The sequence below is a fragment of the Gracilibacillus sp. Marseille-QA3620 genome (assembly GCF_054950035.1).
In genome coordinates, this window is sequence record NZ_CM143102.1 from 317793 (window position 1) to 732500 (window position 414708).

General features: G+C 43.1%; 371 protein-coding genes, 9 rRNA genes, 7 pseudogenes, 5 riboswitches and 1 other annotated feature (2 of these 393 running past the window's edge). Of the genes and pseudogenes, 276 read left to right on the forward strand and 111 right to left on the reverse strand.

The features are described 5' to 3' along the window. The 3 genes from ACY8DX_RS01750 to ACY8DX_RS01760 form a co-directional block, all read left to right on the forward strand. Window positions 1–220 carry the 3' portion of a GNAT family N-acetyltransferase gene (locus tag ACY8DX_RS01750; RefSeq protein WP_462406103.1) on the forward strand. The gene continues 50 nt to the left of window position 1, outside the view, so 220 of the gene's 270 nt are visible here — the last part of the coding sequence; its start codon lies beyond the left edge, outside the window; the stop codon is at window positions 218–220. Then, entirely contained in the window at window positions 189–449 is a 261-nt protein-coding gene (locus tag ACY8DX_RS01755; RefSeq protein WP_462406104.1) for a GNAT family N-acetyltransferase, read from the forward strand. Before ACY8DX_RS01750 ends, ACY8DX_RS01755 begins: the two co-directional genes overlap by 32 nt. Window positions 450–621: 172 nt before the next feature. Continuing rightward, window positions 622–1131 (forward strand): helix-turn-helix domain-containing protein, encoded by a 510-nt coding sequence (locus ACY8DX_RS01760; RefSeq protein ID WP_049672369.1) that lies wholly within the window; start codon window positions 622–624, stop codon window positions 1129–1131. Between the two features lie 272 nt (window positions 1132–1403). Here the strand turns inward: ACY8DX_RS01760 and ACY8DX_RS01765 are convergent, their stop codons facing one another. Both ACY8DX_RS01765 and ACY8DX_RS01770 read right to left on the reverse strand, forming a co-directional pair. Further along, window positions 1404–2135 (reverse strand): ABC transporter permease, encoded by a 732-nt coding sequence (locus tag ACY8DX_RS01765; RefSeq protein WP_439803202.1) that lies wholly within the window; start codon window positions 2133–2135, stop codon window positions 1404–1406. Continuing rightward, window positions 2128–3051 carry an ABC transporter ATP-binding protein gene (locus ACY8DX_RS01770; RefSeq protein ID WP_462406105.1) on the reverse strand — a complete coding sequence of 308 codons (924 nt, stop codon included), beginning with the start codon at window positions 3049–3051 and terminating at the stop codon, window positions 2128–2130. Before ACY8DX_RS01770 ends, ACY8DX_RS01765 begins: the two co-directional genes overlap by 8 nt. A gap of 213 nt (window positions 3052–3264) precedes the next feature. Continuing rightward, window positions 3265–3366: riboswitch (purine riboswitch) on the forward strand. A 131-nt stretch (window positions 3367–3497) separates the two neighbouring features. Between ACY8DX_RS01770 and ACY8DX_RS01775 the strand changes: the two genes are divergently transcribed. From ACY8DX_RS01775 to rrf (ACY8DX_RS01795), 5 genes are all read left to right on the forward strand, one after another. Then, window positions 3498–4835, forward strand: a complete 1338-nt coding sequence (locus ACY8DX_RS01775) for an NCS2 family permease (protein ID WP_439803204.1) — start codon at window positions 3498–3500, stop codon at window positions 4833–4835. Window positions 4836–5040: 205 nt separating this feature from the next. Next, entirely contained in the window at window positions 5041–7125 is a 2085-nt protein-coding gene (gene ptsG / locus ACY8DX_RS01780) for a glucose-specific PTS transporter subunit IIBC (RefSeq protein WP_462406106.1), read from the forward strand. A gap of 518 nt (window positions 7126–7643) precedes the next feature. Beyond that, window positions 7644–9199 (forward strand): 16S ribosomal RNA (locus ACY8DX_RS01785). 148 nt (window positions 9200–9347) lie between these two features. Next, window positions 9348–12283 (forward strand): 23S ribosomal RNA (locus tag ACY8DX_RS01790). A gap of 67 nt (window positions 12284–12350) precedes the next feature. After that, window positions 12351–12467, forward strand: a 5S ribosomal RNA gene (gene rrf / locus ACY8DX_RS01795). Together the 16S, 23S and 5S rRNA genes form the textbook arrangement of a ribosomal RNA operon. Before the next feature lie 834 nt (window positions 12468–13301). On the opposite strand, the gene ACY8DX_RS01800 is transcribed toward rrf (ACY8DX_RS01795), so the two are convergent. Next, window positions 13302–14468, reverse strand: a complete 1167-nt coding sequence (locus tag ACY8DX_RS01800) for an IS256 family transposase (protein WP_462405874.1) — start codon at window positions 14466–14468, stop codon at window positions 13302–13304. A gap of 335 nt (window positions 14469–14803) precedes the next feature. Between ACY8DX_RS01800 and ACY8DX_RS01805 the strand changes: the two genes are divergently transcribed. From ACY8DX_RS01805 to ACY8DX_RS01815, 3 genes are all read left to right on the forward strand, one after another. Further along, entirely contained in the window at window positions 14804–15268 is a 465-nt protein-coding gene (locus ACY8DX_RS01805; protein ID WP_462406107.1) for a GNAT family N-acetyltransferase, read from the forward strand. Further along, window positions 15265–15735, forward strand: a complete 471-nt coding sequence (locus tag ACY8DX_RS01810) for a GNAT family N-acetyltransferase (RefSeq protein ID WP_462406108.1) — start codon at window positions 15265–15267, stop codon at window positions 15733–15735. Before ACY8DX_RS01805 ends, ACY8DX_RS01810 begins: the two co-directional genes overlap by 4 nt. Window positions 15736–15951: 216 nt before the next feature. Continuing rightward, window positions 15952–16701: an aminoglycoside phosphotransferase family protein gene (locus ACY8DX_RS01815; protein WP_462406109.1), complete on the forward strand. Its 750-nt coding sequence runs from the start codon at window positions 15952–15954 to the stop codon at window positions 16699–16701. A gap of 69 nt (window positions 16702–16770) precedes the next feature. Here ACY8DX_RS01815 and ACY8DX_RS01820 read toward each other — a convergent pair whose 3' ends face one another. Continuing rightward, a complete protein-coding gene (locus ACY8DX_RS01820; RefSeq protein ID WP_462406110.1) occupies window positions 16771–18444 on the reverse strand; it encodes an FAD-dependent oxidoreductase in 1674 nt (557 codons plus the stop codon). A gap of 412 nt (window positions 18445–18856) precedes the next feature. Between ACY8DX_RS01820 and ACY8DX_RS01825 the strand changes: the two genes are divergently transcribed. The 3 genes from ACY8DX_RS01825 to rrf (ACY8DX_RS01835) all read left to right on the forward strand — a co-directional run bounded on the left by ACY8DX_RS01825 (window position 18857) and on the right by rrf (ACY8DX_RS01835) (window position 23747). Further along, window positions 18857–20412 (forward strand): 16S ribosomal RNA (locus tag ACY8DX_RS01825). A 214-nt stretch (window positions 20413–20626) separates the two neighbouring features. Continuing rightward, window positions 20627–23562 (forward strand): 23S ribosomal RNA (locus ACY8DX_RS01830). A gap of 68 nt (window positions 23563–23630) precedes the next feature. After that, window positions 23631–23747, forward strand: a 5S ribosomal RNA gene (gene rrf / locus ACY8DX_RS01835). 749 nt (window positions 23748–24496) lie between these two features. Here rrf (ACY8DX_RS01835) and ACY8DX_RS01840 read toward each other — a convergent pair. Next, the gene (locus ACY8DX_RS01840) at window positions 24497–25210 is read right to left on the reverse strand and encodes a GNAT family N-acetyltransferase (RefSeq protein ID WP_462406111.1); all 714 of its coding nucleotides are present in this window, start codon (window positions 25208–25210) and stop codon (window positions 24497–24499) included. Then, a complete protein-coding gene (locus ACY8DX_RS01845; RefSeq protein WP_331456719.1) occupies window positions 25200–26411 on the reverse strand; it encodes an MFS transporter in 1212 nt (403 codons plus the stop codon). The genes ACY8DX_RS01840 and ACY8DX_RS01845 overlap by 11 nt, the downstream gene beginning before the upstream one ends. A gap of 228 nt (window positions 26412–26639) precedes the next feature. Between ACY8DX_RS01845 and ACY8DX_RS01850 the strand changes: the two genes are divergently transcribed. The 27 genes and pseudogenes from ACY8DX_RS01850 (at window position 26640) to pruA (ending at window position 59496) form a co-directional block, all read left to right on the forward strand. Further along, window positions 26640–27095: a GNAT family N-acetyltransferase gene (locus ACY8DX_RS01850; protein ID WP_462406112.1), complete on the forward strand. Its 456-nt coding sequence runs from the start codon at window positions 26640–26642 to the stop codon at window positions 27093–27095. Window positions 27096–27432: 337 nt separating this feature from the next. Beyond that, window positions 27433–28988, forward strand: a 16S ribosomal RNA gene (locus tag ACY8DX_RS01855). Between the two features lie 148 nt (window positions 28989–29136). Next, a 23S ribosomal RNA gene (locus ACY8DX_RS01860) occupies window positions 29137–32072 on the forward strand. 68 nt (window positions 32073–32140) lie between these two features. Next, window positions 32141–32257: ribosomal RNA gene (gene rrf / locus ACY8DX_RS01865) — 5S ribosomal RNA — on the forward strand. A 441-nt stretch (window positions 32258–32698) separates the two neighbouring features. Beyond that, window positions 32699–33513 (forward strand): annotated as a pseudogene (locus ACY8DX_RS01870) (alpha/beta fold hydrolase). Between the two features lie 4 nt (window positions 33514–33517). Beyond that, window positions 33518–34351, forward strand: coding sequence for a GrpB family protein (locus ACY8DX_RS01875; RefSeq protein WP_462406113.1), 834 nt, complete (start codon window positions 33518–33520; stop codon window positions 34349–34351). A gap of 197 nt (window positions 34352–34548) precedes the next feature. Further along, complete coding sequence (locus ACY8DX_RS01880; RefSeq protein WP_462406114.1) at window positions 34549–34785, forward strand: NETI motif-containing protein; 237 nt, start codon at window positions 34549–34551, stop codon at window positions 34783–34785. A gap of 99 nt (window positions 34786–34884) precedes the next feature. Then, window positions 34885–34988, forward strand: a riboswitch (purine riboswitch). Between the two features lie 131 nt (window positions 34989–35119). Further along, complete coding sequence (purE, locus tag ACY8DX_RS01885; protein WP_462406115.1) at window positions 35120–35608, forward strand: 5-(carboxyamino)imidazole ribonucleotide mutase; 489 nt, start codon at window positions 35120–35122, stop codon at window positions 35606–35608. Between the two features lie 4 nt (window positions 35609–35612). Further along, window positions 35613–36749 carry a 5-(carboxyamino)imidazole ribonucleotide synthase gene (gene purK, locus ACY8DX_RS01890; RefSeq protein ID WP_462406116.1) on the forward strand — a complete coding sequence of 379 codons (1137 nt, stop codon included), beginning with the start codon at window positions 35613–35615 and terminating at the stop codon, window positions 36747–36749. Window positions 36750–36767: 18 nt separating this feature from the next. Then, the gene (purB, locus tag ACY8DX_RS01895) at window positions 36768–38060 is read left to right on the forward strand and encodes an adenylosuccinate lyase (protein WP_049672357.1); all 1293 of its coding nucleotides are present in this window, start codon (window positions 36768–36770) and stop codon (window positions 38058–38060) included. Between the two features lie 93 nt (window positions 38061–38153). Continuing rightward, entirely contained in the window at window positions 38154–38873 is a 720-nt protein-coding gene (gene purC / locus ACY8DX_RS01900) for a phosphoribosylaminoimidazolesuccinocarboxamide synthase (protein WP_049672356.1), read from the forward strand. Then, window positions 38866–39120 carry a phosphoribosylformylglycinamidine synthase subunit PurS gene (purS, locus tag ACY8DX_RS01905; protein WP_049672355.1) on the forward strand — a complete coding sequence of 85 codons (255 nt, stop codon included), beginning with the start codon at window positions 38866–38868 and terminating at the stop codon, window positions 39118–39120. The genes purC and purS overlap by 8 nt, the downstream gene beginning before the upstream one ends. Next, the gene (gene purQ / locus ACY8DX_RS01910) at window positions 39117–39800 is read left to right on the forward strand and encodes a phosphoribosylformylglycinamidine synthase subunit PurQ (protein WP_049672354.1); all 684 of its coding nucleotides are present in this window, start codon (window positions 39117–39119) and stop codon (window positions 39798–39800) included. The genes purS and purQ overlap by 4 nt, the downstream gene beginning before the upstream one ends. Next, a complete protein-coding gene (gene purL / locus ACY8DX_RS01915) occupies window positions 39784–42018 on the forward strand; it encodes a phosphoribosylformylglycinamidine synthase subunit PurL (RefSeq protein WP_462406117.1) in 2235 nt (744 codons plus the stop codon). The genes purQ and purL overlap by 17 nt, the downstream gene beginning before the upstream one ends. Continuing rightward, entirely contained in the window at window positions 41994–43415 is a 1422-nt protein-coding gene (purF, locus tag ACY8DX_RS01920; protein WP_462406118.1) for an amidophosphoribosyltransferase, read from the forward strand. Before purL ends, purF begins: the two co-directional genes overlap by 25 nt. A gap of 33 nt (window positions 43416–43448) precedes the next feature. Further along, on the forward strand, window positions 43449–44483 hold the full coding sequence (gene purM / locus ACY8DX_RS01925) for a phosphoribosylformylglycinamidine cyclo-ligase (protein WP_462406119.1): 1035 nt from the start codon (window positions 43449–43451) through the stop codon (window positions 44481–44483). A 16-nt stretch (window positions 44484–44499) separates the two neighbouring features. Continuing rightward, window positions 44500–45063 carry a phosphoribosylglycinamide formyltransferase gene (purN, locus tag ACY8DX_RS01930; protein ID WP_462406880.1) on the forward strand — a complete coding sequence of 188 codons (564 nt, stop codon included), beginning with the start codon at window positions 44500–44502 and terminating at the stop codon, window positions 45061–45063. Window positions 45064–45077: 14 nt separating this feature from the next. Further along, window positions 45078–46613 (forward strand): bifunctional phosphoribosylaminoimidazolecarboxamide formyltransferase/IMP cyclohydrolase, encoded by a 1536-nt coding sequence (gene purH / locus ACY8DX_RS01935; RefSeq protein ID WP_462406120.1) that lies wholly within the window; start codon window positions 45078–45080, stop codon window positions 46611–46613. A gap of 20 nt (window positions 46614–46633) precedes the next feature. Then, window positions 46634–47911 carry a phosphoribosylamine--glycine ligase gene (purD, locus tag ACY8DX_RS01940; RefSeq protein WP_049672349.1) on the forward strand — a complete coding sequence of 426 codons (1278 nt, stop codon included), beginning with the start codon at window positions 46634–46636 and terminating at the stop codon, window positions 47909–47911. 368 nt (window positions 47912–48279) lie between these two features. After that, window positions 48280–50025, forward strand: coding sequence for an adenine deaminase C-terminal domain-containing protein (locus tag ACY8DX_RS01945; RefSeq protein WP_049672348.1), 1746 nt, complete (start codon window positions 48280–48282; stop codon window positions 50023–50025). Between the two features lie 56 nt (window positions 50026–50081). Then, a complete protein-coding gene (locus ACY8DX_RS01950; protein WP_462406121.1) occupies window positions 50082–51074 on the forward strand; it encodes a DUF3048 domain-containing protein in 993 nt (330 codons plus the stop codon). 20 nt (window positions 51075–51094) lie between these two features. Next, entirely contained in the window at window positions 51095–51394 is a 300-nt protein-coding gene (locus ACY8DX_RS01955) for a YerC/YecD family TrpR-related protein (RefSeq protein ID WP_049672346.1), read from the forward strand. Window positions 51395–51523: 129 nt separating this feature from the next. After that, window positions 51524–52213 (forward strand): heptaprenylglyceryl phosphate synthase, encoded by a 690-nt coding sequence (gene pcrB, locus ACY8DX_RS01960; protein ID WP_049672345.1) that lies wholly within the window; start codon window positions 51524–51526, stop codon window positions 52211–52213. Window positions 52214–52284: 71 nt separating this feature from the next. Further along, window positions 52285–54549 (forward strand): DNA helicase PcrA, encoded by a 2265-nt coding sequence (gene pcrA, locus ACY8DX_RS01965; RefSeq protein ID WP_462406122.1) that lies wholly within the window; start codon window positions 52285–52287, stop codon window positions 54547–54549. Window positions 54550–54585: 36 nt separating this feature from the next. Further along, the gene (ligA, locus tag ACY8DX_RS01970) at window positions 54586–56601 is read left to right on the forward strand and encodes an NAD-dependent DNA ligase LigA (RefSeq protein WP_439803248.1); all 2016 of its coding nucleotides are present in this window, start codon (window positions 54586–54588) and stop codon (window positions 56599–56601) included. Between the two features lie 10 nt (window positions 56602–56611). Then, window positions 56612–57790, forward strand: a complete 1179-nt coding sequence (locus ACY8DX_RS01975) for a CamS family sex pheromone protein (protein WP_439803249.1) — start codon at window positions 56612–56614, stop codon at window positions 57788–57790. Between the two features lie 158 nt (window positions 57791–57948). Then, the gene (gene pruA / locus ACY8DX_RS01980) at window positions 57949–59496 is read left to right on the forward strand and encodes an L-glutamate gamma-semialdehyde dehydrogenase (RefSeq protein WP_462406123.1); all 1548 of its coding nucleotides are present in this window, start codon (window positions 57949–57951) and stop codon (window positions 59494–59496) included. A 41-nt stretch (window positions 59497–59537) separates the two neighbouring features. Here the strand turns inward: pruA and ACY8DX_RS01985 are convergent, their stop codons facing one another. Further along, window positions 59538–59951, reverse strand: a complete 414-nt coding sequence (locus tag ACY8DX_RS01985; protein ID WP_462406124.1) for an NUDIX hydrolase — start codon at window positions 59949–59951, stop codon at window positions 59538–59540. Between the two features lie 399 nt (window positions 59952–60350). On the opposite strand from ACY8DX_RS01985, the gene aceB reads away from it, so the two are divergent. From aceB to gatB, 11 genes are all read left to right on the forward strand, one after another. Further along, window positions 60351–61940 (forward strand): malate synthase A, encoded by a 1590-nt coding sequence (gene aceB, locus ACY8DX_RS01990; RefSeq protein WP_049672339.1) that lies wholly within the window; start codon window positions 60351–60353, stop codon window positions 61938–61940. 31 nt (window positions 61941–61971) lie between these two features. Then, on the forward strand, window positions 61972–63249 hold the full coding sequence (aceA, locus tag ACY8DX_RS01995; RefSeq protein WP_049672338.1) for an isocitrate lyase: 1278 nt from the start codon (window positions 61972–61974) through the stop codon (window positions 63247–63249). A 1193-nt stretch (window positions 63250–64442) separates the two neighbouring features. Beyond that, a complete protein-coding gene (locus tag ACY8DX_RS02000) occupies window positions 64443–64754 on the forward strand; it encodes a PTS sugar transporter subunit IIB (RefSeq protein ID WP_049672334.1) in 312 nt (103 codons plus the stop codon). Further along, the gene (locus ACY8DX_RS02005; protein ID WP_049672333.1) at window positions 64754–65086 is read left to right on the forward strand and encodes a PTS sugar transporter subunit IIA; all 333 of its coding nucleotides are present in this window, start codon (window positions 64754–64756) and stop codon (window positions 65084–65086) included. The genes ACY8DX_RS02000 and ACY8DX_RS02005 overlap by 1 nt, the downstream gene beginning before the upstream one ends. 75 nt (window positions 65087–65161) lie before the next feature. After that, on the forward strand, window positions 65162–66484 hold the full coding sequence (gene celB, locus ACY8DX_RS02010; protein WP_049672332.1) for a PTS cellobiose transporter subunit IIC: 1323 nt from the start codon (window positions 65162–65164) through the stop codon (window positions 66482–66484). Between the two features lie 102 nt (window positions 66485–66586). Beyond that, entirely contained in the window at window positions 66587–67972 is a 1386-nt protein-coding gene (locus ACY8DX_RS02015) for a glycoside hydrolase family 1 protein (protein WP_439802328.1), read from the forward strand. Window positions 67973–68160: 188 nt separating this feature from the next. After that, entirely contained in the window at window positions 68161–68871 is a 711-nt protein-coding gene (locus tag ACY8DX_RS02020; RefSeq protein ID WP_049672330.1) for a GntR family transcriptional regulator, read from the forward strand. A gap of 24 nt (window positions 68872–68895) precedes the next feature. Continuing rightward, window positions 68896–69771, forward strand: coding sequence for an ROK family protein (locus ACY8DX_RS02025; protein WP_462406125.1), 876 nt, complete (start codon window positions 68896–68898; stop codon window positions 69769–69771). Between the two features lie 226 nt (window positions 69772–69997). Further along, window positions 69998–70288, forward strand: coding sequence for an Asp-tRNA(Asn)/Glu-tRNA(Gln) amidotransferase subunit GatC (gene gatC / locus ACY8DX_RS02030; RefSeq protein WP_049672328.1), 291 nt, complete (start codon window positions 69998–70000; stop codon window positions 70286–70288). Between the two features lie 18 nt (window positions 70289–70306). Further along, window positions 70307–71776, forward strand: a complete 1470-nt coding sequence (gene gatA, locus ACY8DX_RS02035; RefSeq protein ID WP_462406126.1) for an Asp-tRNA(Asn)/Glu-tRNA(Gln) amidotransferase subunit GatA — start codon at window positions 70307–70309, stop codon at window positions 71774–71776. Further along, window positions 71777–73207, forward strand: coding sequence for an Asp-tRNA(Asn)/Glu-tRNA(Gln) amidotransferase subunit GatB (gene gatB / locus ACY8DX_RS02040; protein WP_049672326.1), 1431 nt, complete (start codon window positions 71777–71779; stop codon window positions 73205–73207). It abuts the gene before it with no gap. Window positions 73208–73249: 42 nt separating this feature from the next. Here the strand turns inward: gatB and ACY8DX_RS02045 are convergent, their stop codons facing one another. Beyond that, window positions 73250–73765, reverse strand: a complete 516-nt coding sequence (locus tag ACY8DX_RS02045) for a DUF3231 family protein (RefSeq protein WP_049672325.1) — start codon at window positions 73763–73765, stop codon at window positions 73250–73252. A gap of 257 nt (window positions 73766–74022) precedes the next feature. Between ACY8DX_RS02045 and ACY8DX_RS02050 the strand changes: the two genes are divergently transcribed. Together ACY8DX_RS02050 and ACY8DX_RS02055 are read left to right on the forward strand one after the other, a co-directional pair. Continuing rightward, window positions 74023–74301 (forward strand): hypothetical protein, encoded by a 279-nt coding sequence (locus ACY8DX_RS02050; protein ID WP_049672324.1) that lies wholly within the window; start codon window positions 74023–74025, stop codon window positions 74299–74301. Next, window positions 74283–74798 (forward strand): GNAT family N-acetyltransferase, encoded by a 516-nt coding sequence (locus ACY8DX_RS02055; RefSeq protein ID WP_231589555.1) that lies wholly within the window; start codon window positions 74283–74285, stop codon window positions 74796–74798. Before ACY8DX_RS02050 ends, ACY8DX_RS02055 begins: the two co-directional genes overlap by 19 nt. A 9-nt stretch (window positions 74799–74807) precedes the next feature. Here ACY8DX_RS02055 and ACY8DX_RS02060 read toward each other — a convergent pair whose 3' ends face one another. Continuing rightward, window positions 74808–75089, reverse strand: a complete 282-nt coding sequence (locus tag ACY8DX_RS02060; protein WP_462406127.1) for a Parvovirus coat protein VP1-like protein — start codon at window positions 75087–75089, stop codon at window positions 74808–74810. Between the two features lie 551 nt (window positions 75090–75640). Between ACY8DX_RS02060 and ACY8DX_RS02065 the strand changes: the two genes are divergently transcribed. The 10 genes from ACY8DX_RS02065 (at window position 75641) to ACY8DX_RS02110 (ending at window position 86660) form a co-directional block, all read left to right on the forward strand. Further along, a complete protein-coding gene (locus tag ACY8DX_RS02065) occupies window positions 75641–76024 on the forward strand; it encodes a DUF4181 domain-containing protein (protein ID WP_049672322.1) in 384 nt (127 codons plus the stop codon). A 121-nt stretch (window positions 76025–76145) separates the two neighbouring features. Next, window positions 76146–76346 carry a helix-turn-helix transcriptional regulator gene (locus ACY8DX_RS02070; RefSeq protein WP_049673068.1) on the forward strand — a complete coding sequence of 67 codons (201 nt, stop codon included), beginning with the start codon at window positions 76146–76148 and terminating at the stop codon, window positions 76344–76346. Continuing rightward, entirely contained in the window at window positions 76343–77065 is a 723-nt protein-coding gene (locus ACY8DX_RS02075) for a DUF3169 family protein (protein ID WP_082197209.1), read from the forward strand. Before ACY8DX_RS02070 ends, ACY8DX_RS02075 begins: the two co-directional genes overlap by 4 nt. Before the next feature lie 169 nt (window positions 77066–77234). Continuing rightward, window positions 77235–77786: a histidine phosphatase family protein gene (locus tag ACY8DX_RS02080; RefSeq protein WP_049673067.1), complete on the forward strand. Its 552-nt coding sequence runs from the start codon at window positions 77235–77237 to the stop codon at window positions 77784–77786. A gap of 87 nt (window positions 77787–77873) precedes the next feature. Further along, window positions 77874–80009: a GDYXXLXY domain-containing protein gene (locus tag ACY8DX_RS02085; RefSeq protein WP_462406128.1), complete on the forward strand. Its 2136-nt coding sequence runs from the start codon at window positions 77874–77876 to the stop codon at window positions 80007–80009. A gap of 112 nt (window positions 80010–80121) precedes the next feature. Continuing rightward, window positions 80122–81105: a diacylglycerol kinase gene (locus ACY8DX_RS02090; RefSeq protein ID WP_049672319.1), complete on the forward strand. Its 984-nt coding sequence runs from the start codon at window positions 80122–80124 to the stop codon at window positions 81103–81105. Between the two features lie 98 nt (window positions 81106–81203). Next, window positions 81204–82580 carry a 23S rRNA (uracil(1939)-C(5))-methyltransferase RlmD gene (gene rlmD / locus ACY8DX_RS02095; RefSeq protein WP_462406129.1) on the forward strand — a complete coding sequence of 459 codons (1377 nt, stop codon included), beginning with the start codon at window positions 81204–81206 and terminating at the stop codon, window positions 82578–82580. A 575-nt stretch (window positions 82581–83155) separates the two neighbouring features. Next, window positions 83156–84019, forward strand: a complete 864-nt coding sequence (locus ACY8DX_RS02100) for a C40 family peptidase (protein ID WP_049672317.1) — start codon at window positions 83156–83158, stop codon at window positions 84017–84019. Between the two features lie 9 nt (window positions 84020–84028). After that, the gene (locus tag ACY8DX_RS02105; protein ID WP_049672316.1) at window positions 84029–85207 is read left to right on the forward strand and encodes a hypothetical protein; all 1179 of its coding nucleotides are present in this window, start codon (window positions 84029–84031) and stop codon (window positions 85205–85207) included. Between the two features lie 613 nt (window positions 85208–85820). After that, entirely contained in the window at window positions 85821–86660 is an 840-nt protein-coding gene (locus tag ACY8DX_RS02110; protein WP_049672315.1) for a tyrosine-type recombinase/integrase, read from the forward strand. A gap of 122 nt (window positions 86661–86782) precedes the next feature. Here ACY8DX_RS02110 and ACY8DX_RS02115 read toward each other — a convergent pair whose 3' ends face one another. Further along, window positions 86783–87016 (reverse strand): DUF6429 family protein, encoded by a 234-nt coding sequence (locus ACY8DX_RS02115; RefSeq protein WP_049672314.1) that lies wholly within the window; start codon window positions 87014–87016, stop codon window positions 86783–86785. Between the two features lie 934 nt (window positions 87017–87950). On the opposite strand from ACY8DX_RS02115, the gene ltrA (ACY8DX_RS02120) reads away from it, so the two are divergent. Together ltrA (ACY8DX_RS02120) and ACY8DX_RS02125 are read left to right on the forward strand one after the other, a co-directional pair. Further along, window positions 87951–89279 (forward strand): group II intron reverse transcriptase/maturase, encoded by a 1329-nt coding sequence (gene ltrA / locus ACY8DX_RS02120; protein WP_462405230.1) that lies wholly within the window; start codon window positions 87951–87953, stop codon window positions 89277–89279. 161 nt (window positions 89280–89440) lie between these two features. After that, a complete protein-coding gene (locus ACY8DX_RS02125; RefSeq protein WP_049672229.1) occupies window positions 89441–89791 on the forward strand; it encodes a hypothetical protein in 351 nt (116 codons plus the stop codon). Between the two features lie 61 nt (window positions 89792–89852). Here ACY8DX_RS02125 and ACY8DX_RS02130 read toward each other — a convergent pair. Then, window positions 89853–91183, reverse strand: a protein-coding gene (locus ACY8DX_RS02130; protein WP_462405542.1) for an IS3 family transposase whose coding sequence is annotated in 2 segments (ribosomal slippage) — window positions 89853–90805 and window positions 90805–91183 — 1332 coding nt in all. Because the reading frame shifts where the segments join, the coding sequence is not laid out codon by codon here. A 1112-nt stretch (window positions 91184–92295) separates the two neighbouring features. On the opposite strand from ACY8DX_RS02130, the gene ltrA (ACY8DX_RS02135) reads away from it, so the two are divergent. The 7 genes from ltrA (ACY8DX_RS02135) (at window position 92296) to ACY8DX_RS02165 (ending at window position 102233) form a co-directional block, all read left to right on the forward strand. Continuing rightward, entirely contained in the window at window positions 92296–94059 is a 1764-nt protein-coding gene (ltrA, locus tag ACY8DX_RS02135; protein ID WP_225231404.1) for a group II intron reverse transcriptase/maturase, read from the forward strand. A 354-nt stretch (window positions 94060–94413) separates the two neighbouring features. Beyond that, window positions 94414–94920, forward strand: a complete 507-nt coding sequence (locus ACY8DX_RS02140; RefSeq protein WP_049672232.1) for an SMI1/KNR4 family protein — start codon at window positions 94414–94416, stop codon at window positions 94918–94920. Window positions 94921–95432: 512 nt separating this feature from the next. Then, entirely contained in the window at window positions 95433–96119 is a 687-nt protein-coding gene (locus ACY8DX_RS02145; protein ID WP_049672233.1) for a YqeB family protein, read from the forward strand. Window positions 96120–97076: 957 nt separating this feature from the next. After that, window positions 97077–98840 carry a group II intron reverse transcriptase/maturase gene (ltrA, locus tag ACY8DX_RS02150; RefSeq protein ID WP_225231404.1) on the forward strand — a complete coding sequence of 588 codons (1764 nt, stop codon included), beginning with the start codon at window positions 97077–97079 and terminating at the stop codon, window positions 98838–98840. A gap of 651 nt (window positions 98841–99491) precedes the next feature. After that, the gene (gene ltrA / locus ACY8DX_RS02155) at window positions 99492–100820 is read left to right on the forward strand and encodes a group II intron reverse transcriptase/maturase (protein ID WP_462406007.1); all 1329 of its coding nucleotides are present in this window, start codon (window positions 99492–99494) and stop codon (window positions 100818–100820) included. A gap of 180 nt (window positions 100821–101000) precedes the next feature. Then, window positions 101001–101543, forward strand: coding sequence for an HAD-IIIA family hydrolase (locus ACY8DX_RS02160; RefSeq protein ID WP_462406130.1), 543 nt, complete (start codon window positions 101001–101003; stop codon window positions 101541–101543). Between the two features lie 135 nt (window positions 101544–101678). Next, on the forward strand, window positions 101679–102233 hold the full coding sequence (locus tag ACY8DX_RS02165; protein ID WP_462406131.1) for a hypothetical protein: 555 nt from the start codon (window positions 101679–101681) through the stop codon (window positions 102231–102233). Between the two features lie 309 nt (window positions 102234–102542). Here ACY8DX_RS02165 and ACY8DX_RS02170 read toward each other — a convergent pair. Further along, window positions 102543–103448, reverse strand: a pseudogene (locus ACY8DX_RS02170) (IS3 family transposase); the annotation flags it as partial. A 41-nt stretch (window positions 103449–103489) separates the two neighbouring features. Here ACY8DX_RS02170 and istA point away from each other — a divergent pair. Together istA and istB are read left to right on the forward strand one after the other, a co-directional pair. Next, complete coding sequence (istA, locus tag ACY8DX_RS02175) at window positions 103490–105097, forward strand: IS21 family transposase (protein ID WP_462406132.1); 1608 nt, start codon at window positions 103490–103492, stop codon at window positions 105095–105097. A gap of 17 nt (window positions 105098–105114) precedes the next feature. After that, on the forward strand, window positions 105115–105837 hold the full coding sequence (istB, locus tag ACY8DX_RS02180) for an IS21-like element helper ATPase IstB (protein WP_462405992.1): 723 nt from the start codon (window positions 105115–105117) through the stop codon (window positions 105835–105837). A 58-nt stretch (window positions 105838–105895) separates the two neighbouring features. On the opposite strand, the pseudogene ACY8DX_RS02185 reads toward istB, so the two are convergent. Together ACY8DX_RS02185 and ACY8DX_RS02190 are read right to left on the reverse strand one after the other, a co-directional pair. Next, window positions 105896–106305 (reverse strand): annotated as a pseudogene (locus tag ACY8DX_RS02185) (transposase); the annotation flags it as partial. A gap of 114 nt (window positions 106306–106419) precedes the next feature. Then, a complete protein-coding gene (locus ACY8DX_RS02190; RefSeq protein ID WP_462406133.1) occupies window positions 106420–106641 on the reverse strand; it encodes a hypothetical protein in 222 nt (73 codons plus the stop codon). A gap of 517 nt (window positions 106642–107158) precedes the next feature. On the opposite strand from ACY8DX_RS02190, the gene ACY8DX_RS02195 reads away from it, so the two are divergent. The 8 genes from ACY8DX_RS02195 to ACY8DX_RS02230 all read left to right on the forward strand — a co-directional run bounded on the left by ACY8DX_RS02195 (window position 107159) and on the right by ACY8DX_RS02230 (window position 116776). Continuing rightward, a complete protein-coding gene (locus tag ACY8DX_RS02195) occupies window positions 107159–108205 on the forward strand; it encodes an ABC transporter permease (protein WP_462406134.1) in 1047 nt (348 codons plus the stop codon). Between the two features lies 1 nt (window position 108206). After that, window positions 108207–108887, forward strand: coding sequence for an ABC transporter ATP-binding protein (locus ACY8DX_RS02200; protein ID WP_462406135.1), 681 nt, complete (start codon window positions 108207–108209; stop codon window positions 108885–108887). Window positions 108888–108979: 92 nt separating this feature from the next. Next, on the forward strand, window positions 108980–109660 hold the full coding sequence (locus tag ACY8DX_RS02205) for a response regulator transcription factor (protein WP_462406136.1): 681 nt from the start codon (window positions 108980–108982) through the stop codon (window positions 109658–109660). Continuing rightward, on the forward strand, window positions 109657–111036 hold the full coding sequence (locus ACY8DX_RS02210; RefSeq protein WP_462406137.1) for a HAMP domain-containing sensor histidine kinase: 1380 nt from the start codon (window positions 109657–109659) through the stop codon (window positions 111034–111036). Before ACY8DX_RS02205 ends, ACY8DX_RS02210 begins: the two co-directional genes overlap by 4 nt. An 834-nt stretch (window positions 111037–111870) precedes the next feature. Next, window positions 111871–113013, forward strand: a complete 1143-nt coding sequence (locus tag ACY8DX_RS02215; protein WP_439802695.1) for a BMP family lipoprotein — start codon at window positions 111871–111873, stop codon at window positions 113011–113013. 127 nt (window positions 113014–113140) lie between these two features. Further along, entirely contained in the window at window positions 113141–114673 is a 1533-nt protein-coding gene (locus ACY8DX_RS02220) for an ABC transporter ATP-binding protein (RefSeq protein ID WP_439802696.1), read from the forward strand. After that, a complete protein-coding gene (locus ACY8DX_RS02225; protein WP_049672300.1) occupies window positions 114666–115817 on the forward strand; it encodes an ABC transporter permease in 1152 nt (383 codons plus the stop codon). The genes ACY8DX_RS02220 and ACY8DX_RS02225 overlap by 8 nt, the downstream gene beginning before the upstream one ends. Then, window positions 115817–116776 carry an ABC transporter permease gene (locus ACY8DX_RS02230; RefSeq protein ID WP_049672299.1) on the forward strand — a complete coding sequence of 320 codons (960 nt, stop codon included), beginning with the start codon at window positions 115817–115819 and terminating at the stop codon, window positions 116774–116776. The genes ACY8DX_RS02225 and ACY8DX_RS02230 overlap by 1 nt, the downstream gene beginning before the upstream one ends. A gap of 255 nt (window positions 116777–117031) precedes the next feature. Here ACY8DX_RS02230 and ACY8DX_RS02235 read toward each other — a convergent pair whose 3' ends face one another. Beyond that, on the reverse strand, window positions 117032–119410 hold the full coding sequence (locus tag ACY8DX_RS02235) for a penicillin acylase family protein (RefSeq protein WP_462406881.1): 2379 nt from the start codon (window positions 119408–119410) through the stop codon (window positions 117032–117034). A gap of 88 nt (window positions 119411–119498) precedes the next feature. After that, the gene (locus ACY8DX_RS02240) at window positions 119499–120353 is read right to left on the reverse strand and encodes a DegV family protein (protein ID WP_049672298.1); all 855 of its coding nucleotides are present in this window, start codon (window positions 120351–120353) and stop codon (window positions 119499–119501) included. Between the two features lie 148 nt (window positions 120354–120501). Here ACY8DX_RS02240 and ACY8DX_RS02245 point away from each other — a divergent pair, with 148 nt between their 5' ends. Next, complete coding sequence (locus ACY8DX_RS02245) at window positions 120502–121065, forward strand: TetR/AcrR family transcriptional regulator (RefSeq protein ID WP_049672297.1); 564 nt, start codon at window positions 120502–120504, stop codon at window positions 121063–121065. A 446-nt stretch (window positions 121066–121511) separates the two neighbouring features. On the opposite strand, the gene ACY8DX_RS02250 is transcribed toward ACY8DX_RS02245, so the two are convergent. Both ACY8DX_RS02250 and ACY8DX_RS02255 read right to left on the reverse strand, forming a co-directional pair. Continuing rightward, window positions 121512–121721 carry a hypothetical protein gene (locus ACY8DX_RS02250; protein WP_049672296.1) on the reverse strand — a complete coding sequence of 70 codons (210 nt, stop codon included), beginning with the start codon at window positions 121719–121721 and terminating at the stop codon, window positions 121512–121514. Then, window positions 121675–121830, reverse strand: a complete 156-nt coding sequence (locus ACY8DX_RS02255; protein WP_231589554.1) for a helix-turn-helix transcriptional regulator — start codon at window positions 121828–121830, stop codon at window positions 121675–121677. The genes ACY8DX_RS02250 and ACY8DX_RS02255 overlap by 47 nt, the downstream gene beginning before the upstream one ends. 292 nt (window positions 121831–122122) lie before the next feature. On the opposite strand from ACY8DX_RS02255, the gene ACY8DX_RS02260 reads away from it, so the two are divergent. The 5 genes from ACY8DX_RS02260 (at window position 122123) to ACY8DX_RS02280 (ending at window position 126255) form a co-directional block, all read left to right on the forward strand. Further along, on the forward strand, window positions 122123–122890 hold the full coding sequence (locus ACY8DX_RS02260) for an alpha/beta fold hydrolase (RefSeq protein ID WP_049672295.1): 768 nt from the start codon (window positions 122123–122125) through the stop codon (window positions 122888–122890). Window positions 122891–123031: 141 nt separating this feature from the next. Beyond that, window positions 123032–123616, forward strand: a complete 585-nt coding sequence (locus ACY8DX_RS02265; RefSeq protein WP_049672294.1) for a helix-turn-helix domain-containing protein — start codon at window positions 123032–123034, stop codon at window positions 123614–123616. Window positions 123617–123766: 150 nt separating this feature from the next. Further along, a complete protein-coding gene (locus ACY8DX_RS02270; RefSeq protein ID WP_462406138.1) occupies window positions 123767–124096 on the forward strand; it encodes a thioredoxin family protein in 330 nt (109 codons plus the stop codon). A 274-nt stretch (window positions 124097–124370) separates the two neighbouring features. Next, window positions 124371–125231, forward strand: coding sequence for a DegV family protein (locus ACY8DX_RS02275; RefSeq protein WP_049672292.1), 861 nt, complete (start codon window positions 124371–124373; stop codon window positions 125229–125231). A 103-nt stretch (window positions 125232–125334) separates the two neighbouring features. After that, complete coding sequence (locus ACY8DX_RS02280; protein WP_049672291.1) at window positions 125335–126255, forward strand: ketopantoate reductase family protein; 921 nt, start codon at window positions 125335–125337, stop codon at window positions 126253–126255. Between the two features lie 57 nt (window positions 126256–126312). On the opposite strand, the gene ACY8DX_RS02285 is transcribed toward ACY8DX_RS02280, so the two are convergent. Beyond that, window positions 126313–127482, reverse strand: a complete 1170-nt coding sequence (locus ACY8DX_RS02285) for a hypothetical protein (protein ID WP_049672290.1) — start codon at window positions 127480–127482, stop codon at window positions 126313–126315. A gap of 227 nt (window positions 127483–127709) precedes the next feature. Between ACY8DX_RS02285 and ACY8DX_RS02290 the strand changes: the two genes are divergently transcribed. Continuing rightward, window positions 127710–129371 (forward strand): M4 family metallopeptidase, encoded by a 1662-nt coding sequence (locus tag ACY8DX_RS02290; RefSeq protein WP_049672289.1) that lies wholly within the window; start codon window positions 127710–127712, stop codon window positions 129369–129371. A gap of 223 nt (window positions 129372–129594) precedes the next feature. On the opposite strand, the gene ACY8DX_RS02295 is transcribed toward ACY8DX_RS02290, so the two are convergent. Next, window positions 129595–131355: a glycoside hydrolase family 3 protein gene (locus ACY8DX_RS02295; protein ID WP_462406139.1), complete on the reverse strand. Its 1761-nt coding sequence runs from the start codon at window positions 131353–131355 to the stop codon at window positions 129595–129597. 568 nt (window positions 131356–131923) lie between these two features. On the opposite strand from ACY8DX_RS02295, the gene ACY8DX_RS02300 reads away from it, so the two are divergent. From ACY8DX_RS02300 to ACY8DX_RS02315, 4 genes are all read left to right on the forward strand, one after another. Continuing rightward, window positions 131924–133447 (forward strand): glycosyltransferase, encoded by a 1524-nt coding sequence (locus tag ACY8DX_RS02300; RefSeq protein ID WP_462406140.1) that lies wholly within the window; start codon window positions 131924–131926, stop codon window positions 133445–133447. Between the two features lie 159 nt (window positions 133448–133606). Then, entirely contained in the window at window positions 133607–133924 is a 318-nt protein-coding gene (locus ACY8DX_RS02305) for a nucleotide pyrophosphohydrolase (RefSeq protein ID WP_049672286.1), read from the forward strand. Between the two features lie 26 nt (window positions 133925–133950). Continuing rightward, on the forward strand, window positions 133951–135582 hold the full coding sequence (locus tag ACY8DX_RS02310; protein WP_049672285.1) for a DUF2075 domain-containing protein: 1632 nt from the start codon (window positions 133951–133953) through the stop codon (window positions 135580–135582). 227 nt (window positions 135583–135809) lie between these two features. After that, entirely contained in the window at window positions 135810–137492 is a 1683-nt protein-coding gene (locus tag ACY8DX_RS02315; protein WP_049672283.1) for an SWIM zinc finger family protein, read from the forward strand. Window positions 137493–137747: 255 nt separating this feature from the next. Here ACY8DX_RS02315 and ACY8DX_RS02320 read toward each other — a convergent pair whose 3' ends face one another. Further along, window positions 137748–138062: a DMT family transporter gene (locus tag ACY8DX_RS02320; protein ID WP_049672282.1), complete on the reverse strand. Its 315-nt coding sequence runs from the start codon at window positions 138060–138062 to the stop codon at window positions 137748–137750. Beyond that, window positions 138062–138403: a DMT family transporter gene (locus ACY8DX_RS02325; RefSeq protein WP_049672281.1), complete on the reverse strand. Its 342-nt coding sequence runs from the start codon at window positions 138401–138403 to the stop codon at window positions 138062–138064. Before ACY8DX_RS02325 ends, ACY8DX_RS02320 begins: the two co-directional genes overlap by 1 nt. 53 nt (window positions 138404–138456) lie before the next feature. After that, window positions 138457–138556, reverse strand: a riboswitch (guanidine-I (ykkC/yxkD leader). 202 nt (window positions 138557–138758) lie between these two features. Between ACY8DX_RS02325 and ACY8DX_RS02330 the strand changes: the two genes are divergently transcribed. The 3 genes from ACY8DX_RS02330 to ACY8DX_RS02340 all read left to right on the forward strand — a co-directional run bounded on the left by ACY8DX_RS02330 (window position 138759) and on the right by ACY8DX_RS02340 (window position 142309). Then, a complete protein-coding gene (locus ACY8DX_RS02330) occupies window positions 138759–139676 on the forward strand; it encodes a LysR family transcriptional regulator (protein WP_462406141.1) in 918 nt (305 codons plus the stop codon). 99 nt (window positions 139677–139775) lie between these two features. Continuing rightward, a complete protein-coding gene (locus tag ACY8DX_RS02335) occupies window positions 139776–140894 on the forward strand; it encodes a 5-methyltetrahydropteroyltriglutamate--homocysteine S-methyltransferase (protein ID WP_049672279.1) in 1119 nt (372 codons plus the stop codon). A 149-nt stretch (window positions 140895–141043) separates the two neighbouring features. Then, entirely contained in the window at window positions 141044–142309 is a 1266-nt protein-coding gene (locus ACY8DX_RS02340; protein WP_462406142.1) for an MFS transporter, read from the forward strand. 184 nt (window positions 142310–142493) lie between these two features. Here the strand turns inward: ACY8DX_RS02340 and ACY8DX_RS02345 are convergent, their stop codons facing one another. Next, a complete protein-coding gene (locus ACY8DX_RS02345) occupies window positions 142494–143012 on the reverse strand; it encodes a DUF1003 domain-containing protein (RefSeq protein WP_049672278.1) in 519 nt (172 codons plus the stop codon). A gap of 138 nt (window positions 143013–143150) precedes the next feature. Here ACY8DX_RS02345 and ACY8DX_RS02350 point away from each other — a divergent pair, with 138 nt between their 5' ends. Both ACY8DX_RS02350 and ACY8DX_RS02355 read left to right on the forward strand, forming a co-directional pair. Continuing rightward, window positions 143151–144050 (forward strand): M23 family metallopeptidase, encoded by a 900-nt coding sequence (locus tag ACY8DX_RS02350; RefSeq protein ID WP_462406143.1) that lies wholly within the window; start codon window positions 143151–143153, stop codon window positions 144048–144050. Window positions 144051–144065: 15 nt separating this feature from the next. Beyond that, on the forward strand, window positions 144066–144563 hold the full coding sequence (locus ACY8DX_RS02355; protein WP_462406144.1) for an HIT family protein: 498 nt from the start codon (window positions 144066–144068) through the stop codon (window positions 144561–144563). Window positions 144564–144583: 20 nt separating this feature from the next. Here ACY8DX_RS02355 and ACY8DX_RS02360 read toward each other — a convergent pair. Together ACY8DX_RS02360 and ACY8DX_RS02365 are read right to left on the reverse strand one after the other, a co-directional pair. Beyond that, window positions 144584–144988: pseudogene (locus ACY8DX_RS02360) on the reverse strand (LLM class flavin-dependent oxidoreductase); the annotation flags it as partial. 756 nt (window positions 144989–145744) lie between these two features. Then, on the reverse strand, window positions 145745–147109 hold the full coding sequence (locus ACY8DX_RS02365; protein WP_439802730.1) for an amino acid permease: 1365 nt from the start codon (window positions 147107–147109) through the stop codon (window positions 145745–145747). A 122-nt stretch (window positions 147110–147231) separates the two neighbouring features. Then, a riboswitch (glycine riboswitch) is annotated at window positions 147232–147314 on the reverse strand. 314 nt (window positions 147315–147628) lie between these two features. On the opposite strand from ACY8DX_RS02365, the gene ACY8DX_RS02370 reads away from it, so the two are divergent. Continuing rightward, entirely contained in the window at window positions 147629–148099 is a 471-nt protein-coding gene (locus ACY8DX_RS02370) for a nucleoside deaminase (RefSeq protein WP_462406145.1), read from the forward strand. Window positions 148100–148247: 148 nt separating this feature from the next. After that, entirely contained in the window at window positions 148248–148391 is a 144-nt protein-coding gene (locus tag ACY8DX_RS02375) for a hypothetical protein (protein ID WP_462406146.1), read from the forward strand. A gap of 48 nt (window positions 148392–148439) precedes the next feature. Here ACY8DX_RS02375 and ACY8DX_RS02380 read toward each other — a convergent pair whose 3' ends face one another. Then, window positions 148440–148916 (reverse strand): flavodoxin domain-containing protein, encoded by a 477-nt coding sequence (locus ACY8DX_RS02380; protein ID WP_049672272.1) that lies wholly within the window; start codon window positions 148914–148916, stop codon window positions 148440–148442. A 115-nt stretch (window positions 148917–149031) separates the two neighbouring features. Between ACY8DX_RS02380 and ACY8DX_RS02385 the strand changes: the two genes are divergently transcribed. Then, on the forward strand, window positions 149032–149847 hold the full coding sequence (locus ACY8DX_RS02385) for an alpha/beta fold hydrolase (RefSeq protein WP_462406147.1): 816 nt from the start codon (window positions 149032–149034) through the stop codon (window positions 149845–149847). A 42-nt stretch (window positions 149848–149889) separates the two neighbouring features. Here the strand turns inward: ACY8DX_RS02385 and ACY8DX_RS02390 are convergent, their stop codons facing one another. Together ACY8DX_RS02390 and ACY8DX_RS02395 are read right to left on the reverse strand one after the other, a co-directional pair. Next, window positions 149890–151521, reverse strand: coding sequence for a Na/Pi cotransporter family protein (locus tag ACY8DX_RS02390; protein WP_439802732.1), 1632 nt, complete (start codon window positions 151519–151521; stop codon window positions 149890–149892). A gap of 679 nt (window positions 151522–152200) precedes the next feature. Continuing rightward, a complete protein-coding gene (locus ACY8DX_RS02395) occupies window positions 152201–153835 on the reverse strand; it encodes a Na/Pi cotransporter family protein (RefSeq protein ID WP_049672270.1) in 1635 nt (544 codons plus the stop codon). Between the two features lie 260 nt (window positions 153836–154095). Here ACY8DX_RS02395 and ACY8DX_RS02400 point away from each other — a divergent pair, with 260 nt between their 5' ends. The 3 genes from ACY8DX_RS02400 to ACY8DX_RS02410 all read left to right on the forward strand — a co-directional run bounded on the left by ACY8DX_RS02400 (window position 154096) and on the right by ACY8DX_RS02410 (window position 157427). Then, window positions 154096–154740: a LytTR family DNA-binding domain-containing protein gene (locus ACY8DX_RS02400; RefSeq protein WP_439802733.1), complete on the forward strand. Its 645-nt coding sequence runs from the start codon at window positions 154096–154098 to the stop codon at window positions 154738–154740. Window positions 154741–154863: 123 nt separating this feature from the next. Continuing rightward, complete coding sequence (locus ACY8DX_RS02405) at window positions 154864–156390, forward strand: succinyl-CoA:acetate CoA-transferase ScpC (protein ID WP_462406148.1); 1527 nt, start codon at window positions 154864–154866, stop codon at window positions 156388–156390. Window positions 156391–157196: 806 nt separating this feature from the next. Further along, the gene (locus tag ACY8DX_RS02410) at window positions 157197–157427 is read left to right on the forward strand and encodes an excisionase family DNA-binding protein (RefSeq protein ID WP_049672267.1); all 231 of its coding nucleotides are present in this window, start codon (window positions 157197–157199) and stop codon (window positions 157425–157427) included. A gap of 52 nt (window positions 157428–157479) precedes the next feature. Here the strand turns inward: ACY8DX_RS02410 and ACY8DX_RS02415 are convergent, their stop codons facing one another. Next, the gene (locus ACY8DX_RS02415) at window positions 157480–157683 is read right to left on the reverse strand and encodes a YbdD/YjiX family protein (protein WP_049672266.1); all 204 of its coding nucleotides are present in this window, start codon (window positions 157681–157683) and stop codon (window positions 157480–157482) included. 18 nt (window positions 157684–157701) lie between these two features. After that, complete coding sequence (locus tag ACY8DX_RS02420; RefSeq protein WP_049672265.1) at window positions 157702–159756, reverse strand: carbon starvation CstA family protein; 2055 nt, start codon at window positions 159754–159756, stop codon at window positions 157702–157704. Between the two features lie 147 nt (window positions 159757–159903). Here ACY8DX_RS02420 and ACY8DX_RS02425 point away from each other — a divergent pair, with 147 nt between their 5' ends. From ACY8DX_RS02425 to ACY8DX_RS02475, 11 genes are all read left to right on the forward strand, one after another. After that, entirely contained in the window at window positions 159904–161001 is a 1098-nt protein-coding gene (locus ACY8DX_RS02425) for a carbohydrate kinase (protein WP_462406149.1), read from the forward strand. A 16-nt stretch (window positions 161002–161017) separates the two neighbouring features. Further along, window positions 161018–161935: a pseudouridine-5'-phosphate glycosidase gene (locus ACY8DX_RS02430; protein WP_049672263.1), complete on the forward strand. Its 918-nt coding sequence runs from the start codon at window positions 161018–161020 to the stop codon at window positions 161933–161935. Window positions 161936–162059: 124 nt separating this feature from the next. Further along, window positions 162060–163046: a Gfo/Idh/MocA family protein gene (locus ACY8DX_RS02435; protein WP_049672262.1), complete on the forward strand. Its 987-nt coding sequence runs from the start codon at window positions 162060–162062 to the stop codon at window positions 163044–163046. 157 nt (window positions 163047–163203) lie between these two features. Beyond that, window positions 163204–163506: a phasin family protein gene (locus ACY8DX_RS02440; protein ID WP_439802443.1), complete on the forward strand. Its 303-nt coding sequence runs from the start codon at window positions 163204–163206 to the stop codon at window positions 163504–163506. Window positions 163507–163538: 32 nt separating this feature from the next. Next, window positions 163539–165221, forward strand: coding sequence for an ABC1 kinase family protein (locus ACY8DX_RS02445; RefSeq protein ID WP_231589552.1), 1683 nt, complete (start codon window positions 163539–163541; stop codon window positions 165219–165221). 14 nt (window positions 165222–165235) lie between these two features. After that, window positions 165236–165718 carry a Cys-tRNA(Pro) deacylase gene (gene ybaK / locus ACY8DX_RS02450; protein WP_462406150.1) on the forward strand — a complete coding sequence of 161 codons (483 nt, stop codon included), beginning with the start codon at window positions 165236–165238 and terminating at the stop codon, window positions 165716–165718. 124 nt (window positions 165719–165842) lie between these two features. Beyond that, window positions 165843–167027 carry a methionine gamma-lyase gene (megL, locus tag ACY8DX_RS02455; RefSeq protein WP_049672258.1) on the forward strand — a complete coding sequence of 395 codons (1185 nt, stop codon included), beginning with the start codon at window positions 165843–165845 and terminating at the stop codon, window positions 167025–167027. 358 nt (window positions 167028–167385) lie between these two features. Next, on the forward strand, window positions 167386–168414 hold the full coding sequence (locus ACY8DX_RS02460; RefSeq protein ID WP_049672257.1) for a LacI family DNA-binding transcriptional regulator: 1029 nt from the start codon (window positions 167386–167388) through the stop codon (window positions 168412–168414). Window positions 168415–168619: 205 nt separating this feature from the next. After that, the gene (locus tag ACY8DX_RS02465; RefSeq protein ID WP_049672256.1) at window positions 168620–169858 is read left to right on the forward strand and encodes an MFS transporter; all 1239 of its coding nucleotides are present in this window, start codon (window positions 168620–168622) and stop codon (window positions 169856–169858) included. Between the two features lie 44 nt (window positions 169859–169902). Further along, entirely contained in the window at window positions 169903–171381 is a 1479-nt protein-coding gene (locus ACY8DX_RS02470) for a glycoside hydrolase family 32 protein (protein WP_462406151.1), read from the forward strand. An 89-nt stretch (window positions 171382–171470) separates the two neighbouring features. Next, window positions 171471–172433, forward strand: coding sequence for a carbohydrate kinase family protein (locus tag ACY8DX_RS02475; protein ID WP_049672255.1), 963 nt, complete (start codon window positions 171471–171473; stop codon window positions 172431–172433). A 622-nt stretch (window positions 172434–173055) separates the two neighbouring features. On the opposite strand, the gene ACY8DX_RS02480 is transcribed toward ACY8DX_RS02475, so the two are convergent. After that, a complete protein-coding gene (locus tag ACY8DX_RS02480; protein WP_462406882.1) occupies window positions 173056–174186 on the reverse strand; it encodes an amidohydrolase in 1131 nt (376 codons plus the stop codon). A 155-nt stretch (window positions 174187–174341) separates the two neighbouring features. Between ACY8DX_RS02480 and ACY8DX_RS02485 the strand changes: the two genes are divergently transcribed. Continuing rightward, on the forward strand, window positions 174342–174917 hold the full coding sequence (locus tag ACY8DX_RS02485; protein WP_049672253.1) for a beta-class carbonic anhydrase: 576 nt from the start codon (window positions 174342–174344) through the stop codon (window positions 174915–174917). Between the two features lie 42 nt (window positions 174918–174959). On the opposite strand, the gene ACY8DX_RS02490 is transcribed toward ACY8DX_RS02485, so the two are convergent. Continuing rightward, entirely contained in the window at window positions 174960–175187 is a 228-nt protein-coding gene (locus tag ACY8DX_RS02490; RefSeq protein WP_049672252.1) for a hypothetical protein, read from the reverse strand. A 54-nt stretch (window positions 175188–175241) separates the two neighbouring features. Beyond that, entirely contained in the window at window positions 175242–176351 is a 1110-nt protein-coding gene (gene menC / locus ACY8DX_RS02495; protein ID WP_462406152.1) for an o-succinylbenzoate synthase, read from the reverse strand. A 135-nt stretch (window positions 176352–176486) separates the two neighbouring features. Here menC and ACY8DX_RS02500 point away from each other — a divergent pair, with 135 nt between their 5' ends. The 5 genes from ACY8DX_RS02500 to ACY8DX_RS02520 all read left to right on the forward strand — a co-directional run bounded on the left by ACY8DX_RS02500 (window position 176487) and on the right by ACY8DX_RS02520 (window position 182082). Further along, a complete protein-coding gene (locus ACY8DX_RS02500; RefSeq protein ID WP_462406153.1) occupies window positions 176487–178130 on the forward strand; it encodes a M20/M25/M40 family metallo-hydrolase in 1644 nt (547 codons plus the stop codon). Window positions 178131–178183: 53 nt separating this feature from the next. Next, window positions 178184–178345: a hypothetical protein gene (locus tag ACY8DX_RS02505; protein ID WP_439803464.1), complete on the forward strand. Its 162-nt coding sequence runs from the start codon at window positions 178184–178186 to the stop codon at window positions 178343–178345. Between the two features lie 302 nt (window positions 178346–178647). Beyond that, on the forward strand, window positions 178648–180900 hold the full coding sequence (gene pflB / locus ACY8DX_RS02510; RefSeq protein WP_439803463.1) for a formate C-acetyltransferase: 2253 nt from the start codon (window positions 178648–178650) through the stop codon (window positions 180898–180900). Between the two features lie 110 nt (window positions 180901–181010). After that, the gene (gene pflA / locus ACY8DX_RS02515) at window positions 181011–181766 is read left to right on the forward strand and encodes a pyruvate formate-lyase-activating protein (protein ID WP_049672248.1); all 756 of its coding nucleotides are present in this window, start codon (window positions 181011–181013) and stop codon (window positions 181764–181766) included. 67 nt (window positions 181767–181833) lie between these two features. After that, complete coding sequence (locus tag ACY8DX_RS02520; RefSeq protein WP_049672247.1) at window positions 181834–182082, forward strand: DUF2164 domain-containing protein; 249 nt, start codon at window positions 181834–181836, stop codon at window positions 182080–182082. A gap of 57 nt (window positions 182083–182139) precedes the next feature. On the opposite strand, the gene ACY8DX_RS02525 is transcribed toward ACY8DX_RS02520, so the two are convergent. Beyond that, entirely contained in the window at window positions 182140–182598 is a 459-nt protein-coding gene (locus tag ACY8DX_RS02525) for a C40 family peptidase (RefSeq protein WP_439803462.1), read from the reverse strand. A 438-nt stretch (window positions 182599–183036) separates the two neighbouring features. Here ACY8DX_RS02525 and motA point away from each other — a divergent pair, with 438 nt between their 5' ends. The 3 genes from motA to ACY8DX_RS02540 all read left to right on the forward strand — a co-directional run bounded on the left by motA (window position 183037) and on the right by ACY8DX_RS02540 (window position 185248). Beyond that, window positions 183037–183855 carry a flagellar motor stator protein MotA gene (gene motA, locus ACY8DX_RS02530; protein WP_439803461.1) on the forward strand — a complete coding sequence of 273 codons (819 nt, stop codon included), beginning with the start codon at window positions 183037–183039 and terminating at the stop codon, window positions 183853–183855. Next, window positions 183821–184606 (forward strand): flagellar motor protein MotB, encoded by a 786-nt coding sequence (gene motB / locus ACY8DX_RS02535; RefSeq protein ID WP_439803460.1) that lies wholly within the window; start codon window positions 183821–183823, stop codon window positions 184604–184606. The genes motA and motB overlap by 35 nt, the downstream gene beginning before the upstream one ends. A 123-nt stretch (window positions 184607–184729) precedes the next feature. Further along, window positions 184730–185248 carry a type 1 glutamine amidotransferase domain-containing protein gene (locus ACY8DX_RS02540; RefSeq protein WP_439803459.1) on the forward strand — a complete coding sequence of 173 codons (519 nt, stop codon included), beginning with the start codon at window positions 184730–184732 and terminating at the stop codon, window positions 185246–185248. A 44-nt stretch (window positions 185249–185292) separates the two neighbouring features. Here ACY8DX_RS02540 and ACY8DX_RS02545 read toward each other — a convergent pair whose 3' ends face one another. Beyond that, complete coding sequence (locus ACY8DX_RS02545) at window positions 185293–185514, reverse strand: DUF1128 domain-containing protein (RefSeq protein WP_049672242.1); 222 nt, start codon at window positions 185512–185514, stop codon at window positions 185293–185295. 204 nt (window positions 185515–185718) lie between these two features. Between ACY8DX_RS02545 and ACY8DX_RS02550 the strand changes: the two genes are divergently transcribed. Further along, window positions 185719–186114: a YtxH domain-containing protein gene (locus tag ACY8DX_RS02550; protein ID WP_049672241.1), complete on the forward strand. Its 396-nt coding sequence runs from the start codon at window positions 185719–185721 to the stop codon at window positions 186112–186114. A 22-nt stretch (window positions 186115–186136) separates the two neighbouring features. After that, window positions 186137–186979: a YihY/virulence factor BrkB family protein gene (locus ACY8DX_RS02555; protein ID WP_082197204.1), complete on the forward strand. Its 843-nt coding sequence runs from the start codon at window positions 186137–186139 to the stop codon at window positions 186977–186979. A gap of 386 nt (window positions 186980–187365) precedes the next feature. Here ACY8DX_RS02555 and ACY8DX_RS02560 read toward each other — a convergent pair whose 3' ends face one another. Further along, window positions 187366–189297 (reverse strand): heavy metal translocating P-type ATPase, encoded by a 1932-nt coding sequence (locus tag ACY8DX_RS02560; protein WP_049672240.1) that lies wholly within the window; start codon window positions 189295–189297, stop codon window positions 187366–187368. Window positions 189298–189557: 260 nt separating this feature from the next. Here ACY8DX_RS02560 and ACY8DX_RS02565 point away from each other — a divergent pair, with 260 nt between their 5' ends. Next, window positions 189558–190475 carry a DMT family transporter gene (locus ACY8DX_RS02565; protein ID WP_156185661.1) on the forward strand — a complete coding sequence of 306 codons (918 nt, stop codon included), beginning with the start codon at window positions 189558–189560 and terminating at the stop codon, window positions 190473–190475. 47 nt (window positions 190476–190522) lie between these two features. On the opposite strand, the gene ACY8DX_RS02570 is transcribed toward ACY8DX_RS02565, so the two are convergent. After that, a complete protein-coding gene (locus ACY8DX_RS02570) occupies window positions 190523–191713 on the reverse strand; it encodes an MFS transporter (protein ID WP_049672239.1) in 1191 nt (396 codons plus the stop codon). A gap of 113 nt (window positions 191714–191826) precedes the next feature. Here ACY8DX_RS02570 and cax point away from each other — a divergent pair, with 113 nt between their 5' ends. The 9 genes from cax to ACY8DX_RS02615 all read left to right on the forward strand — a co-directional run bounded on the left by cax (window position 191827) and on the right by ACY8DX_RS02615 (window position 200856). After that, on the forward strand, window positions 191827–192891 hold the full coding sequence (cax, locus tag ACY8DX_RS02575; protein ID WP_049672238.1) for a calcium/proton exchanger: 1065 nt from the start codon (window positions 191827–191829) through the stop codon (window positions 192889–192891). A 527-nt stretch (window positions 192892–193418) separates the two neighbouring features. Then, complete coding sequence (locus tag ACY8DX_RS02580) at window positions 193419–194237, forward strand: YfkD family protein (protein WP_462406154.1); 819 nt, start codon at window positions 193419–193421, stop codon at window positions 194235–194237. Beyond that, window positions 194237–194407: a hypothetical protein gene (locus ACY8DX_RS02585; protein WP_462406155.1), complete on the forward strand. Its 171-nt coding sequence runs from the start codon at window positions 194237–194239 to the stop codon at window positions 194405–194407. Before ACY8DX_RS02580 ends, ACY8DX_RS02585 begins: the two co-directional genes overlap by 1 nt. 13 nt (window positions 194408–194420) lie before the next feature. Next, window positions 194421–194660 carry an SE1561 family protein gene (locus ACY8DX_RS02590; protein WP_049672236.1) on the forward strand — a complete coding sequence of 80 codons (240 nt, stop codon included), beginning with the start codon at window positions 194421–194423 and terminating at the stop codon, window positions 194658–194660. A gap of 85 nt (window positions 194661–194745) precedes the next feature. Beyond that, the gene (gene pdaA, locus ACY8DX_RS02595) at window positions 194746–195555 is read left to right on the forward strand and encodes a delta-lactam-biosynthetic de-N-acetylase (RefSeq protein WP_439803457.1); all 810 of its coding nucleotides are present in this window, start codon (window positions 194746–194748) and stop codon (window positions 195553–195555) included. 259 nt (window positions 195556–195814) lie between these two features. After that, window positions 195815–196849: an oxidoreductase gene (locus ACY8DX_RS02600; protein ID WP_049672235.1), complete on the forward strand. Its 1035-nt coding sequence runs from the start codon at window positions 195815–195817 to the stop codon at window positions 196847–196849. 674 nt (window positions 196850–197523) lie between these two features. After that, complete coding sequence (locus ACY8DX_RS02605) at window positions 197524–197826, forward strand: CPBP family intramembrane glutamic endopeptidase (protein WP_462406883.1); 303 nt, start codon at window positions 197524–197526, stop codon at window positions 197824–197826. A gap of 291 nt (window positions 197827–198117) precedes the next feature. Then, the gene (locus ACY8DX_RS02610; RefSeq protein WP_049672226.1) at window positions 198118–198927 is read left to right on the forward strand and encodes a zinc ribbon domain-containing protein; all 810 of its coding nucleotides are present in this window, start codon (window positions 198118–198120) and stop codon (window positions 198925–198927) included. A 75-nt stretch (window positions 198928–199002) separates the two neighbouring features. Next, window positions 199003–200856: a zinc ribbon domain-containing protein gene (locus tag ACY8DX_RS02615; RefSeq protein ID WP_462406156.1), complete on the forward strand. Its 1854-nt coding sequence runs from the start codon at window positions 199003–199005 to the stop codon at window positions 200854–200856. Between the two features lie 91 nt (window positions 200857–200947). On the opposite strand, the gene ACY8DX_RS02620 is transcribed toward ACY8DX_RS02615, so the two are convergent. Beyond that, on the reverse strand, window positions 200948–201373 hold the full coding sequence (locus ACY8DX_RS02620; protein WP_049672224.1) for a hypothetical protein: 426 nt from the start codon (window positions 201371–201373) through the stop codon (window positions 200948–200950). Window positions 201374–201752: 379 nt separating this feature from the next. On the opposite strand from ACY8DX_RS02620, the gene recQ reads away from it, so the two are divergent. The 3 genes from recQ to rlmD (ACY8DX_RS02635) all read left to right on the forward strand — a co-directional run bounded on the left by recQ (window position 201753) and on the right by rlmD (ACY8DX_RS02635) (window position 206222). Continuing rightward, window positions 201753–203891, forward strand: coding sequence for a DNA helicase RecQ (gene recQ, locus ACY8DX_RS02625; protein ID WP_049672223.1), 2139 nt, complete (start codon window positions 201753–201755; stop codon window positions 203889–203891). A gap of 73 nt (window positions 203892–203964) precedes the next feature. Continuing rightward, window positions 203965–204837 carry a DNA-3-methyladenine glycosylase family protein gene (locus tag ACY8DX_RS02630; RefSeq protein ID WP_049672222.1) on the forward strand — a complete coding sequence of 291 codons (873 nt, stop codon included), beginning with the start codon at window positions 203965–203967 and terminating at the stop codon, window positions 204835–204837. Next, window positions 204807–206222: a 23S rRNA (uracil(1939)-C(5))-methyltransferase RlmD gene (rlmD, locus tag ACY8DX_RS02635; protein ID WP_462406157.1), complete on the forward strand. Its 1416-nt coding sequence runs from the start codon at window positions 204807–204809 to the stop codon at window positions 206220–206222. Before ACY8DX_RS02630 ends, rlmD (ACY8DX_RS02635) begins: the two co-directional genes overlap by 31 nt. A 979-nt stretch (window positions 206223–207201) precedes the next feature. On the opposite strand, the gene ACY8DX_RS02640 is transcribed toward rlmD (ACY8DX_RS02635), so the two are convergent. From ACY8DX_RS02640 to ACY8DX_RS02650, 3 genes are all read right to left on the reverse strand, one after another. After that, window positions 207202–207327: a hypothetical protein gene (locus ACY8DX_RS02640; protein ID WP_462406158.1), complete on the reverse strand. Its 126-nt coding sequence runs from the start codon at window positions 207325–207327 to the stop codon at window positions 207202–207204. A 258-nt stretch (window positions 207328–207585) separates the two neighbouring features. Further along, complete coding sequence (locus ACY8DX_RS02645; RefSeq protein WP_439803170.1) at window positions 207586–208797, reverse strand: hypothetical protein; 1212 nt, start codon at window positions 208795–208797, stop codon at window positions 207586–207588. 81 nt (window positions 208798–208878) lie between these two features. After that, window positions 208879–209595, reverse strand: coding sequence for a C39 family peptidase (locus tag ACY8DX_RS02650; protein WP_439803169.1), 717 nt, complete (start codon window positions 209593–209595; stop codon window positions 208879–208881). Between the two features lie 529 nt (window positions 209596–210124). Between ACY8DX_RS02650 and ACY8DX_RS02655 the strand changes: the two genes are divergently transcribed. Both ACY8DX_RS02655 and ACY8DX_RS02660 read left to right on the forward strand, forming a co-directional pair. Further along, window positions 210125–210421, forward strand: coding sequence for a hypothetical protein (locus ACY8DX_RS02655; protein ID WP_462406159.1), 297 nt, complete (start codon window positions 210125–210127; stop codon window positions 210419–210421). 256 nt (window positions 210422–210677) lie between these two features. Then, complete coding sequence (locus ACY8DX_RS02660) at window positions 210678–210878, forward strand: hypothetical protein (RefSeq protein ID WP_439803171.1); 201 nt, start codon at window positions 210678–210680, stop codon at window positions 210876–210878. Here ACY8DX_RS02660 and ACY8DX_RS02665 read toward each other — a convergent pair. The 6 genes and pseudogenes from ACY8DX_RS02665 to ACY8DX_RS02690 form a co-directional block, all read right to left on the reverse strand. Next, a pseudogene (locus tag ACY8DX_RS02665) lies at window positions 210869–211045 on the reverse strand (IS3 family transposase); the annotation flags it as partial. The gene ACY8DX_RS02660 and the pseudogene ACY8DX_RS02665 overlap by 10 nt on opposite strands. A 342-nt stretch (window positions 211046–211387) precedes the next feature. Next, window positions 211388–211546 (reverse strand): IS3 family transposase, encoded by a 159-nt coding sequence (locus tag ACY8DX_RS02670; protein WP_439803168.1) that lies wholly within the window; start codon window positions 211544–211546, stop codon window positions 211388–211390. A gap of 41 nt (window positions 211547–211587) precedes the next feature. After that, window positions 211588–212139, reverse strand: a complete 552-nt coding sequence (locus ACY8DX_RS02675) for a helix-turn-helix domain-containing protein (protein ID WP_439803167.1) — start codon at window positions 212137–212139, stop codon at window positions 211588–211590. A gap of 76 nt (window positions 212140–212215) precedes the next feature. Then, a complete protein-coding gene (locus ACY8DX_RS02680; protein WP_462406160.1) occupies window positions 212216–213049 on the reverse strand; it encodes a hypothetical protein in 834 nt (277 codons plus the stop codon). 18 nt (window positions 213050–213067) lie between these two features. Next, complete coding sequence (locus ACY8DX_RS02685; protein ID WP_462406161.1) at window positions 213068–213562, reverse strand: hypothetical protein; 495 nt, start codon at window positions 213560–213562, stop codon at window positions 213068–213070. Window positions 213563–213580: 18 nt separating this feature from the next. After that, window positions 213581–214081 carry a carbohydrate-binding protein gene (locus tag ACY8DX_RS02690; RefSeq protein ID WP_462406162.1) on the reverse strand — a complete coding sequence of 167 codons (501 nt, stop codon included), beginning with the start codon at window positions 214079–214081 and terminating at the stop codon, window positions 213581–213583. Window positions 214082–214369: 288 nt separating this feature from the next. Here ACY8DX_RS02690 and ACY8DX_RS02695 point away from each other — a divergent pair, with 288 nt between their 5' ends. From ACY8DX_RS02695 to ACY8DX_RS02710, 4 genes are all read left to right on the forward strand, one after another. Further along, window positions 214370–215260 (forward strand): hypothetical protein, encoded by an 891-nt coding sequence (locus tag ACY8DX_RS02695; RefSeq protein ID WP_439802281.1) that lies wholly within the window; start codon window positions 214370–214372, stop codon window positions 215258–215260. 1231 nt (window positions 215261–216491) lie between these two features. Next, window positions 216492–217052 carry a hypothetical protein gene (locus ACY8DX_RS02700; RefSeq protein WP_462406163.1) on the forward strand — a complete coding sequence of 187 codons (561 nt, stop codon included), beginning with the start codon at window positions 216492–216494 and terminating at the stop codon, window positions 217050–217052. Window positions 217053–217064: 12 nt separating this feature from the next. After that, the gene (locus tag ACY8DX_RS02705; RefSeq protein WP_439802683.1) at window positions 217065–217949 is read left to right on the forward strand and encodes a hypothetical protein; all 885 of its coding nucleotides are present in this window, start codon (window positions 217065–217067) and stop codon (window positions 217947–217949) included. Continuing rightward, window positions 217949–218380, forward strand: a complete 432-nt coding sequence (locus ACY8DX_RS02710) for a hypothetical protein (protein ID WP_439802684.1) — start codon at window positions 217949–217951, stop codon at window positions 218378–218380. Before ACY8DX_RS02705 ends, ACY8DX_RS02710 begins: the two co-directional genes overlap by 1 nt. 953 nt (window positions 218381–219333) lie before the next feature. On the opposite strand, the gene ACY8DX_RS02715 is transcribed toward ACY8DX_RS02710, so the two are convergent. Next, window positions 219334–219705: a helix-turn-helix domain-containing protein gene (locus tag ACY8DX_RS02715; RefSeq protein ID WP_462406164.1), complete on the reverse strand. Its 372-nt coding sequence runs from the start codon at window positions 219703–219705 to the stop codon at window positions 219334–219336. Between the two features lie 441 nt (window positions 219706–220146). Between ACY8DX_RS02715 and ACY8DX_RS02720 the strand changes: the two genes are divergently transcribed. The 16 genes from ACY8DX_RS02720 (at window position 220147) to ACY8DX_RS02795 (ending at window position 236648) form a co-directional block, all read left to right on the forward strand. After that, window positions 220147–220305, forward strand: a complete 159-nt coding sequence (locus tag ACY8DX_RS02720; protein ID WP_156185659.1) for a hypothetical protein — start codon at window positions 220147–220149, stop codon at window positions 220303–220305. A gap of 274 nt (window positions 220306–220579) precedes the next feature. Next, window positions 220580–220951, forward strand: a complete 372-nt coding sequence (locus ACY8DX_RS02725; protein ID WP_049672219.1) for a DUF956 family protein — start codon at window positions 220580–220582, stop codon at window positions 220949–220951. Between the two features lie 539 nt (window positions 220952–221490). After that, on the forward strand, window positions 221491–222462 hold the full coding sequence (locus ACY8DX_RS02730) for a mannose/fructose/sorbose PTS transporter subunit IIA (protein WP_049672218.1): 972 nt from the start codon (window positions 221491–221493) through the stop codon (window positions 222460–222462). 37 nt (window positions 222463–222499) lie between these two features. Further along, on the forward strand, window positions 222500–223300 hold the full coding sequence (locus ACY8DX_RS02735; RefSeq protein ID WP_331456724.1) for a PTS mannose/fructose/sorbose transporter subunit IIC: 801 nt from the start codon (window positions 222500–222502) through the stop codon (window positions 223298–223300). 19 nt (window positions 223301–223319) lie between these two features. Further along, entirely contained in the window at window positions 223320–224231 is a 912-nt protein-coding gene (locus tag ACY8DX_RS02740; protein WP_049672216.1) for a PTS system mannose/fructose/sorbose family transporter subunit IID, read from the forward strand. Between the two features lie 386 nt (window positions 224232–224617). After that, window positions 224618–226042, forward strand: a complete 1425-nt coding sequence (locus tag ACY8DX_RS02745; protein WP_049672215.1) for a TcaA 3rd/4th domain-containing protein — start codon at window positions 224618–224620, stop codon at window positions 226040–226042. Window positions 226043–226080: 38 nt separating this feature from the next. Beyond that, complete coding sequence (locus ACY8DX_RS02750; RefSeq protein ID WP_462406165.1) at window positions 226081–227352, forward strand: glycoside hydrolase family 3 protein; 1272 nt, start codon at window positions 226081–226083, stop codon at window positions 227350–227352. Window positions 227353–227475: 123 nt separating this feature from the next. Next, window positions 227476–228159 (forward strand): DNA alkylation repair protein, encoded by a 684-nt coding sequence (locus tag ACY8DX_RS02755; RefSeq protein WP_049672214.1) that lies wholly within the window; start codon window positions 227476–227478, stop codon window positions 228157–228159. Window positions 228160–228418: 259 nt separating this feature from the next. Beyond that, on the forward strand, window positions 228419–230053 hold the full coding sequence (locus ACY8DX_RS02760; protein ID WP_462406166.1) for a putative polysaccharide biosynthesis protein: 1635 nt from the start codon (window positions 228419–228421) through the stop codon (window positions 230051–230053). An 871-nt stretch (window positions 230054–230924) separates the two neighbouring features. Then, a complete protein-coding gene (locus tag ACY8DX_RS02765; protein ID WP_462406167.1) occupies window positions 230925–231200 on the forward strand; it encodes a hypothetical protein in 276 nt (91 codons plus the stop codon). A gap of 336 nt (window positions 231201–231536) precedes the next feature. Next, complete coding sequence (locus ACY8DX_RS02770) at window positions 231537–231833, forward strand: hypothetical protein (protein ID WP_049672211.1); 297 nt, start codon at window positions 231537–231539, stop codon at window positions 231831–231833. A gap of 756 nt (window positions 231834–232589) precedes the next feature. Then, the gene (locus ACY8DX_RS02775) at window positions 232590–233147 is read left to right on the forward strand and encodes a DUF4256 domain-containing protein (RefSeq protein WP_049672209.1); all 558 of its coding nucleotides are present in this window, start codon (window positions 232590–232592) and stop codon (window positions 233145–233147) included. 172 nt (window positions 233148–233319) lie between these two features. Continuing rightward, entirely contained in the window at window positions 233320–234852 is a 1533-nt protein-coding gene (locus ACY8DX_RS02780; RefSeq protein WP_462406884.1) for a glycine betaine uptake BCCT transporter, read from the forward strand. 224 nt (window positions 234853–235076) lie between these two features. Then, window positions 235077–235247, forward strand: coding sequence for a hypothetical protein (locus ACY8DX_RS02785; RefSeq protein WP_197089954.1), 171 nt, complete (start codon window positions 235077–235079; stop codon window positions 235245–235247). Between the two features lie 57 nt (window positions 235248–235304). Then, on the forward strand, window positions 235305–236165 hold the full coding sequence (locus ACY8DX_RS02790) for an alpha/beta fold hydrolase (protein ID WP_462406168.1): 861 nt from the start codon (window positions 235305–235307) through the stop codon (window positions 236163–236165). Between the two features lie 27 nt (window positions 236166–236192). After that, window positions 236193–236648 carry a GNAT family N-acetyltransferase gene (locus ACY8DX_RS02795; RefSeq protein WP_462406169.1) on the forward strand — a complete coding sequence of 152 codons (456 nt, stop codon included), beginning with the start codon at window positions 236193–236195 and terminating at the stop codon, window positions 236646–236648. An 82-nt stretch (window positions 236649–236730) separates the two neighbouring features. Here ACY8DX_RS02795 and ACY8DX_RS02800 read toward each other — a convergent pair whose 3' ends face one another. Both ACY8DX_RS02800 and ACY8DX_RS02805 read right to left on the reverse strand, forming a co-directional pair. After that, window positions 236731–237297, reverse strand: coding sequence for an NADPH-dependent FMN reductase (locus ACY8DX_RS02800; protein WP_439803129.1), 567 nt, complete (start codon window positions 237295–237297; stop codon window positions 236731–236733). Window positions 237298–237309: 12 nt separating this feature from the next. Then, window positions 237310–238368 (reverse strand): LLM class flavin-dependent oxidoreductase, encoded by a 1059-nt coding sequence (locus ACY8DX_RS02805; RefSeq protein WP_049672206.1) that lies wholly within the window; start codon window positions 238366–238368, stop codon window positions 237310–237312. Between the two features lie 143 nt (window positions 238369–238511). Between ACY8DX_RS02805 and ACY8DX_RS02810 the strand changes: the two genes are divergently transcribed. The 5 genes from ACY8DX_RS02810 (at window position 238512) to ACY8DX_RS02830 (ending at window position 241482) form a co-directional block, all read left to right on the forward strand. Then, entirely contained in the window at window positions 238512–238871 is a 360-nt protein-coding gene (locus ACY8DX_RS02810; protein ID WP_049672205.1) for a winged helix-turn-helix transcriptional regulator, read from the forward strand. A gap of 239 nt (window positions 238872–239110) precedes the next feature. Continuing rightward, a complete protein-coding gene (locus tag ACY8DX_RS02815) occupies window positions 239111–239563 on the forward strand; it encodes a MarR family winged helix-turn-helix transcriptional regulator (protein ID WP_049672204.1) in 453 nt (150 codons plus the stop codon). Window positions 239564–239582: 19 nt separating this feature from the next. Continuing rightward, window positions 239583–240101: a spermidine/spermine N(1)-acetyltransferase gene (locus ACY8DX_RS02820; RefSeq protein ID WP_049672203.1), complete on the forward strand. Its 519-nt coding sequence runs from the start codon at window positions 239583–239585 to the stop codon at window positions 240099–240101. Window positions 240102–240124: 23 nt separating this feature from the next. Further along, window positions 240125–240736: an FMN-binding negative transcriptional regulator gene (locus ACY8DX_RS02825; RefSeq protein WP_049672202.1), complete on the forward strand. Its 612-nt coding sequence runs from the start codon at window positions 240125–240127 to the stop codon at window positions 240734–240736. Window positions 240737–240999: 263 nt separating this feature from the next. Beyond that, the gene (locus ACY8DX_RS02830; protein ID WP_439803127.1) at window positions 241000–241482 is read left to right on the forward strand and encodes a stage III sporulation protein AH; all 483 of its coding nucleotides are present in this window, start codon (window positions 241000–241002) and stop codon (window positions 241480–241482) included. Between the two features lie 91 nt (window positions 241483–241573). On the opposite strand, the gene ACY8DX_RS02835 is transcribed toward ACY8DX_RS02830, so the two are convergent. After that, window positions 241574–245947, reverse strand: a complete 4374-nt coding sequence (locus ACY8DX_RS02835) for a S8 family serine peptidase (RefSeq protein WP_049672200.1) — start codon at window positions 245945–245947, stop codon at window positions 241574–241576. A gap of 573 nt (window positions 245948–246520) precedes the next feature. Here ACY8DX_RS02835 and ACY8DX_RS02840 point away from each other — a divergent pair. Together ACY8DX_RS02840 and ACY8DX_RS02845 are read left to right on the forward strand one after the other, a co-directional pair. Next, a complete protein-coding gene (locus tag ACY8DX_RS02840; RefSeq protein ID WP_049672199.1) occupies window positions 246521–247711 on the forward strand; it encodes a M20 metallopeptidase family protein in 1191 nt (396 codons plus the stop codon). 73 nt (window positions 247712–247784) lie between these two features. Then, window positions 247785–248117 carry an HIRAN domain-containing protein gene (locus ACY8DX_RS02845; protein ID WP_049672198.1) on the forward strand — a complete coding sequence of 111 codons (333 nt, stop codon included), beginning with the start codon at window positions 247785–247787 and terminating at the stop codon, window positions 248115–248117. A gap of 25 nt (window positions 248118–248142) precedes the next feature. On the opposite strand, the gene ACY8DX_RS02850 is transcribed toward ACY8DX_RS02845, so the two are convergent. Then, window positions 248143–248580, reverse strand: coding sequence for a MarR family winged helix-turn-helix transcriptional regulator (locus ACY8DX_RS02850; RefSeq protein WP_049672197.1), 438 nt, complete (start codon window positions 248578–248580; stop codon window positions 248143–248145). Window positions 248581–248589: 9 nt separating this feature from the next. Next, entirely contained in the window at window positions 248590–249081 is a 492-nt protein-coding gene (locus ACY8DX_RS02855) for a glutathione peroxidase (protein ID WP_439803125.1), read from the reverse strand. Window positions 249082–249484: 403 nt separating this feature from the next. Here ACY8DX_RS02855 and ACY8DX_RS02860 point away from each other — a divergent pair, with 403 nt between their 5' ends. After that, window positions 249485–250651 (forward strand): IS256 family transposase, encoded by a 1167-nt coding sequence (locus ACY8DX_RS02860; RefSeq protein ID WP_462405874.1) that lies wholly within the window; start codon window positions 249485–249487, stop codon window positions 250649–250651. 322 nt (window positions 250652–250973) lie between these two features. On the opposite strand, the gene tyrS is transcribed toward ACY8DX_RS02860, so the two are convergent. From tyrS to ACY8DX_RS02890, 6 genes are all read right to left on the reverse strand, one after another. Next, entirely contained in the window at window positions 250974–252188 is a 1215-nt protein-coding gene (gene tyrS, locus ACY8DX_RS02865) for a tyrosine--tRNA ligase (protein WP_462406170.1), read from the reverse strand. 86 nt (window positions 252189–252274) lie between these two features. After that, window positions 252275–252519 (reverse strand) — a binding site (T-box leader). A gap of 17 nt (window positions 252520–252536) precedes the next feature. After that, window positions 252537–253571: a FecCD family ABC transporter permease gene (locus ACY8DX_RS02870; RefSeq protein WP_462406885.1), complete on the reverse strand. Its 1035-nt coding sequence runs from the start codon at window positions 253569–253571 to the stop codon at window positions 252537–252539. 31 nt (window positions 253572–253602) lie between these two features. After that, window positions 253603–254604: a FecCD family ABC transporter permease gene (locus ACY8DX_RS02875; protein WP_049672194.1), complete on the reverse strand. Its 1002-nt coding sequence runs from the start codon at window positions 254602–254604 to the stop codon at window positions 253603–253605. 8 nt (window positions 254605–254612) lie between these two features. Then, a complete protein-coding gene (locus ACY8DX_RS02880; protein ID WP_049672193.1) occupies window positions 254613–255539 on the reverse strand; it encodes an iron-hydroxamate ABC transporter substrate-binding protein in 927 nt (308 codons plus the stop codon). 38 nt (window positions 255540–255577) lie between these two features. Next, window positions 255578–256489, reverse strand: coding sequence for an ABC transporter substrate-binding protein (locus tag ACY8DX_RS02885; RefSeq protein WP_049672192.1), 912 nt, complete (start codon window positions 256487–256489; stop codon window positions 255578–255580). Window positions 256490–256500: 11 nt separating this feature from the next. Beyond that, window positions 256501–257283 carry an ABC transporter ATP-binding protein gene (locus tag ACY8DX_RS02890; RefSeq protein WP_049672191.1) on the reverse strand — a complete coding sequence of 261 codons (783 nt, stop codon included), beginning with the start codon at window positions 257281–257283 and terminating at the stop codon, window positions 256501–256503. 257 nt (window positions 257284–257540) lie between these two features. Between ACY8DX_RS02890 and ACY8DX_RS02895 the strand changes: the two genes are divergently transcribed. Further along, the gene (locus ACY8DX_RS02895) at window positions 257541–257900 is read left to right on the forward strand and encodes a hypothetical protein (RefSeq protein WP_049672190.1); all 360 of its coding nucleotides are present in this window, start codon (window positions 257541–257543) and stop codon (window positions 257898–257900) included. A gap of 34 nt (window positions 257901–257934) precedes the next feature. Here ACY8DX_RS02895 and dhaK read toward each other — a convergent pair whose 3' ends face one another. Continuing rightward, window positions 257935–259689 carry a dihydroxyacetone kinase subunit DhaK gene (dhaK, locus tag ACY8DX_RS02900; RefSeq protein WP_082197200.1) on the reverse strand — a complete coding sequence of 585 codons (1755 nt, stop codon included), beginning with the start codon at window positions 259687–259689 and terminating at the stop codon, window positions 257935–257937. A 177-nt stretch (window positions 259690–259866) separates the two neighbouring features. On the opposite strand from dhaK, the gene dhaS reads away from it, so the two are divergent. Further along, window positions 259867–260448, forward strand: a complete 582-nt coding sequence (dhaS, locus tag ACY8DX_RS02905) for a dihydroxyacetone kinase transcriptional activator DhaS (protein ID WP_049672189.1) — start codon at window positions 259867–259869, stop codon at window positions 260446–260448. Next, window positions 260429–261427 (forward strand): DhaKLM operon coactivator DhaQ, encoded by a 999-nt coding sequence (dhaQ, locus tag ACY8DX_RS02910; protein WP_049672188.1) that lies wholly within the window; start codon window positions 260429–260431, stop codon window positions 261425–261427. The genes dhaS and dhaQ overlap by 20 nt, the downstream gene beginning before the upstream one ends. Window positions 261428–261657: 230 nt before the next feature. Here the strand turns inward: dhaQ and ACY8DX_RS02915 are convergent, their stop codons facing one another. The 5 genes from ACY8DX_RS02915 to ACY8DX_RS02935 form a co-directional block, all read right to left on the reverse strand. After that, complete coding sequence (locus ACY8DX_RS02915; protein ID WP_439803124.1) at window positions 261658–262041, reverse strand: VOC family protein; 384 nt, start codon at window positions 262039–262041, stop codon at window positions 261658–261660. A gap of 102 nt (window positions 262042–262143) precedes the next feature. Further along, complete coding sequence (locus ACY8DX_RS02920; protein ID WP_049672186.1) at window positions 262144–263151, reverse strand: SDR family oxidoreductase; 1008 nt, start codon at window positions 263149–263151, stop codon at window positions 262144–262146. Then, window positions 263148–264083, reverse strand: coding sequence for a bile acid:sodium symporter family protein (locus ACY8DX_RS02925; protein ID WP_049672185.1), 936 nt, complete (start codon window positions 264081–264083; stop codon window positions 263148–263150). Before ACY8DX_RS02925 ends, ACY8DX_RS02920 begins: the two co-directional genes overlap by 4 nt. Before the next feature lies 1 nt (window position 264084). After that, window positions 264085–265833 (reverse strand): thiamine pyrophosphate-binding protein, encoded by a 1749-nt coding sequence (locus ACY8DX_RS02930; protein ID WP_462406171.1) that lies wholly within the window; start codon window positions 265831–265833, stop codon window positions 264085–264087. A 29-nt stretch (window positions 265834–265862) separates the two neighbouring features. Then, window positions 265863–267008 (reverse strand): iron-containing alcohol dehydrogenase, encoded by a 1146-nt coding sequence (locus ACY8DX_RS02935; protein ID WP_462406172.1) that lies wholly within the window; start codon window positions 267006–267008, stop codon window positions 265863–265865. A gap of 344 nt (window positions 267009–267352) precedes the next feature. Between ACY8DX_RS02935 and ACY8DX_RS02940 the strand changes: the two genes are divergently transcribed. Then, the gene (locus tag ACY8DX_RS02940) at window positions 267353–267970 is read left to right on the forward strand and encodes a YesL family protein (RefSeq protein ID WP_462406173.1); all 618 of its coding nucleotides are present in this window, start codon (window positions 267353–267355) and stop codon (window positions 267968–267970) included. Window positions 267971–268024: 54 nt separating this feature from the next. Here the strand turns inward: ACY8DX_RS02940 and ACY8DX_RS02945 are convergent, their stop codons facing one another. From ACY8DX_RS02945 to ACY8DX_RS02955, 3 genes are all read right to left on the reverse strand, one after another. After that, a complete protein-coding gene (locus ACY8DX_RS02945; protein ID WP_049672182.1) occupies window positions 268025–268846 on the reverse strand; it encodes a carbohydrate ABC transporter permease in 822 nt (273 codons plus the stop codon). Between the two features lie 15 nt (window positions 268847–268861). Then, window positions 268862–269740, reverse strand: coding sequence for a carbohydrate ABC transporter permease (locus tag ACY8DX_RS02950; RefSeq protein ID WP_439803123.1), 879 nt, complete (start codon window positions 269738–269740; stop codon window positions 268862–268864). 79 nt (window positions 269741–269819) lie between these two features. Continuing rightward, complete coding sequence (locus tag ACY8DX_RS02955; protein WP_462406174.1) at window positions 269820–271109, reverse strand: extracellular solute-binding protein; 1290 nt, start codon at window positions 271107–271109, stop codon at window positions 269820–269822. 250 nt (window positions 271110–271359) lie between these two features. Here ACY8DX_RS02955 and ACY8DX_RS02960 point away from each other — a divergent pair, with 250 nt between their 5' ends. The 11 genes from ACY8DX_RS02960 (at window position 271360) to ACY8DX_RS03010 (ending at window position 288072) form a co-directional block, all read left to right on the forward strand. Continuing rightward, entirely contained in the window at window positions 271360–272970 is a 1611-nt protein-coding gene (locus tag ACY8DX_RS02960; protein ID WP_462406175.1) for a glycoside hydrolase family 43 protein, read from the forward strand. Between the two features lie 200 nt (window positions 272971–273170). Beyond that, window positions 273171–274475 carry a DUF7281 domain-containing protein gene (locus ACY8DX_RS02965; RefSeq protein WP_049672179.1) on the forward strand — a complete coding sequence of 435 codons (1305 nt, stop codon included), beginning with the start codon at window positions 273171–273173 and terminating at the stop codon, window positions 274473–274475. Then, on the forward strand, window positions 274460–275875 hold the full coding sequence (locus ACY8DX_RS02970) for a hypothetical protein (RefSeq protein WP_049672178.1): 1416 nt from the start codon (window positions 274460–274462) through the stop codon (window positions 275873–275875). The genes ACY8DX_RS02965 and ACY8DX_RS02970 overlap by 16 nt, the downstream gene beginning before the upstream one ends. Further along, on the forward strand, window positions 275856–276548 hold the full coding sequence (locus tag ACY8DX_RS02975) for a hypothetical protein (protein WP_049673051.1): 693 nt from the start codon (window positions 275856–275858) through the stop codon (window positions 276546–276548). Before ACY8DX_RS02970 ends, ACY8DX_RS02975 begins: the two co-directional genes overlap by 20 nt. Next, the gene (locus ACY8DX_RS02980; RefSeq protein ID WP_462406176.1) at window positions 276545–279760 is read left to right on the forward strand and encodes a chromosome segregation protein SMC; all 3216 of its coding nucleotides are present in this window, start codon (window positions 276545–276547) and stop codon (window positions 279758–279760) included. Before ACY8DX_RS02975 ends, ACY8DX_RS02980 begins: the two co-directional genes overlap by 4 nt. A 257-nt stretch (window positions 279761–280017) precedes the next feature. Continuing rightward, window positions 280018–280893: a hypothetical protein gene (locus tag ACY8DX_RS02985; protein ID WP_462406177.1), complete on the forward strand. Its 876-nt coding sequence runs from the start codon at window positions 280018–280020 to the stop codon at window positions 280891–280893. 236 nt (window positions 280894–281129) lie between these two features. After that, window positions 281130–282806, forward strand: a complete 1677-nt coding sequence (locus tag ACY8DX_RS02990; RefSeq protein WP_049672175.1) for a long-chain fatty acid--CoA ligase — start codon at window positions 281130–281132, stop codon at window positions 282804–282806. Window positions 282807–282980: 174 nt separating this feature from the next. Further along, window positions 282981–283277: a hypothetical protein gene (locus tag ACY8DX_RS02995; RefSeq protein ID WP_049672174.1), complete on the forward strand. Its 297-nt coding sequence runs from the start codon at window positions 282981–282983 to the stop codon at window positions 283275–283277. A 416-nt stretch (window positions 283278–283693) separates the two neighbouring features. Beyond that, on the forward strand, window positions 283694–284266 hold the full coding sequence (locus ACY8DX_RS03000) for an HD domain-containing protein (protein WP_049673050.1): 573 nt from the start codon (window positions 283694–283696) through the stop codon (window positions 284264–284266). Window positions 284267–284362: 96 nt separating this feature from the next. Next, window positions 284363–286723 carry a polyprenyl synthetase family protein gene (locus ACY8DX_RS03005; protein ID WP_462406178.1) on the forward strand — a complete coding sequence of 787 codons (2361 nt, stop codon included), beginning with the start codon at window positions 284363–284365 and terminating at the stop codon, window positions 286721–286723. 500 nt (window positions 286724–287223) lie between these two features. Next, on the forward strand, window positions 287224–288072 hold the full coding sequence (locus ACY8DX_RS03010; protein ID WP_439803116.1) for an undecaprenyl-diphosphate phosphatase: 849 nt from the start codon (window positions 287224–287226) through the stop codon (window positions 288070–288072). Between the two features lie 47 nt (window positions 288073–288119). On the opposite strand, the gene ACY8DX_RS03015 is transcribed toward ACY8DX_RS03010, so the two are convergent. The 3 genes from ACY8DX_RS03015 to ACY8DX_RS03025 all read right to left on the reverse strand — a co-directional run bounded on the left by ACY8DX_RS03015 (window position 288120) and on the right by ACY8DX_RS03025 (window position 290647). Next, complete coding sequence (locus ACY8DX_RS03015) at window positions 288120–288458, reverse strand: DUF779 domain-containing protein (protein ID WP_049672172.1); 339 nt, start codon at window positions 288456–288458, stop codon at window positions 288120–288122. Window positions 288459–288476: 18 nt separating this feature from the next. After that, on the reverse strand, window positions 288477–289997 hold the full coding sequence (gene exaC, locus ACY8DX_RS03020) for an acetaldehyde dehydrogenase ExaC (RefSeq protein ID WP_462406179.1): 1521 nt from the start codon (window positions 289995–289997) through the stop codon (window positions 288477–288479). A gap of 158 nt (window positions 289998–290155) precedes the next feature. Further along, window positions 290156–290647, reverse strand: coding sequence for a hypothetical protein (locus ACY8DX_RS03025; RefSeq protein WP_049672170.1), 492 nt, complete (start codon window positions 290645–290647; stop codon window positions 290156–290158). Between the two features lie 94 nt (window positions 290648–290741). Between ACY8DX_RS03025 and ACY8DX_RS03030 the strand changes: the two genes are divergently transcribed. The 3 genes from ACY8DX_RS03030 (at window position 290742) to ACY8DX_RS03040 (ending at window position 292881) form a co-directional block, all read left to right on the forward strand. Then, the gene (locus ACY8DX_RS03030) at window positions 290742–291329 is read left to right on the forward strand and encodes a vWA domain-containing protein (protein WP_439803115.1); all 588 of its coding nucleotides are present in this window, start codon (window positions 290742–290744) and stop codon (window positions 291327–291329) included. A 123-nt stretch (window positions 291330–291452) separates the two neighbouring features. Next, window positions 291453–291800, forward strand: coding sequence for a hypothetical protein (locus ACY8DX_RS03035; protein ID WP_049672169.1), 348 nt, complete (start codon window positions 291453–291455; stop codon window positions 291798–291800). Window positions 291801–291816: 16 nt separating this feature from the next. Beyond that, window positions 291817–292881: a 50S ribosomal protein L11 methyltransferase gene (locus ACY8DX_RS03040; RefSeq protein ID WP_082197197.1), complete on the forward strand. Its 1065-nt coding sequence runs from the start codon at window positions 291817–291819 to the stop codon at window positions 292879–292881. A 12-nt stretch (window positions 292882–292893) separates the two neighbouring features. On the opposite strand, the gene ACY8DX_RS03045 is transcribed toward ACY8DX_RS03040, so the two are convergent. Continuing rightward, complete coding sequence (locus ACY8DX_RS03045) at window positions 292894–293103, reverse strand: hypothetical protein (protein WP_049672167.1); 210 nt, start codon at window positions 293101–293103, stop codon at window positions 292894–292896. A gap of 259 nt (window positions 293104–293362) precedes the next feature. On the opposite strand from ACY8DX_RS03045, the gene ACY8DX_RS03050 reads away from it, so the two are divergent. The 12 genes from ACY8DX_RS03050 to ACY8DX_RS03105 all read left to right on the forward strand — a co-directional run bounded on the left by ACY8DX_RS03050 (window position 293363) and on the right by ACY8DX_RS03105 (window position 307658). Beyond that, window positions 293363–294757: a LysM peptidoglycan-binding domain-containing protein gene (locus ACY8DX_RS03050; RefSeq protein WP_462406180.1), complete on the forward strand. Its 1395-nt coding sequence runs from the start codon at window positions 293363–293365 to the stop codon at window positions 294755–294757. A 105-nt stretch (window positions 294758–294862) separates the two neighbouring features. Next, window positions 294863–295360, forward strand: coding sequence for a DUF421 domain-containing protein (locus ACY8DX_RS03055; RefSeq protein WP_462406181.1), 498 nt, complete (start codon window positions 294863–294865; stop codon window positions 295358–295360). Between the two features lie 52 nt (window positions 295361–295412). After that, window positions 295413–296498 carry a metallophosphoesterase gene (locus ACY8DX_RS03060; protein WP_462406182.1) on the forward strand — a complete coding sequence of 362 codons (1086 nt, stop codon included), beginning with the start codon at window positions 295413–295415 and terminating at the stop codon, window positions 296496–296498. A gap of 88 nt (window positions 296499–296586) precedes the next feature. After that, window positions 296587–297711, forward strand: coding sequence for a DNA polymerase III subunit beta (gene dnaN, locus ACY8DX_RS03065; RefSeq protein WP_462406183.1), 1125 nt, complete (start codon window positions 296587–296589; stop codon window positions 297709–297711). A 241-nt stretch (window positions 297712–297952) separates the two neighbouring features. Continuing rightward, complete coding sequence (locus ACY8DX_RS03070) at window positions 297953–298153, forward strand: hypothetical protein (RefSeq protein WP_462406184.1); 201 nt, start codon at window positions 297953–297955, stop codon at window positions 298151–298153. A 141-nt stretch (window positions 298154–298294) separates the two neighbouring features. Then, a complete protein-coding gene (locus tag ACY8DX_RS03075) occupies window positions 298295–300076 on the forward strand; it encodes a LytS/YhcK type 5TM receptor domain-containing protein (RefSeq protein WP_462406185.1) in 1782 nt (593 codons plus the stop codon). After that, window positions 300054–300791: a LytR/AlgR family response regulator transcription factor gene (locus tag ACY8DX_RS03080; protein WP_462406186.1), complete on the forward strand. Its 738-nt coding sequence runs from the start codon at window positions 300054–300056 to the stop codon at window positions 300789–300791. Before ACY8DX_RS03075 ends, ACY8DX_RS03080 begins: the two co-directional genes overlap by 23 nt. Before the next feature lie 128 nt (window positions 300792–300919). Then, on the forward strand, window positions 300920–302725 hold the full coding sequence (locus tag ACY8DX_RS03085) for a carbon starvation CstA family protein (RefSeq protein ID WP_049672161.1): 1806 nt from the start codon (window positions 300920–300922) through the stop codon (window positions 302723–302725). A 253-nt stretch (window positions 302726–302978) separates the two neighbouring features. Beyond that, the gene (locus tag ACY8DX_RS03090) at window positions 302979–304025 is read left to right on the forward strand and encodes an ABC transporter substrate-binding protein (RefSeq protein WP_462406187.1); all 1047 of its coding nucleotides are present in this window, start codon (window positions 302979–302981) and stop codon (window positions 304023–304025) included. Then, window positions 303985–305172, forward strand: coding sequence for an ABC transporter ATP-binding protein (locus tag ACY8DX_RS03095; protein WP_231589549.1), 1188 nt, complete (start codon window positions 303985–303987; stop codon window positions 305170–305172). The genes ACY8DX_RS03090 and ACY8DX_RS03095 overlap by 41 nt, the downstream gene beginning before the upstream one ends. Continuing rightward, entirely contained in the window at window positions 305169–306866 is a 1698-nt protein-coding gene (locus ACY8DX_RS03100) for an ABC transporter permease (protein ID WP_439803110.1), read from the forward strand. Before ACY8DX_RS03095 ends, ACY8DX_RS03100 begins: the two co-directional genes overlap by 4 nt. A gap of 18 nt (window positions 306867–306884) precedes the next feature. Then, window positions 306885–307658, forward strand: a complete 774-nt coding sequence (locus ACY8DX_RS03105; RefSeq protein WP_049672159.1) for an HAD-IIA family hydrolase — start codon at window positions 306885–306887, stop codon at window positions 307656–307658. On the opposite strand, the gene ACY8DX_RS03110 is transcribed toward ACY8DX_RS03105, so the two are convergent. Next, complete coding sequence (locus ACY8DX_RS03110; protein WP_462406188.1) at window positions 307653–308216, reverse strand: glycerol-3-phosphate responsive antiterminator; 564 nt, start codon at window positions 308214–308216, stop codon at window positions 307653–307655. The genes ACY8DX_RS03105 and ACY8DX_RS03110 overlap by 6 nt on opposite strands. A 170-nt stretch (window positions 308217–308386) precedes the next feature. On the opposite strand from ACY8DX_RS03110, the gene ACY8DX_RS03115 reads away from it, so the two are divergent. Both ACY8DX_RS03115 and ACY8DX_RS03120 read left to right on the forward strand, forming a co-directional pair. Continuing rightward, on the forward strand, window positions 308387–309355 hold the full coding sequence (locus ACY8DX_RS03115) for a TRM11 family SAM-dependent methyltransferase (RefSeq protein WP_439803132.1): 969 nt from the start codon (window positions 308387–308389) through the stop codon (window positions 309353–309355). A gap of 30 nt (window positions 309356–309385) precedes the next feature. Next, window positions 309386–310201 (forward strand): uroporphyrinogen-III synthase, encoded by an 816-nt coding sequence (locus ACY8DX_RS03120; protein ID WP_049673043.1) that lies wholly within the window; start codon window positions 309386–309388, stop codon window positions 310199–310201. A gap of 30 nt (window positions 310202–310231) precedes the next feature. Here the strand turns inward: ACY8DX_RS03120 and qoxD (ACY8DX_RS03125) are convergent, their stop codons facing one another. Genes qoxD (ACY8DX_RS03125) through qoxA (ACY8DX_RS03140) form a run of 4 tightly spaced genes read right to left on the reverse strand, consistent with a single transcriptional unit; the run spans window position 310232 to window position 314002 of the window. Next, complete coding sequence (gene qoxD / locus ACY8DX_RS03125; RefSeq protein ID WP_049672156.1) at window positions 310232–310513, reverse strand: cytochrome aa3 quinol oxidase subunit IV; 282 nt, start codon at window positions 310511–310513, stop codon at window positions 310232–310234. A 1-nt stretch (window position 310514) separates the two neighbouring features. After that, on the reverse strand, window positions 310515–311111 hold the full coding sequence (gene qoxC / locus ACY8DX_RS03130; protein ID WP_049672155.1) for a cytochrome aa3 quinol oxidase subunit III: 597 nt from the start codon (window positions 311109–311111) through the stop codon (window positions 310515–310517). After that, a complete protein-coding gene (gene qoxB, locus ACY8DX_RS03135; RefSeq protein WP_049672154.1) occupies window positions 311108–313054 on the reverse strand; it encodes a cytochrome aa3 quinol oxidase subunit I in 1947 nt (648 codons plus the stop codon). Before qoxB (ACY8DX_RS03135) ends, qoxC (ACY8DX_RS03130) begins: the two co-directional genes overlap by 4 nt. A gap of 27 nt (window positions 313055–313081) precedes the next feature. Then, entirely contained in the window at window positions 313082–314002 is a 921-nt protein-coding gene (qoxA, locus tag ACY8DX_RS03140) for a cytochrome aa3 quinol oxidase subunit II (protein ID WP_049672153.1), read from the reverse strand. A 593-nt stretch (window positions 314003–314595) separates the two neighbouring features. On the opposite strand from qoxA (ACY8DX_RS03140), the gene ACY8DX_RS03145 reads away from it, so the two are divergent. From ACY8DX_RS03145 to ACY8DX_RS03155, 3 genes and pseudogenes are all read left to right on the forward strand, one after another. Beyond that, window positions 314596–315462: a glycerophosphodiester phosphodiesterase gene (locus tag ACY8DX_RS03145; protein WP_439803105.1), complete on the forward strand. Its 867-nt coding sequence runs from the start codon at window positions 314596–314598 to the stop codon at window positions 315460–315462. 304 nt (window positions 315463–315766) lie between these two features. Beyond that, window positions 315767–316001: pseudogene (locus ACY8DX_RS03150) on the forward strand (transposase); the annotation flags it as partial. A 276-nt stretch (window positions 316002–316277) separates the two neighbouring features. After that, window positions 316278–316880 (forward strand): class I SAM-dependent methyltransferase, encoded by a 603-nt coding sequence (locus ACY8DX_RS03155; protein ID WP_049672150.1) that lies wholly within the window; start codon window positions 316278–316280, stop codon window positions 316878–316880. Between the two features lie 74 nt (window positions 316881–316954). Here ACY8DX_RS03155 and ACY8DX_RS03160 read toward each other — a convergent pair whose 3' ends face one another. Continuing rightward, the gene (locus ACY8DX_RS03160) at window positions 316955–317836 is read right to left on the reverse strand and encodes a cation diffusion facilitator family transporter (protein ID WP_049672149.1); all 882 of its coding nucleotides are present in this window, start codon (window positions 317834–317836) and stop codon (window positions 316955–316957) included. A 254-nt stretch (window positions 317837–318090) separates the two neighbouring features. On the opposite strand from ACY8DX_RS03160, the gene ACY8DX_RS03165 reads away from it, so the two are divergent. The 11 genes from ACY8DX_RS03165 (at window position 318091) to ACY8DX_RS03215 (ending at window position 327622) form a co-directional block, all read left to right on the forward strand. Beyond that, window positions 318091–318228 (forward strand): YezD family protein, encoded by a 138-nt coding sequence (locus ACY8DX_RS03165; protein WP_082197193.1) that lies wholly within the window; start codon window positions 318091–318093, stop codon window positions 318226–318228. Window positions 318229–318341: 113 nt separating this feature from the next. After that, entirely contained in the window at window positions 318342–319049 is a 708-nt protein-coding gene (locus ACY8DX_RS03170) for a phosphoadenylyl-sulfate reductase (protein ID WP_049672148.1), read from the forward strand. A 13-nt stretch (window positions 319050–319062) separates the two neighbouring features. After that, complete coding sequence (locus tag ACY8DX_RS03175; RefSeq protein WP_439802699.1) at window positions 319063–320133, forward strand: sulfate permease; 1071 nt, start codon at window positions 319063–319065, stop codon at window positions 320131–320133. A gap of 20 nt (window positions 320134–320153) precedes the next feature. Continuing rightward, on the forward strand, window positions 320154–321299 hold the full coding sequence (gene sat / locus ACY8DX_RS03180) for a sulfate adenylyltransferase (RefSeq protein WP_462406189.1): 1146 nt from the start codon (window positions 320154–320156) through the stop codon (window positions 321297–321299). Between the two features lie 13 nt (window positions 321300–321312). Then, window positions 321313–321912 carry an adenylyl-sulfate kinase gene (gene cysC, locus ACY8DX_RS03185; RefSeq protein WP_462406190.1) on the forward strand — a complete coding sequence of 200 codons (600 nt, stop codon included), beginning with the start codon at window positions 321313–321315 and terminating at the stop codon, window positions 321910–321912. A 12-nt stretch (window positions 321913–321924) separates the two neighbouring features. Next, window positions 321925–323556 carry a nitrite/sulfite reductase gene (locus tag ACY8DX_RS03190; protein ID WP_462406191.1) on the forward strand — a complete coding sequence of 544 codons (1632 nt, stop codon included), beginning with the start codon at window positions 321925–321927 and terminating at the stop codon, window positions 323554–323556. Further along, complete coding sequence (locus ACY8DX_RS03195) at window positions 323540–323758, forward strand: DUF3906 family protein (protein WP_462406192.1); 219 nt, start codon at window positions 323540–323542, stop codon at window positions 323756–323758. The genes ACY8DX_RS03190 and ACY8DX_RS03195 overlap by 17 nt, the downstream gene beginning before the upstream one ends. A 2-nt stretch (window positions 323759–323760) precedes the next feature. After that, window positions 323761–324537: a uroporphyrinogen-III C-methyltransferase gene (gene cobA, locus ACY8DX_RS03200; RefSeq protein ID WP_462406193.1), complete on the forward strand. Its 777-nt coding sequence runs from the start codon at window positions 323761–323763 to the stop codon at window positions 324535–324537. 19 nt (window positions 324538–324556) lie between these two features. After that, window positions 324557–325303: a sirohydrochlorin chelatase gene (locus tag ACY8DX_RS03205; RefSeq protein WP_462406194.1), complete on the forward strand. Its 747-nt coding sequence runs from the start codon at window positions 324557–324559 to the stop codon at window positions 325301–325303. Continuing rightward, a complete protein-coding gene (locus tag ACY8DX_RS03210; RefSeq protein WP_462406195.1) occupies window positions 325291–325887 on the forward strand; it encodes a precorrin-2 dehydrogenase/sirohydrochlorin ferrochelatase family protein in 597 nt (198 codons plus the stop codon). Before ACY8DX_RS03205 ends, ACY8DX_RS03210 begins: the two co-directional genes overlap by 13 nt. Window positions 325888–326134: 247 nt before the next feature. Continuing rightward, entirely contained in the window at window positions 326135–327622 is a 1488-nt protein-coding gene (locus tag ACY8DX_RS03215) for an ABC transporter substrate-binding protein (protein WP_462406196.1), read from the forward strand. 62 nt (window positions 327623–327684) lie between these two features. Here ACY8DX_RS03215 and ACY8DX_RS03220 read toward each other — a convergent pair whose 3' ends face one another. Beyond that, complete coding sequence (locus ACY8DX_RS03220) at window positions 327685–329217, reverse strand: DHA2 family efflux MFS transporter permease subunit (RefSeq protein ID WP_462406197.1); 1533 nt, start codon at window positions 329215–329217, stop codon at window positions 327685–327687. 190 nt (window positions 329218–329407) lie between these two features. Here ACY8DX_RS03220 and ACY8DX_RS03225 point away from each other — a divergent pair, with 190 nt between their 5' ends. Continuing rightward, entirely contained in the window at window positions 329408–330307 is a 900-nt protein-coding gene (locus ACY8DX_RS03225; RefSeq protein WP_462406198.1) for a TetR/AcrR family transcriptional regulator, read from the forward strand. Window positions 330308–330406: 99 nt separating this feature from the next. Continuing rightward, complete coding sequence (locus tag ACY8DX_RS03230) at window positions 330407–331195, forward strand: DUF1186 domain-containing protein (RefSeq protein ID WP_462406199.1); 789 nt, start codon at window positions 330407–330409, stop codon at window positions 331193–331195. 62 nt (window positions 331196–331257) lie between these two features. On the opposite strand, the gene ACY8DX_RS03235 is transcribed toward ACY8DX_RS03230, so the two are convergent. Continuing rightward, a complete protein-coding gene (locus tag ACY8DX_RS03235) occupies window positions 331258–332103 on the reverse strand; it encodes a DUF6612 family protein (RefSeq protein WP_462406886.1) in 846 nt (281 codons plus the stop codon). A 228-nt stretch (window positions 332104–332331) separates the two neighbouring features. Between ACY8DX_RS03235 and ACY8DX_RS03240 the strand changes: the two genes are divergently transcribed. The 10 genes from ACY8DX_RS03240 to ACY8DX_RS03285 all read left to right on the forward strand — a co-directional run bounded on the left by ACY8DX_RS03240 (window position 332332) and on the right by ACY8DX_RS03285 (window position 342430). Then, a complete protein-coding gene (locus ACY8DX_RS03240; RefSeq protein WP_462406200.1) occupies window positions 332332–333363 on the forward strand; it encodes a S66 family peptidase in 1032 nt (343 codons plus the stop codon). A gap of 36 nt (window positions 333364–333399) precedes the next feature. Beyond that, entirely contained in the window at window positions 333400–333975 is a 576-nt protein-coding gene (locus tag ACY8DX_RS03245; protein ID WP_462406201.1) for an anthranilate synthase component II, read from the forward strand. Further along, the gene (gene pabB, locus ACY8DX_RS03250; RefSeq protein ID WP_462406202.1) at window positions 333969–335699 is read left to right on the forward strand and encodes an aminodeoxychorismate synthase component I; all 1731 of its coding nucleotides are present in this window, start codon (window positions 333969–333971) and stop codon (window positions 335697–335699) included. The genes ACY8DX_RS03245 and pabB overlap by 7 nt, the downstream gene beginning before the upstream one ends. Before the next feature lie 173 nt (window positions 335700–335872). Beyond that, complete coding sequence (locus tag ACY8DX_RS03255; RefSeq protein ID WP_439803282.1) at window positions 335873–336313, forward strand: helix-hairpin-helix domain-containing protein; 441 nt, start codon at window positions 335873–335875, stop codon at window positions 336311–336313. Window positions 336314–336347: 34 nt separating this feature from the next. After that, window positions 336348–337445, forward strand: a complete 1098-nt coding sequence (locus tag ACY8DX_RS03260; protein WP_439803289.1) for a PQQ-dependent sugar dehydrogenase — start codon at window positions 336348–336350, stop codon at window positions 337443–337445. A gap of 112 nt (window positions 337446–337557) precedes the next feature. Further along, complete coding sequence (locus ACY8DX_RS03265) at window positions 337558–337938, forward strand: hypothetical protein (RefSeq protein WP_049672131.1); 381 nt, start codon at window positions 337558–337560, stop codon at window positions 337936–337938. A gap of 227 nt (window positions 337939–338165) precedes the next feature. Next, window positions 338166–339059 (forward strand): ABC transporter ATP-binding protein, encoded by an 894-nt coding sequence (locus ACY8DX_RS03270; protein ID WP_049672130.1) that lies wholly within the window; start codon window positions 338166–338168, stop codon window positions 339057–339059. After that, window positions 339056–339853, forward strand: a complete 798-nt coding sequence (locus ACY8DX_RS03275) for an ABC transporter permease subunit (protein WP_439803281.1) — start codon at window positions 339056–339058, stop codon at window positions 339851–339853. The genes ACY8DX_RS03270 and ACY8DX_RS03275 overlap by 4 nt, the downstream gene beginning before the upstream one ends. A 15-nt stretch (window positions 339854–339868) precedes the next feature. After that, window positions 339869–340660, forward strand: coding sequence for an ABC transporter permease subunit (locus ACY8DX_RS03280; protein WP_439803280.1), 792 nt, complete (start codon window positions 339869–339871; stop codon window positions 340658–340660). Window positions 340661–340786: 126 nt separating this feature from the next. Further along, a complete protein-coding gene (locus ACY8DX_RS03285) occupies window positions 340787–342430 on the forward strand; it encodes a SulP family inorganic anion transporter (RefSeq protein ID WP_439803279.1) in 1644 nt (547 codons plus the stop codon). A gap of 42 nt (window positions 342431–342472) precedes the next feature. On the opposite strand, the gene ACY8DX_RS03290 is transcribed toward ACY8DX_RS03285, so the two are convergent. The 7 genes from ACY8DX_RS03290 to ACY8DX_RS03320 form a co-directional block, all read right to left on the reverse strand. Further along, on the reverse strand, window positions 342473–343045 hold the full coding sequence (locus tag ACY8DX_RS03290; protein WP_462406203.1) for a GNAT family N-acetyltransferase: 573 nt from the start codon (window positions 343043–343045) through the stop codon (window positions 342473–342475). A 20-nt stretch (window positions 343046–343065) separates the two neighbouring features. After that, on the reverse strand, window positions 343066–343620 hold the full coding sequence (locus ACY8DX_RS03295; RefSeq protein ID WP_439803277.1) for a GNAT family N-acetyltransferase: 555 nt from the start codon (window positions 343618–343620) through the stop codon (window positions 343066–343068). Window positions 343621–343625: 5 nt separating this feature from the next. Beyond that, complete coding sequence (locus ACY8DX_RS03300) at window positions 343626–344561, reverse strand: aldo/keto reductase (RefSeq protein ID WP_439803276.1); 936 nt, start codon at window positions 344559–344561, stop codon at window positions 343626–343628. A gap of 244 nt (window positions 344562–344805) precedes the next feature. Beyond that, complete coding sequence (locus ACY8DX_RS03305) at window positions 344806–344931, reverse strand: hypothetical protein (protein ID WP_269431795.1); 126 nt, start codon at window positions 344929–344931, stop codon at window positions 344806–344808. Window positions 344932–345101: 170 nt separating this feature from the next. Then, window positions 345102–346085, reverse strand: a complete 984-nt coding sequence (locus ACY8DX_RS03310) for a bile acid:sodium symporter family protein (RefSeq protein WP_049672123.1) — start codon at window positions 346083–346085, stop codon at window positions 345102–345104. Window positions 346086–346099: 14 nt separating this feature from the next. Beyond that, on the reverse strand, window positions 346100–347464 hold the full coding sequence (locus ACY8DX_RS03315; protein ID WP_049672122.1) for an FAD-binding oxidoreductase: 1365 nt from the start codon (window positions 347462–347464) through the stop codon (window positions 346100–346102). A gap of 149 nt (window positions 347465–347613) precedes the next feature. Beyond that, complete coding sequence (locus ACY8DX_RS03320) at window positions 347614–348366, reverse strand: DUF975 family protein (protein ID WP_462406204.1); 753 nt, start codon at window positions 348364–348366, stop codon at window positions 347614–347616. Between the two features lie 180 nt (window positions 348367–348546). Here ACY8DX_RS03320 and ACY8DX_RS03325 point away from each other — a divergent pair, with 180 nt between their 5' ends. From ACY8DX_RS03325 to ACY8DX_RS03380, 12 genes are all read left to right on the forward strand, one after another. Further along, window positions 348547–349776, forward strand: a complete 1230-nt coding sequence (locus ACY8DX_RS03325) for an acyl-CoA dehydrogenase family protein (RefSeq protein ID WP_049672120.1) — start codon at window positions 348547–348549, stop codon at window positions 349774–349776. Beyond that, window positions 349773–350549 carry an SDR family oxidoreductase gene (locus ACY8DX_RS03330; protein WP_049672119.1) on the forward strand — a complete coding sequence of 259 codons (777 nt, stop codon included), beginning with the start codon at window positions 349773–349775 and terminating at the stop codon, window positions 350547–350549. Before ACY8DX_RS03325 ends, ACY8DX_RS03330 begins: the two co-directional genes overlap by 4 nt. 26 nt (window positions 350550–350575) lie before the next feature. Next, window positions 350576–352186: a long-chain-fatty-acid--CoA ligase gene (locus ACY8DX_RS03335; protein WP_049672118.1), complete on the forward strand. Its 1611-nt coding sequence runs from the start codon at window positions 350576–350578 to the stop codon at window positions 352184–352186. A gap of 51 nt (window positions 352187–352237) precedes the next feature. Further along, complete coding sequence (locus ACY8DX_RS03340; protein ID WP_049672117.1) at window positions 352238–352804, forward strand: TetR/AcrR family transcriptional regulator; 567 nt, start codon at window positions 352238–352240, stop codon at window positions 352802–352804. Window positions 352805–352818: 14 nt separating this feature from the next. After that, entirely contained in the window at window positions 352819–353721 is a 903-nt protein-coding gene (locus ACY8DX_RS03345) for a 3-hydroxyacyl-CoA dehydrogenase family protein (protein ID WP_082197189.1), read from the forward strand. After that, a complete protein-coding gene (locus ACY8DX_RS03350) occupies window positions 353718–354116 on the forward strand; it encodes an acyl-CoA thioesterase (RefSeq protein WP_049672115.1) in 399 nt (132 codons plus the stop codon). The genes ACY8DX_RS03345 and ACY8DX_RS03350 overlap by 4 nt, the downstream gene beginning before the upstream one ends. A gap of 19 nt (window positions 354117–354135) precedes the next feature. Next, window positions 354136–355203, forward strand: a complete 1068-nt coding sequence (locus tag ACY8DX_RS03355) for a phosphotransferase family protein (protein ID WP_049672114.1) — start codon at window positions 354136–354138, stop codon at window positions 355201–355203. A gap of 1 nt (window position 355204) precedes the next feature. Then, a complete protein-coding gene (locus ACY8DX_RS03360) occupies window positions 355205–355957 on the forward strand; it encodes a 2-phosphosulfolactate phosphatase (RefSeq protein WP_049672113.1) in 753 nt (250 codons plus the stop codon). Further along, window positions 355954–356721: an SDR family NAD(P)-dependent oxidoreductase gene (locus ACY8DX_RS03365; protein WP_049672112.1), complete on the forward strand. Its 768-nt coding sequence runs from the start codon at window positions 355954–355956 to the stop codon at window positions 356719–356721. Before ACY8DX_RS03360 ends, ACY8DX_RS03365 begins: the two co-directional genes overlap by 4 nt. Before the next feature lie 21 nt (window positions 356722–356742). Beyond that, window positions 356743–357516 (forward strand): enoyl-CoA hydratase/isomerase family protein, encoded by a 774-nt coding sequence (locus tag ACY8DX_RS03370; protein WP_049672111.1) that lies wholly within the window; start codon window positions 356743–356745, stop codon window positions 357514–357516. Window positions 357517–357534: 18 nt separating this feature from the next. Beyond that, a complete protein-coding gene (locus tag ACY8DX_RS03375; protein ID WP_439803274.1) occupies window positions 357535–358521 on the forward strand; it encodes a quinone oxidoreductase family protein in 987 nt (328 codons plus the stop codon). Window positions 358522–358646: 125 nt separating this feature from the next. Continuing rightward, window positions 358647–359471 (forward strand): DUF368 domain-containing protein, encoded by an 825-nt coding sequence (locus ACY8DX_RS03380; protein WP_049673040.1) that lies wholly within the window; start codon window positions 358647–358649, stop codon window positions 359469–359471. A gap of 75 nt (window positions 359472–359546) precedes the next feature. Here the strand turns inward: ACY8DX_RS03380 and ACY8DX_RS03385 are convergent, their stop codons facing one another. After that, window positions 359547–359981: a ferritin-like domain-containing protein gene (locus ACY8DX_RS03385; RefSeq protein WP_049672109.1), complete on the reverse strand. Its 435-nt coding sequence runs from the start codon at window positions 359979–359981 to the stop codon at window positions 359547–359549. 281 nt (window positions 359982–360262) lie between these two features. After that, the gene (locus tag ACY8DX_RS03390) at window positions 360263–360748 is read right to left on the reverse strand and encodes a QueT transporter family protein (protein WP_049672108.1); all 486 of its coding nucleotides are present in this window, start codon (window positions 360746–360748) and stop codon (window positions 360263–360265) included. A gap of 8 nt (window positions 360749–360756) precedes the next feature. Beyond that, a riboswitch (PreQ1 riboswitch) is annotated at window positions 360757–360801 on the reverse strand. A gap of 175 nt (window positions 360802–360976) precedes the next feature. Between ACY8DX_RS03390 and ACY8DX_RS03395 the strand changes: the two genes are divergently transcribed. Next, window positions 360977–361363: a DUF302 domain-containing protein gene (locus ACY8DX_RS03395; RefSeq protein WP_049672107.1), complete on the forward strand. Its 387-nt coding sequence runs from the start codon at window positions 360977–360979 to the stop codon at window positions 361361–361363. A 165-nt stretch (window positions 361364–361528) separates the two neighbouring features. Here the strand turns inward: ACY8DX_RS03395 and ACY8DX_RS03400 are convergent, their stop codons facing one another. The 3 genes from ACY8DX_RS03400 to ACY8DX_RS03410 form a co-directional block, all read right to left on the reverse strand. Further along, window positions 361529–362344 carry a ZIP family metal transporter gene (locus ACY8DX_RS03400; protein ID WP_049672106.1) on the reverse strand — a complete coding sequence of 272 codons (816 nt, stop codon included), beginning with the start codon at window positions 362342–362344 and terminating at the stop codon, window positions 361529–361531. A gap of 160 nt (window positions 362345–362504) precedes the next feature. Then, on the reverse strand, window positions 362505–363032 hold the full coding sequence (locus ACY8DX_RS03405; protein WP_049672105.1) for a DoxX family membrane protein: 528 nt from the start codon (window positions 363030–363032) through the stop codon (window positions 362505–362507). Window positions 363033–363266: 234 nt separating this feature from the next. After that, on the reverse strand, window positions 363267–364025 hold the full coding sequence (locus tag ACY8DX_RS03410; RefSeq protein WP_049672104.1) for a hypothetical protein: 759 nt from the start codon (window positions 364023–364025) through the stop codon (window positions 363267–363269). Between the two features lie 199 nt (window positions 364026–364224). Between ACY8DX_RS03410 and nadE the strand changes: the two genes are divergently transcribed. Next, on the forward strand, window positions 364225–365043 hold the full coding sequence (gene nadE, locus ACY8DX_RS03415) for an ammonia-dependent NAD(+) synthetase (protein WP_049672103.1): 819 nt from the start codon (window positions 364225–364227) through the stop codon (window positions 365041–365043). A gap of 322 nt (window positions 365044–365365) precedes the next feature. After that, the gene (locus ACY8DX_RS03420) at window positions 365366–368119 is read left to right on the forward strand and encodes a dynamin family protein (RefSeq protein ID WP_049672102.1); all 2754 of its coding nucleotides are present in this window, start codon (window positions 365366–365368) and stop codon (window positions 368117–368119) included. A gap of 134 nt (window positions 368120–368253) precedes the next feature. Here the strand turns inward: ACY8DX_RS03420 and ACY8DX_RS03425 are convergent, their stop codons facing one another. Beyond that, on the reverse strand, window positions 368254–369327 hold the full coding sequence (locus ACY8DX_RS03425) for an AI-2E family transporter (RefSeq protein WP_462406205.1): 1074 nt from the start codon (window positions 369325–369327) through the stop codon (window positions 368254–368256). 215 nt (window positions 369328–369542) lie between these two features. Here ACY8DX_RS03425 and ACY8DX_RS03430 point away from each other — a divergent pair, with 215 nt between their 5' ends. The 3 genes from ACY8DX_RS03430 (at window position 369543) to ACY8DX_RS03440 (ending at window position 371813) form a co-directional block, all read left to right on the forward strand. Beyond that, window positions 369543–370361: a basic amino acid ABC transporter substrate-binding protein gene (locus ACY8DX_RS03430; protein ID WP_049672100.1), complete on the forward strand. Its 819-nt coding sequence runs from the start codon at window positions 369543–369545 to the stop codon at window positions 370359–370361. Window positions 370362–370437: 76 nt separating this feature from the next. After that, entirely contained in the window at window positions 370438–371094 is a 657-nt protein-coding gene (locus ACY8DX_RS03435) for an amino acid ABC transporter permease (protein ID WP_049672099.1), read from the forward strand. Then, window positions 371091–371813: an amino acid ABC transporter ATP-binding protein gene (locus tag ACY8DX_RS03440; protein WP_049672098.1), complete on the forward strand. Its 723-nt coding sequence runs from the start codon at window positions 371091–371093 to the stop codon at window positions 371811–371813. The genes ACY8DX_RS03435 and ACY8DX_RS03440 overlap by 4 nt, the downstream gene beginning before the upstream one ends. A 42-nt stretch (window positions 371814–371855) precedes the next feature. Here ACY8DX_RS03440 and ACY8DX_RS03445 read toward each other — a convergent pair whose 3' ends face one another. Next, a complete protein-coding gene (locus ACY8DX_RS03445) occupies window positions 371856–372089 on the reverse strand; it encodes a hypothetical protein (protein WP_049672097.1) in 234 nt (77 codons plus the stop codon). A gap of 370 nt (window positions 372090–372459) precedes the next feature. On the opposite strand from ACY8DX_RS03445, the gene cls reads away from it, so the two are divergent. The 4 genes from cls to ACY8DX_RS03465 all read left to right on the forward strand — a co-directional run bounded on the left by cls (window position 372460) and on the right by ACY8DX_RS03465 (window position 378373). Continuing rightward, window positions 372460–373908, forward strand: coding sequence for a cardiolipin synthase (cls, locus tag ACY8DX_RS03450; protein ID WP_049673039.1), 1449 nt, complete (start codon window positions 372460–372462; stop codon window positions 373906–373908). 150 nt (window positions 373909–374058) lie between these two features. Further along, window positions 374059–376860, forward strand: coding sequence for a response regulator (locus tag ACY8DX_RS03455; RefSeq protein WP_053103778.1), 2802 nt, complete (start codon window positions 374059–374061; stop codon window positions 376858–376860). A 22-nt stretch (window positions 376861–376882) separates the two neighbouring features. Beyond that, on the forward strand, window positions 376883–377725 hold the full coding sequence (locus ACY8DX_RS03460) for a CheR family methyltransferase (protein ID WP_049672095.1): 843 nt from the start codon (window positions 376883–376885) through the stop codon (window positions 377723–377725). Window positions 377726–377815: 90 nt separating this feature from the next. Then, window positions 377816–378373 (forward strand): CDP-alcohol phosphatidyltransferase family protein, encoded by a 558-nt coding sequence (locus ACY8DX_RS03465; RefSeq protein WP_082197188.1) that lies wholly within the window; start codon window positions 377816–377818, stop codon window positions 378371–378373. A 90-nt stretch (window positions 378374–378463) separates the two neighbouring features. Here the strand turns inward: ACY8DX_RS03465 and ACY8DX_RS03470 are convergent, their stop codons facing one another. Further along, window positions 378464–379603 (reverse strand): fused response regulator/phosphatase, encoded by a 1140-nt coding sequence (locus tag ACY8DX_RS03470; protein WP_049672093.1) that lies wholly within the window; start codon window positions 379601–379603, stop codon window positions 378464–378466. A 201-nt stretch (window positions 379604–379804) separates the two neighbouring features. Between ACY8DX_RS03470 and ACY8DX_RS03475 the strand changes: the two genes are divergently transcribed. The 4 genes from ACY8DX_RS03475 (at window position 379805) to ACY8DX_RS03490 (ending at window position 381400) form a co-directional block, all read left to right on the forward strand. After that, on the forward strand, window positions 379805–380173 hold the full coding sequence (locus ACY8DX_RS03475) for a VOC family protein (RefSeq protein WP_462406206.1): 369 nt from the start codon (window positions 379805–379807) through the stop codon (window positions 380171–380173). Window positions 380174–380302: 129 nt separating this feature from the next. Further along, window positions 380303–380542 (forward strand): spore coat associated protein CotJA, encoded by a 240-nt coding sequence (locus ACY8DX_RS03480; protein ID WP_049672091.1) that lies wholly within the window; start codon window positions 380303–380305, stop codon window positions 380540–380542. A 6-nt stretch (window positions 380543–380548) separates the two neighbouring features. Then, on the forward strand, window positions 380549–380812 hold the full coding sequence (locus ACY8DX_RS03485) for a spore coat protein CotJB (RefSeq protein ID WP_049672090.1): 264 nt from the start codon (window positions 380549–380551) through the stop codon (window positions 380810–380812). An 18-nt stretch (window positions 380813–380830) separates the two neighbouring features. Beyond that, window positions 380831–381400 (forward strand): manganese catalase family protein, encoded by a 570-nt coding sequence (locus ACY8DX_RS03490; protein WP_049672089.1) that lies wholly within the window; start codon window positions 380831–380833, stop codon window positions 381398–381400. 141 nt (window positions 381401–381541) lie between these two features. Here the strand turns inward: ACY8DX_RS03490 and qoxD (ACY8DX_RS03495) are convergent, their stop codons facing one another. From qoxD (ACY8DX_RS03495) to ACY8DX_RS03515, 5 genes are all read right to left on the reverse strand, one after another. Further along, window positions 381542–381832 (reverse strand): cytochrome aa3 quinol oxidase subunit IV, encoded by a 291-nt coding sequence (gene qoxD / locus ACY8DX_RS03495; RefSeq protein WP_049673037.1) that lies wholly within the window; start codon window positions 381830–381832, stop codon window positions 381542–381544. Between the two features lie 4 nt (window positions 381833–381836). Next, window positions 381837–382433, reverse strand: coding sequence for a cytochrome aa3 quinol oxidase subunit III (qoxC, locus tag ACY8DX_RS03500; protein ID WP_049672088.1), 597 nt, complete (start codon window positions 382431–382433; stop codon window positions 381837–381839). After that, window positions 382430–384373: a cytochrome aa3 quinol oxidase subunit I gene (qoxB, locus tag ACY8DX_RS03505; RefSeq protein ID WP_049672087.1), complete on the reverse strand. Its 1944-nt coding sequence runs from the start codon at window positions 384371–384373 to the stop codon at window positions 382430–382432. Before qoxB (ACY8DX_RS03505) ends, qoxC (ACY8DX_RS03500) begins: the two co-directional genes overlap by 4 nt. Window positions 384374–384397: 24 nt before the next feature. Next, a complete protein-coding gene (gene qoxA / locus ACY8DX_RS03510; protein WP_053103777.1) occupies window positions 384398–385282 on the reverse strand; it encodes a cytochrome aa3 quinol oxidase subunit II in 885 nt (294 codons plus the stop codon). 301 nt (window positions 385283–385583) lie between these two features. Continuing rightward, window positions 385584–385724, reverse strand: coding sequence for a BA3454 family stress response protein (locus tag ACY8DX_RS03515; protein WP_156185654.1), 141 nt, complete (start codon window positions 385722–385724; stop codon window positions 385584–385586). A 305-nt stretch (window positions 385725–386029) separates the two neighbouring features. On the opposite strand from ACY8DX_RS03515, the gene ACY8DX_RS03520 reads away from it, so the two are divergent. Continuing rightward, entirely contained in the window at window positions 386030–386662 is a 633-nt protein-coding gene (locus tag ACY8DX_RS03520; protein WP_049672086.1) for an HAD family hydrolase, read from the forward strand. Between the two features lie 50 nt (window positions 386663–386712). On the opposite strand, the gene ACY8DX_RS03525 is transcribed toward ACY8DX_RS03520, so the two are convergent. Continuing rightward, entirely contained in the window at window positions 386713–387030 is a 318-nt protein-coding gene (locus tag ACY8DX_RS03525) for a DUF948 domain-containing protein (RefSeq protein WP_049672085.1), read from the reverse strand. A gap of 144 nt (window positions 387031–387174) precedes the next feature. On the opposite strand from ACY8DX_RS03525, the gene ACY8DX_RS03530 reads away from it, so the two are divergent. The 4 genes and pseudogenes from ACY8DX_RS03530 (at window position 387175) to ACY8DX_RS03545 (ending at window position 390733) form a co-directional block, all read left to right on the forward strand. Continuing rightward, complete coding sequence (locus ACY8DX_RS03530) at window positions 387175–387735, forward strand: YflT domain-containing protein (RefSeq protein ID WP_049672084.1); 561 nt, start codon at window positions 387175–387177, stop codon at window positions 387733–387735. Window positions 387736–387948: 213 nt separating this feature from the next. Continuing rightward, window positions 387949–388507, forward strand: a pseudogene (locus tag ACY8DX_RS03535) (DEAD/DEAH box helicase family protein). A 498-nt stretch (window positions 388508–389005) separates the two neighbouring features. Then, window positions 389006–389440 (forward strand): ferritin-like domain-containing protein, encoded by a 435-nt coding sequence (locus ACY8DX_RS03540; RefSeq protein WP_049672083.1) that lies wholly within the window; start codon window positions 389006–389008, stop codon window positions 389438–389440. Window positions 389441–389593: 153 nt separating this feature from the next. Then, the gene (locus ACY8DX_RS03545; RefSeq protein ID WP_462406207.1) at window positions 389594–390733 is read left to right on the forward strand and encodes a zinc-dependent alcohol dehydrogenase; all 1140 of its coding nucleotides are present in this window, start codon (window positions 389594–389596) and stop codon (window positions 390731–390733) included. Between the two features lie 47 nt (window positions 390734–390780). On the opposite strand, the gene ACY8DX_RS03550 is transcribed toward ACY8DX_RS03545, so the two are convergent. After that, window positions 390781–392334 carry an ABC-F family ATP-binding cassette domain-containing protein gene (locus ACY8DX_RS03550; protein WP_049672081.1) on the reverse strand — a complete coding sequence of 518 codons (1554 nt, stop codon included), beginning with the start codon at window positions 392332–392334 and terminating at the stop codon, window positions 390781–390783. 206 nt (window positions 392335–392540) lie between these two features. On the opposite strand from ACY8DX_RS03550, the gene ACY8DX_RS03555 reads away from it, so the two are divergent. Further along, window positions 392541–393056: a hypothetical protein gene (locus ACY8DX_RS03555; RefSeq protein ID WP_049672080.1), complete on the forward strand. Its 516-nt coding sequence runs from the start codon at window positions 392541–392543 to the stop codon at window positions 393054–393056. A gap of 39 nt (window positions 393057–393095) precedes the next feature. Here the strand turns inward: ACY8DX_RS03555 and ACY8DX_RS03560 are convergent, their stop codons facing one another. Both ACY8DX_RS03560 and ACY8DX_RS03565 read right to left on the reverse strand, forming a co-directional pair. Beyond that, the gene (locus ACY8DX_RS03560; protein ID WP_049672079.1) at window positions 393096–393278 is read right to left on the reverse strand and encodes a YfhD family protein; all 183 of its coding nucleotides are present in this window, start codon (window positions 393276–393278) and stop codon (window positions 393096–393098) included. A gap of 88 nt (window positions 393279–393366) precedes the next feature. Then, complete coding sequence (locus tag ACY8DX_RS03565; RefSeq protein ID WP_082197186.1) at window positions 393367–393495, reverse strand: YfhE family protein; 129 nt, start codon at window positions 393493–393495, stop codon at window positions 393367–393369. A gap of 130 nt (window positions 393496–393625) precedes the next feature. Here ACY8DX_RS03565 and recX point away from each other — a divergent pair, with 130 nt between their 5' ends. Both recX and ACY8DX_RS03575 read left to right on the forward strand, forming a co-directional pair. Then, window positions 393626–394456: a recombination regulator RecX gene (recX, locus tag ACY8DX_RS03570; protein WP_049672078.1), complete on the forward strand. Its 831-nt coding sequence runs from the start codon at window positions 393626–393628 to the stop codon at window positions 394454–394456. A 15-nt stretch (window positions 394457–394471) separates the two neighbouring features. Continuing rightward, entirely contained in the window at window positions 394472–394789 is a 318-nt protein-coding gene (locus ACY8DX_RS03575) for a YfhH family protein (protein WP_049673035.1), read from the forward strand. Between the two features lie 57 nt (window positions 394790–394846). Here the strand turns inward: ACY8DX_RS03575 and ACY8DX_RS03580 are convergent, their stop codons facing one another. Next, on the reverse strand, window positions 394847–395008 hold the full coding sequence (locus tag ACY8DX_RS03580; protein WP_049673034.1) for a small, acid-soluble spore protein K: 162 nt from the start codon (window positions 395006–395008) through the stop codon (window positions 394847–394849). Window positions 395009–395085: 77 nt separating this feature from the next. Continuing rightward, window positions 395086–396066: a metal-dependent hydrolase gene (locus ACY8DX_RS03585; RefSeq protein ID WP_462406208.1), complete on the reverse strand. Its 981-nt coding sequence runs from the start codon at window positions 396064–396066 to the stop codon at window positions 395086–395088. 184 nt (window positions 396067–396250) lie between these two features. Between ACY8DX_RS03585 and mutY the strand changes: the two genes are divergently transcribed. Continuing rightward, complete coding sequence (gene mutY, locus ACY8DX_RS03590) at window positions 396251–397333, forward strand: A/G-specific adenine glycosylase (protein WP_049672076.1); 1083 nt, start codon at window positions 396251–396253, stop codon at window positions 397331–397333. 28 nt (window positions 397334–397361) lie between these two features. Here mutY and ACY8DX_RS03595 read toward each other — a convergent pair whose 3' ends face one another. Then, window positions 397362–397586, reverse strand: a complete 225-nt coding sequence (locus ACY8DX_RS03595; RefSeq protein ID WP_049672075.1) for a hypothetical protein — start codon at window positions 397584–397586, stop codon at window positions 397362–397364. A 117-nt stretch (window positions 397587–397703) separates the two neighbouring features. Here ACY8DX_RS03595 and ACY8DX_RS03600 point away from each other — a divergent pair, with 117 nt between their 5' ends. The 5 genes from ACY8DX_RS03600 (at window position 397704) to ACY8DX_RS03620 (ending at window position 401620) form a co-directional block, all read left to right on the forward strand. Then, complete coding sequence (locus ACY8DX_RS03600; protein WP_049672074.1) at window positions 397704–397895, forward strand: gamma-type small acid-soluble spore protein; 192 nt, start codon at window positions 397704–397706, stop codon at window positions 397893–397895. A 151-nt stretch (window positions 397896–398046) separates the two neighbouring features. Beyond that, entirely contained in the window at window positions 398047–398313 is a 267-nt protein-coding gene (locus ACY8DX_RS03605) for a YgaB family protein (RefSeq protein WP_049673033.1), read from the forward strand. A 294-nt stretch (window positions 398314–398607) separates the two neighbouring features. After that, a complete protein-coding gene (gene ntdP, locus ACY8DX_RS03610; protein ID WP_049672073.1) occupies window positions 398608–399147 on the forward strand; it encodes a nucleoside tri-diphosphate phosphatase in 540 nt (179 codons plus the stop codon). 50 nt (window positions 399148–399197) lie between these two features. Further along, the gene (locus ACY8DX_RS03615; protein ID WP_049672072.1) at window positions 399198–400946 is read left to right on the forward strand and encodes an ABC transporter ATP-binding protein; all 1749 of its coding nucleotides are present in this window, start codon (window positions 399198–399200) and stop codon (window positions 400944–400946) included. Between the two features lie 221 nt (window positions 400947–401167). Continuing rightward, entirely contained in the window at window positions 401168–401620 is a 453-nt protein-coding gene (locus ACY8DX_RS03620; protein ID WP_462406209.1) for a YybH family protein, read from the forward strand. Window positions 401621–401801: 181 nt separating this feature from the next. Here ACY8DX_RS03620 and ACY8DX_RS03625 read toward each other — a convergent pair whose 3' ends face one another. From ACY8DX_RS03625 to ACY8DX_RS03635, 3 genes are all read right to left on the reverse strand, one after another. Continuing rightward, entirely contained in the window at window positions 401802–402884 is a 1083-nt protein-coding gene (locus ACY8DX_RS03625) for an FUSC family protein (RefSeq protein ID WP_049672070.1), read from the reverse strand. 266 nt (window positions 402885–403150) lie between these two features. Beyond that, window positions 403151–407629, reverse strand: a complete 4479-nt coding sequence (locus tag ACY8DX_RS03630; RefSeq protein ID WP_462406210.1) for a glutamate synthase-related protein — start codon at window positions 407627–407629, stop codon at window positions 403151–403153. Window positions 407630–407946: 317 nt separating this feature from the next. Further along, entirely contained in the window at window positions 407947–409239 is a 1293-nt protein-coding gene (locus tag ACY8DX_RS03635) for a glutamate-1-semialdehyde 2,1-aminomutase (protein WP_462406211.1), read from the reverse strand. Window positions 409240–409414: 175 nt separating this feature from the next. Between ACY8DX_RS03635 and ACY8DX_RS03640 the strand changes: the two genes are divergently transcribed. The 7 genes from ACY8DX_RS03640 to perR all read left to right on the forward strand — a co-directional run bounded on the left by ACY8DX_RS03640 (window position 409415) and on the right by perR (window position 413765). Continuing rightward, window positions 409415–409822 carry a potassium channel family protein gene (locus tag ACY8DX_RS03640; RefSeq protein ID WP_231589611.1) on the forward strand — a complete coding sequence of 136 codons (408 nt, stop codon included), beginning with the start codon at window positions 409415–409417 and terminating at the stop codon, window positions 409820–409822. 40 nt (window positions 409823–409862) lie between these two features. After that, complete coding sequence (gene bcp / locus ACY8DX_RS03645; protein ID WP_049672066.1) at window positions 409863–410333, forward strand: thioredoxin-dependent thiol peroxidase; 471 nt, start codon at window positions 409863–409865, stop codon at window positions 410331–410333. A 26-nt stretch (window positions 410334–410359) separates the two neighbouring features. Then, entirely contained in the window at window positions 410360–411481 is a 1122-nt protein-coding gene (locus ACY8DX_RS03650) for an aminopeptidase (protein ID WP_462406212.1), read from the forward strand. Between the two features lie 202 nt (window positions 411482–411683). Continuing rightward, on the forward strand, window positions 411684–412049 hold the full coding sequence (locus ACY8DX_RS03655) for a Rossmann-fold NAD(P)-binding domain-containing protein (protein ID WP_462406213.1): 366 nt from the start codon (window positions 411684–411686) through the stop codon (window positions 412047–412049). Window positions 412050–412106: 57 nt separating this feature from the next. After that, window positions 412107–412643 carry an NAD(P)-dependent oxidoreductase gene (locus tag ACY8DX_RS03660; protein ID WP_462406214.1) on the forward strand — a complete coding sequence of 179 codons (537 nt, stop codon included), beginning with the start codon at window positions 412107–412109 and terminating at the stop codon, window positions 412641–412643. A 2-nt stretch (window positions 412644–412645) separates the two neighbouring features. Next, the gene (locus tag ACY8DX_RS03665; protein ID WP_049672063.1) at window positions 412646–413194 is read left to right on the forward strand and encodes a cob(I)yrinic acid a,c-diamide adenosyltransferase; all 549 of its coding nucleotides are present in this window, start codon (window positions 412646–412648) and stop codon (window positions 413192–413194) included. Between the two features lie 130 nt (window positions 413195–413324). After that, window positions 413325–413765: a peroxide-responsive transcriptional repressor PerR gene (gene perR, locus ACY8DX_RS03670; protein ID WP_049672062.1), complete on the forward strand. Its 441-nt coding sequence runs from the start codon at window positions 413325–413327 to the stop codon at window positions 413763–413765. Window positions 413766–413837: 72 nt separating this feature from the next. Here the strand turns inward: perR and ACY8DX_RS03675 are convergent, their stop codons facing one another. Then, entirely contained in the window at window positions 413838–414200 is a 363-nt protein-coding gene (locus ACY8DX_RS03675) for a YgzB family protein (RefSeq protein ID WP_049672061.1), read from the reverse strand. A 149-nt stretch (window positions 414201–414349) separates the two neighbouring features. On the opposite strand from ACY8DX_RS03675, the gene ACY8DX_RS03680 reads away from it, so the two are divergent. Continuing rightward, on the forward strand, window positions 414350–414708 hold the beginning of the coding sequence (locus tag ACY8DX_RS03680) for a nucleotidyltransferase-like protein (protein ID WP_049672060.1). It continues 523 nt past the right edge of the window; 359 of the gene's 882 nt are visible here — the first part of the coding sequence; it begins with the start codon at window positions 414350–414352; the stop codon falls past the right edge of the window.

Here is a 414708-nt window from a genome sequence, read left to right on the forward strand (position 1 = left end):
ATTAGTAATAAGATCGATGACCGCAGCAGATGTTCCGGCTTTGAGAGAATGGATGCCTGATAAATCTCTTTACACCTACTGGGGCAAAGGCCCAAGTAAGGCTGAGAAGAATCCGGAGCTTATGTTTGAGAAGGAAGCAAAACCAACTAAGAGTTTTCATTTGGGTATATCTGATAGAGAAGGACCGCATGGCTTCTGTAGGAATCCGTCTTTCGAGTAAGTCGCAGGGTAAAGGTTATGGAACCGAGGCTCTGGCGGCTACAGTTGAATTCTGCTTCACAAAGACAGAGCTTAAGCGACTATGGGCAGAAGTAGATATTCGAAATGTTGCTTCTGTAAGGATACTAGAAAAATGCGGATTCACAAGAGAAGGGATGATTCGGCAAGGAAAAATGGTTAATACATGGTGTGATTATTATATCTATGGCATACTTGATTCTGATATTTAAGAGAATGATCATTATGCATGCAAATAACTCGACAAATCGGAGTTTGTAAGGATGCAATCAATATTTTCATCTTGAAATCCAGTAGATGAAGCCAATGTTAACTTGCGTTGCTTGTAGCAACGGGCAGTTTCCCACACACTAGTGGTAACGGCCGAAAAGGAGGTTATCCCTAATGTTAAACGAAAATATTAAAGCAATCAGAAAATCAAAAGGTCTTTCGCAGGAAGAACTTGCTATCAAGCTGAATGTGGTGCGACAAACAATCTCTAAATGGGAGCAGGGATTGTCAGTTCCTGATTCTGATATGTTGATTTCCATATCAGAGGTGCTTGAAACACCGGTGAGTACGTTGCTTGGAGAAACTGTTACTGAGTCGAAGGTTGATGACGTAAAAGCTATTTCCGAAAAACTGGAGATTATAAACTTGCAGCTCGCACAGAGGAAGATTATGAGAAAAAAGACGTTTCATTGGCTGCTTATCTCATTGTGTGTGGTCATAGTGATTATTTCAGCGGTCTTAATCGTATTGAACAGTCCTTACTTAGAATGGAATTATAGTGACCCTGAAACCGCCGTTGTCGGAGTAACTTTTCACGCATTTGAATGGCTGTTTGTCAGGTTTGCACCGATTATCTTTATTGGGGCAATCATTGGATTCTTTTTGACACGGAAGAAATTATAAAACTGCTCTACTTTTAGGACACAGTCAGACTTCAAAATTTCAGTTTGTAGCATGTAGAAAGCAATGGTCAGCAGAATAGTTGATATCATTTTGATAGGAACCATTTTTGCAAGATATCGATATCAGGTAATCCGTGTGATCCGAATCAAATGACACCATATCACCTAACTAAATTTGCTTAGTAGGGGGTAAAATTTTCGAGTGGGAATAGGATAAAAACCACAAAACTCCCTTTTACCTGTATCGTATTACAGATAAAAGGGAGTTTTTGTTTACTGATCCTGCCGTGAAAAAGCATAAATCGCTAAAAATATGCCGATTACTGCGCAAAGGACAATGGAGATTCCTGAAACAATGAAATAACCATTCGTCATGTCCGGAATCAGACTCGCAATTGAAACGGCTGACCATGGAATGAGGCTTGCGACTAAAATCATATTGCCTGATGCTTGTGAGCCGGCCATCATGATAGCGGTGAATAAAAGCCCCATCAAAACGGATGGATAAAAGGAAGTCCGTTGTTTAATGGCGACCCATAATAGAGGGGTAAATGCCAGGAAACTTAAGGCCCCGCTTTTCGCGAGAAGCTCTATGGTCAGCTTGATGCCTGCTGCCCCGAACTCATCTGGATACAATATTCTATAACCAATACATATTATTATCAAAGCTACTATCCATGTGATTGCATACCAAAGCGCCCAGACGCTTAGTTTACTTATAATAAAAGATGACCTGGAAGGATATGCGGTCAATGTATTGATGATTGTGCGGTCCTGGTATTCTCGCTGTATGAGAAAAGTAATAAATAAACTGCTCATGACGGAGAATATCCATATATAAAGGCTGTTGGTTGTCATGAGCCAGCTGAAATAATCGTCTAAGGACGGAATATATCTTTCTTTTATAATAAGTAGAAGCGGGACGCACAGGGCGATAGCGGAACAGATAAGAGATGTTCTGTCATGCCTTGCCTTTAAAATTTCTGCACGTATTCCGTTACGCATGTTCTCCACTCCCTATCAGGCTGGAGAAATACTTCTCCAGTCCATTCGTTTTTAGCCCGATTGCTGATACATCTACTTCCGCCATGATTAGCGCTCGGTTTATGGCAGATGGGTCATGAGTCAGGTCGAAGATTTCCACTACTCCATTATCCTTTGCTGAATAGTCATCTATATTTAATTGCTGCCTCAATATGGCGCATGCTTTTTTTATGTCAGATGTTTTGACAGATATATAGCTTCCTCGTCTTTTTAGCAAGTCTTCATAATCACATTCTTTTAAGAGCTTGCCATTATGGATAAAACCTACCTGTGTTATCATTTGTTCCATCTCCGTCAGTTGATGGCTTGAGATAAGAATGGTCTTTCCATAATCACGGCTTAGTGACTTAATTAGATTTCTTATATCCGCAATCCCGATCGGATCAAGCCCATTCGCCGGTTCGTCTAATATAAGGATGTCCGGATTGTGCATGATGGCGTTGGCGATGCCCAGCCTTTGTTTCATCCCAAGTGAATATTGGGAGAAATGCTTCTTGTCCTCATAGGGGAGCTCAACGGTATGGAGAGCCTTTCTGATTGATTGGCCATCAATGGTTCCTCTGAGGCTGGCAAATACCTCGAGATTCTCCCGTGCTGTCATATTTGGATAAAAGCCAGGAGTTTCAATGGTGGACCCAATTCGATGATAAACCTCATGCGCATTTCTTTCCGGCGCCTTGCCGAAGATCAAAATCTCCCCATCTGTCTTTTTCGATAGGCCTAAGACCATCTTCATAATGGTTGTTTTCCCTGACCCATTTCGGCCAATCAAGCCGTATATATGTCCGGGCTTCACATGTATATTCACGTCGTTAACTGCTAACTGATTGCCGAATACTTTTGTCAGTTTTCTTGTTGTCAATACGAAATCGTTCATCCTAATCGCCCCCTCTACTTTATACCCCTTTATCTATTTATATAGTAAGATCAAACATGCACATTTTCTGCCAATTCCGGCGGATTCTGCTAGTGGATGGGATAGGGGAGTACTCATTTAATAATAGAGGCGAACAAAGATGTAAAAAATAATACAATCGTTCGTTTTTCTGTTGACCATCAGTCATTATGTTGTTACAATACTAAAGAACTAATCACATAATTTAATAATCTTCGTATAATCATGGGGATATGGCCCATAAGTTTCTACCGAGCTACCGTTAATGGCTTGACTACGAGTAAATGATGATATACCCGGACTATGGGTGTATTCTCTTACCTATTGTCACCCCGAAACGGATATGGTTTCGGGGTGTTTTGTATTCTTGGCGATTACAACGTAGAGATGAACATGATGGTATGAAGAGAAGGGGAGTTACAAGAGAAATGAAAAAATATTTTCAATTTGATGAACTCGGCACAAATTACAAACGAGAGTTTATTGGGGGATTAACAACCTTTCTTGCGATGGCTTATATCCTAGTCGTCAACCCATTGCAGCTGACATTGGCAGATGTCGAGAACTTGCCTGATGCTATGCGTATGGATCACGGAGCTGTATTCGTTGCCACTGCACTTGCAGCAGCAGTTGGCTGCTTCTTCATGGGAATGATCGCGAAATACCCAATTGCGCTTGCACCGGGTATGGGCTTGAACTCATTCTTTGCTTATACAGTCATTCTTACTATGGGAATTCCTTGGCAGACCGCTCTTTCCGGAGTGTTGGCGTCTGGTGTTATCTTTGCCATCTTAACCTTGACGGGTATTCGTGAAAAGATTATTAATGCCATTCCGGCTGAACTGAAATTTGCAGTAGGCGCTGGTATTGGGTTGTTCATTACATTTATTGGTTTGAAAAATGCGGGATTAATTGTCGCTGATCCAAACACATATGTGGCGCTTGGCGATTTAACGGATGGCAATACATTGCTGGCTGTAGCTGGATTATTCATCACAGTTATTTTCATGGTGAAAGGTGTTAGAGGCGGAATCTTCTATGGGATGATCATCACGGCTATTATCGGAATGATCGCAGGGTTGATTGCTGTTCCGAACGCGGTATTCAGTTCAATCCCAAGTGTGGCACCGACATTCGGTGTGGCGCTTGAACCCTACTTAAATCCAGTACAATCTGATATCTTTACGGTTCAATTCTTAATCGTTGTCTTAACATTCTTGTTCGTTGACTTCTTCGATACAGCTGGTACCTTGATGGCTGTAGCGAACCAAGCTGGTTTCGTGAAGGATAACAAGCTTCCGCGTGCTGGCAAGGCATTGTTCGCTGATTCTCTTGCGACGATTACGGGTGCATTATTCGGAACATCAACGACAACTTCTTATATCGAATCAACAGCAGGGGTAGCAACTGGAGCTCGTTCTGGATTTGCCGCAGTTGTTACAGGTGTTCTGTTTATCCTGGCATTATTCTTCTATCCACTGTTATCTGTTATCACATCAGCTGTAACAGCACCGGCATTGATCTTGGTTGGGGTCTTGATGTGCGGATCTCTTAAGAATATTGAATGGAACAAGCTTGAAGTGGCTGTACCGGCATTCTTGACAATCATCATGATGCCATTGACAAACAGTATCGCCACTGGTATTGCTTGTGGATTCATTTTCTATCCAATCACTATGCTGCTTACTGGCAATCAAAAACGAATTCATCCAATTATGTATGGAATGTTCATTATATTTGTTTGCTACTTTATTTTCTTGAAATAAAACGGATTTATATGTGAACCCCTGTATCTGTTATAGATACAGGGGTTTTTATATGTATAGAAAGTGACTTCCTTTTGGTGGAGTTTACCGAGGGAACAGTTGTTGTTCTGTTTTGAACCCTTTGTGATTGATAAAATAAATGGCGGTGAGTTGATTTCCATTCATCCGAATGCTAACAACGAATGAACATAAGGAGGGCGAAAAAATGTTTGAAAGAGTATTTGGTGTTTTGCAGAAGGTGGGGAAAGCATTGATGCTGCCGGTTGCCATCTTGCCTGCGGCAGGGATTCTGCTTGCTTTAGGGAATGCCATTCATAATCAAAATCTGATAGATTTAATTCCCTTTCTCGATATAGGGTGGGTTCAAAAGATTGCAACAGTGATGGAGAATTCAGGACAAGTGGTCTTTGATAATCTGCCATTGCTCTTTGCTGTCGGTGTAGCTGTTGGTCTAGCCGGCGGGGAAGGGGTTGCTGGTCTAGCGGCTATAGTTGGTTATTTAATGATGAATGTAACCATGGGCGTTATGCTGAATGTGACGGATTCCCTGGTTGCGAGTGAACCAGCTTATGCAAATGTCCTTGGGATACCAACCCTGCAAACCGGCGTATTCGGAGGGGTTAATGTCGGCCTTTTAGCTTCCTATTTATACAATAAATATTACACGATTGAGCTTCCGCCATACCTTGGATTCTTTGCGGGGAAACGCTTCGTGCCAATTGTTGCAGCGGCAGCTTCGCTTGTTCTTGGGATTGCGATGGCCTTTATATGGCCGCTGGTCCAGCATGGTTTGAACGTAGTATCTCAAAGCATGCTGGAATCCAATTTGACACTTACTACATTTGTTTTTGGAATCATTGAACGTTCGTTGATTCCATTTGGGCTTCATCATATTTTTTATTCGCCATTCTGGTATGAGTTTGGCCAGTATGTAAATGCTGCAGGAGAAATTGTCCGCGGTGATCAAGCAATCTTCTTTGCCCAATTGAAAGATGGAGCTGAAATCACAGCGGGAACGTTCATGTCAGGGAAATACCCATTTATGATGTTCGGATTGCCGGCAGCTGCTCTGGCCATTTACCATGAAGCGAAGCCTGAGAAAAAGAAGGTGGTCGGCGGTTTGATGGCTTCTGCTGCTTTAACCTCCTTCCTGACGGGTATTACAGAACCTCTCGAATTCTCATTCTTATTCGTGGCACCCGTTTTATTTGGGATCCATGCTGTATTTTCGGGTCTATCCTTCATGACGATGCAACTATTAAATGTGAAAATCGGGATGACCTTTTCTGGAGGAGTTATTGATTATCTCCTATTCGGAATTGTGCCGAATCGAACCGCTTGGTGGCTGGTGATACCAGTTGGGCTTGTCCTTGCCGTGATTTATTATTTTGGCTTCCGTTTTGCTATTCGTAAATGGAACTTGATGACACCAGGGCGGGAGGAAGGAAGCGAGACAGCTGGTGAAGCAGGCAATGTAGGAGAATTGCCATATAACATACTAGAGGCGATGGGCGGAAAAGAGAACATCAAGCATCTTGATGCCTGTATCACGCGCTTGCGTGTAGAAGTACAGGATATTCAGAGTGTGGATAAAGATGAGATTAAAGTGCTTGGCGCTGCAGGTGTATTGATTGTCGGCAATAATATTCAAGCCATCTTTGGGCCGCGTTCTGAAATAATCAAGACACAAATGAGAGATATTATGGAGGACCATAAGCCTCAGCCGGCAAAAGTAAGCATGATTAATATCAATAGCAAGGTTAAGCGGCGAATTGAAGAAGTGAATCCTGCGTGTATACGAACAGAGTTCTCAAAGGAGCGCTTTATCGCACCATTAGCGGGTGAATTAGTTTCAATTACAACGGTGCCAGATCCGGTCTTTTCTGAAAAGATGATGGGAGATGGGTTTGCCATCATTCCTGCTGAAGGAATTGTAGTCTCTCCGACAGATGGCCTGATTATAAATGTGTTCCCAACGAAGCATGCTGTTGGAATCGTATCAGACGAAGGGTATGAGTTTTTGATTCATGTTGGAATTGATACGGTAAAACTTGCCGGTGAAGGCTTTGATGCGAAAATAGCAAAAGGTCAGCGTGTTGAAAAAGGTCAAATACTCATGGAGTTTGATCTAGAGTATATCTCCCTGAATACTACATCCATTATTACGCCTGTAGTGATCACCAACCTGAAGGAAAGAGAAAAGGTTGAGATATTGAAGACGGGATTTGTTGAACTAGGTGAAGATGAAATCATGCATATTACTGAGGCCGATGTTGAAAGAGTTGTATAAAGTTTACCCGCCGCCTGCTGGATGAATGCAGGCGGCGGGCTTATTTATAGGAGGAGTAGTTAAAGTCGATGGCTGTGTCCGTTATGAAAACAGGATTTTGCGAGAGCGGAATACGTTTTATAAACAATATATTAATATATAGATAGAGGGAAAAGGATTTGTAAAATTGAAATTACCTATTATTTGTTGACAGTCCGTGACGAAGCGTGCTACTATTAGTGAACACCGAACAAAAAGAAGAAAACAAATAATAAGTTACAAAAAGTTGTTGACTTCTGATTGGTGAAGGTGGTATGATTTAAAAGTTGCTTCTGAAGCAACAGTGAATAACGAATGTCATCTATTTACATTAAAAGAAATGGTTGACAACAGATTGTTATTCTGATATAGTAGTAAATGTCGTCAAGATACGACAAATTGCTCTTTGAAAACTAAACAAAACGAAACGCTAAGCAAGTCTTAAAACTTGAGAGTTTAACTCTCGTCAATGTTTTATTTTTAATAGCTAGATCAAACATCTTTTGGAGAGTTTGATCCTGGCTCAGGACGAACGCTGGCGGCGTGCCTAATACATGCAAGTCGAGCGAATCAGATGGGAGCTTGCTCCCGGATGATTAGCGGCGGACGGGTGAGTAACACGTGGGCAACCTGCCCGTAAGATTGGGATAACTCCGGGAAACCGGTGCTAATACCGAATAGTTTCTGACACCTCATGGTGTCAGAGGGAAAGTTGGCTTTTAGCTAACACTTACGGATGGGCCCGCGGCGCATTAGCTAGTTGGTGAGGTAACGGCTCACCAAGGCGACGATGCGTAGCCGACCTGAGAGGGTGATCGGCCACACTGGGACTGAGACACGGCCCAGACTCCTACGGGAGGCAGCAGTAGGGAATCTTCCGCAATGGACGAAAGTCTGACGGAGCAACGCCGCGTGAGCGAAGAAGGCCTTCGGGTCGTAAAGCTCTGTTGTCAGGGAAGAACAAGTGCCATTCGAATAGGTTGGCACCTTGACGGTACCTGACCAGAAAGCCACGGCTAACTACGTGCCAGCAGCCGCGGTAATACGTAGGTGGCAAGCGTTGTCCGGAATTATTGGGCGTAAAGCGCGCGCAGGCGGTCCTTTAAGTCTGATGTGAAAGCCCACGGCTCAACCGTGGAGGGTCATTGGAAACTGGAGGACTTGAGTGCAGAAGAGAAGAGTGGAATTCCACGTGTAGCGGTGAAATGCGTAGAGATGTGGAGGAACACCAGTGGCGAAGGCGACTCTTTGGTCTGTAACTGACGCTGAGGCGCGAAAGCGTGGGGAGCAAACAGGATTAGATACCCTGGTAGTCCACGCCGTAAACGATGAGTGCTAAGTGTTAGGGGGTTTCCGCCCCTTAGTGCTGCAGCTAACGCATTAAGCACTCCGCCTGGGGAGTACGGCCGCAAGGCTGAAACTCAAAGGAATTGACGGGGGCCCGCACAAGCGGTGGAGCATGTGGTTTAATTCGAAGCAACGCGAAGAACCTTACCAGGTCTTGACATCCTCTGAAAACCCTAGAGATAGGGCGTTCCCCTTCGGGGGACAGAGTGACAGGTGGTGCATGGTTGTCGTCAGCTCGTGTCGTGAGATGTTGGGTTAAGTCCCGCAACGAGCGCAACCCTTGTCCTTAGTTGCCAGCATTCAGTTGGGCACTCTAGGGAGACTGCCGGTGACAAACCGGAGGAAGGTGGGGATGACGTCAAATCATCATGCCCCTTATGACCTGGGCTACACACGTGCTACAATGGGTGGTACAAAGGGCAGCAAGACCGCGAGGTTAAGCAAATCCCATAAAACCACTCTCAGTTCGGATTGCAGGCTGCAACTCGCCTGCATGAAGCTGGAATCGCTAGTAATCGCGGATCAGCATGCCGCGGTGAATACGTTCCCGGGCCTTGTACACACCGCCCGTCACACCACGAGAGTTTGTAACACCCGAAGTCGGTGGGGTAACCCTTACGGGAGCCAGCCGCCGAAGGTGGGACAGATGATTGGGGTGAAGTCGTAACAAGGTAGCCGTATCGGAAGGTGCGGCTGGATCACCTCCTTTCTAAGGAATATAGACTGCCTCAGCCAAGTAGTTTTGTTTAGTTTTGAAGGAGCAATCCTTCTGAAAATTGTTCTTTGAAAACTGGATAATGTAGTAAGGCAAAGTAATGCGTCATTAATGTATAAAAACCGAGTAAGAGTTTTTTAACGGTTAAGTTAATAAGGGCGCACGGTGGATGCCTTGGCACTAGGAGCCGATGAAGGACGGGACTAACACCGATATGCTTCGGGGAGCTGTAAGTAAGCTTTGATCCGGAGATTTCCGAATGGGGAAACCCACTGTTCGTAATGGAGCAGTATCTTACACTGAATTCATAGGTGTATGAAGGCACACCCGGGGAACTGAAACATCTAAGTACCCGGAGGAAGAGAAAGCAAACGCGATTTCCTGAGTAGCGGCGAGCGAAACGGAACCAGCCCAAACCAGAAGGCTTGCCTTCTGGGGTTGTAGGACACTCATTGTGGAGTTACAAAGGAACGGGGTAGGCGAAGCGACCTGGAAAGGTCCGTCAGAGAAGGTAACAACCCTGTAACCGAAACTTCGTTCCCTCCCGAGTGGATCCTGAGTACGGCGGAACACGAGGAATTCCGTCGGAATCCGGGAGGACCATCTCCCAAGGCTAAATACTCCCTAGTGACCGATAGTGAACCAGTACCGTGAGGGAAAGGTGAAAAGCACCCCGGAAGGGGAGTGAAAGAGATCCTGAAACCGTGTGCCTACAAGTAGTCAGAGCCCGTTAACGGGTGATGGCGTGCCTTTTGTAGAATGAACCGGCGAGTTACGATCCCATGCGAGGTTAAGTTGAAGAGACGGAGCCGCAGCGAAAGCGAGTCTGAATAGGGCGTATGAGTATGTGGTCGTAGACCCGAAACCAGGTGATCTACCCATGTCCAGGATGAAGTCCAGGTAACACTGGATGGAGGTCCGAACCCACGCACGTTGAAAAGTGCGGGGATGAGGTGTGGGTAGCGGAGAAATTCCAATCGAACCTGGAGATAGCTGGTTCTCTCCGAAATAGCTTTAGGGCTAGCCTCGAACTGAGAGTCTTGGAGGTAGAGCACTGTTTGGACTAGGGGCCCTCATCGGGTTACCGAATTCAGACAAACTCCGAATGCCAAAGACTTATGTTCGGGAGTCAGACTGCGAGTGATAAGATCCGTAGTCAAAAGGGAAACAGCCCAGACCGCCAGCTAAGGTCCCAAAGTATACGTTAAGTGGAAAAGGATGTGGAGTTGCCCAGACAACCAGGATGTTGGCTTAGAAGCAGCCACCATTTAAAGAGTGCGTAATAGCTCACTGGTCGAGTGACTCTGCGCCGAAAATGTACCGGGGCTAAACGTATCACCGAAGCTGCGGATGCATACCGTATGGTATGCGTGGTAGGAGAGCGTTCTAAGGGCTGTGAAGCATGACCGGAAGGACATGTGGAGCGCTTAGAAGTGAGAATGCCGGTATGAGTAGCGAAAGAAGGGTGAGAATCCCTTCCACCGAATGCCTAAGGTTTCCTGAGGAAGGCTCGTCCGCTCAGGGTTAGTCAGGACCTAAGCCGAGGCCGAAAGGCGTAGGCGATGGACAACAGGTTGATATTCCTGTACCACCTCTCTTCCATTTGAGTGATGGGGGGACGCAGTAGGATAGGGTAAGCGCGCTGTTGGATATGCGCGTCCAAGCAGTTAGGCCGATGAGTAGGCAAATCCGCTCATCACACAAGGCTGAGCTGTGATGGCGAGGGAACTAGAGTACCGAAGTTCCTGATTCCACACTGCCAAGAAAAGCCTCTAGCGAGGAAGAAGGTGCCTGTACCGCAAACCGACACAGGTAGGCGAGGAGAGAATCCTAAGGTGATCGAGAGAACTCTCGTTAAGGAACTCGGCAAAATGACCCCGTAACTTCGGGAGAAGGGGTGCTCACCAGGGTGTCAAAGCCCAGGTGAGCCGCAGTGAAAAGGCCCAGGCGACTGTTTAGCAAAAACACAGGTCTCTGCGAAGCCGCAAGGCGAAGTATAGGGGCTGACGCCTGCCCGGTGCTGGAAGGTTAAGAGGAGCGCTTAGCATTAGCGAAGGTGCGAATTGAAGCCCCAGTAAACGGCGGCCGTAACTATAACGGTCCTAAGGTAGCGAAATTCCTTGTCGGGTAAGTTCCGACCCGCACGAAAGGCGTAACGATCTGGGCACTGTCTCAACGAGAGACTCGGTGAAATTATAGTACCTGTGAAGATGCAGGTTACCCGCGACAGGACGGAAAGACCCCGTGGAGCTTTACTGCAGCCTGATATTGAATTTTGGTACAGCTTGTACAGGATAGGTAGGAGCCTTTGAAGCCGGAGCGCCAGCTTCGGTGGAGGCGTCGGTGGGATACTACCCCCGCTGTATTGAACTTCTAACCCGCACCCCTGAACCGGGGTGGGAGACAGTGTCAGGTGGGCAGTTTGACTGGGGCGGTCGCCTCCTAAAGAGTAACGGAGGCGCCCAAAGGTTCCCTCAGAATGGTTGGAAATCATTCGCAGAGTGTAAAGGCACAAGGGAGCTTGACTGCGAGACCTACAAGTCGAGCAGGGACGAAAGTCGGGCTTAGTGATCCGGTGGTTCCGCATGGAAGGGCCATCGCTCAACGGATAAAAGCTACCCCGGGGATAACAGGCTTATCTCCCCCAAGAGTCCACATCGACGGGGAGGTTTGGCACCTCGATGTCGGCTCATCGCATCCTGGGGCTGTAGTCGGTCCCAAGGGTTGGGCTGTTCGCCCATTAAAGCGGTACGCGAGCTGGGTTCAGAACGTCGTGAGACAGTTCGGTCCCTATCCGTCGTGGGCGCAGGAAATTTGAGAGGAGCTGTCCTTAGTACGAGAGGACCGGGATGGACGCACCGCTGGTGTACCAGTTGTTCCGCCAGGAGCATAGCTGGGTAGCTACGTGCGGACGGGATAAGTGCTGAAAGCATCTAAGCATGAAGCCCCCCTCGAGATGAGATTTCCCATAGCGCAAGCTAGTAAGAACCCTGAAAGATGATCAGGTAGATAGGTCCGAGGTGGAAGTGTGGCGACACATGGAGCTGACGGATACTAATCGTTCGAGGACTTAACCAAGAACAAACGCATATGCCAAACAAACATTATCCAGTTTTGAAAGAATGATTCAACATTCTTTTATAAGTCCGGTAACGATGGCGAAGAGGCCACACCCGTTCCCATTCCGAACACGGAAGTTAAGCTCTTCAGCGCCGATGGTAGTTGGGGCTCACGCCCCTGTGAGAGTAGGACGTTGCCGGGCAAGCGGAAACCAGTTCAGTATTGAACTGGTTTTTTTGTGTTTTATATTTTCTCGAAAGAGAATATAAAAGTTGATGAAGTCTATCCGAACTGGCAGCAGGCATCCCCGATTGGGGAGAAGCAAGGAGATCCAGAAGGCAAGTGAGAGAAGCCCGGAATGTATGGTGTACGCACTGGACTGAACGAGTGCGGCCGACGCCGAAGTCCACCGCTTATCGCTGATCAGGTTCCGAATACGGAAGTTAAGCTCTTCAGCGCTGATGGTAGTTGGGGCCGCGCGTCCCCTGTGAGAGTAAGACGTTGCCGGGCAAGCGAAAACCAGTTCTAGTTGTGAGCTGGTTTTTTTGTGTTTTCAGGGCATCATGGAGATGCAAGGGAAATGAAAATGGCTTAACAGAGGGTTAGTTTTCAAAGATTTTGAGAAGAAAAAGCAAAATATCTTCTAAAAAACTACGTTATCTAGTCATTTTTGATGGAGAGGAGATAGATGGGTTTATTTTTTTATCTCCTACTTCCGTGATTTTAAGATTTAAGGGCGAATTTCTTCTATTTAAGGGCGGAAATCTGACATATATGGGCGATAAATCTCAGGTAAGGGCGAGCCCAGGTCTCTATGGGCGAATGTCCAAGTCAAGTCCTCAATTTTGTGTAAATTACTAAAACAACTGTTTTCCGCTAACTTAGTTTGATTGGTTTGTTGTTTCCCCCTACATTTTTTTGAGCGAAACTTCCATGGTTCCCTAGCTCACAATCAGTGAAGGTTGTCAAAGACGCCCTTTCCTTTGACTACCTTCACTGATTGTGAAATCATCATGGATGGAAGTTTAAAATAGACCTATTTACCAAGAGATTTTTTCTTGTCATAGCTAGATTCTTGATAATGCATCAAAACAGCTCCCACTAACCGAAACGCAGATTGGGTGTTTGGAAAAATCCGTATGACCTTTTCTCTTCTGCGGACTTCCTGATTTAGTCGTTCCAGTGAGTTTGTACTACGGATATGAGGATGCATCTTCGCGGGATGACTCATGTATTGGATGGTATCTTCATATCCATCATCAAGTATTTCCAGGGCCTTTTCATACTTAGGTTCGTCACTAAATTGCTTCATTAATTCCTCCTTGAAACGCCGGCTATCCTCTATTTTTACAGCTCCGAATACTCGCTTGATCATGCTCCGTATTTCTTCCGAATTCTTTTTGGGAAGCTTCTCGATTATGTTGCGCTTAAAATGGACATTACATCTTTGCCAGCTAGTCCCAATGAACTCACGCTGGATGGCCTTCTGTAAACCCTGATGTGCATCGGAAATCACGAGTTTTGGGGATTGGAGACCACGAGATTTAAGCTGTTGGAAAAATCTCGACCAACTTTCGAAGCTTTCCACATGATCTATGCTCAAGCCGAGGATTTCCCTTTTGTTTTTCTCCGTTATAGCTGTCGCTATATAGACAGCTTTTGATACAACCCGATGGTTTTCCCGCACTTTAATGTACATGGCATCCACGAAAAGATAAGGATAAGTATCCATATTTAATGGTCTATTTGCCCACTCGTTCACAACGGGATCCAACTTTTGAGTAAGAGAAGAAACAAATGATTTAGAGACACTTTCACCGCAAAGCTGTTCGATGATATGTGTTACCTTACGGGTAGAGACTCCATTGATCACCATTTCCAGCATGGATAAGATGAAGGCTTGGTCACAACGAGCATATTTCTCGAAGACCGTAGGGGAGAAGTCACCACTTCGAGTTCTGGGAACCCTCAACTCAAGCTTGCCGATACTCATCGTCAACTCACGATCATAGTAGCCGTTTCGAAAATCACGTCGCTGGTTGGTGCGCTCATAAGCCGAGGCTTGGATGAACTCATCTCTCTCTTTCTCCATGTACTCGTTTAAGACCAATACAACCGCCGATTTAATGACAGTATCTAGATTAGAATTAATAACGGATTCTTTTAAAATGTCCATATCAAGGTTAAACTGTAACTGAGTCATTTATATTCCTCTTTTCCACTAATTTTTCGTAGCTGAAAACAGTGTTGCCAAGAGTGAATAAAATGACTCTCTTTTTTTACACAATTATATGGACTTAATCAATGTCCAATTTTAAAGGAGAAAAACCCAAAGGTTAAGGGAGCAAATAGAGGTTGCCACGAAAACAATGGAATCTAAACGGAGTAACCCGTTTCCTTGAGGAACATAAAATAGAGGCAAGACTGCTATCTCAATCTAGATCCGTAATAACAGCCAATTATCACTCGAATATCAGGTGCTCCATTTTGTAAAATCATGTAAAGTTATGATATAGAGGCATGAGGGGAGATAGGAGAATGGAATACCGAAAGGCGACAAAAAGGGATATTGCCGTAATGATGGAACTGAGGAAACGACAGTTAATAGATGAAGGGATTGAACCATCTAGTAATATGGATGACGAACTGCAATCTTTCTATGAACGAAAGCTTTGTGACGGTACGTTGGTTCAGTGGCTGGTTGAGGACCTAGAAGAGGTTGTAGCTTGCGGGGCTGTGCTGTTTTATGAATTTCCGCCAAGTTATACAAATCCGACAGGAATGAAGGCGTACATCGCTAATATGTTTACGGATGAACGGTATCGGGGCAGAGGGATTGCGAAAAAGCTATTAGAAATGCTTGTGGAGGAAGTGCGGGCAGCAGGCATTACAAAAATTTGGCTGGGCGCTTCGGTGATGGGCAGACCGGTATATAAAAAGATTGGATTTATGGAAAGTAACGAGTATCTAGAGTTGGATTTGGCGAAAGGGGCAAAGCAATGAACATTCGTTTACTAAATGATGATGAACAGCCGCCGATGAATTTGCTTTTATTAGCCGACCCATCAAAGGCTATGATAGGGGAGTATTTACATAGAGGGGAATGTTATTTATCAGAGGAGGATGGGGAGATTATCGGTGTGTATGTCTTGCTTCCTACCAGGCCAGGAACGATAGAGATTGTTAATTTGGCTGTGGAAGAAAAGCGTCAAGGGATGGGTATTGGGAAGGCTTTAGTAATGCATGCAATCCACAGAGCTAGAAGCCAAGGGTATAAAACGCTTGAAATAGGTACAGGAAATTCAAGTATCAGTCAACTTGCGCTGTATCAAAAATGCGGGTTCCGGATAACGGGGATTGATCGTAACTTTTTCATTCGACATTATGAGGAAGATATCTTTGAGAATGGCATACCATGCCTTGATATGGTGAGGCTGACACTAGATGTATTACCGGTCGAACAAGGGTAAAGATCCTTTTTTCTACGAATACATAACGGGTAGAGGGAGGGAGATGTCACTCTCTTTAGTCAAAATAGTAGTCCAAGGAAAGTCTGTGATTGAAAAAAGTAATGGAGAGTGGAACAAGGAAGGGATTTGGCAATAAGGAAGAGCAGGTTTCTGGCCTTTGTTATTCACTTATATCAAGCTAATTTAAGAAATCATTTTGATAAGGGGGAGGGTTGGATGAAGCTCGGAAAACCGCTTGCCATCGGAAACACCGCATCTATCTATCGGAGCCAGGATAAGGTCATTAAATTAATGAAAGAAGGCTTCCCTGCAACAGAGGTGTATTTTGAAGCCAAGAAGCAGGCATTTGCCTATGCTTGCGGTCTAGATGTTCCAAAAATAGTGATGGTAACGGAGATTGAAGGCAGACAGGCTCTTATCATGGAATATATAGAAGGACCAACGATAGGAGAGAGGCTTGTGGAAAATATGGAACAGGTGGAACATTACATGGATATTTGTGTACGTGTTCATCGCACCATCCATCAAGCGATTCCCAAAGTCCCGTCAATTGAACGAATGCCAGATAAGCTGTATCGCCAAATTAATCATAGTGAGCAAATACCAGAAGCTGTGAAGGTTCAATTATTCCAAAGGATGAACAAGATCAAATTTGAACCAAGGCTGTGCCATGGGGATTTTCATCCGTTTAATGTCATCATGAGCAAAGATAGACTGACCATTGTTGATTGGGTAGATGCCAGCATGGGAGACATCAGGGCAGATCTCTATCGAACGTATCTATTGCTTTCCTCTTTTTCGAGAGACATAGCCGAACACTATTTACACAGCTATTGCCAACAAGCAGATTTTTCAAAAGAGGAAGTATTTCAATGGGCCCCAATTATTGCTGGGGCACGATTATCTGAGCAGATTCCTATGGAAGAGAAGGAGCCTCTTATGGGGATTATTACTTCGTCTCTATGAATAATCAAAGGGTTCCGATTGATTCGGAACCCTGTTAAAAATGCAAGAGAGCATTAATCAATCGATTGATTAGTCCATCAAAACCGCGTCATTCCTGCATTCGAGCGCTGCGATATATCCGAATGTCATGGCAGGCCCCAAGGTCGCTCCTGGTCCGGGATAGGATTCTCCCATAATGGAGGCGGAACAATTGCCGGCTGCATATACCCCTTTGATGAACGATCCATCTTCTTTTATGATGCGTGCCTTCTCATCAATTACCACGCCTCCCTTGGTTCCAATATCGCCTGGATAGACACGAAGAGCATAATAGGGACCGTTATTAATGGTATCTAAATTAGGATTCTTTAACGTTGGGTCCCCGTAGTATCGGTCATAAGGAACATCGCCTCTGCCGAAATCCGCATCCTTTCCTCTTTTCGCTAGCTGGTTAAAGCGTTCGATTGTAGCGATGAGTTCGATTTGGTCCATTCCCAAGTTCTCCGCCAATTCGGTAATGGTATCGCCAGTCCTTACAATATCATGATCATAATATTCCTTCGGGAAATCCAGCCCCGGGAATTGACCAGCAATTAGATAGCGCTTCTTGGTTCTTCGGTCGATGATGAACCAAGAGGGGATTGCTTTTCCGTTTGTCCGTTTATTATGCTCATACATCAAGTCTGTGAACTCATGATAAGGGAGCGCTTCATTTAGATAGCGATGTCCATCCTGGTCGGTGATGACCATACTAGGGATACCGCGCTCAGCGACAAGGAAAAACGGTTTCCCATTGTGGTCAATAATAGAAGGGGCTCCCCAAACCTTATCCATTAGGGCGAACTTTGCCCCTAATTTAGCAGCTGGTGAGAGGATGTCGCCCGTCTGGCCCGTGGGGGAGGAGGTCCACTGCATATTAGTAGGCTTGGGCAGATACTTCTCCCGTTTATTCTGATCTCTTGAGAATCCACCAGAACCAAGAATGACTCCCTTTCTTGCTTTAATTGATTGTGCCCTTCCGTCTTTTTTCACTTTGATACCAACAACACGGTCATCATCAATAATGAAGTCCGTAAATGCCGTGTTAAGTGCTAATTTCCCTCCGGCCTCCTTGTAGGAAAGGGCGAAACGAGCAATGAGAGCTTGTCCAAGAGAAGTGAGTTTAGCCCGGGTGATTTTAGATTTGACCATTCTTAAGCCCAGGCGCATAGATCGCATCTTCCCTGCAGTGGTGCGTGTAATCATATTTATCTTATGGAAATCCTGCCCGGTCATCGTAAAGCCCTTTGTGGGGATAGTAGGGCTGATCATTAACTGTCGCCAGCTGCCAAGCTTCCTAGCGTCGATAATCAATGGTTCTATTGACCGTCCGTGAGCTTTACCGCCTGGGTAATGAGCATAATAATCAGCATAGTTTCGTGCATAGGCAAATCTCATATGCTCTGTTTTTTGATAAAAGTAATCAAGCATCTCGATGCCCTTCCGTAAGTAGGTGTCTTTAACAGGTTCGGTGACCCGGTCTCCAACTGTGGCATCTAAGTACCGCTTTGCCTCCTTATGGCTGTCGCTAACTCCCGCTTCTTCTAAATAGCGGTTATTCGGAATCCAGACGCCTCCTCCTGATAGGGCAGAAGCACCGCCATATTTGCTTTCCTTTTCGATTAATAGAGTGTGCATACCTTCAAGCTGAGCAGTCAAAGCGGCTGAGAAACCAGCTGCTCCCGAACCTACTACCAACACATCATATTCCTCATCCCAATTCATCTAATCCCTCCCGCTTGCTATAAAATATGTCCTGAGAAAAAGACATAGAATAGAAAAAGAAGATTTTTAGCGATAAATTCCAGTTTCATTTTAGGCGAAAAGGTGGTATATTAATTGAGCTGCTTCTTTAAGCAGTGCTGATAGAAAATGGATGATAAACTTTTTTAAAAAAAGTATTGCATTCATAAAAAATATCAGGTATTATATAAAAGTTGCTTCCGAAAAACGAGATAAAAACTTTTAAAAAAGTTCTTGCTTTTAAGAAGTAATGAGAGTATAATAAATAAGGTCGCTAAGGCGATTGAAAAAAGATTGTTCTTTGAAAACTAAACAAAACGAAACGCTAAGCAAGTCTTAAATAAGAGAGTTTAACTCTCGTCAATGTTTTATTTTTAATAGCTAGATCAAACATCTTTTGGAGAGTTTGATCCTGGCTCAGGACGAACGCTGGCGGCGTGCCTAATACATGCAAGTCGAGCGAATCAGATGGGAGCTTGCTCCCGGATGATTAGCGGCGGACGGGTGAGTAACACGTGGGCAACCTGCCCGTAAGATTGGGATAACTCCGGGAAACCGGTGCTAATACCGAATAGTTTCTGACACCTCATGGTGTCAGAGGGAAAGTTGGCTTTTAGCTAACACTTACGGATGGGCCCGCGGCGCATTAGCTAGTTGGTGAGGTAACGGCTCACCAAGGCGACGATGCGTAGCCGACCTGAGAGGGTGATCGGCCACACTGGGACTGAGACACGGCCCAGACTCCTACGGGAGGCAGCAGTAGGGAATCTTCCGCAATGGACGAAAGTCTGACGGAGCAACGCCGCGTGAGCGAAGAAGGCCTTCGGGTCGTAAAGCTCTGTTGTCAGGGAAGAACAAGTGCCATTCGAATAGGTTGGCACCTTGACGGTACCTGACCAGAAAGCCACGGCTAACTACGTGCCAGCAGCCGCGGTAATACGTAGGTGGCAAGCGTTGTCCGGAATTATTGGGCGTAAAGCGCGCGCAGGCGGTCCTTTAAGTCTGATGTGAAAGCCCACGGCTCAACCGTGGAGGGTCATTGGAAACTGGAGGACTTGAGTGCAGAAGAGAAGAGTGGAATTCCACGTGTAGCGGTGAAATGCGTAGAGATGTGGAGGAACACCAGTGGCGAAGGCGACTCTTTGGTCTGTAACTGACGCTGAGGCGCGAAAGCGTGGGGAGCAAACAGGATTAGATACCCTGGTAGTCCACGCCGTAAACGATGAGTGCTAAGTGTTAGGGGGTTTCCGCCCCTTAGTGCTGCAGCTAACGCATTAAGCACTCCGCCTGGGGAGTACGGCCGCAAGGCTGAAACTCAAAGGAATTGACGGGGGCCCGCACAAGCGGTGGAGCATGTGGTTTAATTCGAAGCAACGCGAAGAACCTTACCAGGTCTTGACATCCTCTGAAAACCCTAGAGATAGGGCGTTCCCCTTCGGGGGACAGAGTGACAGGTGGTGCATGGTTGTCGTCAGCTCGTGTCGTGAGATGTTGGGTTAAGTCCCGCAACGAGCGCAACCCTTGTCCTTAGTTGCCAGCATTCAGTTGGGCACTCTAGGGAGACTGCCGGTGACAAACCGGAGGAAGGTGGGGATGACGTCAAATCATCATGCCCCTTATGACCTGGGCTACACACGTGCTACAATGGGTGGTACAAAGGGCAGCAAGACCGCGAGGTTAAGCAAATCCCATAAAACCACTCTCAGTTCGGATTGCAGGCTGCAACTCGCCTGCATGAAGCTGGAATCGCTAGTAATCGCGGATCAGCATGCCGCGGTGAATACGTTCCCGGGCCTTGTACACACCGCCCGTCACACCACGAGAGTTTGTAACACCCGAAGTCGGTGGGGTAACCCTTACGGGAGCCAGCCGCCGAAGGTGGGACAGATGATTGGGGTGAAGTCGTAACAAGGTAGCCGTATCGGAAGGTGCGGCTGGATCACCTCCTTTCTAAGGAATATAGACTGCCTCAGCCAAGTAGTTTTGTTTAGTTTTGAAGGAGCAATCCTTCCTTCAGCGGACCTTCTCCTAAAGACCGACACGTCGTGTGTCGAACGGAGAAGTCACAACGTCCTGTTGAAGTTCGTTCTTTGAAAACTGGATAATGTAGTAAGGCAAAGTAATGCGTCATTAATGTATAAAAACCGAGTAAGAGTTTTTTAACGGTTAAGTTAATAAGGGCGCACGGTGGATGCCTTGGCACTAGGAGCCGATGAAGGACGGGACTAACACCGATATGCTTCGGGGAGCTGTAAGTAAGCTTTGATCCGGAGATTTCCGAATGGGGAAACCCACTGTTCGTAATGGAGCAGTATCTTACACTGAATTCATAGGTGTATGAAGGCACACCCGGGGAACTGAAACATCTAAGTACCCGGAGGAAGAGAAAGCAAACGCGATTTCCTGAGTAGCGGCGAGCGAAACGGAACCAGCCCAAACCAGAAGGCTTGCCTTCTGGGGTTGTAGGACACTCATTGTGGAGTTACAAAGGAACGGGGTAGGCGAAGCGACCTGGAAAGGTCCGTCAGAGAAGGTAACAACCCTGTAACCGAAACTTCGTTCCCTCCCGAGTGGATCCTGAGTACGGCGGAACACGAGGAATTCCGTCGGAATCCGGGAGGACCATCTCCCAAGGCTAAATACTCCCTAGTGACCGATAGTGAACCAGTACCGTGAGGGAAAGGTGAAAAGCACCCCGGAAGGGGAGTGAAAGAGATCCTGAAACCGTGTGCCTACAAGTAGTCAGAGCCCGTTAACGGGTGATGGCGTGCCTTTTGTAGAATGAACCGGCGAGTTACGATCCCATGCGAGGTTAAGTTGAAGAGACGGAGCCGCAGCGAAAGCGAGTCTGAATAGGGCGTATGAGTATGTGGTCGTAGACCCGAAACCAGGTGATCTACCCATGTCCAGGATGAAGTCCAGGTAACACTGGATGGAGGTCCGAACCCACGCACGTTGAAAAGTGCGGGGATGAGGTGTGGGTAGCGGAGAAATTCCAATCGAACCTGGAGATAGCTGGTTCTCTCCGAAATAGCTTTAGGGCTAGCCTCGAACTGAGAGTCTTGGAGGTAGAGCACTGTTTGGACTAGGGGCCCTCATCGGGTTACCGAATTCAGACAAACTCCGAATGCCAAAGACTTATGTTCGGGAGTCAGACTGCGAGTGATAAGATCCGTAGTCAAAAGGGAAACAGCCCAGACCGCCAGCTAAGGTCCCAAAGTATACGTTAAGTGGAAAAGGATGTGGAGTTGCCCAGACAACCAGGATGTTGGCTTAGAAGCAGCCACCATTTAAAGAGTGCGTAATAGCTCACTGGTCGAGTGACTCTGCGCCGAAAATGTACCGGGGCTAAACGTATCACCGAAGCTGCGGATGCATACCGTATGGTATGCGTGGTAGGAGAGCGTTCTAAGGGCTGTGAAGCATGACCGGAAGGACATGTGGAGCGCTTAGAAGTGAGAATGCCGGTATGAGTAGCGAAAGAAGGGTGAGAATCCCTTCCACCGAATGCCTAAGGTTTCCTGAGGAAGGCTCGTCCGCTCAGGGTTAGTCAGGACCTAAGCCGAGGCCGAAAGGCGTAGGCGATGGACAACAGGTTGATATTCCTGTACCACCTCTCTTCCATTTGAGTGATGGGGGGACGCAGTAGGATAGGGTAAGCGCGCTGTTGGATATGCGCGTCCAAGCAGTTAGGCCGATGAGTAGGCAAATCCGCTCATCACACAAGGCTGAGCTGTGATGGCGAGGGAACTAGAGTACCGAAGTTCCTGATTCCACACTGCCAAGAAAAGCCTCTAGCGAGGAAGAAGGTGCCTGTACCGCAAACCGACACAGGTAGGCGAGGAGAGAATCCTAAGGTGATCGAGAGAACTCTCGTTAAGGAACTCGGCAAAATGACCCCGTAACTTCGGGAGAAGGGGTGCTCACCAGGGTGTCAAAGCCCAGGTGAGCCGCAGTGAAAAGGCCCAGGCGACTGTTTAGCAAAAACACAGGTCTCTGCGAAGCCGCAAGGCGAAGTATAGGGGCTGACGCCTGCCCGGTGCTGGAAGGTTAAGAGGAGCGCTTAGCATTAGCGAAGGTGCGAATTGAAGCCCCAGTAAACGGCGGCCGTAACTATAACGGTCCTAAGGTAGCGAAATTCCTTGTCGGGTAAGTTCCGACCCGCACGAAAGGCGTAACGATCTGGGCACTGTCTCAACGAGAGACTCGGTGAAATTATAGTACCTGTGAAGATGCAGGTTACCCGCGACAGGACGGAAAGACCCCGTGGAGCTTTACTGCAGCCTGATATTGAATTTTGGTACAGCTTGTACAGGATAGGTAGGAGCCTTTGAAGCCGGAGCGCCAGCTTCGGTGGAGGCGTCGGTGGGATACTACCCCCGCTGTATTGAACTTCTAACCCGCACCCCTGAACCGGGGTGGGAGACAGTGTCAGGTGGGCAGTTTGACTGGGGCGGTCGCCTCCTAAAGAGTAACGGAGGCGCCCAAAGGTTCCCTCAGAATGGTTGGAAATCATTCGCAGAGTGTAAAGGCACAAGGGAGCTTGACTGCGAGACCTACAAGTCGAGCAGGGACGAAAGTCGGGCTTAGTGATCCGGTGGTTCCGCATGGAAGGGCCATCGCTCAACGGATAAAAGCTACCCCGGGGATAACAGGCTTATCTCCCCCAAGAGTCCACATCGACGGGGAGGTTTGGCACCTCGATGTCGGCTCATCGCATCCTGGGGCTGTAGTCGGTCCCAAGGGTTGGGCTGTTCGCCCATTAAAGCGGTACGCGAGCTGGGTTCAGAACGTCGTGAGACAGTTCGGTCCCTATCCGTCGTGGGCGCAGGAAATTTGAGAGGAGCTGTCCTTAGTACGAGAGGACCGGGATGGACGCACCGCTGGTGTACCAGTTGTTCCGCCAGGAGCATAGCTGGGTAGCTACGTGCGGACGGGATAAGTGCTGAAAGCATCTAAGCATGAAGCCCCCCTCGAGATGAGATTTCCCATAGCGCAAGCTAGTAAGAACCCTGAAAGATGATCAGGTAGATAGGTCCGAGGTGGAAGTGTGGCGACACATGGAGCTGACGGATACTAATCGTTCGAGGACTTAACCAAGAACAAAACGCATAGGCCAAACAAACATTATCCAGTTTTGAAAGAATGATTCAACATTCTTTTATAAGTCCGGTAACGATGGCGAAGAGGCCACACCCGTTCCCATTCCGAACACGGAAGTTAAGCTCTTCAGCGCCGATGGTAGTTGGGGCTCACGCCCCTGTGAGAGTAGGACGTTGCCGGGCAAGCGGAAACCAGTTCAGTATTGAACTGGTTTTTTTTGTGTTTTCAGAGCATCGTGAAGATGTGGGGAATATTAAAAAGGGGTAATAGAGGTTTAGTTTTCAAAAATTTTTAGGAAAAATAGCATCTAAAAACACATTAGCTTGTCATTTTTGCCGGTCAGAGGATGGACGGGCTTTCTTTTCTATCTCCCATTCTAAGGGTGAAATCTGGTGTTTATGGGCAAAAATTAAACTTAAGGGCGAAGACTTGTTGGTGAGTATAAGGATTTCTGCAAAATCCCTCTATTGAGTTAAATAAACGATTCAACTCAATAGAGGGATTTTTATCATGATACATAAGTGCCATCTATTCGTTATAGCAGTGATCGTATATCTAATATCTGATTAATTTATAATTGATGTCATGCGTATCTTTGGGTATTATTTTACATATAGTGGGAAATTGTTACAAAATAGATGATAGTATGTTTGATATAGAGAGAGGAATCTGCTGAAGGGGTGAAAGGATGAATAATGTAAAGAAGGCCATATTCTTTAGGTGGTTTTATGCTGTGTTGGCTCCGGTAGTATTGTATTTCGCTACTTGGGGTATACTGCCTCCTTATGTGTATGTCCTCGTAGCTATCATATGTTTGTTATCTACGCTATTCATGACTGGAGTAATGAAGAAGCAATCGGCAAGGGAAGAGTAAATATATGCTGTTGCATAAACAAAGCCAGTTCAAGGGTGAACTGGCTTTTCCCTTTATTTAGTTGACTCTCTTATACACCTTATTCTTCTCCAATTCCATACAGCCATTCTTCTTAAAGACCTGGAGCATGGGTAGATTTTTATGACTCGTACTGCCAATATAATAGGCTGCTCCAAATGTACGCATAAGAAGATTCAATGTATGCTGGTGGATGAGGATACTTTTTCCTTTTCCTCTTTCTTCGGGAATTAGGCCAAAATAAAAGATTCTCCCCTCTTGAGCTGTTCCTTCCTCTATATGAGGGATAGTCACTCCGATTGGTTGGCCTTTTTCATATACCATGATGCAAGACCGGCGGTATTCAGAACCAAGTTCGATTTTAATTGATTCCATTTGTTCCTCCGCATTCATAGAGGGAGGAGCATTTAAAGAAGCGTGCATTACTTGATTCCAGACTGTAGTGAACTCCTTTTCAGATATGGTGTAAAGGTCTATGAAAGTATATGGGCTATGAGCTGGCTCAATATTTAACTCCTTTTGCACAGTGATGATTTCATCATGGAACTGAAAGTCATACTCCTGTAAAAGCCGTTCTATCTCCGGGCTGAATTGGCTGTTCACGAGAATGTTAAGATACCGGATGGCATTAACACAGGGTTGTTCCATTAGATCGATGATGAATTCAGTCAGCTCTTCCTCTGAAAGATATTTCGTATCTTCAATTGAGATGAAATTGGCTCCTTTAACGATTTTGACTTTCTCAATTGTCATATCTTCCCCTCCAGTGCTCCGTAAATAACATTCTATACTTAAACATGAGCAGGCTCGCCACTCCTAGTATAAGGGCAGAAAGAATAAACACAGCTCTCACCCCAAATAGATCAGCGCCTATACCCATTAATAGGGAAGCGAAACCAAATGTCCCAGTAGAGAGGGCGCCGAGTGAGGTATACACAGTTGATAGCTGCTCCTTAGGTACACTCCTTTGAATGACCGTTTGCTGGGGAATGTCTTTTAATTGGGCGAAAAAGCCGATTAATAGGGAAAGAAATACAGCAATGAGCGGTATGCTGTTGAAGCTGAATAGCAGGGTGACAAGGAAGGAAGCTGCTATGCTCCAACACATCACCATCCCTAATCTTCTCTCGATAAAGGAGCTGTACTTAACACAATAGATACTCCCGATAATCAACCCAAAGAAGAATGCCCCATTAATAAATCCCCACCATCTTTCATCACTGTTCAATGTCTCGGTTACAAATACGAGGATGATGGCAGCGACCCAAACGGTACCTGCAATGGTTTCAAGAACATCCATCTTGGTGATTACCCGTAATACAGGAGTAGAAAAGATGGTTCTCCATCCTTTTTTCAATCGATCTTGTTTGGCGGTCTGTTCAATAGGAGCTGAGACAACATCAGCCAGCAGGCAAAGCAAGAGGCTTGCCAGGATGAACAAAACAACGGCAATCCAAATTAGCGCCTTTGAACTGACAAATAATAAAGCGGCGCTGCTGATAAACCACATAGTTGCTTGAATGAGCTGGGTAATGGACTCACCCAATCCATTTGCCTTCAACAGCTGCTCAGGATTCACATAATGAGGAATCAGAGCTTGTCGAATCGGGTTTGCGCAACCGTCAAGGAAGGCAATCAATCCAATAGTTAGGAATACCCATCCATAGGTTGATCCCGACAGCATGGACCAGCTTAAGCCTAATAAGATAAGTGAAAAGGTCTTGCCAATCTGCGAACCTGTCATTAACCATTTCAAACTGACTTTACCGAATAGTAGAGGAGTCAGGAGGCTTGATAAGAACATGGCGGATGTAATCGTAAACGGTACGAAGGAAGCCGCCGCTGCAGAGCCTGTCTGGGTAAAAATCAGATTGATGATACTGACCATATAGAGAACATCGCCGATATTAGCGGCAGACTGTCCCATAATGAGAAGGTTGAAATTTCTGTTCAATTGTCTATCCCCCATTCATTTTATTGCTTTAAATATGAATGGGTTGACTCAAATTGGACTGTTCATTCAGAAGACACCTTTCATAGAAAGATAAATCATTGGGGGATAGATTTATCATAAGATCATCTATATGTATTCCATTTCTTTCAGTATAATCCTTCTTTTTAAAATTGATAAAAGGAATACATCTTCCAGTGAAGAATTAGTAATAACAAGGGGGAGTTAAATATGTATCAATATGTTAATGGGCTTGTTATTCGAGATGGCACGGAGGGAGTCCCGGCTGCGCAGGTCGAAAATCTTTTTAAGGATGCGGGCTGGGCACGGGATATACCATCATGGCAAAAGGAAAAGTACACACTAATATTCCAGAAATCAACCTGGGCTTTTACGGTTTGGGATGTTGATCGAATGGTGGCGATGGTTCGTGTGATCTCAGACAAAATTATGGCGGCTAATATTATGGACCTTGTGGTTTTATCGGAATATAAGGGGAGAGGGATTGGCCGAAGACTAGTTGAGCTCTGTGTCCAGAAGCTGCCTCATGGTGATTGGTTTGCACATACATCAGCAGCTAATTTCAGCTTTTATGAGAAGTGTGGATTTGAGGTAAAGGATTTAAATGAGAATGGAACCTGTGCTTACTATGGGTATATCAAAGCTCGTGAGGAAGGACATAGGTGAATTTATTTCCTCTAAATCCCAGTATATTTTATCGGACAAAGGTGGTATATTTAATGAGCTAATTCATTAAGCAATGGTTTTTGAAAAAAGTTATAAAAAAGTATTGCGTTAATGAAAAATATCAGGTATTATATAAAAGTTGCTTCCGAAAAACGAGATAAAAACTTTTAAAAAAAGTTCTTGCTTTTAAGAAGTAATGAGAGTATAATAAATAAGGTCGCTAAGGCGATTGAAAAAGATTGTTCTTTGAAAACTAAACAAAACGAAACGCTAAGCAAGTCTTAAAAAAGAGAGTTTAACTCTCGTCAATGTTTTAAATTATAGCTAGATCAAACATCTTTTGGAGAGTTTGATCCTGGCTCAGGACGAACGCTGGCGGCGTGCCTAATACATGCAAGTCGAGCGAATCAGATGGGAGCTTGCTCCCGGATGATTAGCGGCGGACGGGTGAGTAACACGTGGGCAACCTGCCCGTAAGATTGGGATAACTCCGGGAAACCGGTGCTAATACCGAATAGTTTCTGACACCTCATGGTGTCAGAGGGAAAGTTGGCTTTTAGCTAACACTTACGGATGGGCCCGCGGCGCATTAGCTAGTTGGTGAGGTAACGGCTCACCAAGGCGACGATGCGTAGCCGACCTGAGAGGGTGATCGGCCACACTGGGACTGAGACACGGCCCAGACTCCTACGGGAGGCAGCAGTAGGGAATCTTCCGCAATGGACGAAAGTCTGACGGAGCAACGCCGCGTGAGCGAAGAAGGCCTTCGGGTCGTAAAGCTCTGTTGTCAGGGAAGAACAAGTGCCATTCGAATAGGTTGGCACCTTGACGGTACCTGACCAGAAAGCCACGGCTAACTACGTGCCAGCAGCCGCGGTAATACGTAGGTGGCAAGCGTTGTCCGGAATTATTGGGCGTAAAGCGCGCGCAGGCGGTCCTTTAAGTCTGATGTGAAAGCCCACGGCTCAACCGTGGAGGGTCATTGGAAACTGGAGGACTTGAGTGCAGAAGAGAAGAGTGGAATTCCACGTGTAGCGGTGAAATGCGTAGAGATGTGGAGGAACACCAGTGGCGAAGGCGACTCTTTGGTCTGTAACTGACGCTGAGGCGCGAAAGCGTGGGGAGCAAACAGGATTAGATACCCTGGTAGTCCACGCCGTAAACGATGAGTGCTAAGTGTTAGGGGGTTTCCGCCCCTTAGTGCTGCAGCTAACGCATTAAGCACTCCGCCTGGGGAGTACGGCCGCAAGGCTGAAACTCAAAGGAATTGACGGGGGCCCGCACAAGCGGTGGAGCATGTGGTTTAATTCGAAGCAACGCGAAGAACCTTACCAGGTCTTGACATCCTCTGAAAACCCTAGAGATAGGGCGTTCCCCTTCGGGGGACAGAGTGACAGGTGGTGCATGGTTGTCGTCAGCTCGTGTCGTGAGATGTTGGGTTAAGTCCCGCAACGAGCGCAACCCTTGTCCTTAGTTGCCAGCATTCAGTTGGGCACTCTAGGGAGACTGCCGGTGACAAACCGGAGGAAGGTGGGGATGACGTCAAATCATCATGCCCCTTATGACCTGGGCTACACACGTGCTACAATGGGTGGTACAAAGGGCAGCAAGACCGCGAGGTTAAGCAAATCCCATAAAACCACTCTCAGTTCGGATTGCAGGCTGCAACTCGCCTGCATGAAGCTGGAATCGCTAGTAATCGCGGATCAGCATGCCGCGGTGAATACGTTCCCGGGCCTTGTACACACCGCCCGTCACACCACGAGAGTTTGTAACACCCGAAGTCGGTGGGGTAACCCTTACGGGAGCCAGCCGCCGAAGGTGGGACAGATGATTGGGGTGAAGTCGTAACAAGGTAGCCGTATCGGAAGGTGCGGCTGGATCACCTCCTTTCTAAGGAATATAGACTGCCTCAGCCAAGTAGTTTTGTTTAGTTTTGAAGGAGCAATCCTTCTGAAAATTGTTCTTTGAAAACTGGATAATGTAGTAAGGCAAAGTAATGCGTCATTAATGTATAAAAACCGAGTAAGAGTTTTTTAACGGTTAAGTTAATAAGGGCGCACGGTGGATGCCTTGGCACTAGGAGCCGATGAAGGACGGGACTAACACCGATATGCTTCGGGGAGCTGTAAGTAAGCTTTGATCCGGAGATTTCCGAATGGGGAAACCCACTGTTCGTAATGGAGCAGTATCTTACACTGAATTCATAGGTGTATGAAGGCACACCCGGGGAACTGAAACATCTAAGTACCCGGAGGAAGAGAAAGCAAACGCGATTTCCTGAGTAGCGGCGAGCGAAACGGAACCAGCCCAAACCAGAAGGCTTGCCTTCTGGGGTTGTAGGACACTCATTGTGGAGTTACAAAGGAACGGGGTAGGCGAAGCGACCTGGAAAGGTCCGTCAGAGAAGGTAACAACCCTGTAACCGAAACTTCGTTCCCTCCCGAGTGGATCCTGAGTACGGCGGAACACGAGGAATTCCGTCGGAATCCGGGAGGACCATCTCCCAAGGCTAAATACTCCCTAGTGACCGATAGTGAACCAGTACCGTGAGGGAAAGGTGAAAAGCACCCCGGAAGGGGAGTGAAAGAGATCCTGAAACCGTGTGCCTACAAGTAGTCAGAGCCCGTTAACGGGTGATGGCGTGCCTTTTGTAGAATGAACCGGCGAGTTACGATCCCATGCGAGGTTAAGTTGAAGAGACGGAGCCGCAGCGAAAGCGAGTCTGAATAGGGCGTATGAGTATGTGGTCGTAGACCCGAAACCAGGTGATCTACCCATGTCCAGGATGAAGTCCAGGTAACACTGGATGGAGGTCCGAACCCACGCACGTTGAAAAGTGCGGGGATGAGGTGTGGGTAGCGGAGAAATTCCAATCGAACCTGGAGATAGCTGGTTCTCTCCGAAATAGCTTTAGGGCTAGCCTCGAACTGAGAGTCTTGGAGGTAGAGCACTGTTTGGACTAGGGGCCCTCATCGGGTTACCGAATTCAGACAAACTCCGAATGCCAAAGACTTATGTTCGGGAGTCAGACTGCGAGTGATAAGATCCGTAGTCAAAAGGGAAACAGCCCAGACCGCCAGCTAAGGTCCCAAAGTATACGTTAAGTGGAAAAGGATGTGGAGTTGCCCAGACAACCAGGATGTTGGCTTAGAAGCAGCCACCATTTAAAGAGTGCGTAATAGCTCACTGGTCGAGTGACTCTGCGCCGAAAATGTACCGGGGCTAAACGTATCACCGAAGCTGCGGATGCATACCGTATGGTATGCGTGGTAGGAGAGCGTTCTAAGGGCTGTGAAGCATGACCGGAAGGACATGTGGAGCGCTTAGAAGTGAGAATGCCGGTATGAGTAGCGAAAGAAGGGTGAGAATCCCTTCCACCGAATGCCTAAGGTTTCCTGAGGAAGGCTCGTCCGCTCAGGGTTAGTCAGGACCTAAGCCGAGGCCGAAAGGCGTAGGCGATGGACAACAGGTTGATATTCCTGTACCACCTCTCTTCCATTTGAGTGATGGGGGGACGCAGTAGGATAGGGTAAGCGCGCTGTTGGATATGCGCGTCCAAGCAGTTAGGCCGATGAGTAGGCAAATCCGCTCATCACACAAGGCTGAGCTGTGATGGCGAGGGAACTAGAGTACCGAAGTTCCTGATTCCACACTGCCAAGAAAAGCCTCTAGCGAGGAAGAAGGTGCCTGTACCGCAAACCGACACAGGTAGGCGAGGAGAGAATCCTAAGGTGATCGAGAGAACTCTCGTTAAGGAACTCGGCAAAATGACCCCGTAACTTCGGGAGAAGGGGTGCTCACCAGGGTGTCAAAGCCCAGGTGAGCCGCAGTGAAAAGGCCCAGGCGACTGTTTAGCAAAAACACAGGTCTCTGCGAAGCCGCAAGGCGAAGTATAGGGGCTGACGCCTGCCCGGTGCTGGAAGGTTAAGAGGAGCGCTTAGCATTAGCGAAGGTGCGAATTGAAGCCCCAGTAAACGGCGGCCGTAACTATAACGGTCCTAAGGTAGCGAAATTCCTTGTCGGGTAAGTTCCGACCCGCACGAAAGGCGTAACGATCTGGGCACTGTCTCAACGAGAGACTCGGTGAAATTATAGTACCTGTGAAGATGCAGGTTACCCGCGACAGGACGGAAAGACCCCGTGGAGCTTTACTGCAGCCTGATATTGAATTTTGGTACAGCTTGTACAGGATAGGTAGGAGCCTTTGAAGCCGGAGCGCCAGCTTCGGTGGAGGCGTCGGTGGGATACTACCCCCGCTGTATTGAACTTCTAACCCGCACCCCTGAACCGGGGTGGGAGACAGTGTCAGGTGGGCAGTTTGACTGGGGCGGTCGCCTCCTAAAGAGTAACGGAGGCGCCCAAAGGTTCCCTCAGAATGGTTGGAAATCATTCGCAGAGTGTAAAGGCACAAGGGAGCTTGACTGCGAGACCTACAAGTCGAGCAGGGACGAAAGTCGGGCTTAGTGATCCGGTGGTTCCGCATGGAAGGGCCATCGCTCAACGGATAAAAGCTACCCCGGGGATAACAGGCTTATCTCCCCCAAGAGTCCACATCGACGGGGAGGTTTGGCACCTCGATGTCGGCTCATCGCATCCTGGGGCTGTAGTCGGTCCCAAGGGTTGGGCTGTTCGCCCATTAAAGCGGTACGCGAGCTGGGTTCAGAACGTCGTGAGACAGTTCGGTCCCTATCCGTCGTGGGCGCAGGAAATTTGAGAGGAGCTGTCCTTAGTACGAGAGGACCGGGATGGACGCACCGCTGGTGTACCAGTTGTTCCGCCAGGAGCATAGCTGGGTAGCTACGTGCGGACGGGATAAGTGCTGAAAGCATCTAAGCATGAAGCCCCCCTCGAGATGAGATTTCCCATAGCGCAAGCTAGTAAGAACCCTGAAAGATGATCAGGTAGATAGGTCCGAGGTGGAAGTGTGGCGACACATGGAGCTGACGGATACTAATCGTTCGAGGACTTAACCAAGAACAAAACGCATAGGCCAAACAAACATTATCCAGTTTTGAAAGAATGATTCAACATTCTTTTATAAGTCCGGTAACGATGGCGAAGAGGCCACACCCGTTCCCATTCCGAACACGGAAGTTAAGCTCTTCAGCGCCGATGGTAGTTGGGGCTCACGCCCCTGTGAGAGTAGGACGTTGCCGGGCAAGCGGAAACCAGTTCAGTATTGAACTGGTTTTTTTGTGTTTTCGGAGCATCGTGAAGATGCAAGGGAAATGAAAATGGCTTAACAGAGGGGTAGTTTTCAAAGATTTTGAGGAGAAAAGTCAAATTAGCTTCTAAAAACACATTAGCTTGTCATTTTTGACGGTCAGAGGATAGATGAGCTTTCTATTTTATCTCCCATTCCCCTGTTTTCAAGATTTAAGGGCGAAACATGCAGCCTATGGGCGATAATAAGGTGGTAAGGGCAAAGTTTACACGTTAAGGGAGAAAATTCTTGATTAAAATTACACCCCAGAGAAACTAAGGTATGCTGCCTATTTTTGAAAGGTTTCCTCCTAATAATCTAGGACAACAAAAAGGAACCTTCTCTACATTGTCGAATTGATAAGTTAGAAAGCCAAATAAGGAGAATGTCTATGCCAATGTGGGAACAACAGATCATCCAGACAGGCAGGGGTTCCTTTGAAATTTTTATCAAGGGGAATGGAAACCCTGTCTGTGGCACGCATGATTACTCAGCTTTTAATCATACAGGTGATTATTTTGCAGATACATTTACGAATCGGAATCAGGTCATCCTAATTAATTTGAAGAATGCTGGCAACTCTGATCGAGCAGAGCATCCGCATGAATTGAGCCTAATAGATTCTGTTTTGGATTTAGAGGAGATTCGAAAGTAGTTGGGATATACAGAGTGGATATATGCGGGGGATTCAACTGGAGGGATGATTGGCATCCTATATGGAATCCATTATTCAATGTCCTTAAAGGCTCTCATTTTGGTGGGAACAGCCGCTAGAGAGTATAGCTCATCAAGTAGGTGCATATATCATGTTCTACATCCTCAATTTAAGAGAATGCAAGAGTTAATGAAACTTTTAAAAGAGCCAGGGCTTGGTGAAGTTGAGAGAGCTAATCTGACGAAGGAACGAACTCAGCTGTCGTTATATCATGCTGAGAAGTATGAGGAGTATTTTTCAAAGGACATCAGGAATTCAGCAGGGAAGCATTAATCTATGATGTGACAAGGCAATTGATTAGGATTCATGCCAGGACGGCTGTTTTATGCGGTCAATATGATGTCCAGTGCCCTGTGGAGTTTTCAATTGAATTGAGTGAAGGGATTCGAGATGCCTATCTGCATGTTTTTCCCTATAGCAATCATTATCCCCATCTAGAGGAAAGACGTGATTTCAAGCGTGTGACGGCTGATTTTCTGAGAGAGATAGAGGGGTGAGTAGATGACAAAGTCAATTGTTGAAATAGAGACTTATGATCCCAGTTGGGAGAATCAATTTGAGAGAGAGAAGCAAGGGATTGAAGAGGTACTCGGACAGTATGCAGTCATGATTGAACATATCGGAAGTACTTCTGTGAGAGGGCTCGCAGCGAAGCCGATTATCGACATAATGGTCGGCACTGTTGATATAGAGGATGCGGCGTTATTTACAGGACCTTTATGTGAAATAGGGTATGAATATGTTCCTAAACCTGCGTTTGAGAGTAAGGGGAGATTTTTCTTTCGCAAAGGTGTGTGGGGCAAAGGAACCTGTCACTTGCATGTATGTAAATGGAATGGCAGTGAATGGAGGGATAAGCTGATGTTTCGCGATTACCTCCGGGCGCATCCAGAAGCAGCTGCCGAATATGCGTCCTTGAAACGGCAGCTTGCCATAAAGCATAAAGATGAACGATCTGCTTATACGAAAGAAAAGGAGCCCTTCATTCAAGCAATCCTTTTGAAGGTCAGAGATCTAAGGAGGCCTAATATGTTTGTGAAAATATACGAATATCACATACAGAAAGAGAAAGAGGCCCTTTTCTTAGACATCCAAGATAAGGTGAGGGCTCTCTATCAGGAGTATGTGAGCTGCGATGTCATGCTCTTGAAAAGCCTGGATGACGAAACGAAGTGGGTAGAGGTTTCGAAATATGACAATGAGGATGCGTATCAGAATGCCATCCAAATAATCAATAAAGAACGAGCTGTCCAAGCTTTGTTTAAGGCATTTGAAGGGTGCTTAGTTGCAGATAAAGCGGAGATTAGCGAACAGAATTATATACGAATGTCTTAACGAGTATGATATAACCAGTTCTGATGAGGGCTGGTTATTATTATGGGCAGAATTTAAACCGTTAGTCGAGCGAAGTGAACGTGTTGTATATCGAGGAACCTTTAGGAATTATATCTGCTTAATTAATTACTGGCTAAAACAGTTCTTAAATTCCTCCCCCTTTTCCCTTTAGCATTCCCGAAAAATAGGATACACTAATGGTGAGTCATTTAAGTAAGAAAGGACGAGTAGTATTGGCGAAGCCGAAGAAGCAGCGTTTTGAGCTGATGGACAACGAGACGATCGATGCGTGTTTGGATCGGATGAAAAGAGAAGGATATTTTCCGGTGAAGCGGGTGGAGAAGCCGATTTTCAAGGAAGTGATTTCTGAAGGGAATACGGAATATGTGCCGGTTTCGAGGCAGATTATCTTTGAAGGAAAGTTAATGGAGTAGAAAAAGCGAACGTTTTTCTAATAAAACTTAAAAACGTTCGAATTTCAGTTGACAGTTAAAAGTTCGGATTGTTAATATGAATACGAACATACAATACAAATTTATACGCAATGTTTCTCTCATATAATAGCGGGGATATGGCCTGCGAGTTTCTACCCAAAAACCGAATAAATTTTTGGACTATGAGGGAAAGCACATTCTCAACGTTTTTTTGAGGTAAGCATTTCCTTCGTTTAGGATGCTTATGGCATGGCTGATGAAGCTGTGTGGGCTGCTTTCTCTTTATGGAAAGTGTGTTCATGCAGCTTTTTTATATGGAGAGGAGATAATAGATATGAACCCTCAGGTTGGAGTCATCATGGGAAGCATCTCAGATTGGGAAACGATGAAATATGCTTGTGAGATCTTGGATATGTTTGAAGTGGAGTATGAGAAGAAGGTTGTTTCGGCGCATCGGACGCCGGATCTCATGTTTGAATACGCAGGCAGTGCCCGTCATAGAGGCTTAAAGGTGATTATTGCCGGTGCGGGCGGTGCAGCTCATTTGCCTGGAATGGTAGCGGCGAAGACGAACTTGCCGATCATTGGTGTACCCGTGCAGTCAAAGGCATTGAATGGCTTGGATTCCTTGCTGTCCATCGTGCAGATGCCAGGAGGGGTTCCGGTAGCGACGGTTTCAATCGGCACGGCAGGTGCGAAAAATGCTGGGCTACTTGCGGTGAAGATCCTTGGCACGTTTGAACAGGGATTAGCCGAGAAGCTTGAGGAGTATACGTTGAAGCTGCAAAAACAATCGATGGAAAGTTGTGATGAACTTGACTGAGCAGATGAGGGTGATTTTGCCGGGACAGACAATTGGAATCATTGGCGGAGGTCAGCTTGGGAGAATGATGGCATTGGCAGCGAAGCAATCAGGCTTTAAGATTGCGGTCCTTGATCCAACGCCGAACAGCCCATGCGGACAGGTGGCCGATGTTGAGATTACCGCAGCCTTTCATGATGCGAATGCATTGGAGCAGCTTGCTGAGATGAGCGATGTCGTCACATTTGAGTTTGAGAATATTGATGCGGATTCCCTTGATGGAATTGCTGAGAAGGTATGGATTCCGCAAGGGACGGATATTTTGCGAATCACGCAGGACCGAATCCTTGAGAAGCGGGCAATTGAGAAATCTGGCGTAAGAGTGGCGCCATTTGCTGAGGTATATGATCGTGAGGATTTAAATCAGGCGCTGCAAGTGATTGGTTTCCCTTCTGTTTTGAAAACGGCTAGAGGCGGTTATGATGGGAAGGGACAGCTTGTTTTATGGAGTGAAGTTGACCTTCAACTGGCAGGGGATATTCTGGCACATGGTCCTTGTGTGCTTGAACAGTTCATTCCTTTCGAGAAGGAGATCTCCGTCATTGTGACGAGGAAAGCGGATGGAGAGTTCAGGGTCTTCCCAGTTGTGGAGAATATTCATGTAAACAATATCCTGCATGAGACGATTGCGCCGGCAAGAATCAGCGAGGCGGCACAGGGAGCTGCGATTGATATGGCGTATCAGCTGGCCGTATCACTTGATTTAGTTGGAACCCTTGCGATTGAAATGTTCTTAGTTAGTGAGGACGAAATACTCATTAATGAGCTTGCTCCTAGGCCGCATAATTCCGGCCATTATTCCATTGAGGCATGTGTTACCTCACAGTTTGAGCAGCATATCCGGGCGGTTTGCAATTGGCCGCTCGGGCAGACAGAGATGCACATGAATGCCGTGATGGTTAATGTGCTTGGGGAGCATGTGGACGGCGTTATCGGTGCAATTGTGGAAAACCCGGAATGGAAGGTCCATTTCTACGGGAAAGAGGAAGCAAAGACCGGCCGGAAAATGGGACATATCACGATTTTAAATCCGGATCCTTCAGAGGTCCTCGAAGAGCTTGAGTTAACAAAGATTTGGACAAATAAAAGCATGATTAAATAGAAAAGGTGGACAACATACATGATTGAACGTTATACAAGACCTGAAATGGGAGCTATTTGGACGGAGGAGAACCGTTTCAAGGCTTGGCTGGAAGTAGAAATCTTAGCGTGTGAGGCATGGGCTGAGCTGGGCGCAATCCCGAAAGAGGACGTCAAGGCACTTCGGGAGAATGCATCCTTTGATGTGAGCCGCATTAAGGAAATTGAAGCGGAAACACGCCATGATGTGGTCGCTTTCACACGTGCGGTTTCTGAAACGCTTGGTGAGGAGCGGAAATGGGTGCATTACGGCCTTACTTCTACCGATGTGGTGGATACGGCGCTATCTTATTTGCTGAAGCAGGCCAATGAAATCTTGCTTGCGGATGTAGAGCGTTTCATCGCTATTCTAGAGGAAAAGGCGAAGGAGCATAAATACACCGTTATGATGGGGCGCACGCATGGAGTACATGCAGAGCCGACGACCTTTGGTTTAAAGCTTGCTCTATGGGTGGAGGAAATGAAACGTAATCAAGAGCGCTTGAAGGCAGCAGCGAAGAATGTAGAGTTCGGAAAAATCTCCGGTGCGGTTGGTACGTATGCGAATATCGACCCGTTTGTTGAACAGTATGTATGCGAAAAGCTTGGCATTTCCGCTTCACCGATTTCCACCCAAACCTTGCAGCGTGACCGCCATGCTCAATATATGTCTACGCTCGCACTTGTGGCGACATCCATTGAGAAGTTCGCGACTGAAATCCGCGGATTGCAAAAGAGTGAGACACGTGAAGTGGAGGAGTTCTTCGCGAAAGGGCAGAAAGGTTCCTCTGCGATGCCGCATAAACGCAATCCAATTGGCTCTGAGAATATGACAGGTCTTGCACGTGTTATTAGGGGCCATATGGTTACAGCCTATGAGAATGTGACACTTTGGCATGAAAGAGATATCTCTCATTCCTCAGCGGAGCGCATTATTCTTCCGGATGCAACAATCCTGTTAAACTATATGCTGAACCGTTTCGGCAATATTGTTAAGAACTTAACGGTATTCCCGGAAAACATGAAACGTAATATGGAGCGCACCTTCGGCTTGATTTACTCCCAGCGTGTCCTTCTAGCGTTGATTGATAAAGGCTTATCCAGAGAGAAGGCGTATGATACTGTACAGCCGAAAGCAATGGAGGCGTGGGAAAAGCAGGTTCAATTCAGACAGCTGCTTGATGAGGATGAAGTCATTACAAGCTACTTGTCCAAAGAGGAATTGGATGATTGCTTTGACTATAACTATCACTTGAAGAATGTGGACTTAATTTTTGACCGATTAGGGCTTTAAGGAATAGAGGGCATCCTTTTCTTGATTAGGAGGCATGCCCTCATTCATTCCCTCATATAGCATTAATGATATTTCCATTTAGGAGGCTATACAGTGATACAAGGTGAACTTCTTTATGAAGGCAAGGCGAAACGTATTTATGCAACAGAAAGCCCAGAGATTGTGCTTGTTCAGTATAAAGATTCAGCAACAGCTTTTAATGGAGAGAAATTCGCAACCATTGATGGCAAGGGCCAGCTGAACAACCAGATTACAAGTCTGCTATTTCAAGAGCTTCGTAAATCAGGAGTCGAGTCTCATTTCGTGGAGCAGATTTCAAAGAATGAACAGCTCGTCAAACGTGTGAGCATTATTCCTCTAGAGGTGGTTGTCCGCAATGTGTCAGCCGGAAGCTTTGCCAAAAGAGTCGGCATGGACGAAGGCATTCCGTTAAAGCGTCCGATTGTGGAGTTTTATTATAAGGATGATGCACTCGGCGACCCGCTGATTACAGAGGATCATATCAATATTCTCGAACTTGCGAGTGAAGCTGATGTGGCTGAATTGAAGGAGAAGGCTTTGCTGATTAATCAGAAGCTTTTAGAGCTGTTTGCCTCTGTGGGAATTAGATTAATTGATTTCAAGCTTGAATTTGGCAAGGATCGTCACGGTCATATCTTATTAGCGGATGAAATTTCACCCGATACGTGCCGCCTATGGGATGAGGTTTCAAACGAGAAATTGGATAAAGATGTGTTCCGCCGGGAATTAGGCAGCCTAACTGATGCATACGAAAAAATACTAGAAAAGCTGGAGGGCCTCCAAAATGTATAAAGTGAAAGTTTATGTGACTTTACGTGAAAGTGTGCTAGATCCTCAAGGTACTGCTGTTCAGAAATCTCTGAATACCATGAATTATCGAGAAGTTAAGGATGTCCGTATCGGCAAATATATGGAGCTCTCTTTGGAGAAATCTGATCGGGATTTGGATGAAGTGATTCAGAGCATGTGTGAAAAATTACTGGTCAATACCGTGATAGAGGATTACCGCTATGAGGTTGAGGAGGTAGCAGTGAAGTGAAATTTGCCGTAATCGTCTTCCCAGGATCGAATTGTGATATTGATATGTATCATGCTGTTGTAGATGAATTGGGTGAAGAGGCTGAGTATGTCTGGCATACGGAAACAAGTCTTGATGGCTTTGATGCGGTCTTGCTTCCAGGCGGATTTTCGTACGGGGATTACCTGCGCTGTGGTGCTATTGCTCGCTTCTCGCCCATTATGGAGGCAGTCAAGAAGGCGGCAGAGGCCGGTAAGCCTATTCTTGGCGTTTGCAATGGGTTCCAGGTGCTTCTTGAGGCGGGTCTTCTCCCGGGTGCGATGCAGCGGAATGCAGGTCTGAAATTTATCTGCCGTCCGCAGGAGCTGGTAGTAGAGCAGACGGATTCACCATTCACTTCCTGCTATGAAGAAGGTGAGATTATCACGATTCCTATCGCCCATGGGGAAGGGAATTATTATTGTGATGATGCGACCTTGCAGCAATTAAAGGACCAAAACCGTATCCTGTTCACTTATAATGGCAATCCGAACGGAAGCCATGAGAATATCGCCGGAATCATGAACGAGAAGAAGAATGTTCTTGGCATGATGCCTCACCCGGAGCGGGCTGTTTCATCCATGCTTGGCAGTGATGACGGGCTGAAGCTATTTAAATCTATTGTCCAATATTGGAGGGAATCCCATGTCGTTAATGCTTGAACCGAATCCATCTCAGATTAAAGAAGAACGCGTGTATGCCACAATGGGGCTGACAGATGAGGAGTTCGCCAGTATTGAGAAGATTTTAGGACGCTTGCCGAACTATACGGAAACAGGGCTATTCTCCGTTATGTGGTCTGAGCACTGCAGCTATAAGAATTCTAAGCCTGTACTGAGGAAGTTCCCGACTGAAGGAGAGCGTGTTCTCCAAGGTCCTGGGGAGGGCGCAGGTATCGTGGATATCGGTGACGGTCAGGCGGTCGTGTTCAAGATTGAAAGCCATAATCACCCTTCTGCTATTGAGCCTTATCAAGGGGCGGCCACAGGGGTCGGCGGAATTATCCGTGATGTCTTCTCGATGGGAGCCCGTCCAATTGCCCTCCTTAATTCTCTTCGCTTTGGCGAGCTGACTACGCCGCGCATGAAGTATTTATTCGAGGAGATTGTGGCTGGAATTGCAGGCTATGGGAACTGTATCGGGATTCCGACAGTCGGCGGTGAAATCCAGTTTGATCCGTCCTATGAGGGAAACCCTTTGGTAAATGCGATGTGTGTCGGACTCATTAACCATGAGGATATTAAGGTTGGTCAGGCCCGCGGTGTTGGCAATACGGTTATGTATGTCGGCGCGAAGACAGGCCGTGATGGAATCCACGGGGCGACATTTGCTTCGGAGGAATTGACAGACGAATCTGATTCCAAGCGTCCGGCGGTACAGGTCGGCGATCCATTCATGGAGAAGCTTCTCCTTGAGGCATGTCTTGAATTGATCCAATCAGATGCCCTTGTCGGCATTCAGGATATGGGAGCAGCTGGGCTGACGAGCTCCTCTGCTGAGATGGCTTCGAAGGCAGGGAGCGGAATTGAAATGAATCTAGACCTCGTTCCACAGCGTGAGACGGGGATGACTCCATATGAAATGATGCTTTCTGAATCACAGGAGCGGATGCTGATTGTCGTGAAGAAAGGCCGTGAAGCCGAGATTGAGGCATTATTCGAGAAATACGGGCTTGAAGCAGTGGCTGTCGGTGTCGTAACAGATGATCGGATGCTTCGTTTGAAGCATCATGGCGATATTGTGGCAGAAGTTCCGGCAGATGCCCTGGCAGAGGATGCACCAGTTTATCATAAGCCTTCCAAAGAGCCAGCTTACATTCGTGAATTCCGTGAAATGGAGACAGAGATTCCAGCGGTAGAGAATTATACGAAAACCCTTCTTGCCTTGTTAGAACAGCCAACGATTGCGAGCAAGGAGTGGGTGTATGATCAATACGATTACATGGTTCGCACGAACACAGTTGTTGCACCGGGCTCTGATGCCGCCGTTGTTCGGATTCGCGGAACGAAGAAGGCACTTGCGATGACAACGGATTGTAACTCCCGTTATTTATATCTGGACCCAGAGGTTGGCGGGCAGATTGCGGTGGCTGAGGCAGCACGTAATATCATCTGTTCCGGCGGTGAGCCGCTTGCTATCACAGATTGCCTGAATTTTGGGAATCCGGAGAAGCCGGAGATCTTCTGGCAGCTGGAGAAGGCAGCAGACGGGATGAGCGAAGGATGCCGTACACTAGGTACGCCGGTGATTGGCGGGAATGTTTCCTTGTATAACGAAACGAATGGAGAAGCCATTTACCCGACTCCTGTTGTGGGCATGGTTGGACTTATACATGATACAGATCATATTACGACCCAGGCTTTTAAAAAAGCAGGAGATTTCATTTATACCATTGGCGAAACGACACCTGAATTCGGAGGAAGCGAGCTGCAAAAGTATACGAACAGCGGACGTATTTATGGCCAAGCGCCTAAATTAGACCTTCAGGTGGAGAAAGGACGCCAGCAAGCCTTGCTTAGAAGCATACAGAAGGGACTTGTCGAATCGGCGCATGATATTTCAGAGGGCGGTTTAGCGGTAGCACTTGCAGAAGGACTGTTCGGTACAGACGGACTTGGACTTGAGGTCGAGATTGAGGGAGATATCGTAACAGCCTTATTCGCTGAAACACAATCACGCTTTATTGTTTCTGTAGAGGCGGCGAATCAAGCAGCTTTTGAAGCGATGATGCCAGAAGCCAAATTAGCTGGAATGGTAACGAATACAGGTCGATATGTCATTCGGATGAAAGATGAGCAGAACATCATAGATATTAAAGCAACGGAGCTATTGAATGCTTGGAAGGGAGCTATACCATGCTTGCTGAAATCCGTGGATTAAATGAAGAGTGTGGATTGTTTGGAATTTGGGGCCATGAAGAGGCCCCTCAGCTCACTTATTATGGACTACACAGCCTTCAGCATAGGGGCCAAGAGGGAGCTGGTATGGTCGTGACGGATGGTGAAGCCCTTCGTGCTCATAAAGCAGAAGGACTTGTGAATGATGTGTTTTCCCAAAAAATCATAGAGGATTTAAAGGGGAAGAGTGCAATCGGCCATGTGCGCTATGCGACAGCAGGCGGAGGCGGTATTGCAAATGTGCAGCCATTCCTTTTCAATTCTCAGACTGTAGGCAGCTTTGCTCTTGCGCATAATGGCAATCTCGTTAACGCGACTAGCCTGAAGAACCAGCTTGAAATGCAGGGAAGTATCTTTCAAACGACCTCTGATACAGAGGTATTAGCCCATTTGATTCGCCGTTCTGGAACAGGAGCCTTCAAGGATCGTGTGAAACAGGCGCTTTCGCTTGTACAAGGCGCTTATGCGTTCCTTGTGATGACTGAGACAGATATGCTTGTTGCGGTTGACCCGCATGGTTTACGCCCTGTTTCCATCGGCCGGCTCGGTAAGGCTTATGTTGTCGCGTCTGAAACATGTGCCTTTGACCTTGTCGGTGCGGAATACATTCGTGATGTGGAGCCGGGGGAGCTCGTCATTATTAATGATGAGGGACTTCACTCCGAACTTTTCGCGGTATCAAGCGGCCGTGCGATGTGCAGTATGGAATATATTTATTTCTCCAGACCGGACAGCAATATCGACGGCATTAATGTTCATACAGCCAGAAAGAGCCTTGGGAAACGATTGGCGATGGAGGCGCAGATTGAAGCAGATGTTGTAACTGGTGTTCCGGATTCAAGCATTTCCGCGGCTATTGGGTTTGCTGAGGCGAGCGGCATCCCTTATGAGATGGGGCTTATCAAGAATCGCTATGTCGGCCGTACATTCATTCAGCCCTCCCAGTCCTTGCGTGAACAAGGAGTCAAGATGAAGCTGGCCCCTGTTCGCGGCGTTGTTGAAGGGAAACGCGTCATTATGGTCGATGATTCCATTGTTCGAGGCACGACGAGCAGACGAATTGTGAACATGCTGAAGGAAGCGGGGGCGAAGGAAGTGCATGTGTGTATCAGTTCGCCCCCAATCAAAAACCCGTGCTTCTACGGAATTGATACATCCTCAAAGGAGGAATTGATTGCGGGCAGGAATTCTGTTGAGGAAATCCGCCAATTGATCGGGGCAGACTCTCTGACATTTTTGAGTGTGGAAGGAACGATTGAAGCCATCGGCCGCCCGTTTGAGGGAGAATACCGCGGACAGTGCATGGCTTGCTTTACCGGCAAGTACCCGACAGAGATCTATACGATGGATGACCATCCGTATGAGAAAATCAAACAATAGCAGAATCCGTACTTGAGGGAGAGGAAGATAACGATGTCGAATGCTTATAAGAACGCGGGTGTAGATATTGAGGCAGGCTATGAAGCTGTGGAACGCATGAAAAAGCATGTCAGCCGCACAAAGCGGCAGGGAGTGCTCGGATCGCTTGGCGGATTCGGCGGGATGTTTGACTTGAGCTCCATAAACGTAAAGGAGCCGGTACTTGTATCCGGTACGGATGGGGTCGGCACAAAGCTTTTGATTGCAATGATGTTGGATGAGCATGACACAATCGGCATAGATTGTGTGGCCATGTGTGTAAATGATGTCGTTGCTCAAGGAGCAGAACCGCTCTTCTTCCTTGATTACATCGCATGCGGAAAGGCTGTACCGGAGAAAATCGAGGCGATCGTAAAGGGCATTTCGGAAGGTTGTGTCCAAGCAGGCTGCGCCCTGATTGGCGGAGAAACGGCTGAAATGCCAGGTTTGTACAGCCCCGAGGAGTATGATTTGGCCGGATTTACAGTTGGTGCTGTAGAAAAGAGACAAATGCTTGATGGCAGCAAGGTAGCAGAAGGGGACGTCCTGATTGGCTTGCCTTCAAGCGGTATCCATAGCAATGGCTACTCACTCGTACGCAAGGTTCTCCTTGAGGATGCGAAGATGGATCTTTCCACGTATGTAGAGGAATTAGGCTGTACATTGGGAGCTGAATTGCTGCGGCCGACGAAGATTTATGTGAAGCCGGTCCTGGCTGCACTTGAGACGGGAGCCGTCCATGGGATTTCGCATATCACCGGCGGCGGTTTTATTGAGAATCTTCCGCGTATGCTGAAAGAAGGCCAAGGCGTAGAGATTGAAGAAGGAACATGGGAGATTCCTGCTATTTATCAGTTGTTAAAGGAGAAGGGCTCTTTAGCAGATGAAGAGATGTATAACGTCTTTAATATGGGAATCGGCATGGTGCTTGCGGTGGAGCCTGGCGAGGTGGAAAAGGTGATTCATGCATTGAAGGAGAGCGGAGAGCTGCCAGTCATGATTGGGCGTGTAACGAGAGTTCCGGGAGTCCAATTCAGTGGAAATGATTAAGATAAAGGGAGACGTCATGACAAAGATTGCGATATTTGCATCAGGGAGCGGAAGTAATTTTCAAGCAATAGTAGAGGCAGTAAATACAGGGAATGTGCACGCATCAATTGAAATGCTGGTATGTGATCAGCCTGAGGCCTATTGTGTGACACGGGCGAAAGAGCTGGGAGTGCCTTCATTGACCTTCAGGCCGAAGGATTACTCCTCAAAGACAGCATATGAAGAGGATGTACTGTCCACTCTGCGTGAAAGGTCTGTGGAGTGGATTATCCTCGCCGGCTATATGCGATTGATTGGACCAGTTCTATTAGAAGCTTATCCGAATAGAATTCTGAACATCCACCCATCTCTACTGCCGGCATTCCCAGGGAAAGACGCAGTTGGGCAAGCCATGGCAGCCGGTGTAAAGGTATCAGGTGTGACAATTCATTATGTAGATGCAGGGATGGATACTGGGCCGATTATTGCTCAGGAGGCCATCATAATTGAAGACGGGGACGATTCGGCTCGGGTCCATGAGAAAATCCAGCAGGTAGAACACCGATTGTATCCAGCCATTATAGAAAAGGTATGTAATTGACAGGAGGAGCGTAAATGGCAGCTAAGCGTGCATTAATCAGCGTATCGGATAAAACAGGAATTGTAGAATTTGCAAAGAAAGTAGCGAATCTTGGATTTGAGATCATCTCAACAGGAGGGACGAAAAAAACGCTGGCCGACAATGGCATCCCGGTAAAAGGGGTCAGTGACGTGACCGGTTTTCCTGAAATAATGGACGGACGTGTGAAAACATTGCACCCAGCCATTCATGGAGGGCTTTTAGGAAAGCAGGACAACGACTCACACATGCAGCAGCTGGCAGAGCAGGGCATCATGCCTATCCAGCTTGTTTGCGTGAACCTTTACCCATTTCAGCAGACGATTGCTAAAGAGGGCGTAACGGTAGAGGATGCAATTGAGAATATTGATATCGGGGGGCCTGCGATGCTTCGTGCCTCAGCGAAGAACCACGAATCTGTCGCCGTTGTTGTAGACCCGGCAGATTATGAAGATGTGTTGAAGGGATTAGAAAATGGTGAGCTTTCTTTACAGGAAAGAAGACGTCTTGCAGCCAAGGTATTCCGCCATACTGCAGCCTATGATGCCATGATCGCAGAATATATGACAAACCTGGCAGAAGAAGAACAGCCGGAGTCCGTTACGGTTACCTATACATTGAAACAGCCGCTTCGTTATGGGGAGAATCCGCACCAAAAGGCAGCCTTCTATAAGAAACCGCTGGGCACAGCCTTCTCAATTGCTAATGCTGAGCAGCTTCATGGGAAGGAGCTTTCCTATAATAATATCAATGATGCAGATGCCGCCCTTCAAATCGTGAAGGAATTTGACCAGCCAGCAGCAGTGGCGGTTAAGCATATGAACCCTTGCGGCGTCGGTACGGGCAAAACGATTTCAGATGCCTTCCAAAAAGCCTACTTTGCTGATTCTACTTCGATTTTCGGCGGAATTGTGGCTTTGAATCGTGAAGTCGATGCTGAGACAGCCGGTGCTTTGCATGAGATATTCTTAGAAATCGTCATTGCTCCATCCTTCTCGGAGGAGGCGCTCCAAATTTTGACCTCGAAGAAGAATATTCGCCTGCTGACTGTTGATTTCAGCTCCAAGGGTGTGATGGAGAAGAAGTTCACCTCTGTTGCCGGCGGGTTGTTAATGCAGGATTTGGACAACGCGACATTGGCTGAAGCCGATATGAAGATCGCGACGAAAAGAGAGCCGACCGAGGAGGAATGGGAAGCGCTCAAGTTTGGCTGGAAGGTTGTAAAGCATGTGAAGTCGAATGCTATTGTCGTTGCAAATCGCCAGATGACGCTTGGAGTCGGTGCCGGCCAAATGAATCGAATTGGAGCGGCGAATATTGCGATAGAGCAAGCATGCGATAAAGCGAAGGGAGCTATTTTAGCTTCCGATGCCTTCTTCCCAATGGATGATACTGTTGAGGCAGCGGCAAAAGCGGGCATTACAGCAATCATTCAGCCAGGCGGGTCGGTTCGTGATGAGGACTCCATCAAGAAGGCAGATGAATATGGAATTGCCATGGTCTTTACAGGCGTGCGTCATTTCAAACATTAATAAGGAGTTGGAGAGGGACGATGAAGATACTGGTTATTGGCCGCGGTGGACGAGAGCATGCGCTTGCACGCAAGTTTGCCGAAAGCAGGCATGTTGACAAGGTGTACGTCGCACCTGGCAATCCTGGAATGGAGGATGTCGCAGAACGCGTTTCCATCAATGAAACAGATCATCAGGCATTGATAGACTTTGCGCATGAGAATGGGATTGGGCTTACCTTTGTCGGCCCGGAGGTACCGTTGATCAACGGAGTGGTCGATGAGTTTGAAAAAGAAGGACTGAAAATTTTTGGTCCGAAAAAAGCAGCGGCTATCATTGAGGGAAGTAAATCCTTCACAAAGGATTTGCTGAAGAAATATGCCATTCCAACGGCAAGATATGAAACCTTCACTGAGCTTGATCAGGCTGTTGCCTATGTGAAGAATCAGGGCGTGCCAATTGTCATCAAGGCAGATGGTCTTGCTGCCGGCAAGGGCGTAGTTGTAGCCATGAGTGAGCGGGAAGCTGTTGATGCCCTTCAAGCAATGCTTCAAGATGCCAAGTTTGGCGAAGCTTCGAACAAGGTCGTCATCGAAGAATTCCTTGAGGGTCAGGAATTTTCCTACATGGCATTCGTAAATGGTGAGAAGGTATATCCAATGGAGATTGCCCAAGACCATAAACGAGCCTTCGATGGAGATAAAGGCCCGAATACAGGCGGGATGGGTGCCTATTCCCCTGTTCCGCAAATTGGGTGTGACCTTGTGCAAAAGGCCCATGATGAAATTCTTCTTCCGGTTGCTAAAGCGATGGTGAAGGAAGACCGGTCTTTCACAGGCATTCTATACGCCGGACTGATTGCGACAGCGGATGGCCCTAAGGTGATCGAGTTCAATGCCCGATTCGGAGATCCAGAGACACAAGTCATTCTTCCAAGGCTTCAATCTGATTTGGTGGAAGTTATTGAGCATGTTCTTGAGGGAAGCGATTGTGAGCTTGAATGGACCGAGGAAAGTGCGATTGGCGTTGTGCTGGCTGCCACTGGCTACCCAGAGGATGGATATGAGAAAGGGGCCGTTATTAGAGGTCTCAGTCATATCGGGGGAGATATGCACATCTACCATGCTGGTACGGCAAAGAATAATCAAGGGGAATTCATCACCAATGGAGGCCGTGTCCTGCTTGTCACGGGACTTGGGCCTTCCTTGGAGGATGCGAAGCAGAACGTGTATCGGGAGCTCGAAACCATTTCCTGCAAAGGCTTATTCTATCGCCATGATATAGGTGAAAAAGCCATTGCTCAAAGTTTGAAAGGCTAGTAAATAAGCAAAACCTGTTATGCCGCTATGGCGTGACAGGTTTTTTATTATATCCGATAATATTTTGTTCATAGCCCTTTTTAATCAGCCTTTGTCTTCTAGTATTTACAATGATATATTTTCAGGCTTTTTTATTTCTCAAAATAATTATTTTATGATTAAAATGTTTTAAAACGGATATGTAAAAACAAAAGGGATACAAGTGCTGGATGACTAAGTAAGTGTATTCCCAAACAGTTTCCTGTTTGGCAGTAACTTTCGTGCGCTAAACCGAAAAAATGTGTTACAATAATGAAAAGGCTTACATTTCCAAATAAATGTTCCGGAGCTGTTGAAGGCATAAGGGTTTGGTTAAGGGGGGATTGTTCATGCTTGAACAACGATATAGATGGAAGAATAAACAGCTTAGAGAACATGTGAGTATAATAGATGGAAAGATTGCGCCCACCATCGTATTGGTGAATGCTGTTTACTTAAATCAAGTATTTGAAGAATGGATGAAAGCGAATATCTGGATCTATAAGGATCGGATTATATATGTAGGGGATAAGATGCCTGATATGCAGGAGGGCTGTGAAATCATTGATTGCAGCGGACAGTATCTGGTACCGGGGTATATTGAGCCGCATGCCCACCCGGCACAGCTGTACAACCCGGAGACTTTGGCGATGCATGCTGCCCAATATGGTACAACAACCTTGATCAATGACAATATGACCTTGTTTACGTTGCTCGAAAAAAGGCAAGCGTTTGCCCTATTGAAGGAGCTTCGCCATCTCCCTTATTCCATGTTTTGGTGGGCAAGGCTGGATTCGCAGACAGAGCTGCGAAATGAGGAGGAAGTGTTTTCTCATGCCAATGTAAAGAGCTGGCTTGAGCATGATGGCGTGCTTCAGGCGGGTGAGCTGACGGGCTGGCCGCGCTTACTTGACGGTGATGATATGATGCTGCACTGGATGCAGGAAGCGAAGAGGATGCGTAAGAAGATTGAGGGGCATTTCCCGGGCTCATCAGAGAAGACTTTGGCGAAATTGATGCTATTAGGGGCTGACTGTGACCATGAGGCCATGACAGGCGAGGAAGTGATTAGAAGGCTTGGACAGGGGTATCATGTGTCCTTGCGCCATTCCTCCATTCGCCCAGACCTGCCGGGTATCTTAGATTATTTGCAGGATTATGGACTGAAGTCATACGATAAATGCTTTTTCAATACAGATGGGTCAAGTCCGGGATTTTACAAGGAAGGGTTTACGGACAGCCTGATCAAAATGGCTATTGACAAGGGTGTGCCGTTAATTGATGCCTATAATATGGCTTCCTTGAATATTGCCCGCTATTATAATATGGAATATTTGCATGGAAATATTGCGACAGGACGTGTAGCCAACATTAACTTCCTTCATGAGAAGGATGAACCAACTCCTCACTCTGTCCTATCGAAGGGACAATGGGTGAAACGGGAAGGTGAGGCATGCGGAGTCAAAGGCTCCTCCATTAACTGGGAGGAATATGGGTTGAGTCCGCTTGAGCTTGATTGGGACTTAACGGATGATGATTTACAATACTCCATGCCATTTGGCATTAATATGGAGAATAGCGTCATTACGAAGCCCTACTCCATCCATATTGATATTTCAAGAGAAGTCTTGGATATGAATCATGATGAATGCTACTTCACCTTTCTCAGAAGGGATGGGCAATCGCGCATTAATACACTCTTAAAGGGCTTTGCGAGAAATCTCCATGGATTTGCCTCCTCTTTCACTAATTCAGGGGATATTATCTTGATTGGCAAGAGCAGGCAGGATATGAAAATTGCCTTCAATCGTATGAAGGAAATCGGTGGAGGAATCGTTATTGCAGAGAAGGGAGAAATCCTGTTTGAAATGCCGCTTGTCCTTCAGGGTGTGATGTCTAAGGCAAATCTGCCGGAGTTAATCGAACAGGAGAGCCGGATGAAGGAAATACTTGTGGAAAAGGGATATCCATTTGAAGACCCGATGTATTCACTTTTATTCTTCACTTCCACTCACCTTCCTTATATTCGCGTGACACAGGCAGGATTATATGAAGTCATGAATAAATCTATACTCTTTCCGACTATAATGCGTTAAAATAATAAAGAAGCGATAAACCACATCATTGTAGCTCATCATGAGGAGGGAGTCATATGTTAAAGAAATTATGTACATTCATGATTATTTTCATTGTTCTCTTAGCAGGCTGTAAGGCTGATGACAATCCCGAGTCTGTCAATGAGAAAGGGAATACCGTATATCCGTTGACAGGGCTGGAGGCTGATAAGGAGGCTGATCACCGGGCCATTGCCGTCATGGTGAATAATCATCCTGCTGCAAGGCCGCAATCAGGACTTTCCAAGGCGGATATTGTGTATGAGATTCTGGCAGAGAGCAATATTACAAGGTTTTTGGCCGTTTATCAAAGTGAATTTCCAGATACGTTCGGACCGGTCAGAAGCGTGAGGGATTACTATATTCGCTTAGCGAAAGGGTATGATAGTTTATTCGTTTTCCATGGCTGGAGTCCAGAGGCGAAAAAACTGATTGAAAGTGATTATATAGACAATTTAAACGGTCTTAAATATGATGGTACTTTATTTGAGCGTGCCTCATTTCGAGAAGCCCCCCATAATTCCTATATTACATATGATCATGTAATGGAGGGAGCGAAGGAGAAGGGGTATGATATGGATATCGGTGCTCCGGCTTATACCTTCATGACTGAAGACGAAGAGAATGAGGTCGAGGGAGACAGCTATTCAAAGGCCTTCATTTCTTATTCTTCTGAGAGCTTTGATGTAACCTATGAATATGACGAGGGCAGCGAAACCTATGCCCGATATACAGCCGGTGTGAGAACAGAGGATTATGGCACGAATGACCCTGTCGAAATTGATAATATTTTGATTATCGAGGCAGAGCATGAAGTCATCGATAAGAAGGGCAGACGTGATATTGATTTGGAAAGCGGTGGAGATGCCTACTTGCTCCAAAAGGGAAAACTCCTTAAAATACAATGGGAATCAAACGATAATCGAATCGTTCCTGTATTAGATGGTAAAGAAGTGAAATTAGTGCCTGGGAAGACTTGGATTAATGTCATTCCAACATCAGGCCTTACGCAGAGTGTAACACTCGAATAAATAGGAGGATTAAGGCACATATGCAAATTGACAAACTGAAAGGCAAAGAATTGGATCAATTATTCAATGCCATTTTATCGTTGAATGACTTGGAGGAGTGCTATCGTTTCTTTGATGACCTCTGTACGGTCAATGAGATCCAGTCTTTAGCGCAGCGCCTCGAAGTGGCACGCATGCTCGAGGAAGGAAAGACCTATCATATGATTGAGAAGGAAACGGGAGCAAGCACCGCAACAATCTCCCGCGTGAAACGCTGCTTGAATTACGGGAATGATGCGTATTCAATGGCGCTCAGCAGACTGAAGGAAAAAGACGCATGAACTAGCAGCCCGAATATGGGCTGCTTTTCTTATGGGTTAGAAGTCTCTCGCAATTTTTTCTAACTCTTTGGTATCCCAAAAAGGAATGCTATAATGATTAAATGGAAATTAGATTAAGGGGTTGTTTCAATGTACGATTTTCGCGAGTGGAAGCATGTGTTTAAACTCGATCCTAATAAGGAAATTTCAGATGATGCTCTCGAGAAGCTTTGTGAATCAGGGACCGATGCCATTATGGTTGGCGGTACGGATGGAGTGACGCTTGAGAATGTGCTTGACCTTATGGCACGCATTCGCCGCTATACGCTCCCATGTGTTCTTGAGGTATCCAATTTAGAATCCATAACCCCGGGATTTGATCTTTATTTTATACCGTCCGTTTTAAACAGCCGGAATCCAGAATGGATTCTGGGTTTGCATAAAGAGGCCATTAAGGAATACGGCCATATGATTAATTGGGAAGAGATGCATGTGGAAGGCTATTGCATCATGAATCCAACATGCAAGGCCGCTCAGCTGACTGACGCTATGACGGATTTATCGGAGGAAGATGCGGCAAGCTATGCCTTGATGGCGGATAAGATGTTCAACCTGCCTATTTTCTACCTTGAATATAGCGGTATATACGGTGACCCTGCGTTGGTCAGGAGCGTGAAGGATGCATTGATGGAGACAAAGCTCTTCTATGGGGGAGGCATCAATAGTCCGGTGAAAGCCGAGGAAATGGCCGGCCTTGCGGATTGTATCATTGTCGGGAATTATGTTTATGAAGATTTAGCCGGCGCATTGAAGACAGTGACTGCCGCAAAAAAGAACTAAACATTTGTTGATTGCACACTAGAATCAAGTATAATAAGAACAAACGTTCGTATCGGGATGGTGTCATATATATGCAGTTCTTAACAGATCGATTATTAACAGGATTAAACAATAAACAAAAAGAAGCTGTACAGGCAACCGACGGTCCTTTGCTGATTATGGCAGGAGCGGGAAGCGGAAAGACGAAGGTTTTGACGCATAGGATTGCCTACTTAATCGTAGAGAAGGAAGTAGCTCCATGGAATATTCTCGCGATTACCTTTACCAATAAGGCGGCAAGGGAGATGAAGGAGCGGATTCAGGGCATTCTTGGAGGAGCAGCGGATGAAATTTGGATTTCTACATTCCACTCCATGTGTGTTCGGATTCTCCGCCGTGATATCGACCGGATTGGAATGAACCGGAATTTCTCGATTCTCGACCCTTCCGACCAGCAAACTGTCATCAAGCAAATCATGAAAGAAAAGAATATTGACACAAAGAAATTCGAGCCAAAATCCATTCTGGGAACCATTTCATCTGCGAAGAATGAATTGATTACTCATGAGGAATTCGCTAATACAGCCGGTAACTTTTATGAGCAGACAGTTGCCGACCTTTACACGGAATATCAAAAGCGTTTAAGAAAGAATCAGGCGCTCGATTTCGATGATTTAATCATGAAGACCTTCGAATTATTCGATAAAGTACCAGAAGTGCTTGAATTCTATCAACGGAAATTTCAGTACATCCATGTCGATGAGTATCAGGATACGAACCGAGCGCAATATATGCTCGTCAAAAAGCTTGCGCAGCGCTTTAAGAACCTTTGTGTTGTCGGGGATTCCGACCAGTCCATCTATCGTTGGCGCGGTGCGGATATCGCTAACATTCTCTCCTTTGAGAAGGATTACCCAAATGCAAATGTTATTCTGCTTGAGCAGAACTACCGCTCAACGAAGCGGATTTTGGCTGCGGCCAATGGAGTGATTGAGAATAACTTGAACCGGAAGCCGAAAAAGCTGTGGACGGAGAACTTAGAGGGTAATAAGATTTCATATTTCCGCGCTGACAGTGAGCAGGGCGAAGCCCAGTTTGTTGCAGGGAAGATCAAGGAAATGGAGAAGCAAGGAAAGCCGCTGTCTGATATTGCGATTCTGTACCGTACGAATGCCCAGTCACGTGTAATGGAGGAAGTCTTGCTTAAATCCAATATCACATACACGATTGTAGGCGGTATTAAGTTCTATGACCGGAAAGAAATCAAGGATATCCTGGCTTATCTGCGCTTAATTGCTAACCCGGATGACGATATTTCCTTGCGCCGGGTCATTAATGTACCGAAACGCGGTGTCGGAGCAAGCTCTGTTGATAAGATTGCCAACTACGCACAGGACCATGATATATCCATGTACCAAGCGATGCTTGAGCTTGAGTTCGTTGGACTTGGGGCGAAGGCGTATAAAGGAGCAAGCGAGTTCCGCGATTTAATCAAGCACTATACGGCGATGCAGGAATACCTATCCGTAACTGAATTAATTGATGAGGTTATTGAGAAATCCGGCTATCGCCAATCGCTTGAAATTGAGAAGACGATTGAAGCTGAAACAAGACTTGAGAATATTGAAGAGTTCCTGTCTGTAACGAAGAACTTTGAGAACAGCAGTGAAGATAAAAGCTTAGTAGCCTTCCTGACAGACTTGGCCCTTGTTGCTGACATCGACCGGATGGATGAGGAAGATGAGGCAGCAGGAGAGGGTGTCGTTCTCATGACTCTCCACTCTGCGAAGGGGCTTGAGTTCCCTGCTGTCTTCCTTCTAGGTCTTGAGGAGGGTGTATTCCCGCATAGCCGTGCGCTTATGGAAGATGAAGAGATGGAAGAGGAACGCCGCCTTGCTTATGTCGGCATTACGCGGGCTGAGCAGGAGCTCTTCATCACCAATGCCCAGATGAGAACCTTGTACGGACGTACGAATATGAATCCGGTATCCCGTTTCATTAAAGAAATTCCGGAAGATTTACTTGAAGACTTGAATCCTCCTGCAGAGAGCAGGTCTTCTTCACGGCCATCCTTTATGCAAGGAAGAGGGACTGTTCGAGGCGGAACAGGCATCAATGGCGGCGGAATCAACAGCGGAGCATCTCCAAAGCCGGTTATGAGACCAGCTATGAACACATCTGGCGGCGAGAAGCTTGATTGGGCTGTCGGTGATAAGGCCGAACATGGCAAATGGGGAGTAGGTACCGTTGTCAGCGTGAAAGGCAGCGGAGACGGGCTTGAGCTCGACATCGCATTCCCATCAATGGGCATTAAGCGCCTTCTGGCGAAATTTGCCCCAATTAAGAAGCAACAATAAACCTGTTGAAACCTTGCAGAGAGGCGGAAGAGAATTATGGAGTTGAAAGAAGCCCAAAAAAGAGCAGCTGAGCTTCATTCTTTATTAAATCAATATGGATATGAATACTACGTTCTTGATGAGCCGAGTGTGCCGGATTCTGTCTATGATGAATTGTACAAGGAGCTAGTGGCAATCGAGCAGGCATTCCCTGAGCTGCAAACAGAGGAATCGCCGACACAGCGTGTCGGCGGACAGGTGTTGGATGCCTTTCAGAAGGTGGAACATATCACCCCGATGCTGAGTCTTGGCAATGCCTTCAATGAACAGGATCTGCGTGATTTTGACCGCCGGGTGAAACAAGGGCTTGGCACGGACAGCTATTCGTATATTTGTGAATTGAAAATTGATGGTCTTGCTGTTTCCCTTCGTTTTGAGGACGGACTATTCGTGAAGGGAGCGACTCGAGGAAATGGTACGATTGGTGAGGATATTACAGCCAATCTGCGTACAATTCGCTCGATTCCTCTCCGCCTCAATCAACCATATACGATGGAGGTGCGCGGTGAAGCCTATATGCCGAAGAAATCCTTTGTTTCGTTGAATCAAAAGAAGGAGGAAAACGGCGAGGAGCCATTCGCAAACCCGCGGAATGCGGCTGCCGGCTCATTAAGGCAGCTTGATCCAAGGATTGCTGCCTCAAGAAATCTGGACATCTTCTTATATGGTATCGGGGATACGGGTGAAACAGGTGTGACCTCCCACAGTGAAGGTCTTGACCTTCTTCATACGCTGGGATTGAAGACAAATCCGCACCGCAGGAGATGCCAGACCATCGAAGAAGTGCTTGCATATATCAGTGAGTGGACAGAGAAACGGCCGACCCTCGATTATGAGATCGATGGAATCGTTGTGAAGGTCGATTCTCTATCCCACCAGGATGAGCTTGGCGTGACAGCGAAAAGTCCACGCTGGGCCATTGCTTACAAATTCCCGGCTGAGGAAGTCGTGACGGTGCTGAAGGGAATCGAGTTGACAGTCGGGCGAACAGGCGTCATTACGCCGACAGCATTGCTTGAGCCTGTACGTGTCGCTGGGACGACTGTGCAAAGAGCCTCCCTTCATAATGAGGACTTGATTCGTGAGAAGGATATCCGCATTGGTGACCATGTCGTCATCAAAAAAGCGGGTGATATTATCCCGGAGGTCGTCAAAGTACAGATTGAACAACGGACTGGGGCTGAGGAAGAATTCCATATGCCGACACATTGCCCAGAGTGCGATAGCGAGCTTGTCCGCCTCGAGGGTGAAGTTGCGCTGCGATGCATTAACCCGAAATGCCCTGCGCAGATTAAGGAAGGGTTAATTCACTTCGTTTCCCGCAATGCGATGAACATTGACGGGCTTGGAGAAAAGGTTATCATTCAATTATTTGATGCGAATTTAATCAAAGATGTCGCTGATATTTATAAATTAACGTATGATCAATTGATTGAGCTGGAGCGAATGGGTGATAAGTCTGTGAAGAAGCTGCTGGCAGCGATTGAAGCTTCTAAAGATAACTCACTTGAACGTCTCTTATTCGGTCTCGGCATTCGACATGTCGGTGCCAAGGCAGCCCGAGTGCTTGCAGAGGAATATGAGGAAATGGACAAACTCATGGCCGCAAGTGCTGGAGAACTCGTTTCCATTAACGAAATCGGTGAGAAGATGGCTGATGCTATCGTGACATATTTCAGCCAGGAAGAGTTCATGCAATTGATCAATGAATTAAAAGCCTATGGTGTCAATATGAGCTATAAGGGCAAAAGAAAAATGGATGCCGCTGAATCAGATTCCTATTTCGCTGGGAAAACCATTGTACTCACTGGTAAAATGGAACAGTACGGGCGAAATGAAGCAAAGGAACTGATAGAAGCCCTTGGAGGAAACGTAACAGGAAGTGTCAGCAAGAAGACAGATTTAGTCATAGCCGGTGAGGATGCCGGTTCTAAGTTAAAGAAAGCCCAGGATCTCGGTATTGAGGTTTGGAATGAGCAACAGCTTCTGGCTGAGCTGGGCAAGCAAGAATAGAGGTGGAATAATGAAGCGCTTTTTGGCAATAACATTGGCGATGATGCTGACAGCAACAGGCTGTGCCCCGAGCTTTGATAAGAGTGAAGTGGTAGAAGATGATACAGATACAGAGAATACCGAGAAGGAATCCATTATTCCTGAGTACCAAATCTCTGATCAATACTACCAAACCTTACTGCCATACGAGACGAGCGATACGCGCGGCCTTGTAACATCAAACATCAACACTCGCCTGGACTTGGAGGAATTTGAAACGGGATTGATGAGGCTTTCGCAAGACCCATTCCCGACTGATGAATATGTGTTCCGTGAGGGGCAGGTCATTTCAAAGGAAACGGTCACAAGCTGGCTGCAGCGTAAATATACGAGTGCACAGCTGAAAGAGAAAAAGATGACAGCCGATGAAAATATGGGGCTGAATCCTGTTGATGACGGTAAAGGAGACATTGAGGAGCGGTATGAGAAAAATCCTGAATACCTTGCCCATATTCTAGAGCATAACTATTTGGTGAAATCCGATAACAATAAGGTAACCCTCGGGGGAATCTCCATCGGACTTGCATTGAACTCTGTCTTCTATTACCAGAAGGAGAAGTATGGCGAAACATATGAAATAAAGATTGATGCCAAAACACTCCAAGAAAAGGGTGAAGAAATTGCGGCGGAAGTCGTCAAACGTGTTCGAGGATTGGAAGGTGCAAAGGATGTGCCTATCCTGATTGCTTTGTTTGAACAAGAAAGCAAGGACTCCGTTGTACCAGGAAACTTCATTTCTTATACAGTTATCAATGCAAACAGCAGCAAAATCTCCAAGTGGAAGAATGTTGATGAGGATTATTTCCTCTTCCCATCTTCAAGCGCTGAAGAGAAGCATCGAGATGACGCCAGCACATTCTCAAATTTCAAGGATGATGTGGAAGAATACTTCCCGAATTACAATGGCGTTATCGGCAAAGCCTTCTATGTGAATGAAGAAATGAAGAAGCTGACGATTTCCATTGATATGCAGTTCTACTCTAAGAGTGAAGTCATTGGGTTTACCCAATATGTCGCAGGACTTGTCATGGATCATTTCCCTGATTACTTAGAGGTTGAGACGAAGATCACCTCATCGAATGGTCAGGAATCTCTAATCGTCAAAGAAGTTGATGATAAAGAGCCATATGTGTATATTTACAATGAATAAAAGAAAAGCAGGGCTAATAGTCCTGCTTTTTTTATAGTTAAATAGTAGAATAATCGGAACATTTTGAGTTGACTTTAAATAAAGTGACGTATAATACTGAATAGTTTAAAATAAAGGATAGGTTACTTTAATTTTATTATACATAGGGAGGTCATCGAATGGTACAAGCGTACAAACATGAGTCACTGACAAACTTCAAGGCTGATGAGAACAAAAAGGCATTTGAGGAAGCACTCGCATTAGTGGATGGTTACCTCGGCCAGGATTACCCGTTGATCATTGGCGGTGAACGCGTGACGACTGAAGAAAAGATTGTCTCTACTAGTCCATCCAATAAAGAAGTAATTATCGGCCGTGTGTCCAAAACGAATAAGGACCTGGCGGAAAAAGCCATGCAGGAAGCCTTAAAGGCCTTTAAGACATGGAGTAAAACAAAGCCTGAGGTTCGGGCAGATGTCCTATTCAAAGCCGCTTCCATCATTCGTCGCAGAAAGCATGAGTTCTCCGCGCTTATGGTTCGTGAAGCAGGCAAGCCATGGGCTGAAGCCGATGCTGATACAGCAGAAGCAATTGATTTCCTTGAGTACTACGGAAGACAAATGCTGAAGCTAAAAGACGGCCAGCCAGTCTTAAGCCGTCCGGATGAATATAACCGATATGACTATATTCCTCTTGGTGTCGGGGTTATTATTTCCCCTTGGAATTTCCCGCTGGCAATCATGGCAGGAACATGTGTCGCAGCAGTTGTATCCGGAAATACCGTTTTATTAAAACCAGCCTCCACAACACCGGTCGTGTCTGCGAAATTTGTAGAAGTCATGATGGAAGCAGGCTTACCTGCCGGCGTAATCAACTATGTGCCGGGCAGCGGCTCTGAGGTTGGCGATTATTTGGTCGACCATCCAAGCACGCGCTTTATTAGCTTTACTGGCTCCCGTGATGTTGGAGTGAGAATTTATGAAAGAGCATCTAAAGTCCACGAAGGCCAAAAATGGCTGAAGCGTGTTATTGCTGAAATGGGCGGAAAAGATACCATCGTCGTTGATTCTGATGCAGACCTAGAGCTGGCAGCTAAATCCATCGTGGCATCTGCCTTCGGTTTCGCCGGGCAAAAATGCTCTGCCTGCTCAAGAGCAGTCATTGTAGAGGATGTCTATGACGAAGTATTGAACCGTGCCGTTGAATTGACGAAAGAACTAACATTTGGTGACACAGGTGACTTTGGCAACTTTATGGGTCCTGTTATTGATGCCGGTGCCTTCAAGAAAATCACAGGCTATATCGAGATCGGCAAGGAAGAAGGACGCATCGTCGCTGGCGGGGGGTCAGATGATTCTAAAGGATACTTCATCGAGCCAACCATCATTGCAGACCTTGCCCCAGATGCACGCATCATGAAGGAAGAAATCTTCGGACCAGTCGTTGCATTCTGCAAGGCGAGCAGCTTTGACGAAGCGATTGAGATTGCTAATAATACAGATTACGGCCTAACTGGAGCAGTGATTACACGTAACCGCGCACACCAAGAAAAAGCGCGTGAAGACTTCCATGTCGGCAATCTGTACTTCAACCGCGGCTGCACAGGAGCCATCGTCGGCTACCAGCCATTCGGCGGATTTAATATGTCCGGTACAGATTCCAAAGCAGGCGGTCCTGACTACTTGCTTCTTCACATGCAAGCAAAAACAACATCTGAAGCATATTAATAGATTGAAAGACCCCACCAATGGTTTTGGAGGGGTCTTTTTTAGCATTCTATGAAAAAGGGCTGGTTGGTTTTATCAAGGCAATGCTCAATCCGCTGCCGAAAATTGTTCCAAGTGACCAGATCCAAGCCCTCCTCCAGCGGAAAGAACCCAACCTCTAAACTCTCAGGAGAGGTCATCAATTGCCCGCCAATGGGCTTCGCTAAGAAAAGAGTGTTACAGATTGACCGCTTCACATTTTGAAATATGCCGCAAAAGGATAGAATTTCTATATCAATTCCTGTTTCCTCCTTCGTCTCCCGAATAGCTGCCTCCTTTAGTGACTCACCCTCCTCAACCTGCCCGCCCGGCATCTCCCAGCCGCGCTTGGGTCCTCTTAGCAATAAAATCTCCTGTTTCTCATTTATAACAATCGTTGCCGCTGACACAATATGCTTAGGCGGTAGACCATTCATAAAATACCCTCCTCATTCTCATAGCATATATAAGAATTTCTGCATGAATGGACTAAAGTCCTTTTAAAGGACAGCATAAACCCAGGCATACCTAAGTTAGTGAACTGTATCGTTGACCTTGAGAAGGTGGTGATACAGCGCTCACCTTACTTCATCTGTGTGTTATAGGACTGTAAGCATTAAGAAGAAAGAATCTAGTCTTTCTAGTAAAGGCTAAGGATACGCTGCTATGCCTTCCTCAACCATATAAAACACGTCGCACAAATACCTAATTTTAGAAAAATACGAAAAAATTCCACGAAACTATTTGCATTTTCTAAATACTGTTATATAATACAAAATATATTAAGTTTTCTGTTTTATAACAAAAGATGCAGGTAAAGGAAGTGAGCTTGTAACATGGCGGTACAGACAAATGGACTGAATATCCATGGAAAGATGGAGCAGGGATTTGAAGAAATCCTCACTCCAGAAGCACTTGAATTTATCGAACAGCTTGAACGGCATTTCGGGCCGAGAAGAAAGGAATTGCTTGAGAAGCGGGCAGAACGGCAAAAGGAGATCGACGAAGGAAAGCTGCCTGATTTCCTGAAGGAAACAGAGCATATTCGAAACGGCGATTGGACGATTGCATCGCTTCCGAAGGACTTAGAAGACCGGCGAGTAGAAATTACCGGGCCGGTTGACCGAAAGATGGTCATTAACGCATTGAACTCAGGCGCCAAATGCTTTATGGCAGACTTTGAGGATGCAAACTCTCCAACCTGGAACAATAATATTGAAGGGCATATAAATCTTCGCGATGCTGTCAATCGAACCATCAGCTTTGTCAATCCGAATGGCAAGCAATACAGCCTAAAAGAAGAAACTGCAACCTTGATTGTGCGCCCAAGAGGTTTCCACCTGGAGGAGAAGAATGTCACGCTTGATGATAAGCCGATATCAGGCGGTTTGATGGATTTTGGCTTGTTCTTTTACCACAATGCCAAGACTCTTCTCGCAAATGGAAGCGGACCATACTTTTATCTGCCGAAGATCGAAAGTCACCACGAAGCGCGTCTTTGGAACGATGTATTCGTCTACGCGCAAAACCACATAGGCATCCCGCATGGCTCCATCAAAGCAACCGTCCTCATCGAAACGATCCTTGCAGCATTTGAAATGGACGAAATTCTGTACGAACTAAAAGACCACTCCGCAGGACTGAATTGCGGCAGATGGGATTATATATTCAGCTACTTAAAGAAATTCAGAAATCATGACTCTATCATTCTACCGGATCGCTCCGTCGTCACGATGGCTGTACCGTTCATGACAGCCTACTCCTTGTTGGCCATTCAGACCTGCCACAAGCGGAATGCACCAGCTATTGGCGGAATGGCTGCCCAGATTCCGGTCAAAAATGACGAAAAGGCGAACGACGAAGCCTTCGCAAAGGTACGAGCTGACAAAGAACGTGAGGCAAGAAACGGCCATGACGGCACATGGGTAGCCCATCCGGCCTTGGTTCCGGTGGCAAAGGAAGTATTTGACGAATTCATGCCGACACCAAACCAAATCCATAAGAAAAGAGAAGACGTCAGCGTCAAAGCTGAGGACCTTCTTGAAGTGCCAGAAGGCGCCATCACCGAACAGGGTGTCCGTACGAACATCAATGTCGGTATTCAATATATCGAATCGTGGCTTAATGGACGAGGAGCTGCCCCAATCTATAACCTGATGGAGGATGCTGCAACCGCTGAAATCTCCAGAGCCCAGGTATGGCAATGGGTGCGCCATCCGAAAGGGGTCCTTGATGATGGCCGTAAAGTAGACATGGCCATGTATGAAACTTTTAAAGAAAAAGAATTACAGCGAATCAAATCCGAGCTAGGCGAGGAACGATTCAATTCCGGCCGATTTGATGAGGCGGCAGAGCTTTTCGACAAACTCATCAAAGAAGATACGTTTTATGACTTCTTGACGTTACCTGCATACGAAATTCTATAAATCTGATATGAACATATAGGAGGAATTAGGAATGAGAGAAGAATTAGTGAAACAAATCGAAGACCAATGGAAAGACGAAAGATGGCAAGGAATTGAACGCCCATACTCTGCTGAGGATGTCCTCAAGCTTCGCGGCTCCGTTCAAATTGAACATACATTAGCAAGAAGAGGCTCTGAAAAACTATGGAACTACCTGAACACAGAGGATTACATCAATGCCCTTGGCGCCCTTACCGGTAACCAAGCTGTCCAGCAAGTAAAAGCGGGCTTGAAAGCCATTTATTTGAGCGGCTGGCAGGTCGCAGCTGATGCCAACCTTTCCGGCAATATGTATCCTGACCAAAGCCTTTACCCAGCAAACAGTGTACCAGCTGTTGTCAAGCGCATTAACCAAGCCCTTCAGCGTGCAGATCAAATTCACTATTCTGAGGGTAAGGAAGACATCGACTGGTTCCAGCCGATTGTAGCGGATGCAGAAGCAGGCTTTGGCGGACAATTGAACTGCTTTGAGCTCATGAAAGGCATGATCGAAGCAGGTGCTGCCGGCGTCCATTTCGAAGACCAGCTTTCTTCTGAAAAGAAATGCGGACACTTAGGCGGAAAAGTATTGCTACCAACACAAACTGCTGTACGTAACCTGATCGCAGCACGATTGGCGGCCGATGTTATGGGCGTACCAACCATCCTGATCGCCCGGACAGATGCTGATGCAGCTGACCTAATCACAAGCGACATCGACCCAGTTGACCATCCATTTATTACGGGAGATCGCACGCCAGAAGGATTCTACCGTACGAAAGCGGGTATCGACCAAGCGATCGCTCGGGGATTATCCTACGCACCATATGCTGATCTAATCTGGTGTGAAACATCCGAGCCAAACCTAGAAGATGCGAAGAAATTCGCAGACGCGATTCACGAAAAATTCCCTGGCAAAATGCTTGCCTATAACTGCTCACCATCCTTCAACTGGAAGAAAAAGCTCGATGATGAAACCATCGCAAACTTCCAAAAAGAAATTGCAAAAATGGGCTACAAATTCCAATTCGTTACCCTTGCCGGCTTCCACGCCCTCAACCACAGCATGTTCGAATTGGCAAGAGGCTACAAAGAGCGCGGCATGGCTGCATACTCCGAGCTTCAACAAGCAGAATTCGCAAGCGAAGCAAACGGCTACACAGCAACCAGGCACCAACGCGAAGTCGGAACAGGCTACTTCGACGAAGTCGCCCAAGTCATCACTGGCGGCACATCCTCCACAACGGCCCTTAAAGGATCCACGGAGGAAGAGCAATTCCAGCAAGCTTAATAGAATGCGAGATGAAGACCGAACCCTTTTGTGGGTTCGGTTTTTTGTTTTTGGTGAGGGGGAGCTGGGGAGTAGGAGTGCCCAGCCTTTGCCCATGCAAAGGGGGCGAAGGGTGGGCAAAGGGTGGGAATCGTCAGAGAAGACCCATCCTAATCCCATGCAAAGGGGGTGAAGGGTGGACAAAGGGTGGGAATCGTCAAAGAAGACCCACCCTAACCCCATGCAAAGGGGGCGAAGGGTGGACAAAGGGTGGGAATCGTCAGAGAAAGCCCACCCTAATCCCATGCAAAGGGAGCGAAGGGTGGACAAAGCCTGGGAGAGAGGAGGGAAAAGCCACGCATCTCCCACCTTTCGCCCACCCAACCGGTATGAAGCCTGGGCATGGCCTGGGAGAGAGGAGGGAAAAGCCACGCATCTCCCACCTTTCGCCCACCTAACCGGTATGAAGCCTGGGCATAGCCTGGGAGAGAGGAGGGAAAAGCCACGCCTATCCCACCTTTCCCCCACCTAACCGGTACGAAGCCTGGGCAAAGCCTGGGAGAGAGAAGGGAAAAGCCACGCCTATCCCACCTTTCGCCCACCCAACCGGTATGAAGCCTGGACAAAGCCTGGGAGAGAGAAGGGAAAAGCCACGCCTACCCCACCTTTCCCCCACCTAACCGGTACGAAGCCTGGGCATGGCCTGGGAGAGAGGAGGGAAAAGCCACGCATCTCCCACCTTTCGCCCACCTAACCGGTATGAAGCCTGGGCAAAGCATGGGAGAGAAATGGGAAAAGCCACGCCTATCCCACCTTTCACCCACCCAACCGGTATGCAGCCTGGGCAAAGCCTGGGAGAGAGGAGGGAAAAGCCACGCCTATCCCACCTTTCGCCCACCTAACCGGTAGGAAGCCTGGACAAAGCCTGGGAGAGAGGAGGGAAAAGCCACGCATCTCCCACCTTTCACCCACCCAACCGGTACAAAGCCCGGTCAAAGCATAGGAGAAAGGTGGGGAGTCTCTCTCAAAAAACCACTCTCGATTATTAAACCATCCACCTATATGCCCACTCACCAATGAAAATACATACCTATGAAAATAAAAATTTATACTTTTAAAGTTAAATGTATAGACATTTAATAAAATATAGTTATAATGGTAAATGTAAGCGGTTAAACCAAATTTTAAAAATCTATCAAAAGAGGTTGATACACATGAAAAAAATTCTCTTAGCTTGTAGTTCTGGCATGTCAACAAGTTTGTTGGTAACAAAGATGGAGGCTCACGCGAAGTCAATTGGTGATGAGGCGAAGATTTGGGCGGTTGGTCAGGATAAGGCGAAGCAGGATATGGCGGAGGCTGATGTTGTGTTGATCGGGCCGCAAATGAGCTTTTTGAAGGGCGATTTACAGAAGGAAGCGGAAAAGTACGGAATCAAGGTTGATGTAATCGATATGATGGCGTATGGCATGGCTGATGGGAAGAAAGCCTATGAGCAAGCTCTTTCTTTAATAGGTGATAAATAATGGAGAAATTACAATTGGATCAACTCACAGATGAACAGATTAGTTTTCAGCTTATTCTTCACAGCGGGAATGCGCGTGCGAAGGTGATTCAAGCTTTGCGTGAGTATAAGGATGGGAATGAGAGCGGTGCGGATGAGCTGATTGCACAGGCAGAAGCGGATCTTAGTGTTGCGCATGATATTCATTTCCAAATGGTGCAGAAGGAAGCTTCAGGCAACCAGATTCCATATTCACTTCTCCTGATGCATTCTGAGGACCATTTGATGTCTACGTTGACGATGAAGGAATTGGTGAAGGAACTATTAGAAGTTTTCAAGTCACAAAATAAATAAGAGTATAGAAGCCTATAAGAGTCCTTCAATAGATTGGGATGGGAGTCTTAGAGTATTCGACTGGGGGAAAAGTTGATGTTTGATAAAATAAGCAGTTTCCTTGTGCCGATTGCAGGAAAGCTTAACAATAACCGGTATTTAGGAGTTTTACGTGACGCATTTATGTTAGCGTTTCCATTGACGGTATTCGGTTCTATGGTTGTTGTGTTGTTAAACCTGCCGTTTTTGAACAAGTTTTTGAGTGATGATACGATTGCGACGCTTTCTAATACATTTGGTGTAGCGCAGAGCGCGACGATGAGTATTCTGACGGTCTTCGTAGTGTTTGGTATCGGGTATTATTTATCGAAGAGTTATAATGTGGAGGCTGTTTTCGGCGGGGTTGTGGCGCTGGCGTCCTTCTTGTTCTTAACGCCTTTTGTGGTAGAAACAGCTAATGGTGAAGTGGTAACCGGCGTACTTTCGTTAGACCGTCTGGGTGCTAAGGGAATGTTCCTTGGGATGATTACGGCATTTGCTGCCGGGGAGATCTACCGTAAGATTGTACAGAAGGATATTACGATTAAGATGCCTGCAGGCGTTCCGCCAGCAGTAGCAAAGTCTTTCGCAGCATTGATCCCAGCATTTATTACATTAACTGTTTTCTTATTCATTAATGCGATTGTTGTACTTGCGTTTGAAACAAACCTGCATGATGTTATTTACAGCTTGCTTCAGAAACCTCTTACTGGTTTGGGAAGCGGATTGATTCCAACGTTGGTTGTCGTGTTCTTGATTCAATTGCTTTGGTTCTTCGGTCTTCATGGACAAATTATTTTGAATTCTGTTATGGATCCAATTTGGCTTTCCTTATCTTTAGAAAACTTGGATGCGTTTAAAGCTGGTGAGCAAGTTCCTCACATAATTTCAAAAACATTTATGGATACATTTACAGTTGGAATGGGCGGTACAGGGATGACTTTGGCAGTCGTTGCGGCAATCCTTGTATTCGTTAAGTCCAAACAAATGAAACAGGTGGCGAAATTAGGCGCTGCTCCAGGAATCTTCAACGTCAATGAACCAATCATCTTCGGTTTGCCAATCGTGATGAACCCATTGATTATGATTCCTTGGATTATCTCTCCAATGGTTGTTGTTATCTTCACCTACTTTATGATGAAAATCGGCTTGGTGCCGGCTCCGACTGGTGTTGTGGTTCCTTGGACAGTACCGATTGGCTTCAGTGGATATTTAGCAACAAATTCAATCAGGGGATCCTTGCTGCAAATTGCTAACTTCTTCATTGTATTCTCCATCTGGCTTCCGTTCTTGAAGGTCATTGACCGCGTTAACTTGAAGAAGGAAGAAGAAGAAGCAAGGGCTGCAGCGGAACAACAATCAAATACAGTCAATATGTAAGTAATACTAGGCTCTGGGCATGATGGATTTTCATACTCAGAGCCTAATACTAACACGTGCAAAGGAGAATTTATCGTGAACAATCTAGAGAGAGAGACTCACATAACATATAAGTTTCCAGACGGGTTTTGGTGGGGCTCTGCTGCCTCTGCAACCCAAACGGAAGGTGCTTCAGACGTAGATGGGAAAGGGAAGAACATTTGGGATCATTGGTATGAGGTAGAACCGAACCGTTTCTTTGACGGAGTGGGACCGGAGAATACATCCCAGTTCTATTATAAATATAAAGAGGATATCGCTTTAATGAAGCAAATTGGCCATAACTCTTTCCGTATGTCCATCTCATGGTCACGCATGTTTCCGGAAGGGACGGGCGACATTAATCCGAAGGCGGTGGAATTCTACCATAATGTGATTGATGAGCTGATTGCGAACGATATTGAACCATTTGTCGGGTTATTCCATTTTGATATGCCATTTGCTATGCAGGAGATTGGCGGCTGGGAGAATCGTGAGGTCGTTGATGCGTATGTGCGCTATGTGAAGGCATGCTTTGAGAACTTTGGCGGCAAGGTGAAGAAGTGGTTTACACATAATGAGCCAATTGTTCCTGTTGAGGGCGGATATTTGTATGATTTCCACTATCCGAACATTGTAGATTTTAAAAAGGCCGTACAGGTTGCGTACCATACAATCCTCTCTAGTGCCAAAGCGGTTGAAGCTTACCGAGCGCTCGGTCAGGATGGTCAGATTGGTATCGTGTTGAATCTGACTCCATCATATCCTCGCAGCCAGAATCCTGCTGATTTGAAGGCAGCCAAGATTTGTGACGCCTTCTTCAATCGTTCATTCCTCGATCCTGCTGTAAAGGGAACATTCCCGGAGGACTTGGTTGAGATTTTACAAGAAAAAGGATTTATGCCTGTTATCGGTGACGGGGATCTTGAGACGATTAAGAATAATACCGTTGATCTTCTCGGTGTGAACTATTATCAGCCAAGACGGGTAAAGGCAAAAGAACATATGCCTCATCCAGACAGTCCGTTCATGCCTGATTATTATTTCGATTATTATGAGATGCCGGGCCGTAAGATGAACCGCCACCGCGGCTGGGAGATTTATGAGAAAGGGATTTATGATATCCTGACTAATTTGAAAGAGAACTATGGCAATATCGAGTGCTTTATTTCCGAGAACGGAATGGGTGTTGAAGGCGAAGAGAAATTCAGAAATGCCGAGGGAATGATTGAGGATGATTACCGCATCGATTTCATTCGTGAGCATCTGAAATGGGTGCATAAGGCAGCAAGCGAAGGTTCCAACGTAAAAGGCTATCATCTTTGGACCTTCATGGACAACTGGTCCTGGTCAAATGCGTATAAGAATCGCTATGGCTTCGTATCTGTCAATCTTGATAAAGATGGAGAGCGTTCCATTAAGAAGAGTGGATACTGGATTCAGCAAGTATCTGAGAATAATGGTTTTTAACCAGCATGTGAAGAAGAGGGCGCCTTTTGTGCCGTCTTCTTTATGCATTTCAATACATTTGCATACAAAACTTTCTTTATATGGAAAAATATGATGTTTTTCTTGTGATTCATTATATTATATAAGTAAGTATACAAAATGGCCGGGAGAGTCACTTTCAGTATTTATAGACAGGGAGTTAGAAGAACATGACCAAATATGAGAGCATCGCTAATGAAATGAGAAGACGAATTAAAGAGGGGTTTTATTCAATCGACCAGCCGATTCCTGATGAGGTTAGTTTGGCTGCGGAATTCGGTTCAAGCCGGATGACGATGCGAAAGGCCTTGGACCTCCTTGTCTCAGAAGGACTCCTCTTCCGTAAGAGGGGCCATGGGACATTTATCATTCAAATGTATAAGAATCAATCCTTGAATGTGATCAGTGATGAGAGCTTAGGACTGTCCAATTTGGTCAAAGACAAGCCTGTATCGAGCAAGATTATCCAGTTTACGATTGAGTTCCCGTCTGAAGAGGTGGCCGGCCATCTGGCAATCGGAACGAAGGAGCCGGTGTATCATATCATTCGTTTGAGGATGGTTGACCATGAGCCGTATGTTATGGAAGAGACCTATATGCCATCCAACTTAATTCCGGGGATCACAGAGGACATTTTACATGCTTCCATCTATAATTATATACAGCAGAGCCTGGACTTGAAGATTGGCGGAGCCCATAGGACGATTATGGCTGATAAATCAAATGAGCTTGACCAAACTTACTTAGAGTGCAAGACAGATGATCCAATTTTGCAGGTTGTGCAGGTTGGCTTCTTGAATAACGGCGTTCCATTTGAATATTCATTTTCAAGACATCGCTATGATAAGTTTGTTTTTACGAGCGTAACAGTGAAGAAATAACAAGATTCGAGAGGAGCGGTTGACATGCTTTTGGGTGCAATTGAAGCAGGGGGTACGAAGTTTGTCTGTGCGGTTGGAAAGGAAGATGGTACGATTGTCGAACGTACGGTTATTCCGACTGATTTGCCTGAGGTGACGATGAAAGAGGTCATCAAATTCTTTCAAAAGCATAAACCCTCAGCGATTGGTATTGGCACATTCGGACCGGCGGATGTTGACCCGGTAAGTGTGACGTTTGGGACGATTACTTCAACACCAAAGCAGGGGTGGAGAAATTATCCGCTTGTGAGTGAACTTAAGAAGAGATTCCCGGTACCAATAGGTTTTAATACGGATGTGAACGCAGCGGCTCTTGGAGAAGCCAGGCTTGGAGCGGCTAAGGGGCTGGACAGCTGTCTATATATTACTGTCGGCACTGGAATCGGAGCTGGGGCATTAATAGGGGGGAAACTTCTTCAGGGTTTATCTCATCCTGAAATGGGCCATATCCTCGTTCGGAGGCATCCGAATGATTCGTATGCTGGGAAATGTCCTTACCATGGGGACTGTCTCGAGGGCTTGGCTGCAGGACCATCCATTGAGGAGCGCTGGGGTGTAAAAGGAGACCAGCTTAAGGAGAGAGCAGAAGTTTGGGAGATGGAAGGCTTCTATTTAGCCCAGGCAATTGCTCAGTACATTCTAGTGCTGTCCCCGAAGAAAATCATCCTTGGCGGGGGCGTGATGAAACAGGCGCAGCTGTTCCCGATTATTGCAAGGAATGTACAGGAAATGTTGAATGGCTATGTCTCATTGCCGAAGATCACGGAGCACATGGAGGATTATCTCGTGCCGCCGGGGCTTGGGGATAATGCCGGAATAACAGGTGCCTTAATGCTCGCATATCAGGCCTATACAGAGTAAGATACATAGGGAAAAAGGGGGATGCTTAAAAGATAAGGGCATCCTTTTATTATTTCCTTCGACAAATCTTTTCCCGGGTAATAAATTCCCCGAAAAAAGGATAATCTTGCATGAACTTGTGGGGATTCCTGTTTTAACCGGGAATCTGATTGCTTTAACGCACGAAAGTTTGGTATTATCATTATAATTGTTGTCTATAGAATGCAGTAATTTGGAGGTGTCATTCATGACGCGGATTTCTAAAGAAGAGGCTAAGCATGTCGCAAATTTGGCGAGATTGGCCATTACGGAAGAAGAAACAGAAATGTTTACGAAGCAGCTCGATTCGATTATCACATTTGCCGAGCAATTAAATGAGCTCGATACAACAAATATTGAACCTACAACACATGTGTTACATATGAAGAATGTCTTACGGGAAGACAAGCCGTCACCTGGATTGCCGAGGGAAGAGGTCTTAAAGAATGCCCCTGACCACCAGGATGGACAAATACGTGTACCAGGAATCATGGAGTAGGCCAGGGAGGGAAATACAATGTCTTTATTTGACCATAAAGTATCGGAGCTGCAGCAAATGCTGCACTCAAAGGAAATCTCCGTCAGCGATCTCGTTTCTGAATCCTATAGCAGAATCAAGGAGGTTGACGGGGAAGTGAAAGCTTTCCTCACACTGAATGAGGAGAATGCCCGAAAGGAAGCGGACGAGCTTGATACGAAGCTAGTACGCGGAGAAGCGAAAGATCCTCTGTTTGGAATGCCAATCGGCATTAAGGATAATATCGTAACAAAAGGCTTGCGCACAACTTGTGCGAGCAAGATTCTTGATAATTTCGACCCAATCTATGATGCAACCGTTATGGAGCGCTTAAAGCAGAACGAAACCATCACAATTGGCAAATTGAACATGGACGAATTCGCGATGGGTTCTTCAACAGAGAACTCTGCCTTCCAGAAAACGGCGAATCCATGGGATTTAAGCACAGTTCCTGGCGGTTCCTCAGGTGGCTCGGCTGCGGCTGTGGCAGCTGGCGAAGTCCCGTTCAGCCTTGGATCTGATACGGGCGGTTCTATCCGTCAGCCGGCATCCTATTGCGGTGTTGTCGGCATGAAGCCAACCTATGGACGCGTGTCTCGCTATGGCCTCGTTGCCTTTGCATCATCACTTGACCAAATCGGTCCAATTACACGCAACGTCGAAGACAATGCCTACTTACTTCAAGCGATTGCAGGAATTGATCCGATGGATGGAACATCTGCTCATATTGAGGTTCCTGATTTCTCGAAAGCTTTAACAGGCGATATTAAGGGTCTAAAGATTGCTGTGCCAAAGGAATACCTTGGTGAAGGCGTCAGCCCGGAGGTACGCCAATCAGTGCTCGATTCCTTGAAGGTGCTTGAAGGCCTTGGGGCAAGCTATGATGAGGTATCCTTGCCGCATTCCAAATATGCGCTATCAACATATTATCTCCTGTCATCCTCTGAGGCGTCTGCGAACCTCTCCCGCTTTGACGGTGTGAGATACGGACACCGCACAGAGAATGCTGAGAATCTCTTAGAAATGTATAAGCAAACAAGAGCAGAAGGATTCGGAGATGAAGTAAAACGACGTATCATGCTCGGTACGTTCGCGCTAAGCTCCGGCTACTATGATGCTTATTATAAAAAAGCTCAAAAAGTACGTACGCTGATTAAAAATGATTTTGAAAGAGTATTTGACCAATATGATGTCATCATTGGACCAACTGCACCAACACCTGCCTTCAAAATGGGCGAGAAAACGAGTGATCCGCTCACAATGTATGCCAATGATATCTTGACCATCCCGGTAAACCTTGCGGGTGTTCCAGGTATCTCTGTGCCAAATGGATTTACAAATGGCCTTCCGCTTGGTCTGCAAATCATCGGTAAGCACTTCGATGAGAGCACGGTCTACAAGGTAGCCCATGCCTTTGAACAAGCGACAGACTTCCATAAACAAAAGCCGTCATTGCAGGGGGTGGAGTAAATGAACTACGAAACAGTCATCGGCTTAGAGGTTCACGTTGAGCTAAAAACAGAATCAAAAATTTTCTCCGCGAGCCCGAACCAATTCGGCGCGGACCCAAACACAAACACAAGTGTCATTGACCTTGGCTATCCGGGGGTATTGCCTGTCTTGAATAAGAAGGCAGTCGAATATGCGATGAAGGCTGCCATGGCCTTGAACTGTGAAGTGGCGACTGATACAAAATTCGACCGTAAAAACTATTTCTATCCGGACAATCCGAAGGCCTACCAAATCTCTCAATTTGATAAGCCAATCGGTGAGCATGGCTGGATTGAAATTGAAGTGAACGGTGAGAAGAAACGCATCGGTATCACTCGTCTTCATCTAGAGGAGGATGCCGGCAAACTGACCCATACAGCAGACGGCTATTCCTTATGTGACTATAACCGCCAAGGAACGCCATTGATTGAAATCGTATCTGAGCCGGATATTCGTACACCGGAAGAAGCCTATGCGTATCTCGAGAAATTGAAATCCATCATTCAGTACACAGGCGTTTCTGACTGTAAGATGGAGGAAGGAAGCCTTCGTTGTGATGCGAATATTTCCCTTCGTCCAGTAGGACAGGAGGAATTCGGCACAAAGACAGAGCTGAAGAATTTAAACTCCTTCAACTTTGTCCGCAAAGGTCTTGAATTTGAACAGGAGCGTCAGGCAAAGGTATTGAATGAAGGTGGTGTTATCCTTCAGGAAACTCGCCGCTTTGATGAAGCAACAGGTGCTACCTTGCTTATGCGTGTGAAGGAAGGGTCTGACGATTATCGTTACTTCCCTGAGCCTGATTTAGTGGAACTCTATATTGACCAGGAATGGAAGGACCGTATTCGTGCGGAAATTCCGGAGCTTCCCGATGAGCGGAAGAAGCGCTATGTGGAAGACTGGGGCTTGCCTAGCTATGACGCAGCAGTCCTGACTGTGACAAAGGAAACAGCTGATTTCTTCGAGGCAACTGTTGCTGCCGGGGCTGAGCCAAAGCAGGCTTCAAACTGGATCATGGGTGAGCTGTCCGCCTACATGAAATCTGCTCAAAAAGAGCTGCATGACACGCCATTATCCCCAGAAAGCCTGGCCGGCTTGATTAAATTGATCGTGAACGGAACAATTTCCTCCAAAATCGCGAAGACCGTCTTCAAGGAATTAGTGGAGAACGGCGGGGATGCAGAGACAATCGTGAAGGAGAAAGGGCTTGTCCAAATCTCTGACGAAGGTGCCCTCCGTAAGATTGTTCTTGAGATTCTTGATAATAACCCTCAATCGATTGAGGACTTCAAGAACGGCAAGCAAAAGGCCGTTGGCTTCCTTGTCGGTCAAATGATGAAAGCGACAAAAGGCCAAGCGAATCCGCAAATGGTTAACCAATTAATTATGGACGAGTTGAAGAAACGATAAGAGTGAAACCCGCCTTCTATGAGGCGGGTTTCCTTTTGCAGGCTATTCCTTGTTTTTTGTCTCCATATGAAGGGGAGGAGGCACGAGCCAGCCTTTATCCTTCATGATTTGCAGCAAGACTGCGCCATCCTTCAATGATTTGGCACTTTGCTGGGTAAGCATCATGGCGATGTCTTCACGGATGCATTGGCTGATCAATCCGCTCATTGCTGTAATGCCAGTTGCGATATCCTTGGCGAGTGCATAGGCAATCTGAGCATCCTGAAATCTTGCACCAACAGGAATCTGCTCAATATCAACCTCAGGTCTTTCAGCTGGTGTCGGCGGTACAACGATATCATTAGCCAATAATAATTCTTCCATTTCCTTGATGGCTGGCTTGATGGTTGTTATAATGACATCTTTAATAAATTCCTTTAAGTCTTTATCACCAACATGATTCGCATAGACCTGATACCCGTCCAAAGCAGCTTTTGCTGCTGCCAGCTGCATATAGACTCCATAGACTTCACCATAATGCATTGGTTCCTTTTGTGGATTGCCGCTTAAAATTCCCATATGATAAGCTCCTTTTTTCCCTTAATTGAAGATGAGATGAGTACCTCACAGGCTTATTATGGATGTATTTTGGGAAAGTATAAGCGGATGCTAGGAAAGGGAAAAGCTAACATCATTATTTCTGCCACGTAACCTGTGAGAGGACGGGACCAGCCTTTTAGTTTACTGCAAGCCACGCCATAAAAGAATGAATTGAGAATGTATATTGCGAATGGATGGAAATGAATGGTAATGTGGATTTAAAAGGAGGATGAACCATGAAATTGTTTAGCATGCTGTCTTTATTATTCATTGCCATTGGAATCATGACATATGGGGTAAGCAGAAATGCCGGAGAGTTAACGGAATTATTCATCCTGTTGGGATTCATCAGTTTATTTATCACAATCATTCTAGGGTTTGTCGCGATGATAAAAAACGAAGCCGGAAAGCTAAAGTACCTATCAATTATGATGGCCTTTCTGATGCTTGGAGTGATCACCTGGGCGGAGCCTTTTCAGATTGTCCGAGTGTTGACATGGCTGAAGAATGCGTAATTGGCAGAAGAGATATGATTGAAACCAATCAATGTACAATGATCCCTTTTCAAAAGACAGATGATGATGAAGTAAAGCAGCTGTATAGGAATCATGATGTGAGACGATATTTGGGCGGTATACGAACCGAGGATGATTTACAATCTATCTTTGATGAGATGCATAGCATGAATGAAGAAGTTAATTGGGTTATTAGGAAGAAAAACACAAAGGAATTTGTCGGGTTAATTTCTCTAGGACTCCATCACGATGGTAACTTCCATGAAGTGTCCTATCAGCTATTGCCGATATGGTGGGGAAAGGGCTATGGAACAGAAGTTGTTTATGCCGTTTTAGACTATGCTTTTCTAACCTTAAATCTGCCAAAAGTCGGAGCGGAGACACAGGCCGCTAATATACCTTCCAGAAGGCTGCTGGAAAAGGTGGGGATGAGGGAGGAAGGAAGAGTCATTCGCTTTGGTGAGGAGCAAGTCATTTATTCAATCACCTATAAGTAAAAAAAGAGGTCACTTGAAAGAACTTCGTAACCTCATAACATTATAGAATAATGCTGCATCCCGGCCCATACCTGTTTGACGGTTGATTTTCGGGCGCAGGCACTCTAAGAATTGATCATCACAATATTTTGATGGACCATATCTTTGATAACACTCATCGTGACGTTTGCAGCAAGAATCGACGGGATTGGTTGGAGATCCTGGACCTGAACATCCAGGTCCGCAATAGCGGTAACCGGGTACGCAGAAACCACGTTTTCTTGGTTGCCTTCTCATGAAATATTCCTCCATTACTCGGACATGCTTCTATAGTTTATGATTTTTTCATGAATGTGGAAGGGCTAAAGGAGTCTAATTGTTTTTTAGATTTATAGGAATCCGTTTTTTGCAATGCTGTATTAAAATGTACCATTTACATAAATGAAGGAGGTATCATATTTGTTAGCTGGAAAATCGATTTCGCGGATGCGTATAGTCATGCTAATCATTTCATTAAGTGCATTTATAGCTTTACTGTTAGTCACTTTTCAGAGCTACTTTCATTCTTCTGAACTGCAATCATTAGTTGAAAAAGCTGAAGAAAATAATCTTGAATATGAAGTAATCATCCATAATCCTCTTACTAACTCTTACAGTTTTAGAATTCTAAATGATTAATGAACAAGTGTTTGATGAAATTAGTAAATTAGTCTAATTTATCTGTTTGACCATGGAATAAGAATCTTCAATTCGAGGACATTTTTTATTATAGTAAATCCTGGATTGGGTAATTTATGGCTTTGGGAGTCAATATTTATATATAAGCAGATGTAGATGTGATTTGGCAGAAGAGGGGGATTGGGATGAACCTTGTAATTTGGATGAGTGTTATTGGGTTAATCACTGCTGCTGTTTACATGTTAAGTAAATGGATCAGCAGGTTATTAGGTGTAGAGGGAGTGGACCTGGAGGAGACCAAGGGAGGAAAGGTATTCAAATGGGGATGCGGTATCCTTTTGGGCATTTATTTCGTTATAATCATTAATTTAGGCATTGTTAACGAGCAAGAAGTACCTGGCAGTTACATTCTGTTAGTTATAGCTGCACTTTGGTTGTATAAGGCACTGCTTGAATGGAAGTATATAAAAGGGTCGAAGCAGTATATCCGAACATTGATTGAACTAATCATTCTTATGACAGCTATACCGCTAGCCCATAAAATCATATCTCATTTTCCAGTGTTCTGAGCCGTTATAGGCTCTTTTTTTATGAGCAGATATTTTTTCTTTGACAAATAAACCTTTCATTTTGACAAAAATATTTGTCAAAATGAAAGGTACAGCATACAATGATAGTAGAGGTGAGGATATGAAAACGAGATTAAAGGAGCTGCGGGCACGTGAAGGGATGAATCAGACGCAGCTGGCGAAGCTTGCGAAAATATCTCGCCAAACGGTGAGCTTGATTGAACGTGAAGAGTTTGTTCCTTCCCTATTGATTGCTGTGCGGATTGCGAGAATATTTGATGAACGGATTGAGAATATCTTTTTATTTGAGGAGGATGAATGATGACGAAAGCGATTGGGAAACTGCTGTTTGGAGCGCTGGCGGGTGCCGTGTTGGGGTATGGGCTGATGTTTACAATAACAAATACAGGCTTGGGGGATGTGGATAGCTCCTGGGCATTCCCTGACCTGAGCTTTGAATGGATGATTGTGTTGATGGTAATTTCCGTCTCTTTGATAATTTTGAGTGTGGTAAAAGGGATGACCATCGTGAAGGAGTCCAAAAGTCAAGTGAGCGGGGATGAGGAGGATGAACTGGCAGAGCTCCAGAACAAACGCTATTATGATGGATCACTGGCGGTGAATACAGCCTTATTTGCCTCTAGTGGAATGCTTGCGCTGGTGGCCATTACGGATCAACCGAATGTATTCATCTTTATTAGCTTAGGCTTGGTCTTGCTAAGTCTTGTGATGTCCTTTATCAATGCGGAGTTAGTTAAATATGCGGATCCTAATCGGGAATATCCATCTGTGAACGATAAGCGGTATGCCGAGAAGCTGATGGAAATGAGCGATGAAGGGGAACGTCACATCATGCTGCAAGGATTATATAGAGCATTTACTAGCATCAATATGCTTCTCTTCTTTGCAGTACTCATGCTCATAGGCTATTCCGTTATCACAGGTTCCTCCCAATTAGCCGGAATACTGATCATCCTCTTTATCCTAATCTACACAAATGCTCAATACATGCTGTCCATACGTAAAAGATCGATACGATGAATACAGTCGGCAAGACTAGCAGACAATGAAACCACCATTACGATATATAGCTCTCTGACCTGCTTTTTTAAAAGGCGGGTTTTCTTAGTTAGTCATTAGTTAGAGGAATATTCTTATGGGTAGAGAATGTTGTTATGGTAAGGAGATAAAAAGGGAAGGAGCAATCCAGTTGCAAACAAATCTCTATTTCGTCAGACATGCGCATTCCACCTATACACCAGATGAATGGGGCAGACCACTATCCAATAAAGGGCAGATGGATGCGGAAAGAATTACGCAAAGGCTGAAGAAGGAAGACATCCAGCATGTCTTATCAAGTCCTTATAAAAGGGCCATGCAAACAGTGCAAGGAATCGCTGACTTGATTGGGAAAGAAGTCATACTTGATCAGGGCTTCCGGGAACGGAAATTAGCTTCAGTGCCAGTAGAGGATTTTAATAAGGCAATTAAGAAGCTTTGGGAGGAACCCTCATTCTCTTATGAAGGAGGGGAGTCCAATATTGACGCGAAGGGGCGTGGAGTGAAAGCGACGTATCGGATATTAGAAAAATATGAGGGAGAGAATGTGGTCATTGGTACCCATGGCAATATCATGGTGCTGATTATGAATTACTTTGATTCCCAATATGATGTTGATTTCTGGCGGTCTCTTGCCATGCCGGATATTTACCGAATGACGTTCGTTGGTCTTAGGCTGAAAGAAATCAACCGTATTGAATAATCATTCATTTGCTAATCTGCTAATTTGATACAATGAGGATAAGGGAGATGAAGTCAGAATATAAATAGGTGTGGAGGTGGAACCAGGATGAAGAGTGTGAAGGCAGTGAAGACGACGTATTTGATTGGCCTGCTATTTTGGTTAAGTGCAATCATTTATTTTTTTGCAGCCAATTGGGGTGGACTAAGCCATGTTTCTCAGGTGACGCTCGCTTGCTTATTGATGGTTTTGTTTTATGGGGTTGGTTATGGGTTCGCAAAATGGAGGCCGGATTTGGCTGATGTGGGGGCCTGGATATTCTGGGGAGGGTCGATTGCCTTCGGGGCAGCGGTAGCGCTTATTGGGCAGATTTATAATTCGCATGCAGATGGTTATACCTTCTTTCTACTATGGCTTATTCCATCGATTCTGCTTGCAATTGTGACGAGATTCTCCGTTTTCTTTGTACAATCATTTATTCTATTCAATATCACAATCTATACATACTTCTATCCTCTCGACAGATGGGTTGAGCGAACGAGTGGAGAGGATACAGCCATCACGATTGGCCTTTTATTAGTCAATGCGGCTATCATGTTTCTGTTTGCTTCAAGGAAGCCGATGCTGGTTGCCTATTTAGCGGCAGTCCTCGTTCAGGGATTCGCAATTGAGGTGACCACAGATTGGTCATGGCGATATCTGTATTCGGATGAGACGTTCTCTATCATCGGCATTCTTGTTTATGTCCTTATTGCATTCTTATATGCAGGTATTTATGTTCAATATCTTGTTAAAACAGAGAATAAGGTGCTCATCGTGCTTGCGTCACTTGGTGCGGCTATCCTTCTTATCAGTCATTTCTTTATGATTGCCTCTTGGATTTCTGGGCTGCTCGTGTATTTGCTCGGCATTTTACTCGGAATCGGCTTGATTGCTGGAGGATCGGTTTGGGTGGCAAGACTGGCGAGGCAATCATCAGATGAGAATCGCTGGCTTCACCAGCTTATCAAGGCTGTGTCGATTTTCTTGGCGGTCCTTTTGATAACGTCCTCCGTGTTGAGTATCTTTTATTTGCTGAATCTGTATGGGGCAGAGTGGATCTTGCTTAGTGCTCTTGTGCTCGTACCGATTGGGAGTCATCTTGAGCGCAGCCATTCCATCCTGCGCTATACGTTGATGCTGTCCGGGTTAGCAATCGCTTCCGCTGTCCTTTGGGATTTCTCCATTCTCGTATTAGCGGTGTATGTCATCCTTGTCAGCTATGTTCTATGGCGTGAGCGGGGGAGGGCCGTTTATCCATTTATGCTTATTGCCTTTCTGTACGGAGCAGGATTGACCATACTGCGATTGCTGCCAGATCTCTCTGCAGACTATATCCTGCTTATCTTAACCGTGCTCGCGCTTGGCCTTTATCTACTCTTGGAAGAACCATTCGCGAAGGGCTGGAATTTAATTGCGGCGCTCACTGTATGGTTTGTACTGACCTTCTTCTCAGAGCATACGGTCCTTTATTACTTATCGAATATCACGTATATCGGCTTTCTGCTCTATAAAACGTATAAAACAGCCGAAAGTCGTAGACACTGGCTGGAATATGCTGTGTTCGCCTTTCTGATTGCTTACTTTGGCTATAAATATTATGACCTGTTCTGGAAGCTGCTTCATAAGTCTGTGACGTTCGCTTTGGCAGGGGCTGTATTCTTCCTCGTCGCGCTCTATTTCGATAAACGCCAATTGAGAATGGATACAGGGGAATCCCGATTTATTCTGGATGGTGTACGGAAATGGGTCCCGATTGTCCTTTTACAGCTACTCATTATTGGTGCGATCATTATGCAAAAGGAAATCATTCTGCGCAATGGAACGGAGATTACCTTAGAGGTGGAACCAGTTGACCCACGCTCTTTGATGCAGGGCGATTATGTTGATTTGGCATATAATATCAGCACGTATGATGCCAATCACAATTATGGGCGTGTTTATGTTCTCCTTGAAAAAGATGAGGCTGGGATTTCTCAAATTAAAAACATTTATGATAATATGGATGAAGCAAGAGAACAATTGAGCGGCAGTAAGGAAGTGATTCTCCAGGGAGAATTGAGCGGAGACCGAATCACGTATGGCATTGAATCCTTCTTCATAGAGGAAGGAACAGGTACATGGCTGGAGGAAAATGCAGCCTATGCCAAGGTAAAGGTCGGCAGTAATGGCGATGCAATTCTGCTGGAACTTACAGGGAAATAAAGCCCCTTCGAAATTGAACGGATATGGTAATTGGCCAATGGTGGCGTTATAATGGTTATGGACTTCTATAGCGCATGAATACTTTGAATTTTATATAGGATGATGAATGAATATGAAAAAAGCAAGAATTATCTATAATCCGACATCAGGCAGGGAAGCGTTCAAGCGCTATTTACCGGAGGTGCTTGAGAAGCTTGAAAAGGCTGGTTATGAGGCCTCCTGCCATGCAACCACAGGTGAGGGCGATGCAACGAGAGCGGCTGAGATCGCGATTGAACGGAAATATGATGTTGTCATCGCAGCTGGCGGGGACGGAACGATTTATGAGGTCGTTAATGGGCTTGCCGGGCATGAATTTCGTCCGAAGCTAGGCATTATCCCAGTCGGTACAACGAACGACTTTGCACGTGCATTAAGAATCTCAACGAAATCGGTCCTTGACGCAGCAGATACAATTGCTCAAGGATTGACGATTCCAATTGATATCGGTCAAATGAATGACCGCTTTTTCATTAATATTGCCGGCGGCGGTCGTCTGACAGAATTGACGTATGAAGTGCCAAGTAAGCTGAAAACCGTGCTTGGCCAGCTCGCCTATTATTTGAAAGGAATTGAGATGCTGCCATCCTTGAAAGCTGTACCTATGCGTATTGAATACGATGGGAAGCTGTTTGAGGGAGAAGCAATGCTCTTCCTTGTGGCTAACACCAATTCTGTCGGCGGATTTGAACGACTTGCACCGGATGCTTCATTGAATGACGGGATGTTTACCCTGCTGATTCTGAAGAAGATCAATCTCGCAGATTTCGTGCGTGTCGTGACCATGGCGATTCGAGGGGATCATATCAAGGATTCATCTGTCGTGTATGCGAAGGCAAACCGAATCAAGGTCAGCTCGCCGGATAAGCTGCAGCTTAATCTGGACGGAGAATTCGGGGGCATGGCACCGGCTGAATTCGTGAACCTCTATCGTCATTTTGAGGTATTTGTACCAGAGAAGGTGCATGAAGAACAGAAAAAAACAGACCGGCACCTTTTAACCATCCAAGAATCGGAACGATTAAAGGATCTTCCAGATATTGACCAACTTCTTTAAGAAGTTGGTTTTTTAATGGATAGAATCGCATATTATCGGTCTATCCTATTTTGTGATACAATCATCATTACGTTAATAAAAAATCGAGGTTACAATGAATGACTGATAAAAAAACCGTTCCAATTCAAAAAAATGATTATATAGATGTTGTATTTGAAGACTTGACACATGAAGGGGCCGGCGTAGCAAAGGTGGACGGCTATCCCATCTTTGTCCCTCATGGTCTTCCTGGTGAGAAGGCGAAAATAAAGGTGACAAAACTCAACAAAGGCTACGGCTTCGGACGCTTGATGGAATTGTATGAGGAGAGCCCAGACCGGGTTGAGGCGCTTTGCCCGATTTATAAGCAATGCGGCGGCTGCCAGCTGCAGCACTTATCGTATGAAGGTCAGCTGAGGGCGAAGGAGAAGATGGTCCGCGAGCTGATGACCCGTATCGGAAAGCTTGAGGATGTGATTGTTCATCCAACACTCGGCATGGAAGAGCCATGGAATTACCGCAATAAGGCTCAGGTGCCTGTTGGAGAGATGGAAGGCGGTCTTGTCGCTGGATTCTATGCGAAACGCTCCCATGAGATCATCAATATGGACGAATGCCTTATCCAGTTCACTGAAAATGATGAGATGATTCGTGTCGTTAAAGGCATCTGTGAGAAATATGGCGTCAGAGCCTATAACGAAAAACAGCATAAAGGCACGCTCCGCCATATCATGGTCCGCACAGGTCAGGTGACAGGCGAAATCATGGTCGTACTGGTAACAAGAACACCTGACATCCCGAACCGCCGGAAAATCGTTGATGAATTGGTTGAGGCCATGCCAAACATCACTTCTATCATCCAGAACGTAAACACCAAAAAGACAAACGTCATCCTTGGCGACCAGACCATTACGCTATGGGGAGCGGATGTCATTGCCGATTACATCGGCGATATCAAATTCGAAATCTCACCAAGATCCTTCTATCAGGTGAACCCTTCCCAAACGAAGGTACTCTATGAAAAAACACTCGAATATGCGAACCTCTCTGGAAATGAAACCGTCATTGATGCGTATTGCGGTATCGGAACGATCTCCTTGTTCCTCGCGAAAAAGGCGAAGAAGGTATACGGAGTGGAAATCGTTCCAGAAGCAATAGAGGATGCCCGCAAAAATGCTGGGTTAAATAACATCACCAATGTGGAATTCGAGGTTGGAGAAGCAGAGACAGTCATCCCAAACTGGTACAAGCAAGGCATCACCGCCGACTGCCTCGTCGTCGACCCGCCGCGTAAAGGCTGCGACGAAAACCTTTTGAAAACCATTGCCGCTATGAAGCCTAAGAAGGTAGTCTATGTATCCTGCAATCCGGCTACATTAGCTCGTGACCTAAGGTACTTAGAGGACAATGGATATAAGACGGTTGAGGTTCAGCCGGTGGATATGTTCCCGCAGACGATGCACGTGGAAAATGTCGCTAAGCTTATATTGAAATAAGGCAGCAGCCCTTTTGGGGCGCTGCCTTTTTTATGTTTCCTGTATTGGATTTATGAACGTGTATTGAATTCGGATATGACCTTCAACTGTACAAGCAATTTTCCCAATTAGTGAGTGAAGCAGTTGAGGAGTCAACTCTTTCAGGTTTAAAGGGCTTTCGGTTGTTGGTAAAAGGGGATAGTCATGTTTGAAATCATACTTGTTTTTGCTACTTGTGTACTTGCTTATGGACGACTGGCGGAAAGATTGATTGTACTTCTTTTTTAGAAGGTTGCTTCTATGTATGCTCTGCTTGTTAGTCCCAAAAAGTAAGCCGGGATACGCCCCCTGGCTTTTTTATTTTGAATAATTATGTTGTCTTCTTACAGGTTTACTAGAGGTTTGAATTGGTTTGTAGATGGAAAAATTCGGGATGACGAATATCGGGGAGTGACCACCAACGGCAAACTCTCAAACTCTAATAAATCACCTTATTATGTCGTTTATAAAAGACACAAATTGGAAAAATATTTAAATTATTGTAATTTTTGTGTTAAGCTAGTTTTGATAAAAATAAATATTAACGAAGTGTAGAGATGTGGGCTAAAAAATTTGTGAGTATGTGTATTTGTACGATGTTTTTGGTTTCCCCGTTAAGTGTTTATGCTGCCGATAGTATTTCATTAAAAGATGAAGTGGAATCTTTTTTGGAGAAGAAAATCAATATTGTTGATGAACTACTTTTGTTGAATGTTGGAAAGGAAATAAGCGAAGATGAATTTTTGGAACAAGTAAACCAGGTTCATATTGATTATGAAGACTATTTGATAACTTTAGAGGATGCTGTTCTATATGAAATAGAGTCTTATGATATCTTAAACGATAAATTGGGTGAGTTGGATCTTAAAGCAGAGTCTTTCTTTTCAGAAGAAGATGAAGAAATGCAAACAACAGCCAAATCCTGGAGATATGGGGATATATTGTATTACGCTGCAGGGAATAAAGTTGGGGTTGGCGAAAAATCATATACTGGTCATACAGCAGTTTTACATACCGTAGATTATCATGTCATTGAAGCATCAAAAACAGTGAAAAATGGCGCTAAAGTCTTTGTCTGGAATAGAAGCAATTTATGGAAAGGGGCAAGCGGGATTAAGCAATATAGAGTTACGACAAAATTAGGAAAGAGTGCTACTGCTGCACAACGTAAAAAGGCTGTAGAGTTTGGGAAAAAACAAGAGGGAGAACCATATAAATTAAGAACCGACATCTGGTCAACAGATGCATGGTATTGTTCTAAATTAACAAATGCTATGTGGAGTCATGCCGGATACGATCTTCGATCTTCTAGGGCATTCAAAATCGATGGTCTATTGGCGGTTATTCCGGCAGATATAGTTGCAGATGCAAATACGAGGTTAAAGAAAAAATGGGGGACAGCGCTTCCTGGGAAAATTTAGAGGGGATATATGAAGAAAATCAACGTCATCTTTTGTTTACTGGCTGTGTTTAGCTTAGCCTTCACATTTATAATATTTACTGAACAGTCAGATGAAGCCGAAAGAATAAAAGTGGAGGGAATTGAGAATTTCCAACCAATTTCTAATGAAGAAGGAAATTACTTATTATTCTATCCTGCTGATATTCGGGTTAATCAAGAGAATTTAATTATAAAAGAAGTTAATAGCACTGGTGAAATCATGCATGAATATGAAGTAATAGACAGTGATTTTAGGAGAATGATTGCTCACCAAAAGCCCAACGACCAGAACAAATTGTATGTTTCACTTTTTGGTGAAGCAACAATTGATAATTATTATTACACCTATGACATAAGTAAGAAGCAATTTGAAAAGATTAATCTATCGTACTTTGATATTGATGTAGGTGTGGACCATATAATGCATTATGGGAATGATATACTATTCCAAACCTTGGTCTCTTACAAAACTGGAGAACAGAATTTAACTGAATCTGGTGAGTTTAACGTATCTATTTCTAATTATACCAATCAAATGAGTTTTGAAACTGAATATGGTCATGTCCCTAAATGGACGCCAATTTTAGAATTCGGTGATAAAATTGTTTATGGAACAAGTGGACAACTGAATGAAAAAGGCAAGTACGAGAATTTTGGAATTGGTGTTCTCTCCATGGAACAACAAACTATTGAGTATAAGACGCCAAAAAAAAATGAAGATCTATCACCGATATATTCAACGGAAAAGAACCTATATATTTTAGATTCACAAGGTAAGATGTATGTATATGATAAAAATTTCAATTATAAAACATATGAGCCATTCTTAAATATCTCTGCAGATTATTATTATAGTGATGATTCGCCTCCTTTGTTTATTGATGAGAACAGAGCGTTAATTTCTATTAGTGATAATGAAACAGGACCTATAATTGGCATGTTGTCATTGGAGCCTACACCCAAATTTAAAAAGCTGGACAAAAATTATATTCAATCAAATAGTATCTACCGCTTTTTATATCAAAATATAAATGAAGAAGAAATATATGTAGTTAAGTCATCTGAAAAGAAAGAAAGCCTATTGGTTTTGGATAACAAAAGTTTCGATTTGATTACAGAGATACCAATAGAAGATGCTCATTTACTTGACTTTGTTGTAAAGAACTAAATAAATCATAATCACTGTAAAAGCAATGGATCTGAGGTACATCGCTTTGTTTTTTAGGGAAGGAGTCTGCTAACAAAAAGCTAACTTTTTTAAAGAGCGCTAATAAATTACTTTAAATTGGAGTTAGGGATGTGACTCTTGAAGTAAACAAAGTGGTGGCTTATATCTATTTCGATATAGTGAAACCTATTACAGTTTGAAACTATCTGGGCGACATGTTATAAAAAATCTAAGTAGTTGCATGATAATTAATTCATAGAAACTCACCATCACCTCATGTGTTGTCAATTACACTCCACGCATGTGGAGTGTGTCGCGAAGCTTATATTGAAATAAGGCAGTCAGCCCTCTAAAGGGGGCACTGCTTTTTTACGTTTCTTGCAACGGATTCACGAAGTCAATACTTAATCCGAATTTCTCCACCAGTGTTACAAGTGATTTTTTCTATTTAACGTGTAGGAACTGTGGAGATAAGTAATAGAAATGCCCTCGTGGTTTTTAAAATCTTATCTTTCATAAAAGAGTTTCATAGAAATCATTAATCAATAGAGTTTAAGTATTACTTCCTTTCTACTTGTCTATACTGATAAAAATAGATTAGGAGAGTAATAGGATGATACTATCTGAAGCGTGGGATTTATATAAAGCTGATAAACAAATCCAAGGATATTCATCTCAGACCTTAAAAGCCTATAATATTCAATTGAATTTGTTAATCCGGAATCTTGGTGATCGATCCCTTGATGAAATAACCACTGATTCATTAAAGCTGTATCTCGGGAATGTTGCTAATCAATTAAAGGCTGCTAGCCTGAGTCATAGGATACGTTTTATAAAATCGCTGTTTAGATGGGCCCAAGATGAAAATGTCCTGAATGGTAACCCAGCCGCAAAAATTAAGGAACCGAAACTAGATATCCGCATACCAAAGTTTTTAACTGAAGTAGAAATTGAGCATTTAAGAGAAGCTTGTCATACAACATTAGAAAATGCATTGTTCGAGTTTATGTATTCAACCGGTTGTCGAATTGGGGAAGCCGTTAATTTGAATCGACAATCCATTGATTTTTCTAATCAGTCCGTAATTGTCTTAGGGAAGGGAAATAAAGAAAGAGAAGTTTACTTTAATACTAGGTGTGATATCTGGTTGAAGAGGTACCTGGATGAGAGAACAGATGATCAAGAAGCTTTATTTGTAACCGTACGTGCTCCCCATCGGATGAGCATATCCCAAATGAGGTATATTATAAAACAGATATCGAAAAAATCCGGCATCAATAAAAGTATTCACCCTCATCAGTTGAGGCATAGTTATGCCACTACTTTATTGAATAATGGGGCTCCTTTAGAAGTCATTCAAAACTTGATGGGACACGAGAAAAGCGAAACAACTAAAATGTACGCTTATTTAAGTGGTACACTGCGACGTGAACTATATAAAAAATTTTTTTGATACGAGGAAGGTTGTCGGATATCGACAACCTTTTGCTTTCTTACAAACAGGAAAAAGAACTATAGTTGTCTTTTTAGCAGAGTGTATGATTGACTAAGGGATTCTCTCTAGAGAAAGCTTGCTTATTTTATATGATATTTCTTTATTAGTTTCTTTGCTTCCTCAATACCATCATCAGTTAGATAAACAGATTTTGAACGCTTACTATCAAGAATGAGATTGTTTTTCGATAATTCATTTAGGGATTCAAAGGGGTATCCCTTCCAGCTTCTTTGAGCTTCACCTAATCCATAATCATCTTTAAAAGAAGTTAAATACAACAATAATAGAGTTAATTCATCAATTTGATCTTTCATATAATTGATTCCTCTCTTTTTTTAGAGTTTATCTTTATATATGAAATATTATAAACCAAAGCTTACTTTTATTTTATATAAAAGAAACGGAGCAGATTAGTTGAACAGGAAACTGTATTTTTATGTTAGAGTATTAATCGGGATGTATTTTTTTGAAAACTCATTCTATTTATTTATCCTTATTGTTATAATGCATTTGATTACTCTTGTAAATATAGTTTTATTTGAGGGAGAATGGAATGGAGTAGCCATACTTCTTTCTAATATTCTGTTTCTAATTGCCTGTGTTTATTTTGGAATAGAACGTCGTGCAAATAAAACAAAGTGACCTTACGAGCATTAGGTCACTTTGTTTTTGTTATAAAAAGAATTAGATACTGTTAATGTACGCTTTTACTGTTGTTCTTCCACTAACGGGCAGGTGTGCGGCCGAGCCTAGGTCGTATCATATAGCGGGTGGGATTCCCGCCGAGTAAGAACTAGCCATTCGCTCGTAGCGAGTCTTGGAGGGCTAAAGGTAACTTTGGTCTTTAAGCGTAGACAGTTAGGTGGCGGGCCGAAAGCCAAATGGTTGAAGGGATTGAGCTCCATAAACGTTAGAAAACTGAGAGGGCTGATGCCTTACCTGCGTGCAGAAAGCAATATTTTGTCTTTTGTTAAAGGCGAGAAAGATAAAACCTCTCTGGAGTCAGAGACCTTGGCACGTCATACATGGATATGATACGGCAACTCGGGAGACCCTACCGGTCTTTTCTGTTTATTAGAAGAGTATGGTGTACAAGCGATAATAAGTAAGGAAGCCAAATGCCGGGTAGGGAGTCGGATAGCAGCGTAGTACCAATGAAGTTGGGTAATGCCGATGGAGGAAAGGCTAGCTACCAGTTATTGCCCTTATTAGGGACACATTTACTACACACAGAGGTAGGGATAATAAATGGAAACAAAACTACTAAGGATAGCAGAATTAGCTAAATCTGACCCTAAGATGAAATTTACATCTCTTGCACATTTATTAAATGTGCAATCACTCATTCAATGTCATCATGAGCTGCCAAACAATAAGGCAACTGGTGTAAACGGTACAACGAAAGAGCAGTACGCCGAAAGTCTCGAAGAAAACATAATGGATTTAACAAGCAGACTTAGAAGTAAAAGTTATCGTCCGATTCCAGTTAGAAGAATGTATATTCCAAAGCTTAACTCTAATAAGAGGAGGCCATTAGGAATACCGGAACATGAGGATAAAATTGTACAAAAAGGTATTGCGAAAGTGCTAAATGCCATTTATGAGAATGACTTTCTAGACTGCTCTTTTGGGTTCCGGCCAAACAGAAACTGTCATGATGCGTTAAAGATACTAAACTTTTATATAGAAAAGAGATTAGTAAGCTATGTAGTAGATGTAGATATCAAAGGCTTCTTCGATAATGTTGACCACAAATGGATGATGGAGTTCTTGAAACATAGAATAACGGATCCTAACCTCCTGAGAATAATCAGTAGGTTCCTTAAAGGTGGTTACATGGAGGAAAGCAGGAGATACAAAACAGATAAGGGGACACCGCAAGGTGGAGTAATATCTCCTATCTTGGCTAATGTGTACCTTCATTATGTACTCGACTTATGGTTTGAGAAAGTGGTTAGGAAACAATGTGAAGGACAGGCATACATGGTAAGATATGCGGATGATTTTGTTTGTTGTTTTCAACACAAAAGGGAAGCTATACAATTCTACGAGTCATTAAAACTGAGATTGAAGAAATTTAACTTGGAAATAGCTGAGGATAAGACCAAGGTTATTCCCTTCGGGAGATTTGCAGAAAATAACGCGAAACGAACAGGGAATGGTAAACCTGCAACCTTCGATTTCCTTGGATTTACTCATTATTGTGGAAAAAGTAAACAAGGAAAATTTCGTGTAAAACGGAAATCGAGCAGAAAGAAAGTCCAAGGCAAGCTTAAAGAATCTAAGGAATGGTTGAAGTCTAATAGAAATAAAAATATCCATTTAATTATGGAGAGATTTAGACGTTCTCTAGTAGGATACTACAACTATTACTGCATTACAGATAATTCTCGAACGGTTAATGACTTTAAAGAGAAAATCGAAATTTTACTATTTAAATGGCTGAATAGAAGGAGCCAAAGAAAGTCCTTTACATGGGATAAATTCAGGCTATTCCTTCAAATGTTCCCACTTCCCAAACCAAGAATTAGGGTCAATATTTATGAATTAAGGAAAGAAATTAGCTATATTCTGTAAATGATAACTAGGAGGAGCCGTGTGCGTTAATAGCGCAAGCACGGTTCTGAGAGGGGGGAGAAGCACAATTTACCGTAAGGTAAAAAGGCTCTCTTCTACTCGACTAGTTGCATAATGGTATACATATAAAAAATGAAAAGTTAAAGGGGAGGAAAAATAATATGAACAATGAAGAGTTTGTTGAGAAATTGTATCAATCAATAATCAAAGAAAATCTTGCTTCGTATCGGGATTTGTTTCATAATACTGATTTGAAAGATGTTACTGATTCTTATTGGAAAGAGTCATTGAATTTTTTCGAGGAGCTTTCGGATGACAACAAAAAGATACTTTTTAAAATCGTTGAACAAGTTCAAGTGGATGCTATTTCAACTATTTTAGGTATTATCGATGGTGTTGTTACCCTACCTGGCAAGCAAGAAGAAATTGAAATGAAGTTTATTGGGACTAAAGAACCGTTAAATGGCGATTTGCAAGATTTATTCTTAGCGTATGATGAAGAAAATAGATGAATGCGAAAAGTGAACTGCACCCTATAAAGTAGACAGTTTAATAAAAAGGGATGTGCCGTGTTTATGCGGCGATGAGATGACTTCGGTAAGCTGCCGGAGTCATCTTTTTTAATGTCCATTGCTTTCTCGTATTGTTATAGTAATCCATATAATCATCAATCATATATTTTAGTTCTGCCAAACTGTTTGCCTCCTTATAAGGAACTTCGTCCTTCATATGTCCAAAGAAGGATTCCATTGGGGCGTTGTCCAGGCAGTTTCCCCTTCGTGACATGGACTGTAAGAGCCCCATCTCTTTCACGCGAGATTGATATTCAGGATGCGTGTAATGAAACCCTTGATCCGAATGAATCATTGCTTCTGGATGTAATTGATTCCCATAACAACTTTCTAACTTGGTTAATGTTCGGTAGACTATCTCCATCCGTAGGCTTGTCGAGAGTTCATAGGCGACGATCTCTCGTGTCGCCACATCTTTCACGCAAGACAAATAAGCCGTCTTCCCACCGCGGATTTGCAGGTAGGTGATGTCGGTCAAGAAGACTTTCCCTGGTTCCTGTTGGTCAAACTGGCGGTTCAAATGGTTGGGTACCTGACGGTGAACCTCTGTTGCCTTGGCCATCGTACGGTATGGGTTCGCTCTCCGTACCTTGGCAAAAAAGTGAAACTTGCGCATCAATCGAAGGATTTTCTTGTGGTTCATTGGCTGACCGGCTTTCTCGGTGACTTCCATATATAAGCCGCGATAACCGATTTTCCCTTGGGCCTCATCATAAATCTCTTTTAGAAAGACATAATCCTGATAATCAGACTCCTCCCGGATAGCTTGTTTTTCCGCATTCTGAAGCCATTTATAATAGCCGCTTGGACTCACTTGGGCCACTTCACATAAATAACGGACCATGTTCTTCAATTGATAAAGCCGAATCGTCTCATTAATGACTTGGTATTTCTCTCGGGCTTTTAACGACGATTCTTCTTCGCCTGCCTTTCCAACTCGTCTAGCTTTTTTAGTAAGGTCAATTCCGCCTCTAAGAGGCGAATGCGGGCTTCTGCTTGGGCCAATTTCTTCTCGGCAGAGGCATTCTCTTTCTTGGGGCGTCCCTTACTCGCTTTTCCTCGGCGTTCCTCTAAAAAGCCATTTTCTCCGTATGTTTGGAAGGTTCTGCGCCAACGAGCCAGGGCGCTTTGGGCTTTTTTAATGCCAATCACCTCTAAATCGAAACCTGCTTCTCGGAATATTTCCGCTGGGCCTTTCCCAGATTGGTTTTGTTTAACCGCCTGCAGTTTGAAGTCAGGGGTATACTGAATCGCGCGGTCTGTCACGGCTTTAACGTTTGGATTAGCTTCTAGTAGTCTTTGTTGGTGTTCATTAAAGATAATCTTACTCATGAAAAATACTCCGTTCTAAAAATCGTAATGTTAGTATAACGGGAGTTTTCCTGAAAGAGAATAGGAAAACCCCGAATAGGGTCCACTTTTTTTAAAGTGTCCACTATTCGGGGTTCAGTTCAAAGAGCACCAATGGTGCTCTTTTCTTTTTGAATTAATGTTATTTTTGGTGCGAATTTTAATGCTGAAAGTGATGAGAAATACTTTGGTGTTTTCACCAATCTCTCCATCAAGAGAACTCGTTAATAAAACACTGGCCTTTTTTTAGATGAAAGCCAAGGATACGTAAATATAATGTGCTTACAGAGGGCTTTGATCCAAGAAGGATTAATGCCTTTTTGTGTTGAATTTCTTACTGTAGAAACGGGGGCAGCGCGACAAGTTTTGTTATAAGCACTCCGGTGCGAAAGACGAGGAATTTCCACAGAAATTCTAACTTTATAACCGAGGATAGGAATGATAAAACCATGTATTTTGAAACTATCCCATTGATACTCCTGCATGCGTCATAATGGACAGATTATGGGGTATGAAGCTCAGGTGAAGTCGGCAGAACAAAGGCTAAAGCCATTCCTTTCAGGATAAAGGTATGCCAATGGATATGCCGGATGGCTGAAAAACTAAATAAGGTGAGAATTTTCTTACACAAAGAACGGACGAACTTCCGAATGTACAGGTCTAGAGTTTCGAACAATAGGAAACTATTGTACCACCCTTACGGTGGTGTGAGTGATGTGGAGTAAAAATTGCCCCTCTGAAACACGTTATATCGAACAATGGCGGTATCCAGCTCACAGGCTTACAGGAAGCACCTACGTTTAGATAGATAGCTAAGTTATAAGGGACTTGGAAAGTAAGGAACGTTGATTCGAGGGCTGTCACCCAAAACGGTTGCTATAAGTAATTGAACGAAATGCACTTGTCCTTATGAGGGTAGGGGTACGACTGATGAAGCTTCTGTAACGGAGGTAGAGGAACAGCCCCAAGTCTAGTGATTGGCAACGATTATTTTTCAATTGTGCATTGCACCGGTCGGGTAAGAACGTGGGAACATCACCTCACAAAGGAATGATGCCACAGTGCAAGCTCTACGATACTGGGATTACTATGATATGACCGACACTTTTACTGACTTGTACCACCGAGCTAAAAATAAAGAAACATTCCATCACTTATATGACGTCATCACGTCGAGGAATAACATTTTATTAGCTTATCGGACTATCAAGTCAAATAAGGGGTCTAAGACCCCCGGTACAGATGGAAAAACCATCATCGACATAGAGAGACTAACAGAAAATGATTTAGTAGAAAAGATACAAAAACAGCTCAAGAATTATCGCCCGAAGAAAGTCAGACGAAAATTAATTGAAAAAGATAATGGTAAAATGCGACCTCTAGGCATTCCATGTATCCTCGATAGAATCATTCAACAGTGTTTCAAGCAAGTATTGGAGCCAATTACGGAAGCGCACTTTTATAATCATAGTTACGGTTTTAGACCTTTACGGTCTACACATCATGCGATGGCAAGAGTTCAATTCCTTGTTAACCATTCTAAACTTCACTATGTTGTTGATGTTGATATCAAAGGCTTCTTTGACAATATCAATCATACATTGCTCATTAAACAGCTGTGGAATTTAGGTATTTATGATAGAAAAGTTTTAGCTTGCATTTCAAAAATGTTAAAAGCTGAAGTTGATGGTGAAGGCATTCCGGAAAAGGGTTCACCGCAAGGTGGACTACTATCCCCGTTATTATCTAATGTGGTTTTGAATGAATTAGATCAATGGATAGCGAATCAGTGGGAACTCTTCCCTCTTGATAAGCCATATACGACACGCGAAGGTGAACGCTATGCAAAGATTCACACAAAGTTAAAAGAAGGTTATATAGTTCGCTATGCCGACGACTTTAAAATCTTATGTCGGGACTGGAAGACAGCCGAAAAATGGTATCATGCCGTTAAGCTTTTTCTGAAAGAGCGTTTAAAACTTGACATTTCACCGGAAAAATCAAAAGTAATTAATCTGCGGAAACATGAATCAGCCTTTCTTGGATTTACGATACGTGCCATTCGCAAAGGTGAAAAACGTGTGGCCCATACTTTTGTGAAAGCCGAAAAGATACAGAAAATAAAAGATGAAGCGAGGAAACGAATTGAGGCACTTCGAGCCTCACCAACGACTCAAAATGCTTTGCGATTTAATAGCTTTGTCTTAGGGCTGCATAATTACTTTAATCGAGCTACACATGTCAACTTAGCCTTCTCACGTCTTGCTTATGATATAGGTGCATCTATGTACAATCGTCTTAAACCAGTCGGGAAATACGCCCATCCAGCGAATCCGCCGCCAACCTATAAGAAGTTATACAGTTTGAGGTTCAAGACATTTGAAATTGCTGGTATTCATCTCTTCCCTCTTGCGAATGTTCAGACAAAGAACACTATTTGTTTCACACAAAGTCTGACACTATTCACAGTTGAAGGCCGAGCGCTAATTCATAAGAATTTGCATAAGAATATCAAGCAAGAAATTGCCTTGCTAATGGAGTCAAATATCCCGACACGAAGTGTCGAATATATGGACAATCGAATCAGTCGATATAGTATGAAACAAGGAAAATGTGAAATTACAGGACAATTTCTACAAGCACGGGATGTACACTGTCATCACTACGTGCCAGTACATCTCGGCGGAAATGACAAGTTCAATAACTTACGCATTCTCTACAAAGAGGTACACAAACTAATCCATATGACAGATACAACTAAGATGAATATACTCATAAAAAGTTTGGATATCACGCCACCGATATTAGAGAAAATCAATAAATATCGGGAAAAGTGCGAGTTAGAACCTATCATATAATCCAAATCAATAAGAGTAACTTGAAACTTATAATCAAAACCATCGCCAGATGGAACGCGGAATGCTTGGAAACTGGCACGTTCCGTGTGGAGCAGGGGAAAAGCCGGAGATAACTTCAAACGCTTACCTATTGCTACGTTTAGTTGAATAACAATTTACCCTTAAAGAAATTGAATGTTATAATTTACCTATAAATCATATTTTTAGAGATAACATTTACTGGTCACTAGCTAAACAGGGTTCTGTGAAGAATTTAAAACAATTGATGGTCACATCCTGTTTATTTCCAACAGTAGAAATAAATAAGTCGTTAAGAACAGCAACCTTTGCTGTATAAAATTTCGAGGTGATTATATGTCGGAAATTATTTTTCAAGAAGCTGAAAACTTCATTGAAAAAGCTAAAAAATTAGGTGAAAAATATTTAGGGAGAACAGCTACAAGAGAAGAAATCCAACTTTTGAATGACAAATTTGGGGATAAGATTCCAAGTTGGTATTGTAAATTAATTTCCGAACTTCCATTAATTCATATGGAAATTGGTTGGCAAGCATATGAACCTGAAGAAGAGTATGATGGGATAGAATATGTAGAAATATATCAGCCGAGTCATATGATAGATGAATCTTTTGAAGCATATCAAGGTATACAAATTCTAGAAAGAGGTTATGTCTGCATAGGTGGAGATCCAACGGGTTCTGGAGACCCCTATTTTATTAACTTTGATTCTGAAAACCCACCTGTATTTCAAATATATCACGATGTAGGAGACAATCCAGATGAAATTCTTAAGCACGGTAAAGCAAAAGTAGCTGACTCTTTTGCGGAGTTCTTTAGAAATGGCATAATCTTGGAATATTAGGAATAGATATACCCAATATCGAGGGCTGTAAGCAGCTCTTTTTTGTTTTGACACAAAAGGGGCCAGGTTTGTTCAAGAAGGTTGTAGGTGATATTAATCACTATGTTTATTATATAAAAGATTATTCTCTGAAGAATAATTCTTCAGAGAATAATCCTGGGCATTGGTCTAGGAAGGATTAATGCCTTTTTGTGTTGAATTCCTTATTGTAGAAACGGGCAGATTAGTTAAATACGGAGTAATAAAGTAATCAAACTTTTAGAGTGGCAATAAAGTAAATCCAACGTATAATGGCGTTAATTGGATTATGAATCATAAAAATTATTAACTAAACATATTATAGAGCTGGGATATTAATATAGCAGAGGCCAGGAGAGGACAATCATCAAGGCGGCAATTGAGATATTAAGAATCTATGTTTACAAAACAAAATTATTTAAATTTATAAGAATGTACTGAGGGTTTGAAAACCCTTATTTTTATATGATAGATAGGATGAAAGGAGAGAAAAAGTGAAAGATAAAGAAATAGTTCTTGGGCTCAGTAGGTTCGAAAAGAAACTATACTTTTGGGTTCCGATGGTGCTAGGAGGAATGCTTGGTTGGTTTATACCAGTAATTTCAGATTTGTTATTAAAACTTCCTGTGGTTCCTTGGGGAGGGATTATTGAATTCATTGCATCATTGAACAGCCTATGGTTCTCCATAGTGGCTTCCATTATAGGGATCATTGTGGGGATAATATGGACTTTGATAATATATAACGAGAGCCTTGAAATTAAAATCAACTTTGAAAATCTGCAATTAAAAATAGATGATAAGATAGACACCATAGATAAGAAGGACATTTCAGCGATTTATATAGATTATAATCAGTTAGTTATTCTTGGTGAAAGCAGTAATCAGTTATATAGAGAGGTTTTGGATGCTAAAAAAGAGACTGCACAGGAGGCTTTTAATCTTTTTCAATATCCTTGGTGTGAAAAAGACCCATATGAAGGTCAATACCAAAGATGGGTATTAGGGCATCCTGACTTTCCAGAAAAAATAAATGCTTTATTATATGCTAGGGAGATTACCTTGAGAGAGGGTAAGAAGAAAGAAGCTAAATATTTGCAAATGGATCTGGCCAAACTTGGGGTAGTTATTAAAGATGAAAATAATGCTCAATATGTGAGGCTTGCTAAAGGGATTAATTAGATCCATTCAGATATAGATATGAAGAGAGAAAAGTTATCCCTATTTTTGTCTAACGGATGCGATTGCGAAATAAGAGCAGTCGCTTTTTTACTAGAGGGGCAGCATTCCTGTAATGAATGAAGTAAGTTAGTGAAGTATTGTACTTAAACTAACGGGGGCGTTGATCAAGGAGGATTAACGCTCTTTTTGTTGAATTCCTTATTGTAGAAACGGGGCAGCGCGACAAGTTTTGTTATAAGCACTCCGGTGCGAAAGACGAGGAATTTCCACAGAAATTCTAACTTTATAACCGAGGATAGGAATGATAAAACCATGTATTTTGAAACTATCCCATTGATACTCCTGCATGCGTCATAATGGACAGATTATGGGGTATGAAGCTCAGGTGAAGTCGGCAGAACAAAGGCTAAAGCCATTCCTTTCAGGATAAAGGTATGCCAATGGATATGCCGGATGGCTGAAAAACTAAATAAGGTGAGAATTTTCTTACACAAAGAACGGACGAACTTCCGAATGTACAGGTCTAGAGTTTCGAACAATAGGAAACTATTGTACCACCCTTACGGTGGTGTGAGTGATGTGGAGTAAAAATTGCCCCTCTGAAACACGTTATATCGAACAATGGCGGTATCCAGCTCACAGGCTTACAGGAAGCACCTACGTTTAGATAGATAGCTAAGTTATAAGGGACTTGGAAAGTAAGGAACGTTGATTCGAGGGCTGTCACCCAAAACGGTTGCTATAAGTAATTGAACGAAATGCACTTGTCCTTATGAGGGTAGGGGTACGACTGATGAAGCTTCTGTAACGGAGGTAGAGGAACAGCCCCAAGTCTAGTGATTGGCAACGATTATTTTTCAATTGTGCATTGCACCGGTCGGGTAAGAACGTGGGAACATCACCTCACAAAGGAATGATGCCACAGTGCAAGCTCTACGATACTGGGATTACTATGATATGACCGACACTTTTACTGACTTGTACCACCGAGCTAAAAATAAAGAAACATTCCATCACTTATATGACGTCATCACGTCGAGGAATAACATTTTATTAGCTTATCGGACTATCAAGTCAAATAAGGGGTCTAAGACCCCCGGTACAGATGGAAAAACCATCATCGACATAGAGAGACTAACAGAAAATGATTTAGTAGAAAAGATACAAAAACAGCTCAAGAATTATCGCCCGAAGAAAGTCAGACGAAAATTAATTGAAAAAGATAATGGTAAAATGCGACCTCTAGGCATTCCATGTATCCTCGATAGAATCATTCAACAGTGTTTCAAGCAAGTATTGGAGCCAATTACGGAAGCGCACTTTTATAATCATAGTTACGGTTTTAGACCTTTACGGTCTACACATCATGCGATGGCAAGAGTTCAATTCCTTGTTAACCATTCTAAACTTCACTATGTTGTTGATGTTGATATCAAAGGCTTCTTTGACAATATCAATCATACATTGCTCATTAAACAGCTGTGGAATTTAGGTATTTATGATAGAAAAGTTTTAGCTTGCATTTCAAAAATGTTAAAAGCTGAAGTTGATGGTGAAGGCATTCCGGAAAAGGGTTCACCGCAAGGTGGACTACTATCCCCGTTATTATCTAATGTGGTTTTGAATGAATTAGATCAATGGATAGCGAATCAGTGGGAACTCTTCCCTCTTGATAAGCCATATACGACACGCGAAGGTGAACGCTATGCAAAGATTCACACAAAGTTAAAAGAAGGTTATATAGTTCGCTATGCCGACGACTTTAAAATCTTATGTCGGGACTGGAAGACAGCCGAAAAATGGTATCATGCCGTTAAGCTTTTTCTGAAAGAGCGTTTAAAACTTGACATTTCACCGGAAAAATCAAAAGTAATTAATCTGCGGAAACATGAATCAGCCTTTCTTGGATTTACGATACGTGCCATTCGCAAAGGTGAAAAACGTGTGGCCCATACTTTTGTGAAAGCCGAAAAGATACAGAAAATAAAAGATGAAGCGAGGAAACGAATTGAGGCACTTCGAGCCTCACCAACGACTCAAAATGCTTTGCGATTTAATAGCTTTGTCTTAGGGCTGCATAATTACTTTAATCGAGCTACACATGTCAACTTAGCCTTCTCACGTCTTGCTTATGATATAGGTGCATCTATGTACAATCGTCTTAAACCAGTCGGGAAATACGCCCATCCAGCGAATCCGCCGCCAACCTATAAGAAGTTATACAGTTTGAGGTTCAAGACATTTGAAATTGCTGGTATTCATCTCTTCCCTCTTGCGAATGTTCAGACAAAGAACACTATTTGTTTCACACAAAGTCTGACACTATTCACAGTTGAAGGCCGAGCGCTAATTCATAAGAATTTGCATAAGAATATCAAGCAAGAAATTGCCTTGCTAATGGAGTCAAATATCCCGACACGAAGTGTCGAATATATGGACAATCGAATCAGTCGATATAGTATGAAACAAGGAAAATGTGAAATTACAGGACAATTTCTACAAGCACGGGATGTACACTGTCATCACTACGTGCCAGTACATCTCGGCGGAAATGACAAGTTCAATAACTTACGCATTCTCTACAAAGAGGTACACAAACTAATCCATATGACAGATACAACTAAGATGAATATACTCATAAAAAGTTTGGATATCACGCCACCGATATTAGAGAAAATCAATAAATATCGGGAAAAGTGCGAGTTAGAACCTATCATATAATCCAAATCAATAAGAGTAACTTGAAACTTATAATCAAAACCATCGCCAGATGGAACGCGGAATGCTTGGAAACTGGCACGTTCCGTGTGGAGCAGGGGAAAAGCCGGAGATAACTTCAAACGCTTACCTATTGCTACGTTGTGCGGCCGAGCCTAGGTCGTATCATATAGCGGGTGGGATTCCCGCCGAGTAAGAACTAGCCATTCGCTCGTAGCGAGTCTTGGAGGGGCAAAGGTAACTTTGGTCTTTAAGCGTAGACAGTTAGGTGGCGGGCCGAAAGCCAAATGGTTGAAGGGATTGAGCTCCATAAACGTTTGTAAACCGAGAGGGCTGATGCCTTAACTGCGTGTAGAAAGCAATATTTTATCTTTTGTTATAGGCGAGAAAGATAAAACCTCTCTGGAGTCAGAGACCTTGGCACGTCATACATAGATATGATACGGCAACTCGGGAGACCCTACCGGTCTCTTCTGTTTATTAGAAGAGTATGGTGTACAAGCGATAACAAGTAAGGAAACCAAATGCCGGGTAGGGAGTCGGATAGCAGCGTAGTACCAATGAAGTTGGGTAATGCCGATGGAGGAAAGGCTAGCTACCAGTTATTTCCCTTATTGGGGACACATTTACTACACACAGAGGTAGGGATAATAAATGGAAACAAAACTACTAAGGATAGCAGAATTAGCCAAATCTGACCCTAAGATGAAATTTACATCTCTTGCACATTTATTAAATGTGCAATCACTCATTCAATGTCATCATGAGCTGCCAAACAATAAGGCAACTGGTGTGAACGGTACAACGAAAGAGCAATATGCTGAAAGTCTTGAAGAAAACATAATGGACTTAACAAACAGACTTAAAAGCAAAAGTTATCGTCCAGTTCCGGTTAGAAGAATGTATATTCCAAAGCTTAACTCTAATAAGAAAAGGCCATTAGGAATACCGGAACATGAGGATAAAATTGTCCAGAAAGGCATTGCAAAAGTGCTAAATGCTATCTATGAGAATGACTTTCTAGACTGCTCTTTTGGGTTTCGACCAAACAGAAACTGTCATGATGCGTTAAAGATACTAAACTTTTATGTAGAAAAAAGATTAGTAAGCTATGTAGTAGATGTAGATATCAAAGGCTTCTTCGATAATGTTGACCACAAATGGATGATGGAGTTCTTGAAACATAGAATAACGGATCCTAGCCTCCTGAGAATAATCAGTAGGTTCCTCAAAGGTGGTTACATGGAGGAAGGCAGGAGATACAAAACAGATAAGGGTACACCGCAAGGTGGAGTAATATCTCCTATCTTGGCTAATGTGTACCTTCATTATGTACTCGACTTATGGTTTGAGAAAGTGGTTAGGAAACAATGTGAAGGACAGGCATACATGGTAAGATATGCGGATGATTTTGTTTGTTGTTTTCAACACAAAAGGGAAGCTATACAATTCTACGAGTCATTAAAACTGAGATTGAAGAAATTTAACTTGGAAATAGCTGAGGATAAGACCAAGGTTATTCCCTTCGGGAGATTTGCAGAAAATAACGCGAAACGAACAGGGAATGGTAAGCCTGCAACCTTCGATTTCCTTGGATTTACGCATTATTGTGGAAAAAGTAAACAAGGAAAATTTCGTGTAAAACGGAAATCGAGCAGAAAGAAAGTCCAAGGCAAGCTGAAAGAATCTAAGGAATGGTTGAAGTCTAATAGAAATAAAAATATCCATTTAATCATGGAGAGATTTAGACGTTCTCTAGTAGGATACTACAACTATTACTGCATCACAGATAATTCTCGAACGGTTAATGACTTTAAAGAGAAAATCGAAATTTTACTATTTAAATGGCTGAATAGAAGGAGCCAAAGAAAGTCCTTTACATGGGATAAATTCAGGCTATTCCTTCAAATGTTCCCACTTCCCAAACCAAGAATTAGGGTCAATATTTATGAATTAAGGAAAGAAATTAGCTATATTCTGTAAATGATAACTAGGAGGAGCCGTGTGCGTTAATAGCGCAAGCACGGTTCTGAGAGGGGGGAGAAGCACAATTTACCGTAAGGTAAAAAGGCTCTCTTCTACTCGACTAGCGGAAGAAGGAAATTACATTAATATAGTCGAAAATATATAGTTGTACATATTCGTGGCGTGTAGGAGGCTATTTTGAATAACAGACGTAAGATAGAAGCAGTATTTATAGATAGAGATGGCACCATCGGTGGAGACAACACTGTACATTATCCTGGGGATTTTAAGTTATTTTCATTCTCGAAAGAGCTGATAAGCAAACTAAAGAGTGATGGAATAAAAGTGTTTTCATTTACTAATCAACCCGGTATCTCAACAGGCAAGGCCACTATTAGTGACTTCATAGTAGAACTAAATGGATTTGGTTTCGATGATATCTTTATTTGTCCGCATAGCTACAGTGAAGGTTGTCATTGTAGAAAACCCAATATCGGAATGTTACGTAATGGTGCAGAAAAGCATAATGTAAGATTAGAAAACTGTATTGTGATAGGTGATAGATGGAGTGATATGCAGGCTGCATCAGCTGCAAACTGCATTAAAATACTTGTGAAAACTGGAGCAGGTTATTCAACGCTAAACGAACACTATGAAAAGATTGCAGATATTGATATTGAATATGTTGCAGAAAATTTAAAAGATGCAATAGAGTGGTTGTATCTTCAATATGAAATTTAAATTATCTGTTTTAATTAAGGAGCTTCCCTGCCGAATCGCTGCGATCAGCTCTTTTCTGTTATTTCACAAACGGGCAGTTTAGCGGAAGTAGGAAAATGATTAAAAGCTTTAATTATATTCATAGGGGGTAAGTTTTTGACAGTTCATCACTATATTGCTTCAAGCAGGGAGATTCCTACTGGCGATTATGGGAGTAAAGCTCAAATAGTACCCATTTCTCATATTTCAGAAATAAAAATTAGAGGTATTAAAACGCCAAAAAAGACTAAGACAAATAAATATAGGAACGACACTAAAATAAATGAACACTATATGGTCGTTTATGAAACAGATGAAGACTTTCTAGGTATATTTGTTGCAGAATTAGATGGTTATGATGAAATAAGAAATCAATTCAGCAATCCTTATGTTTATCATCTTAATTGTTCTGACCATAGAAATGCTTATAGAATGCTGTTTAAATATATAGATGAAAACCTCTTGGAAGGTGAAAGCGTTGAATTATACACTTGTCTGGATGGACACGAATTAAAAGAAAAAATTGATTCACTTAATATTTTCGTTAACTTAACAACAAAGCATTTTCAAAATGATATCGGAAAATTTAAGTTAAACGAAAAATGTTTATTTAATGAATTAAGTGAACGATTTTCGTTTAGAGAAAGGCAGTATGTATTGATAACAAAATAATACAAAAGGAAACTAACTGATTGTGAAGAAATGTACTTCAACAAACGGGGGCGTTTGTTGAAGAGCAAGTATACGCACTTTCTTTCTGAAGGTACCTATTTTCATATCTCGAATAAATATTAGGCAAAAGCAGCAATCCTTACGATAACAGTTAAAGAAGTTGATAAACCCACCAACATCCCGTATGTTGCCACATACAGTCCACACATGTGGAGTGTGTCGCGAAGCTTATATTGAAATAAGGCAGTCAGCCCTCTATGAACTGCACCCTATAAAGTAGACAGTTTAATAAAAAGGGATGTGCCGTGTTTATGCGGCGATGAGATGACTTCGGTAAGCTGCCGGAGTCATCTTTTTTAATGTCCATTGCTTTCTCGTATTGTTATAGTAATCCATATAATCATCAATCATATATTTTAGTTCTGCCAAACTGTTTGCCTCCTTATAAGGAACTTCGTCCTTCATATGTCCAAAGAAGGATTCCATTGGGGCGTTGTCCAGGCAGTTTCCCCTTCGTGACATGGACTGTAAGAGCCCCATCTCTTTCACGCGAGATTGATATTCAGGATGCGTGTAATGAAACCCTTGATCCGAATGAATCATTGCTTCTGGATGTAATTGATTCCCATAACAACTTTCTAACTTGGTTAATGTTCGGTAGACTATCTCCATCCGTAGGCTTGTCGAGAGTTCATAGGCGACGATCTCTCGTGTCGCCACATCTTTCACGCAAGACAAATAAGCCGTCTTCCCACCGCGGATTTGCAGGTAGGTGATGTCGGTCAAGAAGACTTTCCCTGGTTCCTGTTGGTCAAACTGGCGGTTCAAATGGTTGGGTACCTGACGGTGAACCTCTGTTGCCTTGGCCATCGTACGGTATGGGTTCGCTCTCCGTACCTTGGCAAAAAAGTGAAACTTGCGCATCAATCGAAGGATTTTCTTGTGGTTCATTGGCTGACCGGCTTTCTCGGTGACTTCCATATATAAGCCGCGATAACCGATTTTCCCTTGGGCCTCATCATAAATCTCTTTTAGAAAGACATAATCCTGATAATCAGACTCCTCCCGGATAGCTTGTTTTTCCGCATTCTGAAGCCATTTATAATAGCCGCTTGGACTCACTTGGGCCACTTCACATAAATAACGGACCATGTTCTTCAATTGATAAAGCCGAATCGTCTCATTAATGACTTGGTATTTCTCTCGGGCTTTTAACGACGATTCTTCTTCGCCTGCTGTAAACGCTAAAATAAAAGTTGACCACTTTAGTACAATTCGCTAATCAAAAAGTTGACCACACCCAATCCCTTATCATTGAGTTTGTCGAGAACTTTATGATTTGGGAGGAAAAAAGGATGTTAAAGATGGCTAATATAGAGCTTATCAGAAAATTGCACTTTAAAGAAGGTCGATCTATTCGGCAATTATCAAAAGATCTCAATCTCTCCAGGCAAACGATACGAAAAGCCATACAACAGAATGAAATTCCAACCTATCAACGATCAAAGCCGGTTGCCAATCCGGTCATCGACTCCGTTAAATCTACCATTATCCGATGGCTAACGGAGGATGAAACAGCCCCAGTAAAACAGCGTCATAGTGCTGCTCAAATCCACAGACGCTTGGTAAAAGAATACGGCTTTAAAGGCGGAGAATCCACCGTACGCCGTTTTGTACGCCAATACAAGCAGCTCAAAGAAACCCCAAATTCCTCTATACCGTTGGAATTCGATCCTGGCGAACATGCCCAATTTGATTGGGGAGAAGTCATTGTGTGTTTGAATGGGATTGAAAGGAAAGTCATGCTTTTTTGTATGAGACTTTTGTATAGCCGCAAAATATTTGTAAAAGTGTTTCAGCATCAACGTCAAGAGGCATTATTCCAAGGCCACGCAGACGCCTTTGATTACTTTGGTGGTGTTCCGAAAACGATAGTCTATGACAATATGAAAACAGCTGTAAAGAAGGTGTTAGAAGGAACGAAGCGAGAAGAACAGGAAGCTTTTGTCCAGTTTCGCTCCCACTATCTCTTTGATGCCCAATTTTGTGCACCCGCCAAAGGAAATGAAAAGGGACAAGTGGAGAAGCTGGTACAAACAGCCAGAGCTCAATTCCTTGTGCCGGTTCCTCAGGTTAGTGAAATTCTGGAGCTGAATCACTATTTAATGGAACAATGTAATGCCTATGAAGAAACCTTCGTACCCAAAACAAACGAAAAGGTGGGTGAACGATTTCAGGAAGAGCGTGTGCAACTATTGCCGATCATCAGTAAACATCCTTGTGCCAGGAAGGTGAAAGCCAGTGTTAATAGCCTGTCCCTGGTAAACTTTGAAACCAATGCCTACTCCGTCCCAACAAGATATGCAGGACAAAAAGACGCTCACCTATATGCCTATGTCAATCATATTGAGATCTGGCTAGGCGGGCAATGTGTAGCGAAGCATGAACGTTCCTATGAAAGATTTCATGAAGTATTTGAAGTGGATCATTATTTGGATGAACTAGAGAGAAAACCAAGGGCCATTCCGCATGCACGCCCTGTCCGCAGAGCGAACCTTCCTGCCAGTTATCAAGAATTTTATCGTCGTACTCTTTCTAAATATGGGCATGGAAAAGAATTCATTAAACTACTAAAACTCCATCGGGAGTTCTCGATCGAAACGGTCAAACAGGCGGTTGAAAGTAGTGTAAAAGAGCAGCTATATACAGCTGATAGCGTCAAGCATTATCTGTATCTAATGACGAAGCCAGAAATCATGAAGCCATCCCCCATAAACTATAAAATGGACCAATCTGTCGCAGTCAAGGCGCCTACTTTCGATCCATATGATCAATTATTACAGAAAGGAAGGTATCTACACTGAGCACACATCGATATCAAATGGATGAATATCTAAAAAGATTACGATTACCAGCCATACGTGAGCAAGTGGACGCTTATTTGCGTGAAGCAAATGAGCAACAAATCACCTATGAAGACTTTCTTTTTCATTTATTAGCGATTGAAGTAGCTGAGCGAGAAATCAAAAAGAAAGCGACAGCCAGAAAAAAAGCGCAGTTTCCGGTACATAAAGACCTTCTCGCTTTTCAATTTGAAGAGGCCCCTCACGTACCTAAAAGGCGCATGTTGGACATCTTTCAAGGGGAATATATTCAACAGAAAAGGAATGTCATATTCATCGGGAACTCGGGAACAGGGAAAACACATTTATCCATCGCGCTAGGAGAAGAAGCGATTGAACAGGGCTATACTGTACGATACTATACGGCCGCCCGCCTATCCAATGAACTGATGGAAGCTCAGGACGAAAAAAGACTGCTTCAGTTAGAAAAGCAATGGTTGGCCGCAGATGTCACAATTGTCGATGAACTGGGCTATATCCCCTACCACCAGAAAGCAGCAGAATTACTCTTTCAATTTTTCTCGGCACGTTATGAAAGAGGCAGTATGGTTATCACGAGTAATCGGGAATTTAGTCGATGGGTAGAGGTCTTTCACGATGAACAGATGACCGCCGCCTTGTTGGATCGAGTAACCCATAAGGCACACATCATCCCCATGAATGGAGAAAGCTATCGTCTCAAAGAGACTTATTCGAAGTAACAAGAGGGTGGTCAACTTTTGCATGAGCGACATGGTCAACTTTTGGGTTGACGATTACACCTGCCTTTCCAACTCGTCTAGCTTTTTTAGTAAGGTCAATTCCGCCTCTAAGAGGCGAATGCGGGCTTCTGCTTGGGCCAATTTCTTCTCGGCAGAGGCATTCTCTTTCTTGGGGCGTCCCTTACTCGCTTTTCCTCGGCGTTCCTCTAAAAAGCCATTTTCTCCGTATGTTTGGAAGGTTCTGCGCCAACGAGCCAGGGCGCTTTGGGCTTTTTTAATGCCAATCACCTCTAAATCGAAACCTGCTTCTCGGAATATTTCCGCTGGGCCTTTCCCAGATTGGTTTTGTTTAACCGCCTGCAGTTTGAAGTCAGGGGTATACTGAATCGCGCGGTCTGTCACGGCTTTAACGTTTGGATTAGCTTCTAGTAGTCTTTGTTGGTGTTCATTAAAGATAATCTTACTCATGAAAAATACTCCGTTCTAAAAATCGTAATGTTAGTATAACGGGAGTTTTCCTGAAAGAGAATAGGAAAACCCCGAATAGGGTCCACTTTTTTTAAAGTGTCCACTATTCGGGGTTCAGTTCACTAAAGGGGGCACTGCTTTTTTTGTTTCCAACTTTGTTGATAATTTTGCCGCAAAGGATTCATCCTGAAATGATTTGAACAATACTCGCAAGTCCTCTTCAATGATTTCTTTGAGATTGCCTTCACGAATCGGCAGTCTTTTTTTACAGAAATAGTCGCCGTGCTTTATATTGTCTTCGCATCGATATCCTCGCTGATTTGTGCTTTGTACCACACTCCTCATAGAAAACGAGGTTAGTGAACAGATGCTTTTTAGGGGCTGTGGCTGTTCGTGTGCGCCTTGATAACATATCCTGAATTGCATGGAAGTTCTCTTTTGGAATGATTGCTTCATGAGTATCTTCGTGAATGGACATTATATCGCTTTTCACTGCACGTTTTTTGTGGATGTTACAGAGACGGTTTCTGTGCGGTTTTGACGCAGATCATCACAATAATGCCGGTTGCTCAGGAAGTTTTTCTGATACGAACAAGGGCATTGATCCAAGAAGGATTAATGCCTTTTTATATGGAGGTAAAGGCAGGTTAGTTGAATAAGGAAGGTCACATCAATATATAGAAATTAGTGGATTTTCAACATGTTACTTAAAGCTAAAGATTAATGGACAACGACCTAGCCACAATGGGCAAGTAGGTCTTTGTTTATTTGGGGTCATAATTGTAATATTCTGTTCATCTTCTGTTCACATAATGGATTTAAACTAAAGCAATAGGAGATAGGGGGATGTACAATGAATATTGCTTTGAAAGAAATGAAGAAAAATAAAGTCAGGTTTTTCATTTTAGGTTTAATTGTTTTCTTGATTAGCTTTTTAACGTTTATCATATCGGGGATGGCAAACGGATTATCCCAAGATAACGCATCGCTAATAAAGAATTTACCAGATGGCACATTTTATATGGCGGAAGATGCAGAACAAAAATACAACTTTTCTAACATCGATCAAACTACTCAAGAAGACATGTTAGACAAACAAAAAGATGCCGTAGCCTTATCTATTCAGATGGGAACTCTAAACGACATGGAGGACAAGCTGCAAAGTGTGGCTTTCGTTACTACTACTGAATCAAATACTTTCTCACTTTTTCCGCGTGTTGATAAAGGAGAAGTTGTCTTAGACGAATCGATGAAAGAAAAAGGTGTCAAAGTCGGAGACAAATTAACAAATAATCAATATAGTGGGGAATTTGTTGTAAAAGGATTTGTAGATGGCAGTAAATTTAATCATGCCTCAGTTGCTTTCATCAATACAGATGACTACAAAGAGATGTATAGGTTGGATGAATCACAATTGATCTACGTGCCTGATAAGGGGGCGTCACAAGAAATAGCTGCTGATGATTTACAGTCATTCTCAAATACAGAATTTCTTAATACGATTTCTAGTTATTCAACAGAGCAACAAACATTAAATATGATTATTTGGTTTCTAGTAGAAATTAGCGGTATGCTCTTCGCTATCTTCTTCTACATGATGAATGTTCAGAAGATAGGATTGTATGGAATACTGAAAGCCATGGGAACCAAAACAAGTCTTTTATTTAGAATGATGTGGACACAAATGGGCGTTATAACGATTATTGCAATGGGCATAGCTATTGTTGCTAGTAATCTATTGAATGTTTACAACCCGGGAATGCCTTATTATTTATCTGCAGAAAACACTGTATTCTTGTCAGTCATGTTTATCATCATAGGATTCATTGGAACAACGCTCTCTGGTATCCAAATCAAAAAAGTGGAACCATTACAAGCTATACAAAGAGGAGAAGATTGATATGCCCGTATTTGCACTGAACAATATAAAGAAGAGCTTTATAAATGGGGAAGTACAAGAAGAGATTTTAAAAGGGGTTAATCTTACCCTTAAAGAAGGAGAAATAACAGCGCTAAAAGGTGCCTCTGGTTCTGGTAAAAGCACGCTTTTGACGATAGCTGCAGGACTGCAACATGCATCGAGTGGACAAATCCTATTTGAAGGAAAAGATATTGCTAATATAAGCTCGGAACAGATTAGAAAAATAAGAGCAAGTCAATTTGGGTTTGTCTTTCAATTTTCTCATCTTATCCCCTTTTTAACAGTAGAAGAGCAACTAATGCTTATGTTGGATGTATCAGAGTCAAAACTTACAAAAGATCAAAAAAGGGAGGAAGCAACCGCACTATTAAGATTAGTGGAAATGGACCACAGAAGAAACGCCTATCCACCTTCCCTGTCGGGTGGAGAAAAGCAACGTATTGCTGTCGCACGAGCAATTATCCATAAGCCAAGAGTCCTCTTTGCGGATGAACCAACTGCTAGCTTAGACTCCAAAAAATCCAAAGATATTATGAGGATCATTCAGGAGGTTACAAAAAAGTTGAACGTCGCTACCTTACTAGTTACACACGATGAAGATGTTCTTCCGTTTGCAGGCCAGGTTATTGAAATGCGTGACGGACAAATTTTACACGGCTAAAGATAAATAATCGAATACTGTTTTTGTAGGCCTAAGTGTTTAGCTTTAGGTCTACTTGTCTATAAAAAACTATGGACTCAAGGAGACAAAGTATGACTAATATATTAATTGTTGATGATGATATTAATGTTTTAAAACTTGTCGAAATTCACTTATCCCAAGAAGGCTATAATGTGTATTTAGCCAAAGATGGTATGGAAGCATTAGAAATTCTTCAAAATAAACGGTGTCAACTAGCGGTAGTGGATGTAATGATGCCTTATTTGGATGGCTATGAACTTACGAAAGAAATTAGGAAGAAATATGATATTCCTGTCATCATTTTAACTGCGAAAAATCAAATGGAAGATAAGGAGCAAGGCTTTCAAGCAGGGACAGATGATTATTTGGTCAAACCCTTTGAACCCAAGGAATTAACTTTTCGTATAAAGGCGTTGTTGAGAAGATACGATAAGCATCAAGACGACAGTATTATTCAAATTGGAAGCACAATTATTAATAAGAAAAGTTATACTGTTCAAGTAGGAAAACGAACCATTATATTACCGTTGAAGGAATTTGAACTCTTATATTTTTTAATGTCTAATCCTATGCTAGTGCTATCCAGAGAGCAGTTAATAGAAGAAGTCTGGGGTGCTGAATACGAAGGGGATGAACGAACAGTTGACGTCCACATTAAAAGATTGAGAGAAAGATTTTCTAGTTTAACAGATGATTTTCAGATTAAAACAGTCCGTGGAATAGGATATTCACTGGAGGCAAAGCGTGGATGAAATCACTTTATGTAAAATTTGTTGTAATCACTATTGGCATTATGCTTATTAGTAGTGTCGTTGCCTTTATGCTGTCTAATGTCTATTACCATCAAAAATTAAAGCCTGTTAATGATCAAAAAAACACTAAAATCGCACAATCAATTGCTTCATTTATAGATGATAATCCAAATATAGGACTTAACGATTACTTAGAAAACATTTCGGAACTTGGATATCAAATCTACATAGTTGATAGTAGGGGAACTGAGATCTATTATGGGGCTCCTTTCAGAGAAAAAAGCCTATCTGCTATGGAAAAGGAATCTGTGCTAAACGGAAATATATATCATGGTATGCTGTACTTTCCAAATAAAACTTTTGTAACAGGATTTTTTGCAAATGAGTTAAAAAATACTATCGGTGTCCCGCTTAAATATAAAGAAAAAGACTATGCTTTATTTATAAGGCCAGACATAAAATTGCTTTTTAATGAAATGCACTACTTGTTTGCTTGGATTTTATTACTTTCCATTGTCTTAAGTGTTATTTTTGTTTTATTTAGTACCAAGTATTTGATAAAGCCTATTACAAAGTTGACTCAAGCAACCAAATCATTAGCGGTTGGCCAATTTCAAGTGAATCTCACCATGAAGCGAAAAGATGAGTTGGGGGAATTGACAGCTAGTTTTGTAAGTATGGCGAAAAAGCTAGAGCAAATGGAAGACGTAAGAAAAGAATTTATTTCAAATGTATCCCATGATATCCAATCACCATTGTCCAATATTAAAGGATATGCGAATTTGCTTGAAAACAAAGCATTAACAGATGAAGAAAGAACCAAGTATATCTCTATTATAAATGGAGAAATTGAACGGCTGTCTGTCTTAACCAAACAATTACTGTTACTTGCATCGTTGGATAGAGACGAAGATATAATGAAGAAGAAACATTACAACTTAGGAAAACAACTAAAAGAGCTAGTCTCTCACTACCAATGGTTAATAAGTGATAAAGAAATTATGCTTAGCTACTCTATTCCAGATATAGAGATTTACGCTGATCCTTCCTTGCTGAATAATGTGTGGGACAACTTATTATCAAATGCCATAAAATACAATAAGCAAAACGGAAGTATAGATATATCCGCTATAGAGGAGGATGGAGCAGTTACTGTGAAATTCGAAGATACTGGAATAGGGATGAAACAAAGTGAATTAAAAAGAATTTTCGACCGCTTTTACCGAGCGGATATAGCCCGAACAAGAGCAGTTGAGGGGGCAGGTTTAGGTTTATCTATTGTTGATAACATTGTTAAACTACATGGTGGTCATGTAACGGTCAATAGTCAAGAATCAAAAGGTACCACCTTTATTGTAAGGATACCGGTGGCATAGTACATAAAGTTAGATAAGAAATAGTATCGTAACTGTTAACCTAGTGGCTTTATATTAATGATGCTTTTTCATGAGCTTATTCAGTTTTTCTCTTATGCTTAACAATACGATAGATATCATTTGCGAAGTAATTTACTTAAATTATCAGAGGCTTTAGTTGAAGAGTAAGTACACCCACTTTCTTTCTGAAGGTGCTTGTTTCCATACCTCGAATAAATATTAAATAAAAGCAACAATCCTTATGAAAACTAGCTAAAGAAGTTGATAAACCCACCAACATCCTATGTGTTGCCACATACACTCCACACATGTGGAAAGTGTAGCAAAATTGATTTTGAAATAAGGCAGCAGCCCTCATTCTGGGCGCTGCCTTATTTATGTTTCTTTACTTTTACATCCTCAACTTCAGTCAATGAACATTCTGAATTCAATTAACTCATCTTTCGTAATCAAATATATCCGTAAAGAGGTTTACAGAGTGGGCGGCTCTGATTGTATGGGGTTCTCTAAATGTCTCCATGCAATAAAAATAGTAAAGTAAAATGATCGTTCAATTTGATTAAGGGAGTTTACACTGATGTCAGTGGAATGATTATTAGATATTTCGTCTTTTTATTAAGTTTATACATATATAGCTATTTTTCTAGTTGATTTTCAGCTTATTAACGAATATTAATTTATATTAACAAAGAAACATACGGATTTCTTATTGACGGGTGAAATTTCTGATGTTACTATTGGTGAGTAAAAATGAAATTATTTTAATATAACATTATTGGCGTAAAGATTACAAAGATAACACTTTCATAGGAGTAACATAGGAGGATCATTTCGATGAAACAGAGTATGAAAAAAATAGTAATGGTGTTATGCATGGCTTTATTGACAGCTGCCATGGCAGCGTGCGGAAATAGTGAAAATGGAGGACAGTCCGGTACAAATGAAGACGGATTGAAAATTGCGATTGTAACAAGCCTTACTGGTGTTGATGATGGTAACTTCAATGAAAATAACTATAATGGCATTTTGAACTTTATCAACAATCATCCAACAGCGACTGTAAAGGCTATTAAAGAAGAAACTGGCGATCCTGCTGCAGGTGTACAAGCAGTCGCTGATATCGTGGCAGACTATGATGTTATTGTAACACCAGGGTTCCAATTTGCAGGGGTCTCTAGTGTTGCTTTAGAAAATCCTGATAAAACATTTATTTTAATTGATTCTGAGCCTACACCTGTAGGGGATCAAAAGACATTCGATAATATCTATTCCATGAGTTTCGCTGAACAAGAAGGTGGATTTTTCGCAGGAATGGCTGCTGCACTTGAAACGAAATCCAATAAAGTAGCGGTTGTCAATGGGATTGCGTATCCATCCAATGTAAATTATCAATTTGGCTTTGAATCAGGCGTAGAGTTTGTTAATAACACTTTTGATAAAAATGTTGAGGTTGTTGAATTATCCGGTTATGCAGGGACTGATGTCACAGGCACTGATGTCGGCGGTAACTATGCAGGATCTTTTGGTGATGAAGCAACTGGAAAAGTGATCGGAAATGCATTGATCAAAAAAGGTGTAGACCAAATCTTTGTTGCAGCTGGCGGCACAGGCAATGGTGTATTCACGGCCGTTAAGGAAGCAAAAGGAGACGTAAAAGTAATTGGCTGTGATGTTGACCAATATGATGACGGTGTAAATGGTTCTGAAAACATCGTATTAACATCTGCTGCTAAATTTATGGGCATGAACGTTGAAAAGCAATTGAATGCCATTGTTGACGGAAGCTTTAAAAGTGGAAATGTAGTTCTTCATGCAGATACAGATTCTACTGGATTTATTAAAGATGAAGGCCGTCACCAATTATCAGAGGATACACTTAATAAAATGAATGAAGCGTACGAGTTAGTGAAAGATGGCACAATCGTACCTGCGTCTAACTTTAATGGCCATACGCCAGAAAAGTTCCCAGGGTTGTAACATTCAATAGAAACACATTATGGAATGAACCATTAGAAGTTTATCACTTCCTGAATTTTAGCGGGTCAGGAAGATGATAAACTTCTAATTTTTTCCCTTTTAATTATTGTGATAAAGGAGAAGAAAGATGTCTGATTATATTGTAGAGATGAAACATATAACCAAACGCTTTCCTGGAATAGTAGCGAATGATGATGTGTCCATTAGTATAAAAAAAGGAGAAATTTTCGCCTTACTTGGAGAGAATGGTGCGGGTAAATCAACATTGATGAGTATGCTGGGCGGTATGTATGAACCGGATGAAGGGGAAATTTACATCCGGGGTGACAAAGTGGATATCAGTTCGCCTAACCATGCGGCGAAGCTTAATATAGGGATGGTCCATCAGCATTTTAAGTTAGTCTCTGATTATACGATTACAGAGAATATTATTCTAGGAGTTGAGCCGATAAGAAAATTTGCAGGTCTCTTTCCTTACGTTGATATTCGAAATGCTAATCGTAAAATTGAGGAGCTGTCCAAAAGCTTTGGGTTAGAAGTGGATCCTACGAAAAAAATAGCCGATTTGAACGTTTCCATGCAGCAGCGAGTGGAAATTCTAAAGGTGCTTTATCGTGAAGCAGATATCCTTATTTTTGATGAACCGACTGCCGTCTTAACGCCACAAGAAATTGAATTCTTGCTGGGTATTATCAAAGGTCTGCGAGACGGCGGAAAAACCATCATCTTGATTACGCATAAGCTGGAAGAAATCAAGAAAGTGGCAGACCGATGTGCTGTATTGAATAAAGGGAAATTAGTGGATGTATTAGATGTAAAGACGACTTCTGTTAATCATATGGCTCAATTAATGGTTGGCAGAGAGGTAAGCTTTGAAGCTGAGAAGGCGCCTGCTGAGTTTAAAGAGGAAGTATTGAAGGTAGAGCATCTAACGGTAAAAAATGAAGATGGGTTCGAAGTGGTTAAAGATGTTTCGTTTACGATTCGCGGCGGTGAAATATTCGCTATTGCTGGAGTTGCAGATAATGGACAGGTTGAAATAGCGGATGCGATTGCTGGGTTAACAAAGGTCAGCGGCGGAAACATTTTCCTTGGCGGCAAGGATATTACGAATGAAACGATCAGAAACAGAACAGAAGCTGGAATCTCTTATATACCTGAGGACAGGCATAGCTTTGGACTGTTTTTAGATTTTGATTTAGCTACTAATTTAGCCTTAAAGCAGTATTATAAGGAGCCCTACTCTCGTAAGGGAATCCTCAATAAAGAAGAATTTGAGCAATCTGGCAGCAGGCTGATCGATAAATATGATATTAGAAGCGGACAAGGCGTTAAAACGCAAGTTCGTTCGATGAGCGGCGGTAATCAGCAAAAAGCCATCATCGCCAGAGAAATTGAATTGCAATCGCCCCTCATGATTTTTGTTCAGCCAACAAGGGGTGTAGATATTGGTGCAATCGAAAATATCCATAAGATGATCATTAAGGAACGTGACCGTGGAAAAGCGATTCTCCTTATTTCGTTGGAGCTGGATGAAATCATGAATGTAGCGGATACGATAGGAGTTATCTATAATGGCCAGCTTCAAAAGATTGCTAGCAGGGAGTCATTAACGACCAATGAAGTCGGTGAATATATGATGGGGGCAAAGCATGAGTAAAGATAATAAGAATAAAAACTTGCGTAATCGTCTTATTCGGCTAATGAGTAAGGAGAAATGGCAATCAATCTCCATTCCATTAGTCGCCATAATTATGAGTTTTATTGCTGCGGCTATTGTTATCCTTTTAATCGGCAAAAATCCTTTGCAGGCGTTCTGTAACCTATTCCAAGGGGCAGGAATCATGCCGAAGCCATCTTATGCTGGCTATAAAAGCATGCTGACTGATTTCATGAGTTTGTTGAATGCGATGACGCCGCTTTTATTTGCGAGCTTGGCAGTTGCAGTAGCATTTAGAGCGGGTCTATTTAACATTGGGGTTGCCGGCCAAATGCTCGTCTCTGGTTTTTTTGCGACGATTATTGTTGGCTACAGTGGTTTGGATGCGATGATTGCAAAGCCGCTTGTATTACTGATTGGTATCGTCGTCGGTGGACTAATGGGTGGATTAGTAGGCTGGTTAAAATATAAATTCAACATCAATGAAGTCGTATCGACGATTATGTTGAATTATATTGCTCAATATGTCATTAGCTTTTTTATCCAAATGTATTATATTGATCCGGTCTCAAGGCAATCTCAATATATTTCTGAAGCTGCAAGATTAACATTAGTGAATGTCGAAGTAGGGGACCTGAAAATGGATATCCCATTAGGCTTTGGTTTGGCTATCATTACCGCTATTTTAATCAAGTATGTCATGGACAAAACAGTGGTTGGTTTTGATATGAAAGCGGTAGGTTCCAACCGTAATGCTGCCAAATATTCGGGAATCAATGTGGGAAGAAATACAGTCTTAGCCATGGTTATTTCAGGTAGTTTGGCTGGACTTGCAGGTGTTACGTATTATTTAGGTTATTACGCTTCCATACAGCCAAAAGTATTATCAGACATCGGCTTTGATTCCATTGCTGTAGCTCTATTAGGAAATTCTCATCCAATTGGTGTTATTTTTTCTTCATCCCTAATATCAATCATTGATCAGGGTAGCACGTATATGAGTTCACAGGCAGGAATTAGACAAGAAATTTCTTCTGTGATCGTCGGACTGATTCTATTGTTTAGTGCATGTGGTGTATACCTGAAATATAAAATCAGCTGTATGAGTGAAAAAGTAGAGGAACGAAAGGAGCGTAAATCATAATGGATACAGTAATTATTGATGGCTTATCCTTTGCTTTGCCTCTTTTTATGATGGCGATAGGCGGTATATACAGTGAAAAGAGCGGTATTACCAATTTAGCACTTGAAGGCTTTCAAGGGTTTGGGGCATTCATCGGAGCGCTATCAGCTATTTTGATCGCAAATGCGTTTGGTACAGATATTCAAGATTTATTTTATGTGGCATTACTATTTGCCATGGTCGGCGGGATGGTTTTTGCTATTATTCATGCTGTCCTTTGTATTAAGTTTAAGGCCAATCAAGTAATCAGCGGTGTCGTCATTAATATTTTGGCGTTGGCGCTGACTACGTTCTTGACGACACAAATCAATTCGCTTGTCTTTGGAACGGCTTCGGATAAGTTCCAGTTAGGTGTCATGGAGCGGTTTACCATTAGTGGTTTAGCCGATATACCAGTAATAGGTGCGATTTTTACGAATGTGTATCCGTTTGAAGTGATGATCATCGTGATTGCCATTTTTGCTTGGTATCTTTTATACAAAACAAAATTCGGCATACGCTTACGAGCGTGCGGGGAAAATCCTCATTCGGTGGATGCTGCAGGTGTAGATGTAACGAAAATCAGGTTTACAGCCGTTTTGATATCCGGTCTATTATCAGGTCTTGGCGGCATGTGTTTTGCCTATTCCATTTCAGCTAACTTTTCCTCTAGCATTTATATGGGGTATGGATTCTTAGCTATTGCCGCATTGATTTTCGGAAACTGGAAGATTGTCCCGACGCTAGCTGCTTGCCTTTTATTTGGATTTGCGAAATCCGGTGGTGCTTTTATTGCTCAGTCCATGGCATTGCCAAGCAGCTACACTGATCTATTCATGATCCTACCTTATGTAGTAACGTTATTGTTATTAATCTTTTTCTCTAAATCCAACCGTGCTCCGAAAGCATTAGGTGAGATTTATGATAAAGGGAAGAGGTAAATGAAATAAGGCAGCAGTCCCTAGTATGGTATGGGGCTGCTGCCTTATATTTTTTATGTCATATAATAAGCTATCTACCAAGCGCTATCCCAAGGGGATTGCAGCTTGCGCAGTAGGATAATTTGGCCAATATGATATAAATTGTGCATATCGCTGTATCTATCCATTTGGCGCTGGTGATTAGCAAAAGAATTGTTTACTTAATTTTGAGGAAGAAAGGAGTTGCAATCGATGATTGCAGCTCCTCCGCATCCCTTAATTAGGTGACAAGCTTAATGTCTGATCTTCACTGACTGGTTCATTGAGAGTAGTTACATGATAGTCTCCTGTCACCCAATCTTCAAATTGGTTATTATACCATTCGCTTTTGAAATGTCCGGATTGTCCTGGACCAACTATATGATAGGCTTTGCTAAAATCACTTGTGTCAATGACATACCGCCAAGAAGCGCCGTGATTCACTATACCGGTTTCATCATTTCGTCTAGCCGCTTGAACGGTCACGGCACTTCCGCCAACCGGGATGGCATCCCTACTATTGAAAATATGCTGCAGAGGGCTCACTCTTGATAAAGGGTGCGAAAATTGCAGCTTATGCTCATCTCCCCATTGCCATTTGCTCATATCGTCTCCATAACGTTCGGATAATGTGTCGATTGTTTGTTTCAGTGCCTGATGGATGACCTTGGACAAACCGCCGTTATTGTCAATCCAAGGTCCTTCCTCACCTTCATTGGCACGTCGAATGAGCTCGTCAATGACTTGATTTTTGCCTTCAAAGAGGTCCATCATTTCATCTGGAATTTTCTCCCCAAACAAAACATCCGAGATCTCTAGCAGTATGGTCTGGAAGAGCAATGGAGCTGTTTCTGCTTGATCATCTTCAAAATCCCACTTCTTTAGGAGGTTTACGGCCTCTTTTTCTTTTTCACTTAATTTCTGATTTAATAATTGTTCAAGGAAAATTGGAACAAATTCTTCGGCTTGCAGGTTTTTAATATCCATTTGCAAAGCCTTCATATCCTCAACCGTAAATGTTTCTTTCGAGTTCAAAACCTCGAGAATTCGTTGCTGGCGGTAGGGCTGCGCCCATACATTCGAGATATGGTATGGATAGGAATCGTCTACAATCTTATTATTTGCGGTTGCAATAAAACCTTCTTCAGGGTTGATGAGTGTCGGCAATTCATTATGTGGAATATAACCTTCCCACTCATACTCATCATTCCAGCCTGGAACGGGCACTAAGCTTTCGCCCTTTTTTCGAATCGGGATATTCCCTGATGCTTTGTAGGCGATTGTTCCGTCTTTTGCCGCAAATACAAAGTTTGATGAAGGTGCTTTGAAGTGTTCGATTGCTGCATCGAATTCTTCCCAGTTACTTGCCTTATTCATCAAAGGAATGGCTTCTAAATCCTGTGTCGCCTCTAAGGCGGTCCATTTCAAAGAAAGGGCGGTATCGCTTGCGTTATCATGCGCAAATTCTGAAATAACAGGACCATGGCGAGTGACCATTACTTCAAGGTCAATGGCTTTTTGGCCTTTTACTTTTATGGTCTCAGTAATAATCTCTGCGTCTATCCATTCATCATTATATAAATATTGTTCCGGATTATCAGGATTTATTTTTTCTATATACACATCCTGCACATCTGGCCCTACATTTGTAATTCCCCATGCAATATTTTCATTATGTCCGATGATAATGCCTGGAATTCCCGCAAATGTGACACCGCTTATGTTTTGTTCATTTGACTGTAAAGTTGATTGATACCAGATTGATGGCGTCATTAATCCTAGATGCGGGTCATCTGCCAAAAGGGCTGATCCGCTTTCACTTTTCTCTCCACTGATGACCCAGTTATTGCTGCCGTTGAATTCATCGGGAATATGGGCGCTGGCAAAGCTTTGTTCCCAATCAATAGCCCCTTCTTCAATGACAGTCGGTGCTTCCTTTGGATACGCAGGGAATAAATCCATTGCCTCTTCTTCGGTAAAATCGCTTAATAGATAGCTGCGAAAGACTTGGCCTTCCCAATGTCCGCCTAAATCGTAAGCCATGTACTTTACGATTGTTAACGTATCAATGACTGTCCATTCAGAAGGCTCATATCCTAATAAGGTGAACTCAACTGGCAGCTTATTGTCAGAAATGGCTTCTTTCATGAATGTATTCACGCCATCTGCGTAGCTCTGTAGGTACCCCTTCATTTCATCTGAATACCCTTTATAAGAAGCTTCGGCAGCACGCCTTAAGCCAAATGTACGAAAAAATTTATCCTGTTCTACTGAGCTTTCACCGATTACTTCGCTTAATTGCCCTGAGGCCTGCCGTCTGCTTAAATCCATTTGGAAGAGACGGTCCTGTGCCGTTATATAACCTTGTGCCATGTATAAATCATGGTCATTTTTCGCTTTTATATGCGGAACACCTTCTTCATCACGTACAACCGTTACTTTATCTTTTAATCCTTCAAGCTTTATTTCTCCGGAAATTTGCGGCAATGAGCGCTTTGCATACATATTTGCAGCGACAAAAATGACTGAAAGGATAATCACAAGTCCAAGAACAGAAAAACCGATAATCTTTGGCCACCTTCGCTTTTTTCGCGCTGGTTGGCTGGCTATATCCATTTGCATGCAAGTAAGTCCCCCTTAATAAAAATCTATCTTTTTACTATCCAATGTATTAATTCTTAATAGGAGGGAAAATATCCTTCTATCAATTTTTTAGATAAGCAAGTCCTAAGCATCCTGGGCCAGTATGACTGCCAATGGATGGGCCAATCTCCGTGAAGAATACTTGTGAGAAATGCTGGTCCAATTCGAGGTCTGCTTTTAAGGTTAAGGCTCTATCAAGATTATTGGAATGCAAAATACAAATCATTTCCTTTTCTGTTGAGGAGGTCAGAAATCTATCTTTTAATTGCTTGATAGCACCAGAGGTTTTTCTGGCTTTGCAGACAGATTCAATGGTTCCATTGTCTGTAACAGACAGGATTGGCTTAATACCGATGATACCGCCTATTTTGGCGATAGCCGGGTTAAGTCTGCCGCCTCTTGCTAGATAATGCAAATCATTCACATAAAATTCAACGTGGTAGGAATGCTTAGTTTCATTCAGATAATCAACAATCTGGTCGTAGGAATACTTCTCATCTCTCATCATACAAGCCTTGATCACCATCATTCCCATAGCCATAGAAGCGGTTAAGGAATCTATCACGGTAATCCGTTGATCCGGATAGGAATCTAGCAATTCAAGGCATGCCAATCTTATATTATTAAAAGTACAGCTTAATGAACTGGAAAGGGCCACACAAATGACATCATTTCCTTTATCCAGCTCAGCTTTCAGTAAATCCATGGCAGATGAAGGAGAACTGGCGCTTGTTTTAGCAATCTCTCCATTCGCTAATCTTCTATAAAACTCCTCGCTATCCATCATACGTTCTGAGCCATACTCTATGTTATCCTCAAAATGAAAATGAAGAGGGATTAGTTTAATATCATATTTATCGATAACCTCAACAGGGATATCGCAACTTCCATCCGTGATAATTGAAATGTTCTTCATGAAAACCTCCATTAGTTGTTAAACACTGTGTTGTATAAAAGATGTTATCATTGTATAATGAAGCAACCATCACATCAATCAACAATTAACGACAAAATGTAAGTTATTAAACACTATTTCATAACTTGTTTATGAATGGGAGGTAAAAATGGAAGATCGGCGGATAAAATATACTAAAAAAGTAATTAGAGATAAATTTATCGAATTGCTTGAACAAAAACCAATGAATAAGATAACAGTAACCGAGCTATGTTTACAATGTGAAATCAATCGGGCTACATTTTATCGATATTACGATGATGTATATGATTTGATGGAGAAGCTAAAAAGTCAGTATGTTTGTGAACTAAAGGAGGCCATCTCTATTTCAAAAGATGACTATACAATTTCTGGATTTACGAGTGAAATTCTCGAGGTGATTTTGAGGAATAAGGAACTGAGTAGAGTTCTCTTCAGCTTGAAGAACGGGAAAGATTTTTTAAATGATGTCTTGGATATTGCTCATCAGAAATGTGTAGAAAAGTGGAATCGTTATGGGAAAAATGTGCCCCAAGCACAGGTGGGGTATCTATCCACGTTTATTACTGCAGGGACAATAGGGATACTAAATGAATGGATTCAGAATGATTTTAAGGAATCATCTTCTGAGATTGCAAATATGATTGAAGATATCAGTCATTATGGGATTGCAAAAATTATTTATGGAAAGTAATGAAAACAACTATCTTTAGTGACGGTTAGTTGCATAGACTTTTAAACATTGTATGAAATATATGTAGGGAGGATACCCCCAACATCTTATACGTTGCCACATACAATTCACGCACGTTAAGCGTGTAGCATTAATAGAAGAGAAATAGCTTAATTTCAATTGGTTTAGAGAATGTTAAATAAAACGTGAGAATGCTATATCTTCCCTCGAACTAAGGGTTCGGGGTTTTTTTTTATCCCCTAAGTTTTCTAATAGTAAGGGATAACTGCTGACCGATCAGGTTTTTTGGCTACAATAAGATTTTTTGCAGACGGCAACTCTAATCAATAATGAAGGGTAGCTAGGGATGTCAAGAGGGTTATTAAAGATAACCTTAGCTGAATGATTAGTCTATTTATTATTCTGAGATTAAATGGATTTCTCGACCGAGTTCTCTATGATGGAACTCATATCTGCATACCCATAATACTTAACATGCATGACAGCTTTTCCCTTAGAAGCAAATCTTTTAAAACCTTATCCTTATGAACAATCAAGCAATCCAGCTCAGGATGTTCTTCTTCAAAAAAATCTTCTTTCCTCTCTTCATATATACTCGATACGTAGTACTTATTCTCCTTTGAAGGTAATCTGGTATGCTTTCCTTCTGCCATCATCTTGAGCAAGTGTAATAAGACTGTCCTTTTGCATCCTTGATAGTACTCCATAAAGTGTCCTAGGTCCCATATTTACTCTGCCGTTTGAAACCTGTGTAATAGGATGCATGAGTTGATATCCATGGTTTGGACAATTTATGCTAGTAATACCTAATACATTGCTTCAGTCATCGGACTGCCGTTAAATGCCGTCATTTACATTCTTTCATTCGTTTTCAATTTATTATGTAATGCTATATATCGGAAGACAGAATAATGGCGGAAAGAGTTAGGTATGTAAATTTGAAAGAACTAATTGAAAATTTTTATATTGATGGAAACATGTGTAATATATGAAACCAATCCATAGTAGTAATCGTATTAATAGAATAAGATAAAAAACATCAAAGGATGAAACGTACTTGATACATTACAAAATATACAGTCGACAACATAAAGAGTGGGTAGTTCTAGTACATGGAGCTGGCGGGAGTTCAAGTATTTGGTACAAGCAGATTCGTGCTTATCGCAAGCATTTTAATGTGTTGGCGGTGGATTTGAGAGGACACGGTGCTTGTATGATTAAGAATAGCCCGACAAAATATACACTTGATTTAGTTTCTAAAGATATTCTTGATGTGCTAAATTCTCAAGGAATTGAAAAGGCTCATTTTGTTGGAATATCATTAGGGACCATGCTTATTCGCCATTTGGCCGAAACTCATCCTGAGCGTTTCCATTCGATGCTGCTTGCAGGAGCGGTGATTCGAATTACACCGAGATTGCACGTTTTCCTCGGTCTGGCGAATGCATTTAAGAGGATGGTTCCGTTTATATGGTTATATAAAATGTTTGCATGGGTCTTAATGCCACGGAAAACACATCAATCATCGAGGCATCTTTTCATTCAAGAGGCTAAGAAACTCAAGCACAGAGAATTTTTGCGATGGTTAACTTTAACGGCAGGGATTGCAAAGTATTTAGTGAAGATTAATGAAAAGGATACAAGCATTCCGTCTCTATATGTCATGGGAGATGAGGATTATGTCTTTTTAGAGCCAGTCAAGCAGTTAGTGAAAGAACAATCCTCCAGTCAGCTGGTAATCCTCAAAGATAGTGGTCATGTATGTAATGTCGATCAATCTGAGAAATTTAATGAAGTATCGCTGCAATTTTTACGGGCAGTATAACAGTATAAAATGAAGACGAATTCTTGATTATCTGGAATTCGTTTTTTTATGTTTAAAAGATCCTGCATACTGGACTCTACGGAAAGTTTGTTGCGGGAAGATAGCAAGCTCATTATGATGATTATATCTGGAGGTGAATCGATGGATGCCATAAAAATTGGCCAGTTGATTTTGAAACTAAGGAAAGAAAAAGGGATGACGCAAAAGGAGTTGGCAGATCGGATGCACTTATCCGATCGCACCATTTCGAAATGGGAACGCGGTCAAGGCTATCCGGACATATCCTTATTGCCAGAGCTATCGTCTCTCCTTGGTGTAAATATAGAAGATATCCTAGATGGAGATCTTGCTGCGAATGATTTTGTAGGAGGAAATATGAAAAAATCGAATTATCAAGTCTGTCCAACCTGTCATAATATTGTTCTATCAACCGGAAATGCTTCGATATCCTGCTGCGGGAGAAAGCTGGATCCATTAGTACCGAAGAAAGCGACAGAAGAGGAAAAGCTGAAGGTTTCCCAGGTGGAGGATGAATGGTTTATTTCAAGTGATCACCCAATGAAAAAAGACCATTACATTTCCTTTATCGCTTTTGCAACAGGCGACCAGGTGCAGATTATAAAGCAATACCCAGAATGGACTTTGCAAACTCGTCTGCCTAAACGGAAACATGGAACATTACTTTGGTACTGCACTCAGCATGGATTGTTTTATCAATTCATTTAAAGATAGCTGAAAAATCGTTATCAAAGAGATAAATACTAGTCTGCTCCCTTCACCCTCTTGATTCCTTAGGTCTGATGAAAGCATTAAATTTCAAATTCACCTATCGATACCGTTATAATACCGGTAAGGGTATTATAAGGAGCTGAGAGCATGAAGGAAATGAAAGAATTAACATCTCTGAACATGATAGAGGATTTTGTTCAAGAAAATCCGATGAGTTTCTTATATGTGTCAAGGCAGGAGTGCAGTGTCTGTCACGCTGTTTTGCCAAGGGTGAGAGAATTGCTTGATCATTTTCCAGATATTCGTTTAGGGCATATTGATACAAATGCTGTGCCAGAGGTAGCAGCTGCCTATTCCATTTTCACAGTACCAGTGCTTCTGTACTTTATTGAAGGGCAAGAGGTATTGCGGAAAGCGAGATTTATACATTTCGAGGAATTAGCAGAGCAGATAGAAAAAATATATGGTTTGAATTAATAAGAGGCTTGGTTCCTCAAATGAACCCCGGAAAGCAAATGCTTTTCGGGGTTTATGTATTTGCCAGTATATATAAATGCGAAATTTTTGCTATTTTGTCGATATCACACTAATATGTAGGTAAAAATAATAGATTTTTTCTATCTATTTATTGACTATGTTTTATAGTTGTAATACATTTATTATGTAGTAATTGATACTACATGTGTATCTATTTATAGAACTGGTCATACCATTTCACAAATGCCGAATAATTTTAAAGGGGATTAGTCTAATGAATCAAAATCAGCCGAGAATCGCTTGGATTACAGACACAACGTGTACCTTGAGTAAGGAGTATGTTGAGAAACATGAATTAAATATTATTCCGTTGCAAGTGGTTATTGATGGGGTTTCTTATAAAGAAACGATTGATATTACGGATGCGCAATTCTATGAACGAATGGCGACGGAGTCTGTCAGCTTTCAATCATCCCAGCCATCGTTAGGGGAGTTTGTTGAACTATATGAGAAGCTGAAGGAAGAGTATGATTGTGGAATAGCATTCCATTGTTCTAGTAAACTTTCTGGTACGTTTTCCACATCGATGATGGCGGCAGAGCAGGTTGGTTTTAAGCTGTATGCGATTGATACTCGGACTGGATCTTATCCCCATGCGTATTTGCTAATGAAAGGCATTGAGATGTTTAATCAGGGATATGGCCCTGATGAAATCTATCTGAAAATCGAGGAAATGAAAACGAATACACGTCTATTTCTCATTCCAGCTAATCTTAATCAGCTCCACAAAAGCGGACGAGTATCCGGTAGTCAGCGTCTGATAGCGAATCTGCTTAGTATAAAGCCGATTTTATCTGTCGAATATGAGGGTGCAAAGATTAGAGATAAAGTGAGAACGGAAAAGAGGGCTATTAATTATATTTTAGATTTACTGCGAGAAGATATGAAAACCTCTAAGATTAGCAAAATCACAGTGATACATGCTGGTGATGAGGCTAATGCTCGTAAGCTTGAAAACTATATTAAAGAGCAGGAGGAATTCAGTTCCATTCCGACAGACCGAATGATTTTAGTGCCTGTGGCAGGCGTTCATACGGGAGTAGGGACCATCGGAGCCTCCTGGATATGTGAATAAATGAAATTCGTACAAGGCAGCTCTTTAAGGGGCTGTCTTTTTTGTCTGTTGTCAAATATGTTAAAATTTTCTTAAAGTGGAATAAGAGGGAGGCAAGGGAGAAATGGCTATTAAAAAGGTGTCAATCATTGGACTGGGAGCATTAGGGGTTTTATTTGGTCATCATTTATCAAAAAGAATGAGATCAGAGGATTTAAGAATTGTCGCTGATCAGAATCGCATTACGCGGTACGAGAAGGAGAAGGTTTATAGTAATGGGGAGCTTTGTGAATTTCATTACGTGACACCAGAGGAAGAGTGCGGACCAGCAGATCTAGTGATTTTTGCCGTTAAGTTCAATGGGCTGGAAGAAGCAATTCAATCGATGAAAAAGCATGTCGGTGAGGATACAATCATCATCTCATTGCTGAATGGGATTACAAGTGAGTCGATTATTGGCGAAGCATATGGAATGGATAAAGTGCTCTACTGTGTGGCACAAGGGATGGATGCTGTGAAGGTTGGAAATAAGCTGACCTATGACAATATGGGCATGCTCTGCTTTGGCTCGAAGGAACCTGGTGTTATCTCATCTAAAGCGGAGGAACTTGCTGAATTTTTGGAGCAAATGGATGTGGCTTATGAAATAGAGACAGAGATGATGAAAAGACAATGGGGGAAATTCATGCTCAATGTCGGTGTCAACCAAACGGTGGCGGTCTATCAGACGAATTATGGCGGTATCCAACGAGAGGGAGAAGCGAGAGACACGATGATTGCTGCGATGAGAGAGGTCATTGCCTTATCACAGAAGGAAGGCATTGATTTGGCAGAGGAGGACCTTTACTATTGGTTGAACATACTCGGGACATTAGGGCCGAATGGAAAGCCATCAATGGCTCAGGATGCAGAGGCACGTCGGCCTAGCGAGGTAGAATTATTTGCTGGAACTGTCATTGCATTCGGCCGGCAACATCAAATTCCGACACCTGTGAACGAGGAGCTGTATGAGCGAATCAAGGGGATGGAGAAGCAGTATGTATAAACATAAAGAAGGCAGCAAGCCCATATTCATGGGCTGCTGCCTTTTTATTAGCTTTTCTTAAGGGAGTGTCATTTTCTGCTTTCGTGGGTTAGGCTTCATCAGCTCGACCTTAAAAAGCCTCGTAAGCATGACTGCGGCAAAACAGAAAAACCATATACTTTTACTGATTAAAAATGTAATGAAAAGTGTAATAAGCAGATTCTTTCCGTAATCAATGATTGCTAATAAGATGGCTACGTTAATTCCTCTAAAGATGGCGCCAATGAAGGCACCTGCAAAATAGGCGGCTAATAGATATACCCATTGGAGGAGGACCTGCTTCATACTAAATCTTTCCCTGAAATAATAAAAAATGATTAATGGCAACATCAAAGGAATGGGAAAGACAACCATCACATTATTATCGAAATGCTCATTGCTGTTGACAGGCCAGCCGGGTATGAATAGGAGGCTGCATAATAAGCAATAGATCAAGCTCATCCGATAGAAGAAGGCCCCATATTTATCGAGCCGCGCATATCTGCGCTGTCGTTTTTCCCTAATAGCGGCAGGTTCCCATCTACGTCCAGGACTATATTGTCTCTGAAAGGCCGTAAATGGCAGTACGAGCGGATCTCGATTATTCCAATCGTTTAACTCGGTTGTTGAAAAAATCTCATGTAAAACATAGGCATTATATGAAGAAAGGTCGTAATCCGTTGTTTGGATTGGTGTATCCGGAGAGAATTTATCCAGCATTTCTTCAAGCTGCTTTTTCGTTTCTACGCTTATGGATGAGTAGCCCTTCTTCCCATCTTCTGTCCACTCCCATACAAAACGGACTGTTATGTAATAATAGGGTTTACGCGCAATTTTAAAAGCGGAAGGGCCAATAATGATCCGCTCAATTTGATCATAAGAGAGAAAGTGTTCCTTCGTTTCTTGGCGGTCAAAATTGACGAAGTATTGATAAATTCCGTCCTCCTTCATTTCAATGCCATAATCCTCTCTCGGTATACGCGTAACCATTCGTATGAAGAAGATTCCTAGAATGAATAAGATGATTGCTCCAATCGACAGAGCAATCGCCCCTGCCGTAAACTCACTCACATAGGACAGGTAGGCAAACCAAAAAAGGAGGAAGGAGGCTAGAACAACGGTGCTTGTTGCCAAGTACATAACTATTCTTCCGGCCCAGTTCAGCCAAATTCGTCCTTTTTGAGTATGATGGATTTTTTTTAATGCCAAATGAACACAGCCTCCTATTATACTAATTGGCATAATTTTACCACAAAAATGGGGATATCTGGTCTTTTTGCTCTTGGATACTTAAAGCAGGAGGTCATCTATCTAGGCATGAAAACTAGTTATATTTAGCCAGTGGTCACAATTGGTAAATAATTCTAAATATTCATGATATTAATTCTATGTCATTTTATAATGAAAAAAATGCACTTTATTAGGGGGATGAGGGATTGAAGAAGAAATTGATTGTTCCTGTCATATTATCGTCGGCCATGTTGATGAGTTCGCTTCCAGTTGGCAATGTCTTTGCAGCGCCGGTTGATTCGCAGAAGGTGGTCAAGAATTGGAATGAAAAGGCGAGTGTTCCTCTATTCGTGAAAGAGCGTCATGCAGAGAGATTCTCCTCAAGCAATCCTGCCAATGCCCTTAAGTACTTAGAAAAGAACAAAGCAGAGACGGGAATAAGCAATCCGGATAAGAGCTTGAAAGTGAAGGATGTCCAGAAGGATGAGCTTGGGATGACGCATGTTCGATTCAATCAATCAATTAATGGCGTGAATGTTGAAGGGTCTGAAGTGATTGTCCATTTCAATGAGGAGAATGAAGTCGTTTCCGTTAATGGACGGACAAATCAAACACTCGCTACTACCACTGTAGATACGAAAGCCTCCATCAGCAGTGATGCAGCTATTAAGGCTGCCAAGTCTTCTGTAAATGCCTCTAAAGAGCTTACATATGAACCAACCTCAGAGCTCGTTGTTTATCCATTCGAGGGAAAAAACTATACAGCCTATAAGGTCAATGTGAATTTCATGGGAGAAGAGCCTGGCAACTGGTATGTCTTCGTGGATGCGAAATCTGGAGAAATCATTGATCAATATAATGCGTTAATGCATGCGGATGAAAATAAAACGCAGAAAGGTACCGGGCTTGGTGTACATGGGGAACACAGAGAGCTGCACATCACTCGCGTGAAGGAGCCGAATTCCGGAACAAAGTTTGCACTGGCAGATTATGCGCATGCCAATCTGGAGGGTATCGAGACCTATGATGCCAAGAATGATAATACAGCCAGCAATGATACGCTTTATGTCGGAAACTCCGCCTCCTTTAAAAGCGATTATGACCGCGCAGCTGTTGATGCTCATTATAATTCTGAAAAAGTGTACGAGTATTTCTTGAAGGAGCATGGCCGTAATTCTCTTGATGGGGAAGGAATGGCCATTATCTCCAAAGTCCATTATGGCACGAATTACAATAACGCCTCCTGGAACGGGCGCTGGATGACCTATGGCGATGGGGATGGCGAATTCATGATTTCCCTATCAGCAGGACTTGATGTCGCGGCGCATGAGATGACCCACGGTGTCATCAGCCATTCAGCTAACTTGGTGTACCGCAATCAATCTGGCGCACTGAACGAGTCATTTGCAGATGTATTCGGTGCACTCGTGGATGATAGCGATTGGGAAATGGGCGAGGATATTATGGCGCCAGCTGCTAAAGCAGATGGATTTACGGTCCTTCGCAGCCTCCGTGATCCGAACAGCGTCGTTGTCAGCAATGAGCAAAGACGTGCGTACAGCACGAATGGCGGAGTTTATCCAGACCATATGGATGAATTCTATCATATGCCGACATCCGTTGACGGAGGGGGAGTACACGTCAATTCCTCTATCACCAACCATGCCGCATATCTAATCGCGCAAGATATCGGACGTGAGAAGCTAGGGAAAATCTACTACCGTGCATTGACTGTCTACCTAACGCCAAACTCTAATTTCAGCGATGCACGCCAAGCCGTTGTTCAATCAGCGATTGATTTGTATGGAGCGGGAAGTGCGGAAACAGCTGCTGCTAATGCAGGATTTGATTCGGTGGGAATCTATTAATTAATGTTGAACAGGTGGGATGCAGTTTTAGTCCCGCCTGTTTTTTGATTTGAAGTGAGAATGGAACTGAGCTTCTCGGAAAGGTTCGATTGAATAAGGTTTATTGGCGAAAACACGATGGTTATGGGTAAGGGCGAATGCCTAATGATAGGAATAGAATCCGAAACAGAATTCAAAACAAAGAAGCAGGGAATAGGTATCCCTGCTTCTCAATTCTGTGCTATTAAATTCGCGTATCAACAAATCCGCAATAAGCATCAACTGGACTTACCCCTTTAAACTCAGAGCGTCCCATCAATTTCTCGACAAGTACTTCTAATGACTGTCTTCTGCTGTCATACACATTGATGTATGTTTTGACTTGCGGAACATCTGGTAAATGGTACGGATATTGAACAGAAACAAAGATTGTTGGCACTTCATGGATATAGAACGGAATGTCTGGCGTTCCTTTACTTGCAGGCCATACGATTCTTTGAACCGTACCTGGGTTTACATTTGCGATATTGATGATTAGGTCATAATTATCAGTTAGCTCCGTGATTGGTCTCTTTTGAGCATAGACGTTTGCGATAGCTGCTGCTCTTTCCTCTTCTGGAAGCTTCATGATTTTCTCTTCAGTTGATTCCCAAACAGTTACGATGAAACCTTGTGCTTCAAGCAATTCTTTCATCATATCAACCGCTTTTTCTTTACTTCCGATTAGAGCGCCGAATCCGCCCTGAACACCTTTTACGTCAACAAATAGAACGCGTTTGTATTTCTCAGGTGTAACTGGCCAAATATCTTGTTTGTCTTTTACTAGTGTGATGGCTTGATCAGCAACTTCCTTGAACAAGGCTGTGTTTTCTGGAAGTCCAATTTTCGCCATAGCTTCTTCTTTAGGCAGCATAATGTCTGTTTTTGCTTTTTTATGAAGTCCGAGGCTTGCTTTCAAACCAAGAATACGTTCTAGCGCTTCTTGCAAACGTTCTTCTGTGATGATTCCCTTCTTATAGCCGTCCATCATGTAGGCGAAATCTTCATCTGGATCATTGAAGAATAGGAATAAGTCGCAGCCTGCAGCGATGGATGTTGGAAGCAGTTCACTTCTCTTCATAGCGCCAGTTAAGCCGAGCATATGGCTCGCGTCTGTTACGACAACTCCGTTAAATCCTAATTTGCCGCGAAGCAGGTCTGTAGTGATTTCTTTTGATAATGTTGCAGGCATCAAATCTTCATCTTTTTTGCCAGGATTGAAATGTTTCTCATAGGCTGGCAAATGAATATGTCCTGCCATGATGGAAGGCAGACCCGCATCAATTAAGCCTTTGTATACTTTACCGTATGTTGCATCCCATTCTTCTGTAGAGAGGCTGTTTACAGAGAAGGATAAATGCTGGTCGCGCTCATCTACGCCGTCTCCAGGCCAATGTTTTGCTGCTGGAGCAATTCCGCTTTCCTGAATACCCTTCATGTAAGCGAGGCTCATCTCAAGCACTAAATCCGGGTCAGAACCGAATGAACGGCTGGAGATGATTGGGTTACGCCAGTTGTAGTTTATATCTACAATTGGAGCAAAACTCCAGTTACAGCCAATGGCAGATGCTTCAATGCCGGAAACACGTCCCATTTCATATGCCCATTTTGTGTCGTTAGTTGCCCCGATTTTGACTTCTAAACCAACTTCTGTTCCATCCGTACAAGCTCCGTTTCCGCCAGCCTCTGTATTCGCTGCGATTAACAAAGGAATCTTACTTTTCTCTTGCAAGATTTTATTTTGATCATATACTTCTTCCGCTTTTCCAGGGTTATAGCGAACGGCGCCGATATGATATTGATTAACCATGTCTGTTAAATATTCTTCTGTACGGCTAGATCCCATGTTGACAAATAATTGACCGATCTTCTCCTCGATGGTCATAGAGCTGATTGTATCTTGAACCCATTTAATATCATCGTCTGTTAAATTATATGGTTGTGCTTTTAAATTTACTTTACCCATTGATAAAAGCTCCTTTTAAAAAAGTAATGGTTCTTATTGAAACTATACAAGTAACTAGTTTTTAAAGCGCTTTCGTGAGTTATTAATCATGTAACGAAGAGAAAGAGATTAAAACTATGCGAAACTTGTATACTTGTATACTAATATATTAGTCAATTTTTTAACGAAATGCTAGCCTTTTATGCAACATCGGAGAACATTTTGTCATGTCTGTAGTGGCTTAATAGAGAAATGAAAGAGATGAGAGAAAGGTCTGTTCATTCTAAAAGACGTTTCGAAAGACTATTCATTGAGAGATCACAATGAATGATGTGTGGAGCTTGTAAAGTGTTCAAAAAGATAATAGAAGGGTTACTTTAGTGACAAATGGGGAATTCAGATACATAAGGATGATTTAAGTATTTGATATTTCTGAATTACTATTTTGGAAGGGATTCGTATAACGGAAGGGTGCTAAAGATGGTACACCAGTTCAATCTTTCACCTAGAGCATCCATTGGTTAATAGTAATAATTTTCAATATCTATGGTATAAGTATTAGTTCTATCTATGAGGGAGTTGGTAAAAAATGAATGCAACGATGTACTTCTTGATTAATTCTTTGGATGTACAGCGGGGTGGTTTGACAAAAGCGTCTTTAACTCAGGCGAATACATTTGCCAGGATGGGCTTTGATACTCATATACTAACATTTAATTTTGATACGAGATATGATACTATTCGAAAACAATTGATTGATCAAGGTTTATTGAATAAAGAGGTAAAGATACTTAATCTATATGAGGAATTATGTGGGCAAGAAAAACCTCTTAAAAGGGATGAACCTAGTGAAACAGGATATTTAGATCCGCATATTGGACATAATGCTTTCCGTGTTTATGAGAATGGATTGTATGTGAGGTACAAAAAGTACCGCAAAAATGGAAAATTAGATTTCATTGATTATTTTAATGAAGAACGCTATCGAACAAAAAGAGAAATATACGATGAATTTGGCATAATAAGAAAAGTTTCATTCATGGACTACCAGCTAAATAAGCCTCGTCAAATGGTTTTTTACCGAAATAACAACCAAGCCTATTTATCTAAATGGGTCAATCCGGAAAATGGAAAATCTGTTCGCGTCAATGTGTTTAATGAGGATGGCTCCATGTCAGCGATATATAGTAATGATGATGAGTTGAAAACTGCATGGATTGAACAAGTCATTAAGGACAAAGAGAATCCTGTTCTAGTCTCTGATGCTAGGAATACAGACCTGTTAATGATTAAGGTAACAAATAAAAAAGCAGCTAAAATTTGGAGGCTTCACAGCAATCATCTTACGGCGCCTTTTGAGGATGATTCTGAGATTGCCCCGCCTGTTCGGACAGGCTTTGATTATTTGGATAAATTTGATGCTGCGTTAGTTCTAACCAAGCAGCAGAAGGAGGATATTGAGAAGAGATTTGGTCCAAAGGATAATCTATATGTGATGCCAAATATAGTAAAACCTTCTATTGAAAAAAACTGGTTAGGCCGGCCGAAGATTGGTAGAGATGAACGACTTGCGGTAGCGATTGGCAGGTATGCTGCAATTAAGAATTTTGATCACATCATTCAAGCTTTTGAACTAGTCGTCAAGAAGGTTCCTGATGCTAGATTGGAATTATGGGGTGATGGAGCTGAAAAAGAGAATTTGCAGCAAATGATTGAAAAAGCCAATTTGACTAGTCATATAAAAATAAATGGTTATGCACAGAATCCCCCAGAAAAGTATCAAGGTGCATTATTTAGCATTTTAGCCTCTCGAACAGAAGGGTTTCCTCTATCTATATTAGAGAGTATGGCTAATGCTACACCAGTTGTGAGCTATGATATTAATTACGGTCCAAAAGAACTGATTGATGACGGTATTAATGGATTACTTGTACCAAAAAACAGTATTGAACAGCTGGCTGAGTCCATGATTTTCATGTTTACTAATGTTGAATTAGCATTAAAAATGGGAAAGGAAGCCCTTCGAAAAATTGAAAGAGAATTTAGCGAAAAGGATGAAGAGTGGGTTTCCATTGTATCTAAAGCATTAGAAAATCGAAAAATAAGGTCATAATAAGTGAAAAGTCCTTCGTTTGGAAGGGCTTTTTTTATGTTTTATTACTAAGCAGTATAGGGGATTGAGGTTTCAGGGAGGAACTGCTGACTTTTTTGTCTTCTTATTGAAAAATGATAAAGTAGAATAGATAGAACTTAAAGTTGGGTGGGTTGCTAAATGGAGAAAGTCATGAAAAAGGTGCTGGAATTCAGGGATGAGCGAGGCTGGGGCCAATACCATAATGAGAAGGATTTAGCGATATCGATTTCTTTAGAGGCGAATGAACTGCTAGAGAATTTCCAGTGGAAGGACAGTGAAGAGGCTGCACGTGAATCTAGACAGAATATTAAAGAAGAGATGGCTGATGTGTTTATTTATCTTCTGCAGTTAGCCGATAAATTGGATATCGATTTGGAGGAGGAAGCGCTTCGCAAGCTTAAGAAGAATGCGCTTAAGTATCCGGCTCCGCAAAACCATAATGATGCAGGTTTATAATCAGCTATAGATAGGTGGGATGGGGAATGGGACAAGTGGATATAGAGACGATGGCATTTAATAAGGAATCAATTAATCGCATGAACGGCTTTTATATCGACTATCCTGTCGTTTATTTTTTGAATAATGATACGACTGTATACATAGGAGAGACAGTGGCTGTCAAAAATCGAATGAGGGACCATTTGAAGAATCATGAACGGAAATCTTTAAAGAAAATGTCCATTATCAAGCATGAGAAATTCAACCGTTCTGCAACTTATAATATTGAGACGAAGCTGATTAATTATTTCTTGGCAGATGAGCGCTACAAGCTGCAGAATAAGAGTCAGACTGTTAAGAGCGTGATGCATAATTATTATGAGAAAAAGTTCTTTGACGAAGAGGTATTTGATGATATTTGGACAGAGCTCTTAAAGAGGGAGATGGTCGACCATTCCAGGCAGGCGATTGAGAATAAGGATGTTTTTAAGCTTTCTCCATTTAAAGAGATGACGATTGGCCAGCTGGAGTTACAGCAGGAAATCATCGAAGTCTGCGAAAAACATATTAATGATGAGGTCCGATTTGTTTTCATCATTAAAGGGGAAGCCGGTGTCGGAAAGAGTGTAGTCCTCAGCTCTGTTTTCAATAAAATTCAGGAGCTATCAAAGGATAAGGATAGTCCTTTGTATAAGACGGATAACTATCTATTGGTCAATCATTCGGAAATGTTAAAAACGTATAAAAAGATCGCCGGGAATGTGAAGGCACTCTCTAAGAAACATTTCGAGAAACCAACAAGCTTTATTAACAGGCGCAAGAAGCTGGGGCATCGGGCGGATATTGTCTTAGTGGATGAAGCTCATTTACTGCTAACTAAATCCGACAGCTATAATAATTTCACGGAAGAAAATCATCTCGAGGAAATTATCCGACACAGCAAGATTGCGATTGTCGTTTTTGATGATAAGCAAGTCCTGAAGATGAAAAGCTATTGGGATGAGGAGAAGCTGAAACAAGTTACAAAAGGCTGTCAAAAGGGAGACTATGTCCTAAAGAACCAGTTTCGAATACGCGCCTCCGATGCTCTCGTCAATTGGATAGATCAGTTTGTCGAAAAGAAACTTAGCCCGATGCCAATTGAAGACAAGTATGATTTTCGGATTTTTGACTCGGCCGCTGAGATGTATGAGGTCATCCAACAAATGGACCGCAAGCATGGACTGGCTCGAATTGTTTCAACCTTTGACTATGTTCATAAGAAAGATGGAGAAGCCTATTATGTCGAAGAAGGAAACTTCAAGCTTCCCTGGAATAATGATTATGGAAACCGTACATGGGCCGAGGAAGCTGAGACAATCAGGGAAGTCGGCTCCATTTATACGATTCAAGGCTTTGATTTAAACTATGTTGGAGTCATTCTAGGCCCGTCAATAGGCTATGATAAAGATTCTGATACACTGAAAGTTTACCCGGATCAGTATAAGGATATTGAGGCCTTCAGGGGCAGAAGCGACTATGAAAACAGTGAAGAAATCATGGAGAAGATTATCTTGAATTCGCTGAATGTCCTGATGAAGAGGGGAGTTCATGGGTTGTATATATATGCCCATGATTCTAATCTAAGAAAGAGACTATTGGAACTTGAAGCAGAGAGATTCTCATGGAGGAAGTGATATCGACCTAATGAGATAACCGAATGCCTTTGCCAGGAATTCGGTTTTTTGCATTTCCATTATAACCATGATGGTTTTTTTTAAGAAGTAATGTCATAATGTCTAGCTGGATAGGATGCTTGATTCTGGTAATAATAAATAGATAGATGATTACGATAAAAGATTTAATAAGGGTTGCCCATATAGAATCATAATATTCATTTATCATAGACGAGAGGAGAATTAGTGTGAAATTGACTGCTTTTGAGGAGTATGTGCCAAGGAAAATATTGGATCGAGGAAAACGATATTTTGAGGAGAATCACATATTAGGGATGGTTGAAGTTAGTCCACAGCATTTTGTGGCAGAAATCATGGGTTCTAATCATTATACAATTCAAATCAATTTAAATGGAGAGGGAGAAATTGTCCATTCAGCTTGTGATTGTCCGTATGATTGGGGCGATTATTGCAAGCATCAGGTAGCGGCCTTTTATGCACTTCGAGAAAAAATCGGCACGCTATCTGCTCCGGAAAAGAATAAGAAGGTGAAGAACACAAAGAAAAAAGAGGATATTGAAACTATTCTTTCAAGGCTTTCAAAAGCTGAGCTATTGAGTCTGGCAGTACAGCTAGTAAAGGGAAATCCTGAGATTGCAAAAAGAATAGAGTACATGTATGCAACGACTGAGGATGAGGTTGCTTCAAGTAAGGAGTTGATAAATAGCTATATTCGGCAGTATAAACGGAGCGGCTTCATTGCTTGGAGGGATGTAGACCATGCATTAGAAGGGGCAAATATTGTACTAGAAAAAGCACGGCAAAAGGCTGTAGAGGGTCATGCGGAAGAGGCGGTATTGTTATGTATTGCAATCCTTTCGGTGGTGGTTAGAATGCTACAATACAGTGATGACTCAGGCGGAAGTGTTGGCTCTGTCATAAATGAGAGTATTAAAATTACTCAGGAAGCAGTTCGTCAGAATATAGAATCTATGGATGCTAAGCAGAAAAATCATTTATATACAGTGGTGATGAAGGAAGCCATGCATAAACGCTACGATGGGTGGGGTGAGTGGAGTAATGATCTACTGCGAGTATGCATTCCTTTTTGTGCTGATGCAGGGATTAGAAAAAAGTTCGAGAAGCAGTTGAATACTCGCTTGAATGGACTGGATATGACTAGTTGGAGTGCTAAATATGAGCTTGAACGAATTAAACTCATCCAATTAGAATTATGGGAATATCATGACGGTGAAGAGAAAGCCCTCAAATTCATTTATGAAAACATCGCCTATAGTCCTTTTAGAGAAAAGGCGATTCTTCACCTGTTAGAGAACGAGAAATACACGGAAGTAGTTTCACTATGTAAAGAGGGAATCTCTCTTAACAAAGACTATGCGGGTCTTGTTTTGCAATGGAAGAAATATTTATTGCAGGCTTATAAAGGGCTTGGAGATATTCCTAAGCAGCGAGAATTGATGCTTGATTTCATTTATAGGAATTATTTTCAGTATTATTTGGAACTGAAAGAGTTATATACAAAAGAGGAGTGGCCAACTGTTCAACAGGATATTCTTCATACACTCGAGAAAAAAACATACCCAATATCTATCTATGTAGAGATTCTGAAAGAAGAAAAGCTGAATGATAAGTTGTTAGCCTATTGTCGTCGCTATCCATCTGCCATTCAAGAATTGTATCCATACTTGCTTGAAGATTACGCTGCTGATGTAAATAAAATCTTTAAGACATTCATAGAAGCGGAAGCGGCTGAAGCCAATGAACGTAAGAAGTATAAAAAAGTCTGCAAGATCATTAAAGATTATAAGAAAATAGGCGGTAATAGAAATACAGCCCTCTTTATTGAAGAGTTAAAACAGACTTTTAAGAATAGGCCAGCTTTTCTTGATGAGCTTGGGAAAATAGGGTGAGGAAGGGATTTTGCATTAATAAACTGGACAACGGAGCAGAGAGCATTTGATTGTGATTCGGGAGCTGGTAGCTGAGTGGTGAACTCCGGTGAAATATGGCTCTTTCCAAGCTTCCATTTGGCACGAAGGTATAAGTGCAGAGTGCATAAGGGAAAAGGGGAATCATGTAGCTTAAATTACAGATAGGTTCAAGCACACATGGATCATAAGACGAAAAAACACAATACCATTTGCTTAGGGTATTGTGTTTTTTGTCTAGGAAACTAGCTTCAATCCAACAGCCGACCCGAGAATCATGAAGATAAACAAAACCCTGCGCCAGTTCTTTGATTCGCCGTAAATCAGCATTCCGACGATAGCACCTCCAGAGGCACCAATGCCGGTCCAGATGGCATAGGCAGTTCCCATTGGCAATGTCTCCATGGCAAGTGAAAGGAAAAGGAAGCTTGCACCGAATCCGAGAATCAGCAAAAGAATCGACGTCCATTTGCCGTCATTATTCCATTTATTCATCATTGCCACACCAATCATTTCACATACTCCGGCTAAAATTAACGATATCCATGCCATTAGGAAGCCTCTCCTTTCTTAGGCTCATCATCTGTGACAAGCTTCAATCCGATTACGCCGGCCAATAAGATGAGCACGAGAATCACTTTTTCTAATTTAAGCGGCTCTCCAAAGAAGAGAACCTCAGACAGCATGGTACCTGCTGTACCAAGCCCGACGAAGACAGCATAAACGGTTCCGACCGGAAGCTTACGGCTGGCCATGATGAGCCCCGAAAAGCTGATGATAATGGCTGCGACCGTTCCTCCCCAGTCCAACAGGCTGTCTGCGTGCTTCAGGCCAATCACCCAAAGTACCTCAAAGACAGCGGCAATGAATACTTGAATCCAATCCTTGTTCATCTCAATAACCTCCTAAAAAATCAAAAAAGCCAAAGAGATAGCTGCTAAACAGTATCTCCCAGGCTTTTATCCTTCCGTGGCACAGTAATTGCTGTGAGTTTTCTCTCGGACCAGGCCAACCGATATGATTGCGGAACCCTAGAAAACTTTTTGGTTGATTTAATTCCTTTTATTATACAAAATTCCCCCAGGTAATCAAGAAAAGACACTTCGTGGTGGAATTTAATCTTGATATCAAATATGCCTATATATCTGAATTTTCTGGTAAACTATGATTATTTAAAGTATCTTGGTCGAAGCAGACGGTGTCTGCCTGCAGAGGAAATCAACATAATCAGAAAAGAGGCGGTTGTTCATGACGCTGCAACAGTTGAAATATGTAATTGAAGTCGCGAGGAGCCGATCAATCAGTAAGGCTGCGCAAAATCTATTCATCAGTCAGCCGAGTTTATCCAATGCTCTGAAGGAATTAGAGAATGAGCTTAGAATCGTGATGTTCATCCGGACGAATAAAGGAATCACGATGACACCCGAGGGAGTAGAGTTTCTCGGTTATGCGAGGCAGGTGGTCGAACAGGCGGATTTGCTGGAGAACCGCTATGCGGGTGCGCAGTCAACCCAGCAGCATTTCTCGGTCTCCTCCCAGCATTATGCGTTTGCGGTCAGTGCATTTGTACGCCTGTTGAAGAATTATGATCGCGAGGAATATGAGTTCTCGTTACGGGAGACGAAGACGTACGAAATCATTGAGGATGTGAAGAATCTGCATAGCGAGATTGGCATCCTCTACTTGAATGATTTCAACGAGAAGGTGATTTCAAAATTCCTGCGGGAGGGGAATCTCCTCTTTCATGAGCTGTTTACGGCTACACCTCATGTATTCATCAGCTCGGGCAATCCGCTGGCGAAACAGGAATATGTGACCTTAAACGATCTCCTCCCTTATCCATACCTATCGTTTGAGCAAGGGGATTATAATTCCTTTTATTTCTCGGAGGAAATCTTAAGTACAATTTCACGGCCGAAGAATATTCATGTCAGTGACCGTGCCACTTTGTTTAATCTATTGATTGGCCTGAATGGCTATACAATCTCCACAGGTGTCATCAGCCGCGAACTGAATGGATCAGACATTGTGTCTGTACCACTGCGTGTTGATGAAGAAATCAGGGTCGGCTATATTACACATAAAAATGTGAAGAACAGCCCGCTTGCCAATATTTATATCGAGTATTTAAAAGATACAATCGTTGAAGAGCAAGCTTTGCTATAGTTTAAAGCTATAGCTAGAGATACATTTTAAGTGTTATCTGCGAGTGATGCGGTCATGCTACACTTCCTAATAAGACAAAGGAAGAAGGAGATGCATTTCATGACTATCCACATTCAAGAAAGTACAAAAATCACTGCACCATTCCGTTACGATCACGTTGGCAGCTTATTGCGCACGGAGCCTCTTAAACAGGCAAGAGAGGATTATAAAGCTGGTACCATTACATACGAGGAATTGAAGAATGTCGAGAATGCAGAAATCATTCACCTTATCGAAAAGCAAAAGGAAAATGGATTAATTGGGGTAACGGATGGGGAATTCCGCCGAAGCTGGTGGCATTTTGACTTCTTAGGCGGTCTTGATGGCGTTGACTATTATGAAAAGGAGACGGGTCTTAGCTTTCACAAGATGGAGACACGCAAGGAAGGAATTCGTGTTAGTGGCCAGATTGATTTCTCGGACCATCCATTTCTGGAGCATTTCCGATTTGTACAGGAGCATGCGGGTGATGCTGTCGTCAAACAAACTATCCCGAGCCCGAATATGCTTCTCTATCGTGCGGATATAAATGATGATAGATATCAAGACCGGGAGAAGCTTTTGCAAGATACGATTGCCGCTTATCAAAAGGCTATTCAAGCCTTTTATGATGCAGGCTGCCGATACCTGCAGCTGGATGATACAGCATGGTCTGATCTCTTTTCAGAAGAAGGTCACAACAAGCTGCGGGCAAAGGGCTTGGACCCTGCAGAGGAGCTGCTGGTCATGCAGCGGATGATTAACGAGACGATTGCCAATAAACCAGAGGACTTGGCTGTGACGATGCATATTTGCCGCGGGAATTATAAATCGAATTATTTCTCAAGCGGGGGATATGATTATGCCTCTGAGGTAATATTCGGCGGCCTTAATGTTGATGGTTTATTCCTCGAGTTTGATGATGAGCGTTCAGGAAGCTTTGAACCATTGAAATACGTTAATCGCAAGGATTTGAAAATCGTGCTTGGCTTGCTAACATCTAAGAATGGTGAATTGGAGGATAAAGAAGCCATAAAAGCACGGATTGCAGAAGCGGCAAAATATGTTCCGCTTGAGCAGCTGTGCTTAAGCCCCCAATGCGGCTTCTCCTCTACGGAGGAAGGAAATATTCTAACGGAAGAGGAGCAATGGCGCAAGCTTCGTTTTGTGAAAGAAATTGCTGAAGAGGTTTGGCAGTAAACTAGATACAGCCGCCTGTATCCTGTGCAGGCGGCTGTGCATTTCCATAAACCATAAACGATTTGGAGGGCGCCATGGAGAAAGTGAATCCTATTGAACGTATAAATCATAGTAAACTTAGAGGCTTTCATTATATTTTAATTAGTTGTATGTTTTTTATCATGATGTTCGATGGCTATGATGTTGTCATTTATGGTGCAACGATTCCATTTCTAAAAGCGGAATGGGGGATCTCGGACATGATGGCGGGGTCAATCAGCAGCTATACGACAATTGGGACAGCAATTGGTGCAGTAATTTTTGGCCTATATTCAGACCGATTTGGAAGAAGGCGCTTGATTTTATTTACGACTTTCTTGTTTAGCTTCTTTACGTTATTATCTGGTTTTGCGCCGACACCGCTTCTTTTTATTATTTGCCGGGTTATTGCGGGATTAGGTTTTGGAGGGGTAATGCCGAATATTGCGGCGTTAATCTCTGAATATGCTCCTATGAAGCATCGTGCCGCTATCATTTCCCTCATCTTTTGCGGGTACTCCGTTGGGGCGATGCTCGCCTCCTTTAGCGGACAACTATTACTTGAGAGATTCGGGTGGCAGCCTGTCTACTGGGTGGCAGCTTTACCGCTCCTGGCACTGCCCTTCATAATCCGGATTGTCCCGGAGTCCATTCATTCACTTATGAAACAAGAGGATTCACAAGTCCTTCGCACAGTCTTAAAGAAGGTTGATCCAACGCTTCCTGATAATGTTGCTTTTATTGTAGTAGAAGAAGGAGCTGGTCACCAATCCTCTGTTCGCGATCTCTTCAAAAACAAACTTGGCTTAAGTACGGCGATGTTTTGGTTATCCTGCTTCTGTACATTCATCCTCATGTATTCCTTGAACACATGGCTTCCAACATTAATGATGAATGCCGGCTATGATTTGAAGTCCAGTCTGATGTTTATCGTTGTTCTGCAGCTTGGGTCCATTGTTGGCACGATGATATTTGGAAATCTGATTCAATTGCTTGGCTTCAAACGGGTTCTTATCCCGCTGTACTTTGTCGGGGCAGTATCATTGACGCTGATTGGATTCTCGGAAAATATTTATGTTGCCTACGGGCTGATTGCGCTCATTGGTGCAGCTTCTGTCGGTTTGCAAAATATGTCCAATGCGTATGTGGCTCAATATTATTCGGTTGAGGTGCGAGCGGCGGCCCTGGGCAGTACAATGGCATTCGGGAGAATCGGATCGATTGTAGCCCCGACATATGTAGGGATTCTACTGACCTTTGGTTTCTCACCACAGTTTAATTTCTTCGCTATCGGGATAGCAGCAATCTTTGGCGCGATTGCCATGAGCCTGATACGTGAAAGCCAGGCTGATTATGCTGAAGATACACAATCTTCGATGAAAGAGGCGGCCATTTAAAAACTCTCACAAAAAGAAAACCGGAGATTCGGCTGCCTTTACAGGTGATCAAATCTCCGGTTTTTTAGTTGATGACAGCTTTTCTTCATTTCTTGAGCCTTAGATGGAAAGCCCAGCAACAATGAGCATTCTCTAGATTTACATCTATCATTCTCTTACCGGTTTGCAGCATCAGATGAGGGGGTTACAACCTCTCCTGCTTTTTAAGTTTGTTCAATTGTTCTATAATTTCCTTCTGGTTCTTCTCAATCTCGAGCATCTGGTCGTGAAGCTTTTCTAATATTAATTCACTCTTTAAGTCAGTGTGATAATCATATTGGCTTCGGAGCGAGTCTTTCTGGCTTTGCCTGTTTTGACTCATCATGATGATAGGTGCCTGCAGTGCGGCAAGGCAGGATAGCATGAGATTTAACAAAATAAATGGATACGGGTCAGGAGCTCTGTCCGCTAAATAGTAATTCAAGATCATCCAAAAGATAAGGAAAATCGAAAAAAGGATAATAAATCCCCAAGAACCAGCAAGCTCGGTAATCTTATCCGCCATCCGAGCCCCAAAGCTCAAATTTTCTCCGTGTGCCTTGTCCACATCAAAGGCAATAGGCTCATCAATTAATTCTTCCATCAAGTCCACATCGTTCTTTAAAGGATCTGAATCAAGTATCTGTAAGATTAAATCTTCTTTTGTCTTTGTCGTTTTACTCATTATCATCACCTTTATTTATTATACCACAAAATAAAAACTATTCTGAATAGTCATTCGGGTTGTAAAGTCTATCAATATAAGAAACCATTTTCTGGTTAAACCGTATAGACTAGCAAACAAACTAAATGGGGGAATGTCATGCTGTTGATTATGATTCAGGTTGTTTTCTTTCAAGTGGTTTTGCCAGCGGTTTTCATTGTGACTCTTTGGAGAGGGAGTAAGAAGAGTAAGTTGGATTGGCTGGTGCAATCCCTGTTCACGATATTCTATGTAAGCTGGCTGTTTATGACGGCGCCATGGGATTTCCTTACCTATTATCTGAGATATATTTGGGTTCTCTTGTTGATTGTTGCGCTTATCCTGTCCTATTTGAAGGTGAGAAGGAAGCCTTTCAGGGCACCTTTAGAAAAGGGAGAGAAATGGTCATTTGCTCTTTATCTTTTGTTGATAGGGGTATTCGGTCTGTATAATGTGCTGGCTATCAGCGGGCTTTGGACAAATGAGGAGGCCATTGAGCTGGAGTTCCCGTTAAAGGATGGAGTCTATTTTATTGGACAGGGAGGAGCTCATGTTCAGGTCAACTACCATCATGCCTATGAAAGCCAGCAATATGCAGTTGATATCGTAAAGATCGACAAATGGGGAGTGAGAGCCACTGGCATTTATCCAGGTGATAATTCTAAATACAGAATCTATGGCGATGGTATCTACAGTCCATGTACAGGAGAAGTGGTGGAGGCAGAACAGGAACTTCCTGATTTGAATCCGCCGCAAACCAATCCGGAAAAGGCAGCAGGAAACCATGTGGCTCTTCAATGTGATGGTACTGAAGCTCAAGTATGGATTGCCCATATGCAGCAGGACAGTCTGACGGTCAAAGCAGGCGAACAGGTTGAGGCGGGAGAGAAGCTTGGACTTGTCGGCAATTCTGGTAACACGTCAGAGCCTCATGTACATATTCATGCTGAAAAGGATGGAGTGGGGGTTCCCATTGAGTTTAATGACCGATTCCTTGTAAGAAATGATCTTGTTTGGTGAAAGGGCTGGTGATTCATGCGAACTATTACTTTATCAGATGGAAGAACCGCTGAGGTGGAATGCCTGAGCTGTGCGTTAACGAGTGGTCTGGTTGAGCCGGATGGCGGTGTGATTGGGGAGACAGCTCATTTCCATGCTCATCAGGATGCTGCCTATCCAATCAAGGGACTGGTGATTGTCGCATCCAAACGCCATATTATCAGCTTGGATGAATTGACTGATGCGGAGCGGCTGGACTATATCAGCTTTCTAGCGAAAATCAGAAGGGCACAGCGGACCGTCCTTGGAATTGAGCATGTCTATTACTTCTATAATGAGGATACAACCCATCATTTTCACACATGGATGGTACCGCGTTATCAATGGATGGAATCGTTCGGACACTCGATCGAATCTGTGCGTCCTGTTCTACTCCATGCGCGAACAGAGATGAATGATAAGAAAAGCAGGGAAGAGATGTATGACGGTATTCAAAGGCTAACGGCTGAATTAAATAGACACATCGAATGCTAGTGATTCGATGTGTCCTTTTTTTATGATTTAGCAGTATATTTTCGAATGGCAGGAAGGATTTCCGTGCCAATGATTTCAATTTTCTCGATGACTTTTTCGCGCGGCACTCCGCCGAAATCCATCTGGGCAATATAGCGCTGGTGACCAAATTGTTCATGCTGATAAAGGATTTTCTCAATAATCTGCTGTGGACTGCCGACATTCATGACATTATGCGGGTTACTTCCTTGGATGAAAGCAGCATGCGGAAAACCGCGTCCCTTGGTGCGTTCCATTCCTTTATTGATATGAGGGTAGTACTCGTCAAGCGCTTTCTCGGCATCGTCTGCGATAAAGAAGAAGCCAGCCGTTGCGACTGGAAGGGTAGATGGGTCATAGCCGTTTTGTCTGGCTGCTTCCCGGTAAGCGTCAATAGAACGCTTGAATGTCCCCGGTATGCGGATTAGGTAAATGGTCGCCCAATGTATAAATACCAAATTAAAGTCCCTTGCTTGCATCAATACGATACTATTCCATGATAATCCCCCTTATAAATGAAGCTGATTAGGGATAAGTATACTAAAATGCTGGAAAAAGAACCCGGATGATGACTTATGGAGGGGGAGGAATGCATTGAGCTTTTTCACTCGGGAAGATAATGATTCTATGGATTGTTTTAAGTGTAACAAAATTAATTTTGTTCATTTCCTTCTCAATAAAACTTTGTGGTAAAGGCAATAAGGGTATAGATCAAGGATGTGAGAAAAGGAAGGTTTGGATAAAAGAAGAATTCTTTATTTACATTTGGTATATCTGTTTTTATCCCGCGAACCCCTTGTATAGCTTGGTCATAGTATCGAGCTTTAAGCTCTCCGGTTGAAGTGAAAAACCAATTGAATAGGGTGAAGATTACTCCTACAAAAAAAGAATCGTCAAGGAAATTGGAATGATAATGATGTGACAAACTAAAACTTGTACCAATTAATAATAATAAAGTAAGAGTAATGGTTAATATTTTTTTAAACAATATCCTCTTTCCCTTCTGAACAGCTAAGTATTTACTGCCTGCATTTCCTGTTAATAAAGTATATTTGAGGTCTAAAATAGATATCCCTTATATAAACCGCAAAATATTCCATTAATTAAAATTGACCAAGCGTGGGTGTAAAAAAGAACCCGCCTCTCTAGGCGGGTTCCTATGGTTAACACTTATTTTCTACTACTTCAATCTTACTTCGCTGCCGATTATAAAGAAATACTAAAGCGATGAACCAAATTGGTGTCAGTAAGAGTGCGAGTCTCGTTGCCTCAGCAAACAGCATGACAATTAGTACGAGTGCGAATAACGCTAAAACGGCATAGTTGATGAATGGGGCGAATGGTGCCTTGAACGTCGATTTAGCAGCAAGTTCTGGCCGTGTTTTCTTATAACGGATATGGGCAATCAGGATAATGCTCCATACCCAGATGAAACAGATTGCGCTTATGGTCGTCACAATCGTAAATGCCTGTTCAGGAATGACCTTGCTGAGAAGGGCCCCAATTGATACAACAACGGCAGAAAGGAATAGCGCATTGCTTGGCACGGCATTCTTATTCAATTTCCCGATTTTCGCCGGAGCAGAGCCATCCTTACTTAAGGAGTGAAGAATGCGGCTCGTGGAGAAGAGACCACTGTTGCAGGCTGATGCAGCAGATGTCATGACGACGAAATTGATTATGCCGGCTGCCACTGGGATGCCAATAAGCGTAAATACACCGACGAATGGACTGCTGTCTCCGTTCAGCATTGTCCATGGATTGATAGTTAGTATAACGATAATCGCTCCGACATAGAATAATAGAATTCGTACCGGAATCTTATTAATTGCCGAGGGAATGTTCTTTTTAGGATCAGCTGTTTCGGCTGCTGATACACCGACAAGCTCCATGCCGACGAAAGAAAAGACGACAAGCTGGAAGGAGAGCAGGAAGCCTTGGACCCCATTCGGGAACATGCCGCCGTGACTCCATATATTTGATAGGGAAACCGTTCCCGTATTTGTTTGAAAGCCAATGACCAATAATACAATTCCGACCGCAATCAAAGCAATAATCGTGATGACCTTAATGATGGCAAACCAGAACTCAAGCTCGCCAAACAGCTTAACGGATAATAAATTCAATGCTACGAGAATAATTAAGCACGCAAATGCCGGTATCCATTGCGGAATGTCAAACCAATACTGCATGTAGACTCCGACGGCAATGATGTCCGCCATCGCGGTCATGATCCAGCAAAACCAATAGGTCCAGCCTGTCACATATCCAGCCCACGGTCCGATATATTCCGTGGCGAATTCCGTGAAGGAGGTATACCCGGTATTCGATAATAGCAATTCCCCTAAAGCCCTCATCACAAAAAATAACGCAATCCCAATCAGAAGATAGGAAAAGATGATAGATGGACCTGCCAGGGCAATTGATTTACCTGCCCCCAAAAATAACCCGGTTCCAATTGTTCCGCCAATGGCGATTAATTGAACGTGCCGGTTCTTTAAATCTCGTTTTAACTCTTGTTGCCCCATGTTTCTTCGCCTCCGCTTGTATGTCTAGATGAACCGGATAAAGTTCCTCGAGAAAATAAAAAAGAGATTGGAACAGAATCCAATCTCTAAAGGGCATTTTAGAAAAATAACAATGCAATACTTGCTACTCTCCTGTCCTTTTGCCTGAGATTATGAATCCTTCGGCGCTGCACATTTGCTGTACAGTCTCTCCAGAAGCTGCTCCTGCCATAGTTTGATCCACGGCATTCAACGCTTACTAGTATCCAGTTTTCATGGGAAAATGATTCCCATTTATTTTTATAGAATAATGGAAGTCTAACATGAATGCGATAAATTGGTCAATTATTTTAACCGGAAATGACTGGGAAATGTCGAAAAATCATTTGGAAGCTTATCTAACAAACAGACTGACAAGGAGCGTTATTAAGGCATAAGATTTTACTAAAGCATTTGATGTTTATTAGTGCGGGGTAAAGAATAAGAGGAGCATTTGAATGAATAGACTAAGAGAGTGCTTGAGACAAAAGAGGTGTTGAAATGATGAATGATGCGATGAAACGCGGGATAGTAGAAGCAAGAAGAACGATGAACCAAAATGATGGGGGACCGTTTGGGGCTTCCATTATTGATAAGAACGGGACGGTCATTGCGGTTGCATCCAATACCGTGCTGAAGGATCATGATCCGACCGCGCATGCGGAGGTCAATGCGATCCGCAAGGCCGGTGAGGTGCTCGGAACGCATGATTTATCCGGCTGTGTACTGTATGCTACAGGTTTTCCATGTCCGATGTGTCTATCGGCCATTATATGGGCTAATATTCATAAGGTGTACTATGGCTGCACACCGAAGGACGCAGAGGCGATAGGATTCAGGGATGATTTTATTTATCGTTTCATTCAGGATGGTTTCGAGGATTCATCCATTCTTGACCTTGAGGAGCTGGACCGTACCCAATGTATGGAGTTATTCGAGGAGTATGCACAAGCGAATAAAGCCATTTATTAAATAAGGGCCATTCTCTTAATGTGAGAATGGCCCTTATGCCAATGCTCAGGGGGCAGGGGTTATCAAGGAGCTTGTTCAAAAAGGCAGGAAAGGCTTTGTAACCTGTGAGCTGCTCTCCTTGTCAACGGATATTGAATCATACTTCGAGGTGGGTACTGAATGTCAGGAGGTATGTGCGGAGCTTGGAGCAGAGTTTGCCCAAGTTGAATTCCAGAATGACTCCTATGATACGATCATCGCATTAGCGAAGCTTGTAAAGAAGCAGATAGAAGCTGTTCCAGCTTCCCGATAGGCACGAAAAAAGCCCCGATAATATGGGGCTTAGGAATTATTTATCATCTTAACTCATTACCGCATGTGCAAAATGTTCAATCTTATCTTTATGAATGCTGACGGTCTCTCCGTCTGCGAGACTCTTCATAGCCATCTTCCCAACAAGCCGCTCAATAAAGCTGAGTGCATCCAGGCGAATCTCCCCGCCAAAGGATTCATGTGCAAGTGCATGGGCTAGAAGCTCTGGCGGAAAGTTATCGGTGAAATGCTGCTCTGCCTGCTGTTCATTGCCACAGCAAATGAATAAACCAATTTCCTTGTCGAGCAGTTCGCTCTTATGGTTTTGCATAAATTCCTTTACCGCGCTGTGAAGCCTGCCGTATCGAATCGGGCCGCCAATAAGAATAGTGTCATAATCACTGAGATCAGGCTCTTGGCTGACAATATCAATGAGGGTTGTAACTCCGTCAATCTCGTGTGCGAGCATCTCAGCACAGGTCTTGGTGGTGCCGCTTTTTGAAGCATAAACAATCATTGTTTTCATGGTGCTTAATCGCTCCCTTCAAGTGAAATGAATGTTCACCATAAGCATACATGAAATATTGCAAGGAATCGAATGATGTATCTTGAATAAGGATAGGAAGAGGGAGGCGATAAGGATGACAAAAGGTGGGAAGTATGTGGAGCTCTCTGGTGGAGCGGAATTATATGTGCGGGATATCGGACAAGGGGAGCCATTGGTGTTTATTCCCGGCTGGACCTTTACCCTGGAGGTATTTGAAAAGCAAATAGGGCATTTTGCCAAGACACATCGGGTGATTGCCATCGACCCGCGCAGTCATGGACGATCGACAGTTACAGCAGAGGGGAATGAATACATCACCCATGCAAAAGATCTGCAGACAGTACTTCAAGCGTTGGAGGTTCATGAACCAACGCTTATGGGTTGGTCATTTGGCTGTTTGACGATTTGGGAATACGTCAGGCAATTTGGTGTGGACTCCATCAAGTCGTGTATATTGGTCGATATGTCGCCAAAGGCCCTCTCGGTTAATGAAGGAGATTGGACAGAAGGAAGCTTAGATGATATCGCCGCAGCATACACGAATTATTTATGTAATTCAAAGGGGCAGAGATCATTTGTGGAGAATTATGCAAGAAACGTCATGGTACAGCGTGATTTAAACGAGAAGGAGCTGCAGTGGCTGATTGAACAATCCTTGAATACTCCTTATTATATTGCCGCTAATCTTTTTGCAGCGGGCATGTTCTCTGATTACCGCAAGGAAGCAAGACAAGTGAGTGAGGCTGTGCCAACCTTAGCTATTGTTGCCGAGCACTGGCAGGACGCAGCAAAAGGAACGCTTGCACATATTTCACCAGACGTGAAGGTGGAGGTTCTTGGCGGGCATTTGATGTTTTGGGAGTATGATAAAGCGTTTAATGCCATTATCGAGGAGTTTTTGAAAGGGTAAAAATAATCCCCCCTTCATGAAATGAAGGGGGGATTATTATGCTTACTCCTGCTCGCCAATCAGGGTCTCGGCAATATTCTTGGCATGGTCGCCAACTCGCTCAAGATTGCTTAGGATATCAACGAACACTAATCCTGCTTGAGGGCTGCATGCTCCGCTATTCAACCGAAGAACATGCTGCTTGCGTAGTTTGCGCTCCATTTTGTCCAAGGTGCGTTCATGCTCGACAACCTTGTAGGCAGCCTCTTTGTCCATATGCTCAAAAGCATCGAGTGCTTCTTTTGCCGCTCGGATGGCGATATTGAACATTTCATCTAAATCAGACATGGCTTCCTCTGTAATAGAAACCTTGTTGCTAAGCTGGTATTCGACAAGCTCGAGGATATTCTCGAAATGATCCCCAATTCGCTCAAAGTCATTAATCGTATGCATTAGAATGCTATGCTCATCTGATTCATGCTGGGATAAAGAGCTTGCTGATACTTTCACGAGATAATCCGTAATTCGATGGTCAAGATTATTAAGGGCTTCCTCAAGCTGTGTGGCTCTATTGAGTGAAGTTTTATCTTTCGTCATTAAGTAATTCTTGGATTCCTCCAAGCCGTTTACAGCGAATCCGCCCATACGCAGAATTTCCTGCTTTGCCTGTCCAAGCGCAATGGCTGGTGCTTTATCCATCAGGATAGGATCCAAATGCTTGGGCTTGAATTCAATAGCAGCATCCTCACCAGGAATTAGCTTTGTCACAAGCCATGCATAAACTCCGATGAACGGGAACATGATGATTGTGTTCGTCACGTTGAAGGCACCGTGAGCGAAGGCAATTGTCATCTCAGGGTTCAATCCGAGGGTCGTTTGGAACCAAGAAATCAAGGCAGTATAAGGAACAAGGAGTATCATGAAGATAGCAGCACCAATTAAGTTGAAGAGAACATGAACACTTGCAGCTCTTTTCGCCGTGACAGAAGCCCCGATAGAGGCGAGCACAGCTGTAATGGTCGTACCGATATTATCTCCAAATAAGACAGGCAGGGCGCCGTTTAGGTCAATAAGCCCTTCCCCGAATAGTCCTTGCAGAATTCCAATTGTGGCACTGGAGCTCTGAACAATCAACGTAAAGACCGTTCCGACAATCAAACCAAGAATGGAGTTCTCACTCAGATTGACCGTCAAATCAAGGAACCATTCAAACGAGCGCAATGGCTTCATCCCGCTGCTCATTAATTCAAGGCCATAGAATAAGAAACCAAAGCCGAAAATGACTTGCCCGATATTATGAACCTTCTGATTCTTAAAGAAGAATAACAGAATGGCACCAACAAAGATGATAGGGAGAGCATATTCACCAACATCGATCCCAATGATGAAGGCCGTAACGGTTGTTCCGATATTGGCTCCCATGATTACCCCGATTGCCTGGCGAAGGGTCATAAACCCGGCACTGACCAACCCGACTGTAATAACAGTGGTTCCGGAGCTGCTCTGAATCAAGATTGTCACCAAGACCCCTGTCAAAACTCCCATTAATGGGTTTGTCGTATATTTATCTAGCAAATCGCGCAAACGATCTCCGGCAGACTTTTGCAGACCGTCACCCATAAACTTAATGCCGAATAGGAAGACCCCTAATCCGCCGATGAATTGAAATATCATCTCTTGAATATTTATCTCCACAATTTTCCTCCTAGGTATAAATTTTACACTCAATCCTCCAAATTATTATGTAGAAAGTATTTAAAGTAAAGGTATTCTAGGGAATCTTTACAATTATTTAATAATTCATTTACTTTAGTGAAACAAAAATCCGAAATGTGATAATACGCTGCCTTTATGTATTTACGTTCCATTTACAAAATCTTCATAGAGCAGTAATTAAGTGAACAAACTTATTGTTATTGTGAAAACATGGGAGGAATGATGCTTGGCAGGAAAGTATGTACCTATCACTCTAAGAACCTAGCAAAATCAAATGGATATGTATAGGGAGGATTTTGCTTCATTTTGATGAAAATAAAGTAAGACTGCGTATAAAAAAGTGTTTTAACTTGTCTGTTTTGGTCTTCCGGCTGATGGACCTTCCTTATGAAATGAAGGTGATCGATTATTTGGTTTTATATAGGAGAAAGAGGACCAGTTAAGGGAGAAAACGATAGATTTAAGAGTGGGGGCAGAATTTATGGGTGAAATTCTTATGGTGAGTGCGAGGAAGCTCAAGACTAAAAACATGAGGTATGGGCGATTGGATATATGAGTGAATCATAATGTTCCATACACGAGAGATAGAGAATATTAGGATACCGGCTAATTCCTGTCAAAAAAATGCCCCTATCTCAATCGAGATAGGGGGATATCATTAATACTGTTCGCCGATTAATGTTTCGGCAATATTTTTAGAGTGATCTCCGATACGCTCAAGATTGCTGAGGATGTCAACGAACAACAATCCAGCTTGCGGTGTGCAGACACCGTTGTTAAGGCGGAGGATGTGCTGTTTACGTAATTGACGTTCCATTTTGTCTAATTTACGCTCATGATCGACGACCTTATGGGCTAGTTCTTTATCCATTTTCTCAAAGGCTTCCATAGCGCAGGTTGCGGCTTGGATAGCGACGGTGAACATCTCATCAAGATGCTGCATTGCCTCACCTGTGATGGTGATTTTATGATTGATTTGATATTCGGTCAGCTCGAGAATATTATCGAAGTGATCGCCGATTCGTTCAATATCATTAACCATATGCATAAGAATGCTATGCTCATCAGATGCTTGCTGTGAGAGTTCATTTGTTGAAATTTTCACGAGATATTCTGTAATCTTTTGATCAAGATTATTTAGGGCTTCCTCAATTTGATAGCCTTTATTTAAAGAGGCGGCATCCTGACTAAGAAGGTAGTTCTTCGTTTCCTTCAATCCTTTGACTGCGAATCTACCCATGCGCATCGTCTCTTGTCTTGCTTGGGCTAATGCAAAGGCAGGTGCTTGGTCAATCAGAATTGGGTCCAAATGTTTTGGTTTGTATTCGATAATCTCGTCTTCACCTGGAATGATTTTCGTAACGATCCATGCGTATGCACCAATGAACGGAATCATAATCAACGTATTTGTCACGTTAAACGTCCCGTGTGCAAAAGCGATTGTCATCTCAGGGTTCAAGCCTAAAGTGCCCTGGAACCAGTTGATGAGTGCCGTAAATGGTACGAGCAAGATAAGGAAGATCGTTGCGCCGAGAATATTGAATAATACATGAACGCATGCCGCTCTTCTTGCGGTAATGGATGCACCGATGGAGGCAAGAATCGCTGTAATGGTTGTTCCGATATTATCTCCGAATAATACGGGAAGGGCGCCGTTTAAGTCAATCAGACCTTCTCCAAACAGACCTTGCAGGATTCCGATTGTTGCGCTGGAGCTTTGAACAATTAAAGTGAAGATGGTTCCCACTAATACGCCAAGTATGGAGTGTTCACTCAAGCTGACGGTCAAATCAAGGAACCACTCGAAGGAGCGAAGCGGCTTCATTCCGCTGCTCATGAGCTCTAAACCGAAGAATAGGAAGCCAAAGCCGAAAACAACTTGTCCTATATTGTGAATTCGTTGATTTTTAAAGAAGAATAGCATAATTGCACCGACGAAGATAATGGGCAATGCATATTCGCCGACATCAATCCCGATGATGAATGCCGTAATGGTTGTCCCAATATTTGCCCCCATGATAACGCCGATTGCCTGACGTAAGGTCATAAATCCGGCACTGACGAGACCAACGGTTATGACGGTTGTTCCGGAGCTGCTTTGGATGAGGACGGTAACCAAAATACCTGTCAGAATCCCCATAATGGGGTTTGTCGTATATTTATCTAATAAATCTCTAAGCCTGTCCCCGGCAGACTTTTGAAGGCCATCTCCCATAAATTTGATTCCGAAAAGGAAGATACCCAATCCGCCTAGGAATTGAAAGATGATCTCTTGAATATTGATATCCACCATATTCCTCCTGAAAATTATATTGAAATAACTTCCTTCATTATCGAGTAGAACAAATAAATAGTAAATATGTCCCGAAGAATCTTAACATTAACTTTACAATTCAATCGCTTTTGTAAATAATCTCTTGTCATTGCTTATTAGCCTTTACTTTTCCTCAATCAGCTATACATATTGAAAGGTAAGAAGTGTTCCTGTTAGAAACTATAGGTGGAAAATTATACAATAGAGTTAATTACAGCAAAGACAAGGCGGGGGTTCGCATGGAAAAACTTACGACATATTCATTGTTTGACGTGATAGGGGAGCTCTTTTCAGAGGAAATTTCATTTGCAGTAACCAATACGAAGGAATATATTTTCTATCGGTCAAGCAAACGAATCAATTTAAAGATTGCCCCTGGCGATCCTGTAAAGGAAGGGACAATTACGTATAAGGCACTTCATACGGGAGAGAAGGCATCAGAATTTATTAGTCGGGATGTCCTAGGGGTTCCATATCACGGGATAGCGGTTCCTTTTCATGAGGATGGAGAGATTGCCGGCTGTATCACAGCCATATATCCAGCACTAACAGAGGCGAGATCAGTCGTTACCTTGAAAACCCAGGATGGCTGGGTACCGGTCACCTATGAAGATATTTATTATATAGAATCGAAGAATCGGAGAACATATGTCACCTCAAGTACGCATACCGGCACGAATAAGAATACCCTGCAAGAATTTGAATTTACGTTACCGAAGGATAGCTTCATCCGTTGCCATCGCTCCTATATTGTTAATGTGAAGCAAATCAAGGAAATCTATCTTGATACGCATTCCACCTTTGTTCTATCCATGAAGAATGGACAGCTTATTCCGGTGAGTCAATCCTATTCAAGTTATTTTAGAAGAATGCTAGGATTCTAGTAAATGCTGGCTTAACCGTGTAAAATTCTGGTTCGTCGAAAAAATCGGGTGACCTATCGAGATGTGTCTAACCTGTGAAAAATATGAGGTACACTTATCAAAAAACGATGAAAGAGTGATGAGATGCAGCTCAATTTAAATCGTATTCGAAACCATGAGTTACGTAACCGAATCGTTGAACCAGAAGAGGCGGCCACATGGATTAGTGACGGGATGACATTGGGATTAAGCGGGTTTACTCGAGCGGGCGATGTGAAGGCCATTCCTCAAGCCTTAGTGAAGAGAGCAGAAACGGAAAGCTTTAAAGTCAATATCTATACGGGTGCGTCCATGGGGCCTGATGTAGACAAGTATTTCTCTGAAGCAGGAATCATCAACAAGAGGCTTCCATTCCAAGCAGAGCCCATTATGCGTAAACAAATTAACCAAGGCAATATGCATTTCATTGATCAGCACTTATCTCAGACATGTGAATGGGTTCGGGCAGATGTTCTGCCGGCTATTGATTACGCTATTTTGGAAGCGGTTTCTATTACAGAGGAAGGGTACATCATTCCAAGTACCTCTGTTGGAAACTCTCAAATATTTGCCGAAAAAGCAAAAGCAATCATTATTGAAATCAATACGGCACAGCCGGAATGGCTGGAGGGCATTCACGATATTTATGACCCAGGCGAGCAAGGAAGCAGGAAGCCAATTCCGCTTGAACGACCAGATGACCGTATCGGGGAGATTGGGATTAAGGTTGATTTGGACAAAGTGAAGGGGATTGTTTTCTCAAATAAGCTGGACTCTGCTTCCACTATTGTTCCGCCTGATGAAGAAACGGTTATCATGGCCAATCACCTGCTTAATTTCCTTCGTGCGGAAATTAAGGCTGGTCGTTTAACAAAACAGCTGGCACCTCTGCAATCCGGTATCGGAACCGTTGCAAATGCTGTTTTCCATGGATTCCTTCATTCCGAGTTCAATGACCTTGAGGTGTATTCGGAAGTTCTTCAAGATGCTGTATTTGACTTGATGGATGCGGGGAAAATCAAATTCGCATCAGGATGCTCGATTACCCTGTCCGAAAAGGCAATGGATAATCTGCTTGTAAACTTTGAGAACTACGTTGACAAACTTGTCTTGCGTCCGCAGGAAATTTCTAATCATCCTGAAATCATCCGTCGTATGGGCTTGATTTCTATTAACACGGCCCTTGAAATGGACATTTACGGGAATGTAAACTCCACGCATGTATGCGGAACAAATATGATGAACGGCATCGGCGGCTCAGGTGACTTTGCACGAAATGCCCGTTATGGAATCTTTGTAACGAAATCAATTGCCAAGGATGGCAAAATCTCAAGCATTGTTCCATTCGTGTCCCATGTTGATCACACTGAGCATGATGTGGATGTTGTCGTCACTGAGCAAGGATATGCTGACCTTAGAGGATTGGCGCCAAGAGAGCGTGTCGGCGTCATCATTGAGAACTGCGCACATCCAATGTACCGAAAGCAGCTATGGGATTACTATACAGAAGCATTAACACGCGGTGGACAAACTCCGCATATTCTTGAAAAGGCTTTCTCTTGGCACACAAACTATCAAACAAAGGGAACCATGCTGATGGAAGAGAAGGAATATGCTGAGATGAATAACTGAGTTTTGTCATGTGTATTCATTAAGGGGGGAATGCACAGCTTGAAATGCTTTGGGATATTTAGTTGGGGGACTGGATATTCCTTGCTCTGGCTGCAGAGCAAAGAGGTATGGGGGAAATCAAGGGGTATATATGAATAGATAAGATTATTGTTAAGAGGCTGGGACATAAGTATTTCAGCCAATGATAAACCCGAAGGATTAGACGATAAAGGAATGAATCTATCGTCTAATCCTTCGGGTCTTTATTTGTTGTTTTCCATGCATAAGTTGATGGAGGCTTTCTACTATTAGTGACTAGTGGAATGGAGTGAAATGCACTCGATTCCTGCTGGAAGTCGAGGAAAGGCTTGAGACCCCACAGGTGTAAGCGCCTGGGAGGCTCAGTTTCTTCCCTGCGGAAAGCGAGTGTATTTCGCTGAATGGAACGTACTTTTATTTCCTACTGCTATTGAATAGGAAGAATAAGTTATCATCTTTCATTTTTGAGAATCATTTATTTCGCTTTGTCCCAGACTCTTTCTGTGTGAATAAAGATTGAGAGATAAAGGGTTATTGAAACGGGGTTTCTTATGAAGATACTTAAATAGGCAGTATTATTCATATGGGTGGTTGGCTTTACCTATCTCTTTGACCAGGTCATGCTAAAGGGGGACTCTATATTATTGTCGGAATCCCAATGTTTTTTTCGCTTGATGTACCTATCGAAATGGATAGATAAACGATAAGTCTGCTGCTGTGCTCTGAGATGTGTTTCTTCATAAAGTATGCTAGACTGAATGGACTATCGTTAATCAGAGGTGAGAGGTATGTACCTTTCTGTGAAGGAAACAGCGGAATACTTGAATCTGCCGGTCTCCTATTTAGACCAGCTCATTCAGGAGAAGAAAATCCGTGCTGTCTTTGATGGGGAACAATATTTAATCAATCGTGAACAGTTCTCCAATTACCATGAACAGCTCGAAGTATATAAGAGGATGTTTCAGGAATGGCTCCATGAACCCATTCCAGAGGATTGGGATGCAAAGGACGAGGATTAATAGAGGAAGAGAGGGAAGCCCAGCACATTCGGGGCTTCCCTCTTTCTGTTAATTAGCAGCAACGTGAGACTTTCCCATCTTTCGCATTATAGCGGGCTTCCTGTGCCTCGCAGAAAAATTGTTTGCGAGATGGAATCGGTTCGCCTGGATGATGGGTTTTCATGTGTTCCACATAGGTTTCATAGCTTGGCACGCCTACCATTAGACTGATAAATTGTTTTCGGTAGGAGAGTGCATGTCTGATTTTTTTAAACATGAAGTATCTCCTTTCTGATCAGGCATTTCGGCTGATGTATTCTGATTCGTGCATGGTGACAGATTGACCTCTGATTAATTTAATCCAGATGCGAACGGCTGAGATGAGGACGGTGATGACGACGATCATGAAGACTGCCGTTAAACCGGTATTAAGGTAATCATTAAAGATGACTTGCTTCATTTCGCCTAAATCCTTGGCCGGTGCAAGCACTTCTCCATTATCGTAGGCCTCCTTGTACACTTTGGCGTGTGACAAGAAACCGATGGATATCTTCTCATGGAAGATTTTTTGCAGGCCGGCTGTCATGGTGACAATGAGAATCCAGGTGGTCGGAATTAAGGTAACCCAGACATACTTTGTCTTGCCCATCTTAAAGAGGATGGTCGTGCCAAGCAGGAGGGCGATTCCGGCAAGCATTTGATTCGAGATCCCGAATAACGGCCATAATGTGTTGATGCCACCGAGCGGGTCAACAACGCCTTGGTAGAGGAAGTATCCCCAGCCAAGGACACATATGGCGGTCGCAATGATATTTGGAATCCAAGATTCGGTCTTGGCGAATGGTTTGTAGAAGGTGCCGATAAGATCCTGAACCATGAATCGCCCCACCCTAGTTCCGGCATCAATGGTCGTCAGGATGAACAAAGCCTCAAAGAGAATGGCGAAATGGTACCAGAAGGCCATGAGTGCCTTGCCGCCAATCACTTGGGAGAAGATGTGCGCCATTCCAATGGCAAGTGTCGGTGCTCCGCCTGTACGTGAAATGACGGAGGATTCCCCAACATCATCTGCGAGCGTTGTTAAATCATCCGGGGAAACCGTATAGCCCCAGCTGGAGACCGTTGTTGCGACCGCGGCCGGGTCTGTACCGATTGCGGCGGCTGGACTGTTGATGGCGAAATAAATGCCTGGTGTCAGAACGCAGGCGGCAATCATCGCCATAACAGCGACAAAGGATTCTGTCAGCATGGCTCCGTAACCGATTGGACGGGCATGTGACTCACGTTCAATCATCTTCGGCGTTGTGCCGGATGAGATGAGTGAGTGGAAACCAGAGACCGCTCCACAGGCGATAGTAATGAACAGGAATGGGAAGAGATTCCCTGAGAAGACAGGTCCTGTTCCATCAACGAATTGCGTCATGGCCGGCATCTCAAGATTAGGCGCAACAACGAGAATCCCAATTGCAAGACCAACGATGGTGCCAATCTTCAAGAAGGTGCTTAAATAATCACGCGGCGCAAGCAAAAGCCATACAGGGAGAACAGAGGCAACAAAGCCATAAATGATCAGCATAATCGCGATTTGTTCGCCAGTGAAGGTAAACATCTCGGCTAATGTCTCATGCTGTGAAACATATTGGCCGAAATAAATAGAGAGCAATAATAGAATAATACCAATAATAGAGGCTTCCCCAACACGGCCGGGGCGCAAGTATCTCATGTATATTCCCATGAAGAAGGCGATTGGGATGGTGGCGGCAATCGTAAACATTCCCCAAGGGCTGTCGGTAAGCGCTTTCACCACAACCAAAGCCAATACGGCAAGAAGAATAACCATGATGCCGAAAATACCAACCATGGCGATGAACCCGGTCACTGGACCAATCTCTTCCTTAATCATCTCACCGAGTGATTTTCCATTGCGGCGGATAGAGCCGAACAAGATAACGAAATCCTGGACAGCACCGGCTAGGACAACACCGACAATAATCCAGATGGTCCCTGGAAGATAGCCCATTTGTGCAGCGAGAATTGGTCCGACCAGTGGGCCGGCTCCAGCGATGGCAGCGAAATGATGACCGAAGAGTACCCATTTATTTGTCGGGACATAATCCTTCCCGTCATTGTTCAATTCAGCGGGTGTCTTTCGGTTGTCATCCAGATTAAAGACTTTATGAGCAATAAACTTACTATAAAAGCGGTAGGCAACTGCATATGTACAAACAGCGGCGGTTAACAGCCAGATTGAATTGATTGTTTCCCCCTGATTTAATGCAAGTACCCCAAACCCAACTGCCCCGATGGCAGCGATAATCCCCCAAAGAAGGATAGAGCGAATAGCTTTCACGAATCTTTTCATCTCCTTTCTATTTGTAGACTATCATATTACATTATTTTGAATTTTTGAACAATTTTTTCAATTAAATTTCACCTTGTATATCAGTTGGACAATTGTTTATACTATAGACAAATGTTTTCAAAAGGGTTGAATCCTATGAATGAAAAAGAGAGTCAGATTCTACATTTAATAAAAGATAACCCATTCATCACGCAAAATGAGATAGCGGGGAAACTGAATCTTTCAAGAAGTGCCATTGCCGGCTACATCTCTTCTCTGACAAAGCAGGGAAAATTATTGGGACGTGCTTATGTTCTTCCTGAGGGTAAGCGGATTGTCTGTATTGGCGGTGCCAATATGGATCGGAAATCCTCGCTCGAAAAAGCCTTCCGTCTCGAAACCTCTAACCCCGTCCAAACAACTTCAACTCTAGGCGGGGTTGCCCGCAATATTGCGGAGAATCTCGGACGTATTGGAGCAGATGTTCACTTACTGACGGTTGTCGGCGATGATCGAGAAGGAAAGGATGTTCTTGCTAGAACGGGTGAGTACGTGAAGATTCTTCCGTCTCTAGAGATTGCCGGACATACGACAGGCACATACACAGCCATCTTAGATGAGCATGGGAATATGGCAGTTGCGTTTGCTGATATGGGTATCTATGATGCCGTTGATATCCCGTTCATCGAGAAGCGATGGTCACATATCGCCGCAAGCTCCATGGTTCTGCTCGATACGAATTTTCCGAAGGAGATTATCAGCTATATCATTGGGCGCTGTGCAGATGAAGGTATCCCTGTTTCTGTCGTTCCCGTATCTATCCCGAAATTGGACCGTCTTCCGGAAAACTTGAGTGGCCTGGAATGGCTCATCCTGAATCGGGAAGAGGCTGAGGTGCTTTCTGGTTTGACGGTTAATGATGATGAATCCGTCCGGGAGGCTGGTGCCAAAATCCTTGCTCGGGGTGTTCGTCATGTGATTATCACACGTAGTGAAAAAGGATTATATTTCATAAACGATAAGGGGGAAGAAGGCTTCCTTACTGGACAGCCTGCTGATTCTGTCGTAGATGTGACTGGTGCAGGAGATTCACTAGCAGCGGGCATCATGCTCGGTGCCATTGAGGGTCATTCTATCCTTGAATCCTGCCAATACGGTATGTCTAGTGCCTCCATTACGATTCAGTCAAAGGAAACGGTCAGTCCATCCTTGAATCGCCTATCCCTAGAGAAGGAAAAAGAGAGATTATTTTAAAAGGAGATTAAACAACATGAATGAATGGATTAAATTATCAGAAGAAGTGAAAGAAGCGAAGAAAAACGGAACACCAATCGTAGCGTTGGAATCTACAATCATCTCACACGGTATGCCATATCCACAAAACGTGCAAACAGCTCGTGAAGTAGAAGCTATCATCCGCGAAGAGGGAGCTGTTCCGGCAACAATGGCTGTCATTGACGGTGTTATTCGCATCGGCTTAAGCGATGAGGAACTTGAATTCTTCGGGAAAACAAAGGGCATTGCGAAAGCTAGCCGCCGCGATATGCCATACTTGGTAGCAGCGAAGAAGAACGGCGCAACAACGGTTGCGGCAACGATGATCTGCGCAGAGCTTGCTGGCATTAAAACATTCGTGACAGGCGGAATCGGCGGTGTGCACCGTGGAGCTGAGACAACAATGGATATCTCCGCCGACCTTCAGGAATTAGCAAAGACAGATGTAGCGGTCATTTGTGCAGGGGCTAAGTCCATTCTTGACCTAGGCTTAACGATGGAATACCTTGAAACACAAGGGGTGCCAGTTGTTGGTTATCAAACAGATAAATTACCATCCTTCTTCACAAGAACAAGTCCGTTCGATGTGAACTATCGTCTAGATACTCCGACAGAGATTGCGGAAATGATGAAGGCGAAATGGGATATGAATCTTAAAGGCGGAATGGTTATCGGTAACCCAATCCCAGAGGAATTCGCAATGGAAGACAGCTTTATCAACAAGGTAATTGATGATGCGGTTGAAGAGGCAGAATCTCTTGGAATCACTGGTAAGGATGTTACTCCATTCCTACTAGGCAAAATTAAAGACGTAACAGAAGGCAAGAGCCTTGAAGCCAACATCGCATTAGTGAAAAACAATGCAAAAGTCGGCGCTCAAATCGCAGTTGCTTTCGGGAAAATCTCTCAATAATACACAGGCTGCCGGATCATCTCCGGCAGTTTTTTTAGTGGCTTACAGGCGCTTCTTTTTCCTCCTTTTGATACAATAAAAAGATAGGAAATTCATCAAAATTTGCTCTAGGGAGTGTTTTCATATGAAATTTGCAACGATTGGAACGAGCATGATTACTGAACGCTTTATCGAAGCGGCTGCTGAGAGCGGAAAACTCACATTAAAGGCGGTTTATTCAAGAGATTTAGAGAAGGCAACACGCTTTGCGAATCAATATGATGTGAAACTCGTATTTAATCAGCTGGAGCAATTGGCGACCTGTGAGGAAATTGAGGTAGTCTACATAGCCTCTCCAAATTCCATTCATTATGAGCAGGCTATCTTCTTAATGGAGCACGGTAAGCATATTATCTGTGAAAAACCGATGTTTACGAGTATGAAGGAATGGGAGAATGCCTTTGAGACAGCAAGGAAGAATAATGTCTTTTTATTCGAGGCGATGAGAACGATTCATGCGCCGAATTTCAGCGTCTTGAAGAATAATCTAGGACGTGTCGGCCAAATTAGAAGCGTTAACCTGCAATATATGAAGTACTCTTCTCGTTACGATCAATACTTGGAAGGGGAAGTTCCGAATATCTTCTCAGCTAAATACGCAGGGGGAGCGCTGGTCGACTTAGGTATTTACCCGCTCTACATGGCAATCTCTTTATTCGGAGAGCCGGATTCAAGCATTTATGTTCCGGTTATGCTCGATAGCGGGGTTGATGGAGGCGGGACACTTGTCCTCCAATACGTAGATTTTGTCTGTACGATTGTTTGCTCCAAAATCACGGATTCATATGGTTCAAATGAAATTCACGGCGAGAAGGGCAATATCATCTTCCCAGGGTCAGGGACCGTTGAAAAAATTGAGTTCATTGACCGGGAAACAAAGGTATGTGAGCCATTTTCCATCGAACAAACCAATAATGACATGGTGTATGAAATCGAGACATTCACCGATATTATCAAGACAGGCGATGAGGAACGCTATGTAGAACTAGCCAATCTGAGCGGAATTGTCTTAAATATAATGGAACATACAAGGAAGCAGTGCGGCATCATCTTTGGTCCGGACAAGCAATAAAACTAGAATCAGCAAGAGGCGGCCAGTTAGTGCTGTCTCTTTTTGTTTTTGAATCATACACACAATATCCATAAAATTCATGTTTGTTTAAAAGGAAAGGTGGAATGTAAGAAGAGAGGAAGTCTGTTTAAAATTATTCTAAATGAGGTGGATTGAAATGAGTGCAATTCGAGACATGGTCAACAAAGCTTTTTCCTTTGGTTTAGGAGCTGCCATTGTCAGCAAGGAACAGATTGAAAAGTATGTTGATGAAATGGTTAAGCGCGGCGATGTATCTGAACAGGAATCAAAACAAATGGTGAATGATTTAGTGCAGCGCGGTGAGGAGCGCCAGAAAGAGGTCGAACAACAAATCAACATGAAGGTTAAGCTGCGCCTTCAGGAAATGGATATCGCAACGAAAGAGGATATCGCAAGACTTGAGCAAAGAATTGCTGCGTTAGAAGCAAAACAGGATTAAGCGTCATTAGAGGACCAATAGAGTAGGGGTGGATGCAAGTGTTGAATAAAAGGATACGCCATTTTAATCGCTATCAGGATATTATTCGTGCCATGATTCATAACGGTTTTGGCTCTATAGCGGAAGAGCTTGGGCTGGCTGATATGCTTCCTTTTGGCGGCAAGTGGATTTTTGAAGGGAAGGATGTTAAAGAAAAGCCAGCGGGTGAGCGTATCCGGCTGATTTTAGAGGAGCTTGGTCCAACCTATATCAAGCTCGGACAAATGATGAGTACCCGCCCTGATATCGTCCCGGCTGCCATTATCCTTGAGCTTGAGAAGCTTCAGGATAAGGTACGGGAATTTCCCTTCGATGAAGTAAAGGCCATCATTGAGGACGAATTAGAGCTGCCGCTCGAGGAATTGTTTACTGAATTTAATCCAGTTCCAATTGCGGCAGCCTCTATTGGTCAAGTACATAAAGCTATTCTTCCATCAGGTGATATTGTGGCAGTGAAGGTACAGAGACCTAATATCACGAAAACCATTGATACGGATCTTGAAATTCTGCATAACCTCGCCCGTATTGCAGAGAAGCGGTATCATTGGGCGAGAGATTATGGCATTAATGATATCGTCGATGAATTTTCCCTCTCTCTGAATATGGAGCTTGACTACGGGATTGAGGGACGAAATGCCGAGAAGATTGCCGCTCAATTCAAAGATGATGATATGATCCGCATCCCGGAGGTTTATTGGGATTACTCCACAAAAAGAGTTCTTACAATGGAGTTTGTGGAGGGGATTAAAATCAATGATGTGAAAAGCCTTGATGAGATTGGCTTTGACCGCTGTCTGCTGAGCAAGCGTTTCACAGAGGCGATGATGAAACAAATCCTCGACGAAGGCTTGTTTCATGCTGACCCGCATCCCGGAAATGTGTTTGTCCAGCCCGGCGATCGGCTTGTCTTTCTTGACTTTGGCAATATCGGCCGAATTAATGCTGAGATGAAGTATGAATTCGCCTCCCTGCTGATGGCGCTGCGAAAGGGGAATACTGATTTTGTCGTACGCTCCATTTTGAAGATTGGGATTACGCCGGATGACATAAACTACGATCAGCTAAAAGCGGATGTGCAGGAATTCATTGATAATTATTATGGGCAGAATTTAAATAAGATCAGCATCAGCGACGTCATCAATGATTTCTTCACCCTCACCTATCTGCATCATATCCGTATTCCATCAGATTTGACGATGCTTGGCAAAACCTTTTTAGCTGTTGAGGGTGTTGTGGAAACTCTTTATCCGGAATACAATATCCTTGATGTCGTCGAGCCTTTTGGCGACCATTTAGTCAAGGAACGCTTCCAGCCGAAAAATATTGCAGAGATGATCTTTAATAAGGTCGTCGACTATTCTGATTTCTTCTCAGAAATGCCTCGCAGCCTGAAAGATTTGACGAATAAATTAAAAGATGGCAAATTTAGTGTGCAGATTAAAGTACCGCAGCTTGAAACGTTTTTGGCAAAGATGGATAAGATGGCGAACCAACTATCCTATGCAATCATCCTGCTGTCCTTCAGCATTATCATGGCAGGCCTGGTCATTGGCTCCTCAACCAGAGGCGGAACCAACATCCTGTGGCAGATTCCGATTATCGAAATTGGGTTTGTCATTGCGACGGTCATGGTTCTCTATCTCCTCTATTCCATCTTCCGATCTGGGCGTTTTTGAGAGGGAGGGTTAGAATGGCGAAAGGAAAGACAAATGCACTCAGGATACTTGACCAAAGGAAAGTATCCTATGAATTACTTCAATATAATCCTGAGGATGGCAAGATTGATGGGATATCCGTTGCTCTTAAGATTGGCGAGGATGCCCGTTATGTGTTCAAAACATTGGTGACAATCTCCGCAGCCAAAAATCTATACGTATTCGTCATACCAGTTATGGCTGAACTCGATTTAAAGCGGGCAGCACGAGCAGCGGGAGAGAAAAAAATCGACATGCTGTCTGTCGCGGATTTGCAGAAATACACAGGCTATATACGCGGCGGCTGTTCACCGGTCGGGATGAAAAAGCAATATCCAACTTTCATCGATAAGAAGGCAGAGGAGGAAGGAATCATGATCGTTTCTGCCGGCAAGATTGGCATGCAAATGAAGATCCATCTGGATGATTTGTTGAATGTAACCAAAGGGCAAACAGCAGCTGTCATCCATGAAGAATGAAGAAAGGCTTTTAACAAGCCTTTTATTTTTTTGTCTATATTCCCGAATTCCATGATTTACCTATTGGGCATATGATAAAATCAGATGGAAGAATAAGCCTGTTTAATTGGAGGAGAATTGACGGATGAGAAAAGAATACAAGCACTTTGAAACGGCAGCCGTCCATGCCGGATATGATACAAAAAAGCATGTAGGCAGTCTATCCACACCGATTTACCAAACCTCAACATTCACTTTTGATACAGCGGAGCAAGGCGAGGCACGCTTTGCTGGAACAGAAGAAGGCTATATTTACTCCCGCCTCGGAAACCCGACTGTTCAAGCACTTGAAGAAAAGGTGGCTGTCCTAGAAGGAGCTGAAGATTGCGCCGCTTTCGCATCAGGAATGGGAGCGGTTTCAGCCGTTTTAATTGAACTGTCAAAAGCAAATGACCATATCCTCTGCTCCCTTGGTGTGTATGGATGCACCTTTGACTTACTGGTCTTGCTAAAGGATAAATATGCGATTGATTATGATTTCAGCCCGATGGAATCAGAAGAGCAAATTCGAAACAGCATTCGTCCAGAGACGACCTGTATCTTTGTCGAAACACCCATTAACCCAACGATGCGCGTCATTGACCTAGAGATGGTTTCGCGCGTGGCCAAGGAATACGGCATTCCCGTCGTTGTCGACAACACATTTCCATCTCCATATCTCCAATCACCACTTGCACTCGGATGTGATGTTGCTCTCCATAGCGCAACCAAATACATTGGGGGACATGGAGATGTCGTCGCCGGTCTGGTTGCCGGAAAAAAATCCTTTATCACTAATCTCAAAAAGAACAGCCTGAAAGATATCGGCAGCATCATGTCTCCATTTGACGCATGGCTTCTTTTGCGCGGTCTCAAAACCCTGCCCGTCCGCATGGACCGCCACAGTGAAAATGCCATCAAGATCAATGAACAGCTGCTAAATCACCCGCAAGTCGGGCAAGTGTATTTTCCATGGAATAAAGATAATGCCGGACATGAAGCTGCCATTAAACAAATGAAGCAGCCAGGAGGAGTCATCTCCTTCGAACTAAAAGAAGGAGGGAAACGAGAAGCACAAGCTTTCCTTAACAAGCTCCAACTCATCAAAATTGCCGTCAGTTTGGGAGATGTGGAAACACTCATCTCTCATCCAGCCTCCATGACCCATGCTGTCATTCCAGAAAAAGACCGCCTCTCCATGGGCGTCACCGATCAGCTGATCCGTCTCTCTGTCGGTCTTGAATCGTGGGAGGATATTTGGGCAGATATTGAGCAAGCGTTAGAAGGGTAATAGCTTATTAGAGACTTTTTTGAGGAATGCATGATTTTTTATATAGAATTTAACAAGCCGGAGAGTGCTGACAGAACTTCATGCAACGATATTTCTGAAGAGAAGAATAGGCAGCAGGGGCGATGTGTTATACTTTAAGTAGCGTCTATAGCGATATGTATGAGTTTATTTACCTTTATTCAGCAAAGAGCTTACCACTTCGACCGGTGTGGAGATGAATGCCAAATGAGAGTGCAAACTCAGGGCGGAATAAAGGTAAAGTCTTTGGCAGATTACCGAATGGTTGAAAGCCGAATGACTCCGATCTATGTTAATCGGAGGGTATCAATTGATTTAAAGATGAAGTGAGGATTAGACAATGGCTGCGAGAGAGAAGAAAAACAAGACAAGTATAAAAGATGTAGCGGCAATGGCGGAGGTATCTACAGCAACTGTCTCTCATGTAATCAATGGAACTAGATATGTATCTGAAGAAGTAACGACAAAGGTAAAAGAGGCCATGAAGGAATTAAATTATGTTCCTAACCCTGTTGCAAGAACATTAAGGAGCCAGAATTCGCATTTAGTCGGATTAATTGTACCAGTTAAAGAATTTACAGATACAGCTAATGCTTTTTTTATGATTGTCGCTCAAGGTATCGAACAAACATTATCAAAGAACGGGTATAAATTAATTCTATGTAACTCCTACGAAAATCCTGATTTAGAAAAAGAACATATTCAAATGTTCCATAATCAGTTAGTGGACGGAATCATTCTAGTACCAACCGGAAATGATTATTCTTATCTAGCTGACCTGCCGATTAATAATGATTCACCCATTGTCTTCATTGACCGAAAACCCCAGAACTACCAAGGGAATTGTGTGTTAACCGATAATTTTCAAGGTGCGTATGCTGCTGCGAAGCATCTCATCGAAAAGGGGCATAAACATATCGGGTTTATAACGGGGGAATTAGGTTTAACAACAAGTGATAAACGTTTAGAGGGATATAAGCAAGCCCTTGCAGATCATCATTTATCCTTTAATGAGAAGTATGTGAAAATAGGAAATGCTTCTTTAGAAGATGGATACAGAATAGCGAAAGAGTTTATGGAGCAAAAAGAGGTCAGCGCACTCTTTGTTGCAAATAATGTGATGACAATGGGAGCTATTTCATACTTCCAAGAGCATTACATCAAAATTCCTGATGAAATGGCCATCATAGGATTTGATGATTATGAATGGATGAAAATCATTAATCCATCGTTAACAACCGTTAAACAACCAGCTTATGAAATGGGACAGAAAGCTGCTGAGGTCATTTTGGATTGCATCAAAAATAAGCAAGAAAAACCGACAGATTACATGTTAGATACATCCTTGATTATTCGAAGATCTAGTTAAGATCATTATTCAAGACCTATAGATGGACACATATTTAGTGTCGGACCTATAGGTCTTTTTTTATTTTTTTATGCATGGAACAATTTTCTTCTTGCTTAATCATGAAAGCGCTTTTATTATTAAGTTAAGCAATAAAGTAAACGTTTACGTAAACGTTTACGTAATTTGTTGAAAGAGTTATAAACAGAAAGGGAAGTGGTAGGGTATGAAAATAGGAGCAAAACGAAATTATTGGTTATTAAGTGCATTTTTCTTTTTTTACTTCTTTACATGGTCTTCCTGTATGTCTTTATTTTCTATTTGGTTAAGTCAAGATATTCAGTTAAGCGGTGCTAGTACAGGGATTATCTTCTCAGCAAACGCAATCGTAGCATTAATTATGCAACCGCTTTATGGAGTAATCTCTGACAAGATTGGCTTAAAGAAACATATCCTTTGGTTTATTACTGCATTACTTGTTTTATCAGGTCCTTTCTTCATCTATATTTATGGACCATTATTGAAATACAACATTTTATTAGGTGCTATCGTAGGCGGTATGTTCCTAGGTGCTGCCTTCCAAGCAGGCTGTGGAGCAGTAGAATCATATATTGAAAAAATAGGTCGTAAGTGTGACTTTGAATATGGGAAATCAAGAATGTGGGGCTCTTTAGGATGGGCAGCAGCGACTTTCTTCGCAGGACAGCTATTTAACATCAATCCTAATATTAATTTCTGGTTAGCTTCAGGTTCAGCTTTATGTTTAGTATTGATCTTATTAATGACAAAAGTAGATTTAACAGGTTCTTCGGATATTACTACTCAAGAGCCCATTAAGATGAAGGATGTCTTTGGATTGTTAAAACTGAAAAAGTTCTGGTTCTTCGTCATGTATGTATTTGGCGTAGTATGTTTCTATTCGGTGTATGATCAACAATTCCCTACATATTATGCTTCTTTATTCTCTGACATTTCTAAAGGAAACCAATTATACGGTTACTTGAATTCATTCCAAGTATTTTTGGAAGCAGGCATGATGTTCGCTGCACCATTTATTGTAAACAAAATTGGAGCAAAAAAATCGTTGCTCTTAGCTGGCTTTATCATGGCGACACGTATTATTGGTTCAGGTTTGGCCTTTGAACCAATCGGCATATCTTGTATGAAACTGCTTCATGCTCTCGAATTGCCGATTATGTTAATTGCGATTTTTAAATACCTGGCTCAGCATTTTGATAATCGCTTATCTTCAACTCTTTATTTAGTAGGTTTCCAATTCTCAAGTGCGATTGCTGCTGCATTTCTATCACCAGTATTTGGTTCTTTATACGACACAATAGGATTCAGTCATGTGTACTTCATCATTGGTGGAATTGTGCTGACATTTAATATTATTTCCTGCTTTACATTAACCAAGGATGTAAAAGAAGAAGTGCAAATGAATAGACAAGCTAAAGCATCTTAATAGAAAACTTGAAAAGGAACGTGATTTATATGACGACTGTCACAATGGCTAATAATGCAATTAATCAAGCAAATGAGGCTCTTCAAGAAGCCGTAAAAAAAATGAAAAAGGATTGGCGTTTAGGCTATCATATTGCCGCGCCAGCTAACTGGATTAATGATCCAAATGGTCTTGTGTTTTTTAAAGGTGAATACCATGCATTTTATCAGCATTATCCATATGGAGAGAGCTGGGGGCCAATGCATTGGGGCCACGCCAAAAGTAAGGATTTAGTTCACTGGGAGCATCTTCCAGTGGCCTTGGCACCTGACCATGATTATGATCGCGATGGGTGCTTTTCCGGGAGTGCTATTGTAAAGGATGATATGCTCTATTTAATTTATACAGGCCATGTATGGGTTGATCAATCAAAAGATATTGCGATTCAGACACAGTGCATCGCTTCAAGCAAAGATGGCATTCACTTCGAGAAGTATGAAAATAACCCAGTAATTAGAGACATTCTAGAAGACAGTACAGGGCATGTCCGTGATCCGAAAATCTGGGAAAAAGACGGCCTTTACCATATTGTATTGGGCAACAGAACGAAAGATGATATTGGTCGAGTTATTCACTATACTTCAAAGGATTTAATCGATTGGGAGTATGAAGGCGTATTGGCGCAAAATGAAAGTAACTTGGGATATATGTGGGAATGTCCAGATTTCTTTGAGCTAGATGGAAAGGATGTTCTGCTATTCTCTCCTCAAGGAATGAAAGCAGAAGGAGACTCTTACAATAACCTTTTCCAAACAGGGTATTTAATCGGATCTTACAATGAAACCACGAAGAAATTTGAGCATGGTGATTTCCACGAAATCGATCATGGCCATGACTTCTATGCGGTACAGACATTACATGATGATCAAGGTCGTCGAATTGCTATAGGATGGATGGATATGTGGGAATCTGAAATGCCGACTAAAGAGCATGGATGGTGTGGAGCTTTAACACTACCAAGGGAGTTATCTTTATCTGCTGAAGGAAACATAATCATGAAGCCAGTTGCCGAGCTGAAAGGCCTTCGTGAACAGGAACTAGAAGTGAATGTGGCCTCTATTTCAAATGAAGTTATTAAAACACCGATAAACCAAGAACTGCTCGAGCTTAAAGCTGAATTCTCACTAAAAAACCTTACGGCAAAGGAATTCGGAATCAAGGTGAGATGCAGTGAAGATGGAACGGAAGAGACCTCCATTGGCATTGATGTAGAGCATAGTAAGCTTATACTTAATCGCGAGCACTCTGGTGCAGGAGTAAAAGGTATCCGCCAGACGGCTATCAATTTAGAAGGCGATACAGTTATTCTTCACCTCTATCTTGACCGATCATCGATTGAAGTATTTGCAAACGAAGGTACTACCACAATGACAAGTAGAATCTATCCAAAGAAAACAAGTTTAAATGTTCAATTCTACGCTGAAGATGGAAAAGTAAATCTTAAATCTGTGCAGGCTTGGAAACTAGCTGATATCTGGGAATAATCACAAAATATCACAGCCACATTCAATCCTTATGGATGTGGCTGTCATTTATATAGAAAGAACTAAAATACAGAATGTCAGGTGATAACATGTCCAAATTAGTGAGTATCGGTGAAGTGTTAATTGACTTTATCCCTCAAGAAAACGGGGTAGGATTAAAGGACGTCAATCGTTTTGAAAAAGCACCTGGTGGTGCACCAGCAAATGTAGCTGCTGCGGTATCCCGATATGGGCAATCGGCTAAGATGGTTACGAAATTAGGTGAAGATGCATTTGGTGACTTTCTAATTGATACTTTAGAGAATGCTGGGGTCGACACTAAATCGGTATTAAGAACAAGCGAAGCTAATACAGGGTTGGCCTTTGTTTCATTGAACAGTGACGGAGAACGAGATTTTAGCTTCTATCGTAATCCTTCTGCCGATTTATTATTACAAGCAGAAGAAATCGAAGACAATTTAATGGAACAAGGCGATATTCTTCACTTCTGTTCAGTCGATTTAGTAGAATCACCCATGAAATATGCTCATGAAAAGTTAATTAAACAGACTCATAGGAATAAAGGGATTATTAGTTTTGACCCTAATGTCCGTTTACCGCTCTGGAATGACCACGAAAGCTGCAGAAAGACGATATTAGCCTTTCTCCCTCAATCTCATATTGTGAAGGTTTCAGATGAAGAATTGGAATTCATAACAGGAATAAAGGATGAATCTGCGGGCTTACAATCACTATTTACTGGCCATGTTAAGGTCGTAGTATATACAAAAGGGAGCAAAGGCGCCTACATCATCACTAGAAACCATTCAACCTTTAAAGAAGCATATAAAGTTACCGCTGTGGATACAACAGGTGCAGGAGATGCGTTCATTGGAGGATTTTTATCTTGTTTACTACGTGATGGCGTGACAATTAACAATCTAGAGAAATATGCTGAAGAACATAGTAATCATCTTCTAACCTTTTCAAATGCAAGCGGAGCACTTACGACTACTAAAAAAGGCGGAATTAGCGCACTACCAACGCTAGAAGAAATTCTCGCTATGCTATAAAAACCAAATAGACAAAATGATCATGTCCGAGTCAAAATGGCTCGGCTTTCTTGTTTGTAAGGGGTTGAAGAGTGGGGGAGAGGGTGGACAAAGGGGGGGAATCGTCAGAGAAAGCCCACCCAATGCCCGGGCAAGGGGGATGAAGGGTGGACATTGTCAGAGAAAGCCCACCCAACTCCCACGCAAAGGGGGGAAAGGGTGGACAAAGGGTGGACATCGTCAGAGAAAGCCCATCCAATGCCCAGGCAAGGGGGATGAAGGGTGGACAAAGGGTGGGAATCGTCAGAGAAAGCCCACCCAATGCCCATGCAAAGGGGGGAAAGGATGGTCAAAGGGTGGACATCGTCAGAGAAAGCCCACCCAACTCCCAGGCAAAGGGGGGAAAGGATGGTCAAAGGGTGGGCATCGTCAGAGAAAGCCCATACAATGCCCAGGCAAGGGGGATGAAGGGTGGACAAAGGGTGGGAATCGTCAGAGAAAGCCCACCCAATGCCCATGCAAAGGGGGGAAAGGATGGACAAAGGGTGGACATCGTCAGAGAAAGCCCACCCACCCCCCATACAAATGGAGCCAAAGGTGCCTCAGGCATCCTCATCTCCAAACAAAAAAGCCGAATCACCCATTATGATTCAGCCTTCATTGTTTCCATAACAGCCCGCGACATGATTTCTACGCCAATCATCAAACAGGAATGGTCAAAGGTCATGTGCGGATGGTGCAGGCCGGGGGTGAGATCGGCGCCGAGTGCGAGCATGGTTGCTTTGATGCTTGGACGTAATTTTGTGTAGAAGTGAAAATCGTCGCTGCCTGGGGTGACAACGGTTTTGTGTAATCCTTTTCTGCCGAGAGTGTCGATGATGGCGGTTTCCATATGGTTGGCAGCTTCTTTTGAGATGATGGAAGCCGTTGTGTCTGGCTGGTGTTCTTGTTCAATGGTGATTCCGTACCATTCCTCAAGTGCTTGGATGGAGCGCTGGATTTCAACTTTGAGGTGGTTAAGGTCTTCGTTTGATTGAGCCCTGGCGTCAATGCCGAAAATGGCGTTGCCGGGGATGATGTTTAAGTTCTCCCCGCCTGCTTCAAAACGGGTCAGTTTGACGGAGTGCGGGTTCATGGGTGATAGTTTGATTTGGCTGAGCAATTGGTTGAGCATCATGCCGGTTTCGATGGCGCTTGTGCCGAGGTGGGGCCTGGCTCCATGGGCGTCTTCACCGATGATTTTGCCGAGGATGTGATGGCTTGCCCCATGATTGATAGCAGGGGCGGCGGCTCCGAGCGGCAGTTCCTCGATTGGGCGCAGGTGGAGGCCGAATAAATAATCGACATCATCTACGACGCCGAGCTTTGTGACAGCGATAGCTCCCTCGCCTGTTTCCTCGGCAGGCTGAAAGATGAAACGGATGGTGCCTTTCAAGCCGCCGATGCTGTCTTTTAAGAGTGCTGCTGTTCCAAGAACGATGGACATATGGGCATCATGCCCGCAGGAATGGACAGCCTGGAAAGAGCCATCCTTCTCCTGCCAGAGTGCGTCCATATCCGCGCGGATGGCGATGACGGGCCGTCCGGTGCCGATTTCAGCAATTAAGCCAGGGAAGGAGGGAAATGGGGTGCATTTGAGTCCATCTTCGCTTAGTCGCTGAAGGATATATGCGGCAGTTTCTTTCTCGTTCCAGCTTACCTCTGGGTGGGAATGAAGATGGGAGTATGTTGAATGTACGTGCGGTTCGAGATGCTTCAATTTCTTCTTCAAGATTGGGGTATCCTTTCCACTTGTGAATTTTGGTATTAGGATAGTTTACGCAACTACTGCAGGAAGTTTCCGTCTTCTAAAATTTGTATATTATTTTAACTATTTTGCCAACTTATGTACAATAAAAAGATAGACACTCATTTTTAGGGGGCGGAAGAATGAATACATTAGATGAAATAATGGCCTACAATCGTGAATTTGTAGATAAGAAGGAATATACGCCATATAAGACCGATAAGTTTCCTGACAAGAAGATGGTTGTCATTAGCTGTATGGATACGAGGTTGGTGGAGCTGCTGCCGAAGGCGATGAATATTTCCAATGGAGATGTGAAGATCATCAAGACGGCAGGAGCTATTGTGAATCATCCGTTTGGCAGTGTGATGCGTTCTGTGCTTGTGGCCATTCATGCACTTGGTGCGGAGGAAGTGTTTGTCGTTGGACATGAGGATTGCGGGATGTCCACGATTGATCCTGATGTGTTCATTGATAAAATGAAAGACAATGGGGTGCCGGAGGAAACATTCCAGACATTAGAGAATGTAGGCATTAAGGTGAACAGCTGGGTGAAAGGATTCTCTAATGTTCAGGAAAGTGTGAATGAGAGCGTGAATTTGATAAAGAATCATCCCTTAATTCCGGCTCATATTCCTGTGACAGGGATGGTGATTAATCCGGAGACTGGGAAGCTGTCTATTGTGACCGATGGTTATGAAGTTCTTGATGAAAAATAAATAAATTTAACACCCCCGGATGTTTCATCCGGGGGTGTTTGGTTAATCAGTCTTCTGCTTTTCAGGCTTAAATTTCTTCTCGCTTGAGGAGGATTGCTTCGTGTCATGCTTGTGCCGTTCTTCCTTATTCTCCTGACGTAGGTCCTCAATCGGAATCGGGTCTACGTTTTGCTCTTCCTCAAATTTATCTAGTATATGCTCTTTATCTGTGAGTGTATGTTCCGGATTATCCATTTTACCCCTAGATAATTGCTTTTTGTCTTTTGACATAGCGACATCATCTCCCATTTGTGGTTTTCTTTTCTTTACCCTGAATATGGAAGATTATGCATGGAAGCACTCTTTGTGAATCGTGAAGGCTTCAAGCGCTTTGCGGTCAATCTCAAAGCCTGTACCAGGATTTTCTGGTACTACAATATAGCCATTTGATACAACAACCTCTGGAATGGTGATATCCTGATGCCAATAATTTTGGGTGCTGGAGATATCTCCAGGGAGATTGACTGCATTCATGGAAGCAAGGGCAATCGTATGTGCCCGGCTGATTCCCGTCTCGAGCATTCCTCCGCACCAGACGTCAATGCCAGCTTCCTCACATAGCTTGAGAATTTTCAAGGATTCAGATAGTCCGCCGACGCGTCCGATTTTCAGATTGATGACCTGGCAGCTGCCGAATTGGATAGCTTGCAGGGCGTCATGAGCGGATTGGATGCTTTCATCAAGGCAGATTTTTGTGTGTAATTCTTTTTGCAACAGAGCATGCTCGTATAAGTCATTATAGGCAAGCGGCTGTTCAATCATCATTAAATCATATTGGTCAAGCGCGTGTAGTCGTTCTAAGTCTGCCAATGTATAGGCTGAGTTGGCATCTGCCATGATTGGAAGGCTTGGATAGCGAGTGCGGACCTTGCTGATGAGCGATATATCCTGGCCAGGCTTAATCTTTAATTTGATACGCTTATAGCCCTGTTTAAGAGCCTCGTCAATAGTACTGAAAAGCTCCTCATCTGTTTCCTTCAAGCCGATACTAATACCTGCTTCAATTCGTTTCTTCTCTCCGCCTAAAGCCTTTGCCAGTGAAAGGCCGTTCTTCTTCGCATAAAGATCCCAGACAGCTCCTTCCAAAGCGCTTTTCGCCATTGGGTTTCGCCGTACAGGAGCGAAGAGGGCGGTTAGATCATCCGGGTGGCGGATTGGCTTATTCATTACGGAGGGGATGAGTACATCCTTTAATAGGTGCGCACATGTATAAATGGTTTCTTCCGTGTACCAAGGATGTTCGAAGGCAACACATTCTCCCCATCCTGTTAGTCCATCCTCCAGAACGGCTTCAATGATAATAAAGCGCCGATCTTTCACAGTACTGAAGCTATTGGTGAATGGGTTCTTTAGCTTCATCTGTATATGATGAAGATTTATTTCTTTTATTCGCATTTGCTAACACCCCTTAATCTCCTTCAAGTATCCCAAATCCACCTTTGCTTTCGCAACAAATAGAATGAACGGAATATTCTAACTTTAACTGGTATAATGGAAAGAAATGAGTGAGATTTTGAAGTGGGGGTCGCTATGAGTATAGGGCATTGGAATACAAAAGAAGGTATTTTAGACATATTGCTCCGATTGGTGAGAGTTCCAAGTGTGACAGGTACAAGGGGAGAGCTTCGGATGGAGGAGGAGATTGTCTCTATCCTAATGGAATTGCCATATTATCAGCAGCATCCCGAGTATATTTTCAAAAAGGCAATTAAGCATGATGTGCTTGAGCGGAAGGCTGTTGCCTGTTTGTATAAAGGAAATAATGAAGCTAATCGTACGATCATTCTATTAAGCCATTATGACGTGGTTGGGGTAGAGGACTTTGGGCGGCTTACATCATTGGCCTTTTCACCAATTGATTATACAAGAGCATTGGAGCGGGAGGAGCTGCCAGAGGATGCCAAGGAGGATCTCCAGTCAGGTGAATGGATCTTCGGCAGGGGCATCATGGATATGAAAGCCGGACTAGCTGCGCAGATGGCTTTAATATCAGAAGTTTGTCAGAAAGAGGATCTTGGATACAATCTTTTGCTATTGGCAACCCCGGATGAAGAACGTTATTCAGCAGGAATGTTTGCTGGGGTCGAATTATTGGATGAGATTCGCTCGAAATATGGATTGAATTATGAACTGACGATTTGTTCAGAGCCGAGCTTTGGAGCGTATCCTGGTGATCGGTCAAAGTATTTCTATACCGGCTCGGTTGGAAAAATGCTTCCGCTTATCTATTGTATAGGGACGGAAACGCATGTAGGGGAGCCGTTAGAAGGACTGAATGCTGCATGGATGGCGAGTGTGTATGCTGAGAGAACCGAGCTTGCGACAGTCTTTCTTGAACAGGCACAAGGGGAACGGAATCCTCTGCCAACGACTCTAAAGCTGACAGACTTGAAGGAATCCTATGATGTCCAAACACCGACGAGTTCCTATATCCTGCTAAATATCTTGACACTCCTTCAAACCCCGGAGGAAGTGATGGGCAAGCTGAAGAAAATCGGTCAGGACAGCAGTGAGTACATTGGAGAACGATTGGAGAAAACGTATCAAGCATTGGGCTATGAAGATGGAGTCAGTGCACGCAAGATTGTTAAACCACAGGTGTATACGTATTGGGAGTTATATGAAAAGGGGCTAAAGGAGCATGGAAGTGCATTCCGTCAGGCCATTGAAGAGCATGTGAAGAAGCTTGAACAGGATTTAGGAGCCAATATGGGGAAATTGACAGCGGCCATTGCAGGAGTGATTTCTTCCTATTTTAAGTCGTTGGCACCCTTCTACTTAATTATGCTTTCACCTCCTTATTATCCTCATGTGTACTTAAAGGATGGAGAAAGGGATGAGCGTGCTAGAGCAGTAGTTGCTGGCTGCATCGATAAGGCGAAGAAGGATTATAATGAAGAGATTGGAATCATATCTTATTTCCCTGGCCTATCTGATGTAAGTTATTTCCGTCTCCGCGACAGAGATAAGGTTGCTAAGGTGCTGGAGAAGGAGATGCCTTTATATGGTGAGGGTTATGATATACCGCTTGAATTAATTGCCGGTCTTGATGTGCCGACAGTGAATATTGGTCCATATGGCAAGGATGCTCATAAGCGGACAGAGCGATTGCATATTCCATTTTCTACGGAAGTATTGCCAGCTCTTCTCAAACATGCGGTGTACACGTATTAATCATATTTCCTCCTTGATGTGGCACACTAGGAAGCAAAAGGAGGGATGAGATCATGAGCAGAGGCGTCGGCTTTAATCATAAGAAAAAGGGCCATCCAGGCGAGTTTCCGCATGATGCGGAAACAGGCGGTAATCATGAGATTCATGAAACAGAGGAAGAGTACATTGTAACAAAGGAAGCATTTAAGAACCGAGTCAAAGAAAAAGAAAGCTGAAGAAAATGAAAAGGCTGCCATCTGATTGGTAGCCTTTTATAGTACAGTTCTGTTTTTTCGACATTTTTTTATGTAACAGTTTGGCGAAAAATAGCGATTTTAAAAATGGTAAAAATTAATAAACTTCCAAAACCCTTGATATATAAGGAATGTTAACATTTTCACAAGATGTTCAAAAAAATGTTGTTCACAAAATCACATTTTGGGTGTATCATTTGATTATAGATAACTGTTATACAAAAAATAATCATTAACTCAATCATTTGACGCATAAAAAAATGCAGGATAATGGAGGTTTCAAAATGGAACAAGTATTAACGAAAGTACAAGATGCATGGAGAGGATTTGCTGGCGGAGACTGGCAGAAAGAAGTTAACACACGTGACTTCATCATGAAAAACATCACTCCATACACTGGAAATGACGAATTCTTAGCAGGTCCAACAGAAGCAACTAACCAACTATGGGCACAAGTAATGGATCTTACAAAACAAGAACGCGAAGCAGGCGGCGTGCTTGATCTCGATTCTAAAGTAGTATCTACTATTACTTCCCACGGTCCAGGATACTTAAATAAAGAGCTTGAAACGATTGTTGGTTTCCAAACTGACAAACCATTCAAACGCTCACTTCAACCATTCGGCGGAATCCGCATGGCAGTAAATGCTGCTGAATCTTACGGTTTCACAGTTGATGAAGAAGTACAAAAAATCTTTACTGACTACCGCAAAACACATAACCAAGGCGTATTCGATGCTTACACAGACGAAATGAAGCTTGCTCGTAAAGCTGGTATCATCACTGGTCTTCCAGATGCTTACGGACGTGGACGCATCATCGGTGACTACCGTCGTGTAGCTCTATATGGTGTAGACTTCTTGATCTCTGAGCGTAAAACAGAATTGAAAAACTTTGGTGCGAGAACAATGTCTGAGGACGTTATTCGCCAACGTGAAGAATTGAGCGAACAAATTCGCGCATTAAACGAATTAAAACAATTAGCTGAAATCTACGGCTTCGATATCTCTAAACCAGCTACAAATGCGAAAGAAGCTGTTCAATGGTTATACTTCGGTTACCTTGCAGCAATCAAGGAGCAAAATGGTGCGGCAATGTCTCTAGGACGTACATCTTCATTCCTAGATATCTACATTGAGCGTGACCTTCGTGAAGGCACATTAACAGAAGTTGAAGCACAAGAAATCGTTGACCACTTCATCATGAAGCTGCGTCTTGTGAAATTTGCTCGTACTCCTGATTACAACCAATTGTTCAGCGGTGACCCAACATGGGTAACAGAATCAATCGGTGGTATGGCATTAGACGGCAGAACACTTGTTACAAAGAACTCCTTCCGTTTCTTGCACACATTATCTAACCTTGGACCAGCTCCAGAGCCAAACTTGACTGTATTATGGTCTACTAAGCTTCCTGAAGGATTCAAGAAGTTCTGTGCTAAAATGTCTATCGAAACTAGTGCAATTCAGTACGAAAACGATGACATCATGATCAAAGAATATGGTGATGACTACGGTATCGCATGCTGCGTATCTGCTATGCGTATCGGTAAACAAATGCAATTCTTCGGCGCTCGTGCGAACCTAGCGAAAGCATTGCTTTACGCTATCAACGGCGGTGTCGATGAAAAACTTAAAATTCAAGTAGCTCCTAACTTCGCACCAATCACATCTGATGTGCTTGATTTCGATGAAGTAATGGAGAAATTCGATAGCATGATGGAATGGCTTGCAGAGCTTTACATCAACACATTGAATGTTATTCACTACATGCATGATAAATACAGCTACGAGCGCATTGAAATGGCTCTTCACGATGTTGAGATCCTTCGCACAATGGCGGCTGGTATCGCTGGATTGTCTGTAGCGGCTGACTCCTTAAGTGCCATCAAATATGGTAAAGTAGAAGTAATCCGTGACGAAAACGGCCTTGCAGTTGATTTCAAAACAACTGGCGATTTCCCTAAATACGGAAACAACGATGATCGCGTAGACAGCATGGCAGTAGATCTTGTTAAACGCTTCATGATCAAATTGAAAAAACATAAAACTTACCGTAACTCTGTTCACACACAATCTGTTCTTACAATTACTTCCAACGTAGTGTATGGTAAGAAAACAGGTAACACACCAGATGGACGTCGCGCTGGCGAGCCATTCGCTCCTGGTGCAAACCCAATGCACGGACGTGATACAAAAGGTGCTCTTGCTTCCCTATCATCTGTAGCGAAGCTTCCATATGAGTACTCTTTAGATGGTATCTCTAACACATTCTCTATGGTGCCAAAAGCGCTTGGTCGTGATGAAGAACAACGTGTAGCGAACCTCGCAGCAATCCTTGACGGTTATGCAGCAAACACTGGTCACCACCTAAACATCAACGTGTTCAACCGTGATACATTGCTTGATGCGATGGAACACCCAGAAGAGTATCCACAATTGACAATCCGTGTATCCGGATATGCGGTTAACTTCATCAAGTTGACTCGTGAGCAGCAAATCGATGTTATCAACCGTACGTTCCACGAAACAATGTAATAGAATAGAAGATTACTTCTAGAACAAAACAGAGTCTCCCTGTTAAAAGGCAGGGGGACTCTCTTATAAAAACGAACTTACATTTTTTTGCAAAGAAAGGATGGGATCTCATGATATACGGGAATATTCACTCTGTTGAAACTTGCGGAACAGTAGATGGCCCAGGGATCCGATATATAGTATTTACTCAAGGCTGCTTGTTACGCTGCCAATACTGCCATAATGCTGATACATGGAAAATCGGTACTGGTAATAAAATGACACCGGATGAAATCGTGGCAGAGGCCGTTCAATATAAAGCATTTATGGATGCATCTGGCGGCGGTATTACAGTCAGCGGCGGAGAGCCGCTTTTGCAAATACCGTTTCTGATTGAATTGTTCAAGCAATGCAAGGAAAAAGGCATTCATACAACAATTGATACATCAGGCGGATGCTATGCAAACACACCTGAGTTCCATGCGCAGCTTGAAGAGTTGTTGAAATATACGGACTTGATTCTTCTCGATTTGAAGCATATTGACAGCAAACGCCATATTAAACTCACAGGCAAGCCGAATGAAAACATTCTGGAATTTGCCCGTTATCTCTCTGATAAGAAAATGCCAGTTTGGATCAGACACGTGTTAGTGCCGACCATCAATGATCAGGATGAATATTTGGAGCGTTTAGGTGACTTCATCGGTACACTAGAAAATGTTGAGAAGGTAGAAATTCTGCCTTATCACCAGCTTGGTGTCTACAAATGGGAAACCCTCGGTTATAAATATCCGCTATCTGAGATTAGCTCCCCAAGTGATGAATCTGTCGAACATGCATATCAGATGTTAACAAGAAACTTAAAGAAGCCTGTTACTCAAGGCTGATATCGAGTAAGATAGGGTAGAGGAGATGATTCCTCTACCTTTTTCTGTCAAAAAGGAGGAAAGTTTGATGCTAGTCAAATGGAATGCTGAGGAGAGAAAGCAAATCATCAGTGATATTCAATATTTTTTTCACCAGGAACGTGACGAGGAGATTGGTGAACTAGCTGCAGGAAGCATCCTTGACTTCTTTGCTGAACAAATTGGCGCACACTATTACAACGCCGGAGTCAAGGATGCAGTAAAGCAGGCAGAGGCACATGCAAGCCGATTAGAAGAGGATTTATATGCCCTGCTTAGGCAAGGGAATAAACGATAAAGAGAAAGCCCGTATCAGGACATTAATGTCTTAAGATGCGGGCTGTTTATTTTATATTTAGATTCGTTTGGCACCGATGTAGCGTTTCTTCCAATAAGAGTTGCTAAGATTGTCGACTTTGACTCCTTTTGAAGCAGCGTGAATCATCTTATTATTGCCCATATAGATAGCTACATGGGATACACCCTTGCCGGATGTATTGAAGAAGATGAGGTCGCCCTTTTTCAGTTTGGATTTAGAGATTTTCTTGCCTTTTTTGTATAGGGCTGAAGATGTTCGTGGAACAGTCTTGCCGGTAGCTTTCTTGATTGTGTATTTCACAAATCCTGAACAATCAAATCCTCTAGGAGTTGTGCCGCCCCATTTATATGGAGTACCGATATATTTCTTTCCAGTATTAATGATTTTGTTTACGTTCTTTGTTGAAAAGGCAGCGGATGCTTCAGACTGACCCGGTCCAAATGGCACAAGAATAGACGACAATAGAATCGTAGCAGCAATGATAAATTTTTTCACTAGTGACCCCCGGTTTATATATTTGGCAGCTTTGGTAAATCGTACCGCCTTTTCTCTACTTTTCTACTATAACTAAAATACTAGTTTCATGGGTTACAGCCTCATTAGAGTTGTTTGACAAGAATATTACAATAAAACACTACTATCGACATAAATGTTAAAAATAACAAATGAAAATTAGGATGAATTACTCAATTAAAATCCTTTTTACACGTTTTTAGAAGAAAAGATAAATTTACTTATGTGTCAAAAGGTAGAGGGTCGGTAATAGAGAAAAGAAGTTTAGTTATTTCCCAAAAAGATTATTCACTTTTAAATAAATGTCTTTTTACCCATTATGAATACTGATCTATATGGAGAGGGGAAATGTTGTTAAGGAATGAGAGGCAGAGCCGATATTAAGTAAGATAAAAGATTAGTAGAGAACGGGTGAAGAGAATGGATAAGGCATCATTTATTGGTATCATACTGGCAATCATTTCAGTTGGCGCAGGAATGGTTATGAAGGGAGTGGAAATGTCAGTTCTTGTAAATCCGGCTGCTATTTTAATTATATTGATAGGGACAGCCGCCGCTGTGTTTATCGCATTTCCAACAAATGAATTGTTGAAGGTACCGAAGCTAATTAAGATTATTTTTTCGCAGGAAAAGACAATCTCGTATGACGAATTAATATATACATTTTCAGAATGGGCTCAAATTGCCCGTAAGGAAGGCCTTCTTGCATTAGAGAAAATTTCTGAAACGGTGGAGGATACATTCCTGCGTAATGGTCTGAATTTGGCGGTGGAAGGGCAAAGTGCTGAATACATAAGAAATATCCTGTCTGACGAGATTGAGGCAATGGAGGAGCGGCACGCTGTCGGCTCGCAAATATTTACGCAAGCAGGTACTTATGCACCGACATTAGGTGTATTGGGAGCTGTTGTTGGGCTGATTGCTGCATTGGGGAATATGAGTGATACTGAGGTGCTCGGGCATGCCATTAGTGCCGCTTTCGTCGCGACATTGTTAGGGATCTTTACCGGATACTTATTATGGCACCCGTTCGCCAATAAGCTGAAACGGAAGTCCCGAGAGGAAGCTAGGCGTAAAGAAATGATGATTGAAGGGATTCTCTCTATTCTAGATGGGGAGGCACCACGCACAATTGAACAGAAGCTGTCCTCATATTTACCGGCAGCGGAACGGAAAAAATGGTTGGAAGGCGGGATGAGAGACCATGTCCAGGCGACGAAACAAGAAATCTCGGCATGAGGAGCATATGTCCGAATCCTGGCTTCTGCCCTACAGTGACCTTTTAACCCTGTTGCTTGCTCTATTTATCGTTCTATTTGCCATGAGCTCGGTGGATTCGCAAAAGTTTACGGAGCTCTCCCGCGCCTTTAATATGGCGTTTGAGGGCGGGACAGGTGTGCTGGAGAACAATAGCCCGATGCCTGATGGAATGCTGACGGGCATGGAGGGAGAAGAAGGGACAGAAAAGGAGAAGGAAGAGAAAAAAGAAGAAGTCACTGCTGATACAGAAATTGAGAAGCTTTCTTATATCCAGCAAAGGATGAATGCCTATATTGCGGAGAATCATCTTGCTGAAAAGCTGGAAACCTCACTCACGGATGAGGGGCTGCTTTTGACCATTCGCGATAATGTTCTCTTCGATTCTGGTGTCGCTGAGGTGAGGGAGAGAGATAAATATATTGCAAGGGAGATCGCCTCCTTGCTGGTTATGGATCCTCCACGTAATATCATCATCAGCGGGCATACCGATAATGTACCAATCCGTACGGTTGACTATGAATCCAATTGGGAGCTTAGCGTAATGCGTGCGGTGAATTTCATGAAGCTCTTGCAGGAAAATGAGAAATTGAACCCCGCATGGTTCAGTGCTAAAGGGTTTGGTGAGTATAAACCTGTAGCTGAGAATAAGACTGAGGCTGGAAAGGCAAGAAATAGACGGGTGGAAATCTTGATACTTCCCCGCACATCGCTTGATGATAAAATTGATTAAGCAAACAGCATGATCCTAGAATTTGGGACGTGCTTTTTTGAATTGTCTAAATATGGTTTATAAACACCTCTACCGGGAACAGATGGAATGAGAAACATTTCATTACAACGGGAGGAATGGATTATGGGTAAAAAAATTGCATGTGTGATGACAGATTTATTCGAGGATGTTGAATACACCGACCCAGCTAAGTCATTCAAAGAGGCTGGACATGAAGTAATTACCATTGGCTTCGAAAAAGGGAAAACCGTTGAAGGAAAACAGGGACAGGAGCAGGTGGCCATTGACAAAGGAATTGATGAAGTCACACCTGATGAGTATGATGCATTATTCATCCCAGGAGGCTTCTCTCCAGACCAACTTCGCGGTGATGAGCGCTTTGTCGCATTCGCCAAAGCATTTATGGATGAGAAAAAGCCTGTCTTTGCCATTTGCCATGGTCCTCAATTGCTTATTACTGCCAAGGCACTTGAAGGCCGTGATGTAACCGGATATAAATCCATTAAAGTAGATTTGGAATATGCAGGTGCGACATACCATGACCAAGAGGTATTCGTATGCGGCGAACAGCTTGTTACAAGCAGGCAGCCGGATGATATTCCTGCTTTTAACCGTGAGTCTTTGGCATTGCTGAATAAATAAAATAAAAGGGGAAGGACTTATTGAAATGTCCTTCCCCTTTCTGCTTATTTCTTTAGATTGCCTAGTTCTTCCACGATGGCTTGCATTTCGCTTGGACTGAAGCGGTCCTTTGCCATGACCATTTCGTAAATGTCGAGCAGGTCCTCATAGGAACTGTCTGTGAAGCTTTCTGGCTTCATGGCAGCTGCATTGATCATTTGTAATTTTCCTTGTATGGATGAAATGATATGCTCAACGTTCTCCGGGCTTTTCTTAGATAAATCCATCAACTGAATCATCCCTCGCTTTTATGATTGATAGCCTTTATTTTTCCATTTATCTATACGGGTGTCAAACAGTTATTTAGCGTATAGTTAAAGAGAGGATCGAATAAGGGAGCTTTCATTCAAAATTGGGAGATTATGTTTACAACCCCTCTGATATAGGTAAATCTATTGTATGAAACAGAAAAATAAAAGGAGTGGAATAGAATGAGAAACAGAAAAAGCAATAAGCTATGGCTCGGTATTTTAGGCGGCGCAGTCGCAGGAATCGCAATCAGCTTGCTTGACCGCAACACGCGTAATTCTGTGATGAACGGAAGCAAAAGTATGGTGACCAATGTGAAATCAGTGGCGAAGAATCCTGATGATCTTGTTGGAAGTTTGAAGGAAATGAGCGGAAAGCTGCGTACAAGCATTGAGCAAATCAGCGAGGATGTTGCCTTCATCTCAAGCAAGGTCGATGAAATGAAGGAAGTGCCGCCGCAAGTAGCGGGTGTCATCAAAGAAACGAAGGAAGTTGTCGTAGATAAGCATACGAATGATGATGATGTGAATGACCAAGCATCCATGAATAAGAATGCCACTTCTACTTCCATCCAATAATCTACTTTAAGGAGGAACTGATGTGGCGAAAGTTGTGACGGATGTCGATCGGTATAAGAAGAAATCCCTTCTAAAACATCTCTACGAAAAGATCAAGGAAGATGAAATCACTGGGCTTGCAGCCCAGTTGGCCTATTATTTTTTATTATCAATCTTTCCAATGTTAATTTTCACGATTACGCTTTTGCCGTATTTTCCGATATCAACCGAGGATATTATCAGTATGCTTGATGCGTATGTACCAGATGATTCAGTAGATTTACTTGAGTCAAGTCTTGCGACAATCATGGAATCCCGTAATGGCGGCTTGTTGTCCTTCGGGATCTTGGCAACCATTTGGTCCGCATCAAATGGGATTAATGCCATCATTCGGGCACTGAATCATGCGTATGATGTAGAAGAGAACCGTTCCTTTATCGTTAGCAGGGCACTAGCCCTCGTCCTGACGTTGGCTATGATTTTCGTTGTAGTCGTGTCGCTGCTGCTTCCGATTTTCGGAAGAATGATTCTTGAGGTTGTCTTCGATATCCTGGGATTTGAGCCATCCTATGTATACACGTTACTGCGCTGGACCATTTCAATCGCAGTTACTACCTTTGTCTTCACGATGCTCTATTGGCTTGCTCCAAATATCAAGATATCTCTTAAGTCAGCATGGCCTGGAGCGTTGTTCGCAAGTATTGGGTGGGCATTATCCTCGCTGGCCTTCTCTTTCTATGTCAACTCATTTGGCAACTATACATCTACGTATGGAAGTTTAGGCGGATTAATTGTCTTGATGCTCTGGTTCTATCTATCAGGACTGGTCATCATTGTCGGCGGAGAAATAAACGCGGTTTTACGCCATAATCGAGCGAAGAAATAGAGGGGACTTTCCTTTAAGGGAAGTCTTTTTTTGTGATTTAATGGGACCCTTAGTTTACTCGCTGAATGAAAATGGTGTAATCAGAGGAGCTATTATGGATTTAAGAAGAAAAGTACGAGAAATCATGCAAAAAGCCTTTCAGTAATTTCAAGATGAAATTTTTTAGGTGTTCTACAATGAAGGGTGATTTTTAAGGTATGGACGGAAAACCAAGTGTAAGGGCGAGAGTTACAGTGTAAGGGCGAAAAATCCGGCATATGGGCGATAACAACAGCGGTATGTCGCTAACTTCAAAGGGGAGCGGAAACCTCGTCTCCCCAGCAGCACCTTCTCCCAGCAAAAAAAGCCCGCTCCCGAAGAGGAGCGGACTCAATTATACTTATTTCTTAAGATTTAAGCAGGCGCAATCCGTTCAAAATGACGAGGATTGTACTTCCTTCATGTCCGATGACACCGAATGGTAGGTCGAGGACTTGGAAGAAGTTTGAGCAGATGAGCACCATGATAACGGTGATGGAGAAGATGACATTTTGGCGAATGATCCGGTTCATTCTCTTCGATAGTTTAATGGCTTCTGAAATCTTTGGTAAATCATTCTTCATCAAGACGATATCAGCTGTTTCAAGCGCTACATCTGTACCTTCTCCCATGGCGATTCCAATGGATGCACTTGCGAGAGCAGGAGCATCATTAATACCGTCACCAACCATGGCGACTGTTGTGTATTCCTCACGGAGTTTCTTGATTTCCTCCACTTTGCGCTCTGGAAGGCATTCTGCCACATAACCGGCTAAATGGCTTTCTTTGGCGATAGCATGAGCTGTTCTTTCGTTATCACCAGTCAGCATGCATGTGTAGACACCCTGGCTCTTCAAGGCTTCTAACGCACCTCTTGTTTCGCTGCGGACAACATCCTTCAGGGCGATGATTCCAGCTATGCCGTGTTCGTCCTGGACGAATGATAATGTTTTTCCGTCTGCAGCCAATACATCGGCAATCCCGTCTTTAAATGTATTAGCTGCTTCGCGGCCGACAAAATCCTTTTTGCCAATTTTGTAATGGCGGCCTTCTACAGTTCCGGCTACACCAAATCCGGATACCTCTTCAGAGTCAACACGCGGAAGAGATTCTTGATAGGCTTCCTTCACATAGTTGACGATGGATTGGGCAAGCGGGTGATTCGAATTCTGTTCAATAGATGCCACACTTAGCATGAACGCCTTTTGGTCAATATCGTCCCGTGTAATGATATCAGTGACCACAGGCTTTCCTTGTGTAAGGGTACCTGTTTTATCAAAGGCAATGGCTTTGACATTGCCAAGCTGCTCGAGATGGACCCCTCCTTTAAAGAGGATTCCGTTTTTCGCCCCGTTTGAGATAGCAGCCAATGTTGCTGGCATAATAGAGGCGACAAGTGCACATGGAGATGCGACAACTAAAAGCACCATAGCTCTATAGAACGTTTCTGTCCAAGACCAGCCTAGCACGTAATGCGGCAGGAACATCATAACGGCGACGACAACAAGAACGGTTTTCACATACGTATCCTCAAAGCGCTCAATGAATAATTGGGATGGTGATTTTTCACTTTGAGCATTTTGGACGAGCGTGATGATTTTTTGGAACAGGGTTTCGCTATTTGGCTTTGTTACTTCGACTCTAATGGTGCCGGTTGCATTCACTGTGCCGGCGAATACCTCGTAGCCGGGCTTTTTGCTAACAGGGATTGATTCCCCTGTAATGGCAGCCTCGTCAATGGCCGTTTCACCGACTTTAATAATCCCGTCAGATGGTACCCTCTCACCTGGTTTGATCAGGATTAAATCGCCGACCTTTAATTCACTGACAGCGACGATTTCTTCTTTATCACCGACAATTCTTAATGCCTCCTCTGGCTGCAAATTCATCAAGGAGGAGATTTCTTTATGGCTCTTATTCATGGTATAAGTCTCAAGGGCTCCGCTTAAGGAGAAGATGAAGATTAAAACGGCACCTTCTGTCCAGTAGCCAATCATGGCTGAACCGACAGCGGCCAGAATCATCAGGAGCTCAACGTTAAGCTTCTTCTCCTCAATAGTTTGGGTAATGCCTTCCTTCGCTTTCGCGTAGCCGCCAATTACATAGGCAAGTATATACGTAATCGCTGAAGCGGTGGCTAAGTCTTGGTTGGATAAAAACCAACCAAGTAAGATAAGCAAGCCGCTTACCCCAGCTGCGAGTAGTTCCCATAAGGAGCTGAATTTCTCAGAGAAGTTCTTCCATTTATTCGGCTTTTGTGGTGTAGTTTGTGAGCTGCTGCTGTTAATAACAGTATCCATCTTTTTTTCCTCCTTTTGGCCTAATTGAGAATGCTAATCATCTAATTAAGAAAATTTCATTTTAATTGAGAATAATATTCATCATCATTAGGGATATAAAACAGCATTTGCTGCCGCTTTTTACAGCGACAGCAAAGGGTTTGCTTTCTTATTTATAATTATTATTATTTACTTCTCTTTATAATTATTATAACATACCCGCTATCGGTTGTTAAGTGGTATTATTTATATGGTTATTTAATTTACTGGAGGAACTTAGAGTGAGTGCAAAGAAATTTTTTACATATCCGGCAGGTGTACTGGCATCTGCTATGGGAGCGACCTTTTTGTGGGGGAGCGCCATTCCGGTCGTTAAGAAGAGCTATGAGCATTTTGGTATTGCCTCCGGAGAGTTTGGGAAGCAAATGCTGTTTGCTGGCTATCGATTCTTCTTGGCTGGGTTATTATTATGGTTCATCTTTTATCTTTGGAAGGGGATTGCGCTTCCGAAGAGAAAGGATGTTTTTCCACTTATAAAGGTGGGGTTGTTTCAGACATTTCTGCAATATGTGTTCTTTTATATTGGACTTAGTCTCTCCACAGGAGTACAAGGGTCTATTATTGCTGGGACAACGACATTCTTTCAAATCATTTTCGCTCACTTCATTTATGTAGATGATAAACTGAGCATGAGAAAAATCGCCGGCATGATTATTGGGTTTGCGGGTGTTGTGCTTGCCAATACGAATGGCGGTCATGTGGATATTCATTTCAGTACAGGGGAATGGCTGTTGATTGCCGCGATGATGGCAAGTGCTTTTGGAAATATTCAGGCTAAGCAAGCGAGCAGGGAAATACCAGTTGGTGTGCTGACATCGTGGCAAATGATGATGGGCGGGGCTGCCCTTGCTGTAATTGGGGTTAGCTTAGAAGGGCCGATTCCCTTCTATTTTGATTGGATATCTGCTTTGCTGCTCTTGTATTTATCCTTTGTGTCAGCAACGGGATTCTTCATTTGGAATAATGTGATGAAGTACAATCCGGTCGGCAAGGTTTCAATGTACTTATTCCTTGTGCCGGTATTCGGTGTTCTTCTATCTACTATCTTATTAAATGAAACCTTGCAGGCAATGGTGTTAGTCTCCTTATGTTTAGTGGCGGCAGGCATCATTATCGTTAACCGAGAAAAACAGGCTTAAGGCACCAGTTTGCTTTCGTTTTCTGGGGATAGAAAAAGGTATGCACCTCATATAGAGGAGTGCATACCTTTTTTTGTGTCTTCATACTTTGGTTTAAACAGACTGACTGCAGTTAATATTATAATCAGCATAGCACCGAGCACGAGAAGGAAGTTCCCGCCAGGCATGAATTGAATCGCCAGCCCGCCGAAAAAGGGGCCAGCAATGCTTCCGATACTGAAGACAACGCCGAATATAATGTTACCTGCTGGAAGCAGCTGGGGCGGCAGGAGGTCAGTCATATAGCTCATGCCAAGTGAAAAGGTAGATCCGACGAACATACCGGCGATGAAGATGGCCGCAAATAAACCAATTGCCGTCTGCTCAATAAACCCTGCTGTAAGGAACGTGGCTGATCCTCCAAGCAGAATCAGCACTAGTACACGCTTTCTCCCGATTGTATCGCTTAACATCCCAAGCGGAATTTGAGAGACAAGGCTGCCGATGGCAAAGGCAGGCAGGATAAAGGATACTTGCTGAATATCTAAATCAAGCCTTAAAGCATAAACCGGGAAGTTCCCATTTAATGAGGCTTCAAGAAACCCATAGCCAAATGGCGGAAGGAAAGCTACCCATGCGTATTTCGCTACTTTTTTGAAACGGCGGAGCGTGCCAAGGAAATTGGCGCTTTCCATGTCCTCCTCCGGATGCTCGTTCTTAAGCAGGAAAACCGTCAGCCATGCAAGCAGGCTGATGATGGAGGCAGCCATGAAGGGTAGTGAGCGATTGATTTCAATCAGATTGGTTAACATAGGCCCTGCGGCAAAACCGAGGCTGAAGGAAAGTCCGTAAACGGCCAGGTTCCGTCCCCTTTTGTGCATAGGCGTGAAGGCTGTAATCCACGTCTGGGTAGTGAAGTGAAGGGTGTGATCCCCGATTCCAATGATCATTCGCAAAAGGAACCAAAACCAGAAGGAATCCAGGAATGGAAACAAGAGAAACGCACACACTACCGTCATGCCGCCAAACATGATAAGCGGTTTGTAACCAAATTTTCGTAATGGGATCTCCATAAACGGGGAGATTAATAATATGCCTAGGTAGAGACCTGTCGCATTTAAACCATTCATTGAGGAACTAATCCCATCCTGTTCAAAAATGATGGATATAAGCGGAAGCAGCATGCCTTGCGAGAAACCTGATACTCCGACAAGGATGATGAGCGACCAAAACCGTATTCTTTCATATTGTGTATTCATTCTTTTATGCTCCTCGTTCTGTCTGAAATAAATGTTAAGTTTCTTTATGTATTTTGGCAATAGTAATAGTAGCAATTATCAAAAATATTTTTCTTGCTGTAAAGGAGATTGTAATGGGACAAAAAATCTTTTTCATTCTAATTATTATTGGATTGCCGCTTTCAATAGCGGGTTCATTGCTTGGATGGCCAAGCCTGTTGATGTTCGCCGTCTATTGTTTGACGATTATCGCACTTGCGAGTTTCATGGGGAGAGCGACGGAAAGCTTAGCCATTATTGCCGGGCCAAGGATTGGCGGTCTGTTAAATGCGACATTCGGAAATGCGGTTGAGCTGATCATCTCCATCTTCTCCTTAAAAGCGGGACTTATTGGAATCGTACTTGCTTCATTGACAGGGAGTGTCATAGGCAATTTACTACTAGTAACGGGGGCTTCCTTTTTCCTCGGAGGGTTGAAATTTAAACGGCAGAAATTCAATGTGTTTGATGCCCGCCATAATGCAGGGCTAATGACATTTGGTGTTTTGGTTGCCTTCATTATACCTGAGGTGTTTGCTGGAGAGATTGATGCTGACAAACAAATGGTGCTGAGTGCAGGGATTTCGATTATCCTTATTCTTCTCTATATCGCGGCCCTGTACTTCAAGCTCGTCACTCACCGCGGGGTTTATAGCCGTCAAGATGAGGGACAGGCCCTTATAGAGGAAGAGGAGGAGCCGGAGTGGGGAAAGAGAAGGGCAATTATCGTCCTAGCTCTTGCTACACTTGCTGTTGCTTATGTATCGGAGAATTTGGTCCATACATTTGAGGTTGTCGGCGAACAGCTTGGATGGACAGAGCTGTTCATTGGGGTTATTATTGTCGCAATTGTCGGGAATGCGGCTGAGCATGCATCCGCTGTTATCTTTGCGTTCAAAAATAAAATGGACATAGCAGTCGAAATTGCCGTTGGCTCGACGCTTCAGGTGGCTATGTTTGTCGCGCCGGTGCTCGTGCTGGTTTCCTTCCTGTTCGAGGAGCAGATGCCGCTTGTCTTCACGCTGCCGGAGCTAGTAGCTATGGCCCTGTCTGTGCTCTTAATGATTGTTATCACCAATGATGGAGAGTCAAACTGGTTTGAAGGGCTTACCCTGATTGCGGCATATGTGCTGATGGGGCTCGGATTTTATTTAATATAGGAATGTGAAAAAGGACCCTGAATGCGCTATATGCGTGTTCAGGGTCCTTTATAAGTGTTCCTGTACGTTCATAATAAAAGCCAAATGCCATTCAACAAATAGGATAGTCTACTCGAGTTACCTTGCTATTGGTCACCGCCTTTTCATGGATAGTGGTCCGCGGCATTTTGCAAACTGACGAAATCGATAACGTGCTTTTGCTTCGTGAGGATTGTTTCGATAAGCATTCCTCCCAGTGGTTTTTGCTGGTTAGTGATTTCGCCTCCTTTGCTGTTGGTTAGGACTATAATAACATGCATGCAGACTTTTGTAAATATTCTGAAATTTACAAAATTGTTACAAGTGAACCATGGTCGCTTTATTTTTGTGACAATAATATGGAAAAATAAATCAGCTTATTAACTGCATAGATTTCTGCTTGCTGACAGAAAATAACGGCACAAAATTCTTTTAGGCAGACTTTATGAAGGGCAGATCAGAGCGTTCTTTGATAAAGTCTTTTGTTCTCAATGAAAGGAGTTCCATGCATGAAGAAGAGTGCATTTATTTTATTGTCCGCGATGATGCTTTTTCTCGTTCCTGCTGAACATTTTGCTGCTCCTCCCGTTAAGCTTGAACAAAAAAGCACGGAAGCAAAATACAAGATTCCTGATTCTGTTTTATCAATCAATAAAGAGAATACGTACCCGAATGTCAGCCAGGATATTCCAACACTTGAGCCGAGTGAGCTTTCGAAGCAATTGCTTGATTCCAGCAATGTCAAAATTGAGAACCCTGAGCTGATTCATATGCTGAATGAAACAAATATCGGGACAAATCCAGTCGCATTTTGGTATAGAGCAACAATCTATTTAGGGAAATGGGCACTCAATTATGAGTCAATGGAAACTTCGCCAAACTGGGAATACCAGAAGGTTAATACGAACTTCTATGACAATCGCGGCGGCAATGCTAATTTTCAAATTCACTATGTACAAGAGACACAGAAGGTTGTTAAAGGCGGCTTAACAGCAAAGATTCCATCGAGTGGTGATGTTCAGAAAATGATGCTGATGAGGGCTTCCGCAAATTCTAAGCTTCCTCTTGCTTTTGAGACAGTCGTTGGTGCAGGTACGAAGAAGGACCGTATTTATAATATACCGCCAAAACGGCTTGGTTATTTATATACGTATGCTTCTGCCATTAATGAAAAGGGAAAGGTGACATATGGTGAGGTATATCTTGTCCTTAAGGGCAGCAAGCGGGAGATTATTGTGAAGAATGTGACCTCGCAAGGAATAGGAGCATGGATTCCTATCCAAGATCATGCCTCATTTGAATTCAAGGCCGCTGTGCGTCCAAGCTGATGATTGTTACGGCTTCAAAGAAAACAGGCTGGTTGAAGCCTGTTTTTCTGTTGCAGACAGGCGAATTATCGTTTACGATAGGAGTTATCCCGGATAGGAGACTTCCGTCTAAAAAGAAATCATCTGTCCGAAAGCGTCCGATTGATTTAACTAACAATCAGCGAGGATAAAAATCCCCGTTAAATGGAAGGTTCATCTTATGTGAAAGGAGTCGGATTACGCGTGACAACACCGATTTATAATAGAGAAGATCAAGTGAGATATTTAAAGGACCGCCTCGAATTGTTTATTGAGGTATTAAACCAAATGGAGCCTGAGACAACTGACGTGGAAGATATTGACCGTTTAATTGAGATGGTTGATTCTATTGAGGAGAAATTCCAAAGCTTTAAAAACCGTCCGGATGCAGAGCCTGAAGCCTAAGTGCTTTAGGCTTTTTTTATTGTATAATTCCTGTCCTTCAGCAAAAAATATACAGACTAACTTTTTACGATTAGGAGGGACATCGGTGAAAAAGACCATCATTACATGCTTGTCAGTCTTAATGATGTTTGGGCTATGTCTCGGCACCGCGCAGGCTGTCTCAAATGTCCGCTATGATTGGGGATTTAATAAAGGTAAGAACGAGGAGCCGGCAGATGCTGGGCCGAAATACAATGCCATCGTGGAGAAATACGGGGCGATTTATAAGGTTGAAACAACAAAGAAGGAGATCTATCTTACCTTTGATAACGGCTATGAGAATGGGTATACCGAGAAGGTATTGGATGTATTGAAGGAACATAAGGTACCGGCGGCCTTCTTTGTTACAGGGCACTATTTAAAAACAGCTGAGCCGCTTGTGAAGCGGATGGTGAAGGAAGGGCATATTATCGGGAACCATTCCTGGAATCATCCTGACTTCACTCATGTTTCAGATGATAAATTAAAAGAAGAGCTCGATACCGTTAAGCAGAAAACAGCGGAATTGACCGGGCAAAAGGAAATGAAGTATATGCGTCCGCCTCGCGGAATTTTTAGCGAGAGGACTCTCCAGCTATGCAATGACCTAGGATATAAGCATATACTTTGGTCAGTTGCCTTTCTTGATTGGGATGTGAACCGTCAGCAGGGATGGAAATATTCCTATGATAACATCATGGCGCAAGTACACCCTGGGGCGATTATCTTGCTTCACTCTGTATCGCGTGACAATGCCGAGGCACTGGGCAAAGCCATTACCGATTTGAAAAAGCGCGGATACACCTTTAAGAGTCTGGATGAACTGCCTGCTATAAAAGCACCTGAGAAAAAAGAGCCGAATGATTTGAAGAGCTAGAGAGAATGCAGCTAAATCCTTAACGAAGTGAAAGGGTTTAGCTGCTTTTTTTTTGTGAAGGTTAAAGGAATGTACCGCGAATTTCCTGTTATGGAATAAAAATATTCAATAAAGGGTTTTCATACTTCGTTACAATAGAATATATAGACTAAAATAGATGGAGCGGTGTTCACAGCAAAGCTGTTATATGTGGAGTGAATACTCAATAAATGTTTCAATGGATTATTAATAGACTAGAAGAATGAGGAGAGTCACGCAGATGAAACCAATCAAAACAGCTATTATTGGATACGGGCTATCAGGTTCTAAATTCCATGCCCCGTTTATTCAAGATATGAAGGAATTTGAGTTATCCGCAATTGTTGTTCGTAATCCAGAGAAGATTCATGCTGGTGTACAGGATATCCCTGTATATGAATCGATTGAAAAGGTGCTTGAGGAAAAGCCGGAAATTGAATTAGTCATCATCTCAACTCCGACACCAACTCACTATTCTATAGCGAAAACAGCGATTCAAGCTGGTAAGCATTTAATCGTCGAAAAGCCATTTGTGGTAACGATTGAAGAAGGTGAAGAACTGATTGCCTTGGCGAAAGAGCATAACACGGTCTTAAGTGTTTACCAAAACCGCCGCTGGGACGGTGATTATCTGACAGTGAAGGATTTGATTGACTCTGGAAGATTAGGGAATGTACATACGATTGAAATGAACTGGGACCGCTACCGCAAGGAAGTGCGCGACCGATGGAAGGAAAACGATATCCCGGGAAGCGGTGTATTTTATGATATCGCTCCGCATATGCTTGACCAAGCCTTGTGTTTGTGGGGAGAGCCATCTGCGATTTATGGGAATTTGCAAAAGCAGCGAGAAGGAGCGAAGGCAACCGATTACTTCCATGTTGTCCTTGAATATGAGAAGGGAAGTATTCTCATTCGCGGGGGCACATTGGTTGCGGCTCAAACACCGCGATTTGCTATTCATGGATCTGAAGGCTCCTATATTGTTTGCGGTCATGATCCTCAAGAGGCGCAGCTGCAAGCGGGTATCATGCCAAATGACGAAGAGTATGGCAAGCGGGATGAAAACCGCGTCAGTCTTTTGGTGAAACCGGATGGAACGAAAGAAAGAATCGAGGTCGCTATTGGTCATTATGCAGACTATTTCAAACAAGTCGCAGACGCCATCCGCGAAGGAAGTGAAGTCCCAGTAACAGGTGAAGAGGGCTTAGCGGTTATTCGTTTAATTGAAGCCGGCATTGAGAGTGCGAAAGAGAAGAAGATTGTGATTAATTAAGTATAAATACATGAACCATAGGAGGCAGAGGAAGTTCTGTCTCCTATGGTTTTTTTGTTGGATTTAGGTCGAAAGGCATCTAGATAAATGCTAAGCACAGGAAGAGCAGAATGCCCTCGAAGTAGAGGGTTCTGGCTGCATCCGAAGGACTTAATAGAAAGCTGTTTTCGTATGGATTGTTGCTAATGAGCCATAAAAAAAGAGACAGCTTGTTTGCTGTCTCCGTTGTTTAACGAAAGCCCCCTTTACTTTAAGTACATTGTTTCACAAACTTAACTCACAAATTTCATTTTTCCGTTTGCCTAATAAAGAGTTCAACAGAATAAGGTATTATTCTTTCTTGGATTAATGCACCTGTTAACAAAGAATAGAGGATTTAAAATTATATATATAGAATTATTAATCTATAACAAAATCTTAAGCAGGAGGATTTCATATTGGAGATTCAAGTAATTAGTTTAATCCTAACTGTGTTATTTTTATTTATCTTCCCGAAAACTAGAGCCTTTTATATCAAATTGTTGGATTTTAGCGTATTAAAAAGATTAAATACATACGTAATTATTTTTATGGCTTTATTACTCATTTTTATTTCAAATTTATTTATTTTTAATAGGAGCTTATCTGCGACATTCGATTATCTCACTAATTCATATTCAAGAACGGGAACAATGATGTTAGATACATACGAGTTGGTTCTATTTATAATCAATTTGACACTTTTGCTGCCTATCTTTGAAGAATTGGTATTTAGAGCTCCCATCTCCATTTGGGCAAATAAACTTCCTAGTTACCTCATTACCTTATTCATTTCTTCCGTTTTATTTGGTTTTACCCATCCAGAATACCCTCTGTTTGGTTTTATATTAGGTATAGCGTTCGGCTTAGTATTCAGATTTACAAAATCTTTAATTCCAGCACTCCTAACGCATTTCTTATGGAATGTATTTACTTTATTCTATTATAATTACATTTAAGTACATACTATGAGATAACATACCAACTTGAGCTAATCTGCCCTTTAGTTGAAGAAGGTATCTCCATTTATTGGTATCACAGAAATTGATTTTTCTCTTATTATTCAAAAGCAACAATCTATACGAAAACAGCCTAATAGAAAGAGATGAGGAGCGGGAGAGGGATATAGGATGTTAAAAAAAGTAAAATCTTTATGATAAAAGGACTAAATGTGTACTGAATATTATGATATATTAATCTTTGGTTGTGTTATAAAAGTCAATCAAATAAAGAGAAAAGGAGATGCTTTCATGAAATGTCCAAATTGTCAGCATGAGAATGAAGGAGGAAACTTTTGCGAAAATTGTGGGACGCGCTTAGTTGAAGCTTCAAAAAGCAGCGAACAGCAGCCAAATCATCCAGTTAAGGAGGAAGGGACAGCGACTGCCCAAGCAGAGGATTATTTAAAAAAGACGAAAGATCAGTCCAAGCAATATGTAAATTATTTTTTTGATGTGTTTAAGAAACCTTATGCGAGTATTCAGGAACCAATGGATAAACAACAGTTTATACATGCTATTATAACGATCGTTTTATTTAGTTTGTTTATCCCGTTATCAATCTATTTTGGCTTAAGGGGAGTGGTAAGCCGTTTAAATAGTTTAGATACTTATGGATTTGGCGGCAGTACATATATAGACTTGCCTTTCATGGACATCGTGATTAAACCATTCTTTGCCTTCGGTATCTTCATTGTGCTTGTGGCTGCTTTTACCTTCCTTTCCGTTAAATTAGGACGAGTGAATGCGACATTTAAAGAGGTATTTACCAGGTATGGAATCTTACTTATTCCGTTTGTGTTTTTGCTCGCTATTGGTTTACTTCTCTCATTATTGAAGGTTAGCTTGTTTATCCTATTTCTCACATTAGGTTTAGTTGGAGGGGTTTATATCGCCGTACCGATGGTGCTTGCATTTTATAAGAAAGAAGCACCGGAGGACGGGATGGATGCAGTATACGGTACTTTGTTAACGTATATCTTGATTAGTGTGCTTGTATATATCATGGGTGAAATGCTGTTTGATTCATTATTGTCCAATATTGGGTCTTTCCTTTGGTAAGAATGAAAGTCGACAATCCCATATCTAGAGAACATTCATGCAATAGTCTAAGAAGATTTCGATGGAGGAGTTTGAATGAAGTATTGTAAGAATTGCGGTCAAGAATTAAGTTCAAATGCCCAATTTTGTAAAGCATGCGGCACACCTGTCAATCAAGAGAAAAAAGCTGGGACTCACGAGTCAAATAGGCTACCGGAAAGACAGCCGATATCGCCTAAAAAGAAGAAGTGGCTAATTGCGGGGTCAGCTGCGGCAATCATCTTGCTAGCAGTCTATTTGGTTGGGCAGAATCTTCTATCGAAAGACAGGATGATTAATCAATTTGAAGAGGCATTGAACAATCATGATGAAAAAGCAATTGCGAAAATACTCGACACGAATGACAAAAAGCTTGAAATCAATAAAGAGACGGTCGGCGCCTTTGTGAAATACTATCAGGAAAATCCTGAAGAAATCAAAGAAACAGTCGATGCACTAAGGAAACAAGCTGTCGTGATGGATAATGGGAAGAATGTAAATAGGTATGATGATTTATTTGGTTCCTCGGATGACCAAATGGTTCGTCTTGTCCAAGACGGAAAATTCCTTGTTTATGACAAGTATGAACTCATGGTGGATTCTGTCTATCTGACCGTCGAGACGAATTATAAGGATACAGAGCTCACCATTGATGGGAAAACGGTTGGTAAAGCAAATCAAGCAGATTTTGAAAAGACATATGGTCCATATGTTCCGGGCATTCACGAACTACAGGCCAAGCTTAAGACGGATTTTGTTGATCTAGTCGTCGATGAAACCGTAACGGCTTACGGCGGAAGCGAACCAACCGTCAATCTGTACTTAGATGGCAAGGAAGTACAGATTAATACGTCTGTTAATGCGGAGAATCTGAACCTTAAGGGGAAGCTTTATGTAAATGGGAAAGATGTTGGCGTTAATCCATTTAAAAATCCGGTATTTGGACCAGTATTAACAGATGGCAGCATGAAGGTGGCTGTAGAAGCGGAACTTCCATGGGGGAAGGTCAAGACAAAAGAAAAAGAGATTGATCGTCATTATGTCGACATTAATTTCGGCGAAAATGAAGAAACACAGAAGGGTATCATGGATGCGATTGTGAAAAATAATCGTGAAGCGTTGATTGCCTATACAAGTGGATCTACCTCCAAGATGACTCAAGCTACCGATGATTATAAAAAGTCAGTCAAGGAAGATGTTGATGAACTAAAGGTTTTTGAACAATCCTATACAGGAAAATACATGGGCACAGTCTTTGACCTTAATTCATTTACTGTTTCCTACATGGAGAATGCATGGACAGCTGATGTGAGTGCCCTGGTGAGTTATCAAGATGATACCTATTTTAAAGGGGATAGCCCCTCTCTTGAAGATCGGGATGAAACCTATGCCATTTCTCTGATTTACGATGAAAAAGCGAAGAAATGGTTAGTGGATTCTATGGTGTATACTTATTCTTTCGATGATGAAAACACAAAAGAAGTGAAAGAAAAATCGCCAAAGCAATATACGACGGCAGGAGGAAAATCAACAGAGGTCAAACAAGGCTCAGAGAATGATGATGACTTATCTACAGTCGCTGCACAACTGATGGATAGCTATCTGAATGGGCTGATTTCAGCAATCAATCAAAATAATTTCAGCGCTGTATCTCCATATATGAAAGAGAGCAGTGAGCTTTATAAAAGTCAGAAAAGCTTAGTCGGCTCTCTCTATTCAAAAGGAACCAGCGAGGAATTGGTTGAATATGAAGTCACAGATGTCAAAGAGAATCATGGCATAATCACCATATCAACCAATGAAACGATTAAGATAAACTATTCCAGCGGAAAATCAGAAACAAAGGAATATGAATGGACCTATAAGGCCGTTAATGATAATGGGGCATATTTACTGACCTCCATAGAATAGAAGAAACAGACAGGTATTAGTGGGGAGTTACGCCATTTAATACCTGTCTTTCTTTTTTGGAGGATAGGGATTATAGAGAGGAAAGACTTGTTTATTCATCGATTACATCATTTGCCTCAACCTTTAATACTTCGTAGTCTCTGAAGGCATCCTCAGTGTTGACTTTTAATTCTTCTGTTCGATCGGTAAAGGTGAGATAGCTTCCTTCAGGGTTGATGGCTAGGTCAATTAATGGTTTTGCCTCGCTGTAAATCTCATAAGTAAGCTCATAGTTGTCCTGCAATTCCTCAGGCATAGCCTTTAAGTCCTCGATGCCTGTTTCCATTTCTTCGCTGCCGGCAATGAGTTGATCGAGAGTGCCGTCTTCTTCATAACCCGCATACAGAAGGAGGATAGCTTCATCGAAATCAGCTGCATAAGTGCCATTTACAAAAGTGCCGTCATCCCAGATTGCGTCAGACCAAACTGTTGAAGTCTCATCAACCACTTCTTCCGCAAGGGCAACTGTGTCCTCCATTTGCTGTACATATGCATTATTCTGGCTGATGTAATCTCTGACAAGTTGTTCGTGCTGTGCTTGCTGGACACTAGTTGCAATGATTCTTCCCGCGATGATGAGAGCACATAAGGCAGCTATGCCTCCCGAAGATATAGGCTTTTCGATGTGGATGCTGCTTTATTTTTTTTATGAGGTCATCGATATGCTCCTTGAAAGAGTGCCCGGTAGATTCTAAATCGATTGTACTGCTCATTTCCCTCACTCCTTTATAGATTCCTCTACTATGATTTTTCCCAGTTTTCATCTTCCCGTAAACTAGCAGGAGATAGAAGATTTTTAAGAGTGGTTAGGCTATAATGAAAAGATAAATTCACATGCGAACGGAGGAGAGAAGGACATGCTTGAAGAAGCTAGTTCCCTATTAAAGAAGCACTTTGGTTATGAACAATTCCGGGAAGGCCAAAGGAAAATCATTGAACAGGTCTTGAATGGCACCGATACGCTTGGCATCATGCCGACAGGCGGAGGGAAATCCATCTGCTATCAAATTCCTGCCTTGGTTATACCGGGCGTTACCCTCGTAATCTCTCCCTTAATCTCTCTCATGAAGGACCAGGTCGATGCACTTGATCAGGCAGGTATCCCCGCCACTTTTATCAATAGTTCCCTAAGCGCACAAGAAGTGAACGACAGGCTGTCGGATGTTCAATATGGTGCTTATAAGCTGCTTTATCTAGCGCCGGAGCGGCTTGAAAGCCATGCGTTCATGGAGGAAATCCGCCGTTTGCCGGTAGGCCTGATCGCGGTTGATGAAGCGCACTGTATTTCACAATGGGGCCATGACTTCCGTCCAAGTTATTTGCGTATTCAATCGCTTGCTGGCCAGTTGGATTCGAAACCTGTTGTGCTGGCACTTACAGCAACAGCGACACCGCGCGTGCAGGAGGATATCCGCAGGGCACTAGATATATTGAATGAGAATACAGTCTTGACCGGATTTGAACGGAGCAACTTAAGCTTTCAGGTCATCAAGGGGCAGAACAAGCAGAAATTCATTGATGCGTACGTGAAGAAGAATCGGTCTGTCTCAGGAATCATCTATTGCGCGACTCGCAAGACAGTCGATCATTTATATGAGCGGCTCCGACAAAAGGGAATAGCTGTTGGGCGCTATCATGCCGGACTATCAGCGGAGGAAAGGGAGCGTGAGCAGGACCGCTTTCTGCGGGATGAAATCACGGTCATGATTGCGACAAATGCCTTTGGCATGGGGATCGATAAATCCGATGTCCGCTATGTAATTCATGCGCAGATGCCAAAGAATATGGAGGGCTATTATCAGGAAGCGGGCCGTGCCGGTCGTGATGGACTCCCAAGTGATTGCCTGCTCTTGCATTCTGAACAGGACGTGCAGGTGCAGCGGTTCCTGATTGATCAGTCTCAAGGGGATGAGGAACATAAAGAAGCTGAGCTGAAAAAGCTCTACCAAATGCGTGACTACTGCCATACACAAGGCTGTCTGCAGGCATTCATTCTCCATTATTTTGGCGAGGGAGAGGCGCAAAACTGCGGCCGGTGCTCCAATTGCCTTGATGAGCGGAGTTCAGTAGATGTGACGAAGGAAGCGCAAATGGTTCTTTCATGCATGATCCGCATGGGGGAGCGATTCGGGAAAATGATGGTGTCCCAAGTGCTGACCGGTTCTGCGAATAAGAAGGTGCTTGAGCAAGGATTTGACCGTCTGCCTACCTATGGGCTCATGAAACAGCAGTCAGCGAAGGATGTCGGAGATTTGATTGACTTTCTTACCTCTGAGCAATATATCGGCATAACAGGCGGGCAGTTTCCCCTCCTATTTGTTACCCAGTCAGGGAAGGAGGTCCTTCTCGGCAAGAAGAATGTTATGAGGAAGGAAGCGGTTCGCATATCAAGTATTGCACTTGATGACCCGTTATTTGAGGAGCTGCGTGCTTTACGGAAGGAAATTGCCGGAGAGGAGAAGGTGCCTCCATACTTAATCTTCTCAGATCAAGCTTTGCGGGATATGTGTGGCAAACAGCCGGCAACGGTGGATGACTTCCTGGACGTGAAGGGCGTCGGTAAGCAGAAGGCTGAGAAATATGCAGAACGATTTATCGAGGCGATTGCGGCCTTTCTTTCTGAACATGAATATGAGGCGAAGATCGTCACGGAGGAAGAGAAGACGGTGAAGAAGACGAAGGCAGCGGTGAAGAATTCTCATTTGGACACATATGAGCTGTATAAGACGGGCATGAGCGTAAAGGAAATGGCCAAAGAGCGCGACCTTTCTGTGCAGACAATTGAGTCTCATTTATTCCGTTGTCTTGATGAAGGGATGGAGCTTGAATGGTCTTCCTTTTTTACAGCAGAGGAAGAGGAACAAATCATCAAAGCGATGGAAGATGCGGGCAGTGAATTCTTGAAGCCGATCAAGGAGGCTTTGCCTGAGGGAATCAGCTATACAGCCATTAAGGCAGTCCTGAAGAAGCGGCAGATCGAGATGGCAAAAGCTTAAGTTGAACATGTACACATGAGAAGAGAAAACCTGTTATAATAACGGGACGATTCTTGCATAAGGGGAGATGGGGATGTGGAAGGAAAGCATTCAGGTTGAAGGACCGTATAATTTCGACCTTGTCTTAGAGCGGATTAGCCTTGATCCGCTGCATGAAATTGATTTAATCAATCGATTGATTAAGGTACCCTTGCTGATAGAAGGGAAGCCATATGTGTATCAGGTCCAGGCAGCTGGCACCGTCGATGCACCTGCCTTCCTCATTAGCGGCGAAGCCGAACAGGAGAAGGCAATAAGCAGGCTTTCGGATATCTTTCAGTGGAATCTTCCCTTGGCCCAAATTCATGCCCATTTTAGCAAAAGTAGGTTAAAAGACATATTTGAAGTCCACCGGGGAACACCGCTCATTCTGGAGTTTGACCTGTACGGATGCTTGGTGAAAAATATCATTCATCAGCAGTTGAATATGGCATTCGCTCAGAAGCTGACAATGGACTTTGTGCATACATTTGGATTCAAGCAGGATGGAGTCTGGTTTTACCCAGCTCCAGAGCAGGCAGCCGCCTTGAAGGTCGAGGAGTTGCGAGCCTTGAAGTTCAGCTCGCGCAAGGCAGAATATGTGATTGGGCTTTCTGAGAAGGTGGCAAACGGGGATTTGGACCTTGAAGGGATGCGGGACTGGAGTGATGAGGCCATTATTGAGGAACTCATCAAGATTCGCGGCATCGGGCGTTGGACAGCAGAGAACTTCCTGCTCTTCGGGCTAGGGCGACCTAATTTATTCCCAAAAGCCGATATCGGCATCCAAAATGCCATCAAGCTGCTATATAATCTCGAAAAAAAGCCGACAATGGACGAAATGGACCAATTCAGCGAAACATGGCAGCCTTATTTGAGCTATGCCTCGCTTTACTTATGGAGAAGCATCGAAAAACGGAGGAATTAAAGATGAAGCAACAGGCAGCAAACATCCGTGAAGGACAAGAGATATTGCTGACAATAAAACGCCTCGGCATTAATGGGGAGGGAGTAGGCTACTATAAACGACAGGTCGTTTTCGTGCCCGGGGCACTGCCCGAGGAAGTCGTAGAAGTCAAGATTACGAACACCCATCCGAAGTATTCGGAAGGGCTCGTAAAGAAAATCAAAAAAGCGTCCCCGCACCGCGTTAAGCCTCCCTGCCCTGTTTATGATGTATGCGGAGGGTGTCAGCTGCAGCACCTCGAATATGGCCAGCAGCTGCGTGAAAAACGTGATATTGTCATCCAATCGTTAGAGCGCCACAGCCGCTTCAATGCGAGCAATGTAGACATCCGCCCGACGATTGGCATGGAAAACCCATGGAATTATCGCAACAAAAACCAATTCCAGGTCGGCACGAATGACAAACAAGAGCTGATTGCCGGTCTCTATGCAGCGAACAGCCATCATTTGATTGATATTGAAAACTGTATGGTCCAGCATGAGGCGACGAACAAGGTCACTCGGACTGTGCTCGGCATTCTGAAGGAGCTCGGAATCCCTGCTTATGATACGAAGAAAAAAAGCGGTATCGTCAAAACCGTCGTAACCCGCGTCGGCTTTGCCTCCGACCAGGTTCAGGTTGTCATCATCACGATCTCCGAAAAGCTTCCGAAAAAACGTGAAATCATTGAACAAATCAATAAGCGTCTTCCGGAAGTCATCTCTATCGTTCAGAACATTAACAAGGAAAATACGCCGCTCGTATTCGGAGAGAAAACAATTCATCTATGGGGAGAAGAAGCGATTGAGGAGAAGCTAGGGAACTTGAGCTATGAGCTCTCAGCACGGACCTTCTTCCAGCTGAATCCGGTACAAACGGTCAAGCTCTATGATGAAGTCAAAAAAGCGGCCAAGCTCAAAGGATATGAAAAAGTCGTCGATGCCTATTGCGGTGTCGGAACAATCGGCCTTTGGCTAGCCGACAGCTGTAAGGAAATCCGCGGCATGGACGTCATCCCCGAATCGATTGAGGATGCGATTCAAAATGCCGAGCGCCATAACATGGACAATGTGCATTACGAAGTCGGCAAAGCGGAGGACATCATGCCGAAATGGACGAAGGAAGGCTTCCGTCCTGATATTATAGTCGTCGACCCGCCAAGAAGCGGTCTTGATAAGAAGCTGATGGATACCATTCTAAAGACAGCTCCAAAACGAATCGTATACGTAAGCTGTAACCCATCCACTTTGGCGAAGGATCTTGAGTATATGGGCAAGCAATATCGTCCGAAATATATACAGCCAGTGGACATGTTCCCTCAGACAAGCCATATCGAATGTGTTGTGGAGATAGTGAAGCGGATGTAACCATAAAATAAAGTTTTCCTAGACAAAATAAAGTTTTCCGATTTAGACTTGGTTTTCGGTAAAATAAAGTTTTCCGATTTCCGGGTCTTTTTCAATATCCACCCGGGTTCCATCCAATACGAATCCGGGTTTTTTTCTGTTCCCATTCCCCACGATCCAGCAGGAAAGTTCCCGCTCCCATTCTCTAATAATCCCGCTCAAACCCTTGCCAATAAAGGATTTCCCAATAGGTTTATCTGGTCGCTATTCGAAAGTAGACCGTAGGTCTCCCATACTTAATACCATCTCATCCTGGTGCTATTCTGGCCTTCTCAAGCCCCTTTAATATCCATCATATTCTCTCTTATGTTTCGGAAAACTTTATTTTAACTCCCAAAAAACATGAAAAAAACATGGAAAAACAGGCGAAAAAACAGTCATTTTTGAATCGGAAAATGGTCAAAATGGGGGTTCGGTACGAAAACTTTATTTTAACTCGAACGTAGGAATGCGGGTTGGAGGGGTGTGTTTTCGGAAAACTTTATTTTGGTTACACAGAAGGTGTAACCATAAAATAAAGTTTTCCGATTTAGACTCGGTTTTCGGTAAAATAAAGTTTTCCGATTTCCGGGTCTTTTTCAATATCTAGCCGGGTTCCATCCAATACGATTCCGGGCTTTTTTCTGTGCTCATTCCTCATGATCCAGAGGGAAAGTTCCCGCTCACATTAATCTCTTATGCCCCTCTAACCATTGCCACTACAGGCTTTTTCAATAGGTTGCTCAGGCTGCTATTCGATTAACAGTGAAAGAGCGGTCCCTTTCTGTTTTGGTTATAATAATAAAATATTAACTTGACTTCCAACCATTTATCGTAAATACCTTCCTCATATGGTTCGATATACAATGAATGTGTGCTTCTTAATCCACAATTTATCCTCCTTTGCTTTTTGATCTGCTTTTTTTACTTCTGCTCCGGTAAAAATTTCAGATTTTAAAAGTCATTTATTTGCAATATTAACCCCAGGTTCATTTTTTGAATCAGTCAAATCGAGCAATTCTTTTTCTTTATTCTCTATATACTGTATACCTACTAACTCTAATAGTAAGCTAAAAGGAACATCCATGATGACTTTCCGTAAATCATAAGGGATTCATTGAAAAGGAATGAAGTCGATTACTTGAGAAAAGGTCATTAAATCATGTGGTGCTTCGTTGAAAGAAAGTGTGACTATCTAGTTCACAGATAGAGACAAAAAAATCAGTCATTATGACTGTAGAATGACATAAGTAAGGATAGGGAGACTTGCATGATTGTCTTTTCTATACATTATGGCTAACGATACAAGAAAGAGGGATGGATTGTTTGATCCATCCTTCTTTTCTTATTGAATTTTTACCACATAAAAATCTAAATTAACTTGGTCTTCATCGTTCTCAAAAACACTATAAGAAAGTATTTCATTGGTATAAATAGGTTTAGAAGTGCTGATGATTGATTCGGATATCGGACTGGCTATACCTTTTGCAATATTGAGAATATAGATTTGTTCCATGCCTCTACGAAATATAAGGGTATCTTCATTGATGAAAATAGGGGTATCGAGTGTTGTATTGATAGAATCATCTTTGAATATCTTGGCTTGGTTCAGTTTGTTTTTATTATAGATATAAAGGGAAGAACCATTTGTATAGGTGACATAATCGTTAAGATAAGTAAAATCAATAATTCCATCTTCTGTGGCAACCACTTTAGATTTTTCGCCATCTTCATTAAGATTTAAGGTGAATTTCTTTTCCCCATCTTTAAAAACGGATTTATAAAGAAGATAATTCTTAGAATCTAAATTTTCTTGAATAATATGGTAGGAGCCCTTTCGTTCTTGACTTTCATCTAGTTCATCTTTTTCTTTTATAGAGAGTTTCTTCAACTTGGTATCATAAAACATTAATTGAGATTGAATCGTTTTGGTTTTTTCATTTGCTGTGTATTTTACCCAACTAAGTGTACCATCACCGATTCGAACGGCAGGAGTGGGTGTTTCAAAATAGCTTCCGCCTGTATCAATCTCAGAAACTTTCAAATTGGATAAATTTAATGATTTGATTTTCCAGTCCACATCTGTCATTTTCCGGGTATCATATTCAGACCAATATAAAAATCCATCTTCTCCTGTCAAATTCCCAATCCCATCATTTACGTTCGTCTTATAAATAGGCTGACAGGTTCCTTTCTTTCTATCAAATAGCATAATGCGAGTTTGGGTCTCTTGGGAATCAACGAATGCTATCCCGTTATCATCTACATAATCAGGGGCCGTCATGGATTTCACACCACATTTTCCGCCACTGATGGAATATTTCTTGGTTTGAATTTTGTTATCCGTCCAGCTAGACAGATGTTCAATATACGTGCTTTTCGACTCTTCTTTGACTTCATTCGGCTCATTTTGAGGAACGGGTTTCTCCTCTTTCGTCACTTCTTCTTCCTTAACCACTTTTTCTTCCTTTTTGTTCTCATCAATGTCTGTAGAACATCCAGTTATAAAGAATGCCATAGCTAAGACTAAAGATTGATATTTACGCATTTTACTCATAACAGCACTCTCCATAATCAAAAAAATTCCTTGCAATCTAAATGGCCAATCTGAAAAGATCAGCCATTTAGGACTATTTTATTAGTACAGTAATGCTTGTCTGAAATGGGCGTTATTAGCGTTGTAAACACCTTTATGAGGATGCCATACATTACCCAATGTCACTCCTCGACCACCTTGGTCAAATGGGTCGGTTAAACGTACAAGGGCACTTGAGCTCGTTCTTAATGTAGAGTCTACTCCTGACACGTTTAAGATGTGTCCCGCCACACTACTTGTGTATTTTGGCATGTAGCTTGGACTAATCTTCAAATCCAATACCGCAGGATAATTCTTGCTTAAAGCATATTCAATTTTGTTAGACCAGTTAGAATAGGAACCAATAGAAATGTATACATAAGTGTTTTTGGATTGATTTTTATTTAAGATATCGTCTACTTTGGAGAATTCTGTCCCATCGGTTGTGGTTCCTAATTGAGATGCATAGGTAGATTGAGAACTGGAGGAACCTTTAAGGAATCCAACTACTTGCTTAACAGTGGCAGGACCGCACCAATAGTTCTTTTCTTGCTTGTAGGAAGGGACCCCTATTGTTTTATAAACACCATCTGGATCTGCCATAATATTCACCTTGGAGTTGATCTCAGCTTCTTTTTCTGCTGCTGCTTTCACTTGTTCCGCAGACATTTTATCTGGTGTAAAGTTAGGGTTATCTCCTGTACCAGATGCATGTGTGTTGATACTAGAAAAGGCAAATAAAGAACCTGCTAATATTAAACTCATTGATAACTTCTTCATATAATCCTCCCTTTTACTATTAATATAGCGGCCCGCTATAATTAGAAGTTTACAGAATCTGACAAATTATTCCTATGATAAAATCGTCTGATATTTTCGACAATAATTGAGGAACCAACAACATATTTTGACAAGAAAAGCTGCAGCTCAGAATATGTTAATTCCTCCAATCGTGTATGGATATAGAGTCAATGCAACCGAACAGTCATCCCTGCTTATCTAAGAAATGTAAATGAGTTGGAGAAAGAATTAGAGAATCTAAAGCATGTATAGAGTTATGGCCAGAGCGATGGTATATTTCCTGACGAAATACAGAAATACACGAATTGATTGCTGAAATAAAAAACTGTCAAAACTAAATGTTGTAAATTTCAAATATGAAAGAGGAGTCCATGTACCCGTTAGGAATCTATAGAACTGGTAAGAAAGTCTCCCTTTTAATAATAATTTGAAAATTTCGGAAATAATATTATTAATATGATAATAATTAGGTTGAGATTTAGACAATCGAAAAAAAGAAGGGGAGAAAATGGTGGAAAATAGGAAATTAAGATTTTTTACATTTTTTAGCTTGGTGGTACTATTGCTGTACATGGGCGAAATATCTGGAGTAAATGCTGCACCTATTGGAGGAGCAGATAGTTACCGACTGTTCGACAATGATCATGGTGCGAAAGGAAGTTCCAACAATGCCATGGAGGGAACCTGGACATATGGAACTTACGGGAATGATTATAAAGGGGATCATCGAATAGCCAAAAATCGTGGGTCAGTATATGAGTGGAGATTCAAATCGGATTCAGGCAAACGTCAATATTATGCTTAGTTACGTCTCTCTGATTTTGTGAATCCGTCAGCTTCTTACATGGTTTGGACACATAGCCTTACTTCTGAGTTATCTTGGAGCAATGATGTGGGAGATAATAATCAGAATACGGCCTATCCAGGCTGGAATAAAATAGGGAGTAAGAAATCATATGACTCGGATACGAGATTTTTCAGAGTCATGCTTATTAATGGAAGTTATAAAACCGGTGTAGATGCTTCCGAAGTAGATTTCTATAAATAAAAAGGGGGATACTATGAATAAATTAAAGGTTACACTCTTAGCCACATCAATCCTTGTTGGTGGCACAGTAGTTGGGTACGGATTTACGAACCCTGATTCATATGCCAATGCAAGCGTGGAACAGAAAAAACAGGACAGCGTGTTTACCGCTGATGAGTTAAAACTAAGTTCAAAAGAGTACATCCAAAATGTACTGAACCCTATGTTGTTATAGTAAAAAATATAATCAGTAACTGCCTGCTTGAGTTCTTCAAATGAATAATAAACTTTACCATAATACATTTCCTGCTTCATGATTCCGAAGAAGTTCTCCATTGGTGAATTATCCAGACAGTTTCCCTTCCGGGACATACTTTGAAAGATGCCATTATCTTTTAGTTCGATAGGGGCTATCTTTTGTTATTTCAATTACTTCGTCTAAAGCATCCAGGATTGCTTTTGCGTTCGGGCGTTCTGAAAACCGATAAGTTAGAATTTCACCGTTAAACATATCTAGAAATGGATCTAAATAAGCCTTCTTGATGATTAGCTTTCCTTTAGAATCAGTCGAGTAATATTTAAATTCGGATGTATCGGTTGTTAATTTTTGATGTGGGATGCTTGTATGGAATCTGCGATTGACAAGGTTTTTTGAAATCTTGCCTATGGTACCTTTATAAGTGCTGTATTTACGTGATTTACGTGTGTATGAGGTACAAGTAATACCAAGTTTATTAGTAATTCTCAGGATTTTTTGTGATTTACGATATAGCCTCTCTTACGCAATTCCATATCAATTCGACGATAGCCATAATTCCCATTATGTTCGTCTACAATAGACTGGATCACCTTTTCAATCTCTTCATCAGGATTTGAATCATTAAATCGTTTTTGCCAATACATATAGGTTGCCTTTGGAAAACCTGTGGCTTCAAGGATAACGGCTAATTTGAATTCTTTTCTGAGTTCTTGGATGATCCTGGATTCTGTTTTAGCAGTCGGCTCGGAATATTTACCCCTGAAGCTCGGAGCTTTTTTAAATAGGCATTCTCCGCACGCAGTAATTCTATTTCTTTTAAAAGTTGTTCTTCCTTCGTCAATTTCTTTTCATCTATTTTCTTTTTCGGTTTATTGGACATGGATGGACGCCCCCTTGATGTAGAGAGCCCTTTAATACCTTCATTTTGCCATCTTCTCCACCAATTTTGAATCATAGGCGGTTCAGTGATGCCAAATTTTCTAGCAACTTCTGCAAAGGATTCTCCAGTTCTTTCCTTATAGTTTAGAACATCCATTTTAAATTGAACAGGATAATGCGTAGCTGTTTTTCTGGTAACCAAGCCTTGTTTCCCATATTGTTGGAACGCACTAACCCATTTTATTATATTGGTTTTACTTCGGATTCCAAATCTACTAGCCAAGGAACCATATCCACCCTCACCAGCTAAATAAGCGTTCACTACTTTTAGCTTAAAGTCTTCATCATATTTGACCACAAAAAAACACCTCGAAAGTTAGAATTGTTTCGTCTAACTTTCGGGGTGCACATCACGTGTTTGGTCTCTTTTTTATCTACTCTACAGGAAAAGGAGATTTTTTCTTTTTATACTTTGCTGGTACGTTCGCTTTGAAATCAGATGAATGGAAAGAGGAATCTGCTTTAAACTTTGTTGTTTCTAAGCTGGTCATAACCTCGTTATCCTTGCCATACTCCTCTAATTTCAATATGATTCCACGATTCTCATCAACCCACAATTTGAATGTATCTGCCTGATGCTTTTCAGCATAATATTCATTAAATGTTCCGGATATGATGACCGCATTTTGTCCAAGATACTTCATATGTCCACTTATTTCCCACTTTGAATAATCTTCTAAAAATCCTACAGCAATCTCTTGTGGAAATAGGGATACTGAAGCGGCTGACATATAGGTTGGATCCGTTCGATAATTATATACTTTTTCATTTTTCGAATGGTCATATCTTGATTCGATAGATTTGTCCGCCTTGTCCGATTTTACCTGTTCTTCTGTGACCTTTTCATCTATTTTCAATTCTTCGTAGGACTCTTTTTCTGGGAAAGTTTGAACAAGCGTTTGGCCATCATAGACAGTATTAATTTCTTGAACACTATCCTTAATTTTCACATTTGACCGATTTCCATTTCTTGTTTGAACCTTGTAATCTACGGAATGATTAAAACCAGCAGCCTTGCTTTTATAAACAAATGTTCCTTGAGCACTTTTGAAATTATCAATGCTATTCAGCATTTTGGAATGAATTTTGTCTTGATTAAGCGTCACCGTTTCAGCGGCCTTGGCGGTCTCTAATTTTTTATCGATAGAATAAATCCCTACACCTGTTAAAAGAGAAAAGGTAACTGCGATTGGAATCAACTTTTTCATAATAACCCTCCTATATGTTTAATTGTTTACAAATTTTATCCCATCTGCACCTGTTTTAGAACCCGACACTCCCTTTTCAGAGAGCCAAATGCCTGGAGCTGTGCTCACATATCCAAATCCAACATAGTTCCAACCCCCTGGGGCATTATATTGATCAACATATTTTGTTAGAGTGGCGTTGTTAGTTCCGCTAAATTGGTATTGAGCCTTAGTATTGGTGAAGTTTACATTGTTTAAATAAGCATAATAAGAGTGAGATGCTTTACAGGTACCACCAGGGGAAGACCAAAAATATGCCCCATCTCCCGAAGGATTCTTAGACAGTCGATAATCTCCTCTGTAAGAACCTGAGTGTTTTGTGTACGTGCTAAAACCACTTCGGATTGTTAATTGGTTTGGATCATCATTATCTTCGCAATAGGTACCACAAGCCGCTTCAGCAGTCGAGATGTGAATAAAACTGGCTATGATTCCAAAAAGAATAGCTAGGGACAAAACACTGAATCTTTTCATAATAACGCTCCCTTTCGTTTATTTTGTTACGAATTTCACTCCATCTGCACCTGTTTTTCCACTTGTAGCATAAGAACTAAGAGAAAGGTGTGGTTGTCTATCGCTTAATCCAATACCAACATAGTTCCATCCTCCGGGAGCATTGTACTGATCGACATACTTTAATCCGTCACCGCCACTAGATATTTGAAAACTATATCGTGCGTCTTTATTAGTAAAGTTTACATTGTTTAAGTAAGCGTAATAGTAGACATAATCCTTACATGAACCTCCAGGTGACCACCATTGGTAAAATTGATCACTAGCAGATTTCGTGGATAATCGATAATCTCCTCTATAAGAACCTGAGTGCTTTGTGTATGTAGTAAATCCTTGGCGATACGTACCACCATTAGGGTCATCATTATCTTCGTAATAGGTACCACAAGTCGCTTTAGCAGTCGGGATATCGATGAGATTAGCCATTAAGCCAAAAAGGATAGCTAGAGATAGAACACTGAATCTCTTTAAAACGGTCACATTTTATTCCTCCTAAGTAAATATTAAACGTGTAAGTTTATTTCGTGGTGTTAGCGGATGCTTTGTTTCTAGCATGTAAGTAGGAAAATTGAAGTAATCATTGTTGAGGTATTACCATGACAAATTAGTGCGAAAAATAGCACATAAGTCCATTTATCAACCCTTTCTTTTAATTAAATATTTCAAATCGCTAAACTATTTTACCACTTTCTTACAAGTATTTACAAATAAAACCATATATGTATTTTTTATGGTATACTCATTCACATAACGGAAAGGGGGAGAATCATGAATAAAAGAATAGGTATATCGATTATTCTTTTCTTAGCCATACTCTCAACTCTATATTTTGCTTTTTTTGAGAAGGGCTCGACTGAAAAGAAAGAGGAGGCTGCTCAATCAGTACAAAGAAAAGAAGAAAACAGAGTAAAAGAAGTTGAAGTGGTAACGGAAAGTGAGAAACAGAAAGCTTATATTGTTTTTGAAGGATATTATTACATGAAGACTGGTGAAGTGGTACCTGAATCAAGCTCTGTTTGGAAAAAGGTTGGAGAAGTGAAGAGGATAGGAGATTGGAAGATTAAGAAGTCTGGGGATTCAAATGAAGTACCACCGGGGCCTATTTATCAGATGGAGGGGAAAGACAAATCCCTCATCGTAGCCAAAGGTGCTTATTTTGAGGATGGAGTAAATAAAGAAGGCTATTTGTTGTTTAAAAAGGATAAAGAGGTAACTGAAACAAATCCTGATACTATTCAAAGTGCTGTTTCAGACACAGATGAACTATCCATAGCGTTTAACAACGCAAAGAAAAAATTTACTGATTTTTATGCCTTTAAGAACGATGGCCATTATACACTGCAATTGTTAAATTCCTCAGAAAATTATGATGCGATCAAGATGATTTATCTGTTACCTAAAGAAGGGGAAAACATTTTAGTATTAGAGTATAGGGATAAGATGCCTCTCGATTCTGCTTTTCATAAGAAGAGAAAACCCCCAACTGAACAGAATTCATTAGAAATTAACAGAAAAAATTGGACTATATATAAAGATGATGAGGATAATTATGTAGCAGTGACTTCATCCAACCAAACACATTATGAGGTTCAATTTGCTGGAGATGTTGAACTTTCTTTTGTAGAAGAGTCTTTAAATTTATTCGATAAAGTGAATTAACTATTAACATAAAAACCGCCTATCCTCTGAATGAGAATAAGCGGTTTTTATTATCAGTGATTATCGGATTACGCCTTTAGCTTTTAACAAAACTTCCATTTGCTTAACCGTTTCTTTGGAAGTTTCATAAGCATCCATAGCCGCAAGAGTGGTAAGGACTAATGCTTTGATTGCCGATGGTTGAATTGAAAATTCCTCCTATGCTGACTGCTTTAATAAATAACTTTTGTAAATTAGTGATGGCTTTGACTCTCTCTCCTATGTAACCATAAAATAAAGTTTTCCGATTTAGACTCGGTTTTCGGTAAAATAAAGTTTTCCGATTTCCAGGTCTTTTTCAATATCCACCCGGGTTCCATCCAATACGAATCCGGCTTTTTTCTGCACTCATTCTTCATTACCCAGCAGGGAAGTTCCCGCTCCTATTGTTTCGTAATCCGACTCAAACCCTTGTCATTACAGGAATTTCCTGTGTTTTTGTCGCAGTTATTCAAGAATTTTGAACATGGGTGAAAGAATGTTCGAAAAAACCATCATTATTACATTTGCCAATAGAAAAAAACTCTATGGAGGATTTTAGATGGCTATCAATGTTTTTAACCGGTTAAGGTATATTTTGTTAAGCCTTGATAAGCGGTAATTATAATATATTTACGGGTACCGTATGGGAGTTCAATCAATCTGTAAGAACTGGTCAGGTGATACCCAATCGCAATATGAATTTCTGCTAGGAAAACGGAATATAGAAGTAACTTATTGAGAAACGGCTCCCTCTGTGGAGCTTTTTCTCTTAATGTTTGAGATATGAAAAAAGGGAGTGTACAAGATGAAAAGAATACGGAGTCTGTTTAAGAAGAATTCCAAAAGAAAGTGCTCTATCGTCAACAAGTTGCTAAACTTCAATTCTTATACAGCAGATTAATCCCAAGGATTATAAGTTTTGGGAGAGAGAATTAGAGACTCTTAAAACATGTATATAGTTGTGGCCGGAGCAGATGGGACATATCCTCATTATAGAGATATCCTGACGAAATTCAGAAATACCCATTTGATTGCGGAAATAAAAACTGTCAAAAATCAAATGTTGTAAACTTCAGCTATTTAAGAGGAGTGCATGTAGCCGTTAGATATTCAATGAGAGACTGGTAAAAAATATTATTTTTTTAAATATTTTAAAAATTATGGAAAATAAATCCTTAATATAGTAATATTTGGGTCAAGAGTTAGACGAATGAGAGAAGAAGGGGAGAAAATGGTGAAAAATAGCAAATTAGGATTTTTTACAATTTTTAGCTTGATGGTACTATTGTTTTTAATAGGCAATATACCCGGAGCAAATGCAGCACCTATTGGAGGAGCTGATAGTTACCAATTGTTAGATAATGACCATGGTGCGAAGGGAAGTTCCAAAAATGCTATGGAAGGAACCTGGACGTATGGGAATTACGGGAATGATTACAAAGGAGATCATAGAATAGCGAAAAATAGTGGTTCCGCATATGAGTGGAGATTTACAAAAGATTCAGGGAAAAGACAGTATTACGCTTATTTACGTCACCCTGATTTCGTAAATCCATCTGCTTCTTACCTAGTTTGGACACATAGTTTAACCGACAAGCTGTCGTGGAGTAACAGCGTGGGATCCATTAATCAAAATACAGCTTATCCGGGATGGAACAAAATAGGAAGCAAGAAGGCATATGACTCAGATACGAGGTTTTTTCAGGTAATGATTATTAACGGAAGTTATAAAACTGGTGCCGATGGTGCCGAAGTAGATTTCTATAAATAAATGGGGGATACTATGAAAAAGCTAAAAATTACTATGCTGGCCGCATCCATCATTGTTGGTGGTTCAGTAATTGGATATGGATTTAGTAGCCCGAATCTATATGCAAAAGCAGATAATGAGCAGAAAAAACAGGAAAGTGTTAGTGCTAAGGATGAATTAAAACTGGGTAAAAAAGAAATCATCCAAAACAAGATGTATAACTCGATTGATAATTTTAAGAATTTAAAAGGCCGTTTTATCTATGGTAGTGATGCGATAGGTGACAAATTTGTTGTCGATTATCATATCCAAAGAGAAAAAGATGCTTTTACTCATGTGAAGACTTCCTCTTCACAAGGTGTAAGTGAACAATTATATTCAGCTAAGACGAATGAAATTACGAGAATCAATCATGCAGAAAAACTTGCTGTTAACGCCTACGTACCTAAAGCTTCAGAAGAAAACACAACAAATACAAATGAACAGAAAAACCCTCACGATAAAACCTATACGAATGAAGTCGGAGAGAAGGTTTTTGATAGAAGAGAAGATACCACACAATTAGATGGAGTAGCTGCAACTTCGATTTTCCCACAAGATATAGCTGCGTCCTTTTTAGAGGATTATAGTAAGTGGGACATTGTATCAGAAAATGAAAAAGTCAATGGTCTCCAAGCAGTGTTGATTGAAGGAACGTTGAGTGACTATTTCCAAGAAAAACATAGTGCAAAAACGTTTAAACTCTGGGTACATGCTGAAACAGGTATCTTGTTAGCGATGGAAGAAATTGATGAAAAAGGCGAAGTGAAAGAATTTATTGAAACAGAGGATATTCAACTAAGTCCAAGCCAAAGTGTAAATGTCCAAAGTGTTTCAATCCCATCTGATTACAAGAAAATTGGATTTGGTAAGAGGTAATGAACAAAAACAGTCTAACTCTCAAATTTTGTGTGTTGATTATGACAGTTGGTTTTGCAACCGGTTGTTCCCAAACCGAACTCAATAATGCTTCAAAAAGTACAGGGGTTCGGGAAGATGTCCTATCTATGGGTATCACTTTTACGAATGAAATGAAAGACAGCGTTAACAATGGAGATATGGATATTAAGGAAAAAATCGATGATCTGGCTTATGAATTAAAAGTAGTCTGTGTTGAAAAAAATGATTATAAGAACTTTTCAGACAAAGAGATGAAATTTGTTGATACATTGGGTGAAATACGCATAGCCTATGATGGAGTTGTATTTACTCGCAATCCCAAATACAATAAGAGTGAAAAGAAAAGAGAGGCAGCTCTTGATGTCTTTAATCAATTGGTTTCTACTTTTGATAGAAATTATACCAAATGAGCAGACTTTATTTGAGAAAGCGAACCTAAATAAAAACAAAAAGGTGGTAGCTATTATTATCCATAACCGTGACTTTATTTGAACTTTCTCTTGTGGAAGAGTCTCTAAAATTATTCCATAAAGTAAACTAGCCATTAATAAAGAAACCGCTTATCCTCTTGATGAGAACGAGCGGTTTTAACATCAGAGATTAATTGATTATTCCTTTTGCTTTAAACATGGCTTTTGATAAATTAGTGATGGTTGTGGATTTTTCTCCTATGTAACCATAAAATAAAGTTTTCCTAGACAAAATAAAGTTTTCCGATTTAGACTCGGTTTTCAGTAAAATAAAGTTTTCCGATTTCCGGGTCTTTTTCAATATCTAGCCGGGTTCCATCCAATACGATTCCGGGCTTTTTTCTGTGCTCATTCCTCATGATCCATTAGGGAAGTTCCCGCTCCCATTCTCTAATAATCCCGCTCAAACCCTTGCCAATAAAGGATTTCCCAATAGGTTTATCTGGTCGCTATTCGAAAGTAGACCGTAGGTCTCCCATACTTAATACCATCTCATCCTGGTGCTATTCTGGCCTTCTCAAGCCCCTTTAATATCCATCATATTCTCTCTTATGTTTCGGAAAACTTTATTTTAACTCCCAAAAAACATGAAAAAAACATGGAAAAACAGGCGAAAAAACAGTCATTTTTGAATCGGAAAATGGTCAAAATGGGGGTTCGGTACGAAAACTTTATTTTAACTCGAACGTAGGAATGCGGGTTGGAGGGGTGTGTTTTCGGAAAACTTTATTTTGGTTACACAGCGGACGTAATCCCTAAATAAACATTTCTGATTTCTTGTTTTATTTCTATGCAACGCCCATACGAGTTAGGAGAGTCATTCTCCTAACTCGTATGGGCTTTATTAGATTAAGCTTCATTGCTCTTAGCCGTTGATTATGTGTTTGAAGCATTCATTTTTCCGTTCTCATATATATTAAGAATTTTGCATAGGTAATAAGCTGTTCGGCTTCTTCTTCTGTGAGCGCATCACTTCCAAACTCTTTATGCCAGCGTTTGGCCACTCTTATCGTTCGCTCATCAGCTGAGACGAGCACTGTTCTGTCGGTTACCATGCCTGTCAAATCGTCTATACTGACCTCGAAGAACTCTGCAAATTTAACAATTAATTCAAGAGGAACTTTACGAGAACCATTTTCATAATTGACGATAGCTGTTTTACTGATCCCGAATAGTTGAGATAACTCTGCTTGTGTAAGTTTGCGAGATTTTCGTAATTCTTTGATACGAAGTCCGAATTCTTCGTAAATATTGTTTTCTGCCATAATCATTTTCCTCCACGTAACTATTCTTTCTCTAATGATACTATATGAGATCAATGCAATCACAAAAACGGACATATTCTCTTGCATGGGAAAAATGTTCTACAATTTGAAATATTTTAATTGACGTAGATAAATTATGTAAATATAATTTAATTGCGAGCGAGGTCACAAATTGAAATATTTTGATGAAAATGATTACGAAATGGATAATAGCAAATAGAGATTGTTGATAGAGCGTACATAATCGTGATATCCCATACTTATTTATTTGATCTGCCATTTCATTAATTGTTGGAATTTTCGGGTAGGTGAATTGCAAGGTTAATATTATTCAGAAATAGTTATGTCAATCTACAAAGGGTACAGTGAATGATGTGCACAGATAATGAAGGATAAAGCGCGGCTAGCGCTTCAGAGTGAATTAAAACGGGGGGTTAGATCATGACGAAAAAAGAATTTGGAGACCTTTACACCAAAGTACTGGCTAAGAAAATTTTTATGGAGACTGACGGAAGAGATCCAAAAAGGGCAGCAATATTAACTGTTTTTGGGGCCGAATTATTAAGTGAACTAGAAAATCAGTTGTTTAAGAAAGACTAAAACGTAGATACAGCTACTTCTTCTCTCTCGGTAAATATTCGTTTAAGCAAACTTGTCCATTTAATGAAAAAGGACCGTGGAAAATCTTTGCATAATCGACAGCGCTGTAATACAGAGAACGTCTAGAATCCATGTCTCAGGTAGATTTCTGCCGTGGGAATTTTGCTCCTATAGATCGTACTATGACCTAGTCCGATTGTAAAAAAGGTTTTTGCTTAAGAAAAAAATATGCGTATAATAATGAATATTAACAGAGAGAAATGGAGTATATAAAATGGTTCAATCACTCAATACGAAAGTCGATTTAGTTATTGGTGCAACCTCGCATTTGGGTCTTCCTGAATATGGTAAGATTATGATTGGAGACAAAGGATTTGAATTCTATAATGAACGGGATGCTCGTAAATATATTCAAATTCCTTGGGAAGAAGTGGATTATGTGATTGCTTCTATCATGTTTAAAGGGAAGTGGATCCCACGTTATGCCATTCAGACAAAACGGAATGGAACCTATACATTCTCTTCTAAAGATGCAAAAAAAGTCCTGCGGGCCGTTCGTGAATATGTGGATGAAAATCGTTTGATTCGATCGTTGAGTTTCTTTGATGTTGTCAAGCGGGCTATAAGTAGTGTGTTTAAAAAATGATAGGCTAACCTAAAAGACAAGTTGAGCACTTGTCTTTTATTTTTTTGTTAATAGAAAAATTATGGAAAAAACTATATAATGATAGCGTTTTCTTTTTGTTTATTATACAATGTTTATGCAAATTCATATTGCTCAATGTATAAAACGTCAAAAAATTCATCGTGAAAAACACCATAGAAAACCCTGTAGAAACCTTGGTAATATTGAATAGTCAACCGGTGGGAAAAAGTGTAAAATGTATAATAAAATTGTACTTGAAAGCGCATTATTCAGAATGGTATAATCACTATGAAGTTTTTGAAAAATAATTCTTTACTAACCATCATTACGATTTTTAAGTGTTACTGACTCGATCAGGCATGAATAAAAAGATGTGATAGATGAAGAAAAAATGGGGGAGTATATACCTACAACTTCATTTATTTAACTTTTTTCATGCTTTTTTGTTCGAAAAGTGTAATGTCTTAAGATGGTTGAAAAGCACACCATATGGAATAATTAGGTGTGTTTCGCAAAATAATTATATAGGAGGTAGAAAGATGGTAGGGATTATCATTGCTAGTCATGGCGAATTCGCTAGCGGTATCTTGCAATCTGGAGAGATGATCTTTGGAGCACAAGAAAATGTAAAAGCTGTTACATTGATGCCTAGCGAAGGACCAGATGACGTAAAGGCAAAAATGAAAGAAGCAATCGCATCTTTCGATAACCAAGAAGAAGTATTATTCTTAGTCGATCTTTGGGGTGGTACTCCTTTCAACCAAGCCAACAGCTTGTTTGAAGATCACAAAGACAAATGGGCAATTGTTGCCGGCATGAACTTGCCAATGTTGATTGAAGCATTTGCATCTCGTTTCTCAATGAACACTGCGCATGAAATTGCCGCGCATATTCTCGGTTCTGCTAAAGAAGGGGTTAAAGTTAGACCTGAAGCTTTAGAACCAGAAGAAGCAGCAGCTCCTGCAGCGCAGCAAGCAGTTTCAACAGGAGCACCTGGTAAATTCGAATATGTGTTAGCACGTATTGACTCTCGTTTACTTCACGGCCAAGTCGCAACTGGCTGGACAAAAGCTACACAGCCTACACGTATCATCGTTGTATCTGATACTGTTGCTAAGGATGACCTTCGTAAGAAATTAATCCAACAAGCTGCACCACCTGGTGTTAAGGCACACGTTGTCCCTGTCAATAAAATGATTGAGCTTGCAAAAGACGATCAACACTTCGGCGGTCAGCGAGCACTTCTTCTATTTGAAAACCCGCAGGATGCACTTAGAGCTGTTGAAGGCGGCGTACCTTTAGATACAATCAATGTCGGCTCAATGGCACACTCACCTGGTAAAGTTCAACCAAATAAAGTTTTGGCATTCAGTCAAGATGATATTGATACTTTTAAGAAATTAAAAGATCGCGGTTTGAAATTCGATGTCCGTAAAGTTCCGAATGATTCAAAAGGAAATATGGACGAAATTATCAAGAAGGCTCAAGAAGAGTTGAATAAACAACACTAATCAGCAGTAAATAAGGGAGGATGAAATCATCATGGATTTGACTATTATTCAAATAATATTAGTCGTTTTCGTAGCATTTTTAGCTGGTGTTGAAGGTATTCTCGATGAATTCCATTTCCATCAGCCAATCATTGCATGTACGCTAATCGGCTTGGTTACAGGAGAACTCATTCCTTGTCTTATCTTAGGCGGTACACTTCAAATGATCGCTTTAGGTTGGGCAAATATCGGAGCTGCCGTAGCACCAGATGCTGCGTTGGCATCAGTTGCATCTGCTATTATTCTTGTTTTAAGCGGACAAGGTCAAGCCGGTATTTCTTCTGCAATCGCGATTGCTGTACCACTTGCAGTTGCAGGTTTGCTATTAACAATTATCGTTCGTACTATTGCGACAGCATTTGTACACTTTATGGATGCTGCAGCTCAAGAAGGTAACATTAAAGTAGTTGAATTTTGGCACGTCGCTGCGATCTGCTTGCAAGGTTTGCGTATTGCAATCCCAGCTGCATTGATTCTAGCAGTTGGTGCGGCTCCAGTTAGAAGCATGCTTGAATCTATGCCTGCATGGTTGACAGATGGTTTGGCAATCGGCGGTGGCATGGTTGTAGCCGTTGGTTATGCGATGGTTATTAACATGATGGCAACGAAAGAAGTATGGCCATTCTTTGCAATTGGTTTCGTATTAGCGACTGTTTCACAAATCACACTTATCGGATTGGGTGCTATCGGTGTCGCTCTTGCACTCATCTATTTAGCTCTTTCCAAACAAGGCGGTTCAGGTAATGGCGGAGGCGGTAATACCGGAGATCCATTAGGCGCCATTATTGATGATTACTAAGAAGGAGGAGGACAGAAAAATGGAAGAAAAATTGACATTATCAAAACGAGATCGTATTTCTGTTTGGTGGCGTTCAACGTTCATCCAAGGTTCTTGGAACTATGAACGTATGCAAAATGGCGGATGGACATTTGCCATGATCCCAGCTATCAAAAGATTATATAAAACAAAAGAAGATCGTTCTGCAGCACTAAAACGTCACTTAGAGTTCTTTAATACTCACCCATATGTAGCTTCACCAATCCTCGGTGTTACTTTAGCACTTGAAGAAGAGCGTGCAAACGGTGCGCCGGTTGATGATGTAGCAATCCAAGGGGTTAAGGTCGGTATGATGGGACCTCTAGCTGGTATCGGTGACCCAGTATTCTGGTTCACAGTTAAGCCAATCCTTGGTGCGTTAGCGGCTTCCCTTGCAATGACTGGTAATATTCTTGGACCAATTCTTTACTTCGTATTATGGAATCTTATCCGTATGGGATTCATGTGGTATACACAGGAATTTGGCTACAAAGCTGGTTCCAAAATCACAGACGATTTGTCTGGCGGATTGCTTCGTGATATTACAAAAGGTGCTTCGATACTCGGTATGTTCATACTTGGTGCGTTAGTTAACAGATGGGTATCCATCACATTCACACCAATTGTTTCTTCCGTTCAACTGGATGAAGGTGCCTATATCGATTGGGATAAACTCCCTGCTGGATCAGAAGGCATCAAAACAGCGCTTGAACAACAAGCATCTGGTCTTTCATTAACTGATATGAAAGTAACGACTTTACAAGACAACTTAGATAGCTTAATTCCTGGCTTATCTGCATTGTTATTGACACTTCTTTGCATGTGGCTGCTTAACAAAAAAGTATCTCCAATTGTGATGATTCTTGGATTGTTCGTAGTCGGTGTTGTATTCCATGTATTGAACATCATGTAATAAATAAGATTTTTTACAGCTTTTATTGGTATTATAACTGTAGAAAACAAATAGAAAAGCACCTCCTGAAATGAGAATTTTGGGAGGTGCTTTTTTTTATGCGTTTGGGTAACAGATAGTGCTGATAATAGAAGCTACAGATGGCTGTAAGGAATGGGGAAAAGTAATAAATGACAAAATGGCATTGTTTAATCTGATACGGATTTCGTTCAGTCGAAATCCGTTTTGTTTCATTTTTCCTAGCCTATTTTTAAAGTACCCGAGTGAAAAAAGAAGGGAGAAGTAAATAGATGAATAAATTAAATTATACTAAAATAATTTAATATTTGGAATTTAACCTGTATAATTTAAACTACCAGATCTTATACAGCAAGGAAGTGTTAACGATGAATTACTGCAAGAACTGTGGAAACAAGCTCAAGGAGGGTGCCAAATTCTGTGCAAAATGTGGAAGGCCGATTGGTGAACAGACTGAATCCAAATCACGCTCTGGGAAGAAAGAGACTGATGGAAGTCATGAATCAAAGCCATTAAATGAAGGGTCGGCAAAGAGAAGGAAAAAACCAATCATAACCATTATCGCTCTTTTGGCTCTTCTTCTTTTAGGCGGTGGTTATTATTATCTTAAAAACATATATTTATCTCCAGATAAAGTGGTAGAAGGTTTTGCCGCAGCTGTTGAAGGCAAACAAACGAATAAGGTACGAGCTTATATTAATGATGGACAAAGGGAAATGAAAGCAACTGCAGAACAAACTGAGGCGTTCATTACCTATCTTAATGATAATCCTAAAATTTATTCGGAATTATATGAGGATTTAGAAACCGAGGCTAATTATTATAAGGAAGATTTCCATTCTTATGAGGCTGGAGTTGACATGAATAATCTGGCTAATGTAAAGCTGGGCGGGAAAAAATGGGGAATCTTTGATCATTATGTGATTGAGGTACAGCCATGTTATGTGAATATTACCTCCGACTATAACAAAACAGAGATACAAATAGATGGTCAAAAGGCCGGTACAGTCAGTGATGAGGCGGAAGAATTGTTTGGCCCGTATCTTCCTGGAGAGCATACCATTAAGGCTGTGGCAGAAGGGGGTTATGGGAAGGTCACACAAAGTGACAAATTTGATGTTTCTTCACTCGAGGACCGCACGGCATCCAGCCAGTTTTCTTGGGATGATTATTTCTTGAGCATTTATACAAATGAAGACGAGGCCGTATTGTTTGTGAATGGGAAAAGTACGAAAAAGAAATTGAAGGAGATAGATGAAATTGGCCCGCTGCCGATGGATGGATCTGTCAAACTGCATGCTGAATGGAAGATTGGAAAAGAAACATTAAAATCAGATACGGTGACCGTTAAAGAGGGAATGTATAGTGCAGACTTCCTTTTTGATGATGTGGATACATATGATACGGAGGTTTCTTCCGAGGAGGATGAAGACAGCATTGATGAAAGGCTTATACAAGAAGTGATATACACCCATTATCAACATATTACAGATAATCATTTCGAAGCAGCCTATAATTTATTCTCTTCAGAGAAAAGAAGCAGTCTATCCTTAAGTGACTGGTCAAAAGGATTGGAGAATAATCAATCTGATGTCGTCAATTCTGTTAGTGTTAAGGAGATTAATGGTTCAAAGGCTAAAGCTCATATTGTCATGACTTCTTATGATGATCATAAAGGCAATACCACATTAGTTCAGCAATGGGAGGGGGATTGGCACTTAGTTAAGGAAAATGGAAGCTGGTATCTTGATAAAGCTAAATTAACTAAGATAAGTTCCAAGACAGAATCATGAGGCATGGCAGGAGAAAAAAATGGCTGCTGTCTATCTTGTTGTTTATTGGTGTAGGAGTTGTTTTAGCAGCGGGCGGCCTCTTTACCTATTATAAGGATTTTGCGAAGGAGGATACACACTCAGCGCATAGGGCTGAATCTAATCATCACTCCTCTAAAGAGGGAGTCCATTTAAACGCTGATCATCAAAACAGTAGTACAAAAATTGAACCGGTCACCTACTATCAGGATGCTGATTCTGTTGAAGAGAAGGTGAGGCGTGTGCTGGAATCGATGACCCTTGAAGAAAAAATTGGTCAGATGCTGGTGGTCGGCTTTCAATCCACTGAATCAGATGAGCATATTGAACGGATGATTCGTGATTACCATGCAGGCGGTGTAATCTTGTTTGATCGCAATATGGAGAACCCATCTCAAGTGGCCAAATTGACCAATCAATTACAGAAGATAGCCTATTCATCCTCTCTTCAAATTCCTTTAACCTTTAGTGTGGACCAAGAGGGCGGGGCAATTATAAGAATGAAGGAATATTTCTCCTCACTGCCTTCCCAGCAGGCACTTGGAGAGAAAGGCGATAAAAAGGCCATCAGCAAGCTCGCCGTCAGGACAGGCCAACAGCTGGCAGCAATGGGATTTACGATTAATTTTGCGCCAGTCCTTGATTTGTCTGATACGGACAGCCGTTCATTTGGAACAGATCCGCTTCTGACCGGGGAGTATGGCAGTGAGGTGATATCCGGTTTAGTCGCGGGCGGCGTAACCGCTACGGTAAAACATTTTCCGGGTAATGGACGCAGTAATGTCGATCCGCATGAGGATACATCTGCCGTCGATGCTGACCAATTGGATTTGGAGAATAACGATATCTATCCATTTAAAAAGGTGATTCAAGAACTGAATCATGATGATTTCTTCGTGATGGTAACGCATATCAAATACCCAGCCTATGATAAAGAACACCCAGCCAGCATTTCCCCTGTTATTATGCAGGATCTGCTTCGTGACCAATTAGGCTATACGGGGATTGTTGTAACCGATGACTTGGAAATGGGGGCAGTCAATAAATACTTTACCTATGAGGATCTAGGCTGCCAGGCAGTCTCGGCGGGAGCGGATATGTTGCTCGTGTGCCATACAGAAGAGAGCCAAAAGCAAGTGTTCAACGGTATCTTAGAGGGTGTTCAATCTGGAGAAATACCGATATCAAGAGTTGATGAGGCGGTTGAACGTATTCTGTCATATAAATATCAGCATATTACCACGATTGAGGCAGATGAAGAAGAGGCTGCTAAAATAGTCGGTGATAAATAAACGGTTTTTAAGCAGGGAAGACGCATCTCGTATGTGTTTTCCCTTTCGTATGAACGGGGATGAAGCCTGTTATACTTACATTAATAGGTTCTTTATAAAGATGGTGAATTGGAGGGATTTCACATGGATCAAGAAAATGGACGCTCTCATGAAAAATACGAACATTTGCGGCAGATTTTTGAGTTGCATAAAGATGAGGCAAAAGCCGAATCCATGGCCGCCTATATGAAAAATCACTTCTCCTTCTATGGAATCGGTGCGGTGAAGAGAAAGGAAATGACAAAGGAAATCATTAAACAGGAAAAAGCGAAGAAAGAAATTGATTGGTCCTTCTTAAATAGGTGTTATGCAGATAATCACAGAGAAATGCAATACTTTGTCCTTGATTACTTACATGCGCTCGCAAAATATATTCACATCAGTGATCTTAACTCTTTGATTGCTTATGCGAAGGAGAAGCAATGGTGGGATACCATTGATGGGCTCGATAAGCTTATTGGCAATATTGATTTTCCTTGTGAAGAGATTGATGATTTGATGCTGCGGTGGTCGACAGATGAAGATATATGGCTAAGGAGGATTGCGATTGACCATCAGAATGGAAGGAAAGAGAACACGAATGTTCAGTTGTTAGAGACAATCATCCTAAACAATCTCGGACAGAAAGAATTTTTTATCAATAAGGCGATTGGGTGGAGTCTGAGGGAGTACTCGAAGGTCAATCCCGATTGGGTCAGAGGATTTATGGAGACGCATAAGGATCAAATGGCTCCCTTGAGTGTTAGGGAAGGCAGTAAATATATTTAATCGTGAAGGTCTTTCACCGGCTCGTTAGCTGGTTGAAAGGCCTTTTTTCTCCTGACTGATTAAGCCAAAAAAGAGATAAAGGAGGAGACCGCTTGAAAAAGTAGTAGCCTTACGAGTAAGCTTGGCCCATCTAAAAATAATGATAAAAGATTACTCTGTTTAGGTGTTTCCGGAGAAACGTCATAATCTTCAGAACCTGTTTGCCTAAAATATGGTATTGTGTATTAGTAATCATATAACAAGGAAAGAGTTGGGTTCTATGTCTAATAAGCTCATTCAGGGAGCTTTCATCTTAACGGTTGGTTCGGTGCTGTCAAAGATCCTTGGGCTTTTGTATGTAATTCCGTTTGGGAGGCTGATTGGGGAGGCTGGGACGGGGTTGTATACCTTTTCGTATGTTCCTTATTCAATCTTTATCAGCATTTCAACTGCCGGCATCCCGATGGCTTTGTCTAAGAGTATAGCTAAATACAATTCATTGGAAGCGTATGCAGTTAGCCATCAATTGTTCAAGGTCAGTGTGAAATTAATGCTGGTTACGGGTTTCCTCGCTTTTGCAGCCATGTATACTTTGGCACCAGTCCTGGCCAGTGTCGGCAGCTATGGTGGAAAAGGCTATGCTGAAGAAGATATCACAACCGTCATGAGGGCGGTCAGCTTTGCACTCCTAATCATTCCGTGTATGAGCATTTTCAGGGGATATTTCCAAGGACATTCTGATATGAAACCAACGGCTATTTCACAGGTCATCGAGCAAATTGTTCGAATCGGCTTCTTGCTGGCAGGCGCTTATGTGGTTATCAAAGTACTGAACGGGAGCATCGTAACAGCAGTCAGTGCCGCTACCTTTGCTGCAGCAGCTGGGGCTGTCGGCGGATCGTTGATACTATGGTGGTATTGGAGAAGGGATGCGAAGCTCCGTAAAGAACGGTTGGAAAAAGATCGGGGAGAGCATCAGATTCGTACCATACAGTTATTCAAGGAAATCCTATTAAGCTCCTTCCCCTTCGTAATGGTAGGAATCTCGATGTCCATGTTCCAGCTGGTTGATAATCTAACGTTTACGAGGGCAATGATATCCATTGGTTATGATCAAAATATCATCAAGTCGGCCTTTGGAATCTTAAATTTCAATACGCAGAAGCTTGTTCTGATTCCGAACACAATGGCCACCTCGCTGTCGATTGCCTTGATTCCAGCTATAACGAGCGCCTATATGAAGAGGAATTCAAGTGTCTTCCAAAATCAATTGACCCAGTCATTCCAAGTGTTGTTCTTCTTCATGATTCCTGCAGTGATGGGAATGTCCGTGTTGGCAAGTCCGCTTTATACAGCCTTTTATACCTTCAATGAGCTTGGAGGAGAGATACTGGCCATCTATGCACCGGCTGCTATCTTATTCGCCTTGTTCTCAGTGACCGCTGCCGTACTGCAAGGAACAAATTATCAAAAGTATACCGTGCTGAGTCTATTGACAGGCTTCTTATGTAAGCTAGCCTTTAATATCCCGCTCATCCAGCTGTTTGAGACGAAGGGAGCGGTCTATGCCACGACCCTCGGTTATTTGGTGACCTGCCTGATGAACCTCTATTGCATTCATTATTTCACCGGCTATCGCTATCTCCTGCTAATGAAGCGAATCTTATCTATATTCCTGCTTTCTGGCATCATGTGCGGAATTGTCCTAGCCCTTAAAAGCATCTTAGGCACAGTAATTCATTCGCAAGACAGTTTTGGATCCATCATCATAGTGCTGCTTTGCACATTGGCAGGTGTGGGTATTTATGGGTATTTAACCTATCGGACAGGTCTCTTAACGACCATTTTTGACGGGAAGTTGCAAGGGATTATGAGGAGGCTTCAATTATTGAAACGCAGATTTTTATCGGTGTAAACAAATGACGGCAACGCTTTCGTTATTCAACGAATGAGGGTGGTTTGTTGAAATGTACGGGGAAGTAAATCTTGGAGAGTGATTGTAATGAACGTCTCTATAAAAATAAACTGCAATTCAATGGATGGTATAAAGGTAAAGGTACGTTTTCTGAAACAATCACAAGACTGCTGATATGAATTGCCCTTATAGTATTGTTTTTACCTCCGATTTTCCGTTTTCTTGAACATGAAAAGCTTCTAATGCTAAAAGCATGGCTGGCAGCGGAAGAAGGATTTAAGCATATAGAAGAATAACTCAAAAAGAAGCAATGTTAATGTTCGTCAAAGGAGATGAATCATCACACAGGGAGCAGGAGTGATATCGATGTACCCTAACAAGCAAGATAAAAATCAAAAGTTAAGGAAAGTGCAAGGTCTATATAGAAAAAGGAAAAACAAAGGTCGAATAGAGAATGAGGAAAATAGGAGCTGGACGGTATTTATGAATATTTGTTACTGGGCTTTATTTCTTTATATCGTATATAGTTTATTATTTGATATTGGCATACAGCTCCCATCATACTTTGACGAATAAATTTTATTTTATTAGAAGGTATACAGTAGGAGGCATTCATTCAAAAAGGATGAATGTCCTTTTATGTTGAGCGTCCTCCTGGAGTAAGGAAGCTTAATGAAGTAGCATAGACCATCAATTATCGAATATTTATGATAGAAAGCGCTTTGCATGAGCACTCAATAGCAGGGAGAGGGAGGCTGTTATTATTTTAAAAAGAAAACTATTAACGGCTATTCTAAGTAGTTTACTATTTACACTGATTCTTTCAACACCTGATTGGCTTGAAGGGGATCTTTTTTTCAATTTGTATTATTTGAACTTAATGTTTGCTATTACCTACGGAGTTATTGTTTCTATCTTTAGTGATTGGTTTAGTAGGAAACCTTCTAAAAGAGCATATATTCGCGAAATCATTTCTTTCATAATTCATTGCTGTGGAGGAGTGCTGTTCCTTTTTCCAGGTCTTGTTTCTGCTATCTTATTCTTTATTGTGGATCGTTTATTAAAAAAGGTGAAGATTGGATGGCTGACCGTCATTATTGCATCACTAATGGTTGTGCTAGTGTTTGTCATTTTGATTAATAAGTAGCTTAGCTGTTAGAGTTCCAGCGGTGATGCCGGGTCTTAATAAGAAGATAATGATTCAGAGTATACATTAGTAAGGCACATCAAAGCGAATCCTTTCGTATTAGAAGAGCCATCGTTGAAATCTCTTTCTTTTTTGAATGATCATTTTCCAGGTTGAATTTTCAGTATTAGAATCAATCCTCTCTATATAAAGAGGAAGAAGGTCCATTTGATGGAGCATAAGGGAATCGTTTTAATCTAAATTGGTAAAATAGTCAGGAAGAGTTGCAAAGTAAAGCCGATTTAAGATTACTGGTATCACGAAGGTTAATCAGACAGGAGAAAGGAAGATATCGCAATGACTAAAGCAGGGAGAGGCAGGTGTGAACTTTGTTTAAGGGATGATGTGGAGCGTACCATTCACCATTTAACTCCGAGAGAATTTGGGGGAGGCCCTGAAGATACATCACAACTGTGTATTCCTTGCCATAAACAGCTTCACGCCCTTTATTCAAATTCGGAATTGGCTATAAGGCTTAATACAATTGAAAGATTACAGGATGACCCTGAAATGAAAAAATATCTAAATTGGATAAAAAAGCAGCCGGCAGGTAAATTGCCACGTATAAAAAAATCCAGCTATAGGGGACATTAATCCGAGAAGGATTAATGTCTTTTATTGTTGACATCCTGATAATGCGAAGGACAGGTCAGCTGAAAATTCAATGTGGTATAATATGGATAATGTTTTTTTCTGTAAGGGGAATATATGAACGATAGTAAGAAAACTAAACTTTACTTTGCAGGTTTCTTTGTAGCATATCCTATACTGCTCATTATTAGCTCTTTCTTATGGAGAGCATTTATTCTAGATAAAGACATTGGAGTAGTAGCGACTGAGGCATTCTCGATAGTAGGCATATACTATTTGATTATTAGTATACTCTCTGCATTAGTCTATTTGAGAAATATAAAGTTGTCCTAGTAATAGTACAAAGGATTACCTATGTGCTGTATTAGAGGGCGTTCATCCGCCACGGGGCGGGATTGTTACCTAACATGAAGAGTAAACGATAAAAAATCCGGAATATTAAGTAAATAAGGGCGATTACTTAGGTTAATGTAATCAATCGTTCTCAAAACAAGATTTTGAAAGGAAGATATCACATTGTTAGAAGTAAAAAAAGTGTTTAACTGTATGATAGAAACAGAAAGATTAGTAATAAGGCCTAAGCATTCCTTAACAAAAAAGCGGATTAGCGAAAAAAATGAATATCGTGTTTTGTTCCAATGTAGAAGTTCATTAAGGTATGCAGGTTTTGTAAAAGCTTGAATGTAGACATTTGGTCTCTTCAATAAATCGATGGATCTTCATAATTATTTTGTGAATGAATAATGAATTGGAGGGGTAATGATGAGAACCCTATCACCAGAACAAGAGCAAACACTGCTCACCACCCTGCAAGACCGTTTTGAGAAAAATAGACAGCGCCATCCAAATATTGAATGGACACAGATTCAGGAGAAATTGGAGGCCAATCCCGAAAAGCTGTGGTCTCTATATCAAATGGAAGAGACTGGCGGAGAGCCGGATGTAGTGGAGGAAGGTCATCTAGCAGGCGAGTATGTCTTTTATGATTGTTCAGCGGAAAGTCCTAAAGGACGGAGAAGCGTGTGCTATGACCGCGAAGCACTGGAGGCAAGGAAGAAGAATAAACCGAAAACGAGTGCGATGGATATGGCTGCCGATATGGGGATTGAGATTTTAACGGAGGAACAGTACCGGAATCTGCAGAAGTTTGGTGAATTTGATCTAAAGACCTCCAGCTGGGTGCAAACGCCTGCTGCGATTCGTACTCTTGGCGGAGCCATTTTTTGTGACCGACGCTATGACATGGTGTTTATGTATCATAATGGCGCAGATTCATATTATGCTGCCAGAGGCTTTCGCGGCTTGCTGCGGGTCTGATCAACTAACCCTGATTTCACTTTGGAAATCAGGGTCTTTTTTTGTTCCAAATAGGATGGAATCTGATGAAAAGGTTACTATTTACAAAATATTGGGTATGGATAGCATATGAGCTTTTTCCTGCTGATGGAATAAAAGGGGGTTATTAGTTTTTGATAGAAAGGAACATATGATGAAGAAAGTATCGAACGTATTTTGGATTACTGTTGCGATTGTGTTAGCGGCTGTGGTGTTTGGGGTTGCGGCACCAGCAAGCTTTGAGGAAGCTACGGCAAATCTGCAATCTTTTCTCACCACGTCATTCGGTTGGTATTATTTAATTTTAGTGACGATTATCGTCATTTTTTGCGTGTTTCTCATTTTTAGTCCTGTTGGGACGATTCGGCTTGGCAAGGCAGATGATAGACCGGAGTTTTCAAATGCCTCCTGGTTTGCCATGCTCTTTAGTGCCGGCATGGGGATTGGCCTTGTGTTTTGGGGGGCAGCTGAGCCGCTCTCCCATTTCATGACTCCGCCGCTTGCGGATGGGGGAACTCCTGAAGCGCATAAGGAAGCGATGCGCTATACATTCTTCCACTGGGGAATCCATGCATGGGGAATCTATGCAATCATCGCGCTTGCCTTAGCGTATTTTCAATTTCGAAAAAATGAGCCTGGCTTGATATCGGCGACTTTAAAACCTGTGCTAGGTAAAAGGATGGATGGCCCTCTAGGAACCATCGTAGATGTATTGGCTGTTTTTGCGACAGTCATCGGAGTGGCGACCACTTTAGGCTTCGGAGCGGCACAAATAAACGGCGGGTTATCTTTCATGTTTGGCATTCCGAATAGCTTTGGCGTTCAAGCCATCATTATTGCTATCGTAACGGTGCTGTTTATCCTCTCGGCTTGGTCTGGATTAGGGAAGGGCATCAAATATTTGAGCAATGCGAATATGGTATTAGCCAGCCTGCTCTTTCTATTAATGTTCATTGTTGGACCAGCTATTCTCACCTTAAATATGTTTACGGATACACTCGGAGGATATATCCAGAATATCGTTCAAATGAGCTTCCGGATTGCCCCTCTTAATGAGGAGCACCGCTCATGGATTAATGGATGGACAATTTTTTATTGGGCATGGTGGATCTCATGGTCACCCTTCGTTGGGATATTCATCGCACGCGTATCTAAGGGCCGAACCATCCGTCAATTCATGATTGGGGTCTTATTGCTGCCGGCTTTAGTCAGCTTCTTATGGTTCTCTGTTTTTGGCACCTCAGCTATTGAGGTACAAAATGCGGGGAATGTCGATTTAACCAACTTTGCCACAGAAGAGGTCTTGTTTGCGGTGTTAAGTGAATTCCCATGGTCGACAATTCTCTCTATCATTGTGATTATCCTTGTGTCGACCTTTTTCATCACATCTGCGGATTCTGCCACCTTTGTATTGGGTATGCAGACGACCTATGGTTCACTCACACCGGCAAATACGGTGAAAGTAGTTTGGGGCATCGCTCAATCTGCCATCGCCTTGATTCTCTTATATAGCGGTGGATTGCAGGCCCTGCAAAATTCCTTAATTGCAGCTGCTTTCCCATTTTCGCTCATCATTGTGTTAATGATGATATCACTCTACCGATCGCTGTCCCAGGAGAAAAAGGAGCTGGGCTTATACTTTAAACCGAAGCGGCAGGAGGAAGGCGCAAAAGAGGAGCGGGCTTGATGCCCCTCTTTTTTTGCGTTGGCCGTTCCTCTATGATTCTCCCTTTCAGAAAGGTACAGAGGAAGAAAGTTAAACTATGTCGAATATAGTAAAGAAGGAGAATACATGGAATTCATAGACTTTCTGTAGGAAATGGTGAGTTATTTAAGGGAGAGATTAATATAAATCCATTGATTTAAGCTAGTAATCTAGTTGAAAAGGACAGATGAAGGGATATGTGGAAAATGAACAATGCTTTATACATATTGTACGCCATCGTATTGGGAGTCGTATCGATTGTGACCGGTGAGATTGTAACCTTTATCATGCTGGGATTCATACTTTTAAGCTTGAATAATATTCATAAGATTCTTGTGAAGCTTTATCTTCAGAATGAGCGGAATAATAGGGGGTAGGAAAAGAGGAGAGAATGAGAGAGATATTTAAGAATTTCTTTTAAAGGACTGTTAGATATGTGGGAGCAAAAATATATTGAAACGCCAAGAGGTCGCTTTGAACTATTTACATGCGGGAAGGGAGAACCTCTATGTGTCACGCATTTATACAGTGAATTCAATGAACGCGGCTATTATTTTGCGGATGCCTTTGCAGAAAGCTTCAAGGTATATTTGGTTAATTTAAAGGAAGCAGGCCATTCATGTAAGGTCAATCATAATGCCGAATTAAGCATGTCTGAGGCCGCCAACGATTTAGAGGCAATCAGGGAAGCAGTTGGATTGAAGCAATGGGCATTTGCCGGACATTCGACCGGCGGTATGCTCGGTTTGGTTTATGCCATCCTCTTTCCGGGTTCTCTTTCTAAGCTGATGACAGGGGGGGCAGCAGCCAGAAGAGGATATATGGAGCATGGAGGAAGCATGTATTGTCCAAGCAGTCCGCTAAATAAAAGATTGATAGAGATTTTTACAATATTGAAATCTCCAGATGCTGCGATAGAGGAGAAAAGGGCAGCCAGTCGGGATTGGAGCGATATGTCTCTTTATGATCCATCGAAGCGGGATGAATATTTCAGCAAGCCATCAAGCGGCAAGGTTGTGCAAAAAAGATTGGAGTATTTCTCTTTTCGGGAATTGCCGTATTTTGATTTGCTTGGGGAACTCTCGAATATTGTTACACCAACCATCGTGTATGGCGGAAGGCATGATGCGCAGTGTCCCTTTGTATTTTCGAAAGAAATATATGAAGGCATTAGAAATGCTAAACTATTTGTATTTGAAGAAAGCAATCATATGCCTTATTTAGAGGAAAAGGATAAGTTCGCAAAAGTGGTCGAATATTTTCGTTCAACACCGTATTGTTTAGGTGATCAATAGAGGAATTAACAAGTAGGGGGCAGCAAAATGATTGAATTCAAGCCAATCGACCGAACCAATTATAATGAGTGTATAGATCTAAAAGTAACCGAGGCGCAAAAGAACTTTGTCGCGCCCAATTTATTTTCCCTCGTCCAGGCAGCGTATGAACCGGATTTCTATCCATTAGGTATTTATGAGGAAGGGAAAATGGTCGGGTTTATTTTGTATGATTTTGATTATGAGTTAAATGGCTGGTCCATGAGCCGTTTCATGGTTGGTGAGGAATATCAGAGCAAAGGGATTGGGAAGGCGGCTTTGAAGGCTTTCATCGATTTCTTCATCCATAAGCATGGCCGCCTGCCGCTCTATACGAGTGCAGAGGTGGACAATTCTGTTGCGATTGCCTTGTATGAGAAAGGCGGCTTCGAGAAGCAGGAAGTGTTCGAATACGAATCAGGTGGCAGGACGTACAGGGAAATTCGAATGATAGCACAACTATAAGCAGGATAAAGAAGGGGGGCACTCTGTCAGCAAGACCTATTTAACAGAGCGCCCCTTTTTTCATAAAGCCGCACGAATTTGGTCAAAAATCGTATTGAGATTCTTGTTCCTCACGAATCTTTGTGAAGGTTTTTGTCAGGATAATCGTATCTTCCACTAATCGTTTTATCCGAAATAACACATCGTCATTGGTTATTTCCTTTTGATAAAAGTCCTTCTCTTCTATGAACACATATGTCTGCACCATTTGCGCTTTCATATAAGCGAGGATTGGTTTTAGCTGCTGTTCTGCAACAAGATAATGCTTTGGTGAGCCAGCAGTCACAATCATGCTGACTACTTTATCCCGAAAAGCTTGAACGGGCAGCAAGTCAAAGATGTTTTTGAGTGTGGCAGGTAAAGATGCCTGAAAGATTGGTGTGCCAATAATGAGTGCATCTGCGTCCATAATGGTTTTGGTGACAAAGCCTGTGTCACCTTCATAATCTAGGTAATTCCGGCCGTCGCTGAACTGAATGTCGTATTCTGCCAAGTCAATTAATGTTACATCAACATCAGGGTATTGTTTCTTTAACAAGGCTACTGTCGTATTTAATGCTGTTAGCGTTTTTGAACCGATTCGAGAACCGGATAATGCAACTACCTTCATGATCATTCCTCCTTATTTCTGGGCTGTGTATTTCCGGATGGCTGGCAAGATTTTAGAGCCAATCAAGTCAATATTTTTTTTGATTTGATCGAACGGCATTCCCCCAAAGTCAATTTGGGCAATATAGCGTTGATGTCCAAACATTTCATGCTGATAGAGAATTTTCTCAATGATTTCTTCGGGGCTGCCAATATTCATGATATTGTGCGGGTCAATTCCTTGAGCAAATAGCTGCTTCGCAAACCCTCTGCCATTTGTTTTCTTCATTCCTTCGTTAATATGTGGATATAATTCTCTTAAGGCTTGCTGTGATGATTCTGATGCATAAAAGAAACCAGCAGTCGCTACCGGCAGTTCGGCTGGATTGAATCCATTGCTTCTTGCTGCCTCACGATAGGCATCAATGGTATTCTTAAATATAGAAGCGGGTCCCCCTAAATGAGCCATGAACATAGGCACACCCGCATAGCCAGCCTTGATGGCACTCGCCGGTGTACCGCCAACAGCACGCCAAATCGGTATTTTTCCTTCCTTTGGCCGCGGGAGAATTTGTGCATTCTTTAAGGGCGCACGGTAGTTTCCACTCCAATTGAGCACTTCTTCCTTATTGATTTGAAGAAGAAGCTCGAATTTCTCCTCAAATAATTCCTCATAATGCCGGATATCATAACCCAATAAATCGAATAAACCTACCCTAGAGGCGCGACCGGCAACAATTTCTGCCCGCCCGTTGGATATTAAATCAATGGTTGCGAAATCCTCATACACGCGTACAGGGTCAGAGGTACTGATGATTGTTGAGGAACTGGCGATTTTAATATTTTTTGTCGCTTGAGCAATGGCGCCGAGAACAACCGAATGAGCCTGCGTTGCAAAATATTCCTGGTGGCTTTCTCCAACACTGAAGAAATCTATTCCTGCTTCATCGGCCAGTTTGGCATATTCAATGATTTCTTGTACACGTTCTTGTGCAGAAATCCTTTCGCCTGTTAGCGGGTTGGGAAGATGATCGCCCAATGTATAAATGCCAAATTCTAATCCTTTAGACGGATCTATTCTGTATTGTTTCATTTAAATCTCACCTTCTCTTAAATTTTCTGATTTCAATATAACTCTTTTGTATCTTCAGTATGAAGGGTATAGGATAATAATGGAAGTACGCACTTTGAAGTGGTATACTATCAAAAATGATACTAAAGGAGAGGACAGTCTTCATGGAGATTGAACCTAAGTTATGCAAGGTCGAAGATGCGCTTGGAATTCTTGTCGGGAAATGGAAGCCAATCATTCTATTGAACTTAATGAAAGAGGGTACCCAACGATTTAGTGAATTGCAGCGGAATCTCCCGGGTATTACTCAAAAAATGCTCACAAAGCAACTCCGCGAATTGGAGGATGAAGATATCATTAAACGTGTTGTTTATCCGCAGGTTCCGCCGAAGGTAGAATATTCTATCACTGAATATGGGAAAACACTTGAACCAATATTAGCGGACATGCATGAATGGGGAATGAAGCATACGCTTCATAAGCAGCAAAGAGCACAGCAAAAAAACACATCAGTTTCTTCCTGAAATCGAAAAGATAATAGATAAGAGAAAAGGCGTGAATCCAAGAGGGGTTGATGCCTTTTTTATGCTTGTCCTTTCAGTAAAATTGTCCTGCTAGATGGGTGAGGGCTAGTGCCGCTATATCTAGAGGGGACATGTCTAACATTGATTTTCTTTATTTTTTATTGCAAATACAATAAAATTGCGGTAAGTTAACGATAGTGAATTATTGTTGCGTTTGCAATAAAAAGAAGGAGCTTATAATGAAAGAAATTCTACGTGAGATTGGTATGATTGCAAGGGCCTTGGATTCCATTAGCAATATTGAATTCAAGGAATTTGATTTAACGAAGGGACAGTATTTGTATGTCGTCCGCATCTGTGAGAATCCAGGAATCATTCAGGAAAAGCTGGCTGAGATGATCAAGGTGGACCGGACGACGGCAGCCCGGGCGATTAAGAAGCTTGAGATGAATGGTTTCATCGAGAAGAGAGATGATTCTCTCAATAAGAAGATCAAAAAGCTTTATCCGACAGAGAAGGGGAATAAGGTCTATCCATTTATTAAACGGGAGAATGACTATTCCAACCGCGTGGCGCTTGCAGGATTTACGGAAGAGGAGATGGAGACCATCCATGACCTGTTGCAAAGAGTCAGGAAGAATGTCGAAGTGGACTGGGAATATGTGAAGAAGGGTAATAAGCGAGATTACTAAGGAGGAGCAGCCATACTGTATGATGATTACGATCAAAAAGTGTACACTCGACGACCTGGATGACCTTCAAGTCATCAGCTATGACACATTCAATGAAACATTTAAGGAGCAGAATTCAGCGGAGAATATGAAGGCCTATTTGGAGAGGGCCTTTACATTAGAGAAATTGGAGAAGGAATTGTCCCATCCATCCTCCCATTTCTTCTTCATCTATATTCACGGGGAGCTTGCTGGTTACTTGAAGGTCAATATGAATGATGCCCAAACAGAGGAGATGGGTGAAGAAGCATTTGAAATTGAACGGATTTATATTAAGCGAGATTATAAGAAGCAGGGTCTCGGCAAGTACTTGCTGAATCTGGCACACGACATGGCTATTACCCATGGGAAGAAAAGCATCTGGCTCGGAGTATGGGAGAAGAATCATCACGCCCTTGCCTTCTATACGAAAATGGGATTTATCCAAGCGGGAGCTCATTCCTTTTTCATGGGAGATGAAGAACAGATAGATTACATTATGGTGAAAGAGCTTCTTTAAATTGACGTAGGTGGTGAATTAGGATGTATGTACCGAAAATGTTTAAAGTTACAAATCAAGAGGACATTTATGCCTTTATCGAAGCAAATTCCTTTGCGACACTTGTCACGATGGAAAAGGGAAAACCGATTGCTACTCATTTGCCAATGGAATTGAAGAAGCAGGGTGAGGATTATTATCTTACCGGGCATCTTGCGTACGGTAACCGTCAGTGGAAAACCTTTGATGGTGAGGTTCTTGCTATTTTTCAAGGACCGGATGCATACATATCTTCTTCTTGGTATGAGCATGAGGAAGTGCCGACATGGAATTATCAAGCCGTGCATGTGTATGGGCAGGCCGTAATACTCGAGAGGGAAGAATTGATCGAAGAACTCAGCCGGATGCTCAAAAAGTACGAGGGAAACCGGGAGAATCCTGTATTGTGGGAGACTCTCTCCCCGGAACTTCTTGAACAGGAGCTGAAGGGAACAGTTGGCTTCAAGATTAAGATCAGCGACATTCATGCAGCCTATAAATTAAGCCAAAACCGAAATCAAAGAGATTTTCAATCTATTATGGAGCGGCTTCGTCATGAGGGGAATTCGAAATCAGCGGAAATCGCTAAAGAGATGGAAAAGAGAGTAATTGATTAGAAGGAATCAAGAGCTGACCTGTACAGCTCTTTTTTATTCCAATATATGGTTGTTTGCTGTGCTATAATTTAAAGAAAAAGGGTTGGGAGAATTTGAGGTTACTAGATGACATAAAAAATATGTTCCTGGATATCGCGGCTGCTGTCCATGGATTTTTCTATGGGTTCATCGTAATTAGTACGACTTCAGTGGTTATTGGATTGATTGTGTATTTTGGAATCGCAGCATATAAGTTCGTTTTTAGTTAGGACGTGGGAGCATTCATGTACTACAGAATAATAGAGGAACCAAAAGAAGATGTCTATCGGCAATTGATTGACCTGGCATTCAAGGTTTCTGATCGGTTTCAGCTGGTATTGAGGAAAGATATAATGTCGAATGTGAAGAGAGCGATGAAGTCTTATGAGCCTATCTTGAGTATGCTTGAGCCCTCCTTGATTGAAAGGAAAGAGGCATCCGAATGGGCGAGTACCATCTTGCTTCGTTCGGATGCTTTTGTCTATGAATACCGCATAACTGATGAAGCAAGAGAAGTGATGGAGTCCTTGTCTGACTCGTTATATGGCTGGATTCAGCCTGATTTGCCAGAAGACTTAGCCTTCCTTAAAGAAGGAAAGGCATGGCTTACGACATCCTCCCATGAAGGATGGTGTGTAATTAGTCCAGAAAATACGCGCAGCAGTAAATGGTTAGTTGAAAAACTTATGACTATAACAGGGCTTAAACTTGAGAAAGTAGAAGACTAACAAGTGATTGGTGATTTGAATTTTTTCTATAAATGAATTGGAAGTAACAGATAAAGGAGCGGGCATGACATGCCCGCTCCTCTTTACTAGCTTATTTTGCTGCGTTGATGTAAAGCAGACCTTCTGCTCGTTCAACGGACTTATTGCCATAATCATCTGTTGCCGTTACTTGAACTGCTGCACCGTTGGCTTTTACGTTCTTCGTGGCTGTGTAGTAGCCGACATAATGGCCAGGTGATGTTTCACGCATTGGCAGTTCGATGGCATTGGCAGATTGCTTAAGGTTCGTAAGTGGAAGAAGGATAGAGAAGGTTGCGTCAAGTCCTTCTTCACTATCAAATTCCACTTTAATGGAATCTCCGCTTTCAAGCTCTCTATCCGCATCAGGCTTCAGATTTTCAAAGACTGGAGCTGTGTATTTCACATCAAGAGTGACTGTTTTCTTGATGCTGTTTCCAGCTTTGTCTTTTGCCTGAACCGTGATTTGGTTGCTTCCCTCATCGAGAAGGATACGCTTGCTGAATTTTCCATCCTTCACTGTAGCTGTTTGACCGTTGACCTTCACCCAATCTAGGTTCTCGTCAGCGACCGTACCTGTCACAGTGACGGTTTCTTTATTATATTTGGTGCCGTCTGCAGGAGATGTGATCGCAAGCTCAGGCTTAGCTTGGTCGAGGATGATGGTAACCGGCTCTGAAGCATCGGTTGAACCGACATCTGTTTTTGCTTTGGCAGTCAGTTCATTTGCGCCGTTATCAAGCTCGACTTCTGCTTTAAAGACTCCCTCGCCATTTGTTTCCGTTTCGACAGCCTTTTCACCGTTTTTGTACAGCTCAATTGCTGTATCAGGTGAGGAAGTGCCTTCAACGCTTACTTTATTCTTATTTGTGTAAGAACCATCAGCAGGAGAAGTGATGACCGGCACCTCCAGCTCATAATTAACTGTTGCGCGAATCATATAGTTTCCTTCTGCCTCAGGAGTTTTGGACCAGGAGCCACTCACATATTGCCAGCTTCGACCTGCTTTTGGTCCGTTTTCATCTGTGCCAAGTCCAGGTGCGTTTGGATTTGGTAATGTTTGTGTGTACACGATGTAGAAGTCGCCTTCAACCATAATGCCATGCTCGGCAAGGTCGACATGTGTCCAAGTACCGTCACGAAGCGCTGTGTGACTGAAAGGACCACCGAGTTTTTGGCCAGGGGCACCATCTGCACCGCTTGCATCATAGACAGATACGTCAAATGCTGTACCGCCAGGATTTGGCCAAGAAGTATCCCAGAAACGGAGAAGGGCACCTGTGACTAAGGCTTGTTTTTCTCCTTCTTTCAAGGACATCTTCACAGCCCAGCCGTTTCCGGCATCATAGAAGGCTCTTGCGTTTTCGGCTGTTCCATCATCATAGCCGATTTCGCCGGCATATCCAATGAATGGTCGAAGATCGAAGTTCGCGGTTGCTGGTTCGCCTTCTTCAATTGTTACGGTTGTTTCTGCACTATAGTAAGAAGGGGCAGTGATTTTCAATGTGTACGTGCCTTCATAAGCTGTAAGTGTGTATTCCCCGTCCTCATTAGTCATAACAGGAGTAACTGCTGCATCCTCGACTAAGTAGATGGTCGCACCTTCAACCGGTTCGCCTGTGCTGCGGTTTGTGACAACACCGCTGACAGTACCTTTCGGTGTTTCTTGCAGGGTGAAGTTCGCCGTAGCTGTGCCTTCATCCTCTACATTGACTGTTCGTGACTGTGATTGATAACCGTATGCCTCAGCCCGTACCGTATATTCCCCAGTTGCATGAGTTAGTTCATAGGAGCCATCTTGAGGGTTGGTGTATACAGAGCGGCCTGTTTCAAGCACATTCACCTTTGCTTGTAATGGAAGAAGCAATGGTAAAGGTGTTTCTTTATCAGGGTCACTGTCTTTTTTGCTATCTTTTGCTTTTACTGGAGTGATTTTGTTCGGATCAACTTTTGTCTTAGCTGTTGCTTTTGTGGTGTCTTCTGTTGTTTTTGTGATACCAAGATTTGCTTTCTTCGCCGGTGCGATTGGTGTAGCAGAGAGTTTAACATCATCTAAATACCAGCCTGCGCGCTGAACAGATCCATCTGTTGTCACGTTAAAGGCAATATAGACACGCTGTCCGGCATATTCGCTCAAGTCTACTTCCCCGTCCACCCATGCGTTGGATAGATCATTATAGCGAGCAACCTGTGTCCAAGTTGAGCCATCTGTTGAAAGGAAAACATGACCGAAATCATAGTTTCTCTCTAGATTGTACCAATGCTTAAATTGAAGGAAGCTATTGCCCTCTGGAAGGTCGATTGGGGGCATTTGCAAGCTCATATTCGCGCTGTTTGCATAGTTTCCAGCAAGGTTGGTCGCATAAACCTTTTCACCGGAGGCAGCTGCGCCTGGTCCTGAGGTTGGAGCTCCCCATTCCCATGAGTTATTCGTGCCGTAGGATCTCCATCCTGTCGGGTTTTGTTCAAAATCTGTTTCGTAGCCGACAGTTATGCCGTTTAGAAGCTCTACTGTGTATGTGCCGGTTTCTTTCGTGTTTCCGCCAAAGTCATTGGCAATGAATTGATACTGTGTTGATTCACCAGTCAATTCACTTCCAGGAATCGTTGCTTCGTATTCGCCGGATTGGTAATCGCCGCTCACGCGTTCGGCGCTCACTTCAGCCCAGCTTCCATCTGCCTTCTTGTATTTCAGTGTTACGTTTGTAACAGAGATATTATCCGTTGCTGTCGCTTTAAGAGCAAGGTCCATTCCTTTGTAAGAGCTTGTAACAGGCTCTGTTTCAATAGCTGGGGCTTGTGTGTCATCCCCTTCCTTTGTTACAGTTCCTTTAATTTTGCCAAGGCCGCTGACAACGGAGGAAACTGCATCAAAAGCATTGACGAGTCCAGCCCCATAGCCATTGTTAGGAGATACAGGATAGGTACTGTCAGTAAGCGGAGTAGCTGTTGTAGATAAGATTTCCTCAAGCTCATCAACAGTTAAGCTGGCATTTGCCTGCTTCAATAAGGCAACGACCCCAGAAATATGCGGTCCTGCCATGGATGTTCCGTTCCATCCGCCTTCATAGGCGCCTCCTGGAACAGATGAGCGGATATTGACACCAGGTGCAGAGATATCCGGCTTAAGCTCACCATAAGGGGATGGTCCTCTTAATGAGAAGCTCGCTAACGCATTATTGATATCAGTCGCACCAGTAGCGTAAGATTCCGGATAGTTAGCTGGATTGGCAACAGATCCTGGGCCGCCCGGGTTAGTTAAAGTTGTGTTCCCGGCGGAGAACTCTGGGAAGATATCTGCACTTTTCCAAGCCTGGACCATTGGACGGAACCATTCATCAAGGCCGGCACCGCCGCCCCAGGAGTTGGTGACTACGTCAGGTGCCATTTCAGGATGGGGATTACCGGCGGCATCTTTCGGTGCCAATACCCATTCTCCGGCTTCTATCAAGTCAGAATCTGTACCTCCGTTTGCTGTGAAGGCTTTAACGGCAATGAACTTAGCGCCCGGGGCTACACCGATTTGGTTCGTGCCATTTGGCTCGGAACCGACCATCGTTCCAATTGTGTGAGTGCCATGATCTAGATCATCATAAGGGGCATTGCGGTTAGCTGAAGTTGCGTCATACCAGTTATATTCATGGGAAGGCTGGTTCGGATTCGCTGGGTCGTATCCACGATATTTCGTCTTCAGGGATGGATGATCCCATTGAACGCCAGTATCAATGCTGGCAACAACCGTTCCGGCACCATCAATGCCCATTTCCCATACGGCAGGCGCGCTGATTTGAGCGATATTCCACTCAACGGAAGATGTTTCAGCTTTTGTTTCCTTAGCTGATTCCTTCGTTGTAACTTTCTTATTTTCAGTTGTTTTTGCTTTTGTCTCGGCTTTGGCTACTGGCTGTATCAGCTGTCTTGTTTCATTTGGGAGGATTTTGTCTACCTCTGGATAAGCCGCAATTTTCTTCATGACCGATTCTGAAGCCGTGACAGCTATCGCATTCACGATATAGAACGATTGAAGATCCTTCGCTTCGCCTGCCTTCACCTGTTCCTCTAAGAATTTATTGACATTCATTTGAGTTTCTTGGGCGGTGGCACGGAGGTTTGTGACTATGCTTGAGCGCTTGGCCAATGATGCCTTAGAAGATGACAGCTTTTGTTTCTTGGCAGCTGCAGTCGCTTCTTTCGCTACTTTAGCAGTATCGACCTGCTCCTTGAATTTGATGATAAAGGAAACTTTATCCTCTTTTTCAAACTGGGTGGAAAGCTTCTTGGAGATTTTTGTCTTACTCTTTTCGGCAATTGTCGAACTAGCCGATGTATTGACTGATTTTGTGGTTGAAGCATAAGATGCGGTTTGTGCCCCTGATGTGAAGATCAGTGCTGGGATGAGAAGTGAAGATAAAAGAATGCCTTGTACCTTTTTTCTTTTTCTGCTCATTATTTCCCCTCCTACTTTTATTGTCGAACGTTCTTAATAACATTCATCACCTCCTATTCATAAGAATGCTTGTTTGCGCTCGTGGTTGTTATATCAACTTTACCTTAATGATTGGGTCGAAGGTTGTCTGTTTTTATCATAATAAAGAGTTGTTCGTTAAAATGAATCCTTTGGAGGAAAGCCGCATGTATATGGGGTTGTCGAAATCAGTACAAAGTCTATGAGTGTCAGGCTAAAAAGCGGAAGAAGGTCATATACCATATAATGTAAAAACAGGGAGAAGGAGTAAAATGAGTATTCCGGCATGTGAGATGGAAGTAAAAGGATTGATATGTGCGAAATAGAGAACATAGGATGACAGCTAACGAATTAGGAAGCAAGCAAAAACTGGGGGGAATAGATGAATAGGAGAGGCAGATAGGCCCAGTTATGTGAATGGATCAGCTCGTTCGTAACAGATAATCAATCCCTAACCAAGAAAGGGATACGACAAAATTCGCCTAAATATGTGGATAAATGAGAGATGCCCAGTGTAAATTATTATTAGAAAATAAAAAGTACAGGAGGGTCTAAATGAACGACTATTTAGCAAAAGCACAAGCCATGAAAGATGAATTAATCAACTATAGGCGGCATATCCACCAAAACCCTGAAGTGGGGGACCATCTTCCGCAAACAACCGCATACGTGATGGAGCGTTTACGGGAATTCGGATACGATCCTGAGGAGATTTGTGACAGCGGAATTGTTGCCTTGGCCGGTAAAAAGGACGGGGGAAAAACATTCATGCTGAGGGCGGATATGGATGCACTCCCGATTACGGAGGAGACTGATTATTCCTTTAAAGCGACGAATGGAAAGATGCATGCATGCGGACATGATGTTCATACGACTATGCTATTAGGAGCGGCTAAGCTATTAAAAGAGCATGAAAATGAGCTTGAAGGAACGGTTAAGCTTATCTTTCAGCCGAACGAGGAAGGCTTCAAGGGAGCAAAACGGATGATTCAGGCAGGTGTTTTGGAAAACCCTAAGGTGGATGCGGCCATGGCCCTGCATGTTCATTCAGGCACACCGACAAATACGGTCCTGTATGGACATGGAACAAGCATTGCCGGCTGCACAATCTTCCGTATTACGGTCAAAGGGGTCGGATGCCATGGGGCGATGCCGGAAACAGGTGTTGATCCGATTAATATCGCCTCGCATATTTATCTCTCCATGCAAGAAATCATTGCTAGAGAAGTGTCTGCTATCCAATCTGCGGTTATCACAGTCGGAAAGTTCCAGGCAGGGAATACGCATAATGTTATCCCTGACCAAGCGGTATTAGAAGGGACCATCCGTTATTTGGATGTAGACATAGGCGATTTTATTCAAAAAAGACTAGAAGAAATTGTCACCTCTACAGCGAAGCTGTTTAGAGGAGAAGCAAACTTTGAGGTCGTGGCATCTGTTCCTCCTTTGAAGAATGATGATGCGCTCGCCGACCAATTGTCCACTTATGTAAAGGATATTGTTGGAGATCAAGCTGTCATTTCCTTTGAAGGCGGAGGAATGGGCTCTGAAGATTTTGCTTCGTACGGGTATAAGGTGCCGAGTGTCTATTTCCTGCTAGGAGCTGGGTCGAAAGAAGAAAATCCTCACTATGGGTTTCCGATGCATCATCCTCAGGTTGAGTTCAACGAGGATATCTTACCGATAGGTGCAGCCATGCATGCCAATGCAGCGACGATGTGGCTCAAATCGAATAAACCCTCATGAAACATTTTCCAAGGGAGAAACGTATATAAATAGAGGAGAAAGTAACAAAAATATACGGTGGGGGAGAATTGTGATGGCAGAGAAATATATTTCGATTGTAGGGGTCAGCCATTACTTTGGCCCGGAGATTTTTAAGGTGGGACAGAAGGTCATTCTGCGAAAAGACCATGATAATAAGCAGGATGATGAAGCGATTCAAGCGGAGCTTCAGACAATCGGCAAGGTCGGATATGTCGCCAATAATTATCAAACGGTTGCCAAAGGAACGCAAAGTGCCGGACGGATTTATGACTCGTTTGATGAGGTATGCGCAGGAGAAGTGGCGTTTATTGTGAAAGACACCGTTATTGCTAAGGTGCTCCCGGAGGAAAAAGTAATAACAGAAGAGGAAAGTAAAGGAGTCTGAAAATGCCATCAGACTCCTTTTTCAATCAAGAGGTTTGCTTAGTCAGTTTGTTCTTAAGCTGTGCCAGTTGCTGCATAAGACCTTCATATTCAGCAAAATCAATCTCACAATTCCCAAACACAACTTCAATTCTTGAAGTGATAAGCGGCTTTTGGTCCCATGCTTTTTGCTCAAGGGAGATAAACACTTTGCGTTCATCAAGCCTTGAGCGTTCCTTCTTCAGCCATCCGTTTGCTTCCATACGGGAAATCATCGGGGTTAATGTACCTGTCCCAAGATTGACGTGCTCGCCTAATTCCTTCATGGTCACATGGTCTTTTTCCCATAAGCTCAGCAATACTAAGTATTGGGGATAGGTTAAACCAAATTTCTTTAAGGCATTTGTATACAATCGCGTAAATTCGCCTGAGACTTCATAGAGGGAGAAGCATAATTGCTTTCTCAGTGTAAAAAACTCTTCCATATCATTCACCTAACGACTTGCATTCTCGATGACACTTCGGATATCTTCTTCAATCTTTTGGGGTTCAGTTGTGGGAGCATAACGCTCAATGACCTCACCCTTTTCATTAACGAGAAATTTGGTGAAATTCCATTTAATCTGCTTACCGAGCAAACCCTTTTGCTGCTGGGTCAGATATTGAAACAGAGGATCAGCCTCATTCCCATTGACCTTGACTTTCGCGAACATCGGAAAGCTTACCCCATAATTCATCTGACAAAATTGTGTCGTCTCTTCAATATCGTCATATTCTTGATTGTTAAATTGATCGCATGGAAACCCAAGGACCTGGAAGCCGTCTTCTTGAAATTTCTCGTGCAGCTCCTGTAAGCCTTTAAATTGGGGGGCCAAGCCGCATTTGCTGGCCGTATTCACGATTAAAAGCGGCTTTCCTTCATACATATCCAGCGGCTGCATTGATCCGTCTGTTTTCTTCACTTGGAAATCATAGACTGTTTTCATGCAAATCCTCCTCCATATAATTGTATCGTGTACGATTTAATTATACAGAAAATGGTCATTCTTACCAAAGGTTACGGTTTGTGATGATAGGGTTACTAGTTGGTTAGTTTGTTAGTTGCGGCGTAGTGAAACGAATTTCGCTCATACGGCTTGTAGTCTGCCCATAGGCTGGTGAATTCGCCCTTAAAGTCAAATCTTTCGCTCTTAAGCCTTATCATTTCGCCCATAAAACAAGAAATGACAAAGATTTCACGATGAATTTAATGCTAACCAAGCTCCTGTAGTCAAAATCATCAGCTTAGGGATTAAGTCCATATAATTGTGTAAAAAAAGAGAGTCATTTTATTCACTCTTGGCAACACTGTTTTCAGCTACGAAAAATTAGTGGAAAAGAGGAATATAAATGACTCAGTTACAGTTTAACCTTGATATGGACATTTTAAAAGAATCCGTTATTAATTCTAATCTAGATACTGTCATTAAATCGGCGGTTGTATTGGTCTTAAACGAGTACATGGAGAAAGAGAGAGATGAGTTCATCCAAGCCTCGGCTTATGAGCGCACCAACCAGCGACGTGATTTTCGAAACGGCTACTATGATCGTGAGTTGACGATGAGTATCGGCAAGCTTGAGTTGAGGGTTCCCAGAACTCGAAGTGGTGACTTCTCCCCTACGGTCTTCGAGAAATATGCTCGTTGTGACCAAGCCTTCATCTTATCCATGCTGGAAATGGTGATCAATGGAGTCTCTACCCGTAAGGTAACACATATCATCGAACAGCTTTGCGGTGAAAGTGTCTCTAAATCATTTGTTTCTTCTCTTACTCAAAAGTTGGATCCCGTTGTGAACGAGTGGGCAAATAGACCATTAAATATGGATACTTATCCTTATCTTTTCGTGGATGCCATGTACATTAAAGTGCGGGAAAACCATCGGGTTGTATCAAAAGCTGTCTATATAGCGACAGCTATAACGGAGAAAAACAAAAGGGAAATCCTCGGCTTGAGCATAGATCATGTGGAAAGCTTCGAAAGTTGGTCGAGATTTTTCCAACAGCTTAAATCTCGTGGTCTCCAATCCCCAAAACTCGTGATTTCCGATGCACATCAGGGTTTACAGAAGGCCATCCAGCGTGAGTTCATTGGGACTAGCTGGCAAAGATGTAATGTCCATTTTAAGCGCAACATAATCGAGAAGCTTCCCAAAAAGAATTCGGAAGAAATACGGAGCATGATCAAGCGAGTATTCGGAGCTGTAAAAATAGAGGATAGCCGGCGTTTCAAGGAGGAATTAATGAAGCAATTTAGTGACGAACCTAAGTATGAAAAGGCCCTGGAAATACTTGATGATGGATATGAAGATACCATCCAATACATGAGTCATCCCGCGAAGATGCATCCTCATATCCGTAGTACAAACTCACTGGAACGACTAAATCAGGAAGTCCGCAGAAGAGAAAAGGTCATACGGATTTTTCCAAACACCCAATCTGCGTTTCGGTTAGTGGGAGCTGTTTTGATGCATTATCAAGAATCTAGCTATGACAAGAAAAAATCTCTTGGTAAATAGGTCTATTTTAAACTTCCATCCATGATGATTTCACAATCAGTGAAGGTAGTCAAAGGAAAGGGCGTCTTTGACAACCTTCACTGATTGTGAGCTAGGGAACCATGGAAGTTTCGCTCAAAAAAATGTAGGGGGAAACAACAAACCAATCAAACTAAGTTAGCGGAAAACAGTTGTTTTAGTAATTTACACAAAATTGAGGACTTGACTAGCTTAGGCTCATTTATCATAAATAATTCCGGATTTTTTTGATAAATGTCCTTCCTTATGACCATCTAGAGCTATTTATCAAAAAAACAGGCAGAGCTTCTCTGCCTGTAATCGATTATTTAATGACTTTCACGAATCGTTTCTTCCCAATCTGAATGACATCCTCGCTGGCAATGGTCTGATTCAATGTTTCAGATGTCAGCTTTTCCCCATTGAGGGAGACGCCGTTTTGCTTCACTAAGCGGAGGAACTCGCTTTTGCTAGTGACAAGTCCATGCTTGATGAGATTCGGGATAACATCTGTGATGGTTTCTTGAGCGTCCTCCAATTGTATGGTCGGAATGTCATCAGGCAGCTCTCTCTTGCGGAAGACCGTCTCGAAGTACTGTCTTGCCTCCTTCATTGTCTTCTCACCGTGGTACAGGGTGGTGATAATCTGAGCGAGCTCAATTTTGATGTCTCGCGGATTTTCCCCATTTTCTAAGCGAGCTTTGATAGATGCTATTTGTTGTGGATGTTCATCTGTCGCTAATTCGAAGTATTTGATAATCAGTGCATCAGGGATTTCCATTACCTTCTTGAACATCACTTCAGGAGCCTCGTTCACACCGATGTAGTTACCTAAGCTTTTGCTCATTTTCTCCTTGCCGTCCAATCCTTCAAGAAGCGGCATGAAAATGGAGATTTGTTTCTCCTGGCCGAAATGTTTTTGCAGCGTACGCCCCATGAGGATATTGAAGGTTTGATCTGTACCGCCGAGTTCAATATCTGCCTTTAATTCCACGGAATCGTATGCTTGCATGAGCGGGTAGAAAAATTCATGGATGCCGATTGGCACCTGACTTTGGTAGCGTTTTTGGAAATCATCTCTTTCCAAAATACGAGCAACCGATGTGGTGGCCGCTAATTTAATGACATCTTCAAAGGTCAATTTCGACAGCCATTCACTATTAAAGCGGACAGTTGTTTTCTCCTGATCAAGCACTTTGAAGATTTGCTCGCAATATGTTTTTGCATTTTCCTTTACAACTTCATCACTGAGCGCAACACGGCCCTTTGCTTTGCCAGTCGGGTCGCCGATGCGGCCGGTGAAATCACCAATCAGGATGACGGCATGGTGGCCTAGATCCTGCATTTGCTTAATCTTGCGAAGGACAACCGCGTGTCCAAGGTGAATGTCCGGAGCAGATGGGTCAAGACCGAGCTTGATTATCAGGGGCTGATTTTCCTTATATGATCGTTCAAGCTTTACGTGTAATTCCTCTCTGTCAACGATGGTGTCTGCGCCTTTTTGAATGATTTCCAATTGTTTTTCAGGTTTTAAAAACATACGAACATCTCCTTGTAATATTAAAAGAATTAATATAGCAAGCTCTATAAGAGTAAAAAATAAAAAACGCCCTTTAGGCTATATGCCTAAAGGGCGTATTTAAACGCGTTACCACCTTTATTCAAGAGCTGCTCACACAACTCTTCTCACTAGGTACGGCTTTTGAGCGATACCTTTGCCATGATGACGGATGCTTTCCCCGGCGTAGCCTACTGTGAGTTCGGTACGCAGCTCCGAGATGTATTCACTCTAACTTTCCTTTGCGCCTCTCAGCTGCCGGCTGCTTTCTGTAAGTTCCATTAGAGCTACTCGTTCTCTTCAACGCTTTTCCTCTTATACTCCGAAATGTCAGAAACAAATCTTCGTTATGCAGATATTAACCATAATTAAACAGCAGAGGAGGTTATTTGTCAATCCACTCAGGACGTTTTTTTTCAAAAGATATAAGAAATAGGGCGCGCCAATGATGGATACGATAATTCCCGCTGGTATGGTTTGTTCACTGTAAATAATGCGGCCGATGGTATCAGCGGTAATTAAGATAGCTGCACCAATCAAAGGTGACAGGAATAAGAAGCTTTGATGCCTTGCTCCGACCAACCGTTTGGCGATATGTGGAGCAATCAGGCCGATAAAGCTGATATTCCCAACCACCGATACGGAGGATGCTGCCAAGGCTACTGCCACAATCAAAAGGATGACGCGATCACGATTGACATGGACACCAACCCCCTTAGCGACCGTTTCATTCAAGGCGAGCAGGTTCATGGCGCGCTGTTTGAACAATAAAATTGGCACAGAGATTGTCAGCCAGGGCAGGAGTGCAAGAATAAATGGCCAATCTGCCCCCCATATACTGCCCGCCAGCCATCTCGAGATGAATTGAACATCTTCCTGTCTGGCTCCAGAGATAAGAATGACCATCAAGCCAGAAAGGGCTGAGGCGAAGCCGACTCCCATCAGGACCAGCTTGACGGGCTGGATGCCTTTCTGTTTTTCTACAGTCATACCATAAATCAAGACGGCCGTTATAATTGCGCCGGCAAAACCGACAGCCGGCAATTGATACGTATAGTAGTCAAGATTTGCGTCAACGAATAAATAAAAGATGGTGATAGCCATGCCGGTACCAGCATTGATACCAATAATGCCGGGGTCAGCCAAATCATTTTTAGTCAGGCTTTGCAGAATCGCGCCGGAAAGCGCTAAGGCCATACCAGCCAAGGCCAGAATAAACACACGCGGCATCCGGACTGAGAGGAGAATGAACTCCTCCTTAAAGGAACCTTCCCCTATCAGAGTTGGAATGATTTGACTGAGTCCAACAGCAGATGGGCCGAGGCTGATGCCGGCGAGAATGCTCAGAAGCAGCAAGATTAGCATAACTCCATATATGAGGCGGACGTGATTTTGTTTACGCAAATGTTCGTCCCCCTTTCTTGACTAAGAATAGGAAGAATGGGAGTCCAATCACAGCCACCAACGCGACCACAGGAATCTCTAACGGTGCGAAGATCATTCGACTTACAAAGTCTGTCAAAATCATGAAGGTACCGCCAGCAAGAATCGACATCGGGATAATGGCTCGGTAATCTGCTCCGACGATTCTTCGCACAATATGCGGAATAAACAGTCCGACAAAGGATAGATTGCCAATCAGGGCAACGGCGGTTCCTGCCAATATGACAACAATGACCATTAGGATGATCTTTATGAAGGTTGTCTTCTGTCCCAAACTTTTGGCCAGCTCCTCGTTCAGGCTAAGAATGGTCAGCTGTCTGCTGTAAAAGACAGCCCCACCTAGTCCAAGAACAATGAACGGGACGATGATGAGTGAATCCCATGTCGTACTGACCAATCCGCCGGCTGTCCACATGCTTAAATCCTTCGAAACATTAAATAAGATACCGACGCTGCTAGAAATGGCCTGTAAGAAGAGAGAAACGGCTGCGCCGGCTAAAACAAGTTTCAGCGGAGAGAGGCCGTTTTTCGAAGTCATTCCTATTCCAAATACAAGAAGCATTCCGGCTGCGGCACCAATAAAGGAACTGAACATGAGCATGAGGAACGTCAGGGCGGGAAGAAAGGCCATGGTGATCGCAAGGGCTAGATTGGCTCCGGCTGTCAGCCCTAAAAGACCGGGGTCAGCAAGCGGATTTCGAGTCATGCCTTGCATGATGGCCCCTGCAACGGCTAACGCAGCGCCGACAAAGAAAGCCGCAATGACACGCGGAAAGCGGATATCTCTCAAAATATCATAATAAGCTCCACCGCTTCTCCCTGTGATTGCTTCATATATATCGAGCAGGGTGGTCCTCGCAGCCCCAAGACTTAATGCCAGGAAAGTCACCCCGAATAGGAGGAGAACAGCAAGCAGCCATTTACTAATAGTGAGATAGGATGTCTTCATAAGCATTTACTTCCTTACTTTCCTAAGAAATGCTTTTCAAAGAAATCCAATTGATAATTCAATGAATAAGCATCAGCAAAATAGAAGGATGCACCGTTTGCATAAAAGACATTCCCATTCTTGACAGCAGAAATATTCTTATAGGCGTTTGATTCAAGGAAGGAGGTATCCTTCTCTGTTTCAGCTACATTTAAGACAAGGTACTCACCCACATAATCTCCCAGTACTTCTTCAGAGATTCCGAAATAACCCGGTTCAAGTGCCACATCGGCAACAGCCTCAGGCATTTTTAAGCCCATTTCCTTGTACAAAATTTCCGTTCCGCGGCCCCAGCTATCTCCAAATAAGAAGATTTGTTTATCAGCATAGCCAGCGACTGTAACCGTTGCATCTTCGCCAATTTTTGCTTTGATTTCTTTTCCTAAAGAAGCAGAACGCTCTTTGAACTCATCCATCCAAGCCTGCATTTCTTTTTCTTTATTCAGGACTTTTCCAATCTCCATGCGGGTATCCAAGTAATCAAGCTTCCCATATGTAAATAAGACGGTTGGCGCGATTTCTTCAAGCTTTTTGGCATCTTCAACATTGTTGGAGCCAATGATCAAATCTGGCTCAAGCTCAATGATTTTTTCGTAATCTGTGCTTTCGACGATTTCTGCGTCTGGATAAGCTTTTGCGAATTCGGGGTTATCATAGGACCAGGAATCCATGCCGACTACATTGACCCCCATTTCGAGCAGGTCTCCTACATAAAGGGAAAGAACAACAACCCGTTTTGGATCAGCCGGTACTTCAACCGGACCGCTTTCAGACTCATAGGTAATTGTTTCAGTGGTGGTATCCTTCTCCTTTGATTCATCTCCTGAGGAAGCTTCCTCGTTCCCGCACGCTGCGAGAAACATCATCATTGCTGTTAGTAAAAAAATAAGCCGTTTTTTCATGTTACTAATCTCCCATACTTAATATTTCGTATACTCCATTATTTCAAGAAGAACTTTTCAATTGAAGCTAGTTGATATTCAAGGGATAAGGCATCATTGAAGTAGAAGGCAGGCCCATCAGTCAATAATACCTGGCCTCTTTTGACAGCCTCGATATTGTTGTACCATTCTGAATCAGTGAAGGAGGTATCCTGCCAAAGATTAAGCAGGAGGTAATCGCCGACATAGTCATCCAGCACTTCCTGTGAAATGGCGGCATAACCAGGTTTTAAGGCTTGATCAATAACGGATTGAGGCATTTTTAAACCCATCCCCTGATAAAGGATTTCTGTGCCGCGTCCCCATGCATCCCCGAACACATACATTTGTTTTTCATAATTCTCAGCCACAGTTATCGTCGTATCTTCACCGATTTTGGATTTGATGTCTTTTCCAATTTCTTGGGTTCGTTTTTTGAAGTCTTCTGCCCATGCTGCGGCTTTCTCTTCTTGATTCACAACCTTACCAACTTCAATATGCTGCTGCAGATAATCGTATTCGCCGTATGTAAATAGGACAGTTGGTGCGATTTCCTTCAGTTTATCCGCATTATTAACATTGTCGAGTCCAATGATAAGATCTGGTTCAAGCTCGAGAATTTTCTCTAAATCCTCATTCGTAACAATCTCTGCATGAGCCAACCCTTCCTTGAAGTTCGGATTATCCATGGACCAGGAATCAACCCCGACAATATTGACCCCCAGCTTGATTAAATCCCCAGCGTAGGAGGAGAGCACAACTACGCGCTCCGGCTTAGATGGAACCTCGATATCGCCTTTAGAAGATTGATAGATAATCGTATCAGAAGTGTCTTTTGAACTTGCCTTTTCATCCGTAGCAGAATCAGTTTTGCCGCAGGCAGCCAGTACAAGGATTAGTGCGGTGCATATCAATAACATCCATTTTTTCATGGTATTCTCCTCTATTTGATTAGATTGTATGTAGTGCAAATAGGCTTATGAAAGCGTGGGTCCTTATCAATGACTGCATCAATCTGGAAGACCTTTTTCAGCACATCAGGCGTCATCACCTCATCCGGAGTACCGGCTTTGACAATTAAGCCTTTTTCAAGGGCAATCATATAATGAGAGAACCTGGCTGCATGATTAAGATCATGAAGCACCATCACGATGGTTCTATTTTCTTCCTCGTTCAGCTTTTCCAATAGCTCGAGCACCTCTAATTGATGGGCCATATCAAGATAGGTGGTTGGCTCATCGAGGAAGATGATATCCGTGTTTTGAGCGAGTGCCATCGCAATCCAAACCCGCTGCTTTTGTCCGCCGGATAATTCATCAACTGAATGATGGCGAAAAACCAATGTGTTTGTCGCTTCCATCGCCCATTCAATTACCCTTTTATCTTCTTTCTTTAAGGTGCTGAGACCGGACTGATGGGGGAAACGGCCATAGGAGACCAATTCCTCAACCAATAATCCAACGGCACTATCTTGTGTCTGGGGAAGGATGGCAAGCTCGCGGGCCAAGGCTTTTGTTGACTTTTGATGAATGTCTGTCCCGTCAAGGAGAACTTGTCCTTTTTGGTAAGGAATAATACGTGTAATTGCTTTTAATAGAGTTGATTTACCACAGCCATTAGAGCCGATGATTGTGGTAATCTGACCATCCGGAATCCGAATAGTCAAGCCATCAACAATGACTGTGCTGTCATAGCCGACGACGACATCGTTCACTTCTATTCTCATAGTGCTCTCTCCTTGTGGTGAAAATGATAATCATTATCAACCGAATCTTGTGCTTTGATTATCAAATATTTGTTAAAGATTGTCAAGGTAATTATTGGTTAATGATGGGTGCCCGAGGCTAGATTGAATGTGGGGATACAGGGCGTATAGGAAAGAGACAGAAGGGAACGAATCGTTGTTTAACTCATATGAAAATAGTTAATATTATATAAAAATAATAGATACAAAGACTGCACCCTGGGAAGGAGAGAGAAGAGATGCCCGTCCAATTGAATGATAAAGAGTTGCCTTACTTGGATAAAGATAAGATAAACGCTATTTTTGATTGTGTGTACGGAATTGGAGATACCGGAGAGATGACGAAGCAATTATTACAGGAGCCTCAATTTCGTGATACAGTCCATCTGCTATTAGCTATGCAGAAATACAATTATCAGCATCGTTTTTTGGAAACAGCTGAATTATTCGGCACTTTTGAATCTACGGTAGGACCGATGGAAAGAAATTCTGAGGGAACGACGCTGTGGCTGTCATTAGGGCTTGCAATCAAAGAACTGTATGGAATGCGGCTCTCTACCTTGAAGGGGCTGCTTGAGCAGGTGACTATTAGAAAATAGCCAAAAAGACCGCTGATTTCAGCGGTCTTTTCCTTTAGCGCAGGCTTTGGGCAAGCTCTGTGAAAATGATTCCGAGAGCATGTGCACCTGCATCTGGATGGCCGAGACTGCGGTCTCCGACTGTTCCAGCGCGTCCCATGCGGGCAACGATTTCCTTCGTATATTCAGCTCCTGCCACAGCAGCTGCGGCTCCTTTTTCGAAGGCGGTTTTAAAGTCTTCGTTTGCTTTGGCACTCATCATCCAGGAGTCTACACAAGGGGCGAATGCATCCACAAGGGTTTTATCGCCAACAACGGCGCCTCTGCCGAAGGAGCGCTCACCAGTTGCCTGAATGCCTTTTAGGGCAGCCTGCAGCATTTCAGCAAATTCCTCGACAGTTAGCTGCTTCTTGCCAGCTGCTGCTTTCCCGGCAGCGCGGAAGGCAGAACCCCAGATTGGACCAGATGCGCCGCCGCAATATTCCATGATGACCATGGAGGAGGAATCCAAGAAGGATTCGATTGATAACGTCTCTTGTTCGAGGATCGTATTCCATTCGCGTTTAAGCTGCTTGAAGCCTTTGGCTACACTCATCCCAAAGTCTCCGTCACCGGCATGGGAGTCGAGCTCGCAGAATGGAATTTCATTTTTGATAATTACCTCACTCATTTTATCCACGAGATAGATGATATTATCAAGGCTTAATGCCTCATCATTGATTACGGCCTTTTCCTCGCTTGTCTCCACTTCAAAAGAGACGGCCTTTTCCTCGGAGAAATCACTGTTTAAAATGTAATCAACCAGTTCAACTGGACCATCCACCCTGAAGGCAGGGGCTGAACATGGGCTTGATAATAATTGCTTCAGCTCATCATCCAGCTTCATGAATGTCAGGGAGGCTCCTGCCATATCAATGCTTGTCATATAATTGCCTACAAATGTACGGTAGACCTTTATGCCCCGTTGATGAAGCTCACGAATGACAGAATGATTGAGCAAGTATAGCTCCTGGAGAGGAGTCGCGCCAAATCCGTTGACGAGAATAGCCAGCTCCTTCGTATTTTCATCAATGCCAAGGTCTCGTAGTAGGTCACTTGTCATTCTTTCTGCCAATTCATCTGCAGAAATCATCTTTTCGCGCCTAATACCTGGCTCACCGTGGATGCCGACACCATATTCCATCTCATCCTCACCAAGTGTAAAGGTAGGTGTTCCTTTTGCCGGAACCGTACAGGAGGTTAGGGCAAAGCCGATGCTGCGTACATTCGCGGCAGCCTTCTCAGCAGCTTCTTTCACGCTCTGTAAGTCTCTTCCTTCCTCTGCTGCAGCGCCTGCAATCTTATGAACGAGCACAGTACCCGCAACGCCGCGGCGGCCGACAGAATAGAGGCTGTCCTCTACCGCCATATCATCCGCAACCTTCACATATTCAACCTGGATACCATCTTCTTCTGCCAAGGCAGCGCCATTCTTAAAGTTCATCATATCCCCACTGTAATTCTTGATAATCATGAGGACGCCCTTTTGGCCAGCTGCTGCTTTGATCCCTTGATATACTTGGATTTGAGAAGGGGATGCGAAGACATCTCCGCAGATGGCTGCATCGAGCATGCCTTTTCCGACAAAGCCGGCATGTGCAGGTTCATGTCCGCTGCCGCCGCCGCTAATAAGGCTTACTTTGCTTTCATTGATTTGTTTCTTCTTAATGATCTTATCTTTTTTGAGGAATTCCAGCTCTGGATGGGCCAAAGCGAGTCCATAACCCATTTCAATGACGAGGTCCTCTGGTTTATTGATGATCTTTTTCATATCTTACCGCCTCCTGGTATTCATCTAGAACCATAGATTAACTAGATTTCCGTATAATCCCTATCATAGATTGAAAGCGTTTTATCGTAAACGGACAAAAACCTCGATTTGTCAAAATTGGTTGCTTCTATCATATTTTTGTATAATAAAAGGACTATTTGATAGGGATGGTAATCTATGACTTCATCGATCATTACAAAGAAAATCATCGCGAAATCGTTGAAAGACCTGATGGAAACAGAATCCTTCCACAAGATTTCGGTCAGTGATATTATGGGAAACTGCCAAATGCGAAGACAGACCTTTTATTATCATTTTCAAGATAAATATGAATTGCTCGGCTGGATTTATAAGGAGGAGACACAGGAGAATATAACCGATTTCATTGGATATGAAAGGTGGGAGAATATTCTTGAACTGCTGCTGTCATACTTCAGCAGAAACCGGCGCTTCTATCGTAACGCCTTTACGGTGACGGAGCAGAATTCCTTTAATGGCTACTTATTTGAACATACGAAGAATCTCTCTCTTGAGATTATCGATAAAGAAATGATGAAGGAAAAACAGTCCATTGCTGCTGCTGAGAAAGAGCTGTTAGCCTCTTTCTACAGCCATGGATTTGTAGGAATGATTCAAGATTGGATTGAACAAGATTGCCAGACAGACAAGGTCGTTATGTCGGCCCTGATGAAGAATATGATGAATGATATGCTGCAAACAGCGATGAGAGGGAGAGGCCATGAAAAAGATACTCAATGAAGTACAAGGTGCAGTGAATGATATGCTGAACGGCTTTTATTTTGAACAGAGGGGAAGGGTTAGCTATGATCCTGAGCATGAGATTATTTACCGGAGTGACCTCTGGGATCTAGAGGAGGTCATTCTCATCAGCGGGGGCGGGAGCGGCCATGAGCCTGCTCATTTCGGCTATGTAGGGAAAGGAATGCTCTCGATGGCGGTTTGCGGTCAAATCTTCATCCCGCCAACAGCTGAGCAAATTGCAGCTGCCATCCGAATGGTCGATAAACATAAGCCAATCCTCCTTATCATCAAGAATTTTGAGGCAGATCTAGAAAGCTTCCTAAGGGCAGAAGCAATGTCGAAGGAAGAGGGATGGAACATTGATCATATCATCGTGAGTGATGATGTATCAGTAGAGGATGATAATTCCTATGAGAAAAGAAGAAGAGGTGTGGCAGGTACCGTGCTTGTTCATAAGATTCTCGGTGCTGCAGCGGCAGACGGCTGCTCCCTTCCTCAACTTAAGAAGCTTGGAGAAGAAGTGACCAGCAGGCTTCATACATTAGGGGTAGCCCTTTCACCAGCCAATAATCCGGCAAGTGAGGAGACACCTTTTAGACTTTTGGATAACGAAGTATTCTATGGGATTGGGATCCATGGTGAGAGCGGATATCGGAAAGAGCCCTTCCATTCCTCTGAAAAATTGGCTATCGAGCTGATGAACAAGCTTAAAAGCATTTATCGCTGGCAGAAGGGAGACTCCTATGCTGTCCTCGTGAATGGATTAGGAGCTGTGCCGCTAATGGAACAATACGTCTTTGCCAATGACATTCGCCGACTTTGCGAGCTAGAGGGGCTGAACGTCCGTTTTGTGAAGGTCGGGAGTCAGCTTACTTCCTTGGACATGAAGGGAATCTCATTGAGCTTGCTGAAGATAGAAAATCCTTTGTGGGAGGAATGGCTGAGAAGAGAAGTGGAAACGGCGAGCTGGAGGTGAGCCGTTTCGTGAATGGGTGGATAAGGTGCGATCTGCAATTTGATTATTAACAAATAAGAGCAGTAAAAGCTCCATATTCGAATTGTCATTTATGTTTAGCTGTTTCAAAGTTCAATCATATGCAGCGCCATATCGGCTCTTCTCTGATCAGAATGCTGTATATATAGTGCCTTGGAAAAAAGACGAGAGCCACATAGGATTCTCGTCTTTTTGTATGTATAGAAAACAGGTTATTCCACAATCTCAATCTGATTATTCTCCGGGTCCAGGATACAGCTTTCGTAATACCCGTCTCCTGTGGTTCTTGGACCGCTTAGGACTGTATAGCCGTCAGCCTTTAACCGGTTTGTCAGCTCATCCACTTTTTCCTTGCTGCCGGCACTGAAGGCTAAATGGGCAAACCCAAGCTGGATAAGATGTTTTTCGTTTTCCTTCATGTCTGGTCTTTTCATGATTTCAAGTCGCACATCTCCTTCAAAGGACAAGAAATATGTTTCTAAGCCCGTTTTAGGGTTATGGTATTTGTCATTTTCTATAGCGCCGAAATATTTTTTGTAAAATTCCTTCGCACGTTCTAAATCTTCGACAAATACGGCTGCATGATTGATTCTCATTGTTGTTCCTCCTTATTAGTGTGCCACTTCTCCATTGTAGCATGGAGGAGATGGCGACACAGGCGGAAATATTCCCTGATTCCTCATCCTGAGATATCGAGTCTATAAATGAATGGATTCCTCATCAATTCGGTACTGACCGCGATGCTGCTTCATCCGTCCATTGTGCAGCAAATAGTATTCGAAGACTTCCTTGGATGTGTACGTTGGCGTGAATCCAAAGGTGGATTTCAGCTTCGTGTTATCAAGAACAGGGCGGTACCGAAGGAAGTTAACCTGTTCCTCGCCATATTGGGTCAGGGACAATCGCTTCAGGATGAAAAGAGCAGCCTTGACGATGGATGCTGGTATCCGGATGACAGGCTTGTGCAGGATATAGGCGAGCTCATCAATGGTCAGCTTGCCATCTCCGGCAACATTAAAGATTCCTGTTATGTCCCCAAGGACAGCTTGCTTGAGGCAGCTTGCAACATCTTCATCCCAAATGAAAACGAAGGGGCTGTCCGATTGGGAGATGCCGATTAAGGCCTTCTTTTCAAAAAGGGCAGTGATTTGGTTATTAACGGTTTCGCCGAGAATGGTGCCAATACGGAAAATGATTTGCTCGAGTTCAGGATGAGTCTTCCGATATTCGGCTAATAGCTGTTCGACGAGTCTCTTATGATGCGAATAGGCAAATTCCTCGTTTCCTCTGATTTCGGTATCCTCTGTTATCCATTCTGGGTTGTCAGGATGGTAGCCGTAAGCAGCTCCGCTTGATGAAACGATTATGCGTTTGACCCCAGTGTTGACGCATGCCTTAAGAATATTCTCCGTGCCAAGAACATCGACAGAGTACTCGAGCTCGCGATTGCTCTTCTTTCCCGGTGTGACAATGGAGGCAAGATGGACAACGGTATCAACCTGGTATTTGGCCATAACCTCATGAACATGCTCGGAGCGAATATCTAATTGAACAAAATCAATTGGAGTCTCTTTATACAAAAAACTCTGATCATGAATGTCTGTGACGATGATCCGAATGGCTTCGTCGTTTTTTACTGCGCCTGACAGCCTTCGGACGAGGAGGCTTCCTAAGTAGCCCGCCCCGCCTGTTATGAGTACATTCATGTTTTCACACTCCCAACTGGTGCTTGGCTTGTATCAGCCAGAGGAGGTCTTTTTGACCAGTAAGTGGCTATGGTCAGGCCGGAAATGATATGCCAGATCGCCCACCACGCCGCTACGATGGCCATGCCCCCTAATCCATTAAAGAAGTTGAAAATCAAAATCAGCCCTAGTCCGGAGTTCTGGATTCCTACCTCAATGGAGATTGCCCGCCGGTCAGCGACTGGGAGCTGTAAGAGTGAGGAAGTAGTGTAGCCAATCGTGATAGCAATTAGATTATGAAGGAATACAATGAAGGCTACCATGCCGATGAACTCGATGAAGTACGTGAAGTTAGAGGCTAACGAAACAAGGACAAAAAGCAAGAAAAAGGCAATGGATACTTTTTTTGCCCATTTGACGATTTGCTGTGCTCTTACCGGGTATTTATGTCTGACATACATCCCGGCGGCGAGCGGCAGCCCGAGCATGAGGAATATCGTAATCAGCATATCTTGGGGACTTATGGTAAAAGACTGAAGGAGGCTGTTTGTCGGGCCGTACAAGGATCCCCAGAGTAAAGTATTAAACGGTGTCATAAAGATTGCGAGCACGGTAGAAATGGCTGACATGCTGATGGACAAGGGAGTGTTTCCCCTTGCCAAATAAGTCAAGAAGTTAGAAAGATTGCCGCCCGGGCATGCCGCAACCAAGAATAATCCGAGTGCAATACTTGGCCTTGGCTGGATGATGAGTACGAGTAAATAGGTGAAGGCCGGCAGCAGGATGAATTGACAGGTGAGACCAATAAGGGCAGGCTTCGGATTGCTCAGACTGCGTTTAAAGTCGGACAAACGTAAATCGAGTGCGACACCAAACATGATGAATCCGATTAGGATATTCATGATAGTCAAGGAGGCGGCATTAAAGTTTAACTGGATATCATCGATGTTCATCTTATTTACCCCTAGGTTCGGCATGCATTTCTTTGAAATATTTCAATCCTGGCGCCCACATATGTTTGACAGGGTCCACATCCACATGAATAACCGAACAGATTCCACTCCGGATTGAACGTTCAAGCGCCTCGCGGAAGCCGGCTGGGTTATTGGCATATTCCCCATGCGCACCCATGCTCTCAGCAAGCTTATGGAATTCAATCTTTCCAAGGTCGGTATTAATACTTTCCTCCGGACTGAGTGTTTTCTTAATTAAGGTCTTGATAGGCTTCATCGCAATATGTTGATTTATTTTCACCATTCCCCATTGGCGGTCGCAAAGAACGATATAAATGATATGGAGGCCATTGCGTACAGCGGTTTCAATATCCTGCGGATGAAAGCCCATGGCTCCGTCCCCAATGACGCAGCAAACAGGAACATCCGGTCTTGCTGCCGCGGCTCCGAGTGCCTGGCCGACACCTGCGCCAAGCATGCCAAACTTAAAGGTCGAAACGACTGTTCCCGGCTCTCTCACCTTGTAGTAGAAATTCGTCCAAATGGCCGTGTTTCCCCCGTCAATGACGAGAGGAGATTCAGCTGGGAAAATATCATTGCAAATAGCTGGAACATGAGCCGAATTCATCGGTGAGGCAAAATCATTTAAGTGCTCATCCAGTTTATCGCGGTGCTTCTTTTTATCTTCAAGATATTTAGACAAAAGGGCTTCGCGGGAGAGAGGAGATAATTGTTCTTTAAAATGCTGCAACCGCTCATACAGTCTCTCAAGGAAGACTTTCACATCAGACTGAATGGTTAATTCGCATGGCTTATTGGCCCCAAGTATGGATGGGTCTATATCCACTTGAATCATCTTCTGGTTTGGATTCCAGTAAGGCGCCTTTCCCCACCAGTCCGTTTCACCAAGCCTTGAGCCAAGGACTAGCAGGACATCAGCTTCATTGCGTACCTTATTATTCGTTTCGATATGGACCATCGGCAGCATTAAGCGGTTATTCTCTGAAATGGCCCCGCGCCCTGCCCAGCTTGTGGTGATCATTGCTTGGAGGAATTCGGCCACTCTTTCAAGCTCTTTGAAGGCTCGAGCGTGGATGACTCCGCTGCCAGCATGGATGACGGGAAATTGGGCTGAAAGCAATAATTTCACAGTCTGGTCGAGCTGCTGCTCGCTTGGTCCAGGTGGCTCGGTTATGCGGTAGTGGCTGGGCTGCCAAAAGGAAAGGTCACATTTTACTTTTGTATTCAGGATATTCTCCGGAATATCTAGATGGACAACTCCTGGCCGGCCCTCATAGCATTTCCTTAAGGCCGTCCGAAGCATTTCAGGAATCCGCTCGAATGATGGGACGCTCTCGCTCCATTTAGCCATTTGACCGATGACACCTGTCTGGTCAAAGCATTGATACGTGCCGCCGCGATCTGGGTACATGATGCCTGTCCGTCTTGCGCTCGTGATGACAAGCACTCGATTTCCTTCTGCCTGCTCAACGACCAATCCCGGGAGAATATTTGCTACCCCAGGCCCGTTGCTCGCCATGCAGACTCCGAGTTTTCCAGTTAATCTCGCATAAGCACCGGCCATATGGGCAGCGCTTGTCTCATGGCGAGGAGATAGCAGTTCAATGCCATAGTTCTGTAAATTTGAATAGAAGCCAAAATAGGTCCCATCAATAATCCCAAATACTTTCTCAACATTCTCTAGGCTCAGCATCTTGGCAATCACTTCGCCGCCTGTCATTTCAGCCATCGTATTCCTCCTTTAGGGTAGGTGATAGTTTAGTGGATTCCATCAGTGACTAATTCATGAAGCAATTGTTCGAAAAGCCTCTCGATATCCTCACGGGTCGGCTGTTTTCGATTGGTGGCAATGCCATTGCCGAGGAGAGCGAGCTCGGCTAATTCCTGTATGTAAGGAAGCAGCTCGTCCTCTATTTGAATAAATTGTCTGCCGGCTTCCCAAATGTGAAAGCGTCTATTATATTGCCGGACGAGCATAAGGATTCTCTTCGCTAGATCTGCCTTGCTTAAATTCGGACTATGGCCTAAAGCAACGGCGATTTCTGCATATCGTTCCTCGGCCGATTCCAGGCTGTATTCAATGACAAATGGGTGTATAAGAGCAACGCTTAACCCATGGGGAAGCTGATATTTAGCTCCTAAAGCCCTGCCGGCTGCATGAGCTAGATTTGTGGATGAATTTGAAAAAGCAATGCCAGCATATAAGCTGCCAAGGAGCATCTCATCATAGATGTATGGGTTGGTTGTTTTGTTATATACCTCTGGGAGATTGTTCGTGATTTTGATAATAGCTTGAAGGGCATAGAAGTCAGAGAAGTCATTGGCTTTCGTTGATACATAGGCTTCCATCGCATGTGTAAGTGCATCTAATCCAGTATAGGCTGTGATGGCTGGAGATAATTTCTGAGTCCAATAGGGATCCAGTATGGCCGCATCCGGTATAAAGGCTGGATGGGAAGGGTTGAGCTTGATGCCGGTCTCGTTGTCCGTTATGACCATCACGCTTGTCGCCTCTGAGCCTGAGCCCGCTGTTGTTGGAATAGCAATCAGTGGCAGACGTTCAATGTCTGCTTCATGCTGGATTGTCATCAAGCTATGCTGCGGATTGAGAATAAAGACGGACACGGCCTTTGCCAGGTCAATGACACTGCCGCCTCCGATTGCTGCGACTCCGTCACATCCCTTTGCTTCTGCACGACCAATGGCGTTTCTCACCTGCAGGAAGGTTGGCTCACCTGTGTCGCAAATGTAGGTATGAAAGGAAATCTCCTCTTTCTCAAGTGCCGGAAAGATAATGGATTGGGCATCCACCATTAACTTTGAAGATATCATAATGAATGGCTTAGCAATTTGCATGTCCTGAATGGCCTCTATGAGCTGAACGGCGCTTGTCCCGCCTGTCATAATCCTGGAGGGCTTGAGAATGGATTGTATAGGAATCACTCCTTGTTATTATGTATTCGCTTACAAAAGTGAGGGAGTCTGGGTGGTAGAAGTTATTTGGTCCATACTTAATGAACATTATAATGAGCAAGAAAGATAAACGCAATATTATTTCTGAATATTCAAATTATAAGCGGTTAAGGTCTTATCAATCCTTCCAACTGGAGCCTCCTTAATAAATGAACATACTTAGGGTATGTGAAAATCGCCTGGTTTGTCATTTTTATCTTATATTGTTTATTCATTCCTCTCGTATTACAGTATAATATTTAGTAGGGAGAATGGGGATAAGGGGGAATAACTCATTGCAGGAGCTTAGCGGCAAACTTTACATATTACTAGAATGGGTGACACGTTTCGCTTATTTACATATACTTTGGATTTTCTTTACTTTATTTGGAGGAGTAATAGCGGGAATATATCCTTCTACGACAACAGTCTTTGCAATCATGCGGAAATGGTTGAATGGAGAGGAAGATTTGCCAGTATTTAAGACATTTTGGTCTTATTATAAGAGGGATTTTTTAAAGAGTAATCATCTAGGAATCTATATCAGTATTATTTTATTTTTTATCCTGGTTGATTTATTTTATCTATACAGCATAGCGGATAGTGCCATGAACTGGACGGCTGTTCCGTTGTCAGTAGGCGTGCTCTTTCTTTCCTTCTTGCTGCTGTATCTATTTCCTGTGTTTGTTCACTATCATCTGCCTGTCCGCAAGACAGTAAGGACGGCTTTTCTTCTGATGTTGATCAGCCCGGTTCAAATTTTTGTCATGATGATTAGTCTGTTTTCCATTGCGGTTATTCTATGGATATTTCCAGCTATCGGGTTTATCTTTGGAATAAGCCTGTATGCCTTTGTAACTGTATGGGCATCTCGTTATTCGTTTAAACGGCTGGAGCAGAAACAGGTGTCATAAAAAAACCTCCAAATGGAGGTTTTTGTTGTATAAACTTGTATAGCCAGTGAAACCTTACCCTTTCACCGCACTTGATGATAGTCCCTCTATCACTTTATTGCTGAAGAAAATAAAGGCAAGAAGCAAGGGAAGGAAGCTGATAATCAAGGTTGCTCCGATTGCGCCCCAATCGGTCATATATTGACCGATGAAGTTCTGAATTCCAACGGTTAAGGTCTTATATTTATCAGAGCTAATAAAGGTGTTCACAAATACAAATTCATTCCAGTTATAGATCATATTAATAATCACAGTAGTCGACAGAATAGGCATAGACATGGGCAGGACAATCCGGAAAAACATTCGGTGGACGGAGCTGCCATCAATAATCGCGGCTTCTTCAATCTCTCTAGGGAATGTTGTATAAAACCCGAGCAGAATCATCATCGTTATGGGCAGATTATAAGCTGTATAGGTGATCACAATCGACCACGGATTATCAATTAAATTCACATTTAGGAACATATTGAAGAGTGGAATCAGGGCTGAATGAATGGGAATCATTAGTCCAATCATGAATAGGCCTAAAACAAGCTTGCTGTATTTCCATTGCATTCGTGTTATGGCATAGGTCGCCATGCTGGCGAGCAGTACGGTCAGCATGATGGCAATGCCTGTGATCCAAATACTATTAAAGAAGTATAAGCCGATGCCGCCCTCCCATACCTTCAAATAATTCTCCCACCTGAATTCTGCGGGGAGTGCGAAAGGGGAGCCCCCGAATATTTCCTGATTACTCTTTAACGAGAATAGGAAGAGCCAAATGATCGGGAAGATTTGAAAAACAGCGACAACTGCCAGTGAAAGATACAATAGGGATTTTCCTAATCGAGCCATATATTTGTTCCTCCTCTAATATTGGATTTCATCTTTTGATGCCGTCAGTTTATTGATAACCAATGTGACAATCAAGGTAATAATGAGTAAGAGGAATCCAATTGCACTTCCATATCCAAAGTTTGAGGTGGAGAAGGCAAGTTTGTACATATAGGAAGCCATTACTTCACTGGCTCCATTCGGACCGCCGCCTGTCATTACATAAATCAAATCGAAGTATTTCAGAGACCCGACAATCGCCAGCACAACTGTCACTTTCACTACGCCCATAATTAAAGGAAGCTTAATCTTTAGAGCAATTTGTAATGGGGTAGCTCCGTCAATTTTCGCAGCTTCTATAAGGGATTCAGGTATATTTTTTAGTGCGGCATAGTAAATCAATATGTAAAACCCTGCATATTGCCATAAGATTGGAATGAAGATGGCATATAAAACAATTGAAGTATCTGATAGCCATAAGGGCAGGTTTTCGACTCCAAACCAGCCTAAGATTGTGTTTAAAATTCCATTAGACGGATTAAAGACTTTAATCCATAATTGGGCGATTGCTACTGAAGATAGGAGCATAGGAATCAGGTAAATCTTTCGAAGGAGATTGGCTCCTTTAATCTTTGATGCCAGGATAAGGGCAATGGCAAGATAGATAGCCAGGCTGATAGTCGAAAAAACAGCTAATAGAACGGAGTGCCAGGCACTATCCCAAAAGAGCTTATCCTGCAAGGCAGTTAGATAATTCTCTAAACCAATGAACTCCATTGGAGAAATGCCGTCCCAGTCCATCAGACCGTAATAACCAGTCAGTAATAGAGGAATAAAAATTAATACGCTTATTAAAAGCAGGGCTGGAAGCACATAGATTGCTATAATCCACTTATTGGACATTACTTTACTCATACCATTCACCTCATAATGATGTATGTAAGAAAAGGATCCTCCCAAATAGGACAGATCCTTATTCTTGGCTTATTACTACCTATTTCGATAGAGCCTCTTCATGTGTTTTTGCGAAATCCTTAGGTGTTGTTTCCTTGCCGAATAAGGCTTGGATTTGATCTAAATGGACTTGGGCAACATCTGCACTTAACTGTACATCCGCATATAGGGTAATATTGGTTGCCGTGTTCAGCTTCTCTAATACATCCACATACATTTGAGGGAGGTCTAGAGCTTCGCCGTCAACCTTTGTAGCTGGAATGACACCGGCTTCTGTGACCGATTTCTCCCCCCATGCTTGAGTAAAGAAGGAGACAAATTCCTTTGCTTCTTCTTTGACATCTGAATTTTCTGAAACAAATAATCCTACTCCAGGCCCGCCTACATAGCTATTCATGTCACCTTTCCCATCAACAGCAGGGAAATCGAAGAAACCGACTGAGTCTCTGAATTCCTGAGGAACCTCAACATTTGTGGTATAGTTCGGAAGGTCCCAGGTTGCAATGAGGTACATTGCTGCCTGCTCGTTCATGAACATGCTCTTTGCCTCTTCATCAGATAATCCGTTAAAACCGTCTACAAATGCTTTAGCATCTACTAATTCCTGGACTTTTTCAGCAGCAGATACAAGTGCGGGATCTTCAAATGAACCGGAGCGGTCTATCGCACTATTCAAAGCCTTTGTTCCGCCAATGCGGTCAGCTAGATACATATACCATAAGGAGCCGGTCCATTTATCTTTATTACCAAGAGCAATTGGCTCAACGCCGTTCTTATCCAGTGTTTTGGCAGCCTTTATGAGTTCATCAAACGTTTTTGGTGCTTCTAATCCATTTTGTTTAAAGATGGCTTTGTTATAGAAGACGGAGGCAATATTGAGTTCCAGCGGAAGTCCATATGTCTTGCCATCTACCTGGTACGCTTCAGTCGTGCCGGAAACAAATGAATCCTTAAGATCGCCTTCAAGTAAATCATCAAGCGGGGCAAATTTTTCTCCCTTAACATAAGGTTCAAGATAGCCTGCAGACCAAGTCATCCCAACGTCTGGAAGCTCTCCGGAAGCGGATAAGACTTTCATCTTGTCCTTGTACTGCTCATTGCTTAATACTTCAACCTCTACTTTGACATCATCGTGCTCCTTCTCAAAATCAGCGATGATATTTTCAACAATAGCATGATGCTGTTTGGAGCTTCCTTCCGGCCATAGATGCATAAACTTGATTACTTTCTTTCCATCAGAGCTGGCATTATCGGAACCTGAGCAGCCTGACAGCACTAACGCCAGCACAAATAAGCCTGCTAACGCTGAAACCGCTTTCTTTTTTAACATAACTAAACCCCCAAAAAAATAGTTTTTGAGACTTAATTACCAGTAATCTCAAAAAAAGGATAGCACGGAAAACTTTGTTTGTCTACTAGATAAACAAAGTTTTTCGTGTTACGATGAAAAGGTACAGACAATTCTGAAATGAGGATTGGTTGAGTAGGAAACAGGTATAACAAGGAAGAAAGAAGCATTGCCAGTACTTCATGGTGTAGAGAAATGAAAGCGTTTTATTACTTTTGCAGGAGGAAGGAAAATGAAGATTCAAAATCCCATTCTAACAGGTTTTCATCCAGATCCATGTATATGCAGAAGAGGAGAAGATTATTATATTGCCGTTTCCACCTTTGAGTGGTTTCCTGGTGTGGGAATCTATCACTCTAAGGACTTGAAGAATTGGCGTCTCCTATCAAGACCACTGAATCGAATGAGCCAATTAAACATGATGGGAAACCCAGATTCCGGCGGTGTTTGGGCTCCAGCCCTTTCCTATAGTGACGGGAAGTTCTGGCTTATCTATACAGATGTGAAGGTAACAGATGGACAGTGGAAGGATTGTCATAATTATCTGGTTACCTGTGAAGAGCCTGACGGAGAGTGGTCTGAACCTATTCATCTAAATAGCTCGGGATTTGATCCATCCTTATTCCATGATGAGGACGGGAAGAAATATTTCGTGAACATGATGTGGGACCACCGCATTGGCAATCATCCTTTTTACGGGATTGTGCTGCAGGAATACAACGATGCAGCACAAAGGCTGGTTGGAGAGAAGAAAATCATCTTTAAGGGAACAGATATTAAATTAACAGAGGCGCCTCACCTATATAAATGGAACGGCTATTATTATTTGCTCACGGCAGAGGGCGGAACGAAGTACGATCATCAAGCAACCATCGCCCGCTCCAAGACAATAGAAGGGCCATACGAGGTACATCCTGAGAACCCGCTTATTACTTCATTTCCATATCCAAGAAACCCGCTGCAAAAAGCAGGCCATGCCTCTATTGTTCAAACCCATACAGATGAATGGTTTTTGGTCCATTTAACGGGCCGGCCGCTTCCTAAGGAGAATGAAGCCTTACTTGACCCGCGTGGCTTTTGCCCGCTTGGAAGGGAAACGGCGATTCAACGTTTAGTTTGGAAGGAGGATGGCTGGCCGTATATTGAGGGCGGCAATGAGCCGTCACTTGAAATCGAGGGACCAAAGATGGCTGAGGTGAAATGGGAAAGGGACTTTGAGGAAAAGGATGACTTTAATAGTGAAGTCCTGAACCTTCATTTCCAGACATTGAGGATCCCGTTGGGAGAAGATGGCGTATCCTTAACTGACAAGCCTGGTCATCTAAGACTTTATGGCAGGGAATCACTGACGTCAAAATTCACGCAAGCATTTGTGGCAAGACGCTGGCAGCATTTTAACTTTATTGCGGAAACAAAGGTCGCTTTCAACCCTGATACTTTCCAGCAGGCTGCCGGATTAGTGAATTATTATAATACAGAGAATTGGAGTGCTCTCCAAATCACTTGGAATGAGGAAAAAGGGCGAGTCTTGGACTTAACGGTTTGTGATAATTTCATATTTGACCAGCCATTGAGAGGGAATGAAATCATTATTCCTGATTCCAGTGAATATGTGTACTTAAGATGTGAAGTTCAAACAAATACGTATCACTATTCCTATTCCTTTGATGGAGCGGATTGGTCAATAATCCCGGTTACCTTACACTCCTATAAGCTTTCAGATGATTATATTAGAGGCGGAGGATTCTTTACGGGTGCTTTTGTCGGCATGCAATGTCAGGATACATCCGGACAGAGAAAAGCAGCGGATTTTGACTATTTTACTTATAAGGTTACAGAGTAATTTTTTTCTATGATAGCTTACGTATTACGCTAAATAAAAGCGTTCCTAAATGGGGGCGCTTTTTCTCATGAACATTTATGATTCACTTAGTTAAGCAGCAGCTGATAAAATCATATCATTCTACACTAACAGACCAAACTAGAGATTAGCCGAAACTTTGTTAAGATAGTCATATAGTGAATAATAATGAGGGAAAAATTATGATACGTGTTGAAGAAATTGATTATATAAAAGAATGGGTGTTAAAGAAAGGCGAAGAACTGGAGGTTCCATATACAAGCAATCGTTCGGATGGATTGATGTATGTGAATGTGATTAAGCATACGCAAAGAACATACCGCATTACTGGAGTATTGACTATTTCGGCAAGTGAACCTTCCTTTACGGAGGTTGATAAGAACTTGTTGCAGTTTGGATTCACTCCTAGAAAGAAGGTGAGTCTTCCGGACAATGATCAGACATTGAAATGGCTGCGTGAGGGATTCATCATAAAAGAGATTCGTTTTAAGAAGGATGGCAGAACCCCGGACTCTCAGCATTATAGAATGGGATATCGACTATTTGCCTATTCAGAGAATGAGAAGCGTAAAAAAACTGAGGCTGCTGAGAAAGAATTATTAGCTTGGGTTGAAAAGGCGAAATTAGTGACTAGTTTGTCAATTCCCAGTCATAAGTCAATTGATTTACGTCGTTTAATAAAAGTAGTGGAAGATTTTTGCCATCAAACAGCCGCGGATATAAAAGTATCGGTCGGCTTTCCTTCGGGATGGACATTGGCGAAGAGGCTGCGCTTTCTTCATTTTTTAGTGGCATTCCTGCAATTATCCATAAAGCGAGAGCAGTTTGATTGGAAGGAGATCGGAGCCTCTTATTATCAAGAGATTGGCGGATCGAAGCGATTTGATCGTGATAAAAATGATTTTATCGAGCAATTGGAAGGGCTGGCAGAATGCCCACTTGTACGGCTGGGATTGACAAGCCTTGGGAGAATCACTCCCTTCTATTTCTCAGGGCCGCTCGTAGGCGGTTACTCGAGTTTCCAATATGGTCCAGTACATGCGCTAACCGACCTATCTATTTCGAGTGATGATTATAGGACAACGGCAAAAGCATTATGGCTTGTGGAGAACCGGGCGATTTTGACGAGGATGGCTTCCGAGGAGAATTTCCTGGAGGAAACGAATTCTTTAATCATGTGTGTGGACGGGCATTTACGTTCCTCTCATAAACAATGTATCTCACAGTTATTGGCTGGAAGCGACATTGACCAGGTGTTAATTTGGTGTGATTATGACCCGGATGGGCTTCAGATTGCGCATGAAATTTATGAGACGGTCAGTGATGCGAAGGGGAAAGAATTAAAATGGATTCAGCCGGACCAGCAGGTTTCGACAAGTCTGCTCGAATATGAGGGGTATATGCTTGCCTTTTTGGAGGAGAATCGAATGGAGCAAGAAGAGATGGCAGGAAGCAGGGAGGAGTGGGTAAAATGGCTGAATCATTGATATCGGTCTTTCAGGCGGATGAGTCACAGCCGGAAGTAATGCAATCGATGCAGGATATTGCCTCCCTATCAGGTGTCCTTAGTGATTTAAGTGCACAAAGCTCCTTTCAAACACCAAGGGAGATCATTCGATTCTTACGCATTATCCAATTAATTAATGAAGAAGCGCTCGGACTGGATGAGCCGATTGAGAATGCCGAGACCGTGTATTATCGTTATAAAAACCGCTATAAGGATGCCGAACCTCCCTCGAAGAAAAAGGTGAATCAGGTCATTGGGGTGTTGGTGAAATACAATTGGATTTCGAAGCAGTCACGGCGCATCCGCATGAGGGATACAGGGAAGCGGATGATGAATGCACTCATTCGCTTGGCTAATGATTCTCTTGCCTATTATATGCATGATGATATCGGACGTGCATTGTTTCAGGCAAGGCGTGACGCCGAATTGAGTGAGGCCTATGATGACCGCGGAATATCCGGCGGCAATAAGATTGCGAGTATGATCCGCAATGTCGAGAACGCGATTCAATTGTTAAAGGAACGCGAACTTGAGATGCTTGCGGACCGGAGTGCTCTTCCGCAGCTTGAATTAATTCATGAGTTGATGAAGGAGTTGGATGGGAAGCTGCAGGAGAGGATTGCGAGTTTTGCCACAGTGGAGGACAGCCTTGTCCTCACCGATTTGATGCAGCAGGGTACATCCGCCCTCGCCGAAGGCACGAATCAAAGCCTAGGGATGATTAATAAATACTTGAAGTTCACCCATATGCAAAAAACGCCCCTATCCTCCACGATCCAGCCGGAAAGGGTTCGCGAATTTATTCAGCAGATGTATAATCCCCCAGTGGAATCAGATATCCCGAATGTACATCAGCTGTTCAGCTTTATGGAACAAGGCCAGTATGAACAGGAGGCGATGGATGGGCTGTGGATTCCATTCAAAATAGCCGCACCGCTATCAGCCGAAGCCATAGATGAGGCGATTGATTATATTGAAACATATGAGCCAATCTCCGCCCCGATGGAAGAGACGGATGAAGAGATTGGGTATTTATCAGAGGAAATATCAGAGGAAGAAATAGATGGATTGATTGGGGAGACAGCTTGGGCGTTAACGAAATCAATGATTAAAACAGAAGCGGTTGAACACTTTTTTGAAAGCCATTCAGAAGCACCGATGGATCAGGTTATCGTTGAGACGACATCTGCTGAATGGGGAGATGCCATCAATGCGATGAATGCCATCGCAGCCTTAGTTGGGAGCAAGCAAGTGACGGTCAGCCAATCTGAGAAAACAGCCAGCAAGGCATATGAACGAGAATGGGAGTGGATGAATCGTGAAGACGGATCAAGGATTATCCGAAAACGACAAAAACAAGATGAATCAGATCATGAATGAGGGGGGACAAACGGAAGAATTTAACGCCAACCCGCTTAATGCCATGCAGGCTGTTAAAGGTGTTTTGACAGAAGAGGAGGAGATGGCCTTCATGAATATCCTGTTCTCCTCCACAGCCACGATACGGATGGGCAATTTTGGCCTCTCCCGTAAAGAGGTGGAGAGGCTGCTAGGATTGAAAGAACAAGATGAGCAGTTTTTCTCCTTCCTTACTAGGGTCAATCAAGCCATCAGCCGCTATATGAAGGTAATCTATGATGAGCGGCGTGATCAGGTAATCGTGATGATGCGGGTGCCGGCAAGGGCAGCCCGTAACACATTGTCAAAGGAGAGCTTGGCATTATTATTGTATATTTTTTATCAACAGGAAGTGCTGCAGCATGAGTTCACGCTATTCGACCAGCTGCTTGAATCGTTTGGGCATGAAACGATGAAGGCTAATCAGCGCATTTTGATGAACTTGGATACCTTAAAGAAAATTGGGGCAATTGAGGAATATGATAACCCCTCACAGGAGAAGGCTTATCAGTTGACGGCGATTGGCGCTCAAATGTTCTCTGATTCCTTCTTGCGGAGAACTGCGGAATTCAGCCAGTCCAATCAATTGAATAAAGAAGAAGTGCTCAAATTCTTCAAGCGATACAATCTGTATCCGAAAGGAGAAGACGAATGATTCCGTGGAGATTGAAATTTTCGGGGGTGCGGGATTATCCGCCGACTTTATTGGATTTGTCTGGTGAGGATGCGCATGTGATGATTACTGGTCCGAATGGGTCAGGAAAATCAACGATTACCTTTTGCATGGGCGCTGTGCTGTATTCCGCCAAGGTCGATATCGAGGGCTTGAAATCGAGAAATCTGGAAGCAAACCAAACATGGAAGGCCGCGATTTCCTTCTTGTTCAAAAATGAAGGCGCCAATAAGATTGATGCCCCGGACTATGTGGAATTTACGCTGAAAATTGTGCAGGAGCCAGGACAGCCAATCAAGAAAGAATACAGTATCTCAACTGGTGAGAATATCGATGAATGGGAAGAGGAGAAAAGATATACATCAGGCGATCGGTTTTATAATTTCACCTCTTATAAAAATGACCTGAAATATAAATATAAGGTCGACCCGGATCATTATTATTTGATTTGGTATCAGCAGGAAGTCAATCAATTCGCCGTCATGCACCCAGAGGAGCGGTTCCGGATATTCAGTGAGATGCACGGAATTGACAAAGTGCAGCGTGATTGGGAAGAAAGCATGGAAAAGGTGAAGGAAGCAGAGGAAACTTCACGTGCCTCAGAGACGAATGTGAAGCTGAAGAAGGCGGAGCTCGGGATGGCGAAAAACGCATTTGACCGCTATACCGACAATCAGAGACGTTTGTACGAAGGGGGGAAGCTGTATGCGCAGTCCTTGCTTGGCATGGAGGCCTCCTACCAGAAACAAGTCCGCGAATTGGCTGGTCAAGTTGAACAAACACATGAAGACATCCATGAGGAGAACGAAGAGCTTGCACGTATTCGTCTCGTTCAAGACCGTCTGGCTTGGGAATTGACTGATAGAAAAGAAATGCTTCAATCAAAGGAGGCTGAGCATGAACAGGAAGAGCGGATTTTGCAAGATATTAAGGACCAAATCAAGAGCATTCAAGTTAAAATCCATAACCTAGAAGATGAACTTGAGGACATCACAAAGAGAAAAAGTCAGATGACTCGTACAGAAGCAGAAGTGAAAGCCGAGCTTGAAAGGGTCAAGATCCGCCAGCAGGAGATTGAAGAAGCCTTGAAGCAAAAGGATTCTGAGCTGAACAAGGTGATGAACTGCTGGCAAGAGGGAGTTCAAGTAATTGCGGGTTTAGAGCAAGAAATTAAGCAGATTGATTCCTTGGAGACTATTCATAAGGCCCGTTTGGCTGAATATATGAGCAGCCACCATGTCCAAATGACGATTGATCAGTTGAACAGGACTATTTTGGACAATAGGGATCGGCATGATGTTCTGCGGAAGGAAAAGCTTGAGCTGCAAGCAGAATTGTCTTATTTGAAGGAAGGTCAAAACGTATCATATAGGCAGAGGGAATCACTTGCTTATTTCAAGGATAGAGGTGTACAGGCATTTCCGCTGTCAGCCCTTCTTGAAATGGAAGAACGGGTGAATCCTCGGGAGGAGCAGTTGTTTCAGGCAATCAAGTACACAGTCTTCTTCGATGGTCGAAAAGCGGTTCCGCCGAATGATTTGTACCATGTACCTTTATCCTTGGTTATCCCTGATCAAGTCCGGATGTCGTTGCCGAATGTTCCATTAAAGGTGAAAGGGGATCTCCGCGAATCGATGCTTCCTCATGCGATGAAGGCCCTCTGGTGGGTCGCCCAATTGTTTGAGGATGGGCTGCCAGAGATCAATGGCGGCATGCTAACAGACAGTTTAGGGATTCGCGGGCCACAGGAGAAGGAACGGCTTATCCTTAGTCAAAAAGCCATCCGTTTGCGCAAGCAGGAAGTAGAGAACCAAGTGGATGAACGGACAGATCTGATGAGAGAGCTTGATGCGAGCATTGCCGGAGATACTAAGTTATACCAGAAGCTGAATGGAATTATCCATCAAGTGAAAGAATCTGAAGCCTTCATGCTAGCTGAGCATGAGCATGCTCGCAAACGTGAACGATTGAAGGCACTTGTGCATGAACGAGATGAGTTGGAAGGGTTGCGTCGTCAGCATGAACAGAAGAAGCAGGTTTTGACGCGCAAGCAGATTGAGGACAAGCTCTATCAGGACCAATTGGAAGAAGAAGCGAGCTTTTACCTGGAATTAGGGAAGATGAAAGAGAAGTATGAAGAACTTCATCAATTAAACTTAAATTTGACGAACGAAAAGCGCCGAGAGAGGGAACAAAAACTGAAGCTTGAGCTTTTAGAAGAAGAGCTTGATAAGCTTGAACAAATCATCTCTAAGGCTGAAAAAGAAGCACGAAATGTAGCCGGGCAAATAGATGACTCCGCTCGGAAACTGGAATATTTGGCGGTACAGGCAGATAATCAGAAATCGGATCAGGATGCAGCCGAGTTTGGGCTGATGGATGTAAAACGAGAGCTGGAGGATTTGAAACAGGTTGCTCTTGCCATATATGAGGAAGCGGCTCAAAATGTTGATGAACATAATCTCTCTGCTCTCCCTGTCTTAAAAAGTGAACGGGAGAGCGGCAAGATTACATTTGACCTCGCACGAAATGAAGCTGGCATCGACCCAGCTGCTCCGCAGAACTATGAAACGGTGAAAAAGGAATATGAACGGTTTGAGAGTGAATACACCCGCACGAAGCTATTGCTCGAACAGGATAAGGAACGAATGGAAAAACTGAGGGATCAGCTTGAGACGACAATTAGCATGCGGGTCATTGAAATCCAGCAAAGGTTCAAGAACTATATGAGCCAGTTTCAGTTTGAAGGGGATATTAGCTGGGATAGCTTTGAAGACAGGCGGAAGCGAACTCACTTTCAGCTATTCATCAAGGCACGCAAGGAAGGGCACCGCGGGTCGCTGGAAGATGTGAGCGTGAAAGCGCGCGGCGGTAAGGTCGGCAAAGGAGTCTCTGGCGGTGAGGAATCACTCAGCTCTCTCTTATTTGCTCTCTGTCTCCTTCAAAACCTGCAAATCACGCCGGGCTTTATTATCTTAGATGAATTTGATAGCGCCCTAGATGAGAATCGCAAGGTGAAGGTTTTTGATTTGTATGAAAAAGAATTGCAGCGCAAGCTCATTATTTTAACGCCAAAGTCACATGAAAATGAGTATCTGAACCGTTTCTCAAAAGCATTCGTCGTTCGCCATGATCCGCGGATTCCTGAGAGCAGGGTCGCTGGGATTTTGAAGAAGGAACGAGTGGAGCATTAGTCGGAGCCTCCAGCTAAACAACGGGCCTGTTGATTACCAGGCCCGTTTTGAAAAGAGTGAGCTGCGTAGCATATTATATGTGGGTTTTCTGGCTGGAAATAAGCGAAAGTCCAATGGATATTAGCGAAACACTATTTTATGAACGAAACTGGAACGACGAAAACCAGTTTTAGAGATAGCCCTAATCTCCCGTAGTTACTCTTGCTGATTTTTGCAGCTATAATTTTACATATAAATAGATGAAGATAGGTGACAGCATGAAACCGAATGACAAGATAGCAGTAGATAATCAAAAAATATTTGCCCTTCTCAGCAATTATCTAAATAATGCGCCGGATTATGTGGAAAAGGATGAAATAGAGGAATTGGTGAAGTACGGGGTGCCCTATAAGCAGGCATTCGCGATGATTTTGGCTGCAGCTTTCGGGTTAGATATCGCAGATGACCAAGTTGATAGGGAATTCTATAATCGGTATTTCCCAAAGATATTTTTCCAGCTGGATACAGCGGAATATGCAGAGAATTCCTATTATCAGAATATAAAGATGCCATCAGTGAAAATAGGGAAGAGTGAGCTGAAGTATGAAAAGTATAAACCATTTGAGGGGTTTGTATGCAATGATATCGTCCGGACTTTAGATGGGCGGCAATATCCTCAGATTGGCTTCTTTACGGAGGAGTTCGCATATCCGGCTATCCTGGAGAATGGACGGATCTGGATGACAGTCACACCGAATGAGGTGGAGACCATGAAAGATGCGATTAAGAAAGCATATGGAAAGGTGCTGGCATACGGTCTTGGTCTTGGCTACTATGCCTATATGGTGTCTGAAAAGGATGAAGTGGACAGTATTACGATCGTTGAGAAGAACCGGGATATTATCCAGCTTTTCCAAACCTATCTGCTCCCGCAGTTTAGGCAGGCTGATAAGGTCCGAATCATTGAAGCAGATGCATTTGAGTATGCAAAGCAGGTGATGCCCGCTGAGGAATATGATTTTGTGTTTACTGATCTATGGCATGACGTATCGGACGGGATTGGAATGTATGAAGAGATGAAGCAGTATGAAAGGCTTTGTCCGAAGACTGAATTTTCCTATTGGATTGAGAAATCTATTTTGTGCTATTTATAATGAAAGGCTCGTCCATTAAGGGCGAGTCTTTTTATGATATTTCTCTTATCAGCCATATGTAATAGGACTGTTTCTTGATTAATCTGCTGAAATTTTAGTGGTATTGTCGAAATTTATCGGAAGAAAAATAGGGGTTGAAATGGGAATTAATGTATACTAGAAAATACTAAGTAGCATGTTTCTTACTATTATGTGAACGTGTCATTGGTATTTTATAAAAGCAGGAGGTTTTGCGAATGAATACATCTCATTATTCTGTATGGCCCAATCGGATGCCGAAGTTTTTGACAGTGCCGGAAAGTCCATTGTTCGATAATCTAGCCGTTACGGCAAAGAGGTACCCGAAGAAGACATGTCTTCATTATTATGGAGCATCTATGACGTATGAGGAAGTACTTCGAGAGGTAGAGACGCTTTCCTCTTATCTTCATCATGAGCTTCAGGTGAAACCAAAAGACCGAGTCATCTTATTTATGCAAAATTCCCCTCAATATGTCATTGCCTTTTATGCGATTCTGCGCGCACATGCGGTGGTCGTTCCAGTTAACCCAATGAATACAACCAACGAGCTGAAATTCTATATACAGGATTGCGAATGCAAGACAGCCATTGTCGGTCAGGAGCTTCACCAAGAAATCAGCCCTCTCCTTGAAAACACCTCACTTACTAATCTCATTATTACTGCCTATTCTGATTACCACACCTCAACAGATGATACTCTCCCCCCAGAGGTGAAAAATGCCCGAATTGCCTTTGATGATGAGAATCGGCATGGCTGGTCGGATATCATGCAGTCTAGCTTGCCGATTCCAGCGTTTGAGGGACATGCCGATGACATGGCGGTCATTCCGTATACTTCTGGAACAACAGGGCTTCCAAAGGGATGTGTTCATACAAACCGGACCATTCAGGCGAATGTGGTCAGTGCAGTCAATTGGCTGAATACATACTCTGATTCGGTTCATTTATCGGCTTTGCCATTTTTTCATGTAACTGGGATGCTCCATAGCATGCATGCACCTATTTATGCTGGAGCAGAGATGGTTATCCTCACACGCTGGAACAGGAATCATGCTGTTTCTTTTATTGAGAAATACCGTTGCTCGCACTGGATCAACATTAGCACTATGGTCATTGATTTTCTTTCGAACCCTTCTTTAGCTGATTATACTATTTCCAGTTTGTCCTGCATTGCTGGAGGAGGAGCTGCGCTGCCTGAAGCGGTCGGGGAAAAACTGTACAAGCTGACGGGTCTGCGCTTTGCGGAAGGATACGGTCTCTCTGAAACGATATCCCACACCCATTTCAATCCGATTGATCGGCCGAAGCTGCAATGTTTGGGAGTGCCTGCTTTTAATGTCGATGCTCGGATTGTGGAACCTACTACCTTTAAGGAGCTTGGTCCGCATGAAACAGGTGAGATTATTGTCAATGGACCGCAGGTGTTTACAGGATACTATAATCGGCCTGAGGAAACCGAGCAGGCTTTCATTCAGTTGGATGGCAAATCCTTCTTTCGTACAGGAGACATTGGTCATTTCGATGAGGAAGGCTATTACTTTATGGTTGACCGAGTGAAGCGGATGATCAATGCCTCGGGCTATAAAGTGTGGCCGACAGAAGTAGAGAGTTTATTGTACAAACACCCTTCTGTTGAGCAGGCATGTGTCGTTGGTGTCCCTGATCCGAAACGCGGAGAAAGTGTCAAAGCCTATATCATTTTGAGTGAGGAGGAGAAAGGGAAGGTTACTGAAGAGGAGATGGTTGAATGGGCTAAGACTCAAATGGCGGCCTATAAATATCCACGTACTATTGAGTTCAGGGATGCCTTCCCGATGACAGCAAGCGGTAAGATTCTATGGAGAAAGCTCCAGGATGAAGCAAGAAATCAAGAGAAGTTCATAAAGGGATGAATATGAAGAAATTAATGGGGGTTATTCTTGCCATGCACTGGCCAAATTCTGCCCGTGAATTTAAGGGGAAGCAGGTTTCTCCTTTTAAAGTCATACAGCTTCCTCTTTATATTTCTTCTTAAACTACATATACTAATCATAGGTATTTAGACGGTCGTGAAGGAGAAGAGGAAGATGTCGAATAACAAGGAATATGTGAACGTAAAGATAGATGTCGAACAATTACGTTACATGAATAGATTGCATCAGCTACTTTGTCAGCGTCTGGATATGGATTTACCGAAGGAGTATGAAATCCCTGAGATTGCGGTGGAGCAAGCTTTGTTTACGTATATAGACCAGTTGGAGAGATTTTATCGGCTGACAGGAGAGGACTGGGAGAAGTTTTATCAAAAATGGAGCGGTGTCCATGAGGTTCCGGAGAAATTGAAGGATTTCAAGGAAAGGATTAAAGGTTGGATTGACAAATGATAAAACAAAAACGGGCTAACTGCAGAAAGACCTGGTGAAATCCAGAGATTCTGTGGTTTTTTTGTTATATCAAAAAATAATATCGAAAATTTTTCACATATATAACATGTTTATTTGAAATGACTGATGGGAATTTAGTTATTGCAATATACAGATAAATGATGTTGCTTACATTTGCAAGGCTATACATATATTCATCAGGAGATTAAAGTGAGCTAATCCTTTATTAGTGGAAGTCACCTTTGATGAGATTCCTGAGGGCTTGAAACGTCTTGAGCGACATGAAGTCAAAGGAAGACTAGTTGCGAAGATTGATGATTGAGGGAATAATGGTGTAAAGGTGAAGCCCTTGGATTCAAGAAACGATTTTTTCTGAATGAGGGCTTTTTCTATGAAGAGGAGAGAGGGTGTTTGGCATGAAAGAATCCATACAAGATATAGATGTTCGAGCTTGTCAATTTGCTGAAAAGGCTCATGCAGGGACTTATCGAAAGGGGACGAACATTCCCTATATGACGCATCTGGAGGAAACAGCGGATATTGTACGGACGTTAACTGATAATAAGAAAATTATTGCCGCTGCCTATCTCCATGATGTTCTAGAGGACACTAGCTGCACGGTATCCGATATTGAGGAGCAATTTGGCGTTGATGTGGCCCGGCTTGTTGAAAGCGAGACAGAAAACAAATATCATGGAAAGCCAAAGGGAGATACATGGAAAACGAGAAAGGAAGAAACAATCCATCATTTGCAGGATGCAAGTGTGGAAACAAAAATGATTACACTGGGCGATAAATTATCTAATATACGTTCAATCAAGCGGGACTATGAACAGATTGGGAATCAACTGTGGGAACGCTTCAATGTAAAGGATCCGCAAATGCATGCATGGTATTACCGTTCCGTCTGTGATTCTTTAAAAGAGCTTGAAGGCTACTCGGCGTGGAAGGAGCTTGACCGCTTAATTAAGGAAGTTTTTAACCAATGAATGGCGGCTGACTTCTTCCTGATGTATTCTGCCGTTATGATAAGAATAACGGCAATCAGAACAGCCAATCTAGATTGAAAAAGCCTTGATTTGATTATGAAGGAAGTTGTTATGATGAAAGAGACTCATTCAAGCTATCAATTAGCCGAGGTAAGAGCTGAACAATATTTTAAAAGATTAAGGACAGAGGTGCTTGAACGCCATTTCATTCCTGTGCTGACAGCCGATTTTTTAGAATGGAAGGAGAATCATGTGAATCTGCCCTTTTTAGCTGGTCCCAAAAAAGATCCGAGTATTGGTTATCGGCCATACTTGAAGTGGCTCGATTACACCGGAAAGCTGGATCCCTATTTACGCAGGAGTGCAGCTTATTTATATATGCGTGATCTTGGAAAGGCAATGGATACAGCTGAGGCGGAAGAAGAAATCGAGCAAACGGTGAGGCGCTTAAAAAAATATGTGGCCCATTCTACTGAAGAGAAGGCAGGAACCTTAAGCAGGGCTGAACTGTATCGATGGGGTGAGAAAGAAGGAATCGAGCTTAGCATCATTTGGCTGTTTTCTAAATTGAGCAGCGTGGCGGAACATATTCCAGACGAGCTGAACGCAGGTCATGCCCAGCGGAAGCTAATTAAAATTATCGCCGGGGTTGTGCTTCATGCCTACGATCAAATGGGTGAGGACATAGAGGAGGATGTTCGGGCGGTTAAGCTTGATGAAGCGATAAGACTGGGCTATGCCTATGGTCTTACCTATCCATTCGTAGATGATCTCCTTGACTCTAATTATTTGACAAACAAGGAGAAGGAGCAATATTCAGCCATGATTCGTACGGCCTTGCTCACTCGTGAAATTCCTGAGCTGGGGGAATGGCCGGAGGGGAAGAGGGAGATTCTTGCCTATATCCACTCAGAACTTTCAGAGGCCTTTACTTATATGAAAAATCATCAGTCACCTGAAGCTTTAAATACCTTTTTCTCAGAATCCTATGTCTTTTTTCATGCACAGGAGCTGGACCGTAATAAAGAATTGTCTCATGCAGATTACACAAATGAGGAACTTCTGATTCCCGTCATTCTGAAATCAGCCTCCTCAAGATTAATTGTTCGTTCGGTGATTGGCGCAGATGAAGATAAGGGTTTTGACGAGCGGACGTTTTACTACGGCATTTACAATCAGCTCGCAGATGATTTTACAGATTTATTTGATGATCTGCAAGCTGGAGCCGTTACTCCCTACACCTATTATTGGACCCATCATAAGGAACGGACCGATCTGGTTAATCCGTTTGAACTGTATTTCGCCGTCATCGCAAATTTGATTCACTATGTGTATTCCTCGAATGAATTGGCCAGGGAAGTCATTTTGGACAGAGCCATCAATGGACTGAAACGAAATAAAGTCCGGTTCGGGGCGGAAAAATACAAGGAGGTCATGGGCTTATTCGCAGCTGGGATGCCGGAATTTAACCGGCTTATTCAAAAGCTCGTCAAGAAGGCAGAAAATGTCGATTTCTTCGATAAACTGCTGCGTGACCATATGCTCGCCCAGCTGGAGAAAGATAGGACAGACCGTGAGACATTTTCTTCCCTCGCAAAGGAGCTGCGCGAAGAGATGAACAGCTTTCTTCCGCTTGGAGAGGATATTCAAAACGCGCTCCCAGAGGAAAGGACGCTGCGGGAAGCGGCCAACTACAGCCTGATGGCAGATGGGAAACGGATGCGGCCTGTTATCGCGTGGATGATGGGAATGGAGTTCGGTTTAAATAAGCAGGATTTGATACCAGTGCTGAAGTCTCTTGAATATATGCATACGGCCTCTTTAATCTTCGACGATCTTCCCTCACAGGATAATGCAGCAGCTCGCCGTGGACAGCCTGCTCTGCATATTGCCTATACGAATGCAATCGCTGAACTGACAGGAATCTTTCTTATCCAAAAGGCAACCTTAGAGCAGGCATCCATCCAGTCATTCAAACCGGAGGCCGTTCTCTCGCTCATTCAATATTCAGCGAATGCTGCGATGCAAATGTGCCGCGGGCAAGTCATTGACTTGGAGGAAAAGAAGGGCAGCGTGTCATTGGAAGAATTGAATAGCATGTGCTTTTATAAGACCGGTATTGGGTTTGAGGCAGCAGTTATGATGCCAGCTATCCTTGCGGAGGCTGATGAGGGTGAAAGGCAGGCTCTTAAACAATTTGCTCATCACGCCGGTATCGCCTTTCAAATAAAGGATGATCTGCTGGATACAGAGGGAAATTCGGAAGCTCTTGGAAAGCCTGCTGGCCAGGATGAAGAGAATGGACGCTCAACCTTTGTAACGGTCCTTGGAGTGGATGGTGCGAGAAAACAAATGTGGCATCATTACTGTGAGGCGATTGAAAGCTTGCCGGGAATCAATCGTAATACAGATTTTTTGAAGCATCTGCTGGATTATCTAATTAATCGTCAAAGATAATGAAGGGAGAGGCTGATCCTGGATGCTCAGGGTCAGCCTTTTTGTATGGATTATTAATCAGGGAAACTTCTGACAGAAAACAGACGGAAGCTATGGTCAACGCCTGTTTTCGCCCATCCTTCACATTTATCGCCCATACGTCAACCGCTTCGCCCTTAACCGAAGGGATTTCGCCCTTAAACTATGAAATAAGGTTGTTTTCTCATAAAAAGAAAGCCTCCTCCTTCTTTAAAGGTCCAAAATAGATAAACTAATGATCTTTTTTGATGAAAATCTTCCTTTTTCCATCTGAATTTCCGCAAAACTCTCTCTACTTACGCTATTTTGATAATGTGGCTTATTCAGGAGTACCGTCTATGCTGTGTTGGTTTCTAGCTGTCTACAATTTTTGTTTCCGAATGAGGACAATATGGTGTAAACTGTATTGGGTAAACATAGAGACTTTAGTAATATTATCTAATTGCGGTTAGGCATAAAAACAAACATTAGGGAGCAGAAATATGGAGTTTATTGAGTTATTGAAGGCGTTTATCCTTGGGCTTGTTGAAGGATTGACGGAATTTGCGCCGGTCTCCTCGACAGGGCATATGATATTGGTTGATGAGATGTGGCTGAAGTCCACCGAATTCCTTGGGCAATATACAGCGAATACCTTTAAGATTGTTATCCAGCTTGGCTCGATATTGGCAGTTGTTATTATCTTTAAGGATCGATTCATTGATATGCTTGGGTTGAATCGGCTTTTCGGCAAGAAAGAGGATAAGAGAACAGCTGAGGGGAATCATCTCCGTTTAACGCATGTAATTGTCGGATTAATTCCTGCAGGTGTTCTTGGCCTCTTGTTTGAGGATTATATTGATGAGCATCTCTTCTCAATCGAGACGGTTATGATTGGTCTTTTAGTCGGGTCCTTCCTGATGATTGCCGCAGATATCGTAAGCGGCAAGAAGAAAGAGCCTAAGGTAACAACGGTTGACCAAATTACGTATAAGCAGGCCCTCTCAATCGGATTGATTCAATGCTTATCCTTATGGCCAGGCTTTTCCCGCTCAGGCTCGACCATCTCAGGCGGGGTTCTGCTTGGATTAAGTCATAGAGCGGCAGCTGATTTTACGTTCATCATGGCTGTGCCAATTATGGCGGGGGCCAGTTTGCTGTCATTGGTTAAGAACTGGGAGCATTTCAATATGGATGCTCTGCCATTCTTTATTGTCGGTTTCATCAGTGCATTTATCTTTGCGCTAATATCGATCCGCTTCTTCTTGAAGCTAATTAATAAGATTCGATTAATGCCATTTGCCATCTACCGAATTGTCTTGGTAGCGGCAATTTACTTCTTGTATTTTTAATCGAAGAAAAGCCATTTCACATTTAACTCGTGAAATGGCTTTTTTGTTTAATTTCCATTAGATAATACATGTGATCTTGTGATGAAATGCCGTTCCTCTATGCTATCGAGTGAGAATTCAGCCCCTTTTCCTGGGATGGCATCAATGATTAGCTGTGTATGCTTCCAATATTCATACTGGCTCTGGTGCATATAGAAAGGAACACCGCCAATGATTCCGAGCAGCAAATCCGCATTCCCAATCCGGAAGTCTTCCTCTCTATAACACATCGGTGCCGACCCGTCACAGCAGCCGGCGGATTGGTAGAAGAAGATGCTGCCGTGAATGTCCCTTAAATGATTAATTAGACTAAGGGCGGCATCTGTCGCAATGACTCTTTCTGGCATAATCATCAACCTTTCGATTTAGAAGAAGCCTTGTGGCTTGCGGTCATAGCTGACCAATAGGCATTTCGTTTGTTGATAGTGATCTAGCATCATCGCATGATTCTCACGGCCGATGCCAGATAATTTATAGCCGCCGAAAGCAGCTCCGGCTGGATATTGATGGTACGTGTTGGTCCATACGCGTCCTGCCTGGATGGCACGGCCTGCACGGTATGCAAGGTCACCGCTGCGGGACCATACGCCGGCTCCTAAGCCATACAAGGTATCATTGGCAATCTCCATTGCCTCATCGAAGTCCTTGAATGTAGTCACGCCAAGAACTGGTCCGAAGATTTCCTCTTGGAAGATACGCATTTTATTATGGCCTTTAAAGACAGTTGGCTGAATATAGTTGCCTTTTTCTAATCCTTCGCCGAGGTTATTTTCTCCTCCACCGATTAGGCATTCAGCCCCTTCTTCTTTACCTAATTGGATATAAGAAAGGATTTTTTCCTTTTGTTCATTAGAGGCTTGGGCTCCCATCATAACGTCCGTATCAAGCGGGTTGCCGACCTTGATGGCTTTAACGCGTTCTATCGCCCGTTCCATGAATTTATCATAAATGGACTCTTGGATGAGCGCACGTGAAGGGCAAGTACAAATCTCGCCGGAATTGAGGGCGAACATGACTAATCCTTCAATCGCTTTATCAAGGAATTCATCATCCTGGTCCATTACATCTTCAAAGAAGACATTCGGGGACTTGCCGCCAAGCTCGAGCGTGACAGGGATGATATTTTCTGTTGCATATTGCATGATTTGACGGCCGACAGCTGTAGAACCGGTGAAGGCAATCTTAGCGATGCGTTTATTTGTCGCAAGCGGCTTACCGACTTCAATGCCGTATCCGTTTACAATATTCAGCACTCCAGCAGGAAGCAGGTCTTGAATAAGCTCCATGACGACCATGATAGAGACAGGTGTTTGCTCTGCTGGTTTTAAGACGATGCAGTTCCCAGCTGCAAGTGCCGGTGCAATCTTCCATGCGGCCATAAGGATTGGGAAGTTCCATGGAATGATTTGTCCTACTACACCTAAAGGCTCTTGGAAGTGGTAAGCGACTGTATCATTGTCAAGTTGGGTAGTGCGGCCTTCTTGGGCGCGGATGGTACTTGCAAAATAACGGAAATGGTCAATTGCTAACGGAATGTCTGCATTTAATGTCTCGCGGACAGCCTTCCCGTTATCCCATGTTTCTGCGACAGCGACCATTTCTAGGTTTTCTTCTAAACGGTCAGCAATTCTATTTAAGATTTGTGCACGTTCAGCTGCAGATGTTTTCCCCCAAGCATCCTTCGCTGCATGTGCTGCATCTAAAGCAAGCTCGATATCCTCTGCGGAAGAGCGTGCAGCCTGTGTGAATACTTCACCATTAACAGGTGATCTATTATCAAAGTATTGACCTTTAACAGGAGCAACCCATTTGCCCCCGATGAAATTATCGTATTTCTCCTTGAACTGAATAATGGCTCCATCTGTATTTGGATTTGCGTAGATCATGAAGCATTCCCCTTTATGTTCGTATTGAAAATGAATCAGATGTCTTGGCAATTGTAAATCTTGAAAAACAAGCCAGCATCTGGAAGCGCTTTCTATACTCTATTAAAATAGTTGTTCACAAAAATTTCAACTAATATGATTGACAAAAACAGGGGGCTTTATAAAATGCCGGTCAATGGTTTTAGATTCATGGAATCCAGTCCTTGATTCACAAGATCGATATCATAAATAGCTTTCTCGAGAAAGAAGCGAATGACTAAATCGCTCGTCTCGCTTTCAGAGAGGGAATACCCGGCTGCCTGAAGGAGTATCTCCAAGTCTGGTTCTTGCAGCTCTAAGGCAAACCCTAAGGCAAGGATGGTTCGTTTACTGGGATGATACTCCGGGTTGGTGCGTATCTTTGAGAAAAGCTTGCGGTCAACACCTGCACGTGTGTAAATCTCAGAATCTGTTTTTCCTTTTTCATCAATAAAAGAGAATAGGACTTGCTGAAGGGGCGGCTTCCTGTTTGTCTCAATGAAATCTTGCAATTCCTCCTCCTCGGTGTGACGGGTGGCTGAGCGCAGCAGCTGACTTTCGAAAACAACAGGTTCAAGCTGACGGCCTGCCATATACTCTTTCAATTCATGCATTAAGTATTCTCGTTTCATGACCATCCTCCTTATTGTCGCCTGTAAAGCGACCAAATGCTTCACTCTCTTAGGTAAAATTATAGCATGATAGATAATTCATTTGAGGAGATGGATGATGATGAATAAACAATTGACTGAGCTTATTTTTGTCCTTGATCGGAGCGGTTCGATGGCTGGTTTGGAGAAGGATACAATTGGCGGGTTCAACTCCTTGGTGAAAAAACAATGCGATCTGCCTGGCAAGACTGCAGTGACCGCTATTTTATTTGATGATGAGTATGAGGTGCTTTGGGAAGGAAAGGATGCGAATCAAGTAGTAATGACAGAGAAGGAATACTATGTCAGAGGGATGACTGCCCTGCTTGATGCTGTCGGAAAAACAATTTTAAGCGTTGGCCAGCGTCTGGCACATACGGCGGAGGATGCGCGTCCTGGCAAAGTGATCTTCGTCATTACGACAGATGGCTATGAGAATGCCAGCGTGGAATTTACGTATGACAAAGTGAAAGAAATGATTCGTCATCAGCAAGAGAAATATCATTGGGAATTCCTCTTTATCGGAGCCAATATCGATGCTGCTAAGGAAGCTGGACAATTGGGCGTTGCTGAACAAGATGCCTGCCAATATGAAGCTTCACCCGTCGGCGTCCAGAAGATGTATGCATCTGTCCATATGAAATTGGCTGAAAAAAGAACATAAAAATAGTATTCGAGCTATGGAGGAGCGATATGCTCCTTCCTTTTCGTCTAGGTATGTTGAACAAAATGAATATTGACCGATATATAGAACGATTTCACTTATTTGGGGTTAGGAGGAGTCGTTTTGTATTCAAGTATCCAGGCAACTCGAACATCAATGCACCATGAATCAAATGTATATGTCCATAAGCGTCTCGGTTCAGCAATGATAGCTGGATTGACAGGCCTGGCCTCGTTCGCCTTCATGCTTTTAGGCTATTATGCGGTCAGCTCCTACGAAATGGCTGATTCAATTGACATCTTGGCTATATCAATCAGCTTTATCCTTGCCTTCCTCACGTTGCCTTTTGGCTTGGCTGCTCTGCATTCGAGTAAGGGGAGAGGGCTTGCTATTGCCGGATTGATTCTGTCCATTCCAGGATTGCTGCTATTTATAATCCCAGTTTGCTATTATATGATTCTCTCTTTCTAAACGAAAACCCTGATGAATGTCATCAGGGTCTTTTGCTGTTTGCCGGCTTTTATTGATTCGCAGGGGGGCTCCGAATGATTCGGAACACCGGATTGGGAAGCTGAGAGGGTTTGAGACATTCGAAGCAGGTTTGCGAATTGTTCGCAACCCTCCTATAATAGAACAATCAATGATGAAGGTAAGGATGTTGAAAATGCTACATGAATATACGATTTCTATGCTGCAGGAGGCTGTCGATGAAGCAATCGAAAAGCTGAATATGCATGGGTACTACAATTCTTATTACGACCAGCCGATTGAGCAATATGCTTCTGACAATGGCTATGGTGTCCAAGAGATTGAGGATGGCACCGTTGACCTGAAGGTGATTATTGAAGAGGAGTCAATACCGGTGGATGTTGAAAAGGAGCAGGCATCCATAGCGGCTATCCTTACGGTTGCAAAGGAAAAGGTACATTATCAGCTGCTTGATACAGTAGAATGGCAGGAGCCATTCCCTATCATTGACCTTCAAAATGGCTGGTTCATTAAACCGGTACAGGAAGAGCAAGTACCGGCAGGCAAAATCATTCATTTTGAGCCTCCGCGTGCTTTTGGTTCAGGTCTTCATGGAACGACACAGGACTGTCTCCGTCTCATTCTCCGTGAAGAGATGAAAGGAATGAGGGTGCTTGATATCGGTACAGGAGCGGGGCTATTAAGTATAGGGGCCGCTCTTTCAGGAGCTTCGGAAATTCAAGCAATCGATATGGAGGATGTTGGTGAAGAGGTTTTATACAATGCCAGGCTGAATGGGGTAGAGTCCAATATCAAGGTGAGCTGTGCGGATGCTCTAAATCCAAAGTTCGGGATTGATGGAACGTTCGACTGGATCTTCATTAATATCGCTGCAAATGAAATTAAGCAATTATTCGCTTTTGTTGATAGACATCTGGCAGCTGGAGGGAGATTAATCCTTTCGGGGATGGTGACGTGGAATGAGGAGGATGCTCTAAAGGTTTACCAAGAAAACGGGTATCAGCTGAAGGAAATTCATCAAACAGATGAATGGGTGACAGCCTATCTCATAAAAAGCCGATAACAATAGGACAGCCTAGCGCTGTCTTATTTTGTTTGGATATGTGGAGATGTTTCCAGATTTATAATAGAGAAGATGGTCATATAAGCCCTCTAAGTCCCGAGTAAACGACTCTACCTCGAAGCCGCCCTCCTTGCCTGATTCAATCTTCAATAGAATTTGGAATAATAATGATTTCGCCTCACTATCATGCAAGTCATCAACAATCATTTTTAGTCTCTGCAATCGTTTTTCCCCCTTAAAATTTCTTTAGTCTTTCTCCTTAATACCGCAATATAAGACAAAGTAATCATCTTATTGAGGAATTTATTGTAAATATTAAGAGGTTTATTACATAAAATGGAATAAAATTAGGCTTATCGTGTGATATTTGTAAGCTGAATTTTCAGAGGTAATGATATTCTCCTTCACGCTTTCGGCTTCTCCGAATAGACTGAGGTACAAGCAGTCATGATGGATGAAATGATTAAAGGAGCTAAAGCAGATGAGAAAATTATTGAGTGGATGGTTAATGGGGCTGGCAGTCCTGTTAGCTATACCGACTGAGAATGCCAATGCCCTGGAACCAGAAAGTTCAAACCTCTTCCGGGGAATCGATGTAAGTGAATGGCAGGGAGAAATCGATTTTCGGGAAGTCGCAGATGCAGGTATTGAAATGGTCTATATTAAATCTAGTGAGGGAACAGATTATGTCGATCCTGATTTTGAACGTAATTATGATGGAGCTAAGAATGCCGGGCTCCTTGTTGGATTCTATCATTATGTGACAGCAAGAACCGAATCACAGGCAGAGGCACAAGCACGCTTTTTTGTCTCCACAATCAGCGGCAAGGAATTTGAGGGCAAGCTAGCTATGGATTTTGAGGATTTAACGGGATTGAGTAATGAGGAAATCAATGATATTGCCTTGACCTTTATTCGGGAGACTGTGAGATTATCAGGCAAGGAAGCAGTTGTATATAGCGATGCTTCTAATGCAGCCAGCACATTTAATGATGCCTTAACGGATTATTCTCTATGGATAGCTGAGTATGGGGTGAGTGAGCCAACGGATGGTGTGAGATGGTCATCATGGGCGGGGTGGCAGTATTCAGATTCAGGCAGCGTGGCTGGTATTGACGGAGATGTCGATTTAGACCGATTCAATGACGGGATATTGGTCAGTGACACCAGGGAAGTGATTAAGCCAGCTGAACGGGAGACGAGGTCTGAGACAATCACCTATACGGTTAAGGCTGGTGACACCTTATCTGAAATTGCCCGCAAATATCATACGACAGTAGCTGCGATTGCCAGAGAGAATAATCTCTCCAATCCAGATCTCATCTATGCAGGAGAAAAATTACGCCTGACGATTTATGATGATGACAGGCAGGAAAGGGCGGCGGTGATAATTGATTATACGGTCAGGACTGGAGACACCTTATCAGCAATCGCCCGTAAATATTCCACAACAGCCGCATCAATTGCTAAGGAGAATAATCTCTCCAATCCGGATTTAATCTATCCGGGTGAAAGGCTGCGGATTACGGTAAGAAGCGGGTATGAGACGACGACAGAATATATTGTGCAACGAGGAGATACATTGAGTGAATTGGCGAGAAGATACGGTACGACCGTGGAGAAGATTGCATCGGATAACCAACTTTCTAATCCAAATGTCCTGTATCCAGGGGATACCCTTCGAATCAAAAGTGATGAAGGACAGCAGCCGCCGCGGAAAGAATATTTTCAATATATAGTGAAATCCGGGGATACTTTAACAGAGATTGCCCGCCGATTCCGTACGACAATTCGTGAGCTTGAGAGGATTAATAATCTCACTAATCCAGAATTGATTTTTCCGAATCAGCGGATTTATGTACCGCGAACATCCTAAAGAAGGTTGAGTATGAAGTGTCCCTGATATAGGGGGCGCTTTTTTACGTTTATCTGTTGTCCATTTCGGTAATGGAGAAGGAGACTGTGAAATGGGGGGATATAGATGTTTACACTTAATTGGGGAGACTTAGGCAGAATCATCGTCATTGGTATTTTGGCCTACATTGCCCTTATCGTTATCCTTCGTATTGCTGGCAAGCGAACGTTGACGCAATTAAATGCGTTTGATTTAGTGATTACTGTTTCAATTGGGTCGGTATTTGGGACGGTATTATTAGATAATGCCATTTCGATATTTGATGGAATGGCGGCCTTCTTTGTCTTAATTGCCCTGCAGTGGATATTCTCGAAGACAACGACGGAGACGAACAAAATCAGCCATGTCATTAAAGGGGAAGCATCCATTTTATATTTCAGGGGACAGTATTTCCAGGATGTGATGGAGGCTGAACGAATTGAAAAGGAAGAAATTATTCAAGCGGTGCGGATGCAGGGGAAAGAGAGTCTGGATGAAGTAGAAGCTGTCATACTGGAATCGAATGGTCAATTCTCTGTGCTTTCCAAATCAAGCGAAGATGGGAGTTCTACGATTCCAGACTAAATAGACGGTATGATATGCTAATAGTAATTCTAGTGAGATGAGGTTTTGGGCAATGGTCGTGAAGATGGTGCTGATGATTATCCTTACCGTATTGATTTATGGAGCCATATCCTTTTATATATGGCGAAACGGGAGAGCCTGGCTTGAGGTATCTCCGCTTAGAAGGTTTAAAAAAACCTATACGGTCCTGTTTCTTATTCTATCCTTATCCATGTTTATTGGGATGATTCCTCATCTTGGCATCTTTAAATGGGTTGGGGGCTATTGGTTCATCATTGTCGGCTACAGTCTTGTGCTGCTCCCATTCATGAACCTAGCTTATTACTTAGCAAGGAAAAGAGGCCTTATGGTCATGGGCATCATTTACTTTCTCTTCTTTGCAGCGGTCATCTCCTATGGCTCCTATCAGGCATTCAGTCCGGTTGTCCGATATGACCAAGTGGAGGTGAATAAAGAGGCTGGACGCGATTCCATTAAGATATTCATGGCCTCTGATACGCACTTAGGCCCAATCGTAGGGAGCGGTCATCTGAAAAAGCTGGCTGCCATGGTGGAGGAGGAGAAACCTGATATCGTACTGATACCTGGTGACATCATTGATGACCAGATTGATACGTTTAATGAGGAGAATATGATTGAGATTTTCCGCGGAATGAAGGCGCCTCTAGGTGTATATGTATCCCCGGGAAATCATGATTATTATGGAAATGATCTTAAAGAGCTTGAAGAAGAGTTTGAGGCTGTCGGCATCCAGATGTTAATGGATGAGACCGTGGAAGTAAAGAATGGTTTTTATCTGATTGGGCGCAAGGATTTAACCGATGATAATCGTTCTTCCATCAGTGAACTTGTTGAAGGGCTTGACCATTCAAAGCCAATCATCATGCTTGACCACACACCGGTCGAACTGGCACAGGCTGAGGAAAGTGGAGTCGATATTCTTCTCTCTGGTCATACGCACCGTGGACAATTATTCCCGGGCAATTTAATCACGGGTTGGATTTATGAAAATGATTGGGGCTATTTGAAGAAAGGCAATCTTCATTCCTTTGTCTCTTCTGGCTTTGGAACTTGGGGACCTCCGCTTCGTATTGGCACGAGATCTGAGGCGTGGATTATTGAAGTGAATTTTGATTAAGTGAAGCATGCATCTGACGGATGCGTGCTTTTTGTCAATATATGCTAAAATAAAGCTATTCAAATCGGATGACGGAGAGGTTCTCGCTATGCAAATTTCAATCCAAAGGGACTATTTCAAGCAGGCTCTGCAAGAAGTCATGTATGCTGTCTCCAATCGAAACGTGTTACCTATATTGAGCGGAATCAAAGTAATGGCAAATACGGATGGGGTGACCTTAACGGGCGGCAATTCAGATATCATTATTCAGAGGACAATCCCTGCTAGGCTCGATGGTAAACCAATCATGCAAGTATTTAAGGAAGGCAGCGCGGTTGTTCCGGGTAAGTATTTCAGTGAAATGGTGAAAAAGCTCCCAAGCGATATATTCATAGAGGCAGATGAAGAGCTCCATATTACTGTACAATCAGAGGAGATCATCACGACCATGAATGGATACGACCCCGAGGAGTACCCTGCTCTCCCGCAAATGGATAGTGCTAATATCGTGAGAGTGACTGGAGGAGAATTGGTAGAAATGGTCAAACAAACAGCCTTCGCTGTGGCAAAGGCAGAATCACGGCCCGTTTTGTCAGGTGTCCACATCTCCATTCAGAACGGGAAACTTGCGTTAGCGGCAACGAATGCTCAGCGGCTGGCTTTGCGAAGGGCAAGCGTGGCGGCAGAATGGAAGGGTGCGTGTATTGTGCCGGGCAAAACCTTGTTGGATCTTGCTAAGCTCCTGCAGCATGCACCCGAAGTAAAAATGGCAATCTCTGATAATCATATTCTCTTTCAATCAGACTCCCTCTTGTTATTATCAAGATTGATTGAAGGCAATTACCCGAACATCGAGAATCTATTTCCGAAAGAGGCAATGTGTGTGATTGCTTCCAATAGGAAGGAACTCCTGCTCGGTGTGGACCGTGCCTGCCTGTTTGCAAGTGAGTGGCGTCATAATACCATTTCCCTGGCTGTTAAGAACGGCGCACAGCTGAGGATTTCCTCCAAATCAACTGCAGTCGGAAAGATTGAAGAGGTGCAGACGGTTGAGTGGGTTGATGGGGAAGAGGAGCTGGAGATTATGCTTGACGGCCGCTACCTGCTCGATGCGCTTAAATCAATCAAGGAGGACAAGGTTGTCCTAAGCTTTCACGGTTTAATCAGACCCGTGCTTGTCCAGCCATTCGGCGTTGAAGAGCATCTGCATCTGATATCCCCTGTACGATCGTAAAATAAGATAGATTAAGAGGATGCCAGTCTTAGGACTGGTTTTTTGTTTGCGTTGTAGAATGATGGGTCTCATTTGACCAGCCGTATCGTCTATACCGCCAAAAGAAGGGTTTTTTTGATGAAGACAGGCTATTTCGATCAAAAAGGCTATCTGCTTGTCTGTTTTATACGTTTAGAGACAAATAGGAATTCAATGGTCATGACGAACAGTCTGCTTTCAGGGTTTTAAGGGTAAATTCCACATGGTTAAAGGCGTAATGATCAGTTTTATGGGCGAAGACAAGGACTTTCAGGGCGAGATAGGGTCACTTAAGGGCGAACAAGGAATTTTCAAGGCGGAAAAAGTAGAATATGGGCGATTGAAGAGAACGATGGGCGGTAATTTTTGCTTAGGGCGGAATATTCGAGGCAAGGGGGAAAAAAACATTAGGAACGACTTCTAATAGTAAAGGGTCTAAACAAGGTCTCCTGCTTTACAAACTCATCCATCACAGGTGCTATCTTTTTGTTTTAGAAGATTTTGAGAATATAATAATACCAAAGGAATCAACATGATCTTGAACAAGCAAGGGGTGGAACCTGAGATGCTTCAATTAGTCCCAGCTATGCTGGAAAAAGTAGGAATTATCGTGATTGTTGCCTTCCTATTATCGAAGATTCATTCGTTCCGGCAAATTGTACAGGAAGACCATAATAAGTATGTAAAGCTCAGATTGATTGTGTTGTTCGGTGCATTTGGCATCATTAGCAATTATACCGGTATAGAGGTTTATGGACATTCCATTGAACAAAATCGATGGTTGTCAGAGATTGGGGCAGAAAGTGCTATTGCAAATACGCGGGTGATGGGTGTAGTGATCGGCGGGCTTCTTGGGGGGCCTGTCGTCGGGATTGGAGCCGGCCTGATAGCCGGTGTGCACCGCTATTCCTTAGGTGGCTTCACAGCTCTTTCCTGTGCGATTTCAACAGTTGTTGCAGGGGTCATTGCGGGCTATATCGGACGGCAGCGAAAGGAGCTGTCCAAGCCGGTGACAGCCGGATTTGCAGTTGTGGTCGGCATGACTTTGGAGGCGCTGCAGATGCTCATTATTCTTCTTGTTTCAAAGCCGGTTGAACATGCCTGGGACTTGGTCAGCTATATCAGCATCCCAATGATTTGCATTAATGGACTTGGAACATTATTGTTCATGTTTATCGTGCAGTCCATTAAGCGAGATGATGAGATGGGGCGTGCTATCCAGGTTAATCAGTCGTTTGATATTGCCGATCAAACGCTCCCTTATTTCCGTCAAGGTCTGACCCAGCATTCTGCTGAGGAAATTGCGAAGATCATGCTGCGGCTGACGAATGCGGATGCCGTATCAATAACGAATACAGAGCTGGTGCTTGCCCATGTTGGAGCGGCATCTGACCATCATGCGGCAAATCTGCGGCCTGAAACAGGCTTGACGAGAAGAGTGCTGGAGACAGGGAAGGTATCGGTTGCACGAACGAGAGAGGCCATCTATTGCGGCCATAAGGATTGTTCATTAAGAGCGGCAATTGTCATGCCGCTTAAGGTGAAGGAAAAAGTCGCTGGTACGCTGAAAATGTATTATACCGAACCGGCAAAGCTTGATAAGGTACAGGAGATGCTGGCCGAGGGACTGGCCAATCTCTTCTCCGCTCAGCTTGAGTTGGCGGAGGCAGAGAAGCAGACAAAGTTATTGAAGGATGCGGAAATCAAGGCATTACAAGCCCAGATCCATCCCCATTTCTTATTTAACAGCATGAACACGATATCTGCCTTATGCCGTACGAATCCCGAGAAGGCAAGGGAGCTATTGCTTCAGTTAAGTGCCTTCTTCAGGGGCAACTTACAGGGGGCAAGGCAAATGCTGATTCCGCTTGAAAAAGAGCTGGAAACCGTGAAGGCCTATATTAACTTAGAGCAAACAAGATTTCCGGATAGGTATGATATTCAGTTTGATGTTGATCAAGGATTATTAAAATCGTATATTCCCCCCTTTACCTTACAGCCGCTAGTCGAGAATGCCATCCATTACGGCCCAAAGGGGAAAAAGAAAAAATGCCTTATTCAAGTAAGTGTCTATATGGAGGATGGCTGCTTAAGAATAGAGGTGCAGGATAATGGAGCAGGAATTCCAAAAGAGCGGCTTGCTACTCTTGGAAATCAGGTTGTTGAATCTAAGGGTGGAAATGGGACAGCTCTCTTTAATATTCGTGAGCGGTTAAAGGGAATCTACAATGGACAAGGCGAGCTCTTCATTGAGAGCGAAGTGGATAAAGGCACAAAGGCAGTGCTTGTGATGCCGTGTAATTTTAAAGGAGTTGAAGAACAGCATGCTGCGAGTGTATATCGTTGATGATGAGCCTTTGGCAAGAGATGAACTGAAATATTTGATTCTTCGCAGTAAAGAGGCCGAATTTGCTGGGGAGAGTGATTGTGTGGACCACGCGCTGGCGGATATTCATATTCTAAAGCCGGACTTGGTTTTCCTAGATATAGAATTGGCTGATGAGAATGGACTGAGCATTGCCAAAAAGCTAGGTGAGCTTGATCCAGCCCCTGCGCTTATCTTCGCGACTGCCTATGATGAATATGCGCTTCAAGCCTTTGATCTAAATGCGGTTGATTATATTTTGAAGCCATTTGAGGAAGAACGGATTTGTAAGGCGATTGAGAAGGTTAAGAAATCAAAGGGCATTGGATTGGAGCAGCAGCGAACCGCTGTTCAGCCTATCCGTGAAGTAAAGGGCAAGATTCCAGTGCTGATAGATGAACGCATCGTACTGCTGAACTGCCGTGATATTCTCTTCTTAGAATCAAGAGATGGGAAATGCATCATTAAGACAAAGCATATGGAATACAGGGTCAGTGATGCACTCGTCATGATTGAGAAGAAAATCAATGAAGGGGCATTTCTTCGTGTTCACAGAAGCTATATTGTCAATTTGGATCAAATCACTGAGATTGAGCCATGGTTTAATTCCACCTATAACTTGACCATGGAGGATGGTTCAAAGGTTCCGGTCAGCAGGACATATGTGAAAGAGTTGAAAATGCTCGTCGGTTTTTAAGAATTTGTGCTTTTCAAGTGTCGAATTTTGCAACTCATCCCTCCCTTTTTGTAAATCAGCTTGAAAATGAAATGTAAGCATTTTCATTCGCTAAAATAAAGGCAGATAACAACAAAGGGGGACCTAAAATGAATGCGATTACAATTGTTGTAGGTGCTATCTGTATCTTAATGATTGCCTACAGGCTATATGGAACATTCATGGCCGCTAAAGTATTAAAATTGGATGATTCAAATCCTACTCCGGCACAGAAATTAGAGGATGGACAAGATTATGTGCCGACAAATAAATGGGTCGTTTTCGGCCATCACTTTGCGGCAATCGCTGCAGCAGGTCCGCTTGTCGGGCCCATCTTGGCAGCACAATTCGGTTATCTGCCGGGGTTAATTTGGCTATTAGTTGGTGCGGTTATTGGGGGAGCTGTCCATGATATGGTCGTCCTTTTCGCCTCTATGCGGAGGGATGGTAAATCCCTTTCTGAAGTAGCCAAAGAAGAACTTGGCCCAGTCGCTGGATTCTGTACAGGGCTTGCCATGCTCTTCATCATCACGATTACAATGGCTGGTTTATCAATGGTTGTCCTTGGTGCGCTTGAGCGGAACCCATGGGGAACATTTGCAGTCGGTATCACGATTCCAATCGCGATGGGGGTTGGTCTGTACCATAAGAGAACAGGGAATTTGAAGCTTGCCACAACAGTCGGATTTATTCTAATCATGCTGGCAATCGTGCTTGGACCGAATATTCAAGGCACGTGGTTCGGCGATTTATTGACGCTTGAGAAGAGTACACTAGCTATTATACTTCCTATCTATGCTTTCTTCGCAGCGGCACTGCCGGTCTGGTTATTGCTGGCACCGCGTGATTATTTAAGTACATTTATGAAAATCGGCGTTTTCGCAGCACTTATTGTCGGGGTCTTCATTGTTAACCCAGAAGTCCAATTCCCAGCCTTTACAGAGTTCATTAACGGCGGAGGTCCGGTTGTCGCAGGACCTGTATGGCCGTTCATTTCCATCACGATTGCCTGCGGTGCCATTTCCGGGTTCCATGCCTTCGTTGGCTCCGGTACAACACCGAAAATGGTCAATCGCTGGAAGGATATTAAAGGGGTCGCCTTTGGTGCGATGCTTGTTGAATGTTTAGTAGCGATTATGGCCCTGATTGCAGCGATTTCCCTGCAGCCAGGAGATTACTTTGCGATTAACTCAACGCCTGAGCAATATGAAAAATTGAATATGGAGCCAGTTCATTTGGAACGATTAAGTGAGGATGTCGGAATGGACCTTGAAGGCCGTACAGGCGGAGCGGTAACACTTGCTGTTGGGATGACAGAGATCTTTACGAATGTACCATTCTTTAAGAACTTAGCTTCCTACTTCTATCAGTTTGTTATTCTCTTTGAGGCCGTGTTTATACTGACCGCGATTGACTCAGGGACAAGGGTAGCCAGATACTTAATTCAAGACTTCTTCGGTGAATTCTATAAACCGCTGAAACGAACTGATTCTCTCTGGGCGAATATATTTGCCAGTGCGCTCGCCTGCTTTGTTTGGGGGTACCTCCTGTTCTCAGGAGATATCAGCTCCGTATGGGCCCTGTTTGGAGTATCAAACCAATTGATGGCCTCCATCGGTCTGATTGTCGGTGCGACGGTTATCCTGAAGATTGCGGACAAACGCTGGTATATGCTTACATGTCTAGTACCGCTCGCTTACTTGTATGTGACGGTTAATGTGGCCGGTTATTGGATGATTACCAATGTATATATGAACGCAGAAAGTGCAGGCTATAATATCTTGAATGGGGTTCTATCCATTATCATGCTTATCCTCGGATTCGTGATCTTGGTAGCGTCCATTAAAAAATGGCTTGAAATGATGAAATTGCCACAGGCAGAGCTTGTTGCAAAATCAGCTAAAGAACTTGTCTGATTGCCTGAGCCCAGGGGCTGTTGTCCCTGGGCTTTTTATGTATGATCTGCTTTTATCTTATCGGACATTTGGTAAAAATTTAAATTATTGTTGATATTTAGAAAATTATGTTTATAATAATAGTTAATCGAATAAACAGGTAGGAGAATATGAGAAGATGCCTAAAATGAAAGCCTTTACAAAAGGCTGTCATTCGGCATGTTCTCTTTTTTCTTGCCTATTCGGCTAAGAAGAAAAAGGGGGATGAAGACAAGTGAGGAAATATCATTGGAGCAAGCCGTTGCTCGCTCTTGGCTTAATTGGCGGAATACTGGCTGGCTGTGCAGGAGAGGAAAGCTCAGGAGGATCTGGCGGTGGAGCTGACGGACCGGGGAAAATAACGTTGTATTCACCGGAAACACCAGACTTTACAAAGGAGCTTGCCTCTAAGTTTGAAGAGGTCAAAGGCGGCAAGGTGGACGTTCAGTATGCAGGAACGAATATATTAGTTAATCGGATGATGGCCGAGAAGGATAATCCGCAAGGGGATGCTTGGTATGGGGGCGGAGGCATTCTGACATTTGAGGCCAATGCTGACAAAGGTATTATTGGTGCATATGTGCCAAAGGAGGCCGAGGATTGGGATGTAGTTGAAGACGGTATCAAGCTAAAGCATGAGGATGACAAGTATGTCGGGGTGGAAGTATTCGTGCTTGGCTTTGCTTATAATACCGAGCTGGTGAAAGAGGAAGAAGCGCCAAAAACATGGGATGACCTGCTAGACCCTAAATGGAAGGGGAAAATTCAATTTGCGAACCCTGCTGCATCTGGAACCTCGACCTTAATGGTGCTGAATCAAATGATGCAGCGCGGGGAATCAGAGGGCTGGGCGTATATGGAGAAGTTAGTGGAACAGGCGAATTCCATGCCTGACTCCGGTTCTGCCCCTACAAAGGCTGTAGCAATGGGGGAAGCCCATATCGCTGTTGGATTTGATTTCATGGCCTATGAGGCAAAAGCAAAGGGCGAAACAGTCGATTTCGTTGTACCTGATAAAACACCAATCCTCGTCAATCCAATTTCAATGGTGGAAGGGGCGCCAAATGAAAAGGGAGCGAAGGAATTCATTGATTTTATGCTATCAAAAGATGCCCAGCAAATACTGGCTGATTGGTATCATATTCCGATTAACCCGGATGTCGAGTCCAAAACACCATTGACCTTGGAGAATGTAAAATCGCATGCGGTCGACCTGGACATTGATTGGGTGAACAAAAACTATGACAAGGTCAGAAATGAATGGAAAGAGAAATTCCAGTAAGGAAGAAGGGGCGATATTCATGGGTTCCGTTACAGTCGACCAGTTAAATAAAGAATTTTCCGGAGTGAAAGCATTGAATAACGTCAATCTAGAGATTAAGGAGGGCGAATTTTTCGCCCTTCTTGGTCCATCCGGATGCGGTAAAACAACGACAATGCGATGTATTGCAGGCTTTGAGGAGCCTACATCAGGTGTCATCAGAATTGGAGAGGAGAAGGTTAATCATATCCCTCCGAACAAACGGAATTGCGGGATGGTATTTCAAAGCTATGCGCTTTTCCCTCATATGAATGTTTTTGAAAATGTAGCATACAGCCTCAATATTAAACAATTGAATGAGAAGAATGTACTCGCTAAGATGGGAGTCTATGCCCGCTTGCTTAACCGGCGGCTGGGGCGTATGCCGAAGGAAATGGAACGGAAGGTCATGGAGATATTGGAGTATATGGAGCTTGAGCCATATGCCGACAGGCTGACGAGTGAGCTTTCAGGCGGACAGCAGCAGCGTGTCGCCTTAGGCCGTGCCCTTGTGATGGAGCCGGCAGTATTGTTAATGGATGAGCCGCTGTCCAATCTCGATCAGAAGCTCCGTCATTCGATGAGAAATACGATTAGAAGGATTCAGCAGGACTTGGGAATTACCACCATTTTCGTTACGCATGATCAGGAGGAAGCGATGAGCATGGCTGACCGCGTGGCGGTTATGAATAATGGGGAGGTCAAGCAAATCGGAAGGCCTACTGACCTGTACAGTCATCCATCAAGCCCTTTCATTGCTAATTTTGTGGGTACCTCTAATATGTTAAATGTGCAATCAATTGAACGTGTAGGGTCGTATTCCATCATTAAAGGGGAAGGATTCGCCCTAAAAACGAATCATCAAAGCAAAGAGAAAGGCACAGTGATTATTCGTCCTGAAAGCATACAAATTCATCATGCCGATACAGAAATGAATCCGGAATTGATGAATATACTAGAAGGAGAAATTTTGATTTCTACCTATTTAGGCTCTATTGTCCGTTATGAGGTTAAGGCTGCGGGTCATACATTGATTGTGGATGCTACCTATGCCTCTGGAGAGAGTATTTTGAAACCAGGAACGAAGGTTAAGCTCGCCATTGAGCCTGAAAGGGTGCTGGTCATATGAAGAAAGGGAAAAGAGCATTCAATGGTCTGACACTTGTCAAAGTCCTTATTTATTTGTTTTTTGGCTTATTCCTGATCTTGCCGCTCTTATCCGTCTTTTTGGTCAGCTTCACTGGTCAGCCTGTAAATTTATTGGGCTCCATAACAGATCCGGCCATTCTGAACTCAACCATTGAGAAGTTTAAAGGGGCTTCATTTGATGCGTACGAGTCCATTATTACGAGCAAGGGCTATTTTAATAGTCTTATAAACAGCTTGCAGCTTGCCATTACCGTAGCTGTACTGGTCATTGTTCTTTGCGTGCCCATTGCTTATGGAATCGCTAGAACGACCATGCCCTTTAAGAAGACGATATCTGCCCTATGCACGATTCCATTAATTGTGCCGACCTTTATTTCAGCCTATGCCTTTATTCTCATGTTCGGGAGATCGGGGTGGATAACGGCCATTTATCAAAAGCTTGGCGGAGAAGGGATGCTGATCGATCCATATTCCATGGCTGGAATCGTGATTGTACAGGTGTTTTTCTTCTTTCCATATGCTCTATGGCCAATGGTCGCTGCCTTTAAGGTGAGTGATATCACGCTTGAGGAGGCATCACTTAATCTAGGAGCTAAAAACTGGTTCACTTTCGCATTTGTGACATTTCCACTTGCCCTTCCAGGTATTATATCAAGTGCATTATTAATCTTTACGGTAAGTTTCTCTGACTTTGGGACACCAATCATTCTTGCCCCAAAAGCACTTAATTTGCTAGTTGTCGAGGCTTACCGTGAAATTGCAGGATTTTATAATTGGGGCGGTGCGGCGATATTAACAGTCGTAATGGTTCTCGTTGCAGCCTTTTTCTTCTGGCTGCAGTCCTTATCGACAAAAGGCCGCAATTACGGATCTGTTTCCGGTAAACCTAAAATGCAAAGATTGAATAATCATAAAGGATTAACAAGATTCTTATCCACTTACAGTTTTCTTATTGTTTTAGTTCCTTTTCTTGCGATGGTCTCCATTGTCATTCAATCCTTTGCAACAACTTGGGGGAAGGACTTCCTGCCAAGCGGCTATACAATAAAGCATTATCAAACCATCTTTACGAGCTCGCTTGGAAATATCCAAAACAGTTTAATTCTCGCCTTTGGAGCCTTAGTATTAAGTGTCGTAATTGCGACCTTTATCTCTTATTTTGTTGTCCGGCAAAATGCTTCAAAGCTGGATTTTGTGACAAATATTCCGTTGATAGTTCCGGGAATTGCGTTTGGGATTGCCTTGATTCAAACCTTTAACACAGCCCCCCTGCAATTAACCGGTACCGCTCTTTTATTGATTGTTGCCTATACGATTAGAAGATTGCCCTATATGATTCGATCGACAATGGGAACAATGAGAGCTATTAAGCAGGATATTGAGGAAGCGGCTATTAATCTTGGAGCAACACCGCTGACCGCTGCCATTACCATCATTGGTCCATTAATGCTTCCAGGGATAGCGGCAGGATCATTGCTCGTCTTCATTACGGTTATTAAGGAAACGTCTATCTCCATTCTCATAGCACCTGCAGAATGGGCGCCAATGAGTCTGGCAATCTTTCAAAATATCCTTCGGGGCGAGTATTATACAGCAGCTGCCATGTCTGTCATTCTAGTCATCTTAGTCTTGATTCTGCAGGCAGCGGCCAACCGTATATCAAAAAATGATTGAATGATCTGGAGGAGAAGGATGAGAGGATATATATTTGATTTGGATGGTACGGTATATCTGGGGGATGAGCTGATTGACGGGGCGAAGGAGGCTATTGCGGAGCTCCAAAGCCGCGGGGATCAAGTTGTGTTCTTGACCAATAAATCGATTGCCACTCGGATGCAGTATGTTGAGAAGCTGCGTAAGCTAGGGATTCCCGCTGAGCTTGATCAAGTGATTAATTCCAACTTTATTACAGCTAAGTATTTAAAGAGTATGATGCAAAAACAAGAGGCTGTGCTTGTTATTGGGGAAAAACCCTTGGTGGATGAACTCACTGAGATGGGAATCCAGATAACGGAGAATGAGAAGGAGGCCCGCTATGTTGTCATCGGCTGGGACCGTCAGTTCAACTATGAGAAAATCAACAAAGCCTATCAGGCTTGGCTGAATAAGGCGAAAATTATTGCGACAAACCCAGATCGTACCTGTCCGGTGGATGGCGGTGAAATACCAGATTGCGGTGCGATGATTGGGGCTCTTGAAGGAGCAACGGGACAGCCCATAGATTCCATAACAGGAAAGCCATCCCGGCTCATGGCTGAATTTGTCGTTACCGATGTTCTGATGATGAACCCATCTGACTGTTTTATGATTGGGGACCGTCTGGAAACAGATATTAAGATGGGAAATGAGTTTGGCTTGAAATCAGTACTTGTCTTGACTGGAATTACCACAAGAGAAATGCTCGGAGCTGCCTCTTTCTCTCCAGCCTATGTGGTAGACAGCATCAAGCAGGTTCCGGCTTTATAAATCAAATTGCCACATGGCAGGATTTCCTGAAGATACAGCGAGAGCACCTGCTTTTAGAGCCGCTAGAATTTCTGATTCCTCGCTGATCAATCCACCGACGATCAGCGGGAGTCTTATTTTGCGAGAGAGATCATCAATGATTTTGGGCATTAATCCAGGCAGGACTTCCACCGCATCCGGCTTGCAGGCATGAATATTCTCGATGCCTTTTTGTACAGCAGAGCGGTCAATTAAGAAAATACGCTGTATGGTCATTAGGCCCTCTTCTTTTGCTAATTTGACAACATTGCTTTTCGTTGTGATAATCCCGGTCGGCTTCCATACTTGAGCAATAAATTGAAGAGCGCTTTTCGTATTGGAGAGTCCCTCGATGAAATCTAAATGAATGAATACATACATTCCACTGGATTTCAATTCAGAAATAATTCCTTGCATATTCATTAGATTGCCAGTTAGTAAAAAAGCGATATTTGCTCGGCTGTCAATGGCCTTTTGAATATCCTCTTTTTCTTTAATACTTGCAATCAATTGTGACTCAACCATGTCTACTATTCTCATTGGTCATCCCCCTGTGCAGTTTTTGTAAATTTTAACATACTATTGATTGAATTGGAGAAAGAGGGAGAATTCCAGCATATAGGATATGATTGAAGCGAAATTTGTTACAATAGAAGAAAGGCTTGTCTCTGTATGTGCAAATAGCCGACAGGGGCTTTTTTATTACAATGATAAAGGCGGATAGACATTTGACAATTTATTTATATACGTATGCGTGCAGTCCAGAGGAAGAACCGCTGTGCCAGATGGAAATGCGTTCACTCTTCGGGTGTGAAGCAGGTCCATATGTAATCTTGAGCAAGAAGAAAATCGAACCAGAGAGAAGTCCTTTTATCCGGGAGCGGATTGAGGTCATGTTTGAAGGGGATACGTATCATTCCCTTGCCGAGCAAGCAAAGAATCTGGTAATCGGAGAAGAGACATTTAAGGTATTGCTCATCAAAGATAATGATTTAGAAGAGAGGCTTTCTTTGCAGAAGAGACGGAGCATAGAGAGGGAGATTGGTCTGTCTATTCAGGGGGTCGCCGAATTAGAGCATCCAACTCATCTATTTGCCGTTATTCCATATAAAGGAGTCTGGTACTTCGGCCGCTACAAAAAGGGGGAGGCGGTATGGCTAAAGCATCAGCAAAAGCCAAGAGAATATTCAACAGCGCTCAGCACAAGGATGGCGAGAGCGGTCGTGAATATCGCCGTTCCAAAGGTGGAAGGTACGAAGGTCATTGATCCATGCTGTGGAATTGGGACGGTTTTGATTGAGGCTCTTTCGATGGGAATGGATATAACGGGAAGGGATATCAAGCCATTACCAGCGATAGGGGCACGAGAGAATATCGCTTATTTCGGTTATGAATGTGACGTAAGGAAAGGGCCAATCGAGGAAGTGACTGAGCATTATGATTCAGCAATCATTGATTTGCCCTATAATTTATGTCATACCGCCTCACCAGAGGAGCAGCTATCAATATTAATTCATGCCAACCGTATTGCTGACAGGATTGTGGTTGTGACCGGTGAACCGATTGATGCCATGATTGAACAGGCAGGCCTGATTATCATGGATCGATGTGAAGCCAAGAAACCTGGTTTTACGCGTGAAATTCTCTTATGCAGGAGTTCCAATATTCCAGCAGTTTGAGAGATAGCTGATAGAAAATGGGGGATGGATGTGAAGAAGCTGAAGGGGAAAAGGATTGCCGTATTGGCATCTAGAAAAGTCGAGGAAATGAGCGCCATCATTCGTAATTTGGGAGGTGAGCCCGTGGTTAGGCCAGCCCAAGGGACGGTCTATCTTGATCATTCACAGTTAAAGGATGATATCGTCTGTTTGCTCAATCATCAATATGAATGGGTCATATTCACCACTGGAATTGGGGTGGATACTTTATATAAAGCAGCTTGTGAGCTTGAGCAGGGAAATGCCTTTATAGAGGTTTTAGGCAAAATGAACATAGCTGCAAGAGGATACAAGACGGTCAATATGCTGAAAAAACTTGGTCTCCGTCCAATTGTTCGCGATGATGATGGCAGTACAAAGGGGCTCGTGCGAATGATGGAGGAGCATTCCTTGGAGGGATGCCGCACCGCCTTACAGCTTCACGGCGATCCGGCACCGCTTTTGATTGAATGGCTTGAAAAGGAGAAGGCACAATATAAAGAAATTCTGCCTTATCTCCATACTCCGCCGGAAACAGATGTGATGGAGCAATTGCTAGGTGAGCTGCTTCAAGATGTGTATGATGCCGCCTTCTTCACGAGTACTCCGCAGGTTCGTCATCTTATGATGTATGCAGATGAGAAGGGGCATGGAGAGGAATTAAGGAAAGCCTTTGAATCAAAGGTTCTGGCACTTGCTGTCGGGAAGGTAACTGCCCAAGCACTGCACGAGGCTGGTATTGAGAGGGTCGTCTTTCCGCAGAATGAAAGGATGGGCAGTGCCATCGTCGAATTAGGAAACTATTATCATAGCAAAAAGGACATCTGAGCTTAACCTCAGATGTCCTTTTATTATTTATTACCAATCCCATACTAAGACAAACAGGGATCCGAAGATTGTTACAATCGCAACGAATAATGCGTATAGAATATTCGTATACAATGTTCCTTTTTCTTTGGACTCGCCAATATGCATGAACAAGAAGAGCTGCAAGCTGGCTTGAAGTCCTGCGGTTACGAGCAGGATCGTCATTTTGACTCCGAATGATACATCTAGGTAAAGAACCATTAATGCAGCTATGGTCAGAGCGATTGATGACAAGAATCCGAGTACATGCTCTTTAGGAAATAACTTTGCCATATTACATCAGTCCTTTCAAGTAGACGAAGCTGAAGATGAAAATCCAGACGACATCTAAGAAATGCCAATAAAGGGAGAAGATAAAGGATTTATTGGCTGTATGTGTATTAAGACCATGTTTCTTCACTTGAAGCAAGATGGCAAGTCCCCAGAAGAAGCCAAATGTAACGTGGGCTCCGTGAGTTCCAAGCAGTGTCAATAAGGCAGATGTGAATCCGCTTGTTGTGATTGCTGCCCCTTCATGTACATAGTGGAAGAATTCATATATCTCAATACCTAAGAAGGCAAGACCAAGTGCAAGTGTGATAACCATAAAGGTCATCATGGCTTTTTTCATACCCATACGCATCGCATGAATCGCGATACCAATTGTAAAGCTTGATGTTAATAGGAGGAATGTTTCCCATAACACGCCGGAGATCTTAAAGATTTCCTCACCAGTCGGACCGTTGCCTGTTCCATTTTCCAAAACGAAATAGACGGTAAATAAGGTGGCGAAGAGAACAATTTCAGCTCCGAGGAAAATCCAGAAACCTAAGATTTTCAGCTGGTTTTCCTCTGTTCTATATTCTAATGGCTGTGAGGCATCTAGCTTCATTTTGTTTCACCTCGCAATTTCTTTTCTTCAGCTTCTAATTCTTTCACAGAGATATGGAATCCATGATCATTGCTGAATGAACGTGCAAACAGCAGGTAGAAGATTGGAATCATGGCGATAATGGCCGGAATCCACCAGCTGAATACCATAAAGAATCCCCAGAAGAAGAAGGCAATCGCCATCCAGAATGGCATAAAGCTTGAGTTAGGCATATGAATTTCTTCTAATTTACCTTTGAAAATCTTATGTTTACCCAGTTTTTCATCCCATAAAGTATCTACAGAACTCACTTCAGGTGTGATCGCGAAATTGTAGGATGGGACAGGTGTATGTGTAGCCCATTCCAATGTACGTGCATCCCATGGATCATTATTGCCATTCAAGCGCGGTGCATAGCGGAAGCTCCAGTAAATATTGTAAACCAAGAGAATGAACCCAATCGCTAAACCGACAGACCCAATTGACGCAAGCAGATTTAACGGTCCAAAGCCGCTTTCCTCAGAATACGTATACATACGACGGTTCATCCCTTTAAGACCGAGTGCAAATAAAGGCAGGAAGGTCACGTTAAAGGAGATGGCAATCCACCAGAATGCGCGTTTTCCTTGTTTTTCATTAAGCATGAAGCCGAAAATCTTTGGCCACCAGTAATAGAAACCAGCTAGAACACCGAAGACGGTACCAGGAATCAATACATAGTGGAAGTGGGCAACTAGGAACATCGTGTTATGGTATTGGTAATCCGCACTTGCCATTGCAAGCATGACCCCTGTAATACCGCCGAATGTAAAGATTGGAATGAATCCTAGTGCATACATCATTGGTGTTGTAAATTGGATTTTCCCTTTGTACATCGTTAAGAGCCAGTTAAAGATCTTAACCCCTGTCGGTACAGCAATCAGCATCGTTGTAATGGAGAAGAAGCTGTTAGAGAGAGCTCCTTGACCCATTGTATAGAAGTGATGGACCCAGACAAGGAATGATAGAGCTGAGATGGCAAGCATACTTGCAACCATTGATTTATAGCCAAACAAATTCTTCTTAGAGAAGGTTGAAATAACTTCACTGAATATACCGAATGCAGGCAGGATAACGATATATACTTCTGGATGTCCCCAAACCCAGAACAGGTTGGCCCAGAGCATATCCATACCGCCGTCAGTCATAGAGAAGAAATGTGTGCCGAACAAGCGGTCTAATGTCATTAACGCAAGCGCGACTGTTAATACAGGGAATGCGAAAACGATGATGATGTTGGTAATTAAGATAGACCAAGTGAACATTGGCATTTTCCAAAGTGTCATGCCAGGTGCACGCATTTTTAGGATGGTGACGATGAAGTTAATCCCTGTCATCAATGTACCAATCCCGGCAATCTGAATCGCGATTGCGTAATAGTTGTTACCGACGGATTCACTGAATTCCGTACTTGCCAGCGGGAAGTACGCTGACCATCCAGCATCCGGAGAACCTCCGATAACGAATGAAATATTGAAAAGCATGGCTCCGGCAAAGAATAACCAGAAGCTTACAGCATTCAAATACGGGAACGCTACATCACGGGCACCGATTTGAAGCGGTATGACAATATTCATTAAACCGATGATAAAAGGCATCGCCATGAACAAAATCATGATAACGCCGTGAGTTGTAAAGACCTCGTTGTAATGCTGGGCATCTAAGAAGCCGTTCTCAGGCATAGCGAGCTGCCCGCGCATCATTAATCCGTCAATCCCTCCGCGGAATAACATTAAGAGGGCACATATGATATACATAATCCCAATTCGTTTATGGTCAACGGTTGTCAGCCATTCATCTCTTAGCCAACGCCATTTCTTAAAATAGGTCAGACCCACAACAATGGCCATCGATACAGCGACAATACTGACCATGGCTCCATAAATTAACGGGTCCCCAAGAACAAAAAATTCATCCCATTTCACGTTTGTTTAGCTCCTTTCGTATAGGTATTAGTGGTTTTCATGATGCTCTGATTGCTCAGAATCCTTATCGAATTGATTTTCCTGATCAGGGTCCTCGTTTGATGGAGCCTTTTCAGCGCCGTGGTTATGTCCCTCAGGCGGCGGGCTGAACTCCAAGTGAGTGGAAGAATAGCTTTGGCGGCCGACATAAGCTGTGTCTAAAAGCTCGTCGAACTTCTCTTCTGTCAGTTCAGGCTCATTTGCTTGAACTTGCTCTACCCATTCTTCAAACTCTTCATTAGACATTGAGAGTGCTTCAAATTCCATATGGGCAGTTCCTTGTCCGCTGAAGTTTGCATTACGTCCCATCATGGACATTTCGTTATCGGCTACGAAATTAAGCTTCGTGACCATGTCAGACATCGCATATTTTTGTCCGCCTAATTGCGGAATCCAGAAGCTGGTAATCGGTCCGTAGGAATACAGACGGAATTCTACGACTCTATCAGTTGGGATATTGACGTAGTTAACGGTTTCGATATCCTGTTCAGGATAACTGAAATGCCATTTCCAGTTGGAGGAGGAAGCATAAATAACGAGAGGTTCTTGATCCTCATAGCCCTTCGGCGTGCTCTCAACCTCGAAAGTGGATACGATTGTCACGTAACCAAGAATAGAGACAATGATAATTGGAATAGCTGTCCATATGATTTCAAGTGTTTTGCTGCCTTCCATATGCGGAGGCACATAATCTTTAGGAGCTTTGGAAGCTCTATATTTCACTAGCATGAAGATATACAGCACATAAACGACAATCATAACGCCAGCCAGCATCAGGATGGAAAAGATAATCGTATCTGACTGAGTTTTGGCTACTGGTCCGTTAGTGTCGAACACAACCCAGTCACATCCGGCTAACAGAAGAATCGATGCCAGCATGGACCCTAAAAGTCCTAACTTTTTTTTCATAATGTTCCCCTTCCGTAAGTAGTGTAAGTTAGCTAAATATAAGCTGGGAATAGAAAAAGAATAGACAAGTAGATTTTAAAAAACCAACCATATATGTAGCTATTTAGGTGAATTACATTCTTTTACCATACCCCAATTTTCAATATAATAACTGTATTTCCAAATTACAAATATATGTATCTGAAAGAGGCAAATGTTTTTATCATATTTGACAAAGTTGTGAACTCATTAACAGGAACTTATAATAATGGATTTTTATGTAAAATATGTGGCTAATTAGTGAATAAAACGCGTGGTTATCAGTTATTTATCAAGTGAGGACGGAGTTGTTCAATTATTGTTTTTCATTCTGACAAGAGTCCTTCTGCTAGAGTTATTCTGTTGTAGATAGTGTTAATAAAGGACATAGAAAAAGGTTTTAAAAAGTATATCAATAAAATAAATGATTAAACGCTAGTCCTATATATATAGGAAGAAAGGTCAATGTGCTGCTAAAATATTTGGAAAAAAATGTAGGAAATGCTCAGGTGATAGAATGGGAGCTGCTATATACTAGAGTGGAAGTTTATGATTGTTTGGAGGGATGAGAAGGAATGAAGAAAGTTATTGTTTTACTTATTGTAAGCGTTTTCTTTTCTCTAGGGGCTATTACATCGGCAAATGCGGCTATGGGTAAGCAGAAACCGCAAAAGGTGACGAATGTAGCCCATAGAGGAGCTTCCGGGTATGCTCCAGAACATACGATTACTTCTTATAAGCTTGGGGATAAGATGGATGGCGATTATATCGAAATTGATCTCCAAATGACAAAGGATGGCCAATTAATTGCAATGCATGATGAAACCTTAGACAGGACAACAAATGGAACAGGGTTTGTTAAAGATTATACGATAAGGGAAATTAAGAAGCTTGATGCTGGCAGCTGGTTTAATGAAAAATATCCCGAATATGCGCGTGAAGAATATGTTGGTTTACAGGTCCCTACTTTAGAAGAAGTCTTTAAAAAGCTGGGTAAGCATAAAAAGTATTATATTGAAACGAAATCCCCTGATGTTTATCCAGGTATGGAGGAAGAATTAGTACGCCTAATCAATAAGTACAAGATTAATAAGAAAACATTGCTGCTTCAATCGTTCAGTCCAGACAGCCTCCTGAAACTCCACTCGCTGGATCCGAAATTAAAGCTCGTTCAATTGATTTCCTATAAAAGCAAGGCCACGATAACGGACGAGGAAATTGATTACGTCAAAACGTATGCAGTAGGTATTGGGCCTAATCATACGTATTTAAATGAAGCCTATGTTCAAAAGGTCGTGCAAAATGGTTTGGACATTCACCCATACACTGTCAATACAAAGGAAAGAATGAAAACGTTGATTGATTGGGGTGTGACAGGGATGTTTACCAATTACCCAGATGTGTTGGATCAATTGAAGAAGGAATTAAGAAGAGGGAAATAACCCTCTTCTCAGACTGTAGACAAAATCCATTTAGGGTTTGGTCTACAGTTTTTTGTGCCCTCGCACTCCATATGGACATGAAATTTATTTTCGGCAGAATGGACTCAGCGAACCGTGGGGGAGCTGCTTTCGCCAGCTCGCCTTCGGCAAGAGCTGTCATCAGCCTGCCTCCTTCTCCGTACCGAGAGTCTCGTCCATTCTGCCGAAAATAGGAGCCTATCCTTCATGATTAAACGTTTTGGAAACAAACAGTATTTACCTAATTATGATAAAGTTAGCGATACTTGCTGAAGGTGATGATGAGATGTTAACCAAACATACCCCTAAAAACCGCGAACAATTAGAAATGATTACTTTGGACCAACTCGTACCCGAGAATCATTTGGTGCGGAAAGTCGAAGCTGCGATTGACTTTTCCTTCATTTACTCACTGGTCGAGGATGCTTATTCGGCTGAGCGAGGTCGCCCTAGCATTGATCCTATTGTCCTCATCAAAATGACCTTCATCCAGTACATGTTTGGCATCCGGTCCATGCAGGCGATGCGTACTTTTGCTGCAATGAACCTAAAGAAGATGGCCAATTGGCTATGGAAAACGCCAAAAATGGCCTAATAAAGAGAGCAGGAGAAGTCTGTCTTACGGAGGAAATATCAAAAAATCAAAAAATAGACTGAGAATAAAAGAATTCTCCGTCCATTTTGTCGACAGTCTGAGAAGAGGGAAATAACCCTCTTCTTTTTTTGTCTAAGCGGCTTTCCTTCCTGCCATAATACATTTAAGATAGGATAAAAACGTAAGTGAACTGAGGTTTTTTATGAAAGAGAAATATTATGACGAGCTATTTCGTATCAAAACAAGGGGAGACCAGCAGGGTCATCCAGCTTCCCTAGCCTATAATCGGTATGAACCAACCCCATATGCGGCGCTTGAGAAATTATTTGAAGCGTACAGTATAAGCCGCAAAGATCATGTCGTTGATTTCGGCTGCGGGAAGGGGCGCTTGAACTTTTACATTCATTATTACCATCATGCTTCTGTTTCCGGAGTGGAGATGAATGAAGTTTTTTATAATGAAGCGATGATGAATCTGGCGGATTATGCAAAGTACCGAAATGAAAGAGTCCATTTCTATAATTGTCTGGCGGAGGAATTCTCCATCCAGCCTGACCATAATCACTTCTACTTCTTTAATCCGTTTAATGTGCAAATATTCAGGAAGGTTGTAAATCGAATTCTCGATTCAGTGGAGGAATATAGCCGCACGGTTGATATCATTTTGTATTATCCCTCGGAGGATTATATTTTTTATTTGGAGCATGAGACGCCATTTGAATTGAAGCAGGAAGTCATCGTCAAGCCGCACGATCCATTCGACCGATTCCTTATTTATCAATTGCCGGTTAAACAGTGGATATAACTCTCCTGTTTGAAGTAAAAAAGCTGGACCTGCCATCACTTCATTCCATGATGGCAGGTCCAGCTTAGTTTTATTTATTCTTGATCTGTATTTGGTTCTACGTGTACATGGACATCATAAACACCATACTTCTTCGTGAGATCCGTTTCAACGAGAGTGGCAATATCATGGGCTTCTTGTATATTAAGAGATGAGTCAACAAAGATGACGATATCGATGACTTCATTGTTTCCATAGTTGCGGCCCATGATTTTTTTGACACCTTTCACACCGTCTATTCCCATAATAGATTCTTGATAAAGAGCAATCTTTTCTTCATCAAAGCCGTCGGATAGGTGATGAGAGGCTTCGCGGAAAATATCCCAAGCAGTCTTACAGATTAATAAGCCGACGAGCAGGGCAGTTACCGTATCAAGCCAAGGCATGCCCAGTTGGGAGCCGAAAATACCAGCTGAGGTACCGATACTGACCCAGGCATCGGATAGATTATCCTTAGCGGCGGCCATGACCGACTGGCTGTTGATTTTCTCAGCGAGGTGCTTATTGTATCGATAAACGAGATACATGATGATGAAAGAAAATATACCCACATAGCCTGCCAGCATATCAGGTGCCTCATTATTTCCTTCAAAGATGGAGCCAAAGCCGTTTAAGAGTACCTGGATTCCGACTACCATCATGATCAGGGAGGCAATCAGTGAAGCAATCGTTTCGCTCTTCCAATGCCCATATCCATGGTCGCTGTCAGGCGGACGCTGCGATAGTCTCAGTCCAATTAAAACAGCGATAGAGGCAATAATATCTGTCGTATTATTCAGACCATCAGCCGAAAGAGCCTCAGATCCAGTTATATATCCAATTAATAGTTTCATCCCAGAAAGGAACAAATAGGTGACAATGCTTAATATGGCACCTTTTTCGCCCATTTTTAAATTTGAATATTGTTTTGATTCCATTCATGTCACCCTTTTTTTGAAATCATGCTTATCTATTTTACTATAGAGGTCTGTTCAAGGGAAATGAAAATTCCTTTTCACGGAGCATAGTTACACAGCCTATTTCTGAAAAAATCTGGATTTAATATTGACAAATCATATGTGTATGGTAGGATTAATTCCAATAACTTCTATATAATTCAAGTACCTGTCATTAAACGGGAATACATGAAAGGGAGGCGAACCGTCTGAAACCGTCTGATTTGCAGGAGGTCATGGCTCATTTGGAGCAGATGCTGAATACAATCAAATTTGGATCAATCACCTTGGTGGTTCAGGATGGAAAGGTTATTCAAATCGAAAAGAATGAGAAGGTTCGCCTTCAATCCACAACAATCAATAAATCTAAATAAGAGCTTGCTGACTAGACAAACTAGAGGCAGTCTTTTTCTTGTTTATACAGGAGAAGACTGTCTTTTTTGCATAGTCAGAAAAGAACGCTGCACAGAAAGGGGCTTTATGCTTCATGGACAAAATCAGTAAGTGGCACGAGTTTTCGGAGTCCTTCCATATACATGATGAAACAAAAGGAGCCAAGGTAGTTCTTGAATGGTCCTTTCAACATTTTCATGAGGATAAAATCATTTATGCTTCCAGCTTTGGTGCAGAAGCGATTGTTTTAATTGACATAATCAGCCAGGTTAAGCCAGATGCATCGATTGTCTTTTTAGATACAGGGCTGCATTTTCCAGAAACCTATGAGGTTATTGACAAAATTGAAAAGAGATTTAAAGCCTTAAAGATTGAAAGAAAGCTCCCTGAACTGACGCTTGATGAGCAGAGGGAGCAGCACGGGTCGGCGCTTTGGAAAAGAGAACCGAATAAATGCTGTGAAATTCGCAAGGTTATCCCGTTAAGGAAAGCGCTGACGCCGATGGATGCGTGGATTTCTGGATTGAGGAGGGATCAATCTCCAACTAGGGCGAATACCGATTTCTTTAATGAGGACAAAAAATTTCAAAATATTAAGATTTGTCCGTTGATTCACTGGACATGGGAGGAAGTATGGACCTATATCCACGATAGGGATCTTCCATATAATCGCTTGCATGATGAAGGCTACCCAAGTATCGGCTGCTTCCCATGCACACAAGCAGTAGCAGCCGGCGGAGACAGCCGGGCAGGCCGCTGGAGCGGAATGGGAAAAACAGAATGCGGTCTGCACACGGATTGAGGAGGACGAAAGCATGCTGATCATTATTGCCGTGGCAGTAGGATTGTTCTTTGCCATGAATATCGGTGCGAGCGGAGCTGCGGCGTCTATGGGGATTTCCTACGGTTCCGGTGTCATCAAAAATCCCCTCATTGCCTTATGTTTATGTGGGATTGCAGTCTTTCTCGGTGCGTGGCTTGGCGGAGGTGAAGTCGTCAAGACATTGGGGAATGGCATCGTCCCAAAAGAAACGTTCACAATTTCGATTGCACTCATTGTACTTGCGTCAGCAGCAATGTCTCTGTTCCTGGCTAATATTCTGTCTATCCCGCTATCAACGAGTGAAGTGACAGTCGGTTCCATTGTCGGAGCGGGAATCGCCTATCAAAGTCTCTATGTTGCTCAGTTTGCATGGATCTTCATGTTTTGGATTCTGACACCGCTAGTGGCTTTTACGATTGCTGTATTGGCAGGAAAGTTCTTGAAATGGCCATTTATCAGCAAGTGGGTCCGCTCAAAGAAAGCAAAGCCTATACTAGCCGTGCTAGTGGTCATAATGGGTGTATTTGAGGCCTTTTCGGCTGGGATGAATAATGTGGCCAATGCAGTAGGACCACTTGTCGGGGCAGATATTCTAACCACGCAATCAGGAATCTTCTGGGGAGGTTTATTTGTCGCCATAGGTGCTGTCCTGCTAGGCAGGGGCGTACTTGAAACAAATGGGAAGAAAATCACGGAATTGAGGATTGAGGAAGGCTGCATTATTTCTGGAACAGGGGCAGGACTTGTTATGGCAGCTTCGATCTTCGGTATTCCTGTTCCACTCGTGCAAATTACGACGTCATCCATTATTGGCATCGGCTTTGCCAAGCAAGGAAAGGCCGTATTGAAGAAGGATATCGTTATAAAGCTGTTCGCTGTCTGGATTGTATCACCGGTGCTATCCATGGTACTTTGCTTCACACTGATTCAATTACTGATTGAGCAAAATATGTATCCAATTGTCGTGATGGCAGGATTATTAATCTCTGTTTTTGGTGTGAAATATTTAATGAAGAAGAAGCCTGAAGAAACAGGAGAAGTATGGCTGACAAAACAGAACTAAATGAAAGAGGGATGATAAGGATGTCTTTGCCAAAACCACATGGAGGAACTCTAATCTCCGCTTATGAACCGAATTACGATGTGACCACTATTGAAAAAACACTTCAACTGGATGCTGTCGCATACAGCGACCTGGAGCTGATTGGCATTGGGCTTTTCAGTCCTTTGACAGGCTTCTTGGGCAAGGCTGATTATGAGTCTGTTGTGGAATCAATGAGACTCTCAAACGGCACAGTTTGGTCTGTGCCTGTGACACTGCCGGTTGGAGAAAGGGAGGCACAAAGCCTTGATTCAGGTGTGCAGGTCAAGCTTCAGTATGAAGGAGAAACGGTCGGTGTCGTCACTGTGTCTGACGTGTATGAGCCGGACTTGTCTAAAGAGGCCAGGGAGGTTTACAAGACAGAGGAAGAGGCACATCCTGGCGTGAAGCGGCTCAATGAGCGCGGGAATTATTACGTGGGCGGCGAGATTATCCTCATCAAAAAATCCGATAAAGGTGTATCGGAGGATGTATGGTATGAGCCAGCAGAAACACGTGCCTTGTTTGAGGAGAAAGGCTGGAAGACGGTCGTTGGGTTCCAGACGAGAAATCCTGTCCACCGTGCCCATGAATACATCCAAAAGGCAGCGCTAGAAACAGTGGACGGCTTGTTCTTGAATCCGCTTGTCGGCGAAACAAAGGCAGATGATATTCCGGCGGATGTTCGCTTGAAAAGCTACCGCGTGCTTTTGGACCATTATTATCCGAAAGAGCGAGTGCAGCTCGGTGTATATCCGGCCGCGATGAGATATGCCGGGCCGCGTGAGGCAATTTTCCATGCTATTGCCCGCAAGAACTTTGGATGCACTCATTTCATTGTTGGGCGCGACCATGCCGGCGTCGGCGATTATTATGGGACCTATGATGCCCAATATATCTTCAGCGAGTTTACGGAGGAAGAGCTTGGAATTAAGCCCCTCTTCTTCGAGCATAGCTTTTATTGCCAGAAATGCGAGGGGATGGCCTCTGATAAAACGTGCCCGCACCAAAGGGAAGACCGGGTAATTCTTTCAGGAACGAAAGTGAGGGAGCTTTTGCGAAACGGAGAGTTACCTCCGTCAACCTTCAGTCGCAAGGAAGTAGTTGAGGTGCTAATTGAAGGATTGAAAGAAAAAGAACAGGTGTGAGGAGGGGTAGGTAATGGAGAAGGCTACGAATATTACCTGGCATGAAGCTGCTATAACAAAGGGTGAGCGGCGTGCGCAAAATGGGCATGGGAGCTGTGTTCTTTGGTTCACAGGTTTGTCAGGCTCAGGAAAATCAACAATCGCTAATGCATTTTCGAGCTATTTATATGAACAGGGGATAAGTGAATACGTGCTTGATGGCGATAATATCCGCCATGGGCTGAATAAGGATCTTGGTTTCTCGGATGAGGACCGTACAGAAAATATCCGTCGCATTGGAGAGGTTGCGAAGCTATTTGTTGATAGCGGAACGATTGTGACGACAGCCTTCATCTCTCCGTTTCGTTCAGACCGTAATCAAGTCCGTGCTCTTTTCGAGGAAGGGGAGTTTATTGAAGTATTCGTGAACTGTCCGCTGGATGAATGTGAACGACGTGATCCTAAGCAGTTATACCAGAAGGCGCGCAGAGGAGAAATAAAGGACTTCACTGGGATTGACTCCCCTTATGAGTCTCCAAACGCACCGGAAATAACGATTGTATCTCATAAAGTGACAATAGAAGAAGCAGTGAAGGAAATCGCTGATTACTTAGTTTCAAAGAATATTATTTAAGGGGGCTGTCTCATGGCTTACGATAAGTTTTGGGCAACGAATGAGAAACTGAATAAAACGGAAGTGGCGAAGCTTGATAAGGATGGCCTTCGCATCTTGGATGATATTCCGGCCTATGCCGAGAACGGCTTTGCCTCCATTCCAAAGGACCAATGGGATCTGTTTAAATGGGCAGGGCTATACTTGCAGCGCCCGAAGGAAGACGGCTATTTCATGATGCGCGTGAACGTGCCATCCGGGATTCTAGCAAAAGAGCAAGTAGAGGCGCTCGCCGGCATTGCCAGAGACTACGGTCGAGGTGTATTCGACATCACGACACGTCAGGCTGTTCAATTCCACTGGCTTGAGATTGGGCAGATTCCTGACATTTTCAATCGTCTTGAAGCAGTTGGCCTTTCAAGTGTCGGCGCCTGCGGGGATATTACGAGGAATATCGTCGGCAACCCAATTGCAGGCATTGATCCGAATGAGCTCTTTGATACATCGGGGATTGTAAAGGAGGTCTTCGATTTCTTCCAAAATAATGAGGATTTCTCGAATTTGCCTCGGAAATATAAAATGTCTATCAGCACAAATTTGCATAATGCATCAAATGCCGAGATCAATTGCATTTCCTTCACGCCTGCCGTTAAGGTCCTAGATGGAAAAGAAAAGCAAGGATTCCATTTGAAGATTGGGGGCGGCTTATCTGCTCGTCCATTTCTCGCGCAAACGCTTGATGTCTTCATTGAGCCTGAACGTACATTAGAAGTAGCGATAGCTGTGACGACTATCTTCCGGGATTACGGCTATCGGGAAAAACGTCATTTAGCCCGTCTGAAATTCTTGATGGCTGATTGGGGACCAGAGAAATTTCTTGCAAAGCTACAAGAATATACTGGTCCGCTGCCAACGAGGGGAGAGGAGCCTGTTGGAGAATGGAATGCCGGATACTTTTATGGCGTACATGACCAAAGGCAGGAAGGATTAAAGTTCTTAGGCTTTAACGTACCAGTCGGACGCCTTGATGCGGATGAAGTATTTGAGCTTGCTAGAATTTCAGATAAATATGGTAATGGAGAAATCAGGACATGTAATTCTCAGAACTTAATCATACCGAACGTACAGGCAGAAAATGTGGATGCTTTATTGGCAGAGCCCATCTTTAAGAGAATCACGATTAAACCGAATTCATTTATCGGCCATGCGGTTTCCTGCACAGGTATTGAATATTGCAATCTCGCATTAGTAGAGACGAAAGAGCGGATGCGTTCTATCGCTTTGGAGCTTGATGAGCAAATCCAATTGGATGTGCCTGTGCGCATGCATATGGTTGGCTGCCCGAACTCTTGCGGTCAGCGCCAGATTGCTGATATCGGGCTGCAAGGGATGAAGGTGAGAAATGCCAATAAAGAGATGGTTGAGGCCTATGAGATCTATGTAGGCGGGACACTGAATGCCGGCGGGGAGTTCAATGAGAAGCTGAAAGGGAAAATTCCGGCAGAGGACTTATCAGGGGTTCTCTTGAAGCTATTAACCTATTTCAAGGAAGAGAAGCATACGGGTGAATCCTTCTATGACTTTAAACACCGTGTTGGATTAACGGCTATTCAAGAGGCACTTGATTCTATCTTAGGACTTGGATCACATGGCGTTTCTGTATAGATTTGAAGTTTGCTTAGAGGAGAAGGATGTCATAGCTGTCATTACGGCAGCTAATGATGAGGAGGCTTTTCAGCACTTGGATGTCGAGCTTGAGAAATTCTATTTACAGCTGCCGAAGATTGTAGACGTGACATTAAGAGAAAAAAAGCGGATTGGCAAAAATGCCGGTTTCATACTTGATGAAGATGAGAGAGGGTGGTAAGGATGGCTGGTAAAGTATACTTAGTCGGAGCGGGACCGGGTGACCCGGATTTAATTACGGTGAAAGGGCTGCGCTGTCTGGAGCAAGCGGATGTCATTCTTTACGACCGTCTTGTGAACACTGAGCTTCTTGCCTATGCAAGGAAGGATGCCCAGCTTGTGTACTGCGGGAAATTGCCGCATTACCACACAATGAAGCAGGAGACTATTAATCATTTCTTGGTGAAGTATGCAAAGCGGGGATTGACTGTAGTTAGGCTGAAGGGGGGAGACCCCTTCGTATTCGGCCGCGGCGGCGAGGAGGCAGAGGAGTGCGTGAAGCATGATGTGCCGTTTGAGATTGTTCCCGGTATAACGTCTGGTATTGCAGCCTCTGCTTATGCGGGCATTCCTGTGACCCACCGAACACTTAGCAAGAGCTTTGCCTTTGTAACCGGCCATCAGGCTGGTGACGCGGCGGCAGAGCATCAATGGGGTCATCTAGCCAATGCAGTAGATACGATTTGTGTATACATGGGTGTCTCTCATTTACCAACCATTCTTCGCAATTTGATTCAAGCGGGTAAACCGGCTGATACGCCCATTGCGCTTGTGCACTGGGGAACCTGTTCAGAGCAGCGTACAGTCACTGGTACATTGGCAACAATTGAGAATGAAATCAAGCGGGCTAATATTGCCAATCCAAGCATGATTATTATTGGGGAAGTCGTCCGGCTTCATCATCGCTTGAACTGGTTTAAGGAAGAAATTGAACCGCATTTGCCGGTAGTCCACGGTTAAAGGGGATAGGAGGGACAGTGTGAGAGCAATATTATATGTCGGCCATGGCACAAGATCGAAAAAAGGAGCCGATGAAGCGAAGCAATTCCTAGAACAGGTTATCAACGAGGTACAGTGTGAGATACAGGAGGTCAGCTTTCTTGAACTGACGGAGCCATTCATTGCGGAAGGGTTCAATCGATGTGTAGAAAGAGGGGCGACGTCAATCTGCGTTGTCCCTGTTTTTCTCCTTTCCGCGGGCCATATCAAGAAGGACATTCCAGAGGCACTGGAGCCGCTATTGCAAAGGTTTCCGGATATTCCTGTGGAGATGGCTGACCCATTTGGAGTGCGAGAAGATCTTTTAGATGCAATGGTTGAGCTTATTAAGGAGGCGGCACCTGATGCAGGCAGAGAGGATTCTGTTCTTATTGTCGGCAGAGGAAGCAGTGATCCGGCCATTTTAAGGGATTTTTCAAATATTGTCACAGGAGTGAGGGAAAGGATAGCGTTTGAACGGGTGGAATCCTGTTATTTGGCGGCAGCGTCCCCAACCTTTCAGGAGGGAATCGAGATTATTTGCAAATCAGCTTCAGGCAGGGTTATTGTCGTGCCATATTTGTTGTTTGAAGGGCTTTTATTGGCAGAGGTGCGCCGAGAGGTACGGAAAAGAGCGGGTAATGGGGAAGACATCCTTTTAACAAGTCCGCTAGGAAAGCATCAGTCGGTAATTGATATCATCAAGAATAGAACTGGAGCTGCAGGAGGAATATTATGCAACCATTAATCATTGATTTGGCAGGGAAGAAGGTAGTCATAGCAGGAGGGGGAAGGATAGCGGCACGGAAAGCAAAGGTACTCTCCGAAGAACAGGCACTGATTACCTTCATCGCTCCGGAGATTTCAGAGGAGGTCCGTGCACATGCCAAAGAGCGGAAGTATGAAGTGATTGAACGTGCAGCTCTTCCAAGTGATTTCCGCGGGGCGATGCTCGTTATTCTTGCAACGAACAGCAGAGAAGTTAATGGATCTCTAGCAAGAATATTGCCAGCTAATCAACTGGTGTGCGTGGTCGATGAGTCAGGAGAAGGCAATGTGACCTTTCCAGCAACGGTCCGCCGCGGGCATTTGCAGATTGCGGTCACATCCAATGGGGCCAGCCCTAAATTAACACGCAAGCTGAAAAAGGAGCTGGAGCAGCAATTTGATGATTCATGGATTAGTTATACAGCTTGGCTGTATGAAATGAGAGAGAAGATTAAGCAGCTTGATTATCCAGATGCCCAAAAGCAAGAGATTCTCTGGAGAATTTTAGAGGATGAATATAGGGAGCTGAAGAATCGGAGCGATATTTTGGTGGATAGAGTTTAAGTGGTATATCACATGGATATATCACTTTTTTTATGACTTATTCGTCATTTAAATTAGTTTACCAAGTCAAATAGAGGGAGGACTTCACCTAATGCTGCAGGATAGGTGGAACAGCTTTTATGGCATGGAAAAAGAAATTTAGAGAATACTAATGATTGGTGCGTTATTTTTTTTCTGGAGGGAGATTGATGTGAGATGGCTGTATATAAAAGTTTCTATTATTTTTATCCTTTTATGTCCCTTGAACATGGTCCATGCCTATGGAGAATCAGCCGATAGTCAAGCGGATGAATTAGTATTAGCCTTGACAAGGGAGCCAAGACTTGGCTTTGACCCAATAGCTGGTCTTGAAGCGGGAGGGACCGGTTTTATACATAGCACACTTTTATCCCTAAACGGCAAAATGGAAATCTCTTGTGATCTGGCGGAGGAATACCAGATGAGTGAGGATAAGTTAATATGGGAGTTTAAGCTTCGGGATGATGCCTATTTTACCGATGGGCAGAAAGTTACGGCCTATGATGTAGCCTTCACGTATCAGCTAGCTAAGGACAGGGGAGAGATTAAAGGTCTGGAAGGGTTTGAGCAAGCGCAGGTAATTGATGATTACACAGTGCAGTTTCTGTTTAAAAAGCCTATGTCCTCCTTTGTTTATACAGCTGCCTCTATTGGCATTGTTTCAAGCGAAAGCTATGGAGATGAATCTAATAGTGAGCCAATTGGATCGGGACCTTATCAGCTTATAAAGTGGGAGAAGGGAAAAGCGGCAGTATTTGTCCGCAATGATAACTATTATGGTCATACACCCTTTTTTCGGCGAATTCAGGTGCTCTTTGTACGAGAGGATGAGGCTTATGCCATGGCTAAGGATGGCAGGGCTGATTTAGTGCAATCGACTGGGGCGTATGCGGAAGACAAGATTAACGGGATGGAAACGCTCCTAGTGGAAGGAGCAGATAATCGAGGGATTTCGCTCGTAACGGTGCCAGAGGGAGCTTCCTTGAATGGCGCAGCTGCCGGCAATAATGTTACGGTGGACCCGTCCATACGAAAAGCCATACAGGCTGGAGTAGACCGGGAGAGAATGGTAGAAAAGGTGCTGAATGGCTTTGGTCGTGAAACATGGAGTGCAGCACTTGGTCTTCCGTGGGGTCAGCCGGCAGAGGGGGAACGAAACAAGAATAAGGCTGATGAGATCTTGAGGATAGGGGGCTGGGTCGATTCAGATGATGACGGGCTAATCGAGAAAAAGGGAAGAAAGGCAAACTTCACGCTATCCTATCCTTTTGATGATCCCATATACAAAGCGATGGCGCTCGAATTAAAGGAGCAATTAGCCGAAATGGGAATTATGATTTCTATAAAAGAATGCACGTGGCCGGAAATGAAGCAATATAGGCAGACAGGCGCTTCCTTGTTAAAATCTGAAGCATACAATCCATTTGATCTTTATTATTTATATCACTCGAATAATCGCGGGATTGGATATGGGAACCCGAGTCTTTATGCATCGGAGAGAGTAGATTCAGCAATTGAAACAGCCTTTTGGAGTGGAGATTTTGCTGATTGGCAAAAGGCAGAGGAGTTGGCGCTAGAGGATGTACCGGTTGTCTGGCTTGTCAATATTCCTCAAGTGTATTTTGTAAAAAAGGGATTGCGATTAGGAAAAAATTATGCGCCTTCTGTCTCTCCTCTTTCCATACTGAATGGAGCGGAGGATTGGTGTCTGGAATAGAGAATAAATGGATGAAATGAAAGGAAAGCCGCTTTGATTGACGAATCAAAGCGGCTTCTTTTCTATCGTTCAGCATGCGGGGACAATGACTTATTATTTGTCTTTGATTGAATGGGAGCTGATTCATCCGCCCGTTTTGGCTTCTTGATGAAGAAGGCAAGCGCGAGTGCTAGGATGGCGATGAAGAAGGCAACAAAGAAAGCATCATTAATGCCGTTCAATGTGGCTTGTATGCCAATTTCTGCTTTCATATTGGCCAGGGTCTGTGCATCCGGTTGTTCGGTAAGATTTTGCATGGCTTTTGCGGTCAATTCCTCGGAATGCTGCTTTGCTCTAGAGGACATGACGGATACAAGAAGAGCGGAGCCAATAGCAGCCGATACTTGATTCAGCGTGTTGTTAATGGCTGTCCCATGTGGGTTCAGCCTTGCAGGCAGTGAATTCATTCCGTTTGTGACAACAGGCATCATAACCATCGACATACCGAGCATGCGAACAGAATACAAGACAATTAACGAAGAATACTCAGTATCAATCGACAGATTATAGAAGAAGTAGGTGGTAGCTACCGTAATCGATAAACCGATGATGGCTAACAGCCGGCCGCCGAATTTATCGAACAGCTTGCCGGTGATTGGCGACATAATTCCCATGATAATGGCTCCCGGCAGCATCAATAGGCCCGAATGAAACGGAGATATGCCTCGCAGGGTCTGCAGGTATATAGGCATGAGAATCATGGCTGAAAACATCGCCATATTGATGACAATCGCAATGGCCGATGACAAAGCAAACATCGGATATTTGTATACACGGAAATCAAGCATAGGTTTATCAATCAAAGCTTGACGTACGACAAGGATAATCAGTCCGATGACACCCGCAATGATTGTGCCGTAAACCATAGGTGAATCCCATCCTTTATCACCTGCTGAGCTAAATCCGTACAATAATCCTCCAAAACCAATGGAGGAGAGCAGGACAGATAACTGGTCCAAATGGGTTTCCATTGATTTCTTTTTATCTTTCAGCTTAAAGAAAGCGAGCAGGATGACAAGGAGGGCAATTGGGATAATCATATAAAACAAATACCGCCATTCATAATGCTCAATAATCCAGCCTGATAGGGTTGGTCCAATGGCTGGGGCGAATATCATGACAAGTCCCATCACTCCCATGGCGCTGCCGCGTTTTTCGATTGGGAAGCTTGAAAGCAGCACATTCATCAAAAGAGGCATCATGATTGCAGACCCGGAAGCTTGAATCATTCTTCCGGTGAGCAAAACGGCAAAAGTTGGTGATAGCGCGCTTGTAATGGTGCCGATAGTAAAGAGAAGCATGGCTGCCAGGAATAATTGACGGACAGAAAATTTTTGGATCAAGTAAGCTGTCGTTGGAATGAGTACACCGTTAACAAGCATATATCCGGTTGCCAGCCATTGAATAGTCGTTGCCTTTACGTCAAAATCAGCCATCATCGACGGTAGTGCGACATTCAATAATGTTGAGTTCAAAATGGAGACGAAGGCACCGGCTAAAATGATTCCAATAATTAAGAAATTCGGGCGGACGTTCTCTGCGGAGGATGCGTTCATATATCTAACTCCTTTTCATTTTGACTATGTGTTCATTTTTTATACTCGTATTCCATGAACCACATAATACTACCTTTTACAGGAAATGGCAATGAAAAAACACAGAATATATTCATTTGTTATCTTGGATGGAATGGTCTAATATACTCACTAAGAAGAAATTTATTAAAAGAATGGGTTGAGGCTTGATTTGAATGAACGAAAAAGACAGGTAATCACTCACGCAAAGCGATTATTTCTAGAAAAGGGCTATCGGAATACATCCATTCAAGACATTTTGGAGGACAGCAATATATCACGCGGTACCTTTTATAATTATTTCCCGAGCAAGGTGGATCTCTTTAAGGCGGTGTATGATTCCTTTCTTGAGGAGCATCATGCACGCCGGGACGAATTGCTTTTTGGCCATGACCTCGGCGATATGGAGATATTCATCGGGCAATTGAAGCTACATATCACATCCTCCTTTCACAACCGCTTCTTCCTCTTGATTGATGATGTCATGAGCTCAAATGAACAAGATGTGAAGGACTTTATTAAACAAACGAGATGGCTGTATATCAATTGGCTGCGTAATCGTCTGGCAGATGTCTTCGGGGACGACAAAAAACCGTATTTGCTAGACTGTGCCATTATCCTTGGTTCACTGCTTCAGCATTATATGTGGTTCTATGTTACGGCAAAGGGAGAAGAACGGATTGATGAGGTTATTCGATATTGTGTAAGAGCTGTGGAAGTCATCCTCGAGGATGTCAGTGAGAAAGACCGTCAAATGCTTGAGCCTGAAGTGCTGGATTCCTTTATCCCAGCCGGGCCTAAAGGAAGCAGAGACCTTCGCTATGAGTTCCTCCAGAAGATGAATCAGCTAAAGCGGACAATCGGCCATGATTTAAAAGAGCATGAGCGGAGCGGCTATGTCCAAATGCTCGATTTCATTCAGGATGAGATGATGCACCAGCGTCATCCCCGGCCTGTATTGGTTAAAACCATCCTTGATTCCTTAAGCAGAGAGAGGTATTTTCAGCGCTTGGATGTGTTTGATCGTTTTAAAGAACTAGTGGGTATATGGCTGGAAAACGTAACGGAGTAAGGGCCTGTCTATGTACAGCCCTTTTTTTGATGCGTGATGAGTTGGAGAGCCATCGACGTTATCTGATAAAATGGATATATAGTAGATAAGGGAGTGAGGATGATGAAGGAGATGCAGTCGCTTTCAATGGAGAAACTGCTCGAGGAAATTCGCTATGACCAGGGAAGATATCCGAGGGAAGCGTTAGATGAATTAATCAAGCGCCGGGAAGAATCCATTCCAGAGCTGTTAAAAATCGTTGAATTGGTCTCGGTTTCACCAGGCTTATTTACAGATACGCCTAGTCGCTTTGATCATATCTATGCTGTGTTGCTGTTAAGCCAGTTTCAAGCTGCGGATGCCTTTGCCCCATACTTACGTACATTGCAATTACCAGATGATACCGCCTTTGCTTTATATGGGGATTTGCTGACAAACTGCGGCGGACGAATCCTTGCCAATCTATACAGCGGTTTAGCTGTCATGGAGAGTGATTTAGTATCCTTCCCTGAACTTGATGCCATCTTCGATTTAATTGACGATACTTCATTGGATGAACTTATTCGAGGTGTCGGCTTCCAAGCCATTACGGCATTAGTGAGACAGAAAAAGATATCGAGAGAATTGATTCAATACTATTATCATGATCTTCTGCAGGGAGATTTGGATGATGAATCCGGCATTCTCTATACCCTGCTGATTGACTCCTGTATGGAGCTTGATTTCAGGGAGCTGAGTGATGACATCATGAGTGTTTTTGAAGAGAAAAGGGCAGATGGCTCCATGATTGCTCCGGATGATGTGGAGGCCCATTTTAATGACGGAACAATACTTGATAAGGAAGATCAATACAAGCCGATTACCAATGTTCATGAGGAGCTGGATGGATGGTATGAATGGGGGCGTTGATTCTAAGCAGACGAAGCCCGCTCCAAGCTAGACTGGAGCGGGCTTGTTTGCCAAATTGGCTGTTACATTTCGAGCTCAACCGCCTGCTCGAGTGCTTCTTTAGGAACGGTGATTGAGTCGATTGTATTGTAGTCTGAATAAGTGGTGTCAATAGCCTGTTTAAGGGTGACCTTTTGTCCTTCTGCCTTCATGTTGATATTCATAACGATATTCATTTGGCTTGGGAGATAGGTCTCTTTATCGACAAATATTTCATATTCAATTCCGTTAATCTCTAAGTCTTGTACATCCGGCATTTCAACTGCTCCAGAGGAAAGCTCCTTTTGGACAAGTGAATTGAACTTCTCATCATCAGCATCAAGTGTGAGGATGAATTCCTTATCATTTTGCTTAAAAGTAAAATCATTAATATAGGATTGAAGCTCACTTAATGTTTGGGTTTGATCCAATCCGGATTGTGCCTCCATCTGGGCCATTAATTGTTCGTGGCCTTCACTGTATTTCATCCAAACCTTTTGGGCGGGATCGTACATGTAGAAGCCCTCTTCTGTGATGTACTGCTCGGTCGAAATCGATTCGCCGTCAATGGTCATCTCTATCTTTTGCTCTAGACCGATAGGCTTTTGGACGAATTTGGAGTGAATGGTGGAGTGTGTTGGAACCGGCTCATTATCACCCTCGATGATTTCCTGCTCCATTTCCATATCCATGACAAAGCTGTTGATATCCTCGGAAGCTTCCATCATTTTATCGTACACTTCCTTAATCGTAAGCTCTGATTCGTTGCTGCCGTTTTTGTTCGTTTGTTTGCTCTCACTCTCGTTAACAGGCTCTGCTGTTTCACTGCATGCGACGAGCAGGACCATGGAGAGTATGGAAACAGACAAGGCGGACAAGATACGTTTCATCAAATTGCTTCCTCCCTTTGTTGTTTGAGGAGGCTGGCCAGCCCCCTATCTGCAAGCTTTCTTAATGAAGCACCGCAAAAACACAGCCAATTAATCACTATGTCATTTGAAACTCCATTATGTAAGGACAGCAGATTTATTTTATGTAAGAAGCATACCACAAACATTTTAAAGATTGTAAAAATATGAGAAAATTGAGAGAACTTTTTGGAAAAGGAGTCGATTGAGATGCTTCGTAAGCCAAAGAAATTACGGGCAGGCGATCGTATTGTGACAGTGAGTCTCTCATCTGGAATGGCCGGTGAATCAGAGTTTCTTGCCCGCTATCAGCGTGGAATCAACAGGGTGGAAAAGCTATTTGGTCTTAACGTATCAGAGCTGCCTCATACTTTAAAGGGGGAGGTATATGTCTATCAGCATCCTGAGGAACGGGCAAGAGATCTGAATCATGCATTCCGTGATGAGTCTGTGAAGGGAATCTTCTCATGTATTGGCGGAGAGGACAGCATTCGAATGATTCCCTATGTGGATTATGAAGCAATCCGCCAAAATCCAAAAATCTTTCTTGGTTACTCGGATTCGACTATTACGCATTTAATCTGTTATAAAGCTGGGGTCATGAGCTATTACGGTCCGTCTATTCTAGCGGAATTCGCAGAAAACGGCGCTCTTTTTCCGTACACGGAGAAGTGGGTGAGGAAGGTGCTCTTCTCAGATGAGCCAATTGGAGAAGTAGAGCCTCCGGCAGAATGGACGAGCGAATTCATCCCTTGGGAAGGGAGTGAAGAGCGGCCGAGAAGAATGCAGCCAAGCGGGGATTATGAAGTACTGCAAGGCGCGGGGATTAGGAATGGCCGTTTGCTAGGCGGCTGTATGGAAGTGCTTGAAATGGCGAAGGGAACGGAAGTATGGCCAGACAAGGCAGAGTGGGATGGGAAACTCATCTTTTTTGAGACGTCGGAAGAGAAAACGGTCCCTGGTATGCTGCGAAGATGGCTTCGGAATTACGGCGTGCAGGGCATCCTGGAAAATGCAGCAGGGCTGCTGTTTGCCAAGCCGTATGATGAACAATATTATGAAGAATATAAGGAAGTAATTCTTGAGGTCGTCCGCGATGAGCTAGGATTAAGCGATCTTCCAATATTTTATAATATGAGCTTTGGACATACTGCTCCGATGGCTGTCATGCCTTATGGAGCAATGGCAGAAATTGATTGTGAACAAAAATCGTTTCGCATAGTAGAATCAGGCGTAAGCTAACAAATAATGATTACCGATGATGGAGATTAATTTTAGATGATTGTTGTGATAGATAATTATGATTCGTTTACGTATAACTTAGTAGAATACTTAAGGCAGCTTGGCAAAGAAATGACGATTCTCAAAAATGATGAATGTACAATCTGGGATATTGAGAGACTCAAACCAAGCGGAATCTTACTCTCGCCAGGACCCGGCAATCCAGATCAGGCTGGCATCTGTCTTGATGTACTTGAGGCATTTTGCGGAAAGGTGCCGATTCTTGGTGTTTGTCTCGGACATCAGCTCATTGGCCAATTCTTTGGCGGTGAAGTGGTAAAGGCAAAAAGACCGATGCATGGAAAGGTTTCACAAATTAGCCATGATGGGAAGTCTGTCTTCCGCGGATTGCCAAACCGAGTTTCTGTGGCGAGGTATCATTCATTGATTGTCTGCCCTCATACGCTGCCAGATTGTCTTGAGGTAACGGCCTTAAGTCCTGAAGGGGAAATAATGGGCCTTCGTCATAAAGCATACCAGGTTGAAGGTGTGCAGTTCCATCCAGAGGCCATTTTGACGGAGTATGGCTTAGATATGATCAATCAATTTTTCGAGGAGAACAAATCATGCTGATATTCGATTTCGCGGGGACTGACAACATAATAAAGAGACAGGTATTTGATCAGCCGGTTGAGGTCCTTTCAACGGACTTGCTCGAGGAGGTTCCAGTGATTTTGGAGAAGGTGCAGGCTGCCGTTGACAACGGGTATTATGCAGCGGGGTATGTATCGTATGAAGCTGCGCCTGCTTTTGATGCAGCTCTTGCTTCAGTGCCGTCTGAGATGCCGCTCGTTTGGTTCGGGCTCTATGAACAAGCAGGCGAAGAAGTGCCAGCAGCTGATGGAGAATATACGGTATCGGAATGGACTCCTTCTATTAAGCGGGAAAAATATGCAGAGGCGATTTCTGCGATAAAAGGCCGAATCGAAAATGGTGATACGTATCAGGTGAATTATACGATACGGTTGAATGCCTCCTTCAAGGGAGATTCGCTCAAATTTTATCATGATTTAGCTGCTGCCCAGTCGGCACGTTATTCTGCTTATTTGGAGACGGATGACTATACCGTGATATCGGCGTCGCCTGAGTTATTCTTTCAGATGAAGGACCGCCATATTACAGCTCGCCCAATGAAGGGAACGGTCAAGCGCGGAACGACATGGGAGGATGACAAAGGAAAGGCGGAGTGGCTTGCAGCCTCTGAAAAGAATCAGGCAGAGAATGTGATGATTGTAGATTTATTACGAAATGATTTGAGCAAGATTGCGAAGAAAGGCACCGTGAAGGTTCCACAATTATTTGATATCGAGAAATACCCGACTGTCTATCAAATGACCTCAACTGTAACAGCCGAGGTCGAGGATTCCGCGGGGCTTTCTGATATTTTTCAGGCCTTATTCCCATGCGGCTCTATTACTGGTGCTCCAAAGGTGAAGACGATGGAAATTATCTCTGAGCTTGAGGAAAAGCCACGTGAGGTCTATTGTGGTGCCATCGGGTATTTATCACCAAACGGAGAGACTGTCTTCAATGTCCCGATTCGTACAGTCGTCGTCCATAACCCTACCGGCCGGGCAGAATATGGTGTTGGCGGGGGAATAACCTGGGATTCCGAGGCAGGAGATGAATATGAGGAAACGGTCGCGAAGGCTGCCGTTTTGCGGAAGAAGGCTGTCCAATTTGATCTCCTTGAATCCATTGCTCTTGAGAATGGCTGCTTTTATTTGCTTGACGAGCATATGAATCGCATGCAAAAATCTGCTGATTACTTTGGCTTTCCATTCTCCGTGGAGACAGCTCGCCAATCCTTAGCTGAGGTAGCTGAGGCTCATCGGGAGGGGCTTTATAAGGTACGCTTGCTATCTAGTCGGAGCGGTCTTTTTAAATGGGATGCGGTTCCAATCGAACCGGTGAAAGGAAGGCAGAAGGCAGCCTTAGCTAAGGAGCCAGTATTAAGCGGGAATCCTTTCCTTTATCATAAGACAACGAATCGGACCGTATATGAAGAACGGAAAGATGTGAGTTCCACTGTCTTTGATGTACTTCTATGGAATGAAAAAGGGGAATTGACTGAGTTTACAAATGGAAATATGGTTGTTGAAATGGATGGCTGTTTGTACACGCCGCCTGTTAGCTGCGGTCTGCTTGGCGGGACCTTCCGCGAACGGCTGTTAACGGAAGGAGCAATCGAGGAGAAAGTCCTCCGTATCGAAGATTTACAGGTATGCTCGAAGGTATGGCTAATCAATAGTGTGCGTAAATGGATTGAGGTGGAATTTACACCTGAGAATGATTGAAGCGTGAAACAGGCTGGAGTAATCAATATGATGTTGCTCCGCCTGTTTTTTGCTTATATTACATATAAATCAGTTAGAAAGAATGAAGGGGATTACCGGATAAATGTGGTAATATTTAACGAAAGAGGATTTGGTTCGAACAATCAAAGAATGAAACAAGGAAGGTGGACAAAATGAAGTTATCCTTAACAGATTCTGAGAAACAAAAGCTGCGCACTTCTCGGATCAAGGTGGCAGAGATTGCTCATACGACACCGCAGGCGTTAAGTGAGATACTCGGCTGCGAGCAAGCAAGAGCAGAAAGACTTATCGCGCTTGCTCAGTTTCAGCAAATTCCATCGATTGGGCCCCGTGCTGCCAAAATGATGGTTCAGCATCTAGGTTTTTATTCTTTAGAGGAAGTAAAGGATGAGGAACCGGCTCAATTGCTTGATTTATTCGAAAGCAGAATCGGCCACCGAGTGGACCCTTGTGTAGAAGACCAAATCAGGTGTATTGTCCACCACGCGAATGAACCTGCCAGCCGGCGTGAATGGCCGGATTTCACAAAGGAACGGAAAACATACCGTGATTCACGCGGGTATCCAAAAGATAGGCCAAAAGCGCGAGAATGAGAACAGAGGAGGGATAGGCGTGAAACGGTGGATGATGTTAAGCTGTCTGGTTCTGCTTGTTTTTGCAGGCTGCTCAGATACCGAGACAAACCCTGCTGATGGGAATCAGTCCTCTGACGAATCAGCCCTGCCGTATGGAATAGAGACGGTTGCCGAAGAGCTGAATGTACCTTGGGAAGTAGCGTTTGCCGGAGAGGGGAATCTTTTCTTTACGGAGAGGCCGGGTAATCTGCGGATGATTCGGGATGGAGAACTGGTTGAAGAGCCTTTGCTATCTTTCCCAGCCCCTTTTATCAGTGAGGGAGAGGGAGGATTACTCGGACTGGCCCTCGATCCGGATTTCGCCGCTAATCAATACTTATATATTTATCATAGCTATGAGAAGGATGGCGACATCTTGAATCGGGTATTGAGAGTAATCGTTCATAAGGATAAGGCGGAGATAGATAAGGTTATCCTTGATGGGATTGTCGGTGACACAAACCATAATGGCGGAAGACTGAAGATTGGGCCAGATGGGCTGCTCTATATCACAGCAGGGGATCGGTATGAGCCAGAGTTAGCCCAGGAGGAAACAAGCCTGGGCGGCAAGATCCTTCGCATACATCTGGACGGAAGTATTCCCGAGGATAATCCATTTGAGGATTCACCGGTTTACAGCTATGGCCACCGAAACCCGCAAGGTCTGGCCTGGCATCCAGAGACTGGCCAGCTATACAGCTCTGAGCATGGACAGACAGCCCATGATGAGATTAATCTTATTCATAAAGGCAAAAATTACGGTTGGCCTGTTATTGAAGGGGATGAAACGAAAGAGGGAATGATTTCTCCGCTTCTTCATAGCGGTGAAGAAACCTGGGCCCCTTCAGGGATGGCTTTCATCACAGAGGGAGAATGGAAGAATCAGCTCCTTGTGGCCAATTTACGAGGAAATCAAATCTTGAAGGTGGAATTAAGTGAAGATGGCAGCAAGGTCGTAAAGACAGATACCTTGTTTAAGGGGAAATACGGCCGTATTCGAAATGTAGCGGAAGCACCAGATGGTTCAATCTATTTTCTCACAAATAATCATGACGGGCGCGGTGTACCGCAGGGCGGCGATGACAAAATCATCCGTTTGATCTCAAAATAGAAAAAGACTAGCAGGGGAGCGGGAGAGAGGCTCCCTTTTCTAATGCGTGAAATTGTTCCATTAATCTAAATTATATTAAAATAATATTAAGAGATTAATGGAGGTGGGGAAGATGCATCGATATGTTCGGGTTTTGTTAGGCTGTATCCTGGCTTTTGTATCTGTTGGGGCATTGGCAGGAGGAATAGGATTAATGGTGAATGGATTAGATATGCCTGAGGAATATTTGGAGCGTATTCCATTCGTGAGCAGTTGGTTTATTCCTGGGCTGCTATTATTTATCTTCAATGGCATAGGCAGCGGATGGGCAGCTTATTGGTGTTTTACTCATAGGGGAAAACAGGCAGCCGCAGCCGGACTCTTGTTTGGGATAGTGCTGACCGTGTGGATTATAGTTCAAGTTATTCTCATTGGTTTTGTCAGTCCATTGCAGCCTATCTATGGTGTCATTGGTCTAATTGAGATTTTCTTAGCATCAAGTCTCTATAAATGAGTAAGGAGCTAAAACCGATGTGATGATTGCGCTCGTTAATTTGCCCGATGATTTTATGGAATGTATTCATCTGTTCAATTATTGACAATGCGTTACCGAAGATTTTGCTTCCGGAAATGGACCCACTCTTTAAAGATTTATTTATGACCTATTAGAGAAATTGCACAATATTTAGGGTTGGTTTGTCATAATTATTTTTAGCGGCAGATGAAAAGGAGGGATGACGTATGAAGGTAATTGAAATAGAAAATCTGACAAAGAAATACGGAAGGAATACTGCCATTGAGAATGTGAGCTTTCAGGTCGAGGATGGAGAGATTTTCGGGTTTATCGGTCCAAACGGAGCTGGTAAAAGCACGACGATTCGCACCCTGCTCTCTATCATTTACCCGACAAGCGGGAAAGCAAAAATATTTGGGAAGGATTCTATCCGACATGCAGCAGAAATCAAGCAGGATATCGGCTATTTGCCTTCTGAAGTGTTTTATTACGAGAAGATGAAAGTAAAGGATTTATTGGCCTATTCGGCGAGCTTTTACCGGAAGGATTGCCGCAAGAGAATCAAGGAGCTTGCGGAGATTATGCAGCTAGACTTATCAAAGAGAATCGGTGACCTTTCCTTTGGGAACAGAAAGAAGGCAGGGATTATTCAAGCTCTACTGCATGAACCGAAGCTCATCATTTTGGATGAACCGACTGGCGGTTTGGATCCCTTAATGCAGCAAACGTTTTTTCAATTGCTCAAAGAAGAGAATCGGAAAGGGGCGACCATTCTATTATCGTCCCATATATTAAGCGAGGTGGAGCGGCTGTGCAGCCGAGTGGCAATCATTAAAGAAGGCAAGATTGCAGCCGTTGAGCAAATTAAGGAGCTCCAGGAGAAAAAGCATAAGATTATCCGGATTGAATTCAATCAGCCTATTGACGAAAACATGCTGATGATTGCGGGTGTCAATCAATTAACAATAGACGGGAAAACGGCAAACTTCTTGTATAAGGGGGATATCAATTCGTTGATCAAAGTCCTATCAGCATGCGATTTACGCAATATATGGATTGATGAGCCAGATCTTGAGGAAATCTTTCTTCACTATTACCAAAAGGGGAGTGAGAAATCATGAACCTATTTCGGCATGAGCTGTACATGATGAGAAATGGATTGGTTATATGGATTCTGGGCTTACTTGCCTTTTCCACCCTTTTCTTATCCTTTTTTCCGTCATTCTATGATGAGGCGGAGGATTTCAGAAACGTTCTTCAAAGCTATCCGGAGGAAATGCTGCGGGCACTTGATGTGGATATGTCGATGATTACCTCTTATGAAGGCTATTATGCGTATATCTTTATGTTCATTCTGCTTGGCTTCTCCATCCAAGCCATGAATATCGGCATTGGTCTCCTAAATAAAGAAATTAATGGAGGAACGGCTGAATTTCTTCTCAGCAAACCAATTGGACGAAAGATGATTCTGTCCTCTAAGGTTCTGGCAGCCTTGATCTGCCTGCTTGGGACGAATATGGTCTATACAGCAGTGGTCTATTTGATATCTCCATTGCTGGCCGTACAGAAGCCGGATACTGAAGTTCTTCTCTTGTTCTCAGGTGCAGCCCTATGGCTTCAGGTTTTCTTTCTGACATTAGGCCTGCTTTTTTCTATCTTTGCACAAGGCATTAAGTCGCCGGTCATTGTTTCTGTCAGTGTGGTGTTCAGCTTTTATGTACTCAACATGCTCACTTCTCTCACTGAAGTAAAGGGGATGCGGTATGTAACGCCATTTCAATACTTTGATATGGGATTTATCGTCAAGCATACAACCTATGAGTGGAAGTATATAGGGCTGTTAGCCATCCTGATCTGCTGCGCAGTGTGCCTAGTATACCGGACATTTTCCAAGAAGGATATTAAGGTGGCTTAAGGGAGGCGGAAGTCCATGAATATCATTGGCAGAGAATTAAAGTCCAGCATAAGAGGTTTGTTGTTTTGGGGACTTGGCATTATTTTTGTTGTGGCGGATGGAATGATTGAATATAAAGGTTTCCAAAACAGCGGAAATGCAATCGGTTCATTGCTTGATGCGATGCCGGAGTCTGTGCAGATTATCTTTGGTATGGATCATTTAGACATAGGTAATGTCCTTGGCTACTATCTAGTTCTCTTTAACTATCTTCTGATTCTTTGTGCGGTGCATGCCATTATGCTTGGTTCTTCTTTAATTGCGAAGGAGGAACGGGATAAGACAGCGGAATTTTTGCTCGCTAAACCAATCTCTAGAAATAAGATTGTGTTGTATAAGCTGGCAGCTGGAGTTATTCAATTACTGATGATTAATTTAATCGTTTTCGGGGCATCCATTATTGGTATCGTCTCTTATGAAGAGGGGCATACTGGCAGTTTAGTGATGGTGATGCTTGGTTTGTTGATTGTTCAGTCCATTTTCATGGCTGCTGGTTCAGCAATTGCGGCTGTTTGCCGCAACCCAAAGCTCTCAATAGGTCTATCGGCAGGGGTACTGCTAATTCTCTACATGGCTTCCATCCTGATGTCGTTATACGAGAAGCTTAAGTTTCTCCGATATGTAACACCATTTGAATATATAAATACCCATAATCTGATTGAGGGAGAGGGCTTCGCTAGCAGCTTGACAGGTGTCGCATGTACAGTTCTGGCTGTACTTCTGGCCATAACTTTCCGAGAATATAGGAGAAGAGATATGAAGCTGTAGCCAATCTTGAATTCCGTTTGTAATAAAATGGATGGTGAATAACGCCTAGAAAAATAGGTCAAAAGTCTGTATAATGATAAAGCAAAAATCATCGTTATACACTACATTATAGAAAGAAGAATAAAGATGCTTAGACAATATGTTCGAGATTTGCAAAATGAGTTTGCAGGGTATGGAACAGCGAAGCTACGTAAAGATTTGATGGCAGGAATTACGGTGACAGCAGTCGCGCTACCATTGTCTTTAGCATTTGGAGTGAGCAGTGGGGCAGACGCAGCGGCTGGATTAATTACAGCCATACTAGCTGGCCTGATTATTAGCATGCTCTCAGGTGCGTCCTATCAAATTTCAGGACCGACAGGCGCCATGTCCGCGATTTTGATTGCCGTTGTGGCAAAATACGGACTTGAAGGCGTCTTTATTGCTTGTATGCTTGCGGGTATCATTCTTGTTATTGCGGGTGTCCTTAAATTTGGACGCGTTGTATCCATTATTCCTATGCCTGTTATTACAGGCTTTACTTCTGGTATCGCGATTATTATCGCGCTTGGCCAGGTAGATAATTTCTTTGGGGTTGAATCGGCAGGGGAAACAGCGATTCAGAAAGTCATGTCTTATTTTGAGCTTGGATTTCATCCTGATTGGGCAACAGTCGCTATTGGGCTTTTAACCGTGCTTGTCATGATATTCTGGCCGAAGAAATGGAATTCCATCATTCCTTCTTCATTGGCAGCTCTTCTACTTGTTTTAGGGTTGAATATGGTACTGAAATTGCCGGTGGATGTTGTCGGTGATATTCCGAAAACATTATTCCCGGAAAATAGGCTGGCATTTGGAGATCTGTCACTTGCCAAGATGGAGCATCTCCTCTGGCCCGCTATCAGTATCGCGGCTCTCGGTATGATTGAAAGTCTTCTGTGCGGGGCTTCCGCCGGCAGAATGACTGGCGAGAAATTGAACGGTGACAGGGAACTCGTCGCTCAGGGTATTGGGAATATGATTATTCCGTTCTTTGGCGGAGTACCTGCTACGGCAGCCATTGCACGTACAAGTGTGGCAATTAAAGCAGGCATGGCAACCCGCTTGACAGGAATCTTCCATGCAGTCGGCCTTCTGCTTTCAATGTTCCTTCTAAGTCCGATTATGTCTGCTATCCCGATGTCAGCTCTAGCTGGTATCTTGATGGTGACAGCATGGCGCATGAATGAGTGGGAAAGCATCTATTACTTCTTCTCCCGTAAATTCTGGGGGGCCATTATGAAGTTTTCCCTCACATTGGCTGCAACTGTTGTCTTTGATTTGACCGTTGCGATTGTGGTTGGGATTGTTCTTTCAGCCCTTCTATTCGTTATCAACAGTGCAGAGGTAGAAATGAATATCAGCAAGATTGATGATGATAAATTGAAAGAAAAGGGCATCACTATTTGTGAGGAGCACGACCATGTTCGGGTCGTTTATTTGACAGGACCTATTTTCTTTGCGACGGTTCATTCTTTGACAAAGCGTTTGGAAGACCTTCATCAAGGAGTGATGATTCTCTCCATGCGTGGTGTTTCTTCTATTGATACATCGGGTGTCCAAGCAATGCTTGAGTTCTGTGAGGCAAAGAAGCAGGAGGGAATCACGATCGTTTTCAGCGGAGTACAGACAAATGTACTGAAACGTTTTGAAAAAGGCGGCGTGTTGGATGTGGTGGGTCGTGACCATGTCTACTGGAGTACTGACCAAGCATTGCAGTATATGGATATGAATGAATCAAAGGCTGTGTAATGAAATCAAGTAGTGCACTGTGAAGGATCACAGTGCACTTTTTTATGGCCGGGGGTCTGTTTCCAAGATGCTGTATAACAAGGAATCGCGCCAGCCATCCTTGATAAGCAGATTCTCACGCAGCCGTCCCTCACAGGTTAAGCCGGCCTTCTTCATCACCATATAGGAGGCAGTGTTTCGAGGGTCGCACGTGGCATAAATACGATGAAGATTCAGTTTATTGAAGCCAAGGTCAATTAATAACAGGGCAGCCTCCGTGGCAAATCCCTTTCCCCAAAAGGAAGGGTGAAGGCTGTAGCCAATTTCTCCATTGCGGAAGCTGGAATCTGAAATGTGAAGTTCCCCAGCACCAATCAAGTGATGCCCCATTTTCTCTATAATGGCTAAACAGTAGCGCTTTCTTGGTCGGAGGGTGGCATCGTGGATATTTTGCCAGACAAATCCGCATGTTTCTTCTTCCGTGTTCGGTCCCCAAGGCTGATAACGACAAACCCGTTCATCGGAGGCATATTGATGAACGGCAGTACAATCCTCCTCCTTGAATTCACGTAAGTAAATGTGTTCTCCATATAATTCGATTGTTATCTCCCTCCTATAAACAGCAGTCCAAATCAAATGCGATTTGGACTGTTTTCTTAAGAAGTGTAGTCAGCGGGATGAATATGGCTGGTTAAGTCTAAAGTTTTACCAAAAATGATGAACGGCTCCTCAGGATCGTCATAGGGAAGGAAGGAATCACTGATGATGGACCATCCTTTAGAGCGATAAAGAGAGATAGCCGGCCAATTATTTGTCTGAGTGGTTAGGACGGCTCGCTTAAAGGGAAGCTTCTTTAGCAGCTGATCATGGAGGCGAGCGCCAAGTCCTTGTTTACGGCAGCTTGGATGTACAGCCAGCTCTACAAATTCAAAGCAATCTCTGAGCCATTCGGTGCTAGTATCTGGTGCCAGGTGGCTCGCCAATAATTCGTGATAATATTGGCCGGAAAGGGAGGAGTAGCCATAGGCATAACCAATAAGCTCTCCGTCCTTTACCACTGTAACTCCTCGAAATCCTTTATAGCCGGTATGACGCTTAATTCTGCTAATATGGCTCTCGCTCCAGTCATTCCACACCATTTGATAAAGGAACGCAACCGATTGCAAAATCGTTTCTTCTCCATTCCATTCAAGGATAATCGCTTTGTCCAAAGCCATTACCTCTTGAAAATGCCGCTGATCTGCCGGCATTCCTCAGCTGTCAGCGCTACTTTCAATGCTTTGATATTATGCAAAACCTGCTCAGGCTGCTTTGCACCAGGAATGACGGCATCAATAGCATCCTGCTTTAAATACCAGGCAAGCACGAGGTGTGCAACCTCTGCGCCCTTGGCATCAGCTATCTCGCGCAGCTTCTCCACCTTAGCCAGATTTTCTTCAAAGGCTTCCCCTTGGAAGAGCGGATTACGGGCCCGTCCATCTGTGATGGGGGAATTCTTCGTGTACTTTCCTGTTAATAGCCCAGAGGCTAACGGGAAATAGGGGACAAAGGAGAGGGAATGTTCATCAGCGTATGGGAGCAGGTCTTCCTCGGCCTGTCTTTTCAAAAGATTGTATTCAGATTGAATGACATCAACATAGCCGTCCTTATTTGCTTCTTTCAATTGTTCTAATGAAAAGTTTGATACACCGATTGCACGGATTTTTCCTTCATCCTTTAATTGCTTCAATGCGCCTACGGCTTCATCCTTAGGTGTATGTTCATCAGGAAAATGGATATAAAACAAGTCGATATAGTCTGTCCGAAGGCGGATGAGGCTGTCTTCAACAGTCTTTCGCAGGAAGGCTGGTGAATTATCGAGGACAATTTTGTCCTCAACAAATTTATGAGCGCCCTTTGTTGCGATTATGAGCTCCTCACGTTTGCCTTTTTCACGTATGACCTCGCCAATTAATTCTTCTGATCGCTCAGGTCCGTATATGTATGCTGTATCAATGAAGTTAATCCCCTGATCGATCGCTGTGCGAACAATTTCCCTGCCTGTTTCCTCATTAAGGTTAGGAAACAGATTATGACCGCCGACAGCATTTGTTCCAAGTCCAATTGGATTGATATACAAATCCGTTTTACCTATACGTACTTTATCAGACATGTCTAATCCTCCTTATGTTCTTATGGTTCAATCATAGCAAACAGGGTGGAGCCGGAGGAAATGATACGGTCTTTTAGAAAGACAAAAAAGCGAAGGGCCCGCGGATTTCTCCATGGGCCCTTCAGCAAAGAGGGGTGGGGGTTTATCTAATGGTTTTGGTCTTGTGCTTGTGTGTTCTAACGTTAGTATATAATAAATGATAACGATTATCAATATCAATAAAGTAAAAATTATATCAATTTTATTACAAATACGAAAATAGGTCATCCTGTCTCTTCAGATTAATGTTCGGTGAATTAAATTCGAGATGAAAGGGTTTTTCTCCATCTGCCGCGCCTGGTGGATAATTGCCCGGTAGAATGAGTTTCATGCCGGTCCGCTCCTATCTCCCTTCCTAAAATGAGACCTGAGAGCACCACTCAAACCGTTCCTCTCTAACCTGCCAATTGTAGAAAAATAAATCCTGCACATGATTTTCTCCTTTCAGAATAAAAGCCTCATTGTATGTTATCCGGTTCATACAATGAGGCTTCATGCAGGCTATTCCCTAACTGCGGCAGCTTCAGCATTTGGTACGTCTTCTGGATTCTTATCTTTTTCCAATCTGGAGGCCCAGTAGGTAGCTATGATAGGGCCGGATATATTATGCCAAACAGCACCAAATGCACTTGGAAGGGCCGTCATCGGGTCAGCAAAGTGAGCCTTGGCGAGTGACACGCCGAGACCGGAATTCTGCATGCCGACCTCTATGCTGATTGCGCGTCTGTCCTGTATGGAAAGCTTCAAAAGTTTTGCAGCAAGATAGCCGAAGAATAAACCAAAGGCGTTATGCAAGAAGACGGCAAGAAAGATTAATAATCCGGCAGAAGCGATATTTTCCCGATTGCCGGCAACAATGGCACTGATGATAATCATAATGGCGAGCACAGAAATAAGCGGAATGATGTTCAAGCTTTTCTCCACGGTTTTCGGCAGAAGCTTGCTTACAACCAGTCCCAGCACAATCGGAATGATAATGACTTGAATGATGGACATAAACATGGCGACGGCGTCAACAGGCATCCACTGTCCAGCAAAAACAAGCAATAAGAATGGTGTCATGATTGGTGCGAGCAAGGTTGAACAGGAAGTCATCGTAATGGACAGCGGGACATTGCCTTTAGCCAAATAAACCATGACATTGGAGGCTGTTCCGCCTGGTACAGAGCCAAGCAGAACAAGACCAGCGGCTAGAGCCGGAGGCAGTTGAAGCAAATAAGCGACTCCAAATGCCGCCAGCGGCATAATCGAAAACTGTGCGATAAGGCCAATGATGACAGGAACCGGATGTGTTAGCACCATCTTAAAATCGGCTGCCTTAAGGGTTAAACCCATTCCGAACATGACAATCCCAAGCAGGATGGTGATGTAGCCTCCAAGGCTTAAGAATGGACTTGGAATTAAATAAGCAACAACGGCCGTTAAAATAACAAGGATGGCAAAATATTTGCCGGCATATGTACTGATCGCTTCAAGTACTTTCATCAGGATAACTCCTTTTAGTATAATTTGTTCGGATTGAGAATATTGTTCGGGTCCAATGCCTTTTTTATGGAACGCATAACCTCTAGTGCAGGACCGTGCTCCTGTGTTATATACTGCCTTTTTCCAATGCCGATTCCATGCTCGCCTGTACTCGTTCCGCCGCGGCTCAAAGAGAAGCGGACGATACGGTCGCTGAATTCCTTCGCTGTTTTTACTTCCTTATGATCATTCACATCAATCATGAGAAGCGCATGGAAATTCCCGTCGCCGACATGACCGACAATTCCTCCAGTCAAGCCCATCTCATTTAGGGTTTCTCGCGTGTAATCGACGGAGGCTGCAAGCTCTGATATGGGGACACATACATCTGTGACCATCAGCTTTTTACCTGGTGCTGAATGGATGTAGGCATAAGCAAGGTTATGACGCGCTTCCCAGATTTGGTTGCGGGAGGCAAGGTCTTCCTTGAATTCAAGCGAGCGGCAGCCCATGTCCTTCAAGATTTCTGTAGCGAATTCGATATCTTGAAGGAGTCCGGCTTGATTGCCATGGAACTCGAGGAACAGCGTTGGCATCTCCTCAAAGGCTGTGCCGCTGTGCCGGTTAAATTGACGCATCGAATCCTGATCGACAAGTTCAACGCGGCCAATCGGAATGCTTGCCTGCGTAAGTGCCGTTACAGCGAGAACTGCATCATGTGTGGAGGAAAACACGGCCCGGCCGGCTACCTCATGCTCAGGGATGCCGAATACACGCAAGGTCAGCTCTGTTATACAGCCAAGCGTTCCCTCTGAGCCGACGAAAAGTCCATTAAGATGAAGGCCGGATGAGGACTTTGCTGCAAGTGTTCCAGTGTGAATGATGCTTCCATCTGCCAGAACCACCTCCATATCCCGGATTTGATCGCGCATCACACCGTATTTGACTGCAGTTGTTCCGCTTGCGTTGGTCGCAGCCATTCCTCCAAGGGTGGCATCTGCCCCGGGGTCAACCGAGAAGAATAAACCATGCTTTCTTAACTCCTTATTCAACTGGGTGCGAGTCACTCCAGGTTGGACTTTGACGATTAAATCCTCAGGTCTTATATCAAGGATTTGACCCATCTCAGTAAAGTCAAGCGATATCCCGCCATCATAAGGAATAGCATGGCCCTCAAGACTCGTTCCACGGCCGAAAGGTACAATAGGGATTTGATGATCATTTGCCCAGGCAAGGATGGCTGAAACCTCAGCAGTTGTATGAGGAAATACTACGGCATCGGGGAGGGCAGGCTCATGATAGGATTCATCCTTACTATGGTTAATAAGGACAGTCTCATTGATGGAGACTTGGTCCTCGCTAACGATTTCTCTTAATTGTTTCACCCATTTATTATCCATTCAATCAATCCCCCTCTTGTTTGTCATATTTGGTTACAAAAGTATTTTATCACAAATAATTCTAATTTTTAGAAAATTTCGCGAATAAATCCGTGGACAAAGGCATGAAAAAAAGCACCTTTTGGTTAGATGCTTTTTTCAGAAAAGACCTACCTGAATGATTGGGTAGAATCTATTAGATTCGTATTCTCATCTTTCTGGATGGATTCTAAATCATCTGCAGGAATCAGGCTGTCATAGAAGGAAGCCATCGTAGTCGTGAAATAAGGAGACAAATAAATAGAGATTCCGAATAGCGCAATCGAACCGATGATGCTGCTGGCACCTCCGGCAAATAATAGGCCTGAATCATTTGCGCCTATTCCGATTGCAATCGCAATCAGCCCAATAATAATTAATAGGAAAGGAATGAGCACCCATGGCAGGAAGGATAAGATCAAAACGAATAAATTCTTTTTCTGCCCATCCATCATACGGCGGCTTTCCGTTATGGATTGAAATACCGTCAATTCCGGTCTGTCACGCAGGATGAAGAAGGTCATGGAATAGGCAAGGCCTTTAATTATTCCAGGCACAATCAGTAAAAGAAACCAAAGGAAGGTGAAGATAAGAACCATTAAGTAGGTCCCGACATTGCGCAGATAATTCTTTGTGAAACCGGAGAATAGGTTGCTTACTCCAGGATTATGATATCGAATAAGTTCAAGGTGAAACCATTGGTACCCAATGCTAAGCGGTCCTCCGATAAAGATCATCAAGAGATAGAATAACCATAGATATTCATTGTCGGGTATCGCCAGTACATTGTTAATGATGAAATAGAGAAAGAATACGCCAATGGCGACTCCCCACATGCCTTTTAAGGCATTTTTGGCGGCTGTTTTGTATGTACTTGTCTTCATTATGCATCTCCTTTTATTATTTATATATATTATCTATAGTATGGTTTAAATAGAAAAATTCGTCAAATAAAGATGAAATATTTGTAATATTCAAATAATCACTTGTGCATCTCTTTAAAACCAGTATAATTGGAAATAATTAACATACCCACCGGTTAGTATGTGAAGGGAGAGAAAGAAATGAATTTTTCCTATTCTAATAAGGTCAAGGAATTAGAACAAAAGCTTACAAGATTTATGGAGGAAAATGTATATCCGAGTGAAACGCTATATGAACAGCAATTAAATCAGCAGGAAACGCGCTTCAGCCGTATTCCGCCAATCATGGAGGAGCTGAAGGAGAAGGCGAAGGCAGAGGGGCTTTGGAATCTATTCCTCCCGGAGAGCGAGCAGGGAGCTGGTCTGACCAATCTTGAGTATGCACCTTTATGCGAGATTATGGGAAGGTCGCTAATCGGGCCTGAGGTTTTCAATTGCAATGCACCTGATACTGGCAATATGGAGGTGCTTGAACGTTATGGCACGCCTGAACAAAAGGAGAGATGGCTGAAGCCGTTGCTTAATGGGGAGATTCGCTCCTGCTTCTCGATGACTGAGCCTGATGTCGCGTCCTCTGATGCCACGAATATTGAGGCAAGTATCATTAGGGACAGGGATGAGTATGTCATTAACGGCCGGAAATGGTGGTCATCTGGAGCCGGTGATCCGCGCTGTGAGATTGCGATTGTGATGGGGAAGACAGACCGAACAGCTGACAGGCATGAGCAGCAGTCGATGATTCTAGTGCCGCTGAATACACCAGGCGTCAAGATTGAACGACTCCTGCCTGTTTTCGGTTATGATCATGCACCGCACGGCCATGCGGAAATCACTTATGACAATGTGAGGGTTCCGCTTGAGAATATGATTTGGGATGAAGGCAAAGGGTTTGCCATTGCACAAGGCAGGCTTGGACCCGGGAGAATCCATCATTGTATGAGATTAATTGGTGCGGCAGAGAGAGCGCTTGAAGTTTTATGTAAGCGCATACACAAGAGAGTTGCTTTTGGGAAGCCGCTTGCTAATCAAGGTGTGATTCAAGAGTGGATTGCAGACAGCCGTATAGAGATTGAACAGGCGCGTCTATTGACGTTGAAGGCAGCCTATATGATGGATACGGTCGGCAATAAGGAAGCCAAGAAGGAGATTGCAATGATTAAGGTCGTGGCGCCGAGTATGGCCCTTCGTGTCATTGACCGCGCCATGCAAGGTCTGGGTGCTGCAGGGGTATCCGAGGATTATCCGCTTGCGGCTCAATGGGCGAACGCACGGACATTGCGCTTGGCGGATGGACCGGATGAGGTGCATCGAGCCCAGCTTGCAAGGCTTGAATTGAAGAAGTACAAGGAGGAGGCTGGAATTAGACGATGAGTATCTTGGAGATGTTTAATCTAAACGGAAAGACAGCAATCATTACAGGCGGTGGGCGAGGTCTCGGTGAGCAGATTGCCAAAGGCTATGCAGAAGCAGGGGCCAATATTGTCCTTTGCTCCCGGAAGGTGGAGGCATGTGAGGAGACAGCGGGCGAGCTGGAAACATTAGGCGTGAAGACACTGGCCATTCAATGTGATGTATCCAATCCTGATGATATTCAAAGGGTCGTGGATGAAACAATCAGCCGTTTCGGCAGGATTGACATTCTTGTTAATAATAGCGGGGCCTCATGGGGTGCCCCTTCATTTGAAATGCCGCTTGATGCATGGAATAAGGTAATCAATGTGAATCTAACTGGTACATTCCTTATGTCCCAGGCAGTTGGAAAGGTGATGGCAGAGCAAGGCGGCGGGAAAATCGTCAATATCGCCTCTGTTGCCGGTCTTGGCGGAACACATCCAGACATGATGGATACAGTCGGCTATAACGCAAGCAAGGGAGCCATTATCACGCTCACGAAGGACCTCGCTGTTAAATGGGGAAGACATCAAATCAATGTTAATGCCATTGCACCTGGATTCTTCCCGACGAAGATGTCTAAGGTCTTGATTGAGCGCGGCAAGGACACCCTCGAATATATGACACCGCTTGGACGTCTTGGAGGAGAGGAGGATTTGAAGGGAGTCGCTTTATTCTTAGCTTCAGAGGCTGCTAGATATGTAACAGGCCAGATCATTGTTGTGGATGGCGGAAAGAGTGCCATGATTTAAAACTATGAAGAGTGGGAGATGAAAAAATGGAACAAAAACCATGGTATAAGCATTATCCCGAAAATATCTCAACAGAAATCAGCATTCCTAATCAGTCACTTCCGGAAATCCTCCAAGAAACTGCAGAAAAGTCCCCAAACAACAACGCCATTTCGTTTTTTGGCAGAAAAATCAAGTATCAGGCTTTATCACAAATGGCGCACGGGTTTGCTTCAGCCCTGCAAAAAAGCGGGGTCAAAAAGGGAGACCGGGTGGCTATTATGCTTCCAAACTGTCCGCAGTATGTAGTTGGCTATTACGGGGCACTGATTGCCGGCGGAATTGTCACCCAGGTCAATCCGATGCTTGTTGCACGTGAGCTTAAACATATACTTGATGATTCGGGAGCAGAAACGATTATTGTACTGGATGCCTTCTATGAAGCAGTCAAAAGTATTCAAGAGAATACAAATCTAAAAACGGTCATCGTTGTCAGTTTGCAGCCGTCTGGGGCAAAATTCGATGACCGGACTTTTGAGGAATTCATGGCTATTGGCACAGAACCTCCTAAGCCTGTAACAATCGTGCCCGAGGAGGATATCGCGGTATTGCAATATACAGGAGGGACAACTGGCCGCTCTAAAGGGGCAATGCTGACCCACCGCAATTTGGTGGCCAATATTTATCAAACAAAGGAATTCTTTAAGACTTCCATTCAGCATGGCAATGAACGCTATTTAACGGTCATCCCTCTATTCCATGTATTTGGCATGACAGCCTGCATGAACGCCTGCATTCAAATGGCAGGGGAGAACATCTTGCTGCCGCGCTTCAATCTTGAGGAGGTTCTCCAGACAATTAAACAGGAGAAGCCGACTATATTTCCGGGTGTACCGACGATGTATGTTGCCATTAATGCACATCCAAAAGCACAGGAATATGGCATTGACAGCATTAAATTATGCAATAGCGGCAGTGCCCCGATGCCGGTGGAGCTGATGAGAAACTTTGAGGACAAGACAGGCTCAAACGTGCTTGAAGGCTATGGGCTTTCAGAGGCTGCTCCAGTGACACACTGCAATCCATCCTTCGCAGTACGAAAGCCGGGTACCGTCGGTATTGGTTTCCCATCCACTGAGTATAAGATTGTTGACCTTGCGACCGGTGAGCAGGAGGTGCCGAGCGGGGAGCTCGGTGAACTGATTGTGAAAGGCCCGCAGGTAATGAAGGGATATTGGAACATGCCAGAGGAGACAAGTGCCACCCTTAGGGACGGCTGGCTCTATACGGGAGATATTGCCAAGGTGGATGAGGATGGCTATTTGTCTATCGTTGACCGGAAGAAGGATTTGATCATAGCGAGCGGATACAATATTTATCCGCGTGATGTAGAAGAGGTGCTGTATGAGCACCCTGCTGTTCAGGAGGCAGTCGTCATCGGGGTTCCAGATGAATATAGAGGGGAAACGGTTAAAGCGATTCTTGTTTTAAAGGACGGCCAAACTGTTGATGAGGCAGAAATCATCGAATACTGTAAACAAAATATGGCCGCTTATCGTGTGCCGACGATGGTTGACTTCCGAGAAGAGCTGCCGAAAACCAATGTCGGTAAAATTCTGCGACGTGCACTTAGAGAGGAAGTCCATACGAAATCTTGAACAAGCCGGGAGCAGGGCAAAGACTCTGAGAAGAAACGGGGGCCATAAATCATGAAAGATAAAATCATCGAAAGCAGTATCCGGCTCTTTGAGAGAAGAGGTTTTGCCGAAACATCTATTCAGGATATCGTCGAAACACTCGGGGTTACGAAAGGAACCTTTTACTATTATTTCTCTAGCAAGGAAGAATTGCTGATGGACATCCATCTTTCCTATATTGATGGATTGATTGCCAGGCAGGAGGAAATCCTTCGGGATTCCTCTGCCGCAGCATCGACTAAGATCCATCGTATTATTTCTCTCTTGATTCATGATATACAATGCCAAGGGCAGAGTGCAAAGGTGTTCTTTCGTGAGATGAAGGCATTGAGTGAGGATAAGCTCAGCCAAATCGTTCCGAAAAGAGATTTATTTCGATTGAATATGGAGCAGGTAGTCAAGGAGGGCATAGAAAACGGAGAGCTTCGTCCGGAATTGGATCCTGCGATTGTGACCTTCGGCATTCTTGGAATGGCGAATTGGTGCTATCAATGGTTTCAACCAGGAGGAAGACTGACGGAAGAGGATGTATCCGAAATGTTTGTGGATATGCTTTTGACCGGAATAGCAGTCAAATGAGGGAGGGACTATGCATGGAGCCGATTAAACAAATATCGGTCATGGGAGCGGGGCAAATGGGCCGGCAAATTGCGATGCTTTGCGCACTCGGAGGCTTTGAGACCATTCTTTATGACCTTGATACGAATCAGCTTTCACAGGCAGAGAAGGCGCTGGAATCACTTATGAAGCAATGGGTGCAGAAAGGGAAAATAGAAGAAGAAGGAGTAAAGCAGGCTTTCAGCAGATTATCCTTCACGAATGATTTTAAGACATCAGCGGAGAGGCCCGACCTTGTCATTGAAGCAGTGGTTGAAAAGCTATCCGTTAAGAAGGAGCTTTTTCAAGCGCTGGAAGAGAGTGTGCCAGCACATACCATCTTTGCGACAAACAGCTCTACCATCGTGAACAGCCTGCTTGCACCGGTTACATCGCGTCCAGATAAATTCGTGAACATGCATTTCTTCTTCCCGCCGTTAGTCATGAATTGTGTGGAGGTTGTCATGAGTGAGCAGACCTCAGAGGAAACAGTACAAGCAGCTATGGAGGTATGCCGGCAGATTAATCGGCGTCCATTCTTGTTACGAAAGGAAATCTCCGGCTTTGTCGCCAACCGGATTCTTGGGGCAATTCATAAGGAGGCTCTTCATCTTTATGAAGAAGGCATTGCAGACTTTAAGGATATCGACCAAATTTGCCGCACGGCGCTCGGTCATCCTATTGGACCTTTTGAGCTGTTAGACCTTTCGGGCAATGATGTCATTTATGATGTGATGCAGCAAAGATACTCGGAGACTGGTGATCCGAATGATCAGCCGAATGCAAGCATTATAGAAAAGGTACAGCAAGGGAAGCTGGGCCGCAAGACAGGAAACGGCTGGTATGAATATGGGGAAGAACAGCGGAAGACGGAAAAGACCGGGGTGAATAAAAGATGAATTCAATGGATGTTACGGTCCGGTTTGCGGAGACGGATGCCTTGGGACATGTAAATAATACAAGTTATTTCATCTATATGGAAGATGCTCGGCTTCATTTACTAAAGGAGCTTGGCTGGAATGCCGCTCATCAAAATTGGTCCTTCGTACTCGTGTCCACTAAATGCGACTTTATCAATCAGGCTTATTTTGACCAGATTCTTCGCATCGATACCTCCATAGAGAAAGTCGGGACAAAGAGCTTTCAGCTTTCACATAATATTTCCTGTGCTCAAACAGGAACCATCATTGCTAAGGGCCATGCTGTTATTGCTTTTTATAACAAAGAGGCAAAGCTGAGTGAGCCAATACCCGAGGATTTGAAGAATAAATTGCTAAAGAATATGAATGCCTAAACGGAGGTGTAAAACATAGATGAAACAAAATCTTTCAAAGGAAACCATACCAGTAAGGGCTGGAGAGGAGCTTAATAGTGGAAGACTTGAGGCGTATTTGAGAACGAAGCTCGAGAGGCTCCCGAGTGGGAACCTTGAGATTGAGCAATTCTCAGCTGGTCATTCTAATTTGACCTATCAATTAAGGATGGGGGAGTGGCAAGCCGTTCTACGGAAACCGCCACTTGGTCCGGTAGCGCCTAAAGCCCATGATATGGAGCGTGAATTCACGATTCTATCTGATTTAAGCCGGGTGTTTGACCCCGCGCCAAAGCCGATGCTTTTCTCCAACGATCTTGAAGTGGTCGGCAGCCCGTTTTTCGTGATGGAGCGGAAACAGGGGTATGTGTTTGATACCGAGATTCCGGAGGGTGTCACGGCCTCAAGGGAATTGTATCAAAACCTTTCAAAGGAAATGGTGAAACGATTAGTCGATCTCCATCAAATCCCGTATGAGAATACGAGACTCGCCGAAATGAGCAAGCCGGATGGATTTATGGAAAGGCAGACGTACGGCTGGATTAAGCGTTATGAAAAAGCGAGGACTCATGAGGTACCGGCAGCAGAGGAGGTAGCTGAGTGGCTTGCTGCCCATATACCAGGAAGAAGCCATGCTGCCATTATTCATTACGACTATAAGCTAAATAATGCGATGTTCACGCATGATGGCGCCCGTATGGCCGGATTATTTGACTGGGAGATGACAACAGTGGGAGATCCATTGGCCGACCTCGGTGTTGCCCTCAGCTATTGGACCGGGCAGGATGATCCGCCATTCCTGCAAAAGGGTCTGGGGAAGGAGTCAATCACGATTCGTGAAGGCTTTTATTCCAGGGATGAATTTCTCCATGAATATGCCAGCTTGAGCGGAAGAGATGTTTCAGACATGAAGTTTTATAAGGTGTTTGCCTACTTTAAGCTAGCAGGCATCTGCCAGCAAATTTACTACCGCTTCCACCGCGGGCAAACAAGGGATGAACGTTTTAGAAATCTTCATGTCTATGTAAAGGGTTTAATAGAGCATGCGGCAATGGTCATGAGGTCATAGTATGGTCAAAATTCAATTGCTGATTCGCAAGGAGGACATTTCGGTTGAAAAAATGGCCGAAGGGGAAAAAATCGCCGTTGTTCTCGATGTGCTGCTCGCAACAACAACTATCGTTTCTGCTTTGAAGGAGGGAGCAAAGGAAGTCATTCCTGTTCAGAATCCTGATGAGGCTGTACGTGAAAGCATGGCGTTCAACACAAGCGAAATGCTTATGGCAGGTGAATTGAACGCTGGCCCGATTGAAGGGTTCATCTATCCCAGTCCTTCAGAAATTAAGAATGAAATTAAGGACAAAACGCTGATACTTTCAACGACCAATGGGACGGTTGCACTTAGAATGGCAGCTGGCTCAAAACGTGTATATATTTCTTCTTTGTTGAATAATGCCATCACCGCAAAACGGATTTTGACCGCATATAAAGAGGAAACCATCATGATTGTGTGCTCGGGAAATTCAGGTGAGCTAAGCTTGGAGGATTTTTATGGAGCAGGCCATTTGATTGCCTGCTTTGGACAGACACAGGAGAAGCTTGAATTAAATGATGCAGCTAAGGCTGCATTGGCATTGTATCAGTATGGTGAGGCAAGTCCGTATGAACGGCTTGCAGGCTCTTATGTTGGGCAGCTGCTTTTGAGGTACGGCTTTCATGAAGATTTGAAATTAGCTTCTTCAGTTGGCGAAGCTGAAATCATCGCCGTACTAAAGAATGGCCGAGTTACGGCAGAACAAATAGGGGAGTTGAAAAATTCGTGAGATTTGCTGAAATGACGGCGGTCGTTACTGGCGGCGGCAGCGGCATTGGCCTGGCAACTGCCATAATTTTGGCCAAGGAAGGCGCAAACGTCATCATTACCGGACGGACAAAGGAAAAGCTAGAGGCCGCGGCAGCAGAAATTAATAAACAGGCAGGAGGAGAAAGGGCAGTCTATTTTGTTGCTGACTCGACCAAGGAAGAGGATATACAGGGTTTAGCCCGTTTCATTGATGATTATTATATGGGTCTTCATATTGTCATTAATAATTCGGGTGGATCTATACAGTCAAAGATTCTCGATACATCTGTTGATGAATGGGATATTGTTCAGGAAATCAATTTGAAAAGTGTCTTTATTGTTTCAAAAGTCCTGGGGAAAATGATGGCGGAAAGTGCGATTACTGGCGGGAATCGAGCGATTGTTAACATTGCGAGCCTATCCGGGCATAAGGCAGCCTCGCATCTGCCTCATTACAGCTCAGCAAAGGCGGCTGTCATCAATTTCACTCATGCCTTAGCCTTGGAGCTGGCCCCATACGGAATCAGGGTGAATTCTGTCTCCCCGGGATTTGCGGAGACGCCTCTGACAGAATGGTCCTTAACCAATGAAAAATTCGTACAATCCATTAAGCGGAATACAGCCCTCGGAAGAGTTGGGACAAGTGAAGAGATTGCTAAGGTAATTGCTTTTGCCGCTTCAAGTGATGCTTCCTATATGACCGGTTCAGACCTTTTAGTAGATGGCGGTTGGATGATTACATAAACAGGAAAAGGGGAATGGTGAATGGAACATTTAGTAAAAGAAATGCATGGTAAAGTATTGGTATTGACTTTGAACAGACCTGATAGCTTAAATGCCTTCAGTCCAAAGATGATTGCTGGGCTGACAAAGGAAATGAAGGAGGCGGGCAAGAATCCGGATGTTCGTGCGATTGTCCTGACAGGCGCCGGGCGGGCGTTCAGCGCTGGAGGGGATGTTAAGTCGATGGGGTCTAATCAACCCGTAGACGTATATGAACATCTCGGCAAAATGAATGAATGCATCCTTGCCATCAAAGCAGTTGAAAAACCTGTTATTGCAGCTGTCCAAGGCTTTGCTGCAGGAGCGGGATTTAATCTTGCTCTTGCTTGTGACTTAATCATTGCCTCAGATGACAGTAAGTTTGCCTTAAGTTTTTCCCAGGTCGGACTGATCTCAGATGGAGGAGGCTCCTACTTTCTTCCGCGTCTAGTGGGTCCTTATTTGGCGAAGCAGTTTTTCTTCTCTGCTGAGCCAATTCCGGCAGAGCGTCTTTACCAGCTCGGTGTTGTCAATAAGATTGTACCGCTCGCAGAGTTAAATGATGAAGTCATGCGATATGCCGGGCTTTTGTCGATTGGACCAAGCCAGGCATATGGACAGATGAAGAAGATGATTGATTATTCGTTTACGGCAACATTGGAGGATGTATTGGAGCGGGAGAGAATGACGCAAATCATGATGGTTGCTACAGAAGACCATCAAGAAGGCATTCAAGCCTTCAAGGAGAAACGGCGCCCACAATTCACGGGGAAATAAAAGGAGGTATTCTAACGGATGAAAGCTGTACAATTTACGGAATATGGCGGACCAGAAGTATTAAAGACTATCGATATTGAAAAGCCAAAGCCAGGACCGTCAGAAGTATTGATTGAAATTCATGCTATTGGTGTTAACTATGCCGATACGGCTAGAAGGGAAGGGCAGTATGTCGTACCGACAAAGCTGCCATTTATCCCAGGGGCTGAAATTGCAGGAGTGGTTGTAGAGGCGGGAGCAGAAGTGACAAATGTCAATATCGGTTCACGCGTCGTAACATTAATTGAGTCCGGGGGCTATGCTGAGTATGCTGTAGTTGATGCCAGGAACGTTCTTGTCATGCTGAAGGAAGAGATTGACTTCAAGCAGGCTGTCTCCTTGCCGCTGCAGGGACTCAGTGCCTATCATATTCTAAAAACGATGGGCTGTCTCTCAAAGGATGAGACCGTGTTAGTTCATGCTGCTGCAGGCGGAGTCGGAACGCTTGCCGTTCAGCTCGCGAAGCTATTTGGCGCTAGAAAGGTGATTGCGACAGCAAGTACCGATGAAAAGCTTGAGCTCGCGAAATCCCTCGGTGCGGATGTGTGCATCAATTATACGAAGGAAGGCTGGCATCAAGAGGTGCTTGATGCCACAGAAGGCAGAGGTGTGGATGTTGCCTTGGAGATGGCTGGGGGAGATGTGTTTAAGAATACGCTGAAATGCTTGGCTCCATTTGGACGAGTCGTCATTTATGGAGTGGCAAGCGGAGAACAGGCCGTCATGCATCCGTCCTCCTTAATGGCGAAAAATCAATCCGTTATTGGCTTCTTCCTTCCGCAGATTATGAGGAAAAGAGAATTATTCGTAAGAAGTGTACGTGAGCTGTTTGAATATTTGGAGGAAGGCAAGCTTCAATTAATCATCGGGGACACGTATCCGCTAGAGGAGGCTGCAAAGGTTCATGAATTAATGCAATCAAGAAAAACCTCCGGAAAAATCATCCTTGAAGTGAATCATTCATAATACCCTTATTGAACTCCCCTGATGAACTGGGGAGTTTTTTCATATTTGCAGGAAGTGCCATTGTCTCCACCCATCGGAAAATTGTACACTAAGAGCACGAAACTATGATGGAGTTGATTATAAACTTGGAATGGAAGAATATCTATCGAGGGCTCTTAATGGGCATAAGTGATTTAATCCCAGGAGTGAGCGGAGGAACCATCGCTTTCATCTTAGGGATTTACGACCGCTTTTTGTTAGCCATCAGCGGTATTTTCAGCAGGGATTGGAGGAGGCATTTGGGTTTTTTGCTTCCCTTGGCACTCGGAATGGGATTTGCCATCCTTGCCTTCAGCCGTGTTATTGATTACTTATTGGAGAACCATTATGAGCCGACACAGTTTTTCTTTTTAGGCCTAATTATTGGAGTGTTTCCGTTTATCGCGAAACAAGCAGATGTGAAGAGTAATTTTGATGTAAAGCATATAGGGGTATTGGTCCTTGTTGGAGGTATTCTTGCCTCTATGGCCTTTATCCAGACGAATGAAGAAGCCGTAATCAGCTCATTTACAGCTGGGACATATGTAAGATTGTTCTTCTCCGGCTGGCTTGCGAGTATGGCCATGCTCCTTCCAGGAATCAGCGGATCATTTGTTCTTCTATTGATTGGGGCTTATTCGACGATCATATCTGCTTTATCTGACCTGAATCTGCCAGTCATTATGGCGGTTGGCGCCGGGGCAGCCCTTGGGTTTATTCTCAGCAGCAAAGCAATTGCCTACTTGCTTCTTCAATTCCCTCATATGACATTTGCCATCATAATGGGATTGATTGCGGGTTCTGTATTTGTTGTATTCCCTGGACTTCCGAATAGCCCGTTGGCTTTGATTCTGTGCATCATCACATTTGTGTGCGGTTTATTGGTGACTAAATTCTTTACTGCTACAGAGCAGAAGATACCTGGCAAATAATTTTCACTAAAAAATATAAGCTCGAAGAAGGGAGAGAGGACTCTTCCTTCTTCGAGCTTATTTGTTGTGTATTTTTTAGTCAAATCTTGAATCAGAAAGGATGCGGCCAAGCTCTTCCATATGGCCTGTCTCATCAGAGATAAGATCTTCAAGCTTAACGACTAATTCAGTTAAGCCTAGTTCTTCCGCTTGTTTTTTGCGTGTTTCATAACGGTCGATTGTATCCTTTTCCGCTTGGTAGGCTGATTCAAGCATAACCTTTACATCTGTAGTTTGTTTAACTTCAGCTGGTGTGACAGTAGGTGTTCCGCCAAGTGTGGCGATTTTTTCAGATAAGTATAGAGCATGGCCTTGTTCGTCAGAGATTTCTCCTTCGAAGAAAGGCTTTAATGTTTGTCTAAATAAACCGGAAACCATTGCAGCATAATTTGTATACATAATTGATGCTGCATACTCATTTGCTAAATCTTCATTTAATCCATCGATCAATTCTTTTAATTTCTCATCCATTAAAAAGGACCTCCTTCATTAATTCCTCAAAATAAAGATACCCTAATATAAGAGTAATTAAGCATTTATTTGATGACAAAATAATGAAGAATGAATCATTGTTTAAGCCGTTTTGTCTTTTTATAAGTGATATGGAGCAATTTTAGGGAGGATTAAATCTAGTATTAGGATAGAAAAATCATTGGAAAACGAAAGGCTTGCAAGAACAGAAGCCTATCAAAAAAAGCTGATCCGAAAACCCCTTATAGGAGCTTTTGGACCAGCTTTCATGTTTCTTTTTATTATATTAAATTCTTGAAGTTGATACGCTTGTTCAAGGCGTACATGATTGGCATCCCAACGGCCATGACAACGAATTCACCCACTGCAGTCGTTAAATAAGTAATCCAGAATGGGAATCCAAGTACGATGTTTAACTCGATGGCAATCAAGAACATCGTCGCCGTGAAGACAATCGTGTTAACAACCATCCGTGCCCAAATGTTCTTCACAAAGCGGGCAGTCAGAATGGTGAGGGATAAGGCCAAGACAGATTGTCCTACTCCAAAAATAAGGTCATAGACACCTAGAGAGGAGAAGAAGAGGTTTGAGAAGAAGACCCCGATAACAATACCGATAAAATATTTCTTGTTGAATACGACGAGATGGTTGAACATCTCGGAGATTCGAAATTGTACATTGGTGAAGCCAAATGGCTGTATTAGCATAGTGACTGCAATATAAAGAGCAGCCAGCACACCGTTCACCGCAAGTGTTCTGATTTTCATTTATGTTTCTCTCCTTAGTTTTTTATCGTGGGATGGTTACGAACCACGTTTACACCTTGCTTATAATACCTTGTTTTACATGCATTTGTAAATTTGAAATGTTTTTGTGGGATATATTGTCTCTTTGGACAATGGTCTCTTGAGTTGTTACTGCCTCCCTAAAAAAAGGATTAATGAGAGCCTACGGGGGAATAGAAAATGGAGAATCTTAATAAAGGAGGTATTTCGATGTTTCATTATACAAAAGAGGCTGCTATGTCAGTTGAAGAGGCTATTGGCAGACTGGAGGACTCATTAAAAGAAGAGAAATTCGGAATCCTTTGGAGTGTGGAAATGAAAGAGAAGCTGCAGGAAAAAGGGGTGGAGTTTGATGGGAACTTTGTCATACTTGAAATTTGCAATCCCCAGGAAGCTAAGAAAGTGCTAGAGGAAGAGAGTCTTGCCAGTTATTTTCTTCCTTGCAAAATAGTCGTATATGAGGATGATGGTCAAACAAAAATCGGTATGCCTAAACCGACTGCCTTAATCAGTATGCTGGAAAATGACCGACTCAAAGGAGTTGCTGAGGACATCGAGTCACGTTTAGTCAAATGTATCGATCATGCCTGTAAGTAACAATAGATTAGAGCACCTGTTTGAATGAATACGTGGATAGTTGCTGCAGTTTGATGTAAGAAAGTCAGCAGAGGGGCTCATCCTTATGAGCAAGCTATAGAAGGTAAAAAAAGAAGACAAGCCCTATAATGAATGGGTTTGTCTTCTTCTGCTTGTATCTATGAATTAACCTAGGGCAACATCCAAAATCATCATCACGGTAAAGCCTATCATCAGGAATAAGGAGGCAAGGTCAGTATTGCCGTTTTCCTGTGAGCCCGGAATTACCTCTTCTGCTACAACGAAGATCATGGCACCGGCAGCAAAGCTTAGTGCATAAGGCAGAAGCGGCTGAATAAACAGAACCGCAACAGCCCCAATGACAGCGGCAACCGGTTCAACCATCCCAGAAAATTGTCCGTAAAGGAAGCTTTTCTTTCGCGACATTCCATCTCGTCTAAGCGGCATGGAAACCGCCAAACCCTCCGGAAAGTTTTGAATGCCTATCCCGATAGCTAGTGCAATTGCTCCAGTAAGGGATGCAGTTGGCAAGTCGGCAGCCACAGCACCAAAGGCAACACCAACGGCAAGGCCTTCCGGAATATTATGCAAGGTGATGGCTAGAACGAGCAATGTGCTTCGCTTCTTGTTTTCTGGATGAATTCCCTCTGCTTGACCGAGCGGTTTATCCGGATGAAGATGAGGCAGGACTTTATCCAATATCATTAGGAAGAGGCCGCCGCAAAGGAAACCGACCGCAGCAGGGAACCAGGATGGGAGAGGACCTCCTTCTGCCATTTCAAGAGCAGGAGACAGCAGGGACCAGAAACTGGCTGCAATCATGACCCCTCCGGCAAAGCCGAGCATGCTGTCAAGAAACTTCATATTAACATTTTTGGTTGTAAAGACAAGAGCCGCCCCAAGAGCCGTCATGCCCCAAGTGAATAAAGTTGCTAAGAAAGCCTGGAACATGACGGGAAGACTTGTGAACCATTCCAGCATAATATCCCTCCAGAGGAAAGCAGGTTTTGTATCATTCTATATCTTATTAGGGTAAAAGATATTTATTCAATGAAACTAGCCTTCTTTTATGTAGATTATAGGTGTATTTTCCATCGAAAAAAGCCTGAAGTCAAGGACTTCAGGCTTTTATAGCCTACGATTAATGAGCGGGCTGATCTTTTACTGGGAAATGTGGGTTATCATTTTTCTTAAATAGTGTTCTTCTAATCCAAGGGAGGACATAATAGTCTCCGCCAAGTTTACCGGCATTGGCCCCTGCAGCGAGGATGATAAAACCAAGAACAATCATTGCTGGGTTTGTAGAAACTGTACCGCCAAAGACAAACAGGAAGTTCATCAAGAGTCCGGAGAATACGGCGGCTATTGTTAGTACTCCCAAAAGTAGTCCAAGCCCGACAAAGAATTCGCCCCAAGGAATTAAGATATTGATGATGCCTACATTAGGAAGGGCAAAATTTTCAATGAAAGAATTATACATTGGATAAAGAGCTGTACCGTCCGGGCCTTTGACCGGATTAGCAATGATATTAGTGAGGAAGCCTGAAGCATCGAAAGCACCGCCTCTGATTTTCTCTAATCCATGTATAAACCATTCGTATCCAAGATATAACCGGATGATAAGCAAAAGTCCGGATGCATATTTATTTGTTCTTAACCATTCCATCATGTTCATTCACTCCTAAATGATTTTTGCTGACCTTCTGCCGCGGAATGGAAGATCAGCTATTTGCTATACTTTATTTATACAGCATATCGTTTGTGAATAATTGAGCAATTTGCTTTATTCAAACTTTATCCAAGGTTTTTTGAACATTATTTGGCAAATTTTAAAGTCTATTTACAATAGGAATGAAGGATGCTGAAATACAGGGATGCACATCCTTAAAGGTGATGTATAACACTAACCATCCTTGCGGTTAACCTTCTCTTTTGAAGGCTTCCTATCAGGAATTAAAGAAGGGTAAGCCCTGATTATTTTTTGCTGCAGGGGACTTAATTGCAGAAGAATCTCCTCAAATTGCCGGTCTAAGTCGGTCATATCCTGCTTACATTCTTCATTGACCTCCTCCAAAAACTCTTCTTGATGAATATCTAACTCAATAAGACCATGAATGAGTTCATTCCGTGCAGTTTGGACTTGAGTTCTTGTTGTATCAATCATTTCCAGGTTACTAATATCCTCATTCAGTTTCTTGAATCCTTTTTGAATCAGATAGACAAAGACAATATAAAAAAGACTATAAATGAATAAGATTGAACATGAAAAGGGCATATCTGTGATGACATCTTTCACTCGAGGATAAACCTGCTCAGATAGAATAAGGAAACTGATTGTCCACATTAGAATCCCAAGCAATAGAATGCGTGAATTTTCCGCTGGTAAATTCGGTATCATATGAGATCGGACGAGGCGTTTAAAGGCTTCTAACAAAAGCAATGCTGAGACAATTACAGTCGATTCAACGGGCAAGGAAATTGGCTTGAAGATCAAAAATAGACAAAGAGCTAATCCATATAACGGACTAAAGAGAATGGCAGGGAGCAAGGCTGCCATGAAGGTTTTATGGTTCATTAGTTTAAACATAAATTCAATTGAAAAGCCTATTAGGCTGCACATGATGAATAGATTTGGGATGGCTAGCGCATCTTTCAGGATCATAGCTCTCCTCCTTTACAAGAAGCTTACCTTATTATTATATTAAAATAATTAAAAGAAGAAAAAAATAAGTCTCCTTCTTTCTTTGATGGTCAAACAGTTTTGAAAAAAACGGAGATAGAGTAAAATAAACTCTATAAAAGAGATTATCGATGGAAAATAGAGGAACAATAAAGAGGAGTTAAAGGAGGAGAGCGCTAAAATGAGTTTACAAGCACAAATAATTGAAGCGTTAAACGTGAAGCCAACCATCAATCCTAAAGAAGAAATTGAAAAAAGAGTGCAATTCCTGAAGGATTATTTAATGAAAACAGGTGCAAAAGGGTTCGTTCTCGGTATAAGCGGAGGGCAGGACTCCACGCTTGCGGGGCGCTTAGCTCAAATGGCCGTTGAATCCTTGCGTGAAGAAGGAACTGAAGCGACATTTGTTGCGGTACGGCTCCCTTATGGCGTTCAGCATGATGAGGATGATGCGCAAGCCGCCATACAATTCATAAAGCCAGATGAAGCATTGACTTTTAATGTCAAGCCAGCCGTTGATGCTGTAGCAGCCCAATATGAGGAGGCAGCATCAGAGCCTCTTACTGATTTCAATAAAGGGAATGCGAAGGCAAGACTTCGCATGATTGCACAATATGCTGTCGGCGGCCAGCGAGGATTGCTTGTCATTGGAACAGACCATGCAGCAGAAGCGGTAACCGGCTTCTTCACGAAATACGGAGACGGCGGTGCCGATTTGCTCCCATTAACCGGTCTATCAAAGAGACAGGGCAAGGAGCTGTTAAAGGAGCTTGGGGCTGAGGAGCGACTTTATCTTAAGGTACCAACGGCCGATTTGCTTGATCATAAGCCTCAGCAGGCAGATGAAACAGAGCTTGGAATCTCCTATGATACGATTGATGATTATTTGGAGGGAAAACAAGTCAGTTTAGAGGCTGCGAGAAAGATTGAAAATCAATATTTAAAAACGGAGCATAAGCGTCAATTACCAACATCCATGTTCGATAATTGGTGGAAATAATGTTTGTAAAATCAAGCCTGCAGTCTTTTGCCTGCAGGCTTGATTTCATTGGTGGCAGCCAGGTGAATAAAATCACTATCTCTTCCCTTTACAATATATTAAAATAATAATAATCTTAACGTTTTGGGTGGAATGATTGAGGGAAAAGGAAAAGGTAATCCAATTTTTATTGCAAATGTGACAAAAACACATGATAAACTGTAAATATGTATTCAACTTGTTGCTAAATGGAAATCGTATTGCAATCCAGATTTATTAAACTATATTAGTTACATGCTTAAGAGTGAATGTACAATGTCATATAGAACTAAGGAGGGGTCGTATGAGTAATGAGAATATGTTAATTGAGAAATCTTATTATAAGACCTTTATAGATAAAGACAGTACAGTAAATCCAGTACTTGTCATAAGTGAATATGTCCTGCAGGAACAGGACCAGGATATTCCGGAGCTATCCAATCTCCGCTTTGCTCAAGGGGAGTTGTATTACCTTTACAAAGACTACGAAACGGCGATATTTAAATGGGAACAGGTGACAAATGAGCTCGAACCATGGGCAAAGAAAAATATGGCAGATGCCTATTTCGCCGTAGAGCTATATTCCACAGCGGAAGAGATGTATAAATCTATCCAATCGGATTCAATCATATTAAATACCGAGGTGGGTTTACAATTATTTACCCTTTACATAAAAACACAAAAGCTAAGCTCGGCCGATCAAACCATTAAGAAGGTTGTTCGATTGAATCCTGATGATGACCAAGTGACTTCTTTAGCCCGGAATTTCTTTGAAGAGCAAATGGATTGGGGCAGCGCAGTTGAGCTGGCTATCAATGAAGCAATGAGAACAGAATCTATTGATTGGTACAATATCCTTCAATCTTATATTGAAGATGGAGTAACAAAGAATCTGGATCCGGCTTACTTCTATCCGGCGCTGCATAAGCTTTATGACATCAATGATAAGCGTTTTGAAGGCCTCGCTGCTGCCCTATGGCACAGCTATGAAGGTGAAGCTTCTTATATGACGTGGATTCAAGGCTTCAATGACCTGCTGCAGGATCTTGAAATCTCTGAGAAGAGCTCCTACCCAGCTCTATCTGCCTTGTTCAAGGATGCTTATTTTGACCTAATTAATGGAGAGAGATCGGTTAAGTCATTAAAAGCTGTTGTTCCAAGTCTTCTTCGGAATTGGGTGCGCCTGACAGACAGGAATCAAGCCTTGCTGGCTTCTTCAAGCGTTCTTGCTTGGAATGATCACTTCCCGTCTACATTAAGTGGTGAAGATGTCGGAATAGCAGAGCATATCCTCTCAGGACTCACCTATGACCGAGATGGACTGGAGGATGGCATCCGCCTCTTTGAAACCATTGACAAATGGGCAATGGAGAATGATTTAGCTGTCAGTGAAAGACATAAATGGATCATGGATGAGATGCTCGACTTAAATGTGCAGCGTTTGATGATTGCCGGGACTAGCGGCAATGGAAAATCTGCTTTGATTCACTCCATTCTTGGAGAGGATTCATTTGACCTGCCGACTGCGGCAGCTGTGATGTATAAGTATGGTGAAGAGGAGAATGTAAGCGAGGTTACCGATTCATCCATCATTCATCTGAATGATGATGAAGTTGAAGAACGTATTACATCACGCGAATGGATGGGCGGTCCTCCGCGCATCATTGATTACAGACTGCCAAGCGCCTTCTTAAAGGATAACGGCATTGCGATTATTGACACACCAGGGTTCAGTATTGCCAATAGTAAGACTCAGGAGGTGCGCCGCTACTTGCATATGGCAGACAGTCTTCTCTTTGTTCTTGATGTGAATGATCCTTTCAGTCATAGGGAAAGAGATATTGTCCTCATGATTCAGGAGCAGGCGCCAGATTTGCCAATTCACTTCTTGCTGAATAAGATGGACCTTGTCCATAACGACCAAGAAGCTATTCGCATTGTGGATGAGGCTTGGAAGAAAATTAATCCATACTTGCCGAATGCGAAGATTTTTGCTCATTCCGCTCACTATAAGGGTGCAAGCCAGTTGAGGGATTTCACGGAATTCCTTCAGGCCAATCTTGTTCAGCCATACAAGGAAAGCCAGCGTACGATGAGGCTTCTTCATTATGTTCGTGAGACAATCTCCTCCTTGCTTGACCAAAGACTTGAGCGAGAAGAGGAATTGGTTGATTCCATACACAAGAATGAGGATCTCTTGTCTAAGCTGAAAGCAGCCTTGAATCAATTGGATGACTTAGAGAAAGAAAAGGCAGTGCTGCTTCGTCAATCGTTCAAGAAACGTAAGGAAGAAATCCGAAATGATGTGGTCGGTGCCATTCCAAAAATTCTTCAAGCGAGCAAGGACTTGCTAGCTGAAGATAGTGATTACCGGAAGATTCACATCGAACTGAATGAAAAGATGAATGTACGCGTGCAGGAGTATCTTGAAACGACCATCCTTCCAAAATACTTCTATTCCATGCAGGAATGGATTCGGGAAGCGGATGCTGAATTCAAGGAAAGTCAAAGCTTCCTGACTGAAATGGCAGATGGATTTAATGCCATCTATCAGGATGAACGCGTCAATATGGACTGTGATTTCCGTGTGCTGGATGACTGGCGCCGAGACTCAAACCGAATGACAAGCGGTGTTCAAATGGATTCTGTCAATATCCTGCTTCGCCACACACCTCAGCAATTATTGCTGAAGAGTGCGGGAGTGCTATTCGGTTCAATTGCGAACAAGAATTTGATGTACAATAAATACACAAGCTTAATTGAAACACAGGATTATACAGAAGTGGCAGAGGTCATTGCAGATAAATTCCTGCTTCAATTCGAGATGTTCGAGAAATCAATTACAAGAGATGTAGCTATGTTCTTCAGCAATCCGAAGGAAATGATGAATACATTGATTGCTGATACGAATAGCTTGATAGAGAAATATAATCGCCAGCTGGAGAAAATGCGTGCGAAACCAGAAATGTACCGAGATCCATTGAAACTATTCGAATTGCGCTTGCGCCAATATGAATGGATGGTCTTCGCCGATAGGGAATACCAGACGGTTTCTTAAAACGAAAAGTAAAGAGAAGGGGAGCTATTCCTAAGTGCGAAAAAGGCGGAAAACCATGTGGTTTTCCGCCTTTTTTTGCTGCTTCCAGGTCTTGAGCTTGGCTGCAAAGCCCAAGACCTGGAAGGCAAGCTCTCTTATTGTTCGAATGTATTGCTGCGAAGCTTAAAGAAGCGAATGAAGTTATTAATGATGACCTTTAATACAGAATAAGTCGGAATGGCAATTAAGATGCCGACAAACCCATAGAGAGAACCAGCAACAAGTAAGAGAAAAATGACGGTTAACGGATGGATGTCGAGTCGTTTCCCCATTACCTGCGGAGTGATTAAGTGTCCCTCAATTTGTTGAACAATGACCATAAGAATCAACACCTTAATAGCCATAAATGGACTGATTAGGAAGCTGCTGATCAAGGCAGGTATGATACCTATGAACGGCCCAAGAAACGGGATGACTGTCAGCAGTGTGGCAAAGATCGCGAAGACGAGTGCATTTTCTAAGCCGATGATTAAGTATCCGATATACATCATCGCTCCATCGGCGACAGCAATGATAAATTGACCAACGATATAGGTCGATAATGTCTTGTCTACTTCTGCCAGAATTCTTGCACCTTCTGCGTGGACTGACTGGGGAATATGGCGAAGGAGATACGGCTTCAATTTATGCCCATCCTTCAGGAAGTAAAAGACGATAAATGGAACGATGACAATAACGGTTAACACACTCGTAATGGTTGAAAAAATCGTAATCGCATTCGTAGAAATCTTTTGTGGAAATGCCTCCAAATAGTCTCCTGCATAATCCTTGATTTTCTCCACTGACAGGAAATCAGGTGAGCGGTCTTCTATAATACTTTTGGATGTTTCAGCAATCGATTCGGCTCGTTCTGGTACGACATCCATAAGGTGAGATACTTGTGAAATAATCTTGGGTCCAGTTGTTTTTAGAGCGAGATAGCCTAGTCCCCCAATTAGCAGATAGATTAAGAGGATGCTGATGGCTATCGGCATGTAGCAGCTAAGCAATTGGACGACTGGCCTAAGGATGTAATAAAGCAGTCCCGCTATTAAAATGGGAAAGAATAGCGTGATAATGAATTTCTGAAAAGGCCATATGAAGTAATCAATTTTTCCGAATAAAAAAATGATGATAAGAATAAGTATTAAACCACTCGCATATTTAAAAAAAGGCTTGTTCACCCACATAAATGCTCCCCCTATATCTAGCAAATCAATGTATAAGCATCTATACCCTAATTTAACCAATTCGTACCCTTTAGGAATAGAAGATATTTTTTCTCTATTACTTTAATAGAGAAAAGCTAATTTTCAATTGCATAAATTTCCAACGAAGATTATAATAAATTTCATAGAATTTTGAAAATTTAAAAAATATATTTGAATAACGAAGGGGAGATTTCATGAAAAAGAGATTTATTATGGCATCGGTACTGGCCAGTGCTATGCTCGTCCTTGCCGCTTGCGGCACCAGTGAGGAAAAAACCTCTGGAAGCGGTAAAGGAGACGACGGAGATAAGACTTACAGGGTCGTAACAGATGCCAATTATTCGCCTTTTGAATTTCAAGAGGGCGGTAAGATTGTCGGCTTTGATGTGGATGTAGTTAAGGCAGTTGCCAAAGAAGCTGGAATCAAGGTGGAAATTGAAAATGTCGGCTGGGATCCCCTGTTCGTAGAAGTTAAGAATAAAACAGCAGATTTCGGCATGTCAGCAATCTCAATTAACGATGAACGAAAAGCAACCTATGACTTCTCTGTTCCCTACTTCCTGTCAACAAATAAGATTCTTGTGCCTGAAGGAAGCGATATCAAGTCAGCAGATGACTTGAAAGGGAAGAAGGTTGCTGTACAAACGGGTACAACGGGACATTTGGCAGTAGAGAAGATTGTTGGAAAGAAAAATGAAGACATCCGAAAATTTGAAACGACGGTATTGGCCATTATGGAAATGAAGCAAAATGGTGCCGCTGCAGTTGTCGCGGATAACGGGGTTGTTGAGGAGTATGCGAAGAATAATCCTAAGGATAAATTTGTGGTAGTAGCGGATGAGGACGCATTTGAGAATGAATACTACGGCTTGATGTTTCCAAAAGACAGCGAGCTGAAGGACAAGGTTAATGATGCATTAAAGACCATCATTGATAATGGGACCTATACGGAGATCTACAAGGAATGGTTCGGAATTGAGCCGGATGTTGAGACGTTAAAAGAGCAGCAGTAACGTAATTGATGGAGTTGCGTAACATCGGGAATTTAAGGCCATGTTACGCAATTTTTAGTCTAAGGAGGATGAGGCATTGGACTTCAGATGGGATATTATTCAGGAATATCTGCCCTTTCTGCTAAAAGGGACTTTATATACAATCGGCCTTTCCATTGCAGGGATTTTAATTGGAACGGTCCTTGGTTTATTAATAGGGCTTGGAAAGATAACGAAAAGCAAGCTATTGTCGATACCGCTTAATTGTTATATTGGTTTCTTTCGCGGCACCCCGTTATTTGTCCAACTTCTATTAATCCATTTTGGGGTTGTTCCAGCTATAACCGGCGAGACAAATGTCATCTTGGCAACCATACTTGCTTTATCATTGAATTCAGCTGCCTATATTGCGGAGATTTTCCGGGCGGGGATTCAATCCATTGATACAGGTCAAATGGAGGGAGCGCGCTCACTCGGAATGTCGAGCGGGCAAGCGATGCGCTATGTTATTTTGCCACAGGCGTTTAAACGCATGATTCCGCCTTTAGGTAATGAATTTGTTGTCCTTATAAAGGAATCTTCCATAGCGGCTGTTATTGCGGCCCCTGAGCTTACCTATTGGGGAAGGGCGATGGCAAGCCAGTACTTCCGCGTCTGGGAGCCATATCTTGCCTCAGCTTTTATCTATCTCATTCTTACGCTTTCTTTGAGCTATCTGTTAAACAAAATGGAAAGAAGGCTTGATACGAAATGATTGTCGTCGAGAATTTGAAAAAATCATTCGGAGATAACGAGGTTTTAAAGGATATCAGCATAACTATCAAACAAAAAGAGGTCGTAGTGGTAATCGGTCCGTCCGGGTCCGGGAAGTCCACTTTCCTGCGGTGCTTGAATCTACTTGAGGCCATCTCAGGCGGGCATGTTCGTATTAATGGGATAGACCTCGCTGATAAGAAAATAGACATCAATAAGGTCCGTCAAAAGACAGGCATGGTTTTTCAGCACTTTAATCTTTTTCCTCATAAAACCGTTCTTGAGAACTTGATGCTTGCCCCGACAAAGGTCAAAAAGGTATCAGCAGAGCAAGCGAAGGAAAAGGCACTGGAATTACTCAAGAAGGTCGGTCTATCAGAAAAAGCAAATGCCTATCCTGATTCTTTGTCAGGAGGACAGAAGCAGAGGGTTGCCATCGCCCGTGCTTTAGCGATGGAGCCGGAAATCATGCTGTTTGATGAGCCGACATCTGCACTGGATCCAGAGATGGTTGGTGAGGTGCTTGAGGTCATGAAGCAATTGGCAAGCGAGGGGATGACGATGGTCGTTGTCACACATGAGATGGGGTTTGCAAAGGAAGTAGGAGACCGCGTTATATTCATGGATGAAGGATATATCGTGGAGCAAAATGAACCGAAGGAACTTTTCGCAAATCCGCAGCATGAAAGGACGAAACTGTTCTTAAGCAAGGTGCTCTAAGGAGGAATAAAGAGGGAGATTGGCGTGGCCATCTCCCTTTTCTTATTTTTCCAGTAAATCTTTGCCGCGTGTCAATTTCTCAAATTGCTCCATTTCAGCAGGGGTATCTTCTGTGTCCTTTACATGATAAGGATTCTTGCTCATTCCGTGTCCGGGATAAAAATTGCTGACGGCAACCCCCATATTATAGGCTTTAGGGTCATTGATGATATTTTCGTGATTAGCATCGGGATTGATCTCTGGGTTGGTATGAGTATTGTCGCTTCTTCTTGGCATGTTCCCATCCTCCTCTTGATTTTGCTATTTACTATTCCATTTCAATGATTATTTATTCAAATGAATAGAGGAATTGGGCAAACACGACAGTAGCATAATAAGTAAAGGAGAATTATTTTGAGGTTGATAGTAGAATCCCGTCTCTCAACATTCCAGGCGGTGTTTACTTCTGCGGGATTAGCGGACAGGGAAGACCTAGCAGCTGCCATGAAGAACGAGAGAAGGTTCCCCGACCACCCCTTTGGTTTCACCAGCCTGCCACGTAAATCAATACTAAAGAATAACAGAGCCTTTGTATTATTAGTACCTTATGGTATTTTTAATATATAGATTATAGCGCTTATGGGTTGGAGAGGATTGTCCTATGGAAATGATTGATTCGATCTTTTGGATACTATTGATTGTCATCAATTTAATATTTGCGATTACAATCACCTTCTTGGAGCGCCGTAATGTGAGCGCTTCTTGGGCATGGCTGATGGTATTGACGTTTATCCCAATCGGCGGCTTCATCCTCTATATCATTCTTGGCCAGAATTTGAGCAAGAGGAGAATCTTTACATGGGATAAGAGAGGGTATGAGGCGATTGAGCGCGGGATACATCAGCAAAAACACCATTTGCGTGATGGGGTTGCTCCCTTTAATACATATTTAACACAGAAGTATAAAGACTTAATTATGATGAATATGACAACAGATCATTCTCTTTATACGCGGAATAATGAACTTGAAATCTTCACTGATGGGAAGGACAAATTTGATTCATTATTTAAAGACATTGCCGCTGCAAAGAAGAATATTCATGTTCTCTACTACATTATCCAAAATGATGTCTACGGCAACCGTCTGCTTGAGGCATTGACGGAGAAGGCGAAGGAGGGAGTTGAAGTTCGGCTCCTGTATGATGATGCCGGTTCGAGAAGAATATCAAAAAAACGAGTTAAAAAGCTTATTGAGGCAGGAGGCAGTGCCTATGCTTTCTTCCCCGGGAAATTATCTATCATAAATTTGCGCATTAACTTCCGTAATCACCGGAAGATTGTCGTTATTGATAAAGAAGTAGGTTATATCGGGGGATTTAATGTCGGAGAAGAGTATTTAGGGTTAAACCCTCGCTTTGGCTATTGGCGTGACACTCATCTTCGTATTAAAGGAAATGCCGTGAATGACCTGCAGGTTCGTTTCCTTTTGGACTGGGCGCAAGCTTCAGGTGAGAAAATGGAATGGACCGATGATTATTTCTTATATACAGATGAGAGGAAGGATGAGGGGGTCGGTTTGCAAATCGTGACCTCTGGACCGGATTCTTCATGGGAACAGATAAAGAACAGCTATATTCGAATGATTTTGGATGCGAAGGAGTATGTGTATATTCAAACGCCGTACTTCATTCCGGACGATAGTGTCCTTGATGCCATACGTATTGCTTCTGTATCGGGCGTTGATGTCAGGGTTATGATTCCTGATAAGCCCGACCACTTGTTTGTTTATTGGGCTACCTATTCATATGTCGGGGAAGTGCTGAAGGCTGGAGCAAAGGTTTATCTTTATGGGAATGGATTCCTGCATGCCAAGACGATGGTTATTGATGATTGCCTCGCGACAGTGGGAACGGCCAATATCGATGTGCGCAGCTTCAGGCTGAATTTTGAAGTGAATGCGATTATCTATCATGAGAATTCTGCTGTTAATTTGCGGAATACATTTGAGGAGGACTTGATGGAGAGTATCGAATTGACGCCTGAGGTATACAATAATCGTACACTTTATATTCGATTTAAAGAATCCATCTCCCGTTTATTGTCCCCTGTATTGTAATATCTGATAGAAAGAGGAAAGACGCTGACGCAAGTTAGTGTCTTTTTGTCTGTCATATAAAGTATAATGGAAAGTAATACTGTATTGTTATGACAATGTGACCATTTAAATAAAGCAGGTATTATTCGACAAATGAGAGAGGGTGGTTGGATGAGCGAAGATGAAAAAAAAGTGAGCCGAATGAGTTTTTCCAAACGGCTGACTGTTGGCTTCGGGCTAATGCTGGCAATAAGTATTATCGTGCTTAGTATCATAGCTGGCCGTTTGAACAGCTCACGTGAAGATATGCTTGAAATCGTAAATGATCGCTATCAGAAAGTCAGCTATACGAATGATATTCAGAAGAACTTTTTGGGTATGCAGGCATCTTTAGCTTTAGCTGAATCACAGACGGATGCAGAGAAGGTCAATCAAACTCTTGATCAGATTAATCAATATCATATTATGATAGAAGACCGATATTCTAAGCTCCAATCAATGGCGAACACCGAAAAAGGGGAAGAACTGCTGGCTGAGTTTAAGGCCATGTATGATATTTACACCCAGAACGAAAGCCAGGTTCTCACTGAGATGGGAAGAGGTTCAACAAATGATTATAATGGACTGATGAGGAGTCTCGCAGATTCTGGGGAAAATTTAGTTCCCGTAATCACGGAATTTATTACTTTCCAAGAAGACTTGATGGATGATGCGCTTTTACGTGCTCAGGAAAAATATGATCAAATGGAGATAATTGTCGGAATGGCAATTATTCTATCCTTATTATTAACAAGTCTTATTGCCTACTGGGTTATTCGTTCGACAACGAAAGAGCTGAATGAAATCACTGATGTCATCAGCAAGGTCGATTTACGCGATACAACGTCCATGCCGAGACTGAGAGTTAGAACGGAAGATGAAATTGGCCGTATTGCGATAGCGTTTAATAATATGTCTGCTTCACTTGAGAGCTATTCCCGCAATGAAAAAGAATATACGAAGAAGATTACTGACCAGAACTGGATTCAGACACAGCTAGCTGAGGTAGCAGAGATGAATCAAGGCATCTTTCAGGTTAATGAATTGGCCGATCGTTTAGTATCCAAGCTAACACCAATGCTTGGTGCATCCATTGGAGCTGTCTATTTGAAGCAAAAAGACAATGATGAGCCAATCTTCCGCCGGGTCGCTTCCTATGGAAATGGCGGCAGGGAGCAATTTAAGATGGGAGAGGGAATTGTTGGACAGGCAGCCATTGATAAAAAGGTTGTCCTCATTGAGGATGTACCTGAGAATTATCAGCTGATCAAGACAGGACTTGGTGATGTACGCCCCAAAGCCATCTTAATTGCCCCAGTTCTATATGAAAGAGATACGATTGCCGTATTGGAATTTGCCAGTATGAAGGGCTTTAGTGAGCTTGAATATCAAGCCTTAATCCAAATGGTTGAAACATTGGGCATGGCCATTCACAGTGTACTGAGCCGTATGGAGATTGAAAGATTACTAAGTGATTCTCAGGCTATGACAGAGGAGCTCCAAGTGCAAGCAGAGGAGCTGCAGTCTCAATCAGAGGAATTACAAATGCAATCAGAGGAACTGCGCATGATCAACGAGCAGCTTGAAGAACGCAGCCAGGAGGCTGAACAAAAATCAAGAGAGCTGGAATTCTCGAAAGAAGAACTTGAGGCGAAGAACGAACAGCTTCTGCAAAGCTCGAAATATAAATCTGAGTTTCTCGCTAATATGTCTCATGAGCTTCGTACCCCGCTGAACAGCATCTTGATTCTATCTGAAATGCTTTCAGAGAAACAGAATGGTGAGTATACAGAGGAAGAAAGAGAGTTTGCAAAGGTTATTTATACATCAGGCAATGATTTGATGTTATTGATTAATGATATTCTCGATCTCTCCAAGATAGAGGCCGGAAAGCTTGAAGTCTTCTTCAATGAAGCTAATATCCGCGAGATTGTCGAAACACTTGAAAGATCATTCCTGCCGATGGCTGAGCAGAAGGGGCTTACCTTTAATGTGGAAATTGAGCAGGACCTCCCTTCTATTTTCTATACAGATGAACAGCGAATGCAGCAAATCATCAAAAATTTACTTTCCAATGCTGTTAAATTTACCGATAAGGGTGCCGTTACATTAAAGCTTGAAAAGGTGAAAAATACGAAGGAAAAAGAAGCACTGAATCAAAATGTCCAATCTGATTTCTGGATGAAAATCGTTGTGTCTGATACTGGACTCGGCATTGCTTCAGAAAAGCAGGAATTAATCTTCGAGGCATTCCAACAGGCAGACGGTGCTACAGCCCGCAAATATGGCGGAACAGGACTTGGATTATCCATTTGCCGCGAGTTTGCGAAATTGCTGGGCGGATTTATTACGCTTGAGAGCAGGGAGCATGAGGGCAGCGTGTTTACTGTGTATTTGCCGAATCTTCCAGAGGGTATGCAAAAAGACCAAACGAACGATATGATCCATTTGCCAATACCAAATGAAGTGTTAGAGCAAGTGGCCGTTCATAAGGAAGAGACGGACGAGATAGCTGCAGCAGCTGCTGAGATTGAAGCGGAAGAAGAGCTTCTAGATGTCTTTAAGGGCAAACGAGTCCTTATCACGGATGATGACCACCGCAATATTTTTGCCCTTAAGAATGCGTTAGAAAGCAAAGGGGTGGAAATAGTCGTTGCTGAGAATGGGATCGAATGCTTGAATTTGCTGCAAGTGGAAAAAGAGCTGGATATGATTCTGATGGATATTATGATGCCGGAGCTTGATGGCTATGAAACCATGCGTCACATTCGATCCAATCCTGAATTTATATCTATCCCAATCATTGCATTGACTGCTAAGGCGATGAAAGGCGACCGTGAGAAATGTCTTGAAGCCGGAGCGACGGATTATATTAGCAAACCAATTAATTTGGAACAATTATTCTCCGTGATGCGTGTTTGGCTGACGAAGTAGGTGAAGGGAGTTGCAGGGGCTAGTGGGCTATCGGAGAACGCCGACCTCAGAAGAAGAACTAGTAGATTTAGAAATTGATTTATTATTAGAAGCCATCTATAGAATGACTGGTTATGATTTCCGTGAATATATGCGTTCATCCATTAAACGAAGGATTGAAAACCGCCTGAATCGGGACCGTTTATCAACCGTATCTGATTTATTGAAGAAGGTCATTCATGAGGATGGATATGTAACGAACCTTCTTAATGATTTTTCGATTAATGTGACTGATATGTTCCGAGATCCAGAATTCTTCTACACCTTCCGGAAGAAGATTGTTCCAAAGATCAAGGACCTTCCGGAGATTAGAATCTGGCATGCAGGCTGTTCGACAGGAGAAGAGGTCTATTCAATGGCCATCCTCTTAAAGGAGGAGGGGCTTTTGGACAAGGCTAAGATCTATGCGACCGATATGAATGAGAAGGTAATTGCGAAGGCAAGACAAGGAGCATTCTCGTTGAAAAGGATGCAGGCCTATACGAAGAATTACTTGCAGGCAGGAGGAAAAGCTGCATTCTCTGAATACTATAATACGGATTTTCAATATGCTCATTTCCATCCATACTTGTCGAAGAATATCGTTTTTGCTCAGCATAACCTTGTAACTGATGGGTCATTTAATGAGTTTCATGTGATTATTTGCCGGAATGTCATTATTTATTTCAATATGGAACTGCAGGAGAAGGTTTTCCGTCTCTTTAGTGATTCTCTAAGTGAAGACGGATTTATTGGTCTTGGCAATAAAGAATCGTTAAAGATCATGGAGATGAGCAATTCTTTCATTGAAATTGACAGTGCACAGCGATTATATCAGAAGAAATAAACGAAAAAGCGGTCAGCTGTATCATAAGCAGCTGACCGCTTTTTTCCTGTTTCATGCCTTTCAGAATTCGGGTATCACATAGGGTGGGTGATGAATATGAAGCATGGGGCTAATGTGATAACGGTATTGAGAATTCTTTTATCCTTTTGTTTGCTGCCAGCAGAGTCCTTTTCCTATGTATTTCTAGCACTGTATACAGCTGCTGGATTAACGGATATCCTGGATGGTTATTTAGCAAGAAGATATCAAATTTCCAGTTCATTTGGAGCGAGACTTGATACAATGGCAGATGGGATTTTTATGGTGATTGTCTGTCTGAAGATAATCCCCTTTCTTCAGCTTTCTCTTTTCTTCATTATATGGATATGGCTGATTCTTCTCATCCGGATGGCCTCCTTGATGCTTGTCCGCATCAAGTTCCATACATTTGCCATTTTGCATACATACGCCAATAAAGGCACGGGAATTCTGTTATTTCTCTATCCGTTTATGCTGACTTACAGTCATCATAGCGAATGGCTGGCAGTTGGTCTTGTCCTTGCTGCAACTTATTCAGCTTTTGAGGAATTTTGGATTTTGCTCCATTCATCTGAACTAGACGTTGATGCTGCTGGTCTATATAGAAGGGGAGGCAGTAAGCAAGAATAGCAGCAATAGCATCATCAATCACTTCAAACGTTTTTCTTATTCTATTAAATAAAGAACAGGCGAGGTTTATGTCTCCCCGCCTGTCATATTTTATCCTCGTACGATAATTACGCACATATCATCTTGCTGATTCTTTTGTCTTTCCTTTGGAAGGATGATATCAAGAGGAGAGGCTGCCTCTTCATCTGTCCATTGCCGGGAAGCGATCGTCTGTAAATGACTGATGGCTTTATTCTCATCATCATCAATTGCTTCGACTACCCCGTCTGTAAATAAAAGGACTTGGAAGCTGTCGGCATAGTGTATGGTTGATTTCTTCACTTCCATGCGATCAAAGAAGCCGATTGCTGTGTTCCTTTGGCCAAGATGCACAAGTTCGCTGTCATCAATGTAGAGATAACATGGCGGATGGCCGGCGTTTACATAATCAATTGTTTTTTTCTCCGTATCAATTAATAAATAGATACCGGTTAAGTAATAAGAGGTTGTTTTTGCATGGTCGTCAAGCATGGTCATCGACCGGTTCAATTCAAGTATGACTTTCTCAGGTTCAATCAGATTACGGACAGCATCCCGCATGATGGATGAAATATACATACACATTAAGGAGGCGGGTATCCCATGTCCCATCATATCAAATAAAAAGACGGCGTAGCGATGCTCGTCAATTTGATGCCAATAATACATATCGCCAGCCAAATTGAATGAAGGCTTGTAGGACGTCTTTATCGAGATATCTTCATTTGCAATCGGATCGCTTAAAATACTTCTTTGAACCATGGAAGCTAAATTCAGCTCGTAGCTGATCTTTTCCTCTTGCTCTTTATGCCAATCCTTCTCTTCCTTCAGTCTTAAGGCCACCCTCATACGGGCGAGAAGCTCAACCTTATTGATTGGTTTCATGATATAGTCGGTGCCTCCGGCATCAAGTGCCTCGGCCAGCTTATGGGTGTCCCCAAGTGCAGTAACAAAAATAACGGGTATATCTTTATACTCGGGACAATTCTGTAATTGTTTACAAGCAGCGATGCCATCCATCTCAGGCATCATAATATCCAGGAGAATAAGATTAAACGTACTGTTCCCATTCTTTAGGCGGTCTTCTTCTAAGAGATTGAACATGGTCTTTGCTGAGTCGGCCATTTTAATATTCTTATAGCCTGCTTGCTTCAATATGGTTTCAATTACAAATAAATTCACTTTATTATCGTCAACAACTAGAATGGACATTGCTTTCCTTCACCTAATTTCCAAATAAGTACTGCTTCTAATTAGTGTCTTATTAATCGTATTTTATTTTTCGTGAAAATACAAATAGTTGAGATAACAGATAAGGATTCATTATATATTCTTATAAGAAATGAGACATGGGAAAGCCATAAATGTTTCAGTATATTTAAGGTAAAGGGAAATGGAGAGGACGGGGTAAAAATGTCTTTTAAAGCGTTCGATCATGTTTTGCTGGCAATGCCAAAAGGTGGAGAAGACAGGGCACGTGGTTTTTATCATGGCATACTTGGGTTAGAGATGATTGAAAAACCAGCGGAATTAGCGAAACGTGGCGGTATATGGTTTAAATTCAATGACTATGAGCTCCATCTGGGAGTTGAAGAAGCATTTATTCCGGCCAAAAAAGCTCATCCAGCCTTTCGAGCAGAGGAGCTTGAGATAGTAAAGGCACATTTGTCGGAATCAGGTATTTCGTATATTGAGGACGTTGAATTGCCGGACGCCAATCGAATCTTTCTTGAAGATCCTTTTGGGAATCGGCTCGAGATAGTAGAGCGAATCTCTCATTAACAAGGACCTTCTGCCGCCATGGACGAGCAGAGGGTCTTTTTCTTGTCCGCTAATCTTCAGTCATATTAAGGAGAGGTTGAACGTACGCTTTATGGGAAGTGATCTTTTCGTAAAGGAAGGTGCCTGTGCATGTCAGAGCAGAATAGAGAGCCGTTCACCTCAATGAAGGCATATACGCCATTCCATAGCCGATTTGACCCGTGTCCGCCGATCGGGAAGAAATATTATTCGACACCCCCTAATCTGTATTTAGGATTTCAGCCGCCTAATCTTGAACAATTTACCCCGAGAGAAGCTTTGAAGAGAGGAACCCTTTGGAAAGCCCTGTATGAATATTATGAGAATCCGTATGAAGGGAAAAGGAGGTAGCCAGCGATGAAGCAGCAATTGCCGGATGAGTTCTATCAGTTGCTAGAAGAAATTCAGGCACTTGATTTTGCCATCGTCGAATTGACCCTTTACCTTGACACACATCCGAAGGACCTTGAAAGAATGCAGCAATTTAACGAGCTTGCTCATCAATCGAAGCAATTGAAGCAGCAGTTCGAATCCAAGTACGGTCCGCTTCAGCAATTCGGAAATAGTTACACAGACGCCAACTGGGGCTGGGGAACGTATCCATGGCCATGGCAAATTTAATGAGGGGGTGCAGAACAAATGTGGTTCTATGAAAAGAAATTGCAATATCCTGTGCGGGTGAGCACATGTAATCCCACATTGGCTAAATACTTAATTGAGCAATACGGCGGGGCCGATGGAGAGCTCGCTGCTGCCCTTCGTTATATGAATCAGCGTTATACCATTCCTGATCCTGTAGTCGGTTTGCTGAACGATATTGCCACCGAAGAGCTTAGTCACTTAGAAATGATTGCAACAATGGTATATAAACTGACAAAGGATGCAACGCCTCAGCAATTGCGTGATGCAGGCCTCGGCGATCATTACGTGAACCATGATTCTGCTCTCTATTATCATAATGCCGCTGGTGTCCCGTTTACAGCATCTTATATCCAGGCGAAAGGGGATCCGATTGCCGACCTTTATGAGGATATTGCTGCAGAGGAAAAGGCAAGAGCAACGTATCAATGGATCATCAATATGTCAGATGACCCTGATTTGAATGATGGGCTTCGTTTCCTGCGTGAGAGGGAGATTGTCCACTCTCAGCGTTTTCGTGAAGCGGTGGAAATTATTATTGAGGACCGAGGCAAGAAAAAGATTTTCTAAGGAGCCAAATCGAATTTGATTTGGCTTTTTAAGATGATAGGGAAGTAAATGAGCACCCCTAATTTGTTTGTGAAACCATTCGTAAATCCACTAAAAAAGGCATTGACCAATACTGGTCAATGCCTTTAAATGTTCCGCCTCTTAATGTCCTGCATGTCCCCAAATCATTGTAAACAGGGTTCCAAAGACAATGACGAGCGCGATAAAGATGGCAAAAATGATATTGAGATAGACAGTATGCTTGTCTGAGGATTCACTGACATGCATGAACAAGAAGAGCTGCACGCTGGCCTGAATGATCGCCGTTATGCTTAAGATTCCCATCCCAGTCGCATAGGATACGTCGTAATAGGCGACGGAAAGGGCTATGAAAGTCAAGACAAGGGATAAGAGATATCCCATGACATGCTTAATCGGAAAAAGCTGCTTCACCATCTTAAATCATCCCTTTCAAATAAACGAAGCTGAAAATGAAAATCCAGACAACATCAAGGAAGTGCCAATACAGTGAATAAATAAAGAATTTGTTCGCTGTATGAGCAGTAAAGCCCTCACGTACAACTTGAATGAGGATACATAATCCCCAGAACAAACCGAATGTGACATGAGCGCCATGTGTACCAAGGAGCATGAACAAGCTTGATAGGAAACCGCTAGTCTGCATGGTCGCTCCTTCACCGACATAGGTGACAAATTCCATGATTTCAACGCCAAGGAAGACAAGACCAAGACACATGGTGATGATAAAGAAGGTCATCATCGGTTTTTTATAGTTCAAGCGCATGCTGTGAACCGCCAATCCGCATGTAAAGCTGCTCGTCAAGAGAACAAAGGTTTCTGCAATAACGGGTTTGAGCTCGAATATTTCTGATGCTGTCGGTCCATCGCCTGTTCCGTTGACCAAGGTGAAATAGGTGGCAAACAGCATAGAGAACAAGGCAATCTCTGCTCCAAGAAAGAGCCAGAATCCAAAGATTTTCAAGCGATTCTCTTCGGTGCTATATTCTAATGGCAGGCTAGTATCTACCTTCATTGGTTCTCACCTCTCAGCTTGTTTTCGGTTGCGATAATCTCATCTACTGGTACATAATAGCCATGGTCACGTTCAAAGGAACGGGTGGCTAAGATGATGAATACAGCCGCTCCGAAAATGATTGATGGAATCCACCAGCTAAATACCATGCAGAAGCCCCACAAGAAGAAGAAGATTCCCATGATAACCGGTTTTCCTGAGTTGCTAGGCATGTGTATCGGCGTTATTTTATCCCGATAGATTGGGATGCCTTTTCTCTTATAATCCCAGACCGGCTCTTCTGATTGAATCTCAGGGGTTACGGCAAAGTTATAAAATGGTGCCGGGCTTGGGATTGACCATTCAAGTGTCCGTCCATCCCACGGGTCAGCAAGATGCTCTCTAGGACTCTTAAGTGCACTATAGATGACATTGTAGAAAATGAGCGCAAATCCTGTTGCCAAGAAGACGGCACCGATTGATGACACAAGATTGAGCGGACCATATCCAGTTGCCGCAGAATAGGTGTACATCCGGCGAGCCATCCCATCGAGACCTAGATAGAACAATGGCAAGAAGGTCACATTAAAGAAAATCGCGATAAGCCAGAAGCTGATCTTGCCAATTTTCTCATTCAAGCGGAAGCCGAAAAGTTTCGGGAACCAATAATAAACCCCGGCAAGCATACCGAATACTGTACCAGGAATGAGCACGTAATGGAAGTGGGCAACCAGGAACATCGTATTATGATATTGGTAATCCGCACTTGCCATCGCGAGCATGACACCTGTTATCCCGCCAATCGTAAAGATTGGAATGAAGGCGAGAGAGAACAGCATCGCCGTAGGGAAGACAATCTTGCCTTTATATAGAGTGAACAACCAGTTAAAGATTTTGATTCCTGTCGGCACTGCAATGGCCATAGTCGCAATGGCGAAGAAGTCATTGACAGCTGCACTGTGGCCCATTGTATAGAAATGGTGGGCCCAGACAAGGAATGACAAGATGGAAATGGCGAACATACTGAATATCATGGATTTATATCCATAAATATTTCTCCGTGCAAAGGTTGAAATGACATCGCTAAAGATCCCAAATGCAGGGAGGACAACGATATATACCTCAGGATGTCCCCAAATCCAGAAGTTATTGGCCCAAAGCATATCCATCCCGCCATTAGACATGGCAAAGAACTGTGTGCCGAATAGACGATCAAACATCATTTGGGCTAGGGAAACGGTAAAAGCAGGGAAAGCAAATAAAATAATAATGCATGTAATTAATGTTGCCCATGTAAACATCGGCATTTTCCAAAGTTTCATGCCTGGTGCTCTCATTTTCATAATCGTTACGATAAAGTTAATCCCAGTCATCAATGTTCCTAGACCGGATAGCTGAATGGCAATGGAGTAGTAGTTATGTCCGACACTTGCGCTGAATTCATTGCTAGCAAGCGGGAAATAAGCACTCCAGCCGGCATCTGGTGAACCGCCGATGACAAAGGATAAATTATAAAGCATCGCCCCTGCAAAGAATAGCCAGAAGCTGACTGCGTTCAAAACAGGGAACGCAACATCTCTTGCCCCGATTTGCAGCGGGACCACTAGGTTCATCATGCCAAGCACAAAGGGCATAGCCATGAACAAAATCATAATCGTTCCGTGAGTTGAAAAAACTTCGTTATAGTGCTGTGAAGCCAAGAATGCCATATCAGGTGTCGCAAGCTGAAGACGCATCATTAGTGCATCGACACCGCCGCGGAAAAGCATCAAGAGTGCAGCTAGGATATACATGATGCCAATGCGTTTATGGTCAACAGTTGTCAGCCATTCCCGCCATAGCCAGCCGTATCTTTTCGTTACGGCCAATGTAATCAAGATGGCTAATGTGGCCACAACGATACTGACCATTGCGCCATATATAAGCGGATCGCCTGTAACAAAAAACTCATCCCATTTCATGGTGGTATCTCCTTTCTCTAAAGGTTAGTGATTATGTCCGCCTGTTCCTGTTCCGCCATCTTCATCCTCTTCGGGCTGATGGAATGGCCATACAGGAGCTGGTCTAAACTCTAGGTGAGTAGAAGAGTAGGTAGCGATTCCCATGTATTCGGTATCAAGCAGTTTATCAAACTCTTCCTCTGTCAATGGGTCTGCGGTTGCTTGGACCTCATCAACCCAGTCATTGAAATCTTCTTCGGTCATGGCTTCACATATGAAATCCATTTGAGCGAAGCCTTCACCGCTGAAGTTCGCATTGCGTCCGTGATATTCTCCTTCCTCATCAGCCGCTAAACGCAAGGTGGTGACCATATCACTCATGGCATATTTCTGCCCGGCTAACTGTGGAATCCAAAGGCTGGTGATTGGGCCATATGTGTAAAGTCTAAACTCAATTTCCCTATCTGTCGGGATATTGACGTAATTGACTGTTTCAATGCCTTGCTCTGGATAGCTGAAATGCCACTTCCAGTTGGATGATGCGGCATAGATGACTAATGGTTCCTCATCCTCGTAACCAGCAGGTGTGCTTTCCACCTGGAAAGTAGTTTTTACAGTCACGACAGATAGCACGATGACAATGATAATAGGGATAGCCGTCCAAATTATCTCCAGCCATTTATTTCCTTTGATGTATGGAGGATCATACTGAACTGGCTGATTTGTTGCTCGGTATTTCACAATCATATAAATAAAAAGCGCATAAACAATGATTAAAATACCCGCCATAACATACATTGAGAAAATAATTGTGTCTGACTGGATTTCCGCTTGCGGTCCTTTCGGATTCAGGACAGTAATTGGACTGCATCCGCTTAATCCAGCAAGCGCCATTATTGAAACGGTAAGAGAAAGCCAGAATTTCTTCATAATTATGCTCCTTTCTATAGATTTTTTTCAAAATAAATTATATTGAAAAATCTTTCCTCCCTTTAATGATAAAAGTAGTGAACACGTAATTTCAAATGATAACCCTTTGGTATACCTGTGAAAAATAAGATTAATCATGATTATAGGTAAAAGAGTTAATATTTTACTGAAATAGATATTTGTTCGGGTTTTTAGATGAGTTGGCAAAGTATCATTTGACCCTTCACTATTTTTTCGAGATGATTAAAGAAAAAAATAACCGCCCAGGGATTATCCCTGAGCGGTTGATTAAGATCATATGTTATTTAATAGGTGTCCATTGTTTACGAACTTGTTCGTAAGCCATTTGCATGATCTCAGATTCGTCCGTGTCTCTTTGAGTCAACACATTTGTTGTATAATGTCTTCCCATGAAATCAACTACAACTGTTACATTCATCATTGTTACATCTCTCCTTTTGATAAAAATTGATTCAGTTAATAAACGCATAAGATGTTGGCTGCGCTAAAAAGTAGGGTAAATGAGTGCTGGTTAATGTTTAGTAGAAGGTGTACATAATGTGCGGTGAAGAAGGAGATAAAAATTTATTCCCAAAGCGGGATGGCATTAAACATTGGTCATGTTTGCGGGTTAATTCTATTATATAATAAATTTCATAAAAAATCCATATTTTTTGGTTTATCTTTCCTATTGATGCTTGTATCTGTAGGAGATTAAAGGGAATAATTGATTTGGAGGTAGGTCTTTTGGCACTATTGATATTTGATTTAGATGGAACTCTTGTAGAAACAACACAGCTTAGCATCCCGCTTATTCAGGAGGAAATCAAGCGTTATCCTCACCTAAAAATGCCTGAGCCTAAGGCAATTCAATCTGTATTTGGACTTCCGAAGAAGGAGTTTTGGGAAACACTCATTCCAGACGGGAAGCCTGAGGAGCTTATCCACATTCAATCAAGCTGGGAGGTAAAGCTATTGGACATGATGCAGGAGCATGATGTCCTGCTGCCGTATGTGAAGGAGGTGCTCTCTGAGTTAAAGGAGAGAGGACATAGATTGACAACCGCGAGTAACTGTTCAACGGCTTATCTTGAACGAATTTTGGAAACTCAAGGAATAGAGGAATATTTTGATGACCCGCTTTGCATTGAATTAGTGCAAGGAAAGAAAAAGGAAGAGATACTGCAGGCTCATTTTGCGGTCCTTCCTAAGGAAGAAGCATATATGATTGGGGACCGCTCATCTGATATTGAAGCAGCTCATGCAAATGGAATACCGGCTATTGCTTGTCACTTTGGCTTTGCGGATGATGGAGAGCTGGATGGAGCAGATTACCATATTCATTCCTTGCGCGATCTTCTTGAAATCTTCCCAAAATAACATAACAAAAAGGAACGCTTCCAATCATGATGGGGGCGTTCCTTTTTGGTTTATTTTTTTGGGAGCAGGCTGGAAAACGGGGTTGCTGCCCAAAGGGTCTTTAAGCGGGGAACAATCTGTTTCGCTTCGTTGACCGGGTAATTGACGGCTTGTTTTTTGTACTCGATATCCTCTGTAATTTTCGCCTGAGTGGCGCTTAAATGATCAGTTTGCATCTTGATTGTATCGGTTTGCTGCTGAATACGTGTGATAGTCGCATTCATTTTTGTCATGACTGGTTTTGATTCCTTCATCGTCTTAACGGCAAAGATGCCAAGAAAGACAAGTGAAGCGACAATGAGCCCAACACTAATCCATACGATAATCATTGCGATTCCTCCTTACCGCTTACGTTTCACTTATTCTATAATACCCTGAAAAATGATGAAGTAACAAAGAAACAAAAAATGGATTATCGAGATTGTTTCCGGGTAATGTTTCCATATAAGAATTTTTCTAGGAGGGTGAAATGTGTGGATAAGAAAGTAATTGGTGTTTATGAAAATGGAGAAGAAGCGGTCAAGGCCGTGAAGAAGCTGCAAGAGGAAGGATATGATCGCGATGATATCTCGGTCGTAGCCAAGGATAAGGAAGAAACGAAAAATATTACGGATAAGACAAAGGTGGATAATGGTCTAGCCGCTGGCGCTGCGACGGGAGGTGTTCTCGGAGGCTTGACTGGATTGCTTGCGGGGCTTGGAGCCCTTGCTATCCCAGGTGTGGGTCCAATTGTGGCTGCTGGACCGATTGCCGCAACTTTAAGCGGGATGGCAGCGGGAATTGGTGCAGGCGGTCTTGCAGGAGCACTTGTTGGTATGGGCGTCCCGGATGAGGATGCCAAGCAATATGAAAGAGACGTAGAATCAGGGAAGATCCTTGTCTTGGTTGATCCAGAGGCCCAGAAGAAATACACCGACAGGGACACCTATGAGAAATCGGATGATCCGCTTGTACAAGCTGAGCGAACAAGATCAGAGGCAATCAACCCCACCACTGGTGGAGACCCTAATTTACGAGGAAATACAGAGCTTTAAGAAAAGAGGCCATTTATGGCCTCTTTTTTCATGGGATGCTATCAGTCTTTTTAAGCGATAAGAAATGCTAGAATGAAAGGTGAGGAGATAAGGATGGAGGGTTAGAAGAAGTGAGAAATAAATATATACATTGGTTAAGTAGAACGATAGATCTTCTACAATAGGAGAAATGGCAGCTTGACTAAATAAAGCTTCTTACATAGGAGGAAAATAATGAAATTTGTTCTAATCTTTGGCCCGCAAGCTGTTGGGAAGATGACGGTAGGGCAAGAATTAGCCAGTATGACGGGCATGAAATTATTTCATAATCATATGACCATTGAAATGCTGGAGCCCCTTTTTGGTTTCACGCCGGAAATGTGGAGGCTCACGAACCAATTTCGAATGGAGATATTTAAGTCTGCTGCAGCCAGTGAAATGGAGGGACTGATTTTCACTTGTGTATGGGCATTTAATGAACAAGAGGATTGGGATTTTGTGAATGATGTCTGTAAGGTATTTGAATCAGAAGGAGCGGATGTCTATTTCGTTGAACTAGAGGCAGAGCTGGAACGAAAGGCTGAGCAGGAATCGGAGTGCGAACAGGCTGGAGCACAAACCGACAAAAAGGGATATTGCTGCGTCCGAAGCGGAATTAACGAATTCGATGCAGACGTATCGTTTGAATTCACATGAGGGTGAAATTGAGAGGGAAAATTATATGAGAGTTGATAATACTGAGCGATCGGCAGAAGAGGTCGCTCGATTGATTCGGGACACATTTCATTTCTAGGCGCTTTCTTAAAAAGGACTGCGTTTTTTTGCATTAAAAAACGGAACAAACTAGAATAGTCTGCTCCGTTCTGATAATGAAATAAGATGGGTTAATCTCTTATGAAGTGCGTACATGTAAACTGCCGCGGTTATCTATTCCACTTGGACGTTTTACTTAAACGACGTAAGCCCTACCTCTCTTACATCCTTACGGCTCCGAAGCCGATCCAGTGTGAATAAGTGTTCCGATAAAAAACATTTCTGCAGAATGCCATATATGTTTACATCTCCACTCAGTACGTCACTTTTATTACATTACTCTAAGTATATACCCTTACTTTCATTCTGTCAAATTTCGGAATCAACGTCCATTAATAAGATAACCACGTGTTGTAATCACATATCAGCCACACTTGTTATATACCCCATATTTTTTATTGAAAACACCGTCAGCTTTTTGAACCTAATTTGGGGGATTGTCATAGAGTAATGGAGGAATACGTTAGGGGGGAACTGGATGTATTACTACTATTCGAGAAATCAGCAACAGGCGGTTGATGAGTTAATCAAGCAAATGAAGGGCGCCATCGATGGGGAGTACAGTGCGGTTAAATGCTATGAGAAGCTCGCAAGAATGGCTCCGAATGACCAGGAAAGAGAGCGGATTCTTGAAATACGGAATGATGAGATTAAGCATTTTACGGAATTGGTGAAGCTTTACTCGGGAATATTTGGACGCGATCCAAAGCCTGAGCTGATTGAGGAATGCCCGGATGAATATGAGCTTGGACTCGAGGCGGCGATAATTGATGAACAGAATACGGTTGATAAGTATTTGACCATTGCCGATCATGCAGCAAACACAGCGGTAAAGCAATTCTTCACACGGGCTGCAAAGGATGAGCAGAACCATGCCGTCTGGTTTTTGTATTTATGGATTAAGAATAAGTGACAAGCGTGAAACAGGGCGGGCTTGATGACTAAATTAGCAAGATCTGTTAATAGTCATAATTCCGCCTATCTGCCTTTTTCTCCTTTTTTTTGGCATAAGCGTCTATCCTTATGGGAATAAGGAAAGAGAACCTAAATTATAGGAGGCTGAAAAATGCGGGCTGTAACTTATCAGGGTGCAAAAGATATTCAAGTCAAGGAAGTAGAAGATCCAAAGCTTCAGAAGAATGATGATATTATTGTCAAAATAACGTCTACGGCAATATGCGGATCTGACTTGCACATTTATCAAGGAAATATGCCAATCAGTAAGGGCTATGTCATTGGGCATGAACCAATGGGTATTGTAGAGGAGGTTGGACCGGAAGTTACAAAGGTGAAAAAGGGCGACCGTGTTGTCATTCCATTTAATGTCTCCTGCGGCCAATGCTTCTATTGTCAAAATGAAATGGAAAGCCAATGCGATCATTCAGAATCCAATCCCCATCAGGATACGGGCGGATATTTCGGCTATACGGAACGGTATGGAAACCATCCGGGAGGACAGGCGGAATATTTGCGAGTGCCATTCGCGAATTTCATGCCGTTTGTAATTCCTGAATCCTCCGAGCTTGAGGATGAGCAAGTCTTATTTATGTCAGACGTACTTCCAACTGCCTTATGGAGTGTCGAGCATGCTGGTGTGAAGCCAGATGACACAGTCGTTGTCCTTGGCTGCGGTCCGATAGGTTTGATGGCCCAGAAATTTGCTTGGCTTGCTGGAGCTAAGCGTGTGATTGCCGTTGATCATTTAGACTACCGTTTGAAGCAGGCAGAAAGAATGAATAAAGTAGAAACGGTTAATTTAATTGATTACAATGATACGGGCAGCTATATTAAGGATTTGACTAGCGGCGGTGCTGATGTGGTCATCGATTGCGTTGGAATGGACGGAAAGAAATCTGCTATCGAGAAGATCGAACAAAAGTTAATGCTTCAGGGCGGAACATTAAGCGCCATCAAAATTGCGACCGATGCAGTACGTAAATTTGGTACCGTTCAGCTTACCGGTGTTTACGGAATGACCTATAATATGTTCCCGCTTGAGAAATTCTTCTCCCGCAATGTCACCATCAAAACAGGACAAGCTCCAGTCATTCATTATATGCCGCGTTTATACAAGATGATTGAAGAAGGAAAGATTGATCCGACAGAGGTCATTACGCATAAGATGCCTCTTACCGATGCGGCAAAAGCCTATTCCTTGTTCAATGAGCATGAGGATGACTGCACAAAGGTTATTTTAAAGCCATAATCATACAAAACCCCTGCAGCAAGCTTTGCTGCAGGGGTTTATTAGGCTTAAAATACCTTCGTTGTCCAGGTTTCACAATTCCATACATCTGTTGCAATGTCCTGATAGAAATCAGGCTCATGGCTGATGAGGAGAATGCTCCCTTTAAATGCTTTTAATGCACGTTTCAATTCTTCCTTCGCATCAACATCAAGATGGTTTGTCGGCTCATCAAGCACGAGCAGATTATTCTCATTGTTAATGAGCTTACACAGGCGTACCTTCGCTTTTTCTCCACCGCTTAAGACATCTACCCTGCTTTCAATATGCTTCGTTGTCAGGCCGCATTTTGCAAGGGCTGCACGAATCTCTGCTTGGTTATAGGAGGGGAACTCCTGCCAGATCTCTTCGATACACGTTTTGGTTGATGGGTTTTTAACTTCCTGCTCGAAATAGCCGATATGCAAGTGCTCTCCAAGCTCGACCTGACCGGATATCGGCTTCAATTCACCAAGGATGCTGCGCAGAAGCGTCGTTTTTCCGATTCCATTGGCACCTGTGAACGCCACTTTTTGGCCGCGTTCCATCCGAAGATTAAGCGGTCTTGATAATGGCTCGGTATAGCCGATGACTAAATCCTTTGTCTCAAAGATGAGCTTCCCGGAAGTACGGGCTTCGCGGAAATGGAATTCCGGTTTCGGACGTTCCTTAGCCAGTTCAATGACATCCATCTTATCCAGCTTTTTCTGACGGGACATTGCCATATTACGTGTGGATACACGTGCCTTATTGCGGGCAACGAAATCCTTCAGGTCGGCAATTTCCTGCTGCTGGCGCTTATAGGCGGCTTCAAGCTGCTGTTTCTTTACTTCATATACTTTCATGAAGTCATCATAATTTCCGACATAGCGTGTCAGCTCTTGGTTTTCCATATGGTAAACAAGATTGATGACACTATTGAGGAATGGAATATCATGTGAGATGAGAATGAAGGCATTCTCATAATTTTGGAGATAGCGCTTCAGCCATTCGATATGCTGCTCATCCAAATAGTTAGTCGGCTCATCCAAAAGAAGGATGTCAGGTTTTTCTAATAACAGCTTTGCGAGTAATACCTTCGTTCTTTGTCCACCGCTCAAGTCTTGGACATCCCGTTCAAGTCCAATCTCATCTAATCCCAGTCCTCGTGCGATTTCCTCTACTTTTGCATCGATGACATAGAAATCATTATTAGTAAGGATATCTTGCAGGACGCCAGACTCTTCAAGCAATGTTTCTAATTCCTCAGGGGATGCATCCCCCATACTTGCGAAGATGTCATTCATCTCTTGCTCGATATCGAATAAATATTGGAAGGCTGTCTTTAATACATCACGAATGGTCATCCCTTTTTCAAGAACGGCATGCTGGTCAAGGTAGCCGGTACGGACTTTCTTGTTCCACTCAACCTTTCCTTCATCAGGTTCCAATTGGCCGGTAACAATATTCATGAAGGTGGATTTGCCTTCGCCGTTAGCTCCAACAAGACCGATATGTTCTCCCTTTAACAGACGGAACGATACATCGTTGAAGATGGCGCGGTCGCCAAATCCATGACTTAAATTCTTGACTGATAATATCATGGTCATTCTCCTGACTCTTGTTTGTAATTAATGGTTCATCTCGCATTTAATAGTACAATATTTATGTGAAAATGCCTAGATTAACACATTATTTTCCACTGTCGAAAAACATTGTAAAAACGAGATTATTCAGATGTTTACGAACAATTTAAATAGTTGTATGATATAAAATGCACAATAGAAATATGGAAAGGAATGAAAAAGGGATGAAAAACAAATTTTTACTGAGTATTATGATGGCATTTGCTTTTATTCTTGTTGTTGGTTGTTCATCAGAGGATTCTTCCAAAGAGGAAAGCTCAGATGATTCAAAAGTATCAGAGGAGGATGTAAAGAGCGAGATGCTTGATTTCTACCTCTCATTAGCCAACACGATTAATGCAAATGATACAGCATTGAATACATATGAATTATCTGAGGAACCAGATACACTGACAGATGAGGATAAAGCTGCTGCTTCTGAATCTGCAAAGGCAACTGCTGATGCCCTTGGCAAAGTCGAAGTGCCTAAAGCATTAAGCAATTATAAGAAAAACCTAGATGTGGCGACTGAAGCGATTCAAACGTCTTATAGCAAGAAAGCTGAGATCCTTGCTGGAAACTCTTCAGAAAAGCTGGAGGATGCTAATGAATCCTTTAACCTTGGTTCTGAAATGATCAATGATATCTTTGAAGAGCTTGGTCTAACACCTGTTAGTTTAAATGCAGAAGTAAATTCATAAGAGACATAAGAAACGGCCCGCTTTTCATCGGGCCGTTCTTTATTGCTTAGCTCGAGCCCTTGCACGCTCATCGGCGGCTCTGGCTCTTTCCTGCGCCACGAGATCATCGTGGTCAGCAAGTGCCTCTGAGAATTCAACATCGATTCCATCCGACAGTCCGCGCATGTCGGCTGTCAGCTTTCGGGATTTAGCGTGAACTAAGTTATGGTTATACCTGCCCATTGCAAGTTCCCTCCTTGGAAAGTGATTGTTTCTCAAAGGATAGTATGTGCTACTGATTCATGAATCAGACCGGTAAAATACAGGTAATTCACGGACGAATGCCTTTTGGCCCGCTGAAGCCGCCTGCGCGGTCAGCTCGTTTGAATTCACGCTGATACATTACTTCTTGTGTAGTTGTTAGTGATTTTTTCATGCTCTCACGTTTTTTCTTATCCATTACACATTCCTCCTGCACATAGTTTACCTCTCTATATTTTCCAAAATAAACCTGAACTATTCCGCTGATGTTTCTTTCGGTAGTTGAATGAATCACATTATGCTACATTAAAGGAGGAGGTGAATAGAGGTTGCCGAATATTTCAAAGATTGAACAGCAAAAACGAAATAAAAACCGATTCAATATCTATTTATCCGATGAGGGGAAAGCAGAGGAATATGGATTTAGTGTAGATGAAGACCTCCTCGTCCGCATGCGGTTATCGAAAGGAATGGAAGTTGATGAACTTGCCATTATGGAGATTCAATATCGCGACCATGTTCAAAAAGCCTTCCAGTCGGCTGTTCATTTCCTGTCATATCGTATGAGGTCAGAAAGAGAGATTGCTGCTTACCTGGCTGAGAAAGAATGGGAAGAAGCCGTAATTGATGAAGCCATGCATAAATTGCGAGAATATAAATATGTCAATGATGAGGAATATGCCAAAGCTTATGTCCGTACCCAGATGAATATTGCCAGGAAGGGACCGGATTTAATTAAACGGGAGCTTAGCGAGAAGGGAATTTCTGTGAGTATGCAGGATGAAGCTCTAGAGCAATATACACCAGCTCTTCAATGGGAGAATGCGGAGGCTTTGGCGCAAAAATCATTGAAGAAAAGCAAGGGCTCTCACAAAGAGGCGAAGCAAAAAGCTGTGCTTTTCTTAACAAGAAAGGGTTATAATATGGGGCTTGCTGCATCTGTTGCGGACGAGCTCGCATCAGTGGATGAGGATAGCGAGTGGGAAAGCCTCGTACTGATGGGACAGAAATTTCATCGTAAGTATGCAAAGCTTGAAGAACGGGAATATGGGCAGAAGATGAAAACAGCCTTATTCCGTAAAGGATTTCAAATGGACTTAATTAATAAGTTTGTTGAGCTTGGAAAAGAGCAGATAGACAATCAAGAATACGAACTGTGAGAGGGGCATATGGGGATGGAAGAGAAGAAATTTAGTGAAATGACTGAGCATGAATTAAGACAGACAATAGCTGAATTAAATGAAAAGGCAAGAAAGGCCGAGCAGCTAGGGATGGTGAATGAATTTGCCGTCCATAAGAGAAGAGCGGTTATGGCAAAGGCCTATTCTTTAAACCCGAAGGATTTTGAACCGGGTGAAATTTATGGGATTGACGGCGCTCCGGGTGAATATTTTAAGGTCGAGTATTTGAAAGGCGTATTCGCATGGGGATTTCGCCTGAATAAAGGAGAAGAGGAAGGACTGCCCATCTCCTTATTACAAAGGTTGAAATAGAAACAGTAAATTCATTTAATAAAAAACCGCCCATAGAGGGCGGTTTTGATTTTGGGCTTATTCTTCATCCCGATGACTAGAGGCATACATTCGTTCCTCAGGATGGGTATTGGTAGTGCCATCTGGGCGCTTTGAAGCATATTTGGATTTGGCACGGGCTGTTTCAGCCCTGAATTTATTGTCATGCTGATAAGGGAATCCTGTTTCTTTATTTCTCATCTGTATCATGCCTTTCTCCTTAGATTCCTTCTTAGTATGGGAAGCGGAGGATGAAATAGGCATGCGAATATTTCCCATCAGCCTGTGATGATATTTAATTTCTTTTGGAGCTTCTCCTCAGTGAATACCCAGCCAGTGAATGAATTGAGGATATTCAATTGATCATCCAGATGAACAATTGCCACAAATGGATAACGCCCTCTGCTTCGATAGCGAAGGTCAATAAACCTGACGGTGAACATTTCGTTTTCATAGCTGATCTCCCACCGGTAGACCGGGGAGAAAGAAACAAAGGCCGATAGGTTCACATCCTGCAAGGCCGCATCAAGTACAGGGCTTTCCGGTAATGGATGTCTGTCAAATGTATCGAGGATGCTGATTTCCCGGTTCTCAGCAACCGCAACATAATACTTATCCCCTGTCGTCACAGCAATCTTCCATTTGTGATAGCGCATTGTCGGTGAGAGGATGATCCGTCTTGCATCAGGAATCTTTTGGCGTACAAGTTCTTTAATGGAACGGTGCTCGAGAATCCGCGCAAGATAATACCCAATGACGATAATGTACACCATGACAAATGTCGGGCCTGGCGGAAGACCGAATGCCCATAATATTAAGCCGGCGATATGAATCCCGAAGATAAAAGGGTCAAATGTATTGATGATGCCGAGTGCCACCCATCTAGAGGATAACGGTCTGATTGCCTGTGTTCCGTATGCATTGAATATATCGACGAATACGTGGAGAAAAACGGCTAGGAAGGTCCAAAGCCATGTATGCAATACATTTGCCTCCGGAAGAATAAGGGAGGCGGCAGCTGTAATCAAGACCGGCCACAATAATACAAAGGGAATAGAATGGGTCATTCCCCGGTGATTCCGTATATAAACAGCATTATTGCGCATTTTCAAAACAGTGTCGATATCAGGTGCTTGTGAGCCTAGAACGGTACCAATCATAACGGCAGTCGCAGTGTATGAGCTATGTGCCACAACAGGGTCCAAAGTAGCAAGCCCGCCGAGCGCTATACCCATAACAAGATGTGTACCGGTATCCATATGAAAACCTCCTTTGCCGCAAACAGACTTAGATGAAAGACTATATGTCTATACTATCCATATTTTAATTACTTTCCATACCGAAATGGATGAATTACAATGAAGAAATTAACCTTGCTAAGTTTATTTCTAATATGTTTATATTCCCTTTTTGCCCGAATATTTAACATAACCAGGAGGAAACGTGAAAAAGTTAGCCAGTAATAATATTGAGCAATTCAGAGAAGATTTGGTAAATTGGTTTTTGGAAGAACAACGGGTGCTCCCGTGGAGAATGAATAAAGACCCCTACAGGGTTTGGGTATCTGAAATTATGCTGCAGCAAACACGTGTAGATACAGTCATACCTTATTACGAACGGTTCATGGAATGGTTCCCAACACTTGAAGATTTTGCAGAGGCAGACGAGGAGAGAATCCTCAAAGCCTGGGAAGGTCTTGGTTATTATTCAAGAGTGCGTAATCTGCATGCTGCCGTGAAAGAAGTGAAAGAAAGCTATGGCGGTACTGTTCCAAATACGCCAGAGGAAATAAGCCGCCTTAAGGGCGTTGGCCCTTATACAGCAGGTGCGATTCTAAGTATTGCATACGGGCTGCCGGAGCCGGCTGTTGATGGGAATGTCATGAGGGTGCTCTCGCGCATATTAGAAATTTATGATGATATTGCTAAACCTGCCACAAGAAAAGTATTTGAGCAGGCTGTGAGAGAATTGATTGACCATGATCATACGTCTGAATTTAACCAGGCCTTAATGGAGCTTGGGGCTTTAATCTGTACGCCGACAAAGCCTTCATGTCTGCTATGTCCTGTACGTGAGCATTGCCAAGCGTTTGAAAAAGGGTTGCAGCAGGAGCTTCCTGTAAAGACAAAGGCCAAGAAGACGAAGACAGTTCAATTAAGTGCCCTTGTCTTGATTGATAAGAGCGGCAGGATGGTTATTCGAAAAAGGCCGTCATCCGGACTGCTTGCTGGTTTATGGGAATTTCCCAATTATGAGGTCAGCGGCATGGAGGATTTAAAGCAGATTATGGCCAAGGAACATCATCTTGTCATAGAAGATATTCGTCCAATTGGACAAATCAGCCATGTCTTCTCCCATCTTGTTTGGGAAATCACTGCCTATGAGGCAAGGGTAGAAAATGTGGAACGGTTTACAGAAGAGGGCCGAAAAACTGCCTTTGTGAGGGATGAGGATTTCAAAGACTACGCACTGCCTGTATCCCATCAAAAAATCTACGAAGCCCATTTAATGAATGAGAAACAGTGACGGATTATCCGCCACTGTTTTTTTTTCATTAGTCATAAGAGATGCGTGTACCGTGTGTCCAGTCAGCCTCAAAGCGGGTTAATCCGCCTCGGCGTTCAATTTCCTCGATAATCTCACGTTGAATCGTATGCCCTTCAACATTTAAATAAGGCATAATCTGCATAAGAGAATGATGAAAATATTCAAGCTCTGAGTCCTTCCATTCCTCCTTCTTAATCATTGACAGCTCAGTCATATCTCGTCCTACATACATGTGTAAGCCCTCCTTTAAATAATAGATAGTTTTCCGAAAAGCTGCCTAAATCACTCGTAAAAGTTTTGAATAACAATATGTGTCTTGGACACATTAATAGTTGTGGAGGTGATACGAATGGCTAACAACAGTTCAAAAACAAATGCTAACCTAGTGAGACAACAAAACGCACAATCTGCAGGTCAAAGCCAAGGACAATACGGCTCTGAATTTGCATCTGAAACTGATGTGCAAAGCGTAAGAGAAGCTAACCAAAAAGCTGAACAAAACAAAGCGAAAAACTCCGGTAACTTCGGAAAACAATCTTAATGCATGCTTAATCCGAAGCACTTGCCCTTGCCTGGCAGGTGCTTCTTTTTATGTCGACAAAACCTCTTATTAGCCAACAGAAAAAGTCAAAGGGATTAAAGCACTACATAGAGAAATTATTCTTTATACGGACAAGAGGTGGGTGATGACGATGAAAAGCTTTGAGGAATTAGTGAATGAGCAGATGTTGATCATGGATAAATTATTAAATATGCAAACAGAACTTGACCGTTACAGAGAGCTTGAGGAAGAATTGAGGAACCGTAAGAAGGAGCAGGATTTATTATCCGTACAGGATGATATTATGGAAATGAAGAAAGAGCTGAATTCGATTCAGAATATTTTCATGCAGCTGACAGAGAGGGTTATTGAAAGCTACCAGACGAAATCCTCTACTGAGAAAATCATGCATGATTGAGATTGTTTTTAAAGGGCATCTAATCGATGTTCTTTTTTATTTGTTTAATCAAATGTTTATACATATAGAGCCAAGTGTTTCACATATGGCGGGAAGTGGGAAGTATATAATACTTGTTCATGAGGTTGTATGCATAATCCTGGTTCACTTTGTTTTAAAATCACGCTCAAATCGTTATAATAAATAAGAAGAATACGGAAATGGTGTCTTATTTATACTGAATAAGGACAAGGGTGAATTGATTGGTGATAGATAAGTGCCCTGCCCATAGGGTGAGAAAGTAGGTAATACAACGTGCGAGTACCGAGAGAAGGAGAAGAAATCCAAATACACAGCTATAAGCATAATGGACACATCCACCGAGTTTGGCAAGAAACGACCGTTTTGAAGGGAACGCAATATATTGTGATTGGGTGCAATGACCGAACTCTCGTCACCGAAAGTGATGGCCGGACATGGCTGACGAGAGAGCCTGCAATCACCTATTTCCATTCGCAATACTGGTTCAATATAATTGGTATGCTGCGAGAAGATGGGATTTATTATTACTGTAATTTAAGCTCCCCTTTCGTCTTTGATGGAGAAGCCGTAAAATATATCGATTATGATTTGGATATTAAAGTATATCCAGATATGACGTACAATTTACTTGATGAGGATGAATATGAGCAGCATAAGCGTGAAATGAGTTACCCAAATGTAATCGATCATATTCTAAGACGGAATGTGGAAAAATTAATCGGCATGATTCGGGCGAAGAAGGGACCGTTCGCGCCTGAATTTGTTCATAGCTGGTATAAGCGTTATGTAACGATCAAGAATAACGAAAGATAGCCTGTTTCCATTACGGACGGGCTTTTTCCGTGATAAGAGGAGAATTAATAGTGAGCAGTATAAAACGGTATATGAAATTTGTAAAACCTTATAAATGGCAAATCATCATCACGATTCTCATCGGAATTGTGAAATTCTCCATACCGTTGATTACTCCGGCATTGCTTGGTTACGTCATTGATGATGTCATCGGGGCGAATGCCCTGACAAAGGATGAACAGCTTAGAAAGCTGTTCATGCTGATGGCTTTAATGTTCTTTATCTTTGTCGTTGTCCGACCGCCTGTTGAATATTACCGTCAATATTATGCGCAGTGGACAGCGAGCAAGATTCTGTTTGATATACGTGACAAGATGTTTGGTCATATACAGAAGCTGAGCTTTAAGTATTATTCCAATGCCAAGGGCGGGGAAATCATATCCCGGGTAATCAATGATGTAGAGGAGACGAAGAATTTTGTCATCACCGGGCTGATGAATGTATGGCTTGACCTTGTCACCATCCTCATTGCAGTTGGCATTATGCTGGCTATGGATGTAGAGCTGACACTGATTTCATTGTTGCTCTTACCTCTTTATGGTTTTTCAATTAAATACTTCTTCGGCAAGCTTCGGGGATTGACCAGAGAACGTTCTCAGGCCCTTGCGGAGGTTCAGGGATACCTGCATGAACGGGTGCAGGGAATGGCTGTAATCAAAAGCTTTGCAATAGAAGATCATGAACAAAAGCAATTTAATCGGGAGAATGGCAACTTCCTTAAAAAAGCCCTGACGCATACGAGCTGGAATGCCAAATCATTTGCGGCTGTCAATACAATTACAGATGTTGCGCCGCTGATTGTGATTCTTTTTGCCGGCTATCAAGTCATATCCGGAAATTTGACACTTGGAACGATGGTTGCCTTTTATGGATACATAGACTTGCTTTATGCGCCATTGAGACGGTTGATGAATTCCTCCACCACATTGACTCAGTCGCTGGCATCAATGGACCGTGTATTTGAGTTCCTGGATGTCCCTTATGATATCGAGGACCGCCCGAATGCAAATGAATGTAAGGACGTGCAAGGGACAATCAAGTTTGAGAATGTTTCCTTTTCCTATGGAGAAGATGAAAACCTAGCTTTGAAGAATATTAATCTCGAAGTAAAGCGTGGAGAGACTGTCGCATTGGTTGGGATGAGCGGAGGAGGAAAATCTTCCTTGGTCAGCTTGATTCCGAGATTTTATGATGTGACAGAAGGCAGGATTCTGCTTGATGGAATCGATATCCGTGATGTTAAGGTCCGTTCCTTGAGAGATAATATTGGCATGGTCATGCAAGATAGTATCTTATTCAGTGACTCGGTTCGTGCTAACATTCTGCTTGGGAAGCCAGAGGCAACTGATAAAGAAGTATATGAGGCAGCTAAAGCTGCCAATGCCCATGATTTTATCTTGGGTTTACCGAGCGGATATGAGACGAAAGTGGGCGAGAGAGGCGTCAAGCTCTCAGGCGGGCAGAAGCAGCGTGTGTCCATTGCTCGTGTATTCCTTAAGAATCCGCCAATCCTGGTTCTGGATGAGGCGACCTCAGCTCTTGACCTTGAGAGTGAGCATCTCATTCAAGAGGCGCTTGAGAAGCTGTCAGAGGACCGGACGACCTTTATCATTGCCCACCGGTTATCCACGATTACCCATGCCGATAAAATCGTCTTAATCGAGCATGGTGAAATCACTGAGAGCGGCACCCATCAAGAATTGATGGATAGGCAGGGCTCTTACTATGATTTGTTTAAAATCCAGCAATTGGACAGTTAATGAAGAAGCTGAGCTGAAAGCTCTGTTCAAAACGGGCTTTTGGCTCGTTTTTTTGTTGCCGGGAGTTACCGTGCTTTATGAAAGGTGTAAAAAATGGTTATGAAACAGCCATCTTTGGAGTGTGAGTTCGGGTTAATTGAAAGGAAATAGATGATGGAGCATAGAATTTCTTATAGTAAGCATTCTTGCACTTTTGAAACTAATAAAGGAGGATGTACTTAATGACAGCTGTATTTTCCAAAGTTCAAGACGTACTTGAAAACTATAAAACATCCGTTTACGAGAAGGATGTTGAAAAGTTCTTATCCATGTACGCTCCTGAAATGCATATTTATGATTGCTGGGGGAACTGGGAGGTTAAGGACCTTTCTTTGTGGAAGAATAATGTGGCAGAGTGGTTTTATGGATTGAACGAAGAGGGTGTTTTACTTAAGGTTGATTTTCATGACCTAGTAGTTGAGGAAGATATAAACCTTGCATTTGCATTTGTTTATTGTACTGTAACATTTACTGCACATTTAGCAGATGGTGGTGAGCAACTTCGCCAAATGTCTAATCGATTCACATATGGTTTGAAAAAGGTGAATGAATCATGGTTTATAATCCATGAACATTCCTCATTACCTATAAGTGTAGAAACTGGTAAAGGAATTTACAACATGGGTAAAGGTTAAATAAGGATGACTGCTGCATATCTTATATTCTGGACTATAACTGAATGGTACGTTAGATGTCACAGAAAGGCTGTTTTTAAACCTCGGGCGTCAGGGAAACAGAAACAGCAGCAATACGCTATAAAAACAGGCGGAAAACCAAAACGGTTTTTCGCCTGCTATTTTGAGCGCTCAATGGCTCTTATGCTTGATCATCATCCGGTAATTGTACGGATTTGTTTTCTGCTTTATGGTAGGAATGGAAGCTATTGACGAGCATTTCGAGATGCTCCAGATAGTCTCCGTATTCCAAAATCGCGGAGATCAAGGTGACCATATGGTAGTAAACAGGTGTTTCATCCGTGGCATTAATGCGGAAGCCTCTGACAACCTCAATCAACTGCTGCTTGTTATATTGCTCCTCTGTCTCGGCATATAAGTATCCTGGTTTAACTTTTTCTGTGAATTTCAAATGGATATGTTCATGTTTTCTCATCAGGATATCGAGCTGTTCTTGGACTTCAAGCTGGAAGTCATCCGGCATTTGGTGAAACTCTACTTCAAAACGGTGAAGTCTTTTTAGAATATCGAGCGCTCGTCGGTTGGTCGCAATCATATAGCGATAAAGGACGAGCTTTCGAGCCTTTGCAATATTATTTTTCTTGAAATATTGCCGTTCCTCTTGATACATATCATAAAGCCGCTCGGATTTGCTCATGTTCTCCTTAAGCCGTTTAATATCCTTCTTTAAATGTACATGCTCGGTCGTGCTGCGTGAGCCAATGCGAATCCAGCGCAGAATCTCATCAGTGGTGTAATTGATTCGTGTGAATAGCTTTGTTTCATATTTAGGCGGAAGAAAAATCAAGTTCACTAGGAAGGCTGAGAGAATCCCGATGAGAATGGCGAATACTCTCCAGAAAGCGAACGTTGTAAAATCGCCTTCAGGTTGCTCCATAATCAAGATTAATGTCACTAAAGAGATGGTTAATTGATTATCATTTTTTAGCTTCAGATTAATGACGATTGTGATAATGGCAGCGAGACCGATTAATAACGGCTCGTTTCCGAATAACAGGACAAATGTGATGGCTACCAAGAAACCGATGATATTGGCCTGTATTTGGTCAATCAATGTTAAATAGGAGCGATAAATAGTCGGCTGTACGGCAAATACCGCCGAAATGGCTGCCAATGTAGGGGATGGAATCCCAAGCAGTACCGCTACATAAATGGCTATGACTATGGCTACTCCCGTTTTAAAAACTCGGGCACCAACCTTCATAAATTCTACCTCTTCCTTTATCTAAAGTTATGCAAATCGTTTGTCTATTTTCACTCAATGTACTATACAGGGTTTTGGCCGGATGTTCAAGATATACTTGTAAATTGACTTATATATGATAATTATTTTCCCCTTTACTCACTCAAGAATGCATGGATGCCCTAGTTTCCTTCTTTAAAACAAAAAAGATAAGCTTACAACTGTCTTGGTAGTTAAAAGTAAGAAAGCCCTCCTGGTCAAAGGAGGGCTTTCTTTCAATATGTGCATCATTCTGTTGAAACGGAAGGATCGGCATGTTCCTTCACAGGAACGATTTGGATGAAGTTTTGAGCTGGGTTCTCTAAAAGGAGGGCCAGTTCTTCTGCTTCTGCTTTTTGTCCATTTGAGTCTAGTATGCTCATGTATTGACTGAGAAGCTCGGTAACATCCTTAACGCCTGTATCAGTTAATTTCTCGATGGATACAAGTGCGCCTTTAGCGATCCTGCGCTGGAGGGCATCTTTATTCAAGCCGCGCTCTGGCTGATAGCGGAGATAAATGACTCCGCCTGTCATGCCGGCGCAAATCCATGGGCCTGGATCACCGAGTACAAGTCCGCGGCCATTGGTCATATACTCAAATGCAAAGCCTTTAATATTGGAGTTAACACCAATATTGCCTTTTTCGTCGGCTGGTATATCCTGTTTAAGCAGTCCGCCGATAATCATATCTGCACCAGAGAGACGGATTCCGGCACGGGCATCGGCATCACCTTGGGCGATGAGCAAGCCTTTTTGAGCACCATAGCCAAAGCCTTTACCAACGGAGCCGTTATAGTATTGTCCATCTTTTCCTTTATCCTTCAAGATGGCAATGGTTCCGCCAAAGGATGTTTTGCCTGTTCCGTCCTGGGCTCCGCCATCGACAACGATATTGATGCCCTCTGTGTTGTATGCACCAAGACCGTTTCCTGGAATGGAGCCTTTATAGGTTAGATTCACTGGATCAAGCTTTCTGTATGAACCATCTAGGCGCCCGCGTACTCGGTGGCAGGAAACGCGGCTGCCAAGAACACGTTGAATGGCGTTGACATTTTGGAAATTACGGGATTGGAACAAATCGTTCACACTTGAATCAAGATATTCGGCGCCAACCGCTGCCATTTGGACCATGAGCTCCTCATCCGATGATTTTGATTCCATCTTGGAGATTTGTCCAAGCTCAAGGGTCTTAAGCAGATAGGTTAGGTCAAGCATGTCTTTGCCTTTTGTTTGCTCGAGCAGCTCAGAATGACCGACTGCTTCTTGAAGATCCGTAATGCCGAGCTGGGCAGCCAATGCCTTCAGTTCATTACCGAAAGCGGTGAACATATTGACGATCCCTTCAACGGCTAAATCGTATTGCCTTGGTACGAAGCGGCGTAAGCCATGTTCTTTAGCTTCAGCTTCAGAGTCGATTTGAGTTGCAATACCGACATGGCATGTATCCAGATGGCAGCCGCGGCAAGTGGTACACCCGATGGCAATCATGGATAAGGTACCAAAGCCAACACGGTTAGCTCCTAACAGCATCACTTTAAGGATATCTTTTGCACTCTTTAGACCGCCGTCAGCCCAAAGCTCGACATCTTGTCTTAAGCCTGCCTCAAGTAAGGCGTTATGCGCAGATTTAACCCCGATTTCGACTGGAAGACCAACATTTTGCAGGGCATGAATTCGAGCGGCACCAGTACCGCCGTCAAATCCGCTTAAAGTGATAATATCTGCTCCAGCTTTGGCGATTCCGACAGCAATTGTTCCGATATTCGGCACGACAGGAACCTTGACAGCAACCTTGGCTTGGTCATTGGCCGTTTTCAGCTCATGAATCATTTGAGCCAAGTCCTCAATCGAATAAATATCATGGTTATTAGAAGGTGAAATCAAGTCAGAGCCGATTGTCGCATTACGAGCTTCGGCAATCTTTGCTGTCACCTTAGAACCAGGCAAATGCCCACCTTCACCCGGCTTCGCGCCTTGCCCGATTTTAATTTCGAGCAGGTTGGAAGAGTTCAATAGCTCTGCATTGACACCGAACCGTCCTGAAGCAATCTGCTGTCCGCGTGTCCGAGGGTATTTACCAAGCATATCTTTGATTTCGCCGCCTTCGCCGTTCATGCTGATCATGTTCAGGCGATCTGCTCCTTCAGCATATGCACGGAAGGCTGTCTCATTTTGAGAACCGAAAGACATGGACGCAATAACGAATGGCAGGCTATGTTCACCGACGCCAAGATTGACCATTTCTGGGTCGACAGTGTTACCCGTCTGTTTGAAATCTGTTAAATGACGGATAGTTGTTGGATTTTGTTCCTCTTGCTCAGAAATTTTCTCGCCGTAGGCTGTATAATCGCCGGTCTTTGCCACATCCCCGATTGCTTTCCAAATCCGTGGGAAGAGGTGGAATGTTTTGCCGATGCGCTCTTTCTCATTTGCATAATCAGTTGTGCGCTGCTTGGCATCTTCCTTCATGGTTTCAAAGTTGTACTTGAGTTCGTTAGAGCCAAAGAAGTTGACGATATTCAGGACTTCTGCAACCTCATCGTGCAAGCCGATGCTTGAGAATAAACGTCCATACCCGCGAAGCTCGTGAATACCGAGTGTGGAGATCACTTTCTCAAGACCCTTTGACAAGGCCTTATAAAGGTTCGAAACAGGCTTCGCTGTCTCATCAGCGACTGTTCGGAACATATAATAAGGATTGATTAGATTGGCGCCCAATCCATAAGCAACGATAATATCATGCAAATTGCGAATAGCTGCAGAACGCAGGGCAAGAGAGCAATCACGACGTTTACCGTTCTTGACAAGTGCTTGGTCAACGGCTGATACGACTAGATGCGGGTCAATCCATAACTGTCCGTCCTTATGTGCTGAATCATCATCCAGGCAAAGGATAGAAGCACCATTGCTGACGGCTTGAATAGCCTCTCCTGTAATGCGTGCAAGGGCTTCAGCGATTGTTTCTTCCTCTGTAAATGTCATGGAGATGGTATGCCATTTGCCTTCGCCATCAAATAATTGATAAATCTGTTCGAAGGAAGGCTGGCCCAATTCCCTTACGCAATCCTGACCAGGTTTACCTTCTGCTAGCAGAGGGGTAAGAAGTTCAATGATTGGGCCTGCTTGCTTATCGCTTGTAAATAAGGATGGACGTTTTCCGATGATGGTTCTTGTCGAGAAATGCTCCATCTCACGGTCCCTGTCAATGGCAGGGTTTGTGACAACTGCCACGCTTTCTTTAATGAAGTCAGCAATGTTTTGCCGTTCTGGGTTAAGGGCTGCGAGTGGTGCATCATGGCCAAGTGAACGAATTGGTTCTGCTCCTTTTTCTGCCATTTGCTCGACTAATTGGATATTATCGCGTTCCCATCCAAAGGCCTTATACTGCCCGTTTTGGATTTTGGAGTCCTCTTGGTTCACGATTGTTTTCTTCGCTTCAGGAGGAAGCATGCGCAGGCGTGTATCCTTAAATGAAAGTCGACTGGAGAAGCGTTCGAATACTTCTTCTTGATAGTGCTTATATTCATAAAGCTTGATGGTATCTCCGTTCCATTTCAAGCCGACCTTTTCTCCTGGTCCGATTGGTTTTGGATCGGCAACATATTCAGTCGTTGGAATGACACCAGGTTCTGAACCGAAAAGATAAGAGCTTGATGTTTCCATCATCCATAAAGGGCGCAAGCCCAGCGAATCAACGGAGAACGCTACTTCGTCTGCGTGGCGGGAAATGATGGCTGCTGGTCCTTGGGCGAAATGTCCCCAGGATTCACGTAAGTATGTGTATAAATCCTGAAGATGTCCAGGATATTCCTTCATCTCATTGATGATTGGAGGGAAGATGATATCAAGCGCTTCGAATAAGCTGTAGCCTTCGCGGTAAATAAATGTTTCGAGCGTGCGGCTAAGGTCTTGTGAATCACTTCCGCCTTGCACGAGCGGAACACCAATCATTTGTGCTTCATCCCGTAAGCGTGCAATCGTATTAATCTCGCCATTATGGCCGAGAACGCTGAATGGCTGCACACGGAAGAAGCTTGATAATGTATTCGTGCAATACCGGTTATGTCCTAGAGTCATAGTGGATGCAACGAGCGGGCTGCTTAAGTCAGGATAATATTTTGGCAGAATATCCCCAGCACCCATAACCTTGTAGACCGCATGATATTGGCTTAAGGATGAAACATGAATCGATTCATTTTTTTCAATTTCTATAGTCAAATCAAATAAAAGGGAAGAGAGTGCTTGCTGGTTTAACTCTTTATTGGCAATAAAGCCAACCTGTAAGAAGACAGGGTTCTCCTGCAGGGCGATTGGTCCGAGTGCGTCTGAAGAATAGGCTTGATCGGACACAAAGACCTCATTTAGTCCGCTGCTTTTTGCTTTGTGGACAATCTCTTCGATTGTCTGTCCTTTATCGGCGCGGCGGTCAATAAAGAAGTGACCAACGACGAAGTGAGAGGAATCAGCCAGGGAAGAATCGGACCCTGTATTTTTTAGCTTTTCTTGCCATAACGCACGCGGGATATCTATATGAATGCCAACGCCGTCACCTTCACCATTAATAAAACCAGCGCGGTGGTTCATGGTTACAAGGGCATCAATACACGCAAAGATATTTTCACGTGTTGGGATTTTTTTCTTTTCTACACAGGCGATAATTCCGCAAGCATCATGTTCAGCTTTATGGAATTCGGTAAATTTGCTAGGACTCCATTTTTGGTTCATAAGAAAGGCAACGGATAAGCTTGCGCCTATTTAATTGCCAGTTCACCTCCTGCTTAAACTTGTGGTATTGGATGTAACTTTGGAAACTAATTGGAAGGGAATACATAGTGTGAGGGTATACAATCATTAAAGACTAATAGCTATATAGTATCATTAGAATTTTCAGAAATCAATTAATTATGCATTGGTCACTAGATTGTAAAAAAATATGCAATCAGTAAAACAGCCTGATGTAAACGCTTCCTTTATTCATTTGTAGAATAAATCCGCTCATGATAAGCGGATTTATCTTTGAATAATTATTCATCTTGATGAATTTATAAAGATTTGAATGCTTCGTTGACTGCTTCTATCGTTCTATCAATATCTTCTTCTGTATGAGCGGTTGTTAAGAACCAAGCCTCATATTTCGAAGGGGCGAGATTAATGCCCTGCTCAAGCATGAGTTTGAAGAAACGGCCGAATTTTTCTCCGTCAGTTGCTTCTACCTGTGCGTAATTGATGATTTCTTCTTTTGAATCTGTGAAGTATACAGTCAAGGCACCTTTTAATCGATTAAGCTGAATAGCTACATTATGCTGCTTAGCTGCCTTGCGGATGCCGTCTTCTAATCGGGCACCGAGCGTGTCTAGGCGGTCATATACCCCTTCTTCTTTCAAGATTTCGAGGCAAGCGATGCCAGCTAACATGGAAGCAGGGTTTCCGGCCATTGTTCCAGCTTGGTAAGCGGGTCCCATTGGGGCTACCTTATCCATGATTTCTTTTCTGCCGCCATAGGCGCCAATTGGCAGGCCGCCGCCGATGATTTTCCCGATAGCGGTAATGTCCGGCTCCACGCCTAATAGGTTTTGAGCACCGCCATACATAAAGCGGAATGCAGTGATGACCTCATCATAGATGACAAGGGAACCGTGTGCATGAGCGATTTCATTTACAGATTCAAGGAATCCTGGCTGCGGCTGAACGATGCCGAAGTTTCCGACGATTGGTTCAACGAGAATACCTGCTACTTCTTCTCCCCATTTCTCCATTGTCTCTTTAAAAGATTCAACATCATTGAATGGTACAGTTATAACCTCTTTGGCAATGCTTTGAGGAACACCGGCAGAGTCAGGTGTACCGAGTGTAGATGGCCCTGAGCCTGCAGCGACTAATACGAGATCGGAATGTCCGTGATAGCATCCGGCAAATTTAACGATCTTGTCTCTTCCTGTATACGCTCTGGCAACACGAATCGTTGACATGACGGATTCAGTGCCTGAATTTGTGAAACGAATTTTTTCCATAGAAGGAATGGCTTCCTGCAGCATTTTGGCAAACGTCAATTCTGATGGTGTTGGTGTTCCATAGAGTACCCCGTTCTCCGCTGCTTCCGTAATGGCCTTCGTAATATGGGGATGTGCATGACCTGTAATAATCGGTCCAAAAGCAGCAAGGTAGTCTATGTACTTATTGCCGTCAACATCCCAGAAGTAAGCGCCTTTACCTTTTACCATGGAGACGGGCGATCCGCCGCCGACAGCCTTGTATGACCGTGAGGGGGAGTTGACTCCTCCAACGATAATTTCGAGGGCTTCTGCATGCAGCTTCTCAGATTGTGTATGATTCATAAAAAATACCTCCTTCATGCATAAAGCACGTAATATATTGTAGCACTCCCAAACTTTATTTGTATATGGTCGAGCCAACCAGCAGTTCTGTACAACCAATCATAGTTATGCAGAGCCTTGAGTATATATTACTAGCGGGATGTTCGCGATTGAAGGAGGGAATCCTTTGTTCTATGTGTTTATATCAGCGGTGATTATATGCCTGGGGATGAGCTTGAAGAGCCTCTTGCTTCCGACTGAGAAGGGAGAGAGAATTTCCTTGGAGCATTTGTATTGGATTATAACGGTCTATTTCATCTTCTTGATAGGCTTTGGGTTATTGTATGTCTTGATGGATTTGAAATTTGGTTCGGTTATTCACTTGAACGGTTTGCCTGTTATGGGAGGGTTCTTTGCCAAGCTTGCTTCATCACTCTATTTCAGCACGATGACCTTGCTGTCTGTGGGGTATGGGGATATGGTGCCTGTTGGTGTCGGGAGATGGATTGCTTCTATAGAAGCGTTAATTGGATATGCGCTGCCGGCGGCATTTGTTGTTCGTACGGCCATTGACTTTGAGAATGTAAAAATTGACCGTAATTAGGTATAGTAATAAATAGATGTAAAGTGAAGGAGGAATCGATATGAGTACGTTAATAGGAAAGATGGCACCTGACTTTAAACTGGAGGCCGGAGATGGAAAGGTTGTAACGATGGCTGATTTTGCTGGGAAGAATGTTGTGCTGTACTTCTACCCAAAGGATATGACACCTGGTTGTACGACGGAGGCTTGCGATTTCAGAGAAAGTCATCAATCGTTTGCTGAACTCGATACCATCATTGTCGGTGTGAGCCCTGATCCAAAGGAAAGACATGAAAAGTTCATAGCTAAATATGATTTGCCGTTTCTCTTATTGTCTGATCCGGAACATGTCTTGTCTGAAGCCTATGGGGTATGGGTTTTAAAGAAAAATTTCGGTAAGGAATATATGGGTGTGGAGCGTTCGACCTTTGTCATCAATAAAGAGGGTGAAGTCGTTAAGGAGTGGCGTAAGGTGAAGGTGAAGGGGCATGTTGAAGAAGCGTTAACCTATATTAAGGAGAATTTGTCTTAAAGGCAAAGTGAGGGGAGAGGGAGAAGATGAGGGATCCGCGATTAAAGGTACTGACCAAACAAATCCTTGAGCATTCTGTGAAAGCGGGAAAAGGGGATAAAATCATGATTCACGGCCAACCGAATACAAAACCGCTTATGCTCGAATTGCTTGAGGAGGCGTATAAGCTGGGAGCCTATCCATTCATGGAGCTTAAGGATGATGAATTAGATAGGCAATGGGCTATACAAAGCAGCCTTGAGCAGTATGAAACAATCGCCAGGTGGGAAATGCAGCGATTCCAAGACTTGGACGCGCTGATTTACATAGTCGGGGAAGAGAATGACGCGGAGATGACCGATATCCCTGCAGAGGTATTCAGGGTGAGCGGTGAAGTCATGAAGCCTGTTACTGATTACTATATTAATAAATGCCGTTGGGTACTCCTGAATTACCCGACAAAATCGCTCGCACAAAAAGCTGGCATGAGCACGAGTAAATTTGAGGATTTCCTTCTTGATGTATGTACGGTTGATTATGCAAAGATGGCAGCTGCTATGAAACCTCTAAAAGAATTAATGGAGAAGACTGACCGTGTGCGTATCGTGTCACCGGGCACAGACCTCACCTTTTCAATCAAGGGGATACCGGCTGTTATGTGCTATGGGGAGCGAAATATACCGGATGGGGAAGTGTATACCGCTCCTGTCAGAGACAGTGTTAACGGCACCATTACCTATAACACTCCTTGTCCCTACCAGGGGACAACCTTCCGTAATGTGAGTTTGACCTTTAAAGATGGAAAGATTATCAAAGCTGCGGCTGATCAATCAGAGAAAATCAATGATATTTTTGATACTGACGAAGGTGCCCGATATATTGGAGAGTTCGCACTTGGCCTCAATCCAATGATTCATCATCCAATGGGCGATATTCTCTTTGATGAGAAAATTAATGGCAGTATTCATTTCACGCCTGGATTGGCTTATAAGGAAGCGGATAATGGAAATGTATCCTCTATCCATTGGGATATGGTTCTTGTCCAGCGTGAGGAATACGGTGGAGGAGAGATTTACTTCGATGACCGTCTCATTCGCAAAAATGGTTTATTTGTCGTCCCGGAGCTTGAGGGATTGAATCCGAATGCCTTGCTTTGGAAGGGGAAATGAGCCCTTTTTATAGAATGAAGGCTCATCCCCTAATCAACCTCGGACAATCTGAATAAGATGAAATCAGGGAATACCTCCTCAAACATAAATGTTGATGACTGCAAAAGATCATTATTTTGCAGTCCTTTTTTTGGTATTTATAGGGAAAGTTTCTTAATATAAATAGTAAGAATTAGTTATAAGATGTTTGGGGGATGTAATTATGAAAATTGTCTCGTCTTTTTTGCCTCCGAGAGCGCTGCAGAAATCCATCACTGAGAAGTTTAATGAACATGAGTTCTGCTTTTTTAAGGGGATGGAACAGATTGACAATAAACTGATTGGTGAAATGGAAATCTTCATTACATATGCGGAAGACTTGAGTCCAGAAATTATCAATCGTGCGTCCTCTCTCAAATGGATTAGTGCAATGGCTGCAGGAATTGATAAGATGCCGATTGAAGCTATCGAGAGCAGGGGAATCCTTGTGACGAACGCAAGAGGTATCCACGCTGTCCCAATGTCTGAATTTGCGCTGGGTCTCATGTTATCACATGTGAAAAGGCTGGCTGACTTGAAGGATTTGTAAAGGGAGAGAACATGGAATAAATGGCTCCCTGTAGGTGAATTATGCGGAAAGACACTCTTGTTGCTTGGAACTGGAGCTATTCCGGAGGAAATAGCTCGTCTTGCTGATGCATTCCAAATGAAGGTGATTGGCGTGAATAGAAGCGGCCGTTATGATGGAGAGAGTTTTTCTGATGTGCACCCAATTGGACAATTACATCAGGTACTCCCGGAGGCACATATCATTGTGTCTGTCCTGCCAAGTACGCCAGAGACGAGGGGGCTTCTCACATATGATCATTTCAAGCAGATGAGAAGTGATACTCTCTTTATTAATCTAGGAAGAGGGGATCTTATCACGATAGAGACGTTGAAGAGGGTGCTGGAGGATAAGGTCGTTGGTCATATAGCGCTTGATGTGTTTCCTGCCGAGCCACTTGACGCCGATAACCCGCTTTGGGGCTATTCGAACTTGACGATAACTCCGCATATCTCCAGTATCACGGAGAATTATCTTCCGAGAGCCTTTGCCATCTTTGAGCACAACTTAGATGTGTATTCTGGCAGGAAAGAAGATGATTATATGAATAAAATCGATTTAGGAAAGGGGTATTAATATTGAAGATTTATACGAGAACTGGAGATAAAGGGCAAACATCCCTTGTTTACGGTACAAGAGTCTTGAAAACAGATTTACGTGTAGAAGCCTATGGTACCTGTGATGAGGCGAATTCGATGATTGGACTCGCTCTTAGTCATATACATGATTTGGACTTTGAGGGGAAAGATAAGCTTCAACAAGTCTTCCATGTCATTCAAACAGATCTATTCCATGTTGGTGCTGAATTAGCAACACCAGAGGGCAAAAAAGTCGGATGGGTACTCAAGAAGGAGTCCATTACGGATATGGAATTGTATATTGATGAGCTAAATGAGGAGCTTCCTCCCTTCAAGAACTTCATTCTTCCGGGCGGACATCCTGCTGGTGCAACGCTGCATGTTGCACGAACGATTGTCAGAAGGGCAGAAAGAAAAGCTATCGCGATTGGCGAAGGAGTCAACCCTCTCGTGATTGCCTACTTGAACAGGCTCTCCGATTTGCTCTTCGTTGCAGCGCGTTTCTTGAACCTGCGTTTAGGCCGTCTTGAACCCACGCTGCATGAATAGGAGAGGAGATTACCAATCTGAGTGGATGACTTATACCCGCTAGGTTGGTAGAAACATTGACAATACGGCGCTTTATCAAGTAAACTTATTGTAACCATTATAAAGTAAGAATCTATAAAAAAGGGAGTGCATGACGGTGTCTCACCAACTTAAAGATGCTTTAGATACTCTGAAAACAACTGGTGTCCGCATGACTCCGCAACGTCATGCCATATTAGAATTTTTAATTACATCACATACACATCCAACTGCAGATGATATTTACAAAGCATTAGAAGGTAAATTTCCCAATATGAGCGTAGCAACTGTCTACAATAACTTGCGTGTGTTCAAAGAGGTTGGATTGGTGAAAGAGTTGACGTACGGAGATTCATCCAGTCGTTTTGATTATTCTTCCTCTGACCACTACCATATTATTTGTGAGAAATGCGGGAAGATTGTCGATTTCCATTATCCAGGTCTTGATGAGGTTGAGCATCTTGCTTCGCATGTGGCTGGTTTCAAGGTAACTCATCACCGGATGGAGATTTACGGAGATTGCCCTGATTGTGCAGCTAAAGAAGTGCATTAATTTTTGAACCCGCTAAATTAGCGGGTTTTTTATAAGAGAAAAGAAGCCGGTGAAAAACCAGGCTTCTCTTTTTTATGCATGATGGTTCTCTTGGTTTTTTCTATTATAGGTTTCATCAAATTCCTTGCCCTCTAACTTCTTATCTAAGGTTAATGGCTCGCGGCAATGCATGCACATATCAACCCGGCCGAGGATCTTTGTTGGTTTTCCGCAATTTGGACAGACAACCTGTACGGCTTTGGTTGAAAGCATGCCGATCCAGAAGTATACGACCATGCTTGCCATCATGGCGAGAAGGCCTAAAACCATAAAGATTGTCATCAGTAAAGGTGAGGTGCGGAAGAAAATGCCGATATACATAATGATGAACCCGATAAAAATCAAACTAAGAGCGAATGTTCTTATTTTATTGATTTTGCTACTATACTTAGCCACAGCTGATCCCCCTTTTGTCTACTATAATATACCATATTATCCAGCGTCATCTATATAATCGTGAATCTAAAACAAAATAGTGGCAGGAGTCTGTCGAATATTGTTGAATTAGTTTATATACCCAAAAACCCTTCTAAAGGAGTAGAACAATGGAAGATATCCTAAGGCCTGTATACCAAGAGAGAGCAAGCAACCCAGAAACGCAAGGTGTGTTATTAATCGAAAAGAATTCACCTGAGAGTCCTAGCACGGATACATTTGATTGCATTTTACTCGTTATCATTAATAGTCAGGATAAACCACCTGTATTCATTAAGCACTATGCGTATGAACATAAAAAGGCAGCTCTTCATGTTGTGACGGAGGATAAATTGAATGAATGGAGACTGCTCGGTACAAACAGGAAAATTATCGACTGGATCTACAATGGAAAAATCGTATTTGACCGTAATGACTATTTAGCATCCTTGAAAAGGGAAATGGATGAATTCCCGTTCTATGGACGAAA

Coding starts and splice junctions, on each gene's coding strand:
- ACY8DX_RS01755 (WP_462406104.1), top strand. CDS start 189: ATGGCTTCTGTAGGAATCCGTCTTTCGAGTAAGTCGCAGGGTAAAGGT.
- ACY8DX_RS01760 (WP_049672369.1), top strand. CDS start 622: ATGTTAAACGAAAATATTAAAGCAATCAGAAAATCAAAAGGTCTTTCG.
- ACY8DX_RS01765 (WP_439803202.1), bottom strand. CDS start 2,135: ATGCGTAACGGAATACGTGCAGAAATTTTAAAGGCAAGGCATGACAGA.
- ACY8DX_RS01770 (WP_462406105.1), bottom strand. CDS start 3,051: ATGAACGATTTCGTATTGACAACAAGAAAACTGACAAAAGTATTCGGC.
- ACY8DX_RS01775 (WP_439803204.1), top strand. CDS start 3,498: ATGAAAAAATATTTTCAATTTGATGAACTCGGCACAAATTACAAACGA.
- ptsG (WP_462406106.1), top strand. CDS start 5,041: ATGTTTGAAAGAGTATTTGGTGTTTTGCAGAAGGTGGGGAAAGCATTG.
- ACY8DX_RS01800 (WP_462405874.1), bottom strand. CDS start 14,468: ATGACTCAGTTACAGTTTAACCTTGATATGGACATTTTAAAAGAATCC.
- ACY8DX_RS01805 (WP_462406107.1), top strand. CDS start 14,804: ATGGAATACCGAAAGGCGACAAAAAGGGATATTGCCGTAATGATGGAA.
- ACY8DX_RS01810 (WP_462406108.1), top strand. CDS start 15,265: ATGAACATTCGTTTACTAAATGATGATGAACAGCCGCCGATGAATTTG.
- ACY8DX_RS01815 (WP_462406109.1), top strand. CDS start 15,952: ATGAAGCTCGGAAAACCGCTTGCCATCGGAAACACCGCATCTATCTAT.
- ACY8DX_RS01820 (WP_462406110.1), bottom strand. CDS start 18,444: ATGAATTGGGATGAGGAATATGATGTGTTGGTAGTAGGTTCGGGAGCA.
- ACY8DX_RS01840 (WP_462406111.1), bottom strand. CDS start 25,210: ATGACAATTGAGAAAGTCAAAATCGTTAAAGGAGCCAATTTCATCTCA.
- ACY8DX_RS01850 (WP_462406112.1), top strand. CDS start 26,640: ATGTATCAATATGTTAATGGGCTTGTTATTCGAGATGGCACGGAGGGA.
- ACY8DX_RS01875 (WP_462406113.1), top strand. CDS start 33,518: ATGACAAAGTCAATTGTTGAAATAGAGACTTATGATCCCAGTTGGGAG.
- ACY8DX_RS01880 (WP_462406114.1), top strand. CDS start 34,549: ATGGTGAGTCATTTAAGTAAGAAAGGACGAGTAGTATTGGCGAAGCCG.
- purE (WP_462406115.1), top strand. CDS start 35,120: ATGAACCCTCAGGTTGGAGTCATCATGGGAAGCATCTCAGATTGGGAA.
- purK (WP_462406116.1), top strand. CDS start 35,613: ATGAGGGTGATTTTGCCGGGACAGACAATTGGAATCATTGGCGGAGGT.
- purB (WP_049672357.1), top strand. CDS start 36,768: ATGATTGAACGTTATACAAGACCTGAAATGGGAGCTATTTGGACGGAG.
- purS (WP_049672355.1), top strand. CDS start 38,866: ATGTATAAAGTGAAAGTTTATGTGACTTTACGTGAAAGTGTGCTAGAT.
- purL (WP_462406117.1), top strand. CDS start 39,784: ATGTCGTTAATGCTTGAACCGAATCCATCTCAGATTAAAGAAGAACGC.
- purF (WP_462406118.1), top strand. CDS start 41,994: ATGCTTGCTGAAATCCGTGGATTAAATGAAGAGTGTGGATTGTTTGGA.
- purM (WP_462406119.1), top strand. CDS start 43,449: ATGTCGAATGCTTATAAGAACGCGGGTGTAGATATTGAGGCAGGCTAT.
- purN (WP_462406880.1), top strand. CDS start 44,500: ATGACAAAGATTGCGATATTTGCATCAGGGAGCGGAAGTAATTTTCAA.
- purH (WP_462406120.1), top strand. CDS start 45,078: ATGGCAGCTAAGCGTGCATTAATCAGCGTATCGGATAAAACAGGAATT.
- purD (WP_049672349.1), top strand. CDS start 46,634: ATGAAGATACTGGTTATTGGCCGCGGTGGACGAGAGCATGCGCTTGCA.
- ACY8DX_RS01945 (WP_049672348.1), top strand. CDS start 48,280: ATGCTTGAACAACGATATAGATGGAAGAATAAACAGCTTAGAGAACAT.
- ACY8DX_RS01950 (WP_462406121.1), top strand. CDS start 50,082: ATGTTAAAGAAATTATGTACATTCATGATTATTTTCATTGTTCTCTTA.
- ACY8DX_RS01955 (WP_049672346.1), top strand. CDS start 51,095: ATGCAAATTGACAAACTGAAAGGCAAAGAATTGGATCAATTATTCAAT.
- pcrB (WP_049672345.1), top strand. CDS start 51,524: ATGTACGATTTTCGCGAGTGGAAGCATGTGTTTAAACTCGATCCTAAT.
- pcrA (WP_462406122.1), top strand. CDS start 52,285: ATGCAGTTCTTAACAGATCGATTATTAACAGGATTAAACAATAAACAA.
- ligA (WP_439803248.1), top strand. CDS start 54,586: ATGGAGTTGAAAGAAGCCCAAAAAAGAGCAGCTGAGCTTCATTCTTTA.
- ACY8DX_RS01975 (WP_439803249.1), top strand. CDS start 56,612: ATGAAGCGCTTTTTGGCAATAACATTGGCGATGATGCTGACAGCAACA.
- pruA (WP_462406123.1), top strand. CDS start 57,949: ATGGTACAAGCGTACAAACATGAGTCACTGACAAACTTCAAGGCTGAT.
- ACY8DX_RS01985 (WP_462406124.1), bottom strand. CDS start 59,951: ATGAATGGTCTACCGCCTAAGCATATTGTGTCAGCGGCAACGATTGTT.
- aceB (WP_049672339.1), top strand. CDS start 60,351: ATGGCGGTACAGACAAATGGACTGAATATCCATGGAAAGATGGAGCAG.
- aceA (WP_049672338.1), top strand. CDS start 61,972: ATGAGAGAAGAATTAGTGAAACAAATCGAAGACCAATGGAAAGACGAA.
- ACY8DX_RS02000 (WP_049672334.1), top strand. CDS start 64,443: ATGAAAAAAATTCTCTTAGCTTGTAGTTCTGGCATGTCAACAAGTTTG.
- ACY8DX_RS02005 (WP_049672333.1), top strand. CDS start 64,754: ATGGAGAAATTACAATTGGATCAACTCACAGATGAACAGATTAGTTTT.
- celB (WP_049672332.1), top strand. CDS start 65,162: ATGTTTGATAAAATAAGCAGTTTCCTTGTGCCGATTGCAGGAAAGCTT.
- ACY8DX_RS02020 (WP_049672330.1), top strand. CDS start 68,161: ATGACCAAATATGAGAGCATCGCTAATGAAATGAGAAGACGAATTAAA.
- ACY8DX_RS02025 (WP_462406125.1), top strand. CDS start 68,896: ATGCTTTTGGGTGCAATTGAAGCAGGGGGTACGAAGTTTGTCTGTGCG.
- gatC (WP_049672328.1), top strand. CDS start 69,998: ATGACGCGGATTTCTAAAGAAGAGGCTAAGCATGTCGCAAATTTGGCG.
- gatA (WP_462406126.1), top strand. CDS start 70,307: ATGTCTTTATTTGACCATAAAGTATCGGAGCTGCAGCAAATGCTGCAC.
- gatB (WP_049672326.1), top strand. CDS start 71,777: ATGAACTACGAAACAGTCATCGGCTTAGAGGTTCACGTTGAGCTAAAA.
- ACY8DX_RS02045 (WP_049672325.1), bottom strand. CDS start 73,765: ATGGGAATTTTAAGCGGCAATCCACAAAAGGAACCAATGCATTATGGT.
- ACY8DX_RS02050 (WP_049672324.1), top strand. CDS start 74,023: ATGAAATTGTTTAGCATGCTGTCTTTATTATTCATTGCCATTGGAATC.
- ACY8DX_RS02055 (WP_231589555.1), top strand. CDS start 74,283: ATGGCTGAAGAATGCGTAATTGGCAGAAGAGATATGATTGAAACCAAT.
- ACY8DX_RS02060 (WP_462406127.1), bottom strand. CDS start 75,089: ATGGAGGAATATTTCATGAGAAGGCAACCAAGAAAACGTGGTTTCTGC.
- ACY8DX_RS02065 (WP_049672322.1), top strand. CDS start 75,641: ATGAACCTTGTAATTTGGATGAGTGTTATTGGGTTAATCACTGCTGCT.
- ACY8DX_RS02070 (WP_049673068.1), top strand. CDS start 76,146: ATGAAAACGAGATTAAAGGAGCTGCGGGCACGTGAAGGGATGAATCAG.
- ACY8DX_RS02075 (WP_082197209.1), top strand. CDS start 76,343: ATGATGACGAAAGCGATTGGGAAACTGCTGTTTGGAGCGCTGGCGGGT.
- ACY8DX_RS02085 (WP_462406128.1), top strand. CDS start 77,874: ATGAAGAGTGTGAAGGCAGTGAAGACGACGTATTTGATTGGCCTGCTA.
- ACY8DX_RS02090 (WP_049672319.1), top strand. CDS start 80,122: ATGAAAAAAGCAAGAATTATCTATAATCCGACATCAGGCAGGGAAGCG.
- rlmD (WP_462406129.1), top strand. CDS start 81,204: ATGACTGATAAAAAAACCGTTCCAATTCAAAAAAATGATTATATAGAT.
- ACY8DX_RS02100 (WP_049672317.1), top strand. CDS start 83,156: ATGTGGGCTAAAAAATTTGTGAGTATGTGTATTTGTACGATGTTTTTG.
- ACY8DX_RS02105 (WP_049672316.1), top strand. CDS start 84,029: ATGAAGAAAATCAACGTCATCTTTTGTTTACTGGCTGTGTTTAGCTTA.
- ACY8DX_RS02110 (WP_049672315.1), top strand. CDS start 85,821: ATGATACTATCTGAAGCGTGGGATTTATATAAAGCTGATAAACAAATC.
- ACY8DX_RS02115 (WP_049672314.1), bottom strand. CDS start 87,016: ATGAAAGATCAAATTGATGAATTAACTCTATTATTGTTGTATTTAACT.
- ltrA (WP_462405230.1), top strand. CDS start 87,951: ATGGAAACAAAACTACTAAGGATAGCAGAATTAGCTAAATCTGACCCT.
- ACY8DX_RS02125 (WP_049672229.1), top strand. CDS start 89,441: ATGAACAATGAAGAGTTTGTTGAGAAATTGTATCAATCAATAATCAAA.
- ltrA (WP_225231404.1), top strand. CDS start 92,296: ATGACCGACACTTTTACTGACTTGTACCACCGAGCTAAAAATAAAGAA.
- ACY8DX_RS02140 (WP_049672232.1), top strand. CDS start 94,414: ATGTCGGAAATTATTTTTCAAGAAGCTGAAAACTTCATTGAAAAAGCT.
- ltrA (WP_225231404.1), top strand. CDS start 97,077: ATGACCGACACTTTTACTGACTTGTACCACCGAGCTAAAAATAAAGAA.
- ltrA (WP_462406007.1), top strand. CDS start 99,492: ATGGAAACAAAACTACTAAGGATAGCAGAATTAGCCAAATCTGACCCT.
- istB (WP_462405992.1), top strand. CDS start 105,115: ATGGATGAATATCTAAAAAGATTACGATTACCAGCCATACGTGAGCAA.
- ACY8DX_RS02195 (WP_462406134.1), top strand. CDS start 107,159: ATGAATATTGCTTTGAAAGAAATGAAGAAAAATAAAGTCAGGTTTTTC.
- ACY8DX_RS02200 (WP_462406135.1), top strand. CDS start 108,207: ATGCCCGTATTTGCACTGAACAATATAAAGAAGAGCTTTATAAATGGG.
- ACY8DX_RS02205 (WP_462406136.1), top strand. CDS start 108,980: ATGACTAATATATTAATTGTTGATGATGATATTAATGTTTTAAAACTT.
- ACY8DX_RS02210 (WP_462406137.1), top strand. CDS start 109,657: ATGAAATCACTTTATGTAAAATTTGTTGTAATCACTATTGGCATTATG.
- ACY8DX_RS02215 (WP_439802695.1), top strand. CDS start 111,871: ATGAAACAGAGTATGAAAAAAATAGTAATGGTGTTATGCATGGCTTTA.
- ACY8DX_RS02220 (WP_439802696.1), top strand. CDS start 113,141: ATGTCTGATTATATTGTAGAGATGAAACATATAACCAAACGCTTTCCT.
- ACY8DX_RS02225 (WP_049672300.1), top strand. CDS start 114,666: ATGAGTAAAGATAATAAGAATAAAAACTTGCGTAATCGTCTTATTCGG.
- ACY8DX_RS02230 (WP_049672299.1), top strand. CDS start 115,817: ATGGATACAGTAATTATTGATGGCTTATCCTTTGCTTTGCCTCTTTTT.
- ACY8DX_RS02235 (WP_462406881.1), bottom strand. CDS start 119,410: ATGGATATAGCCAGCCAACCAGCGCGAAAAAAGCGAAGGTGGCCAAAG.
- ACY8DX_RS02240 (WP_049672298.1), bottom strand. CDS start 120,353: ATGAAGAACATTTCAATTATCACGGATGGAAGTTGCGATATCCCTGTT.
- ACY8DX_RS02245 (WP_049672297.1), top strand. CDS start 120,502: ATGGAAGATCGGCGGATAAAATATACTAAAAAAGTAATTAGAGATAAA.
- ACY8DX_RS02250 (WP_049672296.1), bottom strand. CDS start 121,721: ATGATGGCAGAAGGAAAGCATACCAGATTACCTTCAAAGGAGAATAAG.
- ACY8DX_RS02255 (WP_231589554.1), bottom strand. CDS start 121,830: ATGCATCCTATTACACAGGTTTCAAACGGCAGAGTAAATATGGGACCT.
- ACY8DX_RS02265 (WP_049672294.1), top strand. CDS start 123,032: ATGGATGCCATAAAAATTGGCCAGTTGATTTTGAAACTAAGGAAAGAA.
- ACY8DX_RS02270 (WP_462406138.1), top strand. CDS start 123,767: ATGAAGGAAATGAAAGAATTAACATCTCTGAACATGATAGAGGATTTT.
- ACY8DX_RS02275 (WP_049672292.1), top strand. CDS start 124,371: ATGAATCAAAATCAGCCGAGAATCGCTTGGATTACAGACACAACGTGT.
- ACY8DX_RS02280 (WP_049672291.1), top strand. CDS start 125,335: ATGGCTATTAAAAAGGTGTCAATCATTGGACTGGGAGCATTAGGGGTT.
- ACY8DX_RS02295 (WP_462406139.1), bottom strand. CDS start 131,355: ATGGGTAAAGTAAATTTAAAAGCACAACCATATAATTTAACAGACGAT.
- ACY8DX_RS02300 (WP_462406140.1), top strand. CDS start 131,924: ATGAATGCAACGATGTACTTCTTGATTAATTCTTTGGATGTACAGCGG.
- ACY8DX_RS02305 (WP_049672286.1), top strand. CDS start 133,607: ATGGAGAAAGTCATGAAAAAGGTGCTGGAATTCAGGGATGAGCGAGGC.
- ACY8DX_RS02310 (WP_049672285.1), top strand. CDS start 133,951: ATGGGACAAGTGGATATAGAGACGATGGCATTTAATAAGGAATCAATT.
- ACY8DX_RS02320 (WP_049672282.1), bottom strand. CDS start 138,062: ATGGCATGGATATCGTTAATTTTAGCCGGAGTATGTGAAATGATTGGT.
- ACY8DX_RS02325 (WP_049672281.1), bottom strand. CDS start 138,403: ATGAACAAGGATTGGATTCAAGTATTCATTGCCGCTGTCTTTGAGGTA.
- ACY8DX_RS02330 (WP_462406141.1), top strand. CDS start 138,759: ATGACGCTGCAACAGTTGAAATATGTAATTGAAGTCGCGAGGAGCCGA.
- ACY8DX_RS02335 (WP_049672279.1), top strand. CDS start 139,776: ATGACTATCCACATTCAAGAAAGTACAAAAATCACTGCACCATTCCGT.
- ACY8DX_RS02340 (WP_462406142.1), top strand. CDS start 141,044: ATGTTTTTTATCATGATGTTCGATGGCTATGATGTTGTCATTTATGGT.
- ACY8DX_RS02345 (WP_049672278.1), bottom strand. CDS start 143,012: ATGAGTAAAACGACAAAGACAAAAGAAGATTTAATCTTACAGATACTT.
- ACY8DX_RS02350 (WP_462406143.1), top strand. CDS start 143,151: ATGCTGTTGATTATGATTCAGGTTGTTTTCTTTCAAGTGGTTTTGCCA.
- ACY8DX_RS02355 (WP_462406144.1), top strand. CDS start 144,066: ATGCGAACTATTACTTTATCAGATGGAAGAACCGCTGAGGTGGAATGC.
- ACY8DX_RS02365 (WP_439802730.1), bottom strand. CDS start 147,109: ATGGGGCAACAAGAGTTAAAACGAGATTTAAAGAACCGGCACGTTCAA.
- ACY8DX_RS02370 (WP_462406145.1), top strand. CDS start 147,629: ATGATGAATGATGCGATGAAACGCGGGATAGTAGAAGCAAGAAGAACG.
- ACY8DX_RS02380 (WP_049672272.1), bottom strand. CDS start 148,916: ATGAAAACAATGATTGTTTATGCTTCAAAAAGCGGCACCACCAAGACC.
- ACY8DX_RS02385 (WP_462406147.1), top strand. CDS start 149,032: ATGACAAAAGGTGGGAAGTATGTGGAGCTCTCTGGTGGAGCGGAATTA.
- ACY8DX_RS02395 (WP_049672270.1), bottom strand. CDS start 153,835: ATGGTGGATATCAATATTCAAGAGATCATCTTTCAATTCCTAGGCGGA.
- ACY8DX_RS02400 (WP_439802733.1), top strand. CDS start 154,096: ATGGAAAAACTTACGACATATTCATTGTTTGACGTGATAGGGGAGCTC.
- ACY8DX_RS02405 (WP_462406148.1), top strand. CDS start 154,864: ATGCAGCTCAATTTAAATCGTATTCGAAACCATGAGTTACGTAACCGA.
- ACY8DX_RS02410 (WP_049672267.1), top strand. CDS start 157,197: ATGTACCTTTCTGTGAAGGAAACAGCGGAATACTTGAATCTGCCGGTC.
- ACY8DX_RS02415 (WP_049672266.1), bottom strand. CDS start 157,683: ATGTTTAAAAAAATCAGACATGCACTCTCCTACCGAAAACAATTTATC.
- ACY8DX_RS02425 (WP_462406149.1), top strand. CDS start 159,904: ATGAATGAAAAAGAGAGTCAGATTCTACATTTAATAAAAGATAACCCA.
- ACY8DX_RS02430 (WP_049672263.1), top strand. CDS start 161,018: ATGAATGAATGGATTAAATTATCAGAAGAAGTGAAAGAAGCGAAGAAA.
- ACY8DX_RS02435 (WP_049672262.1), top strand. CDS start 162,060: ATGAAATTTGCAACGATTGGAACGAGCATGATTACTGAACGCTTTATC.
- ACY8DX_RS02440 (WP_439802443.1), top strand. CDS start 163,204: ATGAGTGCAATTCGAGACATGGTCAACAAAGCTTTTTCCTTTGGTTTA.
- ACY8DX_RS02445 (WP_231589552.1), top strand. CDS start 163,539: ATGCAAGTGTTGAATAAAAGGATACGCCATTTTAATCGCTATCAGGAT.
- ybaK (WP_462406150.1), top strand. CDS start 165,236: ATGGCGAAAGGAAAGACAAATGCACTCAGGATACTTGACCAAAGGAAA.
- megL (WP_049672258.1), top strand. CDS start 165,843: ATGAGAAAAGAATACAAGCACTTTGAAACGGCAGCCGTCCATGCCGGA.
- ACY8DX_RS02460 (WP_049672257.1), top strand. CDS start 167,386: ATGGCTGCGAGAGAGAAGAAAAACAAGACAAGTATAAAAGATGTAGCG.
- ACY8DX_RS02465 (WP_049672256.1), top strand. CDS start 168,620: ATGAAAATAGGAGCAAAACGAAATTATTGGTTATTAAGTGCATTTTTC.
- ACY8DX_RS02470 (WP_462406151.1), top strand. CDS start 169,903: ATGGCTAATAATGCAATTAATCAAGCAAATGAGGCTCTTCAAGAAGCC.
- ACY8DX_RS02475 (WP_049672255.1), top strand. CDS start 171,471: ATGTCCAAATTAGTGAGTATCGGTGAAGTGTTAATTGACTTTATCCCT.
- ACY8DX_RS02485 (WP_049672253.1), top strand. CDS start 174,342: ATGAATACATTAGATGAAATAATGGCCTACAATCGTGAATTTGTAGAT.
- ACY8DX_RS02490 (WP_049672252.1), bottom strand. CDS start 175,187: ATGTCAAAAGACAAAAAGCAATTATCTAGGGGTAAAATGGATAATCCG.
- menC (WP_462406152.1), bottom strand. CDS start 176,351: ATGCGAATAAAAGAAATAAATCTTCATCATATACAGATGAAGCTAAAG.
- ACY8DX_RS02500 (WP_462406153.1), top strand. CDS start 176,487: ATGAGTATAGGGCATTGGAATACAAAAGAAGGTATTTTAGACATATTG.
- ACY8DX_RS02505 (WP_439803464.1), top strand. CDS start 178,184: ATGAGCAGAGGCGTCGGCTTTAATCATAAGAAAAAGGGCCATCCAGGC.
- pflB (WP_439803463.1), top strand. CDS start 178,648: ATGGAACAAGTATTAACGAAAGTACAAGATGCATGGAGAGGATTTGCT.
- pflA (WP_049672248.1), top strand. CDS start 181,011: ATGATATACGGGAATATTCACTCTGTTGAAACTTGCGGAACAGTAGAT.
- ACY8DX_RS02520 (WP_049672247.1), top strand. CDS start 181,834: ATGCTAGTCAAATGGAATGCTGAGGAGAGAAAGCAAATCATCAGTGAT.
- motA (WP_439803461.1), top strand. CDS start 183,037: ATGGATAAGGCATCATTTATTGGTATCATACTGGCAATCATTTCAGTT.
- motB (WP_439803460.1), top strand. CDS start 183,821: ATGTCCAGGCGACGAAACAAGAAATCTCGGCATGAGGAGCATATGTCC.
- ACY8DX_RS02540 (WP_439803459.1), top strand. CDS start 184,730: ATGGGTAAAAAAATTGCATGTGTGATGACAGATTTATTCGAGGATGTT.
- ACY8DX_RS02545 (WP_049672242.1), bottom strand. CDS start 185,514: ATGGATTTATCTAAGAAAAGCCCGGAGAACGTTGAGCATATCATTTCA.
- ACY8DX_RS02550 (WP_049672241.1), top strand. CDS start 185,719: ATGAGAAACAGAAAAAGCAATAAGCTATGGCTCGGTATTTTAGGCGGC.
- ACY8DX_RS02560 (WP_049672240.1), bottom strand. CDS start 189,297: ATGGATACTGTTATTAACAGCAGCAGCTCACAAACTACACCACAAAAG.
- ACY8DX_RS02570 (WP_049672239.1), bottom strand. CDS start 191,713: ATGAATACACAATATGAAAGAATACGGTTTTGGTCGCTCATCATCCTT.
- cax (WP_049672238.1), top strand. CDS start 191,827: ATGGGACAAAAAATCTTTTTCATTCTAATTATTATTGGATTGCCGCTT.
- ACY8DX_RS02580 (WP_462406154.1), top strand. CDS start 193,419: ATGAAGAAGAGTGCATTTATTTTATTGTCCGCGATGATGCTTTTTCTC.
- ACY8DX_RS02585 (WP_462406155.1), top strand. CDS start 194,237: ATGATTGTTACGGCTTCAAAGAAAACAGGCTGGTTGAAGCCTGTTTTT.
- ACY8DX_RS02590 (WP_049672236.1), top strand. CDS start 194,421: ATGGAAGGTTCATCTTATGTGAAAGGAGTCGGATTACGCGTGACAACA.
- ACY8DX_RS02600 (WP_049672235.1), top strand. CDS start 195,815: ATGAAACCAATCAAAACAGCTATTATTGGATACGGGCTATCAGGTTCT.
- ACY8DX_RS02605 (WP_462406883.1), top strand. CDS start 197,524: ATGTTAGATACATACGAGTTGGTTCTATTTATAATCAATTTGACACTT.
- ACY8DX_RS02610 (WP_049672226.1), top strand. CDS start 198,118: ATGAAATGTCCAAATTGTCAGCATGAGAATGAAGGAGGAAACTTTTGC.
- ACY8DX_RS02615 (WP_462406156.1), top strand. CDS start 199,003: ATGAAGTATTGTAAGAATTGCGGTCAAGAATTAAGTTCAAATGCCCAA.
- ACY8DX_RS02620 (WP_049672224.1), bottom strand. CDS start 201,373: ATGGAGGACACAGTTGCCCTTGCGGAAGAAGTGGTTGATGAGACTTCA.
- recQ (WP_049672223.1), top strand. CDS start 201,753: ATGCTTGAAGAAGCTAGTTCCCTATTAAAGAAGCACTTTGGTTATGAA.
- ACY8DX_RS02630 (WP_049672222.1), top strand. CDS start 203,965: ATGTGGAAGGAAAGCATTCAGGTTGAAGGACCGTATAATTTCGACCTT.
- rlmD (WP_462406157.1), top strand. CDS start 204,807: ATGGAGAAGCATCGAAAAACGGAGGAATTAAAGATGAAGCAACAGGCA.
- ACY8DX_RS02640 (WP_462406158.1), bottom strand. CDS start 207,327: ATGGATGTTCCTTTTAGCTTACTATTAGAGTTAGTAGGTATACAGTAT.
- ACY8DX_RS02645 (WP_439803170.1), bottom strand. CDS start 208,797: ATGAGTAAAATGCGTAAATATCAATCTTTAGTCTTAGCTATGGCATTC.
- ACY8DX_RS02650 (WP_439803169.1), bottom strand. CDS start 209,595: ATGAAGAAGTTATCAATGAGTTTAATATTAGCAGGTTCTTTATTTGCC.
- ACY8DX_RS02655 (WP_462406159.1), top strand. CDS start 210,125: ATGGTGGAAAATAGGAAATTAAGATTTTTTACATTTTTTAGCTTGGTG.
- ACY8DX_RS02660 (WP_439803171.1), top strand. CDS start 210,678: ATGAATAAATTAAAGGTTACACTCTTAGCCACATCAATCCTTGTTGGT.
- ACY8DX_RS02670 (WP_439803168.1), bottom strand. CDS start 211,546: ATGTATTGGCAAAAACGATTTAATGATTCAAATCCTGATGAAGAGATT.
- ACY8DX_RS02680 (WP_462406160.1), bottom strand. CDS start 213,049: ATGAAAAAGTTGATTCCAATCGCAGTTACCTTTTCTCTTTTAACAGGT.
- ACY8DX_RS02685 (WP_462406161.1), bottom strand. CDS start 213,562: ATGAAAAGATTCAGTGTTTTGTCCCTAGCTATTCTTTTTGGAATCATA.
- ACY8DX_RS02695 (WP_439802281.1), top strand. CDS start 214,370: ATGAATAAAAGAATAGGTATATCGATTATTCTTTTCTTAGCCATACTC.
- ACY8DX_RS02700 (WP_462406163.1), top strand. CDS start 216,492: ATGAGAGAAGAAGGGGAGAAAATGGTGAAAAATAGCAAATTAGGATTT.
- ACY8DX_RS02705 (WP_439802683.1), top strand. CDS start 217,065: ATGAAAAAGCTAAAAATTACTATGCTGGCCGCATCCATCATTGTTGGT.
- ACY8DX_RS02710 (WP_439802684.1), top strand. CDS start 217,949: ATGAACAAAAACAGTCTAACTCTCAAATTTTGTGTGTTGATTATGACA.
- ACY8DX_RS02715 (WP_462406164.1), bottom strand. CDS start 219,705: ATGGCAGAAAACAATATTTACGAAGAATTCGGACTTCGTATCAAAGAA.
- ACY8DX_RS02720 (WP_156185659.1), top strand. CDS start 220,147: ATGACGAAAAAAGAATTTGGAGACCTTTACACCAAAGTACTGGCTAAG.
- ACY8DX_RS02725 (WP_049672219.1), top strand. CDS start 220,580: ATGGTTCAATCACTCAATACGAAAGTCGATTTAGTTATTGGTGCAACC.
- ACY8DX_RS02730 (WP_049672218.1), top strand. CDS start 221,491: ATGGTAGGGATTATCATTGCTAGTCATGGCGAATTCGCTAGCGGTATC.
- ACY8DX_RS02740 (WP_049672216.1), top strand. CDS start 223,320: ATGGAAGAAAAATTGACATTATCAAAACGAGATCGTATTTCTGTTTGG.
- ACY8DX_RS02745 (WP_049672215.1), top strand. CDS start 224,618: ATGAATTACTGCAAGAACTGTGGAAACAAGCTCAAGGAGGGTGCCAAA.
- ACY8DX_RS02755 (WP_049672214.1), top strand. CDS start 227,476: ATGGATCAAGAAAATGGACGCTCTCATGAAAAATACGAACATTTGCGG.
- ACY8DX_RS02760 (WP_462406166.1), top strand. CDS start 228,419: ATGTCTAATAAGCTCATTCAGGGAGCTTTCATCTTAACGGTTGGTTCG.
- ACY8DX_RS02770 (WP_049672211.1), top strand. CDS start 231,537: ATGACTAAAGCAGGGAGAGGCAGGTGTGAACTTTGTTTAAGGGATGAT.
- ACY8DX_RS02775 (WP_049672209.1), top strand. CDS start 232,590: ATGATGAGAACCCTATCACCAGAACAAGAGCAAACACTGCTCACCACC.
- ACY8DX_RS02780 (WP_462406884.1), top strand. CDS start 233,320: ATGAAGAAAGTATCGAACGTATTTTGGATTACTGTTGCGATTGTGTTA.
- ACY8DX_RS02785 (WP_197089954.1), top strand. CDS start 235,077: ATGAACAATGCTTTATACATATTGTACGCCATCGTATTGGGAGTCGTA.
- ACY8DX_RS02790 (WP_462406168.1), top strand. CDS start 235,305: ATGTGGGAGCAAAAATATATTGAAACGCCAAGAGGTCGCTTTGAACTA.
- ACY8DX_RS02795 (WP_462406169.1), top strand. CDS start 236,193: ATGATTGAATTCAAGCCAATCGACCGAACCAATTATAATGAGTGTATA.
- ACY8DX_RS02800 (WP_439803129.1), bottom strand. CDS start 237,297: ATGAAGGTAGTTGCATTATCCGGTTCTCGAATCGGTTCAAAAACGCTA.
- ACY8DX_RS02805 (WP_049672206.1), bottom strand. CDS start 238,368: ATGAAACAATACAGAATAGATCCGTCTAAAGGATTAGAATTTGGCATT.
- ACY8DX_RS02810 (WP_049672205.1), top strand. CDS start 238,512: ATGGAGATTGAACCTAAGTTATGCAAGGTCGAAGATGCGCTTGGAATT.
- ACY8DX_RS02815 (WP_049672204.1), top strand. CDS start 239,111: ATGAAAGAAATTCTACGTGAGATTGGTATGATTGCAAGGGCCTTGGAT.
- ACY8DX_RS02820 (WP_049672203.1), top strand. CDS start 239,583: ATGATGATTACGATCAAAAAGTGTACACTCGACGACCTGGATGACCTT.
- ACY8DX_RS02825 (WP_049672202.1), top strand. CDS start 240,125: ATGTATGTACCGAAAATGTTTAAAGTTACAAATCAAGAGGACATTTAT.
- ACY8DX_RS02830 (WP_439803127.1), top strand. CDS start 241,000: ATGTACTACAGAATAATAGAGGAACCAAAAGAAGATGTCTATCGGCAA.
- ACY8DX_RS02835 (WP_049672200.1), bottom strand. CDS start 245,947: ATGAGCAGAAAAAGAAAAAAGGTACAAGGCATTCTTTTATCTTCACTT.
- ACY8DX_RS02840 (WP_049672199.1), top strand. CDS start 246,521: ATGAACGACTATTTAGCAAAAGCACAAGCCATGAAAGATGAATTAATC.
- ACY8DX_RS02845 (WP_049672198.1), top strand. CDS start 247,785: ATGGCAGAGAAATATATTTCGATTGTAGGGGTCAGCCATTACTTTGGC.
- ACY8DX_RS02850 (WP_049672197.1), bottom strand. CDS start 248,580: ATGGAAGAGTTTTTTACACTGAGAAAGCAATTATGCTTCTCCCTCTAT.
- ACY8DX_RS02855 (WP_439803125.1), bottom strand. CDS start 249,081: ATGAAAACAGTCTATGATTTCCAAGTGAAGAAAACAGACGGATCAATG.
- ACY8DX_RS02860 (WP_462405874.1), top strand. CDS start 249,485: ATGACTCAGTTACAGTTTAACCTTGATATGGACATTTTAAAAGAATCC.
- tyrS (WP_462406170.1), bottom strand. CDS start 252,188: ATGTTTTTAAAACCTGAAAAACAATTGGAAATCATTCAAAAAGGCGCA.
- ACY8DX_RS02870 (WP_462406885.1), bottom strand. CDS start 253,571: ATGCTAATCTTGCTGCTTCTGAGCATTCTCGCCGGCATCAGCCTCGGC.
- ACY8DX_RS02875 (WP_049672194.1), bottom strand. CDS start 254,604: ATGCTTATGAAGACATCCTATCTCACTATTAGTAAATGGCTGCTTGCT.
- ACY8DX_RS02880 (WP_049672193.1), bottom strand. CDS start 255,539: ATGAAAAAACGGCTTATTTTTTTACTAACAGCAATGATGATGTTTCTC.
- ACY8DX_RS02885 (WP_049672192.1), bottom strand. CDS start 256,489: ATGAAAAAATGGATGTTATTGATATGCACCGCACTAATCCTTGTACTG.
- ACY8DX_RS02890 (WP_049672191.1), bottom strand. CDS start 257,283: ATGAGAATAGAAGTGAACGATGTCGTCGTCGGCTATGACAGCACAGTC.
- ACY8DX_RS02895 (WP_049672190.1), top strand. CDS start 257,541: ATGCCCGTCCAATTGAATGATAAAGAGTTGCCTTACTTGGATAAAGAT.
- dhaK (WP_082197200.1), bottom strand. CDS start 259,689: ATGAAAAAGATCATCAATAAACCAGAGGACCTCGTCATTGAAATGGGT.
- dhaS (WP_049672189.1), top strand. CDS start 259,867: ATGACTTCATCGATCATTACAAAGAAAATCATCGCGAAATCGTTGAAA.
- dhaQ (WP_049672188.1), top strand. CDS start 260,429: ATGAAAAAGATACTCAATGAAGTACAAGGTGCAGTGAATGATATGCTG.
- ACY8DX_RS02915 (WP_439803124.1), bottom strand. CDS start 262,041: ATGAGAATCAATCATGCAGCCGTATTTGTCGAAGATTTAGAACGTGCG.
- ACY8DX_RS02920 (WP_049672186.1), bottom strand. CDS start 263,151: ATGAATGTACTCATAACAGGCGGGGCGGGCTACTTAGGAAGCCTCCTC.
- ACY8DX_RS02925 (WP_049672185.1), bottom strand. CDS start 264,083: ATGAACATCGATGATATCCAGTTAAACTTTAATGCCGCCTCCTTGACT.
- ACY8DX_RS02930 (WP_462406171.1), bottom strand. CDS start 265,833: ATGGCTGAAATGACAGGCGGCGAAGTGATTGCCAAGATGCTGAGCCTA.
- ACY8DX_RS02935 (WP_462406172.1), bottom strand. CDS start 267,008: ATGACAGGCGGGACAAGCGCCGTTCAGCTCATAGAGGCCATTCAGGAC.
- ACY8DX_RS02945 (WP_049672182.1), bottom strand. CDS start 268,846: ATGGCTCGATTAGGAAAATCCCTATTGTATCTTTCACTGGCAGTTGTC.
- ACY8DX_RS02950 (WP_439803123.1), bottom strand. CDS start 269,740: ATGAGTAAAGTAATGTCCAATAAGTGGATTATAGCAATCTATGTGCTT.
- ACY8DX_RS02955 (WP_462406174.1), bottom strand. CDS start 271,109: ATGTTAAAAAAGAAAGCGGTTTCAGCGTTAGCAGGCTTATTTGTGCTG.
- ACY8DX_RS02960 (WP_462406175.1), top strand. CDS start 271,360: ATGAAGATTCAAAATCCCATTCTAACAGGTTTTCATCCAGATCCATGT.
- ACY8DX_RS02965 (WP_049672179.1), top strand. CDS start 273,171: ATGATACGTGTTGAAGAAATTGATTATATAAAAGAATGGGTGTTAAAG.
- ACY8DX_RS02970 (WP_049672178.1), top strand. CDS start 274,460: ATGGCTGAATCATTGATATCGGTCTTTCAGGCGGATGAGTCACAGCCG.
- ACY8DX_RS02975 (WP_049673051.1), top strand. CDS start 275,856: ATGAATCAGATCATGAATGAGGGGGGACAAACGGAAGAATTTAACGCC.
- ACY8DX_RS02980 (WP_462406176.1), top strand. CDS start 276,545: ATGATTCCGTGGAGATTGAAATTTTCGGGGGTGCGGGATTATCCGCCG.
- ACY8DX_RS02985 (WP_462406177.1), top strand. CDS start 280,018: ATGAAACCGAATGACAAGATAGCAGTAGATAATCAAAAAATATTTGCC.
- ACY8DX_RS02990 (WP_049672175.1), top strand. CDS start 281,130: ATGAATACATCTCATTATTCTGTATGGCCCAATCGGATGCCGAAGTTT.
- ACY8DX_RS02995 (WP_049672174.1), top strand. CDS start 282,981: ATGTCGAATAACAAGGAATATGTGAACGTAAAGATAGATGTCGAACAA.
- ACY8DX_RS03000 (WP_049673050.1), top strand. CDS start 283,694: ATGAAAGAATCCATACAAGATATAGATGTTCGAGCTTGTCAATTTGCT.
- ACY8DX_RS03005 (WP_462406178.1), top strand. CDS start 284,363: ATGAAGGAAGTTGTTATGATGAAAGAGACTCATTCAAGCTATCAATTA.
- ACY8DX_RS03010 (WP_439803116.1), top strand. CDS start 287,224: ATGGAGTTTATTGAGTTATTGAAGGCGTTTATCCTTGGGCTTGTTGAA.
- ACY8DX_RS03015 (WP_049672172.1), bottom strand. CDS start 288,458: ATGCCAGAAAGAGTCATTGCGACAGATGCCGCCCTTAGTCTAATTAAT.
- exaC (WP_462406179.1), bottom strand. CDS start 289,997: ATGATCTACGCAAATCCAAATACAGATGGAGCCATTATTCAGTTCAAG.
- ACY8DX_RS03025 (WP_049672170.1), bottom strand. CDS start 290,647: ATGAAACGAGAATACTTAATGCATGAATTGAAAGAGTATATGGCAGGC.
- ACY8DX_RS03030 (WP_439803115.1), top strand. CDS start 290,742: ATGATGATGAATAAACAATTGACTGAGCTTATTTTTGTCCTTGATCGG.
- ACY8DX_RS03040 (WP_082197197.1), top strand. CDS start 291,817: ATGTCATCAGGGTCTTTTGCTGTTTGCCGGCTTTTATTGATTCGCAGG.
- ACY8DX_RS03050 (WP_462406180.1), top strand. CDS start 293,363: ATGAGAAAATTATTGAGTGGATGGTTAATGGGGCTGGCAGTCCTGTTA.
- ACY8DX_RS03055 (WP_462406181.1), top strand. CDS start 294,863: ATGTTTACACTTAATTGGGGAGACTTAGGCAGAATCATCGTCATTGGT.
- ACY8DX_RS03060 (WP_462406182.1), top strand. CDS start 295,413: ATGGTCGTGAAGATGGTGCTGATGATTATCCTTACCGTATTGATTTAT.
- dnaN (WP_462406183.1), top strand. CDS start 296,587: ATGCAAATTTCAATCCAAAGGGACTATTTCAAGCAGGCTCTGCAAGAA.
- ACY8DX_RS03070 (WP_462406184.1), top strand. CDS start 297,953: ATGGTTAAAGGCGTAATGATCAGTTTTATGGGCGAAGACAAGGACTTT.
- ACY8DX_RS03075 (WP_462406185.1), top strand. CDS start 298,295: ATGCTTCAATTAGTCCCAGCTATGCTGGAAAAAGTAGGAATTATCGTG.
- ACY8DX_RS03080 (WP_462406186.1), top strand. CDS start 300,054: ATGCTGCGAGTGTATATCGTTGATGATGAGCCTTTGGCAAGAGATGAA.
- ACY8DX_RS03085 (WP_049672161.1), top strand. CDS start 300,920: ATGAATGCGATTACAATTGTTGTAGGTGCTATCTGTATCTTAATGATT.
- ACY8DX_RS03095 (WP_231589549.1), top strand. CDS start 303,985: ATGACAAGGTCAGAAATGAATGGAAAGAGAAATTCCAGTAAGGAAGAA.
- ACY8DX_RS03100 (WP_439803110.1), top strand. CDS start 305,169: ATGAAGAAAGGGAAAAGAGCATTCAATGGTCTGACACTTGTCAAAGTC.
- ACY8DX_RS03105 (WP_049672159.1), top strand. CDS start 306,885: ATGAGAGGATATATATTTGATTTGGATGGTACGGTATATCTGGGGGAT.
- ACY8DX_RS03110 (WP_462406188.1), bottom strand. CDS start 308,216: ATGAGAATAGTAGACATGGTTGAGTCACAATTGATTGCAAGTATTAAA.
- qoxD (WP_049672156.1), bottom strand. CDS start 310,513: ATGGCAAAGTTATTTCCTAAAGAGCATGTACTCGGATTCTTGTCATCA.
- qoxC (WP_049672155.1), bottom strand. CDS start 311,111: ATGAAGCTAGATGCCTCACAGCCATTAGAATATAGAACAGAGGAAAAC.
- qoxA (WP_049672153.1), bottom strand. CDS start 314,002: ATGAAAAAAAAGTTAGGACTTTTAGGGTCCATGCTGGCATCGATTCTT.
- ACY8DX_RS03145 (WP_439803105.1), top strand. CDS start 314,596: ATGAAGAAAGTTATTGTTTTACTTATTGTAAGCGTTTTCTTTTCTCTA.
- ACY8DX_RS03155 (WP_049672150.1), top strand. CDS start 316,278: ATGAAAGAGAAATATTATGACGAGCTATTTCGTATCAAAACAAGGGGA.
- ACY8DX_RS03160 (WP_049672149.1), bottom strand. CDS start 317,836: ATGGAATCAAAACAATATTCAAATTTAAAAATGGGCGAAAAAGGTGCC.
- ACY8DX_RS03165 (WP_082197193.1), top strand. CDS start 318,091: ATGGCTCATTTGGAGCAGATGCTGAATACAATCAAATTTGGATCAATC.
- ACY8DX_RS03170 (WP_049672148.1), top strand. CDS start 318,342: ATGGACAAAATCAGTAAGTGGCACGAGTTTTCGGAGTCCTTCCATATA.
- ACY8DX_RS03175 (WP_439802699.1), top strand. CDS start 319,063: ATGCTGATCATTATTGCCGTGGCAGTAGGATTGTTCTTTGCCATGAAT.
- sat (WP_462406189.1), top strand. CDS start 320,154: ATGTCTTTGCCAAAACCACATGGAGGAACTCTAATCTCCGCTTATGAA.
- cysC (WP_462406190.1), top strand. CDS start 321,313: ATGGAGAAGGCTACGAATATTACCTGGCATGAAGCTGCTATAACAAAG.
- ACY8DX_RS03190 (WP_462406191.1), top strand. CDS start 321,925: ATGGCTTACGATAAGTTTTGGGCAACGAATGAGAAACTGAATAAAACG.
- ACY8DX_RS03195 (WP_462406192.1), top strand. CDS start 323,540: ATGGCGTTTCTGTATAGATTTGAAGTTTGCTTAGAGGAGAAGGATGTC.
- cobA (WP_462406193.1), top strand. CDS start 323,761: ATGGCTGGTAAAGTATACTTAGTCGGAGCGGGACCGGGTGACCCGGAT.
- ACY8DX_RS03210 (WP_462406195.1), top strand. CDS start 325,291: ATGCAACCATTAATCATTGATTTGGCAGGGAAGAAGGTAGTCATAGCA.
- ACY8DX_RS03215 (WP_462406196.1), top strand. CDS start 326,135: ATGGTCCATGCCTATGGAGAATCAGCCGATAGTCAAGCGGATGAATTA.
- ACY8DX_RS03220 (WP_462406197.1), bottom strand. CDS start 329,217: ATGAACGCATCCTCCGCAGAGAACGTCCGCCCGAATTTCTTAATTATT.
- ACY8DX_RS03230 (WP_462406199.1), top strand. CDS start 330,407: ATGATGAAGGAGATGCAGTCGCTTTCAATGGAGAAACTGCTCGAGGAA.
- ACY8DX_RS03235 (WP_462406886.1), bottom strand. CDS start 332,103: ATGAAACGTATCTTGTCCGCCTTGTCTGTTTCCATACTCTCCATGGTC.
- ACY8DX_RS03240 (WP_462406200.1), top strand. CDS start 332,332: ATGCTTCGTAAGCCAAAGAAATTACGGGCAGGCGATCGTATTGTGACA.
- ACY8DX_RS03245 (WP_462406201.1), top strand. CDS start 333,400: ATGATTGTTGTGATAGATAATTATGATTCGTTTACGTATAACTTAGTA.
- pabB (WP_462406202.1), top strand. CDS start 333,969: ATGCTGATATTCGATTTCGCGGGGACTGACAACATAATAAAGAGACAG.
- ACY8DX_RS03255 (WP_439803282.1), top strand. CDS start 335,873: ATGAAGTTATCCTTAACAGATTCTGAGAAACAAAAGCTGCGCACTTCT.
- ACY8DX_RS03260 (WP_439803289.1), top strand. CDS start 336,348: ATGTTAAGCTGTCTGGTTCTGCTTGTTTTTGCAGGCTGCTCAGATACC.
- ACY8DX_RS03265 (WP_049672131.1), top strand. CDS start 337,558: ATGCATCGATATGTTCGGGTTTTGTTAGGCTGTATCCTGGCTTTTGTA.
- ACY8DX_RS03270 (WP_049672130.1), top strand. CDS start 338,166: ATGAAGGTAATTGAAATAGAAAATCTGACAAAGAAATACGGAAGGAAT.
- ACY8DX_RS03275 (WP_439803281.1), top strand. CDS start 339,056: ATGAACCTATTTCGGCATGAGCTGTACATGATGAGAAATGGATTGGTT.
- ACY8DX_RS03280 (WP_439803280.1), top strand. CDS start 339,869: ATGAATATCATTGGCAGAGAATTAAAGTCCAGCATAAGAGGTTTGTTG.
- ACY8DX_RS03285 (WP_439803279.1), top strand. CDS start 340,787: ATGCTTAGACAATATGTTCGAGATTTGCAAAATGAGTTTGCAGGGTAT.
- ACY8DX_RS03300 (WP_439803276.1), bottom strand. CDS start 344,561: ATGTCTGATAAAGTACGTATAGGTAAAACGGATTTGTATATCAATCCA.
- ACY8DX_RS03305 (WP_269431795.1), bottom strand. CDS start 344,931: ATGAAACTCATTCTACCGGGCAATTATCCACCAGGCGCGGCAGATGGA.
- ACY8DX_RS03310 (WP_049672123.1), bottom strand. CDS start 346,085: ATGAAAGTACTTGAAGCGATCAGTACATATGCCGGCAAATATTTTGCC.
- ACY8DX_RS03315 (WP_049672122.1), bottom strand. CDS start 347,464: ATGGATAATAAATGGGTGAAACAATTAAGAGAAATCGTTAGCGAGGAC.
- ACY8DX_RS03320 (WP_462406204.1), bottom strand. CDS start 348,366: ATGAAGACAAGTACATACAAAACAGCCGCCAAAAATGCCTTAAAAGGC.
- ACY8DX_RS03325 (WP_049672120.1), top strand. CDS start 348,547: ATGAATTTTTCCTATTCTAATAAGGTCAAGGAATTAGAACAAAAGCTT.
- ACY8DX_RS03330 (WP_049672119.1), top strand. CDS start 349,773: ATGAGTATCTTGGAGATGTTTAATCTAAACGGAAAGACAGCAATCATT.
- ACY8DX_RS03335 (WP_049672118.1), top strand. CDS start 350,576: ATGGAACAAAAACCATGGTATAAGCATTATCCCGAAAATATCTCAACA.
- ACY8DX_RS03340 (WP_049672117.1), top strand. CDS start 352,238: ATGAAAGATAAAATCATCGAAAGCAGTATCCGGCTCTTTGAGAGAAGA.
- ACY8DX_RS03345 (WP_082197189.1), top strand. CDS start 352,819: ATGGAGCCGATTAAACAAATATCGGTCATGGGAGCGGGGCAAATGGGC.
- ACY8DX_RS03350 (WP_049672115.1), top strand. CDS start 353,718: ATGAATTCAATGGATGTTACGGTCCGGTTTGCGGAGACGGATGCCTTG.
- ACY8DX_RS03355 (WP_049672114.1), top strand. CDS start 354,136: ATGAAACAAAATCTTTCAAAGGAAACCATACCAGTAAGGGCTGGAGAG.
- ACY8DX_RS03360 (WP_049672113.1), top strand. CDS start 355,205: ATGGTCAAAATTCAATTGCTGATTCGCAAGGAGGACATTTCGGTTGAA.
- ACY8DX_RS03370 (WP_049672111.1), top strand. CDS start 356,743: ATGGAACATTTAGTAAAAGAAATGCATGGTAAAGTATTGGTATTGACT.
- ACY8DX_RS03375 (WP_439803274.1), top strand. CDS start 357,535: ATGAAAGCTGTACAATTTACGGAATATGGCGGACCAGAAGTATTAAAG.
- ACY8DX_RS03385 (WP_049672109.1), bottom strand. CDS start 359,981: ATGGATGAGAAATTAAAAGAATTGATCGATGGATTAAATGAAGATTTA.
- ACY8DX_RS03390 (WP_049672108.1), bottom strand. CDS start 360,748: ATGAAAATCAGAACACTTGCGGTGAACGGTGTGCTGGCTGCTCTTTAT.
- ACY8DX_RS03395 (WP_049672107.1), top strand. CDS start 360,977: ATGTTTCATTATACAAAAGAGGCTGCTATGTCAGTTGAAGAGGCTATT.
- ACY8DX_RS03400 (WP_049672106.1), bottom strand. CDS start 362,344: ATGCTGGAATGGTTCACAAGTCTTCCCGTCATGTTCCAGGCTTTCTTA.
- ACY8DX_RS03405 (WP_049672105.1), bottom strand. CDS start 363,032: ATGATGGAATGGTTAAGAACAAATAAATATGCATCCGGACTTTTGCTT.
- ACY8DX_RS03410 (WP_049672104.1), bottom strand. CDS start 364,025: ATGATCCTGAAAGATGCGCTAGCCATCCCAAATCTATTCATCATGTGC.
- nadE (WP_049672103.1), top strand. CDS start 364,225: ATGAGTTTACAAGCACAAATAATTGAAGCGTTAAACGTGAAGCCAACC.
- ACY8DX_RS03420 (WP_049672102.1), top strand. CDS start 365,366: ATGAGTAATGAGAATATGTTAATTGAGAAATCTTATTATAAGACCTTT.
- ACY8DX_RS03425 (WP_462406205.1), bottom strand. CDS start 369,327: ATGTGGGTGAACAAGCCTTTTTTTAAATATGCGAGTGGTTTAATACTT.
- ACY8DX_RS03430 (WP_049672100.1), top strand. CDS start 369,543: ATGAAAAAGAGATTTATTATGGCATCGGTACTGGCCAGTGCTATGCTC.
- ACY8DX_RS03440 (WP_049672098.1), top strand. CDS start 371,091: ATGATTGTCGTCGAGAATTTGAAAAAATCATTCGGAGATAACGAGGTT.
- ACY8DX_RS03445 (WP_049672097.1), bottom strand. CDS start 372,089: ATGCCAAGAAGAAGCGACAATACTCATACCAACCCAGAGATCAATCCC.
- cls (WP_049673039.1), top strand. CDS start 372,460: ATGATTGATTCGATCTTTTGGATACTATTGATTGTCATCAATTTAATA.
- ACY8DX_RS03455 (WP_053103778.1), top strand. CDS start 374,059: ATGAGCGAAGATGAAAAAAAAGTGAGCCGAATGAGTTTTTCCAAACGG.
- ACY8DX_RS03465 (WP_082197188.1), top strand. CDS start 377,816: ATGAATATGAAGCATGGGGCTAATGTGATAACGGTATTGAGAATTCTT.
- ACY8DX_RS03470 (WP_049672093.1), bottom strand. CDS start 379,603: ATGTCCATTCTAGTTGTTGACGATAATAAAGTGAATTTATTTGTAATT.
- ACY8DX_RS03475 (WP_462406206.1), top strand. CDS start 379,805: ATGTCTTTTAAAGCGTTCGATCATGTTTTGCTGGCAATGCCAAAAGGT.
- ACY8DX_RS03480 (WP_049672091.1), top strand. CDS start 380,303: ATGTCAGAGCAGAATAGAGAGCCGTTCACCTCAATGAAGGCATATACG.
- ACY8DX_RS03485 (WP_049672090.1), top strand. CDS start 380,549: ATGAAGCAGCAATTGCCGGATGAGTTCTATCAGTTGCTAGAAGAAATT.
- ACY8DX_RS03490 (WP_049672089.1), top strand. CDS start 380,831: ATGTGGTTCTATGAAAAGAAATTGCAATATCCTGTGCGGGTGAGCACA.
- qoxC (WP_049672088.1), bottom strand. CDS start 382,433: ATGAAGGTAGATACTAGCCTGCCATTAGAATATAGCACCGAAGAGAAT.
- qoxB (WP_049672087.1), bottom strand. CDS start 384,373: ATGAAATGGGATGAGTTTTTTGTTACAGGCGATCCGCTTATATATGGC.
- qoxA (WP_053103777.1), bottom strand. CDS start 385,282: ATGAAGAAATTCTGGCTTTCTCTTACCGTTTCAATAATGGCGCTTGCT.
- ACY8DX_RS03515 (WP_156185654.1), bottom strand. CDS start 385,724: ATGATGAATGTAACAGTTGTAGTTGATTTCATGGGAAGACATTATACA.
- ACY8DX_RS03525 (WP_049672085.1), bottom strand. CDS start 387,030: ATGATTATCGTATGGATTAGTGTTGGGCTCATTGTCGCTTCACTTGTC.
- ACY8DX_RS03540 (WP_049672083.1), top strand. CDS start 389,006: ATGTATTACTACTATTCGAGAAATCAGCAACAGGCGGTTGATGAGTTA.
- ACY8DX_RS03545 (WP_462406207.1), top strand. CDS start 389,594: ATGCGGGCTGTAACTTATCAGGGTGCAAAAGATATTCAAGTCAAGGAA.
- ACY8DX_RS03550 (WP_049672081.1), bottom strand. CDS start 392,334: ATGATATTATCAGTCAAGAATTTAAGTCATGGATTTGGCGACCGCGCC.
- ACY8DX_RS03555 (WP_049672080.1), top strand. CDS start 392,541: ATGAAAAACAAATTTTTACTGAGTATTATGATGGCATTTGCTTTTATT.
- ACY8DX_RS03560 (WP_049672079.1), bottom strand. CDS start 393,278: ATGGGCAGGTATAACCATAACTTAGTTCACGCTAAATCCCGAAAGCTG.
- ACY8DX_RS03565 (WP_082197186.1), bottom strand. CDS start 393,495: ATGGATAAGAAAAAACGTGAGAGCATGAAAAAATCACTAACAACTACA.
- ACY8DX_RS03575 (WP_049673035.1), top strand. CDS start 394,472: ATGGAAGAGAAGAAATTTAGTGAAATGACTGAGCATGAATTAAGACAG.
- ACY8DX_RS03580 (WP_049673034.1), bottom strand. CDS start 395,008: ATGAGAAATAAAGAAACAGGATTCCCTTATCAGCATGACAATAAATTC.
- ACY8DX_RS03585 (WP_462406208.1), bottom strand. CDS start 396,066: ATGGATACCGGTACACATCTTGTTATGGGTATAGCGCTCGGCGGGCTT.
- ACY8DX_RS03595 (WP_049672075.1), bottom strand. CDS start 397,586: ATGTATGTAGGACGAGATATGACTGAGCTGTCAATGATTAAGAAGGAG.
- ACY8DX_RS03600 (WP_049672074.1), top strand. CDS start 397,704: ATGGCTAACAACAGTTCAAAAACAAATGCTAACCTAGTGAGACAACAA.
- ACY8DX_RS03605 (WP_049673033.1), top strand. CDS start 398,047: ATGAAAAGCTTTGAGGAATTAGTGAATGAGCAGATGTTGATCATGGAT.
- ACY8DX_RS03620 (WP_462406209.1), top strand. CDS start 401,168: ATGACAGCTGTATTTTCCAAAGTTCAAGACGTACTTGAAAACTATAAA.
- ACY8DX_RS03625 (WP_049672070.1), bottom strand. CDS start 402,884: ATGAAGGTTGGTGCCCGAGTTTTTAAAACGGGAGTAGCCATAGTCATA.
- ACY8DX_RS03630 (WP_462406210.1), bottom strand. CDS start 407,629: ATGAACCAAAAATGGAGTCCTAGCAAATTTACCGAATTCCATAAAGCT.
- ACY8DX_RS03635 (WP_462406211.1), bottom strand. CDS start 409,239: ATGAATCATACACAATCTGAGAAGCTGCATGCAGAAGCCCTCGAAATT.
- bcp (WP_049672066.1), top strand. CDS start 409,863: ATGAGTACGTTAATAGGAAAGATGGCACCTGACTTTAAACTGGAGGCC.
- ACY8DX_RS03650 (WP_462406212.1), top strand. CDS start 410,360: ATGAGGGATCCGCGATTAAAGGTACTGACCAAACAAATCCTTGAGCAT.
- ACY8DX_RS03655 (WP_462406213.1), top strand. CDS start 411,684: ATGAAAATTGTCTCGTCTTTTTTGCCTCCGAGAGCGCTGCAGAAATCC.
- perR (WP_049672062.1), top strand. CDS start 413,325: ATGACGGTGTCTCACCAACTTAAAGATGCTTTAGATACTCTGAAAACA.